Genomic DNA, 451,147 nt, shown 5'->3' with positions numbered 1-451,147 from the left:
TAGACGTGCTGGATCACCTCCTCCCGCCGGTCCGAGTCGAAGTCGACGTCGATGTCGGGCTCCTCGTCGCGGAGGGCGGAGAGGAAGCGCTCGAACGGCAGGTCGAAGAAGATCGAGTCGATCGCGGTGATCGACAGCAGGTAGCAGACGGCGGAGTTCGCGGCCGAGCCGCGGCCCTGGCAGAGGATGCCCTTCGAGCGGGCGAAGTCGACGATGCCGTGCACGATGAGGAAGTAGCCGGGGAAGTCCTTCTCCTCGATCACGGCGAGCTCCCGCTCGATCCGGGCGAGGTGCGCCGCGGTCGCCTTCGGGTACTTCACCGGGATCGCGTCGTGCACGAGCTTCCGCAGCCACGACATCGGCGTGTGCCCCTCCGGCACGGGCAGCTTCGGCAGGCCGGGCTTCAGGCTGCGCAGCGCGAACCGGGTCTCGTCGGCGACCTCCACCGTCGTCTCGACGGCGCCCGGGTATCGGGCGAAGCGGGCGCGCTGCTCCGCGCCGCTGCGCAGCGCGCTGACGGAGGCGGGCAGCCAGCCGTCCATCTCGTCGAGGCTGCGGCGGGCGCGCACGGCTGCCAGGGCCGTCGCGAGGCGCCGCCGCTCGGGCGCGGCGACGTGCGCGTTCGACGTCGCGACCGCACGGAGGCGGCGGGCCTGCGCGAGCGCGAACAGGGCGTCGTTCGCGGGGCCGTCGAGCGGGGCGCCGGTGTCGAACAGCTCGACGACGACGCCGTCGCGGCCGAACACGTCGACGAGGCGGTCGAGCTCCCGCCCCGCCGCGTCGGCGTCGAGGCCTGAGGGGGTGACGAGCGCCTGCCGCACCCGGCCCTTGCGGCAGCCCGTCAGCGCGATCACCCGCCCGGCGAGGCGCTCGGCGATCGCGGTCTCGTCGTACTCGGGACGGCCCTTCTCCGCGCCCGCCGCGAGCTGCGCCTCCGTGATCAGGCCCGACATCGCGTGGTACCCGGCCGCGCCGCGCGCGAGCAGCAGCAGGTGCGAGCCCTCCGGGTCGGGCACGCCCTGCTGCGGGGCGCCGAGGCCCAGCGACAGCTCGGCGCCGAAGACGGTGTGCACGTCGTGCTGCTCGGCGGCCTCCGCCATCCGGACCGAGCCGTAGAAGCCGTCGTGGTCGGTGAGGGCGAGGGAGTGGAGGCCGAGCCGGCTCGCCTCCTCCAGCAGCTCCTCCGGGCCGGAGGCGCCGTCGAGGAAGCTGAAGTTCGAGTGCGCGTGCAGCTCCGCGTACGGCACCGCGTCGGGGTCGCGCTCGCGGCGCGCGGTGCCCGGCCGGTAGGGGTGCCGCTTCAGCGACCAGGCGGGGGAGTCGCCGCCGTCCGCGCCCTCGGGCGGCCCGCCGGGGCGCCGCGAGTCGCTGAGCCGCCGCTCGAACTCCGACCAGGAGATCGGCGGGTTGCTGTAGCCCATGCGCTCATTCTCGAACACCTGTTCGAGCGGCGCAACACCACGCCGAGCCTCTGCTCACGCTTCGTGCCGCCGGAACCCCTTCGACGCGGCAAGAAGCGTGAGCGAAGTGCTGGGGTCAGGGGGCGGGGAGGACCGCGCGCTCCTCACCGCTGCGCACGAGGTCGAGGATCACGGCGGCGACCTGCTCGGGCGAGTGGCCCTTCGGCGCATCCGCTCGCAGGGAGCCCGCGCGCAGCACGTCGTGGAAGTCGGTGTCGGTGATCCGCGGGAACACGGTCGAGACGACGATGCCGGCGTCCGCCAGCTCGAGGCGGGCGATGGAGGAGAGCGTGTTCAGCGCCGCCTTCGTCGCCGCGTAGCCGCCGACGCCCGGCATGAGGTGCAGCGTCGTGCCGCTGCTGACGTTGACGATCGCGCCCGCGCCCTGCCGCCGCATCGGCGGGATCACGGCCTGCATCGCGGCGAGGGCGGCGACGACGTTGAGCTCGAGCACCGCGCGGAAGTCCTCCAGCCGGATCCGCTCGACGGAAACGTGCAGCCCCTGCCCCGCGTTGTTGATCAGCGCGTCGACCCGGCCGTACCGCGCGAGCGCCTGCTCGACCGCGTTCTCCAGGTCGCCCTCGTGCGTCACGTCCGTCTGCACCGCGAGCGCGTCGGGCAGGTCGGCTGCGAGGGCCTGGATCCGGTCCGCCCGCCTGGCCGTCAGCACGACCTTCGCCCCCGCGTCGGCGGCGGCGCGCGCGGTCGCCGCACCGATCCCGCTCGACGCACCCGTCACCAGCACCACCGCGTCCTGCAGCTCCATGCCCGCCATGCTGCGCGCCGACCCTGGCCGCTCCTCGCAGGCCCTGCCGCTACCGTGCGCGCATGCCCGACGAGGAGCGCCCCGGCGCCGAGCAGTGGGTGCCCCAGGGCGCCGGAATCGACCTGCTGCGCGAGGCGGCGACGCGCTGCCACGGCTGCGAGCTGTGGGAGCCGGCGACGCAGGTCGTGTTCTCCGCCGGGCCGCCCTCCGCGTCGATGGTGCTCGTGGGCGAGCAGCCGGGCGATCAGGAGGACCAGCGCGGCACGCCGTTCGTCGGCCCCGCCGGCACGCTGCTCGTGCAGGCGGTGAAGGAGGCGGGCATCGACCCGGCGACCGTCTACCGCACGAACGCGGTGAAGCACTTCCGGTTCGAGCCGCGCGGCACCCGCCGGATCCACAAGACGCCCGAGGTGCAGCACATCGTCGCCTGCCACCCGTGGCTGCACGCGGAGCTGGAGGTGCTGACGCCCGGCATCGTCGTCGCGCTCGGCGCGACCGCGGGCCGCGCGCTGTTCGGGCGGCCCGTGAAGATCGGCGCCGAGCGCGGCACCGTGCTCGAGGGCGCCATCCCCGACTCGAGCGCGAAGGCGCTGCTCACCGCGCACCCCTCCGCGGTGCTCCGCATGCAGCGCGACCCCGGCTACGACGAGGCCTACGCGGCCCTGGTCCGCGACCTGCGCACCGCGGCGGCCGTCGCCGGCTGACCTCGCTCACGCTTCGTGCCGCTGCTGCGCTCGTCGCGCGGCACGAAGCGTGAGCAGAAGGCGTTCTCAGTCGTAGCGGGCCTCGGCCCACCAGCCCGACGCGTCGTGGGCGAGCAGCCAGGCGGAGCCGTCGGCGCACGTCACCTGCATGCGGTGGAGGCGCATGGCGCTCGCCGCGTCCCACCACCGCTCCTCGAGTGGCCAGGGACCGGCCCACGCCTCCACGCGGGTGCCGAGGCGACCGGGTGTCACGAACGTCGCGGGCGGTCCGCTGATCACGTCCCGGTCGTCGATCACGACGTCGCGGCCCGCCGGGTCCTGCACGACGACGCGGGGCCGGTCGCCGAGCACCGCGGTCGGCACGAACCCGGGCAGGCGGCCGGGCCACGGCGCGTCGGGGGAGCGCAGCGCGGGGCGCTGCTCGCCCCACGGCGCCAGCACGGTCCGGTCGGCGGACAGCCGCCCGCCCGCGAGGGTCGGGGTGAGCACCGCCTCGTGCCCGAGCAGGCTCTGCACCCTCGACAGCGCGTGGTGGATCCGCTCGCCCGGTCCGCCGCCCCAGAGGCCCTGCTCGTGGTGCGCGGCCTCGTCGACCGCCTCCGGGTGCAGCGTCACCTCGACGACCGCCGCGCCGAGCTCCGCGGCCTCGAGCTGCCAGCGCACCCGGTCGATCACGTCGAGCGGGGTGAAGGAGCGGGGGTGCAGCCAGGTGCGGCGGTGGTGCCCGCCGTCGTCGGCGGTCAGCTCGACGGTGAGGGCCGTGCAGACGAGCAGGTCCGCCGCCAGCGCGGCGAGGAACGCCTCCGCGGTGCGCTTCAGCGCGAACGCGATCTGGTCGATGCGCTCGAGCGGCGGCTCGAACGCCTGCCGGGCGTCGCGGTCGGCCGGCACGACCCGCGCGACCATGCGCCGGGGGTCGAGGCCCGCGGCGACGCGGTGCGCGGCGGCGCCCTCGGGCCCGAAGCGGTCGCGCACCGAGTCCTCGGGCAGCGCGGCGAGCGCGCCGAGCGTGCGCACCCCGAGCCGGGCGAGCAGCCCGGCGAGCTGCGGCATCCCGAGCAGCGAGACCGGGAGGGGGGCGAGGAACGCGGCGCCCTGGTCCGGCGGCACGATCCGGATCGGGTGCGCCGAGCGCGCCGCCTGCTCCGCGGTGAACGGGCCGTCGGCGATCCCCGCCCGGGCGTCGGGCACCCCGGCCTCGGCGAGCAGGTTCAGCGCCTCGCCGGCCGCGGCCTCCTCCCCGCCGAAGAACCGCGCCGGCCCGGCGGCGCGGATCACGACGAGCCCGGGCCGCACCACCTGCACGGTCGGGATGCCGGTCTCGAGAGCGGCGAGCACCGGCTCGAACCGGCGGGCGTCCACCGCGGGCACGAGCGGCAGCACGACGAGGGACGCGCACCGCGACTGGGCCTCGCGCACCTTCAGCCCGCGCTGCACCCCGGCCGCCCGCGCGGCGGCGGAGCAGGCGTGCACGAGCCCGTGCTCGACGAGGGCGAGCGGCGCCGCCGGGTCGACGTCCGCCTCGGCCGCCGCGGCCCGAACGGGCCAGTCGGGGCACCAGACGACGATGCAGCGCTCGGTCACACCGCCACCAGACGCGGTGCGGGCTGCGGCGCGGCCGCGGGCAGGGGTGCGCCCAGCCGGAAGCCGGTCTCGATGCGCAGGCGGTGCCGGGACCGGACCTCCCTGGCGGTGACGACGACGTCGAGCTCGCGCGCCGACAGGTAGCCCCACCCGGCGCCGATGCCCGACCAGCTGCCGCCGGTGACCTCGAGCGTCGCCTCCGCACCCGACCACCGGCCGGCGACGAGCAGCGTCGCGTCGCGCTGCCGGAGGCGGGAGGCGAGGCGCGAGACCTCGCCGGGGGAGGCGCCGGCGGCGGGCGGCCGTACGAGCACGACGGGCAGCACCTCCGCCAGCTGCGCGGTGACCGAGAGCCAGTGCTCGGCGGGCGCGGGCACGAGCACCAGCCGGTCGAGCGCGATCCCGAGTTCGGCGGCCGCCTCCGCTCCGAACTCCGGGATGCCGACGACGCCGCACCAGGCCCCCGCCGCGGAGGGGCCGGCGAGCAGCAGCATCGCGAGCGCGAGGGACCCGGGCGCCGCGTAGGCGACGCCGGAGCGCAGCGCGCCCCCGGGCAGCAGCGGCGCGACCGCCTCGTTCGTCGGCATCGTGCGCGCGCCGAGCGTGCGGGCCTGCATCGATGCGATCCTGGCCTGCAGGGCCGCGACCGTCTCCGATCTGGCTGCAGCGGGCATGCCTGCAGTATCGAACATGAGTTCGAGTACGGGCAAGTGCGACTCGCGGCCCTCCGTGCGCGATCGGGCCCCGCCTCCGATGCCGTCGTGCACGGAGAGGGCGCCTCCGGCTGCACTTTTCCTGCCACACACCATTTCCTCTGGCAATCGAGGCCCCGCTCCAACACCCTGGAGGGGCACCGCGGGGACCAGGGGAGGCCGATCGTGCGGACCAGCACCGAGCAGAGCGTGCCGTTCCTGGAGTGGAACGGAGCGGGCGGCTTCGAGCGCTTCTCCGCCGCAGGACGCTTCGCCGTGCCGGACCCGCTCCGGTTCCGCTCGCGCTGGCGCAGCGTCGTCGTCGACGGGGTGCAGGCGGGCGAGTGGACGACGTCCCCGATCTCCGGTGCGCAGCCGCCGCGCCGCGACGGCGCGAGCGTGTTCCTGGTCGCGGTGCTGGAGGGGACGATCCGCTACTGGTCCGGCGGCCGCACGGTCGAGGGCCGCAACCGCTCGATGCACGTCCTGTCCTCGGCGGAGCCGGTGCGCTTCGCCGTGCCCGAGCCGTCCCGGCTGCTGCGGGTGACGGTGCCGAGCGCGTTCCTGCCGCAGGGCGTGCGGGCCGCGACGTCGCGGACCGTCGGGGAGGTGCCCGCGACCCGCGTCACCGCCGGCCTCACCTCGCTGGTGGAGGAGGTGCTCGACCCGTCGGGCGGCGGAGCGGCCTCCCCGGCCGCGCGGGCCGTGCGCGCCCTGGCGGTCGCGACGCTCGAGGACTCGGTGCCGGAGACGACCGAGCAGGACCTGCGCGGGCAGATCCTCGAGCACATCGAGCGGCACCTCGACGACCCGGACCTCAGCCCGCAGACCATTGCCACCGCCTTCGGCATCAGCCTCCGGTGGGTGCACGCGGTGTTCAACCTCGACGGCGCGTCCGTCGCCCGCCACATCCGCGAGCGCCGCCTCGACGTCGTGGCGGCGCAGCTGCAGCGCGACCGCCGCTTCCCCCGCATCGGCGCGCTCGCCGAGCAGAGCGGGTTCGGCGCCCGCGACCAGCTGACCCGCGCGTTCAAGGCCCGCTACGGGATGACGATCGCCGAGTACGCGGAGCGCGCGAGCGCCGGTCGCGCCCCCGCCCCGCGCGGCGACTCCGTGGAGGAGCGGCCCGCCTGAGGGGGCCGCGCAGCGCCTCCTCGACCCGCGTCGGGGCAGCGCAGGGCTCCCCGTAGGGTTGGCGCGTGGAGGAAACGGCCTCGGCCTTCCCGGTTGCGGTCGCCTGGACCGTCGGCGGCCTGCTGCTCGTGGTCGCGGTCACCGGTCTCGCGCGCCGGGTCGGCTGGTCGGCCCCGCTCGTGCTCGTCGCGGTCGGCGTGGGCGCGGCCTTCCTCCCGTTCACGCCGGAGGTGCGCCTCGACCCGGAGGTCGTGCTCGTCGGGGTGCTGCCCGCCCTGCTCTTCGCGGCCGCCCTGCAGACCTCGTTCCTCGAGGTGCGGACCCGCGGCGACTCGATCCTCACGCTCTCGGTCGGGCTCGTGCTGTTCTCGGTGGTGGTGATCGGCTTCGCGACCGCATGGCTCGTCGGCACCGCCGTGCCGGGCATGACGATCGCCGCGGGGCTCGCCTTCGGGGCGATCCTGGCCCCCACCGACGCGGTCAGCGTCGGCGCCCTGGCCGGCTCCGGCCGGCTGCCGCGCCGGCTCGGCTCGCTGCTGGAGGGGGAGGGGCTGCTCAACGACGCGACCGCCCTCGTCGCCCTGAACACGGCGATCGCCGCGATCTCGCACCCCGGGAGCGGGTTCGGGAACGCGTTCGGCGACTTCGGGCTCGCCGTGCTCGGCGGCATCGGCGCGGGCGTCGTGATCACGTGGGTGATCGTGCGGGTGCGCCGCCGGCTCAAGGCGCCGGTGCTCGACACGTCGATCTCCCTGGCCACGCCGTACGTGACCTACCTCCCCGCCGCGCAGATCCACGGGTCCGGCTTCCTGGCGGTCGTGCTCGCGGGGATCTGGCTCGGCTACCGGGCGCCGTCCTTCCAGTCCGCCGAGTCGCGCATCGCGGAGCGCATCAACTGGCGCACCGTGTCGTTCCTGCTCGAGAACGCCGTCTTCCTGCTGATCGGGCTGCAGCTGCCGGGCATCGTCGCCGCGGCCGCGGAGACCGACATCGGCTTCCTCGAGGGCGCGCTGATCATCGCCGGCATCTACGTCGCCATGGTCGTCGCCCGCTTCGCGTGGGTGCTCGCCGCGACGGCGCTCTACCGGTTCGGTCCCGAGCGGCTGCGGGAGCGCCGCTGGGACTGGAGGACGGCCTTCGTCATCTCGTTCGCGGGCGTCCGCGGCGTGGTCACGCTCGCCGCGGTGTTCCTGCTGCCGGAGCGCACGCCCGCCTTCGGCTTCCTGCAGCTCGCGGCGTTCGTGATCGTGGTCCTGAGCCTGCTCCAGGGCCTCGGCACCGGCCCGCTCGTGCGGCTGCTGCGCCTGCCGCTGCCGAACCCGGAGCAGGACCGGATGCAGATCCGCACCCTCATCGCGGAGGCGCAGACCGCCGCGATCGACCGGTTGGAGCAGGAGCGCACGGACGAGGACCCGGAGGAGCTCGTGTCCGGCCTGCGCAACAGCGCGCGGTACCGGGTGGCGATCGGGACCACCGACGAGCAGGGCATGACCCGGATGCCAGACCAGTACGCCCGGCTGCGGCTGCTCATGCTCGACAGCGAGCGGCAGGCCGTGCTGGAGGCCCGTCGGGAGGGTCGCTACGAGGAGAGCGTGATCAACGCGGTCCTCGGCGACTTCGACTCGATCGAGACGGCGATGAAGCGGTCCTACCGGCGTGACGCGGCGAAGGCGGCCCCGCCGCCGGTGCGGCCGGTCCGCCTCCGCCGGAAGGGCTGACGCCCGTCAGTCGTCGGGCTCGCCCTCGCGCTGGATGTCCTCGACGGGGGTGTCCTCGCCCTCGCCGGTGCTCGGCTCGTCCGGCGTCGCGCCGAAGGCGCCGTTCGGCAGCATGCCGGTCAGGTTCGACAGGTCCGCGGTCGGGTCGCTCATCGCTCGTCCTCCAGGTCGATCGAGTCGGGGTCGATGCCGTTGTCGGGCTCGTCGGGCCGCGTCTCGGCGGGCGCGCCGCCGGTCGGGCCGTCGTTGCCGTCGCCCTCGCCCGCGTAGACCGTCTCGCCGGCGACGGCGTCGTTCGTCACGGTGGAGTTCGACTCCGCCTGGATCGTCGCCCAGTCGCCGCGGGCGTAGTCGGCGGACTCGCCGCCGTCCTCCTCCGCCTCGTCGTCGCCGTCCTCGACCCCGCTGTCCGGGAGGACGGTGTCGCGGGCGAGGTCGTCGCCGCCGGCCGCGACGCCGGTGATGGGGTCGGCCGCGCCGATGTCGGCGGCCTCGTCGTCAGTGATGTCGCTCATGTCCGGCACGCTATGCCGCAGCGTCTGAGGGGTCGGTGCGAACCAGCAGGTCGTGGTCGACGACCGCCTGCAGCGACAGCGTGCGGTAGCCCTCCGACTCGAAGAACACCGTGATCCGGTCCTCCTCGACGCTCATCACCCGGCCGTCGCCCCACTCCGTGTGCCGCACGGTCGAGTCGAGCGGGAACGGCACGTCCTCGCCGTCGGCCGCGTCGTGCTCGTCGGCGACCCGGTAGGCGGAGCCGTCCTCGCAGGTGTCGCAGTTGCCGCACGGCCCCGCGGACTCGTCGCCGAAGTAGCGGAGCACGGCCTGGCGGCGGCAGCCGCGGGTCTCGGCGTACTCGCGCATCATCGCGAGCCGCGACTCGTCGATCCGCCTGCGCGACTCGGCGGCCTCGAGCGCCTGCTCGGCGGCGCGGTCGGCGTCCGGCTCGAGCAGCCGCACGTCCCGGCCGTCGAGCTCCGCGGCGCCCGCGTCGGCGAGCAGGTTCGCGAGCGTCGTCGCACGGCGCACGCTCACCTCCATCGCCTCGGCGACGTCGGCGAGCGGCGCGTGCTCCTGCGCGGCGGCGTGGAAGCGGCGCAGGTCGCCCCGCTTCGGCGCCGTGGAGGCGAAGAACTTGCGGAGGCCGAGGTCCTCCTCCCGGTAGTGCAGCTTCGCGGCGGCGGGCTCGCCGTCGCGGCCGGCCCTGCCGAGCTCCTGGTAGTAGGCGTCGAGCGACTCGGGGATCGCGGCGTGGACGACGAACCGGATGTCGGGCTTGTCGATGCCCATGCCGAAGGCGCTGGTGGCCACCACGACGTCGTACTCGCCCTCGTGGAAGGCCGCGTGCATCTCGCGGCGGCGCTTCGCCGACAGGCCCGCGTGGTACGCCTCGGCGCGGACGCCGCGCTCGCGGAGCGCCTCCGCGTAGACCTCGGTGTCCTTGCGCGTCGCGACGTAGAGCAGTCCGGGCTTCTTGAGCGACTCGACGTCGTCGAGCACCGCGGCGCGCTTGCCGTGGTCGTCCTCGTGGCGCCGCACCGCGAGGTGGATGTTCGGCCGGTCGAAGCCGTGGGTCAGCACGTGCGCGTCGGTCATGCCCAGCCGCTGGACGACCTCCTCCCGCACGGGCCGGGACCCGGTCGCGGTGAGGGCGAGGATCGGCGGGCGCCCGAGCCGCTCGGCGACCTCGCCGAGGCGGAGGTAGTCGGGCCGGAAGTCGTGGCCCCAGCTCGAGACGCAGTGCGCCTCGTCGACCGTGAAGAGCGAGATCGTCGCCGCGGCGAGCCGCTCGACGACGTCGTCGTTCGCGAACTGCTCCGGCGCGATGAAGAGGTACCCGAGCGATCCGTCGGCGAGCCGCTCCCAGACCTCCTCGGTCTTCGCGCGCGACTGGGAGGAGTTCACGAGGCCGGCGGTCGGCGCACCGTCCCGGTCGGCGAGGTTCTGCAGCTGATCGGCCTGCAGCGCGATGAGGGGCGACACCACGACGGTGGTGCCTGGCAGCAGCGCGCCGGCGAGCTGGTAGACGGCGGACTTGCCGTAGCCGGTCGGCATGACGCCGAGCACGTCGTGCCCGTCCAGCACGTCGGCGACCGCGCGCTGGATGCCGGGGCGCAGCGGGTCCCAGCCGAAGACGTCGCGGGCGACCTCCTCGATCGCACGGCCTTCACGACCGCGGACCGTCAGTCCGCGCCCCGCCTCGATGTCGGTCTCGGTGATGCTCATCGGAGGTATGCAAGCAGCCGCGACCGGGGGAGCGACCTGAGATTCAGGGGACGGGGGCGCCGTCCTTCGGACGGGTCGGCGCACCGCACCGCGACGACCTCATCGCGTTGCGGCTCGTACGGCGGGCTGTCAGCGCACTCGGATTCCGCTGCGGAGACGCTCCGAGCGGCGGGTCAGCTGACGTGGACCATGGGGCGGCGCCGCACGTCGGGCTCCGTCTCGCGCAGCACCTCCCGGGTGACCGGTGCGACCTCGCCCTCGCCCGAGACGAGGAAGCGGACCATGTTCGAGACGGGGTTCCCCTCCGTCCACTCGAAGTAGACGTGCGGCACGACCCCGGTCAGGTTGCGGATCTGCAGCAGGATGATCGCGATCGTGTTCGGCACGTTGCCGCTCGCGACCTCGAGCACCCGGAACCCGTGCCGGACGATGCCGCGAACGACCAGGTCCTCCTCGAAGTCGGAGGAGTCGGTCTTCTCGACCTCGAGGAAGATGATCGAGGCGCGGCCCGGGATGTTGCTGTCGCGCCGCTCCTCCTTCGCCTTGATCGTGTACTCGGCGGCGTTGCGCTCGCCGGGCTCGTTGGCGACCAGGTGGATCTCGCCGAAGTCCTCCGCCTCCCGCAGGAAGCCGAGCGCCGCGTCGTCGAAGGTCACGCTCGTCGCGCGGATCTCGAACGACCGGCGGACGCGGGAGGCGAGGGAGACGATGAGGATGCCGAGGATGAACAGCAGCGCGATGCGCAGGCCGTCGGGCCGCTCGACGAGGTTGACGACGAGCGTGTAGGCGAGGATCAGCGCGACGAGCCCGAAGCCCGCCGTCCGCTTCCACTGCTTCTTGCGCCGCGCGGACAGGGTGACCGCGACCGCGGCGGAGGTGATGAGCACGAGGACGCCTGCGGCGTAGGCGCCGCCCTGGCCGTCGACCGAGGCCTTGAAGACGAAGGTCACGATGATCGCGAGCAGCGTGAACACGATCACGAGCGGCCGGATCGCGCGGGCCCACGTCGGCGCCATGCCGTACCGGGGGAGGTAGCGCGGCACGATGTTCAGCAGGCCGGCCATCGCGGAGGCGCCCGCGAACCAGAGGATCGCGATCGTCGACACGTCGTAGGCGGTGCCGAACACCGGCCCGAGGTGCTCGTGCGCCAGGTAGGCGAGGGCGCGGCCGTTCGCCTCGCCGTCCGGCTGGAACTCGCGCTGCGGGATCAGCACCGTCGTGACGAGGCTCGAGGTGATGAGGAACACGCTCATCGTGACGGCCGCCGTGGTGAGCAGCTTCTTGGCGCCCGCGATCCGGTGCACGGGGCGCTCGCCGGGGCGGTCGCCCTTGCCGCTGACCTGCGGGATGACGGTGACGCCGGTCTCGAAGCCGGACAGGCCGAGGGCGAGCTGCGGGAAGACCACGAGCGCCACCGCGACGACGCCGAGCGGGCTGCCGCCGCCCTGCCGCAGCATCGCCGAGGTCCAGTCGCCGACGAGGCCGGGGTGCGCCGCGATCAGCACGAACGAGTTGACGATGACCACGAGGTTCAGCGACAGGTAGACGGCGACGAGCACGACGGCGATGCCGATGGCCTCCTGGAACCCGCGGAGGAACACGGCGCCGAGCAGCACGATCAGCAGCAGCGTGATCGGCAGGTTCGCGCCGTGCAGCGCCTCCGGCATCAGGGGGTTCTCGACCGCGTGCGCCGCGGCGTCGGCCGCGGACAGGGTGATCGTGATGATGAACGCCGTGCCGGCGAAGCCGAGGAGCACCAGCACGAAGAGCTTGCCCGCCCACCAGGGCAGCAGGCGCTCGAGCATGGCGATCGAGCCCTCGCCGCGGAAGCTCTCGCTGGCCACGCGGCGGTACACGGGCAGGGCGCCGAACAGCGTGAGGGCGACCAGCACGAGGGTGGCGACGGGGGAGATGAACCCGGCGGCGACCGCCGCGATGGCGGGCTGGTAGCCGAGGCTCGAGAAGTAGTCGACGCCGGTCAGGCACATGACCCGCAGCCACGAGTGGGTGCGGCCGGCCTCCGCCTGGCCGTGCGGGCCCTGGTGCGTGCCGGCCGACTCGGCGCCCTCGAGCGCCCAGCGGCTGAAGCGGCTGCGGCGGCGCTGCCGGCGGACCGGACGGCACGCGTCGGGCACCTGCCGCTGGTCGGGGAGCCCCTCCTTGCCGGCGGCCCAGTCCGTGAGGTCGATGGCGCCGGAGTCCTGCGGCCGCTGAGCGCCGGGATCCGCTGCGGGGGTCGAAGCCTGCTCGGTCATCCGTCTCTCTTCGAAGGGCCGGCGGCGCCGGGACGGCGGCCAGTGTACGGCCGGGAGGGGAACGCCTCCGAGCACCCCTCGGCCGGGATACTGACCGCATGGGAACGCCGACCGGTCTGCACGACCCGCGGGTGCGGGGCCGCATGCTCGCCGCGGCGGTGCTCGCGTCCTTCGTCTCGTTCCTGGACGGGTCGATCACGAACATCGCGCTGCCCGCGATCGACCGCGACCTCGGCGGCGGCGTCGTCACGCAGCAGTGGGTGGTCGACGGCTACCTGCTGACCCTCTCGGCCTTCATCCTGCTGTCCGGCGCCGTGTCGGACGCCTTCGGCCGCCTGCGGGTGCTCCGCATCGCGCTCATCGCGTTCGCCGCCACGAGCCTGCTCTGCGCCCTCGCACCGACGGCCGGCGTGCTGGTCGCCGCTCGGCTGCTGCAGGGCGTGGCCGGAGCGCTGCTCGTGCCCGGCTCGCTCGGCCTGATCATCGCGGTGTTCGAGGGGCCGGCGCAGGCGAAGGCCATCGGCTCCTGGACCGCGTGGACCAGCGTCTCCTCCCTCTTCGGCCCCGTGCTCGGCGGGCTGCTCGTCGACGGGCTCGGCTGGCGCAGCGTCTTCGTGATCGGGCTGGTGCCCGCCGCGGCCTCGATGCTGCTGCTCGGCCGCGTGCGGGACGAGGCGAGGGAGGGGCCGGCTCCTCGCATCGACCTGCCATCGGCGGCGCTCGCCGCGGTCGGGCTCGGCCTGCTCACGGTCGGGCTGATCGAGGTGGGCGGCGGTCGCGACGCCGTGCTGCCCCGGGGCTGGGCGATCGCCCTGCTGCTCGCCGGGCTCGTCGGCCTGGCGGGCTTCATCGCCCGCGACCGCCGCGCGGCCCACCCCCTCGTGCCGCCGGCGCTCTTCCGGACGCGGAACTTCAGCGCCGGCAACCTCGCGACCTTCTTCGTCTACGGCGGCCTCGGCATCGGCTTCCTCGTGCCGGGCCTCTACCTGCAGCAGGTGCTGCGGCTGCCGGCGACCACCGCGGCGCTCGTCGGGCTGCCCGCGACCGTGCTGCTGATCCTGCTGTCCGGCCGCTTCGGCGCGCTGTCGGGCCGCATCGGGCCCCGGGTCTTCATGACGGCCGGTCCGCTCATCGCGGCAGCGGGTGCGCTGATGTGGCTGCTGATCGGGCTCGGCACCGGGCAGGCGGTGGTCGTCGCGGCCGGCACGGTGGTCGTCGGGCTCGGGCTGTCGATCACGGTCGCGCCGCTGACCGCGGCCGTGCTCGGGGCCGTGCCGGAGGCGGAGAGCGGCATCGGCTCCGCCGTCAACAACGCCGTCTCCCGAGTCGCGGGGCTCATCACCACCGCCTGCGCCGGCCTCGTGCTCGGCGGTGCGGTCAGCACGGCGGGGTTCATGCGGACCGCCGTCGTCGCCGCGGTGCTGCTCGCGGTCGGGGGAGCGGTCTCGTTCGCCGGCATCCGCAACGGGCAGCGCGCCTCCTCCTGATCGCAACTGCGCGGTTGCGCGGCGCGGTCCCAGTTGCGCGCGAGCGCTCGGCCGCAACTGCGCCCGGCGCGCGCAACTGCGGCCCCCGGGTGGCAGATGTGCTCGCTCGAGCAGAGACATCCGCCGCTCAGCGCCGCACCTCCGCTGCGCCCGCAGCCGTGCGGTTGCGCGGCAGGGTCCCAGATGCGCGCGAGCGCTCGCGCGCAACTGGGACCGGAGCGCGCATCGGCTGCGCGGGCGGTCACTCCAGGCGGTGGACGGCGCGCTCGGAGGCGCGGCGGAGGGCCGCGAGGTGGGCTCGGCCCCGCTCCGCGGCGAGGCCGAGCGCGTAGGCGTTGCCGCCCGCCGCGGTGAGCCGCTCCGACGCGGCCGGCAGGGCGTCGAGCACCAGCTCGAGGTCGCGGTGGTCGCCGAGCACGTCCGCCGCCTGCTCCGCGTGACGCGCCGCGAGCCGCCGCTTGCGCTTCGCCGGCACGACGCCGGCGGCCATCAGCTCCTCGAGCACGAAGCGGGCGCGCTTCGCGGCCTTCCGTGCGCCGTGCAGCGCATCGAGGCCGTGGCCGATGCTGCGGCGACCGCGGCGCCGGGCGCGGCGCAGCTCGGGCGCGACCAGGTCCGCGAGCGCCTCCGGGGCGTCGCCCGCACGCCCCCCGTCGGGCGCGAAGGCCTCCAGGTCCGCGAGCACGGCCAGCACGTCCTGCTCGCCGAGGCGGGCGGCGAGCGCGGCGGTGCGCCCGCGCAGCAGGTGGACGGGCTCCTCGACGAGCAGCGCGCGGGCCGCGTCCACGCCGGGGGTGCCCTCGGGCAGCTCGTCGAGCAGCCGCCCGGCCGTCTCGGCGGCGACCAGCGGGTCCCGCGCCTCGCCGAGCACGCGCCCGACCTCGCCGAGCCGCTCGCGCAGCGCGGCGCCCGCCGGGCCCGCGACGGGCTCGAGCGCGAGCAGCGACCGGATGCGGCGGATCGTCTTCCGCAGCCCGTGCACGGCCGCGCCGGCCGCGTCGTCGCCGTCGAGCACCAGCGTCTGCAGACCGCCGTGCAGCCGTTCGACGTGCTCGGCGATCCGCGCGGCGAGCACCGCGCCCGCGGTGTCCGACGGCCGGGCGGGGCGCTCGACGCCGACCAGGCCGAGCGCCTGCGCGATCTTCGCGGGGCTGTCGGAGGGGGTCGCGCCGGCGGCGGTCAGCACCTCGTGGACGCGCTCGAGCAGGGCGCGGCACGCGGCGCAGTCGTCGGCCTGCTCGGCCTCCCACTCCCGCCAGGTGCGCTGCACGCCCGCCGCGACGTCGGTCGCGGACACCACGTCGTCGACCACCTCGACCGCGCCGCCCGCCGAGTCGGTCACGACGGTCGCGGTGCGCTCGGTGCGGATCCGGGCGAGCGGCGCGACCCCGCGGCCGCGCAGCCGGGAGCGGAGCGCCGCCTCGAAGGCGTCCGGCACCCGGTCGGGCTGCTGCTCGTCGATCGGCGCGTGCAGCTCGGTGCGGCCGATCGGCCCGCGCAGCTTGATGTGCCACCCGGCGTCGTGACCGCCGGTGCGGCGGCGCAGCACGATGCCGGCGGCGAGCAGGGTGCGGTCCTCGGTGTCGAGGTAGACGGCCTCGAGCAGCGCGACCGGGCGGACCTCCGCCGTGACGACGTCGGCGACGCCGTGCAGCGCGGGCAGCGGCGTCCCGTCGGGCACGGCGTACTTCCGCTCGATCTCGATCGCACTCGACACACTCACAGATCCCATCCTGCCCGCTGAGCAGAATCGGACCCGTGACCTCTCTCGACTTCGGCCCCGTGATGCTCGGCGGCAACGTGTTCGGCTGGACCGCGGACCGCGAGGAGGGCTTCCGGGTCCTCGACGCCTTCGTCGACGGCGGCGGCCGGTCCATCGACACCGCCGACGTCTACGTCGCGTGGATCCCCGGGAACTCGGGCGGGGAGTCGGAGACGATCATCGGCGAGTGGCTCGCGTCCCGGAAGCGCCGCGACGACGTCGTGATCGCCACGAAGGTCGGCTCCCTCGCCTCCCGCAAGGGCCTGTCGGCGGCGAACATCGAGGCCGCCGCGGAGGACTCGCTGCGGCGCCTGCAGACGGACCGCATCGACCTCTACTTCGCGCACCGCGACGACGAGGAGACCCCGCAGGAGGAGGCGCTCGCCGCCTTCGACCGCCTCGTGCAGGCGGGCAAGGTGCGCGAGATCGGCGCCTCCAACTTCGCCGCCGACCGCCTCCGCTCGGCCGCGGCGATCGCCGCCTCCGAGGGCCTCACCCCCTTCACGGTCGCGCAGGACGAGTGGAGCCTCGTCGAGCGGGCCGCGGAGATCGACCTGGTCCCGACGCTCGACGAGCTCGGGATCGCGGAGGTCCCGTACTCCTCGCTCGCGAGCGGGTTCCTCACCGGCAAGTACCGGCCGGGCGCGACGAACGACTCGGTGCGGGCCGGCAAGGCCGGGGCGTACCTGGAGAACCCGCGGAACGTCGACCTGCTCGCCGCGCTCGACGACGTCGCGGCCGACCACGGCACGTCCGTCACCGCGGTCGCGCTCGCCTGGCTCGCCGCGCAGCGCACCGTCGCCGCGCCGATCGCCAGCGCGCGCACCGTCGACCAGGTCGCGGACCTGCTCGCCGCCGGCCGGGTGCGGCTGACGCCGCAGGACGTCGAGCAGCTGTCCGCCGCGACGGAGCCCGTCAGCGGCTGATCGTGGGGCGCAACCGGACCGTGACGGAGGAGCCGTCCGAGAAGACGTGCGTCGTCTGCGGACGGCGCATCGAGTGGCGCGCGAAGTGGGCCGCCGACTGGGACGCCGTGCGGTACTGCAGCGACGCCTGCCGGCGCTCCGGCCTCACCGACGCGGACCGGGCGCTCGAGCGCGACATCCTCGGGATGCTCGCCCAGCGCGCCGGGAACGCGACCATCTGCCCCTCCGACGTCGCGCGCGCCGCCGCGGAGGACTGGCGGCCCCTGATGGAGCCCGTGCGGCGGGCGGCCCGTCGGCTCGTCGCCGCCGGCGAGGTCGAGATCACGCAGGGCGGGCAGGTCGTCGACCCCTCGACCGCGAAGGGGCCGATCCGCATCCGCCGCGTCCGCCACGGCTGACCGCCCCGGTCTGGGGGCACGTCCCTCGCCGCCGTCGCCGCGCCTCCCGCGCATGCTCGTGGGGCCGGACGAGCCGGCGACGAAGGAGCCTCGACGACATGGTGATGCTGGAGCAACGGACGTCGGCGGCGCCGGTCGCGGACCTGGTCGACGAGGTCGACGCGGGCCCGGCGACGGACGAGGCCGCCGAGCGGCGGCTGCGCACGCTGGCCCTCAGCGGTGCCGGGGTGTTCGCCGCGATCCTCGTCGGCTTCTGGGCCTGGTGGCCCGCCGGCGTGGTGATCGGGCTCGTGGCCGGCACCCTCGCCGTGCTGCACGTCGGCCGGGCGATGCAGGCGCACGCGTTCGCCGACTCCGTCGACGGCCTGCCCGACGCGTCCGTGGAGGAGGAGCTCCGCGAGGACCTCGACCGCCTCCGCGCCGAGCTGGGCGACGACTGGCACGTCTTCCGCCGCGCCGCCGTGCTCGTGACCCGCGCGCAGTGGGCCTCGGTCGCCGGGCTGCAGCGCGAGCTGCGCATCAGCACGGCCGCCGCGCAGCACGTGATGGGGCGCCTCGAGCGCGAGGGCTTCGTGGGCCCGTCCCGTGGCAGCCGCCCCCGCGTGGTGCGGCTGACCCGCGACCGCGCCGCCGAGCTCGAAGCCCTCATGCCGGCCTGAGCGGACTCCTCCGGGTGCGTCCCGCAGCACCGCGCACAACGGTTCGCGAGGCGGCCCGGAGGTTCCGGGGCAGTTCCGTATCGAAGCGGTAACGACGCGCCGCCGGAAGTCCAAGAGACCGCTGAGCACTCGGTTCCGAGGCGGCTCCTTCGGGAAGAATGACACCGTTGTGACGACGGCCCGTCGTCGCCCACGCCGAAGACGTCGCCCTTCGTGTCGCGTGGTCGCTGAGCGTCTCCGCCCGACCTCGGAGCGCGCCCGAACCGAGGAACGCCCATGCCCTCAGCCCTCTCCGCCGCCCGTCCCGCCGCCGTCGCGCTCGTGCTGCTCGCCGCCGTCGTGCTGACCGGGTTCGTCCTGTACGCGTTCTGGCCCGCGGGCGTCGCCCTCGGCCTGGGCCTCGGGATCGTCGCCGTGCTGGCGATCGGGGCGCGCATGCAGGTGTCGGAGCGGGCCCTGCCGGCCGACGAGGACCTGGCCGCGCAGCTGGGCATCGAGCTGTTCCAGGCGCCGCAGCCGGTCGAGGAGCGCCCGGCGGCCGTCGTCGCGGAACCCGCCGAGGAGCAGGAGCAAGAAGCGGAGCAGGAGCAGGAGCAGGAGCAGGAGGCGGAGCAGGCGCCGGTGGCCGAGGTCGCCCCCGTCGCCGAGCGGCGCCCGGTCCTGCGCCCGGCGGAGGTCCGCCCGGCGCGGAGCAGGCCCGCCCGGGTCCGCCCGGCGAAGCAGCGTCCTGCCGCCGTCGAGCCCGTGGTCGCGAGCGTCGTCGCCGAGCCCGCGGAGCCCGCCGAGGCGGAGGACGACGCCGAGGACGCGCTGGCGCCCGCGCCCGTGCTGCACGCGCAGCCCGACGTCCTGTACTTCACCTCCGACGAGGACCCCGACGAGTCGGAGCCGCGCCTCGTCGTCGCGGACCCGGTCCGCACCGACCTCGAGCACCTCAAGGAGGAGCTCGGCGACGACTACCGCGACTTCGCGCGCGCGGCGCGCCTGGTCGTGTCGACGCAGTACGCCTCCGCGGCCCGCCTGCAGCGCGACCTCGACCTGCCGTACTCCCGGGCCCGCCGGCTGCTCGCCGACCTCGAGCAGCAGCACTTCGTCGGCCCCGCGACCGGCTCGCTGCCCCGCCAGGTGCTGATGCCCAAGGAGCGCCTGCCCGAGGTCGAGCGGCTGCTCACCGAGGCGTGAACCGGCCCCGCCGCTTCCCTGTGAAGTCCGTATCGGATCCCCGCCGACCGCCTGTCACGACCGGCGGGTCCGCACGGACTTCGTACGATTCCCGGATGCCTTCCCGCACCCGACCCGGAACGGCCCTCACCGCCTTCCTCGGCATGCTCGCCATCGCCGTGATCGCCGGGGTGATGGTCGCCGTCGCCGTGACGCCCGCGATCGCGCTCACGGGTACGACGGCGAAGAACGGCATCGGCATGTTCGAGGAGCTGCCGAGCGACCTGAAGATCACCGCCCTCGACCAGAAGACGCAGATCTACGCGAAGGACGGCGACAAGGACGTCTTGCTCGCCTCCTTCTACGCGCAGAACCGTCAGGTCGTGAAGTGGGACGAGATCTCCCAGGTCGCGAAGAACGCCGCGCTCGCCGGTGAGGACGTGCGGTTCTACGACCACGGCGGCATCGACCCCGTGGGCATCGTGCGGGCCACGGTCGCGAACCTCACGGGGAAGGACCTGCAGGGCGCGTCCACCATCACGCAGCAGTACGTCAAGAACGTCTGCGTGCAGGAGGCGGAGAACAAGCCCACCACCGAGCAGGTGAACGCCGCGTACGCCGTGTGCACCGACCCGTCGGTCGGGCGCAAGCTGAAGGAGGCGCGGTACGCCATCGCGTTGGAGAAGTCCTACTCCAAGGACCAGATCCTGCTCGGGTACCTGAACATCGCCGGGTTCGGCGGGCGCGTCTACGGCATCGAGTCGGCCGCCGAGTACTACTTCGACACCACCGCGGCGAAGCTCTCGATCGCGCAGGCCGCGAGCCTGATGGCGACCGTGAACAACCCGCAGTACCTGCGGCTCGACGTCAAGGACAACTGGGCGCACAACAAGGAGCGTCGGGACTACATCCTCGGCGTGGAGCTCAAGAACGAGCTCATCACGAAGGCCCAGTACGACGAGGCCGTCGCGACGCCGATCGCTCCGAAGATCACCCCGTCGAAGACCGGGTGCGAGGCCGCGGGCATCAGCGGCTTCTTCTGCGACTACGTCTACAACACGGTCCTCTCCGACAAGGCCTTCGGCAAGGATGAGGCGACCCGGCAGGCGAACCTCGAGCGCTCCGGCTGGAAGATCTACACGACGCTCGACCTGGCGGCGGAGAAGAAGGCCAAGCAGGCCATGAGCACGTACGTGCCGAAGTCCGCGGTCACCTGGAACGTCGGCGGCGCCGCGGTGTCGGTGGAGGTCGGGACCGGGCGGATCCTGACGATGGTCACCAACAAGGACTTCAGCTACACCCCGCACAAGGGCGCGACCTCGATCAACTACACGGCGAACCGCACGCTCGGCAACAGCGGCGGCTGGCAGCCGGGATCGACGTTCAAGGTCTTCACGCTGCTCGACTGGCTGAAGACCGGGCACACCTTGAACCAGACCGTGGACTCGAACCCGGGCACCGTCTCGGAGTTCACCGCGTGCGGGAAGCCGTACGCGGGGGAGCCGTACACCTTCGGCAACGACACCGGTGACGAGGGTGGGACGCAGACCGTGCTCAACGGGACCGCCCGGTCGATCAACGGCACGTTCGTCCGCATGGCCCAGCAGCTCGACCTGTGCGACATCCAGAACATGGCCGAGGCCTTCGGTGTCAAGCCGGTGACGGGAACCGCGAATCCGACGACGGAGGCGCCGTTCATCATCGGCGGCACGTACACGGTGTCGCCGGTGTCGATCGCCGCGGCGTACGCGGGCATCGCGAACGAGGGGAAGTACTGCAGCCCCGTCGCGATCGACAAGGTCGTCAGGACCGATGGCTCCGAGCTGAAGGTGCCCGCCACCTCCTGCAAGCAGGTCGTCGACCCGGCCGTGGCGAACGCCGCGGTGTACGCCATGCGCGGCGTGTTCACGGGCGGCACCGCGAGCGGCGACCAGACGGCTGACGGCCTCTACGAGTTCGGCAAGACGGGCACGACGAACGACGCGATCGACACGTGGATGACCGGCTCCACCTCCAAGGTCACCACGTCGGTGTGGATCGGCAACAACGGCACGAAGGCCGGGTACGCCCCGCAGAGCCTCCGCAAGACCACGCTGCCGACTCCGTGCTACACGAGCGGCAACGGCAACGCGGCCACCAACCGCCACTGCGTCTGGAAGGAGATCCAGACCGCGGTGAACAAGGACTACGGCGGGGCGACCTCGTGGACCGCGCCGGAGCCGCAGTACCTCTACGGCGGCGCGGCCCAGGTGACCCCGACCGCGACGACCGGGACCGTGCCGGCCACCTCGGGCATGACGAAGGACGCGGCCGCCGCGGCGCTGGTGCAGGCCGGTTACAAGTGGGCGTACGGCGACGACGTGGCGTCCGACCTGCCGGCCGGGCAGGTCGTCTCGACCGAGCCGGCTGCTGGGTCCTCCGCGCCCGCGGACACCCAGGTCGTCATCCACGCCTCGAGCGGATCCGCGGGCTGAGCCCTGCGCCGCTGATCCCTGCCGCACCCGTCGGGGTGCGGCAGGGCGGGCGCGTCAGAGGCCGGGGACGCTGACCAGTTGCTGATCGGGCCCGGTCGGCGCCGGGCTGTCGGCGGGCGCGCTCGGCGCCTCGACCGGGGCCGACGGCGCGGGGTCGGGCGCCGCCGGGCTGCTCGGCGCGGTGCTGGGCGCCGGCGCGGCCGGCGCCGACGTGCTCGGCGCGGGCGTCGTGGGTGCGGCGGTCGCCGTGGCGGTCGGCGTCGGCGTGGGCGTCGTCGGCGTCGGGGTGGGGGTCGGCGTGCTCGAGCGGGTGGCGACGGGGCGCGGGGCGTCGTAGCGCACGTCCTCGTCGGGAGCGGCGCTGGGCCGCTTCACCGGAGCGACGGCCTTCGACGGGGCGTCCTGGGCGACGTCGCTCGTCTGCGCCTTCGTGGTGTTCAGGTTCGACGCGGCCGAGATCGCGACGCCCGCGACCGAGGCGGCGAGCACCGTCGCGGCGACGGCGAGCACGGTCGGGAAGCGGCGGCGCTCCTTCGGCGCCGCGGTCGCGGTCGTCGTGGTCGCGATGCGCCCGCTGACCGGCATGCCGCGGCCGGGGGTGAAGAACGGCTCCTGCGGCGCGGTGGCGTCGGGGTGCGGCACCGGCGGCACCGCGGCGGCCACGCCCGCGATCGGCGTCGGCGCGGTCTGCGCCGCATCGGGCGCGGTGACCCGGCCGACGAGCTGCTCCCGCAGGGCGGAGGCGACATCGGCGGCGCCGGGCCGATGCGCCGGGTCGAGCGCGGTCATGCGCGACAGCAGCTCGGCCAGGGCGGGGGAGGCGTCCTCCGGCAGCGCGGGCGGGCGCTGCAGGCGGGCCATCGCGGCCTCCGCGGCAGCGCCGGGGAAGGCCCGCCTGCCCGTCAGCGCCTCGAGCAGCACGAGGCCCAGCGAGTACACGTCGCTCGCGGGCCTCGGTGCCGCACCGCGGACCTGCTCGGGGCTGAGGTAGGCGGCGGTGCCGAGGATCGAGTCGGGGCCGGTCAGGCGCGCGCCGTCCACGAGCTGGGCGATGCCGAAGTCGGTGAGCTTCGCGGCGACGAGGGAGGAGGAGTTCGCGGCCTCGGGCACGAGGATGTTCGCGGGCTTCACGTCGCGGTGCACCACGCCCTGCGCGTGCAGGGCGGCGAGGGCTCCCGCGACGTCGGCGACGATGCGACGCGCGAAGTCGGCCGCCAGCGGACCGCGTGCGCGGTGCAGCAGCGCGCCGAGGTCGGCGCCGACCACCAGCTCCATCACCAGGAAGGCGCCGAAGACGCCGTCGCCGTTCGACGCGTCGAGCACGGCGACGACGGACGGGTGGTTCACGGCCGCGAGCAGCCGCATCTCCTGCGTGGTGCGCTGCGGGTCGACCGCCTCGGCGAAGCCGCCGCGGAACACCTTGATCGCGACCGGGCGCTGCAGCCGGCGGTCGAGCCCCCGGTACACGGTGGCCATGCCGCCTCGGCCCAGCTCCCCGCGGATCTCGTATCGGCCGGCGAGGACGTCGCCCGGCCCGGGATCGCGCTCAGCCACGGAGGCGGAGGGAGGGCAGGGCGGGCACCGCCCCATTCTTCCCCACGCCTCCCTCCGCGTCAGCCCCGGAACGGGTCGGATCGGACCGTCCCCGGCGTGGCGGACGCCTCCACGGGCGGTGTCCGGGGCTGCTGCTGCGTGATGCAGTGGATCCCGCCGCCGCACGCGAAGATCGCGCGGGCGTCGACGGACACCACGCGCCGGCCCGGGTACGCCTCAGCGAGCACGTCGCGCGCCGCGGCGTCGGCCCGGGCGTCGCCGAACGAGCAGGCGACCACCCCGTCGTTCACGACCACGTGGTTCACGTAGGACCAGTCGACGAAGCCCTCCGCGTCGCGGAGGGTCCCGGGCGCGGGCAGCGGCACGATCTCGAACGGCCGCCCGGCCGCGTCGACGGCCTCCTCCAGCGCCCGTCGCAGCTGCGCCGACACCGCGTGGTCCGGGTGGGCGGGATCGCGCTGCTCGTGCAGCAGCACGCGGCCGGGGGAGGGGATCGTCGCGCAGATGTCGACATGGCCGCTCGTGCCGTACCGCCCGTAGTCGCGCGTGAGGCCGCGCGGCAGCCAGACCGCGTGCGTGGCGCCGATCGTGCGGGCGAGCTCCGCCTCCACCCGCGCCCGGTCCGCCCACGGGTTGCGCCGCGGGTCGAGCTGCACCGTCTCCGTGAGCAGGACGGTGCCCTCGCCGTCGACGTGGATCCCGCCGCCCTCGTTCACGAGCAGCGACGGCAGGACCTCGGCGCCGGCCGCCGCACCCACGGCGGCGCCCACCAGGGCGTCGCGGTCCCACGCCGCCCAGTCATGACCGCCCCAGCCGTTGAAGACCCAGTCGACGGCCCCGAGCCGCCCCGCCTCGTCGAGCACGAAGGTCGGGCCGGAGTCGCGCAGCCAGGCGTCGTCGAGCGGCGTCTCCACGACCTCGATCGCGCCGTCGAGCAGCCGCGTCGCCGTCGCCCGGGCGACCGGGTCGACGAGCATCGTGACGGACTCGAACGCCGCCGCGGCGTTGGCCACCTCGGCCCAGGCGGCCGACTCCTCCTCCCCGTCGCCGAACGTCTCGTTCGGCCGGGGGAACGCCATCCACAGCCGCTCGTGGGGCGCGGTCTCCGCGGGCATGCGCCAGGAGGTCGTCATGGCGTCGATCCTGGCGCAGCGACCGCCTCCGGCACGGGTCGCGCCGCTCGTGGGACCCTGGAGCGTGCCGATCCGCGACGTCCAGCCCCCGTGGACCGTGCCCCTGACCGACGGCGAGCACGTGCTGATCGAGTACGGCGTCGCCGTCGCGGCGATGAGCCTGATCGCCATGCTGACCCGCATGTGGTCGGCGCGGCGCGAGGTCGGCGACCGCTACCGGCCGATGGTGCACGCGAGCGTCGCGGTGTCCGCCGTCGCCTTCCTGTCCTACGTGCTGCTCGCCCTCGAGCTGCAGGGCGGCTACGTGCGGCGCGGCGGCGTGTGGGTGCCCCAGCCGGAGGCGATCGGCACCTGGACCGCGCGCTACCTGGACTGGACCGTCAGCGTGCCGCTGCTCGTCGTCGAGATCGTCGCCGTGTCGGCGGTGACCGGTCGCGCCGCCTCCCGCGCCCGACTGGTCGGCGGCGGCGCCGCGGCGCTGATGGTGACGCTCGGCTTCCTGGGCGGCGTCGTCATCGGCAGCGGCGCCGACTTCCGTGCGCTGCTCTGGCTCGGGGTCGCCTCCGCCGTCTGCTTCGCGGTCGTCTACGCGGTGATCATCGTCGTGGTGCTGCGGTCGCTGCCCGTGCTGCCGGCGGCCGCGCGGGCGCCGATGACCACCGCGATGGTCGTGCTGCTCGTCGTGTGGTTCGTCTACCCGGCGACCTACGGGCTGCAGGGCATCGTGTCGGGCGGCGCGTGGACCGTCACCGAGCACCTGCTCATGTCGGGCGCCGACATCGTGACGAAGGTGGCGTTCGGCCTGCTGCTGCTGCGGGTCGCGCGGATCCGCACCGCCTCCGACGTGGTCGCCGCGGACGACGTGCACCCCGAGAGCATCTGGATCGACCAGCTGCGGCAGTCGGAGGGGGAGCGGGCCGCCGCCCTGCGCGGATCGGACCCGCGCTGAGCCGGCACGAGGTCCCCGTCGGGAGCCTTCGGTACGCTTCCGGGGTGACGCGACCGCCTGCCAGGGCCGCCCGATGACCATGGCGTCCGCGGACGGCGTCGGGGCCCGGGTGGTGCTGCCGGAGCGGTACCGGATCGAGCACCTGATCGGCCGCGGCGGCACCGCGGTGGTCTACGCGGCCCACGACACCCTGCTGAACCGGTCGGTCGCCGTGAAGGTGTTCACCGCGCCCACCGACTCCGCGCGCGTGCTGCGCGAGCAGCAGCAGGAGGCGCAGACGCTCGCGGGGCTCAGCCACCACGCGCTGGTGACCCTGTTCGACGCGGGCGTCGACGACTCCGACCCCGCGCAGCCGCACATCTACCTCGTGATGGAGCGGGTCGACGGACCCGACCTGGGGCAGCGCCTCCGCAGCGGCGCGCTGTCGCCGATGCAGGTGACCTACCTCGGGCTCGACCTCTGCGACGCGCTGCTCTACGTGCACGAGCGCGGCTGGCTGCACCGGGACATTAAGCCCGCGAACGTCCTGCTGTCCGGCCGGCGGAGCGATCGGCGGCTGCGCGGCAAGCTCTCCGACTTCGGCATCGCGACGGTGCTCGGCTCCCACTCGGACGACGGCGAGTTCACGGTGGGCACCGCCGCCTACCTGAGCCCGGAGCAGGTGGAGGGCGGCCCGCTCGTCGGCGCCTCCGACGTCTACTCCCTGGGCCTCGTGCTGCTGCAGGCGGCGACGGGCCGCGTGTCCTTCCCGGGGACGGTGCTGGAGTCGGCGTTCGCCCGACTGACGCAGACCCCTGAGATCCCGGCCTCGCTGCCGCCGCGGCTCGCCGCCGTGCTCGCCGGCATGACGCGGCGCTCGGTCGGCGACCGCATGCCCCTCGAGGACGCGCGAGCCGAGTTCGAGCGCGCGGCGGCCGAGCAGATCGCGAGCGGCAGCGCGCCCGTCGCCCCCGCGGCACCGCCGCCGCCGCCCCGTCAGGCCATCGCGGAGGCGCCGCCCGACCGCGAGTTCACGCGGATCACCGGGATCGCGGCCCGGCTGCTGCGGGTGCCCTCCGCCTTCGTCGTGCTCGGGGACCCGCGCGAGGAGGCGGCGGCGTTCGTGCCCGACGCGCACCGCGCCGAGCTGGCGGCGCTCGCGCTGCGTGCGCTGCAGGTCGACCGAGCCGACGGCTGGACGGTCGAGGACGTGCACACCGATCCGTGCACGGCAGGGGCGGTGCAGCAGGCTCCCGTGCGCTCGATGGCGGTGCAGCCGATCCTCGACGGCTCCGGAGCCCGCGTCGGCGTGCTCGCCGTGCTCGACGCGCTGCCCCGGCGGTTCGGCTCGGAGGAGGCGGCGGTGCTCGTGGACCTCGCCGGGCTCGTCGGGCACGAGGTCGACCTGCGCCGGGCGGTGCGCCGCGCGCTGTTCTCGCGCGACTCCTGACCCCTCGCGATCAGCCTGCGGAGCGGCGGACGTGCGCCTGCGGGTCGAGGTCGTGCAGCGCGGCCGCGATGCGGTCGTCGAGCGCGAGGATCCGCTCGTGCAGCGACTCGTCGCCCGGCAGCCGCAGGACGTAGTACTCGGCGAGGGAGGCCCGCCTCGTGCGGTGCACCCGCACCTCGGCGTCGAAGCCGCGGCCGATCTCGGACCGCGAGGCGATCTTCATCGTCATGCCGGCGGATCCGACGAGGTAGATCTCGCCGTAGGCGACGTCGTCGCGCCCGGTCGGCAGCATCAGCCAGCGGGCGACGTGGATGAGCACCTGCTCCTCGCCCGCGTGGACCTCCGCGGAGACGCGCGGGACCATCGGGTTCGCCTCGATGCCGACCGGTCGTTCCCCGGACCGCCGCGCCACCGCGACCACGCCCGCCACCGCGCCGGCGAGCGCCAGCACCAGCAGCACCACGAGCACGATCACCTCGACGGACACGTGGACGCCGTCTCCTTCAGGCCGCTCGTCGGACGGCGTCGCTCCCGGTCGGTCCGCAGCGTGCACGCGGTGCGCGCACGGTCGGGTCCGTGGCGACGTCCAGCGTCGAGCGTCGCACAGGGCGCTGCGACGGGCCTGGAAGCGCGCGGGCGCGTCGGCGGGGGCTTGAACCGCGGTGCCGTCCGGGCGGATGATCCGGGCAGGAGGTCTCCCCATGCCTGAGCAGCGCCCCGGGTCCGCACGCACCGTCGTGGTCGGGATCCTGCCCGACCAGCCCCTGTGGGTGCTGCAGGCGGCGGGGGAGTACGCGCGGGCCTTCGACGCCGAGCTCGTCTGCGTCGCCGTCGACGCCACGCGCTACGCCTACCAGGAGATGCCGGACGGCACGCTGCTGACGGCGCCGATCGACCCCGACCTCGCGGACAGCGCGCCGATGTTCTCGGAGGAGCGGCTCGCCGAGATCGGCGGCCTGCTCGACCCGCGCGGGGTCCGCTGGTCGATGCGCGAGCTGATCGGCGTGGCCGCCGACGCCCTGATGCACGTCGCCGACGAGGTGGACGCCCTGATGATCGTGGTCGGCGCCCGCCCCGGCGGCCTCCGCGGGGCGCTGCGGAACGTCTTCACCGGTTCCGTCGCGCTGCGCCTGGCGCACCGGCAGTACCGTCCGGTGGTCGTGGTGCCGACGGCACCAGCGGAGACGGACGCGGCGCTGCTCGACGCGAGCTGACCGCGCGGCGGTCAGGCGACGCGGCAGGCCGTGCGCTCGACGCGGACGGTGGTGGTGCCCGACGCCGGCGTCGGCACGATGCAGAGCCCCGCGACGCGCACGGTGACCCAGCCCGCCGGCACGGCGACCGTCCGGGTCTGCCCGGAGCGGAGGGTGAAGACGGACCGGAACCCGGCGCGGGCCTGCGCCAGGTGGACGTCGTAGGCCTCCGGGTGCGCGGACGGCGCGACCTGGACGACGACGCGGGCCTGCTCGGCCTGCGCGACCGGTCCGGCGGAGCAGGCGGTGAGGGGGAGCGCCGCCGCGATCAGCGCGACGATCCCGAGACGCTTCGCGATCTGCACCGCATCAGCGTCGCCCCCGTCGAGGGGGTGTCGCCGCAGCCGCCGCGGCATGTCGCCGAGCGGCTCCGGCGGGACGGTCGGCGAGGCCCCCGTGATCCAGGAGCGCGCCGGGTGTCGGCGTCCTCGGAGCACCCGTCTTGTAGACCGGTCGCCGTGGCGGGGGCGGCGGAGGCGGTGGACGTGATCGTCCCCACGGCGGCGGGGCGCGTGCGCGGGCACCGCGAGGGCGGGCTGACGGTGTGGCGGGGCGTGCCGTTCGCGGCGCCGCCGGTCGGACGCCTGCGGTTCCGCGCGCCGCAGCCGCTCGAGCCCTGGGCGGGCGTGCGCGACACCACGCGGAACGGCCCGCTGCCGCTGCAGCCCCGCACGAACACGCTGCTCGGCGCCGGTCCGCGCACCCCGATGTCGGAGGACTGCCTGACCCTGACGATCGCGCGCCGCAGCACCGGCGACGAGCCGAAGCCGGTGATGGTGTTCGTCTACGGCGGCGCCTTCGGGATCGGCGGCGCGACCGCCTCCGCCTACCGCGGGGAGACCCTCGCCGCGGCGGGCGACGTGATCGTCGTCGGCTTCAACTACCGCGTCGGCGCCCTCGGCTGGCTGGACCTCTCCGCCTACGGCACCGAGCAGGACCCGATCGAGACGAACGTCGGCCTGCGCGATCAGCTCGCCGCCCTGCGCTGGGTGCAGGACAACATCGCGGCCTTCGGCGGCGACCCGGACGACGTCACGCTGTTCGGCGAGTCCGCGGGCGCCACCAGCGTGCTCACGCTGCTCGCCATGCCGGCGGCGGCGGGCCTCTTCGCCCGAGTCATCGCGGAGAGCCCCACCATCGCGTCCGTGCACGGGCGCACCCGCTCGCAGGAGTGGGCCGCCGAGCTCGTCGAGGCGCTGCCGGGCGGCGCCTCCTCCCTCCGCACGATCGAGCCGGCCGACCTGATCGCGGCCACGACCCGCCTCGACCTCGCCGTGTCCGACCGCACCCCGGCCGCCCGCGTGGTCGGACCCGTGGTCGACGGCGACCTGCTGCCCGACTACCCGATCGACGTGCTGCGGCGCGGGGCGGCGCTGCCGCTGCCGCTCGTGATCGGCACGAACGCGGACGAGGGCTCCCTCTTCCAGCGCATCCGCGGCCTGCGGGCCACGCCGGTGCGCATGGAGCGCCTGTTCGACGCCACGGTGCCGGAGGCGAGGGATCCGGTGCTCGCGGAGTACGGCGGCGGCCGGGGCGCACGCGCCATGGAGCGGTTCGTCACCGACCTGATGTTCTGGGCGCCCGCGCTCGAGGCGGCCGTCGGGCACGCCGAGCGCGCGCCGGTCTGGATGTACCGGTTCGACTTCGCGCCGCTCGCGATGCGGGCGATCGGCCTCGGCGCGGCGCACGGCTCGGAGCTGGACCACGTGATGTCGCGCGGGACGAGCGCGACCCGGCGGGTCGCGACGCTGCTGGGCGGCGACCGCGCGGGCCGGGCCCTCACGGGGCGGATGGCGGGCGCGTGGCTGCGGTTCGCGCGCACCGGCGCGATGCCCGAGTGGTGGCCGGCCTTCGACGGGCAGCGCCGCCGCACGTGGGTCTTCGACCGGGTCGATCGGCTCGAGGAGGACGCCCGGGGCGGCGTGCGCGCCGCGTGGCAGTCCTGGCAGCCCTACGGCTGACGCCCGACGCCCCCCCCGTTCCGGGGGGAGCGGGGATCCGTGCAGTCCCGCGTGGGGACCGGAGGCTCGACCGCGTCCTTCCTAGAGTCCGATGCGTGTTCTCCGGCTCCATCGCCCCGTTCCTCGCCGTGGTCGGACTGCTCGCCGTGCTGTGGGGCCTTGCCCTGCTGATGCGCGGCACGGGACGCCGTGCCCGCCGCGGCACCATCGCGGTGCTCGCCGTGGGCGGCGCGGGCATGCTGCTCGGCGGCACCGCCTTCGCCGCACCCGCGCTGCCCGCCGTCGACGGCGGCGCCGGCAGCGCCTCGCTCTCCGTCGCCGCCGCACCGACGCCGAAGCCCACCGCGTCCGCTCCGTCCGCGTCCGCAGCGCTCGACGCGCTCGCCGTCAAGGGCCGGGCGCCGATGACCGGCTACCAGCGGGTCGAGCGGTTCGGCAAGGCGTGGGCCGACGTCGACCGCAACGGCTGCGACACGCGCGACGACGTGCTGCGCCGCGACCTGACGCAGGTGACCGGCGGATCCTGCAAGGTCCGCAGCGGCGTGCTGCACGACCCGTACACGGGCACGACGATCCACTTCGTGCGGGGCGAGCGCACCAGCGAGGCCGTGCAGATCGACCACGTCGTGCCGCTCGCCGACGCCTGGCGCACCGGCGCGCAGCGGCTGACGAAGACGCAGCGCACCGCCCTCGCCAACGACCCGGTGAACCTGTTCGCCGTCGACGGGCCCACGAACACGCGCAAGAGCGACGGCGACGCGGCCACCTGGCTGCCGCCGGTCAAGTCGTTCCGCTGCACCTACGTCGCGCACCAGATCGCGGTGAAGCGCGCCTACTCGCTGTGGGTCACGAAGGCGGAGAAGGCGGCGATGCAGCGAGTCCTCGCCCGCTGCCCCGACCAGCGCCTCCCCGTCGCGACGGCGTCCTCGACGCCGGCGCCCTTGAAGGCCGCGGTCGTGCACCCCGGCGCGCTCTGCGCTCCGGCCGGCGCGACCGGCAGGACCGCCGCGGGCACCGCGATGACGTGCCGCACCTCGGCGACCGACGAGCGCGCCCGCTGGCGGCGCGCGGCCTGATCCGCGGGACTGCGCAGGCGGGTGCGGGCGCGGCGGGGCAGGAGTAGCGTCGTCAGGCCGGTCCGCTTCTTCAGCGCCTCCACCGGTGGCGCGGGCGGTGGCCGACGCAGGGAGCGCCCATGCAGGACGAGCAGCCGCCGCACCGGGTGGCGAGCGGGACCGCCCAGGCGCTGGTCGCCGCGGTCGACGCCGTCGAGGACGCGGAGAAGGCGCTCGATCAGCGCGTCCGTGTCGAGCTCGGCGTGAACAACACCGACTTCGCCGTGCTGCAGTACCTCGACCGCGTGCAGCGCCGCGGCGGCAGCACCCGGGTCGGCGACATCGTCGGCCGGTTCGGCGTCAGCTCCGGCAGCGCGACGGAGATCGTGCACCGGTTGACGCACGCGGGCCTCGTGCACCGCGTGCCGCACCCCTCCGACGCCCGCGTGCGACGCCTCGCGCTGACGGACGACGCCTCACGACGCCTCGAGGAGATCGTGGGCGCCGTGCGCGCGGACCTCGACGCGCTGCTCGACACCATCCCGCAGCACGAGGAGGAGCGCCTCATCGCGCTGCTCGGTCAGGTCCGCGACATCTTCCGGTCCGGCTCCACCGCCGGCTGATCGACCGAGACCTTCAGCAGGTCGCCCACCCGCTCCACCCGCACCGCGGCGAGGTCCGCGGCCACGGCGTCGGCGCCGAGGGTCTCCGCCGGCACGGAGCCGAGCACCCCGAGCGTCGCGCACCCCGCGGCACGGCCGGCGGTGACGCCCGCCACCGCGTCCTCGACGACGAGGCAGTCCTGGGGGCGACGCCGAGCCGCTCGGCGGCGGCGAGGTACGGGTCGGGGTTCGGCTTGCCGAGCGCCGTGTCGGAGGCGGTCACGAGCACGGGCGGCTCGATGCCGGTCGCCGCGAGCCGCGCGGCTGCCAGCGGGGCGCTGCACGACGTCGCGACCGCCCAGCGGTCGACCGGCAGGGCGTCGAGCAGCGCGCGCACGCCCGGCAGCACGACGATGCCCGCGGTGTCCGCGACCTCGAGCCGCTCGATGTCGAGGAACGCCGCCGCCGCGTCCGCAGCGGGTACGCGCTCGGCGACGATGTCGCGCGCCGGCCGGCCGAGCTCGGACGCGCGGACCCCGAGGCGCACGTCCCACCGCTGCTCCCAGACCGCCCAGGCGCGGTCCACCGCCGGCGTGGAGTCGATCAGCGTGCCGTCCATGTCGAACAGCACGGCGCGGACGAGGAACTCGGCGGCGGGCACCGATCCACCGTAGGGGAGCGTCGATCGGCCGTGCCGCATACTCCCGCCATGACGGACACCGCCCCGGTCGGCACCCTCGACGGCTGGGCCGTCGCACCCTTCTCCTCCGCAGGACTGACGCACGACGTCTACGAGCGCGGCTCGGGCCCAGGCGTCGTGCTCGTGCCCGAGGTGCCGGGGCTCACCCCGCAGGTGCTCGGCCTCGCCGACCACCTCGTCGACGCGGGCTTCACCGTCGCCGTGCCCTCGCCGTTCGGCACGCCCGGCCGCGAGCCGAGCGTCGGCGCCGTGCTGCAGGTGCTGCCCCGGCTCTGCGTGTCCCGGGAGTTCCGCGCCTTCGCCACCGACGTGCGCCGGCCGTTCTCCGACTGGCTCCGCGCCCTCGCCGTCGACCTCGACGGCCGCACGCCGGGTCCGGGCGTCGGCGTCATCGGGATGTGCTTCACCGGCGGGTTCGCCCTCGCCGCCGCGGTGGAGGGCGCCGTGCTCGCCGCCGTGCTGAGCCAGCCGGGCGTGCCCTTCGCGGTCGGCCGCGCACGGGCGGCGAACCCCGGCCTGTCGGAGGCGGACCTCGGCGTCGTCGCGGCGCGGGCGGAGCGCGGGGAGGTGTGCGCCCTGGGCCTGCGCTTCAGCGAGGACGCCGCCGTGCCGCGGGCGCGGTTCGAGTCGGTGCGGCGCGCGCTCGGCGGCGCGTTCGAGGTGCTCGAGCTCGACTCGTCGCCCGGCAACCCCGGCGGCTTCTCCCGCTCGGCGCACTCCGTGCTGACGAACGAGGTGCGGGAGCGGCCCGGCCAGCCCGCCTTCGAGGCGCGGGAGCGCGTCGTCGCGTTCCTCCGCGAGCGGCTGGGCACCGCGGCCTGACCCGCGTCGCGCGGTCGCTGCGGCGGCGCGCGGTCAGCATGCCTCCCGCGCGTCTCCACGGGTGCCGCGCGTCGTGCGGTCAGCCGCCGGCCGGTCGCGCGATGTCGCGGTCCAGCGGGCCGTCGACCCACTGCACCATGCGGACGCGGCCGTTCGCGGTCAGGGGCCAGTCGTGCAGCAGCGCGTCGACGGCCTCCGCCTTGCTCGCCGGGCCGATCGCCAGCCACTGGTCGAGCCGGTCGAGGGTGCTGCCCTTCCGGAGCCGCCCGATGATCCGCGCCCACTCCGAGTGGTCGGAGTAGACGCCGGTCGTCGTGCCGATGCCGCCCCTGCTCCTCGGCAGGGTGAAGGCGGCGACCATGCCCTCGACGACCGCCTGGTTGAAGCGCTGGTCGTCGCCCCAGGTGCGCTCGGCCTCCACGTCGATCCAGAACCGAGAGTGCGCCGGGTCGCGCAGGCCGGGGATCGCGGCGGCGTGATGCGCCATCTTCCAGCCGTAGACGTACGCGCAGGCGCGCTCCGCACGGCCGCCGGTGCAGGTCGTGCCCGAGGCGGTGGAGGCGAACGCGGTGGGAACCGGCACGCGGACGCCGTCGACGGTGTCGCCCGTCGGCCAGTCGGGGTGCTCCACCCACTTCAGCTGCGCCTTCGTCCACGGGTCGGCCGCCATCACGTAGTAGGCCAGACGGGGCTGCGACGACCCGCCGGTCGTCGTGTCCGCCCACTCGAACTCCCGCTCGATGCACGCGCTGACGGTGCCGGGAAGTCCGTCGTTCACGCCGACGACGACGAAGGCCGGGCGGCTCGCGAGCGGCAGCGTGCGCGTCGTGCCGTGCGGCGGCGTGCAGGCGGGCCAGCTCGCGTCGGCGCCCGGGCGCACCGTCGCCCAGTTCACCGGCGTCGGGGCGGGCTTCGCCACCGGCTCGTCCGGCAGGGCGGCGGCGAGCTGCACGCCGACCACGCCGGCGAGCAGCAGGATCACGCCCAGGAACACCGCCTGGACCGTCCACCGCCGCCGCACCCGGCGATCATGCCGACCGCGCCCCGGCCGCCGGCGGCGACGCGCGCCGCTGCGCCGAACCGCGGGCGCCCTGCGCGGCCCGCTCAGCGGGCGCCGGTCGTCCGGAGACCGGTCATGCGGAGACCGGTCATGCGGAGACCGGTCATCCGGAGGAAGGCGCTCAGCTCCGCGACCCCCTCCGCGTCGTGCGGCAGCGCCTCGCCGAGGGCGGGGGAGTGCACGAGGAAGCTCGCCCACTGCGCCCGCGAGATCGCGACGTTGACGCGGTTGCGGGACAGCACGAAGCCGATGCCGCGCGGCACGTCGGACGGGGACGAGGCGGTCAGCGAGACGATCGCGATCACCGCCTCCTGCCCCTGGAACTTGTCGACCGTGCCCACCCGCACGTGCCGCAGGCCCGCCGCGTCGAGCGTGCTGCGCAGCAGCGCGACCTGCGCGTTGAAGGGCGCGACGACGATCAGGTCGTCCTCGGCGAGCGGGTCGTCGACCCGTCCGCGGGACGGGTCCGACCAGGCCAGGCCGAGGTGCGCGCGGACGAGCGCCAGCACCGCGTCGGCCTCCGCGGGCGACTCGACCGTGTCCCCGGGGTGGTCCACGGGCACCGCGTGCAGCCCGGGCTCGATCCCGGCGAGGCGCCGGTCGGTCGTCTCGGGCAGGCGGGCCCGCAGCCGGCCCTCGTAGGAGAGCTGCGAGACCGCCTCCGTCAGGGCCGGGTGCATGCGCCAGCTCTCGGGCAGGAACACGCCGAACTCGGCGGGCAGCACGTCGTGCCCCTCCGACAGCCAGCCGAGCGCCGAGGCGTCCACCGGCTCGGGGTGCAGGCCCTGGCTCACCTGCGGCAGCTGCTGCGGGTCGCCGAGCAGCAGGAGGTTCTTGGCGCTCACGCCGACCGCGACGGTGTTCGCGATCGAGAACTGCCCCGCCTCGTCGATGACGAGCAGGTCCAGCTGCTTCCGCTCGAGCTGGTTCACGTCGGTGAAGGTCCAGGAGGTGCCGCCGACGACGTACCCGCGGTCATGCCGGCCCCTGGCCCAGAGCTTGACGCCCACGGGACGGTCGGGCTCGATCACGCTCCAGGCGCCGACGGTGCCGGCCGATCCGACGCGCTTGCCCACCAGGTCGGGATCGAGGCCCGCCTCGACGACGCGGTCGAGCAGGTTCTCGACGACGGCGTGCGACTGGCCGACGACGCCGATGCGCCAGCCGTGGTCGCGGACGAGCGCGGCGACGACGTGCGCGCCGACGTGCGTCTTGCCGGATCCCGGCGGGCCCTGCACCGCGAGGTACGAGCGGGACAGCCGCAGCAGGTCCTGCACGATCGCCTCGGCGGAGGCGTCGGAGGCGAGCCCGGCGTCGCCGGCGACGCGCGGGGGCGTGCGCTGCAGCAGGTCGAGCACGGCGTCGCCGGCGGGGAAGCCGCGCACGAGGCGCTCGCCCCACTCGAGGATCGCCGCGCGCTGGTTCGCGGTGCGGTACGGCGCCCCCGGGGTCAGGGCGAACGGCAGCTCGGACCACGGCTCGCACGCGACGCCGTCCCGGTCGCGGCCCGCCTGCTCCTCGATCACGACGGCCGTGCGGCCGCCCAGCAGCGGCACGACCTCGCGGACGGTGCCGCGGTCGTGCTCGCCGCGCTGCCCGGCGGGCACGGCGTCGCAGCCGATCGGCGCCGGGTCGTCGTACATGACGCAGCAGCGGTCGCCCGCCTTCAGCCCGCTGCCGGGTGCGAGCAGCCCGACGAGGCGCACCGTGCGCGAGTCGGAGCGCTGCCGCCCCTCCCGGCTCCAGTCCTCGAGGACCTCGGCCTCCTCGACGACGAGGACGTCCTTCTGCTCGGCCCAGTCGTCGACCGCCGCGATCTCGCGGTTGTAGTGGTCCCACCAGTAGGACTTGTCCTCGCGGCGGTGGTACTCGATGGCCGCCGCGGCGAGGGCGATCGCGGTCTGCTCGCCCGAGCGGTCGGCCCGGGGCACGTCGGCGATCCGGTCGAGGAGGGCGTCGCGCACCGCGTCCTCCTGCCGCGCGATCGCCGCGTCGGCCGGCGGCTCCTCGGGCAGCGGCGGCCGCCTCGCGATCCCGCCGTCGTCGGCGAGGCCGAGCAGCCAGTCGCGCAGGCCGAGCGTCGAGGCGCAGTCGTACTCGTTGTAGTCCGCGATCTCCCGCAGCTGCCCCGCCGCCTCCTGGGGGCGGCCCTCCTCGACGAGGCGGGTCCAGGTCACGTAGGCGTCGACCGAGTCGGCGCCGTTCGTCACGTCGCTCTCGCGCAGCCGGTCGCCCATGTAGAGCGGCTCGAGCTTCTTCAGGCTGTAGGAGCGCTCGGAGATGCGGATGGAGCGCAGCACGACCGGGTACAGGTCGACGAGCACGTGCTCGCGGAGCAGGTCGTCGAGCATCGCCTCGCCCACGCCGTGCCGGGCGCAGAGCTGCTGCAGATGGCTGCGCTCGTAGTCGGCGTAGTGGTAGACGTGCATCCCGGGATGCGCCCGGCGCCGCTCGGTGACGAACGTCAGGAAGTCGAGCAGCGCCCGCTTCTCCTGCTCGCGGTCGTGCGCCCAGAAGGGCCGGAACCGCTCGCGCCCCGCGCCGTCGAGCTCCACGACGCCGAACAGGTACTCGAGGCCCCAGGTGCGGCCGTCGTCGGACCAGAGGGGGTCGCCCTCGAAGTCGAAGAACAGGTCGCCGGCGTCGGGCTCGGGCAGCGCGGCGAGCCCGTCGGGATCGATGACCTGCGCCTCCACCCCGTGGCCGCCGCGCTGCTCGGCGGCGAGCTGGAGCCGCGCCTGCAGGCGCAGCCGCTGCAGCGGTGCGGCGCCGATGCCCTCCACCGCGCCGTCGCTCGCGGCGAGGTCGTCGATCGTGGCGACGCCGACCGCGCGGAGGCGGTCGCGCTGGCGCACGGTGAGCCGCCCGACGAGCAGCACGTCGCGGGTGGCCTCGACCTGCGCGGCGCACTCGGCGCACCGGCCGCAGGCGGCCACGCCCTCCGCGCCCCAGGCGATCGCGGCGGTGTCGGCCAGCCGGTCGTCGACGAGCGCGCGGAGGCGGCCCATGCGCGCCGTGAAGACGGGCTCCACGTCGGCCAGGCGGTGCGTGGAGGTGGTGCCGTCCCCGAGCAGCAGGTGCACCTGCTCGCCCATCGGCAGCCCGAGCCGCTGCAGCTGGCCGGCGTACGCGGCGAGCTGCATGAGCGCGGTCACCTTCGCGCGGCGCGCGAGCTTCGTGTCGTAGACCTCCCACACGTCGCCGGTGCGCACCAGGAAGTCGGCGAAGCCCAGGAACCGGCCGTCGAACAGCGTCGCCTGGAAGACGACGTCGGCGCCGCTGCGCATCGCGGTCACGGTGCGCTCCTGCGCGGCGGCCAGCGCGTCGAGGTCGCGGGCGTCGTCGGGCCGCTCGATCTCGACGACGCCGGCGCCGTACTGCCGCCGGTACGCCTCGAGCTGCCGCTCCTCGTGCGCGTCGCCGAGCCGCGCCGCCCGGCGGTTCAGCGCGTCGACGGGCTCGGGCACCGCCTCCACGCGGCCGAGCCGCGCGTCGAGGCGCCGCAGCACCGCCCACTCGCAGGCGGTCGCGGCGGTGAGGTCGGACGCCGACAGCACGACCGCGCCGGCTGCCGCGGCGCCGCTTCCCGTGACGAACATGGCCGCAGGCTAGGCGCGGCCTCGGACACGGGCGCGCTCAGGACCCGGGGAGGAGGGCCCGCAGGTCCGGGGCGCCCGGGGCGGCGACGCGCGTGGGCCCGCACCGGTCGAGCTCGCGCTCGAGGGCCGCGCGCTCCGCGCGGTCGACGGTCAGCCGCCACCGCGTCTTCACCGCGACCCAGGCCGCGACGTACGTGCAGCGGTCCCGCGCGGGCAGCCAGGTCACCGGGTCCTGGTCGCCCTTGTCCTCGTTCACCGCGGCCGTGACCGCGACGAGGCTCCACCGGTACCCGAGGTCGTTCCCGTACGCGACGAGCCGCGACGGCGCCCAGCGGTCGGCGCCCGAGCGCCAGGCCTCGGCGAGCGGCACCAGGTGGTCCAGCGTGAAGGCGTCCGGGTCGGTGGTGATCCGCCCGTCGTAGACGGACCGCCACTCGCCGGTCAGCCGGCAGCCCCGGCCGATCTCGAGCGGGCCGACGTGGTCGCGGATCAGCACCTCGCGACGCGTCCAGCACCCGTCGCCGTCCGGGTCGAAGGGCCCGTCGCCGTACCCGAACGCGCTCCGCCTGTAGGTCGCGCCCCGCTCCTCCGGCGCCGTGCGCAGGCCCTGCAGCAGGTCGGCGGCGTCCACGGTCGCCCCGGTGGCGGAGGCGGGCGCGGATGCGGACAGCGCGCTCGCGGGCGCATCGGGCGCGTCGGGCATCTCGCTGCACCCCGCCAGCAGCGCGAGGAGCAGCAGGGGAGCGGCGCGCAGCACCCCGACAGTGTGCCCGCCCCGCCCTCCCTCCGCGGATCCGCAGTTCCCGGCCGACACGCCGCACAAGCGAGGCCGGGACCCCGCGCGTCGTCCGATCCCTGCGGATCCGCGGACGAACTGCGGATCCGCGAGCAGTGCTGACAGGGCGTGTGAGCGGGGCGTGAGCGCCGTGTGAGCGACTGTCGGCATCGTCCTTCCCAGCGGCCGCACCGGCCGCACGGATCAGAAGGAAGGGGACGCGATGTCGTCATCCGCAGTGCCCGCCATCGAGGCGACCGGCCTCGTCAAGGTCTTCGGCGAGAACCGCGCCGTCGACGGGGTCGACCTCGTCGTGCAGCCGGGCAGCGTCTACGGCGTGCTCGGCCCGAACGGCGCCGGCAAGACCACCACCATCTCCATGCTCGCCACGCTGCTGAAGCCGGACGGCGGCTCCGCCCGGGTCTTCGGCCACGACGTGGCGAAGGAGGCCGCGACCGTCCGCGGCATGATCGGCGTGACGGGGCAGTACGCCTCGGTCGACGAGACGCTGTCGGCGACCGAGAACCTGGTCGTGTTCGGCCGGCTGCTCGGGCTGTCCGGCAGGCAGGCTCGAGCGAAGTCCACCGAGCTGCTCGAGCGCTTCTCCCTCACCGAGGCGGCGAAGCGCCCGCTGAAGAAGTTCTCCGGCGGCATGCGTCGCCGGCTGGACCTCGCCGCGAGCCTGATCGCGCAGCCGCCGCTGATCTTCCTCGACGAGCCGACCACCGGGCTCGACCCGCGGACCCGCGCGCAGATGTGGGACACGATCCGCGAGCTCGTCTCGACCGGCTCCACCGTGCTGCTGACCACGCAGTACCTGGACGAGGCCGACCAGCTGGCCGACCGCATCGCGGTCATCGACCGCGGCCGCGTGGTCGCGGAGGGCACCGCCGACGACCTGAAGGCCTCCGTCGGCACCGCCTCGCTGCAGCTGCGCCTCGCGGACGGCGGCGACCTCGCCGTCGCCGAGGCCCGCATCCGCAACCTGCTCGGCGTGCAGCCGGTCGCCAGCGCCGAGCGCGCCTGGCTGACCGTGCCGCTGCAGGACCCGGAGCGCGTCACCGACCTGCTGGTCGAGCTGCGCGACGCCGGCATCCGGCTGGCCGAGTTCGGCGTGCAGAAGCCCACCCTCGACGAGGTGTTCCTCGCCATCACCGGCCACGGCGCCGACCACAGCACGGCCGGAGCGGCCGAGAAGGACGAGGTGATGGCATGACCGCCGTCGCATCCATCGCCGCGGCCCAGCCGCGCAACGGTGTCACCCGCATCGCCAGCCAGTCGCTGACGATGGCCTACCGCGGCCTGCTCAAGGTGCGCCGCACTCCGGAGCAGCTGTTCGACGTGACGCTGCAGCCGATCATCTTCACGGTGATGTTCGCCTACATCTTCGGCGGCGCCATCTCCGGCGACGTGCAGCAGTACCTGCCCGCCCTGATCCCCGGGATCCTCGTGCAGACCGTCGTCACGGCCTCGGTCGTCACCGGCGTGCAGCTGCGGGAGGACATGGACAAGGGCGTGTTCGACCGGTTCCGCTCCCTGCCGATCGCCCGCATCGCACCGCTCGCCGGCGCCCTGCTGGCGGACACGGTCCGGTACGCGATCGCGACCGCGCTGACCTTCGTGGTCGGCGGGATCATGGGCTACCACCAGGTGTTCGACCACGTCGGGTGGACGATCGCCGCGGGCCTGCTGGTCATCGTGGTCGCCTGGTCGCTCAGCTGGATCTTCGCGCTGTTCGGCATGCTCGCCCGCACGGCCGGCTCGGTGCAGGGCATCTCGTTCCTCGTGCTGTTCCCGCTGACGTTCCTCTCGAACGCCTTCGTGCCCACGGGGACGCTGCCGGCGCCGCTCAAGGCGTTCGCGGAGATCAACCCGGTCTCGCACCTGATCACCGCGGTCCGCACCCTGGTGAACGACCAGCAGGTGACCGGCGACGTCTGGCTCTCCCTGCTGGGCGCGGCCGTCATCGTCGCGGTCTTCGCGCCGCTCACGGTCCGGGCGTACATGCGCAAGGCCTGACCCGCTCGACACGACCGGCCCCGCGCCTCCGACTCCGGAAGGCGCGGGGCCGTCGCCGTATCAGCCCCGCTGCCGCACGGCTGGCGAGCGCAGCAGGGCCAGCGCCTGCCCGGTCGCCACCTCGACCGGCGGCGGCGGGCCGACCCACTCTGCCGCGACGAGGTCGAGGGAGGCCATGTCCCGCCGGGCGCCGAACGCCAGCGCGGCGCCGAGCAGGCCGTCGGCCGCCTCGGGCGCGGTCCGGCGGAGCACGGCCGCGAGCCCGAGCATGCCCGCGCCGAGCACGGGCGCGTCGAACCCGAGCGGCCCGAGCCGCAGCACCACGATCAGCAGGACCCGGAGGCGGCGGTACGGCTCCGCGAGGTCGGCCGCGGGTACGCCGAGGCGCACCCGGGCGGCGAGGGCCGAGGCGTCCACGAGCACCCGCCACGGCGGGCTCGCCCGTCGAGCCGTCGCGAGGGCGGTCTCCCACCGCGGCAGCGCGGCCGCGCGGTCGCCGCGGGCGGTGGCGACCTCGGCGAGCCCCGCCTCCGCGATCGCGCGGTTGTCCCGCTCCTCGGCGGCGCCCGCGCGCCCGGTCGCGCCGGCCATCGCGCCGAAGAGCGCCTCCGCGGCATCGAGGTCGCCGAGCGCGGCGCGGTTCGCGCCGATCAGCCAGTCGAGCTGCCGCAGCTCCGTGTCGAGGTCGAGGGCGACGATCTCGGCGCGGACCCGCTCCGCCGTCGCCAGCGCCTCCTCGTGCCGCCCCTGCTGGCTGCGCAGGGAGGCGATGCTGGTGCGGGCGAGGAAGCGCACCCAGTGGAACCCGTTCCGCGCCGCGAGCGCGTCCGCCGCCGCGAGGTCGGCGATCGCGGCCTCGGCGAGCCCCCGGTTCTCCTCGAGCTGCGCCCGCATCAGCCGGGCGAACGTCGCGGAGAGCGGGTCGGGGGAATCGGCGAGCGCGTCGATCGCGGCCGTCCCCGCCGCGAGCGACGGCGCGAGCACCAGGGAGGTCGCGAACACGCCCCAGAACCCGGTCGCTGGAGCTCCGCGCCGGGTGGCGCGGCGCAGCAGCGCGAGAGCGCGGAGCACGGCCGGCGACCCGGTGATCTGCGCCACGGAGGCGGCGATCGTCAGCGCCTTGAGCGCGTCCTCCTGCTCCTGGCCCGTGCGGGGCCGCAGGGCGGCCGCGCCGAGCAGCTCGGGCAGGATCGCGGCGAGCGGCTCGAACTCGCCGCGGTACATCCAGTTCTCCATGAGGAGGCCCGCGACCGCGACGAGCACCGGCTCGCGGCCCGCGCCGCCCGAGCGCAGCACGGCGAGCAGGGTCTCCTCCTCCTCGGTCACGGTCCGCGTGGCGGCCGGGTCCCGACCGCCGAGCAGGCCCGGTGCGACGCCCCGGGCGAAGGCGACCGCCCAGGCGTCGAGCGCGGTCCGGGCCTGCTCCAGGGCGCCCCGCTCGGCGAGGTCGCGCAGCCCGTACTCGCGGACGGTCTCGAGCATCCGGTACCGGGCCCGGCCGGGGCCCTGCTCGGTGAACGCGAGCAGCGACTGGTCGACGAGCTCGGTCAGCTCGGCGGAGGCGTCCCGGCCGAGCAGCAGGTCGGCTCCCGCCGCGGTGAAGCCGTCGGGGAACACGGCGAGGGCGCTGAGCGCGGCGGCCGCGGCGGGGGAAAGCAGCCGGCGGCTCCACTCGATGACGGCGAGCAGCGTGCGGTGCCGGTCGGGCGCCGTGCGGTCGCCGCCGACCAGCACGGCGAACCGGTCCTCGAGCCGCCGGTCGAGCTCGGGCAGGGTCATGGACCGGAGGCGGGCGGCGGCGAGCTCGATCGCGAGGGGGAGGCCGTCGAGGCGCGCGCACACCCGCTCCACGAGCGCGGGGTCGAGCGGCACGCCGGGCCGGGCGGCGCGGGCGCGCTCGACGAAGAGGTCCGCCGCGGAGCCGTCCGCCGGCAGCGGCTGCGGGGCGACGACCGCCTCGCCCGGCACGAGCAGGGGCACCCGGCTCGTCGCCAGCACGGTGAGGTCCGGCACCGCGGCGAGCAGGTCGACGGCGAGCTGCGCGGCCGCGTCGACGACGTGCTCGCAGTTGTCGAGGACGAGCAGCGTGCGCCGGGCGGCGAGCGCCTCCCGGGTCCGGGTCCCGAGGTCGGCCGGCAGCGGATCGGCGAGGCGGCGGGTGCGGGTGCCGCGCGCGCCGACCGCGGTGCCGACGACGAGCTCGACCCCCTCGGCGTCCGGTGCGCCCGCGAGCTCGGTGAAGACGATGCGCTCGAAGCGGTCCGCGAGCCGCAGGGCGCTCTCGTGCGCGAGCCGGGTCTTGCCGAGCCCGCCCGTGCCGACGATGGAGGTGAGCCGGTGCGTCGGAACGGTCGCCGTCAGCCGCTCGAGGTCGTCCTGCCGCCCGAGCAGCGGCGTCGTCGCGGCCCGCACGCCGACGAGGTCGGCGGCGGTCGGCGCCGCCTGCGCGCGCAGCAGCTCGGCGTTCAGCCGCACGAGGGCCGGGTCCGGATCCGCGCCGAGCGCATCGGCGAGTCGCTCGCGGTGGGCGGCGAACGCCGCGAGCGCCGCGTCGACCCGGCCGCCCTCCGCCTGTGCCCGCATCAGGCGCAGCACCGCGTCGCCGTCGAGGGGCGCGCCGTCGACGACCCGCTCCAGCAGGGGCACCGCCTCGTCGCCGCGCCGCTCGTCGAGCAGCCGCTGCGCCTCGAGCCGCAGGAGGCGGAGGCGGGCCCGCTCGGCCCGCGCGACGAGGTCGTCGGCGAGCGCGTCCGCCTCCAGGTCGGAGCCCGCATCGCCCGTCCAGAGCGCCAGCGCCGCCGCAGCAGCGGCCGCGTCCGCGCGCTCGGCGGCCTCGAGGTCGGAGCCGCTGACCCGGTAGCCGGTGGGCGTGGAGGCGAGCAGCCCCTCGGCCGCGACGGCGCGCAGCCGGGACACGAGCATCTGGATCGCGCCGCGCGGGTTCCGCGGCGGCTCGTCCGGCCAGAGGTCCTCGGTCAGCCCGGCGACGCCGCGGCCCTCCGGCCCGGCCAGCGCGAGGGCGACCAGCAGCCGCCGCGGCATCGCCCCGGCCGGCGCGATGAGCGCGCCGCCGCCGTCGGGGAACCGGACCGGCCCGAGCACGCGCACGATCGGCCGGTCGGTCACCTCGCGAGGCTACCGAGCCGGGCGGCCGCGCCGATCACGCCGTCAGGTCGCGGGAGGCGAGCAGCAGGCGCACCGCCTCCTCGTCGCTCCAGCCGAAGTCGACGAGCCACGGCCAGTCCGCCCAGAGCACCGGGTCGAACGCGCGGATCGAGTGCACCGGCCAGCGCGGGTCGGGCTCGTTGTCGGGGTGCCCCGGCAGCTCGATCGCCGGGATCGCGTCGAGGGTGCGGTGCAGGCGGTCGTAGAGCTCGGGCGTGAAGCCCGCGTCCTCCGCCTCCCGCGCCCGCTCCGCCCAGTCGGCGAGCCCGGCGGGCCTCCCCTCCTGCAGTGCGGTGGTCAGCAGCCACATGGCGGTCGCGCCCGGCCAGCTCGGCCAGTGGACGCGGAGCACGCGCGTCCACTCCACCGCGCGCTCGCGGGTGAACCCCTCCCAGAGGGACTCGGACCCGCTCTGGTGGTAGACGAAGTCGCTCATCGGCGCTCTGCTCCTGCTGTCGGTCCGCTGCCGTCGGTCCGGGTCCTCAGGCTCGCACCCGCGACCGACAGCGGCCCGTGCGTCGGCGGCGGGTCAGCGGTGGACCTCGACGACGGCGCGGCCGCGGCCGTGGCCCTCCTTGCTCACGCGCTGGGCCTCCGGCGTCTGCTCGAGCGGGTACGTCTCCTCGACGATCATCCGCAGCGCGCCCGACTCCATGAGCGCCGCGGCCTCGCGCAGCGCGGCCGCCTTGTCGCCGCCGCCGAACGTCGTCCTCGCGCCGTGCTCGGTCGCGGACGCGTCGGCGATCGACACGACGCGCGACGGGTCGCCCGTCAGCTCGATCAGCTGCGGGATCACGCCCGCGCCGGCGAGGTCGGCGGCGACGTTCACCTCGGCGACCGCGAGGTCGCGCACGCGCTGCACCCAGCCGTCGTCGTAGGTGGTCGACAGGGCGCCGAGCGCCTGCACGTACTCCTGGTTCGCGGCGCCGGCGACGCCGATCACGATGAGGCCGCGGGCGCGCGCCAGCTGGATCAGCGCGGTGCCGACGCCGCCCGCGGCGCCGGAGATCACGAGCGTGTCGCCCTGCCGCGCCGCCACGGCGTCGAGCACCCGCACGGCGGTGTCCACCGGCACGGGCGCGGCGGCGCCCTCGTCGAACGGCACGTGCCGGGGCAGCTCCGCCCAGGCGGTCAGCACCGCGTACTCGGCGAACGTCGCCGGGCCCGAGCCGAAGACGCGGTCGCCGACCCGCACGTCCGTCACGCCCTCGCCGACCTCGTCGACCACGCCCGCGGCGTCGATGCCGACGATCTGCGGCGCCGTGAGCGGGCCCTTCGCCATGAGCCCCTCGCGGCGCTTCCAGTCGGCGGCGTTCACCCCGGCGGCGTGCACCCGGATGCGGATGCGGCCGGGACCCGCGTGCGGCTCCTCGACCTCCGCGATCTCCAGGACCTCGGGGCCGCCGAACCGCTCGAACTGCACTGCACGCATGCCGACATCCTGCCGTGCGCCGGCTCAGAGCCGCTCGACGGCGGCCGAGTGCCGGCCGGACACCAGCACGACCGCGGTCCCCGCGGCGACCGCCAGCAGGAGCGCCGCCGCGACCGCGAGGGTGAGCGCGTCCGGCGACAGCAGCGCCTGCCCGCGGAGCGCCTGCCAGGTGGTCAGGAGCAGCAGACCGCCGTAGCCGCCGCCCGCGACGGCGAGCATGCGGGTGCGGACCCGCTCGGGCAGCGGGAGGCGCGCCAGCAGGAAGGCGAGGAGCGGCAGCACCTGCAGGGCGTGGAGGCCGAGGAAGTGGCCGATCCGCAGGTCCCCGTGGAGGGTGCTCCAGCCGGTGAGGGGGAGGCCCGGGCCGCCGTCGACGCCGCCGACGGTGTGCCCGCCCGCGTCGTGCCAGCGGGAGTTCACCGTCATCAGCACGGCCTCGGCCATGCCCGCGAGGGACACGAGGAGCCCCCAGCGCATGCCCGCCGCGATCGTGCGGTCGACGCCGCGGGTCCGCAGCACGAGCACGGCGCCGATCGCGGTCACGACGAACACGGTGGAGATGAGGCCGCCCATCCCGAGGTAGACGACGGTGTCGAACGGGGTCGACTCGTTGAAGTGGCTCGTGGTGCCGCGGAGCACCTGCACGTCGATGGCGACGAGCTCCGCCGTCAGCGCGACCAGCATCACGGTCGCCAGGACCGCGAGCAGCCGGCGGCGGTCGGTCACGACGCCGAGCATCCAGCGGATCGCGACGAGGTACAGCAGCACCGAGACGCCGAACTTCGCCGGCTTCAGCCAGGCGGGCGCGCCCTCGATCGACCTCGGGTCCACGACGAGGCCGATCAGGGCGACCGCGAGCGCGACCGCGCCGACCCCGATCGCGACGGTCAGGAGGCGGCGGTGCGCGGGCGGCGGGAGGGGAGCGGGCGCGGCGTCGGGAGGCGGGGCGAGCAGCGGAGCGGCGGTCATGGCCGCCAGCCTCCGCGGGCGGCGCACCGCCCGCATCGGACCGCGGGGCCGGCCCCCTCCGCCCGCGGGACGAGGCGGCGCGGCCCCGGGATGCGCCACGCTGGCCCCATGGCGGCGAGGACCGGGGAGACGACCCACGCGGCGACGACCGACCGCATCTACGCGGCCGTCGCGCTGGTCGCCGCGGTGCTGGCGCTCGTGGAGTCCACGACGCCGCCCTGGCGGGTCGCCGCGGTCGCCGTCGCCCTCGTGCCGTGGGCGCTCGTCGTCGCGCGCCGCGAGCCGCCCGCGTGGCTCTTCCTGGTGCTCGCGGTGCTGCCGGTGGTGCCGGTGGTCATCGTGGGCGACGTCGGCGTCGTGCTCTTCATGACGACCGCGGCGCTCAGCCGGTTCGCGAGCCGCAGCGTCGACCTCCGGGTCCTGGCCGCGGTCGTGCTCGCGGTGGCGGCCGTGCCGTTCGTGCCCGCGCTGGTCCGGGACCACGCGCCGAACGGCGCCGGGTACTTCGCGTTCGGCGACGTGTTCGGCGCGCTCGTCGGGCTGCTCGTCTGGCGCACGGACCGGCTCGCCGCCCGGCTGCGGGAGGCGGACGCGGACCTCGCGGCGGCGCGGGCGCGGGAGGAGCGCCAGCGCATCGCCCGGGACGTGCACGACCTGGTCGCGCACTCGCTGACCGTCGTCGTGCTGCACGTCGGCGGCGCCCGCCGGGTGCTGCGCGCGGATCCCGCCGCGGCCGAGGCGGCCCTCGCCGACGCCGAGCGGGTCTGCCGGGAGAGCCTCGACGGCATCCGCGGCGTCGTCGGCCTGCTGCGCGACCCGGACGCGCGGCAGGGCGTCTCGCTCGACCTCGCCGAGCTGGTCGGCACCTACCGGGCCGCGGGCGTCGCCGTCGCGTCGAGGATCGAGGGCGATGCCGCGGCGCTGCCGCTCGCGACCCGCGTCGTGCTCTACCGGGTGGTGCAGGAGGCGCTCGCGAACGCCGCGCGGCACGCGCCGCCCGGCGGAGCGGTGACGGTGGCCGTCCGCGTCGCCGCAGAGGCGGCGCACGTGCGCGTGGAGAACCCGCACGGCGAGCGCCGGCCCTCCGCGGGCGGCTTCGGTCTCGCCGGGCTGCGCGAGCAGGTCGCCGCGGTCGGCGGCGACCTCACCGGCGGGCCGGACGCCGGCTCCTGGGTGCTGGACTGCCGCCTCCCGGTCGTCCGGCACGCGGCGGCGAGCGCGTGAGCGCCCTGCGGGTCGTGCTGGCCGACGACCAGGCGATGGTGCGGTCGGGGCTGTCGCTGGTGCTCGGCGCGGAGCCGGACGTCGTCGTGGTCGCCGAGTGCGCCGACGGCGCCGCCGCGGTCGTCGCCGCCGGGCGCTTCGCCCCGGACCTCGTGCTGATGGACGTCCGCATGCCCGGCGTCGACGGGCCGGAGGCGACGCGGCGCCTGCGCGCGACGCCGGGCGCGCCTCCGGTGCTCGCGCTCACCACCTTCGACGACGACGAGGTGCTGTGGGCCGCGATCGACGCGGGCGCCGAGGGCTTCGTGCTGAAGGACAGCCCGGCCGAGTCGCTCGTGCTCGCGGTGCGGGCGGTCGCGGCCGGAGGCTCGTGGCTCGACCCGCGCGTGCTGCCGCGCGTGCTCGCCCGCGCCCGCGCGGGCGGACGCCCCGGGACCGGCAGGGCGGCGCTCGCCCGGCTGACCCCGCGGGAGACGGAGGTGCTGCAGCGGATGTGCCGCGGCGAGAGCAACCCGGAGATCGCGGCCGGGCTGGCGATGGGGGAGCGGACCGTGAAGACGCACGTCTCCGCGATCCTGGCCAAGCTCGGCGCCCGCGACCGGGTCGGCGCCGTCGTCGCGGCGCTGGACGCGGGCGTCGGGCGCGACTGAGCCGCGGCCGGGGCGCGCGCTACCGTGCCGGACGTGGTCCCCGCCCTGCGCATCGAGCTGCCGGGGCCCGTGGACGCCGCCGTCGCGTTCCGCGCGCTCGCGGAGCGGCACCCGCACCTCGTGTGGGCCGACCGCCCCGCCGGTGGGCCCGCCTTCCTCGGCGTCGCGCTCGCCGAGCCGGTGGTCGTCGCCGAGCCGGCGCCGGACGCCTTCGCCGCGCTGCTCGACCGGCTCCGCGCCGGGCTGCCCGCGGGCGTCGCGTCCCCGCACCTCGGCTGGTGGGGCTGGTTCGGCTACGAGCTCGGGGCGGCGGCCGACCGGGTGCCGGCCGCGGCCGCGGCCGCGCCTGCCGCGGCCTTCCTCCTCGCCGAGGTCGGCGTCGAGCTCGGCGCCGCCGCGACGGTCGTCGCGCTGCCGCACCGGCGGGCGGAGGCGGAGGCGCTCGCGGCCCTGCTCGCGCCGCTCGCCGGCGCGCCCGCGCCGGCGCCCAGGGAGCCCGCGGCGCCGACCTGGCGGTGGCGGCACGAGCGCGGCGCCTACCTCGAGCGCATCGACCGCTGCCTCGCCGCGATCACCGCGGGCGACGCGTACCAGCTGTGCCTCACGAACCGCATCACGGCGGACCTGCCGGCGCCGCTCGACCCCGTCGACGTGCTGCTGCGCCTGCGCGACGACGCGCCGCTCGCCGGCGCGGGCGTCGTGCGGATCGCGGGCTGGACGCTGGTGTCGGCGAGCCCCGAGACCGCGCTCGTGATCGACGCCGAGGGCCGCGCGACGAGCCGGCCGATCAAGGGCACGCGGCCGCGCGACCCCGACCCGCAGCGCGACCGCGCGCTCGCGGCGGCCCTGCGCGAGGACGAGAAGGAGCGCGCCGAGAACCTGATGATCGTCGACCTCGTGCGCAACGACCTCGCCCGGGTCGCCCGCACGGGCTCGGTCGCCGTGCCCGAGCTCCTCGTCGTCGAGTCGTACCAGGCGGTGCACCAGCTCGTGTCGACGATCACCGCGGAGGTGGTGGGGGAGCCGCTGGCGGCGGTGCGCTCCCTGCTGCCCGTCGGGTCGATGACCGGCGCGCCGAAGCACGCCGCGATGCGCCTGCTCGCCGAGCTGGAGGCGGGACCGCGCGACGTCTACGCCGGCGCCTGGGGGCGCCTCGGCGTCGACGGCACGATCGCGCTCGCGGTCGTGATCCGCAGCGTGCTGCTGCACGGCACGACCGCGACGATCGGCACCGGCGGCGGCATCACGATCCTGTCCGACCCGGCGGCGGAGTGGCGGGAGCTCGAGCTGAAGGCGACCTGCGCGCTCGCCGCCATCGGGGTGCGCGACCCCTTCCCCTCCGCCCGGCTGCGCCGCTGAGGCGGTCGGCGGCCCGATACTGGAGGTCCCGGTCCGCGACGACCGGGCCGGCGGACCGCCCGCCGTGCCCGATCGGACGGAGAGCCGTGCCCCAATCCCTCCGCGTCCTCGACGTGCTGCGCTCGCCCCGGCTGCTGACGCGGGAGGCGCTCGCCGGCGTCGTCACGACGCTCGCGCTCGTGCCCGAGGTCATCTCCTTCTCCGTGATCGCGGGCGTCGACCCGCGCGTGAGCCTCGTCGCCTCCGTCGCGCTGCTCGCGATCACGACGGTGCTCGGCGGCCGTCCCGCGATGGTCACCGCCGCGGCCGGCTCCGTCGCCCTGGTGATCGCGCCGCTGGTGCACGCCCACGGCACCGGGTACGTGCTTCCCGCGGTGCTGCTCGGCGGCCTGGTGCAGGTGCTGTTCGGCGTGCTCGGGCTCGCCCGGCTGATGCGGTTCGTGCCGCGCAGCGTGATGCTCGGGTTCGTCAACGCCCTGGGCGTGCTGATCTTCGCGGCGCAGGTGCCGCACCTGCTCGACGTGCCGTGGGTCGTCTACCCGCTCTTCGCGCTCACCCTCGCGGTCGTGCTGCTGCTGCCGCGCCTGACGACGGCCGTGCCCGCGGCGCTGGTCGCGATCGTGCTGGTGACGCTGATCGCGGTGCTCGGCGGCCTGCACGTGCCGACGGTCGGGGACGAGGGGGAGGTGTCCGGCGGCCTGCCCGGCCTCACCGCCTTCACCGTGCCGCTCAACGCGGCGACGCTCGCGATCGTCTGGCCGACCGCGCTCAGCGTCGCGTTCGTCGGGCTGCTCGAGACCCTGCTCACCGCGAAGCTCGTCGACCGCATCACCGACACCCCGTCCCGGAAGAACCGCGAGTCCTGGGGCCTCGGCGTCGCGAACATCGGCGCCGGGCTCTGGGGCGGCATCGGCGGCTGCGCGATGATCGGCCAGACGCTCGTGAACGTGAAGGCCGGCGGCGGGCGCACCCGCGTCTCCACGGGCGTCGCGGCGGTCTTCCTCCTGGGCCTGCTCACCGCGCTCGGCCCGGTGCTCGCCGTCATCCCGATGGTCGCGCTCGCTGCCGTGATGATGGTCGTCGCCGTGACCACCGTCGACTGGCACAGCCTGCGGCCGGCGACGCTGCGGCGGATGCCCGTGCCCGAGACCGCGGTGATGGTGCTCACCGTCGCCGTGGTGCTGCTGACGAACAACCTCGCGCTCGGCGTCGGGGTCGGCGTCCTGCTCGCGATGGTGCTGTTCGCCCGCCGCGTCGCGCACGTGACGCAGGTCGACCGCGTCGTGGCGGGGGACATCGCGCGGTACACGGTGCGCGGACCGCTCTTCTTCGGCAGCAGCAACGACCTGGTCGACCGCTTCGCGGTGGCGGAGGACCCGGAGGAGGCCGTCGTCGACCTCACCCACGCGCAGGTGTGGGACGCCTCCACGGTGGCCGCGCTCGACGCGATCGAGCAGCGCTACGCCGACCACGGCCGACGGGTGCGCTTCGAGGGCCTGGACGAGCGCAGCACCGACTTCCACGCGCGCCTCACGGGCCGCCTCGGCGGCTGACCGCGTCCAGGAGTCGCCGCTTCGAGCGTCTTCCAGGCTCCAGGACGTGTCCGAACCGGCGGCCTCCCGCTCATCCGTTCTCAGGACTAGTCGTGCGAGACTGATCCCGTGTCCTCCATCCGCGTCTTCCTGCTCGGCGCCCTCGCCGAGCGCGGGCCGATGCACGGGCACCAGCTGCGCCTGCTCGCCGAGAAGGAGCACGTCCACATGTGGACCGACTTCCACGTCGGCGGCATCTACGGCGCGCTGAAGCGGCTGCTCGCGGAGGAGCTCGTCGAGCCCGTCCGCACCGAGCGCGACGGCGCCCGGCCCGAGCGGCAGATCGTGTCGATCACCGACGCCGGACGGCGGGCCTTCGACGCCCTCCGGCTCGAGACGCTGACGAGCTTCTCCCTGCGACCCGACCCCTTCGACCTCGCGCTCGCGCGCGTGGGCAAGGACCTCGTGTCCGACCTCCCCGGCATCCTGCAGGCCCGACGCGCGGAGGTCGCCGCCGCGGCGGACCACCACGCCGAGCGCCTGCAGCACGTCGACCAGTACCTGACCGTCGCCGAGCAGCACGTGATGCGCCACCAGAACCACCGCCTGCAGGCGGAGCTCGACTGGCTCGACACCGTGCTCGCCGACCTGCCCGCCATCGTCGAAGACGAGACGACCCGAGAGGCCGACTGACCATGACCGACTCCGCACCCGCCATGGGCACGATCCAGGTGGCGCCCCGCCGCGCCTGGATCGCGTTCGCCGTGGTCCTCGTGGGCGCCGCGATGTCCCTGATCGACGCCACGATCGTGAACGTCGCGCTGCCGTCGATCCGCACGAGCATCGACGCCTCCGAGGCGACGCTCTCCTGGATCATCTCCGGCTACGCGCTCGCCTTCGGCCTCGCGCTGATCCCCGCCGGCCGCGTCGGCGACCGGTTCGGCCACAAGTGGGTCTTCTTCACCGGCCTGGCGCTGTTCACCGCCGCCAGCGTCGCGTGCGGGCTCTCGACCTCCGACGGCCAGCTGATCGTCTCGCGGGTCGTCCAGGGCCTCGCGGGCGGCATCTACCTGCCCGCCGTCTCCGCGTACATCCAGCTGCTGTTCTCCGGCCGCGTCCGCGGCAAGGCCTTCGCGATCTTCGGCGCCGTGCTCGGCGTGTCCTCCGCCATCGGCCCCGTGCTCGGCGGTCTGCTGATCCAGGCCTTCGGCAACGAGGAGGGCTGGCGCTGGGTCTTCTACGTCAACCTGCCCATCGGCATCGTCGCCCTGATCGCCGCCGCGATCCTCGTGCCGAACAGCCCGAAGCAGGCGTCGGCGGCCAACGGCGTGGACGTCGTCGGCCTGCTGCTCGTCTCGGGCGCGCTGACCGCGATCCTCGTGCCGCTCATCGAGGGCCAGGACCAGGACTGGCCGGTCTGGACGTACGTCTCGCTCGCCGGCGGCGTCGTGCTGCTCGTGCTGTTCGGGCTCTGGGAGCGCCGTGTCGTCGCCCGGGGCCGCACCGCGCTCGTGCCGCCGCACCTGTTCAGCCACGCGGCGTTCACCGCGGGCACGTTCCTCGCACTGGTCTACTTCGCGGCGTTCGTCAGCATCTTCTTCTCGATCTCGCTGCTCTGGCAGGCGGGGCTCGGCCACACCGCCCTCGAGTCGGGCCTGGTCTCGATCCCGTTCGCGTTCGGCAGCATCATCGGCGCCTCGCAGAGCACCCGCCTCGCGATGCGGTTCGGCCGCACCGTGCTGATCATGGGCACCGGCCTCGTCGCCCTCGGGCTGCTCGGGGTGTGGCTCGTGCTGCTCCTGGTCCCGTCCGCCGACCTGACGAACTGGGACCTGCTCGGCCCGCTGCTCGTCGCCGGCTTCGGCAGCGGCCTGTTCATCGCCCCGAACGTGCAGTTCATCGTCGCGACGGTCGACCCCGCGGAGGCGGGCGCGGCCAGCGGCGTGATCTCGACGATGCAGCGCATCGGCTCCGCGATCGGCATCGCGGTGATCGGCAGCGTGTTCTTCGGCAACTTGCGCATCCCGACCGACCGCCGCCCGTCGGCGACCGACATCGCGAACGCGTTCGGCGACAGCGCCAGCGCGGCCCTGCTCGTGAGTGCCGCCTTCGCGGTCGTCGCCTTCCTGCTGGTGTTCACGCTGCCGAAGGCGGTCGGGCGCGGCCACGGCCGGGCGCCGCAGCAGCAGCCGGCCGGGGAGAGCGTCCCCAGCGCCTGACAATCGTACGGGCGGCGGCTCAGCCGCCGCCCGTACGGTCGGACGGTGAGCACCTCCGACGCCGGCAGCACCCAGATCCACCTCGCGCACCGCCCCACCGGCTGGCCGACGCACGACGACTTCCGCACCGTCGTCGTCGACCTGCCCGAGCTGCAGCCCGGCGAGGTGCGGGTCCGGAACGAGCTGCTGTCCGTCGACCCGTACATGCGCGGGCGGATGAACGCGGGCCGCAGCTACGTGCCGCCGTACGAGCTGGACGAGGTCATGACCGGCGCCGCGATCGGCCGCGTCGTCGCCTCCCGCGCCGACGGGCTGCAGGAGGGCGACGTCGTCACCCACCAGCTCGGCTGGCGCGACGTCGCGCAGGGCCCGGCCGGCGAGTTCCGCGCCGTGCCGGAGGTGCCCGGCGTGCCGCTGTCCGCGCACCTCGGCCTGCTCGGCGTCACCGGCTTCACCGCCTGGCTCGGCCTGACGCGCATCGCGGAGCTGCGGGAGGGGGACGTCGTGTTCGTCTCGGGCGCCGCGGGCGCGGTGGGCTCGGTCACGGGCCAGATCGCGAAGCTGAAGGGCGCCGCCCGCACCATCGGCTCCGCCGGCGGCCCGGAGAAGCAGCGGCTGCTCACCGAGCGGTTCGGCTACGACGTCGCCCTCGACTACAAGGCGTCGCCGATCCGCGAGCAGCTCGTCGCGGCGACCGGCACCGCGCAGGGCGAGGGCATCGACGTCTACTTCGACAACGTCGGCGGCGACCACCTGGAGGCCGCGCTCGAGGTCTTCAACGACGGCGGCCGGGCGGCGCTCTGCGGCGCCATCGCCGGGTACAACGAGGCGCAGCGGACCCCCGGCCCCGACAACCTGTGGCACGTGATCACCCGCGGGCTGACCCTCCGCGGCTTCACCGTGCCGACCTGGTTCCGCTTCTTCCCCGACTTCGTCGCCGAGGTCGGGCCGTGGGTCGCGGAGGGGCGGGTCGTCTCGGACGAGACGGTGCGCGAGGGCATCGACGGCGCGGTCGACGCGTTCCTCGACCTGATGCGGGGCGCCAACACGGGGAAGATGCTCGTCCGCCTGTGATCCCGCTCACGCGTCGCGGCCGCATCGCGCTCGGCGCCGCCGGGACCGCCGGCGTCGTCGCGTGCTCCGCCGCCGCGGTGGTCGTGCGCGGGCTGACCGGCGTGCCCGGCCTCGCGATCGACGCGGACTGGGCCCGCTTCGTCGACGCCCATCAGCAGCCGGTGGTCGTCGGCGCGTCGCGGGTGCTCGCCGCGCTCGGCGGCGCCCCGCTGTCGGTCGGCGTCGCGGTCGCGGTGGCGGCGCTGCTGTGGTGGCGTCGCGGGATCCGCAGCGCCGTCGCGTTCGTCCTCGCGGCGGCCGTCGACGAGGCGCTCGTCACCGCGCTGAAGTTCTTCGACCAGCGCCCGGGACCGAGCGGCGCGGTGTTCGAGGACCGCGGCTCCTTCCCCTCGGGCCACACCGCCTACGCGGCGGTCATCGCCGTGGTGCTGGCGCTCACCACCCGGCGACCCGCGCTGCGCGTCTTCGCGCTCGCGCTGATCCCGGTGATGGCGCTCAGCCGCACCGTCGTCGACGCGCACTGGCTGACCGACACCGCGGCCGGCGCGCTGTGCGGCGCGGGCGTCGCGGCGGTCGTGGTCGCCCTGCTGGCGCCCCGCCGACCCTGAGGCGGATGCCAGAGTGGTGCCGATGGATCAGCGCATCGAGGACCGGGCGGCCGGGGCCGTGCTCGCATCGGCCTGCGGCGACGCGCTCGGCGCCGGCTACGAGTTCGGGCCGCCCCTGCAGCAGCTCGTGCCCGTGCGGATGCGCGGCGGCGGCTCCCTGGGCTGGGCGCCGGGGGAGTGGACCGACGACACGTCGATGGCCGTGCCGATCCTCCGCGTCGTCGCGCGGGGCGTGCCGCTCGACGGCGCCGCGCTCGACGAGGTCGCGGCGGCCTGGATCGACTGGTCCAAGGAGGCGCCGGACGTCGGCAACCAGACGCGGGTCGTGTGCGACGCGGCCCACGACCGGACGGCCGACGCCTTGGCGGAGTCCGCGCGCGCCTTCGCGGCCGCGCACCCGAACTCGGCCGGCAACGGCTCCCTGATGCGCACGACGCCGGTCGCGCTCGCGCACCTCGACGACCTGCCGAACCTCGTCGCGGCCGCCCGCCGCGTCAGCGCGCTCACCCACGCGGATCCGCTCGCGGGCGACGCGTGCGTCCTGTGGTCCCTGGCGATCCGCTCCGCGATCATGACGGGCGACCCGGCGATCCGGTCCGGGCTCGGCGCCCTGCCGCGGGACCGGCGGGAGTACTGGTCGAGCCTGATCGACGAGGCGGAGGAGCGGCGTCCCGCCGACTTCACAAAGAACGGCTGGGCGGGCGCCGCCCTGCAGGGCGCCTGGTCGGCGGTCACCCACGGCACCGGCGTGCAGGACGTGCTCGAGCGCGCGGTCCGCGGCGGGAACGACACCGACACCGTCGCGGCGATCGCGGGCGGCGTGATCGGGGCGATGGAGGGGGCGAGCGGCGTGCCCGACGCCTGGCGGCGGATGGTGCACGGCTGGCCCGGCCTCACCGCCGACGACCTCGTCGAGATGGCCGTCGCCGCCGTCCGGGCGCGCCACACGGCGACGACCGCGAGCCCGGAGCACGTGCTGCTCGACGCGGTCCGCGTCCTGCACGGCCGCGGGTACGAGGCGCTGATCGTGCTCCCCGCCTTCTCCGCCACCGGGCACTGGCGGTGCCTCCTGCTCGGCGCGTCCGGTGCGGAGTACCTCGCGTACACCGACGCGCGGCAGTGGGACCTGCTCGACGACGGCCGGGTCGACCCGATCGGCGCGGAGGAGCTCGCGGACCGGCTGCTCGCCGTGCGGCCCGATCTGGAGCAGGAGCGCCGCCCCGCCGCCGCCTACCGCTTCTGGTACGCCGCACTGCTGGAGCACGCGGGGGACCGGCTGCCGTACACGAGCGACGACTACCAGTCCCCGGTCGACGAGGGCCGGGTCGGACTCACCGGTACCGCCGGTCCCGGCCTGCTCGGCGGCTCCTTCCCCCTCCCGCCCGCCGTCTGACCTCATCGCGGCGGCCGGGTCAGCAGGTGACGAGCTCCCCGAGCAGCGCGGCGACCTCCTCGGGCGGGAGGCGCAGGGTCGCGTCGCCGATCGACAGCTCGGTGCGCAGCACCCGCGGGTCGCCGGTGGGCGAGGCGCCGCGGAGGGTCCAGACGCCGTCGCGCTCGGCGACGCGGCGCACGTTCGCGTCGAGGACCGCCTCCGGCACGTCGAGCAGCAGGTGGAGCATCGGCGTCTGCGGCGGGTCGGGCACGACCGTGACGCCCGGCACGTCGGCGAACGCCGCCGCGATCGCGCGGGCGTGCTCGAGGTAGCGCGGCATCAGCGGCAGCCGCTTGCGCAGGTTCGTCAGCGCGGACGCGGCGGCGGGCCACAGCCCGTACAGGGTGCCGCCGAGCCGCCGGCGCCACTCCCGCACCTGCGCGACCGTCTCCTCGTCGCCGGCGAGGCAGCAGCCGGCGAGGGCGCCGATGCCCTTGTAGAACGAGACGTAGACCGTGTCGAACAGCGCGGCGAGCTCGGCCGGTGGGCGGTCGTACCCGGCCGACGCCTCCCACAGCCGCGCGCCGTCGCAGTGCACGGCGGCGCCCCGCCCTCGAGCCCACTCGGTCTGGGCGACGAGGTCGTCCCAGGCGGGCAGCTGCCCGCCGATCTCCCGCTGAGGCAGCTCGAGCAGCAGGGCGGCCGGCGGCTCCGCGACGGCCTCGAGGTCCTCGAGCGTCAGGAGGCGGTCCGCGGCGCCGACCGCGCGGCCGAGCAGGTGCTGCACCCGCTCGAGCGCGCCGTCCTCGTGCACGGCGAGGTGGCAGGTCGGGTGGTACAGCACCGTGCCCCGCCCGGCGCGGTCGGCGTGCACGCGGAGCGCGGCCTGCTGCGCCATGATCCCGCTCGGCAGGAACACGGCGGCGGGCTTCCCGAGCAGCGCGGCGACCTCGGCCTCGAGCTCGGCGACCACGCCGCCCGCGCCGTAGCGGTCGACGGCCGTGTCCGCGGGGATGTCCGCGAGCGCATCGGCGGCACGGACCGGGCCGTGCCCGGCGAGGAAGCGGTCGCAGCGGTCGCGGAGCGCGTCCGCCTCGGTCTCGGTCAGCACGCGGTCGAGCGTGCCAGGCGGCGGCTGGGTCTCAGCGGCGCCGGATCTCGCCGCGCAGGGCGGCGATGTCGCGGTAGCCGTCGACGGCCATGGTGAGGTCCGCCTCCGCCAGCAGGGAGCGGACGACGTGCTCGACGCCGCGCTGCCCGGCGGCCGCGAGCCCGTGCACGTACGGTCGCCCGACGGCGACCGCCGTCGCCCCGAGCCCGAGCGCCTTCACGACGTCGACGCCCGAGCGCACGCCCGAGTCGAACACCACCGGCGCGCCCTCGGCGGCCGCGACGACCGGCTCGAGGCACTCGATCGCCGGGATGCCGCCGTTCGCCTGCCGTCCGCCGTGGTTCGAGCAGACGATGCCGTCCATCCCGCCGTCGAGCGCGCGCTTCGCGTCGTCGGGGTCGCAGATGCCCTTCAGCAGGATCGGGAGGGAGGTCATCGAGCGGAACCACGCCAGGTCGTCCCACGTCATCGTCGGGTTCCCGAACAGCGACGCCCAGAGCCGCACGACGGCCTCGCCGCCGGTGCCGCCGGACTCCGCGAGCAGGGTCCGGAACCGCGGGTCGGTCAGGTAGTTCGCGAGGCACTTCCCCTGCAGCATCGGCAGGTAGGCGCGCTCGAGGTCCCGCGGCCGCCACCCGTTGATCCAGGTGTCGAGCGTGATCACGATCGCGCCGTACCCGGCCGCCTCCGCGCGGTGCACCAGGCTCTCCGCGAGCGCCCGGTCGGCGGGCGGGTAGAGCTGGAACAGGCCCGGGGTGCCGCCCTGCGCCTCCCGCACCGCCTCGAGCGGCGCCTCCGACAGCGTGGAGGCGATCATCGGCACGCCCGTCACGGCCGAGGCGCGGGCGGTCTGCAGGTCGCCGTCCTCCGCGACGACGCCGAGCACGCCGACGGGTGCGAGCAGCAGGGGGCTCGGCAGCCGCATGCCGACGAGGTCGATCGACAGGTCGCGCTCGGCGGCGCCGGCGAGCATCCGCGGCATCAGGCCGAAGCCCTCGAAGGCGGTGACGTTCGCGGTCTGCGTCGACTCGTCGCCCGCGCCGCCGGCGACGTACCCGAGTACCGCCGGATCCATCGCCGCGGAACCGGCGCGCTCCAGCTCCGCGTACGACATCGGCAGGTCGGGCGCGACGCCGGCGACGCCCTGGAGGTAGATGCCGAGCTGGTAGTCGCTGAACGCCGCCATGCCGCTCACCCTGGCACGCCTCGCGGATCCGGTCTTCCGTCGCGGATCCGGAAGGACTGCGCGATACCCCGCAGCGGAGGGCGCGGAGGAGGCGGGCTGCCGGAGCCGACGCGGCAGGGCCAGGATCGGACCGTGGACACCGAGGGAGGCGCGCGATGAGGGTGGTCGTCGCCGGCGCGACCGGGACCATCGGGAGGCCGCTGGTCGAGCAGCTCGTGGCCGCGGGCCACGACGTGGTCGGGATCACCCGCCGCGCCGACGCGGTGAGCCCGCTGTGGGCGGGGGCGATCGTCGCCGACGCGCTCGACCGGGCGGCGCTGCTCGCCGCGTCGGAGGGCGTGCGGGCGGACGCGGTGATCCACGAGCTGACCGCGATCGACGGGCTGCCGCTGCGGCGCCGGGACCTCGACGCGACGAACCGCCTCCGGATCGAGGGCACCTCGAACCTGCTCGGCCTCGCGGCGGCGGTCGGCGCGCACCGCATGGTGACGCAGTCGTTCCTCGGCGGGTACGGGTTCGTCGAGCGCGGTGCCGAGCCGATCGCGGAGGGGGCGCCGTTCGGCGTGCCGAGCGCCGCTCGGCCGGAGGTGCGCCCCGTGGTCGAGGCGCTGAAGGCCGCCGAGCGCCTGACGCGGGCGATGCCCGGCATCGAGGGCGTGAACCTGCGCTACGGCTTCTTCTACGACGCGCGGTCGCTGCGGGCGACGGCAGCGCGGCTGCGCCGCCGGGCCCTGCCGGTGCCGCGGCGGGGCGGCGGCGTCCACTCCTACGTCTGGGTGCCCGACGCGGCGGGCGCGACCGTCGCGGCCCTCGAGCGGGGCGCCGCGGACCAGGCATACAACGTCTGCGACGACCGCCCCGTCGCGTGGAACGACTTCTACGACACCGCGGCCCGGGTGCTCGGCGCGCCCCGCCCCCTCCGCGTGCCGGACGCCGTGTTCCGGGCGACGCCGTACGCGCGGCAGGTGCTGCGCAGCAGCATCCCGATGTCGAACGCCAAGGCCCGGCAGCGGCTCGGCTGGGTCCCGGCCGCGCCGACGATCGAGGAGGGCTTCGCGCTCGCCCTCGGCCGCTGATCCGCCCCTCCGCGGCTCCTCCGCCTGCCGCAGCGGGCGGAGGAGCCGCGGAGCGGCGGGCGTGCGTCAGACGGCGACGGGCTCCGGCGCCGCGGCGGGCGCCTGGACGTGCGCGGTGTGGAGCGCGAGCCCCTGGCTGCGGCGCCGGAAGACGACCGCGGCGAGCACCGCTCCGAAGGCGAAGAAGGCGGCGCACCACCAGTAGGCGGTCGTGTAGCTGTGCACGGCGGCCGCGGCCCCGACCGCCGCGGTGATCGGGCCGTGGTCGGCCAGGTAGTCCGTCGCCGCGGTGGCGGCGAGGGTGTTCAGCAGCGCGGTGCCGATCGAGCCGCCCACCTGCTGGCTCGTGTTCACGAGCGCCCCGGCGACGCCGGCGTACTGCCGGTCGACCCCGAGCGTGGCGGTCTGCATCGACGCGGGCATGATCGTGCCCATCGCGGTGCCCATCAGCATCAGCGGCACGAGCAGGTCGGGCGCGTAGGCGCTGCTCGCGTCGAGCCGCGTGAACAGCACGAGGGCGGTGGCGGCGAGCAGCATGCCGATCGGCACCATCACCTTCGGGCCGAAGCGGGGCACGAGCACGTTCGTGCCGACCTGCGCAGCGAGCACGAGCATGCCGATCATGGGCAGGAACGAGATCCCGGTCCGGATCGGCGTGTAGTGCAGCGTCGTCTCGATGTAGTACGTGACGAACAGGAAGACGCCAAACATGCCGATGCCGGCGATCAGCACGGAGGCGTAGGCGGCGGCCCGGTTCCGGTCGCGCAGGATCGCGAGCGGCAGGAGGGGGTGCGCGGCACGGCGCTGCCAGAGGACGAAGGCGACGCCGAGCGCGACCGCGCCCGCGAGGAAGCCCCACGTGGCAGGGGAGCCCCAGCCGTCCGACTCCGCGTTCGAGAAGCCGTAGACCAGGCCGAACAGGGCGCCGGAGACCAGCAGCGTGCCGGGCACGTCGAGCTTCGGCCGGGGACCGGTGCGCTGCAGGTTCGGCACGAGCAGGATCGCGCCGATCACGGCGACGACCGCGATCACGTCGTTGATGTACAGGTTCCACCGCCAGTCGAAGCTCTCGGTCAGCACCCCGCCGAGCAGCAGGCCGACCGCGCCGCCGGCGCCGGCGAGGGCGCCGAAGACGCCGAACGCGCGGGCCCGCTCCTTCGGGATCGTGAAGGTCGTGGTGAGCACCGCGAGCGCGGTCGGCGCGAGCATCGCGCCGAAGACGCCCTGCAGGGCGCGGGCCGCGACGAGCAGGCCGAAGGTGGAGGCGGCGCCGCCGAGCGCGGAGGCGATCGCGAAGCCGACGAGGCCGATCAGGAACATGCGCTTGCGGCCGACGAGGTCGCCGAGCCGACCGCCGAGCAGCAGCAGGCTGCCGAACGCGAGCGAGTAGGCGGTGACGACCCACTGGCGGTCGGCGTTCGAGAAGCCGAGATCGGCCTGGGCGGCCGGCAGGGCGATGTTCACGACGGTCGCGTCGAGCACGACCATCAGCTGGGCGAGGGCGACGACGGCGAGCGTCCACCAGCGCCGGGAGGACGGGGCCGCGGCGAGCGGCGAGGCCGCGGGCGGGGCGGCCGAGGGGGAGGAGGTCATGGCGGGGAGCATATACGGAACGGAACAGTTCCGGATATGACGCGTTCCAGAACGTGGGCGTGTCGTAAGATGGAGCCCGATCAGGAGGGGGAGCCGCGATGACGCCGCTCGACGCTGCGCAGCAGGACGTGGTCACAGCCGTGCCGCCCGCCTCCTCCGATGAGCCGGGCGCCCCGGCGAAGCTCGGCCGCAAGCGCGATCACACGCGCGATCCCGAGATCCTCGACGCCACGATCGACGTGCTCGCGGAGTGCGGCTACGACGGCCTGACGATCGACATGGTCGCCGCGCGCGTGAAGGCCGGCAAGGCGACGCTCTACCGGCGCTGGCCGTCGAAGGCCGAGCTCGTGATCGACGCCGTCGCGTGCATGAAGCAGGCGCAGTCGCGCATGGAGGACCTGCCCGACACCGGCACCCTCCGGGGCGACCTCGTCGCGCTGGTGCGCCCGCCGACCCTCGAGGACGCCGAGCGGAAGATGCGCGTCATGGGAGCCGTGGTCTCCATGCTGTCCCGTGATCCGCAGCTCGCCGACGCGGTGAACGAGGCGATCTCCGAGCCCCGGGCCCGACTGAACCGCCTGCTGTTCGAACGCGCGATCGAGCGCGGCGAGATCCCGCCGCGGTCCGACGCGGAGCTCGACCAGATCGCCCACATCGGACCGTCGATGACCGCCTACCGCACCCTCGTGCAGCGCCAGCCGATGAGTCGCGACTTCGCGATCGGCCTGATCGACACGATCGTGCTGCCCGCGCTGGGCGCTCCGCGTCCGCAGGCCTGAGCCGCGGCTCGGGGTGCCGGGTCCGCACGACTGCGGGTCCGTCGCGACCCCGCTCCGCCGGGAGTCGTCGCCACATCCGCACCCGGCCTGGCCGTCGTCGGACCCGTGAGCGAGACTCGACGCATGGCTTCGGGACGGGCGGCGCGGGCCGACGAGGTGATCGGCACGTTCTTCGGTGAGCGCGCCGCGCAGGCGGTCGGGCGGCGGCTCGAGCGGCTCCAGCGGGCGGAGGAGGACCTCCGCATGTTCTTCGAGGAGCACGCCGAGCTCGTGCTCGAGGGCCCCGAGCTCGCGCTGCTCGCCCTCGAGCGCCAGTTCGAGCACGAGGGCGCCGCGGCCCGCGTCGCGGAGGCGGAGGCGCTGCTCCTGCTGCTGCCGCTGTTCCTCGAGCAGTCGCAGTGGCAGGGGCTCGACTACGAGGACCGCCGGCTGCGGCTCGAGCTCGCCGAGCCGCTCGCGCACGACATCGCCCGCCTCCCCGAGCTGCGCGAGCAGGACCTGAGCGCCGCCGTCTGGATCGTCGAGTCGACCGTGCGCCACGCCGTGTGGATGCTGCGGCAGGAGCGCGAGGCGACCCGCCCCCGCTGACCGGCGACCGGATCCGGGCGACACGCGGCGCGCGGTGGCCCGGAGGGCCCCGCGTCCGATGGACTCCACCCGTGCGACGTCGGCGGCTCGGGATCATCGGTGCTGCGGCGGTCCTGCTGGCGGCCGCGCTCGGCGGCGCGACCGTCGCGGACGCGGCGCCCGCCGCCCGCGCGGCGTCGACCTCGGTGACCGAGTACCGCCTCGGCGACCTCGTGCTCGCCGGCAAGGGGGACTCCACGACCTCCACCGTCGGCAACGGCGGCTCGCTCGTGCTGCTCGGCGACTACGACGTGCGCTGGTGGGGCACGCGCGCGAAGGCGCACGTCTCGCTGCAGCGCAAGGTCGGCTCGGGCGCGTGGACGACGACGGGCGCGAAGGTCAGCTCGACGAAGAACGGCTTCAGCGTCCGCACGCCGGCGTACTCCACGAAGGCCGCGAAGCGCACGGTCGCCTACCGCCTCGTCTCGAAGGCCTACTCGTCGTCCGGCACCCGCGTGCGGAACACCTCCCGCTCCCGCGTCGCCCGCATCGGCTACGAGAACCAGGCCCGCTACACCGGGCTCGCGAAGACCGTCTACCGGTACGCGAAGGCCTACTGCCCGAACACGGCGGTGCACGTGGCCGGCCTGCACGTCGCGGCCGGCGACTACGCGACGGGCACCCTCCTGATCCGCGTCGTCGCGGAGGTGAGGAGCTACTCGGCGAAGGACGTCCGGGCGCTCGCGCTGCACGAGTGCTCGCACGAGCGCCAGTGGCTGAACTACGGCGGCACGGTCGCCGGGCACCGCACCATGCAGGCCGCGGCGAAGCGCATCTTCTCGAACTGGAAGCTGCCCGCCGGCGCGAAGGCGCCGTACTTCCGCGCCGACCCGTCGATCACGCCGATCGAGCACGCGGCCGACTGCGGCGCGCAGTCGCTCAACCCGGGCGGCTACCTCGGCTACGGCGGGTACTGCACGCCCGCCGAGCTGCGCGCCGGCAAGCGCCTGCTGCTCGGCTCCCGCTACTGAGGTCGGTCGGCCCGCCTCAGTCCTTTGCGGGGTCCGCCCACCACTCGTAGGCGGCGGTCGCGCGTTCGAGGAACGCGCGGATCACCGCCCGCTCCTCCTCGTCCGACTCCTGCACCGCGGCGTCGAGCGCCGAGAGCAGCGAGTCGAGCTGCCCGCGCACGGTCGACACGGCCTCGTCGCTGGGCTCGAGGCGGATGCGCCGGCGGTCCGCGAGGTCGCGGCGCCGCTCGACGTGTCCCGCGCTCGTCAGCCGGTCGACCAGCTCGGTCGCCGCGGCGGGGGAGAGCGCGAGGCGGTGCGCGAGCTCGCCGGGACCGACGGGCTCGTCCGACAGCGACAGGTAGCCCATCGCCGCCAGGTCGGTCGGGTGCATCCGCATCCGCCGTCCGAGCGCGGCCTCCGCGTCCGACATCGCGGACTGCAGGCGGCGGAGGGCGCGGGTCTCCGGCTCGGGAGCGCGGAACGCTTCGTGCATCTCCCCATTCTCACTCGTTCGGCTGCCATATGATTCGGTCACCGAAACAGATGGGGACATCATGGACCGGATCGCAGCCTTCCTCTCGGGCCGGCGGAGCGCCTGGCTCGTGCTCCTCGGCGGCTTCGTCGTCGTCGGCGCCCTGTTCGCGCTGCTGCCCCAGCCCGCCTCCGGCACGACGCCGACCACCGGCTTGCCCGCCTCCGCGGAGTCGCAGCGCGTCGCAGCCCTGCTCGAGCGGTTCCCGGGCGCCGACCGCACGGTGGCGATCGTGGTGTTCGACCGCGGGTCCGGCTTGACGTCCGCCGACCGCACCGCGGTCGCCGCCCGCGCGGCGGCGCTCGCCGGACGGTCCGTCGTCCCGCAGGCGGTGCGCCCGCTGGTGAGCGAGGACGGAACCGTGGCGGTCGTCGCGGTGCCGCTCGACGCGCAGCGCGTCGAGGCCGATCCGGAGGCGGTCGCCTCCTCCCTCCGCACGGTCGCGCGCGCCGATCTGCCCGACGGGCTGACCGCGCGCATCACGGGCCCCGTCGGGTTCCAGGCCGACGTCGTCAACGCGTTCGCGGGCGCGGACCTGCGGCTGCTGCTCGTCACCGCCGCGGTCGTCGCCGTGCTGCTGATCGTCACCTATCGCAGCCCGCTGCTCTGGATCGTCCCGCTCGTCGTCGTCGGCGCCGCGGACGGGCTCGCCCGGGTGGTGGTCGGCGCGGTCGCCGCGGCGCTCGGCGTGACCGTCGACGCCTCCGTCTCCGGCATCCAGTCGGTGCTGGTGTTCGGCGCGGGCACGAACTACGCGCTGCTGCTGATCTCGCGGTACCGGGAGGAGCTGCGCCGCCGGCCCGACCACCACGGCGCGATGCGGGCCGCCGTGCGGGCCGCGGGCCCGACGATCGCCGCGAGCGGCGGCACGGTGACGCTGAGCCTGCTGACGCTGCTGCTCGGGGAGCTGTCCGGCAACCGCGCGCTCGGCCTCGCGTGCGCGATCGGCGTCGTGATCGCGATCCTCGCCGCGGTGCTGTGGCTGCCGGCCGCCCTCGTCGTGTTCGGCCGGCGCCTGTTCTGGCCCTTCGTGCCGCGGCACGTCGAGGGGGACCGGGCTGCCGAGCGCGGCGTCTGGACCGGCATCGGCCGCCGGGTGGCGCGACGCCCGCGACTCGTGGCGCTCGCCGCCGTCGTGGGCATCGTGGCGCTCGGATCCGGACTGACGGGCTTCCGCTTCGGGCTGTCGCAGACCGAGCAGCTGCTCGGGAACCCCGAGAGCGTGCAGGCGCAGGCGCTGCTCGACCGCTCGTTCTCCGCCGGCACGTCGGCGCAGACCGTGGTGCTCGCGCCCGCCGCGGATGTCGACCGGGTGACCGCGATCGCGGAGGCCGCCGAGGGCGTCGCCCGCGTCACGCCGGGCGGCACCGCCGGCGGCCGGACGGAGCTCGACCTGCAGCTCGACGGCGCGCCCTCGAGCGACGCGGCCTTCGCTTCCGTCCGCGCGCTGCGCGACGCGTTCCGGGACGAGGGCGGGTCGGTCGCCCGCACGCTCGTCGGCGGCAGCGACGCGACCGCGTACGACCAGCAGCAGGCCCAGCTGCGCGACCAGCTCGTCGTCGTGCCGGCGATCCTCGCGGTCGTGTTCGTGATCCTCGCGCTGCTGCTGCGGTCGCTGGTCGCGCCGGTGCTGCTGCTCGCGAGCGTGCTCGCCACGTTCCTCGCCAGCCTCGGGCTGGGGAACCTGCTGTTCCAGCGCGTGTTCGGCTTCGCGGGCTTCGACGTGCAGGTGCCGCTCTTCGCGTTCCTGTTCCTCGTCGCACTCGGCGTCGACTACAACATCTTCCTCACCGCGAGGGCCCGGGAGGAGCGCGAGCGGCACGGCACGCGGGAGGGGATCGTCGTCGCGCTCGGTGCGACGGGCGGCGTGATCACGAGCGCGGGCGTGCTGCTCGCGGCGGTCTTCGTCGTCCTCGGCGTGCTGCCCGTCGTCGCGCTCGCGCAGATCGGCACCCTCGTCTGCATCGGCGTGCTGCTCGACACGCTCGTCGTCCGCACGCTGCTGGTGCCCGCCCTGGTGCTCATCGCGGGGGACCGGTTCTGGTGGCCGTCGCGGCGCGACGCCGTGCGGCGCCGCGACGAGACGGCGGCGCCTTGATCCGAGTTCGGCGCCTCGGGGTTCCCCGGGCGGCGGCGAGCACACTGTCGTCATGGTCCTGCCCCGACGCCCGATCGGCACCACCGGCGTCGAGGTCTCGCGGATCGCGTTCGGGGCCGCGCCCGTCGGGAACCTGTACGAGGCGATGACGGACGCGCAGGCGCACGACGCCGTGCACCGCGCCTACGAGCGCGGGGTGCGCTGGTTCGACACCGCGCCGCACTACGGCGTCGGCCTCTCGGAGCGGCGGCTCGGCGCCGCGCTGCGCGAGCTGCCGCGGGAGGAGGTGGTCGTGTCGACGAAGGTCGGCCGACTGCTCGTGCCGAACGCGCACCCGACCGGCCGCGACGCCCACGGCTTCGCCGTGCCCGACGACCTCGTGCGGCGGTGGGACGTGACGGCGGACGGCGTCCGCGCCTCCCTCGAGGCGAGTCTCGAGCGGCTCGGACTCGACGCCGTCGACATCGCCTTCGTGCACGACGCCGAGCAGCTCTCGCCGACCGCGCCGCGGGAAGGGCTCGAGGCGCTCGCCGACCTCAAGCGCCAGGGCGTCGTGCGCGCGATCGGCGTCGGCACCAACAGCGTCGAGGGGCTCGCCGCCCTGATCGAGGACGGCCTGCCGGACGTCGTGATGCTCGCCGGCCGGTACACCCTGCTCGAGCAGCCCGGCCTCGCGACCGTGCTCGAACCGGCGCGACGGGCGGGCGTCGCGGTCGCCGCGGTCGGCGTCTTCAACTCCGGCCTGCTCGCGGAGGAGCGGCCGCGGGCGGACGCCACCTACGACTACGCGGCGGCGCCGTCCGAGCTGGTGCGCCGGGCGACCCGCATCGCGGAGGTCTGCGAGGCGCACGGCACCCCGCTGCCCGCCGCGGCGATCGCACTGCCCCTGCGGCACCCCGCCGTGGCCGCGGTCGCGCTCGGCATGCGCAGCGCCGAGCAGGTCGAGCAGAACCTCGACCGGTACGAGGCCGGGGTCCCGGAGGCGCTGTGGGCCGACCTCGTCGCGGAGGGCCTGCTCGATCCGGCGGCGGCGACGCCGTGAGCGCGTACGCCGCCTCGTCCGGCAGGATCCGGGCATGGTCCTGATCGCCGTCCACGGCCGCGCCGCCGTGCACCTCCCCGCCGAGCGCGGCACCGTGCTCCTCGCGGTCGAGCGGGAGCACGAGGACCGCGCGACCGCCGTGGCGCAGGTCGCCGCCCTGCACGAGCGCCTGTCGCACGAGGCGCAGGCCTTCCTCGACGAGGGCGCTGCGGCCCGGTGGTCCAGCGACCAGGTGCAGGTGCGGGCGGAGCACCGTCACGACGGCCCGACCGAGGCCCGGCGGCTCGTGCAGATCGCCGCGGCGCGGCTCGAGGTGCGCTTCCGGGACCTCGACGCGCTGTCGGCGTGGGTGCAGCGCATCGGCGAGGAGCCGGGCGTCGTCGTCTTCGGCGTCGACTGGACGGTGACCGCCGCGGTACGGGCGGCGGGGGAGCGCGCGGCGCGGGAGGGGGCCGTGCGCGACGCGACCGAGCGCGCCGCGGACTACGCGCACGCCGCCGGCCTCGGCGACCCGGTGCTCGCCGCGGTCTGGGAGGACGGCCTCCGTCGGGGCTCGTCGCGCGCCGACACGGGCTGGGTCGCGCAGTCGAAGGCCGCCCGTCTCGACGGCATGCCCGCGCTCGTCCTGCGGCCCGACGCGATCGCCGTCGCCGCCGCCGTCACCGCCGACTTCGAGGTCGCGGGCGCCCCGCCCAGCGCCTCCTGAACCCCTGACCGCCGCCGTCGACCACCGAGGAGCACCCGAATGACCGATCCCCAGCAGGGCGACTTCGCCGGCCTCGTCGCGGTGGTGACCGGAGGCGCCTCCGGCATCGGCGCGGCGGTCGCCGACCGGCTGGCGCGCGAGGGCGCGACCGTGGCGGTCCTCGACCTCGCGGACTCGCCGACCCACGCCTCCTTCGCGGTCGACATCGCCGACGACTCGTCCGTCCGTGCGGCCGTCGACGCGGTGGCCGAGCGCTTCGGCGGCATCGACGTGCTCGTGAACAACGCGGGCATCGGCGCGCAGGGCACGGTCGAGACCGCGACCGACGCGGACTGGGCGCGGGTGCTCGACGTGAACGTCGTCGGCACCGCCCGCGTCACCCGCGCCGCCCTGCCGCACCTGCGTCGCTCAGCACACGCCGCCGTCGTCAACACCTGCTCCGTCGCCGCGACCGTCGGCCTGCCCGAGCGCGCGGTCTACAGCGCGAGCAAGGGCGCCGTGCTCGCGCTGACCCGCGCGATGGCGGCCGACCACCTGCGGGAGGGGATCCGCGTGAACGCGGTGAACCCGGGCACCGCGGACACCCCGTGGGTGCAGCGCCTGCTCGACTCGGCGGCGGATCCCGCCCAGGAGCGGATCGCCCTCGAGGCCCGTCAGCCGTCGGGGCGCCTCGTGTCGCCGGAGGAGATCGCCGACGCGATCGCCACCTCGCCGGTCCGCGCGCGGGCTCGACCACGGGCGTCGCGCTCACCGTCGACGGCGGCCTGCAGCACCTGCGGCTGCGTCCCGAATGAGCGGCCTCACGCTGTCGGTGCCCGACGCGGGCCTGCTCGCGGCGCTCGAGCCGCTGTCCGACGGGGTGCGCGGCGCGGTGTGGGACCTGCTGACCCCGCCGCCGGTCGGGACGATCGACCTCGTCGTGCCGCCGTACCTCGGCGACTGGCGGCAGCGCCTCCCGGCCGTCGCCGCGGTCGCGCCGCGACTCGTGCAGAGCCAGCTGCTCGGCTACGACGGGGTCGCGGCCGTGCTGCCGCCCGGCGTCCCCTTCGCGAACGCGGTCGGCGTGCACGAGCCGTCGACCGCGGAGCTCGCGGTCGGGCTGCTGCTCGCCTCCCTCCGCCGCATCGACGACTACGTGCGCCAAGCCGCGGCGGGCGGGCCGCAGGTGCCGGCCCTCGGCACGAGCCTCGCCGACCGCCGCGTGCTGCTGCTCGGCGTCGGCGGCGTCGGCACCGCGATCGCCCGCCGGCTCGCGCCATTCGAGACGGAGGTGATCCGCGTGGGCCGCACCGCGCGGACCGACGCCGACGGGCCCGTGCACGGCATGGCCGAGCTGCCCGGCCTGCTGCCCGACGCGGAGGTCGTGGTGCTCGCGCTGCCGCTCGACGGCACGACGACGCACCTGGTCGACCGCGCGTTCCTCGCCGCGATGCGGGACGGCGCGCTGCTGGTCAACGTCGGCCGCGGCGGCCTCGTCGACACCGATGCGCTCGTCGAGGCGACCGCGGACGGCCGCATCCGGGCCGCCCTCGACGTGACGGAGCCCGAGCCGCTGCCCGCCGGCCATCCGCTGCTGGCGTCGCCGCACGTGCTCGTCGTGCCGCACGTCGGCGGGGCCTCGACGGCGATGCGGCCGCGGCTGGTCGCGCTCATCCGCGCGCAGGCCGAGCGCCTGCTGCGTTCGGAGCCGCCGGCGCACGTGGTGCTCGGCGGCTAGCGTCCACGCATGCCTCCGCTGCCCGCCTCCCTCGACCTCACCGGGCGCACGGCCCTCGTCACCGGCGCGGGCAGCCCGACCGGCATCGGGTTCGCGGCGGCGACCGCGCTCGGGGAGCTCGGCGCGCGCGTGCTCGTGACCGCGACGACGGACCGGATCCACGACCGCGTCGCGGAGCTGCGGACCGCGGGCGTCGACGCCGAGGGCGTCGTGACGCGCCTGGACTCGGAGGCGGAGGTCGCGGCGCTCGCCGCGTCGTGGCGCGATGCGCCGGCGATCCTGGTCAACAACGCGGGCATGGTCGCCACGGGCGAGGACATGCCCGGGGGCGACGTCACGGTCGACGTCGCGCAGTGGGAGGCGGGGCTGCGGCAGAACCTGACGAGCGCCTTCCTGATGACGAGGGCCGTCGTGCCCGGGATGCGCCGGGCAGGCTGGGGCCGCATCGTGAACGTCAGCAGCGTCACCGGCCCGGTCATGGCGTCGCGGGCCGACGTCGCCTACGCGGCGGCCAAGGCGGGCATGGCCGGTCTCGTCCGCGCGCTCGCCGTCGACGAGGCGCCCGCCGGCATCACCGCGAACGCCGTCGCCCCGGGCTGGATCGCCACCGGGTCGCAGCTCGAGTCGGAGGCGCGGGAGGGGCGCCTCGTTCCTGCGGGCCGCAGCGGCACCGCCGGCGAGGTCGCCGCCGCCGTCGCCTGGCTCTGCACGCCCGGTGCCGCCTACGTCACCGGCCAGACGATCGTCGTCGACGGCGGCAACAGCGTCGCGGAGCAGCGCCTGCCCGACTGAGGCCGCATCCGCCCGCCGCTCCGCGTGTCGCCGCGCGGCGGACGCGTCCGACCTCGACAGTGGAGGTGCGGCCCGGTGTCCCGGCCGCTTCGACGTCAGCGCTGCCGGAGTCCGGCAGTCCGGGCTCCCTGCGCACCCACCCGAGGAGCCCCACTTGACCGAGCACGCCCGCCCCTGGTCCCGCCGAGCGCTGGAGGAGGGCGGCTTCCAGGGCTTCGTGCCCTTCGCCGAGCTGGCCGGGGCCGACGTGCCGCTCGCGCCCGGCGTCTACGCGGTGCTGCGCACGAGCGGTGAGCCGCCGCGCTTCGCGAGCACCAGCCCGGCGGGCCGGTTCAAGCAGAAGGACCCCGCCGTCGCGGTGGAGGTGCTCGAGAAGCGGTGGGTCGACGGGCCCGAGGTGCTCTACATCGGCAAGGCCACCACCGGCTCCGCCGGTCGCCGCGGCCTGCAGAAGCGCCTGGAGGAGTACCGGCGGCACGGCGCTGGGGAGCCCGTCGCCCACTGGGGCGGTCGCTACGTCTGGCAGCTCGAGGACTGCGACGAGCTGCTGGTCGCCTGGAACCCGACGGACGAGGACGCCGCCGCCGTGGAGTCGCGGATGCTCGGCGACTTCGTCGACCGCTACGGCGTGCTGCCGTTCGCGAACCTGCGCCGTTGAGCCGCGGCGCGACCGGCAGCATCGAGCGCATGGGCGCGGACGGCGGGGTGCGGCGCCTCCGTCCGGTCGCGTCCGGCGTGCTCGTGGCGACCAGCCGCCGGGACCGCACGAACACCGTCGTCCTGCTCGGGCCCGCCCGCACGGCGCTGCTCGTCGACCCCGCGTGGACGCCGGACGAGCTCGACGGGCTCGCGGCGGACCTCGACGTCCTCCGCCTGACGGTCGCCGCGGTCGTGTCGACCCACAGCCACTTCGACCACCTGCTCTGGCACCCGCGCTTCGGCGCCGCGCCGCGATGGGGGTCCGCCCAGACCGCCGCCGCGGCCCGCCGGCCGATGCTCGCCGAGCTCGGCACCGGCTACCCCGCCTCCGCCTTCCTCACCGCGCCGCCCCTCCGCCCGCTGACCGGGCCGGTGCCCTGGCGCGGCACGGCGGTGCACCCGGTCGTCACCGACGCGCACGCCCCGGGCCACACCTCGCTCTGGATCCCGCGGGGCCGCGTGCTGCTCGCCGGCGACCTGCTCAGCGACGTCGAGGTGCCGCTGCTCGCGGACGAGGACCCCGCGGCCGCCGGCTACCGCGCAGGCCTCGACGCGCTCGAGCCGTTCGCCGCCCGGGCCGCACTCGTCGTGCCCGGTCACGGGAACCCGGGCCGCGACGCCGGGCACCGTCTGCGCCGCGACCGGCGGTGGCTCGACGCCCTCGGGACCGGCACGCCGCCCGCAGACGACCCGAGGACCGTTTCCGAGGCGAACCGGGCGGCGTGGGAGGCGGCGCTGACCATGTTCCGGTAACACCGCGGAAACGCCGAGGGTGGAGCATCCCGCCAGGCGCGTCGCGCCGGAGGGAGACGAGACCGGTGACCGCAACGATCGAGCCGGGCAGCGCGCCCGCCGCCGAGGAGTCCGCGAAGCTGCAGCGCCACTTCGGCCGCTTCGACATCCTGTTCTTCCTCATCTGCACGATCGTCGGCGTCGACACCATCGCGTCCGTCGCCGGCGCGGGCGGCGAGGCCTTCACCTGGATGGTCGTGCTGGCCGTCGTGTTCTTCGTGCCGCAGGCGCTGCTGTTCGCGGAGCTCGGCAGCGCCTTCCCGCAGGAGGGCGGTCCGTACCTGTGGACGCGGATGGCCTTCGGTCACCTCGCGGGCGCGATCAACAACTTCCTCTACTGGGTCACCAACCCGGTCTGGCTCGGCGGCACGCTCGCGATCAGCGCGGTCGTCGCCCTGCAGACGTTCTTCAACGACGGCGCCGACTTCGGCACCCCGGCCGTGCTCGCGATCTCGGTCGTCTTCATCTGGGTCGCGGTGCTCGCGGCCGTGCTGTCGTTCCGCATAGGCAAGTGGATCACCACGGTCGGCGCGTTCGCCCGCTTCGTGCTGCTCGGCCTCTTCACGGTCTGCGTCGTCGTCTACGCGAGCCAGCACGGGGTGCACGGGCTCGGCGCCTCGTCCTTCCTGCCGACGATGGGCGGCTTCGTGGCGCTCGTCGGCGTGCTGCTGTTCAACTACGTCGGCTTCGAGCTGCCGTCGGCCGCGGGGGAGGAGATGCGCGACCCGAAGCGCGACGTGCCGTTCGCGATCGCCCGCTCGGCGGTCGCCTCCTTCCTCCTGTACGCCATCCCGATCCTCGGGATCCTGCTCGTGATCCCTGCCGACAACGTCACGAACTTCGGCGGCCTCGTCGATGCGATGAAGAGCGTGTTCACGGTCTTCGGCGGCTCGGTCGGCGCCGACGGCACCGTCACGCTGACCGGCCTCGGTCAGGTCGTGGGCGACCTGGGCGCGATCCTCTTCGTGCTCTGCGTGCTCACCTCCGGCGTCACCTGGATCATGGGCTCCGACCGCGCGCTCGCGGTGTCGGGCTACGACGGCGCGGCGCCTCGCTTCCTCGGCGTGCTGCACTCGACGCTCGGCACGCCCGTGCGCGTCAACGTCTTCAGCGGCATCATCTCCACGCTCGTGCTGGTGCTCGCGCAGGTCATCACGCAGGGCAGCGCCGCGAAGTTCTTCGGCGCGGTGCTCGGCGTCACGATCTCCACCACGCTCGTCAGCTACCTGCTGATCTACCCGGCGCTCTGGAAGCTGCGGCGGACCCGGCCCGACGTGCCCCGCCCCTTCCGCATGCCGTACCACCGGGTGCTCACGGTCGTGCTGATGGCGCTGCTGGCCTTCACGGTCGTGCAGCTCATCGCGCCGGGCGCGCCCTTCGCCTGGTTCGGCGACGACTACCGCCCAGACGGCTGGAAGGCGGGGGAGGCGGGCCTCTACCTCGCGACGGAGCTCGTGCCGGTGCTCGTCTTCATCGGCGTCGGCGTCCTGTTCTGGTGGCTCGGCGCCCCGACTCGCCGCGCGAACGCAGCCGCCGAGCGCGCGGCCCACGAGGCGCTGCCGGTCGAGTAGCTCGCCCGCTTCCGGTCCGCCCCGCGCACCTCCGGTCCGCCAGCTGCGCCCAGAAGCGCGTGCGGCGGACCGGAAGCGCGGCTCAGGCGTCCAGCTCGCCGAGCGCCTCCCGGGCACGCTCGATGCGCGCCTCCAGCGGCTCGTCCCACCACTTCGGCCCGCGCTCGCCCAGGCCGTGCTTCGCGATGCCGACCCGGACGCGGGCTGCGGCCACCGCCTCCTCGTCGCCCCGTCGGGAGGCGGCGCCGACCGTCGCGCGCGCGGAGCCGAGGTGGGACCGCAGCGCCGCCGCGACGTCCTCGGGCAGCCCGGGATCCGTCCTCCGCCAACGGCGCCCGTTCACGACGAAGAAGTGGTCGTCCTCCTGCGGCTCGTCGACCATCGGCGCACAGTACCGGCGCTTCACGCGACGAGCCCGGACCGGTGCGACCGCAGCCGCACCGGTCCGGGATCACGCCACGAGGGTCAGAGCCGGTCGCTCCTGGTGAACGCCACCGAGTCGTAGGCGCCGACCGTGATCGTCGCCGTGCCGTTCGCCCGGACGCGGACCGTCGGTCCGGAGCACGCGCCGCCCCGCTTGACACCGTGGATCACGTCGCAGTACCGGCCCGACGGCAGGCCCGTGCGCACGGTGACCGTCTTCGCCTTCGCCGCGTTGTTCGTCGAGAAGAACCCGACGTTCCCGCGACTGAACGCGATCAGGTTCGCGCCGTCGTCGTACCAGTTGCGCACGGGCGCCTGGCCGACGCGGTTGTGGAAGCGGACCATGCCCTTCACGCCGAGCTGCCGGTCGGTGCAGCTCCACGCCGCGCTGCCGCAGTCCGTGTCCGTGATCCGCCCGTCCGCGGTCGACGGCGGGGACTGGTTCGTGTCCTTCCCGAACGTGAAGCCCGCGTACACCTGCGGCGTCCCGTACGGGTAGGCGAGCATGAACTGGGTCGCGATCAGGTTGTTCGGGTCCTTGTAGTTGAGGCTCGAGCCGTTCCGCTCCGTGTCGTGGTTCTGGATGAACACGAGCTCGTTCGCGCTCGGCAGCAGGCCGCCCGCCTCGCCGAACACCTCGAGGTCGCCGATGTTGCCGTCGTTCCTCGGGGTGCCGTCGTCGTCGTAGGACGTGAACGCGTTCTGGATCGCGGTCGTGTAGTCGAAGCCGAGCACCTGTCCCTGGCCGGTGAACGCGGCGGGGGAGATGCGGCCCGGGCTGCCCGCGCCGACCTCGAGCGCGAAGTACGGCCGCGTGCCGTCGACGGTGCGGCGGAGGCGCGACTGGATCGCGGCCAGGTCACTCTGCCCGACGTGCTTCGCCGCGTCGACCCGGAAGCCCGAGACACCGTAGGAGAGCAGCGTGTTCAAGTACGCCGCCAGCGTGCTGCGCACCTTCGCCTTCGACGTGTCGAGGTCCGAGAGCCCGACCAGCTCGCAGTCGAACACCTGCCTGTAGTCGTTGAAGTCGCGGATGCTGCCCATCCGGTCGCTCGAGCCGGAGGCGGGCGGCACCGGGCAGTTCGCCGGGTAGGAGTGGAAGTCGCTCGGCGAGTAGACGCCCGGGTAGGAGTACTTCGTGAAGGCCTCGCCGCCGTAGGAGGTGGTGCCCTGCCCGGTCATGTGGTTGAGGACGGCGTCGACGTACACCTTGACCCCGGCCGCACGGCAGGTCTTCACCATCGCCCTGAACTGAGCTGCGGTGCCCATCCGACTGGTGAGCCGGTAGTCCGCGGGCTGGTACACCTCCCACCACGGGTGCAGCACGTCGTCGCTGCCGTTGCCGAGCGCGGTGCGCTTCGTGGAGTCCTGCGGCGGCGCGACCTGCACGCCGGCGTAGCCCGCGGGCCCGAGCTGCGTGGTGCACTCCTTCGCGACGGACGGCCAGTTCCACTCGAACAGGTTCGCGAGCACGGGCGTCGCGCTGCTCCTGCCCGGCTTCTCGGGCGCGGCCGTGGCGGGCAGGACCACGGAGGCGGTCAGGGCGCCGGCAGCGAGCAGCGCGACGCCGGCGGTCGCGGCGCGCACGCGTCGACGTCGCCAGAAGGGCTTCGGCGGTCGGGTGGGGTTCATCGGATCCTCCTCATCGAGGGACGGGAGCCGACGGACAGTGGGTGGGTCGGCTCCGTTGCCAACGAGCCGACCGTAGGAGGCGGGAGGCGCGGCGCGCCAGAGCCCCCGCAGCCGGATCAGGTCGGAGGCTGTTCCTCGCCGCCGTCGGCGCCCGCCGCTTCGACCTGCGCCTGCACCGCCGGATCGACCTGCGCGACCGCGTCGATGAGCTCGGCGAGCAGCGCGTCGGTCCGCGTCCGCAGCTGCGCCAGCGCCGCCTTCTGCTCGCTGCGCGTGAGCGCCTCCGCGAGCCGCACGCCGCGCTCGATCCCGTCCGCACGGGCGACGTAGGTGGAGGCCTGCACCGGGCTGCCGGCCGCCTTCTCGGCATCGCGCGCCACGTCGCGCACGATCCCGAGGTTGCCGCGGATCTTCGCCGCCTCGCCGTGCTTCCGCTGCTCCGCGATGACGCGGTCCGGCACCGCGGTGAGCCGCGCTCGGAGCCAGGTCGGGATGTCGGGGTGGTCCTTCAGGTACTGCGACAGCACGCCCACCGCGGCGACGATCTTGGGACCGTTCTTCACGATCTCGGGCCAGTTCTTGACCGCGAGCCTCCAGATCGCCCCTGCAGGAGTCGCCATGACCGTCCCTTCGCCGTGCGAGGGATCGTAGACGCCGTCGCCTCGACGGAGGCGGGCGGCGCTAGTCCGCGACCGGTCGCTGCTGCAGCTCCTCCGGGCTCGGCAGGTAGACGAGGTTGCCCTGCGCGTCGTAGGTCGTGCTGCCGGTTGCGTCGCGGAACAGCACCGGGATGCTGCCCGTCTCGTACTGCAGCAGCCGGGGTGCGGGCACGGTTTCGCCGGACGCGCGCAGCGCCTCCGCCTCCGCGCGGAAGTGCGTGCGCACGTCGTCCGCGGCGCGCTGGTTCAGGTGCCAGTTGTCCGTGTAGGCGGGCAGGTTGCCGTAGCGCTGCCGCAGGTAGTGCCGGATGCGCTTCTGGTCGATCCCGAGCTCGCGCTCGAGATCCGATGGGGTGGTGTCGTCGGCCACGGCCCCGAGTGTATTGCCCGGTGGCGACGGAGTTTCGGCGCGCGGATCAGTCCTCGTCCGCGCGGAGGCGCAGGATGAGGCGGAGCACTGCGGTGACCGCCGCGGGCAGCTCCGCCTCCTCGACACCCGCGAACGGCGGGTCGAGGCGGCGCTCCAGCGGCACCACCGTCTGGATGCGCCGGAGCGTGCCCGCGGGCAGCTCGTAGTCGGACAGGGACGCGAGCACGTGCCGCAGTGCGTCGGCGGCCGGGCGGTCCAGGGTCGGCAGCACCCGCAGCGGCACGTCGAGGAGGCCGCGCGCGTCCTCGCCCGCGAACGTCGGGTCGACGACCTCGTTGTAGAGCAGCAGGTTCACGGCCATCAGGCCCGACCTGGTCTCCTCGACGGCGGGCAGGGCGACGATGCGCTCGACGAGGCGGAGCGCCCGGGGCTCTTCGCCGACGTCGAGCGCGGCGATGGCCTTCTCGGCCAGGTTGTCACCGGCGGCGAGCCACGCCTGCGTCTCCGCGTTGCGCTGCGCCCTGTCCGCACGGCGGAGGTCGCCGAGCGCCTTCGCGGTGTCCCGATCGAGCTCGGCCTGCAGCGCGTCGAAGTCGTCTTCGGAGTAGCGAGCCATGACTCGACCGTAGGGGGAGGACGCCGCACCGGGCCACGCCGGTCGAGCGCGAATGGTTCGTGAGGGACCTGCTGTCTACTGGTGCACCGGGACGCGCGGACGTCCCGGTGCACCAGCCGACGGGGGCGACCATGAGCGATGCCGACGTGCCACCCGAGCTCGCAGCAGCGATCTACCGACCGTGGGAGGCGGTGGTCGAGACCTGGGAGCAGTTCCAGGGCGTCCTGTTCGATCCGACCGGTCGTCACCCCGGCCGCGACATGGTCTGGCGCGGGGTCAAGCAGGCCGACTGGGGTGTGATGAGCTCGCTCTACCGGGCGCTTCTGAAGCTGAATGAGCGGCCGCCGACCGAGCACGAGATGAACGTCGCGGAGCAACGCACACTCGACCTGGCGCGCAAGGACTGGCGGTTCGACGACAAGCCGGCGCTCGAGCTGCTCGCCCACCTGCAGCACTACGGAGCACCGACGCGCCTGCTCGACGTCAGCCTCAACCCGCTGATTGCGCTCTGGTTCGCGGTCGAGCACCGGGAGAAGGCCCCGGACACGGACGCTCGGTTGTTCGCCTTCGTGACCGGGTCGAAGTTCGTCTCGCTGAACCCGCGATGGGGTGGCCGCTACCTGCGCTGGCACCAGCCCGAGTACCGGGGCGACCGCGGACGGCTGGCGAACGACTGGGGGACCGGCAGGAAGCGGCGCGTCTGGCGACCGCCGGCGTACAACGCGCGGATCGCCGCGCAGAACGGCGCGTTCATCATCGATGGCGTCCCCCTCGAGGACCCGGCCCGGCGGGAGACCGACTCCCGTTCCTACGTGCCGGTCGCCCAGCTGCAGCAGGTCTCCTCGATCAACCTGCGCTTCAGCCGCCTGGAGCGCGACAACCTGCGCCCCGAGTCCGCGCCGGTGTTCACGATCCGGATCAAGGCGGCAGCCAAGCAGCAGATCCGGGAGCAGCTCGAGCGGCGCTTCGGCTACAGCGCCTCCTCCATCTACTCGGACATGAGCGGGCTGGCGGAGCACCTCAGCAGGAACCCGCAGCTGCTGCGACCGGAGAAGTGACGAGCGCACCGCCCTGCCGGAGCAGGTCCGTGATGTCGCGCGATCAGAAGGGTGCGTCCTCCGGGTAGGTCGCGGTGCGCACGTGGACGGCGGGCTTCACGTAGCGCACGCCGCCCCACTTGTCCTTCCAGCGGATGCGGCCGTCCGGCTGCATCGTGACGTCCGCGAAGCCCGCGTCCTTCGCCTGGTGGCTCGCTCGGCAGAGGATCTGCAGGTTGTCGTGGCGGGTCCGGCCGTCGTGCTCGAACCGCGTGATGTGGTCGATGTCGGCTCGGTGCGCCGGCAGGCCGCATCCGCAGCCGCAGGTCCGCTGCCGGAGGTGCAGCAGCTTCTTCAGCCCCGCCGGGATGTAGCGCTCGTGGGTGTCGATGGCGAACGCCGCGTCGTCCACCGGGTCGACCAGGACCCGGGTCCAGGTCGTGGTGTGCGCGACGACGGCGCGAGCGGTCTCGGCGTCGATCGTGCCCATGCCGGCGATCTCGCTGGGCTCGTCGGTGGCGCCGGTCGCGCTCGCCGCCGGGACGACGACGAGGATCGTCGCGTCGATCAGCACCCGGCTGGTGTCGGATGTCTCGCCGAGGCGCTCCATCGGGAAGGACGGCCCGCCCTCCTCCGGCCCGCGCATCCGCCCGGTGAGGATCGCGTCGATCGCCGTGTCGACCATCAGCGCGCCGATGGTTCGGCACTCGCCTTCGGCACCGTGCGCGGCGACGGCGTGCTTGCGGATGCGGTCGTAGGCCGCTGCGATGTCGGCGGCGGTCGAGTGGATCTCGAGCACGCCCTGCCCGTCCTCCTCAGCGCGGGCGCGGACGTGTCGGCGGTTCGACGCGGTCCGGTGCCGCTCCGTCGTCGCTTCGGGGTCGAGCCGGTCGCGCAGCTCGCTCAGCTCGCGCTCGATCGCCGTCGGCCGCTCCTCCTGCGCCAGTGACGCCGCCTGCTCGTCGAAGGCGGCGAGGTGCTCGGGCGCCAGCCCGATCGCCTGGGTGCCGACCACGACGGCCGCGCGCTCGGAGGTCAGGCCGCCGAGGAACACCGCCCAGGTCCTCGGCAGGTGATCGCGCAGCATGCGGGCCGCGTCCAACCGGCGCTCGACGTCGAAGCGCGTGGTGCGCAGCTCGTTCGCCTGGTGCAGGAGGAAGCCGCGGACGATCGGGTCGTCCGGGCGCAGCCGGGTGCCGGTCTGCGCCTCCTCCTCGCGCATCATCGCGTCCAGGCCGGCGAGCATCAGGTGCAGGCGGATGGCCTCGGCAGCGTTGACCATGCGGTCCGCGTGCTGCAGCGAGCCGGTGAAGAGCTCCTCGCGCGCATCGAGCGCAGCGAGGGCCGCGGCGGGTTCGAGCGGCGGTCCGCCCGGGTCAGTGGGTTCCGACATGCCCGCATGCAACCACGCCCCTCCGACAGACCTTCGTAGACGTGTTCGAGCGGCGTCGTTCGGAGCCGCCTCCCGTGCCGTAGGAAGGAGAGCTGCTCAGCGCTGCTTCCGCCGGAAGAGCCGGGGCGGCTTGCCGACGACGCCGCGGAGGGTCTCGCCCGTCGGTTCGACCTGCGGCTCCATCCGCTTGCGGAACGTCTCGCGCCGCAGCTCCTCGCCGGCGACCGCCTCGTGCAGGCGCTGCAGGTCGCGCAGGGTGAAGGCGGTACCGGCGGTACCGGCGAGGCCGCGCGGGTCGGCCGTCCGGTCGTACTCCCTCCGGAGTCGGCCGACCGCCTGCCGCACGATCTCCTCGTGGTCGAACGGCAGCGGCCCGATTCCACGCACGGGCACGACGCGGGCCGAGGCGGAGTCGATGTGCCTCGAGGGGACGACGGCGAAGTGCGCGACGGACAGGACCCAGCCCCGGGTGTCCCGCTCCGGGTCGTCGAAGACGTCGAGCTGCTCCGGCACGAGATCCCGGATGCCGGCCTTCTGGTCGAGCGACCGCTGCACCGCGTCGCGCAGCCGTTCGCCGGGGCGCAGGAAGGTCCCCGGCAGCCGCAGGTCGCCCTGGGTGTCGCTCAGCACCACCGAGAGCTCGTCGTCGAGCACGGTCAGCACCGCGGTGTCGACCGCCACGTTGGGGCGCGGGAACGAGTCGAGGGGGCGGTCGGCGGAGGTCATGCGAAGAGCCTATTGCGGTTTGGGAAGAACGTGCCTAATCTGAGTTTGCAAGCGAAGTACCAAATACCCAGGAGTCAGACCATGAGCACCCACCTCCCGCACCTCGACGTCGGCAGCGGCCGCCAGCGCGGCGCCCTCACCCTCTTCCCCGTGTGGGTCGACGCCCCGTCGATCCCCGGCATCGTCTGGAGCGCGTCCGCACTCGAGATCGGCGAGCTGCCGAGCGCGAGCGTCGGTCGGCTCGTCGTCGCGAACCACGATGCGCGCCCCGCGCTGCTGCTCGAGGGCGATGTGCTCGCCGGCGGACGGCAGCACCGGATGGCTGCGGCGAGCACCCTCCTCCCAGCCCGGAAGTCGATGCCGATCGACGTGCTCTGCGTCGAGCAGGGCCGGTGGGCCGGGGAGCGCACGCACCACTCGACCGGCCGCCGAGCCAGCTACGCGGTGCGGCAGGGCAACCTCGCCGGCGCCGAGCGGGGCGGCGCGCAGGGCGAGGTCTGGGAGCGGGTGCGCCGCTACGACCGCGCGTTCCAGGCGTCGCCGACCTCCTCGATGCTGGACCACCTCGACCGCGTCGACGACGAGCCGGTGCGGCGCATGAGCGGCCAGCGCGGCGTCATCGTCGGCATCGGCGGCCGGGTCATCGGCATGGAGCTGTTCGGCAGCAGCCGAGGCCTCGCCACCCGCTGGGACGGCCTGCTCCGCGCCGCGCAGCTCGACGCGCGGATGGCGCCGGCGGTTCGCACCACGTCGCACGACGCCCGCGAGTTCGTGCGAGCGCTCGGGCGGACCTCCCTCCGCGAGGGCGAGCGCGCCGGCCTCGCCAGCACGGTCCGGTCGGATCGCGGTCCGCTGCGTGCGACCGGCATCCGCGGTGCGGACCTGCCTGGCGCGCCCCTGCTCCACCTGACGGCGTTCGACGACTCGCACCCGCTGCTCGCCGCGGCGTGAGGAGGGGAGAAATGACCACGTACCGGATGGGCGACGCCGACGTCCGCCTCTTCATCTCCGCAACGGACTCCGACCTGCCGATGGACCTCGGCGCCTACGCCGAGGTCGCCTCGGACCTCGGGGTCGAGATGGTCCGGCACGTCGGCGGCGGCTGGGTCCGGGAGCCGGGAACAGCGGCCGACCTGCTCGAGAAGGACTCGCGGCTCACGTTCGAGACGCACCGCCACGCCTTCGACGACGTGGACGCCGAGGCCGTGCCGAGGCTGCAGCACCAGCTCGAGCAGGTCGCGCTGGCCCGCCGCATCGCGACCGAGGCTCATCGGGGCCAGACCGACAAGCTCGGCGTCGACTACATCGAGCATCCGCGCCGGGTCGCGGCGCGGCTCGACCCGCTGGACGAGCAGGCCGTCGCATGGCTGCACGACGTGCTCGAGGACACCGAGGTGACGGCGGAGGACCTCCGGGCGCAGGGCGTCGACGGCGAGGTCGTCGACGCGGTCCAGCTGCTCACGAGAAGCGAGGACGAAGCGACCTACTACGCATTCATCGCCGGGTCGCCGCTCGCGCGGAGCGTGAAGCTCGCCGATATCGCGGACAACACGGATCCTGAGCGGACGGCCCGGCTCGACACGACCACCCGGCAGCGCCTCGCGGCGAAGTACCGGCACGCACGACGCGCCCTCGGCGCGGAGGAGGAACAGGCATGAGCGCAGAGATGAACGACCGCGCTGCGGGCGCGGTGCTGGGCACGGCCGCGGGCGACGCGCTGGGTGCCGGCTACGAGTTCGGGCCGGCGCTGCCGGACGACGCGGAGGTCGGCATGATCGGCGGCGGTGCGTTCCGCTGGGAGCCGGGGGAGTGGACCGACGACACCTCGATGGCCGTCCCGCTGCTCGAGGTCGCCGCGCGCGGGCAGCGGTTCGAGGGCGAGGCGCTCGAGCACGTCGCCGCCCGCTGGCTCGACTGGAGCAGCACCGCGAAGGACGTCGGCAACCAGACCCGCGCTGTGTTCCGCGCCGCTCGCGCGCAGGGGACCGCGGAGGCGGTCCGCGAGGCCGCGGCCGACTTCGCGCGCACCCATGAGCGCTCTGCCGGCAACGGCTCGCTGATGCGTACCGCGCCCGTCGCCCTCGCCCACCTCGACGACGAGCTCGGGCTGGTCGACGCCGCCCGGCGGATCAGCGACCTGACCCATGCCGACCCGCTCGCCGGCGACGCCTGCGTGCTGTGGTGCCTCGCGATCCGTCGCGCGATCGTGACCGGGGGCCTCGACCTGCAGGCGGGCCTGTCCGCGCTCCCCGCCGAGCGGCAGCAGCAGTGGGACACGCGCATCGCGGAGGCGGAGCAGAAGCAGCCCCGCGACTTCCCGGCGAACGGCTGGGCGGGCGGTGCGCTGCAGGCCGCCTGGTCCGCGATCACGCACGGCACCTCGTGGGTCGACGTGCTCGAGCGCGCGGTCCGCGGGGGCAACGACACGGACACGGTCGCCGCCATCGCCGGCGGCCTCGCGGGAGCCGCGTACGGCGCCTCCGCGGTCCCGGCCCGCTGGCGCCGCATCCTGCACGGCTGGCCGGGGCTCGATGCCGACCAGCTGATCCGGATGGCGGTGCTCGCCGCGCAGGGCGGGCGCGACGACGCGAAGGGCTGGCCCTCCGCCGAACGCTTCCCGGCGAACGGGTGGCGCACGCTCGTCCGGCACCCGCACGACGACGGCGTCTGGCTCGGCTCGCTGCAGGCGCTCGACGACCTCCCTCCCGAGATCGACGCGGTCGTGTCCATGTGCCGCGTCGGCACCCGGCAGATGGGCGCAGCGCAGACGGACCGCGAGCAGGTCGAGTTCTGGCTGATCGACCAGGACGGCCGCAACCCGAACCTCGACTTCGTGCTCCGCGACGCGGCCGACACGGTCGCCGCCCTGCGCGCGGAGGGGAGGACGGTGCTCGTCCACTGCTACGCGGGCCAGAGCCGCACCCCGGCCGTCGGCGCCGCGTACTCGGTGCTGCACCGCGGGAAGCCGGCGGACGTCGCGCTGCGCGAGGTGGACGGCGCGCTGCCCAGCGGCGGTGCCGCCCCGTACTTCCGCGACGCCGTCCGGCGCCTCGCGGCCACCGCCGGCGAGAGGTAGGCGCTGATGCTCACCTGGCTCGCTGACAACTGGACCGAGGTGCTCGGCTTCGGCACCGGCGCCCTCTGCGTCCTCCTCGCCGCGCGGCGGAACATCTGGAACTTCCCGATCGGCATCGCGAACAACCTGGTGTTCATCGTGCTGTTCGTCGGCTCCGCGCTCTACGCGGACGCCGGGCTGCAGGTCGTCTACCTGGTGCTCGGCGCCATGGGGTGGTTCGCCTGGGCCCGCCGGAGGCCGGAGGCGGTGGAGGGGTTCGCCTCCTCCACTCCGCGTCGCGCGATCGTGCCGCTGGTCCTCGCGGCCGTCGCCGGCACCGCGGTGCTGACCGTCGTGCTGACGGCCTTCACGGACTCGACGACGCAGCTCGCCGACGCCTCCACGACCTCGGTGAGCCTGGTCGCGCAGTACATGCTGAACCGGCGGTGGATCGAGAACTGGTTCGTGTGGATCGCGGTCGACGTCGTCTACGTCGGGCTCTACGCAGTGAAGGGTCTGTTCATCACCGGGGCGCTCTACCTGCTCTTCATCGCACTGTGCATCGGCGGCTACCGCGCCTGGCGTCGGCACCGCACCGCGGTGGTGCAGGCCGGCGCCGACCCGGTCGCGGCGGTCGTGCGATGACGACGCGCTTCCGGCACGGGCTGGTGCTCGGCAAGTTCTACCCCCTGCACGCCGGCCACTCGAACCTGATCCGCACCGCCCTGCGGCAGTGCGACGAGGTGACCGTGCAGCTGCTGGTGAACTCTGCGGAGCGCATCCCGCTCGAGACCCGGCTCGCGTGGCTGCAGGAGGAGCACCCGACGGCCCGCATCGTCGCGGAGGTCGACGACGCGGAGGTCGACTTCGAGTCGCCGACCGCCTGGGACGACCACATGCGCGTCATCGAGCGCCTGCTGCCGACGCCGGTCGACGCGGCCTTCACGAGCGACGAGTACGGCGCCGACCTCGCCCGCCGCCTCGGCGCCGAGTGGGTGCAGGTCGACCCGGGCCGCGAGCTGAACCCGGTGTCAGGCACTGCGGTCCGCGCGGACCCGGCCGCGTACTGGTGGGCGCTCGCCCCGACGGTGCGGGCCTCGCTGGCGCAGCGCGTGGTGGTGCTCGGCGCGGAGTCGACGGGAACGACGACGCTGAGCCGGGCGCTCGCGGAGGCGCTCGGCACGCTGTGGGTGGAGGAGTACGGCCGCGAGTACAGCGAGATCCGCGAGGGCGGCCTGGCGGCGCCCTGGCGCAGCGACGAGTTCGACCTGGTCGTGGACCGCCAGCTGCAGCTGGAGGAGCAGGCGCTGCGCCGCGTCCCGAAGCCGCTGCTCGTCTGCGACACGGACCTGCTCGCGACGGCGCTCTGGCACGAGCGGTACGTGGGGGAGCCGGCGCCGCGGATCCTCGAGCGGGCAGCCGCCCATCGGCCGGCGCTCTACGTGCTCACCGGCGACGAGATCCCGTTCGTGCAGGACGGCATGCGCGACGGCGAGCACATCCGCCACGACATGCAGCAGCGGTTCCGCGAGGTGCTCGCCGCCCAGCGCGTGCCGTGGGTCGAGGTGCGAGGTGCGTGGAGGCGCGGGTGGCTGCGGTCCGGCCCCTCGTGGCGGACCTGCTGCGACGCCGGCTCGACCCTCCCGCGTGATCCTCGCCCCACTACCGTCGCGTCATGGGGTTCGACATCCTGGCGATGGAGCCGTCCGCGACGACCGATGAGGGGCTCCGCGAGTGGTGGGCCCGCGAGGCGGAGTGGGCGGAGCCGTTCGACTACGACGACCCGTCCCACGCGACGGCTGCGGTCCGGATATCCTTCCAAGACCTCGTCGAGTCGTTCCCGCCGATGAACGGCCCGCTCGCGCCGAGCGAGGAGCGGATCGACGCCGATCCGGACCTCGAGAACCGGTTGACGGACTACTCGATCGGTCGCGACTTCGTGTTCGCCGATTTCGGCTTCGCGGACGACTCCGACCGGCTGGGCGACCTGGCGCAGCAGCGCTTCATGCAGCTCGCCTACCGGCACGGACTGGCGATCGTGCTGACGACGGGTGATCTCGACGTCCTGCGCCCCGACCGCGACCCGCTGCCCGACTGGGCGTTCGCGCGCCGGGACTGATCCTGCGGCGGTCGGTACGGCTGCGCTCGCAGCCGCACCGACCGCGGTGGGCAATGCGCCTCAGGCCCCCGCGCCGCCGTCGACGGCGAGCATCGCGCCCGACACGAAGGATGCGCGGTCGCTGAGCAGCCACGCGGCCGCCTCCGCGACCTCGCGCGGCTCGCCCATGCGCCCGAGGGGCGTGGAGGCGCTGATGCGGTCGACGACGCCCGGCGTCTGCGCCTCCCACGCGTCGATCATCTCGGTGCGGGTGCCGCCCGGGGTGATCCCGTTGACGCGGATGCCGGCCGGGCCCCAGGTAGCCGCGGCGGTCTCCGTCAGGCTGTTCAGCGCCCGCTTCATCGCGCCGTAGGCGGGCAGCGCGGGGTTTGCGCGCAGGCTGCCGATGCTGGAGGTGTTCACGATCGCGCCGCCTCCGGTGCCGCGCATCGCCTCCGCCTCCGCCTGCATCGCGATCCACTGGCCGCGGAAGTTCACGCGGTACACGTGGTCCATCTCGTCGACCGGGGTGCCGTCGAGCGGGCCGGGCTGCTGAATGGCCGCGCCGTTGTTGAACGCGACGTCGAGCCGTCCGTGCAACTCGACCACCCGCGCGACGGCGCCGCGCACGGACTCGGGTTCGGCGAGGTCGCAGCGGACCCAAGAGGCCTCGCCGCCTTCCGCCCGGATGGCCGCGGTGACGGCCTCGAGCTCGGACTGGCTGCGGGCGGCGAGCACGACCCGTGCTCCCTCCCGGGCGAAGAGGTGTCCTGCGGCCGCGCCGATGCCGCGGCCGCCGCCGGTGATGAATGCGACCTTGCCCTCGAGCAAGCCGGTGGAGGTGGTGTTCGTCATGCCCATCAGCGTTCGCCCGGGCCGCAGGCGGAGGCAGGCATCGCCGATACCTGGCTGGGCTGCGTGCGGCGAGCAGACTGGGGGCATGGATAGGCAGGAGCTCGGGCTGTTCCTCCGCAGCCGGCGCGAGCGCATCCCGCCGGCGGAGGTCGGCATGACGTCGGGCAGCCGTCGCCGCACGCCGGGGCTGCGGCGGGAGGAGGTGGCGACGCTCGCGCACATCTCCGGCGAGTACTACGTACGGCTCGAGCAGGGCCGCGCCCCGCGGCCGTCGCTGGAGGTGCTCGCCGCGCTGGGCCGCGCGCTGCGGCTGAACGACGCGGAGCTGGACCACCTGCACCACCTCGCGGGCACACCGCCTGCGCCGCCCGACCGGATGCGGACCGACGTGCGGCCGAGCGTGCAGCAGCTGATCGACCGCCTCCCGTCGACCGCCGCCTTCGTGACCTCCGCCGCCTACGACGTGCTCGCCTGGAACGACCTCGCCGCGGCGCTGATGGTCGGGATGACCGACGCCGGCCCGCGCGAGGGGAACCTGGCCCGGCGCGCCTTCCTCGCCGCGGAGGACAGCCTGTTCCGCGTCTCGGACCGGGACGAGTTCCGCCGCAACGCGGTCCTGCAGCTGCGCGCGACCGCCGCGCGCTACCCGAGCGATCCGGCCGTGCAGGGCCTGATCCGGGAGCTGCGGAGCGGCAGCGACGTCTTCGCCGCGCTGTGGGTGGCGCACGACGTCGACCCCGTGCCCGTGATCACGAAGACGTTCGACCACCCGGTCGTCGGCGCGGTCACGGTCGACTGCTCGGTGCTCGACGTCGCCGACCGCGACCAGCGGGTGATCCTGTACACGGCCGCACCGGGCAGCCCCGCCGCGCAGGCGCTGGAGCTGCTCGCCGTGCTCGGCACCGAGCGGATGGGCGTCGGGCAGTAGGGAGCGTGACCCGAACATGCGCAGCCGGACCGAGCAGTACCGCCTCAGCGACCGAGCGCGATCAGGAATGGCACGGCGCTCGCGCCCGCGATGAGCATGCCGACGGCGGTGGACAGCGCTCGCTGACGCATGTGAGCGCGCTGCTGCGCTCGAGGGTCGACGAGCGTCAGGACAGGGACTTCGGGCATGGGGAGGAGGCCTTGGGGGAGGCGGAAGCGGGATCGGGTGGTCCTGCTGCTCGAAGGCTCCCGCCGCATGAGACCGGAGGCTAGCCCCCGAACGGGAGGCAGCAGGTCACGATCAGAACGACGCATCGGAGGGCAGCCGGCCGTCCTGAGCTTCGTCGTCGGCTTCACGAACCTCAGGCCGCCGCCCACCTCGAGCGGCCGCTGGTTGCACGGCCGCTTCCGCGCTCGGTCGCGCTGTCCGACGTCGTCCCGACGGTACGTGCATGGCACCCGTGACGCCGAACCGCCCGATGGCGGACGGCATGCTCATCGAGTTCTTCCTGAACGAGGAGGTGTGCCTGACCGGCAAGCGTCTGCGACGGGTCGAGGCCGCGCACGGCGACCTGCTCGCGTGCTTCGCCCTGCACCTGCCGGCGATCGATCACGATGCGGCGGACCGCCTCGCCGCGGATCCGCGGAACGACCGCGCTGATGCAGCGGCCCGCGCAGTGCGGACCGAGCGGATCCTCGAGCTCGTGCCGTTCTTCCTCGACGAGCCGCGGTGGCACGGCGACGATCTGCAGGACCGTCGCGTCCGGATGAGGCTGGCGTGGGGCCTCGCGCAGTGGGTCGGGCGACGATGCGACCTGCTGGGCAGCAAGCCGTACGAGGCGGTTCACGCCGCCGTGTGGCGGTCGCAGAAGGAGGTCCGACGCATCAAGGCAGAGGCCGCGCGTCGCGATCTCGAGGAGCGCGAACTGCTGTCTCCCGCCCTCCAGGCTCTGTTCCGCGAGGTGGAGGAGCGGCGCGCACGGGAAGTCATCCTTATGTGAATCTCTGTCTGCTTCGACCTTTCGCCCTAGCAGCCGATGTGCCTCGGAATGGGAGCGTCGGGTCGACGACAAGACGTCAAGAATTGGTTTGTGAACGGGCCGCGCGATTGGTCGCAGGACGGGGAGCCATGGCTCCGTCGCAGCAGCTCTCGACGCAGACGTCCCACGGGCTCGCTGCTGGTCGGTCCCGGTCGACGAGTGAAGAACGGTCCGTCGAGGAGCAGGGCAGCCCTGCTGAGCGCTCTGCTCGGGCTCGCCGCGACGCTCGTCGCTATCGCGCCTCTCCTTGATGCATCGCGCGGTAGTGGGCATGGGTGGATATTCACGACCCTTGGAATCGCTGCGATCACCGCAGGCGTGCGCGCTCTTCGCCGTAACCGGGTGTTGAGCTCGACGTTCGTTCACGCAGCTGCCTGCCTTGGAATCGGTACTGGCTTGCTCGCAACAGCGACGATGGGCTGGATGATCTTGTCGTCCCATCAGGCGACCAACCCTGCCCCTATGAGCCAGCCGATCGCCGTCGCCGCCGTTCCGCCAGCCGCGGTATCTCCAGTTCCCCAACTGCAGCGGCCGACGAGTGCGCATTCCGCCATGCAGACGCCAGCAACGAAGGTCGAGGATCTCGGTCCGCTGCTCGGTGGGCTCGTGTTTCGGCTCCGCCAGTCGCACGTCGCGGGTACTCCTTGGCCGACACTCATCGCTCCCGACTCCGCACATCGCGTCTCGGACTTGAGCGGAGTACTGCAGGTGCTTCCTGCTGATGTGGACATGCAGTACCTCGCTTCATCCGACGCGACCGCATACCGGATCCGCTTGTTCCTCGTTGCGGACCCGACGAAGTACGTCGACTACGACTCGAACATCGACGAGATCACAAAGTCGCCATCCTTCTGACGTCTCCTCCGCGCGCTGCCCTCGTAACGGGACCGCGACCGCGACCGCGAAAAAGTTGTACGCCGCGAGGAGTACCTCCAGTGCCTCCCGACGCCGGACGCGCCTGCGCCTCCCGGTGACGACGCTGTTCCAGTCGCCGACACCGGCGGCCGAACGCGGAGGAGCGGGCCATGGCACGGAGCGGAGCGCGGCGCAGCCGACGACGCTGGTGGGTTCTCGGGATCGTGGCGCTGGTCGTCGCCGGGGGAGCGACCGCCTCCGGGGTGGTGATCGCCAGGCGCGCAAATGCCGCGGATCCGCCGTTGACCGCTGTCGCGACGCGGCAGGACGTCATCCGCTGGGTGAGCGGCACCGGCACCCTCGTCGACGAGTACACCTACTCGATCGCCGCCGACGGCTCCGCGACCCTCGTCGAGCGCGCGGGCGCGAGCATCGCGGGCGGTGCGGCTGCGGCCCCGCAGAGCGCCGGCGGCACGGCGACCACCGACTCCGTCTCCGTGCAGCCCGGCCAGCGCGTCGAGGACGGCACCCGCATCGCCCGCGTGAAGCGGGCGGACGGCACGAAGCACGACGTCGACTCACCGGTCGCGGGCCACGTCCGCTCGGTCTCCACCGCGCCGCACGCCACCGCCGACGAGCTCGCGACCATCGGCGCCGGCCGGGTCCTCGCCGCACTCGCGATCAGCGAGAACCAGATCGCCGAGGTCCGCTCCGGCGAGAAGGTCGCCGTCGCGCTCGCCGCCGGGTCCGCCGCGACGACCGGCGTCGTCGACGCGGTGCAGCAGGTGCCCGACGACAGCAGCGGCGCCCTCCGCTACACGGTCCTCGTCCGCCTCGACCGCATCCCCTCCGGCGCCCGCATCGGCATGACCGCCACCGGCGCGATCACGACCGCGCACGCGGACGACGCGGTCGCGGTGCCGGCCGCCGCCATCGAGGTGCACGGCAGCGCGCTCCAGGTGGAGGTGCAGAGCGGTGGCACCACCCGGGCGGTCCCGATCCGGACCGGCCTGGTCGGCGACACCGAGGTGGAGGTCGTGTCTGGGCTCCGCGCCGGCCAGCGCGTGGTCGTCGGCGCCTCCGGTGACGTCGCCGCCACCACCCGCCGGCTCGGCCCGCCCGCCTCCGTCACCGGCTCGAACCCGACCGCCTCCCCGACGGGAGCGTCCCGGTGAGCGGCCCCGTCGTGCGCCTGTTGGGCGTGCGCCGCGAGTACGAGGTCGGCGACACCACCACGGTCGCCCTCGACGGCGTCACCCTGTCGATCGAGGAGAGTGAGTTCGTCGCCATCGTCGGCCCCTCCGGCTCCGGCAAGTCGACCTTGATGAACCTGATCGGCTGCCTCGACCGTCCCACCACGGGCACGGTCGAGGTGGCGGGGGAGGACGTCGGCCGCCTCGACGACGACGCGCTCACTCGCCTGCGCGGCGACGCGATCGGCTTCGTGTTCCAGCAGTTCCAGCTGCTGCCGCAGACGAGCGCGATCGACAACGTCGCCGCGCCGCTGCTGTACCGCGGCGAGCGGGTGAAGGCCGCGAGGGCGCGGGCGGCGGAGGTGCTCGCGACGCTCGGCCTCGGCGACCGACTCGAGCACGACCGCACCATGCTCTCCGGCGGTCAGCAACAGCGGGTCGCGATCGCGCGGGCGGTCGTCACGGAGCCCGCCCTGGTGCTCGCGGACGAGCCGACCGGCGCGCTCGACTCGAAGTCGGGCGACGCGGTGCTGCAGCTGCTCGAGTCCATGAACGCGGAGGGCCGCACCATCGTGCTCATCACCCACGACGCGTCGATCGCGGCGCGGGCGCACCGCCGACTCCACATCCGCGACGGGCGCCTGACCGAGGCGGAGGTGGCGGCGTGAATCTCTGGACCACCGTCACCCTGGCGCTGTCGCGCCTGGTCGCGGCCCGCACCCGCTCCCTCCTCACGATGCTCGGCGTGATCATCGGCGTCGCCGCGCTGCTCGCACTCACCTCGATCGCGAGCGGCGCGACGAGCAGCATCACCGGTTCGTTCAGCTCCCTGGGCGCGACCACCGTCACGGTGACCGGTACCGGCCCAGGCGCGCTGACGGAGGCGGACGCCGACGCGCTGCGCGGCACCCCGGACGTGACGCTGGTCGCGACGACCGCCTCCGGCCGGGGTGACGTCGCCTTCGGGGGCGACACCGAGCAGCTGGCGCTCGTCGGCGTCGACGCCGCCTACGAGGCCGTGCAGAAGCCGGCCCTGTCGGTCGGCCGGTTCCTCCCGAGCTTCCCGGGGGGAGCGGAGGCGAGCACGGTCGTGCTCAGCACCTCCGCTGCGAACGCCCTGCACATCACAGCAGCGGAGGTGGGCCAGCCGGTGACGGTCGACGGCCGCGTCTTCACCCTCGTCGGCGTGCTCGACGACGCGACCGGCTTCAACACGAGCGGCACCGCGTACGTGCCGCTTACGGCAGCACGCGACCTGTTCGCCCGGACGCCGTACGTGAGCTCGGTGCTGCTCGCGGCGACGGACACGGCTGCGGTGGCCGGCGTGCAGGCGGACGCGGACGCGATCCTCCGGGCCCGATACGGGCTGACGGCGGACGACCCCGCGTCGTTCTCGATCACGAACCCGGCGTCGGTGATCAGCACGATCGGCACTGTGCAGAGCCTGCTGTCGCTGCTGCTGGGCGGCATCGCCTCGATCAGCGTGCTGGTCGGCGGCATCGGGATCATGAACATCATGCTCGTGTCGGTGCGCGAGCGGACGAGGGAGATCGGCGTCCGCCGCGCGATCGGCGCGAGGCGCGGGCAGATCCTGACGCAGTTCCTCGTGGAGGCGGTCGTGCTGTCGGTCGCGGGCGGGCTGATCGGGATCGTGGTCGGGATCGGGTTGTCGGCGCTCGTGGCGTTGATAGCAGGGTGGGCGCTTGCGATCTCGCCGGTGACGGTGCTGCTCGCGGTGCTCTTCAGCGTGCTCGTCGGGGTGGTGTTCGGGGTCGTGCCCGCGCGGACCGCGGCTCGGCTGCAGGTGGTGGACGCACTTCGGTTCGAGTGAGCGGGGCGTCACGTCAACGTCCGACGGTGCGTTGCTCGCGGTACCAGCGCGACGCTGTGGCACGAGAGCTAGGTGTGGGAACTGGCGTCGCGGATTGTCGAGCAGGCCGCCGCGCCCGCGCCCGCGCCCCTCGAGCGCGCGGCCGAGGATATCCCCTTCGTGCAGGACAAGATACGCGCCAGCGAGCACATCCGTCACGTGATTCAGCAACGGTTCCGCGAGGTATTTCCTTCGTAATTGGTACCCTGGGCGGAAGCGAGTGGAGGAGTCGACGAGTGGAAGTGCTCGTGCCTGGCGAGCGTGGATCAACTGGGTCTGCAGAGGCGGCACGTCCCCTAATTTGCGATACCTGAGCTGGTTCCCTTCTATGCGCGCAATATTGCATACACTGAACCAAACGGTTGTCCGCGAATGAGGGGTAGCCGCGGGTCCGAGCATCGGCGAAGCTTGGTCCGCAACTGACCGAGATTGGAAGCGGAAGAGCGTTTGGCTGTTGAACTAGTCGCTTGGCGACAGAATGAATCGAAGCTGCCCCGTAGGGAATACGAGGCTGTGCGCTAGGTTGCAAACTCTTTGCTGCTGCACCTCCGCGATCCAGAAGCTCAGCGACTGATCGACGAGGTGAACCAGCCGGGGCGAAGCAGCGGCGAGGTTCAGGCCACGATCCTCGGACGAGCAGCATCGCTAGGGTTCCGCAGTGAAGCACGGGGACTCTTCTCCGACTACTCCACGCCCGGCCTCCGGCCGGACTACTTTCTAGAGCTTCCCGCTCATGAGACCGGCATCCTCCTCGAGGTCGAACGCGGCAAGACCACCATCAACAACATGGATCTTCTCGACTTCTGGAAGTGTCATATCTGCGTCACGGCTGATCACTTGTTCCTGATGGTTCCGCAGAGGCTGCAACAGAATCTGGACGCTTCGCGGATCACTCGCCCGTTCGACTATGTCAAGAAACGTCTGCCGACATTCTTCTCGGGTAGTAATTACACGAACGTCCGCTCCGCTTGGCTCTTCGGCTACTAAGGAGACTGTTGAGGTGACCGGTAAGAGACATTGCTCGGATGGTGCCTCGGCTGCTCTGTAACAGCGCGGCGCAGAATCGTTCGAATCGGTCCGTGGTCTTGACCCACCGGGGAGTGTGCGCCCGATGTCCGTGCCGCGCCCTGCGACTTGAGGGCGAGTGCAAGTTCGCGTCGCAGTAGAGCGTTCGCGACCCGGCTCGACGTCCATGGGCGTACGAGGCGCGGCCAGAGTCTGGAGAGGCGGTCGGTCTCCGGGAAGCGGTGGCGGTTGAGGGCTGGCTGTCCACGCTCGTCACCTCGCCTCGCCGGCATCGTTGCGCGAGGACTGCTGCCCCTCGTTCGAGGGACACGCCAGACCATTCGGGGCTGAGTGGCGTGCGCTGCATACGATCCCTCCGCTCACGGTGAGCGGAACGAGCGGGTAATCATGGGCGAAGTTGAGATCGAGATCCAGCATGTGCCGGTGGTGTCCTTCGCGGGCACGCACAACGGCGCGTCCGTGGTGCAGGAGCTGTCCATTCGGTCCGCCAACGCCGTACTTGAAGACGTCGATGTAACGGTGAGCCTGGAGAGTCTCGGCCAGCAGATGGCCGAGACCTGGGCGCAGCGGGTTCCCCGTGTCGGACCTGTCGCGACACGGTGGAACGACCTCAAGTTTCGGCTCGACGCTGCGGCCCTCTTCGCGCTCGACGATCAGCGTGAGGCTGACCTGCGCGTTCGCGTCGTCCAGGGCGGAGTCGTCCTCGCCGAGATGAAGCGCGACGTGCAGCTGCTCGCCGCGAACACCTGGGTCTGGACGGACCCGCCGGAGGAGTCGGCGCTCACACTCGCGGCGTTCGTCACGCCGAACCACCCCGCACTCCGATCGGTGCTCGATCTTACAGTCGACCGGCTGCGGTCGTCAGGCCAAAACTCCGGGCTCTCGGGGTATCAGGATCCGGGTCACGTCCTGCCGATGGTGGAGGCGTTGTACGAGTCGGTCCGAGGGATCGGATTGACGTACGTCGATCCGCCAGCGTCCTGGGATCTGTCGGACACACGGGGGCGGCCACTCGCGCAGCGCATTCGGACGCCCGGCGAGGTACTTGGTGAGCGGGTGGGAACGTGCATCGACACCGCGTCGTTGTTCGCTGCCCTGCTGGAGAACATCGGGCTCAAGCCCGTGCTCGCCCTCGTGCCGGGCCACGCATTCGTCGGACTGTGGACGAAGGAGCGCGAGGAGTTCGCGTTCCCGGATCCCGTGATGCCCCTTGCCGCTGTGATCAACCATGTCGACGAGGGCAACATCGCGCTCTTCGAGACCACCACCGTCTGCGGCGGTCCGGACAGCGCGCCGTTCGCGGTAGCACTGGAGAAGGGCCGCCAGCGCATCAGCGAGAAGGAAGCCCTGCGGGCGAACGCGGCTTCCTCGCGGTTCGTCGACGTTGCGCAGGCGCGATGGAAGCGACGCGTGCTGCCGATCCCAGCACGGGTGGTCCTTGCAGACGGTCGGGTCGAGGTAGTCGAGTACAAGCCGCAGGAGCTGTCGATCTCCCTGCTGCAGAAGGCGCTCGCAGAAGAGGGCGCCGGAACGCGCGCGGGACTGCGCCAGATGGAAACCCCGGTTCGTATTCGGCGATGGAAGGACGCGCTCCTCGACCTGAGCTTCCGCAACCCGCTCATCAACTACCGGTCGCCCGCAGGATCCTCGCTCGGGTTGTTCCTGCCGCCGGGCAGTCTCGGCACGATCGAGGATCTGCTGCAAACCGGTCACGAGTTGTCGGTGGGGCCGAGCCAGTTCCAGGCCCCAGATGGTCGCTTCGCAACCTTGGATCAGCGCGGCCAATTCGACAGCAATCTGAACAGTGAGCTGGTGAATCGACTCGTCGCGGCTCGGCAGGTCTTCACCACCGCGACGCCCGACACCTTCCTGACCCGGGTCCGTCGCATTGCGTCCCTGTCGAAGGTCGGTCGCGAGGACAACGGTGTCAACGACCTCTACCTCGGGCTCGGGATGCTGCACTGGCAGCCGGAGGGCCGCACGGAGGCAGTGCGCTCACCGCTGATCCTGATCCCGGTCGTGCTGAAGCCCTACAACAGGAGCCGCGAGTTCCGCCTCGCGATCGACGAGACCGGCACCGTCACGCCGAACTTCTCGCTCGCTGAAAAGCTCTCGCAGGATGTCGGCCTCAAGCTTCCGAAGCTCGTCGAGCCGGATCTCGATGACGCGGGTGTCGACATCGACAGACTCATCGCCTACGTGCGGGAGGAGATCACCAAGGCCGGACTGCAGCACTTCCGCGTCGACGAGTCCGCCGTGCTGGGATTCTTCGATTTCAGCACATATCGACTGTGGCGCGACCTCTCCGACCACTGGCCCGCATTCCTTGACAGCCCTCTCGTCAAGCACCTGGTCGAAACCCCGAACGTGGAGTTCGAGGACCCGAGCAAGGCTGCCGACTCAATCCCCGAAGATTTGGATGACCTCGCTTCGCAGCTGCCCATCGCAGTCGACGGATCGCAGGCCACGGCCATCGCGCGGGCCATGTCCGGCGAGACGTTCGTCCTGCAAGGCCCTCCGGGCACGGGAAAGTCGCAGACCATCACGAATCTCCTCGCGCGGGGGCTCCACCAGGGGAAGCGGATCCTCTTCATCGCGGAGAAGCCAGCCGCTCTCAGCGTCGTCAAGGACCGGTTGGAATCGGTGGGCCTCACCTCGTTTTGTCTCGACCTCCACGACAAGGGGATGCGGCCCGCGGCAGTACGCCAGCAGCTCGCCGAGGTGATGGATCTCGAGGTGCTCGCCGATCGAGACGGCTTCGAGTCCGCGGGCAGGGAGCTCGCTCGTTCCTTGTCGCCGCTCCAGTCGTATCCGCGGCGGCTCCATGCTCGCGGCGCTTTCGGGGAGTCCGTCTACTCCGCGCGGAGCAAGCTGCTGTCCAACCGAGCCACTCGATTGCTGCCGGTCGAGAGCGCGTTCGTCGCGCGCGGGGATGCAACCGCCCGCCGTCGGGTGATGGAGTCGCTCCTCGAGCTCGCGGACGTCGGCGAGTCCGCAGGGATCGCGCGGACCAATCCGTGGTCTTTGGCGACGATCAGTGGGAGCGACATCGATGCGTCGCTCGAGCAGCGGGTGTCCCACGCGGTCGACGCGATCGCCTCTGGTCTCTCGTCGCTCTTCGGGTCACGCGAAGGTGCGAGTTACCTCGCGGAGGTCGAGTCCCTCGACGAAATCGTGTCCGCCCGGGAGCTCATCGTCGCCTCCAGCTTCTCGATCGCGGTGATCGATGCGGCGGTTCAGCCAGACCAGCGAGCAGCCAGGTCCGCTGCAATGCAGGAGCTGAGCATGCCGGAGGAGACGTCGGGACCAGTACCCGTTGCCCCGACCGCGATCGACGCGCCGGTGGATGAGCTTCAGGAGCACGCAAGCAGCGCTCGGGGGAGTTTCTTCATCGGCCGGAAGAAGCGAGTCGCTGCGGTCTGCCGTGAGGTCGAAGCGTTCCTGCCGGCCGGCACCGCGCTGCCGCCGGAGGCGCTTGAGGACGCCATCCGGAGCCTCGCGGAGGCTCAGCGAGGTGCTCGTAACACCAGGTCGCGCTGGCTGGCGGTGCAGGGCGCAGCCATCGACGCCGGGGCGAACCCGCTTGTCCCGGAGGACCGGGCCGCGGCGCTCCGTTCACTCAGAGCGCTCGATCGCGCGGTCGCCGTGCTCGCGGACGACGGCACCGCAGCGCGGCGTCGGTTCCGCTCGCTCGCGTCTGCCGGCCACGAGGTCGTGAACACCGCGTCAGCGCTAGCGATGGGTGTCGCACAGCTCGTCGAGTCGCTCGCCGTCACGGAAACCAGCACGAGACTCTGGACTGGCGACGAGCGGATCGGCAACCGGCTCGCAACGACCAGCGTCCTGTGGCAGCGGGACCGAACAGAACGCGGGTTCACGCAGCTTCGCCGCTGGGCAGCGCTGCACGACTCGACGGCCCCGCTCCGCGCAGCCGGGCTGCTCGAGGCCGAGCGCTCGCTGCTCGCTGGTGACCTGCCCTATCGCGAGGCCGACGAGGCGTTCGAGCGCGGGCTGCTCGAGGGGGTGCTGCGCCGCCAGTTCGACGACGAGCGGCTCGACGCCTTCGACGGGCCGGTGCAGGACGCCGCGGTCCGTTCGTTCCAACGGGCTTCCCAGGACCTCGAGCGTGCCGTCCCTGGCGTGATTGCGGCGGACATCGTCGATTCCCGCGGTTTCCGCAGCGGTGTCGGAGTAGGCGCCGTCGGCGAGCTGCGGCGGGAGATCAACAAGGTACGACGGGGCAAGCCGATCCGTCGCCTCCTGGCGGACCACTGGGACGTGATCCAGCGGCTCACCCCCTGTGTGCTCGCGAGCCCGGACTCGGTTGCGCGGTTCCTGCCCGCGGATCTCGGCAAGTTCGACCTGGTCGTGTTCGACGAGGCGTCCCAGATCAAGGTGCCGCACTCGATCGGCGCTCTGGGCCGCGCGAGGTCCGCGATCGTCGTCGGCGACTCGAAGCAGATGCCGCCCACATCGGTGGCTGAGCTGAGCCGCGCGGAGGACGACGACCTGGCGGCGGACGACGAACCGACGATCGACGAGGAGAGCATCCTCTCCGAGAGCTTGCAGGCGCGCATCCCGGACCTGCTGCTGTCGTGGCACTACCGCAGTGAAGACGAGTCGCTGATCGCGTTCTCGAACCAGCTGTACTACGACGGCCGGCTGAGCACCTTCCCGGCGGCGTCGACCGCCGTCGCGGACAAGGGACTGTCGTTCGTGAAGGTCGATGGTCAGTTCCTTGGTGGCGCGGGTGCTCGCACCAACCCCGCCGAAGCGCAGGCGATCGTGGCCGAGATCGTCCGACGCCTGCACGACCCGGTCCTTCGGCGCCACAGCATCGGTGTCGTCACGTTCAACAAGCCGCAGCAGCTGCTGATCCTGGAGATGCTGCAGTCGCTCGACGACGAGCTCGTTCAGGAGGCGTTGGAGCGCTCGACCGAGGAAGGGATCCTCGTCCGCAACCTCGAGAGCGTTCAGGGCCAGGAACGGGACGTCGTGCTCTTCTCCGTCGCGTTCAGCAAGAACGCGAACGGCGTCCTACCGACGAACTTCGGTCCGCTGAACCGCGTCGGGGGCGAGCGCCGCTTGAACGTCGCGGTGACCCGTGCTCGCCGCCAGGTGGTCGTCTTCTGCTCCTTCGAACCTCACGAGCTCCAGGCTGAGCGCTCAGCGTCCGTCGGCCTACGGCACCTGCGGAGCTATCTCGAGCTTGCGCGTTCGGGACCGGAGGCGTCCGGAGCGGTGTCCGCGCGAGCGCCAAAACCTGCCGACCGACACCGCGACGAGATCCTCGATGCGCTGCGAGGTGCAGGGCTGGTCTGCGAACCGGACGTGGGTCTGTCGGACTTCAAGGTCGACATCGCGGTGATGGATCCGCGCGACCCAAACCGGCGGCTGCTCGCCCTGCTACTCGACGGCGAGCAGTGGAGCAAGCGGTCGACCTCGGGGGACCGGGACAGCCTTCCCGCGCAGATCCTTGTCGCGAAGATGGGGTGGCCTGCGGTGGACCGGATCTGGCTCCCGACCTGGCTGAGAGACCGCGCGAACGAGGTCGAGCGCATTCGGGATCGCGTGGCCGAGCTATCGGCTGCAGCCCTTCCCGGTGCCCAGCCGGCGGTCGAAGCCGTGAACATTGCCGCGCCACGACCACCGGTGGTCCAGCGAGAGCAGTACTCGGCGGCGCCGGCGCCCGCGCTGAACCAAGCCCTCGACTGGTCACACATCCCGACCTGGTCCGCGTGGCCCCTGCAGGTCGTCGGACAGGCGTTCATCCTGGATCAGCTGCGCGATCCGTCCGCGCTGCGGCACCTGCAGGACCTCGCCGAATTCCTGGTGTCGGTGGAGGGACCGCTCTCACCCGCTCGATTCGGCAGGCTCGTCGGCCAAGCGCACGGGATGCAGCGGGTGCCGACGAAACGGGTCCAGGAGATCGCTGCCCTTCCGATCCCGCGGCTGCACCGAGATCACGAAGGCTTCCTCTTTCCTGCCGATGCTCCACCTGCGGAGTTCGCGAGGTGGCTGCGTTCCGAGCCCGGAACTGGCCGAGCGGTGGAGGACATCTCGCTGGCAGAACTCGGCAATGCGATGTCCGACGTTGCTCGAGCCGGCCTCGGGATGTCAGCCGATGATCTGGTCCGACTGACCGCGCAAGGATTCGGGATCGGCCGCGTCACGGTCGGCATCCGCGCCCGGCTGGACACGGCGATGCAACAGGCGATCAAAGCAGGGAAGTTGGCGCACCGCGGTGACCATGTCGTAGCGCCGGAAGTACTCGCATGACTCAGTGGTGCTGGGTGCACGCACTTGGCAGCCGCATCGTGCGACGGCAGACTCCGGACCGCGAATGACGCACCGGCCGCGTGGCCGGATGTTCCATGAGCGGGTGCGTGGTGACGACGGCTGAACGCTTTTTGTGTTGAGGCTTTTTGTAGTGACTCCCGCGACAGGCGGGACGAGGTCAGAGAGAAAAAATGACGACGAGCAGCGCGCTGGTACCAAGCGGTGCCCCGCAGATGAGCACCTACGAGCGCCAGGTCTGGGAGGCGCTTCACAACCACTGGGAGCGCCGATCGAATCGGCGTGGTCTGCCCAACTGGGCTGGAGCTGCCATCGATCATGTTGGTGAGGCCGCGTCGAAAACGGCCCACAAGGTCGCTGACGGCGTGCCCGATGCGGTCGCGGAGCCGGTTCGTCGTGTGGGTGACTTCGTCGCTGATAAAGCCGCACGCCCCGTGATGCACTCGGTCGCGGCCCTCCTCGAACTGGTCGACGACTGGGCTGTCGAGCTCAACGATCCATCGGGCGTGGAGAAGCTGGCCAAGAAGCAGGGCATTGAACTAGATCGGTTCACGGACTTGCGGCAGCAGGACCTCAAGATCTGCGACCGGCTTCTCGACCGCAACTCGCTCAAGTGGCGCACTGCAGGTGCTCTCGAGGGTGGCGCGATGGGCGCCCTGGCCTTGGTACCAGTGGCGGGGATCGCGGCATCGATCACCGCCGACATCCTCGTAGTCCAGGTGCTCAGCGTTTCGATCGCGTCGCGCGTCGCCTACTCGTACGGTTTCGACGCCAAGGACCCTCTCGAGGAGGAGTTCATCGAGCGTCTCGTGAAGCGCGCCTTCATCGCGCAGGCTGCCAAGGCACAGCCCATGGTCAAGGCGGCCCAAGCCGCGAAGGCGATCGAGAAGCGGCAGCGGTGGTCGGCGAAGCTCCTAGCGGACCATCGCACGATCGCAGCGACGAAGAAGCTGATGGAGCATCTTGGAGGCTCCGGCGCGAAGGTTTCGGTGCAGTCGGTCGCGAAGGTGGTGCCGTTCATCGGCATCGTCCTCGGGGCCGGGATGAATTCGGCCGTACTCGGAAGCGTCGCGGAGGATGCGAAGCGGTACTGCCAGACGAGGTTTCTCTGCGAGAAGTACGGGCTCCCGCTCCCCGTCGCGCTTGCACAGGCAGACGACGAGGGTCTCGACGCGTCTGCTGTTAGCTAGATCCGTCGACGAGGGATGGCGCCAACGGTTCCGACCGCGGGGGCCGGGGTGCTTGCGACACGAGGTTGTGGCGATGCTGGAGCCGACGCAACCATTGCGTAGGTTGGGCGGGTTGTGTCGAGGGGGACGTGGGAATGAGAGCCGACTCAAAGCTCTGGCGAGAGATGGGCGATCCCGCGCAGGCGCAAGAGGCCGAGGCGCTCGCCGTCGTCCGTGGACTGCTTCCAAATGACGGCATCGCCCGAGCCTGGGCGAACGTCACCTTCACCGACAACGATGGGCGCCTCAACGAGGTCGACGTCCTCATGCTCACCCGCGCGGGCCTCACCGTGGTCGAGCTCAAGGGCTGGCACGGGGCCATCGTCGGTGACCAGCAGACGTGGACGCACGCTGGGCGGACCGGGGCGAACCCTCGCATCCTGGCCAACAGCAAGGCCAAGCGACTCGCGAGCGTGCTGAGCGACCTCGCCTGGACCAACCGTCTCCCGAAGGGCACGGTGCCCTACGTGAGCGAAGCCGTCGTGCTTCACGGTCGGGACTCGCGGGTGAAGCTGGATCAGTTCGGCGCCGAGGCCGTGTGGGCGCTCGATGGTTTCAACGTCAAAGCTTCCGGAGCGCCGCTCAGGCTGTTCTCCGAACTGGTGTCGGAGGTGCCGAAGCGAGCGCCGATCGACCGCGCGAAGGCCAACGGCGTTGATGCCCTGATGAACGCCGCCGGGCTGATGCCTCGCCCGAGGCAGCGCATGATCGGCCAGTACGCGCTGGACTCAGCCGAACCTCTCGGGGAGGGACCCGGCTGGCAGGACTTCCTCGTCACGCACCCCCACGCGAAGACCAAGCACCGAATCCGGCTCTTCCCCTACCCGAAGGGATCCAGTCGGGACGCCAGGGCCGACGTTGATCGCCGCGCCGAGCGCGAGTTCCGTCTCACCCAGGGCGTCGTCCATCCGGGCATCATCGGTCCGAACGACCTGATCATGTCGGAGGAGGGAGCGGCCCTCGTCTTCTCCTACGACCCGGAGGAACGGAGCCTCGCCGACTACCTCGCCGAGCACGCCGACGACCTCACCTTCGAGGACCGAGAGCGGATGGTGCAGGAACTCGCGGAGCTGGTGCGGTTCGCCCACGGCCAGCGGCTGACGCATCGGGCGCTGTCTCCCACGAGCGTCCGCGTCAAGAACAGCATGGACGGCGTGAGTCTCCGGATCCGGGACTGGGATCTTGCGCGGCGGCCCGAGTCGGGTACGAGCACGGCCACCGAGGTTTCCAGGGGCATCACGCAGGTGGTCAGCCACGTCGAGCAGAACGCCCTCCTGTACCTGGCGCCCGAGACGCTGCGTGGGTCTGCGCCGGCGTCCGCGCTCACACTCGACGTGTACGGCGTCGGCGCGGTTGCGTTCGAGGTCCTGACGCAGAAACCCCCGGCGACAAACCTCGCGGCGCTAGAGGCCCTTGTCGCCTCCGACGCAGCGGGCCTCGATCCCCGTGCTGTGATGCCGGAGCTGTCCGACGAGCATGCGGCGGTCATCGTCGAAGCGACAGCGTTCCACGAGGGCCTTCGACTGCTCGACATCAGCGCCTTCCAGGCCGGCTTCGAGCAGGCGCAGCGGAAGGAGCGGCAGGCGGAATCTCCGGTACCCGCACCCGGCGATCCGCTCGATGCCGGGGTGGGAGAGATCGTCGGTGGCCGCTTCGAGATCGAGAGTCGACGCGGTTCCGGCTCGACCGGGGTCGCACTTCAGGTGACGGATTACGACGCCGGCCACGAGCACGTCATCCTGAAGCTCGCGAAGGACGATGCCGCAGCCGCGCGCCTCGCTGTTGAGTCGGAGGTTCTCGGCCGCCTCGACAACGCGCGCATCGTGAAGCGACTCGAGGGACCGGTCGCCGTCGGCTCTCGCCATGGCCTCCTCATGACCGATGCCGGCACCGAGACGCTCGCGGACCGCATCCGGCTCGAGGGCAAGGCCACGATCGAGCAGCTCGAGCGCTGGGCGGCCGACCTCTTCGAGGCGGCGCAGCATCTCGAGGAGCTTGGCGTCTTCCACCGAGACATCAAGCCGACGAACCTCGCCGTGCGACCGGACCCCGGGAACCGCAAGCCTCGCCTGACGCTCTTCGACTTCTCCCTCGCGGACGAGCCGCTCACGAACGTGCACTCTGGCTCCCGTCCCTACCTCGACCCCTACCTCGGGTCCGGCGGCCGGCCGCAGTACGACAGCGCCGCTGAGCGCTTCGCGATCGCCGCGACATTGTTCGAGCTCGCCACGTCGTATCCGATCTGGTGGTCCTCAGGGGATATGCCGGCGAGCTCGTTGGAGGCGCCCATCGTCGAGCCCTCGTCGTTTGACGAAGGGGTCGCTACAGGGCTCGTCTCGTTCTTCCGAACCGCTTTGGCGCCCCAGCTCGCAGACCGCCATCCGTCCCTCGTTGCGATGGAGGAGGCGTGGAGCGCAGCATTTGCCGGTGCCCGCGTCGGTAAGGGCGAAGCTGAGGCGAACGACCTGAAGGCCGACGCTGCCACCCTCGACACATCGCTCACCGACGCAGGCCTGAGCGCCCGCGCCCTTTCCGCACTGTCCCGTGTGAAGGCGAGCACTGTGGGCGAGCTGCTCGGCGTCCCGCCGATGCTCATCAACCAAACCCGCGGGGTCGGCGAGCAGGTTCGCCGCGAGATCCAATCTCGTCTCCGGGAGTGGCGGCAGCGGCTCACGCAACCGACGACTCAGGTCGAGGCACCGGTTGTGCCCGGACGTCGTCCCGTCGAGTCGTTTCTCGGCACGATCGCGCAGAAGCCCGACGAGTCGAGCGAAGACCGGTACAAGCGGCTGAAGAAGAACGGCACTCTGAAGGGCGCGATGGAGGATGCCGGTCGCTGGGTGCGGGACCTCGGAGGTGTCGCAACGCTCGACGAACTCGTGACGAGGCTCCTCCGCGAGTACGGCTCCACGCTCGCCGACGGCATGCGAAGGAAGGCGGCGGAGGAGGTCGTCCGCGCGATTCTCGAACTCGACAGCCGGTCGAGCACTCCGCAGTTCCTGTTCCAGCGGTCGCGAGACCGCTCCCGCACCGCCATCGCATACGCTCCCGATGACGGCAGCGGCCTCTTGTTCGACGACGCCGAACCGCATCTCGAAGCGCTGTTCGCTCACGCCGCCCTGGTCGACCGGCTGCTCACCGAGGAGGACGTCGTCCCGGCACCGCGGCTCCGGGAGACGCTGCTCGCCAGCGGCGCGCCTGCGCTCCGCGTGACGGACGCCCGCGTGGTGCAGCTCGCCATCGGACTGTCCGCGACAGGCAGGATCTCGTCAATGGGGGAGGCGTACCGCGCCGACCTCGACCCCGCGCACTCGGTCGAGCTCGCGCTTCGCGGCGCGGCGGCGCGCGAGCTCGCGGTGGTCACGATCGAGCAGCGCGTGCGTGCCCGTTTCCCCGACCTCGCGTCGATCCCAGCGCGGCCCGAACTCGACGCTGCCGTGAAGTCCGCGATGCCGTACCTGGAGTGGCGCGACAGCGAGGGCAAGTACCAGCTGCGGGATGTCGGCGATGCCTCCCTCACCCATACCGGCACCTCAACGGCCTGGGGTCGTTCGGCGGCGGATCCAGCGATCGCGGCGCGGCTCGCCGGCTCGATCCGGGACAAGGGCCCGCTCGTCCTGGTCGTCTCGAGGAAGCAGATTCTGCGCACCACTGCGACGAGGCTCGCCCGCGGGTACGGACTCACGATCGTCGACTTGGCCGATGTGGCCCTCGAGGCTCTGAGGGTGGCTGCGGACGCCAAGGGCGTGCAGTGGCCGATCGTGCTGCGGGCTGATGGTCAGTCGGACGGGTCGAGAGACCGACGGAACTTGGTCCAGCTGGCCCGCCTCGGGGTCGCACCGGTCTGGGAGGAGCTGCTCACGCGCGATGAGCCGATGCTGTTCCTCAACGCCGCTGTCCTCGCCCGCCTCGGGCTCGTCGACCTCATCACGAACGTCACCGACCTGGCGACCCCGCGTCAAGCGACCCGCTGGTTCCTCTTGCCCCGCCCCCTTTCCGGCGGAACCCCTGATCTCGACGGCACTCCGTTCCCGTTCGGGGCCGACGGGTGGCTTGAGCTCTGCTTCGAAGGGCCGCCGGAAATCGAGTCCGTCCCATTTAATCCCAACAGTTTCGACAAGATCGGCACCAATTGATCGACTCCGCCCTCCTCCTCGCCGACCTCAAGCGTGAGCTGAAGTCGCTGGAGGCAGACCTTCGGGTGCGCGCCGAGGATGACGCTGATCCGTGGGGAGCGCGGCTCCGCGACGAGTACGAGACTGCAAAGCGACGCGAGCGCACCGGTCTCGCGTGGATCGAGTGGCGCGACGGCGAGGTCTCGCAGGCGGCCGTCGCATGGATCCTGGCGAGTGTGTTCATCCGCTTCGCCGAGGACAACGGCCTACTCGAGGGAGCCCAACGAGATGGGCGCCCGGTGGCGCTGCCGTGGATTGCGGCCCCCGGCGAGGGCATCGAGCGCGCGGTTGAGAACGAGCAGGCGTACTACGCGGCGACACCTACCGCCACGAGCCGGGATTGGCTGCAGGACGCCTTTCGCACGCTGGCCGACCTCCCCGCAGGCCGCACGTTGGTCGACCCCGACCATTCGGCCGTCTGGCACGCACCGATCTCCGCGAACGCATCGGACAGGCTGCTCGCCTTCTTCCGCCACACAACGGCGGCAGGTAACCTGATGCACGACTTCAGGGATCCCGAACTCGGAACACGATTCTTGGGGGACCTGTACCAGGACCTCTCGGACTACGCAAAAAAGACATACGCGCTGCTGCAGACCCCGGTCTTCGTCGAGGAGTTCATACTCGATCAAACCCTGACGCCAGCCATCGCGGAGTTCGGCCTCACGGGCTTGAAAATGATTGACCCTGCGTGCGGCTCCGGTCACTTCCTACTTGGTGCCTTCAATCGCCTTACCGCCGCTTGGGCGGAGACGGCGCCCAGTGCCGACAAGGGTGAGCGGGTGCAGCGCGCCCTTGACTCTATCCACGGCGTGGATCTCAACCCCTTTGCCATCGCGGTTGCGCGTTTCCGGCTGACGACGGCTGCAATCAAGGCAGCAGGAATCCGCACTCTTGTTGGAGCTCCAGAGTTTCGGTACCGCCTAGCAATTGGAGACTCACTGCTCGGGAGTGTCGACCGAGTCGAGCAGTTGGACATGACGGGTGAGGAATACTTCGAGTACCACAACGAGGACCTGAGCGAGTACGCTGATATCCTCAGGGGTAATCGATATCACGTCGTGGTCGCGAACCCGCCATACATCCAACCATCTGACCCGAAGCTTCGGGACCAGTATAGGGCGCTCTACTCCACATGTCATCGAAAGTATGCTCTCTCGGTGCCGTTCATGGAGTTGCTCTTCCGCCTCGCGAGACGAGGAGGGGCGGGCGGTGCGGGATACGTCGGGCAAATCACCTCAAACGCGTTTATGAAGCGCGAGTTCGGCAAGAAGTTGATTCAGGAGTTCCTTTCGGGCGAATACACCGGCAGCGTACCCGAGCATGTCGAGCTGACATATATCATCGACACCTCCCGCGCGTGGATACCGGGTCATAATTCGGAAGGCACTGCGACCGCGATTCTTGTGGGTCGACCTCGGAAGCCTCAGAGTTCCACCGTGCGCGCAGTACTCGGCGTGCGCGGCGAGCCAAGCCGGCCGGCAGTCGCGGCAGACGGCTTAGTTTGGCGCGACATTGTCGAACATCTCGACAGTCCGGGCTACCAAGGTCAGTATGTCTCGATAGCGGACGTACCTCGGTCCGCGTATCGCACCTTCCCGTGGTCGTTATCCGGTGGCGGCGCAGGGGAACTAAAGAAGCAGATTGAATCAGCTAGCACGGGTCGGTTAGGTGACCAAGTCGCTGAAATTGGAATTGTCGCAGTACTCGGTGAGGAGGCGCCCTTCGAGGTGCCACCCTCCTTCCGGGGCCCCACGATCGGCCTGGTTTCCGGCGAGTCCGTCCGGGACTGGAGTCTTAGGGAGGTGCGGCGGTACTGGCCCTACGATGCGCATCTGCGCCCCAACACGGAATTAGGAAAGTCTCGCTGGCTTTGGCCGTATCGCGCAGTGTTGCGCAATGTCATCTTCTTCGGTAAGTCTCCCGCTCAGCGCGGGTTCGAGTGGTACCAGTATGTATATCTTGCTGCGAACAAGCTCCGGACTCCTCTCTCTATCGCGTACCCGGAGGTTGCGTCCCATAATCACTTCGTTCTGGACCGCGGCGGAAAGGTGTTCAATCGTCCGGCACCAGTGATCAAACTGGCGCCGGAAGCAACCGAAGATGATTACTATGACATTCTGGGGGTGCTGAACTCTTCTGTCGCCTGTTTCTGGACTCAGGAAGTCAGTCAGCAGAAGCAGGGTGGCGACGAGCGCTGGGACTGGCATTTCCAGGTCAACACAACGAAGCTTCACCCGTTTCCGCTGCCCTTGGATAGGGCTCGTGACCTAGCACGCCAAATCGACGAGCGTGCGCAAGCTCGGTCAGCGACGCTTCCCGAGGTTGTACTTGCGAATTGGGGTCCGGGAGCGCTCGCACACGCGCACTTGGAGTGGATTCGCCTTGGGAGTGAGATGGTTGCTCTGCAGGAGGAACTCGACTGGCGGATGTACGTAGCCTATGGGCTTGCGGATCCGCAGCTGTCGCCGAAGGTGGAGGGGTTAGCGGCCATCCAGCCGAATGAGCGACCATTCGAGATTGGACTAGCCCGCGCGGTGGCGCGTGGTGAGACAGAAACTGCGTGGTTCAACCGTCACGGTCGCTTACCTCTCACAGAACTTCCCGAGCATTGGTCGAGTGAATATCGTGATCTCATCGAACGGCGCCTCGCGGCAATTGCGTCGAATCCCGGGTTGGGTGTTCTAGAGCAACCGGAATATAAGCGCCGATGGTCTGGAGTAAGTTGGGAAGAACTTGTCAACTCTGCTGTGCAGGGTGCACTCCTCGGTCGGCTAGATTCCGCCGACTTGTGGCGGGATGCGTCCGGTCGCCCGCTCGTCCGCTCCGCAGCGCAGATCGCGGATGAGTTGCGCCATGACGAGGGGATGCGTGAGTTGATGGCGATCTATACAGGCTCCCAGGACTACGACTTCGCCAACGAGCTCGGTCGGCTGCTGGCGAGCAAGGCGGTTCCAGCTGTGGCTGCATCGCGCTACAAGCCGTCCGGCATAGAAAAATCTCGTGCGTGGGAGCGAACTTGGGACGCTCAACGCGCGGAGGATCGTGGGGAGCGGGTGCAGGTTCCGGTTCCACCGAAGTACGTGCAGGCGGACTTCCTTAAGGCGTCCTATTGGTCGGCGCGAGGAAAGCTCGACGTGCCAAAAGAACGGTTCGTGGCTTTCCCCGGCAGCAAACTGCCTGACGACGTGACCGACGTGTACGGGTGGGGAGGGTGGGATAGCCGCGAGCGCGGGCAAGCCATAGCACGCTTCGCGAACGAACTCTCACGCGCAGGGTCGCCTGCGGAGCAAGTGGTCCCGCTCGTCGGCGCGCTAATCGAGGTCGAGCCGTGGCTGCGGCAATGGCACGACGAGTTGGACACGCGCACCGGCGTCAGCCCTGCAGCGGCCGTTGAAAGCATCATCACCACGTTGCTGGGCCGCCTCGGTTTGGGCAGGGACGAGATCCTGGCCTGGAGGCCGCCGGCACCGACGCGCGGGAGGAAGAGCGCATCATGACCGAGTACACTCTGAACTCGCCGCTGCGGGACGTCATTCACGTGCCGGAGCGGGTCGAGGCCGCGGACTTCGTCATCAAGCTCGACGAAGGCGTCGCCCGACACGAGCAGACCATCAAGCACTACGTCGTCACCGACGCCATCGCAGCGGCCATTGGTGAGGGCGTCGATCTCGTCAGCAGCTCCGTGTCTCGGCAGTCGTCGCGTGGTGCCTTCCTCGACGGCTCGTTCGGCTCTGGTAAATCGCATTACATGGCGGTGCTCCACCTCCTCTTGTCGGGCAGCACTGCTGCGCGTCAGATTTCCGGACTCGCGCCCGTCGTGGCCATGCGGCAGGAGACGCTCGAGCGGAAGTTGCTCGTGCTCGACTTCAACCTGCTCGGTGCACGATCGTTCGAAGACGCGATCTTCGGTGGCTACCTCGAGACGGTGGGCCGGAAGCACCCGGACAAGCCGGCGCCCGTGCTTCACGCTAGCGATTCGCTCATCAGCGACGCCCGGAGGATGCGGGCGCGCGATGGTGATGCTCGTTTCTTCGATGGGCTCGGGGGCGTCGGCGCTGGCTGGGGTGACCTCGATGGGGCGTGGGATGGCCCTAGCTTCAATCAGGCCGCCTCTGAAGCACCAGGTCATCCCGACCGCGACCGCCTCGTCGGGGATCTCATCGCCGCCTACTTCGGTGGGTATGCGCGCGCCGGTGAGTGGCTACCGATGAGGGACGGGCTGCAGGCGCTCACGGGGCATGCGAAGTCGCTCGGTTACCAGGGCGTCGTATTCCTGATCGACGAGATCGTGCTCTGGCTCGGTCAGCACCTAGCCGACCAGAGCTGGGTACAGCGCGAGATCGAGAAGGTCGTGCAGCTCGCAGAGAACGCCGCCGCGAACCTCCCGATCCCGATCACCTCATTCCTCGCGCGGCAGCGGGACCTGCGCGACTTTCTCGGCACTCACGTGGCGGGCGCCCAGCGCGTCGCGCAAGGGCAGTTGTTCCAGTACTGGGAGGACCGCTTCTCCAAGATCCGTCTCCAAGCCGCCGACCTGCCGAAGATCGTCAAGCAGCGACTACTTCAGCCGGTGTCGGCATCGGCCGCCGCGACGTTGAACCAAGCGCTCATTGAGGTGAAGCGCGACTACGCGTCGTGGGGCTATTTGCTCAGCGACGACGCGAAATCCGATGAAAGGGCATTCGCCGACGTCTACCCGTTCAGTCCTGCGCTGGTCGACACGATGGTGGCGCTCTCCAGCCTGATGCAGCGGGAGCGCACCGCCCTCAAGCTGATGGCGGAGCTGCTCAGCGAGGGGCGGGACCGCCTGCTCGTTCGCGATGTGATTCCCGTCGGTGATCTGTACGCGCCCATCGTGCTCGGCGGCTCGCAGCCGCTCTCGGAGGAGATGAAGCAGCACTTCGCGATCTCCGCCCGCTTTTATCGGTCGAAGATGCTGCCGTACCTGCTTCGGAGGCACGGTCTGGCAGACAGCGAGATCGAGGGACTGCCGCGCAGCCACGCGTTCATCACTGAGGACCGGATCGCGAAGACGGTGCTCATCGCCGCACTTGCACCTGAAGCGAAGTCGCTCGAGAACCTCACCGCGGCGAAGCTCGCCGCCCTCAACTGGGGCACCATCGACGCGTTCATCCCGGGTACCGAGGCGGAGCAGGTGCTCGGACTGGTGCGCGCCTGGGCGACCGAGTTCGGCGAGATCCATATCGGCGACGGAGCCGACCCGATCATCACGGCCACCCTCAGTGGCGTCGACTACGACTCGATCCTCGACCGGGTCCGTACCGAGGACAACCAGCAGACACGTCGGGAACTCGTTCGCAAGCTCATCGCGGAGGAGCTCCAGCTTCCGCCGGACAACCTCGTGGGGCGTCAGCTGTCCCACGTGTGGCGCGGACACCGACGCACCGTCACGGTGAAGTTCGGCAACATCCGCGACGAGTCCGAAGTGCTCGACAGTGACCTCATCCATGGGGACGGCGAGTGGCGCGCGGTGATCGACTTCCCGTACGACAACGGCTCCCATTCTCCGGCCGACGACGTGGCGCGCCTCCGGAAGCTTCGCGACGGCGGTCGCTCCGCGAACACAATCGCGTGGATTCCGAACTTCCTCTCGGAAGCACGGCAGGGCGACCTGGGCAAGCTGGTGCTTCTTGAGTACCTGCTTACCGGGAACCGCTTCGACCAGAACGCCGATCACCTCGCCCAGGCTGATCGGGGGCCCGCGCGCCAGACGCTCGAGTCCCAACGACGCACGCTCCGTGAGGTGCTCACGACGGCGCTTCGACAGGCCTACGGGGTCAACGCCCCAGACGATTCGAACGTCGGCCGCGACCTTGCCGGCAACGAGATCTACTCGGCACTCGTAGAGGGTCTCTCAATCGCGCCGCCGCCCACGGGCACTCTGCTCACGGGCCTGCGACATGCGCTCGAGGCGGCGTGGACGTACGAATTCCCCGACCATCCCCTCCTCGGCAGCGAGGAGGTCACCGACCGGCGACTCAACGAGGCGCTCACCCTCGTGGGCTCGACCGTGGAGCTCGGCGGACGGCGACAGGGCCTCGCAGCGAACGAGCAGCGTCTCGCGCAGGACATCATCGTGCCGCTCGGACTGGGTGCGCGGAACGAGAACGTGGTGGTCGTCGACACCGCGAATTTCAGGTGGGGTGGAAACCTCGCGCGTTGGGAGGCGGAGCTGGGGTCGCTGATCACCGTCGGCGGCCTGCGAGGAAAGCTCGCTGCCTGGGGCATGACGAAAGGCATGGAGGACGCGGTCCTGATCACCTGGGCGCTGCTCGGCAACTACGAGTTCGGCGGCACCGGCGCGCTCACGGTCGGGTCGTTGCCCGACGGGGCGACCCCGCGGAAGGCGAACGTGCCCAGTCAGGGCGACTGGGATGCCGCCGCTCAGCGAGCCGGGACCATCTTCGGTGTGGCGCGTGAACCGAACCTCACGCCGCGTGCCGTCAGCAGGTTCGCCGGCGTCATCCGCACCCAGGTGTCCGGGAGTTCCGTCGGCGCGCTCGCGGGCCAGCTTGAAGCGCACGCAGAGGTCCTCGGAATCGACCGGTTCGCAGTTGGCGGGCGCATCGCGACCGTCCGACGCGCGGGCGAGCTCGTGCAGGCGCTGTCGTCGGCGAGCGGGGACAAGACGCTCATCGAGACGCTCGCAGCCTTCGACCTCCCCGACGATCTCACTGCCCTCGGTAGCACGTTCGGCGCAGCGGAGCGGCTCGCTCGCGCGATGGACGGGCTCGACTGGGGGATCATTGCGGCCGCTCAGTCGCGTAGCGATGCGGTGTTCGACGCGACGCTCTCCCGGCTGCGGGAGGCCGCAGCCCTGGAAGAGTCTGTCGTTCCGTTGGAGGCGCGCCTGCACGAAGCCGCAGCAAAGGCACGGGCACTCGTCGTTGTGGTTCCGCCGCCTAAGCAGCTGGTAGTGCACCCGCCCCACCATCGCCGAACCGTCGTTGCTGAGCTGGACGGTGCGCTCGAGGATCTCCGAACAGAGATCAAGCGGGAAGCCGGTGCGGACGGCACGGTCACGATCACATGGCAGGTCGACGGAGCATGACGGCACCGACGGTCACCGAGACCGCACTGCGCGAGCACCTCACCACGTGGCTCACCGACGCGCGCCGACGGTCGCGGACCATCCTCGTTCGGGCTCAACCGGCATGGTCCGGGGCGCCCGCGCTCGAGATCAGCGGTGAGAAGGTGCGGATCGTCGAGGGCGTTTCGGGGCTCGCCGCGCTCGATGCCATGCGCGCCGCCGACAAGAACGAGTTCGTTGCGGTGCTCACCGCTCTCACCGAAGCGGAGCTCGGCACTCCTGTCGTTCTGGAAGTCGAGAAGCAGAGAGTCACCGACCTCGACGAATGGAACGTGCTGCCCGCACTCTTCGGCGTGCGCGACGCCCCGGCCCGGCCGGTGCGGGATCTCGGATCGTGGGTGCCGCGCTTTCTGACGTCGCTGCGGCACGACCGAGGATTCCCGCCGGCTCCGGGCGGGGTGCTGACCGCCGACCACGTCGTACGGTCCGCTCTCGTCGCACTGCTCGGCCTTCACCGGCTCGATGCCCTCGAGTCGTCAACCGCGCTCGCGCCGCTCGACGACGCGGGAGTGCGAGCCCGTCTGGACGAGCTCGGTCAGGACGCCCGTGAGGGTTTCATCAGGGCGGTTGCGACGCACGTGGATTCGCACCTCGCGATGGCGCTCCGGGCAGTAACCGCGCCCGGGCGCGTCTCCGCGATCTCGGTCGGGTTGGTCGTCGGGGAGCTGTGGGCCGCTGGGGCGACGCCTCCAGACGCGACGGTGGCAGCAGCGCGGGTGCGCGCCGAGCGGTACATCGGGCCCACACCAAGTGCCGTCGCTGCCCAGCGGTACGGCGCGTCAGCGAAGCTCATCACCCAGCGGTGGCTCGCAGACGGCGACCAGCACTCACGGGAGGTGCTCGAGCAGGCAGAAGCGCTCTGCGGCGACCTCGGCTGGACAGAAGGCGCCGCAGCCTCCGACTTCCTCCCTGCCGGGCTGCGGGCCCGCGTCGCCGCCTTCGCCGCCTCCATCGAGGCAGCCGCCGCGGCGCCGAATCCGCGCGCCTCCTTGACCGTCGACGATGCCCTCACGGCCATAGAAGCGCACGGCGCCCGCGCAACCTTTGCTCGGTCGTCGGCCACCGCCCGCATGGCGGCACGTCTCGTCCGCTGGCTCGTCCAGACAGCGCCCCCGACACCAGGGCTCACCGCGGCGATGCTGTCGTACGCGACCGATGGCGCCTGGGCTGAGCGGGCACTCGGGGACATCTGGGACGGGGACACCGATCGTGGCCTTGCACAGGCGTACCGGACGCTCGCTCACGCGGTGCAGGCCGTGCGCCGCCAGCAGGACGCGGCTGCCGCCGCGACCCTGACCGGGGAACTCGTCGCGGACGACGCCGTGCTGCCGATCGAGAGCCTGCTGTCGCGGCTCGTCGTACCGCTCACCACCCGCGACCGGGTTCTCCTGATCGTGCTCGACGGGATGAGCGCACCGACCGGCGTGGAAATCGCAGCCGGCCTCCCGGCACAGGGTTGGACCGAGCTCGTCCAAGCGGCGACGCTGCGACGCGGCGCCGCGCTCGCAGTGCTGCCCACGGTCACCGAGTACTCGCGCACATCGCTCTTCGCCGGCGAGCTGCTCGCGGGAAATCAGCAGATCGAGAAGTCGCGTTTCGCCGCCGCAGTGGGCGGGATCGTCTTCCACAAGGATGATCTCCGTGCCGAAGCCGGGCATGCGCTTCCGCCCGCTGTCAGCGACGCAATCGCCGACTCCGGGCGCAAGGTGGTCGGCGTCGTTCTCAACACGATCGACGATTCGCTGGCAAGTGCAGACGCCGACTCACTGCGCTGGACGCTGCACTCGGTCGCGCATCTCGAGGCGGTCCTGGCTGCTGCACAGAACGCCGGGCGGACCATCATCCTGACCTCCGACCATGGGCACGTCGTCGAGCGCGGGAGCGAGCTGCGGAGCGTTCCGCAGTCACCGGCCCGTTGGCGCGATGCATCGACCGGGCCATCTGGAGCACACGAGCGGCTCGTGACCGGGCCCCGCGTGCTGGCGCCAGGCGGCACCGCAGTGCTCGCCGTGTCCGACGGCCTCCGCTATGCGTCGAAGAAGGCGGGCTACCACGGCGGCGCCTCGCTGGCCGAGCTCACGATCCCGCTGATCGTCATCAAGCCGCGAGGCGTTCAGAACCCAGATGGCTGGGTGGAGGCGCCGCCGCAGGAGCCGACCTGGTGGAACGAACCGGCCCGGGCGAGCGTCGAGATGCCTCCTGCGCCGGTTAAGCCGACACGATCCAGGACGACCAAGGTGCCCGTGTCGTCCGCCGCGCTCTTCGACCTCGAACCCGATGCGGCCATGACGCCAGGGCCCTCGGGGAGGAGCATCGGCGAACGCCTCATTGACAGTCCGATCTACAAGGCCCGCCGCGGCATCGCGGGGCGTCACCCCGTGGACGACAGCGTGGCGGTGACGATCCTCACGACATTAACCACTGCGGGGGGCCGTGCACACCGGGACACCCTCGCGGTCCGCGCCGCAGTGCCCGGCACGACGATGGCGGGACTCCTTGCTGCGCTTCGTCGGGTGCTCAACGTCGACGGCTACCCGGTCATCGATATGGACGCCGATGGGGCGACGGTCGTCCTCGACCTCAAGTTGCTGGAGGAGCAGTTCGAGCTCGGAGCCGCATCGTGACCGCCGTCAGTCCCCGGCGACGTCGCGAGATCATCGACGCCCTCCGTCGGGGCGCGGTGCCGCAACGCGGACTTGACGTGATGGCCGTCGGCCTCGAGCGGTTCCAAGGGGCGCTGAGCGATGAGCTCGATGCCGTCACCGACGGTGGTGCGGTGTTCAAAGCGGTTCGCGGTGAGTACGGCGCGGGTAAGACGTTCTTCGCCCGCTGGATCACAGAGACGGCGAAGCAGCGCGGGTTCGCGACCGCGGAGGTGCAGATCTCGGAAACCGAAACGCCGCTGCATCGGCTCGAGACCATCTACCGGCGCATCACCGAGAACCTCGCCACGGAAGCGACTCCGGCAAGCGCGTTCCGGGAGGTGATCGACGAGTGGTTGCGAGTGCTGCAGGAGGATGCGATCTCGGCCGGCGCGGACGCTGCTGACTCGAACGAGGTCGCGCGAAGCACGGACGCGCTACTCGAACGGCGACTCGCCGTGGTGTCGCGGACGGCGCCGGCGTTCGCCGCTGCCCTCCGCGGGTATCACGTGGCGACCGCCGCTGGAGAGGTCGAGACCGCCGACGGGCTGGCCGCGTGGCTCGGCGGGCAGCCGCATGTGTCCGCGTCCGTCCGGCGCGTCGCGGGGGTACGCGGCGACCTCGACCACTTCGGTGCCTTCGGGTTCCTCCAGGGCCTCCTCGCCATTCTTCGGGACTCGGATTACGCCGGACTCGTGCTGGTTCTCGACGAGGTCGAGACCCTCCAGCGGGTCCGCAGCGACGTCCGCGAGAAGTCGCTGAACGCCCTCCGACAACTGCTCGACGAGATCGATGCAGGGCGGTTCCCGGGGCTGTACGTCCTGATCACCGGCACGCCTGCCTTCTACGACGGCACGCAGGGCGTGCAGCGGCTTCCGCCGCTGGCCGCCCGGATCGGCGTCGACTTCAGCGGCGACCCCCGCTGGGACAACCCGCGGGCTCCTCAGGTGCGTCTCCCTGGCTTCCAACGGCAGAGCCTTCAGGAGCTCGGGGAGCGCATCCGCGACATCTACGTCAGCGGAAGCTCGCAGGCGGACCGAATCACAACCCTGGTCACCGACGGCTACCTCGGCGGTCTCGCCGACACGGTCGCTGGACGGCTCGGCGGCAAGGTCGGTATCGCCCCGCGTCTCTACCTGCGCAAGCTCATCGACATCCTGGACAAGATCGAGCAGTTCCCCGACTACGTGCCGCCTCAGGCACCGGATGTCGCGGTCCTGGAGACCGAGCTCAACGCGGACGAGCGGGCGGCCATGGGTGGGCTCGACGCGATCAGCATCGATGTCTGACGTCGCAGAGCTGACTTCGGCACTCGAGTACCACGTCGCGAACACGCTCGGGTGGCTCGACCTCCGTCCATTGCAGCGGGCGTCCATCTCTCCAGTGCGGTCCGGCGCGGACTGCCTCCTGATCGCGCCGACCGCCGGCGGCAAGACGGAAGCGGCATCGTTCCCGGTGCTGTCGAGGATGGTCGACGAGGGCTGGCAGGGGCTCAGCGTCGTCTACGTGGCGCCGCTGAAAGCGCTGCTCAACAACCTCCTCCCGCGGCTGGAGCAATACACCGCGTGGCTGGGGAGGCGGGTCGCGCTCTGGCACGGGGACATCGGCGACGGCCCCCGGCGCGCCATCCTGAGCGAGCCGCCCGACATCCTCCTCACCACTCCGGAGTCGCTCGAAGCGATGCTCGTCTCCCGGAGGGTCGACCACCGACTGCTGTTCCGCGGGCTGCGCGTGGTCATCGCTGATGAGATCCACTCGTTCGCCGCGGGCGATCGCGGCTGGCACCTGGTCGCAGTGCTCGAGCGAATCCAGCGCATCGCCGATCACCGGTTCCAGCGCATCGGGCTGTCGGCGACGCTCGGCAACCCCGACGACGTGCTTGCCTGGTATCAGGGATCGAATGCCGCAGCGGGTGTCGCTGGTGAGGTCGTTGCCGCAGGGGATCCTCCCTCCGCCCCCGATGTCACCCTCGATTACGTCGGGTCGACCGAGAACGCCGCCGTCGTCATCTCGGCGCTGCACGCGGGGGAGAAGCGGCTCGTCTTCTGCGAGTCGCGAACCCAGGCAGAAGAGCTCGCCTTCGAGCTGCGCGCACATGGGGTCACCACCTTCATCTCCCACTCCTCGCTTTCGCTCGATGAGCGACGGCAGAGCGAGAAGGCGTTCGCAGAGGCTCGTGACTGCGTCATCGTGTCCACATCGACGCTCGAACTCGGCATCGACATCGGCGACCTCGACCGGATGATCCAACTCGATTCGCCACGGTCCGTCGGGTCGTTCCTGCAGCGGATGGGACGGACCGGGCGTCGAGCAGGCGGTTCCCGCAACGCACTGTTCCTCGCCACTGAGCACGAGACCTTCCTGCGGGCGGCGGGGCTGCTTCAGCTGTGGGGGACCGGTTTCGTCGAGCCGGTGACGCCGCCGCCCTCCCCGCGGCACCTTGCAGCTCAGCAATTCCTTGCGCTTGCGCTGCAGGAGCGCCGGTTCGCGCGCGGGACCTGGCGCAAGTGGTGGTCGAGCAGCCCTGTCATGGACGACGGCGAGGAGGTCCTCGACTACCTCATCGCGCAGGGGTTCCTCGCCGCCGACGGTGGCTGGCTCTTCATCGGGCCTGCCGCGGAGAAGGCGTTCGGCGGACGAAATTTCCTCGAGCTGCTCAGCACGTTCATCGCTGACCTCGAGCTCAGCGTCGCGCACGGGAGGAAGGAGATCGGCGGCGTCTCGCCGATCTCCCTGAACGCTCCGGTTCTTCGCGGCGAGAAGCCGCTCCTCCTCGCAGGTCGCGCCTGGAAGGTCGTCGCCGTTGACTGGCAGAGGCATCGGGTGGATGTCGAGCCGGAGATCGACCGCGGCAAGGTGCGGTGGTCCTCCGAGCCGATGCCGGAGTCCTTCCAGATGGTGCGAGCACGCCGTGACGTGCTGCTTGGGGCTGCCCCGCCAGTGTCGCTCACGCAGCGGGCGACCAAGGTGCTCGCCAGCGTGCGGGAAGGGTGGTCCGAGCGCGTCGACCGCGATGGTCTCGTTCTCGTGCGCGGGACGAACGAGGTCGAGCTGTGGAGCATGGCTGGCCTGAAAGCCCACGAGACGCTTGCCGCGGCTCTGCCCGCCGGCTTCGAGGCGCGATCCACAAATGAGGCCATCCGCTTCAGCACTCAGTTCGACGCCGCGATCCTCCGCCGGAGCGTTCTGGATTCCGCCTTGCCCTTCATCGCTGCTGATTCGGTCAGCGGATTGAAGTTCTCGGCTGCCCTGCCCGCGGATCTGGCACGCGCGACACTCGCCGAGCGGTTCGTCGACCGCCCGCATGCCGCGGAGGTCGCGCGAACCTCAATCGTGAACCGGCGGCAGCGGCAGGGCGACCAGTGAGCCGTGCCTCGGGCTGATCGTCGACATCACAGGCTCCAAGCGCAACTGGCTGATGCACCCAACGAAAGGATCTGACCCTGTCCGACGAATTGCCCCTCTTCGAGCCGTCACCAGCGGTGCAGCGCGATGAGCCGAAGCCGATGTCGGACCGGCAGAGAGAATCGCTCCGGGCGGCGTTCGCTCAGCTCGGCGTCACGGCTGCGAAGGACCAGTTTGCGCTCGTCGAGACGCTCACCGGCCAGCGAATTTCGTCCCCGCGAGAACTCGGCGCCCAGCAGGCTCAGGCGCTTCTGATCCAACTTCGGCGTCGCAGCGAGCAGGCGGGGCAGACATTTACCGGTAACGCATGGGCCGATCGGCAAGAGGACACCTGGATCGACAAGTTGTGAGTTGAGAGCTGACAGGACTCGCGCACGTGCCTGAGGCAGGAAAGCCAGAAGAACCGGTCAGCGTGGATCAGTGGCTGCCATCAGGCACGGCTAAAGGCGTTGCGCGAATTAGGAGTGGATTTTTATCCAGTGCTGGTGGTCGAGGGCGTCGGATGAGCCTCGCGTAGCGACACCGCCGCGACACCAGTGGCGACCGGACGAGTCGTGGTGCGCCGCCAAGGCCCTCCCAATCGTGGCGACCTGCCGACCACACCAGGAGCACTTGCGCATCTTCGGCTTTTTCGTCGCCTTCGATCCGCGTTGCTCAACGAGCGGCGGACTGTGCTGAGCACTGGGCTCCTGCACTCGGGGTTGAGCTGTGGCTGGCAGCGCAGGACGAGTGCCCAGCCGGACGCTTCGCCGCTGTGCCTTGAGACGCTGAAGCTCCGCCCGAGCGTCCTTAACGTCCTGGAGCGCGCGCTTTGCTCGCGCAACTGACTCCGCTTCGCGGCGCTCTGCCTCTTTGACGAGTCGATCGAGCGCAGCGCGGTCGATCTCTGAAGATTGTCGTGACGCCTGTGGCACGCGCCGATGATGGCTTCCGTTGCCGTGCAAATGCAACCGTGTCGGGCAATCAGTGCCCTCCATGGGCCGTGATTAGATGGAAGAGCGTGCCCTCACCTCCGGCGGCGTGGAAGCCGTGGCCCACTTCGTACCTCGGGTGACGTGGTCATGGATCGCGGACCTTCCGCTGGGGGCTCCCCTACGCGGTGGGCAACGCAGCGGGTTCCTCCACCTCCCGTGTCGGCTCGCCCGCGAGGAACCGTCGGACCACGTTGTTGACGAACGCTGCGTCAGCCGGGGTCGCGCCCGCGCCGGCCGGGTGGCCCCACAGGGACGGGATCGGGAGGAAGGTGGCGCGCGGGATGCTCCGCGCCTCCAGCTCCGCGTCCCCGACCGGGAAGTAGAGGTCGGTCGCCCCCGGCATCACGAGGACCGGAACGTCGATCGACGTGAGAGCCGCGGCGGTGTCGCCGTCGAAGCCGGGGGTGGTGCCGACGTCGTGGCGCTGCCAGGTGCGGCAGTGCAGCACGACGTCGTTCGCGTCGGCGCCGGGGAGGAAGCCGTCGCGGAACTCGGCCATCGTCGACTCGAAGGTCGCCTCCGGGTCCGCCTCCCGCCACAGCTCGTCCCGCCACCACTGCTGCGAGTACAGCCATGCCGCCCAGACCGTGCCGAACGCGCCGAGGCCGATGGCGGGCTGCTGCTCGTACTCGCCGTGCGCGAAGGCGGGGTCGGCGAAGAGCGCCGCGAGCTGGCCCTCGAGCCGGGCGACGCCGTGCGAATAGCAGCGCGCGGTTCCCGCGAGCGCGACGACGCGGTCCGCGAAGCCAGGTGCGCTGACGGCGAGCTGGAACGCCTGCATCGCGCCCATGGAGAAGCCCACGACCGCGGCGAGGTGCTCGACGCCGAGCTCCTCCACGAGCAGCCGCCGGATCAGCTCCACCGTGTCGCGGATCGTCGTGACCGGGAAGCGCGGGCCGTCGAACGGGGGAGGGGTGTTGCTGGGGGAGGACGAGACGCCGTTGCCGAGCAGCTCCGTGGCGATCACAAAGAACTCGGCCGGGTCGAGCGCGAGGCCCTCGCCGATGATGAAGTCGTTGTCCGCAGAGCCCGCCATGAAGTGCGACGGCACCAGGACCGCGCCACGTGGCGCGCGCGGTGAGCCGAAGGTCCGGTAGGCGAGGCGCGCCTCCGGCAGCACCCTCCCCGACTCGGTCGTGAACTCGGCGACGGTGAAGAACTGCGGATCCTGGGTCACCGCGTCATCCTCTGCCCGCCTCCATGCGGGAGGCCTGGTGGCCGCCGGCGACGGTCAGCGCGTCGTGAGCGCCAGCAGGAACTGCCCGCCTCCGGGCTTCACCTCGGTGGCGAAGCGCTGGTCGGGCGCGAGCCGGGAGAGCCGGTCGACGAGCCAGTCGGCCGCCTGGTCGGCATCCTGGTGGGTGGGGCAGCGAGCGACGACCTCGCGGCCGCCCTTGCGGGACAGGCGCTCGACGGTCTCGACGATGGGCGCGGGGTCGACGACGAACAGGTCCGACGACCACGGGACGACGGCCTTCACCGCGCCCTTGCGGGTGTTGCAGGCGCGGTGCGCCAGGCGCTCGGGGACGGGTGCGCCCTTCTTCGGCTTGGCGTTCGTGACGGCGTCGATGCTCGGGCCGCGGGGGTCGTTGACGCTCATGTCCGGGTCCACGGGCTCGTCGCAGAGCCAGCAGCGCCAGCCGTCGCGGTCGCCGACCTCCGTCAGGGTGCTCATGCTCCGACGGTACGGGAGGCAGGAGGCAGCCCACGCCGCAGACCCTCGACATGCGAGGCGTCGTCCCCGTAGCGTCGCCGTCGCCCCAACGATGTCGTCGAGGAGAACCCATGCGCGTCCGACCGCTTCCCCGCACCTTGGGCCTCGGTGCCCTCGTCCTGGCCGGCTGCCTCGCCGTCGGCGTCGCGCCCGCGAACGCGGCACCGAAGCCGTCGCTCGGCAGCACCGGCACCGCCTCCGTGTTCAGGGTGAACCCGGTGCAGTCGACCGGCATCGAGACGCTGACCGACCAGAACGACAGCGCGAGTGCGGTGCCGAGCTCGGCCTACGCGACGGTGCCGCTGCGGAACCTCGACGGCAGCGGCACCCTCACCGGCACGTGGGTGGCGGTGCAGTCCGCGACGGGCACGCCCGCGACGTCGTCGACGAACACGTTCGTGTATGACCGCAGCCAGGACCAGTTCGAGCAGGTGATGGCGTACTTCTGGGTGAACCAGGCGCAGGAGTACATCCAGTCGCTCGGCTTCGGCAGCACCCTGCCCGCGGTCAACGAGCAGCAGCAGATCGTGAAGGTCGACCAGTACGGCGGCGACAACTCGTACCAGACGGACAAGCCGTTCCGGATCCGCTACGGCAAGGGCGGCGTCGACGACGCGGAGGACGCGGAGGTGATCGTGCACGAGTACGGCCACGCCGTGCACGCCGCGCAGGTGCCCGGCTTCGGCGCGAGCGAGGAGGCGGGCGCGATCGGGGAGGCGTTCGGCGACTACCTCGGCGTGACGGTCGGGCTCGCGGCCGCCAAGCAGTACGGGTGGGCGGTGAAGACCCCGCAGGCCTGCGTGGCGGACTGGGACTCCACCTCCTACACGGCCGGGCCGGTGCACTGCCTCCGCCGCCTCGACGGCACGAAGACGGTCGCGGACAAGGACGGCGAGGTGCACGACGACGGCGAGATCTGGAGCCGCGCGCTCTGGGACATCCGCAACGGCTACCTCGCGAACGGGTCGACGACGAAGGCGGCGGACACGACGATCATCGACGCGCAGTTCGACTTCGCACCCGACACCTCGTTCAGCGCCGCGGCGAAGGCGACCTACGCGACCGCGCTGCAGCGGGACGGTGCGAAGGCGGCCGGGATCGTGAAGGCGGCGTTCGCGGCGCGCGGGATCACGTTCTGAGCCGCAGAACGGCCGGAGGCCGGCGGGCCACGCAGTCCTGACCGTCGGCAGGAGCGGTCCGCTGCGGAGGTTGCTCCTCCGCAGCGGACCCGCTCGACCGGCACGCGGCGATCGGAACGCCTCCAGGACCTGGTCAGCGCGACGGACCAGGGTCGATCCGCAGCGGGAGTCGCTCTCGCTGCATCACCTCGCGACGGAGCAGGAGGCCGCATGGCAGACGATGCAGGAGCGACGATCGGGTCGGACATCGTCCGTCCTCCGGCGGAGCTCGTCGCCCGGCTGCGGGCGATCGGCAGCGCCACCGTCAGCGGGGAGCTGAACCGCCTCGGCGTGCGCAGCGCCGCGATCACCGGCCCCGTGCCGCGCACGCCCGGCCGCGTGATCGCGGGGCCGGCGCTGACGCTGCAGTTCCTGCCGAAGCGGGAGGACCTGTACCAGGTCGACGAGTACGCGGACCCGGAGCGGCAGCTCCACCGGCACGTCATGTACCACGCGCGGCCCGGCGACGTCGTGGTCGTCGACGCCCGAGGAGACACGACCAGCGGCGTCTTCGGCGAGATGATGCTGACCTACTTCGCCGGCCGCGGGGGAGTCGGGGTCGTCGTCGACGGCTGCATCCGCGACTTCGGCGCGGCGAGCCGGCTCGACCTCGGCCTGTTCATCCGCGGGACCACGCCGAACTTCCACAGCCAGACGAACGTCATGCCGCACGCCGTGAACGTGCCGATCGCGTGCGGCGGGACCGTCGTCATCCCCGGCGACGTGATCGTCGCGGACGACGACGGCGCCGTGGTGGTGCCCGCCGCTCTCGCCGAGCAGGTCGCCGCGACCGCGGGGGAGCACGCGGCGTGGGAGGAGTTCTCCCGCCAGCGGCTCGCGGAGGGCGGCGACCTGCGGCGGTACTACCCGCTCACGGACGCGGCCCGGCCCGAGTACGAGGCGTGGCTGCAGCAGCAGGGGAGGACGTCGTGAGGATCAGGGAGGTGGTGCCCTGGCTCGTCCGCGCGCCCGGCACCTTCTGGGGCGAGTACCTGTTCGTCGAGGTGCGCACCGACGAGGGCCTCTCCGGCTGGGGCGAGGTCACCACGACGACGCACGCCGCCGATCGGGTGGTCGCGGACGCGCTGCGGCGGGTGAGCGCTTTGATCGCCGGGGACGACGCGACGCGCATCGAAGACACCTGGCACAAGATCTTCCGCGCCTTCACCTACGCGGGCAGCCGCGGGGTCGGCACCCTGGTGACCAGCGCGGTCGACATCGCGCTCTGGGACCTGCAGGGGAAGCGGCTCGGCGTCCCCGTCGCCGATCTGCTCGGCGGCCGGGTGCGCGACGACCTCGCGATCTACACGCACCCCGATCAGTCGCGGTTCGCGACGCGGGAGGGGGTGGAGGAGGAGCTCGGGCGGATCCTCGCCTCCGGGCACGACGCGATCAAGATCGACCCGTTCCCGCACCTCCACGGGGCGTCGCCGGCGAACGACCGGTACCTCGACGGCGGGCTCAGCCGGGAGGCCGAGCGGCAGGCGGTCGAGCTGACCGCGCACGTCCGCGAGGTGGTCGGGCCGCAGGTCGAGCTGCTGATCGACGCGCACGGCCGGTTCGACGTGCCGACGGCGATCCGCCTCTGCCGGGCGCTCGACTCCGCCGCATCCATCGACTGGTTCGAGGAGCCGGTGCCGCCCGAGAGCATCGACGCCCTGCGCCAGGTGAAGCGGCAGGTGACCGTGCCGATCGCGGTCGGCGAGCGGCTGCACACCCGGTGGGACTTCGCCGAGGTGCTGCGGGAGGGGCTCACCGAGTTCGCGATGCCGGACGTCACCTGGACCGGCGGCATCTCCGAGCTGAAGAAGATCTCGACGCTCGCGGAGCTGCACCACGTGCCGATGACGCCGCACGACGCGAGCGGTCCGATCAATCTGGTCGCCGGGGCTCAGGTGATGCTGACAGTGCCGAACTTCTACCGGATCGAGACGGGCTCGTTCGATCTCGCGCCGTACAACGCCTTCCTCACCGAGCCGCTCGACAACACCGGCGGACGCTTCCACGTCCCATCCGGGCCCGGTCTGGGGATCGAGCTCGACGTGGACCACCTGCGCAGCGCCGCGCTCGAGGGGTTCGGCGGGTAGCCGGGCGGCGGTCGAAGCGGGACGTGGGTGCGCTACCTGCCGACCGGTACGTTCCAGTCGGACCGCGAGGAAGGGCGAGGCGATCCCGTGGTGCGCGCCCCGGACCCACGAGGCTCGTCCCATGACGAATGACGCGCCCATCGCTCCCGGATGGTTCCCAGATGAGCAGTTCGGCGACCAGGAGCGCTGGTGGGACGGCCGAGCGTGGACGGAGCACGTCCGCCCGAAGGGGAGCGGGGCCGGTGCGGTCCAGCCGGCGACCTCGGCGGCGAGGGGGCAGGCGTACGTCGTGCTGCAGGTCGTGCTGAAGGAGCGCCTGCTCGGCACGGGGTCGGGCAACCTGACGCAGCTGGAGGGCGTGATCAACGAGCAGGCGGGTCGCGGCTACCGCCTGCACACGATCACGACCACCACCTCGGGCAGCAAGGGCATCGGCGGCGGCGACCGGATCCAGGCGACGATGGTGTTCGAGCGGCTGTAGGCGCTCGCGCTGCGCGTGCTGCGGTTCGGGGCACGATGGAGTGGTGACGGATCGGGTCGAGCAGGAGGCACGAGGCGTTCGGTCGTGAGCGCTGACGAGCTCGCTCTCCGCCTCCGCTCAGCGGACGGGTCGGCCCGGCTGCGCGCGGCGCTCGACGCCGGCACGCGCCGCGACCCGGCGTCGGTCGAGGTGCTCGTCGAGCGCTGCGGGGTCGAGCCGGACTTCTTCGTGCGGGACATGCTGACCTGGGCGCTCACGCGGCTGCCCGCGGATCTGACGGTGCCGCGGCTGGTGGAGGAGCTGGCGTCGCCGTTCCCGCAGGCGCGCAGCCAGGCGCTGCACACGCTGTCGAAGGTCGGCGATCCGCGGGCGCGGCCGGCGCTGACGCCCGCTCTGCTGCACGATGAGGAGGACGGAGTGGCCCGCGCCGCCTGGCGCGCGGCGGTGGTGCTGACGCCGGTGGCGGAGCGCACCGCGCTGGCGGAGGACCTCGCGACCGAGCTCGGGCGCCGGAACCGGGAGTGCTGGCGCACTCTCAGCGAGGTGCTCGTCGCGGTCGGCGAGCCGGCCCGGACGGTGCTCGACCGGGTCGCCGACCAGGGCACCTACTCCGAGCGGGCGCACGCCGCCGCGACGCTGCTGCTGCTCGACGGGCTGGCCCGCGACTTCCGCTCGGCCGTGGAGGAGGCGCAGCGGCTCGCGCTCGAGGCGGATCCGGAGCGCGGGTAGGCGCGAGGCGGCGTCAGTGCAGCGTCTGGTCCTCGGTCGCGACGCCGATCAGCAGCGACCAGCGGCTGCCGGGAGGCGCGGCGACCGCGACCCGAGAAGGCGGGAGCTCGGCCCGGTATTCGAAGGTCTGGGGCGCGGAGGTGCCCGACGGCTCCGCGGAGACGCCGCGCGCGAGCACCATCGGCTCGGAGAACGCCCGCCCGATGGGCAGGCGCGACAGCGCGCGCCATGCGACCGGGACGCGCGCGTTCGACGAGATCACCACGACGGCGCTGCCGCCGCGCCGGGAGTCCGGCGCGCCGACCGCGAAGACGGCGTTGCCGCGACCCTCGACGAGCCGCCCCACGACCGGTCGGCCGCGCACCGAGGTCGCGGTGGGCGTCGACCGCAGCACCGAGCCCGGCAGCACGGCGAGCGTCTGGCCGTCGCCGACCCCGATCAGGATCGGGTCCGCGGCGGTCGTGGCTCGTGCCGTCGGTGTCGCGACCACCCGGGTCGGCGCCCGCTCGCCGAGCGCCACGACCAGCGCGACGCCGAGCACGACCGCCAGCCCGGCGCCCACGGCGAGGAGCCAGCGGCGCCGCGGCCGCGGCTGCGCCGGCGGGGCAGGCTCGTCGACCGGCGCCTCGGGCGCGACCGCCTCCCGCTCCGCGAGGTACTGCCGCAGGTCCGCCTCCGTCGAGCCGGGGCGGTAGAGGCCGCGGCGCAGGGCGTCGAGGCGCTCGGTCGCCTCGCGATCCTGCGGCCCGGCCATCGCAGCAGTGTCCCCGATGCGACCGTGAGCGCTCAGCCGAGGTGGCGGGCACGCGCCACGAGGGCGGGGATCGAGCCGTCCGGGTAGGCGCAGACCGCGATGAGCGCGCCGCGCTCCGCGGTGTCGATGCCGGCGTCGTTCTCGACCCGGTCGACCACGCGGCAGGAGGTGAGTACGGCGCGGACCCGTGCGGGCTGGGCTCCGACGGCGATCACCGTCGTCGAGTGCGCCACCGGGGTGGGCAGGTCGGCGAGCCCGTTGTGGCCGCTGACGACGCGGTCGCCGAACCGCCGCGAGAACCGCGAGACGGCGCCCGCCTCCCCGTAGTTCGCCGCGAGCACGACCGCCTCCGGATGCGTTTCGCCCGCGCGGTCGACCTGCGCGGCGAGCTCGGGCCAGCCGATCTGGTCGTCCACCGCCCGGTTGATCGCGGGGATCGGGGTGAGGGCGAGCACGGGGAGGGGCAGGACCGGCAGGCTGATGACGGCCGAGACGACGGCGCCCCACCGGATCTGCGCGGTGACGAAACCGCGGCGCTGCAGCGTCGTCGCCCACGTCTCGACGGGGACGCAGCCGAGCGCGAAGACGCAGATCAGCGCCCCGAACGGCCAGTAGGGCTGCCCGCCGCCGACGACCGAGATCGCGACGACCACCGCGAAGGCGATCGGGAGGAAGCGGAGGGAACGCAGCTCCGGGCGGCGGAACGGCGCCAGCAGCCCGGCGATCCAGGCCGGGACCGCGACCGGGCTGATCAGGACGACGAGGAAGGGGACGACGAGCAGCAGGTCGAGCGGTCCGCGGCCCGCCCCGAGGGCGGCGCCCATCCGCACCTGCGGCAGCCCGTTCGTCAGCTGGTAGACGAGCTGCGGAGCGCCGAGCCCGACGACCAGCGCCACCCCGCCCCACAGCCAGCCGGAGCGGTACCAGGACCGGGGCCCGATCACGGCGAGCCCGACGGCGATGCCGACGAGCAGGAACGTGACCAGCAGCTTGTTCGACAGCCCCAGCCCGGCGACCGCGCCGGCGAGGAGCCACCAGCGCCCGTCCTGCCGGAGGACGGCCCGCATCGCCGCGAGCACCACCGCAGGCCAGACCAGCAGGTCGATGGTCCCGGTGAGGAAGGAGTGGCCGAGGACCAGGGAGAACGCACCGAAGCCGCACCCCCACGCCGCGACGGTCTGCGCGAGGACGCCGCCTCCCGCCTCCCGCGGGATCAGCGCGCAGAGCGGCACCGCGGCGGCGGCGATCAGCGCCGCGACCACTCGGATCGCGACGGGCGAGTCGACGAGCCCGGTGATGCCGTGCACGAGCAGGGGCGTCAGCGCCGGCTGGTCCGGGTAGGCCCAGGCGGGCGGCAGCATCCGGAAGTAGAGCTCGTCGCGCTCCCAGCCGTAGGCCGAGGCGCTCGCGAGGAGCAGGACGAGCAGCACGCCGGCCGCCGTGAGCACCGGGCGGGTGGCGAAGGGAGGCCGACCTGCGCGGGTCAGCTGCACTTCCACCCGCCGATCCTGGTGCAGCAGGTCGCCGGAGGCGGAGCGCGGGCAGCGGTCCTTCAGCGGAGGAGGGCGCTGCTCCGGCCGTCGACACGGGTGCTCCCAGCCTGTTGCCAGGAAAAGGCGCATCCGCAGGGCCCGATCGCGCCGTAGTGATGGTGACGGGTCCGACCCGGACCCGCTGACCTGAAGGAGTCCGAAGTGCGCAAAGCACTGTTCGCAGGCGTCGCCGTCGCCGCACTGCTCACCGCCGGGATGGCCGCGCCGGCGGAGGCCGCGACCCACCGCTTCCCGGGCCGCACCGCCGAGGTGTCGGTGCTCCACGCCGTGCCGAACACGGTCGTCGACGTGTACCTGAACCACAAGCGGATCCTGAACGACTTCAAGCCCGGCACCCTCGCCGGCCCCCTGAGCGTCAAGGCCGGCACGTACACGGTGTCGATCACGAAGGCCACCGCGAAGAACGACAAGAAGCCGATCATCGGGCCGGCCAAGCTGAAGTTCGTCGCGGCGCGCAGCTACACCGTGGCGGCGCACCTCACCGCGAAGGGCAAGCCGACCGCGACGCTGTACCTGAACACGATCAAGAAGACGCCGAAGGGCGACGGTCGCGTGATCGTGCGCCACATCGCCGCGGCACCGGCGGTCGACATCCTGGTGAACGGGAAGGTCGCGATGAAGCACCTCAAGAACCCGCACCAGTCGAAGGCGGACATCAAGGCGGGCACCTACTCCGTCGCGGTGGCGCTGGCGGGCACGAAGAAGCCGGTCATCGGCCCGGTCGACGTGAAGGTCAAGAAGTACACCGACACGATCGTCTACGCCTGGGGCAGTGCGGCCCAGGGCGACCTGACGGCCGCGGTGCAGACGGTCAAGACGAACCGCTGATCGACGGGCGGGAGGGGGACGCAGCACCCCTCCCGCCGCCTCCGACGGGCCGCGCTCCTCATGAGGAGCGCGGCCCGTCGTCGTCAGCCCTCGAGCCGGGGCAGCAGGCGCGCGGCGGCCGCCGTGAGCAGCTGCGTCACGACGAGCGCCGCGCCGAGCACGCCGATCGCGAGCGCCGGGTCGACCGGTAGCAGCGCGCTGAACAGCGAGCCGAGCAGGGCGACGCCGAGCGCCATCGCGGTCTGCTGCGCGGTGACCATGACCCCGCCGCCGACCCCCGCGAGGGCACCGGGTACGCCGGACAGCACGATGCGGAACAGCGCGCCGACGCCCGCCGCCTGCCCTATGCCGCCCAGCAGCAGGGCGACGAGCAGCAGGGGCGGGGACGGCCGGTGCAGGTCGAGCAGCAGCGCGACCGCGATCGACGCGAAGCCCGAGCCCTGCACGAGCCCGGCCGCGACGAGCACGCCCCGCCCGAACCGGCGCAGCAGCCCCGGCACCGCGAACGAGGTGGCCACGTAGGCGACGGTCACCGGGGTGATCGCGAGGCCCGACGCGAACGGCGTGAGCCCGAGCACGTACTGGCTCGTCAGCGCGAAGCCGAACAGGAAGGCGCCGACCGCGACGAAGAAGACCATCAGGACGGGGAGCCCGCGGCGCATCGACGGGACCCGCAGCAGGGACGGCGGCAGCAGCGGCAGCCGGCCCCGCGCCTCCGCCCGGCGCTCCGCGACGACGAGCAGCACGACAGCCGGCACGACCGCGGCGAGCAGCACCAGGCACCACACCGGCCAGCCGAGCGAGGGGCCCTCCGTCAGCGGCACGAGCAGTCCCACCAGGGCGACGCCGAGCAGCACGATCCCGAGCGGGTCGAGCCCGGCCGCTCCCGTCGCACGGGTCTCGGGCACGGTGCGGCGGAGGAGCAGCAGCGCCGCGAGGCCGAACGGCACGTTCACGAGGAACACCGCACGCCAGCCCAGGCCGAGCAGGTCGAGCTGGATGAGCAGCCCGCCGACGAGCTGGCCGGCGACCGCCGACAGCCCGCCCGCGACCGCGTACCGGCTCACCGCGCGAGCGCGCGCGGGGCCGGTGAGGACCGTCTGCACGGTCGCCAGCACCTGCGGCGCGAGCTGCGCAGCGGCGGCCCCCTGCAGGAAGCGTGCGGCGACGAGCAGGCCGGTCGTCGGCGCGACGCCGGCGAGCAGCGAGGTGATCGTGAAGGCGGCGAGGCCGATGCCGAAGAGCCGCCGCCGGCCGAAGCGGTCGCCGAGGCGACCGCCGGGCACGAGCAGCAGCGCGTAGGCGACGCCGTAGCCTTCCGCGATCAGCTCGAGCGCGGCGGGCGAGGCGCCGAGGTCGCGCGCGATGCTCGGCAGCGCGACGTTGGAGATGAAGAAGTCGAGGTTGGCGAGGAACGGGCCGACGAGCAGCACGAGGAGTCCGAGGCGCCCGAGCGCCGCCTCCTCCTGCCGCAGGTCGCCGCGGAGCGTCGAGGTCATGCGGCCACTGTCCGGCCGTGGCGATCCCGGTACCAGGAGCCGCTGCATCCTGGTACCGGCAGCACCTGGCTCGATCGGTGCGCGGAGAGCAGACTGCCCGGATGAGCGATCGTCGAGGCGAGCTGGGGGAGTTCCTGCGCTCGCGCCGAGCCGTGGTGACGCCCGAGGACGTCGGGCTGCCCGCCGGCGGCAGGCGGCGGACACCGGGCCTGCGGCGGGAGGAGGTCGCGCAGCTCGCCGGGGTGGGCGTGACGTGGCTGACCTGGCTCGAGCAGGGGCGTGACATCCGTGCCTCCGAGCAGGTGCTGACAGCGATCGCCCGCGCCCTGCGGCTCGACCAGGACGAGCGGAACCATCTGCTCGAGCTCGGCGGCTTCGGTGCGAGCGCGCAGCCGGCGCCGGCTCCGCTCGACGGCGCGGTGCTGCGGCTGCTCGAGCGCCTCGGTCCCGCGCCGGCGTACGTGCAGAACGCCCGGTACGACGTGCTGGCGCACAACGCGGCGTTCGGGCGGATGGTGACCGACCTCGACGCCGTCCCCGCGGAGCGACGGAACACGATGTGGCTCGCCTTCACCGACGTCGCCTGGCGGGCCGCGATGCCCGACTGGGAAGCGGTGACGGCGCGGATGGCGGCGCAGCTGCGGGCGCAGGGCGGCAGCGAGCCGGAGGCGGGACGCCGCGACGAGCTCGTGGCGCGGCTCAGCGAGGCGTCGCCGCGGTTCCGCGAGCTGTGGAAGCGGCACGACGTGGTCGAGCCGCGGGTCGGGCACAAGGTCTACATCAGCCCGATCGTCGGCCGCCTCCGGTTCGACGTCGTGAGCACCTGGCTGCAGCCCCGCCACGGCCTGCGGCTCGTCGTGCACGTGCCGGCGGACGCGGAGACGGAGTCCCGCCTGCAGGCGCTCGCGGTGGAGCCGCGGTCCTTCGCGGTCTGAGCGTCCGGCGCACACTGGCGCCGTTCGGCGGGAACTGGTCCACTGGGCCGATGCTGCCGCTGCTCGAGGTCCTGGGAGCGCTCGGCATCGTCGCGCTGGTCGTCTTCGCGATCGTCACCGCGGTGTCCAGCGGCTCGACGCCGCGCGAGGGCGAGGTCGTGCCTGCGGACACCCGCACGGTGTCGGACCGGCACCGGCACCGGTGGACGCGGTGGCAGATCCTCGAGGAGCGACGGATCCACCTCTACGGCGAGGTCGACGAGGGCCGCGACCTGCCCGACCGCATCGACGTGGTGCTGCGCCGCGAGTGCGCGCGCTGCGGGCTGCCGCAGACGAAGACGGTCCGAGGGCTCGACGCCGACCGGCGCGACTGAGCGTCGTCAGCGCGCTCGCGCGACCAGGCGAAGGCGGGTGGACGCGGGGGCGATCGTGACGCGCTGCCCGAACCCGATGGAGAGCCGGTCGCGCTCGATGCCGTCGCCGAACGCGACCAGCAGGTCGGACTGCGCGGTGAGCGCGAGCGGGCGCTCGGCCGTCGCGACGCCCCAGCTCAGCGCGGTGCCCGTGGCGCGCGACGGCCACGCCTCGCGGACGAACCACGCGACGTCGTCCGAGCCGGCCGCCGGCAGCCGATCCGCGAGGTGCCGGTCGGAGGCGATGGAGGAGATCCAGCCCGTGCTGCCGGTGCCCGTGCCGGCGATGAGGCCGGAGCACGACTGCCGCTCCTCACCGCGCGCGCCGTCGGCGAGCGTCCACCGCGACGACTGGTGACCTGGGCTGCCCACGTACACATCGTTCAGCGCGATCAGCGACTGCCCGTCGTCCAGCCGCGCCTGCACCATCGTGCGCTCCTCGACCGCCGCGGTGCCGCGGGCGATCGCGAGCATCTGCGCGCGCGCCTCCGCGGGGGAGAAGGGGACGAGGACGCCGGCGTTGATGCCCGGCTCCGGGTCGATGCCGAGCACGGGCTGCCCCCGCAGGTACTTCGCGACGTTCGCGACCAGGCCGTCCTGGCCGACCGCGACGATCACGTCCTCCGGGGCGAACAGGTACCGGTCGAGCTCGTCGCGCTCGACCGAGGCGCGGCGGAACCCGTCCGGCACGGCGTCGGTCACCGCGGTGAGGGCCGCCTCCACGGCGTCGTGCCTCGCCTGCACGTCCGCGATCGACCGGCCGCGCGAGCGCAGGAAGAACTCCGCCTGGCCGTACGTGGCGTGCCGGTCGACCAGCTCGTCGAGCTCGGACCTGCGGTGGACGATCACGATCCTCGGCGCGAGCGCCACGGGCTCAGTCCTTCGCGGGAGCGGCCGGCTGGCCGAGCTTCGTCAGCGCCTGGGTCAGCACGTCGGGCGTCAGGTTCAGCGTCCCGATGCTCGGCAGGTGCTCCGCCAGCGCGCTGAACGCGAGCGAGGTCAGCAGGGCGGGGTCCATGCCGGCGTAGGAGGCGAGGCGCGCGGTCTCGGCCTCGGCGCGCGCGGCGCCCAGCTCGCGGGTGCGCGCCGCCTCGGCCTCGCTGCGGATACGGTCGCGCTCGGCGGCCGAGGTCGCGGCAATCCGCGCGGTCGCCGCCTCCTCCGTGGCCCGGCGCTGGGCGTTCGCGCCCTCCTGCTGCACGAGGTGCTGCTCGCGCGTCGCGAGCTCGATCTTCGACTGCAGCTCGTTCTCCGCGATCGTCCGCTCCCGCTCGACCGCCATGGCGCGGCGCTCGTAGCTGGCGGCGTCCGCCTGCTGCTGGACCCGCTCGCGGACCGGGGTCTCGAGCGCCTTCTCGAGGTCCGGCTGCGGCCGGATGCCGACGATGCGGACGGCGATCACGAGCACGGAGGTCTCGGCGAGGCGGGTGTCGGCCGCGAGGCCGGCGGCGGTCACGTTGCGGACCACCGGGATGCCGGAGCTGAGCAGGTCGACCAGCGGCACCGTGGAGATGTGCTCGACGGCGTACTGCTGAGCGAGCTCGGTGATGCGGGTGCCGACCTGCTCCAGCGGCTTGCCGATCCACTGGCCGCGGTACGGGTCGATGGAGAAGTCGATGCGCTGCGCCGCGACCGCGGGGTCCCCGAAGCGGTAGGTGACCGTGGCCTGCACGGACACCTCCTGGAAGTCGACCGTCCGGGCGCGGAAGAGCATCGACAGCTCCGCCTCCGCGATGGGCACCTCGCTGATCGCCGCGTTCAGCGGGCGGAAGAAGAACGCGATGCCCGGTCCGCGGTGGGCGGGGCGGCCCTTGCGGGTGTGGATCACGTAGCTCGTGGGATTCGAGCGGAGGTGCTTCGAGAACGGGAAGTGGCGGATGTCGGCCATGGCTGCTCCGGGTCGGCGGGCGGGTGCCGCCACGCTATTGGCGCTCCGACCGGGGCTTCCATCCCCAGTCCGGGCGCGCCGGGCGCTCAGGCTCCGGAGGCGTCGTAGCGGAGGCGCACCAGCTGCGAGTCCTCGAGCCGCCGCACGTCCAGGAGTCGCAGGGGGCGGCGAGGGCCGGACCAGAGCTTCGTGCCGTCGCCGAGGAGCGCCGGGCCGATCATCACGTGCAGCTCGTCGACGAGCCCGGCCGCGAGCAGCGCGTTCCAGGTGGTGGCGCTGCCGAAGCTCACGATCGTGCCTCCGTCGCCCTGCTTGAGGCGCGCCACCTCCTCCGGCCCCTGCGCGACCGGCACGATGCGGGTTCGGGCGGCCCAGGGCCAGGCGGGGTCGGGTCGCAGCGAGTCGGAGATCACGAGGCGCTCCAGGTCCACGTTGAGGCGGGCGATCTCGCGCTCGATCGCGGGCTCCGACTCGTCCCCCTGCACCCGCGTCCAGTAGGCGCCGCCGTCGAACCAGCGGCTGCCGTGCACCACGGCTGCCGCGTCGCGGAGCAGCTCCGCGTTGTAGCGGCTGAAGCCGTCGTCGAACGGCATCGCCATGACGTCCTTGCCCGGCCCCTCGAAGAAGCCGTCGACCGTCGCGATCACCGACACGATGTACTTCCGCACGGGGCCTCCCTCGGTCCACCGCCCACCGAAGCAGGCGACGGCCCGCACGGCAAGGGATCAGTGCAGCTGGTCCGCGATCTGCGGGCTGGCGGCGACGACGAGGGTCCAGCGGACGTCGTCCGGCGCCTCCACCGCGATGCGCGCGGGCGGCGCCCCGGGGAAGACGAACGTCGACGGGGTGGCGACGAGCGTGCCCGGATCGGCGGTGCCGTGCGCCATCACGACGGGGAAGGAGGAGAAGTCGTTGCGCGTGAGCAGGCGCAGGGCGCGCCACTCGGTCGGTGCCGACCGCGCGGCGGTGAGCACGACCATCGCGCGGCCGCCGTCGAAGGTGCCGGGCAGCAGGTCGACGGGCACGACCGCGGAGCCCCGGCCCTCGAACCGCTGCCCGATCACCGCGGTGCCGCGCACGGTCGTGGCCACCGACCGCGGGCCGGAGACGCCGGCCGTGTCGACCGCGTACCGCGCTCCGTCCTGGACGTCCTGCTGCAGGACCGGCGCCGCAGTGGGCCGGGCTGTCTGCTGGAGCGGCTGGGCGAAGCGCTGACCGACCAGGATCCCGCCCGCGGCCGCGAGGACCACGGCGAGCACCGTCAGCCCGAGTCGCCAGCGCCGGGGGACCGGCGCCGCCGGAGCCGCAGCGGTCGTCGCCTCCGGGTCGGGCGGCCGCACCGCCTGCTGCTCCGCGGCGTACCGCTGCCGGTCGGCGTCCGTGGCGTCCGGCCGGTAGAGCGCGCGGCGGAGGGCGTCGAGGCGCGGGACCTCCTCCGGCGACTGCTGCGGCGCGGTCATGGGGGCACTCTGCTCCGCGCGGCCGGGGAGGGGAAGCCCGGCGTCAGTCCGCGGCGCGCTCTGCTGCGGCCTCGCCGGCGCTCGTGAGCGTCTCGTTCGCCTCCGCGGGCTCGCCGTGCTCCTCCGGCACCGGCGCGTCCTCGTGGCCGTCGAACGCGGTGTCCGGCTGCTCGGGGTGGGGCATGAAGGGTTCGGCCATCGACATGGAGGCAGCGTCGACCGCCCAGGTGAACGGCGGATGGGTGCCCGGCGACATTGCTCATGCGGCGGGTGGCACGCTGGTGCCCGACATCAGGAGGCAGTCATGCTCATCGCGTTCTCGGTCGCACCCAGCGGAGGCGAAGGCACGGACGGGTCGGTGCACGACGCCGTCGCCGCCGCCGTCAAGGTCGTGCGGGACTCGGGGCTGCCGAACCGCACGAGCTCGATGTTCACCGAGATCGAGGGGGAGTGGGCCGAGGTGATGGAGGTCGTCCGCCAGGCCGTGGAAGCGGTCGGCGCGTACGGCCCCCGCGTCTCACTCGTGCTGAAGGGCGACATCCGCCCCGGGCACACGGGCGAGATCACCGGCAAGCTCGACCGGCTCGAGGCCGCGATCCAGTCGCAGGAGGCGTCGGGCTCCTAGGCGCCGCCGACGAGCGGGCCGTACAGATCCGGGCGGCGGTCGCCGAGCAGGTCGACGTGCTCCGCCTGCCGCTTGTCCCGGCTGTCGAGCAGGTCGAGGTCCGCGGACGCGGTGCCCGCGGTCGGCCCCACGGCCGCCACCAGCGCGCCCTCGGCGCTCACGATCGAGGTGCCGCCCGTCCAGTCGACGCCGCGCTCGAGGCCGACCCGGTCGGCGCAGACGATCGCCATCCTGTTCATCCGCGCCGTCGCGATCGCGATCTGCACCTCCGGCGCGCGCTCGCCCTCGGGCACCGGCACGAGCGGCCAGTTCGTGGGCACCGCGAGCAGGTCGGCGCCGGCGAGGGCGGCGATGCGCGGCCACTCCGGGAACTCCATGTCGAAGCAGATCATCACGGCGATGCGGCCGAGGCGGGTCTCCACGACCGGCGGACGCGCGTCGCCGGGTCGGAAGAACAGCTTCTCCCGGTCCCACAGGTGCACCTTCCGGTACACGGCCCGGACCCCGGAGGCGTCGAGCAGCGCGGCGCTGTTGTACAGCCGGCCGTCGTCGCCGGTCTCCGCGAAGCCGACGACCACCACGGCGTCGCCCGCCGCGGCGGCGAAGCGCGCGAAGACCGCGTCGTCGGGGGCGAGGCCGAGCGATGCCGCCTCCTCCGGGCTCTCGAAGACGTACCCGGAGGTGGTGAGCTCGGGCAGCACGACGAGCTCCGCACCGGCGGCGACCGCAGCGGCGAGCGCCTGCAGCGCCCGGTCCGCGTTGCCGGCCAGGTCCCCGACGACCGGGGCGAGCTGCACGGCGGTGACGCGGGTCACGGCACGACCGTCGCGGGGTCGGAGCTCTCGAGGTCGGCCTGCACCTGCTCCTTGAGCCCCCTCCGGAACGAGATCACGACGCCGATGATCAGCCACACGGCGACGAGGTACGGGAACCAGCTGTAGGGCGGCTCGAGGCCGACCGCGTTCTTGTACAGCGTGTACGCGAGCAGCACGATCGCCAGGATCGGCACCACGATCTGCCACTTCGGCGTCCCCGTGCGGCCGACGAAGAACAGGAACCGGATCGCACCGACCGTGGCGAGCACGTAGGCGATCAGCAGGCCGATCGTGCCGATCGTGAGCACCCAGTAGGTGGCGTCGAGCACGCTCGCGTTCGTCAGCCGCTCGATCACCATGCAGACCGCGGCGAGGCCGCCGCTGACGAGCAGCGCGGTGACCGGCGCGCCCTTCGCGTTCACCTTGGCGACGCCGCCCTGCAAGCCGGCGCCGCGGCCGAGGGCGAAGAGCACGCGGGAGGCGCCGGAGAGGGTGCCGATCGAGATCGCGAAGAGGCTGACTACCGCGAAGACGGTGAGCAGGTCCGCGAGCCACGGCCCGACGTAGGCGCGGCCGAGGTCGCCGTAGGGCGCGGCGGCGCTGGTGAGACGCTTGACGTCGGCGTCGCTCGTGCCGTAACCCAGCGTCTGGGCGACGATCGAGAGCAGGTAGAACGCGCCGACGACCGCGACCGCGATCTTCAGCGCCTTCGGGATGTCTCGCTTGGGGTCGCTCGTCTCCTCGCCGAGCGTCGCCGCGCCCTCGAAGCCGGCGAACGCGAGGAAGCCGAACACCGCCGCCCCGCCGATGGTCGTGATGTCGGTGCCGGCTGGCAGCTGGAGGAAGTCGAGGCTCAGGCCGCGGCCGCCCGGCGCGGACCCGGTGCCGAGTCGGAACAGCACGATCAGGTTGAGGATCGTGACGAGCGCCGCGCCGATCAGCTCGGCGTAGAGCAGCACGCGGGTGATGACGTGCACCTCGCTGCGGCTGACGAGCAGCACGACCGCGAGGGCCACGATCGCGACGATCAGCCAGTCCGGCGAGAACGACAGGCCCAGGTCCTGCAGCAGCTGCTCGAGGAACAGCCCGATCTCGATCGTCGATCCGGCGCCGATGGTGAAGTAGGCGAGGAACAGCATCCAGCCGGCGACGAAGCCGGCGCGGGCGCCGAGCGTGATGCCGACCGTCGCGTAGACGGAGCCGGTGTGCGCGATGTGGCGCGACAGCTTCACGAACCCGTACGCGACGAGCGACACGGCGACGAGCGCGAAGACGAACGCCCAGGTCGCGCCGCGGCCGAGGATCCCCGCGGCGCCGACGCCGAGCAGCGCCATCACCCCGACGGGCCCGATCAGGCCGATGGAGAACGCCGCGGCGTCCGTCACCTTCAGCTCGCGATGCAGGGCGGTGGTCTCACCGGAGGAGGTCGTGGTCATGGAGGCCTTCCATCGGCGTCGGGCAGGACGGGCGTTCAGGAACTGGGGGCGACGGTAGGACCGGCATGCCACGCGGACAAGCGGCAACCGGCGACAGCAGCCATAGGCCGCGCCTTGGGCCGCCGGTGCCGTCCCGCGATGCCGAAGGCGCGGCCTATGGCTCGTGGCAGGGATCGGCCCTACCGCGGGTGCCGCGCGGACCGCAGGCTGCTGGTCATGCGCTCCACCCCCTCCGTCCTCGCCCGCCTCGACGGCCGCTACCGCGTCGTGAAGGCGCCCGGCGTCGACGCCCCCGCCGCCCAGCAGGACCCGGCCGTCGCCGCGACGGTCACACGGATGCTGCGCGACATCGAGGACCGGGGCATGGACGCGGTGCTCGAGTACGCGAAGCAGCTGGACCACTGGGAGGGCGGCGACGTCGAGCTCGACGCCGCGGCGATCGCCTCCAGCGGCGACCGGCTGCCCGCCGACCTGCGCGCCGCGATCGAGCTCGGCGCCGATCGCACCCGAGCGTTCGCGGCGGAGGCGCGCTCGCACCTCGTCGACTTCAGCACCGAGCCGGTGCCCGGGCTCGTCACCGGCGTGAAGTACGTGCCGGTCGGCCGCGTCGGCGCGTACCTGCCCGCCGGCCGCTTCCCGCTGACGGCCAGCGCGTTCATGACCGTCGGCGTCGCGAAGACCGCGGGCGTGCCGGAGGTCGTGGCCTGCACGCCGCCGCAGCCGGGCGGCGGCGCGAACGACGCCGTCGTCTACGCGGCCGCCTGCTCGGGCGTCGACCGGGTGTTCGTGCTCGGCGGCGTGCAGGCGCTCGCCGCGATGTCCTTCGGCCTCGTCGGCGACGGCCCCATCGACATGCTCGTCGGCGCGGGCAACGCGTTCGTCGCGGAGGCGAAGCGGCAGCTGTTCGGCCGGGTCGCGATCGACCTGCTCGCCGGCCCCAGCGAGGTCGCCGTGATCGCCGACGAGTCCGCGGACCCGGAGGTGGTCGCCGCCGACCTGCTCGGGCAGGCCGAGCACGGGCCGCAGTCGCCCGCCGCGCTCGTCACCACCTCCGCCGCGCTCGCGGACGCCGTGGTCGCCGCGGTGGACCGGCAGCTCGAGACCCTGCCGACCGCGTGGGTGGCCGGGCCCGCCTGGCGCGACTTCGGGTCGGTGCTCGTCGCGGACGACCGCGAGACCGCTGCCGCGCTGATGGACGACCTGGCGCCCGAGCACCTCGAGGTCATCACGACCGACGACGACTGGTACCACCGCCGGCTCACGAACTACGGCTCGCTGTTCCTCGGGCCGTGGAGCACCGTGGCCTACTCCGACAAGGGCATGGCGGGCACGAACCACGTGCTGCCGACCGCGGGCGGCGCGAAGCACAGCGCGGGCCTGTCGGTCTCGCGGTTCCTGAAGCCGCTGACCTACCAGCGCATCGAGCGGTCCGCGACGCACGAGCTGGCCGACGCGGTGCAGGTGATCTCCGCCTCCGAGGGCATGGCCGCGCACGAGGCGACGGCGACGATCCGCATCGCCGCGCTCGACGGGGTCACGCCGGCCGCTGCAGCATCCGCAGGGCGAGCCTGACCAGCTCCGCGGTGGCGGGGGAGAGCACGGCGCCCTCCCGCTGCACGAGCGCGATGGTGTCGTAGAGCGGCTCGGCGAACGGCGCGAACCGCAGCTCCGGCGGGCACGCGCCGCTCTCCGCGACCGCGCGGGAGAGGAACGTGTCGCCGATCCCCGCGGCGGCGAGCGCGAGCGCGGACTCCACCTGCTCCACGTCGACGACCGCGTCGAGGTGCACCCCGGCGAGCGACGCCCGCTCGAGCAGCTGCCGTCGGGTCGGGTCACGCCAGCCGTAGTGGGCGTCGTAGAGCACCAGCTGGCGGGCGCCGATCTCCTCGATGGTCGGCGGGTGCTCGACGTGGGACGGGTCGGCGGAGGCGTAGACGACCTCGTCGCGGCTGAGCGGGGTGACCGCCAGGCCGTCGGCGTCGATCGGCAGCACGACGAGGCCCGCCTCCAGCTCGCCGTCCGTCACGGCGCTCGCGACCTCGACCGAGTTGAGGCCGACGATCCGGAGGCGCACCGAGGGGTAGCGGGCGTGGAACTGCGCGAGCAGCTCCTCGAGCCGGTAGTACTTCGCGTTGCGCAGCAGGCCGAAGGAGGCGGTGCCGCCCTCGAGCGCGGTGACGGCGCGCAGGGTGCGGTCGGCCTCGTCGGCCGTGGCCGTCACCTTCAGCGCGACCGGCAGCAGCGCCTCGCCCGCCTCCGTGAGCACGAGGCGGCGGCCGCCGCGGACGAAGAGGCGGGTGCCGTACTCGTCCTCGAGGCGCCGGATGAACTCGCTGACCGACGGCTGCGCCATGTGCAGCTCGCCGGCGGCCGCGGTGAACGAGCCGACGCGGGCCGCCGCGGTGAACACGCGGAGCTGCACCAGGCTGAACACGGAGGCGAGGCTAGCGAGCCCGCGGGGCCGCCGCCGATGCGAGGCGGAGGCCTCAGCCGCGCAGGTCCTGCGGCAGCAGCGCGGCGATGAACGGCAGCCAGCGGACCAGCCCGATGAGCGAGAGCACGAGCCCCGCGATCGAGCGGCCGAAGCCGGTGTCCTTCCGGCCGTCGCGCGCGAGTCGGCGGCTGCGGACGAGACCGAGGACCGAGATGACGAGCCCGATCGCCGGCAGCACGCCGAGGGCGCCGAACAGCACGGCGATGATGCCGACCGCGAGGGCCGCGGCGGCGAAGGGGTTCGACAGGGCGAGGGCCGGGCTGACCACCGCGTCCGACGCGGCCTTCAACGCGTTCTTCGGAGCGCCGGTCGTCTTCGCGACCTGCTGCGGGCTGATCGTGCTGCTGCGGGCGGCGTCCTCGGCCGCCTCCCGCACCTTCGCGACGTCGTCGTCCGCGCGGCGGCGGGTGTCCGACCAGTCGAGGCCGTTCCACCAGCGCACCATGCCGGGCTGCTCGGGGTCGGGGCGCCAGCCGGGCTGATCCGAGGGGGTGGCCACGGGGTCTCCTTCGTGTCGGTCCCTCCATTCTCCCGGAGGCGGAGGTCGCGTGGGACGGTGTCCTCATCCGGCGTCGTCGTTCGTCGTACCGGTGCAGGCCCCGAGGGACGGAGAACCGATGGACATGAATGCAGCGCGGATGAAGCTCGAGCTGGTGGTGATCCCCGTCGCCGACGTGGACCGGGCGAAGGCGTTCTACGTCGACACGCTCGGCTGGCACGGCGACGTCGACGTGCGGCCCGCGCCCGGCGTCCGCGTCGTGCAGGTGACGCCGCCCGCCTCCGCCTGCTCGATCGGGTTCGGCTCCGGCATCCCCGTCTACGACGCGGCGAGCCCGGCGGCGGACCTGCACCTCGTCGTCGAGGACATCGAGGCGGTGCGCACGGACCTGCTCGGCCGCGGCGTGCAGGTCGGCGGCATCACCGACGTCGGCGGCGGCGTGCGGTACGCCGGGTTCAACGACCCCGACGGCAACGGCCTGCTGCTGCAGGAGATGGCCTGGCGGACCGGCGACGCCTACTGATCCCTCGTTCCCTAGGACTCGGATGCCTACGGGACGAAGAGCAGGACTCACTCGGCGTCGCGCAGCTCCCACGGGACCTCGCCGACGAGCACGACCGGCTCCTCGGGCGGCAGGTCGAACTCGCCGGGCACGTCGAAGCCGCCCGTCGTGCTGACGCGACCCGCGTGGATCACGGTCTCGCGCCCGTCGGCGGCGACCGTCGGCACGTCGCCCAGGTGGTGCTCGAGCAGCAGCTCGGGTTCGGTCTCGGAGTGCATGCCTCCATCCACGCCCCCGAGGGCGCGGAGGAGGCGGAGGCGTGCGCGGTTCCCAGGGAGTCGTCAGCGATGCAGCGGGCTCGCACCGGCGCCGACCTAGCCTCGCCCACCGGACGCCCCTCCGGCCGCTGACTGCGACCGCGGGCGGGGAAGGACGGCGCACATGGACCGCATCGATCTCGGAGGCCTCGACGTCTCCGCGCAGGGCCTCGGCTGCATGGGGATGAGCGAGTGGTACGGCCCGGGCGACTGGGACCAGTCCATCGCGACGATCCGCCGGGCGCTCGAGCTCGGCGTGACGTTCCTCGACACGGCGAACGTCTACGGCGACGGCCACAACGAGGTGCTCGTCGGGCGCGGCGTCGCGGGACGCCGCGACGAGTTCCAGATCGCGACGAAGTTCGGCATCGACCGCAGCGCCGGCGACGCCAACCGCGTGATCCGCGGCGAGCACGACTACGTGAAGCGGCAGGCGGAGTCCTCGCTGCTGCGCCTCGGCATCGAGACGATCGACCTGTACTACCTGCACCGCCCCGCGCAGACCGCGGAGATCGAGGAGACCGTCGGCGCGATGGCCGAGCTGGTCCAGGAGGGCAAGGTCCGGCATCTCGGCCTCAGCGAGGTCGACGAGTCGCTGCTGCGCCGCGCGCACGCCGTGCACCCGATCACCGCGGTGCAGAGCGAGTACTCGCTGTGGACCCGCGACGTGGAGGCGATCGTGCCGGCGATGGCGGAGCTCGGGGTCGGCTTCGTGCCGTACTCGCCGCTCGGCCGCGGTTTCCTCACGGGCACGGTGGACCGCTCCTCCCTCGACGCGAAGGACTTCCGCGCGAAGAGCCCGCGGTTCGTCGGCGAGGCGGGCGACGCGAACGAGGCGATCGTCGACGCCGTGCGCCGCACCGCGCAGCGGCTCGGCGTCGAGCCGGCGCAGGTCGCGCTGGCATGGGTGTCGGCGCAGGGGGAGCGGCTGGGCGTGCCCGTCGCGCCGATCCCCGGCACGAAGCGCGTCAAGTGGCTCGAGCAGAACGTGGCCGCGCTCGACGTGACGCTCGACGACGAGGCGCTGCGGGAGCTCGACGGCCTCGGCGCCGCCGTGGTGGGCGCCCGCTACTGACGAGCCGGCGGTGCCCGGGAATCCCTGGGCACCGCCGTCGTTGACCTCAGCCGGGGCGCTTCCTCGCGCGCCCCGCGGAAGGAACTCCTTGGACCTCTTCACCCCGACCGAGCTCGGCGACCTGCACCTCGCGAACCGGGTGGTGATGGCGCCCCTGACCCGCGTCCGCTCCGGTGCGGACGGCGTACCCGGCGAGCTCGTCGCCGAGTACTACGCGCAGCGCGCCTCCGTCGGCCTGATCATCTCCGAGGGCGTCTACCCCGGACAGGACTCCCGCGGCTACTTCGGGCAGCCCGGCATCGTGAACGACGAGCAGGAGGCGGGCTGGCGCCGCGTCGCCGAGCGCGTGCACGCCGAGGGCGGCACGATCGCCATGCAGCTGATGCACGCGGGCCGCGTCTCGCACCCGGACCTCACCGACACCGGTCGCACGCTCGCCCCGAGCGCCGTCGCCATCGAGGGCGAGGTGCACACGCAGCACGGCAAGAAGACCCACGTCACGCCCGCGGCGCTGAGCGCGGAGGAGCTGGCGATCGTGCGGGACGAGTTCGTCGAGGCCGCCACCCGTGCGGTGCGCGCCGGCTTCGACGGCGTCGAGCTGCACGGCGCCAACGGGTACCTGCTGCACCAGTTCCTGTCACCGGCGTCGAACGTGCGCACCGACCGCTGGGGCGGGTCCGCCGAGGCGCGGGCGCGCTTCGTGATCGAGGTCGCGGAGGCGGTCGCCGCGGAGATCGGCGGCGGCCGCGTGGGCATCCGGATCTCGCCCGCTCACAACATCCAGGGCGTGCTCGAGTCCGACGAGGCGGAGACCCGGCGCACCTACGAGGCGCTGCTCGACGGCCTCGTGCCGCTCGGGCTCGCGTACCTGAGCGTGCTGCACAAGGACCCGACGGTCGCGCTGGTGCAGGACCTGCGGGAGCGCTTCGGCGGGGGCTTCATCGTGAACACGGGTTTCAGCACCCACACCGACCGGGACGAGGCGCTCGCGCTGCTCGAGCACGCGCACGCCGACGCCGTGGCCGTCGGCCGCGCGGTCATCGTCAACCCCGACCTGGTCGAGCGCTGGCGCGTCTCGGCGCCCGAGAACGCGCCGCGGCCCGAGCTGTTCTACACGCCGGGCGCGGAGGGCTACACGGACTACCCGCGCCTCAGCGCCTGACCGCAGCCGGTCAGCCCGCACCGCCCGGGCGCGCCCAGGCGGTGAGGGAGACGGAGCCGCCGTCCTTCACGTCGAGGTCCGCCGGCAGGGCGATCCGCGGATCGCCCTGCCGGACGGAGACGTACACGCGGCCGGCGCGCTGCTCGCCGGCGGCGCTCTGCGCGTTCCAGCCGAGCGTCGCGACGGCGGCGTCGCCGGGTGCCAGCCGGACCCGCCGTGCGCCCGCGTCCTGCGCCATGAACGAACCGCCCTGGACGACGAGCACGTCCATCGCGTTCCCGGCGGCGTCGTCGAACACGACGTCGGGGTAGCCGTCGAGCACGCAGGCGGCGTCGCCCGTGTTGGTCACCGACACGGGCAGCGCGCGGTGGCCCGTCGCCGCGTCGCCCGTCCCGAGCGACAGCGTCACGTCGCTCGGTGCGCAGGTGCCCGCCGGGCTCGCGACGGGCGACGGCGCGATGCGGTCCCAGCCGTAGGCCGTCGGCGCGGGGGACGGGGTCGCAGCGGGAGGCGCCTCCGGCGTCACCGGCTGCCGCACCAGCGGTGCCGCGACGAGGAGCAGCACCGCCCCCGCGGCGACGGCGAGGACCGCGGCGGGCAGGATGCGGGCACCGCGTCGGTCGACGGGCGCCGTCGACCGGGATCGCGCGAGCAGCAGCGCGGGGAGCCACCCGTAGAGGAGGCCCCAGAGGCCGGCCGGCGCCGCGTTCTGCACGATGCTGCTCGCGGTGTAGCCCGCGCCGGAGGAGCCGACCTCCGGCAGCACGAGCGCCGCGGCGACCGCGCCGGTGCCGATGAAGCCGGCGACGAGGACGGCGAACCAGGCGGGGACGAAGCGGTGCTCGCCGTCGCGGAGCACGAGCCGCAGCAGGAGCGCCAGCACCCCGGCGTACAGCGCGCCCGCGAGCAGCGCGAGGCCGAGCGCCCCGCCGCCGGGGGCGAACCACGCGGCGTTCGGCAGCGTCGTCGGCAGGACCAGGCCCGCGAGCACCGAGGGCGTGCGCGGCAGCGGCCGTGCGGCGATGCTCAGGGCGCCGATCCCGACCCAGAGCACCGCGGCCGTCAGGACGGCGGGGACCAGGGCTTTCAACGGCGGCACCCGCGGAGTGTAGGAGGGGGTGCGCGGCGGCGGGCGCCCCGCCCCGTGCTCTCGGGGGCGGGCGGAGCGGCTGTGCGAGGGTGGGCGCCTCCGAGCGGAAGGGCGTGCCGTGCCGCCGACCCACGTCCTGATCACCGGTGCGAGCATCGCCGGACCGTCGCTGGCGTTCTGGCTGCACCGCGCCGGCATCCGCGCGACGATCGTCGAGCGGGCGCCCGCGTTCCGCAGCGGCGGGCAGAACATCGACGTCCGCGGCGTCGCCCGCGAGGTGCTGCGGCGCGCGGGGCTGGAGGACGCGGTCGCGGCAGCGACCACGGGGGAGCGGGGCACCCGCTTCGTCTCCGCGGACGACTCGTCGCTCGCCGAGTTCCCCGTGACGGGCTCCGAGACGGACGGGCCGACCGCGGGGATGGAGGTGCTGCGCGGGGACCTCGCGCGGATCCTCCTCGACGCCGTGCAGGCCGACGTCGAGATCGTGCACGGCGACCGGGTCGCGGCGATGCACGAGGACGCCGACGGTGTGGCGGTCGAGTTCGAGCACGGCGCCCCGCGGCGGTTCGACCTGGTCGTGGCGGCCGACGGGCTCCGCTCCTCCACCCGCGCGCTCGCCTTCGACGACGTCCGCATCCGCTCCCTCGGGCTCGAGATGAGCTACCTCACCGTGCCGCGCACGGCGGCCGACGACGACTGGTGGCGCTGGTACCCCGCGGCGGGCGGCGGCAGCGCGAACCTGCGTCCGGACCGGCACGGCACGATGCGCGCGCTGCTGACGGAGACGACGGACGACCGGGGCGAGCATCCGGCCGCCGAGCGCCGCGGCGCCTCGACGCGGTCGGCGGCGGAGCAGCGGGCGCACCTGCGGCGTCGGTTCGCGGGCGCCGGGTGGGAGTCGGAGCGGATCCTCGCGGCGCTGGACGACGCCGGCGACCTCTACTTCGAGTCGATCGGCCAGGTGAAGGCCCCGCGCTGGTCGTCCGGCCGCATCGCCCTGACCGGCGACGCCGCCTGGTGCGCCTCCCCGGTCAGCGGCATGGGCACGAGCCTCGGCCTCGTCGGGGCGTACGTGCTCGCGGGGGAGCTCGCTTCGAGCGACGACCACCGGGCGGCGTTCGCGGCGTACGAGCGCCGGATGCGGCCCTACGTCGAGCGCGGGCAGGACCTGCCTCCCGGCACCCCGCAGCTCGCCAACCCGCGCAGCCGCCCGGGCCTCGCACTGCTCCGCACCGTGCTGCGGGCAGCCGGCACCCCGCCGGTCCGCGCCGCGATCGGCCGCCTGTTCGCGCCGCCCGCGGACGAGTTCGCGCTGCCGGACTACCCGCGCCTGCAGCGCGTCGCCTGACTGCGGCCGCCGCCGGTCACCGGAGGCACGGGAACCGGTCGTAGCGTCGGACCTCCAGGAGCGGGAGGCACGGCATGCCGGGCAGGTTCGACAAGCGGGTCGCGATGGTGACCGGGGCGGGTTCGGGGATCGGCGCGGCGATCGCGCGCGGCCTCGCGGCCGAGGGCGCGATCGTCGTGGGCGTCGACGTCGACGAGACCCGCCTGCACAACGTGCAGCGGCGGATCGAGATCGCCGGCGGGCTGCTCGTGCCCGTGGTCGCGGACGTCACCGATCCGGGGGCGGTCGAAGGCGTCGTCGCGACGGCGGTCGAGCGTCGCGGCGGCCTCCACCTCGCGGTGAACAACGCGGGCGTGGGCGGATCGCACGGCCTCGTCCACGAGGTCGAGCTCGACGACTGGCGCCGGGTGATCGACGTGGACCTGAACGCGGTGTTCTATGGCATGAAGTACGAGGGCGCCGCGATGGTCGCCTCCGGCGGCGGCGCGATCGTGAACGTGTCGAGCATGCTCGGCCTGGTCGGCGACCCCGACGCGATCGCCTACACCGCGGCGAAGCACGGCGTCGCCGGCCTGACCAAGGCCGCCGCCGCCGGCTACGCCGAGCACGGCATCCGGGTCAACTCGGTGCACCCGGGCTGGGTCGACACGTCGCTGCCGACGCACACGACGCGGGAGGAGCGGGAGGTGCTGAAGCGCCGCAACCCGATGGGCCGGCTCGGCCTGCCCGAGGAGGCGGCCGAGGTCGTGCTGTTCCTCCTCTCCGACGCCGCGTCCTTCGTCACCGGTGCGCAGTACAGCGTGGACGGCGGCTACACCGCGGTCTGAGGCGGGAGCGCTGCGGTCGGGGAGCCGCCGAGCGGGCCCGTTACGGTGCGACGCATGACCGATCCCGGCCTGACCGAGACCGAGCTCACCGAAGGGCTGCTCGCGCCCGGCGCGACCGAGTCCCCGGCGCTCGCCGCCCTGGTCGACGACGTCGCGATCCTGTCCACCGAGCAGCAGGAGCACGTCGCCGCCCTGCACGGCGAGGACCGCTGGAACGTGGACGCGGTCACGCAGCAGTTCACGTTCACCGCGCCGAACGGCACCGCGCTCGTGTGCCGCGCGCACCTGCTGGGCACCGCCGCGCCGGGCCCGGGCAGCTGGCTGTGGGGCTGGGTGAACGCGAACGGCTTCCCGGACGCGTTCTTCGAGCGGTCGGAGGCGGTGCGCGTCGCCACCGCGGCGCCGGAGCTGATCGAGCCCGAGGTGCCGCTCGCCGCGGGGCTCCCGCTGCGGCTCACCCTGGCTGCGAAGGCCGTCACCGGGATCCGCGCCCACTACTCCGCGCCCGTCGGCGGCGGCACGCGCGTCTGGCTGCTCATCGAGCACCCCGACCTGGTGCTGCCCGCGCCGACCGTCGTCCGCACGCTGGAGGCGGTCCGCGTGACGGTCGAGAGCGTGCAGCTGACCGACCACCGCGCGGCTGTCCACGCGTGGGCGCGGCACCGCGATGTCCCGGCGGCGGCCGTCGAGCCGGAGCAGGACCTCGCGCCGGCGACGGTCGCGGTCCGGCTGCAGCTGAGCGACGGCGAGGTGGTCGTCGGCTTCGACGAGGCGGGCCGGATCGTGAACCTGCGTGCGACGGCGCGGGCCGCCGAGGACGGGCCGGCGGAGCCCGGTGCGTCCCCGGCGGCCGAGCGGCCGCGCGGCTTCCTGTCGCGGCTGCTCGGCCGCGACTAGCGCGACCAGGTCAGTCGCGGTACCAGTTGCGCTCCCAGCGGTGGCGCGCAAGCGCCTCCCGCTGCTCGGCCGGCAGGGCGCCCCGGTCGCTCGTCGCAGCGTTCCGCTCGACGTTGCGGACGGTGCGCATGCCGGCGATGACGGTCGACACCGCGGGGTGCGCGAGCACGTAGCGCAGGGCCAGGTCGGGCACCGCGTCGCCGTCGACGCCGAGGTCCTGCGTCAGCGCCCGCACGTGCTGCTCCACCTGGGCGGGGCGGTCGCCGCCGAAGAACGTGGCGCGGAAGTCGCCCTCCTCGAACGTGGTGTCCGCGGTGATGCGGCCGGTCAGCCCGCCCTCGTCGAGGGCGACGCGGACGATGACCCCGACGCCGTGCTCCTGGCACGCGGGCAGCAGCCGCGACTCCGGCTGCTGGTGGAACACGTTGTAGATGACCTGCACGGTCTCGACGACGCCGGACTCGATGAGCGCGAGCGCGTTCTCCGGCTCGTAGTCGTTGATCGAGACGCCGAAGTGCCCGATCTTCCCCTCCTCCTTCAGCGCCTGGACCGTCTCGAGCCAGTCGCCCCTCCCGACCCACTCGTCGGACCAGACGTGGAACTGCAGCACGTCGAAGGACTCGAGGCCGCTGGCGCGCAGGCTCTCCTCGACGCTCGCGCGGATGTGGTCGCCGGGGAAGGCGTCCTCGACGGCGACGCCGCTGCGCGCCGGCCACTGCCCGTTCCTCGGCGGCACCTTCGTCGCCACGATCAGGCCCTCGCCGGCGTGCTCGCGCAGCACGCGGCCGACGAGCTCCTCGCTGCGGCCGTAGCCGCGCGCGGTGTCGATGAACGTGCCGCCCAGCTCGATGAACCGCTCGAGCGCCTGCAGCGACTCGTCGTCCCTCGCGCCGACCCAGCCGCCGCCGGGGCCACCGATGCCCCACGCGCCGTAGCCGATGTCGGACACCTGCAGGCCGGTGCGGCCCAGCTCGCGGTACTCCATGGACGTCTCCTTCGATCGTGCTCCTCGCACCGTATGCGGTGCAGTCGGGGGAGGCGTCGGCCGCGAGCCCGCACGTCGGCCGCCGTGCAGCGGATGCGCAGGGTCCACGCTGCACAAGCGGGTCACATCTTCAGGGGGCGTCCGTCATGCTTGCGCACCGATCCAGATGCCCCGGACCGGAACGAGGACCGCGTGACCGACTCCAGCGACACGACCCGGCGCAAGCTCGCCGCCGTCGTCTACAACCCGATCAAGATCGACCTCGACGCCGTGAAGCGGGTCGTCGCGGCGGAGGAGCAGGCGGCGGGCTGGGAGCCGACGCTCTGGTTCGAGACCTCGAAGGAGGATCCGGGCGGCGGCCAGGCGAAGCAGGCGCTCGAGGCCGGCGCCGGCGTCGTGATCGCGGCGGGCGGCGACGGCACGGTCCGCGCGGTCGCCGAGGTCGTCGAGGGCACCGACGCCGCCCTCGCGCTGCTGCCCTCCGGCACGGGCAACCTGCTCGCGCGCAACCTGTCGCTGACGCTGAACGACCTCGAGCACTCGCTGCACTCCGCGTTCGCCGGCGGCGACCGCTCGATCGACGTCGGGCTGACCGACATCTACCGCGAGGACGGCAGCCACACCCGCCACGCGTTCCTCGTGATGGCCGGCTTCGGCATCGACGCGAAGATGCTCGCCGCGACCGACGACGAGCTCAAGGCGAAGGTCGGCTGGCTCGCCTACGTGAAGGCGTTCGGCCAGGTGCTGCGCGACAAGAACCGCCTCCGCCTGCGCTTCAAGCTCGACGGCGAGGACGTGCGCCGCATGAGCGCGCACACGCTGATCATCGGCAACGCGGGCTCGCTGCCCGGCAACATCCTGCTGCTGCCCGAAGCGGCGGTCGACGACGGCCTGCTCGACATCGTGATCATGCGGCCCGAGCAGCTGGTCGGCTGGATCCAGATCTTCACGAAGGTGCTGTGGGAGAACGGCGTGCTCGGCCGGGTGCCCTTCCTCCGCCGCTTCCGCACGCGCGAGGTGAAGGCCCTGAACTACCTGCGCGGCAAGGTCCTGCGCGTGCGGCTGAACCACCCGGAGGAGATCGAGCTCGACGGCGACCCCTTCGGCAAGGCGATCGGCATGGTGACGCGCGTCGCCGAGCGCGGGCTCACCGTGCGGGTGCCGGCCGACGTCGCCGAGTCGCCGGAGACCCCCGCGGAGGAGCAGCAGCCGCTCGCCGAGGCCGACGCGTAGCCCGGCCGTCGTCGGCCCGCTGCGGGTGGCTCCGGCCGCCCGCTGCGGGCCGCTTCCGTCCGCGGACGGTCAGCCGACGGACGAGTCCGCGATCTTCAGCACGCCGCCCTGCTCCACGAGCCGGAACGTCGTGACCTCGACGCTGGTGCCGCTGCTGCGGCGGTAGGTGAGCGTCGCCCGGACCAGGTCCGCACCGACCTGCCGCACGTTCGTCGCCGTCACGGACTGCACCGGGGCCCAGAACGAGTCGAAGCCCTGGCGGCCGCCGGCGTGGTTCTTCTGGTAGTCCGACGTCAGCTGCGACCACGCGGCCGACGTGTTCCGCGGCACGAGCGTGTAGTACCGCTGGACGGTCGCCACCGGCGTCGCCGTGACCGGCGGGGCTGCGGTGCGGCTCGGCGCCGCGGTCGGGCTCGGCGCGACGGGGGTGGGCGCGGGGCTCGACGGCGGTGCCGTCCGGCTCGGCGTCGACGTCGCCGACGGACTCGCGCTCGTGCTCGCCGACGACGGCGGGGCGGAGGGGGAGGCGGCGACCGAGCGGGTCGCCGCGGCGGCCGGCGCGCTCCGCGTCGGATCGGGGTCGCTGCCGGGCTGCAGGGCGCGGACGAGCCCGAAGCCGCCGAGCGCCAGCACGACGAGCGCTGCGAGGACGCCGAGCAGCACGCCGCGCCGGCGGCGACGGACGGGCGGCCCGGCGGCGGGCTCCGCGTCGGGCTCCGTGCCGGGCGGCTCGGCGGGCGGCGCTGCGGCAGGGACGCCCTCGCGGGTCGGTGCGAGCAGGGTCGGTGACGGCCGGGTCGGCGCCTCGAGCGGCGTGGCGGCCTGGGCGGTGGCACCGGCGGCAGCGGCCCCCGCCGCAGCGGGCGCGAGGTCCTCGGAGTCGGGCGTCGTCGAGGGCTCGGCGGGCGCGGGCGCAGGGACCGCGTCCGCCACGAGGGTCGACGTCGCCTCGCCGGCGACCGGGACCCAGGCGGTGGGCGCCTCGGGGTCGTCGATCGCGGCGTCCTGGTCCGGGGCCGCGTCCGAGACGAGCTGCAGCGTCGGCACGGCGGCGTCGCCGGCCTGCTCCTGCACGGCGACGAGCCGCCGCGCCACCTCCCGCATGGTCGGCCGCGCCTCCGGGTCCGAGCCCATCATCTGCAGCAGCAGCGGCCCGAGCGCGCCGCTGTCCTTGGGGGCCTGGAACCCGCCGGAGGCGACGCGGTGCAGCACGGCGATGGAGTTCGGGTCCTCGCCGAACGGGGCGCGCCCCTCCGACGCCGCGTACAGCGTCGACGCGAGCGAGAAGACGTCGGAGGCGAAGGTCGACTCGTCGCCGCGGGCGACCTCGGGCGCGAGGTAGGCGGGCGTGCCGTGCACGAAGCCGGTGGAGGTGAGCGTCGCGTCGCCGAGCGCGTGCGAGATGCCGAAGTCGCTGAGCAGGGCGGAACCATCGGCGTCGGCGATCAGGATGTTGCCGGGCTTCACGTCGCGGTGCACGATGCCGAGCGCGTGCGCGGCGGCGAGGGCGGATGCGACCTCCGCGCCGATGCGCGCGACCTCGCCCACGGGCAGCGGTCCGCGGCGCTTGATGAGCGCGGACAGCGGCTCCGACGGCACGTACTGCATCACCAGGCAGGGCTCGCCGTCGTGCTCGACCGCGTCGAACACGGGGACCGCGTGCGGGTGGTGGAGGCGGGCGGTGATCCGCGCCTCGCGCATCGCGCGCTGCTTGGCGAGCTCGGTCTCGTCCTCGGTGACGCCGGGCTGCAGGCGCAGCTGCTTCACCGCGACGGGGCGCTGCAGCAGCTCGTCCCGGGCCTCCCACACGACACCCATGCCGCCCGCGGCGATGCGGCGCTGCAGCCGGTAGCGGCCGGCGATCAGATCCTCCGGAGCACCCACCGATTCCGCCTCCGAGGACCGCCGTTCACGTGGCGGCCATGGTACGGGAGCCCCTCCCGCCGGGACCCGGCCGACGGTCAGGCGGAAACGAGCCGGGTCTCCGCTCGCAGGATCCCGAGCGGCGTCAGACCGCGGCGGCCCCGGGCGGCGGCTCGGACGAGAACCGGATGCGGGGGAACAGCTCGGGGATGTGCGAGTCCCAGACGCCGTGCGGGCTCCACGCCCAGCCGCCCGAGTCGTCGGGGGAGGCGCGGCGCGTGTTGAAGCGCGAGAGGGCGATCCGCCACTCGTCGCCGTCGCGCGGCGGCAGGGCGCGCCCGTCGGGCTCAGCCAGCACTCCGAGCGCGGCCCACGGGACCGCGATCTCGACCCGCCAGCCGCGGTCGACGACCCGGTCGTCGTTGATCGTGCCGTCGACGTGCACCGCGGTGCGCAGGCCCGGCAGGTCGTAGCCCCAGAAGCCGGTCCGGGGACCGCGCGGGTGGCCGGAGAGGCCCACCCCGTCGAACGGCGCCGCCTGCGGGTGGTCGCGCCGCAGGGCGGGCACGCCGTCGTAGTCGGCCCTCCCGTAGGCCTCGTCCCACACGAACAGCACTTCGTAGACGGTGTTGAACGCGTTCACCTCGAGCTCGTAGTACGCGTCGGCGCCGGCGATGAACAGCTCCACGTCGTCGTCGAGCCAGATGTGCGCGTCGCGCTCGGTGAGCGTCGCCGTCACCTGCGGCTGCTCGAGCCAGAACCCGACGTGCAGGTGCTCGTCGTCCCACAGGATCGCGGCGGACGTGTCGAGCGCCGTCGGGGCGCCGCTCACCAGGTCGACGAAGCGGGGCGAGCGGGGTGCGGCGCGCCAGCACGCCGCCTCGAGCCGGCCGTCGCCGTCGGGCGGGGTCGCCGCGCGATGGGCGGTGTACGTCGGCACCTCGTGGACCGGGCGGGGCAGCTGCACGCGTGCATCCTGCCGCGCCTTGCTCTCGTCAGACAGTGAGTGTACGGTCACTCACATGCCGGAGCCCACGATCACCCTGAGCACCGCGGACGAGCGGCGGCGCACGGTCGTCGACGCCGCGATCGCCGTGTTCGCCCGTACCGGGTACGCCGCGACGCCGGTCGCCGCGGTCGCCGAGCAGGCCGGCATCTCGACCGCGTACGTCTTCAAGCTCTACTCGGGCAAGGAGGCGCTGTTCGTCGCGGCGCTCGAGCGGTGCTTCGTCCGCGTCGTGGACGCGCTGCGCATCGGTGCCGATGCGAGCCGTTCGAGCGACCCGGCCGCGGTCCTCGACGCCATGGGGGAGGCGTACGCCCGGCTCATAACCGACCGCTCCCTGCTCATGCTGCAGGTGCACGCCATGTCCGCCGCCGACGTGCCCGCCATCGCGCAGGCGCTCCGCGCCGGGCTCGAGCGGGTCACCGCGTTCGCGGGCGAGCGCAGCGGCGCGCCGTCGGCCGCGGTGCAGCGCTTCCTCGCCTACGGACAGCTCTGCCACCTGATCGTGGCCACCGGGCTCACCGCGGAGGACGGCGAGTGGGCCGGCCTCATCGCCGACGGCATCCGCCACTACTGACACCACCCGCCTCGCCGCCTGCTGCGATCGCTGCGGGTGAGTGAGCGAACAATCACCGAGGAGTGCACCATGTCCACCAGCACCACCACCCGCATCGTCCTGCCCGGGATCGTGGAGCCCGAGGGTCTCGTCCTGGAGTCCGTGCCGACGCCTGCGCCCGCCGCGGACGAGGTGCTCGTCGACGTGGAGGCGAGCGGCGTCTCCTTCGCCGAGCAGAGCATGCGGCGCGGCCGCTACCCCGGCCAGCCGGCCTTCCCCTTCGTTCCCGGCTACGACCTGGTCGGCCGCGTGCGCGCGGTCGGCCCCGCCGGCGACCCCGCGCTCGTCGGTCGTCGCGTGGCCGTCGCGACGAAGACCGGCGGCTGGGCGACCCGGGCGATCGTGCCCGCGGCCGACCTGGTGCCCGTGCCGGAGGGGGTCGACGCGGATGCGGCGGAGGCGGTCGTCGTCAACGGGCTCACCGCGTGGCAGATGCTCGTCCGGACCGCCCGCGTCCGGCCCGGAGGCACGGTGCTGGTGCACGGGGCCAGCGGCGGTGTCGGCACCGTGCTCGTGCAGCTGGCGCGGGTCCGCGGGCTCCGCGTCATCGGCACGGCGTCGACGCGGCACCACGACGCGCTGCGGGCGCTCGGCGTGGATCCCGTCGACAACCGGGCGGGGGACCCGTACGCGGCGGTGCGGCGCCTGGCGCCGGAGGGGGTGGACGCCGTCTTCGACCACCTCGGGCTCGAGAGCGCACGGCACTCGTTCCGCCTGCTCCGCCGTGGCGGAGCCCTGGTCGTCTACGGCACCGCCGTCGAGAAGGACACCGACACCTCGGTCCTGTCGCTGTTCGCCGCGATGCTGTCGCGGATCGCGCTCTGGAACCTGCTGCCGAACGGGCGGCGGGCCTCGTTCTACGACTTCTGGGGCGGCCGCCGCTTCCGGCCCGCCGCGTTCCGGCGCCGTCAGCACGAGGACCTCGCGGCCGTGTTCGCCCTCGTCGCGGACGGTACGGTCGTGCCGCACATCGCCGCGCGGTTCCCGCTCGAGCGGGCCGCGGAGGCGCTCGCCCTCGCCGAGTCCCGCACCGTCCGCGGCAAGGTCGTGATCGTGCCGTGAGACCGGGAGGCGGGATGCGCACCGCGCAGCAGTGGATCGACGAGCTCGGGCTGCAGCCGCTGCCCGGCGAGTCCGGCTGGTGGGCGCCCGCCTCCGCGTCCGAGACCGCCGTGCGTGCCGGGGAGCGGGAGCTGCCCGCCTTCACCGCGATCCACTACCTGCTCGACGCGGCGCGGCCGGTGAACGTCTGGCATCGGCTCGAGCCCGACGACACCCACGTGCTCGTCGACGGCGGTCCGGTCGAGTACGTGATCCTCACGGACGGCAGGCCGCCCCAGCGGCTCGTGCTCGGTCGGGACGTCGCGGCCGGGCAGACCCCGGTCGTCACCGCCCCGGCGGGGTCCTGGAAGGGCCTCCGGCTGCTCGACCCGGCCGGCTTCGCGCTGATGGCGACCGTCGTGACGCCCGGCTGGACGGAGGACCGCGTGCGGATCGGGCTGCCCGAGGAGGAGGCGGCGCGCTGGACCGGCGCGGCGCCGTGGCTCACCGCGGACCTCGTCGAGCGGCTGAACCGCCCCTGAGCGGGACCGGTCAGAAGTCCGTCGCGCACGTCCGGCATCGGAAGCGCGGGGCGTCGTCCGCCACCAGGCAGCCGCCGAGGGCGATGTCCGGGTCGTCGAACAGCTCGGGCGCGGGCAGCCCGTAGGCGATCCGGCGCGGGTCGCCGGCACCGCACACCGGGCACGCCCGCCCCCGTCGTGCGCCCCGCTGCTCCATCAGCAGGACGGTACGCGCGAGCGGGGACATCGCGGGCCGTCAGGCCCCGGCGGTCCGCCGCCCCATCCAGATCGTGTGCTCGTCGCGCTCGAGCTCCGCGAAGCCGAGGTGCCCGTAGAGGCCGATCGCGTTCGCGTTCCGGGGGCTCACGCCGAGGTGCACGCCGGGCACCTCCACCGCGCCCAGCCGGGTGCACAGGTCGTCGATCAGCACCCGGGCGAACCCGAGCCCGCGCAGCCGGTCGAGGAAGTCGATGTGGAGGTGCGCGGGGTAGTCGCCCAGCAGCGCCGACGGCGAGGCGGGCGGCGCCACGAACCGCGCCGCGACATCGCGGTCGGCGGGGGAGAGGTCCGGCGAGTCGGCGGGATGGTCGGCACGCAGCGGAGGCCACCACTCGGCGCCCGCCCACCGCTCGAACGCCGCCGTCGACGGCACGGCGAGCAGGTAGCCGGCGACGCCCTGCGCGTCCACCACCGCGCGGCACCACTCGGGCGCGAAGGCCAGGTACGGCCCCGCCCACACGTGACCGAGCAGCTCGGGCGTCGGCCGCCGCGCCGCGATCTGCTCGGGCGTGAACCCGGTCTCGAAGCAGATCCGGTAGATCGCGGGCGCGTCGGAGCGGCGCGGCGCGCGGACGGTCGGGGTCGCCATGGTCGAAGCGTAGGAGGCGGCGTCAGACGCGAGGCGACCAGGCGGCCGCCGCGGCGCGGACGCCGCTCGCCAGCCGAGCGAACCGGTCGGCGTCCACCTCGACCCCTCCGGCGCGCAGTGCGAGCACCGCGGCGCCGACGAGCCCGTCGGCCACGGGCACGGGCGAGGCGCCGCCCGCGGCGTCGAGCAGGGGCGCGGCGAGCGCGGGGTCGGCGCGCAGGACGCCCTCGATCAGCACGCTGCCGCCGACCACGAGCGGGCCGTGCGACTGGTGGCCGCGCACGCGGGCGAGCAGCGCGGCGAGGGCGGCGACCGCGTCCTGCACGATGCCGCGCGCCACCGGGTCCTCGTCCGCGAGCGCGAAGGCGAGGGGCGCGAAGCCGGACAGCTGCACGGGCGGCAGCTCGTAGAGCACGTGCACGAGCCGGTTCATCACCGGCGGTCTGCCCTCGACGGGCACCCGGTCGCCGTCGTCCTCGAGCCCGACCGCCTCGAGCAGCGCGGGCGTCAGGCGGGTGGTCGGGCCGCCGTCGAGGTCGTCCACCACGGCGCGCGCGACGCGGTGGCCGACGGCGAAGCCCGACCCGGCGTCGCCGAGCAGCCAGCCGGTGCCGTCGACGACGCGGGCGAGCCGGCCGTCGCGGATCACGCCGCCGATCGCGCCGGTCCCGGCGATCAGCGCGGCGCCCTCGGTCTCGTGCGTGCCGGAGGCGAAGAGGGCCAGCAGGTCGCCCGCGGGCCGCACCGGCACGCGGACGCCGAGCGGGGCGATCCGCCCCTCGATCCCCGGCAGGTAGTCCTCGTGGCCGCCCGCGTGGGCGAGCAGGACGACCTCGACGGCGCCGCCCGATCCGCCGCTCGCGGCCAGCGCCTGCTCGATCGCGGACGCCACCGCGGCGGCCGCCGGGCCGGCTCCGCGCGAGGTCGGATTGCCGCCCGCGGCCCGTCCGTAGCCCCGGCAGCGGCCCTCGGCGTCGACGAGGACGGCGCGGCTGGAGGTGCCTCCGGCATCGATCCCGAGGAACTCACGCATCGTTACTTGAACGAAACACGAACGCCACATGACGAGCCTATGGTGAAACCAGATCTCAGGCGAAGGCGCCCGAGGGTGAAACAGATTCTGCAAAGGGCTGCTCATGACCGGTACGGTTCCACCGCACGTCGAGGTCGATGACGACGCCCCCGCCACCGCGGTCCAGAACCGGATCCGCGCCCGCTGGGCCGAGCTGCCCGCCGCGACGCTCCGCGTCGCGCAGGTCGTGCTCGACGACCCGCGCCTCGTGCTCGACCTGCCGATCAACGAGCTGGCCGAGCGCGCCGGCACCTCCGCCGCCACGGTCACCCGGTTCTGCCGCCAGGTCGGCTACTCCGGCTACGTCGCCCTGCGGATGAGCGTGGCGACCGAGGTCGGGCGCACCTCCGCCCGCCCCGCCGCAGCCGACATCGGGCGGGCGTTCGGGCCCGACGACGCCGCGGAGGACGTGCGCAGCACGCTGCTCGTCGGCGCGATCCGGAGCATGCAGCAGACCGCCGAGTCGATCGACCTCGAGGTGCTCCGCACCCTCGCCGAGGCGATCACCCGCAGCCGGCACGTGGACCTGTACGGCGTCGGCAGCAGCGCCCTCGCGGCGGACGGGCTCGCCACGCGCCTCTACCGGATCGGCGTCTCCTGCAACGTCTGGTCCGAGGTGCACGCCGGCCTCACGAGCGCGGTGGTGCAGGACGAGGAGTGCGTCGCGATCGGCTACTCGCACACCGGCCGCACCGCCGAGACGATCCAGATGCTGCGGGAGGCGGGCCGGGCCGGCGCCCTCACGGTCGCGGTCACGAACGACCCGGCCTCGCCCCTCGCGGCGGAGGCGGAGCTCGTCGTCCAGACCTCGGCGTTCGAGCAGTTCCTGCAGCCCGACGACCTCGCGGCGTACTACAGCCAGGTCTACGTCGGCGACCTGCTCTACGTGCTCACCGCGCAGGTCGACTTCGCGCGGTCCAGCCGGCACCTCGCCGCCTCCGCCCTCGCCGTCGGCCCGCACCGCGCAGGCGGGGTGCCCGTGCGCCTCGCGCAGCCCGACCCCCGCGCCGGCGCGACCCCGCCGCGCGCCCCCAGAGCCGCCCCGACCGACACCACGCAGAGGAACGCCGTATGACCGACTTCACCACCGCCCTGCACGACTTCGCCGCCGAGGTGCGCACCCGGCTCGCCGCGCTCGAGGACCTCGCCGCCGGCGGCGGCTTCGACGCCGCGATCGACCTGCTCACCGACGCGATCACCTCAGGCGGCGTGCTCTACGCCTTCGGCACCGGCCACTCGGAGGCCTTCGCGATGGAGATCGCGGGGCGCGCCGGCGGCCTGATCCCGACGAAGAAGATCGCGCTGCGGGACCTCGCGCTGCAGGGCGACCTGCCGATCGCGGAGCTGAAGGGCGCGAACCTCGAGCGCAACCCCGACGTGGCCGACCGGCTGTTCGAGATCGCGGAGGTCGGCCCCCACGACGTCGTGCTGATCGCCTCCAACTCCGGCGTGAACGGCTCGATCGTCGGCTTCGCCCTCGCCGCGAAGCGCGCGGGCAACCCGGTGATCGCCGTGACGTCCTACGACCACACGATGCAGGTGCAGCCGAAGCACCCGAGCGGCTCGCGGCTGAAGGACATCGCCGACGTCGCGATCGACAACCTCGCGCCCTACGGCGACGCCTCGATCACCATCGGTGCGGACGTGCCCGTCGGCGCCGTCTCCTCCATCACCGCGGCGTTCATCGCGCAGGTCCTCACGCTCGGCGTCGCCGAGCGGTTCGTGGCAAAGGGCGAGACCGCGCCCCTCTACCTCTCGGCGAACATCCCCGGCGGCGACGAGCACAACGTCGCGCTCGAGCAGCAGTACGGCATCTCCCGCACCGCCTGATCCCTCCCACAGCGCACCACCGACCGCACCACCGACCGCACCACCCCAGCAGCAGCACCAGGAAGAAGGAAGAAGCATGAACGACCAGACCCCAGTGATGCACCGGCGGACCTTCCTCCGCGGCGCACTCCTCGCCGGCATCGCCCTGCCGCTCGCGGGCACGCTCGCGTCGTGCGCGGCCGGCGGCGCGAGCAGCACCTCCTCGGCGGACTCGGGCGGCGCGAAGAGCGCGAAGAACCCCTTCGGCGTCGCCGCGAAGTCGACGGTCGCCGCGTCGATCTTCAACGGCGGCTACGGCACCGACTACGTCGACTTCGCCGCGGGCGTCATGAAGAAGCAGGCGGAGGGGGTGGTCGCGTCGGTCACGCCCGTGACCAACGTCGCCCAGTCCCTGCAGCCGAAGTTCGTCGCGGGCAACCCGCCCGACCTCATCGACAACAGCGGCGCGAACGCGATCGGCATCTCGACGATCCGCAACCAGCTCGCCGAGCTGTCCGACGTGATCGCCGCGAACAACTACGAGGGCACGAAGATCGCGGACACCCTCTACACGGGCGTCACCAAGCCGGGCACGATCGACGGGAAGCTCCTCGTCCTCAACTACGTGCTGACGGTCTACGCGCTCTGGTACTCGAAGTCGCTGTTCGACGCCAACGGCTGGACCGTGCCGAAGACGTGGGACGAGGCGTACGACCTCGGCGTGAAGGCCAAGGCGAAGGGCAAGTACCTGTTCGTCTGGGGCAAGGAGGCGGCGACGTACTACCAGACCCTCGCGATCGCCTCCGCGATCAAGGAGGGCGGCGACGAGATCCGCCTGTCGCTCGAGAACCTCGAGAAGGATTGCTGGTCGAAGCCGGCCGTGCAGTCCGTGTTCAAGGGGATGAAGAAGATCATCGACGCCGGCTTCTTCAAGCCTGGCGGCGCGGGCACGCAGTTCACCGCCGCGCAGGCGCAGTGGTCGAACGACGAGGCCGCACTGCTCTACCCCTCGGGCTCGTGGATCGAGAACGAGATGAAGAAGCAGACGAAGACCGACTTCAAGATGACGGGCGCTCCAGAGCTCACCGTCTCGTCGAGCCCGAAGCTGCCCTACGAGGCGATGCACTCCACGGCCGGCGAGCCCTTCGTCGTGCCGTCGAAGGGCAGCAACGTGGCGGGCGGCAAGGAGCTGCTGCGCGCGATGCTGTCGAAGGAGGCCGCGACGAACTTCGCGAAGACGCGGCTGACGCCGTCGATCGTGAAGGGCACCGTCCCCGCGGACGGCTTCGGCTCCACGGCCCTCGTGTCGCAGTCGGCGCTGCTCGACGCCGCCGGCTCGAACGTGTTCTCGTGGAACTTCGTCGACCTCTACGGGACGAACACGGATCAGCTCGTGGTCTGGAACACCTTCCTCTCCGGCAAGTCGTCGGTCGCGCAGCTGACGAAGAGCCTGCAGGACATCACCGACAAGGTCGCGAACGACGACTCGGTCACGAAGGTCAAGGTGTCGTGACCGTCCTGACCCGCACGGCTCCGACGACGGGCGGCCCCACGCGGGCCGCCCGCCGGCGGCGGCGCCTCACCTTCGACAAGGTGTCGTTCGCGCTGGTGTTCCTCGGGGTGCCGCTGGCCGTCTACGCGGTGCTCGTGCTGTCGCCGTTCGTGCAGGCGGTGTACTACTCGCTGACCAGCTGGAGCGGGTTCGACTCGTCGATGACGTTCATCGGCCTGGCCAACTACGTGAACGCCTTCCAGGACGACGTCTTCACGACGTCGGTGCGCAACAGCGTGACGCTCGTGCTCGTGCTGCCGATCGTGATCATCGCGATCGCCATCGCGCTCGCGTCGCTCGTCACGATCGGCGGCTCGTCGTCGGGACCGGTGCGCGGCGTGAAGGGCGGCGAGTTCTACCGGATCCTGCTCTTCTTCCCCTACATCATCCCGGCCATCGCGGTCGCGATCATGTGGGGCCAGATCTACGACCCGAGCAACGGCCTGCTGAACGGCCTGCTCACCTCCCTGGGGCTGAAGGGCTTCGCGTCCTACCCCTGGCTCGGCGACGCCCGCACCGCCATGGCGGCGACCATGTTCGTGATGGTCTGGGCGTCCGTCGGCTTCTACGTCGTGATCTTCGTCGCGGCGATCAAGGCGCTGCCCGCCGAGATCTTCGAGGCGGCGCGTCTGGACGGCGCAGGCCGCTTCCGCATCGCGACCCGCATCACGGTGCCGATGCTGCGGGCCAACATCCGCACCTCGCTGATCTACACCGGCATCTTCTCGCTCGACGCGTTCGTGTTCATGTCGGGGCTGAACGCGGGCGGCGGGCCGCAGAACTCGACGCTCGTGATCTCGCAGGAGCTGTTCAAGACCGCGTTCACCAAGGGCCAGTTCGGCTACGCGTGCGCCATGGGCGTCGTGCTCGCCGCGATCACCCTGCTGTTCGCCGGCGTCGTCTTCCTCGTCGACCGCCTCACGGGCGGTCGCGAGGACCTGATGGAGGAGTGACCATGGCCACCGAAGTCGTCGGATCCGCGGTGCTCGCCCGGCCGCGCCGCAGGAGCGTGCCGACCGGCGAGCGGGTCACCGGGGGCGTGTCGCAGGCGGTGCTGATCGTCTGCGCGGTCGTCGTGGTGCTGCCGTTCCTCTGGACGATCATGTCGTCGTTCAAGACCACGAACCAGGTCCTCAACTCGCCGTTCTCGCTGCCCGACCGGCTGCACTTCGAGAACTACGCGAACGCCTGGACGCAGGCCGGCATCGGCTCGTTCTTCGCCAACACGCTGATCGTCGTCGGTGGCGCGCTCGTGATGACGATGGTGATGGGCTCGATGTGCGCCTACTACCTGGCGCGCTTCCGGTTCTTCGGCAACCGCGTGATCTACCTGCTGATGGTCGCGGGCCTCACGTTCCCGATCTTCCTCGCGATCGTGCCGCTGTTCTTCATACTGAAGTCGCTCGGGCTGCTCGGCACCCTGCCGGGGCTCGCGATCACCTACTCGGCGTTCGCGCTGCCGTTCACCGTGTTCTTCATGGTGCCGTTCTTCAAGGCGCTGCCCGCCTCCGTCACCGAGGCGGCCGCGATCGACGGCGCGGGGGAGTGGCGCACGTTCTTCTCGATCATGGTGCCGATGGCGAAGCCCGCCATCGCGACGCTGTCGATCCTGAACTTCGTCGGGCTCTGGAACCAGTTCCTGCTGCCCGTCGCGCTGAACCCGGACCAGCGGAAGTACGTGCTCACGCAGGGCATGGCCGCGTTCGCGGGCACCGCTGGGTACTCGATCGACTTCGGCGCGCTGTTCGCCGCCGTCGTGATGACGATCGTGCCCGTGCTCATCGTCTACCTGGTGTTCCAGCGGGCGCTGTCGGGCTCCGTCGTCATCGGCGCCGACAAGTGAGCGCGGGTCCTCGCGGATCCGCACTTCGTGCGCGGATCCGCAGTTCCTGCCCGACACGCCGGGCAGGGAGCCGCTCGGACCGGCGTGTCGCGGCAGAACTGCGGATCCGCGAGGCATGAACGCGGAGGAGGCGCGGAGGGCCGCCGCCGGCGTGCTGCTGCCCGGGTTCGGGGGGACGGCGCTGCCGGAGGCGCTCGCCGCGCACCTGCGCGCCGGGCTCGCGGGCGTGGTGCTGTTCGGCGCGAACGTCCGCGACCCGCAGCAGGTGCGGGCGCTGACCGACGCGATCCGCGCCGCGCGGCCGGAGGCGGTCGTCGCGATCGACGAGGAGGGCGGCGACGTCACCCGCCTCCACCAGCGCGAGGGGTCGCCGGAGCCGGGTAACGCGGTGCTGGGCCGGCTCGACGACGAGGCGCTGACCGCGGCGTCGGCGCACGCGATCGGGCTCGAGCTGATCGCCGCGGGCTGCACGCTCGACCTCGCGCCGACCGCGGACGCGAACGTGAACCCGGACAACCCGGTGATCGGGGCGCGCAGCTTCGGCGCCGACGCGGCCCTCGTCGCCCGGCACACGGCCGCGGCGGTGCACGGGCTGCAGGCGGCGGGCGTGGCCGCGTGCGCGAAGCACTTCCCGGGGCACGGCGACACCGCGGTCGACTCGCACCTCGGGCTGCCCGTGATCGACCTGGACCTCGAGGCGCTGCGGCAGCGCGAGCTGCTGCCCTTCGTCGCCGCGATCGAGGCCGGCGTCGCGGTCGTGATGACCTCGCACATCGTGCTGCCGCGCCTCGATCCCGACCAGCCGGCGACCATGAGCCGCCGCATCCTCACCGGCCTGCTGCGGGAGGAGCTCGGCTTCGGCGGGGTCGTCGTGTCCGACGCGCTCGACATGGCGGGCGCGAGCGGGGAGATCGGGATCCCGGCGGCCGCGGTGCGGTCGCTCGCCGCCGGAGCGGACCTGCTGTGCCTCGGCACCGACAGCGAGCCGTACCTCGACGACGTGCTCGACGCCGTCGTCGCCGCGGTGGCCGCGGGCGAGCTGCCCGAGGCGCGCCTGCGGGAGGCGGCGGACCGCGTCCGCGGCCTCGCGGACCGCACCGGCACGGCCGAGGTCTTCCCGCGACCCGACGTGCGCATCGCCGACGCGTTCGACGTGCAGCCGGAGGCCGCCGCCGCGCTGCGCAGCACGGAGGGGTGGACCGTCGTCACGCTCGACGCCGAGCCGAACATCGCCGTCGGCGCCGGCTCCTGGGGTCCCGCCGCCGCTGCGGCCGCGGACCCCGCCGGGCCGGGCGCCTTCCGCTTCTCCAGCTGGCCCGCCGTCGCCCTGCCCGTCGACCGGGCCGCGCCCGTGCCGGCGATCGACGGGCCCGTGCTCGTGCTGGGCCGCGACGTGCACCGCCGGCCGCACGCCCGCGCCGCGGTCGACGCCCTCCGCAGCGGCGGCCGCACCGTCGTCGCCGTCGACATGGGGTGGCCCGCCGAGGACCGCCGCTACGCCGACGTCGCCACCTTCGGCGCCTCCCGCGCGGTCGGCGCCGCGCTGCTCGCCCTGCTCACCGGAACCGAGGAGCCCTCATGGAGATCGTGATCCTGCCCGACGGGGCCGCCGTCGGCGAGGCCGCCGCCGCCCGCATCGCGGCGGTCGTGCGGCAGAAGCCGGAGGCGGTGCTCGGGCTGTCGACCGGCTCCTCGCCGCTCGGCACCTACCGCGCCCTCGCGGAGCGGGTGCGCCGCGGCGAGGTCGACCTCTCGCGCGCCCGAGGCTTCGCGCTCGACGAGTACGTCGGGCTCGAGCCCGGGTCGCCGCAGAGCTACGCGGCCACCATCGCCCGCGACGCCGTCGAGCCGCTCGGGCTCGACCCCGCCCGGGTGCGCGTGCCGCCCGGCGACGCCGACGACCTCGAGGCCGCCTGCGCCGAGTACGAGCAGGCCATGCGCGAAGCCGGCGGCGTCGACGTGCAGCTGCTCGGCCTCGGCGCGAACGGGCACATCGGCTTCAACGAGCCGACCTCCTCCTTCGCCTCCCGCACCCGCATGAAGACGCTCGCACCGCGCACCCGCGAGGACAACGCGCGCTTCTTCGGCGACGACCTCGACGCGGTGCCGCTGCACTGCGTGACGCAGGGGCTCGGCACGATCCTCGAGGCGCGGCGGCTGCTGCTCGTCGCGCAGGGGGAGGCGAAGGCCGCGGCCGTGGCGGCGATGATCGAGGGCCCGCTGTCCGCCATGGTGCCCGGCTCCGCGCTGCAGCTGCACCCCGCGGCGACCGTGCTGCTCGACGAGGCCGCGGCCTCCCACCTCCTGCTCACCGACTACTACCGGTTCGTCGAGGAGCACCGGCCCGCCTGGCAGCGCGTGGTCTGATCCTGTCTGCCGCCTCGGGCACGGTTCCGATTCGGAACCGTGCCCGGAGCGGCAGCTGCCGGTCGAGGGTCAGCGGAGGCGGACGCCGTCCGCCCAGACGGCCTCGACCTCGAGGTCGTCGGTCAGCAGCACCGCGTCCGCCGGGGCGCCGACGTCGAGCGAGCCGAGCTCCGGGCGGCCGATCGCGTGCGCCGGCGTGGCGGTCGCGGCGAGCACCGCCTGCTCGAGCGGCACGCCGGCCGCGACCACGGTCCGCAGCGCCGCGTCGAGCGTCAGGGTGGACCCGGCGAGCGCGCCGCTCGCAAGCCGGGCGGCGCCGTCCTGCACCACGACGTCGAGGGGACCGAGGCGGTACTCGCCGTCGCCGAAGCCCGCGGCGGCCATGGCGTCGGTGATGAGCGCGACCCGGCCGGGCGCGAGGCGGAAGAGGCCCGCGACCAGGATCGGGTGCACGTGCAGGCCGTCGGCGATCAGCTCGACGGTGACGCCGGGCCGGGCGAGCGCCGCGCCGATCGGGCCCGGCGCGCGATGCGCGAGCACGGGCATCGCGTTGAAGGTGTGGGTGAGCAGGGAGGCGCCGGCGTCGAAGGCGGCGCCGGCGGTCTCGAGGTCCGCGACGGTGTGCCCGACGGCGATGCGGACGCCGGCGTCGACGAACGCGCGGATCGCCTCCGGCGCGCCCGGCAGCTCGGGCGCCATGGTCACCTGCACGAGCGTGCCGTCGGCGGCGGCGAGGAGTGCGGCGACCGCTTCCAGAGTGGGCGCCACCAGGGCGCCCGGGTCGTGCGCGCCGCGGTTGTCGGGGCTGAGGAACGGGCCCTCGAGGTGCACGCCGAGCACGAGCGGATCCTCGCGGGCGAGCGGCGCGAGCCCGCGGAGCGCGTCGACGAGGCGGTCGACCGGGGCCGTGACGAGCGACAGCATGCTGCGGGTCGTGCCGTGGGCGCGGTGCGCCTCGAGCACGCGGGCCACGGACTCCGGCCCCTCCGAGACGTCGCCGCCGCCTCCACCGTGCACGTGGACGTCCACGAAGCCCGGCGTCAGCAGCCGCCCGCCGGCGTCGAGCACCTCGCCGTCGTGCGCGGGCGCCTCGCCGGAGCCGCGCGCCGCGACCCGGCCGGCGGCGAAGCGCACCCAGCCGTGCTCCACGGCACCGCCGGAGACGACGCGCGCCCCCGTGATCAGCAGGGCGTCCTGGTCCGTCGTCGGCACCTGGCCAGGCTACCGAGCCCGCCTCGCCGCTACCTCGTGCCGTCGAGGTCCTTGCGCTGCTTCCCGAGGCGCAGGCCGTCGCGGCGCAGCTCGATCTCCCAGAGCTTCGCGTGCGCGGTCTTCGACCCGCGGTGCGCGACGAGGAGCGACTTCGCGGGATGCCCCTTCGTCGGAAGCGTGCGGAACACCATCCCGTGCCCGGTGTCGTGGCGCAGCAGCGGCTGCCGCTGCGTCCACGGCCCGTGCAGCTTGCCCGACGACGACACGGCGGACGTCACGACGTAGTGCCCGGTGACGGTGCCGTTCGTGTTGTTGATCGTCTTCTCGTACGTCGACCAGAGCATCGCGAGTGCACCGCCCGGCAGGTGGATCAGCTGGGGGCCGTCGGTCACGTACGGGAGGATCTGGTTCGCGGACGGCGACGGCATCTCCTGCGAGATCCACGTCGCGTCGGAGCCCTTGAAGAGGTGGATCGGCTTGCCGTCGGCGCCGGACAGGTCCTTCTTCATCGGGATCGCCTCCATGGTCCCGTCGATCTTCTGCACCCACTCGTGGGCGTAGACCATCCACGGGCGGCCCTTGCCGTCCTCGTAGAGCGTGCCGTCCAACGTCATGAACGTCGCCGGCGCGACCGGCTTTGCCTTGTCGATCACCGAGAACGGGCCGAGCAGCGAGTCCGCGACGGCGACGACGGTGCCGCGCGCGTGCTGCGGGATCTGCACGGGGATGCCGGAGGCGTTCGGGCGCGGCACCGGCAACGGCTTCTTCGGGTTGTGCAGCGTGACGAAGAGGTACCAGCGGCCCTTTAAGCGGTGCACCTCGGGCGCCCAGCCGCCGTTCCAGCCCCACAGGTCCGTGCCGGGCGTGAACACGACGACCGGGTCCGACCAGCGCTTCAGGTCGGTGCTGCGGTAGACCATCGTGCCCGCGCCCTTGACCCCGGTCCGAGCCGGGTCGTTGGCGACGTAGAGCCAGTAGTGGCCCGACGGCTTGTCCGCGACGACGTAGGGGTCGCGCAGCACCAGGTCGGTGAGCCGGTGCGGGTAGGCGGTGGGCGGCGCGGGCACGGCGGCGTCGCTCGCGGTCGCGGAGGCGGCGGTGATCCCGGCGGCGAGCGCCGTCGTCCCGGCGCCGAGCAGCACGCTGCGTCTCGAGAGGGTCATGGCGGCTCCTCGGTCGGGGAGCGGCACGCGCTCCGGCGGCACCCCTCGAACGAGGCGCACGCGGGAGCGACGGTATGCAGGCGCCCGGCCGGCTCGGAGGAGGCGACCGGGCGCGTCGGGATCCGGGCGCTCCTGGAACTCACTGCGCTGACGGGGCCTACCGCTGCTGATCGCCGGGTGCGCACCGGCGGAGCAGCAGCGGAGAGCCCCGTCAGCGACGAGGGCGACGCCCGGAAGCGCCCGGATCCCGCAGCGGGTCAGCCGGCCGAGCGGGCCCGCAGCATGCGACCGCCGACGTCCGTGCCGAGCAGCAGGGCGGTGCGGGCCGTCCTGTTCACGCCCGGTGCGTCCGCCGCCGCCTCCGCCCGCTCGAGGAACCCGCGGTCGACCACCGCGTAGGGGAACATGCCGCGGACCAGGCCGAGCTGCCCGAGCATGCCCGCGCTGCCGAAGGAGGCGAGCGCCGACAGGTAGCGGTCGGGGTACTCGGCGAGCACCTCGACCTGCAGGGGGCGCCAGAACCGCTGGCTCACCCGCTGCCGGGCGGTGCCGGCGGGCACCGTGCGGTCGACCATCAGGGCCTGCCAGACCTCCGCCTTCGCTTCGGCGTCGTCCTGTGAGGCGCGCACGGACAGGGCGCTCGCGAAGGCGTCCGGGTCCGGGTCGCGGGCCTGGAGCGCCTCGACCGCGGCCGGGTCGACGTCGCCGAGCTCCGCCCGCCGCGCGAGCACGCGCCACGCGAGGTCGACGTCCTCGTCCGCCGCGTCGCGGAGCAGCGCGAACTGCGCCGGCTGGGTGGCGGTCGCCGCGAGCGTGCGCAGCGCGGGCTGCCGGTGCGGCCCGGACCGCGCGAGCCGGGCGGCGGCCGCCGCGAGGCGGCCGGTCAGGTCGGGCACTCGGGACAGCGGCGTCCACGACTCGGCGGCCTGCAGGCCGAGCGCGAGCAGCCCCTCCACGACGGCCGGGCTGGTCTCGACGGCGACGAGCGCGGTGATCGTGTCGACCACCTCGTCGGCGGTCAGCTCGCCCTTGGCGAGCATGTCCCACGCGGTCGCCACCACGAGCGTCCGCGACAGCGGATCGGGCAGCTCGCCCACCCGGGTGCGCAGGGTCGCGAGCGCGGACGCGTCGCCGCGGACGGCCGCGTAGGTGAAGTCGCCGGCGTTCACGAGGTGGACCGTGCCGCCGGGCAGCTCGACCGGGGTCGCCGCGCCGGCCACCTCCACCTCCACCTCGCCGCGCGGGACGAGGCCGTCGGCGGTGGGGTCGTACCCGGCGATGCGGAGGCGGTGCGGGCGGGGGGAGCCGCCGTCGGGAGCGGTCGCGTGCAGCACCGACCCGTCGAGCGTCAGGGTGTCCGTGCCCGCCCGGTCGAGCCAGTCGGCGGTCCACCGCGTCAGGTCGCGCCCCGAGGCCGCGGCGAACGCCGACATCAGGTCGTCGAGCACCGTGTTGCCCCAGGCGTGCGCGGCGAAGTAGGCGCGGAGGCCTGCCACGAACGCGTCCTCGCCGACGTAGGCGGCGAGCTGGTGCAGCACCGACTCGCCCTTGTCGTAGGTGATCGCGTCGAAGTTCGCCATGGCCTGCTCGACGTCCGGCACGTCGCCGCGGATGGGGTGCGTGGCCGGGCTCATGTCCTGGCGGTAGCCGACGATCTTCGCGTCGAGCAGCTCGGTCGCCCACGAGTCGGTGAACTCGGTGGCGCCCGCGAGCGCCCATGCGGCGGCCCATGATGCGAACGCCTCGTTCAGCCAGAGGTCGTCCCACCAGCGCATCGTGACGAGGTCGCCGAACCACATGTGCGCCATCTCGTGCAGCACGACGTTGGCGCGCACGGCCCGCTCGCGGTAGCTCGGGGCGCTGCGGTGCAGGAAGTCGTCGGTGTGGGTGACGCTGCCCCAGTTCTCCATCGCGCCGCCCATGTCGGGCACGAACGCCTGGTCGTAGCGCTGCTGCGGGAAGGGGAAGGCGAAGCGCTCGCCGAACCAGGCGAGGCCGCGCGCGGTCAGGTCGAACAGCTCGTCGGCGTCGCGCTCGAGCACGGCGGCCAGGGACCGGCGGCTGTAGAGGCCGAGGTCGTACCCGTCGACGGTGCGGCGCAGCTGGTGGAAGGGGCCGGCGTTCACGACGGTGACGTAGGTGGACAGCGGGGGAGTCGGCGCGAAGCGCCAGCGGCGGGCCGCGTCGTCCGCCTCCGTGATCGTCTCGGGCGCGCCGTTGCTCGTGACGGTCCACGACTCCGGCGCGAGCACGGTGAAGCGGTGCACCGCCTTGAGGTCGGGCTGGTCGAAGCACGCCCACAGGCGGCGGGCCTCGTCGGGCTCGAAGGTCATCCAGATGTAGACGAGGCCGTCCGTGGCGTCGACGGTGCGGAGGATGCCCTGGCCGTCGCCCGTGTCGGACTGCGCGGCGGCGACCACGAGCACGTTGCGCTCGCGCAGGTCGGGGAGCGGGAGGCGGCCGTCGGCCACCGTGCCGAGGTCGAGCGCGACGCCGTTCAGCGTCGCTGACGAGACGTCCGCGACGACGTCGACGAAGGAGGCGGCGCCGGGTCGGCTGCAGGTGAAGGTGCTCGTCGAGACGGTGCGGAGCGTGTCGCCCTCGAGCAGGCCCGTCAGGTCGACGTCGATCTCGTACTGCTCGACGGCGAGCAGCGCGGCGCGCTCGGCCGCCTCCTCGCGGGTCAGGCTGGCGATGGGCATGCGGACTCCTCGGGCGCTGCGACGCGCGCCGGGATGCGCCGTCGCGGCGTCAGGCTAGCCCGCGCGCCCGACGGGCGGCCGGGCGGTGGCGTCCGGCCGCTCGATGCGCATGCAGCGCTCCCGTCCCCGCATCGAGCGGCTACTCGCGGGGTGGCAGGGCCTTGCCGAGGTGCACCGACCGGGACTCGGTCGCGTAGAAGCCGAACGGCGCGACATCGTCGTAGCCGCGGGCGCGGTAGAAGCGCACCGCTGCGACCTGCGGCTCGCCCGTCGTGAGCGCCACGTGCTCGGCGCCCGCCGCTCGCGCCTCCTCCTCGAGCCTCGTCAGCAGCGCGGCGGCGTACCCCTGCCGCCGGGCCTCGGCGCGCACGTACATCCGGCGGATCTTCACCTGCGTGCTCGAACCCGGCAGGAACGACCAGCCGCCCATCGCGACCGGCACCTCACCGTCGTAGCCGAGGAGGAAGCCGCCGTGCGGCGGCAGGAACTCCTCCGGCGCGATCGGGTCCTCGTCGGCGCCGCCGTAGACCTCGACGTAGTACGCCTGCACCTCCTCGGTCAGCACGAGCGAGTCGGGATCGTCGAGTCGGGCGGGCCGCAGGTCGAGCACCGCAGCAGGGTAGGAGGGGGCGGCTCCGGGGCGCCTCCGGAGCGGTCGAGCCGGCCCGCCGGACGCCTTCCCCTAATCCGTGAACACGACGGCCGCGCCCCAGCGCACGCCGTCGGGCGCGGTCACGTGCAGCTCCACGGGCCGGTCGCCGCTGCCGTACCGGTAGGTGTGCACGGTGATCTGGCCGCCCTGCTGGAACCCGCCGCGCTCCTCCTGCTGCACGTACTGCTGCTCGCCGGACGGGTCCACCTCCCGGCGCAGCGTCGTCCAGTCGACCTGCGCCGAGCCGGCCGTGACGAGCAGCACCGTCGCCCGGCCCCGCACGGTCTCGGGCGGCACGGGCGACAGCCGCACCGTGCCCTCGCCGATGCCACGCCGCTCGAGCGTCTCCACGCGGGTCGGGTCCCCGAGGCTCAGCGCGCGGTGCGTCACGAGGAACGCCGCGATGCCGCCGAAGTTGCCGAGCGTCAGGTTCTCCTGCACGGTGCGGCGGTCCTCGTCCGACATCGGGACCGGCGTCGGCGGCGGCGCGCTCGGCTGCCCGTCCGCGGCGAGCCGCGCCGCGGTGATCCCGCCGACCAGCAGAGCGACGACCACGGCTCCGCCGGCGATCGCCGCACCGACCCGCCGCCGCCGCGCCGGAGGAGGCGCCGCCGGGACGGCCGGGTCCTCGGGAGGCTCGGGCTCGCGCGGCGCCGGCTGCGCCGGCCCCGCTTTCGCGACGCGTCCGGCCGCCTCGTACCGCGCCCGGTCCGCCTCCGAGGCGCCGGGCGCGTAGAGGCGCCGCCGCAGCGCCTCCGGGTCCTCCCGCACCATCCGCTCAGTCTGGCCCGCGAGCGGTGCGGATCGGCGCAGGCGGCCGAGACCGGGTCAGCGCCGGCGGATCACGACCTCCTCGCGGTCGAGCACGCGGCCGTCCGCGTCGACGAAGGCGACCCGCACGGGCCGGCCGTCCGCGTCGTGGTACTGCACGCCCGCTTCGCGCTCCGAGCGCAGGTGGTCGCGGCCCCAGTCGCCGAGCGCGCCGAGCACGACCTGGAACTCGCGGCCCGCCTCCGTGAGCCGGTACTCCGTGCGGGTGCGGCTGCCCTCCTCCTGGTAGGCGACGCGCTCGAGCACGCCGTGCGCGACGAGGGACTGCAGCCGGTCGGTGAGCACGTCGCTGGCGATGCCGAGCCGCTGCCGGAACTCCGAGAACCGCGAGGTGCCGAAGGCGGCCTCCCGCAGCACCAGCAGCGACCAGCGGTCGCCGAGCGCGGTGATGGTGCGGGCGATGGCGCACGTCCCGCCGGTCGGATCCGTCAAGGGCATACCCCGATCGTACTCCTGAGTCCGGATGTCCTACCCAGGTGCTACGTTGGCCGCACCAACCCAGCTTCGGATGGAGACCGCGTGCGCACCGCTTCCCGACGGACCGCCTTCGCGACCGCCGCGCTCACCGCGGCGCTCGCGCTGTGGACGAGCGGCGCCCCGTCCGTCGTCTACCCGAGCTACGGGAGGGCGTGGTCGGTGCCGCCCGCGCTGACGACCGTCGTGTTCGGCGTCTACCCGCTGACGCTGCTCGTCGTGCTCGGGCTGTTCGGCGCGATCAGCGATCGCATCGGGCGGCGGGCGGCGATCGTGCTCGGCCTCGGGCTGATGGCGGTCGGCACGGTCGCGTTCGCGCTCGCGCCCTCGGTCGCCGTGCTGCTGGTCGGCAGGGTGCTCACGGGTGCGGGCGTCGGCTTCGCGCTCAGCCCCGCGACGGCCGCGCTCGCCGAGTACGCGGCGCCGGGTCGCGGCCACCTCGCCGGAGCGGTCGCGACCGCTTCCACCGCGGGCGGGCTCACCGTCGCGCTCGTCGTCGGCGGCGTCCTGCTGACCTTCGTCGGCGATCCGCTGCACGCCTCCTACTGGCCGCTGCTCGCCGCGATACTCCTGACCCTCCTGCTCGCGCTCCGCCTGCCGGCGACCGTGCGCGGCACCGGGAGCGTCGTGCGGGTGCTGCGCGTGCCCCGGTCGATGCGCGGGGTGGTGGCGCAGGGCGCCCTCGGCGTCGCGGCCGCCTACGGCACCGGAGGCGTGATCCTCGCGCTCGGCGCGGACGTCGCGGTCGACCTGCTCGGCACGAGCGCGCCGCTCGTCATCGGGCTGGTGCTCGCGCTGTCCGCCGTGACGATCGGCGTCACCGCGCTGCTCGCCCGCCGCGTCCGCGCCTCCCGCAGCGCCCCGGCCGGCGCGGTCGCGATGGTCGCCGGGCTCGGCGTGCTCGTGCTCGCCGCCGGCACGGGCTCGCTCGCGGTCTTCCTCGCATCGATCGTGGTCACCGGCGTCGGCTACAGCCTGCTGTTCTCCGCCGGTGTCGGCGTGGCCGCGGAGCTCGCGCCCGCCGAGCACCGCGCGGCGACCGTCTCCGCCGTCTACTTCGCCGGCTACGCCGTGCAGGCCGTCGCGGCCATCGGCCTCGGGCAGCTCGCGACCGCGCAGGGCCTGTTCCCCGCGATCGCGCTCGGCGCCGTCGTGCTCTCGCTGCTGGCGCTCGTCGCCGGCGGCGCCCCGTTCGTCCGCGCGCACCGCGCGGCCCGCTCGACCGTCTCCGAAGGGACCCCCGCATGACTGCACTGCGCGACGCCGTCGTCCTCGTCACCGGCGCGAACGGAGGGCTCGGCAGCGAGTTCGTCGGGCAGGCGCTCGACCGCGGCGCCGCGAAGGTCTACGCGACCGCCCGCACGCCGAAGGACTGGGGCGACGACCGCGTCGTGCCGATCGCGCTCGACGTCACCGACCCCGCCTCCGTCGCCGCAGCGGCGGCGCGGACGGCCGACACGACGGTGCTGATCAACAACGCGGGCATCGCCCTCGTCGTCCCCGCGCTGCTCGAGACGAGCGCCGACGACCTCCGGCGGCTGCTCGAGACGAACATCGTCGGCCTGCTCGAGGTCACCCGAGCGCTCGCACCCGCCGTGCGCCGCGCGCAGGGCGCGATCGTGAACGTCGCGTCGGTCGCGAGCTGGCGCGCCCGCGGGGTGCTCGCCGCCTACGGTGCGACCAAGGCGGCCGTCTGGTCCCTCACCGACTCGCTGCGCCACGAGCTGCGGCCGGACGGCGTGCAGGTGCTCGGCCTCTACCTCGCGTTCACGGACACCCCGATGACGGCCGGCATGGACGTGCCGAAGGGCAGCCCGGTCGACGTGGTCCGCCAGGCGTACGACGGCCTCGAGCAGGGCGCCGCGGAGGTGCTCGCGGACGCCTACACGCGCCAGGTGCGCGGGCGGCTCAGCGAGCTCGTCACCGCCTGAGCGCCGTCAGTCGGTGAAGACGACGACCGCGCCCCACTTCACCGTCTCGTCCGTGTAGACGGCGAGACGGGTCGGGGCGCGGCCGTCGTAGCGGAACGTGGTGGTCGTCGGCTCGCCCGCGCGGTTCCGCCCGGCCTGCTCGGCGAGCTCGAGCACCGGCCCGGACCGGTCGTTCCGCTGCGCGATGCGCTGCGCCCGCCACGAGTACGTCGCCGCGCGGTCGAGCACGAGGAACACGGTCACCCGCCCGCCGTCCTGCGCGAGCGAGGACGGATCGAGCGCGATCGTGCTCGACCCCTGTCCCGCGTACTCGGTGCTGGCCGCGCGCTGCGGGGTGCTGATCGCCTGCGGCAGGTACGTGCGGTGCTCGTAGAGGTACTCGAGCAGGCCCGGCTCGCGGCCGCCCTGCAGCGACGCCACGAACTCGCTGCGCGACGCGAGGGAGGTGGGGACCTCGCCCTCGATCAGCCGCGCGAGCGGGGAGGGGGACGGCGACGACGACGCGGTGAGCCCGGCGAGCGGGTGCGTCGTGACGAGCACGGTGCTCGCCGCGGCCACGAGCAGTGCGGCGCCGCCCGCGATCAGGGCGGTCCGGCGACGCGGGGTCCGCGGGGAGGTCGTCGTGCGAGCGCGGCGCGCTGGCGCGGACGCGACCGCGCCGACCTCCTGCTGCTGCGCGGCCGCAGCGCGGTACGCGGCGACCTCCGCCTCCGTCACGTCGGGCGCGTACAGCCGCCGGCGCAGGGCGTCGAGCCGCTCCGCCTCCGCCGACCGCGCCGCTGCCACCCGCACAGCGTCCTCCTCGAAGCCTGGCAGCGGGAGTCGGGGTGTCCGCAGGCGGTGCGGGCAGGATCGACGCCGATCGGGTCGAGAGCACTGGAGGTGCGCCGTGCGGGTGGTCGTCATCGGAGCGACGGGACACGTCGGCGGGTACCTGGTGCCCCGGCTGGTGGAGGCGGGGCACGACGTCGTCGCGATCACGCGCGGCCGGCAGGCGCTGTACCGCGACGACCCCGCCTGGGACCGGGTCGAGCGGGTGACCGCCGACCGCGACGCGGAGGACGCGGCCGGCGTCTTCGCCGCGCGGATCGCGGCGCTGCACGCCGACGTCGTGGTCGACATGGTCTGCTTCACCTCCGACTCCGCCGCGCAGCTGCTCGACGGGCTCCGAGGCACCGGCGCGCGCCTGGTGGTCTGCGGCTCGATCTGGGCCCACGGCACGCCCACCGCGGTCCCGGTGCGGGAGCACGAGGACCGCGAGCCCTGGGGCGAGTACGGCGTGCAGAAGGCCGCCATCGAGGACCTGGTGCTCGCCGAGGCCGCGCCGCCGGACGGCGTGCCCGCCTCGATGCTGCACCCCGGGCACATCAGCGGTCCGGGCTGGCCGGTGATCAACCCGGCCGGGAACCTCGACCCGGACGTGTGGCGGAAGCTGGCGACGGGCGAGCGGCTCGTGCTGCCGGGCTTCGGCCTCGAGACGCTGCACCACGTGCACGCCGACGACGTGGCGCAGGCGTTCCAGCTCGCGGTCGAGGCTCCGGAGGGGGCGGACGGTCGCGCCTTCCACGTCGTCTCCGAGCGGGCGATCACGCTGCGCGGCTTCGCCGAGCAGGCCGCCGCCTGGTGGGGCCGCACGGCGGACCTCGAGTTCCGGCCGTTCGACGCCTTCGCGGCGACGACGACGGAGGAGCACGCGGCCACGACGCTCGACCACGTCTCGCGCAGCCCCTCCGCCAGCATCGAGGCGGCGCGCGAGCACCTCGGCTACGCGCCCCGCCTCACCTCGCTCGAGACGGCGCGGGAGGCGGTCGCCGCCCTCGCCGCGCGGGACGGCTCGGGCATCCCGCCGCTGCGGGACTGAGCGCGGTCAGTCCGGCGTCTCGCCGGTCTCCTGGCCCTCCGTGCCGGAGGGCGCGTTCAGCACGGGAGGGACGTCGTCCACGTCGTCCCGGCCGTCGTCGCCCCCGTCGGTGGGCAGCACGCTCTGCAGGTCCAGCGGGTCGCCGGATCGGGGGGACTCGCGCGGATCGGTGTTCGACATCCTGCGATCGTGCCGGTCCGCGCTGGCGGATCGATGGGCGTCCGCTGCGGATCCGGCGCCACCCGGCCGGCCGCGCGACCGACCGGCACGGCGCTACTCGCTGTGGTCCTCGTCGTCGAGCCCGCTCGGCAGGAACGGCGCGTCGTCGGCGTTGCCGGGCCGCTTCGGCGCGGGCTTCTGCTGCAGGGCGGACTCCGGGTCCAGCGGGTCGGCGGCGGCGGGGGACTGGGCGGGATCGGTGCTCGACACCGTCCGAGCCTGCACGCCCCGCCTGGCCGGGGAGTGGGACCGCGGCGGAGGCCGCACGGATCTTGCGGCCGGTGTCCTCGTCGCGGTGTGCTGAGCGTCGTACTGGTGACGGCGCCGATCGGTGCCCGACACCGAGGAGGAACCCGTGCAGTACCTGATGCTCGTCCGCGTCGACCCCGACCTCGCCGCCCGCGGCGTCGCTCCCGTCGAGCCCTGGGTGGAGGAGGGGACCCGCACGGGCATGCGCCACTTCGGGAACCCGCTCGAGGACCCGGACACCGCCACGACGGTCGCCCGGCAGGCCGGTCGCACCGTGCTCGCCGACGGGCCGTTCACCGAGACGAAGGAGGTCGTGGCCGGTTTCGACCTTCTCGAGGCGCCGGACCTGGAGGCGGCGGTCGACTACGCGGCCCGGCACCCCGTCGCGGCCGTCGGCGCGCTCGAGGTCCGGGAGGTGTGGGAGGACTTCGTCGAGGAGGCCGGCGGCGACCCCGTGCCGACGCGCGAGGACGGCCGCGAGTACCTGTTCCTCCACGTGCCGGACCCCGCCGCGCTGGCGACCGCGACGCGCGAGGACGCCGATCCGACGGCGTGGGTGCGCGACGTCGAGAGCCGCGGCGTGACGCTCGGCGGCTGGCGCCTCCGCGACGCGGACGCCGGCAGCGCCGCGACGGTTCGGGTGCGGGACGGACGGACGCTGATCGCGCGGGGCCCGTACACCGAGACGGCGGAGCAGATCGCGGGCATCGACCGCGTGCGCGTCGCGGACCTCGACGAGGCGATCGGCCTCGCCGCCGCCCACCCCACGAGCGCGATCGGGCGGATCGAGATCCGGCCGCTGGTCTCGGCGTGACCGACCCGCTCGCGCGGGCCTTCGCGGACGAGTGGGGGCGCGTCGTCGCCGCCCTCGTCCGCGTCACCGGCGACTGGGCGCTCGCGGAGGACTGCGCGCAGGACGCGTTCGCCGTCGCCGCGGTCGCCTGGCCGCGCGACGGGGTGCCCGACCGACCCGGTGCCTGGTTGACGACGACCGCGCGGAACCGCGCCCTGGACCGCCTCCGCCGCAGCGCCGTGGAGGCGCGGAAGCTCGAGGAGGTGGTCGCGGTGGTCCACGAGGAGGAGCGGCGCGAGCCGGACGACGTGCCCGACGACCGGCTGCGGCTGATCTTCACCTGCTGCCACCCGGCGCTGGACCTCGACGCCCGGGTCGCGCTCACCCTCCGGACCCTGTGCGGGCTGACGGTCGCGGAGATCGCGGCGGCGTTCGGCGCCCGCGAGGCGGCGATGGCGAAGCGGCTCGTGCGGGCCCGCCGCAAGATCCAGGTCGCCGGCATCCCGTACCGGGTGCCGAGCGGCGCCGCGCTGCCCGAGCGCCTCGACGGGGTGCTCGCGGTGCTGCTGCTGCTGTTCACCGAGGGGTACGCCCCGAGCGGCGGGGACCGCGTGGTGCGGCCCGAGCTGTCGTCGGAGGCGATCCGGCTCACCCGCGTGCTCGCGGCGCTGCTGCCGGGGGAGCCGGAGGTGGGCGGCCTGCTCGCGCTCGAGCTGCTGCAGGACTCCCGCCGGGCGGCGCGGACGACGGGGGAGGGCGCGCTCGTGCCGCTCGCCGAGCAGGACCGCACGCTGTGGGACGCGGCGCGCATCGCCGAGGGCCGCGCGGTGCTCGCCGCCGTCGACCGCGCGCCCGGACCGGTCGGCGCCCACCGCCTGCAGGCGCGCATCGCCGCGGAGCACGCGCGGGGACCGGAGGCGGACCGGAACGCCATCGCGCAGCACTGGGCGGCGCTGGCCGAGGTGACGCCGTCGCCGTGGGTCGAGCTGGCGCGGGCGGTGGCGGTCGCGGAGGCGGACGGCCCCGACGCGGGCCTCGCCCTCCTCGCGCCGCTGGCCGGCGACGTGCGGCTCGGCCACCAGCTGCCCGCGACGGAGGCGGAGCTGCTGCGCCGGGCCGGCCGCCGCGAGGACGCGCGGCGCGCGTACGGCGCGGCGCTCGCGCAGGTCCGCAACGCCGCCGAGCGCGCCCACCTCCAGCGCCGCCTCGCCGAGCTCGCCGGCTGAGCGCCCCGCCCGCAGCTGCGCCTTCCAGTCCCAGTTGCGCGCGAGCGCTCGCGCGCATCCGGGACTACGGCGCGCAGCTGCGAACGCGTCGGAGCGCGTGGGCGGTGCGGTCCGGAGGACCGGTGCGGCCGCTGGAGCGCGGACACCTGGCCCGACGCCGCGCAATTGCGCGCTCCAGTCGCAGTTGCGGCCGAGCGCTCGCGCGCAACTGCGGCAGGAGGTGGGTCAGAAGCGCGTCTCGGCGAGCGGGGCCTTCGAGCCGGTGACGCGGATGTCGATCGAGCGGATCGCGTCGACCGGGATCGCGGTCGCGGCGGCGAGGCCCTTCGCCTCGCCCGCGTCGGAGGTCCAGGTCGCGACGGTGGAGGTGGTGCCCGCGTCCGTGTGCACGACGAGGCTGTAGCTGACGGGGGCGTAGGACTCCCGCCCGCCGGCGGCTCCGCGGTAGTCGCACGACCAGTCGAGGCGCGTGCCCCAGCCGACGGGCGTGACGCTCAGCGAGGCGGTGAGCCCCGACGACCCGACCGGCTCGAGCGTGCGGGCGGCGACCGCCTGCTGCGGCTGCGCGGCCCGCAGCAGCGACCAGCCGCCCACCGAGCCGACGAGCAGCACCCCGACCACGACGAGCGCGGCGACGACCCGCGCTCTGCGGCGCGAGCGGCGGACCCGTCGAGCGATGCCGACGGCCCGGTCCGGCACGTGCGCGCCGTCCTGCAGCGCGGCGCCGGCGGGCGCGTCCCGCAGCGCGACCGCCTCCTCGGGGTCGAGCTGCCCGAGGATGCCGGGCAGCCCGGCGAGGTCGCGGACCGACCGCGAGCACGCGTCGCACTCGGCGAGGTGCAGCTCGTACGCCCGGCGCTCCTCGGGCGACAGCGCGCCGAGCACGTAGGCGCCGTCCCAGTCGTGGACCGAGTGGCTCATCGCGTCACCCCGCGCTCCTGCAGGGCGAGCCGCAGCGCCCGCATGCCGTAGTGCAGCCGTGACTTCACCGTGCCCTCCGCGATCCCTTCCTGCTCCGCGAGCTCCCGCACCGAGCGCCCGAGGTAATGCGCGCCGACGATCACCGCGCGGTGGTCCCGCGACAGCGAGCCGAGCGCGTCGGCGACGAGCATCCGGTCGAGCGCCGCGTCGACCCCGTCGTCGACGTGCTGCTCGGGCACCTCGTCGACCCCGAGCTCGCGGCGCTTCCGCGCGCTGCGGGCGTCGTCGATGACGAGGTTCCGCGCCACCGTGAAGAGCCACGCGCGGGCCGGCTCCCGGCCCTCGGTGATGCGCGCCGGGTGCTGCCACGCGCGCGCCAGGGTCTCCTGCACGACGTCCTCCGCCAGCGACCGGTCCCGCGTCTGCCGCAGCACGAAGCGGAACAGGTCCGGCCCGTGCTCGTCGGCGAGGGCGCGCAGCATCGCGTCCTGCTCGTCCACTCCGCCTCCTTCGTTCCGCGGCCTCCGATTCCTACTACGGAACAGGGGGCGCATCGGTTCACCCGTGGATCCGCAGGAATCGCGCGACACGCCGCGAGCCGGGCGTCCCCGCCCGGCGCGTCGAGGAGGAGCCGCGGATCGACGAAGGATCTGCGGATCCGCGAACCCCGGGGAGGCCGGCGACACGCCCGGGAGGGGAGGCGGGTGAACCATCCGGCGCGCTGCTGCGTCGTTCCGGATCGACGCCGTCCGTCGATCGAAGGAACGATTCCCGATGACCGCAGCCACCACCGCACCCGTCCGCCTCCGCCGCCTCGCCGCGGTCGGCGGCGGTCTGCTGAGCATCGCCGCCCTCGCGGGGTGCGCGCCCGCCGCCTCCACCGGTGCGGCGGACTCGGCCGCGCCGTCGAGCGATGCCGCAGCACCGGCGGCGTCCGGCGCCGCGAGCACGTCCGCGGCCGCCTCGTCGAGCCCGGCCTCCGGGCTCAAGGACGGCACCTACTCCGCGACCGGCGACTACCGGTCGCCGGGCGGCCCCGCCGAGATCGGCGTGACCGTCACGCTGAGGAGCGGCACGATCGAGAAGGTCCAGGTCGCGCCGAAGGCCGCGGACGCGACCGCGCGCCAGTACGAGGCGCAGTTCGCCTCCGGCATCGACGCGGTCGCGGTCGGCAAGCCGATCGAGGGGCTGAAGGTGGGCGCGGTGTCCGGGTCGTCGCTGACGAGCCAGGGCTTCGAGAAGGCGCTCGCCGCCATCCGGTCGAAGGCCGCGGCGTGACGACCGCGGCGCCGCCGCGGCCGCGAGCGGAGCGCCCGCTCGCGCCCGGGCCGCTGCTCGACGGCGTCGTCGGGCGGGTCACGATGTACCGGCTCGTCACGCTCGTGCTGCTCGCGGTCGCCGCGGCGGCGCTCGTCGCGTCGATGCTCGGCGCGCTCCCGTTCCCTCCGCTCGGCCTGCTCGCGGCCCTCGCGGTCGCGGTCGTGGTCGGCGTCGGCTCCAACCTGCTGTTCGCGGCGATCCGGCGGCTCCGGCCCCACGCGGAGTCGGGGCTGATCACCGGGCTGCTCGGCTTCTTCCTGTTCCTGCCGCTGCCGACCGCGCCCGCACTCGGTGCGCTCGCGCTCGCGATCGCGGCGGCGAACCTCACGAAGTACCTGCTCGTCGTGCGGGGCCGGCACCTGCTCAACCCGGTCGCCGCCGGCGCGGTCGTCGTGCTGCTCACCGGCCTGTCGGGCGCGACGTGGTGGGTCGCGACGCCCGTGCTGCTGCCGTTCGTGGCGGTCGGCGGCGCCCTCGTCGTGCGGCGCGCGGGCGCCTGGGACCTCGCGGTGCCGATGCTGCTCATCGCGGTGCCCGGCACCGTCCTGCAGCTGCTCGCGACGGACGGTGCGCCGGCCGACGCGATCCGCACCGCCGTCGCGTCCTACCCCTTCGTCTTCCTCGCCTCGTTCATGCTGTCGGAGCCCCTCACCGCGCCGCCGCGCCGGTGGCAGCGGATCCTGATCAGCGCGCTGGTCGGCGTGCTGGTCCTGCTGCCCCTCCGGGTCGGCCCGATCGGCATGACCCCCGAGATCGCCCTGGTGCTCGCGAACCTCGTCGCCTTCGCCTTCGGGCAGCGTCGCCGCGTGCGCTTCGTCCTGCGGCAGCGGGAGGCGCACGCGGGCGGCGTCGACGACCTGCGGTTCGAGAGCGAGGCGCCCCTGCGGATCCGACCCGGGCAGTACGTGGAGCTGAGCCTGCCGCACGCCCGCCAGGACGGCCGTGGGGTGCGCCGCGCCTTCAGCCCCGCGAGCGCACCCGGCACCGAGGTGCGGATCGTCACCCGCCGCGCGGAGCGCGCCAGCTCGTTCAAGCGCGCGCTCGCGACGCTGCCCGAGGGAGGCGCGGTCGCCGGCAGCGTCGTGGCCGGCGACTTCCTGCCGCCCCGCGACCCGGTGGCACCGGTGCTCTGGCTCGCGAGCGGTGTCGGGGTCACCCCGTTCCTCGCCATGGCGGAGGCGGAACCGGAGCGCGACGCGGTGCTCGTCTGGCGCCTGCACGCCGGCGACGACCCGGCCTGGGCCGAGGACGCGCTGCGCGGGGTGCGGGTGCTGGTCGTCGGCCCGGAGGAGGTGCCGCTGCCGCAGGGCTGGACGCGGCTCGGCGACCGCTTGGACGGCGACGCCCTGCTGGCCGCCGTCGGGGATCTCCCCGGGCGCCGTGGCTACGCTGCGGGCTCGCCGACCTGGGTCGCGGTCGCCCGCCGCGTCGTGAAGCAGGCGGGGCTGCCCCGGATCCGCACCGACCGGTTCCTGGGGTACTGAGCCCCGACGGCGGAGGGAGCGACATGCGCAGCTGGTGGGACGACGCCGAGGGCGCCGTGCTCGACGACCGCTACGAGCTGCGCGAGCGCCTCGGCCGCGGGGGAGCGGGCGTGGTCCACCGCGCCTGGGACCGCGCGCGGCAGCGCGCCGTCGCCGTCAAGCTGCTGCCGTCGACCGGCGCCGCGCTCGACGCCCGGACCGGGCGGCAGGAGGCGGACGTGCTCGCCGCCCTCGACCACCCGCAGCTCGTGGCGCTGCACGACGTGCTCACGACCGACGACGGCGTCGCCCTGATCATGGAGCTCGTCGACGGTCCGTCCCTCGCCGACCGGCTCGACCGGGGCGCGCTGCCCCTCGAGGACGCCGCGGTCGTGCTGCGCGACGTCGCCTCAGGCCTCGCGCACGCGCACTCCCGCGGGATCGTGCACCGCGACGTGAAGCCCGGCAACGTGCTGCTGCGCCAGGTCGACGGCCGCGTCGCGGGCGCGGCGCTGGCGGACTTCGGCATCGCGCGCTTCGCCGAGGCGACCCGCACCACGAGCGCCGCCACGATCCTCGGCACGGTCCGCTACCTCAGCCCGGAGCAGGTGCGCGGCGAGCGCGCGACGGCCGCCTCCGACGTCTACTCGCTCGGCCTCGCGCTGATCGCCGCGGTCGCCGGCCGGCCGGCGTTCCCCGGGTCCGACGCGGAGTCCCTCGGGGGCCGCCTCGTCCGGCCGCCGCAGCTGCCGGACGCGCTGCCGCACGACTGGGTGCGCCTGCTGACCGCGATGACCGCGCTCGAGGAGGAGGCGCGCCCGACCGCCCGTGCGGTCGCCGCCGCGGCCGACGCGCTCGGCAGCGGGGCCGTGCCCCTCGAGCCGCTGGCCGCCGCGGCCTTCCTCGACGAGTACACCGTGGCGATGGACGCGTCCGGCGTCGCGACCGTGACGCCGGCACGACGGCGTCGTCGGCCCCCGCGGTTCGTCGCCCTCGCGGCCGCCGCGTCGACCGCCGCCGCCTCGCTCGGCCTCGTGCTCATCCTGACCGGGACGCCGAGCGGCCTCGAGCGGGCCGGATCGGCCGCGGTCGACCTGGATGCGCCGGCCGCCGCCGCGCCTCCCGCGTCCGCACGGCCCGCGACACCGGCACCGGTCGCGACGGCCACCGCGAGCGCCCCGAGCCGGTCCGCCGCGGTGGTCCGGACCGCGACCGCGGTCCGGACCTCGTCGGACGACCACCGGTCGACCCGCCGCTCGTCCTCCTCGGGCGAGGGCAGCGGGAAGGCCTCCGCGCCGACGCGACGAGCCGCGCCGAGGGCCGCCGCGCCGAAGGCGGTCCCGGAGCCGCACGCTCGCCAGCATGCGAAGCCCGTGGCCGGGAAGCCCGCGCACGGGACGAAGGCGCATCCGAAGCGGTCGCACGCGAAGCAGGCGGCGCCGAAGCCGACCGGCGCGAGGGGCGGCGGCCACGGCGGCGATCACGGCAGGAGCAAGGGCGGGCGCTGACCCGCCGCCTCGCGGTCAGGCGGTGGTGTCGGCAGCGCCCTGACGCGGCCGCACCGTGGGTGCGCTCGCCGCGTCGGCTCCCGAAACGCCGTCGGACGCTGCCGGCTGCAGCACGGGCGGCCGGTCCGCCTGCTCGCCGGCGTCGTCGGGCCGCACTGGCGGGGTGGTGTCGCTCATCGTTCCTCCTCGCCGGCGCGGTCGCCGGCTGCAGCCCGATGGTGCGCCGCGCACATGGGTCAGTCCTGCGGATGCTCCGGGGGCAGGGAGAAGCGCTCGAGCAGCACCGCGAAGCGCTCCAGGTCGTCCGCGGACCACGCCGCGAGGGTGGCGCGCAGCACCGCCTGCTGCTCCGCCATGACCTCGGCCACCCGGGCGAGCGCCAGCGGCGTCGGGGTGATCCAGATGATGCGCGCGTCGTGCTCGTCGCGCTCGGCGTCGACGAGCCCGTGCTCCCGCAGCTCCTTCACGTGGCGGCTCACGGCGCTCTTGTCCATCCCGAGGGCGGCCACGATGGCGCTGGCCTGCACCCGCTCGCCGCGCACCACCTCCCGGAACACCGGCCAGGCCGCCGGCTGGAGGTCGCCGGCCAGGCGGCCCGCCGCGCGGCGGACCGAGCGGCGGGCGCCGTTCGCGATCCGGTCGAACGACTCGGTGATCGACCGGATCGCGTCGTCGGTGTGCACGGCGCCCACCGTAACGGCGCTGGTCATCGGCGGTCGGGCACCGTCGCCGACTCGGCCTCGCGGACGCCCTCGGTCGTGCCGCCGAGCTCGGCGGCGCCGAGCTCGAGCGCCCGCTCCGTCTCGGGAGCGAGGCCGGCGCCGTCCGTCTCCGCGAGCTGCTGCACCGCGGTCTTCGTGCCGAGCGGCCGATTCGGCAGCAGGCAGACGAAGAGCAGGGTGACCAGCGTCAGCGGCGCGGCGAGCAGGAACACGTCGCCGATGCCGGTGCCGTAGGCGCTCTCCACGACCGTGCGGATCGGCGCGGGCAGGGCCGAGACCACGGGGACCTCGCCGCCGCCGAGCGCCTTGCCCGCCGCCGCTGCGACGGCCGGGTCGAGCCTCGTCAGGCCCTCCTCGATCAGGTCCGTCACGCGGGTGCCGAGGAAGGCGCCGAGCGCGGAGACGCCGAGCGTGCCGCCGAGGCTGCGGAAGAACGCGATGCTCGCGCTGCCCGCGCCGAGCTGGGACGCCTGCAGGGAGTTCTGCGTGACGAGCACGAGGTTCTGCATGGTCATGCCCAGGCCGAGGCCGATCAGCAGCATGAAGATCGCGAGCGTCCAGTACGGGGTGTCGTACCGGATGGTGCCGAGCAGGGTCACGCCGGCGACGAGCAGCACCGCGCCGACGACGATGTACCGCTTCCAGACGCCGGTGCGGCTGATGACGCCGCCGATCACCGTGCTGGCGCCGAAGAGGCCCACGACCATCGGGAGGGTGAGCAGGCCCGCCTCCGTGGGGGAGTGCCCCTCGGCGAGCTGCAGGTACTGGCTGAGGAACACCGAGACGCCGAAGAGCACGACGCCGATCGCGAGGCTCGCCAGCACCGCGAACACGAAGGTGCGGTTGCGGAACAGCGTCATCGGGATGATCGGCTCCCGCACCTTCAGCTCGGTGACGACCGCCGCGGCGAGCAGCACGACCGCGCCGACGACCATGAGCCAGCTGGTGGCGGAGCCCCACGCGAACTGCGAGCCGCCGAGCGACACCCAGATCAGCAGCAGGCTGACGCCGGCCGCGATGAGGATCGCGCCGAGGTAGTCGATCGACACCGCGCGCTTCGCCCGCTTCGGCAGGTGCAGCGTGCGCTGGATCAGGACGAGCGCCGCGATCGCGAAGGGCAGCGCGACGTAGAAGTTCCAGCGCCAGCCCCAGCCGTCGGTGATGAGGCCGCCGATGAGCGGACCGCCGACGGTGCCGACCGCCATCACCGCGCCGATGAGGCCCATGTAGCGGCCGCGCTCGCGCGGGCTGACGATGTCCGCCATCACGACCTGGACCAGCGCGGTCAGGCCGCCGGCGCCGAGGCCCTGCACGACGCGGAACGCGATCAGCGTATTCGTGTCCTGCGAGAAGCCGGCCAGCGCGGAGCCGATCACGAAGATCGCCAGCGCGATCTGCACCAGCAGCTTGCGGTTCACGAGATCGGCGAGCTTGCCCCAGATCGGCGTGCTCACCGTGGTGGCGAGCAGCGTCGAGGTCACGACCCACGTGTAGCCGGTCTGCGTGCCGCCGAGGTCCGCGATGATCCGCGGCAGGGAGGTGGAGACCACCGTGCCGGCGAGGATCGCCACGAACATGCCCATGATCAGGCCGGACAGGGCCTCGAGCACCTCCCGGTGCCGCCGTCGCTCCTCCGGTGTCGCCACCGTCTTCGTGCCGCTCATCCACGCTCCGTCCTACAGTTGCTCGACGTCAACTGTAGACGACGGTTGACGCCGGGCAACTATTCCCGGGGTGCGAGTTTCCGACTCGTCGGCGGCGGACGCCGACGGCACGACGTGCGCCGCCGCTTCACCGGCTACGAGCAGGCGGGGTGCGGTGTGCTGACGGGCGTGGCCGACGACGTGAACCCGAACGCCCGCCCGCGGCTCGACGCCGCCGACCTCGCGATGCTGCGGGTGCGGCGCTTCACCGAGCACCGCATCCGGCCCGCGGTCCACGGCGAGCGCGTCGCGGTCGCCGTGGAGGCGTGGGCCGTCGGCGGGGAGCCGGTGCCGTTCGCGCACGCCGCGCAGCAGGTCTTCCGCCCGTTCGCGGTGGGGGAGGCGTGGGGCCGCCCGTGGGACACGGTCTGGTTCCGCGTGACGGGCGAGGTGCCCGCCGGCTGGGACGACGCGGAGTTGCTCGTCGGGCTCGGCTTCAGCGACGACCTGCCCGGGTTCCAGGCCGAGGCGACGGCCTACCGCCCGGACGGCACCGTCATCAAGGCGGTCGAGCCGCGGAACACCTGGGTGCCGCTGCCCGGCCCGGGCCCCTTCTCCCTGCTGCTCGAGGCCGCGGCGAACCCGCTCGTCGGCGAGCCCGGGGTGTACGAGCCCACCGCGCTCGGCGACCCGGCGACCGCGGGGGACGAGCCCCTCTACCGGCTCGAGCGCCTCGAGGTCGCGCGTCGCGACGCCGCGGTGTGGGAGCTGCTGCAGGACGTGACCGTGCTCGACGGGCTCGTCGAGGTACTGCCCGCCGACGGGATGCGGCGCGCGGAGGTCGTGCACGCCCTCGAGCGCATGGTCGATCTGATGGACCCCGAGGACGTCGCCGGCACCGCGGCGCTCGGCCGGCAGGCGCTGGCACCGGTGCTCGCGACCCGGGCGGCGGGCAGCGCACTCGAGGTGTCGGCCGTCGGCCACGCGCACATCGACTGCGCCTGGCTCTGGCCGACCCGCGAGACGGTGCGCAAGGTCGCCCGCACCTTCGCGAACGTGCTCGACCTGATCGAGCGCGATCCCTCGTTCGTCTTCGCCGCCTCGTCCGCCCAGCAGTACGCGTGGCTGCAGGAGAGCCACCCGGAGCTGTTCGAGCGCGTCCGCGCCGCCGTCGCCGCGGGCCGCATCCGCCCCGTCGGCGGCATGTGGGTGGAGTCGGACACGAACATGCCGAGCGGGGAGTCGCTCGTGCGCCAGTTCGTGTTCGGCAAGCGCTTCTTCCTCGAGCAGCTCGGGGTCGAGACGGACGAGGTGTGGCTGCCCGACTCCTTCGGCTACACGGCCGCGATGCCGCAGATCGCCCGCGCGGCCGGCGCCAGGTACTTCCTCACGCAGAAGCCGTCGTGGAACGAGACGAACCGCATGCCGTACTCCTCGTTCCTCTGGGAGGGGATCGACGGCTCCCGCCTGTTCACGCACTTCCCGCCGGCCGACACCTACAACTCCGACCTCGGCGCCGAGGACCTCGCGCGCTCCGAGCGCCGGTTCTCCGAGAAGGGCCGGGCGCGGAAGGTGCTCGGCCTCTTCGGCTGGGGCGACGGCGGCGGCGGCCCGACGCGCGAGATGCTGGCGACCGCGCACCGCAAGGCGGATCTCGACGGGTCCCCGCGCGTGCGGCTGACGGACCCGCACACCTTCTTCACCGAGGCGGAGGCGGAGCTGGCCGAGCCGCCGGTGTGGACGGGGGAGATGTACCTCGAGCTGCACCGCGGCACCCTGATCTCGCAGCACCGGACGAAGCACGGCAACCGGCACGCGGAGGCGCTGCTGCGGCAGGCGGAGCTGTGGGCGACGACCGCCGCGGTCCTGCGGGACGCGGCCTACCCGTACGACGAGCTCGAGGCCGCCTGGCGCATCGTGCTGCTGCAGCAGTTCCACGACATCCTCCCGGGCTCCGCGATCGCGTGGGTGCACCAGGAGGCGGAGCGGAACCACGCCGGGGTCGCCGCCGACCTCGAGCGCCTGATCGGCGCCTCCCTCGGCGCGCTCACGACCGGCGGCACCGAGCCGGTCGTCGCGAACGCCCGGCCCTTCACGGCGGCCGGCGTCCCCGCCCTGGGCATCGGACCCGCCGCGCCGGTGGCGGCGGCGACGCCGCGGCGGACGCCGCGCGGCTTCGCGCTCGTGGACGACCTGCTGCGCGTCGTGGTCGACCGGCGCGGCGTGCTGCTGTCCGTGCTCGACCGCGTCGCGGACCGCGAGCTGCTGCCCGAGGGCATGGTCGGCGGCGTGCTGCAGCTGTTCCGCGACACCCCGCGGGAGTGGGACGCGTGGGACATCAACGCCGAGGACCAGCGGAGCGGCCGCGAGCTGCTCGAGCCCGTCGACGTCCGCATCGACGGCGACGCGGTCGTGGTCGAGCACCGCTTCGGCGGCTCGAGCATCGAGGTGCGCCTCCGCGTCGTCGAGGGCCGCCTGGAGTACGCGTTCGAGATCGACTGGCACGAGTCGCAGAAGCTGCTGAAGCTCGCCTTCCCGCTCGACGTGCGCGCGACGCACGCGACGTCGGAGATCCAGTTCGGGCACGTCCAGCGCCCGATCCACCGCAACACCTCCTGGGACACGGCCCGGTTCGAGACCGTCGCCCACCGCTGGATCCACGTCGGCGAGACCGGCTTCGGCGTCACCATCGCCAACGACGTGGTCTACGGGCACGACGTGCGGGCCGAGGTCGCCCCCTCCGGCCGGCCGATGGCGGTCGCCCGGCTGTCGCTGCTGCGCGCCCCGCGCTTCCCCGACCCGACCGCCGACCAGGGCCGCCACGTGTTCACGGTCAGCCTCCGGCCGGGCGGCATCCCGGAGGCGATCCTGGACGGCTACGCGCAGCACCTGCCGACCCGCGCGCTCATCGGCTCGCCGGTCGCGCCGCTGCTGACGGTCTCCGACCCGGCGGTGATCGTGGAGGCGGTCAAGCTCGCGGAGGACCGCGGCGGCGACGTGGTCGTGCGCCTGTCCGAGTCGCTCGGGGGGCGCGCCGCTGCCGTCATCACCACGGCCTTCGACTGGGAGGCGGTCGAGGCGACGGACCTGCTCGAGCGCCGGATCGAGTCCGACGTCCTCCGCGCGAAGGCGCCCGGGGAGTCGGTCGCCGTGCGGCTGCGGCCGTTCGAGCTGGTCACGCTCCGCTTCCGCCGGAAGCCTGCGGCGGCCTAGCCGGCGACGGTCCCCAGCGCGGCGAGCAGGGCGAGGGCGGCGTCGACCCGCTCGTCGTGCGGGACGCCGTCGAACGGATCGCGGTCCGCCGCGACGCCCGCAGCGAGCTGCCGCAGCCGGCGCAGGTCGGCCGCGTCGAGCTCGCCCTCGTCCGCGAGTGAGCGCAGCGCCGCCCGCCAGGCCCGCTGCGCGGTGCCGTCGAGCCGGGCGTCGGCCTCGGCGGCCCGGTCGAGCCAGCCCTCCTGCTTCCCGCCCAGCCACACCTCGCGGAGGCCGTCCCAGACGAAGAGGTGCACGGCGAGCGCGCCCTCCTCGCCGGGCTCGGACCCCGGCACCGCGAGCCGCAGGGCACGGTCGACGAAGCGTCGCGCGGTCGCCGCGTCGCCGTCGCCGAGCCGGCGCAGCGCCTTGTCGAGCAGGGTGTCGGCCGCGAGGCGGATGGCGCGCTCCTGATCCGACGCCCGCCGCCCCGCCGCGTCGCGCAGGGGTCCGAGCGCGTTGCTCCGCGCCGCGTCCCGCTGCACCTGCATCCGCGCGATCAGGTCGTCGTTCCCGTGCTGCTGCGCCATGCGAGCGACGGTAGCGGCGGAGCGGTGGTGTCCGGTGTGCCGCCTGTTCGCGCGCAGGCCGCTTCCCCGACGTCCCGTCCCTCGACCGACCGACCGAGCGCAGCGTCGGACGAGGGACGGAGCGTCGGACGACGGGGTCGGCCTTCTCCGGGATGCTGGCTGCATGGACGACGTGCTCGGAGTCGACGTGGGCGGCACGGCGATCAAGACCTGGTGGCGCGGCAGCCCGGGCGCGACCGTGCGCACGCCGAAGGACGACGTCACCGGCGAGCGCACGGCGGCCGTGATCGCGGACCTCGTCGCAGCGCTGCCGGGCGTGGCCGCCGTCGGCATGGCGACCCCGGGCATCGTCGACGACGACGCGGGCGTGTGCCGCATGTCCGTGAACCTCGGGTGGCGGGACGTGCCGATCCGGGACCTCGTGGAGGCGCGCGCAGGGCTGCCCGCCGCGCTCACGCACGACGTGCGGGCGGGCGCGGTCGCCGAACGGCTGAGCGGCGCCGGTGCGGGCCGACCCGGTCCGCTCGCGTTCGCGGCCGCCGGCACGGGCCTGGCGCTCGCCGTGGTCGACGCCGACACCCGGCCGATCGGCACCGGCTGGGCGGGCGAGGTCGGGCAGCTCCGCTACGGCCCCGGACCGCACACCGGTCTGCGGGTGGAGGAGGTCGCCTCCGCCGGCGGCCTGGCCGCGCGCTTCGGCACGGCGGAGGCGGTGGACGTGCTCACCGCACGCAACGCCGGTGACGTCGCAGCGGCCGCGCGCTGGGACGAGACCGTCGACGCGCTGGCCGAGGTGCTCGCCTGGACCGTCGCCCTGGTCGCGCCCGGCACCGTCGTGGTCGGCGGCGGCCTGGTCCGCGCGGGGGACGACCTGCTCGTGCCGCTGCGGGTCGCGCTCGCCGCCCGGCTGGCCGGCTTCCCGGAGCCCGTGGTGGTGCCCGCGGCGCACGGCACCGCGGCCGCGGCGATCGGCGCCGCGCACCTCGGCGCCCTCCGGCTCGGCACGACGGCACAGCCCTCGGCCCGAGGATCGCTGGCATGACGGACCACCTCGACGCCGTGCTCCGCGCGCACAAGGCGGGTCGGGCCGCGGGCACGACGTCCGTCTGCTCGGCCCATCCGCTCGTGCTCGCCGCCGCGATGCGGCAGGCGGCGGAGGACGGCGGGTTCCTGCTCGTCGAGGCGACGTCGAACCAGGTCGACCAGTTCGGCGGGTACACGGGCATGCGGCCGGGCGACTTCCGCGCGTTGGTGGCCCGCATCGCCGACGAGGAGGGCTTCCCGCAGGACGCGCTCGTGCTCGGCGGCGACCACCTCGGGCCGAACACCTGGCAGGGGGAGCCGGAGGCGCCGGCGATGGCCAAGGCGGAGGACCTGGTCCGCGCCTACGCCGCGGCCGGGTACACGAAGCTGCACCTCGACTGCAGCATGCCGCTGCAGGGCGACGCTGCGCCGCTGGCGGACGAGGTGGTCGCCCGCCGTGCCGCCCGGCTGCTCGCCGCCGCCGAGGAGGCGGCGCCCGACGCCTCCGCCCTCCGCTACGTGATCGGCACCGAGGTGCCCGTGCCCGGCGGCGCGCACGAGACCATCGACGCGCTCGCCCCGACCCCGCCCGATGCGGCGCGCGCGACCCTCGCCGCGCACCGCGCCGCGTTCGAGGCGGTCGGCCACGGCGACGCGTGGTCGCGGATCCTGGCGCTCGTCGTGCAGCCCGGCGTGGAGTTCGACCACCTGCGCGTCTTCGACTACGACCCGGACCACACACGCGACCTGCAGCACGTGCTCGACGACGAACCGGACATGGTGTTCGAGGCGCATTCGACCGACTACCAGCTCGTCGAGGGGCTGACCGCGCTCGTGCACGACCACTGGGCGGTGCTGAAGGTCGGCCCCGGCCTCACCTTCGCGCTGCGGGAGGCGCTGTTCGCGCTCGCCGCGATCGAGGACCAGCTCGTGCCGGAGGGGGAGCGGTCGCACCTGCTCGACGTCATCGAGCAGCGCATGCTCGCCGAGCCGTCGAGGTGGGAGCGCTACTACGAGGGCGACGCCGACGAGCAGCGGATCGCCCGGCGCTTCAGCTACAGCGATCGCATGCGCTACTCGCTGCCGGATCCGGCGATCGAGGCGGCGCGGGAGCGGCTGTTCGCGAACCTCGAGGGGACCGGCATCCCCGAGCCGCTGCTGAGCCAGTACCTGCCCGCGCAGTACGCGCGGGTGCGCCGCGGCCTGCTGGCCTCGAACCCCCGCGAGCTGGTGCTCGACCGGGTCCGCGACGCGCTGCGGCCCTACTCGACCGCGTGCGGCGCCGCCCGCCCCGCCTCCTCCTCTTCCTCCCCGACGATCGGAGCCCCGCGATGACCGAGACCCAGCCGCCCGTCGGATCGGGCACCGCGACCGAGCGCGAGATCACCCGGCAACCCGACGTGTGGCGGGAGACCGGCCGCATCGTGCGGTCGCGGCGGACGGAGCTGGACGCGTTCCTCGCCCCGCTGCTCGCGGAGCCCCGCCTCCGCATCCTGCTGACCGGCGCCGGCACCTCGGCGTTCGTCGGCGAGGTCGCCGCACCCGGCCTCGCCCGCCGCCTGCACCGCCGCATCGAGGCGGTCGCGACGACGGACCTCGTGTCCGACCCGCTCGGGCGCCTCGCCGAGGACGTGCCGACCCTGCTCGTCTCCTTCGCCCGCAGCGGGAACAGCCCGGAGAGCCTCGCGGCCACCGAGCTCGCCGACCAGGTGCTCGAGCAGGTGCACCACCTGGTCATCACCTGCGACGCCGCCGGCCGGCTCGCCGTCGCGCACGACGGCCGCGAGCGCTCCTTCGTGCTGCTGACGCCCGATCGCGCCAACGACGCGGGCTTCGCGATGACGTCGAGCTTCACGTCCATGCTGCTGTCCGCGCTGCTCGCCCTCCTCGGCGACGACGACGCGGTCGTGGAGGCGCTCGCGGGCGCGGGGGAGCAGGTGCTGTCCCGCCGTGACCGGGTCGAGGCCCTCGTCGACCGCGGCGACGGACGCGTCGTCTACCTGGGCAGCGGACCGCTGACCGGCGTCGCCCGCGAGTCCGCGCTGAAGATGCTCGAGATCACCGCGGGCGGGGTGGACACCTACTTCGACTCCGCGCTCGGCTTCCGGCACGGCCCGAAGGCGGTGCTCGACGACCGCACGCTCGTGGTCGCCTACCTCTCGGCCGACGCCTACACCCGCGAGTACGACGAGGACATGGTGCGGGAGCTGCGGGGCGGCGTCGGCGACGAGGCCGTGCTCGCGGTGCGCACGGACGAGCCGCGCTCGACGGGGGACTGGGGGCTCGACGGGCTCGCGGGGCTCGACGACGCGTGGCTCGCGGTGCCCTACGTGGTCGTCGGGCAGCTGCTCGCGCTGCACGCGTCGGTGCGCCGAGGCGTGCGGACGGACGACCCGTTCCCCGGCGGGTCGGTGAATCGGGTCGTGCAGGGCGTGACCATCCACCCGCTCGCGGAGGGGTGAGCGGCCTGATCGCGATCCGCCGCGCAGCCGATTCGCGATGAGGGTGGAGCCGCCGTGCATCCTCGGCTAGGCTGAACGCGCAGTACAGTTGTTGCAGGTGGCTTGACTCCGTCGATGGGAATCGACGATCTCGAACGCGTGTGTTCAGCGTGATGCTCCGACCCGGGCTCTCCGGGCGGATTATTCGAGAGATAGGGGTTTTCATGGCTACCGGTACCGTCAAGTGGTTCAACGGCGACAAGGGCTTCGGCTTCATCGCCCCCGACGATGGAGGCGCCGACCTCTTCGCGCACTTCTCCGCCATCACCGGCAAGGGTTTCCGCAACCTGGAGGAGAACCAGCGCGTCGAGTTCGACATCGCGCAGGGTGACCGCGGCCCGCAGGCCGCCAACATCCGCGGCATCTGACACCTCCTCAGACACGGAAAGGCCCTCGGCGCTCGCGCCGGGGGCCTTTCTCGTCGCCCGGGGACGACGGGCGGCCTGCTCAGTCGCCGGCGACGACCAGCCCGGACTCGTAGGCCATGACCACGAGCTGCGCCCGGTCCCGCAGCCCCAGCTTCGTCAGCAGCCGGCTCACGTGGCTCTTCACGGTCTGCTCGGCGATGAACAGCACGCCCGCGATCTCGCTGTTCGTCCGGCCCTGCGCGACCTCGCGCAGCACCTCCCGCTCCCGCTCGGTGAGCACGTCGAGGTCCGAGCCCACCGCCGTGCGACCGGCGGGGCGCCCGGCGAAGCGCTCGATCAACCGGCGCGTGACGCTCGGCGCGAGCAGCGCGTCCCCGCGTGCGACGACGCGGACGGCCTCCACGAGCTCGTCGGGCAGCGCGTCCTTCAGCAGGAAGCCGCTCGCTCCTGCACGGAGCGCCTCGAGCACGTAGTCGTCGACGTCGAACGTCGTCAGCACCACGATGCGCGGCAGCGGCGAGGGTCGGCCGGGCGCGAGCAGCGCCTTCGTCGCCTCGATGCCGTCGAGCACGGGCATCCGCACGTCCATCAGCACGACGTCGGGCAGCGCGGTCGTCGCGAGCTCGACCGCCTCCTGCCCGTTCGCGGCCTGCCCCACGACCTCGATGTCGGGCTGCGAGTCGAGCAGGGCGGCGAAGCCGGCGCGCACCATCGCCTGGTCGTCGACCACCATCACCCGCACGGTCATCGCGGCGCACCGACCATCGGGGAGACGGGCAGCGTCGCGCGCACCGCGTAGCCGCCGTCCTCGGTGACCCCCGAGCCGACCCGGCCGCCGACGCTCGCGGCGCGTTCCGCCATGCCGAGCAGCCCGTGGCCGTGGCCGGTGTCCGATGCCGAGCCGGTGCCGGGCGACGGACCCGGGCCGTTGACGATCGCGAGCTCGATCCGCTCGTCGACCCGGTCGAGCGTCACGGCAATGGGGGAGCCGGGCGCGTGCCGCAGGGCGTTGCTGATCGCCTCCTGCACGATGCGGAACGCGGACAGCGCGGTGACCGGGCCGACCCCCTCGGTCCAGGCGCCGTCGGGCTCCGTCAGCGTGATCCGCGTGCCGGCCTCGCCGGCCTGCGCGACGAGCTCGGGCAGGTCCTGCAGGCCGGGCTGCGGCCGTCGATCAGCGCCCTCCTCCGACCCGCGGAGCACGCGCAGGAGGCCCCGCATCTCCTCGAGGGCCTGGCGGGACTGCGCGGCGATCCGGTCGAACTCCTCCGCGGCCTCCTCGCTGAACTCGCGGTGGCGGAAGCGCGCGGTCGACGACTGCACCGTGATCAGGGACAGGCTGTGGGCGACGACGTCGTGCAGCTCGCGGGCGATGCGGGTGCGCTCCTCGGCGACGACGCGGCGCTCCGACTCCTCCGCCGCGACCCGGCGTTCGTGGAGCAGCTGCCCGCGGATGCGGCGCCACTGCGTCACCAGCAGCGCGACCAGGATCAGGGCCACCGAGATGCTGCCGAACACCGCGACGTCGACCGAGGTCTCGCTGCCCGTCGCGGGCCGCAGCAGGGCGGCGAGCGTCGCGGACGACACGACCGCGAGCAGCCAGTGCACGAGCACGACGGCGAGCGTGGTGCGCGAGGCGACCGCGCCGAGCACGAGGCACTGCGTGACGATCAGCACCGGCGACCAGGGCCACAGCATCGTGTCCGCGTCGGCGGACAGCGCCTGCAGTCCGAGCACCGCGACGAGCGACACGGGCGCCGCGAGGTTCGGGAGGCGCAGCGCGGCGGGCACCGCACCCGCGTGCACGATGACGATCGCGAAGGCGAGCGGCAGCGGCAGGTGCCGGGCGGCGGTGAGCGGCGTCTCGACCAGGATCAGGACGACCGCCGCGAACAGGGCCACGGCGGGCAGGACCCGCTCGCCCCGCAGCCGGTCGAGGGGGCGCAGGCCCGCGGCGAGGGGGTGCAGGAGGCGCTGCAGCACGCTCCGGGTGCGCGCCCGGCCGATGACGGCGGCCATGTCGATCCCCTCCGGCCGTCCCCGTGGCCGACCCGCTCAGCCTACGTGCGCCGGCGCTAGCGTGAGCGGGTGGGGACCGGGCGGATCGAGGCGTTCAGCGACGGCGTCATCGCGATCCTGATCACGATCATGGTGCTCGAGCTGCCGAAGCCGACGACCCCCACGTGGAGCGCGCTGGTCGGCGACTGGCCGGTGCTGCTCGGGTACCTGCTGAGCTTCGTGTACCTCGGCATCTACTGGAACAACCACCACCACATGTTCCAGGTGGTGACGCGCGTGCGGGGCGCGGTGCTCTGGGCGAACCTGCACCTGCTGTTCTGGCTGTCCCTGGTGCCCTTCGTCACCGGCTGGTTGAGCGAGGAGTGGGCGGCGGAGGGGGCGCCGTCGGCGGCACCCGTCGAGGCGTACGGGGTCGTGCTGCTGCTGTCCGCGATCGCCTACTCGATCCTGCAGCGCACGCTCATCCGGGCGGAGGGGGCGGGGTCGACGCTCGCCCTCGCCGTCGGACGGGACCTGAAGGGGAAGGCGTCCGTGCCGCTCTACGCGGTCGCGATCCTGCTGACGCTCGTGTCGCCCTACCTCGGCATCGCCGTCTACGTGGTCGTGGCCGCGCTGTGGTTCCTCCCCGACCGGCGGGTGGAGCGCCGGATCGAGGAGGGCGTGCCCGCGAGCGCGGACCGCTGACGCGTCAGGGGCCGGCTTCGACGGCCGCCCGCACGGCCTCCTCGTCGAGGTCATAGGGGCCGAACCGGGTGAGCACCCACGTCGCGCCCGCCGCCGACCAGGGCGCGGGGTCGGTGTCCGGCGGCACGTCGACGACCACGTCGTAGCCCTCGATGCCGCCGCGGTCGGCCGCGACCGCCTCCCGGACCTGCTCGATCCCCTCCGGTCCCGGATAGCCGATGACGAACGCACCGTCGTAGCGGGCCGCCCGGCGCAGCGGCGCGCGGTTGCCGTAGCGGCCGGCGACCCAGATCGGGATCGGCCGCTGCGGAGCGGGCAGGAAGCGCACGTCCTCCGCGCGGTAGTGGCGGCCGAGGTGCTCGACGAGCCTCCCGGACAGCAGCCCGGTGAGCACGTCGAGGCCCTCGTCGAGCATGTCCGCCCGCACCTTGGGCTCGGGCTCGTCGCCGAAGCGGCTCATCTCGCCGAGCAGGTCGTCGCCGATGCCGAAGCCGAGCACGAGGCGGCCGCCGCCGAGCAGGTCGAGGCTCGCCGCCTGCCGTGCGACGACGTGCGGGCGGCGGCGGGGCAGCGGGGTGACCATCGGGCCGAACCGGACGCGCTCGGTGCGCGCGGCGATCGCGGCGCAGCAGATCCAGGGGTCGGCGATCGCGGTCACGGGCGACGAGTAGCGCACGTGGTCCCAGACGAAGACGCCGTCCCAGCCCGCGCGCTCCGCGGCGACCGCCAGGTCCGCGACCTTCGCGGGGTCGGCGAAGGCGTCGAAGGGAGGGATGAACAGCCCGCGCTGGGCGGCTACGGTGCGGTCCTGCGGCGTCGCCATCCCTCCATCGTGGTGCCTGCTCGCCGAGAAGGCGCGAAGGGTGCCCTGGGCTTCAGGGACGCACCGGCGCGTCGGTGGCGATCGGCGGATGCCGGCTCATGAGCAGCACCCCGAGCACGGAGACGACCTCCGCGACGGCGAACACGGGGAAGGTCCACAGCGGCGCCGCGCGTGCCTGACCGAGCAGCCCGATGCCGAGGGAGACCGCGACGAGCGGATCGACGACGGTCAGGGCGGCGACGACGAGGTCCGCCGAACCGCCGGAGTAGGCGCGCTGCACGAGCGTGATGCCGACGACACCGGCGACCCCGGCGCTCACCAGGGCGAGCAGGGTGAACGGGAGGGCCGGGCCGATCAGGGCGCCGTGCTGGACAGCGGCGCCGCTGCGGTCGAGCACGACCTTCATCAGGGTGACGACGAAGCCGAAGCAGACCGCGCCGAGCACGGCGAACACGACGGGCGTCATGCGCCTGCGGGCGAGCAGGAGGGCCGTTCCGGTCGCGGCGAGGACCACGGCGAGCAGCACGAGCACCGGCACGACGGCGGGCACGTCGGCAGGCGTGCTCGACGTCGCGAAGGCCGCGGTCACGACGAACGCGGCCGTGCCGAGGATGCAGACGACGATGCCCTGCACCCCGCGGCGCTGCAGGCGGGCGTGAGCGAGGCGGCGGTTCAGCAGCGCGGCGACGACCAGCGAGAGCACGCCGATCGGCTGCACGACGGGCAGCGGTGCGAGCAGCAGCGCGACGAGCTGCAGCAGGATCGCCAGGACCAGGAAGCCCGAGCCGAGCAGCCACCCGCCGGTGGTGACGAGCCGCAGCACGCGGCGCACCGGGCCGAGGCCCTCGACGCCGTCGACCGAGCGCACGCCGCGGCCCTGGAACTGGGCGCCGAGCGCGAGCAGGACGGCTCCGACGACGGCGGCCGCCACGCCACCGATCGGCATGCCCGGACGCTAGCCGCCGCGCATCCGCACGGCCTGCGTGCGCGGGCGGGCGTGAGCGGGCTCAGTCCAGCTCCGCCTCCAGGTCCGCGGCCGAGAGCCGCTCGCCGGGCTCCGGGGTGCGGAAGCGGTCGGGCTGGTCCGCCTCCGCCGCCTCGGCGCGCTCGGCGTCGTCCGCGCCCTGCCCCGGCAGCACGTCGGGCCCGCGGTCCTCCTCGAGGTCCTCGTCGTCCCGCTCGGCGCGGACGTCCGCCGCCTCCTCGGGCGGCACCGGCAGGAAGGGCTCGCTCATCGACATGCCGGCAGGCTCCCGCCGCGAGGTGTCCGCGGGGTGAACGCGTACTCCGCAGCTGCGCCCTGGCCTACAGGGTGCCGAGGCGGGCGGAGCGCCAGAGGTCGACGCCGGTGCCCTCGGCGAGCAGGGCGTCGATGCGCTGGAGCTCCTCCTCGGACAGCGTCGGGTGCTCCAGCGCGGCGACGTTCTGCTCGAGCTGTTCGACGGAGGAGGCGCCGAGCACGAGGCTCGTCACCCGCTCGTCGCGCAGCGCCCAGACGAGCGCGAGCTGCGCGAGCGTCTGCCCGCGCTCCGCCGCGATCGCGTTCAGGCCGCGCAGCCGCTCGCGCATCGCATCGGTCAGCCACGAGCGGTCGAAGGAGCCGTCGCGGGAGGCGCGGGAGCCCTCCGGCACGCCGTCGAGGTACCGGGAGGTGAGGAGGCCCTGCGCGAGCGCGGTGAAGCCGATGACGCCGAAGCCCTCGTCCGCGGCGGCGTCGAGCAGGCCGTCGGTCTCGATCCAGCGGTTCAGCATGGAGTACGAGGGCTGGTGGATCAGCAGCGGCGTGCCCGCCTCGCGCAGCAGCCGCGCCATCGTGCGCGAGTCCTCCGCGGTGTAGGAGGAGATGCCGACGTAGAGCGCCTTGCCCGAGGTGACGGCGGTGGCGAGGGCCTGCGCGGTCTCCTCGAGCGGCGTCGTCGGGTCGAAGCGGTGCGAGTAGAAGACGTCGACGTGGTCGAGGCCGAGCCGGGTCAGCGACTGGTCGAGGGAGGCGAGCAGGTACTTCCGGCCGCCGCCGCCCTGGCCGTACGGGCCCGGCCACATGTCCCAGCCGGCCTTCGTGGAGACGACGAGCTCGTCGCGGTACGGCCGCAGGTCGGTGCCGAGCAGGCGCCCCGCGTTCTCCTCCGCGGCGCCGTAGGGCGGGCCGTAGTTGTTCGCGAGGTCAAAGTGGGTGACGCCGAGGTCGAAGGCCCGCAGCGCGATGTCCCGCTGCACGGCGAAAGGACGGTCGTTCCCGAAGTTCTGCCAGAACCCGAGCGACAGCACCGGCAGGTCGAGGCCGGATCGCCCGCTCCGCCGGTAGGTCATGGTGTCGTACCGGTCCGCCTGCGCCTCGTGCACCCGTGCTCCCGTCTCGTGGCCCTTCGGCAGCATGCCGCACGCCGTGCCCCTCCGGCCTGGGAGGCGCTGTCAGGGGTTGCCGCGACCATTCCCGGATGAGGCGGGTCGGACGTGCGCTGGCCGCGGCCGCGCTGGCGGTGCTGCTCGCCGCGGGCGCGGCGACGCCCGCCGAGGCCGCTCGATCGGCGGCGTCCGCGGAGCGCTCCTTCTTCGTGCCCGTGCCGGAGGCGCCCGGCTCGACCGCGCGGATCCGGCTCGACGCCACCCTGTACACGCCCGCGACCACGCCCGCGCCGGCGGTGCTGCTCGCGCACGGGTTCGGCCAGACGAAGGCGGACCTGGCCCCGGAGGCGCGCCGGCTGCAGGCCGAGGGCTACGTGGTGCTGGCCTACACGGCGCGCGGCTTCGGCGACTCCGGCGGCCGCATCGGGCTCGACTCGCTCGACGGCGAGGTGCCCGACGCCCGCGCGATGGTCGACGTGCTCGCCGGCGACCGGGCCGTGGAGCGGCGAGGCGGCGACCCGCTGGTCGGCGTGGTCGGCGGCTCGTACGGCGGCGCGCTCGCCCTGATGCTCGGCGCCACCGACCGGCGGATCGACACGGTCGTGGCCGCGATCACCTGGAACGACCTGGCGGACGCGCTCGCGCCGCCGTCGGCCGGCACGGTCGAGGGCTCGACGTCGAACCCGCAGCGGGACTTCAAGGTCGGCTGGGCGTCCCGCCTGTTCGGCGCCGGCATCGCCGGCGCGACCACCGGGTGCGGCCGGTTCACCCCGGCCTTCTGCGACCTGTACGGCCGGCTCGTGACGGGCGGCACCGCGACGACGGCGGACCTCGCGCTGCTCGGGCGCTCCTCGCCGCGCGCCGTGCTCGACGGGATGCGGGCGCCCACCCTGCTGCTGCAGGGCGTGCAGGACCGCCTGTTCGGCCTCGACCAGGCCGACGCGAACGCCCGGCAGCTGCGCGCCGCGGGCGCCCCGTTCCAGGTCCGCTGGTTCGCCGGCGGACACGACGACGGCGGCATCGACGGCACGGACGGGCTGGTCGACGACTGGCTGGCGGACCACCTCCGCGAGTCGAAGGCGGTGCGCGGCCGCTTCAGCTTCTCGGTGCCCGCGAGCGCGACCGCGTTCCAGGAGAAGCGCGTCGCCGACCGCTACCCGGGCCTCGGGGGCACCGGGGCCACCTCGATCGCGCTGGCCGGCGGCACGCAGACCGTCGTCAACCCGCCCGGCGGCCAGCCCGCCTCGATCACCGGCATCCCGGGGCTCGGCACGACCACCTCGGTCGGCCGCACCGCGTCGAGCCTGCTCGCCGCCGCCAACCCGCCCGCGGAGGCGGCGACCTTCACCTCCGCACCCCTCAGCCGCGGCACCGTGCTCGCGGGCGCCGCCCGGACCCGCCTGCGGATCGAGCCGCCCGATGCCGGCACCGTCGTGCTCTACGCGCAGCTGTCCGTGCGCACGGGCGACGCGCTGCGAGCGCTGCCGGGCGGCGTCGCGCCGATCCGCGTCGCCGTGCCCGCGGGCGGCGCGACCGTCGACGTGAGCCTGCCCGCGACCGCCTGGAACCTCGCACCCGGCGACCGCCTGGTGCTCACCGTGCGCACGAGCGACAGCCAGTTCCTCGGCAGCCGCACCGCGTCGAGCGCCCGGATCGCGGTCGTCGGTCCCGTCGTGCTGCCCGAGGTCGCGGTGACCGCCGCACTGCGCACCGCCGGGCTGCCGTCGACCGGCGTGCTGATCGGCATCGGCGCCGCCCTGCTCGCGGCGCTGCTGCTGCTCGTGCTCGGCGCGGTGCTCGGCCGCCGCACGAGCCGGGTGCCGCCGGTGCGGGAGGAGGAGGGGCCGCCGCTGCAGATCGCGGGCCTCGTGAAGCGCTTCCGCGGCGGCTTCCTCGCCGTCGACGACGTCGGCTTCACGGTCGAGCGCGGCCAGGTGCTCGGCCTGCTCGGCGAGAACGGCGCCGGCAAGACCACGACCCTGCGCATGGTCGCCGGGCTGCTGCGACCCGACGCCGGCACCGTGCGGGCCTTCGGCCTGCCGCTCGGGCCGGGCTCGCCCGCGCTCGACCGGGTCGGCTGCTTCATCGAGGGGCCCGGCTTCCTGCCGCACCTCACCGGGCTGCGCAACCTCGAGCTGTACTGGGCGGCGACCGGGCGGCCGAAGCGGGAGGCGCACCTCGAGGAGGCGCTGGCCGTCGCGGACCTCGGCGGCGCGATCCGCAAGCCCGTGCGCGGCTACAGCCAGGGCATGCGGCAGCGCCTCGCGATCGCGAAGGCGATGCTCGGCCTGCCCGACCTGCTCGTGCTCGACGAGCCGACGAACGGCCTCGACCCGCCGCAGATCACCGCCCTGCGCGGCGTGCTGCAGCGGTACGCCGCGGCCGGCCGCACGGTCGTCGTCTCGTCGCACCTGCTCGGCGAGGTCGAGCGGACCTGCAGCCACGTCGTCGTGATGTCGCACGGCCGGGTCGTCGCGGCCGGGCCCGTCGAGTCCGTCGCGGGGGAGGCGTCGGAGCTCGTGCTCGGCGTCACCGACCCCGCCCGGGCGGCGGAGGCGGTGCGCGCGACGGGTGTCGAGTCGGCGGCGGTGCACGGCGACGCGATCCGCGTGCGGCCAGGAGCCGTACCGGTCGAGACGGTCGTGGCGGCGGTCGTCGGCGCGGGGGTCGGCGTCTCGTCGGTCAGCCGAGGGCGCCACCTCGAGGAGGCCTTCCTGGAGCTCATCGGCGCGACGGAGCCGTCGTCGTGAGCCGGCCCGTGCGCCTCCCGTTCCGCGTCGAGCTGGCCCGGCAGCTGAGCCAGCGGCGGGTGCGGATCGCGCTCGGCGTGCTCGCGGTGCTGCCGGTCGTCGTGCGGATCGCGCTGCTCGTCGGCGGCGGCGCATCCTCCGGCGGCAGCGGCACCACCGACCTGACGGCCCTCGCCCAGGTGAGCGGCGCGACCTTCGCCGCCTTCGTGCTCGTGCTCACCGGCGGGTTCCTCGCGACCCTCGTCGCCGCGCTGCTGTTCGGCGACCTGATCGCGGGGGAGGCGTCCCGCTCCACGCTGAAGTACCTGCTCACCGTGCCGGTGCCGCGACTCCGGCTGCTCGCCGTGAAGGCGCAGGTCGCGGCGGTGCTGCTGGTCGCCGGGCTCGCCGCGCTCACGGCGGTGTCGCTGCTCGTCGGGGTGCTGTCCTACGGCGCCGGCGGCATCCAGGTGCCCGGCGGCCCGGCCCTCGGGCTCGGCGACTCCGTGCTGCGCCTGCTCGCCGCGACCGCGGCCGCCGCGGCCGGGCTGCTGTGGGCGGCCGCGCTCGGCACCCTGCTGACCGTCGTCTCCGACTCGCCGCTGGCCGCCGCGGGCGGCGTCGTGCTGATGTCGATCCTGTCCCGCATCCTCGACCAGATCCCCGCACTCGGGAAGGTGCGGCTGCTGCTGCCCACACACTTCTCGACCGCGTTCCGCGGGTTCCTCGAGGCGCCGGTCGACCTGGCGCCGGTCGCGAACGGCCTGCTGTCGGGCCTGGTCTGGGCCGTCGTGCTCGGCACCCTGGCGGCCTGGCGATTCACCCGCAAGGACGTCAGCGGCTGACCGTCCAGAGGGCTGCTCGCGGATCCGGAGCACCGCGAGGCTCAGCGGCCCGCGGCGTAGCCCTGCATCGCGCGCGGATTCGCGGCGGCGTGCAGCACGCCGGTCGCGGGATCCCGCCCGACGGTCGTCAGCCGTCCGAGCTCCCAGCCGCCGACCCGGGTGACGACGTGCCCCCGCGCCTCCAGCTCGCGGATCACGTCGTCGCCGAGGCGGTCCTCGACGACGAGGCCGCCCGGCTCCCAGGTGCGCGGCCAGAAGGAACCCGGGAACGACGTCGTGTGGAAGGCGGGCGCGTCGATCGCCTGCTGCGGGCTCCAGCCGCCGACGAGGACGCGCAGCAGGTATGGCAGCTGCCACTGGTCCTGCTGGTCGCCGCCGGGAGTCCCGAGCGCGGCGACCGCGTGCCCGTCGCGCAGCAGCAGGGTCGGGGTGAGGGTCGTGCGCGGCCGCCGGCCCGGGCGCAGCGTCGAGGCGGTGCCCTCCTCCAGCCACGTCATCTGCAGCCGGGTGCCGAGGCAGAACCCGAGCTCGGGGACCGTGGGGGAGGACTGCAGCCAGCCGCCGGAGGGCGTCGCGGCGACGATGTTGCCCCAGCGGTCCACGACGTCGAGGTGGCAGGTGTCGCCGCGCAGGTCGCCGGTCGCGGTGACGGTCGGCTCGCCCACCCCGTCGACGCCCGCGGAGTACTCGGAGGCGGTGCGCAGCCGGGGCAGCGCGGGGCGGCCATCGCCGTCGCCGGGACGCAACTCGGTGGACGCGCGGTCCCCGATCAGCGCGCGGCGCTCGGCGGCGTACCCGGACGACAGCAGGAGGTCGAGCGGCGCCTCGCCGTCGTCACCGAACCACGCCTCCCGGTCCGCGAGCGCGAGCTTCATCGCCTCCGCGATCGTGTGGACGCCCTCAGCGGTGGAGGGGTCGAGGCGGTCGTCGTCGAGCGGCTCGAGGATCGCGAGCGCGGCCAGCAGCGCGGGCCCCTGGCCCCATGGGCCCGTCTTCGCGACGGTGGTGCCGCGGAAGGCCGTGGTCGCCGCCGGCTCGAACGACGCCCGGAAGCCCGCGAGGTCCGCGGCGCGGATCACGCCCGCGTGGTCGCGGCCGGAGGAGTGGCGGTGCGGCGTGCGCACGGAGCGGTCGATCGCCTGCGCCACGCGGCCCGTCGCCCAGGCGTCCCTGGCCGCGCGGATCCGCGCCGTCCGGTCGACGTCCGGTCCGAGGGCGTCGCCGGCCTCGACCAGCTCCTCCAGCACGCCCGCCCAGACCGGGTTGCGCACGACGTCGCCCGGCTCCGGCGGCGTGCCGTCGGCGCGCAGCCACAGGGCCGCCGAGGTGGGCCAGTGCGCCCGGAAGAAGGCCGCCATCGACGCGATCGAGCGGGCGGCGCCGGGGGAGAGCGGGTGCCCGTCGCGGGCCATGGCGATCGCGTGCGCGAGCACGTCGCGCAGCTCCCAGGTGCCGTGCGCCTCGAGCAGCAGCAGCCAGGCGTCGACCGCGCCGGGCACCGCGGCGGCGAGCGCGCCCGACCCGGGGACGAGGTCGAGCCCCTCCGCCTGGAAGTGCGCGATGCTCGCGCCGGCGGGAGCGGGTCCCTGCCCCATCAGCACGACCGGGGTGCCGGGCTCCGCCGCCGTCGCGAACAGGGCGGTGAGGTCGCCGCCCGGCCCGTTGAGGTGCGGCTCGACGAGGTGCAGCACGAACGCGGCGGCGGCCGCGGCGTCGAAGGCGGTGCCGCCGCGCTCCAGCACCGACTGGCCGGTCGCCGTCGCCAGCCAGTGGGTGGAGGCGGTCATGCCGAACGTGCCGGTCAGGTCCGGTCGGGTGGTGAACGCGGACGGCGGCGTGAACGGCACGGGCCCAGCCTGCATGATCGAGGTGTGACCGACTTCGTGCTCGGCGGCCTCGCCGGCGTCCCCGCCCGGCAGCGCCCCGACCTGCTCGCCGACCCCGTCCGCGCGGCGCTCGAGGCGCTCGACCTGCTCGACGCGGTCGGCGTCGTGGAGATCGACCCGGCGATCTCCGACACCGCCGCGACGCAGGCGGCGTACGGGCTCGAGCCGCGGTGGCTCGTGAACTGCGTGCTCGTCGCCGGCAAGCGCGACGGGGAGGAGCGCGTCGCCGCCGCCCTCGTGCCCGCGGACAAGCGCGCCGACGTGAACGGGTTCGTCAAGCGGCGCCTCGACGTGCGCAAGGCGTCGTTCCTGCCGCTCGAGACGGCGGTGGAGACCTCCGGCATGGAGTACGGCGGCATCACGCCGATCGGCCTGCCGGCGGGCTGGCCGCTGCTGCTCGACGCCGACGCGGCCGCCGAGCCGCTCGTCGTGATCGGCTCCGGCGTGCGCCGCTCGAAGCTGCTGGTCCCGGGCTCGGTGCTCGCGTCCCTGCCCGGCGCCGAGGTCGGCGCGGAGCTCGCCCGCCCCGCCTCCTGAGCCGCCTCGCCGTCGGACGGGCGCTTGCGGCCCGGTGCGGGCCGCAAGCGACGGAGTGATGCCCGATCACCTCGCCGCGCGGACACGCACGGGGCAGGCGGACGCGGTCCGACCCGGTCCCGGACTCCTTACCCGGCGAGCGCGTGGTCAGGAGTCCGGGATCGGGTCAGGAGGTGCGGGAGAGGAACCGGTCGGCGGTCCGCAGCGCGAGCGCCATGATGGTGAGCGCCGGGTTGGCGATCAGCGAGCTCGGGAAGACCGAGTTGTCGCAGACGTACAGGTTGTCGACGTCGTGGCTGCGCCCGTCGCGGTCCACGACCGAGGCGTCGCGGTCGTCGCCCATCCGCAGGGTGCCCTCGGAGTGCGCGGAGCGCGCGATGACGAACACGTCCTTCGCGCCCGCCGCCTCCCAGATCGCCCGCATCGTCGCGATCGCGTGGTCCTCGAGGGCCCGCTCGTTGGCGCCGTAGGAGAAGTCGATCCGCGCCTTGCGCAGGCCGACCGCGTCGACCTCGTCGGCGAGGGTCAGCCGGTTGTCCTCGTACGGCAGGCACTCGCCGTTGACGCCGATGCCGGCGAACGAGTCGTACCCGTCGAGCAGGTCCATCAGCCGCTCGCCGCGGATGCCCGAGCGCGCCATGTTCGACGCGAGCGCGATCGGCAGCACGCCGAGGCTCTGCATCAGGTAGCCGCCTGCGAAGTCCTGCTCCTTCTCCTTCGGTCGGACCATGTCCTCCGAGATGAGGGAGGAGGGCCAGCCGCGCCACATGCGCATCGGCGTCTCGAACCGCCCCCAGACCTGGGCGGCCGGGTGCGCCATGTAGTTGCGCCCGACCTCGCCGCTCGAGTTCGCGAGCCCGAGGTTCAGCAGCAGGCGCGGGGACTCGACGCCGCCGCCGCAGAGGAACACGTTCCGCGTGCGCTGGCGGTGGTCGACGCCGTCCTTGCGGTAGACGACCGCGGTGATCCGGCCGGCCGCGTCCCGCTCGAGGCCGTGCACCATCGCCTCGGCGCGGATCTCCGCGCCGCGCGCGACCGCGAGCGGCAGGTAGGTGACGTCCATGCTCGCCTTCGACGCGACGCGGTCGCCCTGATGGGTCGCCCCGCTGTTGATCGCGCCGTGCCGCACGCCGAAGTGCGGCTGCCGCACGTCGCGCGACACGATCGCCGCGGGGGAGTCGGTGGTGCGGATGCCGAGCGCGTCGGCGCCGCGGGCCATCGCGTCGGCGGCGGAGTTCCGCGCGACCGGCGGCAGCGGGTAGCGCCGCGTCGGGTCCCACGGGTAGTCGGCGGGGCCCGACACCTGGATGAAGCGCTCGACCTCCTCGATGTACGGCAGCAGCTCGGCGTGGGTCAGCGGCCAGTCGACGCCGACGCCCTCGCCGGACGCGAGGCGCAGGTCGCGCGCGTCCGGCCGCGGGCAGAACGCGCCCCAGTGCAGCGTCGAGCCGCCGACGCCGGCGCCGGAGTTGTTGCCGCCGAACGCCTCCGGGTCGTTCCCGCCCGACAGCCGCTCCTCGAGCCAGTAGATGCTGCCCGCGTCGACCTCGTCGGGCGTGTGGTCGGTCGGCTCCCAGTTGCGCCCGGCCTCGAGCGCGACGACCGACAGGCCGGCCTGGGCGAGGCGGGCCAGGATCGGCGCCCCTCCGGCGCCCGTGCCGATGACGACCGCGTCGACCTCGTCGTGCTCGGCGTAGTGCCGCATCCCCGTCAGGTTCATGCCTGCAGCTCCTCTCCGGTGCGCCAGTCGCGCTGCCACGCCTCCCACTCGCCCGCGTGGGTGGTGGTGAAGCCCTGCTTCCTCGGCCCGTCGCCGCCGTCGGCGAACCCGTCGTAGCGGATCCAGGCCTGCGCCGCCGGGTGGGACAGCCACGTCCGCACCGCGTCGGCCTGCACGTCCCCGAACCAGAGGCGCATGCGGTCGGCCGTCAGCAGGCCCTTCTCGTCGCTGCCGAGCGCGCCGTCGGCGATCCGGTCGAGCACCTCGTCCTGCGCGGCGGCGTCGAGGGACGCGAAGCCCGGCTCGAGGGCGGCGATCGTGTCGAGCCCGCGGCGGTACGCCTCGAGGTCGGGCGGCAGCTCGGCGAAGCGCCAGCCGTCGCCGAGACCGGCGCCGAGCCCCGCGTCGATGCGGGAGGCGAGGTCGACGTCGGTCCCGCGCTGCGGCACGATGCGGGCGAGCACCAGCGTCAGCAGCTCGTGCTGGGCCGCGGAGAGCGCGCGGGAGGCGGGGTCCGGCTCGGTGAGCCGCGCCAGCATGACGCGGCGCGTGCGGGCGGACACGCGATCGGAGGCGATGAGGCGCGCGAAGGCCGCGGGCAGCGCGGGCCGGTCGCGCACCCGGGCGGCGAGTGCGGCGAGGTGCGCGGCGACCTCCTGCGGCGCCTCGAGCGGCAGGAGGCGGGCGGCGCCGTCGACCTCGTGGACGGGCGCGTCCGGCACGGCGGGCAGCTCGCGGGCGGCGCCCGCGTCCTGCGAGCCGACCAGCACGACGGCGGGCGTGCGCAGCACCCCGACCTCGTCCGACCGGTCCTCGAGCACGCCGCGCTCGAGCCACTCGAGCACCGCGACGCGCGAGGCGCGCTCGACGTCCTCGATCGCCGCGGTCCGTGCCGGCTCCGGCAGGGCGAGCGCGATGTCGCGGTCGACGAAGGCGGCGGCGTCCGCGGCGCTGATCGCGCCCTCCGCCCACGCCGCGCGCAGCCGGTCGTCCTGCGGCGCCGGGCTCGGCGGCACCGCGGCGACGAGCGCGAGGCCGTCGGCGGGCGTGAGCCCGTGCTCGCCGCGCTCCGCCCACGAGGTCACGATCGCGGCGATGCGGCCGCCGATGCCGTGCCCGGCGATCAGCCAGCGGTCGGGCTCCGCCGCGACGATGCGGGCGGCGACGAAGACGGCCGTCTCCTCGGCGGTCACGGCCTCCGAGTCCGCGGCGGACCCGTGGCCGGGCAGGTCGATCACGACGGGGTCGAGCTCGTCGCCGAGGGCCGCGACGACGCCGTCCCACGAGCGGCCGCTCAGGCCGAGGCCGTGCAGCAGGAACAGGGTCGTACGGGGCACGCGGGTCCTCTCGTCGGAACGCCCCCGCGGGGGCGCCCCAACTCTGCCCGATCTCCGCACCCCTCCGCGGTCACGGGGCGGATCTCCGTGCGGAAGGGGGCTCAGCGCGCACGGACCGGCCGCGGCAGCAGCAGCGCGGCGCCGCCGACGGCCGCGCCGATCGCGAGCGACTGGACGAGGATCTCCCTGGCCCGGCGCTGGTCCTCCGCGCGGAACTCCGCCTGCTCGATCGTGTCGGTCGACCCCGTGTCGCCGAAGTTGAAGACGCCCCGCATGCCGAAGCCCGCGCAGAAGTGGGTCGCCGCCTGGATGAAGCCGGTCGCCGCGCCGGCCGCGGGCAGCACGGCCAGCAGCCGGAGGGGGCGGGGCGCCCCGGAGGCGACAGCGGCGCCGAGCACGCCGGCGGTCGCCACCGCGCCCGCGATGCCGGTCTGCCTCCGTCGCCGGACCTCCGCGGGTCCGATGTTGCAGACACCCGGGATGTAGGTCGCGTCGCTCATGCCGGGAGTCTGGTGCTTGCCCGCTGTCCGCGGCCGGTGCGAGGGTGCCGCCATGACACGAGAGCGGTTCGAGGTCCCCCGTCCCGACGGCGCCGTCCTCGTCGGCGAGCGGCGCACCGGTACGGGCGGGCCGACGGTCGTGCTGCTGCACGCCGGGGTCGCCGACCGCCGCATCGGGGGCGAGACGCTCGACCTGCTCGAGGACGACCGCCTCGACCTCGTCGCCTACGACCGCCGCGGCTACGGCGAGACCCCGCGCGCCACGACGGCGTTCACGCACCTCGAGGACCTGGGGGCAGTGCTCGATGCGGTCGGCGCCGAGCGGGCCGTGGTGGTCGGCAACTCGATGGGCGGCGCGCTCGCGCTCGACCTCGCGCTCACCGCGCCGCAGCGGGTCGCGTCGGTGCTGCTGATCGGCGCGGCCGTCAGCGGCATGACCGACGAGGGCGAGGCGATCGACTGGACGATGGACGGGGCGAGCGGCGCGGTCTTCTCGGCGCTCGAGCGGGCGGAGCAGGCCGGGGACCTGGAGGAGCAGGTGCGGCTCGAGCTGCACCTCTGGCTCGACGGGCCCACGACGCCGGAGGGCCGCATCGGCGGCGCGCGGCGCGAGCTGGCGGCCGACATGAACCGACGGATCCTCGCCGCAGGCACCACCGGCGGCGACGGCGACGCGGGGCTCGACACGTGGCACCGCCTCGGCGAGGTCACCGCACCCGTCCTGGCGACGTGGGGCGACCTGGACCTGCCGCCGGACCTGCCCTTCTACGCCCTGACGGCGGAGAAGCTGGCGCACGCCGAGGCCCGGGTGCTCGAGGGCGTGGCGCACCTGCCGTCCCTCGAGCGCCCGCAGCTCGTCGCCGACCTGATCCGCGAGGCCGTCGCCCGCGCCTGATGCACGCGGATCCGCACTTCCTCCGCGGATCCGCACTTCCTGCCCGACATGCCGTGCGGGACGGGGCCGGAGGCGGCGTGTCGCCGGGGAACTGCGGATCCGCGAACGCCTCAGTGGCTGCCGGCGAGCAGCTGCATCAGGTCGTCGCGCTTGCCGTCGCGCTCGGAGAAGCGGAGGGGCTTCACCCGCTCCACGAGGATCTCGTGCGCGTCGGGCTGCTGCTCGAGCAGGCGCATCGTCTCCTCGAGGTACTCGTCGAGCGGCATCGCGCGCTCGTCGTTCGGGCCGCGCATGAGGTCGGTCCGCACGGCGGGCGGCACGATCTCGATCACCTGCACGCCGCTGCCCGCGAGCTGGAGCCGCCACGCGTCCGACAGCGCGTGGATCGCGGACTTCGTGGCGTCGTAGGTGGGCGTCAGCGCGAGCGGCGTGAAGGCGAGCCCGGACGACACAGTGACGAGCGCCGCGTCCTGCTTCCCGATGAGGAAGTCCGCCCAGGCCGCCCAGAGGCGCACCGGGCCGAGCAGGTTCGTGGTGATGATCGACTCGGCGGCGTCGAGGAAGCCGCCGGTCGTCACGTCCTCGGGCCGCATGATGCCGGCCATCGGCAGCAGCACGTTCGTCTCGGGGAAGCGCTCCTGCACCTGAACGGACACGTCGCGGATCGAGGCCGCGTCGCTCACGTCGATGCGGACCGACTCGATCCCATCGTTCGCCGCGGTGATCTCGTCGAGCAGCTCCTGCCGACGGCCGCCGATCACGACGCGGTTCCCGCGGGCGGCGAAGCGCTCGGCGAGCCCGCGGCCGATGCCGCTGGTGCCGCCGGGCAGGAAGATGGTGTTGCCGGTGATGCGCATGTGCGCCTCCTTGTGCTGGGGTCGGCGACGATCCTGCGCGGTGCCGCCTGCGGGCGGCAGCGGAGCGCTCATCGGGGGATCGGCGATCCCAGGCTCCGGGCGCGCGGCGCGGCGCGATGTCCGTCACCATCGGAGGGTGGACCGCCCGCAGCTCGCCGACTTCCTCCGACGCCACCGCGAGGGGCTGACCCCCGCCGACGTCGGCCTGCCCGACGGCGCCCGGCGCCGCACGCCCGGGCTGCGGCGGGAGGAGGTCGCCTCCCTCGTGGGCATGTCCGCCGACTACCTGACTCGGCTCGAGCAGCAGCGCGGCCCGCAGCCGTCGGAGCAGATGCTCACCGCGCTGGCCCGGGGGCTGCGCCTGTCGCTCGACGAGCGGGACCACCTGTTCCGCCTCGCGGGCCACACCCCGCCGAGCCGCACCCTGCGCCACGCGCACGTCGCCGCACCCCTGCTGCGCGTGCTCGACCGGCTCGACGACGCGGCGGCGCTCGTGCTCTCGGACCTCGGCGAGACCCTGGCCCAGAACCGGCTGGCCGTCGCGCTGCTCGGCGACCACTCCGGCCACTCCGGCCTCGAGCGCAGCGCGATCTTCCGCTGGTTCACCGACCCGGCCGACCGCCTCCACTACCCGGCGGACGACCGCGACCGGCAGAGCCGCCTCCAGGTCGCCCAGCTGCGCAGCGCGCTCACCGCGGGCGCCCGCGGCCAGGACCTGCTCGACGCCCTGCTGGAGCGCAGCGCGGAGTTCCGCGAGCTCTGGGCGCTGCACGAGGTGCACCGGCGCTTCGACGACCACAAGACGCTCGTCCACCCGGAGGTCGGCGCGATCGACGTCGACTGCCAGGCGTTGTTCACCGAGGACCAGGCGCAGACGCTGCTCGTGCTCACGCCGAAGGGGCAGGAGGCGACGGAGCGGATGCGCCTGCTCGCCGTGATCGGCGCGCAGCGGTTCGCCGTCTAGCCGCGTCGGACCGGCCGACGCGGAGGCGCGTGCCGTAGCGTCGATCGCGATGGCAGAGGTCGATCTCGCAGCGCTGGCGGACGCCGGTGCCTTCGTGTCCCACGAGCACCAGTCCCACCTGGCGGAGCTCGTGCGAGCGGACGGCTGGCGCATCGACGCCGCGGGCTCGGCGCTCGTGTTCCTCGACGCGGAGGGGCGGGAGCGGTCCGTCCGCGCCCACTTCATCGGCACCTCCTCGCCGGAGGACGGCACCTGGCTCTGGGGCTGGGACAACATCAACGCGTTCCCGAAGGCGTTCGTGAAGCAGGGCGAGCGGGTGCGGGCGCTGGGGGAGCGGTACGCGATCCGCGAGTTCACGACGGCGACGCTGCCGCTCGAGGAGGACCTGCCCGCGACCCTGCTGAAGGCCGTCAAGGCCGTGACCGGCGTCACCGCGCACTTCTCCGCGGCGACCGGCAACGGCGGCACCAGGGCGTGGCTGCTGCTCGACGACCCGTACCTCGCGCTGCCCGCACCGACGGTGGCGCGCGCGATCGCCGTGCTCACCAGCGCCCTCGCCGCGGGCGGTCCGGTGGACCACCGACGCGCGCTCGTGGCCTGGACGCAGCAGCGGGGCGTGACGCTCACGCGGGTGGACGACGACGTCGAGGAGCTCGCGCTGCCCGACGGCGCGCTCCAGGTGCGGTTCGACGTCGCGGACCGCATCGCCGGGCTCGGCAAGCGCCTCCGCGCGGCTCCGGAGCCCGAGGCGGCGCCGGAGCCGGAGGCCCCGGCGCCCGTCGAGTCGCTGGAGCGGCCGGAGCCCTCGCCGGCCCCGCGTGCGGACGCCGAGCCGACCGCGGAGGAACCGCGCCGCGGGTTCCTCCAGCGGCTGCTCGGCCTGTGACGGGCGCCGCTCCGCGCTGAAGCCCGGGACGTTCATGCGGGCTGCACGCGCGGCGGCGCAGCCTCCCTCCGCTGAGCGGACCGGGTCCTCCCGGTCGGAGCGGAGGAGACGCGATGACGGATCGTCTGGTGGTCGGCTGGGACGGGACCGCGGCGGCGCGGTCCGCGCTCGAGTGGGCGGTGCGGCACGAACCCGCCTGCGCCGAGCTCGAGCTGGTGGTCGCGGACGCACGGGGGAACCGCCCGTCGGCCGCGCCGTCCGCCGAGGTGGCCGCCGAGCGGCTCCGCGCCGCCCGGCCGCACCTGCGGGTCTCGGTCGCGGTGGAGCGGGGCAGCGCCGCGACGGTCCTCTCGGCCCGCTCGGGCGACGGGGTGCTGGTGGTGCTCGGCGGCGCCGACCCGGGTCGGGGCCGGCACCGCAGCTCCGTCGCCTACCGGGTGGCGGCGACCGCGTCGGGGCCGGTCGCGATGGTCCCGGAGGGGTTCGACCACGGCCGCGACGTCGTGCTCGGCGTCGGCGACGACCCGTGCGCGCCGTCGGTCGCGCTCGCAGCGGCGGGGCAGGCCGCCCAGCGCGGGCAGCGCCTCGTGGCGGTGCACGCGTGGCGGGAGTTCCTCGACCTCGACGTGCTCGTCGACCTCGACCCGCACCACGACGGCCGGGTCGCGCGCGAGCGGGACGCCGTGCTCGCCCACGCCCTCACCCCGGTCGCCGAGCGCTTCCCCGCCGTGCCGCTCGTCCGCCGGGTCGTGCACGGCCGCCCGGTCGACGCGGTGCTCGGGGCCGCCAGCACGGCGTCGCTGCTCGTGCTCGGCCGCGACGAGCAGGGCGTCGCCCGGCGGGGCCGCCCGGTCGCGCACGTCGCGATGCTCGCCAGCCGCGTGCCGGTGCTCGTGGTCCCGCGCCGCGCCGTCGCCTAGGGCATGCTGCTCGAGCGCCGCGCCGCCGCGGGAGCGGGGATCAGGTCTCCTGCTCGGTCGGGCGGATCAGCATCTCGTTGACGGCCTGGCGGCGGTCGCGGGTGACCATGTAGACGACGGCCTCGGCGATGTCGGTCGCCTGCAGCGGCTCCATCGTCTCGAAGCGCTTCGCCTGCGCTGCCCGCAGCTCGGGGCGCAGATGGTCGCGCAGCTCGCTCACCGTCGCGCCGGGCTCGACGAGGCCGACGCGCACGTGCCGCTGCGTCACCTCCTGGCGCAGCGCCTCGCTGAAGGCGCCGACGCCGAACTTCGTCAGGTTGTAGACGCCCGAGCCGGCGCGGGCGATGCGGCCCGCCGTGCTGCTGATCGTCACGACGTCGGAGACGCGGCGATCGGCGGTCTCGGCGGCCGCGAGCAGGTGGGGGAGCGCGGCGTGGGTGACGGCGAGCACGCCGTCGACGTTGACGGCGACCATCCGCTCCCACTCCTCGTAGGGCGCGTCGACCGCGCTGCCGAGCAGCATCACGCCGGCGTTGTTGATCACGATGTCCAGCCGACCGGCGACCTCGACGACGCGGGCGACGGCGGCCTTCGCCTGCTCGGCGTCGGTCACGTCGGCCTCGATCACGATCGCCTCGCCGCCGAGCCGTCCGGCCAGCGCCTCCAGGCGGTCCCTGCGCCGGGCCACGAGCGCCACGCGGGCGCCCTCCGCGGCCAGCGCGACCGCGGTCGCCTCGCCGATGCCGCTGCTCGCACCGGTGACGAGCGCCACCGTGCCGTCGAGTCGTGCCATATCGCGTCCATCCCTCTCGTCGGGCCACGACACGCTATGCCCCCCGTTCGCGACCCAACTGTGACGTGACCCCCGATGGGGGGATGCGACATGATGGCCGGCATGCCCCGCTCCCTCTCCGCATCCGAGTGCCTCGACGACTTCTTCGCCGATCGGCGCCGGGGCGCGACAGGGCACCGGCTGGCCGGCGTCGACCGCGCCGAGCGGGTCCTGCGGACCACGGTGGAGCGCACCGCGGAGCTCGTGCTGACCGACGACGAGCAGCTCCTCGTGCACGCGGAGCGCCAGTTCGGGGCGGAGGGGGCCGTCGCCCGGGTCATGCCGGCGGCGGGCCTGCTGCTCGTGCTCGAGGCCTACCTCGCGCACCTCGAGGTGCGGCCGTCGCGCACCGCGGCCCGGCGCATCGAGCTCGACACCTGCGCCGCCCTCACCCGGCACCTCGCCCGCGAGCTGCGCCACCTCGACGTGCTGCCGGCGACGCACCGCATCGAGCTCGCGCTCGAGGGCTGCGGCGCCGTCAGCCAGCGCTCGGCCGGCCCCCGCCGCCTGCTGAAGGCGCTCGGCCTGGCCTGAGCGCCGATGCGGGCGCGTCAGTCCCGCAGCTGCGCGAGCAGCGCCTCGTCACCGGTGCCCGCGTACTCGACCGCGCGGCCGCCGACGACGCGGAACATGCCGAACTCGGCCGCGCCGACGTGCCGCCCGGTCGCCCGCACGTCGTGGAACGTGCCGCGATGGGTGCCCCGGGTGCGCAGGTGCACGGCGACGCGGTCGCCCTCGATCACCACGGCGATGCGTTTCCAACGGTAGTCCGGGAACGCCTCGAGCAGCAGCTCGACGTCGCGGAGCCACGCGTCGACGCCGCCGGGCGCACCCGCCCGCCGCACGTCCGGGGCGAGCAGGGAGCGCAGCGCGTCGAGGTCGTGGCGGTTGCACGCCTCCAGGTAGTCCTCGAACCAGTACCGGAGCTCGTCGGGCGACATCCGCCCCAGTCTCGCCCGTCGCGGCCGAGCGGCCCGTCAGCGCCGGACGGCGGCGCCGCACAGCGGGCAGCGGGGGCCGACGATCGTCGGGTAGAGCGGCATGCCGTCGTTCGCGCAGACCCGGGCTGCGGTCTCCGGCGTGAACCGCCTGGCCTCGACGTCGATGGGCATGGCTCCAGCGTCACCGGTCCCGCTCGGCGCGGACTTCCGAACGCCCCCGGGGGCGCTGGACGTCAGCCATCAGGAAGCTGTGGACCGCTGTCCACCGAGTCGACGGCGGCGGCGCCCCACTGCGTGCCCTCGGGCACCTGCAGCACCAGCCGCTGGGGCCGGCGGCCGGCCGGGTAGTCCACTCGCGCGACGGTCGGGACGCCCGCGCGCAGCGCTCCTTCGGCGCCTGCCACGGGGGCGAGGTGGATGGTCCGGTCGTCGTGGATGACGAAGCGCGCCGCGGTCCACCGGGCGGTGCCGTCGGTGCCGAGCACGAGCAGCACGGTGAGGTGCCCGGCCCGGTCCGTGCGCGCGGCGGGGAGGGCGATGGTGGTGGCGCCCGCACCGTGCACCTCGACCAGCGCCTGCGGGCCGCCCCACCAGAGCGCGAGCCCGGCGTCGCCGCCGACGGCGACCTTGCGCACGAACGCGGCCCGCGCGGCGGCGTCGACGGGTGCGGTCGGCAGGGGCGCGGGGCCCGCGACCGCCTGCGCCGACGCGGTCGGCGCGGGTCGCTCCGCGGTGGCCGGTCCGGAGCGCCCGACCGCCAGGGCCGCGACGACGACCGCAGCGGCGACGAGGCGGCCGGGGACGGGGCGCCGACCCGGGGGAGCGGCGACGGGCGCGACGGGTGCCGCAGGCGCGGCGGCGAGGTACGCCGCGACGTCGTCCGCCGCGGCGCCGGGGCGGTACAGCCGCCGGCGCAGCGCCTCGCCTTCGTCGGTCACGGCTGCAGGCGGGTGATACCCCAGCCGGCGCCGTCGGGGGTGTACGCGAACCGGTCGTGGACGCGGGAGGGGCGACCCTGCCAGAACTCGATCCGGCGCGGCGTGACGAGCCAGGCGCCCCAGAACGGCGGGCGCGGCACCTCGAGTCCGTCGAAGCGCCGCTCGGCGGCCGCGACCCGCTCGTCGAGCGCGGCGCGGTCCGCGACGGGGGCGGACTGACGGCTCGCCCAGGCCCCGATGCGGCTGCCGCGCGGGCGGGAGGCGAAGTACGCGTCGCTCGTCGCCGAGGGAGCCGGCACGGCGTCCCCGTCGATCAGCACCTGCCGCTGCAGCCCGTACCAGGGGAAGGCGAGGGAGACGCGCCCGTCCGCGGCGAGGGCGGCGCCCTTGCGCGAGCCCGCGTTCGTGACGAACTCGAAGCGGCCGTCGACGAGGTCCTTCAGCAGGACGGTGCGGGAGGTCGGGCCGCTCGCGTCGACCGTCGACAGCACCATCGCGTTGGGCTCGGGCAGCCCGGCGTCCTCCGCCTCCGTCAGCCACCGTCGGAACTGGGCCACCGGGTCCGCGTCGAGCTCGCCGTCGGCGAGGGCGCCGCGGTCGTAGTCGTCGTGCCGGTCCATCGAGCGCACGCGGTCATTCTCCCCGTGCCGTCCGTGCCCCGTTCAGGGGACTCCCGGGCGCGTCCGGCAGATTCGCAGCCGTGCGCGCCCTCCCCACCGCGGACCCGTTCCTGGTCGACTTCTTCGCCGACCGCCGCCGCGGCGCCTCCGGTGTCCGCCGGGACCGCATCGACCGCACGGAGGCGGACCTGCGCCTCGCGATCGAGCTCGCGGAGGAGGAGGTGCTGGGCGACGACGAGCGCGTGCTCGTCGCCGCCGAGCGGCAGTTCGAGCCGTTGGCGGCCGTCGCGCGCGTGCTGCCGGTCCCCGCGCTGCCCGCCGTGCTGCACCGCTTCCTGACCGACCCCGTCTATCGGGCCGGCACGGCCGACGAGGCGCGCGACCGGCTCGACACCTGCGCCGCGCTCGTGCGGCGGCTCGCGGAGGAGCCGGAGCTGCTGCCGTCGACGCGGCAGCTGCGACGCCTCGACGAGCGCATCCGGATGGAGATCGCGACCCTGCAGCCCGTCCGCGGGCGGCTGCGCGGCAGGCGCGTCCGCGGCTGACGGCGTGTCGCCGGGCTGCAGCGCCCGGCCGGAGTAGGCATGGCCCACGACCCGGGCGCTGCGCGGCCAGCACGTCGGGCCGCCCGAAGCGACGAGGTCGCAGCGGGTCGGCCGGCTCTGGACGCCGCCCGGGTCGTCCACCGCGGCTCACACCGCGAGGGCTCGTCGGCGCAGCGCCTCCAGCACCGGGCGCACGCCGTGCAGCGCGTCGAGGTGCCCGGCTCCGCGGACGGGCCGCAGGTCCGGTCCCGGGACGTGCGTGCAGCCACCGGCTGTGGGACGCCGGCACCATCCGGTCCGCGTCGCCGTGCACGAGGAGCCGCCCGGGTGCGACCGCCGCGAGGTCGACGCTCCAGGGCCGGGCGGCGGCGAGCAGGTCGTCCGCCTCCGCCTCCAGCCCCTGCGAGACCGCGACTGCCACGTTCGCGCCCAGCCACCCCCACGGCCCCTCGAGCGCGGCCCGATCGCCGGCGTGAAGGCGTCCTCGTCGAACTCGCCGTGCTCGAGCACGTCGGTCAGGGCCGACCGTCCGCGGGCGGCCGCCCGCTGCTCCCGGACGACGCCGACGGCCATCCCGGCGCACCGGTCGAGCCCCTCCGCGTGCGCCGGCGCGGGGGAGGCCACGGCGACGGCGGCGCTCATGCGTTCCGGGACGAGCGCTGAGCAGGCGAGCACGCGCGGGCCCCCGCCCGAGTGCCCGAGCACCGCGAACCGCTCGGCGCCCACCGCGTCGGCGACCGCCAGCACGTCGGGCACGACGTCGGAGATCGTGGCGCCGCTGTCCCGCGTGGTGCCGCCGCAGCCCGGCCGGTCCGCGCCGCTGAACCGGAGGCCGAGCCCGCTCGCCGCCGCGAGCAGCGGCGCAGGCGGCTCGCCCGTGCTCGGGGTGCCGCCGTGCCAGAGGACGACGACCTCGTCGGACCGCCCGGTCGGCCCCGTGTCGCAGGCGGCGAGGACGCCGCCCGCGGAGCGGGGGAGCACGAGCTGCTGCATGGACGACCTCCTGCGAGCGACCATGGGGCCGCCCTCCGGGTGCGCCGACTACTGTGCAGCGGTGCCGAAGCCGTTCCTGCTGCTGCAGGTGCGCCCCGAGGCGGACGCCCGCGCCGGCGAGCTCGCGTCGATGCGCCGCGCGAGCGGGCTCGGCGAGCGGCTGACCGCCCGCAGCCCCGACCTCGAGGTGCTGCCCGCCGATCTCGCCGACGGCGCCGCCGCGGTGCTCGTCGGCGGCAGCCCGTACTCCGTGTCGGACCCTGCGTCGTCGAAGGGGGAGCCGCAGCGGCTCGCCGAGCGCCAGCTCGCCGCCCTCGCCGAGCGGGCGCTCGACCGCGACCTGCCCGTGTTCTTCACCTGCTACGGCATCGGCGTGCTCACGCTCGTGCTGGGCGGTGCGGTCGACCGCTCCCACCCCGAGCCCGTGTCCGCGACGGAGAGCCGGCTGACGGCGGCGGGGCGCGACGATCCGGCGGCCTCGGCGCTGCCGGAGCGGTTCACGGCGCTGACCGGCCACAAGGAGTCCGCGCCGGTACCGCCTCCCGGCGCCGTGCTGCTCGCGACGAACGACGTGAGCCCGGTGCAGCTGTACCGGGTGGGATCGGTGCTCGCGAGCCAGTTCCACCCCGAGCCGACGACCGCCGAGTTCGTCGAGCGCGCCACGATCTACCAGCGGCACGGCTACTTCCCGCAGGCCGAGCTCACCGCCGTCGCCGATCGGCTGCGCGCGGCGACGGTGACCGAGCCGCAACGGCTGCTGCGCCGGTTCGTGGAGCTCGCGGACCGCTGAGGGCCGGCTGCTCAGCCCTCGGCGGGGCCGGTCGGCAGGAGGGTCTCGATCGGATCCGTCGGCTCGGCGGTCGCCGTGTCGGTCGGGGTCGGGGTCGGGGTCGGCGTCGGGTCCTCGGTGGCCGACGGGGCCGGTGTCGCCGCCGGCGGGGTCTCCACCGGCGCGCTGCTCGGCGGCGCGGTCTGCTGCGGCGGCGCGGAGGACGCGGGCGCCGAGGACGCCGGAGCGGACGGGGCGGGCGCCGCGCCGCCGCCGGCGGGCGTGGACGAGCTCGGTGCGGACGGCGTCGGTGCGCTCGGCGCGGTCGTGTCCCGCGGCGGGGTCGAGGTGCTGCGCGACGGCGTGGGCGAGGTCGCGGAGGCGGCGAGCGGTGACGGGACGAGCGTGACGGGCCGCACGAACGCGGGCGCCGGGGCGGCGGGCGCGGACGTCGCCGCGCGGTGCCGGGCGCGGCCGCTCGGCACCGGCGCCGGCGTGCGGCGCGGCTGATCGGCGGCGGTCGAGGCGGACCCGGTGGCGGTCGAGGACGCGGGGCGGGCGCCCACGCCGTCCTCCGCCGCGGCGACCACGGCCTCGGCACCCGCTTCCCGGCCCGTCGGCAGGTGGGTGAGCACGCCGACCAGCAGCCCGGCGAGCCCGACGCCGCCGGCGGCGAGCAGGGCGGTGCGCCCGCGCCGGCGGGCCGGGCGGCCGTCGCTGCGGATCGCCACCGGGCCCGTCCGCAGCGAGGGTGCGGCGGCGGGCAGCGGGTCCGGGGCGTCGATCGGGGCGTCGAGCGTCACGGGCGCGCGCATCGGGGCCGGCAGCGCGATCTCCCGGGTCGCCCTCGCGGCCGGCGGCGCGACCGGGACGGGCGGCGCGACCGGGACGGGCGCGGTCGTGCGCGCGGCGGGCGCCGTCACCCGCTGAGCGCCGGTGGCCGGCAGGTCGACGGGCCCGGTGGCGAGCAGCACGTCGCGCAGCGCGCCGAGGCGGGCGGCGTCCGCCGCGGCCGCGGAGCTNCGGCAGGTCGACGGGCCCGGTGGCGAGCAGCCCGTCGCGCAGCGCGCCGAGGCGGGCGGCGACCGCCGCGGCCGCGGGGCGCGCGGCCGGGTCGTCCTCGAGCATCTCGGACAGCAGGGCCCGGAGCGGCACCGGCAGCGCCGCGAGGGCGGGGCCGGCGGGCGCGGCCGCCGTCAGCAGGCGCAGCAGCAGACCGCCGAGCGCGTGCACGTCGGCCGCGGCGCCGCGGTCGCGGGGGAGCACGACGCCGCTCGCCGCGGCGAGGTCGGCGGCGCGGTCGCCGAGCAGCGCGGCGACGCCGGTGTCGAGCAGCAGGGTCGCGGGCACCGGCCGCTCCGCGTGCCGCCCGGCCGCGGGGACGACGGACTGCGGGCCCACCAGGCCGTGGACCAGTCCGGCGGCGTGCACGGCGGCGAGCGAGCGGGCGACGGCCTCGACGATCGCCGCCGCGCGTCGGGGCGAGCAGCCCGCGGCCGGATCGAGCACGGGCCCCGGGGCGGCGGACGTCACGTACCAGCGCGTGCCGTCGTCGAGCAGCCCGGCGTCGAGCAGGGGCACCAGGGCACCTGCGTCGAGGCGGCCCGCGCGGCCGACCGCCGCCGCGTCGGGCGGCATCCGGTCCGTGAACCGCGCGTCGACGACGACCAGCACGGCGTGCGCGCCCGTGCTCGGCTGCACGGCCTCGCGGGCGAAGCCGGCGGGGCGGCGGCCGACCACCGGACCGACGGTCCAGCCCCCGAACCGCACCTCGGTCGCCGGAATCACCACCGTGGGATTCAACCTGCTCGTGCGGCGACGTGCCAGCCCCCGTCCCTCCCTCTGGGGCGTGTCGAGGGGAACTTCCGTCCAGGAGAATCGGAGCGCACCACCGATCCCCGGGAAGAGGCACCACCCCATGTTGGAGAGCAGGACGGCTCGCGCCGCGGCGAAGCTGTGGTACACGCGCATGCTCTACGTGCAGCAGTCCGTGCCGGTTCCTCGCGACTCGCCCGTGATCACCTCCGGCGCCGACGACCCGGACCGCGTGCTGCTGATCGGCAACGGCCCGACGCACGGCTGGGGCACGGTCACCCACGAGCTCGCCCTCACCGGCCAGCTCGCCCGCGCCCTGACGCGGCGCACCCGGATCCCCACGGACATCCGCTACATCGGCGACGAGATGATGCCGCTCGCCGCCGTCCAGTCCTGGATCGGCGACTCCGCGCTCGCGCCCTACGACCTCGTGCTCGTCGTGCTCAGCATGAACGACGCCGTGCGCCTCACCCCGGCCGACGACTACCGCGCCGACATGACCCGCCTGCTCGACCGCCTGTCCGCGGAGACGAAGCCCTCCGCGCGCATCGTCGTCGCCGGCATCCAGGACGTCGAGTCGCTGCCGGAGTACCGCGGCGTCGCCGCGCGCCTCGGCCAGCGCCGCGCGGACCTGCTGAACGCCATCACCCGCGAGCTCGTCGGGCGCTACGACGGCTTCGCCTTCTTCGAGCACCGCGCCCCGCAGGCGGAGCCCGGCCGGCCCTACGGCTCCCCGGCGCTGTACCAGCAGTGGTCGGAGGCGTTCGCGGACGTGTGCGCGCCGCTGCTCGTCGAGGCCCGCGCGCTCGACCCCTACCGCTTCCAGCACGAGCTCGCCGAGCACGACTGGCAGTGGAAGCCGGGCGAGCAGGTCATGGCGGCGGGGGAGCACGGCTCGCTCGACGCGCTGGTCGCGGAGGCGAAGACGCACTTCGGCGTCGACGCCGCCTGGGTCAGCCTCATGGACGGCGACCGCCAGTTCTACGTCGCGAACACCGCGCCCGCGGGACGCGGCATGCCGGCCGAGCTGACCACCTGCCAGTACACGGTGCAGGGCGACGACCCGCTGATCATCGAGAACACGCTGCGCGACGAGCGCACGAAGGACAGCCCCGTCCTCGACCTGTCGCAGCTGCGCTTCTACGCCGGCATGCCGATCAAGAACGAGGCCGGGGAGAACATCGGCACGTTCTGCGTGCAGTCGGTGCTGCCGCGCTCCAGGGCGAGCGTGTCCGAGGAGGACCTTCGCGACTGGGCGTCCCGCGCCCAGGGCGAGGTGCTGAAGCTCGCCGCCGACGGCGACAGGCAGCCGGCGCCCGAGGACGCGCAGCGGCCGGACGCGGACGCCTCCGTCTGATCCGTCCATCCCGCTCTGCCAGGCTGGGCCGATGGTGGACACCCCCGCGTTCGGCGCGTGGTCCGAGGTCGGGCAGCTGCGACGCGTGCTGGTGTGCGCGCCGGGCCTCGCGCACGAGCGGCTGACGCCGACGAACCGCGAGGGGCTGCTCTTCGACGACGTGCTCTGGGTCGAGGAGGCGCAGCGGGACCACCGCGCGTTCGTCGACGCCCTCGAGGCGCAGGACGTCGAGGTGCTCGAGCTGCACGACGTGCTCGCCGAGACCCTGGCCGTGCCGGGCGCGCGCGACTGGCTGCTCGACCGCAAGGTCGTCGCCAACGAGGTCGGCACCCTGTTCGTCGACCCGACCCGCGCCCACCTCGAGTCGCTGCCGGACGCGCGGCTGGCGGAGCTGCTGATCGGCGGCATGGCCGTGGAGGACCTGCCGGGCGCCGACCGCCCCTCCTACCTCCACGCCGTCGGACCCGACCGCGGCCCGGCGGACTACCTGATGCCGCCGCTGCCGAACATGCTCTACACGCGCGACACCACCTGCTGGGTCGGCGGCGGCTACACGCTGAACCCCCTGTACTTCGGCGCCCGGCGCGACGAGACGCTGCTGATGAAGGCGGTCTACGGCTTCCACCCCGGGTTCGCGGCGGCGCAGGAGCGGCTGCTCTGGGGCGACCCCGAGCGGACGTGGGGCTCCGCGACCCTCGAGGGCGGCGACGTGATGGCGCTCGGCGGCGGCGTGGTCCTGATCGGCATGGGGGAGCGCAGCAGCCGCCAGGCGATCGGTCAACTCGCCGCGGCGCTGTTCGCGGCGGGGGAGGCCGAGCGGGTGATCGTCGCCGGCATGCCGAAGCTGCGCGCGGCGATGCACCTCGACACCGTGCTCACCTTCGCGGCCGAGGACGTCGTGACCGTCTACCGGGCGATCGTCGACGGCATCACCCCGTTCAGCCTCTATCCGGCCGACGGCGGCGGCGTCCGCGTCGTCGTGGAGGACCGGCCGCTGCTCGAGGTCGTGCGCACCGCGCTCCGCCTCGACGCCCTGCGGGTCGTGAACACCGGCGGCGACGACTTCGCGGCCGAGCGGCAGCAGTGGGACAGCGCGAACAACGTGGTCGCGGTGCGGCCCGGCACGGTGTTCGCCTACGACCGGAACACGCGCACCAACGACCTGCTGACCGAGGCGGGCATCGAGGTGCTCACGATCCGCGGCGCCGAGCTCGGACGCGGCCGGGGCGGCGGCCACTGCATGACCTGCCCCCTCCTCCGGGACCCCGTCGACTACTGACGCGCCCGCCCTCGGCGGAGCACGACAGCAGGACGATCGGAGCAGGACGCAGGACACGACGACGACAGCAGGACGGAACGGCCCGTTCCGTCCTGCCGAAGTCGTTCCGTCCTGCTGCAGTGCTCCTCGTGCGGAGGAGTGCACGGAACGCCGAGGACCCCTGCACGGGTTGCCCTCCTCGGAGGGGCGCCCCGACTGGGTCTGCCGCCCCTCGGCGCCCCCTCCCTAGCGTCGGGGCATGAGCTCGACGGCCGTACCCGCGGCGACCCAGGACGCCACCGCGACGATGCGCGACCGCCTGCCCGCGCAGGCGCTGCTGGAGCAGGTGCTGCTGCGGCAGGCCGTCGGCCGGCCCCGCACGCGCCTCGAGCGCCTGCTCGGCCGCGACCCCGTCGAGCCCGAGGCCCGCTCCTGGTACACGAACGCGACCGCGGAGCGCGCGGTCGCCGCGCGCCTCGCCACCCTGCCGCCCGGCTGGAGCGTGCTGCACTCGCTGCCCGTCGGCCGCAGCGGCGCGGACATCGACCACCTGATCGTCGGCCCCGGCGGCATCTTCACCGTCAACACGAAGCACCACATCGACGCGAGCGTCTGGGTCGCGGGCCGCACGGTGCTGGTCAACGGCTCGAGCCGGCCGATCGTGCAGAAGGCGGAGGCGGAGGCGCGGCGCGTCGACCGCGTCGTCGCCGGCGTGCTCGCCGACCCGCCCGCCGCCCGCCCGATCATCGCCGTCGTCGGCGCGAAGCGCGTCGCGGTCCGCCGCGCCCCGCGCTTCGTGACCGTGCTGCGCGCCGAGCACCTGCGCCGCTTCCTCCGCAGCCAGCCGCAGCGGCTGACGCCGATCGAGGTCGCCCGGGTCGCCCGCCGCTTCGAGGACCCGGCGACCTGGCAGCCCACGGTCGAGGCCGGCCCCGAGCTGCTGCTCGCGTTCTCGCGCCTCAGCCGCGAGGTGCGCGCCGCCGCCCGCATCCGTGCCGCCTGGGCGGTCGGCCTGCTCGGCACGACGGCCGCCGCGTCGACCGCGATCGTGCTGCCCGGCCTGCTCTCGCTGCTCAGCTCCTGACGCGGCGGCCCGGTCCCCGGCCCCGCAGCAGCCAGGGCCGCAGCGCCCGGGTGACGAGCGGCAGCAGCACGTAGGTCATCAGCGGCGTCGCGACGACGACGGTGATGAAGACCCGCAGCCACAGCGGCAGGGGCCCGGTGAAGGGCGCCGCCGCGAACTGCAGCGCGAGGCTGAGCGGGTAGAAGACGATGAAGATGCTCACCATCTGCTTCCACCGCGGCGGCGCGGGCGGTGCGGCGTCCGCCACGACCACCTCGCTCGGCACGTCGAACCAGCCCTCGATGCCGGTGCGCCGCTCGGTACGCGCGTCCTCGGCGATGCCCGCCGCGCTCGCCACCCACCACGCGCGCTCGGCCGAGCGCTCCCAGGCCGCGAGCGTCTCGCCGTCCTGGAACCGGTAGAGCATGTGCCAGTCCTCGCTGGCCGGGTCGGGGCGGATCCAGCCCGAGCCGAGGTAGCCCGTCATGCCGGTCAGCAGCTCCTGCCCGCTCTTCGCCCAGGCCTGCGCCTCCCGCGCCCTCGCCGCCGGGACGCGGCGGGTGATGGAGACGGTGATCGGCTGCACGACGGTCATGCCTCCAGGGTGCCCTGTCCGTGTTCCGTCCGAGCACCCGTCGGCGCTAGCGTGCCGCGATGGAGCTCGACGGGCTGACGAGCGCGCACGTCGCGGACGGCTGCCTCCGCGCCGGCGTCCCGGTGCGCTGCGGGCCGGCGGGGCTGCGCCCGCTGCTGCCCGGCACCGCCTTCGCGGGGCCCGTGGCGCCCGCCCTGCACCTCGGCAGCGTCGACCGGCTGCTCGAGGCGATCGACGGCGCGGCCCCGGGGCGGGTGCTCGTGGTCGACAACGACGGGGGCCTCGACGAGGCGTGCCTGGGCGACCTCGTCGTGCTCGAGGCCGCCGGCGCGGGGCTCGCCGGGATCGTCGTCTGGGGCCTGCACCGCGACACCGCCGACCTGACGCGGATCGGCCTGCCGCTGCTGAGCCTGGGCGCCCTGCCGACCGGCCCCCTCCCGCACCACGCCCGGCCGGAGCGCCGCGACGTGCGGCTCGGCGAATGGCCTGTGGGGGAGGGGGACCTCGTCGTCGCGGATGACGACGGCGTCGTGCTCGTGCCCGCGGCGGATGCGTCGGCGGTGCTCTCAGCGGCCCGGGGCATCCGCGACGCCGAGCGCGCTCAGGCGCACCGCATCGCCGAGGGCACGTCGCTGCGGACGCAGCTGCGGTTCGCCGAGTACCTCGCGCGGAGGCGGCGGGACCCGTCGTGGACGTTCAGGCGCCACCTCCGCGAGGTCGGCGGCGAGATCGAGACCTAGGCGCTCAGGCGCACGAGCCGCGCGGTGCTGCTCTCGTCGAGGTCGACGAGCTCGCTGCGGGACCGCAGGAAGTCGGAGAACGACCGGTAGCCGAGGCGCCGCTCGCTGAACGACGGGTCGAGGCGCTTCATCTGCTCCTTGACCTGCGAGTTGTGCAGCCAGTCCGCGTCGTCGCCGCCGCGGTCGTGGCCGAGGCGCAGCGCGCGCTGCAGCAGGGCGGTCGCGGCGGTCTGGGGGTCCTCCTCGTCGTCCTCCTCCTCGTCCTGCACCGGGGGCTCGGGCTGCTCGGGCTCCGACTGCTCCGCCACGGGCTCGGGGGAGGAGGAGGCGCGGCGGGAGCGGCGGGGCGCCTTCGGCTCCTTCTCGACGGGCGCCTCCACGGCCTTCGCCCCGGGCAGCGCGTCGTAGGTGACGAGCTCGTCGCACGCCGCGGCCAGCGACCGGCTGGTCGAGCCCGCGACGCCGACCGCGATGACGTAGCGGCCGAGGCGCTTGCAGCGCTGGGCGAGCGCGATGTAGTCGGAGTCGCCGGCGACGAGCACGACGTGGGTGAGGTCGGGCAGGCGGAACATGTCCTCGACGGCGTCGACCGCGAGCCGGATGTCCGCGCCGTTCTTGCCGTACGCGGCGGCGGGGAAGAGCTGCACGAGGTCGACGGCGCGGCCGACGAGCTGGCCGCGGTAGCGCGCGTTCACGGGGGCCGACCAGTCGGCGTAGGCGCGGGTCAGCACCAGCGTGCCGAAGCTGGACGCGAAGTCGATCGCGGCGCCGAGGTCGACCGTGGCCGCCTCCAGCCGCTGGGCGAACTCGGCCTCGCCGAGCGAGCCGTTGGCCGCCCGCTGCCGGTCGCGCTGGAAGCCGCCGCGGCCGTGCACCTCGTCGTAGCGCGAGATGACGATGTTGTCGAAGTCGATGTAGACGGCCACGCGGCCGTCGGACGAGACGGGGATGGGATCCTCCAAGGTGTCGGCCACCCATCATCCCGGTGAGCACGGTTGAATGGTGACCGTGACCTCGCCCCGGATCTCCGTGGTCGTCCCCGTGCGCGACGACGCGCCCTACCTCGGGCTGTGCCTGGAGGCGCTGGCGCGGCAGGACGTGGCGCCGCACGAGGTCATCGTGATCGACAACGGCGTGAGCCGGGAGACCGCCATGGTCGCGCACGCCTCCGGGGCCCGGGTGGTGCCCGAGGACCTGCCGGGCATCGCCGCCGCCGCCGCTCGCGGCTACGACGTGGCCACCGGCGACGTGATCGCGCGCATCGATTCCGACGCGATGCCGCCGGTGGACTGGGTGCGGGAGATCCGCGGCGTCTTCGCGATCGACCCCGCGCTCGACGCGGTGACGGGCCGCGGGGTGTTCGCGGACCTCAGCCCCGCGAAGCGGGTCGTCGCCTCCGCGGGCTACCACGGCGTCTACTACGGCCTGTTCGGCATCGCCCTCGGGCAGGTGCCGCTGCACGCCTCGAACTTCGCGATGCGCCGCACGGTGTGGGAGGCGGTGCGCGCCGAGGTCCACCGCACCGACCCCTCGGTGCACGACGACCTCGACCTGACGATGCACCTCGGGCGCACCCGCCGGGTCCGCTTCGAGCCGCGCCTCGCCGTCGCCGTGTCGTCCCGCCAGATCCCGTCCGTGCCGCGGCTCGCGAGCGGGCTGCTGCGCACGGGTCACACGATGCGCGTCAACGCCGAGCGCCTGCGGGAGACCCGGGCGGGCCGGCTGCTCGGCACCGGGTTCGGCATCGGCCCCTTCGGCGCGATGGTCCCGCCGCGCCGGCACCCCTAGGAGGCCGCCGTGACCGATCCCTTCCGCAGCGACGCCGGGGTGCCCTACCGGTCGAGCCTCGGGCGCGGCCCCGTGATCGACCCGGACGCGCCCCGGCCGAACGGCTTCGCCGTCGCCTCCCTCGTGCTCGGCGTCGTGGGGCTCGCGGTCGGCGTCATCCCGCTGTTCATCGGGCTGATCCTGAGCTTCCTGCCGACCGTGCTCGCGATCCTCTTCGGCCTCATCGGCCTGGCCCGCACCTCGACCCGCCGCTCGGGCTTCGTGCCCGCGCTGCTCGGCACGCTGCTCGGCAGCCTCACCGCGTTCCTCTGGACGACGGGCTACGGCGTCGTCTGGTAGCCCGGCAGGCTGTGCACGACCCGCGGACGCGTGCACCCGCTACGGGTCGCGCACACGTCCGCAGGTCGTGCACGACGAGCCGCGTCAGGCCGGGTGGCCCCACTCGGCGGCGACGGCGGGCATGCGGCGGTGGACCTCCTCCACCGCGCGCGGCGCGAGCGGGTTGGTCGAGACGCCGTCCTCGGCGACCAGCTCGCCGCCGATGTACACGCGCTTGAGGTTGCGGAGCGTGCTCGAGAGCACGTAGTTCCGCACCGGGTGCCACAGCGGACCCATGTCGGGCCGACGGGGGTCGACGACGAGGAAGTCGGCGAACTTGCCGACCTCGAGGCTGCCGACGCGGTCGGCGACCCCCAGCACCTCGGCGGAGCCGAGCGTCGCCATGCGCAGCACGTCCTCGGGCAGCACCGAGCGCGGGTCGCCCGTCGCGGCGCGCACGGAGTAGATGCCCATCCGCATGTTCTGCCACGGGTCCGACACGTCGGTGCACGCCTGGTCGTCGAGGCCGATGCCGATCGGCATGCCGGCCTCGCGGATGCGGACGATGTCCGCGGTCCCGGAGGCGAGGCGGCCGTTGGAGGCGGGCTGCCACGACATCCGCCCGCCGCCCGCGGCCGCCTCGGCGATGATTTCCGGCGTCGTCTGGATGAAGTGGCCGAAGATCAGTCCCAGCTCGAGCGCGCCGGCGTCCCGGTAGAGCGCGAACTTCGAGCGCTGCAGCTCCACCGCCTCCCTCGTCTCGAGGAAGTGCGCCTCGTTGATCACGCCGTAGCGGCGCATCGCGGCGACCTCGAGCTCGGCGGCGTTCGGGCGCGGCGACCACTGCACGGCGCCCATGATCGCGGCGCCGAGCGCGAAGTCGGGGTCGAGGGAGGCGACGTGGTCCACCATCAGGCCGAAGCGGTCGAGCACCTCCTCGTCCGTGCCGATGGCGTCGTCGAGGCTCGCGGCGTTGATGAACCGCATGCCGCTGTCGAGCTTCGCGTCGATCTGGGCGAGCTGCTGCTCGAGCGGCCGCAGCTGCCCGGCGCCGCTCTTGGCGCCGTCGACCATCGGCTCCCACGGGATGCGCGGGTCGGTGAAGTCGAACGCGGTCGTCGTGCCGTTCGCGACGAAGTCGAGCGAGCCGTGCAGCGAGCTCCAGTAGTAGTCCTCGGGGGAGGCGTGGCTCATCAGCCCGAGCATCGAGTCGCACCAGCCGTACAGCGTGGCGTCGACGCCGAGGCCGCGGGCGCCGCTCGTGAAGAGGTGGCTGTGCGCCGACACGAACCCCGGGGCGACGAACGCGCCGGCGACGTCGAGCACCTCGGCACCGGGCACCTCGGGCGCCTCGCCCTCGCCGATGGCGGTGATGCGGCCGTCGTCGACCTGCATCCAGCCGCTCGGGACGTGCCCCGAGTCGTCGCCGGCCATGGTGATGAGTCGTGCGTGCACGACGAGGAGCGTCATGCCGCCAGTGTGTCGAGCGGATGTTTCGGGGATGCGACGGCAGGGCGCCGCGCGCGGGTCAGGCCTGGCCGGAGTCCTCCGCGGCCTCGACCTCGACGCCCGTGAGCTCGGGGTCGACGGCGGTCACGCGGTCGCGGGCGGCGAGCGCCTCCTCGACCGGCTGCGAGGAGGCCGGCTCCGACTGCTCGAGCACGTCGGCGGGGTCCGCCTCGATGCCGTCGACGGGATCGCTGTCGAGGATGTCCATGCGTCGACCCTCCCGCAGGCTCCCGACCGATCGGTGGGAGCCGGTCAGGAGGCGATGCGGTGCGACGCGCTCGTCTTCGCCGAGCGGCTGTAGCCGGTCTCCGTCGCAGTGACCCGGACGGCGATGCGATGGCGCTTGTCGGCCTTCTTCACCACGTACGTCCTGTGGGTGGCCTTCGCGATGTCGTGGCCGTCCCGCGTCCACCGGTAGGCGAGGTGCACCGAGCCCGGGCCCCAGGTGCCCGCCTTCGCCGTGAGCTTCTCGCCGACGCGGGAGTGCCCGGAGATCTTCGGCTTCGGCGCCTTCGTCAGCACGCCGCAGGCGACGTCGCGGTCGATCCCCGCGGCGGTGTCGCGCCACTGGGTCAGGGTCAGCCGACCCGTCGTCAGCGGGGCGTGGCTGCAGAGCCGCTCCGCGGAGCCCTGCGTCGTGCCGGCCGCGATCCACGACGGCAGCTTCGACAGGGCGCTGGAGGCCGGGACGGTGCCGACGATGTCCTTGAACTCGCCGGCGCTCGAGTAGAGGCCGACCGGCTTCTTCGCCTTCGTGAACGCGGCGGTCATGCCCTCGAGCGCGGCGCGGTTGCGGGCGGTGGAGGTGCTCCAGCTGTTGATCGACTCCACGTCGAGCCACCAGCGGCCGACGGAGCCGGTGACGCCGCTCGTCTCGATGTCGTCCCAGGCGAGGGACGCGCCGTAGACCCACGAGCAGGCGCGGGAGGTCTCGTTCCGGCAGTGGCCGTACGGCGACAGGACCTTCCGGCCCCGCTTGGTGACGTCGCCCGTCGGCGCGAAGCTCGCGGCGGCGCGGTCCGGGTTCGCGGTGTTGACGTAGACGTCGACCCGGGAGTGCACGGTGCCGGGGGAGCCCGCCGCCCAGGCCAGCTGGGTGGCGAGGCAGGGGTTCGCCTGGGTGGCGACGCCGTTGTCCACGCCGACGATCGCGAAGTCGCCGACGGCCGGGAGGACCGTGCCGCACTGCGGGAAGGAGACGTCGATCCCCGTGGGGCGGCTCGCCGCGTCGGCGGCGGTGGGCACGGCGAGGGCGAGCACGGCACCGGCGACGACGGCGGTGAGGAGGCGGCGGCGCATCAGGCGGTGAACCACTGGGCGCGGCGTTCGGGGGTCACGGTCGGCTCCGGTTCCGGTTCGGTGATCACGACGGCGGGGCTGGCCAGCGTGAGCGGGGGCGCGCCCAGGCGGCTGCCAGTGACGACCACGGCGATCGAGTGGCCGACGTCGGACGCCGTGGGGGAGTAGGACCCGCCGGTCGCGCCGTCGATCGGCACGCCGTCCCTGGTCCACACGGTGCGGAGTGTGACACCCGACGGGCCCCAGGCGCCAGGGTCGAGGGCCAGGAGGCCCCCGGAAGTGGCGGCACCGTCGACGCTCGGCCGGGTGCCGGCGACGCCGACCTCGCAGGAGACGTCGTGGTCGATGCCGTGCTCGACCCACTGCACCATGCGCACGGTGCCGCCCGGCGTCAGCGGGGCGGAGCGGCAGCTGCGCACCGCGCCCTCGCGCGTGGTGGCGCCCGCGATCCAGCTCGGCGTGCCGGCCAGGGCGACGGAGGGGGTGGCGGTGCCGATGATGATGTTCCACTGGCGCTGCGTCGAGTAGACGCCGACGTCGCCGCCGCCCGCGCGGATCGCTGCGGCCATGCCCTCGAGCACCGCGAGGTTGGCCTGCCGGTTCCAGCTCCAGGAGTTCATGGTCTCGACGTCGAGCCACCACATCCGGGCGCCGGGATCGCTGACGCCGCGGTTCCGCACGTCGTCGAGGCCGACGGAGTAGCCGTAGACGTAGGCGCACGCCGCGTTCTCGGCGCCGGCGCACCGGCCCTTCGGGTTGACGACGGTGGCGCCGCCCACGGTCATGTCCGCGGTCGGCCACCAGTCGCCGAGGTGGCCCGGGTTCGCGGTGTTCACGTAGACGTCGGCCCGCAGCACGGACCCGTCGTCGGTGACGGCGTCGCCCCAGGCGAGCTGCTCGTCGAGGCAGGGGTTCGTGGTGGTGCCCGTGCCGGCGTTCACGCCGACCACGGCGATGTCCTGTCGCCGGGGCAGCTCGCCGCCGCACTGCGGGTACGAGACGTCGTAGCCGGTCGCGGTGGTGGTGCTCGTCGCCGCCGCGTCGGCGGCCGTGGCGGTGCCCGTCACCAGCGCCGCCGCGAGGGCGGCGGCGGCGAGCAGGACCCGGCTGAGCATCGGCACAGTATGAAGTCGCACCCGCGCCGCAGAGCGTCCATCGCGCGGCGCGTCCGCGTCGCCGCTACGCTCCCCGGGTGCCGATGACGACGACCGCTGGTACGCGGTCGTGAACGAGTCGATCGCGCTGGTGGTCCTGGTGATCCTCTTCGCGCTGGTCTTCGACTTCACGAACGGGTTCCACGACACCGCCAACGCGATGGCCACTCCGATCGCGACCGGAGCGCTCAAGCCGAAGACGGCGGTGCTGATCGCCGCCGTGCTGAACCTGGTGGGCGCCTTCCTGTCGACGGAGGTGGCGCAGACGATCTCCGGGGGACTGCTCGCGGAGAAGGACGGGGCGAGCGTCGGCACGTCCATCGTCTTCGCCGGCCTGATCGGCGCCATCGTCTGGAACCTGACGACCTGGTACCTGGGGCTGCCGTCCTCCTCCAGCCACGCGCTGTTCGGCGGCCTGGTCGGCGCCGCGATCGTCGGCGCCGGGTTCGGGGCCGTCGACTACGGCGTGCTGCTCGGGAAGGTGATCCTCCCCGCGGTGCTCGCGCCCTTCACGGCCGCCCTCGTCGCGTTCGTCGCCACGCGCGCCGCCTACGCGATCACCCGCCGCTCGGACGGGCTGCCCGACGGGCGCCGCGTCTTCCGCGTCGGGCAGATCTTCTCCTCCTCGCTCGTCGCCCTGGCGCACGGCACGAACGACGCGCAGAAGACGATGGGCGTCATCACGCTCACGCTCGTCGCCGCGGGCCTGCAGACCGCGGGCTCGCGCCCGGAGCTGTGGGTCGTGCTGGCGTGCGCCCTCGCGATCGCCCTCGGCACCTACTCGGGCGGCTGGCGGATCATCCGCACGCTCGGCACCGGGCTCACCGCGGTCAAGCCCGCGCAGGGCTTCGCGTCGGAGGTCGGCACGGCGTCGACGATCCTCGCCTCCACCACCGTCGGCTTCGCGCTCTCCACGACCCACGTCGCCTCCGGGTCCGTGATCGGTTCGGCGCTCGGCCGCCAGCGCCGCGAGGTGCACTGGAGCACCGCGCGCCGCATCGTCACCGGCTGGCTGTTCACCCTGCCCGGCGCCGCCGTGGTCGGTGCGCTCGCGGCCCTGATCGCGCGCCTCGGGGTGACCGGCGTCGTGATCGACGCCGTGCTCGGCGTCGGCTTCATGGTGGCCGTGTTCCTGCGGGCCCGTCCCGAGCGCGTCGACGCGTCCAGCCTCGAGGCCGAGGTGGCCGCCGCCGGCGGCGCCGTGCGCAAGCGACGGAGGACCGACGCGTGACCGCGATCGACTGGCCCGCCTTCCTGCTCGTCCTCGTCGCGTCGCTCGTCAGCGCCGTCGCCGCGGTGTCGCTGTTCGCGGTCGGGGTGCGCCTGCTGGCCGCGCCGGCCGCCGGCGCGGCCGCCGCGAGCTTCGAGCCGGACGACCAGGGCGAGGACGACCCGACCACGCCCGCCGACGCGCGCCCGGTCGGCGCCACCGTCGGCGCGATCGCGGCCTTCGCGGTCGCCGCGGCCGTGGCGGTCGTCGGCGTGCTGCTGATCATCCACTGACGCGTCCGGGAATGCCGAGGCCGTTCCCGCGGCTTCCCCTCCCATGCGCACACTCGCGATCACGGGGGCCAGCGGCCACATCGGCGGCACCGCGGCCCGGCTGCTCGGCGACCGGGTCGACCGGCTGATCCTCCGCGACCCCTCGCGGGCGCCCCGCATCGACGGCGACCCGGCGGTGCGCGTCGCGACCTACGCGGACGGCGCCGCGATGCGGGCGGCGCTCGAGGGCGTCGACGTCCTGCTGCTCGTGTCCGGTGCGGAGGCGCAGGATCGGCTGGAGCAGCACCGCACGGCCGTGCGGGCCGCCGCGGAGGCCGGCGTCCGGCACGTCGTCTACACGAGCTTCGACGGCGCCGCGGCGGACGCCGACTTCACGCTGGGCCGCGACCACTGGCACACCGAGCAGGCGATCCGCGACTCCAGGATGGCGTGGACCTTCCTGCGCGACAGCTTCTACCTCGACTTCTTCCCGCTCTTCGCGGCCGAGGACGGCACGATCAGCGGGCCCGCCGGCGACGGGCGGGTCGCAGCCGTCGCCCGGACGGACGTCGCGGAGGCGGCCGCCGCGGTGCTGCGCGACCCGGAGGCGCACGAGCTCGCGACCTACCGCCTCACCGGCGGCGAGGCGATCTCCTTCGCCGAGGCCGCCGCCCGGATGACCGCGGCGCTCGGCCGCCCGTTCCGCTTCGTCGACCAGACGCTCGACGAGGCCTACGCCTCCCGCCGCCCGCTGTCGGACCAGCAGTGGCAGCTCGACGCGTGGGTGAGCACCTACACGGCCATCGGCAGCGGCGAGCTCGCCGCGACGACCGACGACGTCGAGCGGCTCACGAGCCACGCCCCGCGAACGCTGGAGCAGGCCCTCCGCGGCGAGTGAGCGCCGGCGTCGCGGCCCGCTAGTGCGCGAGCGCCGCGGCGGTCTGCCGGGCGATCTCCAGCTCCTCGTTCGTCGGTACGACGAGCACCGGCACGGGGGAGTCGTCGGTCGAGATGCGGCGGGCGGCCTTCGAGGCGACCTCGCGGCGGTCGGGGTCGACGTGCAGGCCGAGGTGCCGCAGCGGATCGAGGGTGCGGCGGCGCAGCAGCGAGTTGTTCTCACCGACCCCGGCCGTGAACACGAGGGCGTCGAGGCCGCCGAGCTCGGCGAAGTACGCGCCGATGTAGTGGCGCAGCCGGTGCCGGTAGACGGCGAGCGCCTCCTCCGCGGCCTCGTCCCCCTCCGCGGCGGCGGCCTGCACGTCGCGCATGTCGCCGCGGCCGGTGAGGCCCTTCAGGCCGCTCTGCCGGTTCAGCATCTGCTCGAGCTCGTCGAAGCCCATGCCCGCCTGCCGGTGCAGGTGGAAGATCGCGGCCGGGTCGATGTCGCCGGAGCGGGTGCCCATGACCAGGCCTTCGAGCGGCGTCATGCCCATCGAGGTGTCGACCGAGCGGCCGTCGCGCACCGCGCACGCGGAGGCGCCGTTGCCGAGGTGCAGCACGACGATCCGGGAGTCCTCGAGCGGGATGCCGAGGAACTCGGCCGCGGTGCGGGAGACGTACTGGTGCGAGGTGCCGTGGAAGCCGTACCGCCGCACCTGGTGCTCGCGGGCGAGGTCCGCCGGGATCGCGTAGGTCGCCGCGGCGCTCGGGATGGTCCGGTGGAACGCGGTGTCGAACACGGCGACCTGCGGCACGTCGAGCACCGCCTGCGCGGCGCGGATGCCCTGCAGGTTGGCCGGGTTGTGGAGGGGTGCGAGGGCGGACAGGTCGTCGATCGCCTGCTCCACCTCCGGCGTGATCAGGGTGGCGGCGTCGAACCGGTCGCCGCCGTGGACCACGCGGTGCCCGACCGCCGACGGCTCCGGCAGCCCCTCGATGTCGTCGAGGGCCCGGCGCACAGCGGCCTCGTGATCGGGCACGCCGCCGTCCTCGCCGATCCGCTCGACGGTGCCGGAGGCGTGCACGTCGCCCGAGTCCGGGTCGACGAGCTGGTACTTCAGCGAGGAGGACCCGGCGTTCAGGACGAAGACCGGCCCGCTCATCGGGCGGCCGCCGTCGACTGGGCCTGCGCCTGGATCGCGGTGATCGCGATCGTGTTCACGATGTCGCGCACGAGCGCTCCTCTCGAGAGGTCGTTGATCGGCTTGTTCAGGCCCTGCAGCACCGGCCCGATCGCGAGCGCGTTGGAGGAGCGCTGCACCGCCTTGTAGGTGTTGTTGCCGGTGTTCAGGTCGGGGAAGACGAAGACCGTGGCGCGGCCCGCCACCGCGGAGCCGGGCATCTTCGCGGCCGCGACCTGCGGGTCGGCGGCGGCGTCGTACTGGATCGGCCCCTCCACGAGCACCTGCGGCGCGCGCTCGCGCACGAGCGCGGTCGCGGCCCGCACCTTCTCCACGTCGGCGCCGCTGCCCGAGCTGCCCGTCGAGTAGGAGAGCATCGCGACGCGGGGGTCGATGCCGAACTGCTGCGCGGTGCCGGCGGCGGACACCGCGATGTCCGCGAGCTGCTCGCTCGTCGGGTCGGGGATGACGGCGCAGTCGCCGTAGACGAGCACCCGGTCGGCGAGCGCCATCAGGAACACGCTCGACACCACCGAGACGCCGGGCGCCGTCTTGATCAGCTCGAACGCCGGGCGGATGGTGTGCGCCGTGGTGTGGGCGGCGCCGGACACCATCCCGTCGGCGAGCCCCAGGTGGACCATCAGGGTGCCGAAGTAGGACACGTCGGTGACGGTGTCGCGGGCCATCTCGAGCGAGACGTTCTTGTGCGCCCGCTCGCGGGCGTAGACCTCCGCGAACCGCTCGCGCAGCGGGCTCGTCGTGGGGCTGAGCACATGCGCACGGCCGAGGTCGATGCCGAGCCCGACCGCGCGGGAGCGCACCTGCACCTCGTTGCCGAGGATCGTCAGCTCGGCGATGTCCCGCGCCAGCACGATGCCCGCGGCCTCGAGGATCCGGTCGTCGTCCCCCTCCGGCAGCACGATGTGGCGGCGCCGCTCCCGCGCGCGGGCGAGCAGGCCGTACTCGAACATCAGCGGCGTGACCACGGCGGAGGCGTGCACGTCGATCGCGTCGAGCAGCGCCTCCGCGTCGACGTGCTCCTCGAACAGCGCGAGCGCCTCCGCGGCCTTCTGCGGCGACTCCGCCGCGAGCGTGCTGCGGACGGCCGAGACGGCGGTGATCGTCTCGTAGGTGCCGAGCGCGGTGCTCGCGATCGGCAGCGCGATCTGCAGGCCGTCGATCAGGCGGGCGACGTTCGGCGGCAGCGGGAAGCCGCCGGTCAGCACCACGCCGGTGAGGGAGGGGAAGGTCTGCGAGGCGTGGGCCAGCAGCACGCCGAGCAGGGTGTCGACGCGGTCGCTCGGCACGACGACGAGCGCCCCCTCCACGAGCCGCGGCAGCACGTTCTCGAGCGTCATGGCGGCGACGACGATGCCGGCGACCGTGCGCTCGGTGAGGGCCGCGTCGCCGGCGACGAGCGCCGCGTCCGCGGCCCGCAGCACGCTGCGCAGGGCGGGCGCGACGAGCGCGGGGTCCTCCGGGATCGCGGAGACCGGCAGGTCCGCGGGCACCAGCGGGCGCAGCGCCTCCGGGATCGCGGCGAGCTCGCTCGGCTCGGCGCGGTTCACGAGCACGCCGACCAGCTCCGCGTGCTCCGAGCGGAACTCGCCGAGCGCGATCTCCGCGACCTGCTCGACCTCGTGCGCGGTCCGGCCCTCGTGGCCGCCGGGACGGCGCCCGCCGAGCACGAGCAGCACCGGCGCGCCGAGGTTGGCTGCGACCCGCGCGTTGAAGGACAGCTCGGTCGGGGTGCCGACGTCGGTGTAGTCGCTGCCGACCACGAGCACGGCGTCGCAGCGGTCCGCCATCGCGCGGAACCGCTCGACGATCGTGCCGAGCGCGGCCTCGGGGTCGTGGTGCACCGCCTCGTAGGTGGTGCCGACGGCGTCGGCCGGCGCGACGTCCGCGGTCGCGCGCGACAGCAGCAGGTCGAGCACGTAGTCGCCGTCCGCGCCGCGGCCGACGGGGCGGAACACGCCGACGCGCCCGACGCGGCGGGTGAGCGCGTCCACGAGTCCGAGAGCGACGGCCGACTTGCCGGTGTGCCCCTCCACCGAGGCCAGGTAGATGGTCTGAGGCATGGCCCGAGCGTAGGGACGACCGCTGAGCGTCGGCCAGCCGCGCGGCTAGGGTTCCCGCGTGGATCAGGACGCACTGCTGCGGCGCGCCGTCGAGCTCGCCGACCGCGCGAGGGCCCGGGGCGACCATCCGTTCGGGGCGCTGCTCGCGACCGCGGACGGCCGCATCGCGCTGGAGGCGGAGAACTCGGTCGGCACCACCCGCGACGTCACGGGCCACGCGGAGACGAACCTGGTGTCCGCGGCGACGCGGCGCTTCGGGGCCGACGAGCTGCGGTCGATGACGCTCGTCACCAGCTGCGAGCCCTGCGCGATGTGCTCCGGGGCGATCTACTGGTCCGGGATCGGCGCCGTCGTCTTCGGCCTCTCCGAGAAGGGGCTGCTGGCGCTCACCGGCGACGACCCGGAGAACCCGACGCTCGACCTGCCCTGCCGCACCGTGCTGTCCGCCGGCCAGCGGGAGATCGCCGTGACCGGCCCGCTGCTGGAGGAGGAGGCCGCCGCCTCCCACGCCGGCTTCTGGCGCGGCTGACCGCCGTCCGCCACCGCGGGCGACGCGCCGCTCATGGAGGCGCCCGGTACGGTGTGTCGCTCGAACGAGCCCGATCGATGAGAAGTGCGCATGCCTGACAGCCCGATGTCCGCCTCGCCCTACGAGGTCCTGGGCGTGCCGGCCGGCGCGACCGACGAGGACCTCCGGCGCGCGTACCGGCGGCTGCTCCGCGAGACGCACCCGGACACCGGCGGCGACCCGCAGCGGTTCATCGCGGTCCAGGCGGCCTGGGAGCGCATCGGCAGCCCCGACGCCCGCGCCCAGTACGACCGCGGCCGCTCGCCGCTGGGGGAGCCCGCGTCCTGGGCGCCCTCCTCCGGACCGCGGGCCGGCGGCGACCGGCCCGCCTCCACCCGGCCCTCCGCCCGCACCTTCGGCCACCCCGGCGGCTGGCGGCGCGAGCGCTACCTCGACCTGCTGCGCGAGTGGGTGGGGTTCGGCGAGTCGATCCCCGACCCGTACGACCCGGTGCTCGTGCGCCGCGCGCCGCGCGAGATCCGGCACCTGCTCGCGGACGCGCTCGCCGAGGAGGCGACCGCCCGGCGCCTCGGGTCCCTCGGCATCGGGTTCACGGTCTGGCACGACGTCGCGGCCGGCGGCTCCGACGAGAAGATCGACCACGTCGTGCTCGGGCCGACCGGCCTGTTCGCGATCCAGTCGGAGGACTTCGGCGGCCCCCTCGGCGTCCGCCGCGGTGAGCTGACGGGGGAGGCGCTCGCGGGGGAGCGTCCGATGCACGAGCTGGCGGTCCGCGCGAAGGCGGTCGCGCGCTCCGCGCGCGTGAAGTTCACCGGGCTGCTGCTCGTGCTGCCCGACGAGCACCTCGACGAGCCGGCCGCCTCGCTCGGCTCCTCCCGCGGCGCCGAGCAGGTGGTGCTGCGCGCCTCGGTGCTGCTCACCGCGCTGCGCGACGGACTGCCCGACGCCCGCCCGGTCGGCGGCAACGAGATCTTCGAGGTGCGCACCCGGCTCCAGGCCGCGATCCGCTTCGCGTGAGTTCGCGGATCCGCAGAACGTCCGCGGATCCGGATGAATCGGGCGACACGCCGCAGCGGAGGCGCTTCGCACGGCGTGTCGCGCAGGATCTCCGGATCCGCGAACGGGAGGTCAGCCGGCGTCGCGCCAGTCGTCGCTCGTGATGTGGGAGCCGCCCTGCGGGCCCATCTGCAGCATGCCGCCGTCGACGGGCCAGGAGGCGCCGGTCACGGAGCTCGCGGCGGGGGAGGCGAGGAACGCGACGACCGCGGCGATCTCCTGCGCCGCGCCCGGCCGGCCGAGCGGGACGCCGGGGCGGTGCACCTCGGTCGGGTCCTGGTCCTCCATGCCCGTCATCGGCGTCGCGATCTCGCCGGGCGCCACCGCGTCGACGGTGATGCCGTGTCGGCCGAGCTCGAGCGCCGCCGTCTTCACGAGGCCGCCGAGCCCGTGCTTCGCGGCGTCGGAGGCGGACGACCCGACGCGGGGCTGGTGCTCGTGGACGCTCGTGATCGCGATGATCCGGCCGCCGTTCCCTGCGGCCGCCATCCGCTGCGCCGCGCGCTGGATCAGCACGAACGGGCCGTCGAGGTCGACGGACACCGTGTGCCGCCACTGGTCGAGGGTCATCTCCAGCAGCGGCGCGTCGTCCCCGGTGCCCCCGTTGTTCACGTAGACGTCGAGCACCCGGCCGCGGAGTCCAGGTGGCCGGCATCGAGCCGGGCGACCTCCGCACGGCGGCCGTGCGAGCGCACCTCCTCGGCGGTCGAGGCCGCCTGCGCCTCCTCGTGGTCCTGCACCCGGGTGATGCCGATGTCGAGCCCGGCCCGCGCGAGTGCGACCGCGGTCGCCCTCCCGATGCCGGAGTCGGAGCCGGTGACGATCGCCACGCGCAGTTCGGATGCCGTGCCGGAAGGGTCGGTCACGGACCTCGACGCGGCTCGGACGGGCGCCGGGGAAGTCCTGCGCTAGCGCTGGATCTCGAACGAGTCGGCCTCGATGGGGTCGACCGGCTCGACGTCGACGTCGGCCACCCGCGCCTGCCGCGGTCCGCGCTCCAGCCACGCGGCGAAGGCGTCGAGGGCCGTGCGATCGCCCTGGGCGACCACCTCCACCGCGCCGTCCGTGCGGTTCCGCACCCGGCCGACCACGCCGAGGCGCTCGGCCTCGCCCTGCGCGGCCCAGCGGAACCCGACGCCCTGCACGTCGCCCGTCACCGTGTAGCGCCTCGCGATGGTCACGGCTCCACGCTAGTTCTCGAAGGCTGCCGTCGTACCGTGCCCGGGTGCCCACCGACTCCTTCGACCTCGACCGGTTCCGCGTCGCGCAGGACGCGCACGGCACCTACGACGACGCGCTCGCCGAGCTGCGCCGCGGCCGCAAGACCACCCACTGGATGTGGTTCGTGTTCCCGCAGATCGCGGGGCTCGGCCGCAGCTCGACCGCGGTGTTCTTCGCGATCCGCTCGCTCGACGAGGCCCGCGCCTACCTCGCGGACCCGGTGCTCGGTGCGCGGCTGCGGGAAGCGGCGGAGGCGGTGCTCACCGCCCCGGCGGAGTCCGCGGAGGCGCTGCTCGGCGGCATCGACGCGGTGAAGCTGCGCTCGTCGATGACGCTGTTCGACCGGGCGGCGCCGGAGGAGGACCTGTACCGCCGCGTCCTCGACCGCTGGTTCGCCGGCGAGGACGACGAGGGGACGCTCGCCCGCCTCTGACCGCCGGTTACGCTCCTCCCCGGGGTTCGAACGCCGAAGGGGGCCGCGTGCGTCGACCGGTTGTGCTCGTCGTGGTCGTCGGCGTGCTGGTGATCGCGCTGGTCGCCGGCATCGCGGCGAGCGTGCTCGTGTCCGTGTCGCGCACCGCCGCGCCGACGAGGACCCCGGCGGTCGAGGCGACCTGGCCGGCACCCGCCGGGATCGCGTGGCAGCCGTGCACCGGCGACGAGCTGCGGTCCGTCGGCGCCGAGTGCGCCCTGGTGCGGGTGCCGCGGGACTGGTCCTCGCCGCGCGACGGGAAGACGGTGCAGATCGCGGTCTCCCGCGTCGTGCACACCGCGAAGCCCTACGCCGGCGTGATGCTCGCGAACCCGGGCGGCCCTGGCGCGAGCGGTCTCGACCTCGCCTCGCTCGGCGCGCAGGTGCCCGGCGGGGTCGGCGAGCGCTACGACTGGATCGGCTTCGACCCGCGCGGCGTCGGCGCCTCCCGCCCGCGCGTCTCCTGCGTGCCCGACTACGCGAACGGGCCGAGGCCCGCCTACTCGCCGGTCACCGAGGCGACCGAGCAGGCGTGGCTGAAGCGCACGGAGGCCTACGCCGCGACGTGCGGGAGGAAGCACGGCGACCTGCTCGAGCACCTGACGACCCGCGACTCCGCGAACGACCTGGAGTACCTGCGGATCGCGCTCGGCGCCGACCGGTTGAACTACTACGGGTTCTCCTACGGCACGTACCTCGGGCAGGTGTACGCGACGCTCTACCCCGCGCGCGTCGGCCGGATGGTGCTCGACTCCACCGTCGACCCGTCCCGCGTCTGGTACGGCGCGAACTACGACCAGGACGTCGCGTTCCAGACCGTCGTCGACAAGTGGTTCGACTGGCTGGCGAAGTACGACCGCGAGTACGGGCTGGGCACCAGCCGCAAGCAGGTGCAGGCGTCCTACGACCGCCTCGCCGCACGCCTCGCGGCGAAGCCCGCGAACGGCGTCTTCGGCTCCGCCGAGCTCGCGGACACGCTGCTCTACGCGGGGTACTCGCAGAGCCTCTGGCCCGACCTCGGGTCGGCGTTCTCCGATGCGGCGAAGGGCGACACGGCCCAGGCGCAGGCGTACTGGAAGGCCTACAACGAGACCACCGACGACAACGGGTACGCCATGTACCTCGCCGTCGAGTGCACGGACCAGGCCTGGCCGGGGGAGTGGTCGACCTGGGCGGCGGACACGCGCCGCGTCGCCGGCTCGGCGCCCTTCGAGACCTGGGCGAACACCTGGTTCAACGCGCCCTGCCGCACCTGGCCGGCGAAGGCCGGCACCCCGGTCGACGTGGACGGCGCGAAGGTGGCGCCGATCCTGATGATCGACGAGACGCTCGACGCGGCGACGCCCTACGCCGGCAGCCTCGCGGTGCGCAAGCTGTTCCCGAAGGCGCGGCTGCTCGCGGAGCCGGGCGGCACCACCCACGCGGACTCCCTCTCCGGCAACGCCTGCGTGGACCAGACCGTCGCGTCGTACCTCGACGACGGCTCCCTGCCCGCGCGGAAGGCCGGCGAGACGGCGGACGCGACGTGCGCGCCGCTGCCCGTCCCGACGCCCTGACGCCGGTACCGCAGGTTCCCGGCCACCCATCGGGTGCGCGGCCTACCGTCCCGAGCACCGAGGGCGGATCGGGTCCGGTCCGCTGACACCACGGCGAAAGGAACCGAGCGGATGGCCGATACGACGGACACCCTGCGGGGGCGGCTGACCGAGGCGGAACGCGTGTGCGGGGGCTGGAGCACCGTGCACATCGACCTGTCGAACGACCGCGAGACGGAGGAGGGGATCGCAGAGCCGCGACGCCGCTCCGTGGTCGACCGGCTGCGGCGGGCGGGCGCCGACGACGCGACCGCGGACGCGATCGAGGAGGCGCTGTCGACGCCGTCGCGCCTCCCGGCGCCCTTCCACCGCTTCCTGCTCGCGCGCGACGGCCGGGTGGTCGCCGACGAGACGATCCCGGGGACCGCGCCGGGGGAGACGCTCGAGGTCGGGCCCCTGCCGAGGATCGCGCCCCTCATCCGCACGGGCGTCGACGAGTTCGCCTACATCGTCGTCCGCACCTCGCGCGACGGCGGCGACATCGCGGTGCACCGCACCGGCGCGTTCTTCCCCGAGGCGCGGGAGTCGATCGAGGGCCGCACGGACACGCTGCACAAGGTGAAGGGCGGCGGCTGGGCGCACCTGAACCAGCAGGAGCACGTCGAGGAGCTGTGGAAGCAGAACCAGCAGGAGCTGTCGGCGGAGGTGGACCGGCTCGTCCGCGAGGTGCGGCCGCGCCTCGTCGTGGTCGCCGGTGACATCAAGGCCCGCGGGCTGCTGCTCGACGCCCTCGCACCTGCGTCCCGCGCGCTCGCCGCGGACCTGCAGATGAACGCCCGCGCGGACGGCGCCGACGAGCGCGTCGTGGAGGAGTTCATCGCCGAGCAGCTGCGCACGGTCGAGCAGCGCGACCGGGCGGAGGCGCTCGACCTGCTGCGCACCCGCGTCGCGCAGGAGCGCCCCGCAGCCGACGTGGGGGTTCGAGCGGTCGCGGAGGCGCTGCGGCAGGCCCAGGTCGACACCCTGTTCGTCGACGTCGCGGCACTGGAGGGGGAGACCCTGCTGGCGCTCGAGGACGTGCCCTGGGTGGCGCGCACCGTCGAGGACGCCGGCCCGGTCGAGGTCGTCGGCGAGGTGCCCGCCGTCGAGGCGCTGCTGCGCGCTGCGCTGCTGACCGATGCTCGGATCCTCACGGCCTCGCACGTCGACACGGGTGCGGGCGCCGCCGCGCTGCTCCGCTGGCCGGTGGACGCGCCCGCGAACGCCTGACCGGACCGAGGGACGCAGAAGGGCCGCGCTGCTGCGCGGCCCTTCTGTGCTCGCCCTGTCGAGCTACTTGCCGGAGGCGAAGGAGCTGACGCAGTCGCCCTGGTTCCGGTAGACCGGCAGCGTGCTGGTCGCCCAGCCGCCGTTCTTGCACTCGTTCTTACTGGTCAGCTTCACGTCCTTCACGAACGTGTACTTCGCGCCGGCGAAGGCGATCGCTTCGATCACGCCGTCGCCCTTGACGCCCGAGCCGAGCGAGAACCCGAAGGCCTGCACCGCGGCATTCGGGAACGCGGCGCGCCACTGGTCCAGCGTGCCGTGGTTCGCGGAGCCGAAGCCGCCCGTGTGGCTGGGCGCACCGTCCTTCACGAACTGCTTGCTGCCGTTGCTGGCCCACCAGTCGTTGCCGTAGACGCCCGGCTCCCCGATGAGGATGCCGTCCGCGCTGCCGTCGCCGTCGTAGTCGACGACGAGCTGCGCCCCCGGGACGCCTCCGCCGGTCGTGTTCGTGAAGTCGAGAGCGGGCTCGCCCACCTTCGCGAGGGGCGTGCTCGTCGCGACGTACTCGGCGACCTTGTCCGTCGAGGTCGCCCCCTCGGTCCATACGCGGAGGCCGGTGCCGGTCACCTCGTAGTGACCGGTCGCTCGCGTGTCCGTCAGAGCCGGAACGAAGTCGCTCGGCACGTGGATGGTCGCGCTCGTCGTCGCGGAGGAGGTTCCTCCGCTCGGTCCATCCAGCGGCTTCGCGCCCGCCGGTGACGCCAGCAGCAGCACGGCACCCATCGCGACCGCGCCGCTGATCCCCAGAACCCGCTTCATCGTGTGTCCCTCCATCCGTCCCCGGCGACGCCGGGGCATGCAGCGGGGAGGGTATTGGCCCGCGAGGACATCAGGAGCGGGATCGTGCGCCGCTGCGTACCCGCTGCTCGACACGTGCTCGGGCGGGAACGCAGAAGGGCCGCGCTGCTGCGCGGCCCTTCTGCTCCTGCTGTGTCCGAGGGGGGACTTGAACCCCCACGCCCGATAAAGGGCACTAGCACCTCAAGCTAGCGCGTCTGCCATTCCGCCACCCGGACCGGTGTGCGCGTTCCCGCGCCGACCGAGAACACTACCCGAAACCGAGGGGCGGTTCCGACCGCGCTTCCACGGTGTGGCGGCCTGGCGTTCTCACAGGTTCATGTTCTTGGCAGGTTTCTCATCGTCTCCATACGTTGTCCTCACCGCTCGCGAACCCGCGCGGGTCCGGCACAGAGGAGCCCAATGCCCCAACTGCCCGGTCGTCGACGCTCCCGCGTCGTCGGCGTCTCGCTGCTCGCCGTCGGCGCACTGCTCGGGTCGGCGCTGCCGGCCACGGCTGCGCTCGCGGCCCCGACCCGTCCGACGCACGGCGCGCCGGGCACCCGGTCCGCGCTCGGCAACGGCCTCGCACGCCTCGTCGACACCCCGGCCGCCGCGCAGAAGCGCATCGCCGGCGGGTTCCGCCTCGACCAGGACGCGCTGACGATGCGCGACGACGACGGCCGCGTGCTCGTCGACGCCGTGCCGCAGGCCGGCGTCGACCGCAGCGCCTTCCGGCGGTCGCTGGAGGCGAAGGGCCTCGAGGTCTCCGCGGTCGACGCGGGCACCGGCACCGTCGAGGGCTACCTGGCGCTGTCCGCCGTCCGCGACGTCGCCGCGCTGCCCGGCCTCGGCACGATCGCCCAGGCGGTCAAGCCGCGGACCAGCACCGGCTCCGTCGAGTCGCAGGGCGTCGTGTTCCAGCGCATCGACAAGGTGCTGCGCAAGGGCGTGACCGGCAAGGGCATCACCGTCGGCGTCCTCTCGGACTCCTTCGACACCGCGACGACGACCGTGGCGGGCGACCCGCTGACGATCCACGCGGCGGACGACATCAGGAGCGGCGACCTGCCCGGACCGGGCAACGCGAAGCACCCCCGGCCGGTCACGGTGCTCGAGGACGCGCCGGGCGAGGACGAGGGCCGCGCGATGCTGCAGGTGATCCACGACATCGCGCCCGACGCGAACCTCTGCTTCGCCACCGCCTTCAGCGGCGAGGTGGGCTTCGCCAACAACATCCGCGCGCTCGCCGACCCGAAGGGGAAGTGCCGCGCCGACGTCATCGTCGACGACGTCAGCTACTTCGACGAGCCGTTCTTCGCCGACGGCATCCTCAACGACGCCGTCGACGACGTCGCGGCGCTCGGGGTGCAGTACTACAGCTCCGCCGGCAACAGCGGCGACAACAACGGCTGGAACGCCCCCGTGCGCCTGATCCCCGCGACGAAGGGCGTCAAGGGCACGAACCTCGACCTCTCGCAGGTGGACCCGGCGCTGTACGACGGCGGACTGCAGGACGCGGACCCGGGCCCCGGCACCGACGTCGCGCAGACGGTCTCGCTCGGCGAGGACGGCGGCCTGCTCGACCTGCAGTGGGACGATCCGACGGACTACGACGGCGCCACCATCGGCGACCCGTACTTCTCCGAGTCGGGCGAGCTGACCGCGCCGGGCGACACGGCGACGTTCACCTTCACCCCCACGGCGGACCAGCTCGGCGAGACGGTGCAGTTCATCGCGGACGGCGTGCCCTCCGGCACCACCGACCTCGTGCTGACCGTGAAGAAGCCGAACGGGACGGTGCTCGGGCCGATCGACACGGGCAGCTCGCCCGAGACGGCCGGCACCACGCTTGACCAGCCCGGCGCGTACACGATCACCATCGGTCAGTACGGCACGAGCGTCGGCGGGTTCACCGTCGAGGTGCGGCCGATCATCGCGCTGTCGAAGGTCACGACGGACTTCAACGCGCTGATCTTCGACGCGGCGGGGAAGTTCCGCGGTGCCCTCGCGGACGCCAACCAGCTGTCCGGCCGCCCGCTCGAGCTCGGGCAGCTGCCCGGGCCCGGGACGCTGCAGATCGTGATCAGCCGGTCCGGCACGGGTCCGACGCCGGTGCACCGCCTCCGCGCCGTCGCCAACGGCGACCTGTTCTTCACGGAGTACGGCGACCCGCTCTCCCCGACGGTGTTCGGGCACCCCGCGGCCGCCGGCGCGACCGGCGTCGCCGCGGTGGACCCGTTCCGCCCCTACCTGCCGGAGTACTTCACCTCCCCGGGCGGCGACCTGCCGATCCTGTTCGACTCGTCGGGCGACCGCTACCGCAGCACCCAGGTGCGGCGCAGCCCGCTCGTGGCGGCGACGGACGGCGGCAACACGACGTTCTTCGTCTCCGACTCGGCGCTGGACGCGGACACGCTGCCGAACTTCTTCGGCACCAGCGAGGCCGCCCCGCACGCCGCGGGGATCGCGGCGCTCGTCCTGCAGAAGCAGGGCGGGAAGCGGTCGGTCAGCCCGAAGGCGATGAAGGCGCTGCTGTCCCGATCGACGTTCGCGCACGACCTCGACCCGTTCAGCGCCTCCGGATCCGCGGGCGGCCTGACCGTCAGCGCCGCCGGCGCCCAGGGCAGCGAGCGCGACCCGGTGCCGGGCACGCTGAACGACCCGAACTTCTTCCGGGTGAGCTACACCGGCTCCGTCCCGCTGCAGTCCGTGACGTTCCTCGGTGAGACCGCGAGCCCGACGGCTCCCGGCCGCACGCACCCGCCGCTGTCCGACGGCATCGTCTTCGACCCGCGGCCGTTCAGCGCGGCCGGTCCCGACTTCCGGAACACGGGCTTCCCGTTCACGGTCGGCGGCACCGGAGGCGGGCTCGCGGCATCGACCGTGCGGGCCTCGTACGCGAAGCCGTTCGGCGCGACCGCCGGCACGTACCGGCATCTCACGGTCACCTTCGACAAGAGGCTCCGCGGCGGCCAGTCGCTGCGCTTCGGCGTCGACCGCGACCTCGCCACGTCGCCGTACGGCGGCACCAACGAGGGCAACGGGGCCGACGAGCTCGGCGGCGCGGTCTTCGCGCCGCAGCGCATCGTCGACCCGATCGGGCTCACGTTCGTCGCGGTGCGCACCGACGGGAAGAAGATCGTCGGCATCGTGAAGAACCGGCTCGGCCACGGCTACTCGCCGGTCGACGGCTACGGCCTGATCGATGCGGAGAAGGCGGTCCTCGGCCGCTGACCCGCGACCTCATCGAGCGGTGCGGCCGCCGTGTTCCTCCCGGAAACACGGCGGCCGTACCGTTCGTGCATGCTCCGCGCCCGCCGCCTCCGCCCCGCCTCCCGCAGCACGGGCCGCACCCGATGAGCACGCTGCTCGTCGCCGACCTGGCCGTGCCCGACGCGACCGCGCGGCAGGTGCTGCAGCGCGCCGGCGTGCTCGTCGAGGGCGACACGATCCTGGCGGTCGGCGAGGCCGACGCGCTGCGCGCCGCGCACCCGGACGCGGTGGTGGAGGACCTCGGCGAAGCCGTGCTGCTGCCGGGCCTCGTCAACGCGCACCACCACTCCGGCGTGCTCCGCGGCACCGCCGAGCACCTGCCCGTGTGGAAGTGGCTCGAGGTGCACATCGACCCGATGCACCGCGTGCTGCGTCCGGAGGAGGCGGAGGCCGCCGCACGGCTCTGCTACGCCGAGGGCCTGCTCGCCGGCACCACGACCGTCGTCGACATGTGGCGCTACATGGACGGCGCGGCCCGCGCCGCGCGCGACCTCGGCAACCGCCTCGTCACGGTCAACTACGTCGGCGCCCACCCCGACCACGACTTCTTCGACAGCCACGACGACAACGAGCGCATGCTGCAGGACTGGTCCGGTGACGATCGCGTCACACCCTGGGTCGGGCTGGAGCACCCCTTCTACGCGGACGACGCGGGGCTGCGGCGCGCGATCGCGATGGCGCACGAGCACGGCACGGGCCTGTACACGCACTGCAGCGAGTCGCGGGACGAGCTGCCGGACTGGCAGGCGCGGTTCGGCGCGAAGCCGCTCGTCGCGCTCGAGCGGCTCGGGTTCCTCGACGCCCCGAAGGTCGCCCTCGCCCACGCGGTGTGGCTCGACGACGAGGAGATCGGCATCGCGGCCGCGCACGGCGTCGGGGTGGCCCACGCGCCCGTGAGCAACATGAAGCTCGCCTCGGGCGCCGCACCGGTCGTGAAGATGCTGGAGGCCGGCCTCGCCGTGGGCCTCGGCACGGACGGGGAGAAGGAGAACAACAACCTCGACATGTTCGAGGAGCTGAAGACCGCCTCCCTCCTCGCGAAGCTCAGCTCGATGGACGCCGCGACGCTCGACGCCTGGGAGGTGCTCGCGATGGCGACCGTCGGCGGCGCGCGCATGCTCGGCATGGAGGACCGGATCGGGCGCCTCGCACCCGGGATGCGGGCGGACGTGATCGCGGTCCGCACCGACACCCCGCGCATGACGCCGCTGCTGCCGGACGGGCCGTTCGAGAACGTCGCCGCGAACCTGGTGCACGCGGTGCGCGGCAGCGACGTCGCGTTCTCGATGGTCGGCGGCGACGCGGTCGTCCGCGACGGGCGGCTGCTGACGGCGGACGTCCGCGAGCTGATCGACGGGGCCCGCGCCGTGGTGCCCGGGCTCTTCGCGCGCCGCGCAGCCCTCGCGGATAGCGTGGAGCGATGACCGCCGAGCTCAGCCGCACCGCGACGATCGCGCGGGACCTCATCCGCTTCCCCTCCGTGAACTGGGGGGCGGGGAGGAGCGACGGGGAGGCGGAGGCCGCCGGCTACCTCGAGGCCGCGCTGCAGGCGCTCGGGCTCGAGACGCACTCGTTCGAGCCCGCGCCGGGCCGCGTCTCCGTGGTCGCCCGCGTCGAGGGCCGGAACCGCGGGCCGGGGCTCGTGCTGCACGGGCACACCGACGTCGTGCCCGCCGACGCGGCGAACTGGACCGTCGACCCGTTCGGCGGCGAGATCCGCGACGGCCTGCTCTGGGGCCGCGGGGCCGTCGACATGAAGGACATGGACGCGATGATGCTCGCGTCGCTGGAGGACATCCTCTCCTCCGGGCGGCAGCCGAACCGCGACCTGACCGTGGCGTTCTTCGCGGACGAGGAGGCGGGCGGCGTGCTCGGCGCCCACTGGGTCGTCGACCACCACCCCGAGCTCTTCGCGGGCGCGACGGAGGCCATCAGCGAGGTCGGCGGCTACTCGATCGACCTCGCCGGGCGTCGCGCCTACCTGCTGCAGACGGGGGAGAAGGCGCTCGTCTGGGCGAAGCTCACCGCGCGCGGCCCCGCCTCCCACGGCTCCCGCCTCATCCGCGACAACGCCGTGACGAAGCTCGCGGAGGCCGTCGCGCGGATCGGGCGGAAGGACTGGCCGATCCGGCTCACCGAGACGACCCGGTCCCTCGTCGACGAGCTCGGGCGCCTGCTCGGGCTCGATCCGAAGCAGGTCGGCGAGGACGCCGTGGTGCTCGCCTCCGGCACCGCCTCCGGGTTCATCCTCGCGACCCTCCGCACCACGACGAACCCGACCGTGCTCGAGGCCGGCTACAAGCACAACGTCATCCCCGACACCGCGAGCGCGCTGATTGACATCCGCACCCTGCCGGGGGAGGAGGAGGCCGTGCTCGCGGAGCTGCGCGAGCTGATCGGCCCGGACATCGAGATCGAGACGATCCACACCGACATCGGCCTCGAGAACCCCTTCCAGGGCCCGCTCGTCGAGAAGGTCGTCGCGCTGCTCGGCGAGCACGACCCCGGCGCCCCGGTCCTGCCGTACCTGATGTCGGGCGGCACCGACAACAAGTCGCTCGCGCAGCTCGGCATCACGGGCTACGGGTTCGCGCCGCTGCAGCTGCCCGCCGACCTGAACTTCCCGGCCATGTTCCACGGCGTCGACGAGCGCGTGCCGCTCGCCTCCCTCGACTTCGGCACGAAGGTCCTCACCGACCTCCTGCTCGGCTACTGAATTCATCTTCACGGAGTTCTGGTGGGCCTCCGGCCGACCAGAACTCCGTGAAGATGAAGCGCATGAGCGTCACGGAGCGGGACCCGGCACTCGTCGATGCCGACACGAGCGGGTTCGCGGCACCGGAGCTGCTCGAGCCGCGGGAGGTGCCGCTCGGCGGCCCCCGGGCGATGCGGGTGCAGCGCACGCTGCCGCAGCGCGCCCGCTCCCTGATCGGCGCCTGGTGCTTCGTCGACCACTACGGCCCCGACGACCTGTCGGAGCGGGGCGGCATGCGCGTGCCCGGCCACCCGCACACCGGGCTCGCGACCGTCACCTGGCTCTTCGAGGGGGAGGTGGAGCACCGGGACACCACCGGCGCCTCCGCGATCGTCCGGCCCGGTGAGGTGAACCTGATGACCGCCGGCAACGGCGTCGCGCACTCCGAGTTCTCCGTCGAGGGCACCACCGTCGTGCACGGCGCCCAGCTGTGGTTCGCGCTGCCCGCCGCCGACACCGACGGCCCGCGGCGCTTCGAGCACGCGGTGCCCGAGATGCGCGCGGTCGCCGGCGCCGAGGTCCGCGTCTTCGTGGGGGACTGGCTCGGGTCCACGGGCGCGCCGCACGCGCCGACGCCGCTGATGGGCGCCGAGGTCCGCCTCCCGCCCGGACTGCGCTGGGAGGCCGCCGTCGACCCCGGCCACGAGGTCGGCGTGCTCGTCGACCTCGGCGAGGTGGAGGTGGAGGGGCTGCACGCGACCCGGTCGCGGCTGGTCGCGCTCGCGCCCGGCCGCAGCAGCCTCGTGATCGAGGCGGGACCGCAGGGCGCCCGCGTGATCGTGCTGACGGGGGAGCCCTTCCCCGACCCGATCACCATGTGGTGGAACTTCGTGGGCCGCGGCCACGACGACATCGTGCGGGCCCGCGCCGACTGGCAGGCGCAGGTCGAGCAGCAGCGCTCGACCGGCCGCGCGGACGGCCGGTTCGGTCCGCACCCCGATGCCTGGGAGGACGTGCTGCCGGCGCCCGAGCTGCCGACCGTCCGACTGAAGCCCCGGCTGCGGCGCTGACGGCGGGCCCGCGCCGACGCGGCGCGGGAGCCCCGGTCGGGGGGAGGGCCTTCGCTAGCCTGCCGGTCGCGCAGGACCCGCCTGCCGTCGTGCCGGAGGTGGAAAGCTTGATCCAAGCGCTCGTGCTGGGCCTGATCCAGGGGCTCACGGAGTTCATCCCCGTCTCCTCGAGCGCGCACCTGCGCATCGCGGGCATCTTCCTCGAGGGCGGCAAGGACCCGGGCGCCGCGTTCACCGCGATCATCCAGCTCGGCACCGAGACCGCGGTGCTCGTCTACTTCTGGAAGGACATCGTGCGCATCGTGCGCGCGTTCTTCCTCGGCCTGCTGCGCACGAAGGGCGCCGACGGCGAGGTCCGCGTGCCCCGCACCGACCACGACTACCGGATGGGCTGGCTGATCATCATCGGGTCGCTGCCGATCGTGATCCTCGGCGTGCTGCTGCAGAACCTGATCGAGAACCAGTTCCGATCCCTCTGGATCATCGCGTTCACGATGATCGTGTTCGGCGTGCTGCTCGGCGTCGTCGACCACCTCGGCCGCAAGCAGAAGACGATCGAGGACCTCGGCGTCCGCGACGGGGTGATATTCGGCCTCGCGCAGGCGCTCGCCCTCATCCCGGGCGTCTCCCGGTCCGGCGGCACGATCGGCGCGGGCCTCGTGCTCGGCTACACCCGCGCCGCCGCCGCGCGGTACTCCTTCCTGCTCGCGATCCCCGCGGTGTGGGGCTCCGGGCTCTACGAGCTCGTGAAGACGGCGCGCGACCCGGGCGCCGAGGTCTTCTCGGGCGTCGAGACGCTCGCCGCGACCGTCGTCGCCTTCGGCGTCGGGTTGGTCGTCATCGCGTTCTTCCTCCGGTACCTGAACCGCGGCTCGTTCCTGCCGTTCGTCGCCTACCGCATCGTGCTCGGCATACTGCTCGTCGGCCTGCTGATGAGCGGCGTCATCCAGCCGTAGCGGCCCCGCCCGGCGCGGAACGGACCTCAGGAACCGGCATGGTGATCAGGACGAGAGGCGCGAACTCGTCCTGATCGTCATCCCGTTTCCTGACCAGGACCCTCAACCGAGGGCGGCGAAGACGGCCTCTTCGACGAGAGGCCACTTGAACAGCACCATGAACCAGGTGAATCGCAGGGTCCGGTAGCGCTGCCGAGCAGCGTGGAGGTCGCGCGCGCGGTCGCGCTCGAACGCCTCGTCGTCATCGTGGAACTCGCGGCCGTCGCACTCGATGATCAGTCGGCCGTCCACCAGCAGATCGACCGTGCCGATGCCCCGCAGCCCGACGATGACCTCGACCCGCAGCCCACGAGCGCGCAAGCGGTACCGCACGATCGTCTCCGTGCCGGAGTCCGCACGGCCGTCCGCTGCCATCACCACCCCGCGCAGCCGTTCCGGGAGGGAGGCAGCGAGGACCGGGATGTCCTCGTTCCGCAGGAAGCGCAGGTGCAGCGCGGAGTCGAGCACCGCCAGCGCATGCTCCGGCGGCAGCGAGAGGAACGCGTGCCTCAGCAGGAGGGGGACGTGAGCGATGCGGGACCGGCCCGTCCCGACCAGCTCCGCCTCGTCGACCCAGTGCAGCACCACCCGCGGCGAGGGCCGGAATGGCGCTGCTGCGTCGTCCGGATCCCGCAACCGCGCCGCGTTGCGAGGCACGGCCACGTGCAGCCGATCACGCGCCCGACCGGCGCGCACGGCCGGCGCACCGGGTGTCGGATCCGGCGGCGTCCACAGGCCGAGTGCTCGGGACGCCGTCGTCGCGGTGGCCACGCCTCCCGTGCGCACCGCACGCACGACATCGAGGTCTGCGCCGGGCGTCACGAAGTGCCCCTTCCGCACGGGCGCCACGAGCTGCTGCTCGACGGCGCGACGGATCTGGCGTGGTGACCTCCCGCGTTCCAGCAGCTCGGCGGTGGTCCAGAACACGCTCATGGGCAGCATGCTGCTCGCCGGCGCGCCCACCGGGAACTCGCCGACCCGGTCTCGGCCTGGGGAGGAGCCGACAGCGAGGTGCCCGTCGGGGCGGCTGCGCATCCAGCGTCGAACCGGCCTCAGGAACCCGGTCGTCAATCAGGACCGACGGCCTTGCGGCATCCTGAACTGCGCCCTGATTCCTGAGGACCGCGCAGCGGGGTCAGTCGCCCGGGCGCCAGGGCGGGGGCTGCTCGCCGCGGCCCGGACCCTCACCGCGGCGGAGGTAGCGCTCGAACTCGCGGGCGATCGCCTCGCCCGACGCCTCGGGGGAGTCGACGGTGTCGCGGGCCTTCTCGAGCTGCTCGATGTAGGCCGCCATGTCCTCGTCCTCGTTCGCGAGGGCGTCGATGCCGGTCTCCCACGCCTCCGCCTCGTCCTCGAGGTCGCCGCGGGGCACGGCGACGTCGAGGACCGCCTCGAGCTTCTCGATCAGCGCGAGGGTCGCCTTCGGGGAGGGCGCGTTGTGCACGTAGTGGGGCACGGATGCCCAGATCGACACGGTCGGGATGCCCACCCGCGCGGCGGCGTCCGAGATCACGGAGAGGATCCCGACGGGACCTTCGTAGTTGCTGCGCTCCAGCTCGAGGTCGGTGCGCACCTCCGCGTCCTCGCTGGAGGCGAAGGTGGAGATGGGGCGGGTGTGCGGCACGTCCGCGAGCATCGCGCCGAGCGTCACGATGCCCTCGACGTCCGCCACGAGCGCGGCGTCGATGATCTCCGCGACGAAGGCGCGCCAGCTGCGGGACGGCTCGGTGCCGAGCAGCACGGAGATGTTGTCGCGGTCGATGCGCTCCTCCGGCTCCGACACCTCGGGCACGACGCCGCGGGTGCGGCCGCGCTTCGCGGGCCCCCACATGGTCGCGCCGGGCCACGTCAGCCGCTTCACGCCGTGGTCGTCCACCCCGATCGTCGGCCGGTTGAACTGGTAGTCCATGTACAGCTCGGGGTCGATCTCGAGGACCGTGGTGAGCGGCAGCGCGTCGCGCACCATCCGCACCGCGTTGGTGGCCGCCTCACCGGCGTCGTTCCACCCCTCGAACGCCACCACCAGGACGCGCCCGCGTGCAAATCGCTTCGTCTGGGCCAATCGCATCGCTTCCGTCTGCCGTCGGCGAACCCGACGAGCGCTCCACGATAGGCCGACCGCCTCCGGCCGCGATCCGTGTTCGCTCACCGCGTCGCTATCCTCGGGGCCGATGACCGTGCCACAGCTCCCCTCCGCCGTGCTCTGGGACATGGACGGCACCCTCGTCGACACCGAGCCCTTCTGGTTCGCCGCCGAGATCGAGCTCGTCGGCCGCTTCGGCGGCACCTGGACCCACGAGCAGGCCGTCGCCCTCGTCGGCAGCGGCCTCCGCGACGGCGCCCGCGTGCTCCAGCAGCACGGCGTCGGGATGACCGTCGACGAGATCGTCGACTGGCAGACCGACTTCGTGACCGAGCGGCTCGTGCCCCCGCTGCCGTGGCGGCCGGGTGCGCTCGCGCTGCTGGCGGGCCTCCGCGAGGCGGCCGTGCCGACCGCGCTCGTGACCATGTCCGTGCGCCGGATGGCGGAGGCGGTCGCCGCGGCCGTCCCGTTCGGCGGCTTCGACGTGGTGGTCGCCGGCGACGACGTCGAGCGCCCGAAGCCGCACCCGGAGGCGTACCTGCGCGCCGCCGAGCTGCTCGGCGTCGACATCGCGGACTGCGTCGCGATCGAGGACTCGCGGCCGGGCCTCGCGGCCGCCGTCGCATCGGGCGCGGCCACGGTCGGGGTGCCGCACCAGGCGACGCTGCCTGAGGGGGACCGCTGGCGGCTGTGGACGACCCTCGACGGCCGCGGCACCGAGGACCTCGCCGCCGTCGCGGCGGAGCTGCGCGCATGACCGGCCTCTTCCAGGCGGGCGACCGCGTGCAGCTCACCGGCCACAAGGGCCGCCGCAACACGATCACCCTCGCGCCGGGCGGCATGTTCCACACCCACCGCGGCACCCTCGGGCACGACCTGCTGATCGGCGCGCCGGACGGCAGCGTCGTGACCGGCTCGGACGGCACGAGCTACCTGGCGCTGAAGCCGCTGCTCGCGGACTACGTCATGTCGATGCCGCGCGGCGCCGCCATCGTCTACCCGAAGGACGCCGCCCAGATCCTCGCGTCCGCCGACATCGCGCTCGGCAACCGGGTCGTGGAGGCGGGCGTCGGCAGCGGCGCGCTCACCATGTGGCTGCTGCGTGCCGTCGGTCCGACCGGCGCCGTGCACTCCGTCGAGCGCCGCGCGGAGTTCGCGGAGGTCGCCGCCGACAACGTCGCCGGCTACTTCGGCGAGCGGCCCGAGCGCTGGACCCTGACCACCGGCGACCTCGCCGAGGTGCTCGACGCGGGGGAGCCCGACGTCGCCGACCGCGTCGTGCTCGACATGCTCGCGCCGTGGGAGGTCGTGCCGGCGGTGCAGCGCGCGCTGTCGCCCGGCGGCGTCGTGATCGCCTACATCGCCACCGTGCCCCAGCTGTCGCGGGTCGTGGAGGCGCTGCGCGACACGGAGGCCTTCACCGAGCCGCTCGCGACCGAGACGATGGTGCGCGGCTGGCACGTGGACGGGCTCGCGGTCCGGCCCGACCACCGCATGGTCGGGCACACGGGCTTCCTCGTCACCGCCCGCCGTCTCGCCGACGGCGCGGTGGCGCCCCGCGCCTCCCGCCGCGCGCCCAAGGAGTTCGCGGACGAGGACGTCGAGCAGTGGACGCCCGGCGCCATCGGCGAGCGGGAGAAGAGCCCCAAGCGCCTGCGCAAGGCCGCGCGGCAGGCGGCCGAGATCGCGGAGGCGCGAGGCGTCGACGCGGACCCCGAGGCCGGCGACCCGGAGTAGGCCGGGAGCGGTCCGGAACCGCCCGAGCGCGCGCGTTCAGCGGTCCGTCCGGGACCGCGGCAGCGCACCGCCTCCGATCCGTCCGCGGATCGGAGGCCATGAACTCTGGCAGACTCGATCCCCGTGCACCGGACCGCTCGTCTCCTCGCCGGCACCGTCGTCGTGGCCGCGCTCGCCGCGGCCCTGACGGGCTGCTCCGGCGGTGCGGGCGCCGTCGCGGGCTGCACGCCGAAGGCGCAGGCCGGGCAGGCGTCGAACAGCGTCACGGCCGCGGGCCGCTTCGGCACCGCGCCGACCGTCGACTTCGCGACGCCCCTCCACGTGGAGGACGTGCAGGCCAGCCGGCTGATCGCCGGGCAGGGCGCCCCGCTGACCGCGGGGCAGGAGGTGTCGGCGGAGGTCACGTTCCTCAACGGCACCACCGGCGAGGAGGTCACGAAGACCGACTACACGGGCTCCGCCCCCGCGAAGTTCGTCATCGGCACCGTGCAGATCCTGGGCCTGCGCAAGGCGCTCGTCTGCGCGCAGGTGGGGGAGCGGCTCGCCGTGGTCCTGCCGCCGTCGCAGGCGATCCCGGCGGCCAACCGCCCGACCTCGCTCTCCGCGAGCGACTCCGTCGTCGCGGTCGTCGACATCCGCGACGCGTACCTGGCCCGGGCGAACGGCACGAACCAGGTGATGGGCAGCGGGCTGCCCGCCGTCGTGCTCGGGCCGGACGGCCGCCCCGGGATCACGCTGCCCGAGGACACCCCGCCGACGAGCCTCCGGGTCGCGAACCTCAAGGACGGCGACGGCGCCGAGATCAAGGCCGGCGACACCGCCGTCATCCAGTACACGGGCGTGGTCTGGAAGCCCGGCGACCCGACGAACGGCACGGTGTTCGACTCCAGCTGGACCACCGGCTCGCCGGTGAACGTGGTGGTGAAGAAGGGGCAGACCGTGCCCGGGCTCGTCACCGCCCTCACCGGGCAGCGGGTGGGCTCGCAGGTGCTCGCGATCCTCCCGCCGAAGCAGGCCTACGGCAGCCAGTCGACCTCGACGATCCCGGCGAACGCGACCCTCGTCTTCGTGGTCGACGTCCTGGGCAAGGGCTGACCCCACCCCGTGCCGACCGCGGTCTCCAACGAGGAACGCCTCTTCAGCCTCGTCCTCGCCCTCCTCGCCACCGAGACGGGCCTGACGAAGGCCGACATCCTGTCGTCCGTGCAGGGGTACCGGCAGCGGTACCGCACGAACGGCGGCAACGCCTCCCTCGAGCGCCAGTTCGAGCGCGACAAGGAGGACATCCGCGACCTCGGGGTGCCCCTCGAGTCGATCGAGCTGCCCGCCGACCAGGGCGCCGTGCAGTACACGCGGTACCGGATCCCGAAGGGCGAGTACGACCTGCCCGCGGACGTGACCTTCACGCCGCAGGAGATCGCGCTGCTCGACCTCGCCGCGCTCGCGTGGCGCGAGGGCTCGCTGTCCGGCGAGTCCCGGCGCGCCCTGCTGAAGCTGCGCTCGCTCGGCATCGAGTCGGAGGAGCCGCTGATCGGCTTCGCTCCGCGCCTCCGTGCCCGCGATGCCGCCTTCGACCCGCTGCGGGAGGCGATCGAGCGCCGCCGCGTCGTCGCCTTCGGCTACTTGAAGCCGGGGGAGGACCGCGTGCGCCGCCGCCGCGTCGCCCCGCTCGCGCTCGTGCAGTTCGGCGGCCGCTGGCACGTGCACGGCATCGACCTGGCCGCCGACGCCCGCCGCACCTTCCTGCTCAGCCGCATCGCCGGTGCGGTGGAGGAGACGGCGCAGGAGTTCGACGCGCCCGGGGGCGACCCCGCCGAGGAGGCCCGGGAGGGGCTGCGGGCGGTGCTCGCGGGCAACCGCGCGCTGCTCGAGCTGCAGCCCGACACCGACGCCGCCGCGCGGCTCGGGTCCCGCGGGCAGGCGGTCGACGGCGGCCGGGTCGCCGTCCACTACTCCGACGAGGCGCTCTTCGCCGACGAGGTCGCGGCGTTCGGCCCGGAGGTGCTCGTGGTCGAGCCCGCCGAGCTCGTCGCCGCCGTCCGGGATCGACTGGCCGCGGTCGCCGCGGCGCACGGGGGGACCGATGGCTGACGCGCAGCCGCTGCGCGTGCAGGACCGACTGGCGTTCCTGCTCGCGCTCGTGCCGTACCTGCTCGACAACGACGGCGTCTCCGTGGCGCAGGCCGCCGCCCACTTCGGCGTCGGCGAGCAGCGGATCCGCGACGCGGTGCAGCTCATCGCGGTCTCCGGGGTGCCGGGGGAGACGAAGGCGTACCAGCCGGGCGACCTGTTCGACATCGACTGGGACCGGTTCGAGGAGCGCGACGAGATCGCGATCACGCACCAGGTCGCGATCGACGACTCGCCGCGGTTCTCCGCCCGCGAGGCCGCCGCGCTCATCGCCGGGCTGCAGTACGTCGCCGCGCTGCCGGCGAACGCGGACCGGGAGACGGTCGCCCGCCTCACCGCGAAGCTCACCCGCGCGGCCAGCGGCGCGCCCGCCGCGGTCGCCGTGGAGGGCGGCGCGGACACCCGCGTGGGCGTGGTGCGCGAGGCCATCAGCGCCGGCACCGTGCTCGGCTTCGACTACCTGAACGGCCGCGACGAGCGCGAGGAGCGGGCCGTCGAGCCCCTCCGCGTCGAGTCCGTCGACGAGTCCTGGTACCTGCGCGGCTGGGACCGGTCCCGCCGCGCGCTGCGCACCTTCCGCCTCGACCGCATGCGCGACGTGCGCGCACTGGCCGACGCCGAGCCCGAGCGCCCCGAGGACATCGAGCTGCCGGAGCGCATCTTCCAGCCCTCGAAGCAGGACCGCTCGGTCACGATCGAGATCGCGGAGGCCGCCGTGCCGCTGCTCGCCGACTACCTCGGCGACCGGCCGCAGACGCAGCCGGCGCGGCGCGGCTGGGTGCGGACCCGACTCCGGATCGCCCACCTGCACGGGCTGAAGCGGCTCGTCGCAGGGCGACCCGGCCTGATCGTCGTCGTCGAGCCCGACGACGCGCGGGCGGCCGTGCGGGAGTGGGCGGAGGCGGGGCTGGCCCGCTACCGCGGCGACACGGCCTGAGGGCCGGATCGCGCGGCACGCGCCAACCGCCGCCGAGGGCGCTTACACTGACGAAGCAGCGCCGCAGCCGTCGTTCCGATGGCGAAGGCGGATCCGATCGGAGCATCATGGGTATCTTCGGCAACGCCCTCTCGGGGTGGCACCTCGTCGCCATCGTCCTCGTCGTCCTCGTGCTCTTCGGCGCGACGAAGCTGCCGATCTTCGCGAAGGGCCTCGGCCAGTCGATCAAGATCTTCCGCAAGGAGATGACCGACGTGCAGGACGACATCGCCAAGGACCGCAAGGAGCGCTCCGCGGAGCACCTCGACCGCGAGACCGTGACGACGCCCGACTCCGCGCAGACGCGTCGCGCGTCTGAGGACCGCTGAGCTCCGCAGCAGGCCCCCGGGCGCGCACCAGCGCCACCGATGAGCGGCGCATGCCGCTCATCGAACATCTCCTCGAGCTGCGCAAGCGGCTGATGTGGGCGGCCCTGTCGATCCTCGCCGGCGGCATCGGCGGCTGGTTCGTGTCCGACCTCGTCCTCGAGGTGCTGACCGGCCCCCTCAAGCAGCAGGGCGGCCGGATCGCGACCATCAACTTCCCGAGCGTCACCAGCGCGTTCGACGTGCGGTTCGAGATCGCGATCATCGTCGGCGTCGTGCTCGCGAGCCCTATCTGGCTGTACCAGATCTTCGCGTTCCTGACGCCGGCGTTCACCCGCCAGGAGAAGAAGTACGTCTTCGGCTTCTTCTTCAGCGCGGTCCCGCTGTTCCTCGCGGGCTGCGCGGCCGGCGCCTTCGTCATCCCGCACATCGTCGGGCTGATGGTGAGCTTCGCGCCGGGCGGCACGTCGTCGCTGCTCGACGGCAAGGGCTACCTCGACTTCGCGCTGCGCCTGCTGCTCGTGGTGGGCATCGCGTTCGTGCTGCCCGTGTTCCTCGTGCTGCTCAACTTCACCGGCGTGCTGCAGGGGCGGACGATCCTGAAGTCGTGGCGCATCGCGATCCTCGCGGTGACCATCTTCACTGCGGTCGCGACGCCGTCGGCCGACATCGTCTCGATGCTGCTGCTGGCGATCCCGATGATCATCCTGTACTTCGTCGCGGTCGGCATCGCCCTGCTGCACGATCGGCGCAAAGCCCGTCGGGACGCAGCCGTCCTGGAGGGCGCGGGTACCCTGTAAGGGTGGCTCGTAAACCGGTGGAGTCGTCTGCCGGAGCGGCTGTCCTGTCGCCATCCGAGCGATACGCCGCCTCCCGCATCCGTCAGGACCACCCCGCCGTCGAGGCGTTCCGCGCGCAGCTCTCGTTCGAGCTCGATCCGTTCCAGGTCGAGAGCTGCGTCGCGCTGGAGGACGGGGACGGCGTGCTCGTCGCCGCGCCGACCGGCGCCGGCAAGACGATCGTCGCCGAGTTCGCGGTGTACCTCGCGATGGCGTCCGTGCGCGACAAGGTCTTCTACACGGCGCCGATGAAGGCGCTGTCGAACCAGAAGTACAACGAGCTCGTCGACGTCTACGGCCCCGACGACGTCGGGCTGCTCACCGGCGACACCGCGGTGAACCCGCGCGCCCGGGTGGTCGTGATGACCACCGAGGTGCTGCGCAACATGCTCTACGCGGGCAGCGACCTGCTGAAGGACCTCTCGTTCGTGATCATGGACGAGGTCCACTACCTCGCCGACCGGTTCCGAGGGGCGGTGTGGGAGGAGGTGATCATCCACCTCCCGCAGACCGTGCGCCTCGTCTCCCTCTCCGCGACGGTGTCGAACGCGGAGGAGTTCGGCGACTGGCTGCAGGCCGTGCGCGGTCGCACGCGGGTGATCGTGTCGGAGGAGCGGCCGGTGCCGCTCGAGCAGCACGTCCTGATGCGCTCGAAGCTGGTCGACCTGTTCGACGCGACGCAGTCCGCCTCCGGCGGCACGCCCCGGGTGAACCCCGAGCTGCTGCAGATGTCCCGCTACGGCGGCCGCACGATCTCGTCGCGGCAGATGCAGGACGTCGGCCGGCGCCACAGCAAGGGCGGCGCGCCCCGCGGCTTCACGATGCAGCGCAGCGACCTCGTCGAGCTGCTCGGCGAGCAGAACCTGCTGCCCGCGATCTTCTTCGTCTTCAGCCGTGCCGGCTGCGACGGCGCCGTGCGGCAGGCGATGCGCGACGGCGTGCGCCTCACCGAGGGCTGGGAGCGCCAGGAGATCCGCGCGATCGTGGAGGAGCGCTGCCGAACCCTGCTCGACGAGGACCTCGCCGTGCTCGGCTACTGGGAGTGGCTCGAGGGCCTCGAGCGCGGCGTCGCCGCGCACCACGCCGGGCTGCTGCCCGCCTTCAAGGAGGTCGTGGAGGAGCTGTTCCAGCGCAAGCTGCTGAAGGTCGTGTTCGCGACCGAGACCCTCGCCCTCGGCATCAACATGCCCGCGCGCACGGTCGTGCTCGAGAAGCTCGAGAAGTTCAACGGCGAGGCCCGCGTGCCGATCACGCCGGGGGAGTACACCCAGCTCACCGGCCGCGCCGGCCGTCGCGGCATCGACGTCGAGGGCCACAGCGTCATCTGCTGGCAGGAGGGGCTCGACCCGCAGGCCGTCGCCTCGCTCGCCTCCCGGCGCTCCTACCCGCTGAACTCCTCGTTCAAGCCGACCTACAACATGGCGGTCAACCTCATCGAGCGGTTCGGGCGCGAGCGCACCCGCACGATCCTGGAGTCCTCCTTCGCGCAGTACCAGGCCGACCGGGCGGTCGTCGACCTCGCCCGCAAGGTGCGGCAGCAGGAGGAGTCGCTCGTCGGGTACGAGAAGGCGATGCGCGACGACACCGGCGCGTCCGGCGACGTCACCGAGTACGCCGCGATCCGCCGCGAGATCAGCGACCTGGAGCGCGCGGGCGCGAAGCCCGGCGACCAGACGGCGAAGCAGCGCGAGCGGCGCCAGCGCGAGATCACCGACCTGCGCCGCCGGATGAAGACGCACCCCGCGCACACGTCGCCGCGGCGCGAGGAGCTGTCGCGCTGGGCGGAGCGCTGGTACCGGCTGAAGCGCCAGACGGAGCAGCTGCAGGGGCAGATCGCGACGCGCACCGGTGCGGTCGCGCGCATCTTCGACCGCGTGACCGAGGTGCTGCTCGAGGAGGGCTACCTCAAGGCGGACGACGAGGGCGAGGTCGTGCTGACGCAGCACGGGCGCGCCCTGTCCCGCATCTACGGCGACCGCGACTTGCTGCTGGCGGAGAGCCTGCGGCGCCAGGTCTGGAACGGGCTCGACGTGCCGGCGTTCGCCGCCCTCGCGACCGTGTTCGTCTTCGAGGCCCGCCGCGAGGAGGGCGCCGCCGACGAGCGCTGGCTGCCCAAGGGACCGTTCCGCGACGCCTGGAACCGCCTCGAGGGCCTCTGGGAGCGCCTCGACGACCTCGAGCGCTCGCACCGCCTGCCGGGCTCGAACCCGCCGTCCGTCGGGCTCTGCACCGCGATGTACCGCTGGGCGCGCGGCGGCGCGCTCGACGCGGTGCTGCGCGAGGCGGACCTGCAGGCCGGCGACTTCGTGCGCTGGACCAAGCAGGTCATCGACCTGCTCGACCAGATCAGCCAGGTGGGCGAGGGGAAGACGGCGCGGACCGCCCAGCAGGCGATCGAGGCCATCCGGCGGGGGATCGTCGCGTACTCGAGCATCGGCGCATGAGCACGCGGCAGCGCGGCCTCCGCGACGCGACCGTCGTCGGCGCATGACGGCGACGCTCCGCAGACCCGCGCCGCCGGCGCGCGCGGCCGCCCGTCCGATCCGTCTGCGCGGAGCCGCGGAGCTGCCGATGCCGCTCGCGCTGCTCGTCGCCGCGGTCAGCGGCCTCCTGCTCTCGTTCGCCTTCCCCTCCGCGAGCATCTGGGTGCTGCTGTTCCCCGGCGTCGGCGGCGCGCTGCTCGCGCTGCGCGGCCGCGGGTTCTGGTCGGGCGCCCTCGTCGGCCTGGTGTTCGGCGTCGTCTTCTGGTTCTCGCTCATCGACTTCGTCACGCTGTTCCTCGGCGTCGTGCCGCTGCTCGCGCTCGGCACCCTGGAGGCGCTGCTCGTCGCGGCCGGCTGCGGGCTGATCGCGGTGCTGCAGCACGCGACCGGACGGCTGTGGCCCACGGCGTTCGGGCGCCTGGTCGTCGTGCCCCCGCTCATCGCCGCGGCCTGGACGACGCGGGAGGTGGTCGCCGGCACCTGGCCCTACGGCGGGTTCAACTGGGGCACGGTCGCCCTCAGCCAGTCGATGTCGCCGTTCGCCTACCTCAGCGCCTGGTTCGGCACGACGGGCCTCAGCTTCGTGCTCGTCTGGCTGACCGCGATCGGCGTCGCGCTGACGACCGAGCCCCGCGGGCTCGGCGTCGGTCGCGCGCAGGCCGCGCTGCCCCGCGTGCTCGCGGCCGCCGTGGTGGCCGGGGCGCTCCTCGCCGTCCCGACCTTCCCCCTCACCGTGTCCGGCTCGATGCGCATCGCAGCGGTCCAGCCGAACACCCACGCGGGCTACTTCGACCCGCTGTTCGACCCGGCGGCCAACCTCGCGAAGACCGTGCAGGCGACGGGACCGGCGCTCGGCAAGGAGGTCGACCTGGTCGTCTGGCCCGAGGGCGCCGCGATGTACGACCCGACCCGGGAGGCGAACGTGCAGCAGCAGCTGCAGTTCGTGTCGCAGGCCGTGGGCGCGCCCCTGCTCGCGGGCGCGATCACCGAGCGCCAGGGCGTCACCTACAACTCGTCGGTGCTCTGGACGCCGAATCAGGGGATCACCGACCTGTACGACAAGGTGCGGCCCGTGCCGTTCGGCGAGTACGTGCCGGACCGGAAGTTCTGGACGCCCTTCGCACCCGACCTGCTGAAGCTCGTCGGGCGCGACTACACGCCCGGCACCCGCTCCTCGGTGATGGACGTCGGCCGCGTGCCGGTCGGCGTGAACATCTGCTTCGACGTCATCGACGACGGCCTCATCCTGGGCTCGGTCGCGGACGGCGCCCAGGTGCTCGTCGCGCAGACGAACAACGCCGACTTCGGGCACACCGAGGAGAACGAGCAGCAGCTCGGCATCGCCCGCCTCCGGGCGATCGAGTCCGGCCGGTCGCTGGTCAGCGATTCGACCGTCGCCTCGACGACCGCGATCGGGCCGGACGGGCGCACGCTCGCCGCGGCGGAGCCGTTCACGACGCAGACGATCGTCGTCGACGTGCCGCTCGCGACGGGGATCACCCCGGCGGTGGCGTTCGGCGTGCCGCTCGGCGCCACCATCGCGCTGCTCGGCGGGATCCTGCCGCTGCTGCTCGCGCTGCTGGCCCGGCCGCTGCGCCGCCGGTGACCCGGGCACGGCGCGGTGCCTGAGGGCGACTCCGTCTTCCGGGTGGCGGTCCGCCTCCGCGCCGCGCTCGACGGGGCGACGCTGGCCGCGGGCGAGCTGCGGGTGCCGCAGCACGCCCGCGCCGACCTCGCCGGTCGGCGGGTGCTCGGCCACGACACCTGGGGCAAGCACCTGCTGCAGCGCTTCTCCGGCGGCCTGACGCTGCACAGCCACCTGCGCCTCGACGGCACGTGGACCGTGACCCGGGAGGGCCGCGCCGTGCCCAGGCGGGTGCAGCCCGACGTGCGGATCCGGCTCGCGACCACCGGGGGAGTGACCGCGTGGGGCGTCGCGATCCCGATCGTCGAGCTCGTCGAGACCCGGCAGGAGGCGGACGTGGTCGGCTTCCTCGGTCCCGACCCGCTCCGTGCGGACTGGGACGAGGCGGAGGCCGTCCGGCGGGTCGCGTCCGATCCCGGCCGCCCGGTGCTCGAGGCCCTCCGCGATCAGCGGAACCTCGCGGGTCTCGGCAACCTGTGGGTGAACGAGGTCTGCTTCCTCCGCGGCGTCCATCCCGACCGCCCGGTCCGGGAGGTCGCGCTGGAACCGCTCGTGCGGCTCGCGGCGCGCATGCTGCTGCACTCCGCCACCCACCCCGACGCGTACCAGATCACCACAGGCGACCGGCGGCGGGGGAGCACCCACTGGGTCGTGGGCCGGGCGTCCCGACCCTGCCTCCGGTGCGGCACCCTCGTGGTCGGCCGGGGCGTCCACCCCGGCCGCACCTACTGGTGTCCGCACTGCCAACCGCCGCCGTGAGCGACGACGGGCCCCGCCCTCGGAAGAGGACGGGGCCCGTCGAGCGGAGCCGGCCTGCGCTCAGCTCGCCTTCTTGTCGGTCGTCTTGCCGCGGCGCGCGCGCAGGTACTGCAGGCGCTCCTCCAGCAGCTCCTCGAGCTCGGCGCGCGTGCGCCGCTCGAGCAGCATGTCCCAGTGCGTTCGCGCCGGCTTCTCCACCTTGACGGTGTGCGCCGCGAGCGAGCCGTCCTCCTCGAGCAGCTGGCCCTCCATGCCCGACTTCGGGCTGGTCCACCGCTCCGGGATCTCGGCCTCGGCCGCGAACGTGACCGAGAACGTGCTCCCGTCGGTGGCCCGGTACTCCCGGACCTGCCGCTCCGAGAAGACGACGCCCTCCTCGCTCTGCAGGCTCTGCCCGCCGAGCCGCATTCCGCGCAGACTGCGATCAGCCATTCGATACCCCTCTCCCCGCATCCGGTATAACGGGCGTTCGGAGTCGGGGATTCCCCGGGGGGTGTTTCCTCAGAACCTTCCCAGAGCGCTGTTCACTTCCGGTGCAGCCGGTGCATTCGATCAGCGCAGCGCGTCGCGGGCGAGGTCGGCCCGGTCGGTGACGACGCCGTCGGCGCCCCGGGCGACGAGCTCGCGCATGCGGATCGGGTCGTTCACCACCCAGAAGTGCACCTCGACGCCGGCGCGGTGCATCGCCGCGATGCTCCACGGCGCAGCGAGGTCGGTGCCGGCCGCGCGCTCCGGGATCTGCAGGGCGTCGACGCCGCGCAGCGCGGACCGGGTGAGGCCCGGGGCGCGCAGGCGCAGGCCGGCCACGACGCCGGCGACGCCGTCGGCGGAGGCGGAGGTCGCCGCGGTCGGCACGAGGCGCAGCACCGCGCGCCGACGGCGTCGCGAGAAGGAGGTGAGGAGCACGCGGGAGGCCGCGGCCGCCCCGGCGACGGCCGCCGCGGTCGGAGCGACGGCGTCGGCGTGCTTCAGGTCGATGTTGAACCGCGCGTCGGGCAGCGCCGCCAGCGCCTCCGCGAGCGTCGCGACCCGGGGCAGTGCCTCGCGCAGCGCCGCGAGCGGCAGGTCGGCGACGGCGCGGCCGTCGGTCAGCTCGGGGTCGTGCACGAGCACCGCAGCCCCGTCGGCCGTCGCGCGCACGTCGGTCTCCAGGTGCGTCGCGCCGGCCGCCAGCGCGGCGCGGAAGGCGTCGACGGAGTTCTGCGGCGCGTCGAGCGCGAGGCCCCGGTGCGCGAGGATCCGGGGGAGCGGGCCGTCGAACCAGCCGGTCCGGCTCACCGGGGGTCGGTCGGCGGGGCGGGCTCCGCGGGGCGAGCCGGAGCGGGGGACGGCTGCGGCGGGCGCACGGAGGAGGGCGCGTCCTGCGCGGGCGAGGGAGCCGCGCCGCTCGACGCGCCGTGCGGTGCGGCCGGGCGCCCGAACGCCGCGCCGATGCCCTGCAGCGCGTCCGTGAGCTCGGAGGGGACGATCCAGAGCTTGTTCGACTGCCCCTCGGCGATCTTCGGGAGCGTCTGCAGGTACTGGTAGGCGAGCAGGGGGCCGTCGGGGTTCCCCGCGTGGATCGCCTCGAAGACCGTCTGGATCGCCTGGGCCTCGCCCTGGGCGCGCAGCACGCGGGCCTGCGCCTCGCCCTCCGCCTGGAGGATCTGCGACTGCCGCTCGCCCTCGGCCTGGAGGATCGCGGACTGCTTCGTGCCCTCGGCGGTGAGGATCTGCGCGCGGCGGCTGCGCTCGGCGCGCATCTGCTGCTCCATCGAGTCCTGGATGGACACGGGCGGCTCGATCGACTTCAGCTCGACGCGGTTGACGCGGATGCCCCACTTGCCGGTCGCCTCGTCGAGCACCACGCGCAGCTGCCCGTTGATGTTGTCGCGGCTGGTGAGCGCCTCCTCGAGGTTCAGCCCGCCGACCACGTTGCGCAGGGTGGTCGTCGTCAGCTGCTCGACGGCGACGAGGTAGTTCGCGATCTCGTAGGTCGCGGCGCGGGCGTCGGTGACCTGGAAGTAGACGACCGTGTCGATGGAGACCACGAGGTTGTCCTCGGTGATCACGGGCTGCGGCGGGAAGGAGACGACCTGCTCGCGCAGGTCGAGCAGCGGGCGGAGCCGGTCGATGAAGGGGACGAGCAGGTTCAGACCGGGCAGCAGCGTCTTGTGGTACCGGCCGAGCCGCTCCACCACCCCCGCCCGGGCCTGGGGCACCACCCGCACCGCCCTCGTCAGCACGACGATCACGAAGATGACGACGACGATCGCCAGCAGGATCAGGAACAGCTGGCCGAGGAATGCGCCTGCATCGGTCACGGGGTGTCTCCAGTTCCGGGGGTGGGTGCGGCCGCGGGAGCGACGACGGCGGTGGCGCCCTCGATCGCGACCACGGTGAGGCGGGCTCCGGTGCCCACCTCCGCGTGCTCGTGCGCGTCGTCGAGACGGGCGGTCCAGGTCTCGCCGTTCGCCAGTCGGGCGAACCCGGTGCCCTGCACGAAGGAGGCGGTCGCGCGGGCGCTCATGCCGGACAGCGCGTCGACGTTCGTGAGCGGGCGCTCCTTCCCGTGCACGAGCACCCGGTAGAGCAGCGGGCGCACGAGGAAGACGAGGACGGCGGAGAGCGCGGCCGCGGCGACGACCTGCAGCGGGGCGGACCAGCCGAGCAGCCAGGTGCCGAGGCCGCCGACGAGGCTGCCGGCCGCGATCATCATGAACACGAGGTTCAGGGTGAGCAGCTCCAGCACGATGGCGGCGACGACGATCACCAGCCAGAGGACCCACGTGTAGCTGAACAGATCGGGGAACACGCGCGCACTCCTGGGGCTCGGACTCGAACCGTAGCATCGAGGCCGTTGCGGCACGAGCGATAGGGTCCTCGATCGTGACCGACGCCGAGACCGACCTCGTTCCTCCGCGCAACCGCGCCCTGATCACGGGTTCCTCCCGGGGGATCGGCGCCGACACGGCCGTGCTCCTGGCCCAGCGCGGCTTCGACGTCGTCGTCAACTACCGCGACGAGCGCAAGGCGCGACGCGCGGAGCAGACGGCCGAGAAGGTGCGGGCCGCCGGCGGGGAGTCCTTCGCCGTGCGCGCGGACCTGACCGACGGCGAAGCGGTCGAGGAGATGTTCCGCGCGGTCGTGCGCGAGTGGGGCGGGCTCGACCTGCTCGTGCTCAACGCCTCGGGCGGCATGGAGTCCGGTGCCGCCGAGGACTACGCCCTGCAGCTGAACCGCGACGCGCAGGTGCGGGTGCTCGAGGCCGCGGTGCCGCTGATGGACCCGGGGTCGCGGGTGGTCTTCGTGACGAGCCACCAGGCGCACTTCATCCGCACGACGCCGACGATGCCCGAGTACGAGCCCGTCGCGCGCAGCAAGCGGGCGGGCGAGGACGCGCTGCGCGCCCGCGTCCCGGCGCTCGACGAGCAGGAGATCGGCTTCGTCGTCGTCTCCGGCGACATGATCGAGGGCACCGCGACCGCCCTGATCCTGAACCGGGCGAGCCCGGGCGCGCTCGACGCGCGGCGGGAGGCGGCGGGCCGCCTCTACAACGTGCAGGAGTTCGCGGCGGAGATCGCCGACGCGGCCGTCGCGCCGATCCCGTCGGACCGCACGCGCCTCGTCGGCGACGTGTCGAGCTTCGCGCCGATCCCGGGGGAGTAGTGGTCGCCGAGCGCTCCACCTCCCGTCTGGTCGTCGCGGATCGCGACGACCGGGTGCTGCTGTTCCTCACCTACGGCGTGGATCACGCGGTGCCGCCGCGCTGGATCACGCCGGGCGGCGGCGTCGACCCGGGCGAGGACTTCGCCGCGGCCGGCGTCCGCGAGCTGCGGGAGGAGACCGGTCTCGTCGTCGAGTCCGTGGGGGAGCCGTTCGCGGTGGTCGACCTCTCGGTGAATGCGGACTGGCACCCCTACGAGCTCGGGCACTGGGCCTGGTTCTCGATCCGCACCGACCGGTTCGAGCCGAGCGACGCGGGCTGGATGCCCGACGAGCGCGAGGACATCGTCGCCTCGCGCTGGTGGGGCGTGGACGAGCTCGAGGCGTCGGGCGAGGTCTTCGAGCCGGCCGACCTGCCCGCGCTGATCCGGACGGGCCTGCACCGGCTCGAGGGCCGCTAGCCCTCCGCCGGGCGCTGCCCGCCCGGTACGCGCGCTCGGCTCATCGCTCCTCGGGCCGACCGGTGATGATCGCGCGGAGCACGGGCATCGGCAGCTTCGGCCGGCGGTCCTCGGTGAGCAGCCCGTTCGCCTCCTGCAGCGTGTCCGTCAGCTGCGTGTAGCAGAAGCCCGCGAGCACCTCGCTGTCCTGCACGGCCCCCATCAGGCCCGCGAGCCGCTCGCGGAAGTCGTCGGCGGAGGTCGCGATCGAGTAGCCCCACGCGTCCTCGGCGGCGGCACCCGGGGTGAACCGGATGCCGCCGAACTCGGTGAGCATCAGGGGCGCGTCCGGGCGCTGCCGGTCGTCGACGACCATGCGGCGCCCGGCCGGGCCGAGGCCGGCGAGCAGCCGCTCGGCCGCATCGGGTCTCGCGTAGCGCCGACGGACGACCTCCGGCCGCCACTCGTAGTCGTGCACGCTCAGCACGTCGGAGTCGACGTGCTCCCAGCCGTCGTTGGAGACGACCGGTCGCGTCGGGTCGATCGCGCGGGTCAGGTCGACGAGGGCGCGGGCGTAGGCGCGCTGCGCGGGGGAGTGCGCGAGGTGCTGCACGCCCCAGCTCTCGTTGAGCGGCACCCAGGTGACGATCGCGGGGTGCGACCGGTCGCGGTCGAGCACCTCGAGCCACTCCCTGGTCATCCGCGTCACGGCGGTCGGCGAGAACTCGTAGGCGCCGGGCGTCTCGGACCACACCATCAGGCCCAGGCGGTCCGCCCAGTACAGGAAGCGCGGGTCCTCGAACTTCTGGTGCAGGCGGGCGGCGTTGAAGCCGAGCTCCTTGATCAGCCGCACCTCGGCCTCGATCGCGCCCTCGGACGGCGCCGCGAGGTGCGACTCGGGCCAGTACCCCTGCTCGAGCACGGAGCGCACGTACACGTCGCGGTCGTTCAGCAGGAAGCGGCCGCGGCCGACCGCCGTGCTGCGCAGGCCGAGGTAGGAGGAGACGACGTCCCGCCCGCCGTCGGGCGCGGCGACGACCACGGTCGCGTCGACGAGCGCGGGGTGCTCGGGCGACCAGAGGAGCTCCTCGTAGCCCTGCCCGTTCTCCTGCTCGGGCAGGGTGACGACCGCCGAGAACCGGTCGCGCCCCGCGGGCACCTCGACGGCCCCGATCCTGCGGCCGTCGTGCTCGAGCACGATCGAGCAGGTGGTGCCCTCCGCCGGCACCCGGTTCAGCACGACCTCGGCGCGCACCGTCGCCGCGGCCAGGTCGGCGGCCCAGTGCACGCTGGTCAGGGCCGTGTCCGGCACCGCCTCCAGCCACACGGGCTGCCAGACGCCGGTGGTGCGGTGGTACCAGATCACGTGCGGGTCGCGGTGCCAGTCCTGCTTGCCCCGGGGCTGGCCGACGTCGAGCGGGTCGTCCTCGACCCGGACCGTGATCGTGAAGCGGTCGCCCGAACGCGCGGCGTCGGCGACGTCGAAGGAGAACGGCGTGTGGCCGCCCTCGTGGCGGCCGAGCAGCCGGCCGTCGAGCCACACCTCGGCGCGGAAGTCGACGGCGGCGAAGTGCAGCAGCAGGCGCCCCTCGCGGGAGGCGAAGCCCGCCGCCGCGAGGTCGGCGGCCGTCAGCTCGCGGCGGTACCAGACGACGCGGTGGAAGCCCGTCTCGCCGATGCCCGAGCTCGCCGACTCGAAGGGGAAGGGCACCTGGATGACCCGTTCGCCGGCGCCCAGGTCGGATCGGTCCTGCCAGCCCGCGGCGCGTCCCTCGTCCGCGTCGTCGAACGCGAAGCCCCACGGACCGCTCAGGTCGGCCCAGTCGCGGCGCACCAGCTGCGGCCGGGGTCGCGAGCCGCCGATCCGCGAGGCGCGGGGGACGTCGGGGAGTGCGTCGTCGGACTGCATGGTCCCAGTGTGGAGCGTGCTCCCTCGGTCCGCTCCGTGCCCGCGGAACCCGTCGACGACGGCTCGCGGCGCAGGCGGGACCGCACGGAGGAGGATCGGGACGTGCACGAGTTCCTGCGCGGGGTCGGCGACCTCGGTCGCGGCTTCCGCCTGTGGGGGAGCAGCCCCCGCCTGATGCTGCTCGGCGCCCTGCCGGCGGTCGTCGTCGGCGCCGTGTGGGTCGGGCTGCTCGTCGCGCTCGTCACCTCCCTCGAGGGGATCGCGGCCTGGGCGACGGGATTCGCTGCGGGCTGGGCCGACCCGCTGCGCGCCACGGTCCGCGTCGCCGCCGGGCTCGCGATCCTCGTGCTCGCCGTGGTCGTCGGCGCGCTGTCCTTCACCGCGGTCGTGCTGACCGTGGGGGACCCGTTCTACGAGCGGATCAGCCGTCGCGTCGAGCAGCGCCTCGGCGACGCGCCGGAGGAGCGCGACGAGCCGGTGCTCCGCGGGCTGCTGCGCGCTGCGCGCGACGGGCTCGCCCTGCTCGTCGCCTCGGTCGGCGTCGGCCTCGCCGCGTTCCTGCTCGGCCTGATCCCGCTGGTCGGGCCGCTCGTCGGCGGCGCGTTCGGCGCCGTCGTCGGCGGCTGGTTCCTCGCGGTCGAGCTCACGGGCACGCCCTTCGACGCGCGAGGCCTGCACCTCCGCGAGCGCCGTCGGCGGCTGCGCGGCCTGCGGGCCCGCGCGCTGGGGTTCGGCGTCGCCACCTGGGTGCTGTTCCTCGTCCCGCTCGGGGCGATCGTCGCGATGCCCGCGGCCGTCGGGGGAGCCACCCTGCTCACCCGCGCCGCGCTCGAACGGCGGCCCGAGGCGGGCGCGGCGACCGGCTAGTCCTCGGCCGCGAGCCGGACCTCCTCCAGATCGAGCCGGGACTGGATGCGGCGCAGCACGATGTCGTCGATGCGCTTCTCGTCGCGGAGCCGCAGCAGCACCTGGCGCTTGCGCCGGACCAGCGCGAGCCGGAGGTTCGCGTAGTCCGCCGCCGCCTGCTGGTCCTCGTCGAGCTCGTCGTCCTCACCGCTCTCGAGCGACCGCAGCTGCACCTCGAGCTCGTCGCGGCTGCGCTGCACGGCGTGGTCACCGGCGTCGACGTCACCGGCCAGTCCGTCGAGCGACTCGAGCGCCTCCTCCGTGGCGGTCGTCTCCGCCTCCAGCAGCTCCCGCTCGACGGCCTCGTCGGGCGGCAGCTGCGCCCGCCGCAGCACGAGGGGGAGCACCAGCCCCTGCAGCACGAGCGTGACCGCGATGACGCCGGCCGTGACGAACACGACGAGGGCGCGGTCGGGGAAGCGGTCGCCCCCGTCCACCAGCCTCGGCACGGACAGCGCAGCCGCCAGCGAGACCGCCCCGCGGAACCCCGCCGTGCTCATGACGAGCCGCATCCGGTTCGTCATGAGGGCCGCGCGCCGCTCGGGCGTGCGCTCGAGCAGCCGCAGCACCCCGCCGGTGCCGAAGAAGAAGCCGAAGCGCACCGCCACGACGGCGACGGTGACGACGGCCACCCCGAGCAGCCCGACGACGAGCTGTCCCGGCCGCAGGTCGCGCACGGAGACCTGCAGCTCGATGCCGACGAGCACGAACAGGGCGCCGTTCAGCAGGTAGGTCGCCAGGGTCCAGAACGCGTTCATCTGCGTGCGGGTGTCCGCACCGGCGATGCGGGGGCCGATCTGGCTCATCGCGAGGCCGCAGATCACGACCGCCAGCACGCCGGAGGCCCCGACGACCTCCGCGACCAGGTACGCCGTGAAGGGGGAGAGGAGGGAGACGACGTTCTCCTCGAGCGCGTCGTCCATGCGCTTGCGCACCTGCGTCGCCACCCAGGCCACCGCGACGCCGATCGCGATGCCCCCGCCGTAGGACAGCAGCAGCTGGCCGCCGACCCCGACGGCCGTGATCGCCATCCCGTGCGCGGAGACGCCGATCGCCAGGGCGAGGATCACGAGGGCGGTGCCGTCGTTGACGAGGCTCTCCGCGCGGAGCGTCGTGAGCGTGCGGCGAGGCATGCCGCCGGCCAGCGCGGCCGTGGCAGTCGCGTCCGTCGGCGCGACCGCCGCACCCAGCACCCAGGCCGCACCCCAGTCGAGCCCGACCGCGTGCGCCACGACGGCGACGACGGCCGCGGTGAGGACGACGAGCAGCGTGCTGGTCAGCACCACGCTCCGCAGGTTCGACCTGATCTCCCGCAGCGACGTCGTGAGGCTCTCCCAGTAGAGCAGCGCCGGCAGGAACAGCAGCAGGACGACCTCCGGCGGCAGCTCCACCTCCCGCAGCAGCGGCACGAAGCCGAGCGCCGCGCCGGCGATCAGCAGCAGGATCGGCGCGGCCACGTGGACGCGGCGTGCGAGGACGCCGACGGCCAGCACGACGGCGCCGAGGATCACGACGAGTTCGAGTCCGAGCAGGAGGGACCTCTGGAGGTTCGGGGGAGCAGGGGCGGCCGCGGCTGCGGCGCCCGCGGACGGCCTGACAGTCTGCCTTCGATCTCCTGTGGCTCGAACCGCATCGGCCTCCTGCGCAGCGACCTCGGAGGCGCCGTGGGGTCGCCGTCGATGCAGGCGCCGCATCCCGTGCAGCAGGAGGCCGACCCGCGCGGTCACGCCCGGACCGGCACCGTTCCACGTCTTCGATGCGGCGCACGATCCGGGGCCGCCGCAGACCGTCCGCCGACTCGACCTGACATAAGGGACATTATGGGCTCGACGTCAGGAGCGGGGTTCAGTGGCGCCGATAATGCACATTATGTCAGCTCGGGCGGAATCGGCCCGGGCGGACCCGCGGTCAGCCCGCCTGCACCAGCTCCTCGCGGACCGCCTGCAGACCGAGCTCGAGCTCCTCGAACGACGTGCTGAGCGGCGACAGCCCGATGCGCAGCCCGTCGGGCCGGCGGAAGTCGGGCACGACGCCGCGGGCGTGCAGCCGCGGCAGCATCGCCTCGAACGCCGGGTGGTCGAAGGTGACGTGGGAGCCGCGCCGCTGCGGGTCCCGCGGGCTGGCGAAGCGGGCGCCGAGCGGCGCGAGCTCGGCGTCGTAGCGGTCGACCGCGTACGCCGTGAGGCGCTCCGACTTCGCGCGCACCGCGTCGATGCCCACCTCGTCGAGCAGCGACAGCATGTCCGCCAGCGGCTGCATGGCGAGGATCGACGGCGTGCCGGAGAGGAACCGCCGGATGCCGGGATCCGCGACGTACCGCTCCCCCATGGCGAACGGCTCCGCGGCGCCCATCCAGCCCTGGATCGGCTGCTGCAGCGACGGCAGCAGGCTGGCACGGGCGTACACGAACGCGGGCGCCCCCGGTCCGCCGTTCAGGTACTTGTAGCTGCAGCCGACGGCGAGGTCGACCTCCCACTCGTCGAGCCGCAGCGGGACCGCACCGGCGGAGTGGCTGAGGTCCCACACCGTGACGGCGCCGGCGGCATGGGCCGCCGCGGTGACGGCCGACACGTCGGTGATGTGGGCGGACCGGTAGGCGACGTGGCTCAGCACGACGGCCGCGGTGCGCGGCCCGACGGCGGCGGCCACCTGGTCCGCCTCCACTCCCCCGTCGTGCGGGGCCTCGAGCGGCACGAGCCGGAGGCCGAGCTCGTCGGCGACGCCCTGCAGCACGAACCGGTCGGTCGGGAAGTCCCCTCCGGCGAGGACGACCTCGTCGCGGTCGGGACGGAGCGCGACGGCGGCGCGCACCGCCTTGTAGAGCAGCACGCTCGTCGAGTCGCCGACGATCGTCTGCCCCGGGCCCGCGCCGAGCACGATGCGACCGAGGTCGTCGCCGAGCCGCTGCGGCTCCTCCATCCAGCCCTCGTCCCAGCCGCGGATGAGGCGGCCGCCCCACCGGTCGCGAGCGAGACCGGCGAGGCCCTCGGGAGTCCGGTCGAGCGGACGGCCGAGCGAGTTGCCGTCGAGGTAGGCCACCACCTCGGGCACGGCGAGGAAGCGCGAGCGGAAGGCGCTCAGCGGGTCCGCCTCGTCGAGCCGCCGCGCGTCGTCCACCGCCACCGCCTGCTGCACCCGCCAATCCTCGCCCATCGCCGCGCCGCGGACGCGTCCCGACCTCCATCCGGCTGCGCTGGGAGCGACGTGGAAGAAGGCTGAAGGATCGCCAGGCTCGCAGTGAGGAGCGCCCACGATGAGGGGAGCCAAGAGGAGGCAGACACATGCGAGGAAAGCTGTTGTTCGTGGCGGGCATCGCCGCCGGGTACGTCATCGGCGCCCGTGCCGGACGCCCCGCCTACGACGCCATCACGGACCGCGTGCAGGGGTTCCGCGAGAACCCGACCGTGCAGAAGGTCGGCGGCAAGGCCAAGGAGGCGATCGAGGACAAGGCGCCGAGCATCTCGGAGACCGTGTCGAAGGTCGCCGAGACCGCGACCGCCGCAGCGTCGGCCGCGGGCTCCGCCGGCACCGACTCGGAGGACTCCTCCGACAGCGGCTCGCCCGCCGCGGCGTCGACGCCGGAGGCCGTGCGCACCGGCTCGCCCGCCCCGACGCCGAGCCCCGCCCCGGCGCCGAGCCCCAAGCCGAGCGCTGCGCCGAAGGCCCCGGCCTCGTCGAAGACCGGCGGACCGGCGAACTCGTCCGGTGCCGCCTCCGGAGCCGAGGGCTCCTCCGCCCCCGGTTCGGCGGGCTGACGTGGCGACCCCCGAGCAGAAGGTCGGCGGCTTCCGCAGCGCGCGCTCCGGCGAGATGGCCACGGCGGCCGGCCTCTCGGTCGTCGCGGCCGGGGTCGTCGGGGCGGTCGCCGCGGCGGGCCATGCCGTCTCGCGCGACCCCGGGCGGTCGTGGCTCCCCCGCTCCAGAGCGGACGGCCGCGCCGAGCGCACCGCCGCCGGCACGACCGGTCGCGGCGGAACCGACGACGTCGCGCCGGGCAGGACGCCCTCCCCCGACGCGGGCTCGAAGCCCGAGGGGCCGGAGGACCTGCACAAGCGCACCTGGGTCTACACGCTGAAGAAGACCGCGAAGGAGTTCGGGTCCGACCAGTGCACCGACCTGGCCGCCGCGCTCGTCTACTACTCGGTGCTGGCGCTCGGTCCCGCGGTCATCGCGATCGTGTCGATCCTCGGCCTGCTCAGCCCGGACGCGGTGCAGCAGCTGACGGACCAGTTCCTGGCCCCCGTCAAGCAGAGCTCCCCCGGCGTCTACAACATCGTGACGCAGCTGATCACGAACGCGACGAAGACGCAGGGCGTGGGCATCGGCCTCGTCGTCGGCATCCTCGGCGCGCTGTGGTCCGCCTCGGGCTACGTCGGCGCGTTCGGCCGCGCGATGAACCGGATCTACAGCATCCCCGAGGGGCGACCCGTGTGGAAGCTGCGTCCGACGCAGCTGCTCGTCACCGTCATCCTGGTGGTGCTGGTCGTGCTCGGCGCGCTGATCCTCGTGTCGACCGGCCCGATCGTGAACCGCATCGCGGACGTCGTCGGCATCGGCGACGCGGCGCTGCTCGTGTTCCAGATCGTCAAATGGCCGATCCTCGTCGCGATCGCCATCGCGGCGATCGCGATCCTGTACTACTTCTCGCCCAACGTGAAGCAGCCCAAGTTCAAGTGGATGAGCGTCGGGTCCTTCCTGGCCCTGATCGTCTGGGGGCTGGCCACCGTCGCGCTCGGCGTCTACCTGTCCCTCTCGGGCGGCGGCAGCTACGCGAAGACCTACGGCGCGGTCGCCGGCGTCATCGTGTTCCTGCTGTGGCTCTGGATCACGAACCTCGTGCTGCTGTTCGGCGCGGAGTTCGACGCGGAGCTGGAGCGCGGCCGCGAGCTGCAGGCCGGCATCGCGGCGGAGGAGCAGATCCAGCTGCCGATGCGGGACACGCGCCAGTCGGACAAGAAGGAGAAGAAGCACGAGAAGGACGTGGAGCAGGCGCGAGAGCTGCGCATGTCCCGCGGCCAGGACGACGGCGAGAAGGACGACCGCACGAAGAACTGACCGCTCCCCCGCGGGGAGGACGCGAACGGCCGGCGCACGTCATCGTGCGCCGGCCGTCGGCGTTCAGCGGGTATCGGATGGAGGCGCCCGGGATGCGCCCCCACCCGGCTCGGGGTCGTCCTAGTGGACGACGGGCAGCGGGATCGCGCCGGTCATCGGCCGCCGATCGGCGACGAGACCGCGCTCGGCGCCCGCGGCGCGGCGGACCATCGGGCCGACGATCAGGGCGAGCGCCAGCGACGCCACGCACCAGGCGGTGATGCCGGCGAGGACGAGGACCAGAGTGGTGAGCACGGGGAGAGCGTGACAGGCGGCGGACCCCCAGATCGGGAGGCGCGCGGCGCGTCGCGGCTGGATCGTCGACCCCCCGAAAGGGGGCCACGACCACAGGTTCTCCTGCATCGCCGCGTGCGGCGTGGCGACCCTCGACTCGTGGTTGAACCCGCTATGCGGCCGGACCGCGCAGCAGCTCCGCCACCGCCGCCACGGCCTCGCCGGCCTGCGCGCCCTCGGCGCGCACGACCACCCGCTCGCCGTGCCGGAGGCCGAGCGCGATGACGCGCAGGAGGCTCGAGGCGTCCGCGCCGTTCACGGTGACGCGGGCGTCGAAGCGCGCGGCGAGCCGGACCAGCGCGGCTGCGGGCCGGGCGTGGAGCCCCTCCGGATCGGCGAGCGCGACGACCGCCTCCGCGGGGGCATCCGCCTCGGTCGCGGCCGGCGCCTCGGGCGCCGGCTCCGGTGCATCTCCGCCCGCGGCGCGGGCGACGGCGTCGAGGTCGGCGCCGGACTCGGCGGCGACCGCCGCGGCGACGCCGCCCTCCACGATCGGCACGTCGAGCACCCGCACTCCCCCGGCGGGCTCCTCGTCGAGCAGGTCGACCGCGGTCTCGGCGGTGAGGATCGCGGAGCCGAGGTCGCCGATCAGCAGCACGCCGCCACCCCGGTCGGCCTCGCCGATCGCGGCGAGCACGCGGTCGTAACTGGTGCCGATGCCGCCGTCGTCGGTGCCGCCGGCCGCGACCAGCGGCACGGTCGGCGCCATCTGCGCGGCGAGCTCGACCACCCCCTCGGCGATCCGGGCGCTGTGCGAGACGAAGACGAGTCCGACCGGCACGGCTCAGCCCTCCGCTGCGGTCGCCGCCGCGCGCAGCTGGTACGCGCTCGACTGCGCCCCCGGGTCCCGGTGCCCGACGGCGCGCTCCCCCAGGTAGCTCGCCCGGCCCTTGCGGGCGACGAGCGGATCCGTGGCCTCGGCCCCGGACTCCGCGGCCTCGGCCGCGGCGGACAGCACCGCCGACGCGTCGCCGCCGGCGTCGAGCGCGCCCTGCGCCGCGCGGACCGCGGGGTCCCAGGCGTCGATCATCGTCTTGTCGCCGGGCTCCGCCTTGCCGCGCAGCACCACGCCGTCGCGCGCGGCCGCGAGCAGCGCGACGACCGCAGCGGCGTCGAGGCGCTCCGCGTCGCCTGCCGCCTGCGCGCCCTTGAGGTACGCGGTGCCCAGCAGCGGCCCGGACGCGCCGCCGACCGTGGAGATGAGCGTGGTCGCCACGAGCTTCAGCACCGCCCCGGGCGTCTCCGGCGTCGCGTCGTCGAGCTTCGCCGCGACGGCGCGGAAGCCCCGATCGAGGTTCTCGCCGTGGTCGCCGTCACCGATGGCGCGGTCGAGGCCCGACAGCTCCGCCTTGTGCTCGGCGATCACCGCCGCGCTCCGCCGAACCCAGTCGATCGCCCAGTCCGTGCCCAGCGCTTCCACCCTGCTCCCTTCGTCGGTGCGGCCCGCTCGCCGACCCGGTCAGCGTCCCCAGCGGAGCGCCGCGGTCTCGACCGGGGCGTCGTAGAGCGCCTTCAGCTCGTCGTCCAGCTTCAGGAGCGTGATCGAGCAGCCCTGCATGTCCAGACTGGTCACGAAGTTCCCCACGAGGCTGCGTGAGATCTGGATGTTCCGTTCGCGGAGGATCGAGGCGGCGGCGTCGTAGACGATGTACAACTCCACGAGCGGCGTCGCGCCCATGCCGTTGACGAACAGCAGGACGTCGTCGGTGGAGGTGAACGGCAGGTCCTCGAGGATCGGCTCCATCAGCCGGGACACGAGGCCGTCGACCGGCTCCCACTCGATCCGCTCGCGGCCCGGCTCCCCGTGGATGCCGATGCCGATCTCGACCTCGTGGTCGCTGATGTCGAAGCTCGGCACGCCGGCGTGCGGCACGATCGGCGCGCTGAGGGCGAGCCCCATCGAGCGCACGTTCGCGTTCACCTTCCGCGCCACGGCGGCGACCGTCGTCAGGTCGTCGCCGCGCTCCGCAGCGGCGCCGGCGATCTTCTCGATCAGCACCGTGCCGGCGACACCGCGCCGGCCCGCGGTGTAGAGGCTGTCCTTGACCGCGACGTCGTCGTCGACGACGACCGTCTCGACGGCGATGTCCTCCGCCTGCGCGAGGTCCGCCGCGGTCTCGAAGTTCAGCACGTCGCCCGTGTAGTTCTTCACGATGTGGAGCACGCCCGCTCCCCCGTCGACGGCCTTCGTGGCCTCCAGGATCGGATCGGGCGTCGGTGACGTGAAGACGGGTCCCGGCACCGCGGCGTCGAGCATCCCGGGGCCGACGAAGCCGCCGTGCAGGGGCTCGTGGCCGCTGCCGCCGCCGGAGACCAGGCCGACCTTGCCCCGCACGGGCGCGTCCGCACGGACGACGAGGTCCGGATCGGACTGCACGCGCAGCAGACCGGGGTGGGCCGCGGCGAATCCCGCCAGGGCGTCCTGCACGACGGTCTGCGGATCGCGGATGAGCTTCTTCATCGAACCTCCAAGCACGTGCGCGGCGCGCTCGCGCCGCCGTGCCGCGAATCTAGACGCCGCGGGACGGAGCCGGCCCGACGCTGCACAATCGTGCAGGCGGGGCCTACTGCGCGAGCGCCCGGGCCAGCGGCTCGTCGATCACGAGGTCCGTCACGAGTCCCGCGGCGAGCGCGCCCCGCAGGCTCGGGAGCTTCGACAGTCCCGCGACGACGCAGATGCGGCGGGGGGCGCGGCGCAGCTGGTCGAGGTCGGGCCCGGATGCGCGGGCGTTGAGCGCGACGTCGCGCCAGGTGCCGTCGCCCCGGTAGAACACCGTCGCGACGTCGCCGACGACCCCGTCGTCGCTGAGCGACCGGTAGTCCTCCGGGTCGAGGTAGCCGCCGATGTAGACGTGGCTCGGCACCTCCGCGAACGGCGACCCCAGCCCGAACAGCGCGAGGTGCATCCCCTCCTGCACCTCGAGCACGCGCTTCATGCTGCGCTCCCGCCACAGCGCGCGCTTCGTCTCCGGGTCGTCGAAGAACGCGGGGACCGGGAACTGCTGCACGTGGGCGCCGTAGGCGCGACCGAAGCGGCGCAGGATCTCGCTCGCGTAGATGATCCCGGTCGTCCGGGTGTTGCCGGCGCCGTTCAGCTGCACGATCTCCGCGCCGCTCAGCGCCTTCGGCACGAGATGGCGGCTCACCGCGCTCATCGTGGAGCCCCAGGCGACGCCGAGCGTCATGTTCGAGTCGAAGAACCGGCCGAGGAGGCGCGCGGCCGACATCGCGACGCGCTCCAGCCGGTCGACGTCGCTCGTGTGGTCCGGCATCGGCACCAGGTGGACCGCGACCTCGTACCGGTCGCGCAGCATCGACGCGAGGTGCTCGGTCGACTCCTGCGGCGAGTGGATCTGGATGTCGACGAGGCCGGTCTCGCGGGCGTGGCTGAGCAGCCGCGACACCGAGGACCGGGAGGTGTGCAGCTCCCGCGCGATGGCCTCCATCGTCAGGTCCTGCATGTAGTAGAGGTGCGCCGCGGTCAGCGCCTGCTGGGCGCGCGTCGGTCCCCGCCCGGGTCCGTCGACCTCCTGGCGGAGCACGTCCGTGGCCACCGCGGTCCCTCCCGCCACCGGCTGCACGTCCGTTCCGCGCCGGTGCGCAGATGTGCCGGTCAGGGGCAACATAGCGGATGCACGCATGTGCAGTCTCGGCCGGACGGGGATGCGCACCACCTGGTCGCCGGGAGTACGTTCACAGCGATCCCGCCGGTGCGCCGGCGCAGAACTCGATGAAGAGGCAGGTGGCAGTGACTCCCTCAGTGGGCACGGAATTCCTATCGGAGCTGGTCGGCACGGCGATCCTGATCCTGCTCGGAGGCGGCGTCGTCGCGACGGCGATCCTCACCCGCAGCAAGGGGCTGGGCGGCGGGTGGCTGCTGATCACCGTCGGCTGGGGCCTCGCCGTCTTCGCCGGCGTCTCGGTCTCCTACGCCTCGGGCGCGCACCTGAACCCGGCGGTCACGGTCGGCCTGCTCGTCGCCGGCAAGTTCACGCAGGGCATCGGCGTCGCACTGCTCTACATCATCGCCCAGCTGCTCGGCGCGATGATCGGCGCGTTCCTCGTGTGGCTCACGTTCAAGAAGCACTTCGACGAGGAGACGGAGTCCGGCACGATCCTCGGCGTCTTCTCCACCGGCCCCGAGATCCGCTCCTACGGCTGGAACCTCGTCACCGAGATCGTCGGCACCTTCGTGCTGGTCTTCACGGTCATCGCCTTCACCAACGGGAAGACGCCCGCCGAGCTCGGGGCGATCCCCGTCGCCTTCATCGTCGTCGCGATCGGCGCCTCCCTCGGCGGTCCGACCGGCTACGCGATCAACCCGGCCCGCGACCTCGGTCCGCGCATCGTCCACGCCGTCCTGCCGATCCCGCACAAGGGCACCAGCGACTGGAGCTACGCGTGGGTCCCGATCGTCGGCCCGCTCGTCGGCGGAGCGCTCGCCGGCGCGCTGTCCTACCCGCTGCTGCCGATCCTCGCCGGCTGACCGGCCACCCCGTCCCGAACCCGCACGACCGAACCAGGAACGAAGGAGTCTCCATGGCGGACTACGTCCTCGCCATCGACCAGGGCACGACATCCACCCGCGCGATGGTCTTCGACCACGAGGGCAAGGTGGTCTCGACCGGCCAGCTCGAGCACCAGCAGATCTTCCCCAGGGCGGGATGGGTCGAGCACGACCCGATGGAGATCTGGCGCAACACCCGCGAGGTGATCGGCCAGGCGCTGTCCCGCGCCGACATCACCCGGCACGACATCGCCGCGGTCGGCATCACCAACCAGCGCGAGACCACGGTGGTGTGGGACCGCGCGACCGGGCAGCCGATCTACAACGCGATCGTCTGGCAGGACACCCGCACGCAGTCGATCGTCGACCGCTTCGCGGCGGACGGCGGGGTCGAGCGCTTCAAGGACACCGTGGGCCTGCCGCTGTCCACGTACTTCGCCGGCACGAAGATCGTCTGGATCCTCGAGAACGTCGACGGCGCCCGCGAGAAGGCCGCCGCCGGCGAGCTGATGTTCGGCACCACCGACACCTGGGTGCTCTGGAACCTCACCGGCGGCACCGACGGCGGCGTCCACGCCACCGACGTGACCAACGCCTCCCGCACCCTCTTCATGGACCTGAAGACGCTGTCCTGGGACGAGTCGATCCTCGACGTGTTCCAGGTGCCGAAGTCGATGCTGCCCGAGATCCGGAGCTCCTCCGAGGTCTACGGCACGGTCGAGTCGTCGAACCTGCTGCGCGAGGTGCCGATCGCCGGCATCCTCGGCGACCAGCAGGCCGCGACGTTCGGCCAGGTCGCGTTCGAGGTCGGCGAGGCCAAGAACACGTACGGCACCGGCAACTTCCTGATCTTCCCGACCGGCACCGAGATCGTGAAGAGCGACAACGGCCTGCTGACGACGATGGCGTACCGCCTGGGCGACGGCGAGCCGCACTACGCGCTCGAGGGCTCCGTCGCCGTGACCGGATCGCTGATCCAGTGGCTGCGCGACAACCTCGGCCTCATCGGCTCCGCTCCCGAGGTCGAGGCGCTCGCCAAGACGGTCGACGACAACGGCGGCGCGTACTTCGTGCCCGCGTTCTCGGGCCTGTTCGCGCCGTACTGGAGGTCGGAGGCGCGCGGCGCCCTCGTCGGCCTGACGCGGTTCGTGAACAAGGGCCACATCGCCCGCGCGGCCCTCGAGGCGACGGCCTTCCAGTCCAAGGAGGTGCTCGACGCCGTGAACGCGGACACCGGCGAGCCCCTGAAGGAGCTGAAGGTCGACGGCGGCATGGTCGCGAACGACACGCTCATGCAGTTCCAGGCCGACATCCTCGGCGTGCCGGTCGTGCGGCCGGTCGTCGCGGAGACCACCGCCCTCGGTGCCGCCTACGCGGCCGGGCTCGCGGTCGGGTTCTGGAAGGACTTCGACGACCTGCGCAAGAACTGGCAGGAGGACAAGCGCTGGGAGCCCTCGATGGACGAGGAGGAGCGGGCGCGCCAGTACCGCCTCTGGAAGAAGGCCGTCACGAAGACCTTCGACTGGGTCGACGAGGACGTGCAGTAGCACCACCGCGGTCGTGAGGAGGGCCGGGCGTCCAGGCGGACGCCCGGCCCTCCGTCGCCTCCGGCGGACCTGATCAGCCGTTCGGGCTGCCAGCGGCGACGGACGCTGCCGGCACCCACGCCCGGATCAGCTCGATGCGGTGCCGGCGGCGCGGTGCGTCGCGGCCACCCAGGCGTCGAGCTTCGCGGCGGCCTGCCCGCCGTCGATCGCGCGCGCGGCCCGCTCGATGCCCTCCGCGAGCCGCTTCGCCATGGGGCGCTCGGCGTTCGAGGGGTCCTCGTAGAGGTCCCAGGCGACCAGGCCGGCGGCGGCGTTCAGCAGCACGACGTCGCGGACCGGGCCGCCGTCGCCGGCGAGCACGCTGCGCACCGTCGCGGCGTTGTCCTGCGGCGTCCCGCCGCGCAGCTGCGCCACCCGCGCCACCGGCAGCCCGACGTCGGACGGGTGCACGTCGTGCTCCGTCACGGCGCCGACCGCCACCTCGCGGATGCGGCTGTGCCCGGTGGTGGACAGCTCGTCCATGCCGTCGTCGCTGCGCACGACCAGCGCGGTCGCCCCCCGGGTCTGCAGCACCCCCGTGATGAGCGGGACCGCCTCCGGGGTCGCGACGCCGATGACGTTCGCGTCCGGGCGGGACGGGTGCACGAGCGGGCCGAGGAAGTTGAAGACCGTGCCGACCCCGAGCGCGCTGCGGGCCTCGGCCGCGTGGCGGAAGCCCGGGTGGAAGGCGGAGGCGAAGACGAAGGTGAAGCCGACCTCGTCGAAGACGCGGGCGACGCCGTCGCCGTCCAGGTCGAGCCGGATGCCGAGCGCGCCGAGCACGTCGCTGGCGCCCGACGCGGAGCTGGCCGCGCGGTTGCCGTGCTTCGCCACGGGCACCCCGCACGCGGCGACGACGATCGCCGCCATCGTCGAGATGTTCACCGTCTTGTAGCCGTCGCCGCCCGTGCCGACCAGGTCGAGCGCCCGCACCGGCAGCGGCAGCGGCAGCGCGTGGGCCAGCGCGGCGTCGCGGAACCCGACGATCTCGTCGACCGTCTCGCCCTTCGCGCGGAGCGCCACGAGGAAGCCGGCGAGCGTCGCGGGCGACACCTCGCCCGTCACGACGCGCTCCATGGCCCACGTTGCCTCGGACACCCGGAGGTCCCTGCCGGCGAGGAGCGCCGAGATCAGCTGCGGCCAGTCGAGCGTGTCGGACACCCTCGGAGCCTAGCGACGGGGATCGGAGCCCCCGCGGCGGAGGCGGCGCCCCCTCCGACTGCCGAAAGTCTTCGACGACTCGTCGAATTACGGGCTGGGAGCCCGCCGGAGCGACCATAATGATCTCGTGAGCAGTGCGTCGGTGCTTCAGAGCGCGAACACCCCGGCGGTCAACAGACCGAACCCCGTGGCGGTCGGAACGATCGTGTGGCTGGGCAGCGAGGTGATGTTCTTCGCCGGCCTCTTCGCCATCTACTTCACCCTGAAGTCGTCCCTCCCGGACGTGTGGCTCGAGTCGGTGAAGCACCTGAACGTGCCGTACGCGGCCGTCAACACGCTGATCCTCGTGTCGAGCTCGTTCACCTGCCAGTTCGGCGTCTTCGCCGCCGAGCGGCTGCAGGCGCGCTCGACCGGCTGGAAGCCGTCCGAGTGGGGCATGACGGAGTGGTTCTTCCTCACCTACGCCCTCGGCGGGATCTTCGTCGCCGGCCAGGTGTGGGAGTACGCGACCCTCATCGGCGAGGGCATCTCGATCAGCTCCTCCGCCTACGGCTCGGCGTTCTTCCTGACCACCGGCTTCCACGGCGCGCACGTCACGGGCGGCCTGATCGCCTTCCTGCTCACCATCGGCCGCGCCTACGCGGTCAAGAACTTCGGACACAAGGAGGCGACGACGGCGATCGTCGTCTCCTACTACTGGCACTTCGTCGACGTCGTGTGGATCGGCCTCTTCCTGGTCATCTACGTGCTGCAGGCGAACGGTTGAGAACGGCGACGATGAACTCCGACGACAAGAAGGCCCGTCCGCGGAAGCGGGGGCGCCGCTCCCCCCTCGCGAGCGTGGCGCTGGTCCTCACCGGCCTGCTGATCACGGGCGGCGCCTACGCGCTGCTCACCGCGACCAGCCCGGCCAACGCGAGCGTCGACATGTCGAGCGCGCAGACGATCTCCGAGGGCAAGAAGCTCTTCGCCGCGAACTGCGCGACGTGCCACGGCCTCGACCTCGCGGGCGCCTCCACCGGCCCCTCGCTCATCGGCGTCGGCGCCGCGGCGGTCGACTTCCAGGTCGGCACCGGCCGCATGCCGCTCGAGCAGGACGCCCCGCAGGGCGTGAAGCACCCGGTCGTGTTCCGCGACTCGCAGATCAAGCAGATGGCGGCCTACGTCGGCTCCATCTCCCCCGGTCCCGGCATCCCCGCCTCCAGCAACCTGACGCTGACCGGCGACGCCACCAAGGGCGCCGAGCTCTTCCGCATCAACTGCGCGATGTGCCACAACGTCGCCGGTGCGGGCGGTGCGCTCACGCAGGGCAAGTTCGCGCCGAACCTCATGGAGACGACGCCCGCCCACATCTACGAGGCGATGCTGACCGGCCCGCAGAACATGCCCGTCTTCAACGACGACAACATCACCCCGCAGGAGAAGCAGGACATCATCACCGCGCTGAAGACCCAGAACAAGGACGCCGGCGTCGGCGGCTTCGTCCTGGGCAGCCTCGGCCCGGTGGCGGAGGGCCTCTTCCTCTGGATCTTCGGTCTCGGAGCGGTCGTCGCCTTCACGGTGTGGCTGACCGCCAAGGCGAACTAGGACACGCACATGGCGACTGACGACTCCAACGACCTCCTCCCCGTCGACCACCGGGAGTCCGCGACCAGCCCGGGCACCGCGGTCGAGCGCGCCGACGCGCTGCAGAACCCGGGGCTGCCCCCGCACCGGCTGCGCGTCACCGACACCGACCCGAAGGCCGCGAAGCGCGCCGAGCGCGTCATCGTCGCGCTCTTCTACGTCTCGGTCGTCGGCTCCGTGTTCGCGATGGCGGCCTACTTCGCCTTCCCGATCCGCCCGAACGACCTCGGCTCGGTCCGCCTGAACAACGTGTTCATCGGCCTCGGCCTGTCCTTCGCCCTGCTCGCCGTCGGCGTCGCCGCGGTGCACTGGGGCAAGGTCCTCATGGTCGACCACGAGGGCATCGACATCCGGCACCCGGTCCACGGCGACGCGCCGACCCAGGCGCGGGCCGTCGAGATCTTCCGGCAGGCCGACCGCGAGTCCGGCTTCAACCGCCGCGTCCTGATCCGCAACGGCATGATCGCGGCCTTCGCGGCCCTGCCGTTCCCCGCGATCTTCCTGTTCCGCGACCTCGGCCCCGCCGTCGGCACGCCGGCGGCCGCCTACAGCCACACCATGTGGAAGAAGGGCACGCGGCTCACGAAGGACCCGACGGGCGATCCGATCCTCGCCTCCGAGGTGACCCTCGGCTCCGTCTTCCACGTGATTCCGGAGAACCTGAACAAGTCGGAGGACGTGCTCGAGGAGAAGGCCAAGGCCGCGGTGCTGCTGATGCGCCTCGAGCCCAAGGACCTGCACGTCTCCGCCGACCGGAAGACCTGGAACTACGACGGCATCGTCGCGTACTCCAAGATCTGCACCCACGTCGGCTGCCCTGTGGCCCTGTACGAGCAGCAGACGCATCACCTGCTCTGCCCGTGCCACCAGTCGCAGTTCGACATCACGCGGGAGGCGGCCGTCATCTTCGGACCGGCCGTCCGTCCGCTGCCCCAGCTGCCCATCTCGGTGGACAGCGACGGCTACCTGATCGCGCAGAGCGATTTCCACGAACCAGTCGGGCCGAGCTTCTGGGAGCGCCGCGGTGACTACAACGCCTAGTACTTACAACTACGACCCAACGACTCCTGCCGAGGAGCGTCGCTCCGGCGGCGTGACCGGCTGGGCGTCGCGCTACGTCGACGAACGGACGGGCATCAGCTACGTCGTCAAGGAGTTCGGCCGGAAGATCTTCCCGGATCACTGGTCGTTCATGCTCGGCGAGGTCGCGCTCTACAGCTTCGTGATCATCCTGTTCACGGGCACGTTCCTCACCTTCTTCTTCCAGGCCTCCATGGCGGAGGTCACCTACAACGGCTCCTACGGGCCGCTGAAGGGCCTGGAGATGTCGGCGGCCATGCAGTCCGCGCTGCACATCTCGTTCGAGATCCGCGGCGGTCTGCTGATCCGGCAGGTCCACCACTGGGCGGCGCTGCTCTTCATCGCCTCCATCGGCCTGCACATGCTGCGCATCTTCTTCACCGGTGCGTTCCGCAAGCCGCGCGAGCTCAACTGGTCCATCGGCTTCGTGCTCTTCATCCTGGCGATGGCCGAGGGCTTCACGGGCTACTCGCTCCCCGACGACCTGCTGTCCGGCAACGGCCTGCGGATCATCGCGGGCATGGTCCAGGGCATCCCGTTCGTCGGCAGCTGGATCGGCTGGCTGCTCTTCGGCGGCGAGTTCCCCGGCACCGCGATCGTCGGCCGGCTCTACACGCTGCACATCCTGCTGCTGCCCGCAGCGGTGCTCGCCTTCATCGCGCTGCACCTGGTGTTCGTCGTGACGCACAAGCACACGCAGTTCGCCGGCCCCGGCCGCACGAACGAGAACGTGATCGGCTACCCGATCCTCCCCGTGTACGCGGCGAAGGCCGGCGGCTTCTTCTTCATCGTCTTCGGCGTGCTGATGCTGATCGGGTCGTTCTTCGCGATCAACCCGATCTGGGTCTACGGCCCGTACGACCCCTCCCCCGTGTCCGCCGGAACCCAGCCCGACTGGTACATCGGCTTCGCGGACGGGGCGCTGCGGCTCATGCCCGGCTGGCTGGGCGGCCCCGGCGGGGTGCCGATGGAGTTCGTGCTGTTCAACACCACCTACTCGTTGAACATCCTGATCCCCGTCGTGATCCTCGGTCTGTTCATCGTCGTGGTGATGACCTACCCGTTCCTCGAGGCGTGGATCACGGGCGACAAGCGCGAGCACCACATCGCCGACCGGCCCCGCAACGTGCCGACCCGCACCGCCATCGGTGCCGCGGGTGTCACGTTCTACGCGGTCCTCTGGGCGGCGGCCAGCTCCGACCTCGTCGCGACGCACTTCCAGATCTCGATCGAGAGCGTCATCACGATCCTGCAGTTCCTGCTCTTCCTCGGCCCGGTGGCCGCGTACTTCGCCACGAAGCGCATCTGCCTCGCCCTGCAGAAGAAGGACCGCCAGGTCGTGCTGCACGGCTTCGAGTCCGGTCGCATCGTCCGCCTCCCCGGCGGCGAGTACATCGAGGTCCACGAGCCCGTCGACGAGTACGAGCGCTGGCGTCTGGTGAGCTACAACGACTACGAGCCGTTGATGCTCCGCCCGAACGCCGCCGGTCGCATCACGGCCACGGAGCGCGCTCGCGCAGCCGTCAGCCGCTGGTTCTTCGAGGACCGGATCGAGCCGCCGACGTCGACCGACGTCGAGGTCGCGCATCATCACTGACGCGCACCACGCGACGCAGGAGGCCGGCACTCGTACGAGTGCCGGCCTCCTCGTCGTCCGCCCTGCGGAGCGAGCGGTGGACCTGGACCGCGAGGTGCTGGTCGGCCACATGGGCGGCCCGTTCTGGGCCCGCAAGGACGCAGGGGCCTGGTCCTTCCCGAAGGGCGCGCTCGAGCCCGGAGAGACGGCGCTGGAGGCGGCCCTGCGGGAGTTCCACGAGGAGACGGGCATCGCTCCTCCCCCGGCGCCCTACGTCGACCTGGGCGCCGTGCGACAGCGGTCCGGCAAGTCGGTCCGGCTGTTCCTCACCGAGGGCGACGTCGACCTCGAGGCGTTCGAGCCCGGCACGTTCTCGATGACCCTGCGCGGCCGCACGTTCGAGGTCCCGGAGCTCGACCGCGTCCGGTGGGCATCGGTGCGGGAGGCGCGGGTGCTGCTCACCGCGGGCCAGGTGCCATTCCTCGACCGCATCCCGGGGTACTCCCCCGGCTCCTGACCCGTCGCGCTCATCCGCCACGTCGCGCGGTGCTCCCGCCGACGCGCGGCAGGCATGCCGACCGCGCGGGGGCGCGGCTACCGCGCGACGATGGTGCCGGCGAGCCGCCCGTGCGCGGTACTGCCGCGGACCTGCGATCGACGAGCGGACGGCCCGGAGCCGCGGCCGGCGCACGACGACGACGCCGGTGAGGTGCGCGCCCTGTCGGTGCCAGGAGCACCCGTCTCCACGGTGTGCGATCCGCTCGTCGGCATGCACCGCGCCAGGTGCTCGTGCCCGCCCGAGGCTGCACGTGGGGCGCCGACGTCGCGCGGTGGTCCGGCCTGCACGCGGTGGACACGCCTACTGCGTGGGGATGCGGCTACCGCGCGTCGACGCCGCGATCCGGTCCTGAACGACTCCCCGGTCACCTGGCCCACGACGTCCCGCCGCCACGTCGCGCGGTACTCCCGCCGACGCGCGGTCGGCACGCCTGCCGCGCGAGGTGCAGCTACCGCGCGTCGACGGTGGGACGCGGGGGGCGACGTGAGGTCCGGCGGCGTGCGGGGCTTCGAGTCGCCACTGCCGGCGCGGGCCGCGGGCGAGCTCCTGGCATCCGCCCGCCTCCGCAGACGTCGTCGGTGCCGGCCCTGTGCGCCGTCGCGCGGTACCTGCGCCCCGGCGCGGTGGGCATGCCCGCCGCGAACCGCGGCGGCTCCCCCGCGACGCGGGCCCTTGCGAAGGTGCCGGGAACGACGAACGGCCCGGAGGACGGATCCTCCGGGCCGTTCGTGTGCTGTCGGGTCAGCGGGCGAAGTAGCCCCGGTAGTACTCGTAGACCCAGCCGACGATCGCGATGATGAACACCGCACCGCCGATCGCCGCGATCCACACGCCGACCGCGATGCCGAGGAAGCCCAGCGTCGCGGAGATCGCGAGCACCAGCGGCCACCAGCTCCACGGGCTGAAGTGCCCGAGCTCCGGGTCGCCGTCGTCGATGGAGGCGTCGAGCCGGTCCTCGGGCAGCGGGCCGCCCTGCGCCTTGAACGAGCGCTGCAGGTAGAAGGCGATGAAGACCGACATCACGCACACGAGGCCGATGCCGATGCTGCCCACGGGCTCCACCTGGCCGTAGGTGAGGATCGCCCAGATCGAGTACGCCGCGCAGGCGATCGCGAAGAAGGTCGCCAGCACCCAGAGGATGTTGATGTTGACGCGCATGAGCGACTACCGCACCTCTCCGCGGGACGAGTCGTAGGTGGGCGTGTCCGGCGCGTCCTTGGCCGGGCCGATGCCCATCGGGATGCCCGCCTCCGGGTGGTTCAGGTCGAACGCCGGCGACTCCGAACGGATGCGCGGGATCGACGTGAAGTTGTGCCGGGGCGGCGGGCAGCTGGTCGCCCACTCGAGCGACCGGGCGTAGCCCCACGGGTCGTTGACCGTGACCTTGGGCGCCCGACGAGCGGTGACCCACACGTTGTAGAGGAACGGCAGCATCGACAGCGCGAGGATGCCCGCACCGAGCGAGGACAGCTCGTTCATCGTCGTGTAGCCGTCGCCGGCCTGGTAGGTCGCGTACCGGCGGGGCATGCCGAGCACGCCGAGCCAGTGCTGCACCAGGAACGTCATGTGGAAGCCGACGAACAGCAGCCAGAAGTGGATCTTGCCGAGGCGCTCGTCGAGCATCCGCCCGGTCCACTTGGGCCACCAGAAGTAGAAGCCCGAGAACATGGCGAACACGACGGTGCCGAACACCACGTAGTGGAAGTGCGCGACGACGAAGTAGCTGTCCGACAGGTGGAAGTCGAGCGGCGGGGAGGCCAGGATCACGCCGGTGAGGCCGCCGAACACGAACGTGATCAGGAAGCCGAGGGCCCAGACCAGCGGTGTCTCGAACGTCACCGAGCCCTGCCACATCGTGAAGGTCCAGTTGAAGATCTTCACGCCGGTCGGCACCGCGATGAGCATCGTCATCAGGGCGAAGAACGGCAGCAGCACCGATCCGGTGACGTACATGTGGTGAGCCCACACGGCGACCGACAGGGCCGCGATCGAGATCGTCGCGTAGATCAGCGTCTTGTAGCCGAAGATCGGCTTGCGGCTGAACACCGGCATGACGTCGCTGATGATGCCGAAGAACGGCAGCGCGATGATGTAGACCTCGGGGTGCCCGAAGAACCAGAACAGGTGCTGCCAGAGGATGGCGCCACCGCTGGACGAGTCGTACACGTGGGCGCCGAGCACCCGGTCCGCGCCGAGTGTCAGCAGCGCGGCCGCCAGCACCGGGAACGCCATGATCACGAGCAGCGACGTGATGAGGATGTTCCAGGTGAAGATCGGCATCCGGAACATCGTCATGCCGGGCGCGCGCAGCGTCAGGATCGTGGTGATGAAGTTCACCGCGCCGAGGATCGTGCCGAATCCGGAGAGGCCGAGGCCGAAGACCCACAGCGTGCCGCCCAGGCCGGGCGAGTACTGCGCGCTCGACAGCGGCGCGTACGCGGTCCAGCCGAAGCCGGCCGAGCCCTGCGGGGTGAAGAAGCCCGACACCGCCACGAGGCTGCCGAAGAAGTAGAGCCAGTACGCGAAGGCGTTCAGCCGCGGGAACGCGACGTCGGGCGCGCCGATCTGCAGCGGCATGAGCGCGTTGGCGAAGCCGGCGAACAGCGGCGTCGCGAACATCAGCAGCATGATCGTGCCGTGCATCGTGAACAGCTGGTTGTAGATCTCCGGCGTCGCGACGACGTGGAGGCCCGGCTCGGACAGCTGCGCCCGGATGATCAGCGCGAGCACGCCGCCGATCAGGAAGTAGATGAACGAGGTGATCAGGTACAGGTACCCGATCTTCTTGTGGTCGGTCGTCGTCAGGTACTCGACGATGAGGTTGCCCTTGCGGGCGACCTGGCTGCCGCCCGCGATGGCCTCGGCCTGACCGGCCGGGAGTGAGGCCGGCCCGCTCGGGCGGCCCAATGTCGTGGTCATCGCTGCGCTCTTCCCCTCATCAACCTTCGATGCCGCCGTTGTTCTCCGACGGGATGTCCACGCCGCTGTCCTGGCTGCCGGACGTCGCGGCGTTGTCGTCCTTGTCGTACTTGGTGCCGAGGAGCCCGGTGTTGCCTCGGGCTCGCAGCTCGGCCATGTGGGCGTCGTAGTCCGCCTGCGACACGACCTTCACGTTGAAGAGCATCCGCGAGTGGAACTCGCCGCAGAGCTCCGCGCACTTGCCCTCATAGGTGCCGATGCGGGTCGGGGTGAAGTCCCAGTAGTTGGTCTTGCCCGCGATCATGTCCTTCTTGTACAGGAAGTCGACGACCCAGAAGGAGTGGTTGACGTCCCGCGTGCGGAGGCGGATCTCGGTCTTCTTGTTGACGACCAGGTACATGGTCGGGATGGCCGACTCGACGAAGTTCGCGCCCTCGCCCGGCTGGGCCTGGATGCCCTGCTCGTAGACCTGGTCGTTCTTGTAGTCGAAGTCCCACGCCCACTGCTTGCCGTAGGCGTCGACGACGACGGCCGGGTTGGCGTAGCGGGTCTCGATCGCCGTCTGGTCCCGCGCCGTGAAGGCGAAGAGGCCGAGCACGAGGATCAGCGGCACGATCGTGTAGAAGATCTCGATCGGCATGTTGTAGCGGACCTGGACCGGCAGGCCGGTCTGGCCGCGACGGCGCCGGTAGACGATGGCGAACCAGATGATCACGGCCCACGTGATGACGCCGACGGCGAGCAGGGTGATCCAGGAACCCGTCCAGAGGTCGGACACGCGCTGCGTCTGGTTGGTGGTGTTCGGCTGCCCGGCGACGAAGCCGGGCAGGTAACCGTGCATCTCCAGGGTGCTGCAGCCCGTGAGGGCCGCTGCAACCCCGACCGCCAGTAGCGGCGCGAGGATCACGCGTCGTCGAGTGGAGCGCACTGATTCCCTTCCCCGATTCATCAGGCACCTGGTGCCGTCCGCAAGCCTATCCCGCCACAAGCCGTAGAACATCGCGGGCGGGCGTCGAAACCGGTGGACGTGCAGTCCGGCGCGCCCCCTCTCGGGCGTGTCGCACGCGCCTCCCGACGCCCTCCCGGCCACCGCCCAGCGGAGGGCGTCCGTCGCAGCCGGAGTGCCCGCGGATCCCCGCGCAGACGACGAAGGACCGGGTGCCGAAGCACCCGGTCCTTCGTGATGAGCCGCGCGACGGCCGCTGGTCGGAGGCCCGTTCAGGGCCTCCGAGGCGGCACCCCTTCGGATCCGCGTGCGGATCCGAAGCCATCGGCTCAGTGGAAGCTGTCGCCGCAGGCGCAGCTGCCCTGCGCGTTGGGGTTGTCGATGGTGAAGCCCTGCTTCTGGATGGTGTCCTCGAAGTCGACGGAGGCGCCGTCGAGGTAGGGGACGCTCATCCGGTCGACGACGACCTCGACGCCGTCGAAGGCGACGGTCGCGTCGCCGTCGAGCAGGCGCTCGTCGAAGTAGAGCTGGTAGATGAGGCCGGAGCAGCCGCCGGGCTGCACGGCGAGGCGGAGGCGCAGGTCGTCGCGGCCCTCCTGCTCGAGGAGGCTCTTGACCTTGCCCGCGGCCGCACTGGTGAGCTGCACGCCGTGAGCGGTGTCCGAGGTGGGAGTGCCGAGGATGGCGGTGTCGGTCATGGCTCGATGGTAGACGCGCGTCGCGGGATGCGCGCGCTCCGCGATCGTGTCCGCGCGCGTCCGGTCAGGACGCGTCGCGTCGCGAGAGCCGCGCGAGCAGCAGCGCCTCGGCGGCGATCGCCTTGCGGAGCGCGCCGAGGTGCTGCGACTCGTTCGGCGAGTGGGCGCGCGTGTCCGGGTCCTCGACGCCGGTGATGAGGATCTGCGCGGCCGGGAACCGCTCCGTCAGCGTGCTGATGAACGGGATCGAACCCCCGATGCCCGTCAGCTCGGGCTCGGCGCCCCAGCCGTCGGCCAGCGCCCGGCGCGCGGCCTCGGCGGCCCAGCCGGACTGGTCGACGAGGAACGGCTGGCCGAGGTCGACGTCGCTGATCGTGAGGCGGGCGCCGAACGGCACGTGTGCGCGCAGGTGCCGTTCGAGCGCGGCGAAGGCCTCCCCCGCGTCCTGCCCGGGGGCGATGCGGCAGCTGACGCGGACCCGCACGGACGGCAGCAGCGTGTTCGAGGCGTTGACGACGTCCGTGACGTCGATGCCGGTGACGGTGATGGAGGGGCCGTACCAGAGGCGGTCGGCGACGCTGCCGCGACCGATCGGCCGGACGCCGGGCAGCAGGGCCGCGTCGGCGGTGAGCTGCTCGATGCTCGGTCCGGCGGGACCGCCGTCGGGCGGCGCTGCGGACGTCAGTCCCTCCACGGCCACGGCGCCGTCCTCGTCCCACAGCGTGCTCAGCAGCCGGACGGCGGCGAGCACGGCGTCGGGCGCCGCGCCGCCGAACATGCCGGAGTGGCTGGCGTGGTCGAGCGTCGCGATCTCGAGCGTCGCGGTCGCGTTGCCGCGCAGGGACGAGGTGAGCGCCGGCACGGAGGTGCTGACGTTGTCGGAGTCGGCGACCACGATCACGTCGGCCTCGAGCAGGTCGTGGTTCTCGGCGAGGAAGGCGTCGAAGGAGCGGGAGCCCGCCTCCTCCTCCCCCTCGATGAAGATCGCGATGCCCACGCCGAGGTCGTCGCCGAGCGCCTGGAGGGCCGCGGTCACCGCCGCGACGTGGGTGACGACGCCGGCCTTGTCGTCCGAGGCGCCGCGACCGTGGAGCCGCTCCCCCTGCAGCGTCGGCTCGAAGGGCGGTGTGCTCCACAGCTCCTCGCGCCCGGCGGGCTGCACGTCGTGGTGCGCGTAGAGCAGCACGGTCGGCCGTCCGGGTGCGGCAGCGCGCCGGGCGACGACGGCGGGTGAGCCGGCGACCCGGCCCTCCTCCGCGTCGTACTCCGCGCGGCGCACGTCGACGAGCTCGAACGCGCCGGTGCCGCGCAGCAGCTCGGCGACCGCGTCGGCGCTCTGCAGCAGCGGCTCCTCCGGGAAGCCGGGGAACGCCACGGAGGGGATGCGCACCAGCCGCCCGAGGGCGCTCACCGCGGTGGGGAAGCCCTCCGCGACGGCATCGAGGATCCCTTCTTCCTCGGCCGGGACGCCGCTTCGCGGTGTCCCGGTACCGGGAAGAAGGGGCCCAGGCTGCTCCGCGGGTTCGACCGGCATGCCGGTAACCTTAGAAGCCGTTGACGAGGAGACGCTCATGGCGAAGAAGGCCGTCGAGACACCGCCCGAACCCGATGTGTTCGCGGGCGGCAAGGGCCGGGCGACGCCGTCGCGCCGCGACCGCGAGGCCGCGAACCGCCGCCCGATCGTCGTGGCCGACCGCAAGCAGGCCCGCAAGGTCTCGCGGTCCCGCGAGGCCGAGGTGCGCGAGCGCGCCCGCATCGGCATGGCGAACGGCGAGGAGCGCTACCTCCCCGCCCGCGACAAGGGGCCGCAGCGCAAGTTCGCCCGCGACTTCGTCGACTCGCAGTGGACCGTGGGCGAGTTCCTCATCCCGGTCTTCGTGCTCTTCTTCGTCGCGACGCTCGTCGTGCCGCAGGCGACCTGGCTCTTCTTCCCGCTGTACGGGTACCTGGCGATCACGATCGTGGACGGCCTGATCCGCGCGGCGATGATCCGCCGCCGGCTCGCCCAGCGCCTCGGCGACAGGTCGAAGGTCGAGCGCGGTCTCAACCTCTACGTGGTCATGCGGGCGTCGCAGTTCCGCAACCTCCGCGTGCCCAAGCCGCAGGTGCGGCGCGGCACTCGCATCGAGTAGCGCCCGCGCGGACGACGCCCTTCCGGGCGCTCAGCGCGAGCGGTTGAGCGCCGCGGCCCAGCCCGGGCCGCGGTAGAGGAACGCCGTGTAGCCCTGCACCAGGTCGGCGCCCGCGCTCAGCCGCTCCTGCACGTCGTCCGCGGAAGCCGCTCCCCCGACGCTGATCAGGCACGCGTCGGCGGGCAGCGTCTCGCGCAGCAGCCGCAGGACCTCGAGCGAACGAGCCGCGACCGGCGGGCCGGACAGGCCGCCCGCACCCATCGCCTCCACCTGCGCGACCGGCGTGCGCAGCCCGTCGCGCCGGATCGTGGTGTTCGTCGCGACGACGCCCGCGAGACCGAGCCGGCCGACCAGCTCGCCGATGTGGCGCACCGCGTCGTCGTCGAGGTCGGGTGCGATCTTCACGAGCAGCGGCGTGCCGTCCGCCTCCGCGAGCACGGCCGCGAGCAGGGGCTCGAGCAGGTCGAGCTCCTGCAGCCCGCGCAGGCCGGGGGTGTTCGGCGACGAGACGTTCACGACGAGGTAGTCCGCCAGCGGTGCCAGCACGCGCGCCGAGGCGCGGTAGTCGTCGACCGCGTCCTCGACGGCCGTGACCCGGCTCTTGCCGATGTTCACGCCGACGATCGGCAGCCCGCCGGACCGCCGCAGCCGCCGCAGCCGCGCGGCGACCGCCTCCGCGCCGTGGTTGTTGAACCCCATGCGGTTGATGAGCGCGCCGTCGGCGGGCAGCCGGAACAGCCGGGGCTTCGGGTTGCCGGGCTGCGGCAGCGCCGTCACGGTGCCGATCTCCACGTGCCCGAAGCCGAGGGCGCCGAGCCCGCGCAGCCCGACCGCGTTCTTGTCGAAGCCGGCCGCGAGGCCGAACGGCGTCGGGAACCGCAGCCCCATGGCGGTCACCGGCTGCGCGCCGCGCAGGGTGCGCCGGCGCACGACGTCGCCGATTCCGGGCGCGGCGCCGAGGCCGCGGATGACGAGCATCGCCGCGTGGTGCGCGGTCTCGGGGTCGAGCCGCATCAGGACGGCGCGGAAGAGGACGCGGTACGCCCGCTCGACGATGCCCACGGGCCGGATCAGGCGCCGGTGGAGCTGGCGGAGGAGTTCTCGACGCGCAGCAGCGTGATGGCCGCCTCGAAGTCGTCGAGCGACGTGAAGCCCTGGTACACGCTCGCGAAGCGCAGGTAGGCGACCTCGTCGAGCTCGCGCAGCGGCGGCAGCACCGCGAGCCCGATCTCGTTCGCCTCGACCTGGCTCGCTCCTGTGGCGCGGATCGCCTCCTCCACGCGCTGCGCGAGCAGCGCCAGGTCGGAGTCGGTGACCGGTCGGCCCTGGCACGCCTTGCGCACGCCGGACACGACCTTCTCGCGGCTGAACGGCTCGAGCACGCCGTTGCGCTTGATCACCGAGAGGCTGGCGGTCTCGGTCGTCGAGAAGCGCCGGCCGCAGTTCGGGCACTGCCGGCGCCGGCGGATGGCGAGGCCGTCGTCGCCCACGCGGGAGTCGACGACCCTGGTGTCCGGGTGGCGGCAGAAGGGGCAGTGCATCTTGCGCGCCAGTCTATCCGGGGTCCTGGAGGAATGACAGCGCTGTCATTCGGCGCTGATCAGGCCCTGCGCTCACGGCGCCCGGTGCTCGTCAGGAGAAGCGGGCGTCGACGGCGTCGCCGTGCGCGGGAAGGCCTTCGGCGTCGGACAGCGCGCGCACGACCGGCTGCGCCTCGCGGAGGGCGTCGAGGTCGTAGTCCACGACCTGCTGCTGCCGGATGAACGGCCGCACCGAGAGCCCCGCGGCGAACCGCGCGGTCCCGCCGGTCGGCAGGACGTGGTTGGACCCCGCCGCGTAGTCGCCGAGGCTGACCGGGGTGGCGGCGCCGACGAAGATCGCGCCCGCCTCCGTCAGCTCCGCGACGAGCGGCCACGGGTCCCGGGTCTGGACCTCGAGGTGCTCGGGCGCGTAGGCGTTGCTGACGACGACCGCGGCCGCGAGGTCGTCGACGAGCACGATCCCCGACTGCTGCGCCTGGAGGGAGGCGGCGACCCGCTCGGCGTGGAAGGTCGTGGCGGCGCGGCGCGCGACCGCCTCGTCCACGGCCTGCGCGAGCTCGGGCGAGTCGGTCACCAGCACCGCCGCGGCGAGGACGTCGTGCTCGGCCTGGCTGACCAGGTCCGCGGCGACCAGGTCGGGCGAGGCGGAACCGTCCGCCACCACGAGGATCTCGGTGGGGCCCGCCTCCGAGTCGATGCCGACGAGGCCGGCGACGGCCCGCTTCGCAGCGGCGACGAAGACGTTGCCCGGGCCCGTGATCACGTCGACCGGGCCGAGGCCGATGCCGGGGACGCCGTGCGCGAAGGCGCCGACGGCACCGGCGCCGCCCATGACGTAGACCTCGTCGACGCCGAGCAGGCCCGCCGCGCCCAGGATCACCGGGTGCGCCCGGCCGCCGAACCGCCGCTGTGCCGGCGTCGCCACGGCGATGCCCCGCACGCCGGCGGTCTGCGCGGGCACGACGTTCATCACGACGCTCGACGGGTACACCGCGCGGCCGCCCGGCACGTAGAGGCCGACCCGGCGGACGGGCATCCAGCGCTGCTGCACCCGGGCCCCGTCGCCGAGCCGGGTGGTGACGGGCTCGGACAGCTGTGCGCGGCTGGCGGCGCCGACCCGCTCGATCGCGATGCCGAGGGCCGAGCGGATCTCCGCCGGCAGCGCCTGCTCGGCGGCGCGGATCTCCTCCACCGGCACTCGCACCGACGGCGGACGTCCGCCGTCGAAGCGGTCGGCCTGCTCGAGCAGCGCCGCCTCGCCCCGGGTCCGCACGTCCTCGATCAGCGCCAGCACGTCGCCCTGCACGGACGCGGGGTCCTCGGCCGGACGCGGCAGTGCCGTTCGGATCGCAGCCGGATCGGGCAGTCCGCCACGCAGGTCGATGGTCCGCAGCACGGTCGTCGAGCCTAGAGGAGCCACCTCGGACGACCCCGGGGGCGTCCGCCCGCTGCCGTGCGCAGCGGCGGCGGGCGGACGAGGACTACAGGCAGGCGGGGCCGAGGAGGCTCTTCAGCTCGCCGTAGAGGTCGGCGGTGACGCGGACCGGGTACGGGATCTCGAAGACGCGCGCGGTGTCGCCCTTCGTGAGCCGGAGCCGCACCTCGGTGTCGCCCGAGTTGCGGATCAGCACGTCGCCCAGCGACTTGACCGTCGCGGTCGTGGCGCGGACGTCGGGGAGGGTGATCATCACCATGCCCCCGCCGCCGCTCGAACCGAGGTCGGGCAGGAACAGGCTGTTGGCGTGGATGTTCATCCCGTCGTCGCGGGCGGACACCCGCCCGCGGATCACGACGACGCTGTCCGCCACGAGGCCCGGTGCGAACTCCTGGTACGCCTTGCCGAGGAACATCACGCTGACGGTGCCGCCGAAGTCCTCGATCGAGACGATGCCGTACTGGTTGCCCGAGTTGCGGGCGACGCGGTGCTGCACCTCGGTCACGAGCCCGGCGAGCGTCACCTGCTCGCCGTCGGGCGGCGTCTCGAGCGCGAGCAGGTCGCCGATGGACGTGGACGCGTGCTTCGCGAGCACGGCCTCCAGCCCGGCGAGCGGGTGGTCGGACACGTAGAGCCCGAGCATCTCGCGCTCGAAGGCGAGCTTCTGCTTCTTGCTCCACTCCGGCTTCTGCGGGACCTGCGAGGCCTCCTGCGGCTCGTCGAACAGGCTGTCGAAGTCGAACCCGAAGTCGCCGTTCGCCTCCATCCGCTTGTCCTTCACGACCGCGTCGACCGCGCCCTCGTGGATCTCGAGCAGCGAGCGTCGCGTGGCCTCGAGCGAGTCGAACGCGCCGGCCTTGATGAGCGACTCGACGGTCCGCTTGTTCGCGACGCCGAGCGGCACCTTGCGCAGGAAGTCGTGGAACGAGGTGAAGCGACCCTTCTCCTGCCGCGCCTGGATGATCTGCTCGACGACGTTGAAGCCGACGTTGCGGATCGCGCCCATGCCGAAGCGGATGTCCTCGCCGACGGCCGCGAAGAAGCCGATCGACTCGTTGACGTCGGGCGGCAGCACGCGGATCTTCATGCGGCGGCACTCGTTCAGGTAGACCGCGAGCTTGTCGCGGGCGTCGCCGACGGAGGTGAGCAGCGCGGCCATGTACTCGGCCGGGTAGTGCGCCTTGAGGTACGCGGTCCAGTAGGACAGGACGCCGTACGCGGCGGAGTGGGCCTTGTTGAACGCGTAGTCCGAGAACGGCAGCAGGATGTCCCAGAGCGTGGCGACGGCCTCGTCCGAGTACCCGTTCTCGTTCATGCCCGCCTTGAAGCCGGCGAACTGCTTGTCCAGCTCCGCCTTCTTCTTCTTGCCCATCGCGCGCCGGAGGATGTCGGCCTGGCCGAGGCTGAAGCCCGCGAGCTTCTGCGCGATGGCCATGACCTGCTCCTGGTACACGATCAGGCCGTAGGTGGTGCCGAGGACGTCCTTGAGGGGCTCGGCGAGCTCGGGGTGGATCGGCACGATCTCCTGCAGCCCGTTCTTGCGGAGCGCGTAGTTCGTGTGGGAGTTCGCGCCCATCGGGCCCGGCCGGTAGAGGGCGCCGACCGCGGAGATGTCCTCGAAGTTGTCCGGCTTCATGAGCCGCAGCAGGGCGCGCATCGGCCCGCCGTCGAACTGGAACACGCCGAGCGTGTCGCCCGCGGCGAGCAGCTTGTACGTGTCCGGGTCGGTGAGCGGCAGGTCCTCGAGCACCGGCCGGTGCCCCCGGTTCGCCTTGATGTTGTCGAGGGCGTCCTCGATGATCGTGAGGTTCCGGAGCCCGAGGAAGTCCATCTTGATCAGGCCGAGCGACTCGCACGCCGGGTAGTCGAACTGCGTGACGATCTGGCCGTCCTGCTCGCGGCGCTGGATCGGGATCACGTCGGTCAGCGGGACGCTCGACATGATCACGCCGCACGCGTGGACGCCCCACTGGCGCTTCAGGCCCTCGAGCCCGAGCGCGGTGTCGAAGACCGTCTTCGCCTCCGGGTCCATCTCGATGACCGCGCGGATGTCGCCGGCCTCCTTGTACCGCTTGTCCGACGGGTCGAAGATCCCGGACAGCGAGATGTCCTTGCCCATGATCGCGGGCGGCATCGCCTTGGTGAGCTTCTCCCCCATGCCGAACGGGAAGCCGAGCACGCGGCCCGAGTCCTTCAGCGCCTGCTTCGCCTTGATCGTGCCGTAGGTGACGATCTGGGACACGCGGTCGTCGCCGTACTTGTCCGTCACGTAGCGGAGCACCTCGTCGCGCCGGCGCTCGTCGAAGTCCACGTCGAAGTCGGGCATGGAGACGCGGTCGGGGTTCAGGAACCGCTCGAAGATCAGCCCGTGCACGAGCGGGTCGAGGTCGGTGATGCGCATGGCGTACGCGGCCATCGAGCCGGCGCCGGAGCCTCGGCCCGGGCCCACGCGGATGCCGTGCTCCTTGGACCAGTTGATGAAGTCGGCGACGACGAGGAAGTAGCCGGGGAAGCCCATCTGCAGGATGACGGACTTCTCGTACTCGGCCTGCTTGCGCACCGGGTCGGGCACGCCGTCGGGGTACCGGACCTCGAGGCCGCGGTCGACCTCCTTGACGAACCAGGAGTCCTCGGTCTCCCCCTCCGGCACCGGGAAGCGCGGCATGTAGTTCGCCTTGGTGTCGAACTCGATCTCGCACCGCTCGGCGATGACGAGGGTGTTGTCGCACGCCTCGGGCAGGTCCTTGAAGATCCGGCGCATCTCCGCGGCGGACTTCAGGTAGTACTCGTCGCCGTCGAACTTGAAGCGGTTCGGGTCGTCCAGGGTCGAGCCGGACTGCACGCAGAGCAGGGCGGCGTGGCTCGTCGCGTCCTCGGCGTGCGTGTAGTGGAGGTCGTTGGTGGCCACGAGCGGCAGCGACAGCTCCTTCGCGAGGCGCAGCAGGTCCTGCTGCACGCGGCGCTCGACGCCGATGCCGTGATCCATCAGCTCGACGAAGAAGTTCTCCTTGCCGAAGATGTCGCGGAACTCCGCCGCCGCGGCGACCGCCTCGTCCCACTGGCCGAGCCGGAGCCGGGTCTGCACCTCGCCGCCGGGGCAGCCCGTGGTGGCGATGAGCCCCTCGTGGTGCTCGTGCAGCAGCTCGCGGTCCATGCGGGGCTTGAAGTAGTAGCCCTCGATCGACGCGCGAGACGAGAGCTTGAAGAGGTTGTGCAGCCCGGTCGTGTTCTCCGCGAGGATCGTCATGTGCGTGTAGGCGCCGGAGCCCGACACGTCGTCGCCGCCGCCGTCACCCCAGCGGATGCGCGTCTTGTCGGAGCGGTGCGTGCCCGGCGTGAGGTACGCCTCGGTGCCGATGATCGCCTTGACGCCGTGCTGCTGCGACTGCTTCCAGAAGTCGAACGCGCCGAACGTGTTGCCGTGATCGGTGATCGCGATCGCGGGCATGCCCTGCTTCGCGGCCTCGCCGAGCATGTCGCCGAGGCGCGCGGCACCGTCGAGCATCGAGTACTCGGAGTGCACGTGGAGATGGACGAAGCTGTCGTTGGCACCCATTGTGCGAGCACGCTAGCGGCGGGTTCGGACAGTGGCAGTGTCGCCTGATCCGGACGCGTTTCGCGGGTGATACCACCCCGCCGCCGACCGGGCGCCGTCGGGGCCCGAGGCGGGCCGGGGTCGGAGGCCGAGGACCGCTGCGGTCCGGTCCGCGACCTCCTCCGCGTCCAGCCCGCCGTCCACCTCGATCACCGGCAGGTCCAGCACCGCGCACTCCCGCCGGAGGCGCTGCGTGAACAGCCGGTCCCGCTCGAGCACGTTCGCCAGCGCGCGCGCCGGGTCGGACGTCCGCTCCCAGAAGGCGCGCCCCTCCTCCGCCCGGGACGCGAACGCGCGCTCGCGCACCGCGGGCGTCGGCAGCAGCCACACGGCCCGGCGCTCGGGCCCGAGCAGCGGGGCGACCAGGTGCGGCAGCAGCCGGAACCCCTCGACGAGCAGCGGCCGCTGCGGCGGCAGCGCATCGAGCAGCAGGTCGAAGCCCGCGCCTCGGAACCACGGGAACGTCTCGAGCATCGCCTCGGGATCGCGCCGCACCCACCGCTCGTCCATCGACATCCCGACGAACGCGTCCACGCTCGCCGTGCCCGCCGCGGCCGCGGCGTGGTCCCGCAGCGACAGGTCGGTCGACACGACGGGCACGCCGTGCCGCGCGCCGAGCAGCGCCGCGACGGTCGACTTGCCGGCGCCACTGCCGCCGCCGATCCAGCGGACGTCGGAGAGCGACCTCATGCCGGTGCCCCGACGTCAGTCGCGGAGCAGCTCCAGCGCGTGCGCGAGGTCCTCGGGCAGCGGCGACTCGAACTCGACCCGCTCCCCCGTCGCCGGGTGGTCGAACCCGAGCCGGGCCGCGTGCAGCCACTGCCGGGTCAGGCCGAGCCGCTCGGCGAGCACGGGGTCGGCGCCGTACATGGTGTCGCCGACCAGCGGGTGGCGGAGGAAGGCGAAGTGCACGCGGATCTGGTGGGTGCGCCCGGTCTCCAGGTGCACCTCCATCAGCGTCGCCGCGCGGAACGCCTCGACCGTGTCGTAGTGGGTGACCGACGGACGCCCGTCCGCGACGACGGCGAACCGGTACTCGGCCTTCGGGTGCCGGCCGGTCGGCGCGTCGATGGTGCCGGAGGTGGGGTCCGGGTGCCCCTGCGCCAGGGCGAGGTAGACCTTGTCCACCGTCCGCTCCTTGAACGCGCGCTTGAGCACGGTGTAGGCGTGCTCGCTCTTCGCGACGACCATCAGGCCGCTGGTGCCCGCGTCGAGGCGGTGGACGACGCCGGCGCGCTCGGCGGCGCCCGAGGTGCTGACCCGCACGCCCGCGGCGGCGAGGCCGCCGACGACGGTCGGGCCGGTCCAGCCCGGCGACGGGTGCGCGGCGACGCCCGCGGGCTTGTCGACCACGATCAGGTCGTCGTCCTCGTGCACGACGCCCATGCCGCGCACCTCGACCGCCTCGATCGCGACCTCGGCCGCCTCCTGCCACCGCACCGACAGCAGCGCGCCCGCGGGCAGGCGGTCGGAGCGGCCGACGGGCCGGAAGTCGACCTCGACCCCGCCCTCGTCGGCGATGGCGGCCGCGCGGGTGCGGGAGAGGCCGAGCAGCTTGGCGAGGCCGGCGTCGACCCGCTCCCCCGCGAGCCCGTCCGGCACCGGCAGCATCCGCTCGGGCACGTCAGTCGCTCGCGCGGGCGGGCCGCTTGCTGCCGTCGATGCCGCGGCCGAGCAGCGTGAGCAGCACGAACAGGCACATGGAGGTGACGATCGCCGTGTCCGCGAGGTTGAAGATCGCGGGCAGCAACCACGGCACGAGGATGAAGTCGACGACGTGGCCGACGCCGAAGCCGGGGGCGCGGGTGAGCCGGTCGGTCAGGTTGCCGATCGTGCCGCCGAGGAGCAGACCGAACAGCACCGCCCAGGGCACCGAGCGGATGCGGCGCGCGAACCAGACGAGGAACACCACGACGGCGACCGCGATGACCGAGAAGACCCAGGTCGCGCCCGTGGCGAACGAGAACGCCGCGCCCGGGTTGGCGACGCGCCGGAAGATCAGCAGGTCGCCGAGCACCTGCACGGGCACGCCCTCGGTGAGGTTCGCGACCGCCCACGCCTTGACCAGCTGGTCGACGACGGCCACGGCGACGGCCACGACGACGAGCAGGACGAGCACCGCCGGGCGGACCGGGGTGGACACCGAACGGGGCGCCGCCGTCACCGGCGACGCCCCGTCAGGTGCGTTCAGGTCAGCTGGCACCGAAGCCCTGGAAGCCCGACGGCGTCGGCACGCCGACGGCCCCGTAGGAGTTCGAGCCGGTCACCACGTTCGAGGCGTCGAGCTCGCGGAGGAGGCTGTCGATGTGCCCCTTCAGCTTCTGGCGGTACTCGCGCTCGAAGGCGCGGAGCTCGTCGATGCGGTGCTCGAGCACGGCGCGCTCCTGGTCGAGCGTGGAGAGCTGCGCGCGCTGCTTCGCCTCGGCGTCGGCGACGACGCGGGCCGCGGTCGCGTGCCCCTCGGCGATCAGCGCGTCGCGCTTCTCGACGCCCTCGCGGACGTGCTCCTCGTGCAGGCGCCGGGCGAGCTGCAGGAGGTTGTTCGTGTTCGAGCCGTCGGCGGCGCTGACGTCCGTCTGCGCGGTCGGGTAGCTCAGCTGCTGCTGGGCCGGGGCCTGCGCGGCCTGCTCGCCGGTCGCCGGCACCGAGGAGCGCTGCAGCTCCGCGATCCGTGACTCGCTGGCGATGAGGCGCTGGCGCAGGTCCTCGTTCTCCTGACCGAGGCGACGGAGCTCCACGACGACCTCGTCGAGGAAGTCGTCGACCTCGTCCTGGTCGTAGCCCTCGCGGAACTTCGTCGGTTGGAAACGCTTGTTGACGACGTCTTCAGGCGTGAGGGCCATGGTCCCACCTTCATGGTTCTCTGCAGGGCTGCTGGATTGCGGGCCTCAGGCTAGCGCGGATCCGGCGCCGGACGCCCCGTTTCCGGGGGCGGCGGCCTTCTCCGCGTGTCGCGCCTCGACGTGCTATCCGCGCGCCGCGCGCGTGCTCCCGCACGGCGCCGGGCGCGCGGAGCGGACCGCCCGCAGCGGGCGGCTAGACGGCCTGCAGCGCGATCGCGACGTACATCAGCACGATGACGCCGAACATCACGATCGTGAATCCGAAGTCCAGCGCGAACTGGCCGATGCGCAGCGGCGGCAGGACGCGCCGCACCGCCTTGATCGGCGGATCGGTGACCGTGTACGCCGCCTCCGCGAGCACCAGCACGACGCCGCGCGGACGCCAGCTGTCGCTGAACGCCTGCACGAGGTCGAGGATGAAGCGCGCCCACAGGGCGAAGAAGTACACGAGCAGGACGACGTAGCCGACGGCCCCGATCAGCGCGATCGGGCTCATCGCTCGTCGTCCAGCACGCCGTCGATCATCCCAGGCGCCGGGCGCGGTCCGTGCCGGAGCACGGGAGCCGGCTCAGCCCGTGAACGTCGCGTCGAGGTCCGACTCCGCGCCCGGCTCCTCGCCGGACACCGTGATGTGCTCCGGCGACAGCAGGAACACCTTGCTCGTGACCCGCTCGATCCGACCGCGCAGGCCGGTCGAGAGCCCGGAGGCGAAGTCGACGAGCCGTCGCGCCTCCGCCTCGGTCATCTGCGTCAGGTTGATGATGACGGGCGTCCCCTCGCGGAAGTGCTCCGCGATCTGCTGCGCGTCGCGGTACTGCCGCGGGTGCACCGTCAGGATCTCGTTCATCTCCGGCACGGCGACGCGCGGCACGCTCGCCACCCGCCTCGGCAGCGGCGTCACCTGCGCACGGGTGACCACGGGCTGCACGTGCGGCGACACCGGCTCGACCGGCTCCGCGTACTCGTACTGGTCGTCGGCCAGGCCGAGCCAGACCATCGACTTCCGGATGGGATTCGACATGACGTCCTCCAGGGGCTGCGCACACACCCCCCGCGGTGCCGCCCTCGAGCCCTGAGATTACCGGGATGTCATTCGTCGTGGCCGGGCGACGTCTGCGACTTCCGGTGTGTCGACGCCCCCAGTCCGCGGGGGTGTGCTCCCGGTCAGGCGGCGGGTCGCGGACCGGTGATCGCCGTGCCGATCCGGATGTGCGTCGCGCCGGCGGCGATCGCCTCCGCGAAGTCCCCCGACATGCCCGCGGAGAGCCAGTCGGCCGAGGGCGCGACGGCGCGCACCCGGTCGGCCACGAACCCGAGCGCGGTGAACGCCGTGGCGGCCGGGACGCCGAGCGGCGCCACCGCCATCACGCCGCGGAGGCGCAGCCCCTCGGCCGCGCGCACCTGCTCGGCGAGGGCGGGCACGGCGCCCGGCCTCGCCCCGCCGCGACCGGCGGACTCCCCCGCGCCGAGATCGACCTGCAGCAGCACATCGAGGTCGCGGCCGGCCAGCGCCTCGACGAGCTCGGGCCGGTCGACGGAGTGCACCACGTCGGCGTAGCGGGCCACCTGGCGCGCCTTGTTCGTCTGCAGCTGCCCGATGAAGTGCCAGGTCGCGTCGGGCAGCGCGGCGGCCTTGTCGCGCGCCTCCGGGTGCCGGCTCTCCCCGAAATCGCGCACGCCGAGGTCGTGCAGCCGCAGGATCAGCTCGATCGGCTGGAACTTCGTCACGACGATGGTCGTGATCTCGGCGGGATCGCGGTGCGCCGCGCGGGCCGCTGCGGCCACGCGCTGCTGCACCGCGCGGAGGCGGTCGGCGAGGTCGTCGGGCACGGGACGACGGTAGTCGGGGTCGAAGGGTGCTCCGCGAGGGCGGCGGGCGGGTCGACGGCGCCGGGCCGCGGTCCGCCGCTCGAGGGCTCCGGGACGGGGGCGGACGAGCGGCTTCCCGAGGCCGCCGGCGTCGACCGCCTCGACGCGTCGCTTCCGGCAGCGTTCGCGCGTTCCGCCAGCCTCCTCGAGCTCGGAGCGCTACCGGAGGCGACGAGGTGCGCCGGAACGGACGCCGCCGTCCCGATGGGACGACGAGCACGCGGAGGCGCCCGCCTCCCCCACCGTCCCGGCCTCCCGCGCGATGCACGGGTGAGCCGCGCCGGGGATCGAGCCGCCCGCCTTCCCGCGGGGAGGACGAGGAGGCGGGCGTCGGGACGAAGCCGAGGTCCCCGCCTGTGCCAGCGTCGGCGTCCTACTCCCGATCCGGGACCGGCGCCGCGTGCCGCGGGCCCCGTGCAGGGGCCCGCGAAGCGGTGCAGGGCTTCGATCCGCTCGCGGATCGAGACCCGATGGGCTCAGCGCAGGAACTCGGGGATGTCGAGGTCGTCGTCGTCCTCGTCGTCGGCGTAGTCGAGGTCGCTGGTCTGGGTGAGCGTCGTCGAGTCCGCCACGATCTGCCACTCGTGCGAGCCGGTCGTGTTGTGGTCCGCCGCGGAGGGGCGCTGGGTCGCCGTCGGGGTCGTCGCGGGAGCGGCTGCCGCACCGGCGCCCGCCGCCGCGACCGAGCCCGTCGCGGGCTTCGGGGCGTCGACGAAGTTCGAGCGGCGCACGTCGCGCTTCTCGCGGAAGTTCTCGCCGTCGAAGCCCGCGGCGATGACGGTGACGCGCACCTCGTCGCCCAGGGTGTCGTCGATCACCGCGCCGAAGATGATGTTCGCCTCCGGGTGCACCGCCTCCTGGACGAGGCGGGCCGCGTCATTGATCTCGAGGATGCCGAGGTTCGAGCCGCCCTGGATCGACAGGAGCACGCCGTGCGCGCCGTCGATCGAGGCCTCGAGCAGCGGGGACGCCACGGCGAGCTCCGCGGCCTTGATGGCCCGGTCGGCTCCCCTGGCCGACCCGATGCCCATCAGGGCGCTGCCCGCGCCCTGCATGACGCTCTTCACGTCCGCGAAGTCGAGGTTGATGAGGCCCGGCGTCGTGATCAGGTCGGTGATGCCCTGGACGCCGGCGAGCAGGACCTGGTCGGCGGTCGCGAACGCCTCGACGATGGAGATGCCGCGGTCGCTGATCTCGAGCAGCCGGTCGTTCGGCACGACGATGAGCGTGTCGACCTCGTTGGCGAGGGACTGCACGCCGCGCTCGGCCTGCTGGAGGCGGCGCTTGCCCTCGAAGGCGAAGGGCTTCGTGACGACGCCGATGGTGAGCGCGCCGATCGACTTGGCGATCCGCGCCACGACGGGCGCGCCGCCGGTGCCGGTGCCGCCGCCCTCGCCCGCGGTGACGAAGACCATGTCGGCGCCGGCGAGGGCCTCCTCGATCTCCTCCGCGTGGTCCTCGGCGGCGCGGCGGCCGACCTCGGGGTCCGCGCCGGCGCCGAGCCCGCGGGTGAGCTCGCGGCCGACGTCGAGCTTCACGTCCGCGTCGGAGAGCAGCAGCGCCTGCGCGTCGGTGTTGATCGCGACGAACTCCACACCGCGGAGGCCCAGCTCGATCATCCGGTTCACGGCGTTCACGCCGCCGCCGCCGACGCCGACGACCTTGATGACCGCGAGATAGTTCTGGTTCGACGACACGGGGTGGGCCTTCCGGGTGGGGTGCTGACGCGTTGTTTCAACCTCTACTTGAAGGTGAAACTCCTGCTCATCGCGGGATTCCGCTGGCCTCGACGGTAGGCGCAGGGGTCCCCACGAGGGCCCCGACGCGCCGATCCTGCGTCAGCGCGTGAGCACCACGCCGGGCGAGGACACGTCGACCTCGCTCGCGCCCCGCGCGGCCCTGCGCAGCGCCGCGCGCAGCGCCTCCGCCTTGCCGGCACCGCCCTCGGCACCGCCCCAGCGCACGGTGAGCCCCCCGTCGAGCACGAGCACGACGTCGTCGGCGCTCGCGGCCCGCACCGTCTTCACGGCGGGGCCCCCGTCGGCCAGCGCCTGCACCGCCGCGACGGCCGACGCGAAGGCCGGGCGACCCGCGCCGGAGGCGGGCGTGAGCACCGGCAGGCCCGGGACGTCGGACGCGGCGGTGCGGATGCGGACGCGCGCCGCGTCGAGCACCGCCCAGCCCTGCGCCGTGCGCTGCTGCAGCACCGGCGTGCGCGGCACGACCGCGACCTCGAGCGTGCTCGGCGGACGGCGGACGAGGGTGAAGCGCTCCACCGCGGGCACCCGCCGCAGCGCCTCCGCGACGTCCTGCTCCCCCACGAGGGCGACCGGCCGGCCGAGCTGGCCCTGCAGCGCCGTCCGCACCTCGCGGGCGACCGACCCGGACGCACCGGAGACCGCGATCGTGCGGGGCGGGAAGACGGGCCCGAACGCCAGCAGCAGCGGCAGCCCGACGAGCAGCACGGCGACGACGCCGACGGCCAGCGCGACCAGGCGGTGCCGCCGGACCGAGCGGAAGGAGCGGAGCTCGTCCGCCTCCGCCCGACGGCGCGAGCGGACCGCCGCTCGGACCGCGCGTCGGTCGTCACGCGGATCGGGTGCCGGCCGGTCGGCGTGCAGCGGCAGCACGGGCGCGGCCGTGCGCTGCGGCATCGCGGGCGGCCGCACCGGCGACCCCACCCCGGGAGGAGCCGTCGGGCCGGTCACCGGACCGCGGCCCGGTCGCCGATGGCGTCGAGCAGCTGCGGCACGATCCGGTAGACGGAGCCGCAGCCGAGGGTGACCACGAAGTCGCCGGGGCGCACGAGGTCCGCGACGCGGTGCGCGGCGCGGTCCCAGTCCGGCTCGTAGTCGACGCGGGCGGGATCCGCGAAGCGCTCGACCACCAGCTCACCGGTCACCCCGGGCACCGGGTCCTCGCGGGCGCCGTCGACGTCGAGCACGACCGTGTGGTCGGCGGTGCGCTCGAGCACCTCGGCGAACCGGCCGGCCATCGCCTGCGTGCGGGAGTAGAGGTGCGGCTGGTGCACCGCGATGATGCGGCCCTCCCCCGCGACGGTGCGGGCGGCGGTGAGCGCCGCGTCGACCTCGGCGGGCAGGTGGGCGTAGTCGTCGTAGACGCTGATGCCGTCGATGCGGCCCTGCAGGTCGAACCGGCGCCCGGTGCCGCCGAAGCGGGCGACGGCCTGCGCCGCCTCCTCCAGCCCGTGGCCCAGGCCGAGCAGCACCGCCACCGCGCCCGCGGCGTTCACGACGTTGTGGCGGCCGGGGACCCGGAGGCGGATGCGCGTGGAGACGCCGTCGGCGGTGATCGTGCCCTCGGCCGGCCCGTCGGTCGTCACGTCGGTGACCCGGACGTCGGCGTCGGCCGACTCGCCGTAGGTGCGCACGGCGTCGCGCTCGATCCGGGCGCAGACGCGCCGTGCACCGGCGTCGTCGGCGTTGATCACGAGCAGCTGCGAGGCGCGGGAGCCGAAGTCGACGAAGGCGTCGTCGAACGCCGCCTCGGTGCCGTAGTGGTCCAGGTGGTCCGCGTCGACGTTCAGCACCAGGGCGACGGCGGTGTCGTACAGCAGGAACGAGCCGTCGGACTCGTCGGCCTCGACGACGAAGACGTCGCCGCCGCCGAGGCGGGAGGAGGTGCCGAAGTCCTTGATGAGGCCGCCGTCGACGAAGCTCGGGTCGGCGCCGAGCGCGTCGAGCGCGACCGCGATCATGCCCGTGGTCGTCGTCTTGCCGTGGGCGCCGGCGACCGCGACCAGGCGGTCGTCGCCGATGAGCGCCTTCAGCGCGTGCGAGCGGTGCAGCACCGGCACGCCGCGCCTGCGGGCCTCGAGCAGCTCGGGGTTGTCCGGCCACAGGGCGCTCGTGACGACGATCGCGTCGACGTCGCCGACGTTCCCCGCGTCGTGCCCGATGGCGACGGTCGCGCCCGCGTCCCGCAGCGCGTCCGTGTAGGCGTTGCGGGCGCGGTCCGAGCCGCTGACCGTCGCGCCGCGCGCGAGGAACAGCTTCGCGATGCCGTTCATGCCGGATCCGCCGATCCCGACGAAGTGCACCCGGTCGAGCCGACCGGGGATCGGGACGGTGAGATCCGGCTTGATCGTCATGGCTCCGAGGCTACGCGGGCGGCGCCGCCCAGCCCGGCGCGGGCCAGGCGCGTCATCCGCTCGGCACCGTCCCGCACGCCGTCGCCCGTCGCGGCCGCGGCCATCGCGGCGACCCGCGCCGGGTCGGCGAGCAGCGGCAGCAGCACCTCGGCGAAGCGCTGCGGGGTGAACGTCGCGTCCGCCTCCAGCAGGGCGCCGCCCGCGGCGACGACGCCGGCGGCGTTGAACCGCTGCTCGCCGTTGCCGACCGCGTAGGGCACGTAGACGGCGGGCAGGCCGAGCGCGGAGAGCTCGCTGACCGTGGAGGCGCCCGCGCGGGACACCGCGAGGTCCGCCGACGCGAGGGCGAGGTCCATGCGGTCGCAGTAGGCGAGCATCCGGTAGCCGGGCAGCCCCGGGTCCGGCTCCTCGTTCCGCCCTCCCGCGAGGTGCAGCACCTGCCAGCCGGTGTCGAGCACCGCGCGGGCGGTGCCGACCGCCGCCCGGTTCAGCTGCCGGGCCCCGAGGGAGCCGCCGGTGACGAGCAGCACGGGCCGCGCGGGGTCGAAGTCGAAGGACGCGCGCGCCTCCGCCTGCAGGGCGGTGCGGTCGAGGTCCGCGATCTCCCGGCGCAGCGGCATCCCGACGCGGGTCGCGTTCGGCAGCGGGGTGTCCGGGAAGGTGACGCCGACGGCGCGGGTCATGCGCGCGCCGAGCCGGTTCGCCATGCCCGGTTTCGCGTTCTGCTCGTGGATCGCGAACGGGATCCCGCGGCGGCGCGCCGCGAGGTAGGCGGGGGCCGCGGCGTACCCGCCGAAGCCGATGACGCCGTCGATCCCGCGCTCGGCGAGGTAGCGGCCGGTCAGCGCGATCGACCCGGTCACCGCGCGCGGGAAGCGCAGCGCCGCCGCGTTCGGCTTCCGCGGGAACGGCACGCGCGGGATGACGAGCAGCTCGTAGCCCCGCTCGGGCACGAGTCGGGACTCCAGCCCCTCCGCGGTGCCGAGCACCAGCGCCTCGTCGCCCTCCGCGACCAGCTGGTCGGCGACCGCCAGCAGCGGGTTCACGTGACCGGCGGTGCCGCCGCCGGCCAGCAGCCAGCGCGTCACCGGGCACCCGCCGCACGGCCGCGGGCGGCCGGATGGTCCGGGCTCACGAGGGACTGCGGCGCGGCGCTCGCCACCGGTCGGTCGGCGAGGGCCATCACGCACCCGACGACCACGAGGTTCGCGATCAGCGACGACCCGCCCGCGGAGACGAAGGGCAGGGGGACGCCGAACACGGGGGCGACCCCCACGACGACCGCGATGTTGGCGAACGCCTGGCCGACGAGCCAGGCGAGGGCCATGCCGGCGGCCGCGCGCGTGAAGCGGTCCTGGGTGCGGGTCGCGATGCGCAGCAGCACGACCGCCATGGCGACGAAGCAGGCGAGCAGCACGACGAGCCCGATCAGCCCCGTCTCCTCCCCGATCACGGCGGCGATGAAGTCGTTGTCGGCCTCCGGCAGCCAGAACCACTTCGACACCGAGTTGCCGATGCCGACGCCGGTGAGCCCGCCGTTCGCGAGGGCCCACTCGGCCTGCGTCGTCTGCCAGCAGGTGCCGAGCAGGTCGGTGCAGCCGTGCTGCCACGCGGCGAGGCGGTTCGTGCGGGAGCCGTTCGCCTGCGCGAAGACCGCCAGGGCGGCGATCGCCAGGCCGGTCGGCACGATCAGCACCGGCAGCCGCACCTGGCCGAACCAGACGGCCGCCGCGACGATCAGGGTCAGGATCAGCGTGGTGCCGAGGTCCCCGCCGAGGTAGACGGAGCCGACCCCGAGCGCCGCGAGCGCGAAGACGGGCAGGAGGCCCTTCAGGCCGAGGCGCTCGCCGGGGCGCCGGGAGAAGAACGACGCGAGCGTGAGCACGAGCGTCACCTTGACGAACTCGGACGGCTGCAGGCTGACGCCGGCGATGCGGATCCAGTTCTGGTTGCCGCCGATGTTCGTGCCGAGCGGCGTCAGCGCCGTGAGCAGCTGCAGCACGACGGAGGCGAGGAAGGCGAGGGGCGCGATCCGCGGCAGCAGCGCCGTGGGCAGCCGGGTCGCGAGGGCGAGCATGGCGCCCGCGCCGACGAACGCCGCGATCGCCTGCGTCGTGAAGTCGCCGTAGGGGTTGCCGGCGACGCCCGCCTCCACGCTCGAGGACGACAGCACCATGAGCAGGCCGAACGCCGTGAGGAAGAGGGTGATCGCGCCGAGCGCCAGCGAGTCCGCGCCGCCGAAGGACGCGAGCGAGGGCAGCGTGATCCGCTGGACCACGGGACGCCGCGCGACCGGGAGGCGGACGACGGGTGCGACCGTCCTGGTGGGCGGTGGAGCGGTGTCCATGGGCCTTCCTTACGGGGCTGGAGGGCCTCCGGCCCCGGCGATCGCATCGCGGACGGCGGCGGCGAACCGGGCGCCCCGGTCCGCGTAGTCGGTGAACTGGTCCATCGAGGCCGCCGCGGGCGCGAGCAGCACGACGTCGCCGTCGGAGGCGAGCGTCCGTGCCGCCTCGACCGCGAGCGGCATCACCCCGCCAGTCTCGCCGTGGGGCACCACCACCACCGGGACGCCGGGGGCGTGTCGGGCGAGCGCCTGCTCGAAGGCGGAGGGGTCGCGGCCGATCACCACGGCGCCGCTGAGTCGTCCGGACCCGGCGACGGCCGCCACGAGGGGCTCCACGTCGACGCCCTTCGTCAGCCCGCCCGCGATCCACACGACCCGCTCGAAGGCGGCGAGGGACGCGGCGGCGGCGTGCGGGTTGGTGGCCTTCGAGTCGTCGACGAAGCGGACGCCGTCGACCTCACCCACCGGTTCGATGCGGTGCGCGTCGAGCCGGAAGGCGGCGAGGGCGTCGCGGATCGCCCGCGGCTCGACGCCCACGGCCCGTGCGAGCGCGGAGGCCGCCAGCACGTCCGCGACGACGTGCGGTGCGGACAGACCGGCCTCGTGCAGCGCGTCCACGGTCGTCAGCTCGAGGGCGGAGGTGCGCCGCTGCTCGAGGAAGGCCCGGTCGACCAGCACCTCCTCGACGATGCCGACCTCGGACACCCGCGGCACGCCCCGGGTGAAGCCGACGGCGCGGCAGCCCTCGACGACGTCGGCGTCGCGCACGAGCTGCTCGGTGACCGCGTCCTCGACGTTGTAGACGCAGGCGAGGCGGGTCCGCTCGTAGACCTTGCCCTTCGCCGCCCGGTACGCCTCGGCGGAGCCGTGCCAGTCGAGGTGGTCGTCGGCGATGTTCAGGCAGACGCTCGCGACCGGGCTGACCTGCTCGGCGCGCGTCTGATCGAGCCAGTGCAGCTGGTAGCTGGAGAGCTCGACGACGAGCACGTCCCAGCCGTCGGGCTCGCGGATCGCGTCGAGCACCGGGCTGCCGATGTTGCCGCAGGCACGGGCGCGGCGGCCGTCCTGCAGCAGCATCGCGGTGGTCAGCTGGGTGGTCGTGGTCTTGCCGTTGGTGCCGGTGATGGTGATCCACTCGGCCGGCGCGCCGGTCTTGTCGCGGAGCCGCCAGGCCAGCTCGACGTCCCCGACGACGGGCACGCCCGCTTCCGCGGCCCACGCCAGGGCGGGCACGTCCGGGTGGTAGCCGGGGCTCACGACGAGCAGGTCGGGCGCGAACGCCTCGAGCGCGTCCCGCTGCGCGGTCGCGTCGCCGAGGGCGAGTCGGGCGCCGATGACGTCGAGCAGCGTCGTCCGCTCCTCGGTCGCCCGCTCCCCCACGACCAGCACCTCGCAGCCGAGCTCCACGAGCGTGTCCGCAGCGGCGAAGCCGACCACGGCCGCGCCAAGCACGCCGGCCTTCAGGCCGCGCCACGCCGGCGCGTGCCAGGAGGTGAGGGCGGTCAGGTCCGCGGTCACGCGGCCCTCGACAGCCACTCGAGGTAGAACAGGCCGACGCCGGCGGCGACGAGCAGGCCGCCGATGATCCAGAACCGCACGACGACCGTGACCTCGGCCCACCCCTTCAGCTCGAAGTGGTGGTGGACGGGGCTCATCAGGAAGATGCGCTTGCCGTGCGTGATCTTGAAGTAGGCGCGCTGCAGGATCACCGAGCCCGGCTCGAGCACGAAGAGGCCGCCGATGAGCAGCAGGAGCAGCTCGGTGCGGGACAGCACCGCGAGGGCGGCCAGCGCCCCGCCCAGGGCGAGCGAGCCGGTGTCGCCCATGAAGATCTGCGCGGGCGAGGTGTTCCACCAGAGGAACCCGATGAGCGCGCCGGTGATGCAGGCGGCCACGACCGCGAGGTCCAGCGGGTCGCGCACGTCGTAGCAGAGCGGCACGTTCGCCGCCTCGAGCGTCCTGTCGAAGCAGGACTGGTTGAACTGCCAGAACCCGATGATCACGTACGAGCCGATCGCGAAGATCGAGGCGCCCGTCGCGAGCCCGTCCAGGCCGTCGGCGACGTTCACGCCGTTGGACGTGGACGTCACGATGACCCAGATCCAGATGATGAAGGCGACCGTGCCCAGCCCGATGCCCAGCCAGGCGGTGAAGCTCAGGACGGAGCCGTCGAACCACTGGTCCCGGACGATGGAGATCGTCGGGGACGCCGGCGTCGCGCTGTAGGTCTTACCGCCCGCACCGTCGGCGGTGCGCGGGAACTGCAGCACGAGCAGCGCGAAGACCGTCGCGACGATGACCTGGCCGAGGACCTTCGCCCACCCGCCGAGCCCGAGGCTGCGCTGGTTGCGGGTCTTCAGGAAGTCGTCGACGAAGCCGACGAGCCCCAGCCCGACCATGAGGAACAAGACGAGCATCCCCGAGATCGTGATGCCGCGCACGTCGTTCAGGTGCCCGACGAAGTAGCCGACGACCGACGCCACGATGAAGACGACGCCGCCCATCGTCGCCGTGCCGCGCTTCGCGTGGTGGCTGACCGGACCGTCGTCGCGGATGAACTGGCCCCACTGCAGCCGGTGGAAGAGCCGGATGAACAGCGGCGTCAGGAAGAGCGTGAAGAGCAGCGAGACCACTGCCCCCGTGAGGAGTGACTGCACCTAGACCGCTTCTCCCCACCGAGCGCCGACCCGGTCGCCGAGGTGGCGCAGGCCGGCCGAGTTCGACGACTTCACGAGGATCGTGTCGCCGGGCCGCACGAGCTGCTCGAGCAGCGCCTCCGCCTCCTCCATCGTCTCCGCGAAGACGCTCTCGCCGTCCCACGAGCCCTGCGCGATCGCGGCGAGGTGGACGCGCTTGGCGTCCGGGCCGACGACGACGAGCTGGCCGATGTTGAGCCGGACGACGAGCAGGCCGACGCGGTCGTGCTCCTCCCCCGCGGTCTCGCCGAGCTCCGTCATCGCGCCGAGCACCGCGACGGAGCGACCGGGCGCGATCTGCACGAGCGCCTTGAGCGCTGCGGCCATGGAGTCGGGCGACGCGTTGTAGGCGTCGTTGATCACGGTCACCGGGTCGGTGGCGAGGATCTCCATCCGCCAGCGCTCGGCGCGCACGACGGCCTCGAGGCCCGCGACGATCGTGTCCGCGTCGACGCCGAGCGCGGTCGCGACGGCCGCGGCCGCCATCGCGTTGGAGACGTGGTGCTCGCCGAGCACGCGGAACCGGACCCGTCGGCGCTCGCCGCCCGGGAGCACGAGCTCGAAGGTCGTGCCGGCGATGCTCGCCTCCACGTCCTCGGCCGTCGTGCCGCCGGCGGCGGCGTCCGCGGCGAGACCGAACCACGCGATGCGGGCGCGGGTGCGCTCCGCCATCGCGGCGACGCGCGGGTCGTCGCGGTTCAGCACGGCGACGTCCTGCTCGCCGAGGTCGGTCACCATCTCGGACTTCGCCTTCGCGGTGCCCTCGATGCTGCCGAAGCCGCCGGCGTGCGCCAGCCCGACCTTCAGGACCACGCCGACGTCGGGCGGCGCGAGCCGCACGAGGCGCGCGATGTCGCCGGGGGCGGAGGCGCCCATCTCGGCGACGAGGAACCGGGTGTCGTGGTCGATGCGCAGCATCGTCATCGGACCGCCGACCTCGTTGTTGAAGGAGGCGTGGGAGGCCACCGTGGGGCCGACGCGGCCCAGGATCTCGCGCAGCAGGTTCTTGGTCGTCGTCTTGCCGTTCGAGCCGGTGATGCCGACGACGCGCAGCCGCCCGCCCTCCCGGACGCGGGCGACCACGGCCCTGGCCAGCTCGGCGAGGGCCTCGGTGGCGTCCGCGACCACGATCTGCGGGACCGGCAGCTCCAGCGGCCGCTCGACGATCAGCAGCGCCGCGCCGCGGTCGACGGCGGACGCGGCGAAGTCGTGCCCGTCCATCGCCTCGCCGACGCGCGCGACGAAGATCCCGCCCGGCGCGACCTCCCGCGAGTCCGTCTCGACGGATCCGCGCACGACCGCGTCACCGGCGTCGGCCGGGCGCACCTCGCCGCCGACGGCGAGGGCGACCTGGGACAGGGTGAGCGGGATCACGAACGAGCGCAGCTCGTCGTCGGTACTGCCTCGTGCATCCCGGCCACCTCCCGCTGGTCCCGCAACCGGGGATCCAGCGTAGGGGATGACGCCCTCGGAACCGGGATCACCACGTCCCGGGCAGGTCGGGCGAGACGGCGCCGGAGGGCACGACGTCGCCCGCCTGCAGCGCTCGCGCCATGACCTTGCGCCAGATCGGCGCGGTCGCCTGGGAGGTGTTCATCTTCGTCGGCTGGGACAGCGCGACGTAGACGACGTACTTCGGCGCCTCGGCCGGCGCCACGCCCGCCATCGACACGAGGTAGTTCTTCGAGTACCCGCCGGAGCCGTCCGCCTCCTGCGCCGTCCCCGTCTTGATGCCGATGCGGTAGCCCGGGATCGCGACGTCCGACGCGAGCCAGCCCTTCGTCGCCACGTTCTCGAGCATCCGCACGGTGCCGGTCGCCGCGGCCTTCGAGATCACGCGGGTCGCCGTGCCGGTCCGGACCGCGTGCACCGTGCCGTCCGCAGCGGTGCAGGACTCGACCAGCCGCACGGGCAGCCGCACGCCGCCGTTCGCGACGGTCTGGTACGCGCTCGCCATCTGCACGGCGGAGGTGGTGAGTCCCTGCCCGAACATGGTCGCGTAGCGGGTCTGCGCGTCCCAGTCCGGCGCGCCTGCGCCGAACGAGCCGCTCGCCTCCGCGCCGAACCCGACGGCCGTCGGGCTGCCGAACCCGAAGGCCTTCAGGTAGGCCAGCCGCTTCGCGCCGGAGATCCGGGAGCCGAGCTGCGAGATGCCGGTGTTGCTCGACTGGATCAGCACGCCCGTCAGCGTCAGCCGCTCGTCGCCGTGGTGCTCGCTGTCGTTGATGTCCGCGCCGTCCGCCGTCTGCAGGCGGTACGGCGCGACGACGTGCGTCGCCGGGGTCGCGACGCCCGAGTCGAGCAGCATCGAGGCGGTGATCGCCTTCATCGTCGAGCCCGGCTCGTAGGGCGCGGTGAAGGAGCGGGAGCCAAGGGCCGCGGCGTCCGCGTCGGCCGTCCTCGCGACGTGGTTGGGGTCCACGGTGGGCCAGTCGGCGACGGCGAGCAGCCTGCCCGTCCGCACCTCCTCGACGACCACGGAGCCCCAGGCGGCGCCGGTCTGCCTTGCCCGCTGCGCGAGCACCTGCTGCGCGTAGTACTGCAGGTCCCGCTCGACGGTGAGCCGCACGGTGCCGCCCGGCTTCGCGGCCTTCAGCACGGTGTCGGTGCCGGGGATGGGCGTGCCGTCGAGCGCGCTCTCGGCCACGGAGCGCCCGTCCGTGCCGGCGAGGCAGCGGTCGTACCCGCGCTCGACGCCCGCGAGCGGATCCTGCTCCGACCCGACGAAGCCGAGCAGGTTGCCGGCCACGGCGCCGGCCGGGTAGGTGCGCTTCGAGACGGCCTCGTAGTACAGCCAGCCGAGGTCGAGCGCCTTCAGGCGCTGCAGCGCGGAGAAGGAGATCTGCTTCGCGAGCAGCGCGTAGCTGGAGCGGGGGTCGGCGGTGAGCGCGGCCTGCACGGTGCCGGCGTCGACGCCGATCGCCTTCCCGATGCGCGCGGCGTCGCGGGCGACGTGGCCGCTCTTCGCGGCGATCCACGGCACGGCGGTGACCCGGTAGCGCGTCACCGTGGTGGCGAGCACGGTGCCGTCGGCGTCGACGATGTCGCCGCGCGGCCCGGGGAGGGTCGTGGAGATGCTGCGGCGGTCCTTCGACGCGCCGCGCAGCGCGTCGGCCTGCACCACCTGCACGTCGGTCAGCCGCACGAGGAAGACGCCGGCGAGCAGCAGGACGGTGAGCAGCACGAAGGCGGGCCGCCATCGCGCCCTTCGCCGATGCCCGCTCATGCCTCGTCCCCCTCCGCCCGGGTGGGTCCCGCGCCCGGCGAACCTAGGCGAGGAGACGGCCGCGGCGACGGAGGCGCGACGGGACCGCGGAGGTCCACATCCTCCGTTCCGCAGGACGTCCCGTCCTGCGGAACGGAGCTTCGGCTCAGCGGGTGATGCCGCCCGGGTGCCGGACGGTGCCGAAGGTGGCCTCGGTGCTGCCGAGCACGCGGCCGGTGCGCGCGTCGAGGTAGGCGGCGGAGTCGTCGGGCACCATGCCCAGCGCCGCCGCCTGCGCGGCGAGGTGCTGCGGGGCCGCGAGGGCCTGCAGGGACTCCGCCTGCACCTGCTGCTGACGGGTGAGGACGTCGGAGCGCTGCTCCAGCTCCGCGAGCCGGTACGCGCCGTTCGCCGTGCCGATCGACAGCAGCAGCTGCGCGACCACGACGCACACCGCCCCGCCGAGCACGGCCGCCGCGGCGACGACCTTCGGCCGGGCGACGGGCAGGGCGCGGGGCGCCGCGAGCGGCGGGGCCGCCACGACCGGAGCGGCCTCGACGGGACGGGCCGGCGCCGGCCTGCGGACGGGATCGAACGCGAACGCGGTACTCATGACGACAGTCCCCCAACTGTTGTGACATCCGTGTCAGGCGGTGCGCGGATCCCCCCGGATGCGCTCCGCCGCCCGGAGCCGCACGGATGCGGCCCTCGGGTTCCTCTCGACCTCGCCGTCCGCCGCCTTGGGGGCTCCCCGCGTCAGCATCCGGAAGGTCGGGGCCGTCTCGTCGGTCTCGACCGGGAGCCCTCGCGGGGCGGTCGAGACGGTCCGGGCTGCGAGAGCCCGCTTGACGATCCGATCCTCGAGGGAATGGTAGGACAGCACCACCACCCGGCCACCTGTGGATGTGCGGTCGAGGGCCGCCGGAACGGCCCGTTCCAGCACCTCCAGCTCGCGGTTCACCTCGATCCGCAACGCCTGGAAGACGCGTTTGCCCACGTGGCCGCGTGATTTCAGCGCGGCCGGCGTGGCCCGCTCGAGGATCCCCACGAGCTCGGCGGAGCCCCGGATTGGGGTGGCCTCGCGAGCGGTGCCGACGGCCCGCGCGTAGCGGTCCGCGAGCTTCTCCTCGCCGTAGACGCGGAAGATCTGGGCGAGGTCCTTGACGGGGTACTCGTTGACGACCGCCTCCGCCGTGCGGGACTCCCCCGGGTCCATGCGCATGTCGAGCGGCACGTCGCGGGAGTAGCTGAAGCCGCGGTCGTCCTGGTCGAGCTGCATGGACGAGACGCCGAGGTCGAACAGCACGCCCTCCACGCTCGCCACGCCCTCGCGGTCCAGCACCTCCGGGATCGCGTCGTACACGGCGTGCGCGGGTCGGAACCGCTCGCCGAAGGGCGCGAGGCGCTCCCCCGCCCGGCGCAGCGCGTCGGGGTCGCGGTCGACGCCGATCAGCGTCGTGCGCGGGAAGCGCCGCAGCACCGCCTCCGCGTGGCCGCCGAGGCCGAGCGTCGCGTCGACGACCGTCGAAGGGCCTTCGCGGTCGAGCGCCGGCGCGAGGAGGTCGAGCGTCGTCTCGAGGAGGACGGGGACGTGGAGCGGAGTGGAGGGGCGACCCTCGGGATCCCGTCCGTTCATCCCGATACCCATCCGTGGACCGAACCTGTCATCGGGGAAGTGTGACAGGGGCGGCGGGGACGGAGGACCTGGCACCGGGGAAGTGGCGTCAGGGAGCCCGTCACGGCTGGGACTCGGGAGGCACGGCTACAGGATCCCGGGGACCACCTCGCCCTCGATGGACGCGAAGGCGTCCTCGGTCTCCGCCAGGTGGGTCTCCCACGCGGCGGCGTCCCAGATCTCGACGCGGTCGCCGACGCCGAGGACCGCGAGCTCGCGCTCGAGGCCGGCGTAGGCGCGGAGGGCGGGCGGGATCGTCACGCGGCGCTGCTTGTCCGGCGTCTCGTCGTGCGCGCCCGAGAGGAACACCCGCAGGTAGTTCCGGGCGTCACGGCTCGTGACGGGCGCCTGCCGGATGCGGTCGTGCATCCGGGAGAACTCGTCGCGCGCGAAGACGTAGAGGCAGCGCTCCTGCCCGCGGGTCATGACCACGCCGTCGGCGAGGTCCTCCGCGAACTTGGCAGGAAGGATGATCCGCCCTTTCTCGTCGAGTCGCGGCGAGTAGGTACCGAGGAACACGGCACCGACCCCCCGCTGTCTCCATGACCAGCGGCGCTGGTGTAACCACTTTACTCCACTTCCCTCCACTCGGGCTACTGCGCGGGCGCCTCCGCTCCACTCGGCTCCCGGGGACACGAAAAACGCCCCGCGGCCGAAGCCGCGGGGCGTGGAGTGGAGGGGGCGGGGATCAGGTCCGGCGCCGGCGCTCCCAGCGCTGGGAGAGGCGGTCCATGAAGCCGGCTCGGGGGCCGCTGCCGGTGCCGTCGGCCGGGAACCCGGCCGGACCGCGGCGGCTGCGCACGCCCATGGCGAGCAGCACGCCGCCGAACATGGCGACGAAGCCGAGTGCGCCGACGGGCCAGCTGTGCAGCAGCACGCCGAGCACGAGCACGCCGATGCCGGCGACGACGAGCAGCACGCCGCCGATCACCGCGCCGTAGCTCATGCGGCCGTGCGCCCTGCCGACCGACGCGACGAAGTCGGCGTCGCCGTGGTACAGGCTGCGCTCCATCTCGTCGAGGAGGCGCTGCTCCTGCTCCGAAAGTGGCATCCGGGTCCCTCTTCTCACGGGGTGGACGGGCCGTGCAGCCCTGCGCGGCGCCAGTGTACAAGTCGGTGTCGCGGCTAGGCTAGGCGGTGTGAGCACTGGTGGCCGACTCGTCGACCTCGTGCAGAACCGGATCGACGAGTTCCTCGACGCCCGTTCCCCCATCCTCGCCGCCATCTCGGACGACACGGTGCCGATGGAGACGATTTCGAGGGACTTTCTGAGATTCGGGAAGCGCTTCCGAGCGCGGTTCTGCTACTGGGGTTGGCAATCCGTGCAGGGCGTGGACGACCCCGGCGACTTCTTCGGCGACACCAGCCGCCGCGACCTGCCCGCGGTGGTCGGCGCCGCCGCCGCGCTGGAGCTCTTCCACGCCGCCGCGCTGGTGCACGACGACCTGATCGACAAGTCCGACACCCGCCGCGGAGCCCCCTCCGCGCACCGCCGGTTCGAGCGCGAGCACCGCGACCGCCGCTTCGTGGGCGACGCGACCCGCTTCGGCGACTCCTCCGCGATCCTGCTCGGCGACCTCCTGCTCGTCTGGAGCGACGAGCTGTTCGCCGAGTCGATCGACCGGCTGGCGGACCCGGACAACGCCCGCGCCGCCCGCGCGGAGTTCAACCGCATGCGCACCGACGTCACCGCCGGCCAGTACCTCGACATCGTCGCCGAGGCCTCGTGGCCGCACGTGCCGGAGGCGCGGTCGATCGACACCGCCGTGAACGTCATCACCTACAAGTCGGCGAAGTACTCCATCGAGGCGCCGCTGGCGATCGGCGCCTCCCTCGGCGGGGCGTCGCTCGCGCAGATGGCCGCCCTCCGGGAGTTCGGGCTGCCGCTCGGCGTCGCGTTCCAGCTGCGCGACGACCTGCTCGGCGTCTTCGGCGACAGCGAGGTCACCGGCAAGCCGGCCGGCGACGACCTGGTCGAGGGCAAGCGCACCGTGCTCATCGCGATGACGCGCGACGCGGTGCCCGCCTCGGCCCGGAACACGATCGACGAGCTGCTCGGCGACCCGGAGCTGACGGGCGAGCAGGTGCAGATGCTGCAGGAGACGATCCGCGCGTCCGGCGCGATCGACCAGGTCGAGCGGATGATCACCGACAACGTCGAGCGCGCGCTCGACGCGCTCGACAGCGCCCCGCTGACCGCCGACTCCCGCGACGCGCTCTCGCGCCTCGCGGAGTCGATCAGCGTCCGCACGGCCTGACCCGAGTCCGAGCGTCGCCCGCGTCGTGCACGACGCCGGCACACGTGCGCGCGCCGCGGCCGGTGCTCGTGTCCGTCCGTCGCGCACGAAGCGCGGCGCGCGAACCGGGAGCTAGAAGGCCAGCGCCTGAGCGACTCGGCGGACCTCGGCCTTCCGGCCGGCCAGCAGGGCGTCGATCGGGGCGACGCCGAGGCTGTCGTCCGGCTCGAGCAGCCAGCGGATCGCCTCATCGTTCTGCAAGCCGCTGTCGCCGAGCAGGATCGCCGTGCCGCGCAGCTCGGGCAGCGGGCCCTCGTCGGTGACGAAGACCTCGGGCACCGAGACCACGCCGTCGCGCCGCGTCGCGAGGAGGTGCCGGTCCTCGATCATCCGCCGCACCTGGCTGGGCGACACGTCCAGCCGCTCGGCGATGTCCGGCACGGTCAACCAGGTGCGCTCTTCCACGCCTCAAGGATGCCAGTGCCCGAACTGGGGGCACGCCGCGGGTCCGACGAACCCCTGATCACCGGCCGCGTCCGTTGACTCGGCCCCACCGGTTCGGGAGAGTGCGCTCACGCCTTCCGGGGGGACGGGCGGGAACAGGAAGCACCATGAGTTCCACGTTGTCGGAATGGGAACGACGGACGCGTCTCGACGGGGGCAGGCACGCGGGCGACCGCGGACCGCTGCGGCGGCGTCTCGGTGCTGCGGGCCGGTTGGTCGGCTCGTTCGCACGCTCCGTGGCCGCGCCGGTCGACGGCGACCGGGACGCCCGCGCCCTGCGGCCGCTGCCCGACGACGAGCCGATGCGCCGTGCCCGTGAGGGCGCCCTCGAGGTCGAGGTCGGCCCCGGCGACACGGTGTTCGACATCGCCGCCCGCTACGGGGTCTCGACGGCCAGCGTGCTCGCGCTGAACGGCCTCGGCTGGCGCAGCACGCTCACGGCCGGGCAGACCGTGCTGGTCAAGCCGGTGGAGGCGCGCCCCGCGCCCGTCTCCGTGGCCGACGAGCTGCACCGCCACCGCGTCTCGGAGGACGAGACCGTCTCCTCCATCGCCCAGCGCCACGGCGTCGCGACCGCCGCCGTGCTGCTGGCCAACGGCCTCTCCCGCGGCAGCACCGTCCGCGCGGGTCAGCAGCTCGTCATCCCCGTGCCGAACCTGCGCAGGACCGGTTCCGGCGCGGTGACGCTGACCGGCGAGATGCGCGAGAACGCCGCCGTCATCGTGACGGTGGGACGGGAGGCGGGCGTGCCCGACGACGGGATCGTCGTCGCGCTCACGGCCGCGATGCAGGACTCGTCCCTCCACAACCTGCCCTTCGGCGAGGGCGACGCCGTCGGCCTGTTCCAGCAGCGCCCGAGCCTCGGCTGGGGCGACGAGCTCGCCCTGCTCGAGCCCCGTGCCGCCGCCACCGCGTTCTTCGGCGGCGCCGGCAGCGGCGTCGTCGCACCGGCGACCGGCCTCCTCGACGTCGGCGGGTGGGAGTTCATGGCCGTCGGGGAGGCCGCCCACGCGGTCCAGCGCCTCGCCTCCCCCGCCGCCTACGGCAAGTGGGAGCGCGCCGCGCGCGGCTGGCTGCACGAGATCGAGCACCCGCGGGGCTGATCCCCGGCGCACCGGGTCCGTGCCCGGGCGTCGGCACGGGGCCTGAATACACTCGCGACGTGACCGCCGCACCTCCCGACCCCATGGTGGGCCGGCTGCTCGACGGCCGGTACCAGATCCGCGCGCGCATCGCCCGCGGCGGCATGGCGACCGTCTACCTCGCGACCGACCTGCGCCTCGAGCGCCGCGTCGCGGTGAAGATCATGCACGCGCACCTGGCGGACGACGCCGCGTTCCGCGACCGCTTCATCCAGGAGGCGCGCAGCGCCGCCCGCCTCGCCCACCCGAACGTGGTCAACGTCTTCGACCAGGGCCAGGACCTCGGCACCGCCTACCTCGTCATGGAGTACCTGCAGGGCATCACCCTGCGCGACCTGCTCGGCGAGTACGGGCGCCTCACGCCCGAGCAGACCATGGACATCCTGGAGGCGGTGCTCGCCGGCCTCGTCGCCGCGCACAAGGCCGGGATCATCCACCGCGACCTCAAGCCCGAGAACGTGCTCCTCGCCGACGACGGCCGCATCAAGCTGGGCGACTTCGGCCTGGCCCGCGCCGCGACGAGCAGCACCGCGAGCGGCCAGGCGCTGCTCGGCACGATCGCCTACCTCTCCCCCGAGCTCGTCACCCGGGGCATCGCCGACACCCGCAGCGACGTGTACGCGGTCGGGATCATGATGTACGAGATGCTCACCGGCGAGCAGCCGTTCAAGGGCGAGCAGCCGGTGCAGATCGCGTACCAGCACGCGAACGACTCGGTGCCGGCGCCCTCGCTGAAGAACCCGGGCATCCCGGCCCTGCTCGACGACCTCACGCTGTGGGCCACGGCGCGAGACCCCGAGGACCGGCCGCGCGACGCCCGGGCGATGCTCGACCAGCTCTTCGAGACGCAGCACCTCATGCACGAGAACGCGACCCGCGTGCTGCCGACCACCACCCAGCGGACGGCCGTGCTGCCCGCCGCGCCGGCTCGCAGGGCCGCGACCGCGGAGACCGCGCCCGTCGCCCGCCGCGGTCAGGCGACCGACGTGATCGAGCGCCTCCGCAGCGCCACGGCCAAGGCCCACCGCCGCGGGGCGTGGGCGTTCGGCGCCGTGCTCGTGGCCGGGGCGATGGCGGCCGGCACCGGCTGGTACTACGGCGGCGGCCCGGGCTCGACCACGGCGCTGCCGGCGGTGTCCGGGATGACGCAGGACCGCGCCGCAGCCGCGCTCGCGCGGCAGGGCTTCCGGGTCCGCACGGCCGCCGCGGTGTGGAGCGCGTCCGACGCCGGCACCGTCACGACCACGGACCCCGCGCCCGGTGCCGTCCTGAGCCCCGGCGCCACGGTCTCCCTGGTGCTCTCGAAGGGCCGGCAGCCCGTCGCCGTGCCCGCGGTCAAGGGGCGCACCAGCGCCGCCGCGACCGCGCTGGTGCGGGAGGCGCACCTCGTGCTCGGCGCGCCGGTCGAGAAGTCCTCCTCCCGGGCCGCGGGCACCGCGCTGCGGCTCGTCGACGCCCGGGGCGCCACGGTCGCCGCGGGCACCGCCGTGCCGCCCGGCACGGCGGTGCGCCTGGTCGTCTCGACCGGCCCGGCGCTCGCCGAGGCCGGCACGACCGGGGTCGCCGCGGGCTGACCCGCTGCGGCGTCAGCCCCTCCGGTGCTGGCCGAGCTCCTCGGCGCTGCGCTGATGCTGGCCGAGCTCCTCGGCGCTGCGCTGATGCTGGCCGAGTTCCTCGGCCACGAGGAACGCGAGTTCCAGCGACTGCGAGTGGTTCAGGCGCGGGTCGCACAGCGACTCGTAGCGCGTCGCGAGGGTCTCCTCGTCGATGTGCTCCGAGCCGCCCAGGCACTCGGTGACGTCGTCGCCGGTGAGCTCCACGTGCATGCCGCCGGGGTGCGTGCCGACCTGGCGGTGCGCGGCGAAGAAGCCCAGCACCTCGTCGACCACGTCGTCGAAGCGCCGCGTCTTGTAGCCGGTCGGCGTCGTGATCCCGTTCCCGTGCATCGGGTCGGTGATCCACAGCGGCGTCGCGCCGAACCGGCCGACGGCCTCGAGCAGCGGCGGCAGGGCGTCGCGGATGCGGCCCGCGCCCATCCGGGTGATCAGCGTCAGGCGACCGGGCTCGCGCTCCGGGTCGACCAGGTCGATCAGGCGCTCGAGCTCGTCGGGCGTCATCGTCGGCCCGACCTTCACGCCGATCGGGTTGCGGATCCGCGAGACGAAGTCGAGGTGCGCGCCGCCCTGCTGCCGCGTCCGCTCCCCCACCCACACGAAGTGGGCCGAGGTGTCGACGGGCGTGCCGTTGCGGGAGTCGATGCGCGTCAGCGCGCGCTCGTACTCCATCAGCAGCGCCTCGTGGGCGGTGTAGAACTCGACGCGCTTCAGCTCGTCGAAGTCGGCGCCCGCCGCTTCCATGAACTTCACCGCGCGGTCGATCTCGCGCGCGAGGCCCTCGTAGCGCTGGTTGGCCGGGTTCGCCGCGAAGCCGCGGTTCCAGCTGTGCACCTCGCGGAGGTCCGCGAAGCCGCCCTGCGTGAAGGCGCGGACGAGGTTCAGGGTCGAGGCGGCCGTGTGGTAGCCGCGGACCATGCGGGCGGGGTCGTGCCCGCGCGACTCGGCGGTGAAGTCGTAGCCGTTGACGATGTCGCCGCGGTACGCCGGCAGGGTGACGTCGCCGCGGGTCTCGACGTCGCTCGACCGCGGCTTCGCGAACTGCCCCGCCATCCGGCCCATCTTCACGACGGGCATCGAGGCGCCGTAGGTGAGCACGACCGCCATCTGCAGGATCGTCTTCACCCGCGCGCGGATCTGATCCGCCGTGGCGCCCTCGAAGGTCTCGGCGCAGTCGCCGCCCTGCAGCACGAACGCGTGCCCGGCGGCCGCCGTGGCGAGGCGGGTGCGCAGCTGGTCGATCTCGCCGGCGAACACGAGCGGCGGCATCGTGCGCAGCTCGGCGACGGCCGCGTCGGCGGCGGAGGGGTCGGTCCACGAGGGCTGCTGGAGCACCTCGAGGGTTCGCCAGTGGTCGAGCCCGGCGAGCACCTCGGGGCGCGCGGGCACGACGGTGTCCTCGAACGACTGCAGCATGACCGGCTCCCGGCTCACGCGGCCCGTGCGGCGGCCTGCCGCAGGGTGCTCGCGTACACGTCGACGTACTCCTGGCCCGACAGGCGGGCGATCTCGACCATGATCTCGTCGGTGATGGACCGGAGGACGAAGCGGTCCCCCTCCATCCCCTCGAACCGCGAGAAGTCGAGCGGCTCGCCGATGACGACGCCGACCCGGCGCACCCGCGGGATCTTCGAGCCGATGGGCATGGCCTTGTCCGTGTCGAACATCGCGACGGGGACCACGGGCGCCTTCGCCTCGAGGATCATCCGGGCGACGCCGGTGCGGCCGCGGTACAGCTTCCCGGTGGGCGAGCGGGTCCCCTCCGGGTAGATGCCGAGCACGCCGCCGCCGCGCAGCACCTGCACGCCGGTGTTCAGCGACGCCTCGCTCGCCTTGCCGCCCGAGCGGTCGATCGACAGCTGGCCGACGCCGTTCATGAAGGAGCGCACGACGAAGCCGCGCAGGCCCTTGCCGGTGAAGTAGTCGCTCTTCGCGAGGAAGGTGACCTTGCGCTTCAGCATCAGCGGGAGGAAGAGGGAGTCGACGACCGACACGTGGTTCGACGCGAGGATCACGGGACCCGTCGCCGGCACGTTCTCGGTGCCCGTGACCCACGGGCGGAACGTCGCGTTCAGATAGGGCGCGAGGAACAGGTTCTTGAGGATCCAGTACAGCAACCGCGGTCCCCTCTCGTCTCGCCCGCACGGGTTCCGACGAGGCTACCGGGTCGCCGGGCCCCTCCTCGATCGGGGCCGACGGGCCTCAGCGCGGGGCGAAGGCGAGGTACGTCGGGTCCTCGTGCAGCCGGGCGAGGTCGGCGGCGCCCACCGCTCCCGCCTCGTTCCCGAGCTCGGCCACGGCGAACGTCGGCTCGGGGTGGAAGCCGCGCGCCGGGAGGTGGTCGGCGTACGCCCGGCGCACCGGGTCGAGCAGCCGGTCCCCCGCGCTCGCGACGCCGCCGCCGATCACGAAGAGCTGCGGGTCGAGCACGACCCCGAGGCTGGAGCAGGCCTGGCCGAGCCACGAGCCGAGCTCGCTCATCGCGGCGACCGCCCCCGGGTCCCCCTCCTGCACGAGCCGGCCGATGACGGCGCCCTCGAGCACCCCGCCCTCGTACTCGCGGGCCTTCGCGAGGCCCGCGCCGATGCCCCCGGCGTCCGCGATCGCGCCGGCCATCCGCTGCAGGGCCCGGCCGGAGCCGTACTGCTCGATGCAGCCGCGCGCGCCGCAGCCGCACGGGATGCCGTCGGGCACGACGCGCATGTGCCCGAGCTCGCCGGCCACGCCGAAGCCGCCGCGCAGCAGTCGGTCGCCGACGATGACGGCCCCGCCGACGCCCGTGCCGGAGGTGAGCATCACCATGTCCGACACCAGGCGCCCCGCGCCGAAGCGGAACTCCGCCCAGCCCGCGGCGTTCGCGTCGTTGTCCACGACGACGGGCAGCGACAGGCGGCTCTCGAGCCGTTCGCGCAGCGGCTCGTTCCGCCAGGGGATGTTCGGCGTGTAGTAGACGGTGCTCTGACCGGCGTCGATGAACCCGGGCGCCGCGACGCCGACGGGCATCCGCTCGCCGCCCGCGAGGTCCTCGATCATCGTGACGATCGCGTCCTCGATCGCCGTGGCGTCGTCCGCGTCGGTGGGCACGCGCTCGTAGCGGAGCAGGTTGCCCAGCTCGTCCACGACGCCGCCTGCGATCTTCGTCCCGCCGATGTCGATGCCGATCGCGTGCACGGGTGCAGAGCCTAGGACGTCAGCGCCCGGCACGCGGCGGCCCTGGTGCGGCGCCGGTTACGATCGATCCCACCCAGGCGAAGGAGCTTCGAGTGCAGCAGACCGAGACGCGCATCCTCACGGAGGCGGAACCGGCACTGAACGTGGCCGATCTGCTCGCGCAGCGGGCGTCGCGCACGCCGGACCTCGTGCTGTTCCAGGTGCCGGAGGACGGCGGCTGGCGGCCGATCACCGCCGCGCGGTTCCGCGCGCAGGTCGTCGAGGTCGCGAAGGGCTTCATCGCCGCGGGCATCGAGCCGGGCGACCGCATCGGCCTGCTCTCCTCCACCCGCTACGAGTGGTCGGTCGTCGACTTCGCCGCCTGGTACGCCGGGGCGCTCGTCGTGCAGGTGTACGAGACGAGCTCCCCCGACCAGGTGCGGCACATCCTCGAGGACTCCGGCGCCTGCGCCATCGTCGTGGAGACCGCCGAGCACTACACCCGCGTCGACGAGGTGCTGCCCGACCTGCCCGACGTGCAGCACGTGTGGCAGCTGGACCTCGGCGGCCTGGACAAGATCGCGCAGGGCGGGCGCGAGGTCCCCGACGACGAGGTCGAGCGCCGCCGCCAGCTCGCCGTCGAGTCGGACATCGCGACGATCATCTACACGGCCGGCACGACCGGGAAGCCGAAGGGCTGCGTGCTCACGCACGGCAACTTCGTCGAGCTGACCCGCAACGTGACGATCGACATCCCCGAGGTCGTGCACGAGCAGGCCGCCACCCTGCTGTTCGTCACGCTCGCGCACGTCTTCGCGCGGTTCATCTCCGTGCTCGCGGTCTACGGCGGCGTCCGCGTCGGGCACCAGGCCGACACGAAGCAGCTCGTGCCGTCGCTCGGCTCGTTCCGCCCCACCTTCCTCCTCGCGGTGCCGCGCGTGTTCGAGAAGGTCTACAACTCCGCCGAGCAGAAGGCGGAGGCGGGCGGCCGCGGCGGCGCGTTCCGCTGGGCCGCGGACGTCGGCGTGCGCTGGTCCGAGGCGAAGACCGAGGGGCACGTGCCCATCGGGCTCGCGCTGCAGTACCGCGCGGCCGACGCGCTCGTGTTCCGCAAGCTGCGCGGGGTGCTCGGCGGCCGGTGCCGCTGGGCGGTGTCCGGCTCCGCCCCCCTCGGCAAGCGCCTGAACCACTTCTACCGCGCGATCGGCGTCACGATCCTCGAGGGCTACGGCCTCACCGAGACGACCGCGCCCCTCACTGTGAACCGGCCGGCGGACGCGAAGATCGGCACAGTCGGCCGCCCGCTGCCCGGTTCCGCGGTGCGCATCAGCGCCGACGGCGAGGTCGAGGTGCGCGGCATCGGCGTCTTCCCCGGCTACCACCACGCCGAGGAGGCGACCCGGGAGGCGTTCGACGACGGCTGGTTCCGCACCGGCGACATCGGCGCGCTCGACGACGACGGCCACCTGATGATCACCGGCCGCAAGAAGGAGATCATCGTCACGGCGGGCGGCAAGAACGTGGCGCCGGCCGAGCTCGAGGACCCGATCCGCGCGAACCCGATCATCAGCCAGGTCGTCGTCGTCGGCGACCAGCGGCCGTTCATCGCCGCGCTCGTCACGCTCGACGGCGAGATGCTGCCGGCCTGGCTCAAGAACAAGGGCGTCGAGGAGCAGGTCTCGATGGAGCAGGCCGCGAAGCTGCCGGTCGTCCGCGAGGAGATCCAGCGCGCGATCGACGCGGCGAACACCCGCGTCTCCCGCGCCGAGGGCGTGCGCGCCTTTCGCGTCCTCACCGACGACTTCACCGAGGCGTCGGGCGAGCTGACGCCGAAGATGAGCATCAAGCGCCACATCATCCTCGACAAGCGCTCCGGCGACATCGACGCCCTCTACGCGGAGGCGAAGAAGGAGCACACCGCTTCGGCGCACTGACGGCCCTGCTTCCGCGGTGACCGCGGGTGCGCGGGCTCGTGCCTGCGAGGTGCGTCGCGCATGCAGGACGGAGTCGGATCTGGAGGACGGAAGCGGCGGTTCCTGCCTGCAGACGGCACGGCGTCCTGCGTTCCCGACGGGACCGTGGACCAGGTGAGCCCTCCGCCCTCCTCGGGATCGGCAGTGCTCAGCGGAACCAGGGGGCGCGGCGGACCTCGGCCATCGCCTCGCGGCGGACGTCGCGCTCCAGGCGCGTCAGGTACAGGCGGCCGTCGAGGTGGTCCTGCTCGTGCTGCAGCGCCTCCGCGAGCACGCCCTCGCCGACCACCTCGGTGGTCGAGCCGTCCAGGAGGCGGCCGGTGCTGCGGGCCCACGGGTACCGCTTCGTCGGGAACACGAGGTCGGGCACCGACAGGCAGCCCTCGTCGAAGTCGATCGGCTCGCCGCGGACCTCCACCAGCTCGGGGTCGAGCAGGTACCCGATGCGGCCGTCCACGTTGTAGGCGAAGGCCCGGAGGGCGACCCCGATCTGGTTCGCCGCGACACCGGCCCGGCCCGGCACCTGCACGGTGTCGAGCAGGTCCTGCACCAGCGCCTCGATCGCCGGCGTCGCCGGCCCGACGGGGTCGCCGACCGTCCGCAGGACGGGGTCGCCGAAGAGCCGGATCTCCCGGACGGTCACGCGTCGCGGCGGGACGGCAGGCCGTCGGAGACGAGCGCCGCCAGCGTGCGGGCCGCGTCCTTCGTGGTCTGCTTCAGGTTCTTGTAGTCGACGACCGAACCGGCGGCCAGCTGCGGGTCGTACGGGATGCGCACGATGTCGCGGACGCGGGAGGCGAAGTGCGACTCGATCTCGTCGAGCTTCACCAGCGAGGTGCCGTGGGTCGCGGTGTTGATCGCGACGACGGCGTTCTCCACCAGGTCGCCGTAGCCGTTGGCCTCGAGCCAGGTGAGGGTCTCGGAGGCGAGCCGCGCCTCGTCGACGCTGCCGCCCGACACGATGACGACCGAGTCGGCGCGCTGCAGGGTCGCGCGCATGACGGAGTGCACGATGCCCGTGCCGCAGTCGGTGAGCGCGATCGAGTAGAACCGCGCCGCGAGGTCGGCGACGACGTTGTAGTCGTTCTCGTCGAACGCCTCCGACAGCAGCGGGTCCGTGTCCGACGCGAGGATGTCGAGGCGGGTCTCGTCGCGCGAGACGAGGGTGCTGAAGTCGGTGAAGCCGCCGATGGCGTTCGCGCGGGTCACGACGTCGCGCACCGTCGCGCGGGTCTGCTTGGTGACGCGCTCGGACAGCGTGCCGCGGTCCGGGTTCGCGTCGATCGCGATGATGCGGTCCTCGCGGAGGGTCGCCATGGTCATGCCGAGCAGCGTCGTCACCGTCGTCTTGCCGACGCCGCCCTTGCGGGTCAGCACCGGCACGAAGCGGGTGCCGCCCTCGTAGGGCTTCGCGATGCGCGCGATCTCGTCCTTGCGCACGCGCTCGTCCGCCGAGTCGCCCAGGTTCAGCTTGTGCAGCGTCGCCGCGTACACGAACTTGTTCCAGGCGCCCGTCGGCTTCTCGCGGACGCGGCCGCCGTTCTCGATCAGGCGGTCGGCCGTCAGCATCGCGGCGGACTCGGGCTCGCCCGCGGTCGGGGTGCCGTTGCGCCGCTCGCGGCGGGTCGCGGAGCCGGCGCCGTCGAGGCGCGGCATCTCCCCCGTCGCGCCCGGGCGGTGGCCGCCGAACGCGGCGGGCGGCACGACGGGGCCGCCGAGCAGGGCGTCGTAGGCGCTGCCGGTGCGGCGCGGGGCCGGCGAGGACCCGGTGGTGCGCGGCAGGGCCCCGGTCGTGCGGGGCAGGGGGCCGGTCGCGCGCGGGAAGGAGCCCGTGGCGCCGCGGGTGAAGGAGCCGGTGGCCGGGCCGCCGTGCAGCGGCTGCTCGCCGGTGTTCCCCGGCACGATCTCGACGCTGGACGTCGCGGCTGCGAGGGCGCCCGGGTCGACCGCGACGTCGTCGATCGCGACGGCGGCCTCGTCCTCCGGCACGTCCGACTTCGGCAGCGGCGGCAGGTCGATCTCGATCGACGGGTGCTGCTGCAGCGGGGGCACGCGGATCAGCGACGACAGGTTCATCGTCGACAGGTCGGTGCCCGCGGCACGGGTGACCAGGGCCACCTGGACGGGTCCGTCGGTGTGCTCGGCGGCCTCGTCCAGTCGGGGGCCGTCGAGCAGGTCACCAAGGGTGTCCGGCTTCACGCGCTTGTTCGCCACGGCGTCACTTCCTCGAGCGGGTCGATGCTTCGACTCTAACTTGAGACTTCGCCGCCCCCCGGAAGCGGCACGGCGCGGCGGCCGAGCCCCTTCGACGAGGCGGTACCCCGGGGTGTCGGGGCTCGCGCCGGGGTCGTGGCGCACGGCAAGTCTGCACCAGCGCACCGACGGCGCCCGCCGGGCGGGCGGCGTGCGCGACGGGTCGGCGGGTGCGGAGGGCGTCCGCGGTCGACGACGAGCAGGAGCGCTGCGCCTCCACCTGCGCGATGCCCCGCCGGGTTCCGCAGCGGACCGCGACGCCGCGCCGATCGTGCACGCGGATCTCCGTGAACAGGGAGCCGCCTTCGCGTGTCATGGGCGCGGCGTTGACCGGGCCCGGTGGGCCTTCCCGGCTACTCTGTCGCCGTGCATGTGCTGAGCGTCAGCTCCCTCAAGGGCGGGGTCGGGAAGACCACGGTGACGCTCGGGCTGGCCTCCGCGGCGTTCGCCCGCGGCGTCTCGACCCTCGTCGTCGATCTCGACCCGCAGGCCGACGTGTCGACCGGCATGGACGTGCCCGTGGCGGCCGTCAACGTCGCCGACGTCCTCGCGAGCCCGAAGGAGAAGGTCGTCCGCGCGGCGATCACGCCGTCGGGCTGGACCCGCGGCCGGGGCGGCGTCGTCGACGTCATGGTCGGGTCGCCCGCCGCCATCAACTTCGACGGGCCGCACCCGTCGGTCCGGGACATCTGGAAGCTCGAGGAGGCGCTCGCGCACGTCGAGGCGGAGTACGACCTCGTGCTCGTCGACTGCGCGCCGTCGCTCAACGCCCTGACGCGCACCGCCTGGGCCGCCTCGGACCGCGTCTCGGTCGTCACCGAGCCGGGCCTGTTCTCCGTCGCCGCCGCCGACCGGGCGCTGCGCGCGATCGAGGAGATCCGCCGGGGCCTGTCGCCTCGCCTCCAGCCGCTCGGCATCATCGTGAACCGGGCCCGCATGCAGAGCCTCGAGCACCAGTTCCGCATCAAGGAGCTGCGCGACATGTTCGGGCCGCTCGTGCTGAGCCCGCAGCTGCCCGAGCGCACGTCGCTGCAGCAGGCGCAGGGCGCCGCGAAGCCGCTGCACGTCTGGCCCGGCGAGAGCGCCCAGGAGCTGGCGCGCATGTTCGACCAGCTGCTCGACCGCGTGCTGCGCACCGGACGGGTCGGCGAGTTCGCGACCTCCGAGATCCCCACGCAGATGCAGGCGGGCCGCTCCGCCTGAGCCGACGGCCGCGCTCGCGCGGTCCTGCCGGCGTCGCTCCTCCGGAGGACGCGCGGTCTCCACGGCGGAGCGCGCTCCGCATGCGCACCGCACGAGGCCGCGGGACCGCGCGGCGCTCACCGGCACGCCCTGCGGTCGACTGCTGCGGGGCTCCGGTCCGGGCCGTGCGGGGACGCCGGCGTCGCACGCTCCTCCGAGCGCTGCGCGGTACTCGCGGCGACGCGCGGTGCGCATGCCGACCGCGTCCCGCCACGGCGATCGCGCGAGCGCGTGGGACGGGCCGCCGGCAGCCCGCCGCGGGTGGACGACGTCGAGCCCCGTCCCTCACGGGGCGGGGCTCGACGGAAGTCGTCCGGGCTAGACGGCCCGCTGCGCGCGACGGAGGGCGAGCTCGTCCATCGGGTCGGCCTGCTCGGACTCGAGCTGGACCAGGTCCGACTGCACGTCGGTCAGGACCTTGCCCACGGCGATGCCGAAGACGCCCTGGCCGCGCTGGAGCACGTCAAAGATCTCCTCCTTGGAGGTGCACAGGTAGACGCTCGCGCCGTCCGACATCAGCGTGGTCTGCGCGAGATCCGTAATCCCCCAATTACGGAGCTGCTCCACCGCCGTGCGAATCTGCTGTAGCGAGATGCCCGTGTCCAGAAGCCGTTTGACCAGCTTCAGCACCAGGATGTCGCGGAACCCGTAGAGCCGCTGCGAACCGCTGCCGGCCGCGCCACGGATCGTGGGCTCCACGAGGCCGGTGCGGGCCCAGTAGTCGAGCTGCCGATACGTGATCCCGGCAGCGCGCGCGGCGATGACACCGCGGTACCCTGCCGAGTCGTCCAACTCCGGCATGCCGTCCGTGAACAGCAAGCCGAGGTCGTATCGGTCTTCACTCCGATTCACCTCAGTCAATTTGGACTGCCTTCCACCCCCCACGCGGGTCTCCGCGGGCAGCGGAGTCGCGTTCTGGGGCTCACGCTACAGACAGCCCCCTGCACAGGCAACGACATCCGGTCCATGGGATCCGGCGTGTCGAGCGCTGCGGCGGGCATCGCGATCAGGACGCGTGCTTCTCGAGAGCACGCTTCACGAGCGCGGAGCGGATGGTCTCGAGGTCGCCCGCGAGCTCGTTCGCCCGCTCGTCGGCGTGCTGCCGACTCGCGGAGTCGGCCCGCCGGCGCAGCGGCAGGAGCGCGTTCGCGACGAGCTCGAGCTCCCGCTCGACCGCGATGCGCATCGCGCGGAGGTGCCGCGGCTCGATGCCGGCGGCACGGAGGTCGGCGAGGGCCTTCAGCGTCGCGACGTCGTGCTCGTCGTACAGCTCGGCCGCGGGCATCAGGCCCGTCGCGACCGCGTCGCCGAGCAGGTCGAGGCCGGCCTGCGACTCCGCGAGCAGCTCGTCGCGCGTCCAACGGCGCTCGGTCCCGAGGATCGAGATCGCGCCGGTCGCCGTGCCCGGCCACTCCGGGTTGCGGCCCGCGTCGAGGTCGGCGAGGTAGCGCCGGATGACCTTCAGCGGCAGGTAGTGGTCGCGCTGCATCTGCAGCACGAGCTTGATCCGGTCGATGTCGCTCGCGGAGAAGCTGCGGTACCCGGAGGCGGTGCGCGCCGGGTGGATCAGCCCGCGGTCCTCGAGGAAGCGGAGCTTCGACGGGGACAGCTCGGGGAAGTCCGGCTCGAGCTTCGCGAGCACCTGCCCGATGGAGATGACGCCCGTCGCGGTCGCCGGCTCCCGGCGCTCGGGCAGCGCCGTGCTCATCGGGCCGCGATCCCGGCGAGGTCCAGTCGCGACGCGTAGAAGGTGAGCCGGAACTTGCCGATCTGCACCTCCGCGCCGTCGGACAGCAGCGCCGTCTCGATGCGGACGCCGTCGAAGAACGTGCCGTTCAGGCTGCCGAGGTCCTTGACCTCGAACGCGGTGCCGTGGCGCAGGAACTGCGCGTGGCGGCGCGAGACGGTGACGTCGTCGAGGAAGATGTCGGCCGACGGGTGGCGCCCGGCAGTCGTCTCGTCCTGGTCGAGCAGGAACCGGGCGCCCACGTTCGGGCCTCGACGCACCACGAGCAGCGCGGACCCGCTGGGCAGGGCGCTGACCGCGGCCTGCTCCTCCGCGGAGGTCCCGGTGAGCTCTGCGATGCGGGATCCGAACTCGTACCCGAACGACGCCGTCGTCTCGGGTGCGCTCGAAGGCTCCTCGCGTCGCCTGCGGGGGCGACCGTCGCGTTCATCGACCATACGGCGACCTCCTCATGGCGGACCAGGCTAGCGGACGCCCTCGGCGTGTCGTCTGCCCCCCGTTTCGACCGGATGCGACGGTCCGTCGGGGGCGACGGATAGCGTCCCTCCCATGTCGTGCATCCGGTTCAACACGAACGCCCAGCGGGAGGCCATGCGGCACGACGCCGCGGCCCTCGAGGCGGGCGACCAGGCGATCCTCCACCTCTCCCCGCCGGTGACCGAGAGCAAGATCGCGCGGCTCCGGCTGCTGGCGGCGCACGACCGGGCGAGCATCCGCCAGAGCGTCGCGTCGAACCTCCACGCGCCGCAGGACCTGCTGGAGGCGCTGGCCGCCGACCGGGACGCCGCGGTGCGGGGCGAGGTCGCGAAGAACGAGGCGACGCCGCCCGAGCTGGTCGCGACGCTGAGCCGCGACCGCGACGCCCGCGTGCGCTGCTGGGCGGTGCTGAACCCGACGCTGCCCGAGGAGCGCGTGCGCGAGCTGCAGGACGACCGCGACGCGCAGGTGGCGCGGCTCGCCGGGTGGCGGATCGGCGCCGCACAGCCCGCCTGACCCCGTCCGTCAGGCGTCGAGCAGCGCGAGCAGCCGCCCGGGTCCGGCGGTCTCGGCGCCGAGCGCCCGCACCCGGTCGCCGAGACCGCGGTCCGCGGTGACGACGGTGACCGGTGAGCCCGCGAACCGCCGCACCTGCGCCACGATCTCGTCGTCGCCGGACCCGCTCGACCGCACGACCTCCACGGCGGCGGCGTCCTGCGCGTCGTTCGCCCTCCCCTCCAGCACCGCGACGATCCGCGGCCAGCGGCGCACGACCGGCAGCACGCCCTCGCCCGGCTCCACCGGGGTGCCGTCGACGGCGAGCGCCCCGAGGGCGTCGAGCAGCCGCGCGGCCGCGCCCGGGCGGTCCTTCCACCAGCCGTCCGGGCGGCTGCCGACCACGTTCGCCGCGTCGACGACGAGCACGGGGTCCGGTGCCGCGAGGGCGGGGCGGAGGCGGGGCCACGCCGAGGCGAAGCCCGGGTGCAGGTCGCGCTGCTCGACCTCGTCGGCGGGCACCCACTCCAGCGCGGTGCTCTCGCGGTCGGTGACCGAGACGGGCAGGGCGGAGGGGGCCGCGACCGCGACGGTCGTGTAGCTCCAGACGTCGAGGTCGAGCCGCACGGCGAAGCGCGGGCGCAGCAGCGCCAGCTCGATGCCGGTCTCCTCGTGGGCCTCGCGCAGCGCTCCGTCGAGGGAGGACTCCCCCACGTGCCGTGCACCGCCGGGCAGGCCCCACGTGCCGCCGAAGTGGCTCCAGCCCACGCGGTGCTGCAGCAGCACCGACCCGTCGGGCGCGACGACGAGCAGCCCGGCGGCGCCGGCGCGGCCCCAGAAGCGCCTCCCGTCGGGCAGGTCCACCCAGCCGTCGGCCGGATCCCGGGGTCCGGGCGGCGGTCCCGGAGGCGCTTCCGTCATGCAGCAACCGTAACGACCCGCGCCCGGACGGTCGGGGCCCGGGAGACGACTCCCGGGCCCCCTCCGCGAACGGTCAGGCCGCGACCGGCTGCGCCGATCCGGTCAGCGAGGGCTCCTCGATCGGCTGCGCGACGCGCGGGCCGACGAAGCGCTTGAGCGCGACGAGCACGAAGCCCGTCACCGCGGCGCCGATGAGGATCGCCGCGATCCACGCGACCGGGTTGTTGATCGCGAAGAACACGAAGATCCCGCCGTGGGGCGCGCGGCTCGTGATGCCGAAGGCCATCGTCAGCGCGCCGGTGATGGCGCCCCCGATGAGGTTCGACGGGATGACGCGCAGCGGGTCCGCGGCGGCGAACGGGATCGCGCCCTCGGAGATGAACGAGGCGCCGAGCAGCCAGGCGGCGGCCCCGTTCTCGCGCTCCACCTCGGTGAAGCCCCTGCGGTAGAGCACGGTGGAGGCGAAGGCCATGCCGAGCGGCGGGACCATGCCGGCCGCCATCACCGTCGCCATGATCTGCAGGCTCGCCGTCGTGCCGCCGGTGAGGCCGGCGACCGCGAAGGCGTACGCCACCTTGTTGATCGGCCCGCCGAGGTCGAAGCACATCATCAGGCCGAGGATCACGCCGAGCAGGATCGCGGCGCCCCCGGACAGGCCGGTCAGCGCGTCGTTCAGGCTCTTCGTCAGCGCGGCGATCGGGCCGCCGAGCACGAGCAGCATCAGGCCGGACGCGATGATCGAGGCGCCGAGCGGGATGATCACGACGGGCATCAGGCCGCGGAGCCAGCGCGGCACCGCGGGGCGGCCGATCAGGCGGGCCGCGTAGCCGGCGAGCAGGCCGCCGACGATGCCGCCGATGAAGCCGGCGCCGAGGTAGCCGGAGACCGCGCCGACCACGAAGCCCGGGGCGATGCCGGGGCGGTCCGCGATCGCGTAGGCGATGTAGCCCGCGAGCGCGGGGACGAGGAAGCCGAGGCTCAGCTGGCCGATCTTCGACGCGGCGGCGCCGAGGTAGAACAGCAGCCCCTGCGGCGGCAGGTCGAACAGCGTGTACTTCTGCAGCGCCCAGTCGTTGTAGGCGAGCCCGCCGGTGCTCGTGCCGGCACCGGGCAGCACGATCCTGTAGCCGTCGATGCCGGAGCCGATGCCGGCGAGCAGGAAGCCGATCGCGATGAGCAGACCGCCGCCCGCGACGAACGGGATCATGTAGCTGACGCCGGTTAGCAGGATGCGCTTGATCTCGGCGCCGGGGCTCGCGGCCCGGGCGCCGGTGGCGGTGGCCGTGCCCTCGCCGCCGCCCTGCACGCGGGCGGCACTCGGGTCCTTCGCCGCGGCCAGCGCCTCCCGGATCATGTCGTCGGGGTGGTCGATGCCGCGCTTCACGGGCGCCTGCACGACGGGCTTGCCGGCGAACCGGCCGCGGTCGCGGACGTCCACGTCGTTGGCGAAGATCACGGCGTCGGCCCGGCGGATCAGGTCGGGGTCGAGCGGGGTCATGCCCGCGGACCCCTGGGTCTCGACGTGCAGGTCGACCCCGAGCTTCTTCGCGGCGTTGGTCAGGGCGTCGGCGGCCATGTAGGTGTGCGCGATGCCGGTGGCGCAGGAGGTGATCCCGACCAGCAGCGGGCGGCCGGAGACGGGCGGGGCGGCGGCGGTCGGCGCCGCCGCGGGCTCGTCTGCCGTCGCGCGCTCGACGAGCGCGACGACGTCGTCGGGCGTGCGCGCGGCGCGGAGCGCGGCGGTGAACTCCTCGTCGATGAGCGACCGGGCGAGCTTCGACAGCAGCTGCAGGTGCAGCTGGTCCGCGCCGTCGGGCGCGGCGATGAAGAAGACGACGTCCGCGGGGCCGTCGAACGCGCCGAAGGAGACGGGCGGGCGGAGGCGGACCATCGCGAGGGTCGGCTCGGTGACGGCGGCCGAGCGGCAGTGCGGGATCGCGATCCCGCCGGGCACGCCCGTGTCGGTCTTCTGCTCGCGGGCCCACGCGTCGGCGTAGAGCGAGTCGACGGCGCTCGCGCGGCCGGCGTCGACGACGAGCGCGGCGAGCGCGCGGATCACGTCGCTGCGGTCGGGGCCGAGGTCGGCGTCGAGCACGACCAGGTCTCGGGTGATGAGGGCGGGCATCGGGGGCACTCCTTCGTGTCGGTGCTTGGGGGCGTGGAACGGATCAGGCAAGGACGACCTCGACGCCCGCCGCCTCGAGCGCGGCGGCGAGCTCGGCGTCCGGCGCGCGGTCGGTGACGAGGACGTCGAGGTCGGCGAGGTCGGCGAAGCGCACGAACGACTCCTCGCCGTGCTTCGAGGAGTCGACGAGCGCCACGGTGCGGCGGGAGGAGCGGACGATCGCGGTCTTCACGGCCGCCTCCCGCTCGTCCGGGGTGGAGAGGCCGAACCCCGCGGAGAGCCCGTTCGCGCCGATGAAGGCGAGGTCGCAGCGCACCCGGGCGAAGCCGTCGAGCGCGGGCAGCCCGACGGCCGCGGAGGTCTCGGGCCGCACGACGCCGCCGACGGCGTGCACGGTCAGGGCGCGGTTGTCCTGCAGCCGCAGCACGATCGGCACGGCGTGGGTGACGACGTCGAGCAGCCCCTCGGCGGGCACGTGCTCGGCGAGCAGGTCCGCGAAGGCGCGGGTGGTGGTGCCGGCGTCGACCGCGACGGCAGCGGGTGCGGCGTGCACGAGCAGGTCGAGCGCGGCCTTCGCGATGGCGCGCTTCGCGGGGCTGTTGCGGCGCTCCCGCTCCCCCAGGTCCAGCTCCACCAGGCCCGCCCGGCGCACGGCGCCGCCGTGGACGCGGCGCAGCGCTCCGGCCGCCTCGAGCGCGTCGAGGTCGCGGCGGATCGTCTCGGCGGTGACGTCGAGGGTGCGGGAGAGCGTGGCGACGGAGACCCGGCCCGCGGAGTCGAGCTCGTCGATGATCCGTGCGTGTCGCTCCGTCGCGTACATGGGCCCGTCCTGCGCTGGTCGGCTCGTCGCCCGCGTCGCCGCGAACGATCTTCGTTTCGGTGAGCTTAGAAGCAGAACCCACAGAAGTACAGATCGGATCGCAGGCGGGTCCCTCGGTTCGCGGATCCGCAGGACCCGGTCGACGCGCCGGCGCTCGCCCGTGCGGAGCCGAATTCGGGTCGGCAGTGCGGAACCGCGGAGGTCCTGCGGATCCGCGAGGACCCGGATGCAGCGGAGCGCCGCCCCTCCCGGAGGAGGAGCGGCGCTCCGGTCGGACGTCTGCGGGTCAGCCCAGCTCGGCCAGCCGGTCGAAGGCCGCGTCGAGCTGCTCGTCGACGACCTGCGCCTCGGGGTGCGCGTCGTACCAGGCGATCTGGCGGCGGGCGCCTTCCGCGTACGGCACCGTCGTCGCGAACTCCGGCACGAGGCGGCGCAGCTTCGTGGTGTCGAACAGCATCGCGTGCGCCTTGTCGCCGACGAGGCCGGCGCCGATCTCCGGCAGCTCGCGGGCGATGCGCTCGCTCGCGACGTGCACGAGCTGCGGCTCGACCCCGGCCGCGCGCCCGAGCCACGTGTAGACCTGGTTCCAGGTCGGGGCCGACTCCCCGGTGATCGTGTACGCGTTGCCGAGCGACTCCGGGCGCCCGAACAGCCCGACGAAGCCGACCGCGAAGTCGTCGCTGTGCGTCAGCGTCCAGGGCGTCGTGCCGTCGCCGTGCACGACGACCGGCTTGCCGGCGCGCATCCGCGCGATGTCCGTCCAGCCGCCCGTCGTCGGGATCAGCGACTCGTCGTAGGTGTGGCTCGGTCGGACGATCGTCATCGGGAAGTCGTCGTCGCGGTCGGCGGCGACGAGCACGTCCTCGCAGGCGATCTTGTCGCGCGAGTACTGCCAGAACGGGTTCTTCAGCGGCGTCGACTCCGTCACCGGGATGGAGGCGGGCGGCTTCTGGTACGCGGACGCGCTCGAGATGAAGACGTACTGGCCCGTGCGGCCGGTGAAGCGCGCGATGTCGCTCGAGACCGTGTCGGGGGTGAAGGCGCGGAACTGGGCGACGACGTCGAACTGCCGGTCGCCGATCGCCGAGTCGACGCTCGCCGGGTCGGACACGTCGCCGACGAGGTGCTCCACGGCATCGGGCACCGTGCGGCTCGACGTCCGCCCGCGGTTCAGCACGGTCACGTTGTGGCCGCGCTCCACCGCCAGCCGGACGCTCGCCGTGCTGATGATCCCCGTGCCGCCGAGGAAGAGGACGTCGAGTCCGGACATGTCAGGCTCCTTCTGCGTGTCGCTGCGCCGCGGCGCAGCCGCGAGCGATCGGTCGGCACGGTACGCCCGGGTCTCTGGACCCGAGGCGTGAGGTGGACGAGCGGAGGACGGGAGGGCCGATGAGCGAGGGCGACACCATCCGGGCCCGCGTCGAGCGCGCGCTCGGTGCGCGCATCGCCGCCGGCGTCGTGCCCGCCGGGACCCTGCTGACGGTGCCCGTGCTCGCCGAGGAGTTCGGCGTCTCCGCGACGCCGGTGCGGGAGGCGGTGCTCGAGCTGCAGCGCCGGGGCTTCGTGCAGCCCGCGCGCAACCGGGGATTCGTCGTGACGGCGGTCGACGCCGCGCACGCGGAGCACGTCGCCGCCGTGCGCGAGCTGCTGGAGCCGCCCGCGATGCGGGCGCTCGCCGACGCGCGGCCGGGTCTCGACGGTGCGCGCGAGGGGGCGGCCCGCATCGCGGCGTCCGCCGCGGCCGGAGACCTGGAGGCCTACCTCGAGGAGGACCGGCGGTTCCACCTCGCCCTCACCGATCTGACCGGGAACCCCATGCTCACCGCCGTGGTCGACGACCTGCGCGCCCGGACGCGCCTCCCCGGCCTCGCCGCGCTGGTGGGCTCGGAGGAGCTGGCGGCGTCCGCGGCCGAGCACGACGAGCTGCTCGACGCGATCGAGGCCGGCGACGGTGACGCCGCGGAGGCCGTGATGCGCCGCCACATCGGGCACACCACCGGCTGGTGGGCCGGGTCGCCGGAGTCGGCCGCCGAGTAATATTCCACTACGCCGGCATCTGCTCGGCGCCGCCGCTGCGACAAGGAGCCCCGCCCCATGACCCTCGACCTCGGCGGCGTCATCGTCGCGACCACGCTGCCCTTCCGACCCGATGACGACGCGCCCGCGGGCCTCGCCGTCGACTACGACGCATACGCCGCGCACTGCTCGTGGCTGATCGACAACGGCTGCCGCGGCGTCGGCCCGAACGGCTCGCTCGGCGAGTACTCCTCCCTCACCGACGCGGAGCGGCGCCAGGTCGTGCGCGTCGCCCGCGAGGCGGTCGGCGACCGCGGCCTCGTCGTCGCCGGCGTGCACGGCGTCGGCTGGCACCAGGCGCGCGGCTGGGCCGAGGCGGCGGCCGAGGACGGGGCCGACGGCGTGCTCCTGCTGCCGCCGACGCTCTACCGGGCGAACCGCGAGGAGGTGCTGACCCACTACCGCAAGGTGGACGAGGTCGGCCTGCCGATCATGATGTACAACAACCCGATCGACACGAAGGTCGACCTGGTGCCGGACCTGGTGGCCGAGCTCGCCGAGCTGCCGAACGTCGTCGCGATCAAGGAGTTCTCGCTGGACGCGCGGCGGGTGCGGGAGATCCGCGATCGCTGCGACATCGCCGTGATCGCGGGTGCGGACGACCTGCTCTTCGAGGCGCTCGTGGCCGGTGCGACGGGCTGGTTCGCCGGCTACCCGAACGCGTTCCCGCGCGAGGCGGTCCGCCTCTACGAGCTGCTCGCGGCCGACCGCGTGGCCGAGGCGCGCACGCTCTTCGACGAGATGGCGCCGGTCTTCGCCTGGGACTCGAAGACCGAGTTCGTGCAGGCCATCAAGTTCTCCGTCGACGTCACGGGCGAGAGCACCGGCGGGCCGACCCGGCCGCCGCGCGGCCCGCTGTCCGAGGCGCAGCGCGCGGTGATCCGCCGCGACACGGAGCGCGCGCTCGCCGCGGGCGCCTCCCTGCGCCGATGACCCCGATCCGCCGGATCCGCGCGGTCGACTCGCACACCGAGGGCATGCCGACGCGGGTCGTGCTCGACGGCATCGGCGAGATCCCGGGCGACACGATGAACGAGCGGCGCCTGCACTTCATGGCGCACCTCGACCACCTGCGCCACTTCCTGATGGACGAGCCGCGCGGCCACCCGGCGATGAGCGGCGCGATCCTGCAGCGCCCCACCCGCGCCGACTGCGACTGGGGCGTCGTCTACATCGAGGTCTCCGGCTGCCTGCCGATGTGCGGCCACGGCACCATCGGCCTCGCGACCGTGCTCGTCGAGGAGCGGCTCGTGGAGGTGGTCGAGCCGGTCACGACGATCCGGCTCGACACCCCCGCCGGGCTGGTGATCGCGTCCGTCGCCGTGTCCGACGGGCACGCCGACGCGGTCACGATCGAGAACGTGCCGAGCTGGACCGACCGGCTCGACGCGGTGATCGAGGTGCCCGGGCTGGGCGCGGTGCCGTACAGCCTCGCGTTCGGCGGCAACTTCTACGCCCTCGTCGACCTCGACGCCGTCGGGCTGCCGTTCGACCGCAGCCGTCAGCGGGACGTCGTCGAGGCGGGCCTCGCGATCATGGCAGCGATCAACGAGCAGGCGCCGCCCTCCCACCCGGAGATCGCGGGCGTGGACCACTGCCACCACGTCGAGTTCATCGCACCCGGCTCCGACGCCCGGCTGTCGCGGCACGCGATGGCGATCCACCCCGGCTGGTTCGACCGGTCGCCGTGCGGCACCGGCACGTCGGCGCGGATGGCCGAGCTGCACACGCGGGGCGAGCTCGGCCTCGGTGCGGACTTCGTGAACGAGTCGTTCATCGGCAGCCGCTTCATCGGGCGGATCGTCGCCGAGACCACCGTCGCGGGACGGCCGGCGATCGTGCCGACGGTCACCGGCAGGGCGTGGATCACCGGTCGTGCCGAGTACCTGCTCGACCCCTCCGACCCGTTCTCCGAGGGCTTCGTCTTCTGAGCGTCCGCCGGGCGCTTCCGCTGAGCGGATGGAGCGGGCGACGCCCGTTCACCGCACATCGGTAGCGTGCGCACCGGCGACACGCCGACCCCTTCCCCAGAACCCGCTGCACGCGTCAGGAGCACCCGTGGCCAAGAAGTCGAAGAAGAAGACCAAGCAGGACGACAAGTCCGCCGCGAAGGCGGCGGAGGCGAAGTCGGCCGCGAAGGCGAAGGAGCAGGAGAAGAAGGCCGCCGCGAAGGCGGCCGCGAAGGCCGCCGCACTCGCCGCCGACGCGAAGAAGGCCCGCAAGGCCGCGGACGCGGCCGTGAAGAAGGCGGAGAAGGCCGAGAGGAAGGCCGCGGACGGCGGCGCCGCGGCGCCGAAACGCAAGCCGGAGGAGGCGGAGCTGCTGAAGCTCGCGCTCCGCAGCACCGAGGCCCGCCTGACCGACGCCGAGCGCAAGGTCGAGCAGCTCGAGCGCCAGATCGCGGACTTCCACACCCTCGACGACCAGGTGGTCGAGGAGGCCGTCGCGGAGGCGGTCGTCGACGCGGCCGTGCAGGCCACCGTCGAGGAGGCCGTGCTGGAGGCGGAGATCGTCGCCGACCCCGCGACCACCGCCGCCGAGGAGGCCGAGGCGATCGCCGAGGAGCTCGAGCAGATCGCGGCCCAGGCCGAGGTCGCGCCGGAGGAGCCGTCCCACGACGGCGACGCCGCCGAGGCCGCGGCGGTGTTCCAGGAAACCGACGGCTCCACCGAGCCGACCGTCACGACCACCGAGCTCACCCCGCCGCTGCCCGCGCAGCCCGGCGACGACGAGCCGAGCGAGTCGTGGACCCTGCTTCGCCTCCGCACCGAGGCGAAGCGCCGCGGCCTGACCGGCACGTCGAACCTGCCGAAGGCCGCCCTGCTGGAGCGCCTCCGCCCCTGACGCAGACGTCCTCCTCGTTCCGCAGGAACGATCTCCTCACGGACCGAAGGGGTGCCGCGCGGCGTCACAGAGCGCCGCCGCGCGGCACCCGGCCCGTACCGTGGTGGGGATGCACTCCCCCGTCGTCTCCGCGCCCCCGTCGTTGCCGGGCGTCGCCGACTCGGTGCTCGACCTCATCGGCGAGACACCGATCGTGCGGCTCCGCGCCCTCTCCCCCGCGGGCGGTGCGCAGGTGCTCGTGAAGCTCGAGGGGCGCAACCCGGGCGGCAGCGCCAAGGACCGGCCCGCCCTGTCGCTGGTGCGCGACGCGGAGGCGGCCGGCGCGCTCGCGCCCGGCGCGCCGATCGTCGAGTCGACCTCCGGCAACACGGGCATCGGCCTGGCCCTCGTCGGCCGCGTCACCGGCCACCCCGTCGTCATCGTGCACGGCGACGGCATGTCGCCCGAGAAGCTCGCGCTGCTGCGCCTCTACGGCGCGGAGCTGGTCCGGGCGGACTGGCACGCGGGCCCCGAGGACCCGGCCAACCCGCGCGCGGTCGCGGATCGCATCGCGCTCGAGCGCGGCGGCTGGCGCAGCCACCAGTACGACAACCCCGCCAACCCGAACGCCCACTACCGCTACACAGGTCCCGAGATCTGGCGGCAGACCGGCGGCGCGATCACCCACCTCGTCGCGGGCATCGGCACCGGCGGCACGATCTCCGGCACGGGCCGCTACCTGCGGGAGGTGTCGGAGGACCGCGTGCGGATCATCGGCGCGAACCCCGCCGGCTCGACCTACGGCGGCGGCGCGCCCGGCGTGATCCGCGTCGAGGGCGTCGGCAGCACCTGGCCGGTGAGCCACTGGCCGAAGAACCTCGACACGACGGTGCCGCACGAGATCCGCACGCCCACGGACGAGGCCGCCTACACCGCGGTGCGGCGGCTGGCCGAGGAGGAGGCGCTGCTCGTCGGCCCGTCCTCCGGCATGGCCGTCGCCGTCGCCCTGGACCTGGCCGCCGGCCTGGACCCGAGCGCCGTCGTGGTCGCGGTCGCGCCCGACTCCGCCACCAACTACCTCTCGGAGCTCTCTCGATGACCGACTCGCCCGTGCACTTCGGCTGGTTCCTCGGCGCCGGCTTCGGCGTCCAGGGCTGGGGCGACCCCACCTACGGCGTCGGCTACGACTGGAAGCAGCCCGCCGTCTACCAGGACGCCGTGCGGGTGTTCGAGGGCGCCGCCCTCGACCTGCTCGTGATCGAGGACGGCGTCGCCGTGCCCGACACGTACCGCGGCACGGCGGAGGTGAACCTCGCGGCGGCGCGCTTCGTGCCGAAGCACGACCCGTTCCCCCTCGTGCCGTACCTGCTCGGCGCGACCGAGCGCATCGGCATCGTGCCCACGCTGTCGGCGAGCTTCTGGGAGCCGTACACCGCGGCGCGGCTGCTCGCGACGCTGCAGCACTTCGCGCACGGCCGCCTCGGCTTCAACGTCGTCACCTCCGGCTCCGACCTCGCGGCGCAGAACTACGGGCTCGACAAGCAGACCGAGCACGACCTGCGCTACGACCGCGCGGACGAGTGGGTCGACGTCGTGCGCAAGCTCTGGCGCAGCTGGGAGCCCGGCGCCGTGCTCGAGGACACCGCGAACGGCGTCTACGCCGACTTCAGCAAGGTGCACACCATCGATCACGAGGGCCGCTTCTTCCGGGTGCGCGGGCCGCTGAACGCCCTGCCGCCGGAGGAGGACCCGGTGATGGTGCAGGCGGGCGCGTCCGGCCGCGGCCAGGCGTTCGCGGGCAAGCACTCCGACGTCGTGCTCGCCCTCGCCTCCACGCCCGAGCGCATGAAGGCGCACCGCGACCAGGTGCGCCAGGCCGCCGCCGACGCGGGCCGCGACCCCGACGCGATCACCGTGCTGTTCGTCGTCAACCCCATCCCGACCCGCAACGCGGAGGAGACCGCCTCCGTCCGCAGCGCCCGCGCCGAGCTGACGCAGGCCGCGATCGACGAGCAGCTGCAGTCGATCTCGTACCTGACGAACGTCGACTTCGCCGCGTTCGACCTGGACGCGTGGCTGCCGTCCTTCGAGACCAACAGCAACCGCGGCACGCTCGAGAACTTCGTGAGGAGCGCGCCGGCCGGGTCCACGCTGCGGGAGGTGCTCACCGCGCGCGCGAAGGCGGACGGGCTCGCGATCGTGGGCACGCCGACCGAGATCACGGACCGCCTCGGCGAGCTCGCGGAGGGCAGCGGCGCCGACGGCTTCCTGTTCACCGGGCAGGTGCATCCGGCCCACGTGCACCGCACGCTCGACCCGCTCGTGCCCGCCCTGCGCGACGCGGGGCTGCTGCGGCGCGAGCTGCCGGCGACGACGCTCCGCGGCAACCTGGCCGCGCGCTGATGGCCAGGGCCGGCGCACCGAGGCCGATCACGATCGGCACCGATCCCGTCACCGCGGAGGAAGTGCTCGAGATCGCGCTCGGCGCCGGCGTGCGGATCGGCGCCTCCGCACGCGCCCGCATGGCGGTGTCGCGGTCGGTGCTGCTCGACGCGGTCGAACGCGGCCAGGCCGTGTACGGCGCCACCCGCCGACTCGGCGCAGGGGCGGACGACTCGGTCGACGACCAGGCGGCGTTCCAGGTGCAGGTCGTGCGGAACCACGCGGGCGCCTTCGGCGACCCGGTCGATCCCCTCGTCGTGCGGGCCGCGATCGCGACCCGCGTCGCGCAGCTGGCGCTCGGCGGGGCGGGCGTGCGGCCGCAGGTCGCCGATGCGCTCGCCGCCCTGCTCGGCGCCGGCATCACGCCGCTGGTCCGCGACCGCGGCTCGGTGGGCATGGCCGACCTCGCGCTGAACGCCGCCGTCGCCCAGGTGCTGATCGGCGAGGGCGTCGCGCTCGCGGACGACGGCACGGAGGTGCCGGGCGCGGAGGCGCTCGCCGCCGCGGGGCTGGAGCCGCTCGCGCTCGAGCTGCACGAGGGCCTCTCGCTGCTCAACACCAACACGTTCACGATCGGCGCCGCGGTGGTGCTCGACCCGCGGCTCGAGGGGGTCGGCCTCGCCGCGGACGCCGTCGTCGCGCTGTCGCTCGAGGCGGCCGCCGCGCACCGCCCCTCCGGCGACCTCGGCCCCTTCTCCCCCGTCGTGCACGCCGACGCGGACGGCACCGGCACCGCGCGGTCCGCCGAAGCGATCCGGGGGGCGCTGCGGGGCTCGTACCTCGAGGCGGAGCGGGAGCGCCGCACGCAGGACGAGCTGTCCTTCCGCAGCGCCCCGCAGGTGCACGGCGCGCTCGCCGAGCGCTCCGACGATCTGCTGACGGCGGTCGAGGACGCGCTGGTGGTGCGGGCGGAGAACCCGCTCGTGGACGTGGCGAGCCGCTCGGTCGTGCCCAACGGCAACTTCGCGGCACCCGACCTCGTGCTCGGGCTGGAGAGCCTGCGGCTCGCGCTCGCCCACGTGGGCCGCATCTCGACAAGGCGCACCGCGGTGCTCTCCGCGCTCGCCCGGCCGCTGCGCGCGGCGGACCGCGCGGGCATCCCGGGGCTGCTCGCCTACGCCGGTGCCGAGCGCCTCGTCGACCTGCAGCGCCTCGCGGCGCCCGTCAGCCTCGCGGACGTCGTGCTGTCCGAGGTCGAGGACTACGCGACCTGGGGCTGGACGGCGGCGCGCACGGCGCACGAGTCCGTCGACGCCGCGCTCGACGTGCTGGCGATCGAGGCCCTGCACGCCGCCTCCCTCCTCCGGGACTCGTCCGTGGTCAGCGGTGCCGGCACCGCGCCCCTCCGGACGGCGCTCGTCGCGCTGCTCGACCGCGGGGGCTCCGCCGAGCAGCTGCTCGTCGACGCGCAGCAGGTGCTGCTCGGCGACTGACTCAGCAGGCGCAGGAGACGGCGTCCACCGGTGCGGTCAGCGGGTCGGCGACGCGGGCGACCGGGCCGTCGTCGGTCTCGACCGGCATGCCCTCCCGGGCCCAGTACTCGAAGCCGCCGAGCATCTCGCGCACCGCGTAGCCCGCCTGCGCGACGGCGAGCGCCGCCTTCGTGCCGCCGTTGCAGCCGGGGCCCCAGCAGTAGACGACGACCGGCACGTCGGCGGGGATCGTCCGGGCCGCCTCCGCGGTGATCCGCGCCGTCGGCAGGTGCACCGCGCCGGTCGCGCGCCCCTGGCGCCAGGCGGCGTCGCCGCGGCTGTCGACGAGCACGAACCGGTCGCCGGCGAGCTGCGCGGCGCGGACGTCGGAGGGGTCGGTCTCGAAGCGGAGGCGGGCGGCGAAGTGGGCCACGGCGTCGTTCATGCGGAGGAACGGTACGGATGAGGCGGGCCGTCGAACAGGGGCGATCGACGGTCCTCCCGCTCCGCGACCGTCGATCCCGCGGCAGACTGCCCGCATGACCACCGGATCCCCGATCACCGCCGACCGGACCGACCGCGCGATCCTCGCGGTGCTGCAGCAGGACGGCCGCCGCAGCATGGCCGAGCTCGCCCGCGACGTGCGGATGAGCGCGAGCGCCGTCGCCGAGCGGGTGCGGCGGCTGGAGGAGGCGGGCGTGATCCGCGGCTACCGCGCGGAGGTCGACCCGGAGGCGCTCGGCTACGCGGTGCTCGCGCACCTGCGGCTGCGCTACCCGAGCAGCGCCTACGGCCCGCTGCACGCGCTGCTCGCCGACATCCCCGAGGTGCTGGAGGCCCACCACGTCACCGGCGACGACTGCTTCGTGCTCAAGGTGGTCGCGACGTCGATGCGGGACCTCGAGCGGATCACCGGCCGCATCGGCGCGCTCGGCTCGGTGACGACGAGCGTCGCCTACTCCAGCCCGATCGTCGCCCGCCCGGTCGTGCCGCCGGAGGCGCCCGCCTCCTGACGGCCGGACTCAGCCGGCGGACGGCACCGCCTTCGTGAATCGGAGGTAGGCGGCCGCGTCCTGGGGAACCCCCGGGTCGAAGTCGGGGGTCCAGCCGTGGCGCAGGTAGAGCGCGACCGCCTCCGGCTGCCGCGCGCCCGTGGACAGCTCGAGGCCGGTGTAGCCGAGGTCGGCCGCGCGCTGCTCGAGCAGGGCGAGCACCCGGCCCGCGAGCCCGCGGCGGCGCCGGTCCGGGTGGGTCCACATGCGCTTGAGCTCCGCGCGCGGGCGGCCGTCCGTCCCCGCGCCGCCGCGCTTGATCGCGCCGCCGGCGACGAGCAGCGGGCCGTCGTCGCCGTCCTCGAGCAGCGCGAGGAAGGCGCCGCCGCGCTCCGGCGCGAACACCTCGGGCGGGTACCGCGTCAGCTCCGCGGAGGACGGCACCCCGTCCGTCGGCTCGTAGCGCGCGTCGTACTCCCGCGCGAGGTCCTCGACCAGCGGGCGCAGCACCGGGTCGTCGGCCGCGACCCAGCGCACGTCCTCCGTCACGGGGTCGACGGTACCGGCGCGGGCACGACGATCCGCAGCGCGCCCGGCACGACCTGCAGCGTGACCGGCAGCGGACCGAACCGCTCGCCGTCCGCGTAGGTGACGGGCGCGGGCCCGCGGTCGTCGACGTCGATCGTGATGACGCGGCCGCGCTCGAAGCTCACGTGGTCGTCGTTCACGTGGGTGCCCCGGAACACCTTCGGGAACAGGCGCAGCAGCTGCACGCGGCTCAGCGGCGTCGCGACGAGGACGTCGAGCAGGCCGTCGTCCACGCGGGCGTCCGGCGCCAGCCGCATGCCGCCGCCGATGCTCGCGGTGTTGCCGACGGTCACGAGCACCGCGTCGAGGCGCCGGGTGTCGCGATCCGTGGTGACGCGGTAGCGGCGCGCGTGCAGCCGGGCGAGCTCGAGCAGCACGGCGACGACGTAGCGGGGCGTGCCCGACAGCCGCGTCATGCGGTTCGCCCGCTCGTTCACCGCCGCGTCGAAGCCGGCGGAGAGCATCCCGACGAACCACCGGCCGGTGCTGACCCGCACGGCGTCGATCGAGCGCGTCGGGATCGGCTCGTCGTCGCCCGCGTCGAACGCCTCCACGAGCAGGGCGATCGCGGCGTCGGGGTCGTCGTGGGGCAGCCCGAGGCAGCGGGCGACGTCGTTCCCGGTGCCGGCCGCGACGATGCCGAGCGGCACGCCGGTCTGCGCGAGCGCGTTCACCGCGAGGTGGAGGGAGCCGTCGCCGCCGACCACGACGACCGCGTCGGCGGCGTCCTGCGCCACCGCCCGCCGCAGGGCCGCCTCCATCGCCGGGCCGCTGTCGGCCGTCAGGCGGCGCACGTCGTGCCCGTCGTCGCCGAGCGCCGCGACCGCGCGGTCGCCGACGGCACGCGCGCGCCCGCCTCCGGCCGCGGCGTTCACCGCGACCAGCAGCCTCGCCATGGACGGCAGTGTGGCATCCGGCCGCTGCGAAGGCGGGCGGGGCCGGGGCGATCTCCTGGCGTTCCACAGGGCGCGCGGGAGAAGACTGGCGGCATGCGAGCGATGGTCTACTCCCGTGCCGGCGGCCCCGACGTGCTGCGCCTCGTCGATCGGGAGGAGCGCGAGCCCGGTCCCGGCGAGGTGCGCGTGCGCATCGCGGTGTCCGGTGTGAACCCGACCGACTGGAAGTCGCGCAGCGGCACCGAGCCCCAGGGCGACCAGGTGCCGGACCAGGACGGCGCCGGCGTCGTCGACGCGGTCGGCGAGGGCGTCGACCTCGCGGTCGGCACCCGCGTGTGGGTGTGGGACGCCGCGTACCAGCGGCCCGACGGCACCGCCCAGGAGTCGACCGTGGTACCCGCGAAGCAGGCGGTGCCCCTGCCGGACGGGGCGTCGTTCGACCTGGGCGCCGCGCTCGGCATCCCCGCGCTGACGGCGCACCTCGCGCTGCGAGCCGCGGACCCCGAGGGCCTCCCGCTCGGCCCGGGGGCGCTGGAGGGCCGCACGGTGCTCGTCGCGGGCGGTGCCGGTGCCGTCGGGCACGCGGCAATCGAGCTCGCGGTCTGGTCCGGCGCGCGCGTGATCACGACGGTCTCCTCCCCGGCCAAGGCGGCGCTCGCGCGGGCAGCCGGCGCGCACGAGGTGGTCGACTACCGCGCCGAGGACGCGACCGCGCGCATCCGCGAGCTCGCGCCCGACGGCGTCCACCTGGTCGCCGAGGTCAACCCGAACGCGAACGCGGAGCTCGACGGCGAGGTGCTCGCTCCGGGCGGCACGATCGCCGTCTACGCCACCGACACCCCGGATCCGCTGTCGTTCCAGGTGCGGCCGTTCATGGGCAAGAACCTGCGGTGGCGCTTCCTGCTCACGTACACGGCGAGCGGGGCCGAGAAGGACGCCGCGGTCGCCGGCGTGCGCGCAGCGGTCGAGGCGGGCGCGCTGCGGATCGGCGAGGCGGCGGGCCTGCCCGTCACCCGCTTCCCGCTCGAGCGCACAGGCGACGCCCACGCAGCCGTCGAGGCCGGCACGACCGGCAAGGTGCTCATCGACGTCTGATCCCCCGTCGAGGCATCACCAGCGGGTGCGCGTTCAGCAGATGCGCGCCGTGGTCGCAGTTGCGCGCCTCCGCTCGCGCGCAACTGCGACTGCAACACGCATCTTCGCCGGCCGTCCGGCCGTCGCTGCAGGAGTGCGCGGGGAGCGGGTCACCAGCGGGTGCGGGTCGCCTCCTGGGCCACGACCTCGTCGAGGTCCTTGAGGCGGCCGAGCCCGGCGAGGGGCTGCGCCATGCGGCGGTTCGCGGCGAAGCGCTCGCGGTGCTTCTCGAGGAACGCCCAGTACCCGGCGGTGAACGGGCAGGCGTCCTCGCCGACCCGCACCTTCGGGTCGAACCGGCAGCCGCCGCAGTAGTCGGTCATCCGGTCGATGTAGGCGCCGCCGGAGGCGTAGGGCTTCGTCGCGACGACGCCGCCGTCCGCGTGCAGGCTCATCCCGACGACGTTCGTCGGCATCACCCACGGGGTGCCGTCGACGAAGGCGCCGATGAACCACTCGCTGGTCTCGGCCGGGTCGAACCCGCGCTCGAGCGCGAAGTTGCCGAGCATCATGAGCCGCTGGATGTGGTGCGCCCAGCCGTGCTCGTGCACGCCCGCGATCACCGACGACAGGCAGTTCGCCTCGATCGCGGCGGCGTCGAGCTCCCAGAACGCGTCCGGCACCGGGTTCGTCGCGCCGAGCGCGTTGCGGTGCACGTAGTCCTCGCCCAGGTGCCAGTACAGGTGCCACATCCAGTCGCGCCAGCCGACGATCTGCCGCACGAAGCCCTCGACGGAGTTCAGCGGCACCGACCCGTCGGCGTACGCGTCGAGCGCCGCGTCGACGACCTCCCGCGGGTCGATCAGGCCGAGGTTCATCGGCAACGACAGCAGCGAGTGCGCCATCGTCCAGTCGCCGGAGAGCGTCGCGTCCTCCCACCGCCCGAAGTCCGGGAGGCGGTCGCGGACGAACCACCGCAGCGCCTCCTGCGCCTCGCCGTGGGTCGCGGCGAAGCGGCGCGGCCCGTCGGCGCCGAGGAAGTGCACGACCCCCTCCCGCTCCCAGCGGTCGAGGTCGGCGCGCACCTGCTCGTCGATCTCGTCCTCCTCCGGCCACCACGGCTCGGGCAGGCCGAGGGTCTCCGCCTTCTTCGGCGGCGGCTGCCGGTTGTCGACGTCGTAGCTGAAGCGCCCGCCGACGGGCTTGCCGCCGCGGGTCATCAGGATCCCCTCGCGCTCGCGGACCCACCGGTAGAAGTTGTCCATGACCAGGCTCGCGTCGGTGCGGCCGCGGACCCAGCCCGCGAAGTCGGCCTCGCTCGTCACGAAGCCGCGGCTCGGCAGCACCTCCGCGCCCACCGACCGGACGAGGCGGCGGGCGCCGTAGGAGGTCGGATCCACGGCGACGAGGTCGCGGCCCGTCAGCACCTCCCGGAACGTGTCCGCCCGCACGAGCTCCGCCCGGTCGCCGAGCTCGGCGGCCCGGTGCCGGATCGCGGAGAGGTACAGGTGCGCCTTCGCCCGGTGGGTCGGTCGCTTGCGGAAGGCGGCGAGCGACTCGACGAGGAGGATCGGCTCCTCGTCGTCGTCGAACATCGGTCCGAGCTGCTCGCCGAAGAGGATGCGCTGGCGGGTCACGCCGCGACCGTAGCGGCCGCCCGTCCGCGGTCGCCGAGCCTCCAGCCCGCGGGGGCGCACCGCTCAGCCGAGCGCGATGAGCACCACGCCGCCCGCGGCGACGCCGAGACCGGCGAGCTGCACGCGGTGGAGGCGCTCGCGCAGCACCAGCAGCGCGAGCAGCACGGTGCCCGCCGGGTAGAGCGCGAGCAGGACGCCGACGACCGAGAGCAGCCCGAGCCTGGAGGCGAGCACGAACAGCAGGTTCGCCGTCATGTCGCCGATGCCGGACGCGAGGACCAGTCCCGGCGCGGCCCCGCGCGGCACGAGGCCGCGCCGCCCGATGAGCGCCACCAGTCCGAGCAGCACGACGGAGGCGACCCGCGCGCCCGCGAGCGGCCAGAAGCCGGAGTCGTCCGCGGACCGGGACAGCAGCACGAACAGCAGTCCGAAGCCGGTGCCCGCGACGAGCGCGCCCACGACGCCGGGACCCCGGAGCGTCCGGAGGCCCGGCAGCCGCCCCTCCTCGGCGCTCACGAGGAGGACTGCGCCCACCGCGAGCAGCACGCCCAGGAGCGCGAGCGGCGAGGGCCGCTCACCGAGGCCGATGCCGCCGACGACCGGCACGACCGCCGACATCACCGCCGTCAGCGGTGCCACGACGGTCATCGGGGCGACCGCGAGGCTGCGGTAGAAGAGCAGCAGGGCGAGCCCGCCGCAGAGCCCGGCCGTCGCCCCCCAGCCGATCGAGGGCGGGTCGAACCGGCCCGGCACGGCGACCAGCAGCACCGCGAGCAGGGCGGTGCTCGCGAGCTGCCCGCAGAAGACGACGGCGAGCGCCGGAGCGCGGCGGCTGGCGAGGCCGCCGGCGAAGTCGGAGAACCCGTAGACGAGCGCGCCGAGCAGCGCGAACACGATCGACATCGGCGCCCTCCCGGTGCGGGACGCGCCCCATCCTGCCCGTGCGGCGCCCCCGGCGGCTGGGCGTTCCGGCCCGCGTTCAGCCGGGTTCGCCACGCTCGGAGTCGTGACAGATCAGCTGACGTTCGACGACCCCCGCACGCGCTTCCCCAAGATCGACCCGCGCACCGACCAGATCCAGGACGAGCCCGGTCTCCAGTCGGAGATGACCCCGGTCCCCGACCTCGGCGAGGCGACCTACCGCGGCACCGGGCGGCTCACCGGCCGCAAGGCGATCGTGACCGGCGGCGACTCCGGCATCGGCGGCGCCACCGCGATCGCGTTCGCCCGGGAGGGAGCGGACGTCGCGATCGTGCACCTGCCGGCCGAGCAGTCGGACGCCGACCACGTGCTCGAGCAGATCCGGGCGGCGGGGCGCACCGGCGTCAGCATCGCGGGCGACCTGAGCGACGCCGCGTTCGCGCGCGACGCGGTGCAGCAGGCCCACGAGGCGCTCGGCGGCCTCGACGCGCTCGCCCTGGTGGCGGGCAAGCAGGTGACGAACACGGACGTCGTCGAGCTGCCCGACCAGCAGTTCGTCGAGACCTACGAGGTGAACGTGTTCGCCGCGTTCCGCATGGTGCAGGCGGCGGTGCCGCTGCTGCAGCCGGGTTCGACGATCGTGCTCACCGCCTCCCTCGAGACCTACCAGGCGTCGCCGGAGCGCATCGATTACGCGAGCACGAAGGCGGCGATCAACAACCTCGGCAAGGGCCTCGCGCAGCAGCTCGCACCGAAAGGCATCCGCGTGAACGTCGTCGCGCCCGGCCCCACCTGGACGGCGCTGCAGGTGTCGAAGGGCATCCCCGCGGAGGAGATCGAGGGCTACGGCTCGGACACGCCGCTCGGCCGCGCCGCCCAGCCCGCCGAGATGGCGCCCGCCTACGTGTTCTTCAGCAGCCCGGAGTCGAGCTTCGTCGTCGGCGCCACGCTCGCCGTGAACGGCGGCACGCCCACGCCGTAGCCGCTGCCGGGGCCCTCCGCTGCTGATCCGCCCGTGCGCACGCAGCGATCAGCAGCGGACGGCCCCGCGAGCGCGGTCAGGGCCGGACCGCGCGGAAGGCGCTCGTGACGTACGGGAGGTCGAAGCGGTCGCGGCCGGCGGTCTCCGGATGCGTGGCCAGCACCTCGCGGACGCCCGCGAAGACGTCGGCCTTCTCCTCGGGCGTCAGCGCGATGACGTACGAGCGCGAGGCCGCCATCGCCACCACGTCGTCGGCGCTCATCGGCCGGGTCCAGCGGACGTCGAACCGCTCGAGCGGGCCGAACGGCGGGTCGACCCGCACCGAGTCGGTCTCGATGAGCCGCTCCGCCGCGCTGCCGAGGAACACGTCGCCGATGCGCCGGACCCAGTCGACGGAGGAGTCCCGCACGTTCCAGACGAGGCCGAGGACACCGCCGGGGCGCAGCACCCGCGCCGCCTCCGCGGACGCCTTCGGCACGTCGACCCAGTGCCACGCCTGCCCGAACACGACCGCGTCGACGGCGGCGTCGGGCAGCGGCAGCGCCTCCGCGGCGCCCTGGAGCGCCCGGGCCTGGGGCACCTCGCGGCGGAGCGCGTCGAGCATGCCCGCGTCCGGCTCCACCGCCGTCACGGAGCGGCCGCCGCCCACGAGCGCACCGGTGAGCTTGCCGGTGCCCGCGCCGACGTCCGCGACCTCCCGCGCATCGCCGAGCAGCCACTCGACGACCTCCGCCGGGTAGTCCGGCCGACCAACGACGTACTCGTCCGCCGCCGCACCGAAGCGGCGTCCGGCGAGCGCCTCGTCGCGGTCGCTCACGGGGTCGCGTTCCACAGGTCGATCACGCGGTTGCCGTGCTCGAAGCCGAGCTCGCCGATGGCGGCGGTGGACAGCACGAGCCGGGAGCCGCCGTCCGGCGGCAGGTCGATCCAGGCCGCGGCGAGGGCGCGCAGCACGTGGCCGTGGGCGACGGCGAGCACGTCGTGCCCCTCGTCGAGCACCGGCAGCGCCCGGGCGATGACGCGCTCGACCCGCTCGCGCACCTGCTCGGCCGTCTCCCCGCCCGGGGCGCCGTCGCGCCAGAGGTCCCAGTCGGGCCGGGTCTCGTGGATCTCGTCGGAGGTGCGGCCCTCGTAGTCGCCGTAGTCGAACTCGACGAGGTCGTCCGTGCGCTCGATGCGCCCGCCGAAGCCGGCGAGCTCGGCGGTGCGGACCGCGCGCTGCCGCGGGCTGGACAGCACCAGGCCGAAGTCGTGCCGCGCGAGCACGGGTGCGACCGCGCGGGCGCGCCGCTCCCCCTCCTCCGTCAGCGGCACGTCGGTGACGCCGGTGTGCTTGCCGGTGCGGCTCCACTCGGTCTCGCCGTGTCGGAGGAGGACCAGCTGCGGCGGCTTCAGGTCGGGGTAGGGGTGGTGCGGCACGTCGGTGACGCTACGCCGGGGCTGCTGCGCGGGGCCCGCAGCGGCCGGGTGAGGCTTGCCTGGCCTTGCTGGCGGGGCGTCCGCGATCGGCGCACGATGCTGCCATGACCGCTCTGCTCGCCGCCCTCACGCACGGCACATCGACCTCGGACGAGCACGTCGCCGCGCAGGCGAACACGCTGCGCGCCGGCGTGCTCGGCGCGAACGACGGCATCGTGTCCGTCGCCGCGATCGTCGTCGGCGTCGCCGGCGCGACGGTCGCGCACGGCCCGGTGCTCGTCGCCGGGCTCGCGGCCCTGATCGGCGGCATGGTCTCGATGGCGCTCGGCGAGTACGTGTCCGTCTCGAGCCAGCGTGACAGCGAGCGCGCCGCCACCGGCACGGGCACCGCGAGCCCGTGGGCCGCTGCCGCCGCCTCCGCCGTGTCGTTCCTCTCCGGCGGCGTCCTGCCGCTGCTCGCCGTCCTGCTCGCGCCCGCGCCGCTGCGGGTCGCCGTCACCGTCGTCGTGGCGCTGATCGCGCTCGCCGCGACCGGTGCCGCCGGCGCTCGGCTGGGCGGCGCACCGGCGATGCGGCCCACGCTGCGCACGGTGGTCGGCGGCGCACTGGCGCTCACCGCGACCTGGTCGATCGGTGTGCTGCTCGGCACGACCGGGATCGCCTGACCGGCCGCATCGTCGAGGCCGGTCAGGCAGCACGAGCCTCGCCGACCGCTCCTGAGAGACCGGAGAGAATCCCGCGATCAGCGGTTCCCCACTTCGGGGGCTGGCGCGCCACCCACGCGCCACTCGAACTCCTCGGTGCCCGAAACCCTCGGGAAACACGCCGCGGCTAGGGTTCCGGAATGGCCGCTGCACTGACGCTCGGCGCCGAGGAGGAGCTGCACCTCATCGACCTGGAGCGATGGCAGCTCGCCGCACGCGCACCCCAGGTGCTGGCCAAGCTGCCGCGGGAGAACTTCTCCGCGGAGATCCAGCGCACCACGGTGGAGACCAACACCGACGTCGTGTCGAGCCTCGACGGGCTGCGGCAGGAGCTGCTGCGGCTGCGCCGCGGGGCCGTGGAGGTGGCCGGGCGCGAGAACCTCGGCATCGCCGCCGTCGGCACGGCGCCGCGCAGCGAATTCCGCGACTTCGAGCTGACCGCCTCCGGCCGCTACGGGCGGATGCAGGAGCAGTACCGGCTGCTGGTCGACGAGCAGCTGATCTGCGGCACGCAGATCCACGTCGGGGTGGCCGATCGGGACCTCGCCGTGGAGATCACGCAGCGCATCGCGAACCGGCTGCCGGTGCTGCTCGCGCTGTCGGCGAGCAGCCCGTACTGGAACGGCCTCGACACCGGCTACGCCTCCATCCGGACGATCATCTGGCAGCGCTGGCCGAGCGCCGGGCCGACGGGTCCGCTGCCCGACTCGGCCGCCTACGACGAGCTGCTGCAGGACCTCATCGCCTCGGGCGTCATCGCCGACGCGAAGATGGCCTACTTCGACGTGCGCCCCTCGTCGCACGCCCCCACGCTGGAGCTGCGGATCTGCGACGCGTGCCCGCTCGTCGACGACGCGGTGCTGATCGCGGGCCTCTTCCGGGCCCTGGTGCGCGACGCGGAGCGCGGGATCGAGGCCGGGCTCCCCCGCGGGATCCGGCCGCTGCCGCTGCATCGCGCCGCGATCTGGCAGGCGGCCCGAGGCGGGCTCTCCGGTCAGCTCCTCGACGGCTCGCTGCACCCGCGGCCGCTGCCCGCCCGCGACGCCGTGCGGGGCCTGGTCACCGACCTCCGCGACGTGCTGGAGGAGCTCGGCGACTGGGAGGAGGTCTCCGAGCTCGCGGAGACCGCCCTCGCCCGTGGCAACTCCGCCGACCGGCAGCGCGCCGCGTTCGTGCAGCACGGCGACCTGTCCGACGTGATGCGCAGCGTCGTCGACGAGACGCAGGGCCCCGCCTCCGGCCCCGCGCCCGCCACGCCCGCGCTGCGCCGCTACCGCGCGCGCGCCGGCGACGAGGGCGTCGACGCGAACTCCGTCGCCCGCCCGAACTACCGCGGCGTCGTGGAGCACGTGCGCGGCCTCGGCGCCGACGGCATCGACGGGCTCGAGACGGCCCGCGACCGCTGGATCGCCGACCACGGCCTCGACTTCGGCGTCGACGGCGCGAAGCAGCCGTTCCGCGTCGACCTCGTGCCCCGCCTGATCGCCGCCCACGAGTGGAGCGAGCTCGAGGCCGGCCTGATCCAGCGCGCCCGCGCCGTCGAGGCGTTCCTCGGCGACGTCTACGGCGAGCGCCGGATCCTGCGGGACGGCGTGCTGCCCGAGGAGGCGGTGCTCGGCGCCCCCGGCTGGCGCGAGGAGGCGACCCGACTGCCGCCGGGCACGCTGCGCGCGCCGATCCAGGGCTTCGACCTGGTGCGGAACGAGTACGGCGGCTGGCGGGTGCTCGAGGACAACCTGCGGAACCCCTCGGGTGCCGGGTACGCGATCGCGGTCCGCCAGCTGATGGACGCCGTCGCACCCGACCTGCCCCGCCCGGGCCGGCTCGCCGACCCGGCGACCGCGCTCGAGCAGCTGCGGCGCACGGTGCTCGCGGGCGCGAAGCCGGGCACCCGCGGCGCGCTGCTGTCGAGCGGCGACGGCAGCTCCGCCTGGTTCGAGCACCGGCGCCTCGCGGACGGCGCCGGCCTGCTGCTCGCCGCGGCCGAGGACCTGGCGGTCGACCGCGGCACCGTCGTGCAGCGGTCGACCGGGGACCGCATCGGCAGCCTCTACCTGCGGCTCGACGTCGAGCTGCCCGACCTGGTCGACGGCGAGGGACGGCCGATCGGCGCGGACATCATGGACGTGGCCGCCGCCGGCGGCGTGACCCTGGTCAACGCGCCCGGCAACGGCGTCGCGGACGACAAGGCGATGTACCGCTCGGTGCCCGAGCTGATCGGCTACTACCTCTCCGAGCGCCCGCTGCTCGAGAGCGTGCCGACCTACCGCCTGAGCGACGAGGGCGAGCGGCGGGCCGTGCTCGAGCGGGTCGGCGAGCTGGTCACCAAGCCGGTCGACGGCCACGGCGGCCAGGGCGTGCTGATCGGCCCCGCGGCGGACGCGGCGACCGTCGCGCTCCGGCGCGTCGAGATCGCGCAGAACCCGTCCGGCTGGGTGGCGCAGGAGGTCGTGGCGCTCTCCTCCGTGCCGTCGATCGAGGACGGCCGGATGCAGCCGCGCCACGTCGACCTGCGCGCGTTCGTGTACGCCACCGGCCGCCGCCGCCGCGACTACGTGCTGGCCGACCTCGCGCTCACCCGCGTGGCCCCGGAGGGCAGCCTCGTCGTGAACTCCTCCCGCGGCGGAGGCGCGAAGGACACCTGGATCCAGCTGCCCGAGCACGACCGATCCCGGCCCCACCACCGGTAGGAGGCGCGACCATGTGCGGACTCGCGGGCGAGATCCGGTTCGACGGACGACCGGCCGATCGGGAGGCGGTCGCCCGGATGACCGCGTGCATGCGGCACCGCGGGCCCGACGGCGAGGGGCTGTGGGCCGACGGCCCCGTCGCTCTCGGGCACCGCCGGCTCGCGATCATCGACCTCTCCCCCGCCGGCGCGCAGCCGATGACGGACGACGAGACCGGCTCGACGATCGTGTTCAACGGCTGCATCTACAACCATCACGAGCTCCGGAACGAGCTGCGCGGGCTCGGCCACCGCTTCCGGTCCACCTCCGACACCGAGGTGATCGAGAAGGCCTGGGCGCAGTGGGGCGAGCGCTTCGTCGACCACTTCTTCGGCATGTTCGTGATCGTGCTCCGCGAGCACGCCACCGGCCGGACCGTCCTCGCCCGCGACCGGCTCGGCATCAAGCCGCTGTACCTCGACGAGCGGCCCGGGATGCTGCGCTTCGCGTCCACCCCGCAGGCGCTGCTCGACGGCGGCGGCGTGGACACGGCGATCGACCGGGACGCGCTCGCCGAGTACATGAGCTTCCACTCCGTCGTCCCCGCGCCGCGCACGATCCTCGCGGGCGTGACGAAGCTGCCGCCGGCGACGGTGCGGGTGATCGAGGCGGACGGCACGAGCCGGCAGCACGTGTACTGGAACCCGGTGTTCGACCGGGACGCGGCCGACGACGCGCGACCCGCCGCGGAGTGGCAGGAGGCGCTGCTCGACGCCCTCCGCACGGCGGTGCGCCGGCGCATGGTCGCGGACGTGCCGGTCGGGGTGCTGCTCTCCGGCGGTCTCGACTCCTCCCTCGTCGTCGCGCTGCTCGCGGAGCTCGGGCAGATCGGGCTGCAGACGTTCAGCATCGGGTTCGAGGCGAGCGGCGGGGAGTCCGGCGACGAGTTCGCGTACTCCTCCCTCGTCGCTCGGGAGTTCGGCACCCGCCACGAGCGCATCCCCATCGGGGCCGAGCGCCTGCTGCCCGCCGTCGACGCGGCGGTCGCGGCGATGAGCGAGCCGATGGTGAGCCACGACTGCGTCGCGTTCTTCCTGCTGTCGGAGGAGGTCTCCCGCTCGGTCAAGGTCGTGCAGTCGGGGCAGGGCGCCGACGAGGTGCTCGGCGGGTACGACTGGTACCCGCCGCTGGCCGGGGTGCCGCGGAGCGACGTGGCGAGCGCCTACTCCGCGGTGTTCGTCGACCGGCCGTGGGCGGCGATGGCGCGGTGGCTGAACCCGGCGTGGCTGGCGGAGACGGACGTGCCGCGGGCGTTCCTCGACGCGGCGTTCGGGGCGCCCGGTGCCGGTACCGCGGTCGACGCCGCGCTGCGGATCGACACGACCACGATGCTCGTGGACGACCCGGTGAAGCGGGTCGACAACATGACGATGGCGTGGGGGCTGGAAGGGCGCGTGCCCTTCCTCGACCACGAGCTCGTGGAGCTGGCCGGCCGCATCCCGCCCGGCCTGAAGCTCGCCGACGGCGGCAAGGGCGTGCTGAAGCGCGCCGCGCGCGGCCTCGTGCCGGACGCGGTGATCGACCGGACGAAGGGCTACTTCCCGGTCCCCGCCATCCGGCAGCTCGAGGGCCCGATGCTCGCCAAGGTCCGCGACGCCCTGCTCGACCCCGCCGCGCGGCACCGCGACCTGTTCCGCCGCGACACGGTCGAGCGGCTCCTCGCGGACCCGAACACGGAGCGCACGACCCTCGGCAGCAACGCGCTCTGGCAGCTCGGCCTGCTGGAGCTCTGGCTGCAGTCCAACGGCATCCGGTGACCCCGTGCCCCGCGGATCCGCACTTCATCCGCGGTTCCGCAGGAACGAGGCGGCGCGCCGGTGCCGAGGGCGCGCTGGACGGCGTGTCGGGGAGGAACTGCGGATCCGCGCGCATCACCACCGTGCTGCTGGACCTCGACGGGGTGCTGATGGACCACCGGGCGGCGGCGCGGGAGGCGGTCGGCGCGTGGCTCGGCGAGCGGGCGACGCCCGACGTCGTCGACGCGTGGTTCGCCTCCATGGCGGTGCACCTCGCCGAGTGGCGGGCCGGGACCTCGACGTGGGCGGAGCAGCGCAGGGACCGCCTCCGCGACGTGCTGCCCCTGCTCGGCGAGCCCGTCGGCACGGACGAGGAGCTCGACGCGCTGTTCGAGTCCGGCTACCTGCCCGCCTACGAGCGCGCGTGGCGCGGGTACGACGACGCGGCGCCCGCCCTCGCCGCGCTCCGCGCCGCCGGCTACCGGCTCGGCGTCCTGACGAACGGGACCGAGACCCAGCAGCGGGCGAAGCTGCGCGTGCTGGGGCTCGCCGACGCGGTCGGACCCGTCTTCACCGCGGAGGCCGTCGGCGCGCCCAAGCCGGACCCGCGGGCGTTCCTCGCCGCCTGCGCGGGTCTGGTCGTCGCGCCGGAGGAGGTGCCGTACGTCGGCGACGAGCCCGAGACCGATGTGCTCGGGGCGCGCGGCGCGGGGCTGTCCGCCGTCCTGCTCGACCGCGACGGCACCGCGCCGCCGGAGGAGACCGCGGTCATCGGCTCGCTCGCGGAGCTGCCCGGCCTCCTCCGCCCCTGAACCGTGCTCAGGGGCGCGCGTGCGACCCCAGCAGGGCGGCGGACGCCGCGAGCACGTCGTCCACCACGTCGCCGAGCGGCCGCGCGGTCGCGTCGTCGGCGGGGTCGTCGAGCCAGCGCTCGAGCGCGACGTGCAGCACGGACACGGTCAGGTCGGCCGCGACCGCCGCGGTGACGGGGTCCTCCCCGCGCGCGAGGAAGCCGGCGCGGACGGCCGCGGCGAGCGCGCCGCGCTTCTTCAGGTCGCGCTCCCGCAGCGCCTCGTCCGACTCGATGATCGCCCGCACCCGGCGCACGTCGGCGCGGGAGCCCTCGAACGTCGTCTCGGCGACGATGCGCAGCTGCTGCGCGATGAGCGACATGGGGTCGAGTTCCGCCGGCGCGCTCCGCATCAGCTCGGCGCCGTACTCGGGGATCTCGTCCCCGGCGAACAGCACCTCCCGCTTGTCCGCGAAGTGCCGGAAGAACGTGCGGGTGGTCAGCCCCGCGCGCTCCGCGATCTGCGGCACCGTCGTCGCCGCGAAGCTCTGCTCCGCGAACAGCTCGACGGCGGCGCGCTGCAGCCGCCCACGCGCATCCGGAGCCCACCTCGTCACACTCCCAGGCTACGTGACGACACGACGTGTCATCACACCCTAAGGTGATGACACAGCGTGACATGAACGACAGGAGCACCGCCATGACGGACGACACCGCACTCTGGCTCGACCGCGGGGGCGACCTCCGGGTCGGGCCCGCCGCGACCCCGGTCCCGGAGGCGCACCAGATCCTCGTGCGCACCGAGGCCGTCGCGATCAACCCGGTCGACTGGATCGTGCAGACGATCGGCTCGCTGATCTACGCCTGGCTCAGCCGGCCCGCCGTGCTCGGCGAGGACGTCGCGGGCGAGGTCGTCGCCGTCGGGTCCGGGGTCACGCGCTTCCGGGTCGGCGACCGGGTGCTCGGCCTCGCGGTCGGCACGGAGAAGGACCGGAACCGGCCGGAGGAGGGCGCGTTCCGGTCGTCCACGCTGCTCTCGGAGGACCTCGCCGCGCCGATCCCGGAGGGGATGGCCGCGGCGGACGCCGTCGTCCTCCCCCTCACGCTGTCGACCGCGGCGACGGGCCTGTTCGAGCAGGGCCAGCTCGGGCTGCGCCTGCCGACCACGGCGGACGCGGCCGGGGAGCGGGAGTCCGTGGTCATCTGGGGCGCCGCCACGGCGGTGGGGCTCAACGCGGTGCAGCTGGCGGTCGCGGCCGGCTACGACGTGGTCGCGACCGCCTCCCCGACGAACGCGGCCCTGCTCCTCGAGCTGGGCGCCCGCGAGGTGCTCGACCGCCGGGATGCGGCCGTCGTGGACCGGGTCGTGGCGGCCCTCGCCGGGCGCCGTCTCGCGGGCGTGCTCGCCATCGGCACGGGATCGACCGCCCGCGGCGTCGAGATCGCAACCCGCGCGGATGGGGCGAAGCGGGTGGCGTCGGCGAGCACCGCCGTCAGCTTCGAGCGCATCCGCCCCGGCCGGACCGCCGTGCCGCGCGCGCTGCCGAGCATGCTGCGGATGGCCGGGGTCGAGGTGCCCGTCCGGATGCGGGCCCGCCGGGCCGGGGTCCGCGTCAGCACGGTGTGGGGCAGCGCGCTGCGCCACTCCGCGGTCGGTCCGGCGATCTGGCGGGACTTCCTGCCTGCCGCGCTCGCCGAGGGCCGCTACCGCGCCCTGCCCGAACCGCTCGTCGCCGGCACCGGCCTCGAGGCGGTGCCCGACGCCCTCGAGCTGCAGCGCCGGGGCGTGTCCGCGCGCAAGGTCGTGGTGACCCTGTGAGCGACGCCGCGGCGGAGATCTGGATCCTCGGCGCCACCGGCCGGACCGGGCGGGACGTCGCCCGCCTGCTCGCCGCGCAGGGGCTGTCCCCGACCCTCGTCGGCCGGGACCGCGCGCGGCTGCAGGCGGCCGCCGACCCTCTGCCCGCCGGTGCGCGCGTCGTCGTCGCGCCCGACGTGCCCGCGATCGCCGACGCGATCCGTCGTGAGCACCCCGCGGTCGTGGTGAACACCGTCGGCCCGTTCGCCCGCACGGCCGCGCCGATCCTGCGCGCGTGCCTGCCCGCCTCCTCCTACCTCGACCTCGCGAACGACGTCGTGGCGGCGGACGCGGTGCTGGCGCTGCACGACGAGGCGGAGCGCGCCGGGCGCACGGCCGTGACCGGCGCCGGGTTCGGCGTGGTGGCGACCGAGGCGCCGATCGCGGCCCTGATGGCCGAGCGGTCCGCGCCGCACGCGGTGCGCGTCGACGCGATCGCGTCGCTGGCGACGGAGGCGGGCCCGCTCGGCGAGGCGCTCGCCGCCACGATCGTGGAGGGGGTGCCGGAGGGCGGCCGGCGCATCACCGGCGGGCGCCTGGTGCGCGCCGGCGTCGGATCGTTCCCGCTCCGCCTGACCCTGCCCGACGGCGACGTCGTCACCACGGGCGCCTGGCCCGCGGGCGACCTGCTCGCGGCGGCCCGGACGAGCGGCGCGCCGGAGGTCGTGGCGGCCACCACCGCGGTGCCGACCGGCCGGGCGGTCCGCGCCGTCCTGCCGCTCGCCGGCCCCCTCCTGCGCCTGGCCCCGCTGCAGCGCTTCGCGGTGCGGCGGCTCGCCGCCGTCCGGCTGCCCGACCGGCCGCGGTCGCGCGAGCACTCCTGGGGGCACGCGCGCGCCGAGTGGGCGGACGGCACCGTGCGGGAGGCGTGGCTCCGCACCGGCGACGCGGGGACCTTCACCGCGGCGGTCGCGGCCGCCGTCGCCGCGCGGATCGCCCGGGGCGCGGCGGTGCCCGGCGCGCACACGCCGGTGGCCGCCGTCGGCCTCGACCTCGTGGCGGAGGCGGGCGGCGAGCTGCTGCTGCCCTGACCGCCGTGGTGGCGGCGCACGGCGCGCGGCCGGGAGACTGGGCGGGTGACCGACACCGCGACCGACGACCGCATCGACGCCGCCGTCCGGCTGGGCACCGGCCTCGTCGACGCCTGGGGCAGCTGGTGCCCCACCATGACGCCGGACGCGCGACGGGTCGCGTTCATCAGCGACCGCTCCGGCACCCCGGAGGTGTGGGTGCAGGAGGTGGTGCTGCAGGGCGAGGCGCCGCCCCCGACCCGGATCCCGCTCTCCGCCGACCCCGTCATCAAGGTGTCGTGGTCGGCGGACAGCCGCTGGCTCGCCTGCACCGTCGCGACCGACGGCGGCGTCCGCACCCAGGTGTGGGTCGTGCGCCCCGACGGCACGGAGGCGCGGTGCATCGCCGGCGACCACGTCGAGCACGCCGAGCTCGGGCCGTGGACCCGCAGCGGGCACCGCGTCGTCGTCACCTACCCGTCGCTCGGCCCGGGGAAGCCGACGCGGTCGTTCCTCGCGGACCCGTGGACCGGGCGGCTCGACCCGCTCGCCGAGGGCGACCTCATCCACGTGCTCGACGTCTCGCTCGAGGAGCGGTTCCTGATCCTGCTCGACGGGGAGCGGGGACGGCAGTTCTGCAGCGTCGTCGACCGGCTGGAGGACCAGCACTCCCCACTCCTGCCGAGCGGCACCGGCTCCACCGACGTCGCGCTCGTGCGGCCCGCGCCCGAGGGCGAGTCCGGCCCCCTCTACGTCTACCTGGCGTCGGACGTCGGGCTGCCCCGCCGGCAGCTGATCGGGCTGCCCTTCGGCCCCAACGGGCACCGCGGCGAGCCGCGGACGCTCGCGTACCGCGACGACGCCGAGCTGGAGGCGGTCGACGCGGACGACGACGGCAGCCTGCTGCTGCTCGTCTGGAACGCGGCGGGCCGCAGCGAGCTCGAGCTCTTCCACCCCGCGACCCGCGAGCGGCAGCCGATCACCGGAATGCCCGGCCTCGTCGCCACGACGCCCGTGCTGTCCCGCGACGGCGGCTCCGTGATCCTCGGGGTGGAGGGGCCGGAGCGGGCGCGCGAGCTGTGGCACCTCGACACGCACAGCCGCCGCTGGACCCGCGTGACCGCCGCGCCTGCGCCCGAGGAGCGGCTCGTCGTGCCGACCCTCGAGGTGTTCACCGGGGAGGACGGCCTGACCCTGACCGGCTGGCTCTACCGCGCGCCGGGCGCCGACGCGGCCGTCGTGTTCCTGCACGGCGGACCGGAGGCGCAGGAGCGACCCACCTTCAGCCCGCAGCACCAGGCGCTCGCGGCCGCCGGCATCAGCGTGTTCGCGCTGAACATCCGCGGCTCGTCGGGGTTCGGGCGGGAGTTCGTGCACGCCGACGACCTCGGCGGCCGGTTCGACGCGTTCGGCGACGTGCGCGCGGCGGCGCACCACCTCGTCGCCACCGGCGTCGCGGACCGGCGGCGCATCGGCATCACGGGCCGCTCCTACGGCGGGTACCTGACCCTCGCCTCCCTCGCCTTCTCCCCCGGCGTCTTCGCCGCGGGCGTGGACGTCTGCGGCATGAGCGACCTGACCCGCTTCTACGAGGAGACCGAGCCCTGGATCGGCGCCGCCGCCGTCACGAAGTACGGGCACCCGGAGCGGGACCGCGCGCTGCTCGAGGCGATCTCGCCGCTGCGCCGGGCGGAGGCGATCGACGTGCCGCTGCTCGTCGTGCACGGCGAGCTGGACACGAACGTGCCGGTCGGCGAGGCGCGGCGCATCGTCGCGGCGCTGGAGCGGCTCGACCGCCCCGTGGAGTACCTCGAGCTGCCCGGCGAGGGCCACGAGTACCGCCGCGCCGCGTCCCGCAAGCGCCTGCTCACGGACCTCGTCCGCTTCCTCGCCGCTCACCTCTGAGCTTCCGGTCCGTCGGCGGCGCTTCCGGGCGCTTCTGACGGACCGGAAGCGAACGCGACGGACCGGAAGCCCGGCCGACGTTCCGGCGCTACCGGACGCGTGTGGAGACCGGCCGGAGGAAGAGGTGCTGCGGGGTGCTCTCGTAGCGCTCGACGACAGCGATGACGCGCACGTCATCACCGGCGCTGATGCTGGTCGGGCGGTCGTCGCCGATGAGGCGCAGGCCCTGCAGGGAGTCGACGCCGTCGAGCTTGAAGTTCGGACCGACGGCCGAGTCGCGGTGGAAGTCGCCCGCACCGAGCATGAAGTCGCACCCTGCGAGGACGTCGTCGTCGCAGGTCCCGGCCGCCGGGTCGTCATGGTTCGAGACCACTGTGACGTTGCCGTTGAAGGCGATCGTCCGGCCCTCGTACTGCTTCGCGAAGTCGGCGACGAACTCATCGCCGGGGTCGCCGACGGCGAGCAGCTTCGCGAGGTCCTCGTTGTTCTTCCTGGTCAGGATCTTCTCGGACGCCGGGCCCGACGCGTCCGGCACCGGCGTGACGGACGACGGCGGCAGCGTCGGTACCGCGGTGGCGCTGGCGGGTGCAGCCGCGGGCTCCGCCGCTGCGACGGATCCCCCGCCACCGCCGCCTCCTGCATGGCTGCCGCCACCGGACAGCGCGACTCCGGTGACTGCGGCCGCGAGGACCAGAGCACCGGTCAGCGCCACACCGGCCCGGGCCGACGGGTGCAGACGTCGGAGCCCCGCCCATGCCGCAGCGAGGTGCGCACCAGCCGACTTGGGCTTCGGCCGCCGGAACATGAGCTGGATTCGCACCCTGCCGGGCTTCTGCGCGATGAGCTCCCAGCCCTCCGTCCGCCACTTCGCGATCGTCGGCGCCTCCATGCCGCGGAGGGTCACGGCACCCTTGAACTCGTACTTGACGGTGTCGTCGGCCACGGCACGGAGGGTAGGCACACCGTTCAGCTGGGTCTCGATCGGCACGGCGACCTGCTGCGAACCTGAACACCCGTGTCGAGCACCCCGGGGTGCGGCTGAACCACCTCTGCGCGCCCGCGGGGCGCTCCGCTGCTGATGCGCCGGTGCGCACCCGCGCATCAGCAGCGCGGGGCCCCGTTAGCGTGGAGGGGATGGCGGACTCGGCGCGGGTGGACGTGTGGCTGTGGGCGGTGCGGGTGTACCGCACGCGGTCCCTCGCGACGGCCGCGTGCAAGGCCGGGCACGTCGCCGTCAACGGCACGAAGGTGAAGCCGTCGCACACCGTCCGCATCGGCGACGAGGTGCGGGCGACGCTCGCGCACGAGAAGATCCTCGGCGTCAAGGCGCTGCCGCTGAAGCGCGGCGGGGCCCCGGAAGCGGCGCTCGCCGTCGAGGACCGCACGCCGCCCCCTCCGCCGAAGGAGGAGACGCCCGCGGCGGTGCTGCGCGACCTCGCGAAGGGGCGACCGACGAAGCGGGACCGCCGCGACATCACACGGCTCCGCGGCTACTGACGATTCAGGCCGGCGGCCGGTCGCAGACGTCGAAGCGGTTCCCCTCCGGATCCTCCAGCAGCGTCCAGTCGACCTCGCCGCGGTGCTCGAGCGGGATCTCGGTCGCGCCCAGCGCGACGAGCCGTGCGACCTCGGCCGGGCGGTCGTCGGCGTAGAGGTCGAGGTGGAACCGCGGCGGCAGCTCGTACGCCGACCGCCGCCGGTCGAGCGACAGGTGCGGTCCGTCGCCGGAGCGGGCGCGGAGGGAGACCCAGTCGGCCTCCGGCTCGTGCCGCGGCTCCAGATCCAGGGCCGCCGTCCAGAACGCGGTCATGCGATCGAGATCGCGCACGCGCAGGACGACGGCCCCGATCGAGAGCGTCATGCGATCAGTCGGGCTCGACCGGGTCGATGACCTCGTGCACCTCGGCGGTGTCGTCGGGGTCCTCGCCCTCCGCCTGCGAGGGCGCGCCCTCCGGTTGCAGCACGATCGTGGGCTCCTCGGCCGTCGGGTCCTCCCCCTCCGCCTGCGAGGGGTGGGTCTCGTCGTACTCGCTCGGTGCGTCGGTCATCGGTGCTCCTCCAGGGGTTCCGGGACTACTTGGTGGCGCCGGCCGCGATGCGGAAGTCGTGCGTAGGGTCCTCGAAGTCGTCCGTGGGCGTGAGGTCCGGCTTGCCGACGAAGTCGGCGATCCAGCCGGCGAAGATGCGGACCTTCCGGTCCATCGTCGGCATCGCCATCAGGTGGTAGCCGCGGTGCGCCAGCCACGCCGGCAGCTCCTTCAGCTGCACGCCGTAGATGTTCGCCGCCCCGTGGAAGAGCCCGTACTCCGCCACCGTGCCGAGGCTGTGGTGGACGTAGTTGCGGGGCCGGCGGCGACGCACCGAGCGCGCGATGTTGTCGGCGAGCACGACGGCCTGGCGGACGGCGTTCTGCGCGTTCGGCGGGTACCAGGCCGGCTGCGGCTTGGTGAGGTCCGGGATCTGCGCGTTGTCGCCGGCGGCCCAGACGCCGCGCACCCAACCGCCGTCCTCTCGGATGACCTGCAGCTTCGGGCTGGTGTTGACGTGGCCGCGCGGTCCGCGGGGCAGGTCGGTGCCGTCGAGGACCGGGTTCGGCTTGACGCCCGCGGTCCAGACGAGCATCCCGAAGGGCACCTCGTCGCCGTCGCTGAACACGGCGACGGCGTCCTCGCAGGACTTCATCGTCGTCTTCAGCCGGATGTCGACGCCGCGGTTGCGCAGCTCGCCCAGCGTCCACTGCGACAGCTCCGGCCCGACCTCGGGCGCGACGCGGTCGAGCGCCTCGATGAGGATCCAGTTCGGCTTCTCGCCGTCGAGCGCGGGCTGCGCCGCGATGGCCTTCTCCGACAGCACGAGCAGCTCGCTCAGCGCCTCGACGCCCGTGTAGCCGCCGCCGATGAAGACGAAGGTGAGCAGCTTGCGGCGCTCGGCCGGGTCGGTCGTCGCGGCCGCCTTGGCCACGTTGAGAAGGACCGTGTTGCGCGTGTGCGCCGCCTCCTCCACCGTCTTGAAGCCGACGCCGTGCTCCGCGAGGCCCGGGGTCGGGAAGGTCCGGGTCACCGCGCCGAGGCCGACGACCGCGTGGTCGAAGTCGTAGACGACCTCGCCGCCGCTCACCGGCGCGACCGTCACGGTCTTCGCCTTGGAGTCGAGCCCGGTCACGCTGCCGCGGACGACGTTCGTGTGCTTGAGCGCCTGGCGCAGGTCGACGGTCACATCGCGCGGGTTCACGTGTCCGCCCGCCACCTCGGGCAGGAGGGGCTGATACGTCATGTACGCCCGCGGCTCGATCAGCGTGACCTCGAGCGGCAGCTCGGAGTGCTTCTCCAGCGTCCACGCGACGTACAGGCCGACGTAGCCGCCGCCCAGGATCACGATCTTCTGCGGCGCGATCGGCATGCGCATCCCCTCGTCGGCGGCCCGGCGCCCCCGTCGGGTCGACCGTCCCACCGTCGCCTGAGCGGTTCCTGGCCGTGCGCCGGGGGTCAGCGGCCCCGGCGCACGGCCGGCACGACGTCCGCGAGCACCGGCCCGAGCCCGATGTCGACGACCCGCACCCGACCGGCCGCCCGGCGCCCCGCCGCCAGCAGCAGCCCGGCCTTGCCGGCGCCGAACGTGACGGTCCGCTCGGCGCGGAGCACGGGCGGGTGGGCCACGCCGGTGTCGGGGTCGACGCCGCTCGGCAGGTCGACCGCGACCACGGCCGCGGACCGGCCGCCGGACTCGAGGATGCGCGCGACCACCTGCCTCCCCGGGGCGCGCAGCCCGCCGCGGGCGCCGGTGCCCAGCAGGCCGTCGAGCACGACGTCGGCCTCCGCGACGGCCGCGGCGACCGAGCCGGCGGAGGCGTCGGGAGGCAGGACCCGCGCGCCGGCCCGCTCGGCGGTCCGCAAGCCCCGCCCGTGCACGCGGGTGCCCAGCCGCACGACGACCGCGGTGCTCCCCCGCGCGACCAGCAGCGCCGCGGCCAGCAGCGCGTCGCCGCCGTTGCTGCCGCTGCCCGCCAGGACCACCAGCCGGCCGGTGCGCCGGCCCCGCGCGGCGAGCACCGCCTCGACCTCCCGCGCCAGCCCCGCCGCCGCGCGGTCCATCAGGGGCTCGCCCGCGGCGAGCAGCGGGCGCTCCGCCGTGCGCACCTGGTCGGCCGTGTACCCGTCGGCGAGGTCCGCGCTCATCCCGTCATGCTGCTCGGAGCCGCTGTGGAGGACCATCGGAGCATGCGCATCATCGTCACCGGCGGCAGCGGCAAGCTCGGCAGCACCGTCGTCACGTCCCTCCGCGACGCGGGCCACACCGTCGTCGTCTTCGACCGCGTCGCCGGCCGCGACCAGGGCATCCCCGTCGACCTGACCGACGCCGGCCAGGTGCTGGACGCGGTCGCGGGCGTCGAGGACCACCACGAGGGCGTCGACGCCGTCGTGCACCTCGCCGCGATCCCCGCCCCGGGCCTGTACCCCGACGTGAAGACCTTCGAGAACAACATCCTCTCGACGCACCACGTGCTGCAGGCGGCCCGTCGCGCGGGCGTGCGCCGCATCGTCACCGCGTCGAGCGAGACCCTGCTCGGTCTGCCGCTGGCCGACCCGCCCGCCTCCTTCCCGATCGACGAGTCGGTCGTGCTGCCGAACTCCACCTACTCCCTGGTCAAGCACCTCGAGGAGCAGATGGCGATCCAGTTCTGCCGCTGGGACCCGATGCTGTCGATCACCGCCATGCGGTTCTCGAACGTCATGGTGGAGTCCGACTACGCCGGCTTCGAGGCGTGGCAGGACGACCCGGCTGCGCGCCGCTGGAACGCCTGGGGCTACATCGACGCGCGCGACGCCGCGGACGCCATCGCGCTCGCGCTCGAGGTGCGCGGTCCCGGCTTCGAGCGGTACATCATCGCCAACGCGGACACCGTGATGCGGACCCCGAGCGCCGAGCTCGCCGCCGCCGAGTTCCCTGGCGTCCCGTTCACCCGGCCCGTCGAGGGCCGCGACACCCTGCTGTCCATCGACAAGGCCCGCGCGGAGCTCGGCTGGGAGCCGAAGCGCTCCTGGACCGACGCCCGGGCCTGAGCGCCCGAGCCGCTGGAGGAGGAGCGATGCCCGCGAAGAAGGACGAGGACCTGCCCTCGACGATCGCCCGGTCGGACGAGCACGCGAAGGCGATCTACAGCGAGACCCTCGACTCCGCCGAGCAGGAGTACGGCGACGGCGAGCGCGCGCACCGCACCGCGTTCGCCGCCCTGAAGCACTCCTACGAGAAGGTCGGCGACCACTGGGAGGCGAAGGACGAGAAGGGACCGTCCGACGCCGGCGCGGAGCAGAGCGGCCCGGGCGCGCACCCCACCGAGGGCGGCGTCGACGCGAACGCGTCGAAGGCGCACCTGCTCGAGGTCGCCCGGAAGCTCGACCTGCACGGCCGCTCGACGATGACCAAGGACGAGCTCGTGGACGCGATCGGGAAGGCGAACGACCGCGCGACGCGCAAGGCCCGCGAGGGCTGACCGCGGGGCGGGTCAGCCCTGCGTCGGGAGGCGGAGGGTCGTGACCGTCCAGATGCGGCCGCGGGTCGGGCAGCCCGGCACCGTGCCGACCGATGACGGGGCGCCGAGCAGCACGACCTCGTCGCCGGGCTGGGCGACGACCAGCCCGGCCGGGTCCCGGAGGCCGAGCCGGGAGTCCGCGGTCCACCCCTCCGCGAACCGCAGCACCGCCCTCGATCCCCGCGTCGGCACCGAGTAGCAGACGCGGTCGCCCGTGCGCGCCGCGGTCAGCGCGCCCTGCAGCACGCCCGTCGGCTTCGTCTTCCCGGGCGCCGTCGCGACGCTCAGCCCGCCCGGGGTCGGGCTGGGCCAGAGCACGGCGACGACGACGAGCGCGAGCACCAGCGCCGCGACCACGAGCGCGCGCCGAACGATCGTCCGTCGGCGGTGGTTCCGCGCCATCGGCGAGAACTGCCCCGGCGCGAACCCGCCGGGTGGCTGCTGCCCGCTCATCCCGCCACGGTACGTGCCCGCGGGGACGGCGCCGCACGAGCGGCGTCCGCGCCGAGCGCCGTCAGCGCTGCACGAGCCGCGGCGTCAGCAGCCGGTGGTGCACGCCCTCGTCCGACCCGATCAGGTCGAGCACCGCGGCGGCGACCTCGTCGAGCGGCTGCGCGATGCTCGCGAAGCCGAGCGCGCGGGCGAGGGGGGTGTCGTCGTACCCGATCACCGGCACGTCGGGCCCGAGCGCGAGCCGGGCGCCGAGCGCGAGCGAGTCGCTCGCGCACACCACGGCGTCGGGTGCGGGCTCCAGCCCGGCGACCGCCCGGCCGCCGCGCCCGAGGTCCTGCGGGTCCTCCTCCACCTGGAGGTCCAGCCCGGCCAGGTCGGTGATCCCCGCCTCCCGCATCGCCTGCCGCCAGCCGTTCCGCCGGTCGTCACCGGTGCCGGACCCGACCGGCCAGCCCAGGAAGGCGATCCGGCGGGCACCCTGCTCGAGCAGCGAGGTCGTGCCCGCGTGCAGGCCGGCACGGCCGTCGACGTCGACCCAGCGGTGGCTGCGGTCGGTCGTGTCGTGCTCGCCCCAGGGCCGGCCGAAGGTGACGAAGCGCACGTCGTGCTCGACGAGCCACGGGATGCGCCGGTCGCCGTAGTGGGTGGAGGTGAGCACCAGGGCGTCGACGTCGGCGCCGTCGAGCAGCCGCTCGAACACGGCGATCTCGGCGTCCTCGTCCGCCGCCGTGTAGAGCAGCACCCGCAGGCCGGAGCGGTCGGCCCGCTCGACGAGCGCGTGCAGGAAGCGGTCGAGCAGCGAGCCCGACATCCCGTCGGTGCCGGGGTCGAGGCGCACGCCGATCGTCGAGCTGCGCCGCGTGCGGAGTCGGCGGGCGGAGGCGTGGGGCCGGTAGCCGAGGCTCGCGATCGCCTCCTGCACCCGCTCCCGCGTCTCCGGGCGCACGATCGCCGGCGTGTTGAGCACGTTCGACACGGTCTGCCGGGACACCCCGGCGACCTCGGCGACGTCCGAAACGGTCGGCAGGCGACGCATGCTCCTCCTCGCGCTCCCGAGCGGGTCTCCGCGAATCGTAGAGGAACCTGGCAATCGCCGATCGGCTATTTGATCGATCAAAGGATTCGGCCTACAGTGCCCGCGTGGCGATGAGGCAACCGTTCCTGCACGACGGCGAGATGGTGCTGGCCGCGCCCGCACAGGCGTGGAGCCGGCACGACGGGACGATGGCCGACGGCATCGACGGCCTCTTCGTGTCCGACGTGCGCGTCGTCTCCGCGCTCGGAGTCGCGGTCGACGGCAGCGACGTGGAGCACATCCGCACGGACCGGCGCGGCGCGACCGCGGTCGCGTTCACCGCGTTGCTGCGCGGGCTCGACGGCGAGGGCGCGGACCCCCGCGTCCGCCTCGACCGCGTCCGCACGGTCGAGCCGACCGGGATGACGGAGCGCCTGACCATCACCTCCGGGCGCGACGTGCCGATCGACGCGATCGTGACCGTGCGCCTCGCCTCCGACCTGGCGCCCATGCCGCTCGTGAAGTCCGGCGGCGCGCAGGCGCCCGCCGCGTTCACCCCGACCGACGGCGGCGTCACCTGGGGCACCGAGGAGGTGTCCGCCGAGCTCGCGCTCGACGGGCTCGAAGCCGTCGTGGAGGCGGAGGGCGGGCTCGTGCTCCGGTGGCGCGCCCGCGTCGCCGCGCACGGCGCCGCCGCCGCGTCCTGGCGCGTGCGGGCCGAGGACCGCGCCGCCGTCGTCGCCGCTCCCCCGCGCCCCGTCCCCCTCGCGACCGCGCCGACCGGCCTGCCCGCGCTCGACGAGTGGACCGCGCAGGCGCTCGGCGACCTCGAGGCGCTCGAGCTCGTGCTGCCGGGCGGGGACGACGACGTCTTCCTCGCCGCCGGCGCGCCCTGGTTCTTCACGCTGTTCGGCCGCGACTCGATCTGGGCCGCCCGCATGCTGCTGCCGATCGACACCCGCCTCGCGCTCGGCACCCTCCGCGTCCTCGCCCGCCTGCAGGGGCGCGAGGACGACGTGGAGACCGGCGAGCGGCCGGGCGGTGTCGTCCACGAGCTGCGGCGCGGCGAGAACGCGCTCGGCGACGGCGCCGTGCTGCCGCCGCGCTACTACGGCACCATCGACGCCACCCCGCTGTGGATCCTGCTGCTGCACGACGCCTGGCGCGCCGGGCTGACCGACGGCGACGTCGCGGGGCTGCTGCCCGCGCTGCGCGCGGCGCTCGGCTGGCTGCGCGACGCGGTGCCCGCCGACGGCTTCCTCACCTACTCCGACCCGACGGGCCGCGGTCTCGCGAACCAGGGGTGGAAGGACTCCGGCGACAGCGTGCAGTGGCACGACGGTCGCCTCGCCGAGGGGCCGATCGCCCTGTGCGAGGTGCAGGCGTACGCCCACGAGGCCGCCCTCGCCGCGGTGGTGCTGCTGCGGGCGTTCGGCGACGACGCGGAGGCGGACCGCTGGCAGGCGTGGGCTGCCGACCTCAAGGCCCGGTTCCGGGGCGCGTTCTGGGTCGAGGACGGGCACGGCGGGTACCCCGCGATCGCGCTCGACGCCGCCGGTGCGGCCGTCGACTCCCTCACGAGCAACATCGGGCACCTGCTCGGCACCGGGATCCTCGATGCGGCCGACGAGGCGCGGGTCGCCGCGCTGCTCGTCGACCCGCGGCTCGACTCCGGCCTGGGTCTGCGCACGCTCGCGACCGACGCGGCCGGCTACTGGCCGCTCAGCTACCACGGCGGCAGCGTCTGGACCCACGACACCGCGATCGCGGTGCACGGGCTGCTCCGCGCCGGCTTCCCCGAGCAGGCGGAGCGGCTCGCCGCCGGGCTGCTGCTCGCCTCCCGGTCCTTCCAGGGGCGCATGCCCGAGCTGCACGGCGGCGACGCCGCGGCCGACGGCTCCCCCGTGCCCTACCCGGCCGCGTGCCGGCCCCAGGCCTGGTCCGCCGCAGCCGCGGTCGTCGTGCGCGACGCCGTGCTGCGCGGGTCCGCCCGACGGGAGCGCATCCCCGCAACCCCCGGATCGACCCGCGCAGCGGGCTGATCCACGTCGAAGAGAGGCACCACCAATGCAACGACGCATCCCACGACTCGCCGCCGGCCTGGTCGCCGCGGCGGGCGTCCTCGCCCTGACCGCGTGCGGCTCCGGCTTCAGCGGCTCGTCCGGCTCCTCCTCGAGCGGAGCCGCCGGCGGCCTGACCTCGAGCAAGAGCGCGCTGACCGTGCTCATCGGCTCGTCCGGTGACGCCGAGACCGCCGCCGTGAAGTCCGCCGTCGCCGACTGGTCGGGCACCTCGGGCACGAAGGCGTCGGTCCAGGCGGCGACGAACCTGACGCAGCAGCTCAGCCAGGGCTTCGCCGCGAAGAAGCCGGCCGACGTGTTCTACCTCGGCGCCGACACCTTCGCCTCCTACGCCAAGCAGGGCAACCTGCTCGCCTACGGCGACCAGCTGAAGAACAAGAGCGACTTCTACCCGTCGCTCGTGAAGAACTTCACCTACGACGGCAAGTTCACCTGCGCCCCGAAGGACTTCTCGACCCTGCAGCTCGAGATCAACACGGACCTGTGGAAGGCCGCGGGCCTGACCGACCAGGACGTCCCGACGACGTGGGACCAGCTCGCGACCGTCGCCAAGAAGCTGACCAAGGGCAAGGTGACGGGGCTCGTGACGAGCAACGAGTACCAGCGCCTGGGCGCCTTCATGGTGCAGGCGGGCGGCAACCTGACGAACGACGACAACACGAAGGCGACCGTCGACTCGGCCGCCAACAAGCAGGCCCTGACCTACGTGCAGAGCGGGCTGAAGGACGGCTGGTGGAAGTTCACCAAGGACGTCGGCGCGGGCTGGGGCGGTGAGGCGTTCGGCAAGGGCGTCGCCGCGATGACCATCGAGGGCAACTGGATCTCGGGCGCGATGCAGTCCGACTTCCCGAAGATCAAGTACCAGGTGGCGCCGCTGCCCGCCGGTCCCGCAGGCAAGGGCACCCTGCAGTTCACGAACTGCTGGGGCATCGCCGCGGACAGCCCGAACCAGGCCGCCGCGCTGAAGCTCGTGGAGAAGCTGACCTCCTCCGACGACCAGCTCGCGTTCGCGAAGGCGTTCGGCGTGATGCCCTCCATCCGGTCCGCAGCGGGCGACTGGAAGCAGCAGTACCCGCAGTTCGCCGCCTTCCTCGACGCCGCGGACTACGCCAAGGGCGTGCCGACCGCCGTCGGCGCGAACGACGTCGTGACGGACATGAACTCCAAGCTCGCCTCGCTGAAGTCGGCCGACATCGCGTCGATCCTCAGCACCGAGCAGAAGAACCTGTCCGCGGTCGTCACGGGCTGAACCACCACCGGGACCACGAGGGGACGAGCAGCGCACGATGACGAGCGCAACCGCACATCGGCCGACCAGACGGCACCGCACCGGCATCCGGCGAGGCCAGGCGACGGCGGGCTGGCTGTTCAGCGCGCCGGCCTTCCTGCTGCTGCTCGTCTTCCTCGTGATCCCGATCCTCATGGCGCTGTGGGTCAGCGTCAGCGACTGGGGAGGCAGGGGCTCGCCCTTCTCCTCGGGCGTGCAGTTCGTCGGCGGGAAGAACTACGCCGCGATCACCTCCGGCGGCGGCCTCGCCGAGCAGGACTTCGGCACGGCCCTCCGGAACAACCTCTGGTACGTGCTGCTGGTCGTGCCCATCCAGACGGCGCTCGCACTGCTGCTGGCCGTGCTCGTGAACAACCGGGTGCTGAAGGGACGCGGGTTCTTCCGCACCGCGTTCTACTTTCCGTCCGTCACCAGCTCGGTGGCCATCACGGTGCTCTGGTACTTCCTGTTCAACCCGGCCGGCGCCGTGAACAAGCTGCTGTCGCTGATCGGCGTCACCGGGCCGAACTGGCCCGCCGACGCGACGGGCGTGCTGCACAACCTGCTCGCGCTGGTGGGCGTGCGGAACGGTCCCGCGGTGCTGACGGACCACACCTTCGTCGGCATCAGCTGGTGGGAGTGGCTCGCCGGTCCCTCCGTCGGCATGCTCATCCTGATCTCGATGGCCGTGTTCACCACGAGCGGCACGTTCATGCTGCTGTTCATCGCGGCGCTGCAGAACCTGTCGGAGGAGGTGCAGGAGGCCGCCATGGTCGACGGCGCCTCCGCCTGGCAGCGGTTCCGGATGGTGACGCTGCCGCAGCTGCGGACGACGCTGTTCACGGTGCTGACGCTCGGGCTCATCGGCACCTGGCAGGTGTTCGACCAGGTCTTCACCGGCTCGCAGGGCGACCCGGGCAAGACCACGATCACCCCCGCCTACCTCTCCTACGTCGCCGGCTTCCAGAACCAGGCGTGGGGGCAGGCGGCCGCGATCGCGTTCATCCTGTTCGCGATCATCGTCGTGCTCACCCTGCTGCAGCGCTTCGTGCTGCGCGATCGCGACGTGTCCAAGCGCCGCATGCGGCGCGCCGGCTTCACCGACGCCGGCGACGGCTCCTTCCGCACCGCACTCGTCGCCTCCGCGGCCGACACCGACATCTCCGGAGGCCGCCGATGACCGCCACCACCGCTTCGACCGCGCGTCCCGTCGCGCAGGCGACCGGGCGTCGCCGCCGGCGCAGCCTCCGCTTCGGCGCGCTCGGGCTCTACCTGCTGCTGATCGTGATCGCGATCGTCTACGTCTTCCCGTTCCTGATCGAGGTCGCGACGTCGTTCAAGACCGAGTCGGACGCGAGCGCCGATCCGCTGGGCCTCGTGCCGCCGAGCTGGACCGCGCTCGCCTACCGGCAGCTGTTCGTGCAGTCGGACTTCCCGCTGTGGTTCGCGAACTCCGGCATCGTCACGATCGCGGTGACCATCGGGCGCACGCTGTTCGACTCCGCCGCGGGCTACGCGCTGGCGCGGCTCGAGTTCCGCGGGCGCAACGCGCTGTACGCGGGCCTGATCGCGGTCATGGCGGTGCCCGGCGTCGTGCTGCTGATCCCGAAGTTCCTCGTCATCAACCAGCTGGGGATGTTCGACTCCTACAGCGGCATGATCATCCCGCTCATCGCCGACGCGGCCGGCGTCTTCATCATGAAGAACTTCTTCGAGTCGATCCCGGTCGCCGTGGAGGAGGCCGCGCGGCTCGACGGCGCGAGCACGGTGCGCCTGTTCTGGTCGGTCATCCTGCCGATGTCCCGGCCGGCGCTGATCACGATCGTGATCCTGTCCTTCCAGGGCTCGTGGAACGAGCTGTCGCACTTCATCGTCTCGACCTCGAGCCCGCAGCTCGACACCCTGACGAAGGGCGTCGCCTCCCTCGCGGCCGGAGCGCTCGGCAAGGCGAACCAGTACCCGCGACACCTGGCGGCCGCAGCGGTCATGACGATCCCGGTCGCGGTGCTGTTCATCCTCTTCCAGCGCCGCATCACCAACACCGCCTCCGGCGCCGTCAAGGAGTAGCCCCTCCGGAGCACGACAGCAGGAACATCGGAGCACGACAGCAGGAAGAACGACGTTCAGCAGGAAGAAACGGGTCGAATCCTCCTGCTGAAGCGACATCTTCCTGCTGTCGTGCTCCGCCGCCTTCGGACGCGCCGCCTTCGGACGCGCCGCCCGGAGCCGCGCCCACGACAGCACGGTCCCCCGAGCACCTCAGCAGGAAGAGGCACCTTCAGCAGGAAGAAATGGGCCGAATCCTCCTGCTGAAGCGACATCTTCCTGCTGTCGTGCTCACGGGCTAGGCCGGAGGAGCGGGTCAGATGACCCAGTGGTGCTCGGTGGCGTCGGTCGGGGTGCGCGGGCGCGCGACCGCGGGTACGCCGACGAGCAGGGAGTGGGCCGGGGCGTCGTGCAGCACGACCGCCCCGGCGCCGACGACGCTGTCCGCACCGATCTCGATCGCGCCGAGCAGCGTCGCCCCGGCGCCGATGATCACCCGGTCGCCGACGGTCGGGTGCCGCTTGATCTCGCGCCACACCGTGCCGCCCAGCGTCACGCCGTGGAAGATCGTGACGTCGTCGCCGACCTCCGCGGTCTCCCCGATCACGACGCCCGAGCCGTGGTCGATGAAGAAGCGGCGGCCGATGACCGCACCGGGGTGGATCTCGATGCCGGTCAGGAACCGCGCCGCCTGCGACACGATGCGCGCGGGCAGCCGCCGGCCGGCCAGCCACAGCCGGTGGTGGAGGCGGTACGCCCAGACCGCGTGCAGGCCCGGGTAGGTGAGCACCACCTCCGCCGCCGACTTCGCCGCGGGGTCGCGGTGCCGCGCCGCGCGGACGTCCTCGAGCAGGGCTCCGAGGACGCTCACACGTCCAGGTCTTCGTAGAGCACCGTCGACAGGTACCGCTCGCCGGAGCTGGCGACGACGACCACGAACGTCTTGCCCCCGTTCTCGGGACGGCGCGCGACCTCGAGCGCCGCGTGCACGGTCGAGCCCGACGAGATGCCGGCGAGGATGCCCTCCTCCGCGGCGAGCCGGCGGGCCATCGCCACGGACTCGGTGATGTCGACGTCGACGACCTCGTCGTAGATCTCGCGGTCGAGGATCGCGGGCACGAAGTTCGGGCCGATGCCCTGGATCTTGTGGGGGCCGGGCTTGCCGCCGTTCAGGATCGGCGACTCCTTCGGCTCGACCGCGACGATCCGGATGCCCGGCTTCTGCTCCTTCAGGTACCGGCCGGTGCCCGTGATGGTGCCGCCGGTGCCGACGCCGGAGACGAACACGTCGACCTCGCCGTCGGTGTCCGACCAGATCTCGGGGCCGGTGGTCGCGTAGTGGATCCTCGGGTTCGCCTCGTTCTCGAACTGCCGGGCGAGCACGGCACCGGGGCGCTCCGCCACGATCTGCTCGGCGCGGGCGACCGCGCCCTTCATGCCCTCGCCCGCGGGCGTGAGCACGAGCTCGGCGCCGTACGCGCGCAGCAGCTTGCGACGCTCGACGGACATCGACTCGGGCATGGTGAGCACCGCCTTGAAGCCGCGGGCCGCGCAGACCATCGCGAGACCGATGCCGGTGTTGCCGCTCGTGCCCTCGACGATCGTGCCGCCGGGCTGCAGCGCGCCGGACTCGACCGCCGCGTCGACGATCGCGATCGCGAGGCGGTCCTTCACGGAGGAGGAGGGGTTGTAGAACTCGAGCTTCGCGTAGACCGTGGCGTCGATGCCTTCGGTGACGCGGTTGAGGCGGACGAGCGGCGTGCCGCCGAAGGCCTCGATGATCGATGCGTGGGTGCGTGCCATGACTGCCTTCAGGAGGGGGACGGAACGGGACCGCGCGCCAGCCTAGGGCGGCCGACCCGGCGTCGACGGGGTGTTACGACCTGTGAGGACCGTGAGAAGGGGGACACTGGATCGGTGCGTACCGACCCGGCCCTCGTCGAAGCCATCGAGACCTGCCACGAGGAGTGGGACCCCACCCGCTCCCCCGACACCGCCGGCTTCGACGCACTGCTCGAGCGCTGGCCCGACGACCCGGTGGCGCTGATCGCCGTCGGCGACGCCCACGACGAGTGCGGCGGCACCGAGAAGGCGATCGTCAGCTACCGCGCCGCGATGCCCCGGCTCGACGGCACCGCGCTGCGCCGGTGCGCCCTGCGCCTCGGCGACGCCCTGCGCCGCGCTGGCCGCCTCGACGAGTCCGTCTCCGTGCTGGAGGCGGCGCTGGAGGAGTTCCCCGGGTCCCGCTCGCTGCGCACCTTCCTCGCCCTCGCCATGCACGAGCAGGGCCGCACGCAGACCGCGCTCGGCCTCGTGCTCGAGGTGCTGGTCGACCCGGCGCCCTCGCCCGACCTCGAGCTGTTCCGCCCGGCGGTGCGCGCCCGGGCCGAGCAGCTGTTCGCGCGCGACCGCGCCGCCTGAGCGCCGGCTCATCCTCCGGGATGAGTTCCTGCCCTTCGGCACCGCCGCCGCCGCAGCGGACGTAGCCTCGAACGCATGCAGCACCGTCGCCTGATCCGCTGGCTCCCCGCCGTCGTCGCCCCCGTCGTGGTGGCAGGGGTCGTCGCCGTGCCGCTCGTCGCCGCAGCGACCCCGCCCGACCTGCCCGCGAAGTCGGCGCAGCAGGTGCTCGAGCTCGTCGCGAAGGCGAAGGACGTGCAGGGCTTCTCCGGCGTCGTCGAGCAGCGCTCGAACCTCGGCCTGCCCGCCGTGCCGTCGATCGGCGCGGGCAGCGACACGGACACGGCGTCGACGCTCGACCTGCTCTCCGGCACGCACACCGCCCGAGTCGAGGTCGCCGGTGCGAGCAGGGCGCGCATCGCCGTGCTCGACGACTCCGCCGAGCGCGACGTCGTGCGCGACGGCCGCAGCGTCTGGCTGTGGGACTCGAAGAAGAACACCGCCGCCCACGTGGTCGCGTCGGGCGACGCCCGGCCCGGCATCGAGCAGGGCGCGCTGCCGACGCCCGCCGAGGCCGCGCAGGAGCTGCTCGCGAAGGTGGACGGCACGACCCGCGTCTCCGTCGACTCCGCCCAGCAGATCGCGGACCGCGACGCCTACACGCTCGTCCTCACGCCGCGCACGACGCAGACCACCATCGGCTCGGTCCGCATCGCGGTCGACGCGGAGACCGGCCTGCCGCTCGACGTGCAGGTGCTCGCCCGCGGCGCCTCCTCCCCCGCCTTCGAGACGGGCTTCACGAGCATCTCGTACGCCGTGCCGGCCGCCTCCCGCTTCGACTTCACGCCGCCCTCGGACGCGAAGGTGACCACGAAGACGGTCACGCCGGGCGACCGCCCGCAGCACCGCGCGACCGACTCCGGCCCGCGCCCCGAGGTCAGCGGCTCGGGCTGGGCCTCCGTCGTCACGGTGCCCGCCGACCGCGTGCCGTCCGGTCTCGGCGACGACGCGACGGTCCGGCGTCTCACGACCGCCGCCGACGGCGGCCGCGTGCTGCACACCGCCCTGGTGAACGTGCTGCTCACGGACGACGGCCGCGTGCTCGCGGGCGCCGTGCCGGTCTCCAGCCTCGAGTCCGCCGCTCGGTGAGCGCCGGTCTCGCGATCGAGACGGAGGCACTCGGCAAGCGGTTCCGGGGCCGCGACGCGGTGGCCGACGTCGCCCTCGCGGTCCCCGCGGGCAGCGTGTTCGGCTTCCTCGGCCCCAACGGGTCCGGCAAGACGACGACCATCCGGATGCTGCTCGGGCTGATCAGCCCGACCTCCGGGTCGGCGTCGCTGCTCGGTTCGGCGATGCCGGACCGGGCCGCGGCGGTGCTGCCCCGCGTGGGAGCGCTCGTCGAGGGACCGGGTTTCGCCGGGTACCTGTCGGGCGCCGCGAACCTCGCCCGCCTCGACTCCGCGGATCCGGTCGCCGACCCGCGAACGCGGAAGCGGCGCATCGGGGAGGCGCTCGACCGGGTCGGGCTCTCGGCGGCGTCGAGCAAGCGGGTCAAGGCGTACTCGCTCGGCATGAAGCAGCGGCTCGGCATCGCCAACGCCCTGCTGCGGCCGCGAGACCTGCTGGTGCTCGACGAGCCGACGAACGGCCTCGACCCCCAGGGCACCCGCGAGGTGCGCACGCTGGTGCGCAGCCTCGCCGACGGCGGCACCACCGTGTTCGTGTCGAGCCACCTCCTCGCGGAGATCGAGCAGATGTGCACCCACGCCGCGGTGATGCGCACGGGCCGCCTCGTGGCGCAGGGCACGCTCGACGAGCTGCGCGGCGCGGCGCCCGACGACCGCCTCCACCTCGCCACCCCGGACGCGGAGCGGGCGATCGCCGCGCTCGGCGCCGCCGGGCTGACCGCGACGCAGGCGGGTGCGGAGGTGGTCGCACCGCTCGCGGGGCGGGCGATCGAGGACCTCGTGCCGGCGCTCGTCGCCGCCGGGGTGCGGATCCGCGGCATCCGTGCGGCGGAGGCGAGCCTCGAGGACCGCTTCGTGGCGCTGACGGGCGAGGGCTTCGATGTCGCGAACTGAGCAGGCACGGCCCGTCGAGCGCCGCCGGCTCGGCCTCTCCCTGCTCGCCACCGAGATCACCGTCCTGTTCCGGCGCAAGCGGACGTGGGCGATGCTGCTCGCGCTCGCCGCGGTGCCCGTGCTCGTCGGTGTCGCGATCCGGCTCTCCTCCGGCGGCGACTCCGGCCGCGGCCCCTCCTTCCTCACGCAGATCGCGGGCAACGGCCTCTTCGTGGGCGTCGCCTCCCTGGTGCTCGCGATCCCGCTGTTCCTGCCGCTCACCGTCGGCGTCGTCGCCGGCGACACCATCGCCGGCGAGGCGTCGCAGGGCACCCTCAGGTACCTGCTCGTCGCGCCCGCCGGCCGCCCGCGCCTGCTCCTCGTGAAGTTCCTCGGCGCGGCCGTGTTCTGCTTCGCCGCACCGCTGACGGTGGTGGTCGCCGGCACGCTCACGGGCGTCGCGCTGTTCCCGATCGGCCCCATCACGCTGCTGTCCGGTGATCAGGTGCCCGTCGCGGAAGGCCTCCTGCGCCTCCTGCTGCTCGCCGCCTACGTCGGGGTCGCGATGCTCGGCCTCACCGCGGTCGGCCTGTTCGTCTCGACGCTCACCGACGTGCCGGTCGGCGCGATGGCGGCGACGGTCGTGCTCGCCGTCACGAGCCAGGTGCTCGACCAGCTGCCGCAGCTCGAGGCGCTGCACCCGTTCCTGCTGTCCGACTCCTGGCTCGGCCTGATCGACCTGCTGCGCCAGCCTCCGGAGTGGGGCACGTTCGGCACGAACGCGCTGCTGCAGCTCGGCTACGTCGTCGTGTTCGGGGCGCTCGCCTACGGGCGCTTCACCACCCGCGACGTGCTCGCGTGATCGGGCCCCGCCGCTGACGCGATCGAGGGGTCTCGGATCCTCGAGCGCCGACGCCGGGCTAGGTTGATCGGCGGGTCCGCGGGGAGGACCCGGGCGGGGAAGGGCTCGACAGACGTGAAGATCATCAGCTACAACCTGCGCGAGCACACCGCCCGCGGCGAGCTGGAAGCGCTCGCCGCCGGCACCGACGTCGACGTGCTGGCGCTGCAGGAGTGCGACCACACCGACATGCCCGACGAGCTCGGGCACCTGCGGCTCATCGAGCAGACGCGGACCAACCGGCTGGGGCTCGCGCTGTACGCGCGGGAGGACCGGTTCGAGGTCAAGGGCAAGAAGGTCTTCGCGCTGCGCAAGTCGATGCACGACCGCCTGCTCAAGCCGGCGAACGAGCGCCTGCTGGCCGCGCACCTGCTCGATCGGAAGACCGGGCGCGAGGTGCTGGTCGGCGACTTCCACGCCGCTCCCCTGACCGCCACGAACTCGCTGCGGCGCAAGCAGATCGCGGCCGCTCACGAGGGCATGCGCGGCATCGCCGCCGGCCTGCCCGCCGTGATGGTGGGCGACTTCAACTACCCGTGGTTCCTGCGCGGGCTGGAGCGGCGGCTCACCGCGACCGGCTACGAGCTGACGCGCATGCCGACGCCTACCTACGTGAAGTTCCCGTTCTCGGCGGGCTACTTCGACTTCGCCACCTCGACCGGCTTCGTGCTCGAGGACCTGGAGGTGCTGCCGCAGGGCATCTCGGACCACCTGCCGATCAGCATGACGGCGCGACTCGCGGCGTAGGGGCCGCTCCAGGTCACCTGAACGTGGGCTGACCGTTTTCGAGGAAGCGTTCAGCAATCCGGGCGTAGCTTGCCGCGCATGACGACGACGGCATCGGGGCCGCAGACCATCCGCAGTCTCATCCCCGCACGGATGGATCGCCTGCCCTGGACCCGGTTCCACTGGACCGTCGTCGTGGGGCTCGGCGTGTCCTGGGTCCTCGACGGCCTCGAGATCCAGATGGTGTCGGCCAACGGGTACGCCAAGCAGCTCGGGATGTCCACCACGGAGGTGGGCCTGACGGGCACCGTCTACCTGCTCGGCCAGGTCGTGGGCGCGCTCGTGTTCGGCCGGCTCTCCGATCGGCTCGGTCGCCGCAGGTTCTTCATCATCACGCTCGGCATCTACCTGGTCGCGTCGGGCATCGCGGGCCTGTCGTTCGCGCCCTGGTTCCTCTACATCTTCCGGTTCATCGCCGGCATGGGCATCGGCGGCGAGTACACGGCGATCAACTCCGCGATCGACGAGATCATCCCCTCGCGCTACCGCGGCCGGGTGGACATCGCGATCAACGGCACCTACTGGGGCGGCGCGGCGCTGGGCGCCGCGGCGAACCTCTTCCTGCTCGCACCGGGCAGCGCCCTCGAGACGTCCGGCTGGGGCTGGCGCATCGGCTTCTTCATCGGCCCGGTGCTCGGCCTGATCATCATCTTCCTGCGGCGCAACATCCCCGAGAGCCCGAGATGGCAGCTGACCCACGGCTACGAGAAGGAGGCCGAGGCGAACGTCGACCGCATCGAGCGGGAGGTGGAGCACGAGTCCGGCTCCTCGCTCGAACGGGTGCCCGACGAGACGGCGATCGACGTCCCGGTCCACGACCGCGTGCCGTTCCGCGTCGTGCTCTACGTCTTCACCCGGATGTACCCGAAGCGCGCGTTCGTCGCCTTCTCGATGATGATCACGCAGTCGTTCCTCTACAACGCGATCTTCTTCAGCTACGCCGAGGTGCTGAAGAACTTCTACGGCGTGGACAACGCGGCGGTCTACTTCTTCCCGTTCGCGATCGGCAACCTGATCGGCCCGCTGGTGCTCGGCCACCTGTTCGACACGATCGGCCGGAAGCAGATGATCTTCGCGACCTACGGACTCGCGGCGGTCGTGCTCGCCGTGTCGGCCGCCCTGTTCCAGGCGGACGTGCTCACGGCGACGACGCAGACGATCCTGTGGAGCATCTCGTTCTTCTTCGCCTCGGCCGGCGCCTCCTCCGCCTACCTGACGGTCAGCGAGACGTTCCCGCTGCAGGTCCGCGGCCAGGCGATCTCGTACGTCTTCGCCGTCGGGCAGTTCGTCGGCGCGTTCGCTCCGGTCATCTACAACGCGCTGATCGGCGACGGCAAGGACCGGAACCCGCTCGCCGCGGGCTACTACCTCGGCGCCGGCGTGATGCTGCTCGGCGGGATCATCGCGCTGCTGTTCGGCGTCGCAGCCGAGCGGAAGTCCCTCGAGGACGTCAGCGACGTCGACTTCATCGACAAGATCGAGGCGCGCATCGGGGTCCGCTGACCCGATCGAGCGATGGAGGGGCGGGGGCGATGCCTCCGCCCCTCGGTCATGCGGCGAGCAGCCCCAGCAGGCGGTGCACCGCGGAGGCGGGACCGATGGTGCCGTGGAGGCCTTCGGCGCGGCCGGGCTCCAGGAAGATCGAGCGCAGCATCGCGCGCACCTCGTCGTCGACATCCGGGTCGCTCCCGCGCCAGGCGTCCCAGACGCTGCGCGCCCACTGCCCGGCTGCTCGGGCATGACCGCCGGAGGAGTGCTGCCGCACTCCCGCCTCCGCGACGTCGAGCACCGTCAGCCAGCGCTGCGGCGGCACGGGCGGGGTGAAGTCGGGCCAGTCGACCGTGGGATGCCCCATGCGCCGGTGCACCGACCGCACGTCCTCCGCGGAGAAGCCGTGCTCGAGCGCGAGCCACAGGCCGGCGAGGCTGTAGGCGACGCGGATCCGCGGGGCGCCGCCGCCCGCGTGCTGCGCCCCGTAGGCGTCGACCGTCAGCTGGTGGTAGCGCAGCATCACCGGGTGCTGGAACTCGAAGCCGAGGACCTCGTGCAGCACCGACTCGCAGGACGGGGTCGCGTGCAGCGAGGGCGTCTCCGCGTCCGACCCAGCGGGCAGCACGATGCCGCAGCCGGGACACGCGGTGCGGGGGCGCACGGCACCAGCGTGGCACGCCGCGGCTCCGGGAACTCCGAGCAGGCCTCCCGCACCTGAACGGATGCCGGGTGTCGAGGCGGTGCCGCATCGCCGGGCGCGGCGCCCGGCGAGACTGACGCCATGTCCATGAGGCGGCGCGCGACCGCGATCGGCGCGGCGACGCTCACCGCACTGCTCCTGGCCGGCTGCACCGCCGACTCCCCCGCTGCGGCACCGACCCCCGCACCCTCGGGGCTCGGCCGCAGCGCGCTGCGGGTGCCCGACGCGCTCGACGGGGCGCCGTTCGACGCCTCCCGCACCGTCGACGCCCCGCGCGGCTGGACGGTGTCCGTGTGGGCCCGCGTCGACGGCGCGCGGCTCGCGGCGTGGACGCCCGACGGGCGACTGCTCGTCTCCCGTCCCGAGTCGGGCGACGTGCAGGTGCTCACGCCCGGCAGCGACCCGCAGGCGGTCCCGCGCACCACGACGCTCGTGTCGGGGCTGAACCGCCCGCACGGGATGGCGTTCCGCGGCGACACGCTCTACGTCGCGGAGAGCGATCGGGTCAGCGCCTACGACTACGCCGACGGCGCGGTCTCCGGCCGCCGAACCGTGGTCGCGGGCCTGCCCGACGCCAGCACGCCCGAGCTGCGGGGCGCGTACGCCCACGCGCTGAAGAGCGTGGCGGTCGGCACCGACGGCGCGCTGTACGTGTCGGTCGGCAGCACCGGCAACGCCTCCGCGGAGGACCGCTCCGCCTCCCCCGAGCGCGCGTCGATCCTGCGCGTGCAGGGCGGGCGGACGACCGTCTTCGCGCGCGGGGTGCGCAACGGCACGGGGCTCGCGATCGCGCCGGACGGCGCCGTCTGGACCGCGGTGAACAACCGCGACCGCATCGCCTACCCCTACGACCGCGCCTACGACGGCTCGGGCGGCTCCGACCTCGGCGCCGTGCTGCAGCCCTACGTGAACGACCATCCGCTCGAGCCCGTCGCGAAGCTGACCGCGGGGCGCGACCTCGGCTGGCCCTACTGCAACCCCGACCCGGACGTCGATCCCGGGGCGGCCGGCACCGCCTTCGCGTTCACCAATCGCGGGTTCGTGCGGGACCGCGAGACGAACGCGGACGGCAGCCGGCTCGACTGCGACGCGCTCCCCCGCGTGGAGCAGGGGCTCCCCGCGCACTCCGCACCGCTCGGCATGAGCTTCGTCGGCGCCGGGGTGGTGCCGGCCGGTCCGGGCGCCCTGGTCGGCGTGCACGGCTCCTGGAACCGCACGCCGCCGCGCGCGCCGGAGGTCGCCTTCCTGCCGTGGCGCGACGGCACCCTGCAGCCCGCGCAGCCGCTGCTCACCGGCTTCCAGGCCGCGGACGGCAACCGCTGGGGGCGCCCGGTCGCCGCCGTCGCCGGGCCGGATCGTGCCGTCTACGTCACCGACGACGAAGCCGGCGCGGTCTACCGCATGGCCCCCTCCTGACCCTCGACCCGCACGGGCGGTGCTGCCAAGGTGGAGCCACCCGATCGAGTGGAGGAGCCGACGTGACCGCGAACCTGAACCCGTACCTGAACTTCCGGGGCACCGCCCGCGATGCGCTCGCCTTCTACCAGTCCGTCTTCGGCGGCGAGCAGCGCGTCAGCTCGTTCCGCGACTACGGCATGCCCGTCGCGGAGGGCGAGGAGGACCTGCTCATGCACGGCCAGCTCCAGGGGCCGAACGCCCCGCTGCTGATGGTGTCCGACGTGCCGAGCCACATGCCGTACACGCCCGGCGAGAACACCTTCTCCGTCTCCCTCTCCGGCGACGACGAGACGCTGCTCTCCCGCTGGTGGACCGCGCTCAGCGAGGGCGCCGACATCGCCCAGCCGCTCGAGAAGGCACCGTGGGGCGACAGCTTCGGCATGCTGACCGACCGGTTCGGCGTCTCCTGGCTGATCAACATCGCCGGGAGCCCGACGGCGTGAGCCGCTCCCGGCGGGCTCCGGTGGAGGAGCGGGCAGGATCGGAGGCGTGAACCGTCTGCTCGTGCCCCTGCTCACCTCCGCCGGCCTGCTCGGCGGCTACGGCGTCGCCCGCGCCACCGGGGTCCGGGCCGCGGGAGGCGGCGTCCTCGGCGCCGTCGGGGCGGCCGTCTTCGTGCTCGTGAACCGCAGCGGCGGTCCGTGGCGCGCCGCAGCGGTCGTGCTGATCTACCTGGGCGCGTTCGGCGGCTCGCACCCGCTCGCGAAGCGCCTCGGAGCGTGGCAGTCGGTGCTCGCCGTCGCCGGTGCGACCGCGGTGCCCGCCGCGCTGCTCGCCGAGCGCTGAGCCCGCGCGGGGCCGGCGACTAGAAGAGCTGCAGCGCCGCGAAGTACGCGACGACCAGCGCGATGACGCCGGACAGGGTCGCGAAGGTGATGCGCGCCCTCCAGCGGCCGGGGAATCCGCCGACGAGCTGCGCGAGCAGCCCGGTGACGAACAGCGCCGCGAAGGAGCCGAGGAACGCGCCGCCGACGAGCAGCGCGGCCATCACGGGGTCGCCGGGGCTCTCGAACTCGACGTAGATGAAGAAGATGGCCGCGATGTGCAGCGGCAGGCTCATCGCCGTCAGCACCGCGAACGCCAGGACGCCGAGCGTGCGGCGGGGCGCGGGGTTCCGTCGGTCGGCGCGCGCGGCGGGCTGCTGCGGCTCGGGCCGGAGCGCCGGGTGCTGCGCGACCGGCGCCTGACGAGGAGCCTGCTGCTCGTACGGGTAGGTCGAGGTCGCGCGCGGCTGCTCGTACGGGTACACCGAGGGCGAGGTGCGCCTGGGCGGCTGATCCGGGGTCCGGTTCGCCGTCTGCGGGTACGCCGCGCTCGGCTGCCCGCGGTACAGGCGGGGGTCGTGCGGTCGGCTGCTGTCCACGTTCCTACGCTCTCATCGACGGCTCGCGGTGTGGGGACACCCGCCGGGACCGTGCCCCGACCGTGACCTCGGGATGATCCTTCCCCGGACGGGGGACGGAAGCACCGCGACTGGCCGGTGCGCGCCGATTCGGGTGCCGGCGGCGGCGGCCGTCCGTCGAACCCGTGGCGGGAAGCGGGAATGCGGAGGGCACTCCTGCGTTGACTTGAGTCGAAGGCGCTCAAGTTCCACTAGGAGGACCCTTTGCCTCAGTACTTCGGCTCCGGCGACGACGGACGTTTCGACGATGAGCTGGCAGCAGCCCTGTCGCGGATGCTCAGCGGTCAGCGTTCCGGCCGCCCCATCGACATCTCCCGCCTGCTCAGCAAGCGGACCCACGAGCTCCTCGGCGGCGCCGTCCGCTACGCCGTCGAGCACGGCCACGACGAGGTCGACTCGCTGCACCTGCTGCGCGGTCTCGTCCTCACGGAGGAGGGCGAGAGCACCCTCCGCGCCGCCGGGATCGACGTGGACGGGCTCGTCCGCGCGATCGAGCAGCGCATGCCCGCCGGCGGCTCCGCCCGCACGGACGGCACTCCGTCGCTGACGGGCGCCGCGCAGCGCTCGCTGCTCGAGGCCGCACAGGTCGCCCGGGCCTCCGGCTCCACCTACGTCGACCCCGAGCACCTGTTCTTCGCGTACGTCGCGAACCAGCAGGGCACCCCCGGCCAGCTGCTCGCGTCGTTCGGCGTCACGCCCGACTCGCTGCAGTCGATCGCGGAGCACGCCGCCGAGGCCCGCGAGGTCGCCGAGTCCGAGACCGGCACCCCGACGCTCGACAAGTACGGCGTCGATCTCACCGCGAAGGCGGAGGCGGGCGGACTCGACCCGGTGATCGGCCGCGCGCTCGAGATCGAGCAGACCGTCGAGATCCTGCTGCGGCGCACCAAGAACAACCCGGTGCTGATCGGCGAGCCCGGCGTCGGCAAGACCGCGATCGTCGAGGGCCTCGCTCAGCGCATCGTGGACGGCGACGTGCCCGAGGCGCTGCGCGGCAAGCGCGTCGTCTCCCTCGACCTGCCCGGCATGGTCGCGGGCACCCGCTTCCGCGGCGACTTCGAGGAGCGCATCACCAAGGTCGTGTCCGAGATCGCCGAGCACAAGGACGAGCTGCTCGTCTTCCTCGACGAGATCCACACGGTCGTCGGCGCGGGCGCCGGCGGCGAGGGCGGCATGGACGCGGGCAACGTGCTCAAGCCGCGCCTGGCGCGGGGCGACCTGCACCTGATCGGCGCGACCACGCTGAAGGAGTACCGCCGGATCGAGAAGGACGCCGCGCTCGAGCGCCGCTTCCAGCCCGTGACCATCGGCGAGCCGTCCGTCGAGGACGCCGTGCGCATCCTCGACGGGCTGAAGTCCCGGTACGAGGAGCACCACGGGGTGCGCTTCACCGACGAGGCCGTCCGCGCCGCCGTCGAGCTGTCGCACCGCTACGTGACCGACCGGTTCCTGCCCGACAAGGCGATCGACCTGATCGACCAGGCCGGCGCCCGCCGTCGGCTCGCCCTCGGCGTGCGCGTGGACGTGGCCGCCCTGCAGGCGCGGGTCGCCGAGCTCGAGGCGGACAAGGGCCGCGCGGTGGCCGACGAGCGGTACGAGGAGGCGTCGCACCTCCGCGACGAGATCGAGGCCGTGCAGGCGCGCATCGCGTCGGCGGACTCGGCGCCGAGCAGCACGGACGAGGCCGCCGTGGTCGACGAGGCGGAGATCGCCGGCGTCGTCTCCCGGTCGACCGGCATCCCGGCCACCCGCCTCACCGAGGCCGACCGGTCCCGGCTCGCGAAGCTCGAGTCCGAGCTGCACGAGCGCGTGATCGGCCAGGACCCGGCCGTCTCCGCGATCGCCAAGGCCGTCCGGCGCAGCCGGACCGGCATGGGCGACCCGAACCGGCCCGTGGGCAGCTTCCTGTTCCTCGGCCCGACCGGCGTCGGCAAGACCGAGCTGGCGAAGGCCCTCGCCTCCAGCCTCTTCGGCGACGAGACGGCGATGCAGCGCTTCGACATGAGCGAGTTCGGCGAGCGGCACACCGTGAGCCGGCTGATCGGTGCCCCTCCGGGATACGTCGGCTACGACGAGGCCGGTCAGCTAACCGAGCGCGTCCGCCGGAACCCGTACTCGGTGATCCTGCTCGACGAGATCGAGAAGGCCCACCCCGACGTGTTCAACCTGCTGCTGCAGGTGCTGGACGACGGTCGCCTGACCGACGGCCAGGGGCGCACGGTCGACTTCCGCAACACGGTGCTGATCATGACGTCGAACATCGGCAGCGAGTTCCTCGCGTCCCGCAGCGGCGCCCTGGGCTTCATCCAGGCGTCGGAGGAGGGCTCGGGCTTCGGCTCGGACAAGGCGCTCCGCGACCGCGTGATGGGCAAGCTGCGCGAGGCGATGCGGCCGGAGTTCCTGAACCGCATCGACGAGGTCGTGCTGTTCCGCAAGCTCGAGCCGCAGCAGCTGCACGCGATCGTGCGAATGCTGCTCGCCTCGACGGCGGCGCGGCTCGCGACGCGGGACGCGGTGCTCGACATGACGGACGAGGCGGTCGCGTGGATCGCCGAGCACGGCTACGAGCCCGAGTACGGCGCCCGGCCGCTGCGCCGGCTGATCCAGCGCGAGGTCGAGGACCGGATCGCGGATCTGCTGGTCACGGCCGACCCGGTCGCCGGCGACGTGGTCCGGGTGTCCGTCGAGGACGGCGCCCTCCGCGCCGCGCTCCAGCCGGTCGCGCTCCCGCTCGCGGCCTGAGCGCCCGGTGTGTTCACGGATTAGGGGATCGGCTCCGCCGATCCCCTAATCCGTGAACACCTGCTCCGCGGCGCGGTCGACGAAGGCCAGGATGTCGTCGAGCGAGCCCGTCGGCGTGATGGCGCGCAGCACCAGCTCGTCCACGCCGCCGCGGTAGGCGTTCACGCCGGCCGCGAGGTCCTCACCGCGCTGCGGCAGCGTGGTGTCGATCGCCTCGACCCCCAGGCGCGCGAAGTTCGCGGCGTAGGCGGGGTAGGAGGCGTACTGGGCGGCCTCCCGCTCGAGCACCGGCCGCGCCGCCTCGTCCACGATCGCGCGGACGTACAGCGCGGCGCGCGGTGCCTCGCCCTGCGCGGCCGCGCCCGCCTCCCGCAGCTGCGCCGCCTGCTGCGCCGCGACGGTCGGAGGCAGCCAGCTGAGCAGCGCCCCGTCGGCGCGCTCGCCGGCGAGGAGCCGCATGCGCGGTCCGAGCGCCCCGACGACGACGGCGGCCGACGTGCCGCTGCGGAGCACGCCGATCGCCTCCATGACCGCGTCGACCGCGCCGCGGCGCAGCGCTCCGGAGCCGATCCCGAGCGTCAGCCTCGACTCCGGGACACCGCTGGCCCGTAGGTCCTTCAGCAGCGCGGCTCCGGGACGCCGGTCGACCGGGATCACGCCGGTGGCCACTCGCAGGTGCGCGGTCGCCTCGGCCGCCGCGGCGAGCCCGACGAGCGAGTCGCCCTGCGGGCTGTCGTTCAGCCAGAGCCCGGCGAACCCCGCCGCCTCGACCCGCGGCGCGAGCACCCGCACCGCGTCCGGCCCGAGCGCACCCGGGACACCGATGGACACCTCTGTACGCATGGCACCTCCTGGATCGAGGATGCCTCTTCCGGGTCCACGACCGCTGCGGGACGATGACCGCGTGCGCCGCGTGCTCCTCGTCATCACGGCTGTCCTCGGCGGCGCGCTCGCCGCGATCGGGATCTGGTTCGCGACCGATCGACGGCCCGCATCGTTCGGCTGGACCGCGTACGCGCCGCTCAGCGACACCACCTACGTCGTGCCGGTGGGCCCGCCGGTCTGGGCGATCGCGCTCGTGGTCGCCGGCTCCGTCGCCGCGGGCGCAGCCCTCGCCCTGCTGCTCACCCGCCGCCCGCGGTAACCGCTTCCGGACAGCGCTCAGACGCGCGTCAGCGGCGGCGGCGCACCCAGGACAGGATCGCCGCGTCCGCGATCGTGAAGACCAGCAGGACGCCGCCGACGACGACGGGCCACACCGACTTCGTCGCGAGCCCGTAGATCACGAGGCCGACCGACACCAGCACGAGGACCGCGATGCCCTCGATCGCCCCGATCCGCTCGAACACCTTCGGCACGGCGGGCAGTCGGTCGCGCGGCTCCTCGGGCATGGACCCAGTCTGCCGGACGCCGCTCGCTACGCTCGAAGGTCGTGACGGTGCTGCAGGACGACCTGACGCTCGAGTTCACCGCGCCGCTCTGGCGCTGGGAGGCGCGACGCGAGTTCTGGACCTTCGTGTCCCTGCCGGCCGAGCTGACCGGCGAGGTCCGCGAGCTCGCCGGCGATCTGCCGCGCGGCTTCGGCGCGATCCGAGCGCACGGCCGGGTGGGTGCGAAGCAGTGGTGGACGTCGGTGTTCCCGCAGAACGCCGACGGCCAGTACGTGCTGCCGGTGAAGAAGAGCGTGCGCGAGTCCAACGGCCTCGAGCTCGGCGACGACGTGCGGGTGTGGCTGCAGCTGCACCCCTGAACCCGCGCTTGCCGGCCTCAGCGAACACCTACTAGCCTACTAGTATGCCGATCGCGCCGCCCGGGAAGACCCAGTGCAACGTCTACCTGCCGATCGAGCTCGTCACCGCGGCGAAGCACGCCGCGATCGATTCGGGCGAATCGCTGTCGACGTTCGTCGAGCACGCGATCCGCGGGCGGCTCGAGACGCTCGCGAAGGAGCAGTCCCGATGAGAGTCGTCCCCGTGCGGTTCACCGCCGACCCGGCCGCGATGCGGCGCTTCCTCGAGGCGCTCGGGCTCGCCACCACCGTGCAGGCGGACGCGGGCGGCTGGGTGGCGCTCAACGGGTCCGGCGGCGGGGTGGGCCTGCACGCCGATGCGTCCGCGGACGAGCCGCGCTCCCCCGGTCACACGGACCTGTCGTTCGAGGCCGACGAGCCGCTCGAGGCGGTGCGCTCCAGGCTGGCGGCGGCCGGCTTCGAGGCCGACATCATCGACGAGAGCTTCGGCCGCTCGCTCCGCGTCGTCGACCCGGACGGCGTCACCGTCCAGGTCAACGAGGCGATGCGCGACGACCACGGTTACACCCGAGGCTGACGCCCCGGGCGCTCAGCGACCGGGCTTGCCCTTCCCCTTGTCGCCGCCCTTGCCCTTGTCGTCGGACGCCGGCTTCGAGCCGCCGTTCGACGTCCTCGCCGGCTTCGGGTCGGACTTCGGCATCGCATCCGCGTGGCGGATCGCCGCGCCGCCGGACACGTACTGCGCCGCCGGGTAGGGCCAGGACGAGGCTCCGCCGTACTTCGCGTTCATCGGCCGCTGGATCGCCTGCCAGATGCAGTGCCGCATGGACGCGTAGTTGGAGCCGGCGTTGCACCCGTGGGGCCCGTAGACGAACCGCAGGTTCTGGTGCCCCGTCACGTTCCCGACCCAGACAGCCGTGGTCACCTTCGTGGTGGACCCCATCGTCCAGGTGTCCTTCGCGAAGTCCGTCGTCCCCGTCTTGCCGAAGACGTACTTGCCGTCGTACAGCTGGTCCATCGCCATCGTGCCGTTGCCGACCGTCGGGTTGTGGAGGTCGTAGCCCGCCGCGGTCATGAGCCCCGCGTCCTGCACCCGGCGGCAGTTCGCCTTCGGGACCGCCATGCCCTTGCCGTCCGAGTCGATCACGCGGTCGATGCCGATGGCGTCGCAGCGGATGCCCTTGCTGGCGATCGTCGCGTAGCCGACGGCGTTGTCGAGCGGCGCGACCGTGCTGGCGGCACCGATGGACATGGTCGGCTTGACCTGCAGGTGCTTGGCGCCGAAGCCGTCCTTGACGCCCATCGACTCCGCGATCTTCCCGAGGTCGCAGAGGTCCTGCTCCTGCGCGAGGGACGCGAAGACGCCGTTGATCGACCGCGCCGTGCCCTTCTGGACCGTGTAGTTGCCCTTCTCGTCCTCGTCGTTGTGCAGGTCCCACGGGCCGCCACCGCCCTGGTACGGCGATCCGCAGGCCGTGAAGTTGCCGTCCGGGATCACGCGGGCGTTGCCGTTGACGCTCTGGTTCATCGAGTGGCCGGTCTTCAGCCAGCCGATCATCGTGTACGCCTTGAACGTCGACCCGGGCTGGAAGCCGGCGCCCGCGCCCAGCTTCTGGTTGACGTTGAAGTTGACCGCGGAGTACTTCGTGCGGGGCTTCGCCCCCGTGGGCCGGTAGGTCTTGTTCTGCACCATCGTCAGGACCCGGCCGGTGCCGACCTGCACCGAGACCGATGCTGCGCCGACGTCGGTCGCTCCTGGCTTCTGCGGCACGTAGTAGTCGACCGCCTTCTGCGCCTTCTTCTGCAGGTCCAGGTCGAGGGTCGTGTAGACCTTCCAGCCCTGGGTCCGCAGGTTCGCGTCGCGGATCGCCTCAGTCCTGCCGAACTGCTTGCTCGCGAGGATCGTCTTGACGACGTAGTCGCAGAAGAAGCCCGCCGCGCCGGCGGTCTGGCACCCGGTGGACGGGGGCGAGATCTTGGTCACGATCTTCGCGGTGGAGTACTTCTCGTACTCGGCCGCCGTGATCATGCCGTGGTTGCGCTCGACCTTCAGCACGTAGTTGCGGCGGGCCTCGGCGCCCGCGAGGTTCTCCTTGCGGTCGAGCCGGAACTCCGCGGGGTTGTTCACGATGGAGATCAGCGTCGCGGCCTGGCCGATGTCGAGGTCCTTGGCCGACTTGTCGTAGTAGTACCGCGCCGCGGCCTCGATGCCGTAGGTGCGGCCGCCGAATCCGGCGATATTGAGGTAGCCGAGCAGGATCTCGTTCTTCGTGTACTGCTTCTCGAGGCCGATCGCGAGACGCATCTCGCGGATCTTGCGGTTGTACGAGCCCTCGGTGCACTTGTCGTACGCGGCGGTCATCGCCTTCTTGTCGACGAGCGCCTCCGCCTGCTGCACGCAGACGTTCTTCACGTACTGCTGGCTGATCGTCGACGCGCCCTGGATGTCCTTGTGCATCAGGTTCGACACCAGCGCGCGGGCGATGCCGTTCGGGTCGACCGGGCCGTGGTCGTAGAAGCGCACGTCCTCGGCGGCGAGCGTCGCGTTCTTCACCGTCTTCGAGATGCCTTCCCACTTGACGACGTCGCGGTTCTGGTTGAAGAACGACGCGAGGAGGACGTTCTTGCCCTTCGACTTCGCGTAGATGCGCGTCTTCTGGTCCAGCGGCGTGATCGCCATGTTGCCGGGCAGCTTCTGGAAGGCGTTGATCTGCTGCTTCGTGGTGCTGCCGGCGATCGCCACCGCGGGGGTGATGACGCACGCGATGAGCGTGCCGGCGATGGCGGCCACCGCGAAGAACGCGAGCAGGGCGGAGAGCTTGCCGCCCGCTCGGAGGGCGGCCTGGATCGCGGTCACCTGGGCATCGTAAGAGGTCGCCCGGACCGCGACGGTCCGCACGGCCGAAGTGCGCGGATGCGTTCCCCGATCGTTGCCGTTCCGGGCTGCGAGCGCCCTGGGTTCCAGGGGCGACCAGGGCGACACGCAGCCCGGACCGAGCCTCGAGCGGCACGATCGGGACCATGACCGACCTCGTCCGACCGGTCCGCGGCGGCCTCATCGCAGGCGTGTGCGCGGGACTCGCGAAGCGTTTCTCGACCTCGCCGACGCTCATCCGCGTGCTGTTCCTGGCGTCGATGCTGCTGCCCGGCCCGCAGATCCTGATCTACCTCGCGCTCTGGGTGATCATGCCCAGGCAGCGCGCCTGACGCGGCGAGGTCCCGCAGGACGCGTCGTCCTGCGGGACCATGACCGGTCAGGCGCCGGCGGCGCGACGGGGCTGCTGCTCCGGCTGCACCTGCTCCCGCAGGCGGTCGGCGCGGGTGCGCCCGCCGTCGAGGCCGACGAGCGCGGGGCGCGGCACGGGCCGCGCGGCGACCGGCGCCGGCACGACGCGGTTGCGGCCGACGGTCCAGCGGAGGATGCCCACGGCGGTGCGGCGCGACGGCACGTACCAGAGGAACAGCACGGCCCGCGTGAGCCAGCCGAGGACCTCCGGGAGCGGCACGCCCCACAGCGTGGCGACGGCGTGCCCCGGCGCGAAGGACGCGACGGTGCCGAGCCCGCGGAAGCCGAAGCGCCGCGGCTGCGCGCGCCGGGCCGTGCGGGCGATGTTGCGTCCGACGGTCGTGCCGGCACGGATCGCCCAGAGCGCCTCCTTGGGCACCCGGTCGCCCCGGCGCCGGACCGCGGCGACGTCGCCCGCGCTCCAGATGCCGTCGGTCACCTGCAGGCAGTCGTCGACCGCGAGCAGGCCGTCCGCCTCCTGGAACCGCTCGAGCCCCGGGATGACGCCCACCGCGTTGCCGAGGGAGGCGACGACGGTCGCGGCCTCGATGCGGGTGTCGTCGGCGAGCAGCACGCCGCGCTCGTCGGCCGAGGTCACGCGCATGGCCGTGATCAGCTCGACGCCCGCGTCCTGGAGGTTGCGGTTCAGGCGCTCCTGCAGCCACTGCTGGTCCTGCCACACCGGCACGACCGTCGGGCTGGACGACACGAGCACCACGCGGCGGGTGTCGCCGTACCGGCGGCCGAGCGCGGCGGCCACCTCGGTGCCCGCGAAGCCGCCGCCGACCACGACGACCGTCGTGCGGCGGCGCGCGTCCTCGGCGTCCTCCGGGACCTGCTCGTCGACCCGTGCGAGGTGCTCGAGCAGCGCGCCGACCTGTCCCGGGAAGCGCAGCGGGAAGCCGTGCTCGGTGAGGCCGGGCACGTGCTCGGTGCGGTCGTGGGCACCGGTCGCGACGACGAGCTGGTCGTACTCGACGACCCGCGTCTCGCCCTCCCACTCGACCCGCACCGTCCGGGCCTCGCTGTCGACCGCCGTCGCCCAGCCGCGGATGCGCTCGGCGCGCGGCACGCACTCCTCGAGCGGGCTCTCCTGCAGCTCGGGCGTCAGCTCGCCCTCGAGCACCTCCCCCGTGAAGCCGTGGAAGACCTGCTCGGTGAAGGGCGCGACGACGGTGATGGCGGCGGAGGAGCCCATCCAGCGGCGGATCGCCCGGTAGCACCACACCGACGAGTAGCCGCCGCCGAGGATGACGATCCTCATGCGACCGCGCCGTCCGGGACGGCCGTGGCGGGGGTCGCGGCGTCGGTCCAGCCCGGGACCTGCACGGGTGCGCCGAAGGAGGTGGGCGGCGCCAGGTCGAACCCGAGGTGCGCGAAGCGGTCGGCGAGGGACTGCACCCGGTCGACCTGCTCGAGCGAGGGGCGTCCGATGGTGCCGTGACCGCGGTGCCCGGAGAGGGCGAGCAGGGAGCTCTCCGCGAGGCACGCGAACGACGCCGTGTCGGCGAGGTCCATGCCGTAGCCGACCCGGTGCAGGCCGGGGGTGGACACGACGCCGCCGTCGAGCAGCAGGACGTCGGGACGCTCGGTGGCGAGGGCGGGGCTCGTGTTCCGCGGCTGGGTGTCGTCGAGCACGGTCGCCCCGAGCTTCAGGTGCTCCGAGGCGAGCACGGCGCCCGCAGCGGAGGTCATCAGCACGACGAGGTCCGCACGTCGGCAGGCGGCCATGTCCGTCGACCAGGTGGCGTCGAGGTCGTTCGCGAGGGCCGTGAGGGCGGCGGGGGTGCGACCGACGAGCACGAGCTCCTGCGCGACGCCGGAGCGGCCGACGAGCCGGGCGACCGCGGTGCCGACCGAGCCGTTCGCGCCGACGAGCGCGACGACGGGCGGCCGGCTCATCCCGGCGGCGATCCGCTCGACCGCCGCGGCGGTGACGGCGGCCGTGTACGCGTTGCCGTTCGTCACCCCGATGTCGGTGCGCCGGCGCAGCTTGGCGCCGCCCGCCGTCGCGGGTGCCGTCAGCGCGCCGAGGCCGAGCACGGTGGCGCCGTGGGCGACCGCGAGGTCGATCCCCGCGTCGATCCGCTTCGCGACGAGCGCTCGGTCGTCGCCGAGCAGCATCGAGGGGGTGAGCGGCACGGCGATCACCTCGCCGAGCACCTCGCCGGAGCGGTCGTCGGCGGTGACGGTGGCGTGCACCCACGGCTTGAGCGGCAGGCGGCGCATCGCGGACTCGACGAGCCTGCCGGGCAGCAGCCCGAGCACCGGGTTGACGAGGGCCAGGTCCTCGGAGGGGTCGGTGCGCGGGTGGATGAGGAACGCGAATCGCCCGCGGGTCGGGTGCGAGGTGTCCATGACGGTGCTCCGGGGCTCAGGAGGTGGGCAGGCAGGGTCGTGCCACCGGGTCCTGGAGGGTGCGCGAAAGAGCGCTCGGACGCCCCCCGTTGTCCGGCTGAGAACGATCGCCGCCCCCTGTCCGGGCGACTCCCGAACGGGGGGTCATCAGCGACTGGCGTCACCATATCGGGGGGCGCCGCCCACCCCGCAAGTCCCAGTTGCACACGATGCTGTGAGCCGCAACCCCCGCCGCCGTCTTACGTAAGGGTGTTCCGCCTGATCAGCAGGCCAGTCACACCGGTCACCCGATGCGCTCGCGTTTCCAGCGACTGCGGCGTGTCGCGACCCGCGCCGCGCATCCGGGCCTCAGTCGAGGTGAGGGTGGAACGCGGTGGCCCCCGGCGCGGACACCTGGTTGTGGATCAGCTCGATGCCCAGCACGTCGAAGCGCGCCGCGTCGAGGACGATCGAGACGGCGCGCGCGAGCACGGCATGGTCGCCCTCGTCGCCGACGAAGAGCTCGCCGTCCTCGTTCTGCTGCGGCAGCGCGATGCGACCCCGGAGGTCGAGCGGATCGCGCACCCGCAGGCGGATGGCGGCGGTCACGGTGACCGTGCCGTCGTCGTGGTTCTCCGGCTGCAGCACTCGGGACGACATCGCAGCACGCTACGGGACGGCGCCGACCGCCCCCGGTGCGGCGCCGGCCGGCTCAGCCGCCCAGAGCGGTGAGGACGGCGGCGATGCGCCGCTCACGGGTCTCGGCCGCCTTGGCGCCCTCGACGGAGACGACGTGCGCCTTCCTCCGGCTCGGCGCGAGCGCATCGAACGCGGCGCGCAGGCCGGCGCCGTCGAGCGCCGCCGCGAGGTCGTCGGGCACGGCCGCCTCGCGCGGGGCCGCGTCGAGCTCGAGCGACACCTCGAGCTCGTCCCCTCCCCCGATGCCGCTCTCCGCGCGGCGCTCGGACGAGAACGGGATGAGCGCCTGCCCGCCCATGCTGCCGACCGTGCTCGCGAACCGGTAGCCGTTGACCGCGACCGCGACGGCGGGGCGCTTGCCGCCGCCCAGCGCCTCCAGCACGTCCGGCGGCACCGGGATGCCGGTGTTGCGGCCGGTGAGGTGCATGGTGGTGCGGTACTCGACGCTCACGGGCGACATCCTGGCACCGACACGCGGCGGTTCTCCACAGCTTTCGAACATGTGTACTACTACGCTGCTGCCGTGGTCGACTGGCACCCGCGCCGCCTGGTCGCGGGAACGGAGTGGACGATGTCCGTGCCGGGGCACCCGGAACCGATCGCCGTGATCCGCCGCCTGCGCTTCGAAGGCAGGCCCGTGTACCGGGCGGTCACCTGGGCGCCGGGCTCGGGCGGCCGCGAGCTGATCGGGTACTTCCGCAGCGGCGACGACGCGGCCGTCGCGGTGTGGCGCCGGTACGTGGCGGACCAGTCGGCCCGGCACGACGCGGCCTCGCGCACCCACGGCGGGCGGGAGCGGGGCTGAGCCGGCGGCGGGCCCACCCCCTGGTCTCGGGGTTCCGCGCCGCGCGGGGGTGGACCATCATTCCCCGCATGACCGGGTCCGACATCGCGATGCTCGCGCTGACGTTCGCCGGTCTCGCGCTGATCGCCATGCTGCCGTACGCGGCGTTCCGGCTGGTCGAGCTCGCCGAGGACGCGGTCGACCGCGTCCGCGACCGGCCCTGACCGCGGCCGGTCCGGATCCGGCGCCTCAGGCCGCGAGCGGCTCCGGTCGGTGGTCGCAGTGGTCGCACGCCGCGTCGCAGGCGCACGGCGGCGGGCAGTGGTGGGAGTGACGGCAGGAGCACATGCGGCTCCTCCTTCCGTGCGGCGGTGGACGGTGACCGCCAGGGTGCTCCCGGTCGCGCACCGCACCCTTCAGCGACCCGCGCCCCACTTCGGGGGCCGCCGCTTCCGGGGAGCCGGTCAGTCCTCGACGGCCGCGAGCTGCCCGCAGGCCCCGTCGATCTCCTTGCCGCGGGTGTCGCGGATGGTCGTCGGGATGCCGGCGGCCTCGAGGCGGCGCACGAACTCCTGCTGCACGGCCGGCTCGGAGGAGGTCCAGACGGAACCCGGCGTCGGGTTCAGCGGGATCGGGTTGACGTGGACCCAGCCGTGGCCGCGGGCGTTCAGCTTCTCCGCGAGCAGGTCGGCGCGCCAGCCGTGGTCGTTCATGTCCTTGATGAGCGCGTACTCGATCGAGACGCGGCGGCCGGTCGCGTCGAAGTAGGCGCGGGCCGCGTCGAGCGCCTCGTCGACCTTCCAGCGCGAGTTCACGGGGATCAGCTCGTCGCGCAGCGTGTCGTCGGGCGCGTGGAGGGACAGGGCGAACGTGACCGGGATCTTCTCGTCCGCGAGCTTCCTGATCGCGGGCACGAGCCCGACCGTCGAGACCGTGATGTGCCGAGCGCTCATGCCGAGGCCCTCGGGCGCCGGCGCGACCATCGTGCGGACGGCGGTCATGAGCCGGTTGTAGTTCGCGAGCGGCTCCCCCATGCCCATGAACACGATGTTGCTCACGCGCTCCGGCGTCGTCTCGCCGGCCTTCTTGCCGCCGAGGGCCCCCTCCGCGATCACGCGGTTCGCGCGGACGACCTGGTCCACGATCTCGGCCGCGGACATGTTGCGGGTCAGGCCCGCCTGGCCGGTGGCGCAGAACGGGCAGTTCATGCCGCAGCCGGCCTGCGACGAGACGCAGAGCGTGATCCGGCCCGGGTAGCGCATCAGCACCGACTCGACGAGGGCGCCGTCGTGCAGCTTCCAGAGGAACTTGATCGTGTCGCCGCGGTCCGTGGTGAACCGGCGCACCTCGGTCATCAGCTCGGGAAGCAGGCCGCGGACGAGCTCCTCCCGGCCCGCGGCGGGCAGGTCCGTCATCTCCGCGGGGTCGGCGGTGTAGCGGGTGAAGTAGTGGCGGGCCAGCTGGCCGGCGCGGAACGCGGGCAGGCCCAGCTCGACGAGGCGCGCGCGCCGCTCCTCCTTCGTGAGGTCCGCGAGGTGCACCGGCGGCTTGCCGCGCTTCGGCGACGCGAACTGCAGGAGGGGGCGCCCCTCGGCGTCCTTCTGCTGCTGCCAGCCCTCGGTCCGCGGCCGCACCTGCAGCGTGCGGCCCGCGACCGTCGCCTCGTCGGTCCGGGGAAGCAGGGCGTCAGGCATCCCTCCAGGGTACCGGCGCCCCCGCGGCGGGCGTGCGCGGCCGCGGGAGGAGGTCAGGCGCGGTGCACGTCCTCCTTCGGCACGAGCGGCAGCGCCGCGAGGGGCGCGAGCGCGGTGAGCGCGAAGGCGAGCGGGAAGCCCACGACGCCGATGAGCGCGCCGACGCCCGGACCGACCGCGGAGGCGGCGAGGAACTGCCCGGTGTTCTGCACGCCCAGCGCCCTGCCGGACCAGGCCGGACCCGCCGCCTCCGCCACCGAGGTGAAGGCGAGGCCGTTGTCCGCGACGCTCACGGTCGTCGTGAGCACGAGGAGCACCGCGGCGGGCAGCGCCCACTCGGCCGCGCCCGCGGCGGCGAGCAGGTGCAGCCCGGCCACGCCCGCGACGGCCACCAGGCGCAGCAGGCGCATGCGGCCGAAGCGGTCGCTCAGCGAACCGACGACGATGCGGCCGCCCGCCCCGACGAACTGCGCGGCTGCGACGACGAGCCCCGCGGCCGCGGCGGTCCAGCGCAGGTCCGCGATCAGCCAGACGAGCCCGAAGGTCGACAGCGTGAACTGCGGCACGACGAGCAGCACGGAGACGAGGTGGACCCGCAGCAGGAAGCGGTCGCTGCGGTAGGGGCTGACGGCGGCGACGGCCTCGCTCCGGGGCGGCCGCGGCGGGTCCGCGATGCCGAGCGCGCACGCCACCGCGAGCACCCCGGTCGCGACCGCGCCGACCAGCAGCGGCGCCGCGACGCCGCCGGCCTCGGCGAGCGGCGGCACCACGAGCGCGGCGACCGCGACGCCGAGCGGCTGCGACATCTGCCGGATGCCCATCGCCAGCCCGCGGCGCCGCCTCGGGAACCAGCCGACGACGACGCGTCCGCTCGCGGCGTTGCAGCTGCCGGTCGCCCCGCCCGCGAGCAGCAGGAGCACGCCGAGCGGCACCAGGCCGCCGGCGACCGCCGCCAGCGCGGTCAGGACCGCGGCGAGCGCGAGGCCGCCCGCGATGACCCAGCGCTCCCCCACGCGGTCGGCCAGCGCGCCCCAGGCGACGAGCGTGAGCACCAGGCCGACGGTGGGGGCCGCGACGAGCAGGCCGACCTGCGGCAGCGGAATGCCCTGCTGCAGGTGGAGCAGCGGGATCAGGTAGGCGGGCGTGGACACGACGAGGGTGCCCGCCGCCTGCGCGAGTACGCCGAGGGCGAGCATGCGCCAGGCCGCCGTCGGGATGCGCACGTCCTCCGCCGTCGTCGTCACCCTCCGATCCTGCCGGGACCGGACGGGCCGTCCGGACGCGTCGGCGACCGCGGGACGGCGTCTCCGCGGTTCCCGTGGGAATCCGCACGGGTCCCTGTCGGTTCTCGTCCGTGTGCCCGGGGTTTCCCGGGTGCCCGTACCGTGGAGGTACGGAATCGAGTTCCGGGAAACGGGGGCGAGCACGCGGTGGCCGAATGCATCCACGGCTTCGACGAGGGCATGTGCGACATCTGCTTCCCGCGGGTGGCGCCGGAGCCCGTAGCGGTCGTGGCGACGACGGCGACGAAGACCGCACCGCGGTCGACGCGGGTCACGGCCACGCGACGGGCGTCGAAGCGCGCTCCGGGCGCGCCCGCCGGCCTGCCGCCGAAGGTGCCGTTCGCGACGCGGCGGCTGTACCACGTGACGCCGCTGACCAACCTCGAGTCGATCCTGCTCGACGGCGAGCTGCACTCCGTCGCCTCCGGCTTCGAGCCCGAGCTCGACGTCGCGGCGCCGCTCGCCCGGCAGCTGCGCGCCCACGCGGACGTCGGCGACGGCCGGCACGTGGACGAGTTCGTGCCGTTCTCCGTCTCCCCCGACAACGAGCGCTGGCTCGAGCTGCGCCAGGGCGCCGAGGAGCCGCACTGGTCCGCCGCAGCCCGCGCGCTGACGGCCGCCGACTACGCCGTGCTCGTCGCGGTGGGCCGCGACCTCGGCCCGGACCTCGTGGTCGCGGACGGCGACGCGGCCGCGCCGGGCACCCGGTTCACCGTCGGCGACGCCGCGAAGGCGATCGCGCAGGCGTCCCGCACGGACCCCGAGCTCGAGACGGTCGAGGTGCTCGCGCCGAACGCCGTGCCGCTGGCCGCGATCACGCTGATCGCGGTGGCGAACGAGCCCGCCCGCGTCCGCGTGCGCCGGATGTTCGCCGACGTCGAGGGCGCCCCGCCCCGCGTCGTCGTGCACCCGCCGTGGTTCGTCGTGGAGTGAGGCGCGTCCTCCCCCTCCGTACGATGTCGCGGTGACGATCACCGCCGCAGCTGACGGATCCGCGCTCGGGAACCCCGGCCCCGCCGGGTGGGCCTGGTACATCGACGACGACCGCTGGGCGGCTGGGGGCTGGCCCCACGGCACGAACAACATGGGCGAGCTGAAGGCCGTGCTCGAGTTGTTCCGGGCCACCGCGCACGTCGACGACGACCTGCTCGTGCTGTGCGACAGCCAGTACGTCATCAACTCGGTCGTGAAGTGGATGCCGGGCTGGAAGCGCAAGGGCTGGCGCAAGGCCGACGGCGCGCCGGTGATGAACGTCGACCTGATGAAGGAGATCGACGCCGCCCTGCAGGGCCGCCGCTACCGCTTCGAGTGGGTCAAGGGCCACGTGGGCCACGAGCTGAACGAGGCCGCGGACGACCGGGCCCGCGCCGCCGCGACCGCCTACCAGCGCGGCGCCGAGCCCGATGCGGGCCCGGGCTTCGGCGGTGCGGTCACCGGTGCGCCGCGTGCTGCGGCAGCAGCGGCTGCGGCTCCCGCGCCCGCGCTCTTCGAGGCCGAGGCGCCGCCGCTGAAGCAGGTGGTCGTCGGGTTCTCGACTGCGGAGCTGCGGGCGCTCACGAACCGCGCGAAGCGGGCCGGCACCACCCCGGAGCAGCTGCTGCGCTCGCTCGCCCTCGAGGAGCGCTGACCCCTCCGCCGACACGCCGAGGAGCCGCCGGATCGGGTCTTGCGCGCCGCGGCGGGCAGGCGCATGCTGAAGCCCTGATCGATCGCTCGGGAGAGCCGGAGGCAGCGCCCCGGCCACCGGGCGATCGGCTTGTCCGGGCCCTTCCCGGAGGCCGGCTCAGCGCTGGGGCGTGCGCGGTGCGGCAGCCGCGGCGGCGCGGTCCCGCTTGATGCGGGCGTTCTCGGCCATCACGGCCGCGTGGGTCTCGCGCTCGCGGGTCAGCCACTCCGGCTTCTCCTCGAGCAGCGCCTGGATCTGCTCCGTGGTCAGCGGCTCGGTCACGTCGGCGCGGCGCAGCCCGGCGACGGAGACGCCGAGGCGCGCGGCGACGACCGGTCGCGGGTGCGGGCCGGTGCGGCGCAGCTCGACGAGCCACTCCGGCGGCTCGTTCTGCAGCTCCTGCAGCGCGGTGCGGGTCACGGGGGCCGCGCGGAACGCCTCCGGGGTCGCCTCGAGCAGCACCCCGAGCTTCTTCGCCGCGGTCTCGGGCTTCATCGTCTGCTCCTGGGCCACGGGGAAACGGTACCCTCGGCCCGGTGGCGGAACCGTTCGTGATCGGCGTCGTCGCCGGCGTCACCCCCGACCGCTGGGTGCGGGCGTGGCGGGACCGCATGCAGGACGTGCCGCTCGAGGTCGTGCCGGTCGAGCGCCCCGCCGACGCGCTGCGGGACCGCGTGCGCATGGTGTTCGCCCGGCTGCCCGTCGAGGGCATCGCCGCGGACGAGGTGCACGTCATCCCGCTCTGGGAGGAGACGCCCGTCGTCGTCGCGGCGAAGGACCACCCCGTGAAGGTGTTCGACGAGGTGACGGAGGCGGACCTCGCCGACGAGCAGCTCTACCCGGGCTGGGACGAGGGCGTGCTCGACATCGTCGCCGCGGGGCACGGGATCGCCCGCATGCCGCAGTCCGTCTTCCGCGCCACGGGCCGCCGCGACGTCGTCGCCCGACCGGTCGCCGACGCGGAACCGACCCGGGTCGGGCTCGTCTGGCTGCGCTCGGAGGGCGGCGTGCTGGTCGACGACTTCATCGGCATCGTCCGCGGCCGCACGGCGAACAGCTCCCGCGCCGAGCCCGCCGCGCCCGAGCCCCCGCCGAAGCGTGCGCCGGAGCCGAAGCGGCAGCCGGCGAAGCAGCGCGCGACGCCTCCCGTCCAGAAGCACAAGCAGCAGCAGCGCCAGCAGCCGAAGCCCAAGCCGAAGCCGGGCCGCCGCTCCCGCTGACCGGCCGTCAGGCGAGCAGGTCCCCGTCGACGTAGACCCAGCGGCCGTCCTCCCGCGCGAACCGGCTGCGCTCGTGCAGCACGCCGGCCCCCTCCGCCGAGCGGTGGGCGGCGCGGAACTCGACGACGCCCTCGTCGTCGTCCGCTCCCCCGCGCACGGTGTCGACGATCTGCAGCCGCCGCCACTCGAGGCCGTCGTCCAGGTCGAGGTCCGCCGGTCGCGTCGCCGTCGACCACGTGTCGCGGAGGTGGGGGCCGAGCCCGAGCGCGAAGGCCGAGTACCGCGACCGCATCAGCGCCTCCGCCGTCGGTGCCGGCGCGCCCTCGTGGAACGGGCGGCAGCAGGTCGCGTAGTCCCCGCCGCCGCAGGGGCAGCGGCCGTCGGTCCGGGTCATCCTCCGATCCTCGTCGCTGCCGCCCGCGCATCCGGGCGGGTCCGGACGATCCGCGCGTCCGTGCGTGCCCGGGACGTCCGACGCGGCCCGGGAGGAGCACAATCGGGACGTGGGCTTCATCCTGAGCGTGCGCAAGTCGGTCGGCCTCGAAGGTCCGGAGGACGGGGGGCTGGCCTCCGCACTGCGCGACATCGGGCAGATCGAGCAGTACGGCACGGTCATCGAGCGCGACGCGGGCTCGGATCCCGGTCCCGCGACCGACCCGGCCGCGCTCCCCTGGCCGCTGAGGGCCACGCCCGCGCCCTGAGCCGCGTTGGCGGATGACGGCCCGGAACGAATGCGAAACACGGGCCCTCTAGCGTTGGGGCATGCCTGAAGCCGCGCAGCCCGAGTCGATCGACGTCGTCGGACGATTCGACGCCGAGCAGGAGATCCCGGAGCGCATGCGCGCCGACGTGCGGCTGCTCGGCGCGCTGCTCGGCCAGGTGCTGCGCGAGAGCGGCTCCCCCGGCCTGTTCGAGGACGTCGAGCGGCTGCGCCTCGCGACGATCCACGCCTACACGGACGAGACCGACCTCGCGTTCTCCGCCGCGGCGTCGATCGCCGACGAGCTGACCGTGGCCCGCGCCGACGAGGTCGCCCGCGCCTTCACCGCCTACTTCCACCTCGTGAACCTCGCGGAGGAGCACCAGCGGGTCCGCGCCCTCCGCGAGCGGGAGGGCGGCGCCTCCCGCAACCCCGCCGACTCCGTGCGGAGCGCCTACGCGCAGCTGTCGAGCGAGCTCGGCGAGGAGGCCGCGCTCGAGCGCCTGCAGGGCATGCGGTTCCACCCCGTCTTCACCGCGCACCCGACGGAGGCGCGGCGCCGGGCGGTGTCGGCGAGCATCCGGCGCCTGGCGGACCTGCTCGACGAGCACGACGACCCGAAGGGCGAGCCGCAGCGCGCCCGCATCGAGCGGAGCATGCTCGAGGAGATCGACACCCTGTGGCGCACCGCGCCGCTGCGCGCGGAGAAGCCGTCGCCCGTCGACGAGGTCCGATCGATCATGGCGGTGTTCGACGAGACGCTGTACACGGCGATCCCGGCCGTCTACCGCCGCATCGACGACGTGCTGCGCGGCGAGCGGTCCGGCGACGCCGCGCCCCTCGTGCACCCGTTCGTCCGCATCGGCACCTGGGTCGGCGGCGACCGCGACGGCAACCCGTTCGTCACCTCCGGCGTCACGAAGCAGGCGGCCGCGATCGCGAGCGAGCACATCCTGCTCGGCCTCGAGCGGACCGCGGCCCGCGTCGGCCGCACGCTGACGCTCGACGCCACGAGCACGCCGCCCTCCGACGCGCTGCTCGCGCTGTGGCGGCGCCTGCGGTCCGCGGACGAGGAGGCTGCCGCCGAGATCGCGAAGCGCTCGCCGAACGAACCGCACCGCCGCGTGCTGCTGCTGCTCTCGCGCCGCATCACCGCCACCCGCACCCGCGACGCCGACCTGGCGTACCGGGACCCGGAGGAGCTGCTCGCGGACCTGCGGGTGCTGCAGGACTCGCTCGTGCGGGCGAACGCGCCGCGGCAGGCCTACGGCCACCTGCAGCAGTTCATCTGGCAGGTCGAGACGTTCGGCTTCCACCTCGCCGAGCTCGAGGTCCGGCAGCACTCCGCGGTGCACGCGAAGGTGCTCGGCGAGATCGAGGCGGGCGGCCCGCTCAGCGAGCAGGCGGAGGAGGTGCTGCAGGTCGTGCGCACCATCGCGCAGATCCAGCAGCGCTACGGGCCGCGCGCCGCCGGCCGCTACATCGTCTCCTTCACCCGGTCCGCCGACGACCTGGCCGCCGTGCACCGCCTCGCGCGCGCCGCGGTCGGCCCGGACGGGACGCCGCCGGTGCTCGACGTCGTCCCGCTGTTCGAGACCTTCGCCGACCTGCAGGCCGCGCCGCAGATCCTCGCCGAGATCGTCGAGCACCCCGAGTTCGCCGCCCGCCTGGAGGCCACCGGCCGGCGCCTCGAGGTGATGCTCGGCTACTCCGACTCGTCGAAGGACGTCGGCCCGGTCGCCGCGACGCTCGCGCTCTACGAGGCGCAGCGCCGGATCGCGACGTGGGCGCACGAGCAGGACATCGTGCTCACGCTCTTCCACGGGCGCGGCGGCGCCCTCGGGCGCGGCGGCGGCCCGGCGAACTCCGCGATCCTCGCCCAGCCGCCGCACTCGGTCGACGGCCGCTTCAAGCTCACCGAGCAGGGCGAGGTGATCTTCGCCCGCTACGGCGGCACCGACATCGCGATGCGGCACATCGACCAGGTCGCCGCCGCGGTGCTGCTCGCCTCCGCGCCCTCCATTGAGACGCGCAACGAGGAGGCCGCGACCCGCTTCGCCGAGGTCGCGGCGACGATGGACGCGACCTCGCGCGAGCGCTTCTTCTCGCTCGTGAAGGCGCCCGGCTTCGCGCCCTGGTTCGCCACGGTCACGCCGATGGAGGAGATCGGGCTGCTCGCGCTCGGCTCCCGCCCCGCGCGGCGCGGGCTGTCCGTCGAGTCCCTCGAGGACCTGCGGGCGATCCCGTGGGTGTTCTCGTGGACCCAGGCGCGGATCAACCTCACCGGCTGGTTCGGGCTCGGCAGCGCGCTCGAGGCGGTCGGCGACGAAGCGCTGCTGCAGGAGGCGTACCGCGACTGGCCGCTGTTCCGCACGATGGTCGACAACGTCGCCATGGGCCTCGCCAAGGCGGACCAGCGCATCGCCCGCCACTACCTGGCGCTCGGCGACCGCGAGGACCTGGCGGGCCTGGTGCTCGAGGAGATGGACCGCACCCGCGACTGGGTGCTGCGCATCACCGGCGGCGGCGAGCTGCTGACGAACAAGCCCGTGCTGCAGCGCGCGGTGAAGATGCGCAGCCCCTACGTCGACGCGCTCTCGCTGCTGCAGCTGCGCGCGCTGCGCGCCCTGCGCGAGGCCCCGGACGGCGTGCCGGCCGACCCCGAGCTGCAGCGCCTCCTGCTGCTGTCCGTCAGCGGCGTCGCGGCCGGCCTCCAGAACACCGGCTGACCCCGTCTGCCGGGATCCGGGACGTGTGACCAGGGCTCTCCCCTGGTCACACGTCCCGGATCCGGTCAGAACGCGGTCACCGCGTCGTGTCGAGGACGCGCAGCAGCGGGTCCACCGCGCGCAGCACGACCTGCACCGGGCGGCCGTCCGGCGACACCTGCAGGTAGTCCGGCCCGTCGAACGCGTGGATCACCTGCGCACCGTCACGGTCCCGAGTCACGATCACGCGACGGCCGGAGGCGGTGCGCACCGTCCTCGCGCTCGGGTCGGCGTCGACGAGCGCGCGCACGGCCGCCGCGTCCGGGTAGACCGAGAACGCGAGGCTCGTGATGCCCGCGGGGCCGCCGTCCCCCTGCGTCTCCGCGATGCAGGGCGTGGCCCCGAGGTGGTCGCGGGCACGGAGCTGCGCATCCGACGGCTCAGCGGGGCCGTTCCCGGACGAGCCGGCCAGACCCGGCGCCTGCAGCACGCTCGCCAGGCGCGCCTCGCGCACCAGCGCGCTGCAGTCCGTGCCGCGCGGCCAGGCGCCGGCGGTGCGCTTCGCGAGGGGTGCGGCAGCGCCCGGCTCCCGCGCCGCCGCGTCGAAGGCCCTGCCCAGGACGCGGAGGCGGGCGAGGACGACCGCCCGGCCGCCCCGCTCCACCGTGAGCCGACCGGTGAACCAGATGCCGTGGCTGCGGCGGCTGAAGGTGCAGGCCGTCTGCACGGGCTTCTCGCCGACGCGGTAGCAGTACGGCGCCTCGGCTGCCTTCGGCGCGAGCGCGGCGGGCGCCGCGCCCACATCGAGGGCGGCTCCGTCGGCGACGTCCGCCTCCGCCGGGGTCCACGTGCACTCGAGCCCGCCGACCGCGTACAGCGAGGTGAGGCCGCTGCCGGAGCCCGCCGCCTGCGTCCGGGTGACGTCGAGCGGGCGCCCCAGCGCGGTGCCCACCGCCGCCCGAGCCGCGGCGCCCGGCAGCAGCGAGCCGCAGCTGCCGCCGAACACGTGCGTCTGCGTGGGCTGCGGGTCCGCGGGGACCGGCCGCGGCGCCGCGAGCAGCACCGCGATCGACACCGCGACGACCACGACGGCGACCGCGATGGAGGTGAGGACCGGGAACCAGGGGGTGCGGGCACGCGCGGACGTCGGGCGGCCGCCGCGCACGGACCGCTCGCGATCGGCGACGACCTCGCGCATCAGTCGACCGCGGATCTCGTCGGCGACCCGGTCGTCGAGGTGCTCGTCGTGCATCACTGCCCCGCCTCCGTGTCCATGCGCACGCCCGCCGCCTCGAGCAGCACGCGCAGCTTCCGCCGCGCCCGCGTCAGTCGCGTGCGGGCGGCGTCGTGGGTGACGCCGACCGCCGCCGCCGCGTCGACCGCGCTCATCCCCTCCACCACGGTCAGCAGCAGGAGGGAGGCGTCGGTCGGGGTAAGCTTCGCGATCGCGGCCCGCAGCGCCTCCCGCCGCTCTCGCGCCTCGATCCGGCCGACGGCCACAACCGCCGCGTCGTCCTCGTCGGTGTGCGGCAGCCCGAGCAGCATCGTGCGGTACCGCCGTCTGCCCCTCCCCGCGTTCCGCGCGTGGTTGGTGGTGGTCACGAGCAGCCACGGCAGCACGGACCCGTCGACGACGCGGACGTCGTCGCGCCGCCGCCACAGGTCCGTGAACGCCATCGCCACCACGTCCTCGGCGTCCGCCCTCGTGTCCGCGAGCCGCATCGCGTGCCGGAACACCCGGTCGCGGTGCAGATCGAAGACGCCCGCGAACGCGCGCTCGTCGGCCTGCCGCGCGGCCGACCAGAGCGCCGCCTCGCTCGTCGACATCGCCGTCGGGTCCTGCACCGCTCCCCCTTCCCCGCTCGTGCCGTCGCGGCCGACGTCAGGACCGCGCCGCGGCCGCGACGTCGGCGGCGGTCGCCGCCGACGGGGGCGGAGCGGCGGGGAGGCGGAGGCGGCGGTCGGACATCGGCGGGCTGCTCTCGGTCGGCGCGGCCGGAGAGGCCTGCGGGCGGTGGTCGCAGGAGTGCCTGCGAAGAGGTGGTGTCCGCTCGCGGCGGACTGTGACATCCGCCCGCTGCGCCGTCCCGCCGCATCCCGCGCGGTCGACCGGCGCGGTCGGTCGGCCGAGCGCGCCCGGCCGACCGGTCAGCGCCAGCTGACCTGCGGGTCCTTCGCCGACATGTCCACGTAGGCGGTGCCGAGCACCGGGCCGAAGAGCAGCGAGAAACTGCCGTGCGCGCCGTTCTTCGAGCCCGTCGCCTTCACGTCCGGCGACTTGAAGACCCCGGCCGACATCAGCGAGGGCGTGTCGAGGGTCGAGGTCGGCTCGAGGTGCGCGATCTTCGCCGTCATCTCCGGAGTCGACGACCGCCGGACGCTGCCCTGGTCGAAGCGGACGCCGTCCCGCAGCGGCGACTTGATGGAGAGCCCGCACCCGGCGGAGAGGGTCCGCTGGGCCAGGCAGTGCTTCACGGACGCCTTGACGAGCCTGCGGAACGTCGCGAGCCCCTCGTCCGACAGCTCGGGCTTCAGCGCGTCGTACCGCAGGAACTGGTCCGGACTCGTGAGGTCGACCCTGCCGTCCCCCGTGAGCGCGAGCGCCGGCGAGGCGAGCGCGACGCGGTAGGCCCCTGGGAAGACCTGCAGCCCGTCGTCCGGCATCGTGGTCCTCACGCCGTTCACCGTGACGTCGAGCCCCTTGAGCGGGGCGCCGGGAAGCTGGACGAGGCCCGACGTGATGATGTAGCCGGTGTCCTGCTGGTACAGGTGGAACGAGGCGCTGACGGTGCGGGTGCCCAGGCGGTACCGGACCGGCACGTCGGCGGTCGAGCCGCCCCCCGTCGGCTTGCCCACCCTGATGCCGCTGATCGGCGCGATCGAGCGCGACTGCTGCAGCACGGCGTCCGTGAGCATCGGGCTCTCGGCCTCGTCGCCCGTGAGGTAGCGCCGAGCGGTGGAGGCCTTGCCCGCGGCGATCGCCGTCAGGTAGCTCCGCACCACGGACTGCGGGCCGGCCGCCGCCGGTGTGCCGCCGCCGCCCGAGCCGGAGCGGCTCGCGGCGATCAGCGCGATGCCGCCGACGATCACGACGAGCACGAGCAGCAGCACGGCGCCGCCGACGATGCCGAGGATCGCGGGCAGCGGCAGCCCGGGCCGGCGACCGGGAGGAGGCGGCGCGGCCACCGCGGCGGCCGGAGCGGCGGCGGGCTGAGCGGGCGGCACGGGCCGCTCGCCCGACGGCGCCGCCCACGACGATGCGGGGTTCGGTTCGGACTCGGCGGGCGTGCGATCGTCGGTCACGCGCTCAACCCTGGCAGTTCGTGAAGGGGACGGGAAGCAGGTCCGATGAGGGCGCGCCCCGGGCGGTTCGCGGAGTCGCTCCACCGCTGCTGGAGCGGGGCCCGAGCGCCGGGCGGTCCTACCGCGGGAAGACGAACAGGATCGCGAGCCCGAGCAGCACCGCGGCGCCGCCGAGGATGAAGAGCAGCGCCACCGACGACGTGTGGTCGTCCCGGACCGGCCGTCGACCACGGATCGCCGCCCGGCGCTCGCCGCGCACCCCGTTGACCCCGATCGCGACGAGCAGGAGCCCGAAGCCGAGCGCGAGCCACCCCGTCATCCGTCGATCGTCGCAGGTGCGCCTGCGACGAGCCGGGCCTGGGAGACTGGACGGATCGTCTCTTCGCTGCTCGACCTCATGCCGCCCCGGCTCCCCGACGGGTCCCTCGACGAGGACGCCGCCTTCCTGGCCTACGCCGAGTGGGCGGAGGCGCGCGGCCTCGCCCTGTACCCGGCGCAGGAGGAGGCGATGATCGAGATCGTCTCGGGCGCGAACCTCATCCTGTCCACGCCGACCGGGACCGGGAAGTCGCTCGTCGCGATCGGCGCGCACGCCGTCGCGCTGGCGCTCGGGCAGCGCAGCTACTACACCGCGCCGATCAAGGCCCTGGTCAGCGAGAAGTTCTTCGCCCTCGTCGAGGTGTTCGGCGCCGCGAACGTCGGCATGGTGACCGGCGACTCCTCCGTCAACCCCGACGCCCCGATCATCTGCTGCACCGCGGAGATCCTCGCGAACCTCGCGCTGCGCCACGGCCCGGACGCCCCCGTGCAGCAGGTCGTGATGGACGAGTTCCACTTCTACGCCGACCCGGACCGCGGGTGGGCGTGGCAGGTCCCCCTCCTGACCCTACCGCAGGTGCAGTTCGTGCTCATGTCGGCGACCCTCGGCGACGTGACCGCGCTCGCCGAGGACCTCAGCCGGCGCACCGGGCGCGAGACCGCGAGCGTCACCGGCGTCGAGCGCCCCGTGCCCCTGACCTACGCGTACGAGCTCGAGCCGATCCACGACTCCATCGACGTGCTGCTGCACTCCGGTCAGGCGCCCGTCTACGTCGTGCACTTCTCGCAGGCGGCGGCGCTCGAGCGGGCGCAGGCGCTCGCCAGCGCGGGCGTCGCGACGCGCGAGCAACGCGACCGAATCGCCGAGGTGATGGGCGGCTTCCGCTTCACCACCGCGTTCGGGAAGACGCTGAGCCGGCTGCTGCGCCTCGGCATCGGCGTGCACCACGCGGGGATGCTGCCGAAGTACCGGCGGCTCGTCGAGCAGCTCGCGCAGCAGGGCCTGCTGCGCGTCATCTGCGGCACCGACACCCTCGGCGTCGGCATCAACGTGCCGATCCGCACGGTGCTGCTCACCGGACTGACGAAGTTCGACGGCACCCGAATGCGCCACCTGACCGCCCGCGAGTTCCACCAGGTCGCCGGCCGCGCGGGCCGCGCCGGCTACGACACCGCGGGCACCGTCGTCGTGCAGGCTCCGGAGCACGAGTCGGAGAACCGCAAGGCGCTCGCGAAGATGGGCGACGACCCGAAGAAGCGCCGCAAGTGGGTCGCGAAGAAGGCGCCGAACGGGTTCGTGTCGTGGGGCGAGGCGAGCTTCCGCAAGCTGATCGCCGCGGAGCCCGAGACCCTGACGTCCCACATGCAGATCACGAGCGCGATGCTGCTGAACGTCATCGGCCGCGGCGGCGACGTGTTCGCGAACGTGCACGCCCTCGTCTTCGACAACCACGAGCCCTGGCGCCGGCAGCTGCAGCTCGCCCGCCGCGCGCTCGGCATCTACCGCACCCTCCGCGCCGCCGGCGTCGTGGAGCAGGAGGCGCAGCCCGACGGCACCGTCGCGATCCGTCTGACGGTGGAGCTGCAGCCGGACTTCGCGCTGAACCAGCCGCTCTCCCCCTTCGCCCTCGCGGCGTTCGAGCTGCTCGACCCGGAGTCCCCGACGTTCGCGCTCGACGTGCTCTCGATCCTCGAGGCGACGCTCGACGACCCGCGGCCGATCCTGTCCCAGCAGCAGTTCATGGCGCGCGGGGAGGCGGTCGCGGCGATGAAGCGGGAGGGGGTCGAGTACGAGGAGCGGATGGAGCTGCTCGAGTCGATCACCCACCCGCAGCCGCTGAAGGAGCTGCTCGACGCGACGTTCGAGACCTACGCCTCCTCGCAGCCGTGGGTCCGCGACTTCTCGCTCTCGCCGAAGTCGGTGGTGCGCGACATGGTCGAGCGGGCGGCGACCTTCGGCGAGTACTGCGCGCTGTACAAGCTGTCGCGCTCGGAGGGGCTCGTGCTCCGGTACCTGTCCGACGCGTTCCGCGCGGCGCGGCAGACGATCCCGGAGGAGATCAAGAACGAGGAGCTGCAGGACCTGATCGAGTGGCTCGGCGAGCTGGTGCGCCAGGTCGACTCGTCGCTCGTCGACGAGTGGGAGGAGCTGCTCGACCCCTCCCGCCACGACCCCGCGGCGGAGGGCGCGGTGGTGCCGCCCGCGCCGCGGCGCCTCACCGCGAACGTACGCGCCTTCCGGGTGATGGTGCGCAACGAGCTGTTCCGGCGCGTGCAGCTCGCGGACCTCGGCGACTGGGCGGCGCTCGGCGAGCTCGACGGCGCCGCCGGGTTCGACGCGGACGCGTGGGCGGAGGCGATGGACCCGTACTTCGACGAGCACGACCGCCTCGGCACGGGCCCGGACGCCCGCGGGCCGTCGATGCTGCTCGTCACCGAGTCGCCGACCGAGTGGCGCGTGCGCCAGATCTTCGACGACCCCGAGGGCGACCACGACTACGGGATCAGCGCCGTGGTCGACCTCGCGGCCTCCGACGAGGCGGGCGAGGCCGTCGTGCGCGTCACCGCGATCGGGATGGTCGGCGCCGCCGTCTGAGCGGCGCTGTCCTCGGGCGCCGTTCGCGCTCGGATGCGCCGATGCGGCCCGGTTCGCGGCGGAGCGACCGCTCCGTCCGGCGTCGGGGCTGGAACGGTACTCGCGACGGAGGACGGCGGCGCCGAACGCCCCTAGCCTCGGGGCGTGCGTGCGGAGGCGGTCGGCGGCGGGAGCGCCCCCGCGACGACGCCGACGGTGCTGCAGCGGCTCGCCGCGCGGCGCTCGCCGGGAGGCCTCACGGTCGACGCGGCGCTCGCCGCGCTGCTGCTCGTCATCGGCACCACCTCAGCGCTGTGGCCCCTCCACGTCGACCCCGTGGAGGTGCTGCTCGCCGGTGCGGCCTCGGTCGCCGTGCACCGCCTCCTCCCCTCCCTGGCCCTCGCCCTCGGCTGGCTGACCGTGCTCTGGCAGGTCAGCGCGCACGCGCCGCCGTCGCTGGTGCAGGCCGCCTCCGCGCTCGTCGTGTTCTCGGCGGCCGCCTGGGGCAGCCGGTTCGAGCTGATCGTCGCGGCCGCGTCCGCCTCCATCGGCGGCCTCGCCGGCGGCGTGTACCTGTTCCAGAGCCGCTTCGCCAGCATCACCCTGCGCTACGGCACGGGCGACCTCGACCAGCGCGATCAGACGGCGCTGCTCGTCGTGCTGCTGCCGGCCGCGATCCTCACGGCCTGCTGGACGGCGGGCTTCGCGGTGCGCACCGTCCGCGCGCGCCGGTCGGAGTCGATGCGCCGCACGGTCGCGGAGGGCCGCGCGGACGACGCGCAGGAACGGGCGGGCATCGAGCAGGCGCGCACCGCCATGGCCCGCGACGTGCACGACGTGGTCGGGCACTCGCTCGCCGTGATCATCGCCCAGGCCGACTCGGTGCGCTTCCTGCAGGACACCGACCGCGTGCGCGACGTCGTAGCCACCATCGCGGCGACCGCGCGGTCGTCGCTGCTCGAGGTGCGCGACGTGCTCGAGCGCACCGAGCACGAGCGGTCCGTGGACGGCACGGAGCTCGACGCGCTCGTCGCGCAGGTGCGCTCCGCCGGCGTCGAGGTGCAGGAGCGCTCCGAGGGCGAGCCGGGCGCGCTCGACGCCGCCTCCGGCCTCGCGGCACGCCGCGTGCTGCAGGAGATGCTGACCAACGCGCTGCGCCACGGCGCGCACGGGGCACCCGTCGAGGTGCAGCGGCTGTGGCGCGCGGCCGACCTGGTGATCGAGGTCGTGAACACCGCGGGCGCCGGAGGCACCGGCGGCTCGGGGGCAGGCCTGCAGGGCATGCGCGACCGCGTGGAGTCCGTCGGCGGCAGCCTCGAGACCGACCGGCTCGGCGAGCGGTTCGTCGCCCGCGCCCGGATCCCCCGGGTGCCCGCGTGACCGCGTCGATCCGCGTCGTGCTCATCGACGACCAGGCGCTGTTCCGGTCGGGCGTCGCGGTGATCGTGGACGCGCAGGACGACATGGTCGTCGTCGGTCAGGCCGGTGACGGGGCGGAGGGGCTGGAGCGCATCCGGCAGACCGACCCCGACATCGTGCTGCTCGACCTGCGCATGCCCGTGCTCGACGGCGTGCAGCTGGCGGTCGAGCTGTTCGGCGACCGGTGGACCGGGCCGCGGCCGAAGGTGATCGTGCTCACCACCTTCTCGCTCGACGCCGCGGCGGCGACCGCGATCCGCGCGGGCGCGAGCGGCTTCCTGCTGAAGGACGCGACGCCGGAGTTCCTGCTCGCCGCGATCCGCGCCGTGCACGCCGGCAGCTCGGTGCTCGCGCCCGAGGAGCTCGCCGACCTGTTCCGCGCGCCGGTCGAGTCCGCGCCCGCCCCCGTGCCGCCGGAGGCGTTCCGCAGCCTCACGGAGCGGGAGCGGCACGTCTTCGCCCGCGCCGCCCGCGGCGCCTCGAACGCCGAGATCGCCGCCGCCGAGTTCCTGAGCGAGTCGACCGTGAAGACGCACGTCAGCAGCATCCTGGCGAAGCTGCAGCTGCGCGACCGGGTGCAGCTGGTCGTCTACGCGCACGACCACCGACTGATCGGCCCGCCCGCCTCCTGACACCGGTCAGCGGACGGCGAGCGGTCGCCCGCGGTCCGGTCGCGAGATGCGCACGAGCAGGGCCGCCAGGTGCGCGACCGCGACGAGCGCGACGGCGACGGCGAGCCCGATCAGGCCGCCGCCCGTGTTCGCGACGAGGTCGTGCACGTCGGGCACGCGGCCCGGCAGGCGCGTCTGCGCGAGCTCCACCGCCGCGGACAGCGCGGCACCGGCGAGCGCCACGAGCGGCCAGGAGCGCGGCCGGACGGCGAGCCCAAGGGAGGCGCCGAGCGGCACGAACATCGCGGTGTTCGCCAGCGACTCGACGCGGCCGACGTCGAGCGTCGAGCCGGAGCGCTCCAGCCCGGTCATCACGAGCGCGAGGCCGTCGGCGACCAGCCACGTCGGGCCGAGGGTGATCACCAGGATCGCGGCGCAGGTCGGCAGCACGCCGAGCAGCAGCGCGGCTCGACGCACGCGGGCCGCGAGGGACGGCGGGGCGGATGCGGTGGAGGCGGTCATGGCGGGTCCTTCCGGCGGTGCGGCCGTGAGCGGGCGGGTCGCCGCTCGCGGTGCCGACGAGCCTCGCCGTGCGTCGGGGCCGCGTCCTCCGACGCAGGTGCCGCGCACCTCCTCCTCGAGGACCGGATCCGCCGCGCCGGTCAGCCCCGCGAGCGCCCGCGCCGGGGTGCGCCGCGGTGCGCGGAGCCGGGGCTGCCGCCGTGCTTCTCGACCCAGGCGGTGAAGGAGCGCGCGGAGCCCCCGGCCGGGCGGCGCAGCCAGAGCCAGGGGTGCAGCGCGGCGACATCGAGGCGCGCGGCCCGCGCCCGGAAGCCCGGCACCGGCGCCCAGGTCGCCGCGAGGCGGCGCCCGGCGAGCACCTCGGGCACGACGCCGCGGTGCACCTCGACCTCGCGGCGCTGCGCCAGGTCGGCGAGCGTCTCCGTGAGGAAGACGAGCCGCTTGCCCGAGAGCGTCAGCGAGCGCAGCAGCGGCTCGTCGAACACGAACACCGCCGGCAGGTCGGGGTGCGCGGCGAGCGCCGGGTCGACGTCGCCGAGCGACTCGGCCGTCAGCCACACCGCCTCCGGGTCGCCGGTGACCTCGGGCACGAGCGGTCCGGCGGTCGTCTCCGGGTCCGGGTCCGCCGCGAGCCCGGGCGGGGCCGTCACCTGCGCGCCCGTCTGCGCGGGCGGGAAGTCCTCGATCGGGCAGTCGCGGCGCAGCGGGCAGGAGGCGCAGAGCCCGGGCGCGCGCTTCTCCACCTGCCAGCGGCTGAAGCCGTAGGGCTTGCCCGTGCCGGCGCCGACGGCCCACTGCCAGCCCACGCCGTTCGCCGCCGGCGACCCGTCGACCAGGTGCCGGTAGAGCGCCCGCTCCCCCGCGCGCCAGTCGAGCCCGGCCCGCACCGTCCACTGCGACGCGGCCCACAGGCGGGTCTGGTTCACCAGCCAGCCGTCCTCCACGAGCTCGTGCCGCACCGCGGCCATGCACGCCATGTCCTCGCGGTACGCCTCGCCCTGCCAGCCCCGGCCGACGGCGGGCTCGCGGCGCAGCGGCTCGGCGATGCGGCGCCCGACGCGGGCGTAGACGTGCCGCGCGTACTCCTGCCACAGCAGCTCGTCGCGGAACTTGGCGGCGTCGCGCGCGGGTCCGCCGGCGACGTGGTCCCAGACCACCGGCAGCGGCAGCATGCCGTGGCGGATGTACGGCGACAGCCCGCTGGCGCCGCGGTCGTCGACGGGCAGCACCTCGCTGCGCTGCGACGCGTACCCGCGCACGTCGAAGTCGGCGAGCGCCTCGTCCGCCGCGGTCTGCCCGCCGACGAAGCGCCGCGACGCCGCGACGCCCTCCGGCCCCTCCAGGGTGAGGTCGCCGAGGTGCCGGCGCACCCACGCCTCGGCGTCGTCGAGCTCGGGAGGAGGCAGTCGGGTCACGGGAGCACGCTAGGGAGCGCCGCGGGGCGTCGCCCGTCCTCGGACGCTCCCCAGGGCGACCTCGGCGCCCACGGGGGCGCCTCGACGACTCGACCGGCACCATGGCGGGATGCGCGCCTCCCACCGGCTCCGGTCCGCCGCGCTCGCCGTGCTGGTGCTCGCGGCGCTGTCCGGGTGCTCGACTGCCGGCCCCATGCCGCCCGCGGTCACGGCGCGGGCGTCCGCCGCACCGACCGCCGCGGTCGACGCGCAGGCGGCGTTCCGGGAGCTCGAGGCGCGGTACGGCGCGCGCCTCGGAGTGCTCGCGCTCGACACGGGATCCGACCGGCGGGTCGAGCACCGCGCGGACGAGCGCTTCCCGTTCGCCTCGGCGAACAAGCTGTTCATCGCCGCCGCCGTGCTGCAGCGGTCGTCGGACGCCGAGCTCGACGAGGTCGTCCGCTACTCCCCCGCCGACCTGCTCGCGCACGCCCCGATCACGCGACGGCACGTGGAGCAGGGGATGACCGTGCGGGCGCTGATCGACGCGGCCCTGCGGTACAGCGACAACACCGCGGCGAACCTGCTGGTGGCGCGACTCGGTGGGCCGCCCGCGGTGCAGCGCTTCCTGCGCTCCCTCGGCGACCGCACCACCTCCGTCGACCGGATCGAGCCGCAGCTGAACAGCGCGGTCCCGGGCGACGACCGCGACACGACCACGCCGCAGGCGTACGGCGCGGACCTCGAGCAGGTCCTCATGGGCTCCGCCCTGCCCGAGCCCCGGCGCCGGCTGCTCGAGGGGCTGCTCCGCAGGAGCACGACGGGTGCTCCGTACATCCGGGCGGGCGTGCCGGAGGGGTGGACGGTCGCGGACAGGACGGGCAGCGGCGCGCACGGCGTGCGGAACGACATCGCCCTCGTGCGCCCGCCCGGCCGCGCGCCGATCGTGATGGTGCTGCTGTCCGAGCGGCGGGCACCGGATGCGGTGTCGGACGACGCGCTGCTCGCCGACGCCACCCGCGTGCTCGTCCGCGCGCTCGGCTGACGCCGACGACCCGCGAACGGGGGCGGGCGGCGGCTCGGCCCCCGGAATACGCTCCGACCGCGCTCACCCAGCGCGTCACCCCTCCTCCCGCGCGTCCGACGCGCGGGCCCGCCTGGAAGGCCTCTCCGTGCACCGTCGTCCCCTCGGCATGCTCCTCGCAGCCGCCATCGCGTTCGCCACCCTGGGCGGCGCCTCCGCCGCCCAGGCCGCACCCGCCGCCGGGCCCGACGCGCTCGCCGGCGCGGCCGTCGCGGCCTCCCGGACCGCGAGCGCGACGCTCGGCGGGATCCCGCTGCCCGTCGGTGCCGCCGCGCACCTCCGCGTCGCCGCCGCGAAGTCCGCCGTCCTGCCGGTCGACGAGACCATCCACGTGAAGGTCGCGAAGAAGCGGTACGACATCCGCTTCACGAGCGTCGGCCCGAAGACCGACCCGACGCGCATCCGCCTGTACGCGGGCACGCACCCCGTGCAGCTCTCCGTCCGTCGGCTCGTGCGCATCGTCGTGCACCCGCACGGCTCGAAGGCCACCACCCTCGCGACGACGACCACGTTCCGCCGCTTCGTCGTCATGCTCACCGATCTGCAGAGCACGCCGATCACGGGCGAGCAGAAGCGGTTCGCGTCCCGCGCCTCCCTCGTCGCAGCGCTCTCCCACGGCCTCGCGATCGGCAGCCGCGAGCTCACCCGCGAGTACGGCGCCGTGCTGCGCCTCGCGCAGATGTCGATCGATATCGCCCAGACCCTGGCGGCGGGACTGCAGTACCGCGGCGAGCACGGCGCCGATGCCGATCTCAGCGGCGTGGCCACCACCCACACCACGGCCGGCAGCGGCGGCTACACCGGGTCGGTGACGCTCGCTGGCACGGCGGACGCGTTCACCGTCGCGGCCACGAACACCACAGACGAGTCGGTCCTGTCCGAGACGTTCGGCGAGCACTCGATCTCCACCGCCTACACGGTGCACGGGAAGACGATCACCTCGACCGTCACGTTCTGAGTGGGCCCCGGCGCCCGCGCCCCCCTTCGCTTCGAGCAGCGGGGCGCGGGTCCGGTCCCGGCCGGGACCCCCTCTGTCAGCGATGTATCGTCGAGACGCCCTCGCCCCACGCGAGCGGCAGGACACGGGAAGTGCGATGAACGGGTCGTCCAGCGGAGCCTCCAGCAGCCGATCGTGGACCGGCCGCGGCATCTCCGCCGCGCGCGAGGTGCTCGACGAGCTGCGCTCCCCCACGACCGCGCGCGGGACCGCGCACCCGCAGCGCGACGACGTGCGGGCGGCGGTGCTGCTGGTCCTCGCCGAGCAGCCGAGCGACGGCTACCGGATCGTGCGCACCCTCGAGGAGCGCGGCACCGGGGCGCCGACGCCCAGCGCCGGCGCCGTGTACCCGACCCTGCAGCTGCTCGGCGACGAGGGGCTCGCGACGGCCGCCGAGACCGACGGCCGCAAGGTCTGGACCCTGACCACCGCGGGGCGCGCCGCCGCAGACGCTGCCCGCGACCGCTCCTGGACCGACGAGGGCCCCGCCTCCCGCGCCGCGGAGCGCCGCGGCTCCATCGCCCGCTCGGCCGCGCAGCTGGCGCAGGCCGCCGCGCTCGCCGCGCAGACCGGCACCCCGCAGCAGGTCGCCGAGACGACCGAGGCGCTCGACGACGCGCGCCGCCGGATCCTCGCGATCCTCGCCCGGAGCTGACGGGCGTGGCGCAGCCGGCGCTGCGACGCGGCGCTCCGGCCGCCTCCGACCGGAAGGGACGTGCCCGGTACCGCCGCATCATGCGGTTCGCGACGCGGTACATGGTCGAGAACTGGTGGTTCGAGCTCTTCCTGCCACGCCTCGGCCTGACGCGGTTCGCGGCCCGCGGCCGCACGCGCCGCTGGCAGCGCATGGCGCGGAACTTCTTCGTGCTCGCGACCGACCTCGGCGGCCTGATGATCAAGGTCGGGCAGTACCTGTCCTCCCGGCTCGACGTGCTGCCGCCGCCCGTCACCAAGGAGCTCGAGGGCCTGCAGGACGCGGTGGCGCCGGAGGACTTCCGGGCGATCCGGGCGCTCGCGGAGCGGGAGCTCGGGATGCCGCTCGAGCGGGCGTTCGCCGCCTTCCAGGAGGCGCCGCTCGCCGCGGCCTCGCTCGGTCAGGCGCACCGCGCCACGCTGACGCCCGAGGCCGCGGCGGACGTCGGGTTCGCCGACGTCGTCGTCAAGGTGCAGCGGCCGGGCATCGAGCGCATCGTCGACATCGACCTCGCCGCGCTGCGCAAGGTCGCCGCGCGGCTGAACCGCGTCTCCCTCGTCTCCAAGCGGGTCGACCTGCCCGCTCTCGCGGAGGAGTTCGCGACCACGAGCCTGGAGGAGGTCGACTACCTCCACGAGGCCGGCAACGCGGAGCGGTTCGGCGACCAGCTCGCGGACGACGACCGGGTGGCCACGCCCGGCATCGCCTGGGAGCGGACGGCCCGGCGGGTGCTGACGCTGCAGGACGTCAGCGCGATCAAGATCAGCGACCTCGACGCGCTGCGCGCCGCGGGCATCGACCCGGCCGAGGTCGCCGTCGAGTTCGCCGACGTCATGTTCGACCAGCTGTTCGTCGACGGCTTCTTCCACGGCGACGCGCACCCGGGCAACATCTTCGTCACGCCGGTGCGGCGCGACGACGGCTCTGCGGCCGCGGAGGCGGGCCGCGGCTGGGTGCTCACCTTCGTCGACTTCGGGATGATGGGCTCGATCCCCGACGGCCTCCGCCGCGACCTGCGCGGGTTCCTGATCGCGGTGGCCTCCCGCGACGGCCGCCGCCTCGTCGAGAGCATGCGCGAGCTCGGCGTCCTGCTGCCCTCCGCGGACACCCGCGAGCTCGAGCGCACGATGTCGGCGCTGTTCAACCGGTTCGGCGGCGTCGCGTTCACCGACCTGCAGGACGTCGACCCCCGCGAGCTGCGGGCGTTCGCGAACGAGTTCGGCGCGACGATCCGCGCGCTGCCGTTCCAGCTGCCGGAGAACTTCCTGCTCGTCATCCGCGCGGTGTCGCTGATCAGCGGGCTCTGCAGCACGCTCGACCCGCGCTTCAACATCTGGAACGCGGTCGAGCCCTACGCGGATCGCCTGCTGCGGGACGAGCGGGGCGGCATCGTGCGGTCGTTCGCGGACGAGGCGGCCTCGACGCTCGCGATCACCGCCCGCCTCCCCCGCCGCCTCGACGGGCTCGTCACCAGGCTGCAGGACGGGGAGGTCGCGGTCGAGACGCCGCGACTCGACGCCCGGATCGGCCGGCTCGAACGCGCCGTGAGCCGCCTGGTGTCCGCCCTGCTCTTCTTCGGCCTGCTGCTCGGCGGCGTGCTGCTGCGACCCGACGACGACGTGCTCGGCACGGTGCTCATGGGCGTCTCCGCGCTGCCGCTCGCCCACGTGCTGCTGTCGGGGCTCGCGGGAGCGCGCTCCGGCCGCTGATCGGCCGGGTTCAGCCGGCGATCGCGTCGGGCGCGCCCTGCTCGGCGAGGTGCGTGCGGATGGCCGCGGACGCCTCCTGCAGCGCGTCGAGCTGCGCCGGCGTCAGCGCGTCGACGAACAGGTCGCGGATCAGCGCGAAGTGGGAGGCGGAGGACCGCCGGAAGACGTGCAGCCCCTCCGCGGTGATCACGACGTCGGCGCCGCGGCTGTCCGTGCCGCACTCCTCGCGGGCGATCAGCCCGCGCCGCTCCATGCGGGCGAGGTGGTGCGAGAGCCGGCTGCGCTCCCACCCCACGGCGTCGGCGAGCGCGGAGGACCGCAGCCGCCGGTCCGGCGCCTCCGCGAGCGCCAGCAGCACGCCGTAGTCGCCGGGCGAGATGCCCTCCTGGTCGGCGAGCCCCGCGGCGATCGCGCGCCGGATGCGCTCCGACGCCTCGATGTACTCGCGCCAGGCGGCGAGCTCGCCCGCGGTCGGCGTGCTCCTCCTGCGTGCGTCCGCCATGCCCACCTCCGTCGTCGACAGCACGATCGTACGGCGGGAATGATTGACGCGTCAATCGGATTGGAGCGGGCATGGAGAACGTGCTGTTCGGGCTGGACACCTTCGGGGACGTGCCGCATGACGACCGTGGGCGACCGATGTCGTACGCGGCGTCGATCCGCCAGGTCGTGGACGAGGCGGTGCTCGCCGACGAGCTGGGCATCGACGCCATCGCGCTGGGCGAGCACCACCGCCCCGAGTACGCGATCTCGACGCCGGAGACGGTGCTCGCGGGCATCGCGACCCGGACCTCCCGGATCCGGCTCGGCTCGGGCGTCACCGTGCTCAGCTCCGACGACCCGGTGCGCGTGTTCCAGCGCTTCGCGACGCTCGACGCGCTGTCGAACGGCCGCGCGGAGGTGATCCTCGGCCGCGGCTCGTTCACCGAGTCGTTCCCGCTCTTCGGCTACGACCTGCGCGACTACGACGTGCTCTTCGAGGAGAAGCTCGACCTGTTCGCGCGGCTGCTGCAGGAGGAGCCGGTCACGTGGAGCGGCACCACCCGCGCCGCCCTCGAGCAGGCCGACGTGTTCCCGAAGACGGAGCACGGTCTGCGCACGTGGGTCGGCATCGGCGGCTCGCCCGAGTCCGTGGTGCGCACGGCCCGGTACGGCCTGCCCCTGATGATCGCGATCATCGGCGGCGCACCGCAGCGCTTCCTGCCCTACCTCGACCTGTACCGGCGAGCGACCGCGCAGCTGGAGACGACCGCGTGGCCCGTCGGCGTGCACTCCCCCGGCTTCGTCGCCGCGACCGACGAGGAGGCGAAGGAGACCCTCTGGCCGCACATGAAGGAGATGCGCGACCGCATCGGCGCGCTGCGCGGGTGGCCGCCCATGCAGCGGGAGGAGTTCGAGGCGGAGATCGCGCACGGCTCGCTCTACGTCGGCTCGCCCGAGACCGTGGCGCGCAAGGTGGCGGCGACGGTGTCGAGCCTCGGCATCGGCCGCTTCGACCTGATCTACACGTCCGGCACGGTGCCCGCGAGCGCCCGGCTCAAGCATGTCGAGCTGTACGGCGGCACGGTCGTGCCGATGGTCAAGGAGCTGCTCGCCGAGCGCACCGACTCGCTGGCGGGTGCCGCATGACCACCATCGGCATCCTCGGTGCGGGCAAGGTCGGCACCGTGCTCGCGCGCCTCGCCGTGGAAGCCGGCTACCGCGTCCGCATCGCCGGCTCGGGCGACCCGTCGCGCATCGCGTTGATCGTCTCCGTGCTCGCGCCCGGCGCCGAGCCCGTCACCGCGACCGAGGCGATCGACGGCAGCGACCTGGTCGTGCTCGCGCTGCCCCTCGGCAAGCTGCACACCGTGCCGAGCGGGGCGCTGGACGGCACGGTCGTGCTCGACGCCATGAACCACTGGTGGGAGATCGACGGCGACCGACCAGATCTGACCGATCCGCGCACCTCCACCAGCGAGCTCGTGCAGGCGCAGCTGCCCGGCGCGGTCGTCGTCAAGGCGTTCAACCACATGGGCTACCACGACCTCGACGCGGGCGCCCGGCCCGCCGGCGCGCCGGACCGCCGCGCGATCGCGGTCGCGGCGGACGACCCGGTCGCGGCGGCGGAGGTCTCGCGGCTCGTCGACGCGCTGGGGTTCGACCCCGTCGCGGCCGGCTCGCTGCACGACAGCATCCGCCTCCAGCCGTTCGCCGACGCGTTCGGCGCGAACCTGCCCGCGGACGCGCTGACCGCGATGCTCGGCGACTTCGACGGGTCCGACCGCGGGCGCGAGGTCGCCGCGGCGCGCGCCGGCGGGACGGTCGACCGATGACCGGGCTCCGGCGCGCGACCGTCGTCGTCGTCGGGGCCGGACAGGCGGGGCTGTCCGCCGCGTACCACCTGCAGCGCCACGCGTTCACCTCCGCGCTCGCGGATCCGGACGGCGAGCGGACCTTCGTCGTCCTCGACGCCGAGGACGCGCCCGGCGGCGCGTGGCGGCACCGGTGGGCGTCGCTGCGGATGCGCACGGTGAACGGCATCTTCGACCTGCCGGGCATGCGTCGGACGCCGGCGCACCCCGACGAGCCCGCCCGCGATGCCGTGTCCCGCTACTTCGCGGAGTACGAGGCGGCGATGCGCTTCCCGATCCTCCGGCCCGTGCACGTCGGGTCGGTGCGGCGGCTCGACGACCGGCCGGACGGGCCGCTCGAGGTGGACAGCAGCGCCGGACCGTGGACCACGCGCGCGGTGCTGAACGCGACCGGCACCTGGACGAACCCGCTGCTGCGCGCCTCCCCGGGCGCCGAGACGTTCCGCGGGCGGCAGTTGCACACGGCCGACTACCGGGACGCCGCCGAGCTCGCGGGCCTGCGGGTCGGCGTGGTCGGCGGCGGCATCTCCGCGGTGCAGCTGCTCGAGGAGGTCTCCCGGGTCGCGACGACCGTCTGGTACACGCGCCGCGAGCCCGTGTTCCTCGACCACGAGTTCACGCCCGAGACGGGCCGGGAGGTGATCGCTCGCGTCACGGCGGACGCGGAGGCGGGCCGCCCGCCGCGCAGCGTCGTCTCGTACACGGGCCTCCTCCGGACCGACTACGCCCGGGAGGCCGAGCGCCGCGGCGTCCTGCAGCGGCACCCCATGTTCACCGCGATGGAGCCGGACGGCGTGCGTGAGGCCGACGGCTCGTTCACCCGGCTCGACGCCGTGCTGTGGGCCACCGGCTTCCGGCCCGCACTCGACCACCTCGACCCGCTGGCGCTGCGGAACCCGCTCGGCGGCATCGCGATCACCGGCACGCAGGTGGCCGCGGAACCGCGCGTGCACCTCGTCGGGATCGGTCCGTCGCAGTCCACGGTCGGGGCGAACCGGGCGGGCCGGGACGCGGTGCGCGCGGTCGTCCGCATGCTCGACGCGGAGCGCGCCGTCCCCGCGAAGGGCTGACCGCGGCTCAGCGTGCGCCGAGCTGCCGCCGCGTCTCGTCGATGACCTCGAGCACGGACACGACCTCGTCGAGCGGGTGCACGGGCGACTCGAGCCGCCCCTCCGCCACGTAGCCGGCGAGTGCGGTCGCCTCGTAGGAGAGTCCGTCGTAGCGATCGTCGAACGTCCGGTCCACCCACTCCAGCGGCGCCTCGGCGGCCATCGGGCCGTTCGCGGAGAATCGGATCCCCGTCGGGAAGAGGAACGGCGGGATCAGCTCGATGATCCCCTCCGTGCCGGAGATCGTCGCCTGCACCGGCAGCATCGAGGTCAGGGCGGTGGAGGCGATGCCGCGCACCTCGGGGTCGGCGTAGTCGAGCAGCATGGTCGCCCGCTCGTCCACGCCGGTCGGTGCGAGGCTGCCGCGCGCCGTCACGGCCGTCGGTGCGCCGAGCACCGACGAGACGAAGGACAGCGGGTACACGCCCGCGTCGAGCAGCGCGCCGCCCGCCTGCGCGGGGTCGTAGAGCCGGTGGGCGGGGTCGAACGGGAACGCGAAGCCGAAATCCGCCTCGACCAGCCCGATCTCGCCGACGGCGCCGTCGTCGAGCAGCTGGCGCAGCACGTCGTACTGCGGCAGGTACCGCGTCCACATCGCCTCCATCGCCAGCACGCCGGCGGCGGCTGCGGCGTCGCGCACGACGCGGGCGGAGGCGGCGTCGGCGGTGAACGGCTTCTCGATCAGCACGTGCTTGCCCGCCGCGATCGCGAGCAGCGCCTGCTCGGCGTGCGCGGAGTGCGGGGAGGCGATGTAGACGACGTCGACCTCGGGGTCCGCGACCAGGGCCTCGTAGGAGCCGTGCCAGCGCTCGACGCCGTGATCGCGGGCGAACGCCTCGGCCCGCTCCGCCGACCGGGAGCCGACCGCGACGACGCGCTGCCCGGTCCGGGCGAGCACGGCGTCGACGAAGCGGCCGGCGATCCCGCCGGGCGCGAGCACGCCCCAGCGCAGGCTCGGCGCCTCGGGCAGCGGACGGGGCTGGGGCAGGAAGGCGGGCATGGTGCTCCTCGTCGGTCGCCCCCGACCGTAGGCCCTCCTCCGTCGTGCGACCCGTGCGCCGGGCCCCGGCGGTCGCACCGCTCGATACGCTCCCCCGGACCCCGATCCGCTCCTGCACCGGAGGACCGAAGTGACCCGTACCGCCGTCGTCCTCCAGCACGCGCCGACGATCCACCTCGGCAACATCCGCCCGGTGCTCGAGGAGCACGGCTACGCGGTGCGGGTCGTCGACGCGACCCGGGAGGACGTCGACGCGATCGACCCGACCGAGGCGGACCTCGTCGTCGTGCTCGGCGGCGAGATGGGCGTCTACGAGGCCGACGAGTTCCCGTTCCTGACCGCGGAGCAGCGGCTGCTCCGCACCCGCCTCGACGCCGAGCGGCCCACGCTCGGCGTCTGCCTCGGCGCCCAGCTGATGGCGGGCGCGCTCGGCGCCCGCGTCTACCGGGGCGGATCGACGCAGATCGGGTTCCGCCCGGTCGACGCGACCGCGGAGGGCGCCGGCTCCCCCGTGCGGCACTTCGCGGGCCTGCCCGTCGCCCAGTGGCACGGCGACACCTTCGACCTGCCCGAGCGCGCGACGCGGCTCGCCTCCTCCGGCGACTACGCCAACGAGGCCTTCGCGATCGGCGGTCACGCGCTCGCGGTGCAGTTCCACCCCGAGCTCACCGCGGAGATGCACGAGCAGTGGGTGCGCGACGGCGCCGCCGAGCTCGCCGAGCACGCCGTCGACGCGGACGCCCTGCGAGCGGAGCGGGACCGGTACTCCGCCCGGATGCAGGAGGCGTCGCGCGCGGCCTTCTCCGAGTGGCTCGAGGGCCTCGAGGGCTGATCCGCCGCGCTCAGTCCTGCCGACGGTAGGTGCTGACGACGACGCCGGACGCGAGACCGCGCGTCTCCACGGGCCTGAGGGCGGTGCGCGCGAACCCCTCGGGGAACAGCCTCTTCCCGGTGCCGAGCACGATCGGGTAGACCATCAACCGGTACTCGTCGACCAGGTCGTGCGCGGCGAGGGTCCGGACCAGCACGCTGCTGCCCCACACGCGGATCTCGCCGCCCGGCTCCTCCCGCAGCCGTGCGACCGCCCCCGGCACGTCGGGCCCGAGCAGGTGCGAGTTCTGCCAGGCGAGCTCGGACGCGGTCGTGGAGGCGACGTGCTTCGGCACCCGGTTGTAGCGCCGGGTGAACTCGCCCGTGGTGCCCTCCGCGTCCTCGCTCCAGACGCCCCAGGCGCCCGCCCAGATGTCGTAGGTGCGGCGACCGAGCAGCAGCGCCTCCGTGCGGCTCTCCCACTCCGCGATGATCGGGCCGCCCTCGTCCGCCAGGTCGTGCTCGCGATCGAAGTCCATGGCCCAGCCACCGAGCGCGAACCCGCCGTCGCGGTCCTCGTCCGCGCCTCCCGGACCCTGCACGACCCCGTCGAGGGTGATGAACTCCTGCACCACGATCCTGCTCACGGGCCCACCCTCCCGGCGCCGGGCCCGCCCGTCAACGCCGCGCCTGCCGTCGCCTCCCGCAGATGTGCGCCCTGGTCGCAGATGCGCGCGAGCGAGCGGCCGCAACTGCGACTGCGGCGCGCAGTTGCGGCCCGCGGGGACAGCGTCCCTCGCTTCACGCCGCGGCCCCGGAGGGACACGAGCGCCGACTCCCCCCTCCCGCAGATGCGCGCGCTGGTCCCAGATGCGCGCGAGCGAGCCGCCGCAACTGCGACTGCGGCGCGCAGTTGCGGCCCGCAGGGACAGCTGCCCCGGCTCCACGCCGCGCAGCCGGCACCCGGCGGGATGCGGCCCCCTCCCGCACCTGCGTGCGCTGGTCGCAGATGCGCGTGAGCGAGCGGCCGCAACTGCAACTGCGGCGCGCAGCTCGCGGGGCGCCACGGGCGCGGGTCAGGGCGCTCGGGAGCGCGGGACGTAGCGTGGAGGCGTGCAGCGGACGGAGGCGGGCGCCTCCGGGCTGAACCGGCCGCTCGCGGTGCTCGTCGCCGGCACGTTCTTCATGGAGAACCTCGACGGCACCGTCATCCAGACCGCGGTCCGCGCGATCGGGCGGGACTTCGGCGCGCAGCCCATCGACGTGAACGCGGCGATCACCGCCTACCTCCTGTCCGTCGCCGTGAGCGTGCCGCTCGGGGGCTGGCTCGCCGACCGGTTCGGCGTGCGCCGCGTCTTCCACGCGGCGATCGCGCTCTTCACGGTCGCGTCGCTCGCCTGCGGCCTCAGCACGGACCTGTGGATGCTGTGCGCCCTCCGCGCGCTGCAGGGCGTCGGCGGCGCGCTGATGGTCCCGGTCGGCCGGCTCGCGGTGCTGCGCGCGACCCGCCCCCGCGACCTGCTCGCCGCCGTGGCGTACCTGACCTGGCCGGGGCTGCTCGCGCCCGTGATCGCGCCCGCCGTCGGCGGCCTGCTCACCGACACCGTCGGCTGGCGGTGGATCTTCCTCATCAACGTGCCGATCGGCCTCGTGCTGCTGCTCGCCGGGCTGCGCCTCGTGCCGCGGAGCGCGGAGCGCGACCGCCGGGGCTTCGACCTCGTCGGCTTCGCGCTGCTCGGCGTCGGGCTCGTCACCCTCCTCCTGGCCCTGGAGGCGGTCGGCGGCGGCTCCCCCGACGTGCAGCGGGTCGCGCTGCTGCTGGCGGTCGCCGCGGGGACCCTCGTCGGCGCGATCGCGTGGATGCGCCGAGCGACCGCCCCGCTGCTGTCGTTCCGCGCGATGCGCATCCCCACGTTCCGGGCGAGCAACATCGGCGGCGGCTTCTACCGGCTGGTGATCTCGGCGCTGCCCTTCCTCTACACGCTGCTGTTCCAGGTCGGCTTCGGCTGGTCCGCGTCGCTGGCGGGCGTGCTCGTCGTCGCCGTGTTCGTCGGCAACATCGGCGTGAAGCCGTTCACCTCCGGGATCATCCGCCGCTTCGGCTTCCGCACCACGATCGTCGGATCGAGCATCGCCGGCGCCGCGCTCGCCGTCGTGTTCGCGTGCACCGACGCGTCGACCCCGCTGCCGGTGTTCGCCGTGCTGCTCCTGGTCGCGGGCGCCTTCCGCTCGATCGGCTTCACCGCCTACAACTCGCTGCAGTTCGCCGACGTGCCGCCCGAGCTGACCTCCGGCGCGAACACCCTCGCGGCGACCACGCAGCAGATCGCGATCGGCTTCGGCATCGCGGTCGCCGCGCTCTCGGTGCGATCGATGCTCGCCCTGGCCGCTGCAGTGGCGCCGGACGCACCCGCGCTCGGGTACCGCTGGGCGTTCGCGCTGATCGCGGTGCTGCTCGTCGTGCCGGTGGTCGAGACCGCGCTGCTGCACCGGCACGCGGGCGCGGTGGTCGCCGCACGGTGATGCCGCGTGCAGCGGAGGTCCGCCTGCCAGGATGCGGAACGGAGCAGCGGCGCACGCCCCTCCTCCGCAGCACGAGGAAGCCAGGAGGCCCCCGATGAAGCTCGCGCAGCGCGCCCGGACCGCCGAGCCGTTCCACGCGATGGCGATCGGCCAGCGCGCGACGGAGATCGAGGCGTCGGGCCGGCACGTGGTGAAGCTGTCGCTCGGCGAACCCGACTTCGGCGCACCGCCCGCGGTGCGGGAGGCGATGCGGGAGGTCATGGACGGCCGGCCGCTGCCCTACACACCGGCGCTCGGGCTGCCCGCGCTGCGGCAGGTGATCGCCCGCTTCTACCGCGACGAGCACGGGGTCGCAGTGGATCCGCGGCGCATCGTCATCACCTCCGGCGCGTCCGCGGCGCTGCTGCTCGTGACCGCGGCCACGACGGAGGCGGGCGACGAGGTCGTGATCGCCGACCCGTCGTACCCCTGCAACCGCGAGCTCGTCCGCAGCTTCGGCGGCTCGCTCGTCAGCGTGCCGACCACCGCCGCGACCCGCTACCAGCTCGACCTCGCCTCGGTCGAGGCGGCCTGGACCGAGCGCACCAGCGCGATCATGATCGCCTCCCCCTCCAACCCCACCGGCACCTCGATCCCGTACGCCGAGCTGACCGCCATCTGCGCGCTCGCCCGCGAGCGCGGCGCATGGCGCATCGTCGACGAGATCTACCTCGACCTCGCGGACCCGTCGCCCGACGGCGAACCCGCCCGCACGGTGCTCGCCGTCGATCCGGACGCGATCGTGATCGGCAGCTTCTCGAAGTACTTCGGGATGACGGGGTGGCGGCTGGGGTGGGCCGTGCTGCCGGAGGCGCTGCTCACCGGCGTCGAACGCCTGGCGGTCAACTACTTCCTCTGCGCCTCCGCGCCTGGACAGGTCGCGGCGCTCGCCGCCTTCACCCCCGAGTCGCTGGCGCTGTGCGAGGAGCGGCGGGAGGAGCTCGCCGCGCGCCGTGCGCTCGTCCTGGACGGGCTCGCCTCGATCGGCCTGCCCGTGCCGGTGGCGCCGGACGGCGCCTTCTACGTCTACATCGACGTGAGCGGCACCGGCATGGACGCGTGGACCTTCTGCGAGGAGGCGCTCGAGACCGCCTCCGTCGCCCTCACGCCCGGCCGCGACTTCGCCACGGGGACCGCGGACACCCACGTCCGGCTGTCGTACGCCGCCTCGCGCGCCGAGCTGGCGGAGGGCATCGCACGGCTCGGCCGGTTCCTCGACGCGCGGCGGCGCTGAGGGGCGGCGCTCAGAAGGTCGTCAGCAGCAGGAACGCGAGGTAGCCACCGCCGAAGATCGAGCCGACGAGTCCGAAGACGACGACCGCGACCGCGACGTCCGCGCGCGTCGACGGGCCGCTCTCGACGAGACCGCGCTGCGTCAGGCGGGCGCTCACCACGAAGCCCGCGAGCGCGACGACGACGCCGGCGACGACGATCGAGATCGCGGTGATCAGTGGGGACATGGTGCACGACGGTAGCGGTCGGACGCGGTCGGCGTGCACGGAATCCCGAACCGAGCCTTCACGCGCCCTCCGGGGCCCGCACTCTGGGGCTGACGGACGTCCACGATCCGAGGAACCGTGAGCAGGTGGATCCGTTGCGCGCGTCCCTGATCACTCGTCGTCGAGCGATCAAGCTCTCCGAGCGCGCCCGAGCGGGGCTCGACCGGCCCCCGGTCAAGGACGACGGCCCGGAGGTCCTGCGCAGCGTCGTCGTCGGAATGGACCCCGTTCGCGTGCTCCTCTTCGGCTCGGGCCCGTTCGTCGGGTACGGCGTCACCGCGCGCAAGGACGCCGTCGACGGTCCGCTGGCCGCGCTGCTGGCGAGGCGCACGGGCCGCGGCGTCGTCGTCGAGAGCCGGGTGCGACTCGGCCTGCCGACCGGCGAGGCGGTCGGCTCCCTGGGCGGAGCCGGCACCGCGACCTTCCACGCGGCGGTGTGGGCGCCGAGGTTCGGGGAGGAGCTGCAGCACTCGAACGCGGAGCACAGCCGGACCTCGGTCCGCGCGTTCCTGCAGGCGTTCCGCGCCGAGTCCGACATCCCGCTGATCCTCTGCCACCTGCCCGTGCCGCTCGGGCTCGACTGGCGGACCGTGCTGCGTCGTCCGCGCGTCGCGCGCTACAACCAGGTGCTCGACGAGCAGGCGCTGGCCGCGCGCGACGTCTTCACGGCCGACGGCGGTTCCTATCACCCGGTCGACCCGGCGCACGCGCCGGACGCGTCGTGGCACCGCGAGCTCGCGATCCGCATCGCGCCGCCGGTGCTGCACGCCATCGGGCACTCCGCGCCCGGCGAGTACGCGGACCCCTTCGCGCGGCACTGACGCCCGGCCACGGCACTGTCCGCTCCGCCGCGCAGACTGCGACTCGTGGCGCACCGCATCGTGACCGGCGCACTCGTCCGCGGGGACCGAGTGCTCCTCGGTCATCGCACGCCGGCGCGGCAGCACTCCCCCGACCGCTGGGCCCTGCCCGGCGGTCACGTGGAGGCGGGCGAGCAGCCGTCGGCGGCGCTGGTCCGCGAGCTCCGGGAGGAGCTCGGCGTGGACGCGCTCGTGGCCGGACCGCCGGTGCTCCGTCTGGAGCGCCGACCGGGCTCCGACGACGGCATGGTGATGGACGTCTGGCCGGTGACCTACTGGCGCGGCGAGCCGACGAACCTGGCGCCGGAGGAGCACGACCGACTGCGATGGGTGACCGCGGACGAGCTGGCCTCGCTTCCCCTCGCGCACCCGGAGCAGCGGGCGTTCCTGCGCGACCTCCTCGCCCGCGGGTGAGCCGCACGGCGACCGGCTCAGCCCACTGACCCGACCATGTACAGGACGAGGCCGGCTGCGGACACGAGCGCGAGCGCCACGGCCGCGACGGCGAGCACGATCCAGGACCGGTCGGAGGTGCGCCGGGAGCGGCTCGCGCAGAGGACGGCGAGCGCGATGCCCACGACGAGCAGCGACGACTCCACGAACACGGACAGCGGCGTGTGCAGGTGCACGACGATGACGACCGGCGGCTCGTGTCGAGCTGCGAGCATCACGCCGCGTCCCGTCGCGCGGCCGGGAGCAGACGGACGCCGGGCGCCCGGACCACCGCCTCGGGCGTGCCGCGGTCGACGCCGGCGACGACCGGACGCAGTGGACGACGCACCCGCCGATCATGGCCGAGTCCGACGGTGCCGACGATCTGCGGGCGTCGAGGTGGAGCGTCGCCCTCCGCACCGACCTGCAGCGCAGCACCGGGCCCGATCGCGCAGGAATCGGAGCGGACGCTCACCGCACGCCCCGACGACTGTCTGCCTGGGCACGCAGGCTTGGACGATGACGCCGGAGGAAGTGCAGCGGCTGCTCGCGGACGCGGAGTCGGGACGCCTGCGACCCGTCAGGTACACGAAGGCCCGCCGGCCCCCGATCGTCCTGGTGATCGCCGTGCTCCTCGCAGGCGGCGTCGTCGCCGGTGCGGCGGGTGCGGCCCTGCACGTGCTGCTCGGTGGAGGGCGGTTCCTCGATCCGCAGCCCTGGATCACCGGAGCGATCATCGGCGCCGGCTCGTGCTTCGCGACGGGCGTCGTGCAGCCGTGGGGCGAGCGGCGCCGCGCGCGCGACAGGACCTGATCTCGTCGGACCGCGGCACCGTCAGGCCCCCAGGGCGCGGAGGCGCTCGACCGCGGTGGTCGTCGCGGCGCGGAGGAACGGCCGCTTCGGCAGCGCGCCGATCAGCCGGAGCTCGTCGAGCGGGCTCGCACGCTCCGTGAGGAATCGGACCGTCAGCGGCCCCGGCAGGCGGGCGAACATGCGGAGGAACACCTCCGGAGCCCGCTCCGGCTGATCGCGGAGGAATCGCAGGAAGATCGCATCGAGCATCCGTGTCCGCACGCCGTCGCGCACCCCTCGTTCGTCGACCCCGTGCTCGGTGGCATGCCGGGCGGCGATCTGGATGCGGGTGAAGGCGTACCCGGTGCTCGGACGGGCGATGCCGGCCCGCAGCCCCACCGGCACGCCGCCTCGAGCACGCCCGAGCGGCCGGGCGTCGGTCATCGGGATGCTGCCCGCCTCCTCGCCCTCGACCGTCCAGCCGTCGTCGTCGAGCCCCCAGCGCTGCCGCACGTAGGCCGCGATGTGCTGCCGGAAGGGCTCGGTCCCGTGCGCGGCGGCGGAGAAGACGGTGCACTCGACCAGTGCCAGGTCGGGGGCGACCGGCAGCACGTAGAAGAAGCGCACGCCGGTGGCAGTCGACCCGGGGAAGTCCATCAGGGTGACGGTGGTGTCGTCGAACACGGCCCGGTCGGTGCGGATCCACTGCCCGACGAACCGCTGGTGCAGCAGCACCCGGCCGGGTGCGACCGCGTGCTGCGGCACGCCTCCGCGCGCGTCGACCAGCCGGGGATGCGGCGGGCGGGACACGGGCGTCGCCGGGGCGCCGTCCGACACCCGCACGCCGTCGATCAGGTGCGCGCCGGGGCGACCCGCGAAGCGCGCACGGGCGGCGGCCCGGTAGTCGTGCGCCCGCACCATCCGGTACGGGTGCGCGGCGTCGCCGGCCACGGCTCGGCCGTGCGGCGTGCGGACCTCCCAGCGGCCCCAGGAGCGCGTCACGGCTTCGGGCAGCAGCGCCTGGCCCGTGTCCCAGTAGCACCAGGTCCGCCCGTCGCGGTCGCCGGTCCGCGCCTCGACGACGGCGACCGCCTCCTGAGCCTCCGCCAGCGCGACGCCGAGCGCGAGCCCGGCGCAGCCGCCGCCGACCACGATCGTGCCCGTGCGCGGGAACCCGTCCTCGTCGAGGCGGTCGAGCAGCTCGTCGACGGTCAGCCGCTCGGCGCCGCTGCTCGCCGCGCCTGCACGCGGAGGGCGGGCCGGTCGGACGGCGACCGGCCGGCCGGCCCGCGGGGTCATGCGGAGGCGCCGCGCGCGGTGCGGCCGCCCGTCGGGATCTGCCTGGCGGCGGCGTCGGTCGGAGGCAGGACGGCGTCGGACTCCTTGCTGCCGGAGATGTAGATGGACTCCGGGTGCACGTCCTCGCCGGCGACGACGTCCTCGGCGGTGCGCTGCAAGGCGATCTTGTGGATCAGCGCGCCGAAGCCGACCTTCGCGATGATGTCCGCCGCGGACAGGATGACCTGCGCGGTGACGGTGAGGCCGCCGCTGACGCCGAGGCCCTGCAGGCCGAAGACGATCGGGTACGCGAACCAGATGACCATCAGCAGCACGGACGCCGTCAGGAAGGTGCGCGACACCGGCGCCGACAGGTCCCGTCGCGCCTTCAGGACCATCGTGATGATCACGACGTACAGGATCACCATGAAGATCCCGCTGATGACGCCCCAGATCGCCAGCGCCGGGATGCTGGAACCGTCGTCGATGGCCACGCCGCCGATGAAGCCGGTGAAGATCATGAGCCAGGCGCCGGCGATGCCGATCGTGCGGAAGCGGGTCGCTGCGGCACCGATCAGGCTGGAGACGACGACCAGCTGCACCATCAGCAGCGGAACGGTGATCGACCAGTCCATGTAGCGGGGCGCCCAGGACCAGATCGCGTCCTTGGTCGGGCTCCACACCGCACCGGCGCCGTCCGGGCTGCCGCTCGTCTGGGCGTACCCGAGGTCGAACTTCGCCGTCAGCACGACGTAGGACAGGAACGCGGCGCCCGTGACGCCGAGGCTCGCGAACATGGCCGGGCGGTACTTCGTCCCGACCTCGTTCCGGCCGACCCAGGTCCGCACGAACTGCGCGAGCATCGCCAGTCCCGCGATGACGAGGAAGTAGTAGATGATCACCCGCTGCCCCTGATCCAGCTGGGCCGCCCAGAACGGCCCCTGCACTACCTGGTGCACGACGTACTCCTTCTTCTCGTCCCGGTCGCTGATCGGCCGGTGGGATGTCTCGCGCGGCGCCTGAGCAAGCACTGCAGGTCCGTCGAGCGGTCGCAGCGAGGCTGCAGAATGACTCGACCACAAGTAGGGGTGTTCCGATTCACCCCCAGGGGTGAGGGGTGACGAGTGTCAGCAGGCGATCAGGCGCGACCGGTCCGGGTGGCGCTGCGCAACGACTACGAGATCGTCCTCGGCGGGTTCCGGCGAATGCTCGAGCGCTACCAGCACCGCGTGGAGGTGGTCGAGGTGCTCGAGCAGCACCGCATCGACCAGCCGGTCGACGTCGCCCTCTACGACACGTTCGCGCAGCACGAGCCCGAGCACGACGTCGTCGCCGAGATGCTCGCCAATCCGATGAACGCGGTCGTCGCGATCTACTCGTGGAACGTCGAGCAGGCGTTCATCGACGCGGCGCTGCAGCAGGGTGCGCGGGGCTACTTCGCGAAGAGCATGCCGGCGATGGAGCTCGTCGAGGCGATCGAGCGGGTCGCGGCCGGCGAGGTCGTCACGAGCCCCGCCGACGGGCGCGTCCGCAGCAACGCGGCGCTGGACTGGCCCGGGCGTGCGGACGGCATCTCGGACCGCGAGTCGGAGGTGCTCGCACTCATCACCCAGGGGAAGTCCAACGCTGAGATCGCCGCGCAGACGCACCTGACGCAGAACACGATCAAGACCCACATCCGCTCGGCGTATCGGAAGATCGGCGCGGCGAATCGAGTCGAAGCCGTGCTGTGGGGCGTCCAGAACGGGTTCCAGCCCGACCACGCCCGATCTCGGCGCTGATCGGACTGCAGCCGGCGAGGACCTCCGTGCGGCGGATGAGGCATGGGGCGGAGGGCGGAGCCGGAGCACCTCGAGCGGCACGCGCTTCGGAACCCGGTCGATCCCTCTGAGACCACCCGCATGCCCGCAGCGGCTTCACCGCGTCAGTGCTGGGGTACGGGTCCGTCCGCCTGATCGACGATGAGGAGACGGCTGACCGCTCCAGCCGTTCCTCACGCATGCGCAACGCCCTGTCGTGCTGCCCACGGCAGGGCACTCCCCTCGGTCGGACCGGCTCGAGCGTCCGGATCACTGCGAGACGGCTGCTTCACCGGGTCGTGCGGAGGATCGAGGCGAGTTCTGCGACGACCTCCTCCAGGTCGACCGAGGTGTCGACCACATGGGTGGCCATCGCCCGGAGGAGCGGCTCGACGTCGGCGGCGTCTCGAGCGACCTGCGCCCGGTCGGCAGCGGTGCTGCCGTACTGACCTGCAGGGCGATCACGGAGACGCCGCATCAGGACCTCGACCGGCGCCGTGAGCAGCACCACGGCGGCGAACCGGTCGGCCCACTCCCCTTGATTCGCCACGGTCCCGACCAGGACGAGCGGCCCGCTCCGGGACGCGCCGAGCGCCTCGTCGATCCGGTCCCGGCGCCAGAGCGGCTCGCCGTCCACGGACTCGATCCAGCCCGCCTCGTCGGTGTCGATCGTCTCGAACCCCAGCCGGGCGAGAGCGGCGAGCGCGGTCGACTTGCCCGCGCCGGACATCCCGGTGAGGAGGAGGACGGTCACCCCCTCATCGTCCCCGTCGCCCGCACCGGCCCCTGCCGACCTCCGGGAGTTGCCGCACTCCCCCTGCAGTCGCCGGATGCCGGGCGTCGCCGCGCGATCCGCGCGCGGACATGGACAGTTCGCGCCAGGCGCCGCACACGCCTCTCGATTCACGGTACTTTTTCAGCAATGTCCGGCTCGCGTAATGAGGAGGCGTCGTTGAGCGAGACCCTCCACCCGCCGCGCGGCGAGCGGGCCGAGGCCGGCGGCGAGCCCGGCGTGGTGGCGGGCATCGTGCCCGCGCTCAGCGAGCGGTACGTCGCACGGAGCGTGCTCGGCCGCGGCGGCAAGGCGACGGTGTACCTCGCCGACGACCGCCTGCTGTCCCGCCAGGTGGCCGTGAAGGTCTTCCGGGCGCGCGCAGCGGAGACGCAGTCGCTGCGCGAGCAGGAGGCCGAGGCGCAGCTGGTCGCGTCCCTGAACCACCACGCGCTGACCACCCTGTTCGACGCCGGCGTCGACGCCTCCGATCCCGACCGCCCGCAGATCTACCTGGTGATGGAGTACATCCCTGGCGCCGACCTCCGTCAGCGGCTGGGCACCGGACCGCTGGAGTGGTTCCAGGTCTGCTGGCTCGGTCGCGACCTGGCCGAGGGTCTGCAGTACCTCCACGAGTCCGGCTTCCTGCACCGCGACATCAAGCCTGCGAACGTGCTGCTCGCCTCTCGCGAGGCGGACGTGCGCGCCCGCGCGAAGCTCACCGACTTCGGCATCTCGTCCCTCATCGGTCACGTGGGCGACGGCGACCTCGTCACGGGCTCGGCGGCGTACCTCAGCCCGGAGCAGGTGGAGGGCGACGACCCGACACCGGCATCCGACATCTACGCCCTCGGACTCGTGCTGCTCGAGGCCCTCACGGGGCGCACCGAGTACCCGGGGGGCATCGAGGAGTCGGCGTTCGCGCGACTGGACCGGCAACCCCGGATGCCCGCCGGGGTCCCCGACCGGATCGTCAGCGTCCTGACCGCGATGACGTCGCGCGACCCTGCGGACAGACCGCCGCTGGTCGAGGTCGCCGCGGTCTTCCAGAACCTGCTCATCGACGACCTGGTCCGGCAGCGCGGCTACCTGCCCGCCACGGCGGACGCGACCGAGCGGGCCCGACTGGCGGCGTTGGCCCAGTACAACATCCTCGACACCGATCCCGACGACACCTTCGACGCGATCACGCGGATCGCGAGCCAGGTCCTCGACTCCCCGATCGCCCTGGTCACCCTGATCGACGAGCACCGGGTCTGGTTCAAGTCCGCGCTCGGTTGGGACGAGCAGCAGGTCGACCGCGACGTCGCGTTCTGCTCCAGCACGAACCCTGGCGGCTCCACTCCGTGGACCATCCCCGACGCTCGGCTGGACGACCGCACCAGGGACAACCCGCTCGTCACCTCCGGGCCGCAGGTCCGCTCCTACGCGGGAGCGCCCCTGGTCACCCGTGACGGCCACAACCTCGGCGCCGTCTGCGTGTTCGACCGCGAACCCCGCACCTTCACCGCCGGCCAGCTCCACGCGCTCCGCGACCTCGCCGACCTCGTCATGCACGAGATGGAGATGCGGCTCGCCACCCGCCGGGCGCTCTTCGACCAGCCCTGAACCCGGTCCGGCGGGCGGACCCGGCCGGCTGTCCGCGGCGGACCGCGCTCCTCGCAGCGGCCCCTCACCCGCCGCCGACTCCGACCGCCTCGGCGAGCTGCACGACTCGGATCGCTGATGGGTGCGCGTTCTCCGGATGACGGGAAAGGGCCTGACCAGTCAGTCGGAACGACTCCGTTGATCGGCCCGCGAGCCCATCGACGCCAGCGAACCGGCCACTCACGGCGCGCGACCTCGGCAGGTCCCGCGCCACCCCTCCCGCCGCCTCGGCCAGCTCGAGAGCGACGTCAAACCGGTCAGCGCCGAGCCGCAGCGCGCTGTCCCACTGCTGTGGCTGTTGCAAGCTTCCGAGACCGAGGTTCTGAGACAGGTACTGAGACCGGCCCGGGCCGGCGCCCCGCATCCCGTGTCTCAGAACCCTGCCCACGAGACGCCGCGGCCCTCAGGCGGGCAGTGCCTGCGGGCATGGCTTGCAGGGTGTGGCTTGCAGGGTGTGGTGGCAGGGTGCGCGGGTGCAGAGGATCTGGTACGCGAACTCGTGGTTCTCCACCGACGACCAGATCGCGGACGCGCTCATGGAGTACGCCAGCGTGCTCGCCGTCCTCGACTCCTCCGACGTCGTCCTGCTGCCAGCTCTCGACACCGAAGGCACCCGACGGCAGGTGCGGATGATCGTCGGACCCGCCAGTCAGATCCTCGCCATGGACAGCGATGACGAGACCATCGATCTGCAGTCCGAGAACACGGTGGAGGACCTGCGGAACCGGAGCCGCCGACGACTGCCGGACTCGGTCGAGATCGCCGCAGCGATGGCCCGGGCACAACACGGCGCCACGACACCCGAGTAGGTTCCGCACTATCCCTTTCTGGAGCTCCACGAGCGGCGCGATCTGATGGGCTGGATGACCTATGACGCACTCACCGTCGAGTTCGACGACCGCGTCCTGGCCCACCTCCAAGTCGTGATCATGCTCCGCTTCCGCCGCGGCGAACCACTCACGATGTCCTGGATGGACGCGCCCAAGGCCGGTAGCGGCCGGAGCTCGCTGTGGATGAGCCCGACCTTCCCGGCCTACTTCAAGTTCCTCGGCTCCCGTCCACCCGCCATCGATGTCGACTGGTTGCGACGCCTCACCGAATCCGCCGACTCCTCGATCGGACTCGTCGTCACCGACGAGCACGGCACCGCCGTCGCCGGCATCCCCCACACCCGCCGCCCCGGAGACTGAACCCTCGACCGGAGTGAAGACATCTCAGAACTCATCACGCGAGACGTCTCGACGTCCTGCTCGTGAGACGCCTTCCTCGCCTCGATAGTTAAGGGCGGGCCGGATCGGCGCTCATGCTCGCAACGGCCAGCCGGCCGGCCGCGCTCAAGCGGTGCTGTCGAGAATCAGGCTGGTCGCTTCGTGCGGTGCGTCCCATTGTGGGAAATGCCCGCATCGCTCGAACCAGTGCAGCACCGCGTCGGGGAAGAGCTCGATGGCACGCGCGGCCTGTCTCGGCACGGTCACCAGATCACGGCGACCCCAACCGATCGTGACCCGGCCGGGCACCGAGCCAGCCGGGGCACCCTGCTGCTTGGGCCCCTTCGTCAGGGCGTCCATGGCAGCACCAGTCGCCGGCGAGTCGGCCAGCCCGCGCACGTCCGGCAGCACGGTCTCGCGCGAGAGCGCCCACGGCCGTGCCGACAACTGCGCCAGCAGAACGGTCCTACCGACAGGGTTGCCGAGCAGCGCTGGCAACACGGGTCGCAATACTCGAACCGCAGCGATCGACGGCCGCAGCGTGGCACTGAAGACGGCGACCTCGCGGTCGCTCCAGAAGCCGCCCGGGTCCAACGCCACGGTGTCACCGCCGACACTCCGCCGGGCGAGTTCGAGCACGATTCGACCGCCCATCGACTGGCCGACGGTCGAGATTCCGTCGAGGCCCTGTTCGCGGATGAAGTCTGCAACGGAGTCGGTCAGGGTGGCGATCGAGACCTCGCCGGTCAACGGTGGCGACTCGCCGAAACCCGGCAGGTCGACAGCGATCACCTCACGGCTCTCGGCCAGTCCGTCGAGTACCGGGGACCAAGATCGCCACCCGGCACCCAGACCGTGGACGAGCAGCAGCGGACTGCCGCGCCCTCGTCTCACATGATTCAACGTCACGCCGTGACGCTAGCTCTCGCGGAACGCGAGGTGTTCAGTTCACACCGCATACGGATCAGCTGTCGCCGTGCTCTACGAACGACACCCACCTCATCAAAGTCACCAGCGACCGTGATGGACCCTCCGCCTGCAGGATCGAGCGACACGGCGACGGCGTCGAAGAAACCCGACGCCGGTCGCACGTCACTAACCGAGCGGGCGCAACCTGCAACAACCGCACTGTGCCAACCGCCCCCACGCCCGAGACGTACCACTCCCCTGCCGGTGAGACCATCGGCGCGCCTCGGGGTCGAGAGCGGCCCGACGTCGACCCGTGACTGCGCTCAGATCGGGGCGTCTACACCCCTCGCGCACTAGTCACGCGCCCTGGACCGCGATGACTCCGACGATGGCCGCGCCGATTACGACAACGAGCACACCCGCGACGACGGCTCCCCCGAGCACGGCTGTGCGCGGCCGGCGACCCTGCCTGCCAGCAGCCCGCCGCTCCACGACGATCAGGGCGACCGCAAGCGCAAGCGCGAGAACAACGAGCAGACCGTCAACGATCACATTGCGCACGAGGCTTGATCATGTCAGCGGCCCAACCCTTACGCATAGGACGGCCCTCACCCTTGGCACGAGCGCTATCCAAGAAGCCCGCTGACGAGACGGTTTCTGACTGGCGACAGTCAGCTCAGCGCTGGCGGAACGGCCAGTAGCGCGCTCCACGCAGCATGGCGAAGGCGGCCCCCACGAAGAGCGCAGTCGCAACGACGACGAACAGCTCCTCATGCCCCTGACGCGTCAGTAGGAGCACGACCCCGAGAAACGACATCGCCGAAGCCAGCGCGAAGAAGCGCCTGTCTGGCGCAGCCGAGCCTGTCCTCACGCGCTGATCGTAGTGACGTGCCTCTCAAAAGCCTGCTCGTGGGACGCGAAGCTGTCCTTGCCTAGCGAACAACCGCTGGTTGCGCCATGGTGGCGAGGACGAGTCAGGAGTCCGGGGTGGCAGTTGCTCGTGAGGGTCGGCGGTTCGCTGGCGCCTCCTTCCTCGTCGTCGGCGCAGCGAGCGGTATCGGCCGAGCGACCGCCGAGCGCCTGGCGGCCGAGGGTGCGCGAGTCGGGGTAGCGGATCTCGACCGCGACGAGGCATCAGCCGCCGCCTCCGAGCTCGCCGGCTCGGGTCACGTTGGCCTCGAGCTCGACGTCCTGGACCCGAGGTCGGTGACCACCGCCGTTGCTGAGTTCGCGGCGATCACGGACACGATCGACGGTCTCGTTCACGTCGCCGGCGGGGACACTGCGCACGGCGACTTCGAGCACACCACAGACGACACCTGGCGAGCAATGCTCGACCTCAACCTCCTCGGACCAGTCCGAGTCGCACGGCAGGCACTCCCCTGGCTCCGCCGCAGCACGCGGGGGCCGGCGATCGTCGTCGTCAGCTCGATCAGCGCCTCCATCCCGCTCGGAAGCGAGCCCTACTCCGCCGCGAAAGCCGGGCTTGCCTCCGTCGTCGGCAATCTCGCTTCGGAGCTCGGCCCCGAGACATCCGCGTCAACGCCGTCGCCCCCGCGACGATCAGGACCCGCGTCTGGAACGACCAGGGCGGACCCGACCACCTCTCGTCTCTCTACCCCCTCGGCCGCGTCGGTGAACCGAAGGACGTCGCCGGCGCGATCACGTTCCTCTGCTCTGCTGACGCAGCCTGGATCACCGGCCACATCCTCCCCGTCGACGGCGGCCTCTCAGTGCGCAGGGTCCCCCTCGGCTGATGTCGCCGACGTCTCAACTGCCTGCTCACGAGACCTGCGGCCCAGCCGCTAGTCCTCGCGCCGCCCCTGCGGGCCAAGAAGCTTTGCCGTCCGTTGCGCGATCCGCTCCTCGCTCCTTGCCCGCGATGCGCGGCGCACCCTCACTGCAATGACGACGATCAGCGCGAGGACCACAACCGGCACGACCGTCAGCAGCGCCGTTACCAGGAGGTGCCATCCAACGAACACGCTCGCGAGTCTTGCTGCGGATCAGCCGCGGAGCAACAAGCAACGGCGCCGTCGCACAAACCTGGCCGTGAGACGCTCGCGGATCGTTCTGGGGCGGACCTCTCGGTCCGGCGCGGACGCGTCGAGTGACCGCTCCGAGGGTTGTGACACTTCGCGCGGTGCTGGACATACCTGTTCGTGACGGGACATCGGGCCCCGTCCGGAGGGACAGCTGTGATGAGCACTCGTAGGACGTTGTTGACTTCGGCTCTGACGGTCGCGCTGCTGATGACCGGCGGAGTGGCGGCGCACGCCGACTCCACCGCCCCGGTGGCAAGCGGACCGGGCTGCACCAACACGGCCAAGATGCCGGTCGGCGCCGTGACGGGGCCGATCTCCGACGTCGACCAGGACGGCCGGGCCGACACGCAGTTCTACGGGGCGGGCAACGGGCGCTACGTCTACGGCATCCGCACCGCCGCCGGCGGGGTCTACACGATCACGGACACACTGCGGGGGCTCCAAGCCCACAGTGGCTTCACCGCATACCTCCTGGGCTCTGGCGTCGTCAGCGTCATCGACGACAAGGAGACCGCCGAGCCCTACGCCTTCCGGAACTGCCGGTTCGTGCAGCCCCAGCACAAGACCGGCGGCGCGTACACGTTCGCACTCGGCGCGAAGTCGACCTCCGGAACCGGCATCGCCTGCAACGACCAGAACGGCGGCCCGATCCTCGAACGCGCGACGGCGAAGAAGCGCGCCAACGGCCGCTACGACATCCTCTGGTCGACCGTTCGAGTCAGCGACGACGGGAAGATCGCCTACCGACAGACCGGTACCGGCAGCACCGACGTCCGCTGGTCCAACCTCAAGGCGTCCGACACCCGAGTGCGCGACGCCCGCGCCAGCCACTGCATCGGCGTCGTGAAGAAGGTCACCGCCAGGACGGATTGAGAGCACCGGCCCCTCTCGACCCATCCCTGCCGCACCCCGCACGTGTGCGCAGCGGAAAGCGAGGAGAACGAGCTGAGAGGCCTGCCGCTCGTCGCGGAACCGAGCGGCAGGCGCTCTCGCATCGCGAGCGCTGTCGCACCGACGAGACCGACGCTCGTCGACGTCCTCGGAACGGTCTCACACCCCTGCTCGCGCAGATGGTGTCGCTGCGGTCAACCTGTCGTTCGAATGGCGA

433 protein-coding genes, 1 tRNA gene and 3 pseudogenes (2 of these 437 running past the window's edge) are annotated in these 451,147 nt (G+C 73.8%); 231 read left to right on the top strand and 206 right to left on the bottom strand.

Annotated elements, in window-relative coordinates; genetic code table 11:
* Both ABEA53_RS06390 and ABEA53_RS06385 read right to left on the bottom strand, forming a co-directional pair.
* Positions 1-1,421 carry the 5' end (the start) of an error-prone DNA polymerase gene (locus tag ABEA53_RS06390; RefSeq protein WP_345480209.1) on the bottom strand. The gene continues 1,981 nt to the left of window position 1, outside the view, so only the first 1,421 of its 3,402 coding nucleotides appear in the window; the start codon lies at positions 1,419-1,421; the stop codon falls past the left edge of the window.
* A gap of 115 nt (positions 1,422-1,536) precedes the next feature.
* On the bottom strand, positions 1,537-2,226 hold the full coding sequence (locus ABEA53_RS06385; protein WP_345480208.1) for an SDR family NAD(P)-dependent oxidoreductase: 690 nt from the start codon (positions 2,224-2,226) through the stop codon (positions 1,537-1,539).
* A 62-nt stretch (positions 2,227-2,288) separates the two neighbouring features.
* On the opposite strand from ABEA53_RS06385, the gene ABEA53_RS06380 reads away from it, so the two are divergent.
* Positions 2,289-2,930 (top strand): UdgX family uracil-DNA binding protein, encoded by a 642-nt coding sequence (locus ABEA53_RS06380; protein ID WP_345480206.1) that lies wholly within the window; start codon positions 2,289-2,291, stop codon positions 2,928-2,930.
* A 66-nt stretch (positions 2,931-2,996) separates the two neighbouring features.
* Here the strand turns inward: ABEA53_RS06380 and ABEA53_RS06375 are convergent, their stop codons facing one another.
* Positions 2,997-4,514, bottom strand: a complete 1,518-nt coding sequence (locus tag ABEA53_RS06375) for a DNA polymerase Y family protein (protein ID WP_345480204.1) — start codon at positions 4,512-4,514, stop codon at positions 2,997-2,999.
* Positions 4,511-5,131: a hypothetical protein gene (locus tag ABEA53_RS06370; protein ID WP_345480202.1), complete on the bottom strand. Its 621-nt coding sequence runs from the start codon at positions 5,129-5,131 to the stop codon at positions 4,511-4,513. The genes ABEA53_RS06375 and ABEA53_RS06370 overlap by 4 nt, the downstream gene beginning before the upstream one ends.
* A gap of 261 nt (positions 5,132-5,392) precedes the next feature.
* Between ABEA53_RS06370 and ABEA53_RS06365 the strand changes: the two genes are divergently transcribed.
* Together ABEA53_RS06365 and ABEA53_RS06360 are read left to right on the top strand one after the other, a co-directional pair.
* Positions 5,393-6,340, top strand: a complete 948-nt coding sequence (locus ABEA53_RS06365) for a helix-turn-helix domain-containing protein (RefSeq protein ID WP_345480201.1) — start codon at positions 5,393-5,395, stop codon at positions 6,338-6,340.
* Between the two features lie 65 nt (positions 6,341-6,405).
* Complete coding sequence (locus ABEA53_RS06360) at positions 6,406-8,058, top strand: Na+/H+ antiporter (protein ID WP_345480199.1); 1,653 nt, start codon at positions 6,406-6,408, stop codon at positions 8,056-8,058.
* Positions 8,059-8,064: 6 nt separating this feature from the next.
* Here ABEA53_RS06360 and ABEA53_RS06355 read toward each other — a convergent pair whose 3' ends face one another.
* The 4 genes from ABEA53_RS06355 to ABEA53_RS06340 all read right to left on the bottom strand — a co-directional run bounded on the left by ABEA53_RS06355 (position 8,065) and on the right by ABEA53_RS06340 (position 12,539).
* Positions 8,065-8,211 carry a hypothetical protein gene (locus ABEA53_RS06355; RefSeq protein ID WP_345480198.1) on the bottom strand — a complete coding sequence of 49 codons (147 nt, stop codon included), beginning with the start codon at positions 8,209-8,211 and terminating at the stop codon, positions 8,065-8,067.
* Positions 8,208-8,573 (bottom strand): hypothetical protein, encoded by a 366-nt coding sequence (locus ABEA53_RS06350; protein WP_345480196.1) that lies wholly within the window; start codon positions 8,571-8,573, stop codon positions 8,208-8,210. The genes ABEA53_RS06355 and ABEA53_RS06350 overlap by 4 nt, the downstream gene beginning before the upstream one ends.
* 10 nt (positions 8,574-8,583) lie before the next feature.
* Positions 8,584-10,284 carry a RecQ family ATP-dependent DNA helicase gene (locus ABEA53_RS06345; RefSeq protein ID WP_345480195.1) on the bottom strand — a complete coding sequence of 567 codons (1,701 nt, stop codon included), beginning with the start codon at positions 10,282-10,284 and terminating at the stop codon, positions 8,584-8,586.
* Positions 10,285-10,457: 173 nt separating this feature from the next.
* On the bottom strand, positions 10,458-12,539 hold the full coding sequence (locus ABEA53_RS06340) for an APC family permease (protein ID WP_345480194.1): 2,082 nt from the start codon (positions 12,537-12,539) through the stop codon (positions 10,458-10,460).
* 98 nt (positions 12,540-12,637) lie between these two features.
* Here ABEA53_RS06340 and ABEA53_RS06335 point away from each other — a divergent pair, with 98 nt between their 5' ends.
* Positions 12,638-14,026 (top strand): MFS transporter, encoded by a 1,389-nt coding sequence (locus ABEA53_RS06335; RefSeq protein ID WP_345480193.1) that lies wholly within the window; start codon positions 12,638-12,640, stop codon positions 14,024-14,026.
* Positions 14,027-14,267: 241 nt separating this feature from the next.
* Here the strand turns inward: ABEA53_RS06335 and ABEA53_RS06330 are convergent, their stop codons facing one another.
* Positions 14,268-15,749, bottom strand: coding sequence for a CYTH and CHAD domain-containing protein (locus ABEA53_RS06330; RefSeq protein ID WP_345480192.1), 1,482 nt, complete (start codon positions 15,747-15,749; stop codon positions 14,268-14,270).
* A 35-nt stretch (positions 15,750-15,784) separates the two neighbouring features.
* Between ABEA53_RS06330 and ABEA53_RS06325 the strand changes: the two genes are divergently transcribed.
* From ABEA53_RS06325 to ABEA53_RS06305, 5 genes are all read left to right on the top strand, one after another.
* On the top strand, positions 15,785-16,714 hold the full coding sequence (locus tag ABEA53_RS06325) for an aldo/keto reductase (protein ID WP_345480191.1): 930 nt from the start codon (positions 15,785-15,787) through the stop codon (positions 16,712-16,714).
* 2 nt (positions 16,715-16,716) lie between these two features.
* Positions 16,717-17,112, top strand: a complete 396-nt coding sequence (locus ABEA53_RS06320) for a DUF3253 domain-containing protein (protein ID WP_345480190.1) — start codon at positions 16,717-16,719, stop codon at positions 17,110-17,112.
* Positions 17,113-17,210: 98 nt separating this feature from the next.
* The gene (locus tag ABEA53_RS06315; protein WP_345480189.1) at positions 17,211-17,771 is read left to right on the top strand and encodes a DNA translocase FtsK; all 561 of its coding nucleotides are present in this window, start codon (positions 17,211-17,213) and stop codon (positions 17,769-17,771) included.
* Between the two features lie 276 nt (positions 17,772-18,047).
* Entirely contained in the window at positions 18,048-18,953 is a 906-nt protein-coding gene (locus tag ABEA53_RS06310) for a DNA translocase FtsK (RefSeq protein ID WP_345480187.1), read from the top strand.
* Between the two features lie 95 nt (positions 18,954-19,048).
* Positions 19,049-21,406 (top strand): transglycosylase domain-containing protein, encoded by a 2,358-nt coding sequence (locus ABEA53_RS06305; protein WP_345480186.1) that lies wholly within the window; start codon positions 19,049-19,051, stop codon positions 21,404-21,406.
* A gap of 54 nt (positions 21,407-21,460) precedes the next feature.
* Here ABEA53_RS06305 and ABEA53_RS06300 read toward each other — a convergent pair whose 3' ends face one another.
* Both ABEA53_RS06300 and ABEA53_RS06295 read right to left on the bottom strand, forming a co-directional pair.
* Positions 21,461-22,960 (bottom strand): serine/threonine-protein kinase, encoded by a 1,500-nt coding sequence (locus tag ABEA53_RS06300; protein WP_345480185.1) that lies wholly within the window; start codon positions 22,958-22,960, stop codon positions 21,461-21,463.
* A gap of 59 nt (positions 22,961-23,019) precedes the next feature.
* Positions 23,020-24,093, bottom strand: a complete 1,074-nt coding sequence (locus tag ABEA53_RS06295) for an agmatine deiminase family protein (RefSeq protein WP_345480184.1) — start codon at positions 24,091-24,093, stop codon at positions 23,020-23,022.
* Here ABEA53_RS06295 and ABEA53_RS06290 point away from each other — a divergent pair.
* Positions 24,092-25,042 carry a bacteriorhodopsin gene (locus ABEA53_RS06290; RefSeq protein WP_345480183.1) on the top strand — a complete coding sequence of 317 codons (951 nt, stop codon included), beginning with the start codon at positions 24,092-24,094 and terminating at the stop codon, positions 25,040-25,042. The two genes, ABEA53_RS06295 and ABEA53_RS06290, sit on opposite strands and share 2 nt — an antisense overlap.
* A gap of 73 nt (positions 25,043-25,115) precedes the next feature.
* Positions 25,116-26,471 (top strand): serine/threonine-protein kinase, encoded by a 1,356-nt coding sequence (locus ABEA53_RS06285; protein ID WP_345480182.1) that lies wholly within the window; start codon positions 25,116-25,118, stop codon positions 26,469-26,471.
* A gap of 10 nt (positions 26,472-26,481) precedes the next feature.
* Here the strand turns inward: ABEA53_RS06285 and ABEA53_RS06280 are convergent, their stop codons facing one another.
* On the bottom strand, positions 26,482-26,958 hold the full coding sequence (locus ABEA53_RS06280; protein WP_345480181.1) for a hypothetical protein: 477 nt from the start codon (positions 26,956-26,958) through the stop codon (positions 26,482-26,484).
* Between the two features lie 214 nt (positions 26,959-27,172).
* On the opposite strand from ABEA53_RS06280, the gene ABEA53_RS06275 reads away from it, so the two are divergent.
* Entirely contained in the window at positions 27,173-27,685 is a 513-nt protein-coding gene (locus ABEA53_RS06275; protein WP_345480180.1) for a universal stress protein, read from the top strand.
* An 11-nt stretch (positions 27,686-27,696) separates the two neighbouring features.
* Here ABEA53_RS06275 and ABEA53_RS06270 read toward each other — a convergent pair whose 3' ends face one another.
* The gene (locus ABEA53_RS06270) at positions 27,697-28,029 is read right to left on the bottom strand and encodes a hypothetical protein (protein WP_345480179.1); all 333 of its coding nucleotides are present in this window, start codon (positions 28,027-28,029) and stop codon (positions 27,697-27,699) included.
* 111 nt (positions 28,030-28,140) lie between these two features.
* Between ABEA53_RS06270 and ABEA53_RS06265 the strand changes: the two genes are divergently transcribed.
* From ABEA53_RS06265 to ABEA53_RS06255, 3 genes are all read left to right on the top strand, one after another.
* Positions 28,141-29,685 carry a carboxylesterase/lipase family protein gene (locus ABEA53_RS06265; RefSeq protein WP_345480177.1) on the top strand — a complete coding sequence of 515 codons (1,545 nt, stop codon included), beginning with the start codon at positions 28,141-28,143 and terminating at the stop codon, positions 29,683-29,685.
* 95 nt (positions 29,686-29,780) lie between these two features.
* Positions 29,781-30,761 (top strand): HNH endonuclease family protein, encoded by a 981-nt coding sequence (locus tag ABEA53_RS06260; RefSeq protein WP_345480176.1) that lies wholly within the window; start codon positions 29,781-29,783, stop codon positions 30,759-30,761.
* Positions 30,762-30,880: 119 nt separating this feature from the next.
* Positions 30,881-31,363, top strand: coding sequence for a MarR family winged helix-turn-helix transcriptional regulator (locus ABEA53_RS06255; RefSeq protein WP_345480175.1), 483 nt, complete (start codon positions 30,881-30,883; stop codon positions 31,361-31,363).
* Between the two features lie 13 nt (positions 31,364-31,376).
* On the opposite strand, the gene ABEA53_RS06250 is transcribed toward ABEA53_RS06255, so the two are convergent.
* Complete coding sequence (locus ABEA53_RS06250; protein WP_345480174.1) at positions 31,377-32,003, bottom strand: HAD-IA family hydrolase; 627 nt, start codon at positions 32,001-32,003, stop codon at positions 31,377-31,379.
* A 48-nt stretch (positions 32,004-32,051) separates the two neighbouring features.
* Here ABEA53_RS06250 and ABEA53_RS06245 point away from each other — a divergent pair, with 48 nt between their 5' ends.
* Positions 32,052-32,864, top strand: a complete 813-nt coding sequence (locus ABEA53_RS06245; RefSeq protein WP_345480172.1) for a dienelactone hydrolase family protein — start codon at positions 32,052-32,054, stop codon at positions 32,862-32,864.
* 79 nt (positions 32,865-32,943) lie between these two features.
* On the opposite strand, the gene ABEA53_RS06240 is transcribed toward ABEA53_RS06245, so the two are convergent.
* The 3 genes from ABEA53_RS06240 to ABEA53_RS06230 form a co-directional block, all read right to left on the bottom strand.
* The gene (locus ABEA53_RS06240; RefSeq protein WP_345480171.1) at positions 32,944-33,885 is read right to left on the bottom strand and encodes a glycoside hydrolase family 25 domain-containing protein; all 942 of its coding nucleotides are present in this window, start codon (positions 33,883-33,885) and stop codon (positions 32,944-32,946) included.
* Between the two features lie 83 nt (positions 33,886-33,968).
* Positions 33,969-37,523: a TM0106 family RecB-like putative nuclease gene (locus ABEA53_RS06235; RefSeq protein WP_345480170.1), complete on the bottom strand. Its 3,555-nt coding sequence runs from the start codon at positions 37,521-37,523 to the stop codon at positions 33,969-33,971.
* Between the two features lie 37 nt (positions 37,524-37,560).
* The gene (locus tag ABEA53_RS06230) at positions 37,561-38,280 is read right to left on the bottom strand and encodes an HNH endonuclease family protein (RefSeq protein WP_345480169.1); all 720 of its coding nucleotides are present in this window, start codon (positions 38,278-38,280) and stop codon (positions 37,561-37,563) included.
* Between the two features lie 241 nt (positions 38,281-38,521).
* On the opposite strand from ABEA53_RS06230, the gene ABEA53_RS06225 reads away from it, so the two are divergent.
* A complete protein-coding gene (locus tag ABEA53_RS06225) occupies positions 38,522-39,514 on the top strand; it encodes an ATP-binding cassette domain-containing protein (RefSeq protein ID WP_345480168.1) in 993 nt (330 codons plus the stop codon).
* Complete coding sequence (locus ABEA53_RS06220; RefSeq protein ID WP_345480167.1) at positions 39,511-40,317, top strand: ABC transporter permease; 807 nt, start codon at positions 39,511-39,513, stop codon at positions 40,315-40,317. Before ABEA53_RS06225 ends, ABEA53_RS06220 begins: the two co-directional genes overlap by 4 nt.
* A gap of 60 nt (positions 40,318-40,377) precedes the next feature.
* On the opposite strand, the gene ABEA53_RS06215 is transcribed toward ABEA53_RS06220, so the two are convergent.
* The 4 genes from ABEA53_RS06215 to ABEA53_RS06200 all read right to left on the bottom strand — a co-directional run bounded on the left by ABEA53_RS06215 (position 40,378) and on the right by ABEA53_RS06200 (position 45,883).
* Positions 40,378-43,443: an ATP-binding protein gene (locus tag ABEA53_RS06215; RefSeq protein WP_345480166.1), complete on the bottom strand. Its 3,066-nt coding sequence runs from the start codon at positions 43,441-43,443 to the stop codon at positions 40,378-40,380.
* 34 nt (positions 43,444-43,477) lie between these two features.
* Entirely contained in the window at positions 43,478-43,918 is a 441-nt protein-coding gene (locus ABEA53_RS06210) for a hypothetical protein (protein ID WP_345480165.1), read from the bottom strand.
* A 93-nt stretch (positions 43,919-44,011) separates the two neighbouring features.
* Positions 44,012-44,914, bottom strand: coding sequence for an NADP-dependent oxidoreductase (locus tag ABEA53_RS06205; protein ID WP_345480164.1), 903 nt, complete (start codon positions 44,912-44,914; stop codon positions 44,012-44,014).
* A gap of 24 nt (positions 44,915-44,938) precedes the next feature.
* Positions 44,939-45,883, bottom strand: coding sequence for a hypothetical protein (locus ABEA53_RS06200; RefSeq protein ID WP_345480163.1), 945 nt, complete (start codon positions 45,881-45,883; stop codon positions 44,939-44,941).
* A gap of 108 nt (positions 45,884-45,991) precedes the next feature.
* Between ABEA53_RS06200 and ABEA53_RS06195 the strand changes: the two genes are divergently transcribed.
* From ABEA53_RS06195 to ABEA53_RS06155, 9 genes are all read left to right on the top strand, one after another.
* A complete protein-coding gene (locus ABEA53_RS06195) occupies positions 45,992-47,107 on the top strand; it encodes a sensor histidine kinase (RefSeq protein ID WP_345480162.1) in 1,116 nt (371 codons plus the stop codon).
* Positions 47,104-47,757: a response regulator gene (locus ABEA53_RS06190; RefSeq protein ID WP_345480161.1), complete on the top strand. Its 654-nt coding sequence runs from the start codon at positions 47,104-47,106 to the stop codon at positions 47,755-47,757. The genes ABEA53_RS06195 and ABEA53_RS06190 overlap by 4 nt, the downstream gene beginning before the upstream one ends.
* 33 nt (positions 47,758-47,790) lie before the next feature.
* Positions 47,791-49,116 (top strand): chorismate-binding protein, encoded by a 1,326-nt coding sequence (locus ABEA53_RS06185; protein ID WP_345480160.1) that lies wholly within the window; start codon positions 47,791-47,793, stop codon positions 49,114-49,116.
* Positions 49,117-49,202: 86 nt separating this feature from the next.
* Positions 49,203-50,669: a SulP family inorganic anion transporter gene (locus tag ABEA53_RS06180; protein ID WP_345480159.1), complete on the top strand. Its 1,467-nt coding sequence runs from the start codon at positions 49,203-49,205 to the stop codon at positions 50,667-50,669.
* Between the two features lie 108 nt (positions 50,670-50,777).
* Entirely contained in the window at positions 50,778-51,341 is a 564-nt protein-coding gene (locus tag ABEA53_RS06175) for a PadR family transcriptional regulator (protein ID WP_345480158.1), read from the top strand.
* Positions 51,342-51,343: 2 nt separating this feature from the next.
* Positions 51,344-52,867, top strand: coding sequence for an MFS transporter (locus ABEA53_RS06170; protein WP_345480157.1), 1,524 nt, complete (start codon positions 51,344-51,346; stop codon positions 52,865-52,867).
* 45 nt (positions 52,868-52,912) lie between these two features.
* Positions 52,913-53,941, top strand: a complete 1,029-nt coding sequence (locus tag ABEA53_RS06165; RefSeq protein WP_345480155.1) for an NADP-dependent oxidoreductase — start codon at positions 52,913-52,915, stop codon at positions 53,939-53,941.
* Positions 53,938-54,549, top strand: a complete 612-nt coding sequence (locus tag ABEA53_RS06160) for a phosphatase PAP2 family protein (protein ID WP_345480154.1) — start codon at positions 53,938-53,940, stop codon at positions 54,547-54,549. Before ABEA53_RS06165 ends, ABEA53_RS06160 begins: the two co-directional genes overlap by 4 nt.
* A 22-nt stretch (positions 54,550-54,571) precedes the next feature.
* Positions 54,572-55,942 (top strand): ADP-ribosylglycohydrolase family protein, encoded by a 1,371-nt coding sequence (locus ABEA53_RS06155; RefSeq protein WP_345480153.1) that lies wholly within the window; start codon positions 54,572-54,574, stop codon positions 55,940-55,942.
* Positions 55,943-55,961: 19 nt separating this feature from the next.
* Here ABEA53_RS06155 and ABEA53_RS06150 read toward each other — a convergent pair whose 3' ends face one another.
* A complete protein-coding gene (locus ABEA53_RS06150) occupies positions 55,962-57,035 on the bottom strand; it encodes a threonine aldolase family protein (RefSeq protein WP_345480152.1) in 1,074 nt (357 codons plus the stop codon).
* Between the two features lie 31 nt (positions 57,036-57,066).
* Complete coding sequence (locus ABEA53_RS06145) at positions 57,067-58,221, bottom strand: alpha-hydroxy-acid oxidizing protein (protein ID WP_345480151.1); 1,155 nt, start codon at positions 58,219-58,221, stop codon at positions 57,067-57,069.
* A 155-nt stretch (positions 58,222-58,376) separates the two neighbouring features.
* Between ABEA53_RS06145 and ABEA53_RS06140 the strand changes: the two genes are divergently transcribed.
* Positions 58,377-59,297, top strand: a complete 921-nt coding sequence (locus ABEA53_RS06140; RefSeq protein ID WP_345480150.1) for an NAD-dependent epimerase/dehydratase family protein — start codon at positions 58,377-58,379, stop codon at positions 59,295-59,297.
* 66 nt (positions 59,298-59,363) lie between these two features.
* On the opposite strand, the gene ABEA53_RS06135 is transcribed toward ABEA53_RS06140, so the two are convergent.
* Positions 59,364-60,890, bottom strand: coding sequence for an MFS transporter (locus ABEA53_RS06135; RefSeq protein ID WP_345480149.1), 1,527 nt, complete (start codon positions 60,888-60,890; stop codon positions 59,364-59,366).
* A gap of 98 nt (positions 60,891-60,988) precedes the next feature.
* Here ABEA53_RS06135 and ABEA53_RS06130 point away from each other — a divergent pair, with 98 nt between their 5' ends.
* From ABEA53_RS06130 to ABEA53_RS06120, 3 genes are all read left to right on the top strand, one after another.
* Positions 60,989-61,669, top strand: a complete 681-nt coding sequence (locus tag ABEA53_RS06130) for a TetR/AcrR family transcriptional regulator (protein WP_345480148.1) — start codon at positions 60,989-60,991, stop codon at positions 61,667-61,669.
* A gap of 123 nt (positions 61,670-61,792) precedes the next feature.
* A complete protein-coding gene (locus tag ABEA53_RS06125) occupies positions 61,793-62,257 on the top strand; it encodes a hypothetical protein (protein WP_345480147.1) in 465 nt (154 codons plus the stop codon).
* Positions 62,258-62,328: 71 nt separating this feature from the next.
* The gene (locus tag ABEA53_RS06120; protein WP_345480146.1) at positions 62,329-63,267 is read left to right on the top strand and encodes a hypothetical protein; all 939 of its coding nucleotides are present in this window, start codon (positions 62,329-62,331) and stop codon (positions 63,265-63,267) included.
* Between the two features lie 16 nt (positions 63,268-63,283).
* On the opposite strand, the gene ABEA53_RS06115 is transcribed toward ABEA53_RS06120, so the two are convergent.
* Positions 63,284-63,742 carry a MarR family transcriptional regulator gene (locus ABEA53_RS06115; protein WP_345480145.1) on the bottom strand — a complete coding sequence of 153 codons (459 nt, stop codon included), beginning with the start codon at positions 63,740-63,742 and terminating at the stop codon, positions 63,284-63,286.
* Between the two features lie 61 nt (positions 63,743-63,803).
* Between ABEA53_RS06115 and ABEA53_RS06110 the strand changes: the two genes are divergently transcribed.
* From ABEA53_RS06110 to ABEA53_RS06070, 9 genes and pseudogenes are all read left to right on the top strand, one after another.
* Complete coding sequence (locus ABEA53_RS06110; RefSeq protein WP_345480144.1) at positions 63,804-65,879, top strand: MMPL family transporter; 2,076 nt, start codon at positions 63,804-63,806, stop codon at positions 65,877-65,879.
* Positions 65,880-65,931: 52 nt separating this feature from the next.
* Positions 65,932-66,921 carry an aldo/keto reductase gene (locus ABEA53_RS06105; RefSeq protein ID WP_345480142.1) on the top strand — a complete coding sequence of 330 codons (990 nt, stop codon included), beginning with the start codon at positions 65,932-65,934 and terminating at the stop codon, positions 66,919-66,921.
* Positions 66,922-66,955: 34 nt separating this feature from the next.
* A complete protein-coding gene (locus ABEA53_RS06100) occupies positions 66,956-67,627 on the top strand; it encodes an SIMPL domain-containing protein (RefSeq protein ID WP_345480141.1) in 672 nt (223 codons plus the stop codon).
* 39 nt (positions 67,628-67,666) lie between these two features.
* Positions 67,667-68,421 (top strand): annotated as a pseudogene (locus ABEA53_RS06095) (SDR family NAD(P)-dependent oxidoreductase).
* On the top strand, positions 68,418-69,344 hold the full coding sequence (locus ABEA53_RS06090) for an NAD(P)-dependent oxidoreductase (protein ID WP_345480140.1): 927 nt from the start codon (positions 68,418-68,420) through the stop codon (positions 69,342-69,344). Before ABEA53_RS06095 ends, ABEA53_RS06090 begins: the two are co-directional and overlap by 4 nt.
* A gap of 9 nt (positions 69,345-69,353) precedes the next feature.
* On the top strand, positions 69,354-70,136 hold the full coding sequence (locus ABEA53_RS06085; protein WP_345480139.1) for an SDR family NAD(P)-dependent oxidoreductase: 783 nt from the start codon (positions 69,354-69,356) through the stop codon (positions 70,134-70,136).
* Positions 70,137-70,290: 154 nt separating this feature from the next.
* Positions 70,291-70,794, top strand: a complete 504-nt coding sequence (locus ABEA53_RS06080; RefSeq protein ID WP_345480138.1) for a hypothetical protein — start codon at positions 70,291-70,293, stop codon at positions 70,792-70,794.
* Complete coding sequence (locus ABEA53_RS06075) at positions 70,791-71,588, top strand: MBL fold metallo-hydrolase (RefSeq protein ID WP_345480137.1); 798 nt, start codon at positions 70,791-70,793, stop codon at positions 71,586-71,588. The genes ABEA53_RS06080 and ABEA53_RS06075 overlap by 4 nt, the downstream gene beginning before the upstream one ends.
* A 65-nt stretch (positions 71,589-71,653) precedes the next feature.
* Positions 71,654-73,198 (top strand): APC family permease, encoded by a 1,545-nt coding sequence (locus ABEA53_RS06070; RefSeq protein WP_345480136.1) that lies wholly within the window; start codon positions 71,654-71,656, stop codon positions 73,196-73,198.
* 82 nt (positions 73,199-73,280) lie between these two features.
* Here ABEA53_RS06070 and ABEA53_RS06065 read toward each other — a convergent pair whose 3' ends face one another.
* The 5 genes from ABEA53_RS06065 to ABEA53_RS06045 all read right to left on the bottom strand — a co-directional run bounded on the left by ABEA53_RS06065 (position 73,281) and on the right by ABEA53_RS06045 (position 76,898).
* Positions 73,281-73,580: a biopolymer transporter Tol gene (locus tag ABEA53_RS06065; protein ID WP_345480135.1), complete on the bottom strand. Its 300-nt coding sequence runs from the start codon at positions 73,578-73,580 to the stop codon at positions 73,281-73,283.
* 83 nt (positions 73,581-73,663) lie between these two features.
* On the bottom strand, positions 73,664-75,253 hold the full coding sequence (locus tag ABEA53_RS06060) for an alpha-amylase family glycosyl hydrolase (protein WP_345480134.1): 1,590 nt from the start codon (positions 75,251-75,253) through the stop codon (positions 73,664-73,666).
* A 116-nt stretch (positions 75,254-75,369) separates the two neighbouring features.
* A complete protein-coding gene (locus ABEA53_RS06055; protein ID WP_345480133.1) occupies positions 75,370-75,873 on the bottom strand; it encodes a hypothetical protein in 504 nt (167 codons plus the stop codon).
* 61 nt (positions 75,874-75,934) lie between these two features.
* The gene (locus ABEA53_RS06050; protein ID WP_345480132.1) at positions 75,935-76,282 is read right to left on the bottom strand and encodes a hypothetical protein; all 348 of its coding nucleotides are present in this window, start codon (positions 76,280-76,282) and stop codon (positions 75,935-75,937) included.
* A gap of 46 nt (positions 76,283-76,328) precedes the next feature.
* A complete protein-coding gene (locus tag ABEA53_RS06045) occupies positions 76,329-76,898 on the bottom strand; it encodes a hypothetical protein (protein ID WP_345480131.1) in 570 nt (189 codons plus the stop codon).
* Between the two features lie 131 nt (positions 76,899-77,029).
* On the opposite strand from ABEA53_RS06045, the gene ABEA53_RS06040 reads away from it, so the two are divergent.
* Positions 77,030-77,956 carry an FRG domain-containing protein gene (locus ABEA53_RS06040; protein WP_345480130.1) on the top strand — a complete coding sequence of 309 codons (927 nt, stop codon included), beginning with the start codon at positions 77,030-77,032 and terminating at the stop codon, positions 77,954-77,956.
* 43 nt (positions 77,957-77,999) lie between these two features.
* Here ABEA53_RS06040 and ABEA53_RS06035 read toward each other — a convergent pair whose 3' ends face one another.
* Positions 78,000-79,328: an HNH endonuclease gene (locus ABEA53_RS06035; protein WP_345480129.1), complete on the bottom strand. Its 1,329-nt coding sequence runs from the start codon at positions 79,326-79,328 to the stop codon at positions 78,000-78,002.
* A 96-nt stretch (positions 79,329-79,424) separates the two neighbouring features.
* Positions 79,425-80,054, bottom strand: a complete 630-nt coding sequence (locus ABEA53_RS06030; protein WP_345480128.1) for an NUDIX hydrolase — start codon at positions 80,052-80,054, stop codon at positions 79,425-79,427.
* An 81-nt stretch (positions 80,055-80,135) separates the two neighbouring features.
* Here ABEA53_RS06030 and ABEA53_RS06025 point away from each other — a divergent pair, with 81 nt between their 5' ends.
* Genes ABEA53_RS06025 through ABEA53_RS06000 form a run of 6 tightly spaced genes read left to right on the top strand, consistent with a single transcriptional unit; the run spans position 80,136 to position 85,228 of the window.
* Entirely contained in the window at positions 80,136-81,005 is an 870-nt protein-coding gene (locus ABEA53_RS06025) for an ARPP-1 family domain-containing protein (RefSeq protein WP_345480127.1), read from the top strand.
* 11 nt (positions 81,006-81,016) lie between these two features.
* Positions 81,017-81,712, top strand: a complete 696-nt coding sequence (locus ABEA53_RS06020; RefSeq protein WP_345480126.1) for a hypothetical protein — start codon at positions 81,017-81,019, stop codon at positions 81,710-81,712.
* A complete protein-coding gene (locus ABEA53_RS06015; protein ID WP_345480125.1) occupies positions 81,709-83,130 on the top strand; it encodes an ADP-ribosylglycohydrolase family protein in 1,422 nt (473 codons plus the stop codon). The genes ABEA53_RS06020 and ABEA53_RS06015 overlap by 4 nt, the downstream gene beginning before the upstream one ends.
* Before the next feature lie 6 nt (positions 83,131-83,136).
* Positions 83,137-83,754, top strand: coding sequence for a nicotinamide riboside transporter PnuC (gene pnuC / locus ABEA53_RS06010; RefSeq protein ID WP_345480123.1), 618 nt, complete (start codon positions 83,137-83,139; stop codon positions 83,752-83,754).
* Positions 83,751-84,959: an AAA family ATPase gene (locus ABEA53_RS06005; protein ID WP_345480122.1), complete on the top strand. Its 1,209-nt coding sequence runs from the start codon at positions 83,751-83,753 to the stop codon at positions 84,957-84,959. Before pnuC ends, ABEA53_RS06005 begins: the two co-directional genes overlap by 4 nt.
* Positions 84,956-85,228: a hypothetical protein gene (locus tag ABEA53_RS06000; protein ID WP_345480121.1), complete on the top strand. Its 273-nt coding sequence runs from the start codon at positions 84,956-84,958 to the stop codon at positions 85,226-85,228. Before ABEA53_RS06005 ends, ABEA53_RS06000 begins: the two co-directional genes overlap by 4 nt.
* A gap of 60 nt (positions 85,229-85,288) precedes the next feature.
* Here ABEA53_RS06000 and ABEA53_RS05995 read toward each other — a convergent pair whose 3' ends face one another.
* Positions 85,289-86,062: an SDR family NAD(P)-dependent oxidoreductase gene (locus ABEA53_RS05995; protein WP_345480119.1), complete on the bottom strand. Its 774-nt coding sequence runs from the start codon at positions 86,060-86,062 to the stop codon at positions 85,289-85,291.
* Positions 86,063-86,147: 85 nt separating this feature from the next.
* Between ABEA53_RS05995 and ABEA53_RS05990 the strand changes: the two genes are divergently transcribed.
* Entirely contained in the window at positions 86,148-86,990 is an 843-nt protein-coding gene (locus ABEA53_RS05990) for a helix-turn-helix transcriptional regulator (protein WP_345480118.1), read from the top strand.
* A gap of 44 nt (positions 86,991-87,034) precedes the next feature.
* Here ABEA53_RS05990 and ABEA53_RS05985 read toward each other — a convergent pair whose 3' ends face one another.
* Positions 87,035-87,178, bottom strand: a complete 144-nt coding sequence (locus ABEA53_RS05985; RefSeq protein ID WP_345480117.1) for a hypothetical protein — start codon at positions 87,176-87,178, stop codon at positions 87,035-87,037.
* 263 nt (positions 87,179-87,441) lie between these two features.
* Between ABEA53_RS05985 and ABEA53_RS05980 the strand changes: the two genes are divergently transcribed.
* The 16 genes from ABEA53_RS05980 (at position 87,442) to ABEA53_RS05905 (ending at position 118,185) form a co-directional block, all read left to right on the top strand.
* Positions 87,442-87,990 carry a hypothetical protein gene (locus ABEA53_RS05980; RefSeq protein WP_345480116.1) on the top strand — a complete coding sequence of 183 codons (549 nt, stop codon included), beginning with the start codon at positions 87,442-87,444 and terminating at the stop codon, positions 87,988-87,990.
* Between the two features lie 501 nt (positions 87,991-88,491).
* Positions 88,492-88,884, top strand: coding sequence for a hypothetical protein (locus ABEA53_RS05975; protein WP_345480115.1), 393 nt, complete (start codon positions 88,492-88,494; stop codon positions 88,882-88,884).
* A gap of 302 nt (positions 88,885-89,186) precedes the next feature.
* Positions 89,187-90,059, top strand: a complete 873-nt coding sequence (locus ABEA53_RS05970; protein WP_345480114.1) for a permuted SH3 domain-containing protein — start codon at positions 89,187-89,189, stop codon at positions 90,057-90,059.
* On the top strand, positions 90,056-90,745 hold the full coding sequence (locus tag ABEA53_RS05965; protein WP_345480113.1) for an ABC transporter ATP-binding protein: 690 nt from the start codon (positions 90,056-90,058) through the stop codon (positions 90,743-90,745). The genes ABEA53_RS05970 and ABEA53_RS05965 overlap by 4 nt, the downstream gene beginning before the upstream one ends.
* Positions 90,742-91,908: an ABC transporter permease gene (locus ABEA53_RS05960; protein ID WP_345480111.1), complete on the top strand. Its 1,167-nt coding sequence runs from the start codon at positions 90,742-90,744 to the stop codon at positions 91,906-91,908. The genes ABEA53_RS05965 and ABEA53_RS05960 overlap by 4 nt, the downstream gene beginning before the upstream one ends.
* A 72-nt stretch (positions 91,909-91,980) precedes the next feature.
* Positions 91,981-92,145: a hypothetical protein gene (locus ABEA53_RS05955; RefSeq protein WP_345480110.1), complete on the top strand. Its 165-nt coding sequence runs from the start codon at positions 91,981-91,983 to the stop codon at positions 92,143-92,145.
* Between the two features lie 336 nt (positions 92,146-92,481).
* Positions 92,482-92,934, top strand: a complete 453-nt coding sequence (locus tag ABEA53_RS05950; RefSeq protein WP_345480109.1) for a hypothetical protein — start codon at positions 92,482-92,484, stop codon at positions 92,932-92,934.
* A gap of 426 nt (positions 92,935-93,360) precedes the next feature.
* Positions 93,361-99,252 carry an anti-phage protein ProA gene (locus tag ABEA53_RS05945; protein ID WP_345480108.1) on the top strand — a complete coding sequence of 1,964 codons (5,892 nt, stop codon included), beginning with the start codon at positions 93,361-93,363 and terminating at the stop codon, positions 99,250-99,252.
* 233 nt (positions 99,253-99,485) lie between these two features.
* Positions 99,486-100,460 carry an EcsC family protein gene (locus tag ABEA53_RS05940; protein WP_345480107.1) on the top strand — a complete coding sequence of 325 codons (975 nt, stop codon included), beginning with the start codon at positions 99,486-99,488 and terminating at the stop codon, positions 100,458-100,460.
* Positions 100,461-100,624: 164 nt separating this feature from the next.
* The gene (locus ABEA53_RS05935) at positions 100,625-104,635 is read left to right on the top strand and encodes a protein kinase domain-containing protein (protein WP_345480106.1); all 4,011 of its coding nucleotides are present in this window, start codon (positions 100,625-100,627) and stop codon (positions 104,633-104,635) included.
* The gene (pglX, locus tag ABEA53_RS05930) at positions 104,632-108,174 is read left to right on the top strand and encodes a BREX-2 system adenine-specific DNA-methyltransferase PglX (RefSeq protein ID WP_345480105.1); all 3,543 of its coding nucleotides are present in this window, start codon (positions 104,632-104,634) and stop codon (positions 108,172-108,174) included. The genes ABEA53_RS05935 and pglX overlap by 4 nt, the downstream gene beginning before the upstream one ends.
* Positions 108,171-111,749, top strand: coding sequence for a BREX-2 system ATPase PglY family protein (locus ABEA53_RS05925; RefSeq protein WP_345480104.1), 3,579 nt, complete (start codon positions 108,171-108,173; stop codon positions 111,747-111,749). The genes pglX and ABEA53_RS05925 overlap by 4 nt, the downstream gene beginning before the upstream one ends.
* Positions 111,746-114,412, top strand: coding sequence for a BREX-2 system phosphatase PglZ (gene pglZ, locus ABEA53_RS05920; RefSeq protein WP_345480103.1), 2,667 nt, complete (start codon positions 111,746-111,748; stop codon positions 114,410-114,412). Before ABEA53_RS05925 ends, pglZ begins: the two co-directional genes overlap by 4 nt.
* Complete coding sequence (gene brxD, locus ABEA53_RS05915) at positions 114,409-115,719, top strand: BREX system ATP-binding protein BrxD (RefSeq protein WP_345480102.1); 1,311 nt, start codon at positions 114,409-114,411, stop codon at positions 115,717-115,719. Before pglZ ends, brxD begins: the two co-directional genes overlap by 4 nt.
* Entirely contained in the window at positions 115,712-117,796 is a 2,085-nt protein-coding gene (locus ABEA53_RS05910; RefSeq protein WP_345480101.1) for a DEAD/DEAH box helicase, read from the top strand. The genes brxD and ABEA53_RS05910 overlap by 8 nt, the downstream gene beginning before the upstream one ends.
* Before the next feature lie 89 nt (positions 117,797-117,885).
* Positions 117,886-118,185, top strand: a complete 300-nt coding sequence (locus ABEA53_RS05905; protein WP_345480100.1) for a hypothetical protein — start codon at positions 117,886-117,888, stop codon at positions 118,183-118,185.
* A 742-nt stretch (positions 118,186-118,927) separates the two neighbouring features.
* On the opposite strand, the gene ABEA53_RS05900 is transcribed toward ABEA53_RS05905, so the two are convergent.
* On the bottom strand, positions 118,928-119,986 hold the full coding sequence (locus ABEA53_RS05900; protein WP_345480099.1) for an alpha/beta fold hydrolase: 1,059 nt from the start codon (positions 119,984-119,986) through the stop codon (positions 118,928-118,930).
* A gap of 54 nt (positions 119,987-120,040) precedes the next feature.
* Positions 120,041-120,484: a hypothetical protein gene (locus ABEA53_RS05895; protein WP_345480098.1), complete on the bottom strand. Its 444-nt coding sequence runs from the start codon at positions 120,482-120,484 to the stop codon at positions 120,041-120,043.
* Positions 120,485-120,594: 110 nt separating this feature from the next.
* Between ABEA53_RS05895 and ABEA53_RS05890 the strand changes: the two genes are divergently transcribed.
* From ABEA53_RS05890 to ABEA53_RS05870, 5 genes are all read left to right on the top strand, one after another.
* Positions 120,595-121,662: a M4 family metallopeptidase gene (locus ABEA53_RS05890; RefSeq protein ID WP_345480097.1), complete on the top strand. Its 1,068-nt coding sequence runs from the start codon at positions 120,595-120,597 to the stop codon at positions 121,660-121,662.
* A gap of 210 nt (positions 121,663-121,872) precedes the next feature.
* Positions 121,873-122,634 carry an RraA family protein gene (locus ABEA53_RS05885; RefSeq protein WP_345480096.1) on the top strand — a complete coding sequence of 254 codons (762 nt, stop codon included), beginning with the start codon at positions 121,873-121,875 and terminating at the stop codon, positions 122,632-122,634.
* Positions 122,631-123,788: a mandelate racemase/muconate lactonizing enzyme family protein gene (locus ABEA53_RS05880; protein WP_345480095.1), complete on the top strand. Its 1,158-nt coding sequence runs from the start codon at positions 122,631-122,633 to the stop codon at positions 123,786-123,788. The genes ABEA53_RS05885 and ABEA53_RS05880 overlap by 4 nt, the downstream gene beginning before the upstream one ends.
* 121 nt (positions 123,789-123,909) lie before the next feature.
* Positions 123,910-124,269 carry a DUF2510 domain-containing protein gene (locus ABEA53_RS05875; RefSeq protein ID WP_345480094.1) on the top strand — a complete coding sequence of 120 codons (360 nt, stop codon included), beginning with the start codon at positions 123,910-123,912 and terminating at the stop codon, positions 124,267-124,269.
* 84 nt (positions 124,270-124,353) lie between these two features.
* Entirely contained in the window at positions 124,354-124,998 is a 645-nt protein-coding gene (locus tag ABEA53_RS05870; RefSeq protein WP_345480093.1) for a HEAT repeat domain-containing protein, read from the top strand.
* A gap of 13 nt (positions 124,999-125,011) precedes the next feature.
* Here the strand turns inward: ABEA53_RS05870 and ABEA53_RS05865 are convergent, their stop codons facing one another.
* Both ABEA53_RS05865 and ABEA53_RS05860 read right to left on the bottom strand, forming a co-directional pair.
* Positions 125,012-125,752 carry a hypothetical protein gene (locus tag ABEA53_RS05865; protein WP_345480092.1) on the bottom strand — a complete coding sequence of 247 codons (741 nt, stop codon included), beginning with the start codon at positions 125,750-125,752 and terminating at the stop codon, positions 125,012-125,014.
* A gap of 32 nt (positions 125,753-125,784) precedes the next feature.
* Positions 125,785-127,251, bottom strand: coding sequence for a glycosyltransferase family 39 protein (locus ABEA53_RS05860; protein WP_345480091.1), 1,467 nt, complete (start codon positions 127,249-127,251; stop codon positions 125,785-125,787).
* Positions 127,252-127,446: 195 nt separating this feature from the next.
* On the opposite strand from ABEA53_RS05860, the gene ABEA53_RS05855 reads away from it, so the two are divergent.
* Positions 127,447-128,133, top strand: a complete 687-nt coding sequence (locus ABEA53_RS05855; RefSeq protein WP_345480090.1) for a DUF4397 domain-containing protein — start codon at positions 127,447-127,449, stop codon at positions 128,131-128,133.
* Positions 128,134-128,216: 83 nt separating this feature from the next.
* On the opposite strand, the gene ABEA53_RS05850 is transcribed toward ABEA53_RS05855, so the two are convergent.
* Positions 128,217-129,632 carry an MFS transporter gene (locus ABEA53_RS05850; protein WP_345480089.1) on the bottom strand — a complete coding sequence of 472 codons (1,416 nt, stop codon included), beginning with the start codon at positions 129,630-129,632 and terminating at the stop codon, positions 128,217-128,219.
* Between the two features lie 101 nt (positions 129,633-129,733).
* Between ABEA53_RS05850 and ABEA53_RS05845 the strand changes: the two genes are divergently transcribed.
* Both ABEA53_RS05845 and ABEA53_RS05840 read left to right on the top strand, forming a co-directional pair.
* Positions 129,734-130,567 carry a helix-turn-helix transcriptional regulator gene (locus ABEA53_RS05845; RefSeq protein WP_345480088.1) on the top strand — a complete coding sequence of 278 codons (834 nt, stop codon included), beginning with the start codon at positions 129,734-129,736 and terminating at the stop codon, positions 130,565-130,567.
* Between the two features lie 50 nt (positions 130,568-130,617).
* A complete protein-coding gene (locus tag ABEA53_RS05840) occupies positions 130,618-130,941 on the top strand; it encodes a hypothetical protein (RefSeq protein ID WP_345480087.1) in 324 nt (107 codons plus the stop codon).
* A gap of 6 nt (positions 130,942-130,947) precedes the next feature.
* Here ABEA53_RS05840 and ABEA53_RS05835 read toward each other — a convergent pair whose 3' ends face one another.
* The 5 genes from ABEA53_RS05835 to ABEA53_RS05815 all read right to left on the bottom strand — a co-directional run bounded on the left by ABEA53_RS05835 (position 130,948) and on the right by ABEA53_RS05815 (position 134,533).
* Entirely contained in the window at positions 130,948-131,850 is a 903-nt protein-coding gene (locus ABEA53_RS05835) for an NAD(+)/NADH kinase (RefSeq protein WP_345480086.1), read from the bottom strand.
* Positions 131,851-131,854: 4 nt separating this feature from the next.
* Entirely contained in the window at positions 131,855-132,868 is a 1,014-nt protein-coding gene (locus tag ABEA53_RS05830) for an SPFH domain-containing protein (RefSeq protein ID WP_345480085.1), read from the bottom strand.
* An 86-nt stretch (positions 132,869-132,954) separates the two neighbouring features.
* Positions 132,955-133,536 (bottom strand): dihydrofolate reductase family protein, encoded by a 582-nt coding sequence (locus ABEA53_RS05825; RefSeq protein WP_345480084.1) that lies wholly within the window; start codon positions 133,534-133,536, stop codon positions 132,955-132,957.
* Between the two features lie 57 nt (positions 133,537-133,593).
* Positions 133,594-134,328, bottom strand: coding sequence for a hypothetical protein (locus tag ABEA53_RS05820; RefSeq protein WP_345480083.1), 735 nt, complete (start codon positions 134,326-134,328; stop codon positions 133,594-133,596).
* A gap of 43 nt (positions 134,329-134,371) precedes the next feature.
* A complete protein-coding gene (locus ABEA53_RS05815) occupies positions 134,372-134,533 on the bottom strand; it encodes a hypothetical protein (RefSeq protein ID WP_345480082.1) in 162 nt (53 codons plus the stop codon).
* Positions 134,534-134,632: 99 nt separating this feature from the next.
* On the opposite strand from ABEA53_RS05815, the gene ABEA53_RS05810 reads away from it, so the two are divergent.
* Positions 134,633-134,953, top strand: coding sequence for a thiamine-binding protein (locus ABEA53_RS05810; RefSeq protein WP_345480081.1), 321 nt, complete (start codon positions 134,633-134,635; stop codon positions 134,951-134,953).
* Here the strand turns inward: ABEA53_RS05810 and ABEA53_RS05805 are convergent.
* On the bottom strand, positions 134,950-135,768 hold the full coding sequence (locus tag ABEA53_RS05805; protein WP_345480080.1) for a nitrilase-related carbon-nitrogen hydrolase: 819 nt from the start codon (positions 135,766-135,768) through the stop codon (positions 134,950-134,952). The genes ABEA53_RS05810 and ABEA53_RS05805 overlap by 4 nt on opposite strands.
* On the bottom strand, positions 135,765-137,204 hold the full coding sequence (locus ABEA53_RS05800) for an APC family permease (protein WP_345480078.1): 1,440 nt from the start codon (positions 137,202-137,204) through the stop codon (positions 135,765-135,767). Before ABEA53_RS05800 ends, ABEA53_RS05805 begins: the two co-directional genes overlap by 4 nt.
* Positions 137,205-137,420: 216 nt before the next feature.
* On the opposite strand from ABEA53_RS05800, the gene hisD (ABEA53_RS05795) reads away from it, so the two are divergent.
* Positions 137,421-138,776, top strand: coding sequence for a histidinol dehydrogenase (gene hisD, locus ABEA53_RS05795; protein ID WP_345480077.1), 1,356 nt, complete (start codon positions 137,421-137,423; stop codon positions 138,774-138,776).
* On the opposite strand, the gene ABEA53_RS05790 is transcribed toward hisD (ABEA53_RS05795), so the two are convergent.
* Positions 138,739-139,638, bottom strand: coding sequence for a LysR family transcriptional regulator (locus tag ABEA53_RS05790; RefSeq protein WP_345480076.1), 900 nt, complete (start codon positions 139,636-139,638; stop codon positions 138,739-138,741). The two genes, hisD (ABEA53_RS05795) and ABEA53_RS05790, sit on opposite strands and share 38 nt — an antisense overlap.
* Before the next feature lie 52 nt (positions 139,639-139,690).
* Positions 139,691-140,197 carry a DUF2510 domain-containing protein gene (locus ABEA53_RS05785; RefSeq protein ID WP_345480075.1) on the bottom strand — a complete coding sequence of 169 codons (507 nt, stop codon included), beginning with the start codon at positions 140,195-140,197 and terminating at the stop codon, positions 139,691-139,693.
* Positions 140,198-140,315: 118 nt separating this feature from the next.
* On the opposite strand from ABEA53_RS05785, the gene ABEA53_RS05780 reads away from it, so the two are divergent.
* A complete protein-coding gene (locus tag ABEA53_RS05780) occupies positions 140,316-140,720 on the top strand; it encodes a VOC family protein (RefSeq protein WP_345480074.1) in 405 nt (134 codons plus the stop codon).
* A gap of 47 nt (positions 140,721-140,767) precedes the next feature.
* On the opposite strand, the gene ABEA53_RS05775 is transcribed toward ABEA53_RS05780, so the two are convergent.
* Positions 140,768-140,977 carry a hypothetical protein gene (locus tag ABEA53_RS05775; protein WP_345480073.1) on the bottom strand — a complete coding sequence of 70 codons (210 nt, stop codon included), beginning with the start codon at positions 140,975-140,977 and terminating at the stop codon, positions 140,768-140,770.
* A gap of 163 nt (positions 140,978-141,140) precedes the next feature.
* Between ABEA53_RS05775 and ABEA53_RS05770 the strand changes: the two genes are divergently transcribed.
* The gene (locus ABEA53_RS05770; protein ID WP_345480072.1) at positions 141,141-142,091 is read left to right on the top strand and encodes an aldo/keto reductase; all 951 of its coding nucleotides are present in this window, start codon (positions 141,141-141,143) and stop codon (positions 142,089-142,091) included.
* Between the two features lie 88 nt (positions 142,092-142,179).
* Complete coding sequence (locus ABEA53_RS05765) at positions 142,180-143,253, top strand: alkene reductase (protein WP_345480071.1); 1,074 nt, start codon at positions 142,180-142,182, stop codon at positions 143,251-143,253.
* A gap of 10 nt (positions 143,254-143,263) precedes the next feature.
* Here the strand turns inward: ABEA53_RS05765 and ABEA53_RS05760 are convergent, their stop codons facing one another.
* Positions 143,264-144,352, bottom strand: coding sequence for a DUF4232 domain-containing protein (locus ABEA53_RS05760; RefSeq protein WP_345480070.1), 1,089 nt, complete (start codon positions 144,350-144,352; stop codon positions 143,264-143,266).
* A 109-nt stretch (positions 144,353-144,461) separates the two neighbouring features.
* On the opposite strand from ABEA53_RS05760, the gene ABEA53_RS05755 reads away from it, so the two are divergent.
* The 3 genes from ABEA53_RS05755 (at position 144,462) to ABEA53_RS05745 (ending at position 147,415) form a co-directional block, all read left to right on the top strand.
* Complete coding sequence (locus tag ABEA53_RS05755) at positions 144,462-145,691, top strand: FAD-dependent monooxygenase (protein ID WP_345480069.1); 1,230 nt, start codon at positions 144,462-144,464, stop codon at positions 145,689-145,691.
* Positions 145,692-145,765: 74 nt separating this feature from the next.
* Entirely contained in the window at positions 145,766-146,518 is a 753-nt protein-coding gene (locus tag ABEA53_RS05750; RefSeq protein WP_345480068.1) for an SDR family NAD(P)-dependent oxidoreductase, read from the top strand.
* Between the two features lie 54 nt (positions 146,519-146,572).
* Positions 146,573-147,415, top strand: a complete 843-nt coding sequence (locus ABEA53_RS05745) for a DUF6882 domain-containing protein (RefSeq protein WP_345480067.1) — start codon at positions 146,573-146,575, stop codon at positions 147,413-147,415.
* Positions 147,416-147,425: 10 nt separating this feature from the next.
* Here ABEA53_RS05745 and ABEA53_RS05740 read toward each other — a convergent pair whose 3' ends face one another.
* The gene (locus tag ABEA53_RS05740) at positions 147,426-148,400 is read right to left on the bottom strand and encodes an aldo/keto reductase (protein WP_345480066.1); all 975 of its coding nucleotides are present in this window, start codon (positions 148,398-148,400) and stop codon (positions 147,426-147,428) included.
* 192 nt (positions 148,401-148,592) lie between these two features.
* On the opposite strand from ABEA53_RS05740, the gene ABEA53_RS05735 reads away from it, so the two are divergent.
* Positions 148,593-149,633 carry a diacylglycerol/lipid kinase family protein gene (locus ABEA53_RS05735; protein ID WP_345480065.1) on the top strand — a complete coding sequence of 347 codons (1,041 nt, stop codon included), beginning with the start codon at positions 148,593-148,595 and terminating at the stop codon, positions 149,631-149,633.
* 69 nt (positions 149,634-149,702) lie between these two features.
* Here ABEA53_RS05735 and ABEA53_RS05730 read toward each other — a convergent pair whose 3' ends face one another.
* Both ABEA53_RS05730 and ABEA53_RS05725 read right to left on the bottom strand, forming a co-directional pair.
* Positions 149,703-151,517 carry a serine/threonine-protein kinase gene (locus ABEA53_RS05730; RefSeq protein ID WP_345480063.1) on the bottom strand — a complete coding sequence of 605 codons (1,815 nt, stop codon included), beginning with the start codon at positions 151,515-151,517 and terminating at the stop codon, positions 149,703-149,705.
* Positions 151,518-151,641: 124 nt separating this feature from the next.
* On the bottom strand, positions 151,642-152,463 hold the full coding sequence (locus ABEA53_RS05725) for a carbohydrate-binding family 9-like protein (RefSeq protein WP_345480062.1): 822 nt from the start codon (positions 152,461-152,463) through the stop codon (positions 151,642-151,644).
* Between the two features lie 55 nt (positions 152,464-152,518).
* On the opposite strand from ABEA53_RS05725, the gene ABEA53_RS05720 reads away from it, so the two are divergent.
* The 3 genes from ABEA53_RS05720 (at position 152,519) to ABEA53_RS05710 (ending at position 154,701) form a co-directional block, all read left to right on the top strand.
* The gene (locus tag ABEA53_RS05720) at positions 152,519-153,079 is read left to right on the top strand and encodes a TetR/AcrR family transcriptional regulator (protein WP_345480061.1); all 561 of its coding nucleotides are present in this window, start codon (positions 152,519-152,521) and stop codon (positions 153,077-153,079) included.
* Positions 153,080-153,148: 69 nt separating this feature from the next.
* Positions 153,149-154,180, top strand: coding sequence for a medium chain dehydrogenase/reductase family protein (locus ABEA53_RS05715; protein WP_345480060.1), 1,032 nt, complete (start codon positions 153,149-153,151; stop codon positions 154,178-154,180).
* A 14-nt stretch (positions 154,181-154,194) separates the two neighbouring features.
* Positions 154,195-154,701 (top strand): cupin domain-containing protein, encoded by a 507-nt coding sequence (locus tag ABEA53_RS05710; protein ID WP_345480059.1) that lies wholly within the window; start codon positions 154,195-154,197, stop codon positions 154,699-154,701.
* 10 nt (positions 154,702-154,711) lie between these two features.
* Here the strand turns inward: ABEA53_RS05710 and ABEA53_RS05705 are convergent, their stop codons facing one another.
* Genes ABEA53_RS05705 through ABEA53_RS05695 form a run of 3 tightly spaced genes read right to left on the bottom strand, consistent with a single transcriptional unit; the run spans position 154,712 to position 156,581 of the window.
* Positions 154,712-154,897: a hypothetical protein gene (locus tag ABEA53_RS05705; RefSeq protein WP_345480058.1), complete on the bottom strand. Its 186-nt coding sequence runs from the start codon at positions 154,895-154,897 to the stop codon at positions 154,712-154,714.
* Between the two features lie 39 nt (positions 154,898-154,936).
* Positions 154,937-155,548: a GNAT family N-acetyltransferase gene (locus ABEA53_RS05700; RefSeq protein WP_345480057.1), complete on the bottom strand. Its 612-nt coding sequence runs from the start codon at positions 155,546-155,548 to the stop codon at positions 154,937-154,939.
* 22 nt (positions 155,549-155,570) lie between these two features.
* A complete protein-coding gene (locus tag ABEA53_RS05695) occupies positions 155,571-156,581 on the bottom strand; it encodes an N-acetylglucosamine kinase (RefSeq protein WP_345480056.1) in 1,011 nt (336 codons plus the stop codon).
* 103 nt (positions 156,582-156,684) lie between these two features.
* On the opposite strand from ABEA53_RS05695, the gene ABEA53_RS05690 reads away from it, so the two are divergent.
* From ABEA53_RS05690 to nagB, 7 genes are all read left to right on the top strand, one after another.
* The gene (locus tag ABEA53_RS05690) at positions 156,685-157,695 is read left to right on the top strand and encodes a MurR/RpiR family transcriptional regulator (RefSeq protein WP_345480055.1); all 1,011 of its coding nucleotides are present in this window, start codon (positions 156,685-156,687) and stop codon (positions 157,693-157,695) included.
* The gene (locus ABEA53_RS05685; protein WP_345480054.1) at positions 157,692-158,450 is read left to right on the top strand and encodes a sugar isomerase domain-containing protein; all 759 of its coding nucleotides are present in this window, start codon (positions 157,692-157,694) and stop codon (positions 158,448-158,450) included. The genes ABEA53_RS05690 and ABEA53_RS05685 overlap by 4 nt, the downstream gene beginning before the upstream one ends.
* Positions 158,451-158,526: 76 nt before the next feature.
* Complete coding sequence (gene ngcE / locus ABEA53_RS05680; RefSeq protein ID WP_345480053.1) at positions 158,527-159,942, top strand: N-acetylglucosamine/diacetylchitobiose ABC transporter substrate-binding protein; 1,416 nt, start codon at positions 158,527-158,529, stop codon at positions 159,940-159,942.
* Positions 159,939-160,934, top strand: a complete 996-nt coding sequence (locus ABEA53_RS05675) for a carbohydrate ABC transporter permease (RefSeq protein ID WP_345480052.1) — start codon at positions 159,939-159,941, stop codon at positions 160,932-160,934. Before ngcE ends, ABEA53_RS05675 begins: the two co-directional genes overlap by 4 nt.
* Before the next feature lie 2 nt (positions 160,935-160,936).
* A complete protein-coding gene (locus ABEA53_RS05670; protein ID WP_345480051.1) occupies positions 160,937-161,824 on the top strand; it encodes a carbohydrate ABC transporter permease in 888 nt (295 codons plus the stop codon).
* Between the two features lie 115 nt (positions 161,825-161,939).
* Entirely contained in the window at positions 161,940-163,415 is a 1,476-nt protein-coding gene (locus ABEA53_RS05665) for a glycoside hydrolase family 3 N-terminal domain-containing protein (protein WP_345480050.1), read from the top strand.
* Complete coding sequence (gene nagB / locus ABEA53_RS05660; RefSeq protein ID WP_345480049.1) at positions 163,403-164,191, top strand: glucosamine-6-phosphate deaminase; 789 nt, start codon at positions 163,403-163,405, stop codon at positions 164,189-164,191. The genes ABEA53_RS05665 and nagB overlap by 13 nt, the downstream gene beginning before the upstream one ends.
* 69 nt (positions 164,192-164,260) lie before the next feature.
* On the opposite strand, the gene nagA is transcribed toward nagB, so the two are convergent.
* From nagA to ABEA53_RS05630, 6 genes are all read right to left on the bottom strand, one after another.
* Positions 164,261-165,403 carry an N-acetylglucosamine-6-phosphate deacetylase gene (nagA, locus tag ABEA53_RS05655; RefSeq protein WP_345480048.1) on the bottom strand — a complete coding sequence of 381 codons (1,143 nt, stop codon included), beginning with the start codon at positions 165,401-165,403 and terminating at the stop codon, positions 164,261-164,263.
* 29 nt (positions 165,404-165,432) lie between these two features.
* Positions 165,433-166,566 (bottom strand): glycoside hydrolase family 43 protein, encoded by a 1,134-nt coding sequence (locus ABEA53_RS05650; RefSeq protein WP_345480047.1) that lies wholly within the window; start codon positions 166,564-166,566, stop codon positions 165,433-165,435.
* A 257-nt stretch (positions 166,567-166,823) separates the two neighbouring features.
* Positions 166,824-169,268 (bottom strand): aminopeptidase N, encoded by a 2,445-nt coding sequence (gene pepN, locus ABEA53_RS05645; RefSeq protein ID WP_345480046.1) that lies wholly within the window; start codon positions 169,266-169,268, stop codon positions 166,824-166,826.
* A gap of 139 nt (positions 169,269-169,407) precedes the next feature.
* Entirely contained in the window at positions 169,408-169,878 is a 471-nt protein-coding gene (locus ABEA53_RS05640; RefSeq protein ID WP_345480045.1) for a GNAT family N-acetyltransferase, read from the bottom strand.
* 72 nt (positions 169,879-169,950) lie between these two features.
* Positions 169,951-170,694: a hypothetical protein gene (locus ABEA53_RS05635; protein ID WP_345480044.1), complete on the bottom strand. Its 744-nt coding sequence runs from the start codon at positions 170,692-170,694 to the stop codon at positions 169,951-169,953.
* Positions 170,695-170,748: 54 nt separating this feature from the next.
* On the bottom strand, positions 170,749-171,189 hold the full coding sequence (locus tag ABEA53_RS05630; protein WP_345480043.1) for a winged helix-turn-helix transcriptional regulator: 441 nt from the start codon (positions 171,187-171,189) through the stop codon (positions 170,749-170,751).
* Positions 171,190-171,270: 81 nt separating this feature from the next.
* On the opposite strand from ABEA53_RS05630, the gene ABEA53_RS05625 reads away from it, so the two are divergent.
* Together ABEA53_RS05625 and ABEA53_RS05620 are read left to right on the top strand one after the other, a co-directional pair.
* Positions 171,271-172,473: an MFS transporter gene (locus ABEA53_RS05625; protein ID WP_345480042.1), complete on the top strand. Its 1,203-nt coding sequence runs from the start codon at positions 171,271-171,273 to the stop codon at positions 172,471-172,473.
* Positions 172,470-173,156: an SDR family oxidoreductase gene (locus ABEA53_RS05620; RefSeq protein ID WP_345480041.1), complete on the top strand. Its 687-nt coding sequence runs from the start codon at positions 172,470-172,472 to the stop codon at positions 173,154-173,156. The genes ABEA53_RS05625 and ABEA53_RS05620 overlap by 4 nt, the downstream gene beginning before the upstream one ends.
* A 6-nt stretch (positions 173,157-173,162) precedes the next feature.
* Here ABEA53_RS05620 and ABEA53_RS05615 read toward each other — a convergent pair whose 3' ends face one another.
* A complete protein-coding gene (locus ABEA53_RS05615) occupies positions 173,163-173,942 on the bottom strand; it encodes a hypothetical protein (protein WP_345480040.1) in 780 nt (259 codons plus the stop codon).
* 109 nt (positions 173,943-174,051) lie between these two features.
* Here ABEA53_RS05615 and ABEA53_RS05610 point away from each other — a divergent pair, with 109 nt between their 5' ends.
* On the top strand, positions 174,052-175,017 hold the full coding sequence (locus ABEA53_RS05610; protein ID WP_345480039.1) for an NAD-dependent epimerase/dehydratase family protein: 966 nt from the start codon (positions 174,052-174,054) through the stop codon (positions 175,015-175,017).
* 6 nt (positions 175,018-175,023) lie between these two features.
* On the opposite strand, the gene ABEA53_RS05605 is transcribed toward ABEA53_RS05610, so the two are convergent.
* Together ABEA53_RS05605 and ABEA53_RS05600 are read right to left on the bottom strand one after the other, a co-directional pair.
* A complete protein-coding gene (locus ABEA53_RS05605; protein ID WP_345480038.1) occupies positions 175,024-175,197 on the bottom strand; it encodes a hypothetical protein in 174 nt (57 codons plus the stop codon).
* Positions 175,198-175,290: 93 nt separating this feature from the next.
* Complete coding sequence (locus tag ABEA53_RS05600) at positions 175,291-175,446, bottom strand: hypothetical protein (protein WP_345480037.1); 156 nt, start codon at positions 175,444-175,446, stop codon at positions 175,291-175,293.
* Positions 175,447-175,567: 121 nt separating this feature from the next.
* On the opposite strand from ABEA53_RS05600, the gene ABEA53_RS05595 reads away from it, so the two are divergent.
* Positions 175,568-176,299 (top strand): YciI family protein, encoded by a 732-nt coding sequence (locus tag ABEA53_RS05595; RefSeq protein ID WP_345480036.1) that lies wholly within the window; start codon positions 175,568-175,570, stop codon positions 176,297-176,299.
* Positions 176,296-177,504: an RNA polymerase sigma factor gene (locus ABEA53_RS05590; RefSeq protein ID WP_345480035.1), complete on the top strand. Its 1,209-nt coding sequence runs from the start codon at positions 176,296-176,298 to the stop codon at positions 177,502-177,504. The genes ABEA53_RS05595 and ABEA53_RS05590 overlap by 4 nt, the downstream gene beginning before the upstream one ends.
* A 225-nt stretch (positions 177,505-177,729) precedes the next feature.
* Here ABEA53_RS05590 and ABEA53_RS05585 read toward each other — a convergent pair whose 3' ends face one another.
* Both ABEA53_RS05585 and ABEA53_RS05580 read right to left on the bottom strand, forming a co-directional pair.
* Positions 177,730-178,425: an anti-sigma factor family protein gene (locus ABEA53_RS05585; RefSeq protein WP_345480034.1), complete on the bottom strand. Its 696-nt coding sequence runs from the start codon at positions 178,423-178,425 to the stop codon at positions 177,730-177,732.
* On the bottom strand, positions 178,422-178,979 hold the full coding sequence (locus tag ABEA53_RS05580; RefSeq protein WP_425550601.1) for a sigma-70 family RNA polymerase sigma factor: 558 nt from the start codon (positions 178,977-178,979) through the stop codon (positions 178,422-178,424). The genes ABEA53_RS05585 and ABEA53_RS05580 overlap by 4 nt, the downstream gene beginning before the upstream one ends.
* 220 nt (positions 178,980-179,199) lie before the next feature.
* Between ABEA53_RS05580 and ABEA53_RS05575 the strand changes: the two genes are divergently transcribed.
* From ABEA53_RS05575 to ABEA53_RS05565, 3 genes are read left to right on the top strand one after another with little or no spacing between them, the layout of a single operon-like run.
* Positions 179,200-179,703: a hypothetical protein gene (locus tag ABEA53_RS05575; protein ID WP_345480032.1), complete on the top strand. Its 504-nt coding sequence runs from the start codon at positions 179,200-179,202 to the stop codon at positions 179,701-179,703.
* Entirely contained in the window at positions 179,700-181,229 is a 1,530-nt protein-coding gene (locus ABEA53_RS05570; protein ID WP_345480031.1) for an FAD-dependent oxidoreductase, read from the top strand. Before ABEA53_RS05575 ends, ABEA53_RS05570 begins: the two co-directional genes overlap by 4 nt.
* 23 nt (positions 181,230-181,252) lie before the next feature.
* On the top strand, positions 181,253-182,716 hold the full coding sequence (locus ABEA53_RS05565) for a serine/threonine-protein kinase (protein ID WP_345480030.1): 1,464 nt from the start codon (positions 181,253-181,255) through the stop codon (positions 182,714-182,716).
* A 15-nt stretch (positions 182,717-182,731) separates the two neighbouring features.
* On the opposite strand, the gene ABEA53_RS05560 is transcribed toward ABEA53_RS05565, so the two are convergent.
* The 3 genes from ABEA53_RS05560 to ABEA53_RS05550 are packed head-to-tail and all read right to left on the bottom strand — an operon-like array spanning position 182,732 to position 185,102.
* Complete coding sequence (locus ABEA53_RS05560; protein WP_345480029.1) at positions 182,732-182,893, bottom strand: hypothetical protein; 162 nt, start codon at positions 182,891-182,893, stop codon at positions 182,732-182,734.
* A gap of 59 nt (positions 182,894-182,952) precedes the next feature.
* Positions 182,953-183,399, bottom strand: coding sequence for a MarR family winged helix-turn-helix transcriptional regulator (locus tag ABEA53_RS05555; protein WP_345480028.1), 447 nt, complete (start codon positions 183,397-183,399; stop codon positions 182,953-182,955).
* A 23-nt stretch (positions 183,400-183,422) separates the two neighbouring features.
* Entirely contained in the window at positions 183,423-185,102 is a 1,680-nt protein-coding gene (locus ABEA53_RS05550) for an MDR family MFS transporter (protein ID WP_345480027.1), read from the bottom strand.
* Between the two features lie 225 nt (positions 185,103-185,327).
* On the opposite strand from ABEA53_RS05550, the gene ABEA53_RS05545 reads away from it, so the two are divergent.
* Positions 185,328-188,294, top strand: coding sequence for an alpha-mannosidase (locus tag ABEA53_RS05545; RefSeq protein ID WP_486303791.1), 2,967 nt, complete (start codon positions 185,328-185,330; stop codon positions 188,292-188,294).
* Here the strand turns inward: ABEA53_RS05545 and ABEA53_RS05540 are convergent.
* On the bottom strand, positions 188,291-188,863 hold the full coding sequence (locus ABEA53_RS05540) for a hypothetical protein (RefSeq protein WP_345480025.1): 573 nt from the start codon (positions 188,861-188,863) through the stop codon (positions 188,291-188,293). The genes ABEA53_RS05545 and ABEA53_RS05540 overlap by 4 nt on opposite strands.
* A 163-nt stretch (positions 188,864-189,026) precedes the next feature.
* On the opposite strand from ABEA53_RS05540, the gene ABEA53_RS05535 reads away from it, so the two are divergent.
* The 4 genes from ABEA53_RS05535 (at position 189,027) to ABEA53_RS05520 (ending at position 192,755) form a co-directional block, all read left to right on the top strand.
* Positions 189,027-189,905 (top strand): ROK family protein, encoded by an 879-nt coding sequence (locus tag ABEA53_RS05535; RefSeq protein WP_345480024.1) that lies wholly within the window; start codon positions 189,027-189,029, stop codon positions 189,903-189,905.
* Positions 189,902-191,221, top strand: a complete 1,320-nt coding sequence (locus ABEA53_RS05530; RefSeq protein WP_345480023.1) for a D-tagatose-bisphosphate aldolase, class II, non-catalytic subunit — start codon at positions 189,902-189,904, stop codon at positions 191,219-191,221. The genes ABEA53_RS05535 and ABEA53_RS05530 overlap by 4 nt, the downstream gene beginning before the upstream one ends.
* Complete coding sequence (locus ABEA53_RS05525; protein WP_345480022.1) at positions 191,218-192,348, top strand: SIS domain-containing protein; 1,131 nt, start codon at positions 191,218-191,220, stop codon at positions 192,346-192,348. The genes ABEA53_RS05530 and ABEA53_RS05525 overlap by 4 nt, the downstream gene beginning before the upstream one ends.
* Positions 192,349-192,551: 203 nt before the next feature.
* Positions 192,552-192,755, top strand: a complete 204-nt coding sequence (locus ABEA53_RS05520) for a cold-shock protein (RefSeq protein WP_345480021.1) — start codon at positions 192,552-192,554, stop codon at positions 192,753-192,755.
* Between the two features lie 79 nt (positions 192,756-192,834).
* Here the strand turns inward: ABEA53_RS05520 and ABEA53_RS05515 are convergent, their stop codons facing one another.
* Both ABEA53_RS05515 and ABEA53_RS05510 read right to left on the bottom strand, forming a co-directional pair.
* Entirely contained in the window at positions 192,835-193,503 is a 669-nt protein-coding gene (locus tag ABEA53_RS05515) for a response regulator (protein ID WP_345480020.1), read from the bottom strand.
* Positions 193,500-194,774: a sensor histidine kinase gene (locus ABEA53_RS05510; protein ID WP_345480019.1), complete on the bottom strand. Its 1,275-nt coding sequence runs from the start codon at positions 194,772-194,774 to the stop codon at positions 193,500-193,502. Before ABEA53_RS05510 ends, ABEA53_RS05515 begins: the two co-directional genes overlap by 4 nt.
* A 69-nt stretch (positions 194,775-194,843) precedes the next feature.
* Between ABEA53_RS05510 and ABEA53_RS05505 the strand changes: the two genes are divergently transcribed.
* Positions 194,844-195,458 carry a TMEM175 family protein gene (locus tag ABEA53_RS05505; protein WP_345480018.1) on the top strand — a complete coding sequence of 205 codons (615 nt, stop codon included), beginning with the start codon at positions 194,844-194,846 and terminating at the stop codon, positions 195,456-195,458.
* 4 nt (positions 195,459-195,462) lie between these two features.
* On the opposite strand, the gene ABEA53_RS05500 is transcribed toward ABEA53_RS05505, so the two are convergent.
* From ABEA53_RS05500 to mgrA, 4 genes are all read right to left on the bottom strand, one after another.
* Positions 195,463-196,281, bottom strand: coding sequence for an LLM class flavin-dependent oxidoreductase (locus ABEA53_RS05500; RefSeq protein WP_345480017.1), 819 nt, complete (start codon positions 196,279-196,281; stop codon positions 195,463-195,465).
* 52 nt (positions 196,282-196,333) lie between these two features.
* Positions 196,334-197,227, bottom strand: a complete 894-nt coding sequence (locus ABEA53_RS05495) for a multidrug DMT transporter permease (protein ID WP_345480016.1) — start codon at positions 197,225-197,227, stop codon at positions 196,334-196,336.
* A 61-nt stretch (positions 197,228-197,288) separates the two neighbouring features.
* On the bottom strand, positions 197,289-197,522 hold the full coding sequence (locus ABEA53_RS05490; protein WP_345480015.1) for a hypothetical protein: 234 nt from the start codon (positions 197,520-197,522) through the stop codon (positions 197,289-197,291).
* A 64-nt stretch (positions 197,523-197,586) separates the two neighbouring features.
* On the bottom strand, positions 197,587-198,657 hold the full coding sequence (gene mgrA, locus ABEA53_RS05485; RefSeq protein WP_345480014.1) for an L-glyceraldehyde 3-phosphate reductase: 1,071 nt from the start codon (positions 198,655-198,657) through the stop codon (positions 197,587-197,589).
* A gap of 62 nt (positions 198,658-198,719) precedes the next feature.
* Between mgrA and ABEA53_RS05480 the strand changes: the two genes are divergently transcribed.
* Together ABEA53_RS05480 and ABEA53_RS05475 are read left to right on the top strand one after the other, a co-directional pair.
* Positions 198,720-201,377 carry an alpha/beta fold hydrolase gene (locus ABEA53_RS05480; protein ID WP_345480013.1) on the top strand — a complete coding sequence of 886 codons (2,658 nt, stop codon included), beginning with the start codon at positions 198,720-198,722 and terminating at the stop codon, positions 201,375-201,377.
* The gene (locus ABEA53_RS05475) at positions 201,374-202,201 is read left to right on the top strand and encodes an ABC transporter permease (RefSeq protein ID WP_345480012.1); all 828 of its coding nucleotides are present in this window, start codon (positions 201,374-201,376) and stop codon (positions 202,199-202,201) included. Before ABEA53_RS05480 ends, ABEA53_RS05475 begins: the two co-directional genes overlap by 4 nt.
* A 41-nt stretch (positions 202,202-202,242) precedes the next feature.
* Here the strand turns inward: ABEA53_RS05475 and ABEA53_RS05470 are convergent, their stop codons facing one another.
* On the bottom strand, positions 202,243-204,048 hold the full coding sequence (locus ABEA53_RS05470) for a gamma-glutamyltransferase family protein (protein WP_425550600.1): 1,806 nt from the start codon (positions 204,046-204,048) through the stop codon (positions 202,243-202,245).
* A gap of 24 nt (positions 204,049-204,072) precedes the next feature.
* Here ABEA53_RS05470 and ABEA53_RS05465 point away from each other — a divergent pair, with 24 nt between their 5' ends.
* The gene (locus ABEA53_RS05465; protein ID WP_345480011.1) at positions 204,073-204,624 is read left to right on the top strand and encodes a YbaK/EbsC family protein; all 552 of its coding nucleotides are present in this window, start codon (positions 204,073-204,075) and stop codon (positions 204,622-204,624) included.
* 166 nt (positions 204,625-204,790) lie between these two features.
* Here the strand turns inward: ABEA53_RS05465 and ABEA53_RS05460 are convergent, their stop codons facing one another.
* From ABEA53_RS05460 to ABEA53_RS05450, 3 genes are all read right to left on the bottom strand, one after another.
* Entirely contained in the window at positions 204,791-206,344 is a 1,554-nt protein-coding gene (locus ABEA53_RS05460) for a GMC family oxidoreductase (protein WP_345480010.1), read from the bottom strand.
* Positions 206,341-207,681: an alpha/beta fold hydrolase gene (locus tag ABEA53_RS05455; protein WP_345480009.1), complete on the bottom strand. Its 1,341-nt coding sequence runs from the start codon at positions 207,679-207,681 to the stop codon at positions 206,341-206,343. Before ABEA53_RS05455 ends, ABEA53_RS05460 begins: the two co-directional genes overlap by 4 nt.
* A 101-nt stretch (positions 207,682-207,782) precedes the next feature.
* A complete protein-coding gene (locus tag ABEA53_RS05450) occupies positions 207,783-208,181 on the bottom strand; it encodes a hypothetical protein (RefSeq protein WP_345480008.1) in 399 nt (132 codons plus the stop codon).
* A 52-nt stretch (positions 208,182-208,233) separates the two neighbouring features.
* Between ABEA53_RS05450 and ABEA53_RS05445 the strand changes: the two genes are divergently transcribed.
* Positions 208,234-209,076, top strand: a complete 843-nt coding sequence (locus tag ABEA53_RS05445) for an alpha/beta fold hydrolase (RefSeq protein ID WP_345480007.1) — start codon at positions 208,234-208,236, stop codon at positions 209,074-209,076.
* Positions 209,077-209,186: 110 nt separating this feature from the next.
* Here ABEA53_RS05445 and ABEA53_RS05440 read toward each other — a convergent pair whose 3' ends face one another.
* Positions 209,187-210,005 (bottom strand): SDR family oxidoreductase, encoded by an 819-nt coding sequence (locus ABEA53_RS05440; protein WP_345480006.1) that lies wholly within the window; start codon positions 210,003-210,005, stop codon positions 209,187-209,189.
* Positions 210,006-210,069: 64 nt separating this feature from the next.
* Here ABEA53_RS05440 and ABEA53_RS05435 point away from each other — a divergent pair, with 64 nt between their 5' ends.
* The 3 genes from ABEA53_RS05435 to ABEA53_RS05425 all read left to right on the top strand — a co-directional run bounded on the left by ABEA53_RS05435 (position 210,070) and on the right by ABEA53_RS05425 (position 212,703).
* Positions 210,070-210,897 carry a helix-turn-helix transcriptional regulator gene (locus ABEA53_RS05435; RefSeq protein ID WP_345480005.1) on the top strand — a complete coding sequence of 276 codons (828 nt, stop codon included), beginning with the start codon at positions 210,070-210,072 and terminating at the stop codon, positions 210,895-210,897.
* A gap of 49 nt (positions 210,898-210,946) precedes the next feature.
* Positions 210,947-211,783 (top strand): DUF6882 domain-containing protein, encoded by an 837-nt coding sequence (locus ABEA53_RS05430; protein ID WP_345480003.1) that lies wholly within the window; start codon positions 210,947-210,949, stop codon positions 211,781-211,783.
* A gap of 113 nt (positions 211,784-211,896) precedes the next feature.
* Positions 211,897-212,703 carry a universal stress protein gene (locus ABEA53_RS05425; protein WP_345480002.1) on the top strand — a complete coding sequence of 269 codons (807 nt, stop codon included), beginning with the start codon at positions 211,897-211,899 and terminating at the stop codon, positions 212,701-212,703.
* A gap of 40 nt (positions 212,704-212,743) precedes the next feature.
* Here ABEA53_RS05425 and ABEA53_RS05420 read toward each other — a convergent pair whose 3' ends face one another.
* Entirely contained in the window at positions 212,744-213,496 is a 753-nt protein-coding gene (locus ABEA53_RS05420) for an SDR family NAD(P)-dependent oxidoreductase (protein ID WP_345480001.1), read from the bottom strand.
* Positions 213,497-213,598: 102 nt separating this feature from the next.
* On the opposite strand from ABEA53_RS05420, the gene ABEA53_RS05415 reads away from it, so the two are divergent.
* Positions 213,599-214,069: a hypothetical protein gene (locus ABEA53_RS05415; protein WP_345480000.1), complete on the top strand. Its 471-nt coding sequence runs from the start codon at positions 213,599-213,601 to the stop codon at positions 214,067-214,069.
* 17 nt (positions 214,070-214,086) lie between these two features.
* Here the strand turns inward: ABEA53_RS05415 and ABEA53_RS05410 are convergent, their stop codons facing one another.
* The 4 genes from ABEA53_RS05410 to pdxH form a co-directional block, all read right to left on the bottom strand.
* A complete protein-coding gene (locus ABEA53_RS05410) occupies positions 214,087-214,476 on the bottom strand; it encodes an ester cyclase (RefSeq protein WP_345479998.1) in 390 nt (129 codons plus the stop codon).
* A 36-nt stretch (positions 214,477-214,512) separates the two neighbouring features.
* The gene (locus ABEA53_RS05405; protein ID WP_345479997.1) at positions 214,513-214,647 is read right to left on the bottom strand and encodes a hypothetical protein; all 135 of its coding nucleotides are present in this window, start codon (positions 214,645-214,647) and stop codon (positions 214,513-214,515) included.
* Between the two features lie 62 nt (positions 214,648-214,709).
* A complete protein-coding gene (locus tag ABEA53_RS05400; protein ID WP_345479996.1) occupies positions 214,710-215,414 on the bottom strand; it encodes a hypothetical protein in 705 nt (234 codons plus the stop codon).
* Positions 215,411-216,034: a pyridoxamine 5'-phosphate oxidase gene (gene pdxH / locus ABEA53_RS05395; protein ID WP_345480579.1), complete on the bottom strand. Its 624-nt coding sequence runs from the start codon at positions 216,032-216,034 to the stop codon at positions 215,411-215,413. The genes ABEA53_RS05400 and pdxH overlap by 4 nt, the downstream gene beginning before the upstream one ends.
* 80 nt (positions 216,035-216,114) lie before the next feature.
* Between pdxH and ABEA53_RS05390 the strand changes: the two genes are divergently transcribed.
* Positions 216,115-216,579 carry a hypothetical protein gene (locus ABEA53_RS05390; protein WP_345479995.1) on the top strand — a complete coding sequence of 155 codons (465 nt, stop codon included), beginning with the start codon at positions 216,115-216,117 and terminating at the stop codon, positions 216,577-216,579.
* 147 nt (positions 216,580-216,726) lie between these two features.
* Here the strand turns inward: ABEA53_RS05390 and ABEA53_RS05385 are convergent, their stop codons facing one another.
* Positions 216,727-217,572, bottom strand: coding sequence for an alpha/beta fold hydrolase (locus ABEA53_RS05385; RefSeq protein WP_345479993.1), 846 nt, complete (start codon positions 217,570-217,572; stop codon positions 216,727-216,729).
* On the opposite strand from ABEA53_RS05385, the gene ABEA53_RS05380 reads away from it, so the two are divergent.
* A complete protein-coding gene (locus tag ABEA53_RS05380; protein WP_345479992.1) occupies positions 217,571-218,362 on the top strand; it encodes a glutamine amidotransferase-related protein in 792 nt (263 codons plus the stop codon). The genes ABEA53_RS05385 and ABEA53_RS05380 overlap by 2 nt on opposite strands.
* A gap of 11 nt (positions 218,363-218,373) precedes the next feature.
* Here ABEA53_RS05380 and ABEA53_RS05375 read toward each other — a convergent pair whose 3' ends face one another.
* A complete protein-coding gene (locus ABEA53_RS05375; protein WP_345479991.1) occupies positions 218,374-219,315 on the bottom strand; it encodes a hypothetical protein in 942 nt (313 codons plus the stop codon).
* A gap of 944 nt (positions 219,316-220,259) precedes the next feature.
* Here ABEA53_RS05375 and ABEA53_RS05370 point away from each other — a divergent pair.
* The 3 genes from ABEA53_RS05370 (at position 220,260) to ABEA53_RS05360 (ending at position 223,855) form a co-directional block, all read left to right on the top strand.
* Positions 220,260-221,513, top strand: coding sequence for a GAF domain-containing protein (locus ABEA53_RS05370; RefSeq protein ID WP_345479990.1), 1,254 nt, complete (start codon positions 220,260-220,262; stop codon positions 221,511-221,513).
* Between the two features lie 31 nt (positions 221,514-221,544).
* Complete coding sequence (locus ABEA53_RS05365) at positions 221,545-222,792, top strand: arginine deiminase (RefSeq protein WP_345479989.1); 1,248 nt, start codon at positions 221,545-221,547, stop codon at positions 222,790-222,792.
* Between the two features lie 238 nt (positions 222,793-223,030).
* Positions 223,031-223,855, top strand: coding sequence for a nuclease-related domain-containing protein (locus ABEA53_RS05360; RefSeq protein ID WP_345479988.1), 825 nt, complete (start codon positions 223,031-223,033; stop codon positions 223,853-223,855).
* Here the strand turns inward: ABEA53_RS05360 and ABEA53_RS05355 are convergent.
* Positions 223,845-224,429 (bottom strand): putative antibiotic biosynthesis monooxygenase, encoded by a 585-nt coding sequence (locus ABEA53_RS05355; RefSeq protein WP_345479987.1) that lies wholly within the window; start codon positions 224,427-224,429, stop codon positions 223,845-223,847. The two genes, ABEA53_RS05360 and ABEA53_RS05355, sit on opposite strands and share 11 nt — an antisense overlap.
* 59 nt (positions 224,430-224,488) lie before the next feature.
* Between ABEA53_RS05355 and ABEA53_RS05350 the strand changes: the two genes are divergently transcribed.
* The gene (locus ABEA53_RS05350; protein ID WP_345479986.1) at positions 224,489-225,169 is read left to right on the top strand and encodes an RraA family protein; all 681 of its coding nucleotides are present in this window, start codon (positions 224,489-224,491) and stop codon (positions 225,167-225,169) included.
* Here ABEA53_RS05350 and ABEA53_RS05345 read toward each other — a convergent pair.
* The gene (locus ABEA53_RS05345) at positions 225,166-226,119 is read right to left on the bottom strand and encodes an NYN domain-containing protein (protein ID WP_345480578.1); all 954 of its coding nucleotides are present in this window, start codon (positions 226,117-226,119) and stop codon (positions 225,166-225,168) included. The two genes, ABEA53_RS05350 and ABEA53_RS05345, sit on opposite strands and share 4 nt — an antisense overlap.
* Positions 226,120-226,177: 58 nt before the next feature.
* Between ABEA53_RS05345 and ABEA53_RS05340 the strand changes: the two genes are divergently transcribed.
* Both ABEA53_RS05340 and ABEA53_RS05335 read left to right on the top strand, forming a co-directional pair.
* Positions 226,178-226,957: a glycosyltransferase family A protein gene (locus ABEA53_RS05340; protein WP_345479985.1), complete on the top strand. Its 780-nt coding sequence runs from the start codon at positions 226,178-226,180 to the stop codon at positions 226,955-226,957.
* Between the two features lie 9 nt (positions 226,958-226,966).
* On the top strand, positions 226,967-227,296 hold the full coding sequence (locus ABEA53_RS05335; protein WP_345479983.1) for a hypothetical protein: 330 nt from the start codon (positions 226,967-226,969) through the stop codon (positions 227,294-227,296).
* An 84-nt stretch (positions 227,297-227,380) separates the two neighbouring features.
* On the opposite strand, the gene ABEA53_RS05330 is transcribed toward ABEA53_RS05335, so the two are convergent.
* The 4 genes from ABEA53_RS05330 to ABEA53_RS05315 are packed head-to-tail and all read right to left on the bottom strand — an operon-like array spanning position 227,381 to position 231,198.
* Positions 227,381-228,745 carry an amidohydrolase family protein gene (locus ABEA53_RS05330; RefSeq protein ID WP_345479982.1) on the bottom strand — a complete coding sequence of 455 codons (1,365 nt, stop codon included), beginning with the start codon at positions 228,743-228,745 and terminating at the stop codon, positions 227,381-227,383.
* Between the two features lie 58 nt (positions 228,746-228,803).
* Positions 228,804-228,992, bottom strand: coding sequence for a hypothetical protein (locus ABEA53_RS05325; protein ID WP_345479981.1), 189 nt, complete (start codon positions 228,990-228,992; stop codon positions 228,804-228,806).
* Between the two features lie 44 nt (positions 228,993-229,036).
* A complete protein-coding gene (locus ABEA53_RS05320) occupies positions 229,037-230,083 on the bottom strand; it encodes a glycoside hydrolase family 25 domain-containing protein (RefSeq protein WP_345479980.1) in 1,047 nt (348 codons plus the stop codon).
* The gene (locus tag ABEA53_RS05315; protein WP_345479979.1) at positions 230,083-231,198 is read right to left on the bottom strand and encodes a hypothetical protein; all 1,116 of its coding nucleotides are present in this window, start codon (positions 231,196-231,198) and stop codon (positions 230,083-230,085) included. Before ABEA53_RS05315 ends, ABEA53_RS05320 begins: the two co-directional genes overlap by 1 nt.
* Before the next feature lie 109 nt (positions 231,199-231,307).
* Between ABEA53_RS05315 and ABEA53_RS05310 the strand changes: the two genes are divergently transcribed.
* The 3 genes from ABEA53_RS05310 to ABEA53_RS05300 are packed head-to-tail and all read left to right on the top strand — an operon-like array spanning position 231,308 to position 233,617.
* The gene (locus ABEA53_RS05310) at positions 231,308-232,468 is read left to right on the top strand and encodes an inorganic phosphate transporter (RefSeq protein WP_345479978.1); all 1,161 of its coding nucleotides are present in this window, start codon (positions 231,308-231,310) and stop codon (positions 232,466-232,468) included.
* A complete protein-coding gene (locus ABEA53_RS05305) occupies positions 232,465-232,740 on the top strand; it encodes a hypothetical protein (RefSeq protein WP_345479977.1) in 276 nt (91 codons plus the stop codon). Before ABEA53_RS05310 ends, ABEA53_RS05305 begins: the two co-directional genes overlap by 4 nt.
* A gap of 43 nt (positions 232,741-232,783) precedes the next feature.
* Positions 232,784-233,617 (top strand): SDR family oxidoreductase, encoded by an 834-nt coding sequence (locus ABEA53_RS05300; protein ID WP_345479976.1) that lies wholly within the window; start codon positions 232,784-232,786, stop codon positions 233,615-233,617.
* A gap of 19 nt (positions 233,618-233,636) precedes the next feature.
* On the opposite strand, the gene ABEA53_RS05295 is transcribed toward ABEA53_RS05300, so the two are convergent.
* Positions 233,637-234,761 carry an acetate/propionate family kinase gene (locus tag ABEA53_RS05295; RefSeq protein ID WP_345479975.1) on the bottom strand — a complete coding sequence of 375 codons (1,125 nt, stop codon included), beginning with the start codon at positions 234,759-234,761 and terminating at the stop codon, positions 233,637-233,639.
* Positions 234,758-236,860: a phosphate acetyltransferase gene (pta, locus tag ABEA53_RS05290; protein ID WP_345479974.1), complete on the bottom strand. Its 2,103-nt coding sequence runs from the start codon at positions 236,858-236,860 to the stop codon at positions 234,758-234,760. The genes ABEA53_RS05295 and pta overlap by 4 nt, the downstream gene beginning before the upstream one ends.
* 58 nt (positions 236,861-236,918) lie before the next feature.
* Here pta and ABEA53_RS05285 point away from each other — a divergent pair, with 58 nt between their 5' ends.
* Together ABEA53_RS05285 and ABEA53_RS05280 are read left to right on the top strand one after the other, a co-directional pair.
* Positions 236,919-237,389, top strand: a complete 471-nt coding sequence (locus ABEA53_RS05285) for a nucleoside deaminase (RefSeq protein ID WP_345479973.1) — start codon at positions 236,919-236,921, stop codon at positions 237,387-237,389.
* A 90-nt stretch (positions 237,390-237,479) separates the two neighbouring features.
* Positions 237,480-238,406, top strand: a complete 927-nt coding sequence (locus ABEA53_RS05280; RefSeq protein WP_345479972.1) for a J domain-containing protein — start codon at positions 237,480-237,482, stop codon at positions 238,404-238,406.
* Positions 238,407-238,517: 111 nt separating this feature from the next.
* Here the strand turns inward: ABEA53_RS05280 and ABEA53_RS05275 are convergent.
* Positions 238,518-239,311, bottom strand: a pseudogene (locus ABEA53_RS05275) (SDR family oxidoreductase).
* Between the two features lie 42 nt (positions 239,312-239,353).
* A complete protein-coding gene (locus ABEA53_RS05270) occupies positions 239,354-239,626 on the bottom strand; it encodes an acylphosphatase (protein ID WP_345479971.1) in 273 nt (90 codons plus the stop codon).
* Positions 239,627-239,670: 44 nt separating this feature from the next.
* Between ABEA53_RS05270 and ABEA53_RS05265 the strand changes: the two genes are divergently transcribed.
* From ABEA53_RS05265 to ABEA53_RS05255, 3 genes are all read left to right on the top strand, one after another.
* Entirely contained in the window at positions 239,671-240,099 is a 429-nt protein-coding gene (locus ABEA53_RS05265) for a DUF1810 domain-containing protein (protein WP_345479970.1), read from the top strand.
* Between the two features lie 47 nt (positions 240,100-240,146).
* The gene (locus tag ABEA53_RS05260; RefSeq protein ID WP_345479969.1) at positions 240,147-241,694 is read left to right on the top strand and encodes an alpha/beta hydrolase; all 1,548 of its coding nucleotides are present in this window, start codon (positions 240,147-240,149) and stop codon (positions 241,692-241,694) included.
* 111 nt (positions 241,695-241,805) lie between these two features.
* Positions 241,806-242,942, top strand: coding sequence for a baeRF2 domain-containing protein (locus ABEA53_RS05255; RefSeq protein WP_345479968.1), 1,137 nt, complete (start codon positions 241,806-241,808; stop codon positions 242,940-242,942).
* A gap of 63 nt (positions 242,943-243,005) precedes the next feature.
* Here the strand turns inward: ABEA53_RS05255 and ABEA53_RS05250 are convergent, their stop codons facing one another.
* Both ABEA53_RS05250 and ABEA53_RS05245 read right to left on the bottom strand, forming a co-directional pair.
* Positions 243,006-243,758: a hypothetical protein gene (locus ABEA53_RS05250; RefSeq protein WP_345479967.1), complete on the bottom strand. Its 753-nt coding sequence runs from the start codon at positions 243,756-243,758 to the stop codon at positions 243,006-243,008.
* 172 nt (positions 243,759-243,930) lie between these two features.
* Positions 243,931-244,015, bottom strand: a tRNA-Leu gene (locus ABEA53_RS05245).
* Between the two features lie 184 nt (positions 244,016-244,199).
* On the opposite strand from ABEA53_RS05245, the gene ABEA53_RS05240 reads away from it, so the two are divergent.
* The 5 genes from ABEA53_RS05240 (at position 244,200) to ABEA53_RS05220 (ending at position 251,773) form a co-directional block, all read left to right on the top strand.
* A complete protein-coding gene (locus tag ABEA53_RS05240) occupies positions 244,200-247,013 on the top strand; it encodes a S8 family serine peptidase (protein ID WP_345479966.1) in 2,814 nt (937 codons plus the stop codon).
* Between the two features lie 122 nt (positions 247,014-247,135).
* Positions 247,136-248,476, top strand: coding sequence for an amidohydrolase family protein (locus ABEA53_RS05235; RefSeq protein ID WP_345479965.1), 1,341 nt, complete (start codon positions 247,136-247,138; stop codon positions 248,474-248,476).
* The gene (locus tag ABEA53_RS05230; RefSeq protein ID WP_345479964.1) at positions 248,473-249,768 is read left to right on the top strand and encodes a M20/M25/M40 family metallo-hydrolase; all 1,296 of its coding nucleotides are present in this window, start codon (positions 248,473-248,475) and stop codon (positions 249,766-249,768) included. Before ABEA53_RS05235 ends, ABEA53_RS05230 begins: the two co-directional genes overlap by 4 nt.
* A 62-nt stretch (positions 249,769-249,830) precedes the next feature.
* On the top strand, positions 249,831-250,817 hold the full coding sequence (locus ABEA53_RS05225) for a pirin family protein (protein WP_345479963.1): 987 nt from the start codon (positions 249,831-249,833) through the stop codon (positions 250,815-250,817).
* 107 nt (positions 250,818-250,924) lie between these two features.
* The gene (locus tag ABEA53_RS05220; protein WP_425550599.1) at positions 250,925-251,773 is read left to right on the top strand and encodes an undecaprenyl-diphosphate phosphatase; all 849 of its coding nucleotides are present in this window, start codon (positions 250,925-250,927) and stop codon (positions 251,771-251,773) included.
* Between the two features lie 102 nt (positions 251,774-251,875).
* Here the strand turns inward: ABEA53_RS05220 and ABEA53_RS05215 are convergent, their stop codons facing one another.
* Positions 251,876-252,745 (bottom strand): endonuclease domain-containing protein, encoded by an 870-nt coding sequence (locus tag ABEA53_RS05215; RefSeq protein WP_345479962.1) that lies wholly within the window; start codon positions 252,743-252,745, stop codon positions 251,876-251,878.
* A 202-nt stretch (positions 252,746-252,947) separates the two neighbouring features.
* Complete coding sequence (locus ABEA53_RS05210; protein ID WP_425550608.1) at positions 252,948-253,874, bottom strand: PAC2 family protein; 927 nt, start codon at positions 253,872-253,874, stop codon at positions 252,948-252,950.
* A 109-nt stretch (positions 253,875-253,983) separates the two neighbouring features.
* Here ABEA53_RS05210 and ABEA53_RS05205 point away from each other — a divergent pair, with 109 nt between their 5' ends.
* The 10 genes from ABEA53_RS05205 (at position 253,984) to ABEA53_RS05160 (ending at position 264,790) form a co-directional block, all read left to right on the top strand.
* Positions 253,984-254,652 (top strand): HAD family hydrolase, encoded by a 669-nt coding sequence (locus tag ABEA53_RS05205; protein WP_345479960.1) that lies wholly within the window; start codon positions 253,984-253,986, stop codon positions 254,650-254,652.
* The gene (locus tag ABEA53_RS05200) at positions 254,649-255,632 is read left to right on the top strand and encodes a tRNA (adenine-N1)-methyltransferase (RefSeq protein ID WP_345479959.1); all 984 of its coding nucleotides are present in this window, start codon (positions 254,649-254,651) and stop codon (positions 255,630-255,632) included. The genes ABEA53_RS05205 and ABEA53_RS05200 overlap by 4 nt, the downstream gene beginning before the upstream one ends.
* Before the next feature lie 123 nt (positions 255,633-255,755).
* Positions 255,756-256,727, top strand: a complete 972-nt coding sequence (locus ABEA53_RS05195; RefSeq protein ID WP_345479958.1) for an FKBP-type peptidyl-prolyl cis-trans isomerase — start codon at positions 255,756-255,758, stop codon at positions 256,725-256,727.
* A 9-nt stretch (positions 256,728-256,736) separates the two neighbouring features.
* Entirely contained in the window at positions 256,737-257,723 is a 987-nt protein-coding gene (locus ABEA53_RS05190; protein ID WP_345479956.1) for a helix-turn-helix transcriptional regulator, read from the top strand.
* The gene (locus ABEA53_RS05185) at positions 257,716-258,699 is read left to right on the top strand and encodes a helix-turn-helix transcriptional regulator (protein ID WP_345479955.1); all 984 of its coding nucleotides are present in this window, start codon (positions 257,716-257,718) and stop codon (positions 258,697-258,699) included. Before ABEA53_RS05190 ends, ABEA53_RS05185 begins: the two co-directional genes overlap by 8 nt.
* A gap of 107 nt (positions 258,700-258,806) precedes the next feature.
* On the top strand, positions 258,807-259,067 hold the full coding sequence (locus tag ABEA53_RS05180) for a Sec-independent protein translocase subunit TatA/TatB (protein WP_345479954.1): 261 nt from the start codon (positions 258,807-258,809) through the stop codon (positions 259,065-259,067).
* 50 nt (positions 259,068-259,117) lie between these two features.
* Positions 259,118-259,864 (top strand): twin-arginine translocase subunit TatC, encoded by a 747-nt coding sequence (tatC, locus tag ABEA53_RS05175; RefSeq protein ID WP_345479953.1) that lies wholly within the window; start codon positions 259,118-259,120, stop codon positions 259,862-259,864.
* A 2-nt stretch (positions 259,865-259,866) separates the two neighbouring features.
* The gene (locus ABEA53_RS05170; protein ID WP_345479951.1) at positions 259,867-262,347 is read left to right on the top strand and encodes a DEAD/DEAH box helicase; all 2,481 of its coding nucleotides are present in this window, start codon (positions 259,867-259,869) and stop codon (positions 262,345-262,347) included.
* Between the two features lie 127 nt (positions 262,348-262,474).
* Positions 262,475-263,992, top strand: a complete 1,518-nt coding sequence (gene lnt / locus ABEA53_RS05165; RefSeq protein WP_345479950.1) for an apolipoprotein N-acyltransferase — start codon at positions 262,475-262,477, stop codon at positions 263,990-263,992.
* 15 nt (positions 263,993-264,007) lie between these two features.
* Positions 264,008-264,790 carry a DNA-formamidopyrimidine glycosylase family protein gene (locus ABEA53_RS05160; protein WP_345479949.1) on the top strand — a complete coding sequence of 261 codons (783 nt, stop codon included), beginning with the start codon at positions 264,008-264,010 and terminating at the stop codon, positions 264,788-264,790.
* A 60-nt stretch (positions 264,791-264,850) separates the two neighbouring features.
* Here the strand turns inward: ABEA53_RS05160 and ABEA53_RS05155 are convergent, their stop codons facing one another.
* The 4 genes from ABEA53_RS05155 to ABEA53_RS05140 form a co-directional block, all read right to left on the bottom strand.
* On the bottom strand, positions 264,851-265,222 hold the full coding sequence (locus ABEA53_RS05155) for an RNA polymerase-binding protein RbpA (protein WP_345479948.1): 372 nt from the start codon (positions 265,220-265,222) through the stop codon (positions 264,851-264,853).
* A gap of 120 nt (positions 265,223-265,342) precedes the next feature.
* On the bottom strand, positions 265,343-266,068 hold the full coding sequence (locus tag ABEA53_RS05150) for a glycerophosphodiester phosphodiesterase family protein (protein WP_345479946.1): 726 nt from the start codon (positions 266,066-266,068) through the stop codon (positions 265,343-265,345).
* Positions 266,065-267,093, bottom strand: coding sequence for an SPFH domain-containing protein (locus ABEA53_RS05145; RefSeq protein ID WP_345479945.1), 1,029 nt, complete (start codon positions 267,091-267,093; stop codon positions 266,065-266,067). Before ABEA53_RS05145 ends, ABEA53_RS05150 begins: the two co-directional genes overlap by 4 nt.
* The gene (locus ABEA53_RS05140) at positions 267,090-267,584 is read right to left on the bottom strand and encodes an NfeD family protein (protein WP_345479943.1); all 495 of its coding nucleotides are present in this window, start codon (positions 267,582-267,584) and stop codon (positions 267,090-267,092) included. Before ABEA53_RS05140 ends, ABEA53_RS05145 begins: the two co-directional genes overlap by 4 nt.
* Before the next feature lie 74 nt (positions 267,585-267,658).
* On the opposite strand from ABEA53_RS05140, the gene ABEA53_RS05135 reads away from it, so the two are divergent.
* Positions 267,659-268,438, top strand: coding sequence for an SDR family oxidoreductase (locus ABEA53_RS05135; RefSeq protein ID WP_345479941.1), 780 nt, complete (start codon positions 267,659-267,661; stop codon positions 268,436-268,438).
* Complete coding sequence (locus tag ABEA53_RS05130) at positions 268,438-268,896, top strand: NUDIX hydrolase (RefSeq protein ID WP_345479940.1); 459 nt, start codon at positions 268,438-268,440, stop codon at positions 268,894-268,896. Before ABEA53_RS05135 ends, ABEA53_RS05130 begins: the two co-directional genes overlap by 1 nt.
* Before the next feature lie 40 nt (positions 268,897-268,936).
* Here ABEA53_RS05130 and ABEA53_RS05125 read toward each other — a convergent pair whose 3' ends face one another.
* Positions 268,937-270,784 carry a glycoside hydrolase family 2 protein gene (locus tag ABEA53_RS05125; RefSeq protein ID WP_345479939.1) on the bottom strand — a complete coding sequence of 616 codons (1,848 nt, stop codon included), beginning with the start codon at positions 270,782-270,784 and terminating at the stop codon, positions 268,937-268,939.
* A 102-nt stretch (positions 270,785-270,886) separates the two neighbouring features.
* Here ABEA53_RS05125 and ABEA53_RS05120 point away from each other — a divergent pair, with 102 nt between their 5' ends.
* Positions 270,887-271,651: an EI24 domain-containing protein gene (locus ABEA53_RS05120; protein ID WP_345479938.1), complete on the top strand. Its 765-nt coding sequence runs from the start codon at positions 270,887-270,889 to the stop codon at positions 271,649-271,651.
* On the opposite strand, the gene ABEA53_RS05115 is transcribed toward ABEA53_RS05120, so the two are convergent.
* The gene (locus ABEA53_RS05115) at positions 271,648-273,201 is read right to left on the bottom strand and encodes a Na+/H+ antiporter (RefSeq protein ID WP_345479937.1); all 1,554 of its coding nucleotides are present in this window, start codon (positions 273,199-273,201) and stop codon (positions 271,648-271,650) included. The genes ABEA53_RS05120 and ABEA53_RS05115 overlap by 4 nt on opposite strands.
* 397 nt (positions 273,202-273,598) lie before the next feature.
* Positions 273,599-274,825 carry a kynureninase gene (locus tag ABEA53_RS05110; RefSeq protein WP_425550598.1) on the bottom strand — a complete coding sequence of 409 codons (1,227 nt, stop codon included), beginning with the start codon at positions 274,823-274,825 and terminating at the stop codon, positions 273,599-273,601.
* A gap of 146 nt (positions 274,826-274,971) precedes the next feature.
* On the opposite strand from ABEA53_RS05110, the gene ABEA53_RS05105 reads away from it, so the two are divergent.
* Together ABEA53_RS05105 and ABEA53_RS05100 are read left to right on the top strand one after the other, a co-directional pair.
* Positions 274,972-275,445 carry a hypothetical protein gene (locus tag ABEA53_RS05105; RefSeq protein ID WP_345479934.1) on the top strand — a complete coding sequence of 158 codons (474 nt, stop codon included), beginning with the start codon at positions 274,972-274,974 and terminating at the stop codon, positions 275,443-275,445.
* A gap of 1 nt (position 275,446) precedes the next feature.
* Positions 275,447-276,745, top strand: a complete 1,299-nt coding sequence (locus tag ABEA53_RS05100) for a YihY/virulence factor BrkB family protein (RefSeq protein ID WP_345479933.1) — start codon at positions 275,447-275,449, stop codon at positions 276,743-276,745.
* A 120-nt stretch (positions 276,746-276,865) separates the two neighbouring features.
* Here the strand turns inward: ABEA53_RS05100 and ABEA53_RS05095 are convergent, their stop codons facing one another.
* The 5 genes from ABEA53_RS05095 to ABEA53_RS05075 form a co-directional block, all read right to left on the bottom strand.
* Positions 276,866-277,039: a hypothetical protein gene (locus tag ABEA53_RS05095; RefSeq protein ID WP_345479932.1), complete on the bottom strand. Its 174-nt coding sequence runs from the start codon at positions 277,037-277,039 to the stop codon at positions 276,866-276,868.
* A 151-nt stretch (positions 277,040-277,190) separates the two neighbouring features.
* Entirely contained in the window at positions 277,191-277,859 is a 669-nt protein-coding gene (gene dhaM / locus ABEA53_RS05090) for a dihydroxyacetone kinase phosphoryl donor subunit DhaM (protein ID WP_345479931.1), read from the bottom strand.
* A 3-nt stretch (positions 277,860-277,862) separates the two neighbouring features.
* Positions 277,863-278,498, bottom strand: a complete 636-nt coding sequence (dhaL, locus tag ABEA53_RS05085; RefSeq protein WP_345479930.1) for a dihydroxyacetone kinase subunit DhaL — start codon at positions 278,496-278,498, stop codon at positions 277,863-277,865.
* A 39-nt stretch (positions 278,499-278,537) separates the two neighbouring features.
* Complete coding sequence (gene dhaK / locus ABEA53_RS05080; protein ID WP_345479929.1) at positions 278,538-279,539, bottom strand: dihydroxyacetone kinase subunit DhaK; 1,002 nt, start codon at positions 279,537-279,539, stop codon at positions 278,538-278,540.
* Positions 279,540-279,642: 103 nt separating this feature from the next.
* Entirely contained in the window at positions 279,643-280,632 is a 990-nt protein-coding gene (locus ABEA53_RS05075; RefSeq protein WP_425550597.1) for a sugar-binding transcriptional regulator, read from the bottom strand.
* 176 nt (positions 280,633-280,808) lie between these two features.
* On the opposite strand from ABEA53_RS05075, the gene ABEA53_RS05070 reads away from it, so the two are divergent.
* Both ABEA53_RS05070 and glpK read left to right on the top strand, forming a co-directional pair.
* The gene (locus ABEA53_RS05070; protein WP_345479928.1) at positions 280,809-281,564 is read left to right on the top strand and encodes an MIP/aquaporin family protein; all 756 of its coding nucleotides are present in this window, start codon (positions 280,809-280,811) and stop codon (positions 281,562-281,564) included.
* A gap of 53 nt (positions 281,565-281,617) precedes the next feature.
* Positions 281,618-283,132 (top strand): glycerol kinase GlpK, encoded by a 1,515-nt coding sequence (glpK, locus tag ABEA53_RS05065; RefSeq protein WP_345479927.1) that lies wholly within the window; start codon positions 281,618-281,620, stop codon positions 283,130-283,132.
* Positions 283,133-283,258: 126 nt separating this feature from the next.
* On the opposite strand, the gene trpD is transcribed toward glpK, so the two are convergent.
* Complete coding sequence (gene trpD, locus ABEA53_RS05060; protein ID WP_345479926.1) at positions 283,259-284,332, bottom strand: anthranilate phosphoribosyltransferase; 1,074 nt, start codon at positions 284,330-284,332, stop codon at positions 283,259-283,261.
* Between the two features lie 127 nt (positions 284,333-284,459).
* Here trpD and ctaE point away from each other — a divergent pair, with 127 nt between their 5' ends.
* The 5 genes from ctaE (at position 284,460) to ABEA53_RS05035 (ending at position 289,131) form a co-directional block, all read left to right on the top strand.
* Positions 284,460-285,098: an aa3-type cytochrome oxidase subunit III gene (gene ctaE, locus ABEA53_RS05055; RefSeq protein WP_345479925.1), complete on the top strand. Its 639-nt coding sequence runs from the start codon at positions 284,460-284,462 to the stop codon at positions 285,096-285,098.
* 11 nt (positions 285,099-285,109) lie between these two features.
* Positions 285,110-285,919 carry a cytochrome bc1 complex diheme cytochrome c subunit gene (gene qcrC, locus ABEA53_RS05050; RefSeq protein ID WP_345479924.1) on the top strand — a complete coding sequence of 270 codons (810 nt, stop codon included), beginning with the start codon at positions 285,110-285,112 and terminating at the stop codon, positions 285,917-285,919.
* A gap of 9 nt (positions 285,920-285,928) precedes the next feature.
* The gene (gene qcrA / locus ABEA53_RS05045; protein ID WP_345479923.1) at positions 285,929-286,999 is read left to right on the top strand and encodes a cytochrome bc1 complex Rieske iron-sulfur subunit; all 1,071 of its coding nucleotides are present in this window, start codon (positions 285,929-285,931) and stop codon (positions 286,997-286,999) included.
* The gene (qcrB, locus tag ABEA53_RS05040; RefSeq protein ID WP_425550596.1) at positions 286,983-288,635 is read left to right on the top strand and encodes a cytochrome bc1 complex cytochrome b subunit; all 1,653 of its coding nucleotides are present in this window, start codon (positions 286,983-286,985) and stop codon (positions 288,633-288,635) included. The genes qcrA and qcrB overlap by 17 nt, the downstream gene beginning before the upstream one ends.
* A 76-nt stretch (positions 288,636-288,711) precedes the next feature.
* Positions 288,712-289,131, top strand: coding sequence for an NUDIX domain-containing protein (locus ABEA53_RS05035; protein ID WP_345479922.1), 420 nt, complete (start codon positions 288,712-288,714; stop codon positions 289,129-289,131).
* 783 nt (positions 289,132-289,914) lie between these two features.
* Here ABEA53_RS05035 and ABEA53_RS05030 read toward each other — a convergent pair.
* From ABEA53_RS05030 to ABEA53_RS05010, 5 genes are all read right to left on the bottom strand, one after another.
* Positions 289,915-290,331 (bottom strand): cytochrome c oxidase subunit 4, encoded by a 417-nt coding sequence (locus tag ABEA53_RS05030; RefSeq protein ID WP_345479921.1) that lies wholly within the window; start codon positions 290,329-290,331, stop codon positions 289,915-289,917.
* A gap of 6 nt (positions 290,332-290,337) precedes the next feature.
* Positions 290,338-292,092, bottom strand: coding sequence for an aa3-type cytochrome oxidase subunit I (gene ctaD / locus ABEA53_RS05025; RefSeq protein ID WP_345479920.1), 1,755 nt, complete (start codon positions 292,090-292,092; stop codon positions 290,338-290,340).
* Positions 292,093-292,111: 19 nt separating this feature from the next.
* Entirely contained in the window at positions 292,112-293,020 is a 909-nt protein-coding gene (gene ctaC, locus ABEA53_RS05020; RefSeq protein ID WP_486303790.1) for an aa3-type cytochrome oxidase subunit II, read from the bottom strand.
* 347 nt (positions 293,021-293,367) lie between these two features.
* Positions 293,368-293,736 carry an iron-sulfur cluster insertion protein ErpA gene (gene erpA / locus ABEA53_RS05015; protein ID WP_345479918.1) on the bottom strand — a complete coding sequence of 123 codons (369 nt, stop codon included), beginning with the start codon at positions 293,734-293,736 and terminating at the stop codon, positions 293,368-293,370.
* A 64-nt stretch (positions 293,737-293,800) separates the two neighbouring features.
* The gene (locus ABEA53_RS05010) at positions 293,801-295,270 is read right to left on the bottom strand and encodes a M20/M25/M40 family metallo-hydrolase (protein ID WP_345479917.1); all 1,470 of its coding nucleotides are present in this window, start codon (positions 295,268-295,270) and stop codon (positions 293,801-293,803) included.
* A 37-nt stretch (positions 295,271-295,307) separates the two neighbouring features.
* Here ABEA53_RS05010 and ABEA53_RS05005 point away from each other — a divergent pair, with 37 nt between their 5' ends.
* On the top strand, positions 295,308-295,868 hold the full coding sequence (locus tag ABEA53_RS05005) for a DUF3043 domain-containing protein (RefSeq protein WP_345479916.1): 561 nt from the start codon (positions 295,308-295,310) through the stop codon (positions 295,866-295,868).
* 30 nt (positions 295,869-295,898) lie between these two features.
* Here the strand turns inward: ABEA53_RS05005 and ABEA53_RS05000 are convergent, their stop codons facing one another.
* From ABEA53_RS05000 to ABEA53_RS04885, 24 genes are all read right to left on the bottom strand, one after another.
* Positions 295,899-296,930: a quinone-dependent dihydroorotate dehydrogenase gene (locus ABEA53_RS05000; RefSeq protein ID WP_345479914.1), complete on the bottom strand. Its 1,032-nt coding sequence runs from the start codon at positions 296,928-296,930 to the stop codon at positions 295,899-295,901.
* An 8-nt stretch (positions 296,931-296,938) separates the two neighbouring features.
* Positions 296,939-297,409, bottom strand: a complete 471-nt coding sequence (nrdR, locus tag ABEA53_RS04995; protein ID WP_345479913.1) for a transcriptional regulator NrdR — start codon at positions 297,407-297,409, stop codon at positions 296,939-296,941.
* A 91-nt stretch (positions 297,410-297,500) separates the two neighbouring features.
* A complete protein-coding gene (hisD, locus tag ABEA53_RS04990) occupies positions 297,501-298,805 on the bottom strand; it encodes a histidinol dehydrogenase (protein ID WP_345479912.1) in 1,305 nt (434 codons plus the stop codon).
* 85 nt (positions 298,806-298,890) lie between these two features.
* Positions 298,891-302,400: a DNA polymerase III subunit alpha gene (gene dnaE, locus ABEA53_RS04985; RefSeq protein ID WP_345479911.1), complete on the bottom strand. Its 3,510-nt coding sequence runs from the start codon at positions 302,398-302,400 to the stop codon at positions 298,891-298,893.
* Between the two features lie 12 nt (positions 302,401-302,412).
* Positions 302,413-303,129, bottom strand: a complete 717-nt coding sequence (locus ABEA53_RS04980) for a hypothetical protein (RefSeq protein ID WP_345479910.1) — start codon at positions 303,127-303,129, stop codon at positions 302,413-302,415.
* 15 nt (positions 303,130-303,144) lie between these two features.
* Positions 303,145-304,062, bottom strand: a complete 918-nt coding sequence (locus ABEA53_RS04975) for an RluA family pseudouridine synthase (protein WP_345479909.1) — start codon at positions 304,060-304,062, stop codon at positions 303,145-303,147.
* 1 nt (position 304,063) lies between these two features.
* Entirely contained in the window at positions 304,064-304,582 is a 519-nt protein-coding gene (gene lspA / locus ABEA53_RS04970; protein ID WP_345479908.1) for a signal peptidase II, read from the bottom strand.
* Between the two features lie 49 nt (positions 304,583-304,631).
* Positions 304,632-305,282: a DivIVA domain-containing protein gene (locus ABEA53_RS04965; protein ID WP_345479907.1), complete on the bottom strand. Its 651-nt coding sequence runs from the start codon at positions 305,280-305,282 to the stop codon at positions 304,632-304,634.
* 193 nt (positions 305,283-305,475) lie between these two features.
* A complete protein-coding gene (locus ABEA53_RS04960) occupies positions 305,476-305,778 on the bottom strand; it encodes a YggT family protein (protein ID WP_345479906.1) in 303 nt (100 codons plus the stop codon).
* 72 nt (positions 305,779-305,850) lie between these two features.
* Positions 305,851-306,303 (bottom strand): cell division protein SepF, encoded by a 453-nt coding sequence (locus ABEA53_RS04955; protein WP_345479905.1) that lies wholly within the window; start codon positions 306,301-306,303, stop codon positions 305,851-305,853.
* 143 nt (positions 306,304-306,446) lie between these two features.
* Positions 306,447-307,112 (bottom strand): YggS family pyridoxal phosphate-dependent enzyme, encoded by a 666-nt coding sequence (locus ABEA53_RS04950; protein WP_345479904.1) that lies wholly within the window; start codon positions 307,110-307,112, stop codon positions 306,447-306,449.
* Positions 307,113-307,627: 515 nt separating this feature from the next.
* Complete coding sequence (ftsZ, locus tag ABEA53_RS04945; protein WP_345479902.1) at positions 307,628-308,848, bottom strand: cell division protein FtsZ; 1,221 nt, start codon at positions 308,846-308,848, stop codon at positions 307,628-307,630.
* A 141-nt stretch (positions 308,849-308,989) separates the two neighbouring features.
* Positions 308,990-309,805, bottom strand: coding sequence for a cell division protein FtsQ/DivIB (locus tag ABEA53_RS04940; RefSeq protein WP_345479901.1), 816 nt, complete (start codon positions 309,803-309,805; stop codon positions 308,990-308,992).
* 50 nt (positions 309,806-309,855) lie between these two features.
* Positions 309,856-311,262 (bottom strand): UDP-N-acetylmuramate--L-alanine ligase, encoded by a 1,407-nt coding sequence (gene murC, locus ABEA53_RS04935; RefSeq protein WP_345479900.1) that lies wholly within the window; start codon positions 311,260-311,262, stop codon positions 309,856-309,858.
* Positions 311,259-312,350 (bottom strand): UDP-N-acetylglucosamine--N-acetylmuramyl-(pentapeptide) pyrophosphoryl-undecaprenol N-acetylglucosamine transferase, encoded by a 1,092-nt coding sequence (locus ABEA53_RS04930; RefSeq protein ID WP_345479899.1) that lies wholly within the window; start codon positions 312,348-312,350, stop codon positions 311,259-311,261. The genes murC and ABEA53_RS04930 overlap by 4 nt, the downstream gene beginning before the upstream one ends.
* The gene (locus tag ABEA53_RS04925; RefSeq protein ID WP_345479898.1) at positions 312,347-313,609 is read right to left on the bottom strand and encodes an FtsW/RodA/SpoVE family cell cycle protein; all 1,263 of its coding nucleotides are present in this window, start codon (positions 313,607-313,609) and stop codon (positions 312,347-312,349) included. The genes ABEA53_RS04930 and ABEA53_RS04925 overlap by 4 nt, the downstream gene beginning before the upstream one ends.
* A gap of 9 nt (positions 313,610-313,618) precedes the next feature.
* Entirely contained in the window at positions 313,619-315,127 is a 1,509-nt protein-coding gene (gene murD / locus ABEA53_RS04920) for a UDP-N-acetylmuramoyl-L-alanine--D-glutamate ligase (protein WP_345479897.1), read from the bottom strand.
* The gene (gene mraY, locus ABEA53_RS04915) at positions 315,124-316,266 is read right to left on the bottom strand and encodes a phospho-N-acetylmuramoyl-pentapeptide-transferase (protein ID WP_345479895.1); all 1,143 of its coding nucleotides are present in this window, start codon (positions 316,264-316,266) and stop codon (positions 315,124-315,126) included. Before mraY ends, murD begins: the two co-directional genes overlap by 4 nt.
* The gene (locus ABEA53_RS04910; RefSeq protein WP_345479894.1) at positions 316,267-317,679 is read right to left on the bottom strand and encodes a UDP-N-acetylmuramoyl-tripeptide--D-alanyl-D-alanine ligase; all 1,413 of its coding nucleotides are present in this window, start codon (positions 317,677-317,679) and stop codon (positions 316,267-316,269) included.
* Between the two features lie 106 nt (positions 317,680-317,785).
* On the bottom strand, positions 317,786-319,531 hold the full coding sequence (locus tag ABEA53_RS04905; RefSeq protein WP_345479893.1) for a peptidoglycan D,D-transpeptidase FtsI family protein: 1,746 nt from the start codon (positions 319,529-319,531) through the stop codon (positions 317,786-317,788).
* Between the two features lie 145 nt (positions 319,532-319,676).
* A complete protein-coding gene (gene ftsL / locus ABEA53_RS04900; RefSeq protein WP_345479892.1) occupies positions 319,677-320,123 on the bottom strand; it encodes a cell division protein FtsL in 447 nt (148 codons plus the stop codon).
* 33 nt (positions 320,124-320,156) lie between these two features.
* Positions 320,157-321,146 (bottom strand): 16S rRNA (cytosine(1402)-N(4))-methyltransferase RsmH, encoded by a 990-nt coding sequence (gene rsmH, locus ABEA53_RS04895; protein ID WP_345479891.1) that lies wholly within the window; start codon positions 321,144-321,146, stop codon positions 320,157-320,159.
* Between the two features lie 126 nt (positions 321,147-321,272).
* The gene (gene mraZ, locus ABEA53_RS04890; RefSeq protein WP_345479890.1) at positions 321,273-321,704 is read right to left on the bottom strand and encodes a division/cell wall cluster transcriptional repressor MraZ; all 432 of its coding nucleotides are present in this window, start codon (positions 321,702-321,704) and stop codon (positions 321,273-321,275) included.
* 169 nt (positions 321,705-321,873) lie between these two features.
* Positions 321,874-322,236, bottom strand: a complete 363-nt coding sequence (locus tag ABEA53_RS04885; protein WP_345479888.1) for a DUF3040 domain-containing protein — start codon at positions 322,234-322,236, stop codon at positions 321,874-321,876.
* Between the two features lie 88 nt (positions 322,237-322,324).
* On the opposite strand from ABEA53_RS04885, the gene ABEA53_RS04880 reads away from it, so the two are divergent.
* Positions 322,325-323,443, top strand: coding sequence for a polyprenyl synthetase family protein (locus ABEA53_RS04880; protein WP_345479887.1), 1,119 nt, complete (start codon positions 322,325-322,327; stop codon positions 323,441-323,443).
* Between the two features lie 111 nt (positions 323,444-323,554).
* Here ABEA53_RS04880 and ABEA53_RS04875 read toward each other — a convergent pair whose 3' ends face one another.
* Positions 323,555-323,887 carry an Rv2175c family DNA-binding protein gene (locus ABEA53_RS04875; protein ID WP_345479886.1) on the bottom strand — a complete coding sequence of 111 codons (333 nt, stop codon included), beginning with the start codon at positions 323,885-323,887 and terminating at the stop codon, positions 323,555-323,557.
* Positions 323,888-324,162: 275 nt separating this feature from the next.
* On the opposite strand from ABEA53_RS04875, the gene ABEA53_RS04870 reads away from it, so the two are divergent.
* Entirely contained in the window at positions 324,163-325,029 is an 867-nt protein-coding gene (locus ABEA53_RS04870) for a LysM peptidoglycan-binding domain-containing protein (RefSeq protein WP_345479885.1), read from the top strand.
* Between the two features lie 83 nt (positions 325,030-325,112).
* Positions 325,113-326,642, top strand: coding sequence for a Stk1 family PASTA domain-containing Ser/Thr kinase (gene pknB / locus ABEA53_RS04865; protein ID WP_425550607.1), 1,530 nt, complete (start codon positions 325,113-325,115; stop codon positions 326,640-326,642).
* A 12-nt stretch (positions 326,643-326,654) separates the two neighbouring features.
* Here the strand turns inward: pknB and ABEA53_RS04860 are convergent, their stop codons facing one another.
* From ABEA53_RS04860 to ABEA53_RS04850, 3 genes are all read right to left on the bottom strand, one after another.
* Positions 326,655-328,097 (bottom strand): class II 3-deoxy-7-phosphoheptulonate synthase, encoded by a 1,443-nt coding sequence (locus ABEA53_RS04860; RefSeq protein WP_345479882.1) that lies wholly within the window; start codon positions 328,095-328,097, stop codon positions 326,655-326,657.
* A 14-nt stretch (positions 328,098-328,111) separates the two neighbouring features.
* Complete coding sequence (locus ABEA53_RS04855) at positions 328,112-328,798, bottom strand: lysophospholipid acyltransferase family protein (RefSeq protein WP_345479881.1); 687 nt, start codon at positions 328,796-328,798, stop codon at positions 328,112-328,114.
* Positions 328,799-328,883: 85 nt separating this feature from the next.
* Positions 328,884-329,852: an ROK family glucokinase gene (locus tag ABEA53_RS04850; RefSeq protein ID WP_345479880.1), complete on the bottom strand. Its 969-nt coding sequence runs from the start codon at positions 329,850-329,852 to the stop codon at positions 328,884-328,886.
* 92 nt (positions 329,853-329,944) lie between these two features.
* On the opposite strand from ABEA53_RS04850, the gene ABEA53_RS04845 reads away from it, so the two are divergent.
* The gene (locus tag ABEA53_RS04845) at positions 329,945-331,765 is read left to right on the top strand and encodes an AMP-dependent synthetase/ligase (protein ID WP_345479879.1); all 1,821 of its coding nucleotides are present in this window, start codon (positions 329,945-329,947) and stop codon (positions 331,763-331,765) included.
* A 187-nt stretch (positions 331,766-331,952) separates the two neighbouring features.
* On the opposite strand, the gene ABEA53_RS04840 is transcribed toward ABEA53_RS04845, so the two are convergent.
* Positions 331,953-332,447: a peptide deformylase gene (locus ABEA53_RS04840; protein ID WP_345479878.1), complete on the bottom strand. Its 495-nt coding sequence runs from the start codon at positions 332,445-332,447 to the stop codon at positions 331,953-331,955.
* Positions 332,444-334,018, bottom strand: a complete 1,575-nt coding sequence (locus ABEA53_RS04835; RefSeq protein ID WP_345479877.1) for a MinD/ParA family ATP-binding protein — start codon at positions 334,016-334,018, stop codon at positions 332,444-332,446. Before ABEA53_RS04835 ends, ABEA53_RS04840 begins: the two co-directional genes overlap by 4 nt.
* A gap of 405 nt (positions 334,019-334,423) precedes the next feature.
* Here ABEA53_RS04835 and ABEA53_RS04830 point away from each other — a divergent pair, with 405 nt between their 5' ends.
* Positions 334,424-335,260: a ParA family protein gene (locus ABEA53_RS04830; RefSeq protein ID WP_345479876.1), complete on the top strand. Its 837-nt coding sequence runs from the start codon at positions 334,424-334,426 to the stop codon at positions 335,258-335,260.
* A gap of 357 nt (positions 335,261-335,617) precedes the next feature.
* Here the strand turns inward: ABEA53_RS04830 and ABEA53_RS04825 are convergent, their stop codons facing one another.
* The 3 genes from ABEA53_RS04825 to ABEA53_RS04815 form a co-directional block, all read right to left on the bottom strand.
* Positions 335,618-336,100: a MerR family transcriptional regulator gene (locus ABEA53_RS04825; protein WP_345480574.1), complete on the bottom strand. Its 483-nt coding sequence runs from the start codon at positions 336,098-336,100 to the stop codon at positions 335,618-335,620.
* 205 nt (positions 336,101-336,305) lie between these two features.
* Positions 336,306-337,007, bottom strand: coding sequence for a transcriptional regulator FtsR (gene ftsR / locus ABEA53_RS04820; RefSeq protein WP_345479875.1), 702 nt, complete (start codon positions 337,005-337,007; stop codon positions 336,306-336,308).
* A complete protein-coding gene (locus tag ABEA53_RS04815; protein ID WP_345479874.1) occupies positions 337,004-337,483 on the bottom strand; it encodes an FHA domain-containing protein in 480 nt (159 codons plus the stop codon). Before ABEA53_RS04815 ends, ftsR begins: the two co-directional genes overlap by 4 nt.
* A 112-nt stretch (positions 337,484-337,595) precedes the next feature.
* Here ABEA53_RS04815 and ABEA53_RS04810 point away from each other — a divergent pair, with 112 nt between their 5' ends.
* Positions 337,596-338,039, top strand: coding sequence for a hypothetical protein (locus tag ABEA53_RS04810; RefSeq protein ID WP_345479873.1), 444 nt, complete (start codon positions 337,596-337,598; stop codon positions 338,037-338,039).
* Positions 338,040-338,048: 9 nt separating this feature from the next.
* On the opposite strand, the gene ABEA53_RS04805 is transcribed toward ABEA53_RS04810, so the two are convergent.
* The 4 genes from ABEA53_RS04805 to ABEA53_RS04790 form a co-directional block, all read right to left on the bottom strand.
* The gene (locus ABEA53_RS04805) at positions 338,049-338,939 is read right to left on the bottom strand and encodes an NUDIX domain-containing protein (RefSeq protein WP_345479872.1); all 891 of its coding nucleotides are present in this window, start codon (positions 338,937-338,939) and stop codon (positions 338,049-338,051) included.
* 73 nt (positions 338,940-339,012) lie between these two features.
* On the bottom strand, positions 339,013-341,064 hold the full coding sequence (locus ABEA53_RS04800) for a PTS fructose transporter subunit IIABC (protein ID WP_345479871.1): 2,052 nt from the start codon (positions 341,062-341,064) through the stop codon (positions 339,013-339,015).
* Between the two features lie 43 nt (positions 341,065-341,107).
* A complete protein-coding gene (locus tag ABEA53_RS04795; RefSeq protein ID WP_345479870.1) occupies positions 341,108-341,884 on the bottom strand; it encodes a DeoR/GlpR family DNA-binding transcription regulator in 777 nt (258 codons plus the stop codon).
* Positions 341,885-342,170: 286 nt separating this feature from the next.
* Positions 342,171-343,154 (bottom strand): SDR family oxidoreductase, encoded by a 984-nt coding sequence (locus ABEA53_RS04790; RefSeq protein ID WP_345479869.1) that lies wholly within the window; start codon positions 343,152-343,154, stop codon positions 342,171-342,173.
* A gap of 119 nt (positions 343,155-343,273) precedes the next feature.
* Here ABEA53_RS04790 and ABEA53_RS04785 point away from each other — a divergent pair, with 119 nt between their 5' ends.
* The 7 genes from ABEA53_RS04785 to ABEA53_RS04755 all read left to right on the top strand — a co-directional run bounded on the left by ABEA53_RS04785 (position 343,274) and on the right by ABEA53_RS04755 (position 350,658).
* Positions 343,274-343,921 (top strand): GntR family transcriptional regulator, encoded by a 648-nt coding sequence (locus ABEA53_RS04785; RefSeq protein ID WP_345479867.1) that lies wholly within the window; start codon positions 343,274-343,276, stop codon positions 343,919-343,921.
* 57 nt (positions 343,922-343,978) lie between these two features.
* Positions 343,979-344,893 (top strand): dihydrodipicolinate synthase family protein, encoded by a 915-nt coding sequence (locus ABEA53_RS04780; RefSeq protein ID WP_345479866.1) that lies wholly within the window; start codon positions 343,979-343,981, stop codon positions 344,891-344,893.
* On the top strand, positions 344,890-345,891 hold the full coding sequence (locus tag ABEA53_RS04775) for a proline racemase family protein (protein ID WP_345479865.1): 1,002 nt from the start codon (positions 344,890-344,892) through the stop codon (positions 345,889-345,891). The genes ABEA53_RS04780 and ABEA53_RS04775 overlap by 4 nt, the downstream gene beginning before the upstream one ends.
* Positions 345,892-346,018: 127 nt before the next feature.
* Positions 346,019-346,804 (top strand): hypothetical protein, encoded by a 786-nt coding sequence (locus ABEA53_RS04770; protein WP_345479864.1) that lies wholly within the window; start codon positions 346,019-346,021, stop codon positions 346,802-346,804.
* A gap of 109 nt (positions 346,805-346,913) precedes the next feature.
* The gene (locus tag ABEA53_RS04765) at positions 346,914-347,882 is read left to right on the top strand and encodes a PLP-dependent cysteine synthase family protein (RefSeq protein WP_345479863.1); all 969 of its coding nucleotides are present in this window, start codon (positions 346,914-346,916) and stop codon (positions 347,880-347,882) included.
* Positions 347,879-349,186: an NtaA/DmoA family FMN-dependent monooxygenase gene (locus ABEA53_RS04760; RefSeq protein ID WP_345479862.1), complete on the top strand. Its 1,308-nt coding sequence runs from the start codon at positions 347,879-347,881 to the stop codon at positions 349,184-349,186. Before ABEA53_RS04765 ends, ABEA53_RS04760 begins: the two co-directional genes overlap by 4 nt.
* Positions 349,186-350,658, top strand: coding sequence for an aromatic amino acid lyase (locus ABEA53_RS04755; protein ID WP_345479861.1), 1,473 nt, complete (start codon positions 349,186-349,188; stop codon positions 350,656-350,658). Before ABEA53_RS04760 ends, ABEA53_RS04755 begins: the two co-directional genes overlap by 1 nt.
* Before the next feature lies 1 nt (position 350,659).
* Here the strand turns inward: ABEA53_RS04755 and ABEA53_RS04750 are convergent, their stop codons facing one another.
* Positions 350,660-351,082 carry a rhodanese-like domain-containing protein gene (locus ABEA53_RS04750; protein WP_345479860.1) on the bottom strand — a complete coding sequence of 141 codons (423 nt, stop codon included), beginning with the start codon at positions 351,080-351,082 and terminating at the stop codon, positions 350,660-350,662.
* A 94-nt stretch (positions 351,083-351,176) separates the two neighbouring features.
* Here ABEA53_RS04750 and ABEA53_RS04745 point away from each other — a divergent pair, with 94 nt between their 5' ends.
* Positions 351,177-351,650, top strand: a complete 474-nt coding sequence (locus tag ABEA53_RS04745) for an Lrp/AsnC family transcriptional regulator (RefSeq protein WP_345479859.1) — start codon at positions 351,177-351,179, stop codon at positions 351,648-351,650.
* 9 nt (positions 351,651-351,659) lie between these two features.
* Here ABEA53_RS04745 and ABEA53_RS04740 read toward each other — a convergent pair whose 3' ends face one another.
* Positions 351,660-352,178 carry a GNAT family N-acetyltransferase gene (locus ABEA53_RS04740; protein ID WP_345479858.1) on the bottom strand — a complete coding sequence of 173 codons (519 nt, stop codon included), beginning with the start codon at positions 352,176-352,178 and terminating at the stop codon, positions 351,660-351,662.
* Complete coding sequence (locus tag ABEA53_RS04735) at positions 352,175-353,113, bottom strand: diacylglycerol/lipid kinase family protein (RefSeq protein WP_345479857.1); 939 nt, start codon at positions 353,111-353,113, stop codon at positions 352,175-352,177. Before ABEA53_RS04735 ends, ABEA53_RS04740 begins: the two co-directional genes overlap by 4 nt.
* Positions 353,114-353,206: 93 nt before the next feature.
* Here ABEA53_RS04735 and ABEA53_RS04730 point away from each other — a divergent pair, with 93 nt between their 5' ends.
* Complete coding sequence (locus ABEA53_RS04730; RefSeq protein ID WP_345479856.1) at positions 353,207-354,208, top strand: NADPH:quinone reductase; 1,002 nt, start codon at positions 353,207-353,209, stop codon at positions 354,206-354,208.
* A 149-nt stretch (positions 354,209-354,357) separates the two neighbouring features.
* On the opposite strand, the gene ABEA53_RS04725 is transcribed toward ABEA53_RS04730, so the two are convergent.
* Both ABEA53_RS04725 and ABEA53_RS04720 read right to left on the bottom strand, forming a co-directional pair.
* Positions 354,358-355,824, bottom strand: a complete 1,467-nt coding sequence (locus tag ABEA53_RS04725; protein WP_345479855.1) for a cryptochrome/photolyase family protein — start codon at positions 355,822-355,824, stop codon at positions 354,358-354,360.
* 63 nt (positions 355,825-355,887) lie between these two features.
* On the bottom strand, positions 355,888-356,727 hold the full coding sequence (locus tag ABEA53_RS04720) for an EamA family transporter (RefSeq protein WP_345479854.1): 840 nt from the start codon (positions 356,725-356,727) through the stop codon (positions 355,888-355,890).
* Between the two features lie 103 nt (positions 356,728-356,830).
* Here ABEA53_RS04720 and ABEA53_RS04715 point away from each other — a divergent pair, with 103 nt between their 5' ends.
* Positions 356,831-357,727 carry an SDR family oxidoreductase gene (locus tag ABEA53_RS04715; RefSeq protein ID WP_345479853.1) on the top strand — a complete coding sequence of 299 codons (897 nt, stop codon included), beginning with the start codon at positions 356,831-356,833 and terminating at the stop codon, positions 357,725-357,727.
* A 76-nt stretch (positions 357,728-357,803) separates the two neighbouring features.
* On the opposite strand, the gene ABEA53_RS04710 is transcribed toward ABEA53_RS04715, so the two are convergent.
* Positions 357,804-358,544 (bottom strand): class I SAM-dependent methyltransferase, encoded by a 741-nt coding sequence (locus ABEA53_RS04710; protein ID WP_345479852.1) that lies wholly within the window; start codon positions 358,542-358,544, stop codon positions 357,804-357,806.
* Positions 358,541-359,146 carry a histidine phosphatase family protein gene (locus ABEA53_RS04705; RefSeq protein WP_345479851.1) on the bottom strand — a complete coding sequence of 202 codons (606 nt, stop codon included), beginning with the start codon at positions 359,144-359,146 and terminating at the stop codon, positions 358,541-358,543. The genes ABEA53_RS04710 and ABEA53_RS04705 overlap by 4 nt, the downstream gene beginning before the upstream one ends.
* Positions 359,147-359,250: 104 nt before the next feature.
* Here ABEA53_RS04705 and ABEA53_RS04700 point away from each other — a divergent pair, with 104 nt between their 5' ends.
* The 4 genes from ABEA53_RS04700 (at position 359,251) to ABEA53_RS04685 (ending at position 365,127) form a co-directional block, all read left to right on the top strand.
* Entirely contained in the window at positions 359,251-359,811 is a 561-nt protein-coding gene (locus tag ABEA53_RS04700; protein WP_345479849.1) for a VIT1/CCC1 transporter family protein, read from the top strand.
* 179 nt (positions 359,812-359,990) lie between these two features.
* Complete coding sequence (locus ABEA53_RS04695; RefSeq protein WP_345479848.1) at positions 359,991-362,540, top strand: glutamate--cysteine ligase; 2,550 nt, start codon at positions 359,991-359,993, stop codon at positions 362,538-362,540.
* Positions 362,541-362,551: 11 nt separating this feature from the next.
* A complete protein-coding gene (locus ABEA53_RS04690; protein WP_345479847.1) occupies positions 362,552-364,336 on the top strand; it encodes an N-acetylglutaminylglutamine amidotransferase in 1,785 nt (594 codons plus the stop codon).
* Positions 364,337-364,419: 83 nt separating this feature from the next.
* A complete protein-coding gene (locus ABEA53_RS04685) occupies positions 364,420-365,127 on the top strand; it encodes an HAD family hydrolase (RefSeq protein WP_345479846.1) in 708 nt (235 codons plus the stop codon).
* Positions 365,128-365,134: 7 nt separating this feature from the next.
* Here the strand turns inward: ABEA53_RS04685 and ABEA53_RS04680 are convergent, their stop codons facing one another.
* On the bottom strand, positions 365,135-365,722 hold the full coding sequence (locus tag ABEA53_RS04680) for a TetR/AcrR family transcriptional regulator (RefSeq protein WP_345479845.1): 588 nt from the start codon (positions 365,720-365,722) through the stop codon (positions 365,135-365,137).
* A gap of 83 nt (positions 365,723-365,805) precedes the next feature.
* On the opposite strand from ABEA53_RS04680, the gene ABEA53_RS04675 reads away from it, so the two are divergent.
* Genes ABEA53_RS04675 through ABEA53_RS04665 form a run of 3 tightly spaced genes read left to right on the top strand, consistent with a single transcriptional unit; the run spans position 365,806 to position 369,878 of the window.
* On the top strand, positions 365,806-366,924 hold the full coding sequence (locus ABEA53_RS04675) for a zinc-binding alcohol dehydrogenase family protein (RefSeq protein WP_345479844.1): 1,119 nt from the start codon (positions 365,806-365,808) through the stop codon (positions 366,922-366,924).
* Positions 366,921-367,994, top strand: coding sequence for a saccharopine dehydrogenase NADP-binding domain-containing protein (locus ABEA53_RS04670; protein ID WP_345479842.1), 1,074 nt, complete (start codon positions 366,921-366,923; stop codon positions 367,992-367,994). Before ABEA53_RS04675 ends, ABEA53_RS04670 begins: the two co-directional genes overlap by 4 nt.
* Positions 367,995-368,039: 45 nt before the next feature.
* Entirely contained in the window at positions 368,040-369,878 is a 1,839-nt protein-coding gene (locus ABEA53_RS04665) for a S9 family peptidase (protein WP_345479841.1), read from the top strand.
* Between the two features lie 88 nt (positions 369,879-369,966).
* Here ABEA53_RS04665 and ABEA53_RS04660 read toward each other — a convergent pair whose 3' ends face one another.
* Positions 369,967-370,821 (bottom strand): DUF4839 domain-containing protein, encoded by an 855-nt coding sequence (locus ABEA53_RS04660; protein ID WP_345479840.1) that lies wholly within the window; start codon positions 370,819-370,821, stop codon positions 369,967-369,969.
* A 191-nt stretch (positions 370,822-371,012) separates the two neighbouring features.
* Between ABEA53_RS04660 and ABEA53_RS04655 the strand changes: the two genes are divergently transcribed.
* Complete coding sequence (locus ABEA53_RS04655) at positions 371,013-371,375, top strand: RNA-binding S4 domain-containing protein (protein ID WP_345479839.1); 363 nt, start codon at positions 371,013-371,015, stop codon at positions 371,373-371,375.
* Between the two features lie 4 nt (positions 371,376-371,379).
* Here the strand turns inward: ABEA53_RS04655 and ABEA53_RS04650 are convergent, their stop codons facing one another.
* The 4 genes from ABEA53_RS04650 to ABEA53_RS04635 all read right to left on the bottom strand — a co-directional run bounded on the left by ABEA53_RS04650 (position 371,380) and on the right by ABEA53_RS04635 (position 374,053).
* A complete protein-coding gene (locus ABEA53_RS04650) occupies positions 371,380-371,739 on the bottom strand; it encodes a VOC family protein (RefSeq protein ID WP_345479838.1) in 360 nt (119 codons plus the stop codon).
* Positions 371,740-371,743: 4 nt separating this feature from the next.
* Complete coding sequence (locus tag ABEA53_RS04645; RefSeq protein WP_345479837.1) at positions 371,744-371,926, bottom strand: hypothetical protein; 183 nt, start codon at positions 371,924-371,926, stop codon at positions 371,744-371,746.
* 25 nt (positions 371,927-371,951) lie between these two features.
* Positions 371,952-373,277, bottom strand: a complete 1,326-nt coding sequence (locus ABEA53_RS04640; RefSeq protein WP_345479836.1) for an NAD(P)/FAD-dependent oxidoreductase — start codon at positions 373,275-373,277, stop codon at positions 371,952-371,954.
* Between the two features lie 86 nt (positions 373,278-373,363).
* On the bottom strand, positions 373,364-374,053 hold the full coding sequence (locus tag ABEA53_RS04635; RefSeq protein WP_345479835.1) for an NAD(P)H-hydrate epimerase: 690 nt from the start codon (positions 374,051-374,053) through the stop codon (positions 373,364-373,366).
* A gap of 42 nt (positions 374,054-374,095) precedes the next feature.
* On the opposite strand from ABEA53_RS04635, the gene ABEA53_RS04630 reads away from it, so the two are divergent.
* A complete protein-coding gene (locus ABEA53_RS04630) occupies positions 374,096-374,938 on the top strand; it encodes an NAD-dependent epimerase/dehydratase family protein (RefSeq protein ID WP_345479834.1) in 843 nt (280 codons plus the stop codon).
* Positions 374,939-374,964: 26 nt separating this feature from the next.
* Complete coding sequence (locus ABEA53_RS04625) at positions 374,965-375,369, top strand: ChaB family protein (RefSeq protein ID WP_345479833.1); 405 nt, start codon at positions 374,965-374,967, stop codon at positions 375,367-375,369.
* Positions 375,370-375,381: 12 nt separating this feature from the next.
* Here ABEA53_RS04625 and ABEA53_RS04620 read toward each other — a convergent pair whose 3' ends face one another.
* Entirely contained in the window at positions 375,382-375,861 is a 480-nt protein-coding gene (locus ABEA53_RS04620) for a hypothetical protein (RefSeq protein WP_345479832.1), read from the bottom strand.
* A 61-nt stretch (positions 375,862-375,922) separates the two neighbouring features.
* The gene (locus ABEA53_RS04615; protein WP_345479831.1) at positions 375,923-376,897 is read right to left on the bottom strand and encodes a LacI family DNA-binding transcriptional regulator; all 975 of its coding nucleotides are present in this window, start codon (positions 376,895-376,897) and stop codon (positions 375,923-375,925) included.
* A 110-nt stretch (positions 376,898-377,007) separates the two neighbouring features.
* On the opposite strand from ABEA53_RS04615, the gene ABEA53_RS04610 reads away from it, so the two are divergent.
* Genes ABEA53_RS04610 through ABEA53_RS04595 form a run of 4 tightly spaced genes read left to right on the top strand, consistent with a single transcriptional unit; the run spans position 377,008 to position 382,291 of the window.
* On the top strand, positions 377,008-378,918 hold the full coding sequence (locus ABEA53_RS04610; RefSeq protein WP_345480573.1) for a glycogen debranching N-terminal domain-containing protein: 1,911 nt from the start codon (positions 377,008-377,010) through the stop codon (positions 378,916-378,918).
* A 25-nt stretch (positions 378,919-378,943) separates the two neighbouring features.
* Positions 378,944-380,206: an extracellular solute-binding protein gene (locus tag ABEA53_RS04605; RefSeq protein WP_345479830.1), complete on the top strand. Its 1,263-nt coding sequence runs from the start codon at positions 378,944-378,946 to the stop codon at positions 380,204-380,206.
* 37 nt (positions 380,207-380,243) lie between these two features.
* Positions 380,244-381,404, top strand: coding sequence for a carbohydrate ABC transporter permease (locus ABEA53_RS04600; protein WP_345479829.1), 1,161 nt, complete (start codon positions 380,244-380,246; stop codon positions 381,402-381,404).
* Entirely contained in the window at positions 381,401-382,291 is an 891-nt protein-coding gene (locus ABEA53_RS04595) for a carbohydrate ABC transporter permease (RefSeq protein ID WP_345479828.1), read from the top strand. The genes ABEA53_RS04600 and ABEA53_RS04595 overlap by 4 nt, the downstream gene beginning before the upstream one ends.
* Positions 382,292-382,586: 295 nt before the next feature.
* On the opposite strand, the gene epsC is transcribed toward ABEA53_RS04595, so the two are convergent.
* Together epsC and cysK are read right to left on the bottom strand one after the other, a co-directional pair.
* Positions 382,587-383,141 carry a serine O-acetyltransferase gene (gene epsC, locus ABEA53_RS04590; protein ID WP_345479827.1) on the bottom strand — a complete coding sequence of 185 codons (555 nt, stop codon included), beginning with the start codon at positions 383,139-383,141 and terminating at the stop codon, positions 382,587-382,589.
* A complete protein-coding gene (gene cysK, locus ABEA53_RS04585; RefSeq protein ID WP_345479826.1) occupies positions 383,138-384,073 on the bottom strand; it encodes a cysteine synthase A in 936 nt (311 codons plus the stop codon). The genes epsC and cysK overlap by 4 nt, the downstream gene beginning before the upstream one ends.
* Positions 384,074-384,187: 114 nt before the next feature.
* Here cysK and ABEA53_RS04580 point away from each other — a divergent pair, with 114 nt between their 5' ends.
* The 6 genes from ABEA53_RS04580 (at position 384,188) to ABEA53_RS04555 (ending at position 389,920) form a co-directional block, all read left to right on the top strand.
* Positions 384,188-384,691, top strand: a complete 504-nt coding sequence (locus tag ABEA53_RS04580) for a tetratricopeptide repeat protein (protein ID WP_345479825.1) — start codon at positions 384,188-384,190, stop codon at positions 384,689-384,691.
* A 75-nt stretch (positions 384,692-384,766) separates the two neighbouring features.
* Positions 384,767-385,819, top strand: coding sequence for a LolA family protein (locus ABEA53_RS04575; RefSeq protein WP_345479824.1), 1,053 nt, complete (start codon positions 384,767-384,769; stop codon positions 385,817-385,819).
* Positions 385,816-386,751 (top strand): ABC transporter ATP-binding protein, encoded by a 936-nt coding sequence (locus ABEA53_RS04570; protein WP_345479822.1) that lies wholly within the window; start codon positions 385,816-385,818, stop codon positions 386,749-386,751. The genes ABEA53_RS04575 and ABEA53_RS04570 overlap by 4 nt, the downstream gene beginning before the upstream one ends.
* On the top strand, positions 386,738-387,592 hold the full coding sequence (locus ABEA53_RS04565) for an ABC transporter permease (protein ID WP_345479820.1): 855 nt from the start codon (positions 386,738-386,740) through the stop codon (positions 387,590-387,592). Before ABEA53_RS04570 ends, ABEA53_RS04565 begins: the two co-directional genes overlap by 14 nt.
* Positions 387,593-387,706: 114 nt before the next feature.
* Entirely contained in the window at positions 387,707-388,378 is a 672-nt protein-coding gene (locus ABEA53_RS04560) for an endonuclease/exonuclease/phosphatase family protein (protein WP_345479818.1), read from the top strand.
* Between the two features lie 78 nt (positions 388,379-388,456).
* Entirely contained in the window at positions 388,457-389,920 is a 1,464-nt protein-coding gene (locus ABEA53_RS04555) for an MFS transporter (protein WP_345479817.1), read from the top strand.
* A 46-nt stretch (positions 389,921-389,966) separates the two neighbouring features.
* Here ABEA53_RS04555 and ABEA53_RS04550 read toward each other — a convergent pair whose 3' ends face one another.
* The gene (locus ABEA53_RS04550) at positions 389,967-390,569 is read right to left on the bottom strand and encodes a DUF5946 family protein (RefSeq protein WP_345479816.1); all 603 of its coding nucleotides are present in this window, start codon (positions 390,567-390,569) and stop codon (positions 389,967-389,969) included.
* A gap of 120 nt (positions 390,570-390,689) precedes the next feature.
* Between ABEA53_RS04550 and ABEA53_RS04545 the strand changes: the two genes are divergently transcribed.
* From ABEA53_RS04545 to ABEA53_RS04535, 3 genes are all read left to right on the top strand, one after another.
* On the top strand, positions 390,690-392,024 hold the full coding sequence (locus ABEA53_RS04545; RefSeq protein ID WP_345479815.1) for a PQQ-dependent sugar dehydrogenase: 1,335 nt from the start codon (positions 390,690-390,692) through the stop codon (positions 392,022-392,024).
* Between the two features lie 62 nt (positions 392,025-392,086).
* Complete coding sequence (locus ABEA53_RS04540; RefSeq protein WP_345479814.1) at positions 392,087-392,509, top strand: VOC family protein; 423 nt, start codon at positions 392,087-392,089, stop codon at positions 392,507-392,509.
* Positions 392,510-392,555: 46 nt separating this feature from the next.
* Positions 392,556-392,852, top strand: a complete 297-nt coding sequence (locus tag ABEA53_RS04535) for a hypothetical protein (RefSeq protein WP_345479813.1) — start codon at positions 392,556-392,558, stop codon at positions 392,850-392,852.
* Positions 392,853-392,871: 19 nt separating this feature from the next.
* On the opposite strand, the gene ABEA53_RS04530 is transcribed toward ABEA53_RS04535, so the two are convergent.
* Positions 392,872-393,429, bottom strand: coding sequence for a hypothetical protein (locus tag ABEA53_RS04530; protein WP_345479812.1), 558 nt, complete (start codon positions 393,427-393,429; stop codon positions 392,872-392,874).
* 243 nt (positions 393,430-393,672) lie between these two features.
* Between ABEA53_RS04530 and ABEA53_RS04525 the strand changes: the two genes are divergently transcribed.
* A complete protein-coding gene (locus tag ABEA53_RS04525) occupies positions 393,673-396,210 on the top strand; it encodes an ATP-dependent Clp protease ATP-binding subunit (protein ID WP_345479811.1) in 2,538 nt (845 codons plus the stop codon).
* A 45-nt stretch (positions 396,211-396,255) separates the two neighbouring features.
* Here ABEA53_RS04525 and ABEA53_RS04520 read toward each other — a convergent pair whose 3' ends face one another.
* Positions 396,256-397,053 (bottom strand): LLM class flavin-dependent oxidoreductase, encoded by a 798-nt coding sequence (locus ABEA53_RS04520; protein WP_345479810.1) that lies wholly within the window; start codon positions 397,051-397,053, stop codon positions 396,256-396,258.
* Positions 397,054-397,114: 61 nt separating this feature from the next.
* Here ABEA53_RS04520 and ABEA53_RS04515 point away from each other — a divergent pair, with 61 nt between their 5' ends.
* Positions 397,115-397,354 carry a hypothetical protein gene (locus ABEA53_RS04515; protein ID WP_345479809.1) on the top strand — a complete coding sequence of 80 codons (240 nt, stop codon included), beginning with the start codon at positions 397,115-397,117 and terminating at the stop codon, positions 397,352-397,354.
* A gap of 28 nt (positions 397,355-397,382) precedes the next feature.
* On the opposite strand, the gene ABEA53_RS04510 is transcribed toward ABEA53_RS04515, so the two are convergent.
* Positions 397,383-397,601 (bottom strand): hypothetical protein, encoded by a 219-nt coding sequence (locus ABEA53_RS04510; protein ID WP_345479808.1) that lies wholly within the window; start codon positions 397,599-397,601, stop codon positions 397,383-397,385.
* Between the two features lie 41 nt (positions 397,602-397,642).
* On the opposite strand from ABEA53_RS04510, the gene ABEA53_RS04505 reads away from it, so the two are divergent.
* The 3 genes from ABEA53_RS04505 to ABEA53_RS04495 are packed head-to-tail and all read left to right on the top strand — an operon-like array spanning position 397,643 to position 398,537.
* Complete coding sequence (locus ABEA53_RS04505; protein WP_345479807.1) at positions 397,643-397,960, top strand: DUF1905 domain-containing protein; 318 nt, start codon at positions 397,643-397,645, stop codon at positions 397,958-397,960.
* Between the two features lie 44 nt (positions 397,961-398,004).
* A complete protein-coding gene (locus ABEA53_RS04500; protein ID WP_345479805.1) occupies positions 398,005-398,172 on the top strand; it encodes a ribbon-helix-helix domain-containing protein in 168 nt (55 codons plus the stop codon).
* Positions 398,169-398,537 carry a VOC family protein gene (locus tag ABEA53_RS04495; RefSeq protein ID WP_345479804.1) on the top strand — a complete coding sequence of 123 codons (369 nt, stop codon included), beginning with the start codon at positions 398,169-398,171 and terminating at the stop codon, positions 398,535-398,537. Before ABEA53_RS04500 ends, ABEA53_RS04495 begins: the two co-directional genes overlap by 4 nt.
* Before the next feature lie 12 nt (positions 398,538-398,549).
* Here ABEA53_RS04495 and ABEA53_RS04490 read toward each other — a convergent pair whose 3' ends face one another.
* Positions 398,550-400,817 (bottom strand): transglycosylase domain-containing protein, encoded by a 2,268-nt coding sequence (locus ABEA53_RS04490; RefSeq protein WP_345479803.1) that lies wholly within the window; start codon positions 400,815-400,817, stop codon positions 398,550-398,552.
* 164 nt (positions 400,818-400,981) lie between these two features.
* Here ABEA53_RS04490 and ABEA53_RS04485 point away from each other — a divergent pair, with 164 nt between their 5' ends.
* Entirely contained in the window at positions 400,982-401,167 is a 186-nt protein-coding gene (locus tag ABEA53_RS04485; protein WP_345479802.1) for a PspC domain-containing protein, read from the top strand.
* 47 nt (positions 401,168-401,214) lie between these two features.
* On the opposite strand, the gene ABEA53_RS04480 is transcribed toward ABEA53_RS04485, so the two are convergent.
* From ABEA53_RS04480 to ABEA53_RS04465, 4 genes are all read right to left on the bottom strand, one after another.
* Positions 401,215-402,510, bottom strand: coding sequence for an NAD(P)/FAD-dependent oxidoreductase (locus ABEA53_RS04480; RefSeq protein ID WP_345479801.1), 1,296 nt, complete (start codon positions 402,508-402,510; stop codon positions 401,215-401,217).
* A complete protein-coding gene (locus tag ABEA53_RS04475; protein WP_345479800.1) occupies positions 402,507-403,604 on the bottom strand; it encodes an NAD(P)-binding domain-containing protein in 1,098 nt (365 codons plus the stop codon). The genes ABEA53_RS04480 and ABEA53_RS04475 overlap by 4 nt, the downstream gene beginning before the upstream one ends.
* A gap of 348 nt (positions 403,605-403,952) precedes the next feature.
* Positions 403,953-404,243: a hypothetical protein gene (locus ABEA53_RS04470; protein WP_345479799.1), complete on the bottom strand. Its 291-nt coding sequence runs from the start codon at positions 404,241-404,243 to the stop codon at positions 403,953-403,955.
* A gap of 52 nt (positions 404,244-404,295) precedes the next feature.
* The gene (locus ABEA53_RS04465; protein WP_345479798.1) at positions 404,296-404,733 is read right to left on the bottom strand and encodes a YdeI/OmpD-associated family protein; all 438 of its coding nucleotides are present in this window, start codon (positions 404,731-404,733) and stop codon (positions 404,296-404,298) included.
* Between the two features lie 72 nt (positions 404,734-404,805).
* Between ABEA53_RS04465 and ABEA53_RS04460 the strand changes: the two genes are divergently transcribed.
* Both ABEA53_RS04460 and ABEA53_RS04455 read left to right on the top strand, forming a co-directional pair.
* Entirely contained in the window at positions 404,806-405,087 is a 282-nt protein-coding gene (locus ABEA53_RS04460; RefSeq protein ID WP_345479797.1) for a hypothetical protein, read from the top strand.
* Between the two features lie 68 nt (positions 405,088-405,155).
* Positions 405,156-405,290 carry a hypothetical protein gene (locus ABEA53_RS04455; protein ID WP_345479796.1) on the top strand — a complete coding sequence of 45 codons (135 nt, stop codon included), beginning with the start codon at positions 405,156-405,158 and terminating at the stop codon, positions 405,288-405,290.
* Positions 405,291-405,530: 240 nt separating this feature from the next.
* Here the strand turns inward: ABEA53_RS04455 and rlmN are convergent, their stop codons facing one another.
* Complete coding sequence (gene rlmN / locus ABEA53_RS04450; protein ID WP_345479795.1) at positions 405,531-406,760, bottom strand: dual-specificity RNA methyltransferase RlmN; 1,230 nt, start codon at positions 406,758-406,760, stop codon at positions 405,531-405,533.
* 53 nt (positions 406,761-406,813) lie between these two features.
* Positions 406,814-408,004 carry an MFS transporter gene (locus ABEA53_RS04445; protein ID WP_425550595.1) on the bottom strand — a complete coding sequence of 397 codons (1,191 nt, stop codon included), beginning with the start codon at positions 408,002-408,004 and terminating at the stop codon, positions 406,814-406,816.
* 186 nt (positions 408,005-408,190) lie between these two features.
* On the opposite strand from ABEA53_RS04445, the gene ABEA53_RS04440 reads away from it, so the two are divergent.
* Together ABEA53_RS04440 and ABEA53_RS04435 are read left to right on the top strand one after the other, a co-directional pair.
* Entirely contained in the window at positions 408,191-408,976 is a 786-nt protein-coding gene (locus ABEA53_RS04440; RefSeq protein WP_345479794.1) for a DarT ssDNA thymidine ADP-ribosyltransferase family protein, read from the top strand.
* A 31-nt stretch (positions 408,977-409,007) separates the two neighbouring features.
* A complete protein-coding gene (locus ABEA53_RS04435) occupies positions 409,008-409,670 on the top strand; it encodes a ribonuclease H family protein (RefSeq protein WP_425550594.1) in 663 nt (220 codons plus the stop codon).
* 156 nt (positions 409,671-409,826) lie between these two features.
* On the opposite strand, the gene ABEA53_RS04430 is transcribed toward ABEA53_RS04435, so the two are convergent.
* Complete coding sequence (locus tag ABEA53_RS04430) at positions 409,827-410,204, bottom strand: DUF5997 family protein (protein WP_345480570.1); 378 nt, start codon at positions 410,202-410,204, stop codon at positions 409,827-409,829.
* 41 nt (positions 410,205-410,245) lie between these two features.
* On the opposite strand from ABEA53_RS04430, the gene ABEA53_RS04425 reads away from it, so the two are divergent.
* Positions 410,246-410,929, top strand: a complete 684-nt coding sequence (locus tag ABEA53_RS04425; RefSeq protein WP_345479793.1) for a LysR substrate-binding domain-containing protein — start codon at positions 410,246-410,248, stop codon at positions 410,927-410,929.
* Positions 410,930-410,936: 7 nt separating this feature from the next.
* Here the strand turns inward: ABEA53_RS04425 and ABEA53_RS04420 are convergent, their stop codons facing one another.
* Positions 410,937-411,323 carry a YchJ family protein gene (locus ABEA53_RS04420; protein ID WP_345479792.1) on the bottom strand — a complete coding sequence of 129 codons (387 nt, stop codon included), beginning with the start codon at positions 411,321-411,323 and terminating at the stop codon, positions 410,937-410,939.
* 109 nt (positions 411,324-411,432) lie between these two features.
* Between ABEA53_RS04420 and ABEA53_RS04415 the strand changes: the two genes are divergently transcribed.
* On the top strand, positions 411,433-411,630 hold the full coding sequence (locus ABEA53_RS04415) for a hypothetical protein (protein ID WP_345479791.1): 198 nt from the start codon (positions 411,433-411,435) through the stop codon (positions 411,628-411,630).
* Between the two features lie 61 nt (positions 411,631-411,691).
* Entirely contained in the window at positions 411,692-414,358 is a 2,667-nt protein-coding gene (locus ABEA53_RS04410) for a phosphoenolpyruvate carboxylase (protein ID WP_345479790.1), read from the top strand.
* Between the two features lie 76 nt (positions 414,359-414,434).
* On the opposite strand, the gene ABEA53_RS04405 is transcribed toward ABEA53_RS04410, so the two are convergent.
* From ABEA53_RS04405 to ABEA53_RS04390, 4 genes are all read right to left on the bottom strand, one after another.
* Complete coding sequence (locus tag ABEA53_RS04405) at positions 414,435-415,589, bottom strand: hypothetical protein (RefSeq protein WP_345479789.1); 1,155 nt, start codon at positions 415,587-415,589, stop codon at positions 414,435-414,437.
* The gene (locus ABEA53_RS04400) at positions 415,589-416,182 is read right to left on the bottom strand and encodes an RNA polymerase sigma factor (protein ID WP_345479788.1); all 594 of its coding nucleotides are present in this window, start codon (positions 416,180-416,182) and stop codon (positions 415,589-415,591) included. The genes ABEA53_RS04405 and ABEA53_RS04400 overlap by 1 nt, the downstream gene beginning before the upstream one ends.
* Before the next feature lie 303 nt (positions 416,183-416,485).
* On the bottom strand, positions 416,486-417,640 hold the full coding sequence (locus ABEA53_RS04395) for a hypothetical protein (RefSeq protein WP_345479787.1): 1,155 nt from the start codon (positions 417,638-417,640) through the stop codon (positions 416,486-416,488).
* A 118-nt stretch (positions 417,641-417,758) separates the two neighbouring features.
* Positions 417,759-417,959 carry a hypothetical protein gene (locus tag ABEA53_RS04390; RefSeq protein ID WP_345479786.1) on the bottom strand — a complete coding sequence of 67 codons (201 nt, stop codon included), beginning with the start codon at positions 417,957-417,959 and terminating at the stop codon, positions 417,759-417,761.
* A 78-nt stretch (positions 417,960-418,037) separates the two neighbouring features.
* On the opposite strand from ABEA53_RS04390, the gene ABEA53_RS04385 reads away from it, so the two are divergent.
* From ABEA53_RS04385 to ABEA53_RS04375, 3 genes are all read left to right on the top strand, one after another.
* Positions 418,038-420,554, top strand: coding sequence for a DEAD/DEAH box helicase (locus ABEA53_RS04385; protein ID WP_345479785.1), 2,517 nt, complete (start codon positions 418,038-418,040; stop codon positions 420,552-420,554).
* 144 nt (positions 420,555-420,698) lie between these two features.
* Complete coding sequence (locus ABEA53_RS04380; RefSeq protein ID WP_345479784.1) at positions 420,699-421,913, top strand: sensor histidine kinase; 1,215 nt, start codon at positions 420,699-420,701, stop codon at positions 421,911-421,913.
* Complete coding sequence (locus ABEA53_RS04375; RefSeq protein WP_345479782.1) at positions 421,910-422,584, top strand: response regulator; 675 nt, start codon at positions 421,910-421,912, stop codon at positions 422,582-422,584. Before ABEA53_RS04380 ends, ABEA53_RS04375 begins: the two co-directional genes overlap by 4 nt.
* 6 nt (positions 422,585-422,590) lie before the next feature.
* On the opposite strand, the gene ABEA53_RS04370 is transcribed toward ABEA53_RS04375, so the two are convergent.
* Positions 422,591-423,085, bottom strand: coding sequence for a VanZ family protein (locus tag ABEA53_RS04370; protein WP_345479780.1), 495 nt, complete (start codon positions 423,083-423,085; stop codon positions 422,591-422,593).
* A 140-nt stretch (positions 423,086-423,225) separates the two neighbouring features.
* On the bottom strand, positions 423,226-424,500 hold the full coding sequence (locus ABEA53_RS04365; protein WP_345479779.1) for an FAD-binding domain-containing protein: 1,275 nt from the start codon (positions 424,498-424,500) through the stop codon (positions 423,226-423,228).
* Positions 424,501-424,609: 109 nt separating this feature from the next.
* Between ABEA53_RS04365 and bla the strand changes: the two genes are divergently transcribed.
* From bla to ABEA53_RS04345, 4 genes are all read left to right on the top strand, one after another.
* Positions 424,610-425,524: a class A beta-lactamase gene (gene bla / locus ABEA53_RS04360; protein WP_345479778.1), complete on the top strand. Its 915-nt coding sequence runs from the start codon at positions 424,610-424,612 to the stop codon at positions 425,522-425,524.
* 148 nt (positions 425,525-425,672) lie between these two features.
* A complete protein-coding gene (locus tag ABEA53_RS04355; RefSeq protein WP_345479777.1) occupies positions 425,673-426,521 on the top strand; it encodes a hypothetical protein in 849 nt (282 codons plus the stop codon).
* 136 nt (positions 426,522-426,657) lie between these two features.
* On the top strand, positions 426,658-427,215 hold the full coding sequence (locus tag ABEA53_RS04350) for a PadR family transcriptional regulator (protein ID WP_345479776.1): 558 nt from the start codon (positions 426,658-426,660) through the stop codon (positions 427,213-427,215).
* 80 nt (positions 427,216-427,295) lie between these two features.
* Entirely contained in the window at positions 427,296-428,963 is a 1,668-nt protein-coding gene (locus ABEA53_RS04345) for an ABC1 kinase family protein (RefSeq protein ID WP_345479775.1), read from the top strand.
* Positions 428,964-428,973: 10 nt separating this feature from the next.
* On the opposite strand, the gene ABEA53_RS04340 is transcribed toward ABEA53_RS04345, so the two are convergent.
* Entirely contained in the window at positions 428,974-429,465 is a 492-nt protein-coding gene (locus ABEA53_RS04340) for a MarR family winged helix-turn-helix transcriptional regulator (protein WP_345479774.1), read from the bottom strand.
* Between the two features lie 71 nt (positions 429,466-429,536).
* Here ABEA53_RS04340 and ABEA53_RS04335 point away from each other — a divergent pair, with 71 nt between their 5' ends.
* Genes ABEA53_RS04335 through ABEA53_RS04325 form a run of 3 tightly spaced genes read left to right on the top strand, consistent with a single transcriptional unit; the run spans position 429,537 to position 432,387 of the window.
* Positions 429,537-430,592 carry an LLM class flavin-dependent oxidoreductase gene (locus ABEA53_RS04335; protein WP_345479773.1) on the top strand — a complete coding sequence of 352 codons (1,056 nt, stop codon included), beginning with the start codon at positions 429,537-429,539 and terminating at the stop codon, positions 430,590-430,592.
* Positions 430,589-431,278 (top strand): NADPH-dependent F420 reductase, encoded by a 690-nt coding sequence (locus ABEA53_RS04330; protein ID WP_345479772.1) that lies wholly within the window; start codon positions 430,589-430,591, stop codon positions 431,276-431,278. Before ABEA53_RS04335 ends, ABEA53_RS04330 begins: the two co-directional genes overlap by 4 nt.
* Positions 431,275-432,387 (top strand): FAD-dependent oxidoreductase, encoded by a 1,113-nt coding sequence (locus ABEA53_RS04325; protein WP_345479771.1) that lies wholly within the window; start codon positions 431,275-431,277, stop codon positions 432,385-432,387. The genes ABEA53_RS04330 and ABEA53_RS04325 overlap by 4 nt, the downstream gene beginning before the upstream one ends.
* Positions 432,388-432,394: 7 nt before the next feature.
* Here the strand turns inward: ABEA53_RS04325 and ABEA53_RS04320 are convergent, their stop codons facing one another.
* Complete coding sequence (locus ABEA53_RS04320; protein WP_345479770.1) at positions 432,395-433,426, bottom strand: Gfo/Idh/MocA family protein; 1,032 nt, start codon at positions 433,424-433,426, stop codon at positions 432,395-432,397.
* 130 nt (positions 433,427-433,556) lie between these two features.
* Here ABEA53_RS04320 and ABEA53_RS04315 point away from each other — a divergent pair, with 130 nt between their 5' ends.
* A complete protein-coding gene (locus ABEA53_RS04315) occupies positions 433,557-434,258 on the top strand; it encodes a glutamine amidotransferase (RefSeq protein WP_345479769.1) in 702 nt (233 codons plus the stop codon).
* A gap of 10 nt (positions 434,259-434,268) precedes the next feature.
* Here the strand turns inward: ABEA53_RS04315 and ABEA53_RS04310 are convergent, their stop codons facing one another.
* Complete coding sequence (locus ABEA53_RS04310) at positions 434,269-434,883, bottom strand: dihydrofolate reductase family protein (RefSeq protein ID WP_345479768.1); 615 nt, start codon at positions 434,881-434,883, stop codon at positions 434,269-434,271.
* A gap of 466 nt (positions 434,884-435,349) precedes the next feature.
* Between ABEA53_RS04310 and ABEA53_RS04305 the strand changes: the two genes are divergently transcribed.
* Together ABEA53_RS04305 and ABEA53_RS04300 are read left to right on the top strand one after the other, a co-directional pair.
* On the top strand, positions 435,350-436,759 hold the full coding sequence (locus ABEA53_RS04305; protein ID WP_345479767.1) for an MFS transporter: 1,410 nt from the start codon (positions 435,350-435,352) through the stop codon (positions 436,757-436,759).
* A gap of 94 nt (positions 436,760-436,853) precedes the next feature.
* A complete protein-coding gene (locus tag ABEA53_RS04300; RefSeq protein ID WP_345479766.1) occupies positions 436,854-438,032 on the top strand; it encodes an aminotransferase class I/II-fold pyridoxal phosphate-dependent enzyme in 1,179 nt (392 codons plus the stop codon).
* A 10-nt stretch (positions 438,033-438,042) separates the two neighbouring features.
* Here the strand turns inward: ABEA53_RS04300 and ABEA53_RS04295 are convergent, their stop codons facing one another.
* A complete protein-coding gene (locus ABEA53_RS04295) occupies positions 438,043-438,258 on the bottom strand; it encodes a hypothetical protein (protein ID WP_345479765.1) in 216 nt (71 codons plus the stop codon).
* Between the two features lie 125 nt (positions 438,259-438,383).
* On the opposite strand from ABEA53_RS04295, the gene ABEA53_RS04290 reads away from it, so the two are divergent.
* Together ABEA53_RS04290 and ABEA53_RS04285 are read left to right on the top strand one after the other, a co-directional pair.
* The gene (locus ABEA53_RS04290; protein ID WP_345479764.1) at positions 438,384-439,118 is read left to right on the top strand and encodes an SGNH/GDSL hydrolase family protein; all 735 of its coding nucleotides are present in this window, start codon (positions 438,384-438,386) and stop codon (positions 439,116-439,118) included.
* A 45-nt stretch (positions 439,119-439,163) separates the two neighbouring features.
* Complete coding sequence (locus ABEA53_RS04285; protein WP_345479763.1) at positions 439,164-439,571, top strand: NUDIX domain-containing protein; 408 nt, start codon at positions 439,164-439,166, stop codon at positions 439,569-439,571.
* Between the two features lie 17 nt (positions 439,572-439,588).
* Here the strand turns inward: ABEA53_RS04285 and ABEA53_RS04280 are convergent, their stop codons facing one another.
* Positions 439,589-439,825 carry a hypothetical protein gene (locus ABEA53_RS04280; RefSeq protein WP_345479761.1) on the bottom strand — a complete coding sequence of 79 codons (237 nt, stop codon included), beginning with the start codon at positions 439,823-439,825 and terminating at the stop codon, positions 439,589-439,591.
* 283 nt (positions 439,826-440,108) lie between these two features.
* Between ABEA53_RS04280 and ABEA53_RS04275 the strand changes: the two genes are divergently transcribed.
* Entirely contained in the window at positions 440,109-440,402 is a 294-nt protein-coding gene (locus tag ABEA53_RS04275; RefSeq protein WP_345479760.1) for a hypothetical protein, read from the top strand.
* Positions 440,403-440,423: 21 nt separating this feature from the next.
* On the opposite strand, the gene ABEA53_RS04270 is transcribed toward ABEA53_RS04275, so the two are convergent.
* Both ABEA53_RS04270 and ABEA53_RS04265 read right to left on the bottom strand, forming a co-directional pair.
* A complete protein-coding gene (locus ABEA53_RS04270) occupies positions 440,424-441,680 on the bottom strand; it encodes a lycopene cyclase family protein (RefSeq protein ID WP_345479759.1) in 1,257 nt (418 codons plus the stop codon).
* Positions 441,677-442,618 carry a bacteriorhodopsin gene (locus tag ABEA53_RS04265; RefSeq protein WP_345479758.1) on the bottom strand — a complete coding sequence of 314 codons (942 nt, stop codon included), beginning with the start codon at positions 442,616-442,618 and terminating at the stop codon, positions 441,677-441,679. Before ABEA53_RS04265 ends, ABEA53_RS04270 begins: the two co-directional genes overlap by 4 nt.
* Positions 442,619-442,783: 165 nt before the next feature.
* Between ABEA53_RS04265 and ABEA53_RS04260 the strand changes: the two genes are divergently transcribed.
* Positions 442,784-443,440, top strand: a complete 657-nt coding sequence (locus tag ABEA53_RS04260) for a LuxR C-terminal-related transcriptional regulator (RefSeq protein WP_345479757.1) — start codon at positions 442,784-442,786, stop codon at positions 443,438-443,440.
* Positions 443,441-443,747: 307 nt separating this feature from the next.
* Here the strand turns inward: ABEA53_RS04260 and ABEA53_RS04255 are convergent, their stop codons facing one another.
* A complete protein-coding gene (locus tag ABEA53_RS04255; RefSeq protein WP_345479756.1) occupies positions 443,748-444,212 on the bottom strand; it encodes a shikimate kinase in 465 nt (154 codons plus the stop codon).
* 198 nt (positions 444,213-444,410) lie between these two features.
* Here ABEA53_RS04255 and ABEA53_RS04250 point away from each other — a divergent pair, with 198 nt between their 5' ends.
* The 3 genes from ABEA53_RS04250 to ABEA53_RS04240 all read left to right on the top strand — a co-directional run bounded on the left by ABEA53_RS04250 (position 444,411) and on the right by ABEA53_RS04240 (position 447,067).
* Positions 444,411-445,838: a protein kinase domain-containing protein gene (locus ABEA53_RS04250; protein WP_345479755.1), complete on the top strand. Its 1,428-nt coding sequence runs from the start codon at positions 444,411-444,413 to the stop codon at positions 445,836-445,838.
* Between the two features lie 512 nt (positions 445,839-446,350).
* Positions 446,351-446,686: a hypothetical protein gene (locus ABEA53_RS04245; RefSeq protein ID WP_345479754.1), complete on the top strand. Its 336-nt coding sequence runs from the start codon at positions 446,351-446,353 to the stop codon at positions 446,684-446,686.
* A gap of 54 nt (positions 446,687-446,740) precedes the next feature.
* Positions 446,741-447,067, top strand: a complete 327-nt coding sequence (locus ABEA53_RS04240; RefSeq protein ID WP_345479753.1) for a DUF7882 family protein — start codon at positions 446,741-446,743, stop codon at positions 447,065-447,067.
* 144 nt (positions 447,068-447,211) lie between these two features.
* Here ABEA53_RS04240 and ABEA53_RS04235 read toward each other — a convergent pair whose 3' ends face one another.
* From ABEA53_RS04235 to ABEA53_RS04225, 3 genes are all read right to left on the bottom strand, one after another.
* Entirely contained in the window at positions 447,212-447,994 is a 783-nt protein-coding gene (locus ABEA53_RS04235; protein WP_345479752.1) for an alpha/beta fold hydrolase, read from the bottom strand.
* Positions 447,995-448,351: 357 nt separating this feature from the next.
* Positions 448,352-448,555, bottom strand: a complete 204-nt coding sequence (locus ABEA53_RS04230; protein ID WP_345479751.1) for a hypothetical protein — start codon at positions 448,553-448,555, stop codon at positions 448,352-448,354.
* Positions 448,556-448,670: 115 nt separating this feature from the next.
* A complete protein-coding gene (locus ABEA53_RS04225; RefSeq protein ID WP_345479749.1) occupies positions 448,671-448,865 on the bottom strand; it encodes a hypothetical protein in 195 nt (64 codons plus the stop codon).
* 86 nt (positions 448,866-448,951) lie between these two features.
* Here ABEA53_RS04225 and ABEA53_RS16910 point away from each other — a divergent pair.
* Both ABEA53_RS16910 and ABEA53_RS04210 read left to right on the top strand, forming a co-directional pair.
* Positions 448,952-449,751, top strand: a pseudogene (locus ABEA53_RS16910) (SDR family NAD(P)-dependent oxidoreductase).
* Between the two features lie 444 nt (positions 449,752-450,195).
* Positions 450,196-450,912: a hypothetical protein gene (locus ABEA53_RS04210; RefSeq protein WP_345479748.1), complete on the top strand. Its 717-nt coding sequence runs from the start codon at positions 450,196-450,198 to the stop codon at positions 450,910-450,912.
* A gap of 212 nt (positions 450,913-451,124) precedes the next feature.
* Here ABEA53_RS04210 and ABEA53_RS04205 read toward each other — a convergent pair whose 3' ends face one another.
* Positions 451,125-451,147: the final stretch of a hypothetical protein gene (locus tag ABEA53_RS04205; RefSeq protein WP_345479746.1), read on the bottom strand. The gene runs 340 nt beyond the window's last position; the window shows 23 of its 363 coding nt (coding positions 341-363); its start codon lies off the right edge, out of view — the gene reads right to left on this strand; it ends in the stop codon at positions 451,125-451,127.

Origin of the sequence: Amnibacterium soli (genome assembly GCF_039544415.1) — a bacterium.
Taxonomy (GTDB): domain Bacteria; phylum Actinomycetota; class Actinomycetes; order Actinomycetales; family Microbacteriaceae; genus Amnibacterium; species Amnibacterium soli.
This window is presented reverse-complemented; position numbering and strand designations above follow the sequence as displayed.

Bases quoted from the DNA above. Each gene is read 5' to 3' on its own strand.
- pta (WP_345479974.1), bottom strand. From the start codon at position 236,860: ATGCCTCAGACCATCTACCTGGCCTCGGTGGAGGGGCACACCGGCAAG.
- ABEA53_RS05565 (WP_345480030.1), top strand. From the start codon at position 181,253: ATGCGCAGCTGGTGGGACGACGCCGAGGGCGCCGTGCTCGACGACCGC.
- ABEA53_RS06290 (WP_345480183.1), top strand. From the start codon at position 24,092: ATGGCGTCGATCCTGGCGCAGCGACCGCCTCCGGCACGGGTCGCGCCG.
- ABEA53_RS05520 (WP_345480021.1), top strand. From the start codon at position 192,552: ATGGCTACCGGTACCGTCAAGTGGTTCAACGGCGACAAGGGCTTCGGC.
- ABEA53_RS05890 (WP_345480097.1), top strand. From the start codon at position 120,595: ATGCGCGTCCGACCGCTTCCCCGCACCTTGGGCCTCGGTGCCCTCGTC.
- ABEA53_RS04965 (WP_345479907.1), bottom strand. From the start codon at position 305,282: ATGGCCCTCACGCCTGAAGACGTCGTCAACAAGCGTTTCCAACCGACG.
- ABEA53_RS04385 (WP_345479785.1), top strand. From the start codon at position 418,038: ATGCCGCCCCGGCTCCCCGACGGGTCCCTCGACGAGGACGCCGCCTTC.
- ABEA53_RS05740 (WP_345480066.1), bottom strand. From the start codon at position 148,400: ATGGAGTACCGCGAGCTGGGCCGCACCGGCCTGCAGGTGTCCGACATC.
- qcrA (WP_345479923.1), top strand. From the start codon at position 285,929: ATGGCGACTGACGACTCCAACGACCTCCTCCCCGTCGACCACCGGGAG.
- ABEA53_RS04645 (WP_345479837.1), bottom strand. From the start codon at position 371,926: ATGACCGACGCACCGAGCGAGTACGACGAGACCCACCCCTCGCAGGCG.
- ABEA53_RS05705 (WP_345480058.1), bottom strand. From the start codon at position 154,897: ATGGAGCAGCGGGGCGCACGACGGGGGCGGGCGTGCCCGGTGTGCGGT.
- cysK (WP_345479826.1), bottom strand. From the start codon at position 384,073: ATGGCACGCACCCACGCATCGATCATCGAGGCCTTCGGCGGCACGCCG.
- ABEA53_RS04615 (WP_345479831.1), bottom strand. From the start codon at position 376,897: ATGCGTCGCCTGCCGACCGTTTCGGACGTCGCCGAGGTCGCCGGGGTG.
- ABEA53_RS04800 (WP_345479871.1), bottom strand. From the start codon at position 341,064: ATGCCCGCCCTCATCACCCGAGACCTGGTCGTGCTCGACGCCGACCTC.
- ABEA53_RS04785 (WP_345479867.1), top strand. From the start codon at position 343,274: ATGAGCGAGGGCGACACCATCCGGGCCCGCGTCGAGCGCGCGCTCGGT.
- ABEA53_RS06005 (WP_345480122.1), top strand. From the start codon at position 83,751: ATGACGACGCGCTTCCGGCACGGGCTGGTGCTCGGCAAGTTCTACCCC.
- ABEA53_RS05885 (WP_345480096.1), top strand. From the start codon at position 121,873: ATGGCAGACGATGCAGGAGCGACGATCGGGTCGGACATCGTCCGTCCT.
- ABEA53_RS04760 (WP_345479862.1), top strand. From the start codon at position 347,879: ATGACCGACTCGCCCGTGCACTTCGGCTGGTTCCTCGGCGCCGGCTTC.
- ABEA53_RS05715 (WP_345480060.1), top strand. From the start codon at position 153,149: ATGTCCACCAGCACCACCACCCGCATCGTCCTGCCCGGGATCGTGGAG.
- ABEA53_RS06305 (WP_345480186.1), top strand. From the start codon at position 19,049: ATGCCTTCCCGCACCCGACCCGGAACGGCCCTCACCGCCTTCCTCGGC.
- ABEA53_RS06155 (WP_345480153.1), top strand. From the start codon at position 54,572: ATGGATCAGCGCATCGAGGACCGGGCGGCCGGGGCCGTGCTCGCATCG.
- ABEA53_RS04475 (WP_345479800.1), bottom strand. From the start codon at position 403,604: ATGGACACCTCGCACCCGACCCGCGGGCGATTCGCGTTCCTCATCCAC.
- pepN (WP_345480046.1), bottom strand. From the start codon at position 169,268: ATGCCCATCGCCAGCCTGACCCGCGAGGAGGCGGCCGAGCGCGCCGCG.
- ABEA53_RS04755 (WP_345479861.1), top strand. From the start codon at position 349,186: ATGGCCAGGGCCGGCGCACCGAGGCCGATCACGATCGGCACCGATCCC.
- ABEA53_RS05525 (WP_345480022.1), top strand. From the start codon at position 191,218: ATGACCGAGACCCAGCCGCCCGTCGGATCGGGCACCGCGACCGAGCGC.
- ABEA53_RS05235 (WP_345479965.1), top strand. From the start codon at position 247,136: ATGAGCACGCTGCTCGTCGCCGACCTGGCCGTGCCCGACGCGACCGCG.
- ABEA53_RS05030 (WP_345479921.1), bottom strand. From the start codon at position 290,331: ATGCGCGTCAACATCAACATCCTCTGGGTGCTGGCGACCTTCTTCGCG.
- bla (WP_345479778.1), top strand. From the start codon at position 424,610: ATGCGCGCCTCCCACCGGCTCCGGTCCGCCGCGCTCGCCGTGCTGGTG.
- ABEA53_RS05575 (WP_345480032.1), top strand. From the start codon at position 179,200: ATGACCGCAGCCACCACCGCACCCGTCCGCCTCCGCCGCCTCGCCGCG.
- ABEA53_RS04925 (WP_345479898.1), bottom strand. From the start codon at position 313,609: ATGGACACCGCTCCACCGCCCACCAGGACGGTCGCACCCGTCGTCCGC.
- ABEA53_RS05685 (WP_345480054.1), top strand. From the start codon at position 157,692: ATGACCGACTTCACCACCGCCCTGCACGACTTCGCCGCCGAGGTGCGC.
- ABEA53_RS05365 (WP_345479989.1), top strand. From the start codon at position 221,545: ATGGTGGACACCCCCGCGTTCGGCGCGTGGTCCGAGGTCGGGCAGCTG.
- ABEA53_RS05450 (WP_345480008.1), bottom strand. From the start codon at position 208,181: ATGAGCGACGCGACCTACATCCCGGGTGTCTGCAACATCGGACCCGCG.
- ABEA53_RS04610 (WP_345480573.1), top strand. From the start codon at position 377,008: ATGAGGCAACCGTTCCTGCACGACGGCGAGATGGTGCTGGCCGCGCCC.
- ABEA53_RS04765 (WP_345479863.1), top strand. From the start codon at position 346,914: ATGCACTCCCCCGTCGTCTCCGCGCCCCCGTCGTTGCCGGGCGTCGCC.
- ABEA53_RS04640 (WP_345479836.1), bottom strand. From the start codon at position 373,277: ATGCCGATCGCGCCGCAGAAGATCGTGATCCTGGGCGGCGGCTACGTC.
- ABEA53_RS05125 (WP_345479939.1), bottom strand. From the start codon at position 270,784: ATGCAGTCCGACGACGCACTCCCCGACGTCCCCCGCGCCTCGCGGATC.
- ABEA53_RS05230 (WP_345479964.1), top strand. From the start codon at position 248,473: ATGACCGCCGAGCTCAGCCGCACCGCGACGATCGCGCGGGACCTCATC.
- ABEA53_RS05670 (WP_345480051.1), top strand. From the start codon at position 160,937: ATGGCCACCGAAGTCGTCGGATCCGCGGTGCTCGCCCGGCCGCGCCGC.
- ABEA53_RS05385 (WP_345479993.1), bottom strand. From the start codon at position 217,572: ATGCAGCAGCTCGTGCTCCCCCGCTCCGCGGGCGGCGTCCTCGCCGCC.
- ABEA53_RS06355 (WP_345480198.1), bottom strand. From the start codon at position 8,211: ATGAGCGACCCGACCGCGGACCTGTCGAACCTGACCGGCATGCTGCCG.
- ABEA53_RS04330 (WP_345479772.1), top strand. From the start codon at position 430,589: ATGACCACCATCGGCATCCTCGGTGCGGGCAAGGTCGGCACCGTGCTC.
- ABEA53_RS05665 (WP_345480050.1), top strand. From the start codon at position 161,940: ATGAACGCGGAGGAGGCGCGGAGGGCCGCCGCCGGCGTGCTGCTGCCC.
- ABEA53_RS05315 (WP_345479979.1), bottom strand. From the start codon at position 231,198: ATGCTCAGCCGGGTCCTGCTCGCCGCCGCCGCCCTCGCGGCGGCGCTG.
- ABEA53_RS04600 (WP_345479829.1), top strand. From the start codon at position 380,244: ATGACGAGCGCAACCGCACATCGGCCGACCAGACGGCACCGCACCGGC.
- ABEA53_RS04545 (WP_345479815.1), top strand. From the start codon at position 390,690: ATGTCCATGAGGCGGCGCGCGACCGCGATCGGCGCGGCGACGCTCACC.
- hisD (WP_345480077.1), top strand. From the start codon at position 137,421: ATGCGCTCCACCCCCTCCGTCCTCGCCCGCCTCGACGGCCGCTACCGC.
- ABEA53_RS06110 (WP_345480144.1), top strand. From the start codon at position 63,804: ATGGACCGGATCGCAGCCTTCCTCTCGGGCCGGCGGAGCGCCTGGCTC.
- ABEA53_RS05460 (WP_345480010.1), bottom strand. From the start codon at position 206,344: ATGAACCTGACGGGGATGCGGCACTACGCCGAGCACGACGAGGTCGAC.
- pnuC (WP_345480123.1), top strand. From the start codon at position 83,137: ATGCTCACCTGGCTCGCTGACAACTGGACCGAGGTGCTCGGCTTCGGC.
- ABEA53_RS04240 (WP_345479753.1), top strand. From the start codon at position 446,741: ATGACCTATGACGCACTCACCGTCGAGTTCGACGACCGCGTCCTGGCC.
- lnt (WP_345479950.1), top strand. From the start codon at position 262,475: ATGCCGCTCGCGCTGCTCGTCGCCGCGGTCAGCGGCCTCCTGCTCTCG.
- ABEA53_RS04370 (WP_345479780.1), bottom strand. From the start codon at position 423,085: ATGACCGCCTCCACCGCATCCGCCCCGCCGTCCCTCGCGGCCCGCGTG.
- ABEA53_RS05530 (WP_345480023.1), top strand. From the start codon at position 189,902: ATGACGGACCACCTCGACGCCGTGCTCCGCGCGCACAAGGCGGGTCGG.
- ABEA53_RS05215 (WP_345479962.1), bottom strand. From the start codon at position 252,745: ATGAGCGTGTTCTGGACCACCGCCGAGCTGCTGGAACGCGGGAGGTCA.
- ABEA53_RS05635 (WP_345480044.1), bottom strand. From the start codon at position 170,694: ATGGTGCGGGAGGACCCGGAGGCGCTGCGGCGGCGCCTCTACGCGCCC.
- ABEA53_RS04775 (WP_345479865.1), top strand. From the start codon at position 344,890: ATGACCCCGATCCGCCGGATCCGCGCGGTCGACTCGCACACCGAGGGC.
- ABEA53_RS06130 (WP_345480148.1), top strand. From the start codon at position 60,989: ATGACGCCGCTCGACGCTGCGCAGCAGGACGTGGTCACAGCCGTGCCG.
- ABEA53_RS05430 (WP_345480003.1), top strand. From the start codon at position 210,947: ATGGCAGAGGTCGATCTCGCAGCGCTGGCGGACGCCGGTGCCTTCGTG.
- ABEA53_RS04470 (WP_345479799.1), bottom strand. From the start codon at position 404,243: ATGTCGTCCCGAGTGCTGCAGCCGGAGAACCACGACGACGGCACGGTC.
- ABEA53_RS05535 (WP_345480024.1), top strand. From the start codon at position 189,027: ATGGACGACGTGCTCGGAGTCGACGTGGGCGGCACGGCGATCAAGACC.
- dnaE (WP_345479911.1), bottom strand. From the start codon at position 302,400: ATGGGTGCCAACGACAGCTTCGTCCATCTCCACGTGCACTCCGAGTAC.
- ABEA53_RS06105 (WP_345480142.1), top strand. From the start codon at position 65,932: ATGGTCCTGCCCCGACGCCCGATCGGCACCACCGGCGTCGAGGTCTCG.
- ABEA53_RS06135 (WP_345480149.1), bottom strand. From the start codon at position 60,890: ATGACCTCCTCCCCCTCGGCCGCCCCGCCCGCGGCCTCGCCGCTCGCC.
- pknB (WP_425550607.1), top strand. From the start codon at position 325,113: ATGGTGGGCCGGCTGCTCGACGGCCGGTACCAGATCCGCGCGCGCATC.
- ABEA53_RS04320 (WP_345479770.1), bottom strand. From the start codon at position 433,426: ATGCCCGCCTTCCTGCCCCAGCCCCGTCCGCTGCCCGAGGCGCCGAGC.
- ABEA53_RS04495 (WP_345479804.1), top strand. From the start codon at position 398,169: ATGAGAGTCGTCCCCGTGCGGTTCACCGCCGACCCGGCCGCGATGCGG.
- ftsR (WP_345479875.1), bottom strand. From the start codon at position 337,007: ATGAGCACGGCGCTGCCCGAGCGCCGGGAGCCGGCGACCGCGACGGGC.
- ABEA53_RS05250 (WP_345479967.1), bottom strand. From the start codon at position 243,758: ATGAAGCGGGTTCTGGGGATCAGCGGCGCGGTCGCGATGGGTGCCGTG.
- ABEA53_RS05815 (WP_345480082.1), bottom strand. From the start codon at position 134,533: ATGTCGATGGCCGAACCCTTCATGCCCCACCCCGAGCAGCCGGACACC.
- ABEA53_RS04455 (WP_345479796.1), top strand. From the start codon at position 405,156: ATGACCGGGTCCGACATCGCGATGCTCGCGCTGACGTTCGCCGGTCTC.
- ABEA53_RS04430 (WP_345480570.1), bottom strand. From the start codon at position 410,204: ATGAAGCCCGAGACCGCGGCGAAGAAGCTCGGGGTGCTGCTCGAGGCG.
- ABEA53_RS06295 (WP_345480184.1), bottom strand. From the start codon at position 24,093: ATGACGACCTCCTGGCGCATGCCCGCGGAGACCGCGCCCCACGAGCGG.
- ngcE (WP_345480053.1), top strand. From the start codon at position 158,527: ATGAACGACCAGACCCCAGTGATGCACCGGCGGACCTTCCTCCGCGGC.
- pdxH (WP_345480579.1), bottom strand. From the start codon at position 216,034: ATGGACCGGCACGACGACTACGACCGCGGCGCCCTCGCCGACGGCGAG.
- ABEA53_RS06060 (WP_345480134.1), bottom strand. From the start codon at position 75,253: ATGAACCCCACCCGACCGCCGAAGCCCTTCTGGCGACGTCGACGCGTG.
- ABEA53_RS06030 (WP_345480128.1), bottom strand. From the start codon at position 80,054: ATGACCTCCGCCGACCGCCCCCTCGACTCGTTCCCGCGCCCCAACGTG.
- ABEA53_RS05585 (WP_345480034.1), bottom strand. From the start codon at position 178,425: ATGAGCCACTCGGTCCACGACTGGGACGGCGCCTACGTGCTCGGCGCG.
- ABEA53_RS05370 (WP_345479990.1), top strand. From the start codon at position 220,260: ATGTTGGAGAGCAGGACGGCTCGCGCCGCGGCGAAGCTGTGGTACACG.
- ABEA53_RS05540 (WP_345480025.1), bottom strand. From the start codon at position 188,863: ATGGCGCAGCAGCACGGGAACGACGACCTGATCGCGCGGATGCAGGTG.
- ABEA53_RS06370 (WP_345480202.1), bottom strand. From the start codon at position 5,131: ATGCAGGCCCGCACGCTCGGCGCGCGCACGATGCCGACGAACGAGGCG.
- ABEA53_RS05910 (WP_345480101.1), top strand. From the start codon at position 115,712: ATGTCTGACGTCGCAGAGCTGACTTCGGCACTCGAGTACCACGTCGCG.
- nrdR (WP_345479913.1), bottom strand. From the start codon at position 297,409: ATGCACTGCCCCTTCTGCCGCCACCCGGACACCAGGGTCGTCGACTCC.
- ABEA53_RS04210 (WP_345479748.1), top strand. From the start codon at position 450,196: ATGAGCACTCGTAGGACGTTGTTGACTTCGGCTCTGACGGTCGCGCTG.
- ABEA53_RS04675 (WP_345479844.1), top strand. From the start codon at position 365,806: ATGACGGACGACACCGCACTCTGGCTCGACCGCGGGGGCGACCTCCGG.
- ABEA53_RS05830 (WP_345480085.1), bottom strand. From the start codon at position 132,868: ATGGCCGACATCCGCCACTTCCCGTTCTCGAAGCACCTCCGCTCGAAT.
- ABEA53_RS05650 (WP_345480047.1), bottom strand. From the start codon at position 166,566: ATGACCCTCTCGAGACGCAGCGTGCTGCTCGGCGCCGGGACGACGGCG.
- ABEA53_RS05500 (WP_345480017.1), bottom strand. From the start codon at position 196,281: ATGGCGACGCCGCAGGACCGCACCGTAGCCGCCCAGCGCGGGCTGTTC.
- ABEA53_RS04940 (WP_345479901.1), bottom strand. From the start codon at position 309,805: ATGCCGCAGCGCACGGCCGCGCCCGTGCTGCCGCTGCACGCCGACCGG.
- ABEA53_RS05355 (WP_345479987.1), bottom strand. From the start codon at position 224,429: ATGACCGTCGTGCAGCCGATCACCGTCTCCATCACCCGCCGCGTCCCG.
- ABEA53_RS04390 (WP_345479786.1), bottom strand. From the start codon at position 417,959: ATGACGGGGTGGCTCGCGCTCGGCTTCGGGCTCCTGCTCGTCGCGATC.
- ABEA53_RS05580 (WP_425550601.1), bottom strand. From the start codon at position 178,979: ATGCGCCCCCTGTTCCGTAGTAGGAATCGGAGGCCGCGGAACGAAGGA.
- pglZ (WP_345480103.1), top strand. From the start codon at position 111,746: ATGACGGCACCGACGGTCACCGAGACCGCACTGCGCGAGCACCTCACC.
- ABEA53_RS04805 (WP_345479872.1), bottom strand. From the start codon at position 338,939: ATGACGGAAGCGCCTCCGGGACCGCCGCCCGGACCCCGGGATCCGGCC.
- ABEA53_RS06310 (WP_345480187.1), top strand. From the start codon at position 18,048: ATGCCCTCAGCCCTCTCCGCCGCCCGTCCCGCCGCCGTCGCGCTCGTG.
- ABEA53_RS04420 (WP_345479792.1), bottom strand. From the start codon at position 411,323: ATGACCCGGACCGACGGCCGCTGCCCCTGCGGCGGCGGGGACTACGCG.
- ABEA53_RS04295 (WP_345479765.1), bottom strand. From the start codon at position 438,258: ATGTCCCCACTGATCACCGCGATCTCGATCGTCGTCGCCGGCGTCGTC.
- ABEA53_RS06335 (WP_345480193.1), top strand. From the start codon at position 12,638: ATGGGAACGCCGACCGGTCTGCACGACCCGCGGGTGCGGGGCCGCATG.
- ABEA53_RS05480 (WP_345480013.1), top strand. From the start codon at position 198,720: ATGAGGCGGGTCGGACGTGCGCTGGCCGCGGCCGCGCTGGCGGTGCTG.
- ABEA53_RS04655 (WP_345479839.1), top strand. From the start codon at position 371,013: ATGGCGGACTCGGCGCGGGTGGACGTGTGGCTGTGGGCGGTGCGGGTG.
- ABEA53_RS05295 (WP_345479975.1), bottom strand. From the start codon at position 234,761: ATGAGCGGGCCGGTCTTCGTCCTGAACGCCGGGTCCTCCTCGCTGAAG.
- erpA (WP_345479918.1), bottom strand. From the start codon at position 293,736: ATGACCGACACCGCCATCCTCGGCACTCCCACCTCGGACACCGCTCAC.
- ABEA53_RS04510 (WP_345479808.1), bottom strand. From the start codon at position 397,601: ATGCCCGAGGAGCCGCGCGACCGACTGCCCGCCGTGCCGAAGGTGTTC.
- ABEA53_RS04405 (WP_345479789.1), bottom strand. From the start codon at position 415,589: ATGCACGACGAGCACCTCGACGACCGGGTCGCCGACGAGATCCGCGGT.
- ABEA53_RS05770 (WP_345480072.1), top strand. From the start codon at position 141,141: ATGGACCGCATCGATCTCGGAGGCCTCGACGTCTCCGCGCAGGGCCTC.
- ABEA53_RS05070 (WP_345479928.1), top strand. From the start codon at position 280,809: ATGAAGAGGCAGGTGGCAGTGACTCCCTCAGTGGGCACGGAATTCCTA.
- ABEA53_RS06085 (WP_345480139.1), top strand. From the start codon at position 69,354: ATGCCTCCGCTGCCCGCCTCCCTCGACCTCACCGGGCGCACGGCCCTC.
- ABEA53_RS05810 (WP_345480081.1), top strand. From the start codon at position 134,633: ATGCTCATCGCGTTCTCGGTCGCACCCAGCGGAGGCGAAGGCACGGAC.
- ABEA53_RS05990 (WP_345480118.1), top strand. From the start codon at position 86,148: ATGGATAGGCAGGAGCTCGGGCTGTTCCTCCGCAGCCGGCGCGAGCGC.
- ABEA53_RS06090 (WP_345480140.1), top strand. From the start codon at position 68,418: ATGAGCGGCCTCACGCTGTCGGTGCCCGACGCGGGCCTGCTCGCGGCG.
- ABEA53_RS04720 (WP_345479854.1), bottom strand. From the start codon at position 356,727: ATGTCGATCGTGTTCGCGCTGCTCGGCGCGCTCGTCTACGGGTTCTCC.
- ABEA53_RS04340 (WP_345479774.1), bottom strand. From the start codon at position 429,465: ATGGCGGACGCACGCAGGAGGAGCACGCCGACCGCGGGCGAGCTCGCC.
- ABEA53_RS05240 (WP_345479966.1), top strand. From the start codon at position 244,200: ATGCCCCAACTGCCCGGTCGTCGACGCTCCCGCGTCGTCGGCGTCTCG.
- ABEA53_RS06200 (WP_345480163.1), bottom strand. From the start codon at position 45,883: ATGACCGCCGCTCCGCTGCTCGCCCCGCCTCCCGACGCCGCGCCCGCT.
- ABEA53_RS06220 (WP_345480167.1), top strand. From the start codon at position 39,511: ATGACCGCCGTCGCATCCATCGCCGCGGCCCAGCCGCGCAACGGTGTC.
- ABEA53_RS04630 (WP_345479834.1), top strand. From the start codon at position 374,096: ATGCGCATCATCGTCACCGGCGGCAGCGGCAAGCTCGGCAGCACCGTC.
- ABEA53_RS05620 (WP_345480041.1), top strand. From the start codon at position 172,470: ATGACTGCACTGCGCGACGCCGTCGTCCTCGTCACCGGCGCGAACGGA.
- ABEA53_RS04905 (WP_345479893.1), bottom strand. From the start codon at position 319,531: ATGAGCGGGCATCGGCGAAGGGCGCGATGGCGGCCCGCCTTCGTGCTG.
- ABEA53_RS05630 (WP_345480043.1), bottom strand. From the start codon at position 171,189: ATGCCCTTGACGGATCCGACCGGCGGGACGTGCGCCATCGCCCGCACC.
- qcrC (WP_345479924.1), top strand. From the start codon at position 285,110: ATGAACTCCGACGACAAGAAGGCCCGTCCGCGGAAGCGGGGGCGCCGC.
- ABEA53_RS04595 (WP_345479828.1), top strand. From the start codon at position 381,401: ATGACCGCCACCACCGCTTCGACCGCGCGTCCCGTCGCGCAGGCGACC.
- ABEA53_RS05445 (WP_345480007.1), top strand. From the start codon at position 208,234: ATGACACGAGAGCGGTTCGAGGTCCCCCGTCCCGACGGCGCCGTCCTC.
- ABEA53_RS06275 (WP_345480180.1), top strand. From the start codon at position 27,173: ATGCCTGAGCAGCGCCCCGGGTCCGCACGCACCGTCGTGGTCGGGATC.
- ABEA53_RS05710 (WP_345480059.1), top strand. From the start codon at position 154,195: ATGCGCACCGCGCAGCAGTGGATCGACGAGCTCGGGCTGCAGCCGCTG.
- ABEA53_RS04620 (WP_345479832.1), bottom strand. From the start codon at position 375,861: ATGAGCGGGCAGCAGCCACCCGGCGGGTTCGCGCCGGGGCAGTTCTCG.
- ABEA53_RS06145 (WP_345480151.1), bottom strand. From the start codon at position 58,221: ATGGCGGCGTTCAGCGACTACCAGCTCGGCATCTACCTCCAGGGCGTC.
- ABEA53_RS05995 (WP_345480119.1), bottom strand. From the start codon at position 86,062: ATGACGAACACCACCTCCACCGGCTTGCTCGAGGGCAAGGTCGCATTC.
- ABEA53_RS04300 (WP_345479766.1), top strand. From the start codon at position 436,854: ATGAAGCTCGCGCAGCGCGCCCGGACCGCCGAGCCGTTCCACGCGATG.
- ABEA53_RS05005 (WP_345479916.1), top strand. From the start codon at position 295,308: ATGGCGAAGAAGGCCGTCGAGACACCGCCCGAACCCGATGTGTTCGCG.
- ABEA53_RS06000 (WP_345480121.1), top strand. From the start codon at position 84,956: ATGAACGGCCCGCTCGCGCCGAGCGAGGAGCGGATCGACGCCGATCCG.
- ABEA53_RS05325 (WP_345479981.1), bottom strand. From the start codon at position 228,992: ATGGACATCCTCGACAGCGATCCCGTCGACGGCATCGAGGCGGACCCC.
- ABEA53_RS04815 (WP_345479874.1), bottom strand. From the start codon at position 337,483: ATGGTCGATGAACGCGACGGTCGCCCCCGCAGGCGACGCGAGGAGCCT.
- ABEA53_RS04520 (WP_345479810.1), bottom strand. From the start codon at position 397,053: ATGCGTACAGAGGTGTCCATCGGTGTCCCGGGTGCGCTCGGGCCGGAC.
- ABEA53_RS06040 (WP_345480130.1), top strand. From the start codon at position 77,030: ATGAGCGATGCCGACGTGCCACCCGAGCTCGCAGCAGCGATCTACCGA.
- ABEA53_RS06015 (WP_345480125.1), top strand. From the start codon at position 81,709: ATGAGCGCAGAGATGAACGACCGCGCTGCGGGCGCGGTGCTGGGCACG.
- ABEA53_RS06210 (WP_345480165.1), bottom strand. From the start codon at position 43,918: ATGAGCGACTTCGTCTACCACCAGAGCGGGTCCGAGTCCCTCTGGGAG.
- ABEA53_RS06350 (WP_345480196.1), bottom strand. From the start codon at position 8,573: ATGAGCGACATCACTGACGACGAGGCCGCCGACATCGGCGCGGCCGAC.
- ABEA53_RS05545 (WP_486303791.1), top strand. From the start codon at position 185,328: ATGCTGCGGGTGCGGCGCTTCACCGAGCACCGCATCCGGCCCGCGGTC.
- ABEA53_RS05280 (WP_345479972.1), top strand. From the start codon at position 237,480: ATGCCTGACAGCCCGATGTCCGCCTCGCCCTACGAGGTCCTGGGCGTG.
- ABEA53_RS05300 (WP_345479976.1), top strand. From the start codon at position 232,784: ATGCGCACACTCGCGATCACGGGGGCCAGCGGCCACATCGGCGGCACC.
- ABEA53_RS05360 (WP_345479988.1), top strand. From the start codon at position 223,031: ATGAGCTCGACGGCCGTACCCGCGGCGACCCAGGACGCCACCGCGACG.
- ABEA53_RS04625 (WP_345479833.1), top strand. From the start codon at position 374,965: ATGCCCGCGAAGAAGGACGAGGACCTGCCCTCGACGATCGCCCGGTCG.
- ABEA53_RS05605 (WP_345480038.1), bottom strand. From the start codon at position 175,197: ATGTCGAACACCGATCCGCGCGAGTCCCCCCGATCCGGCGACCCGCTG.
- ABEA53_RS06315 (WP_345480189.1), top strand. From the start codon at position 17,211: ATGGTGATGCTGGAGCAACGGACGTCGGCGGCGCCGGTCGCGGACCTG.
- ABEA53_RS05865 (WP_345480092.1), bottom strand. From the start codon at position 125,752: ATGGCCGGGCCGCAGGATCGCGAGGCGACCGAGCGCCTCGACGCCCTG.
- ABEA53_RS04745 (WP_345479859.1), top strand. From the start codon at position 351,177: ATGACCACCGGATCCCCGATCACCGCCGACCGGACCGACCGCGCGATC.
- ABEA53_RS04735 (WP_345479857.1), bottom strand. From the start codon at position 353,113: ATGGCGAGGCTGCTGGTCGCGGTGAACGCCGCGGCCGGAGGCGGGCGC.
- ABEA53_RS05745 (WP_345480067.1), top strand. From the start codon at position 146,573: ATGACCGATCCCGGCCTGACCGAGACCGAGCTCACCGAAGGGCTGCTC.
- ABEA53_RS06245 (WP_345480172.1), top strand. From the start codon at position 32,052: ATGACGGACACCGCCCCGGTCGGCACCCTCGACGGCTGGGCCGTCGCA.
- ABEA53_RS05700 (WP_345480057.1), bottom strand. From the start codon at position 155,548: ATGGCGACCCCGACCGTCCGCGCGCCGCGCCGCTCCGACGCGCCCGCG.
- ABEA53_RS06125 (WP_345480147.1), top strand. From the start codon at position 61,793: ATGGCTTCGGGACGGGCGGCGCGGGCCGACGAGGTGATCGGCACGTTC.
- ABEA53_RS04730 (WP_345479856.1), top strand. From the start codon at position 353,207: ATGCGAGCGATGGTCTACTCCCGTGCCGGCGGCCCCGACGTGCTGCGC.
- ABEA53_RS04410 (WP_345479790.1), top strand. From the start codon at position 411,692: ATGCCTGAAGCCGCGCAGCCCGAGTCGATCGACGTCGTCGGACGATTC.
- ABEA53_RS05935 (WP_345480106.1), top strand. From the start codon at position 100,625: ATGGGCGATCCCGCGCAGGCGCAAGAGGCCGAGGCGCTCGCCGTCGTC.
- ABEA53_RS05895 (WP_345480098.1), bottom strand. From the start codon at position 120,484: ATGAGCACCCTGACGGAGGTCGGCGACCGCGACGGCTGGCGCTGCTGG.
- ABEA53_RS05180 (WP_345479954.1), top strand. From the start codon at position 258,807: ATGGGTATCTTCGGCAACGCCCTCTCGGGGTGGCACCTCGTCGCCATC.
- ABEA53_RS05945 (WP_345480108.1), top strand. From the start codon at position 93,361: ATGGGCGAAGTTGAGATCGAGATCCAGCATGTGCCGGTGGTGTCCTTC.
- ABEA53_RS04335 (WP_345479773.1), top strand. From the start codon at position 429,537: ATGGAGAACGTGCTGTTCGGGCTGGACACCTTCGGGGACGTGCCGCAT.
- ABEA53_RS05425 (WP_345480002.1), top strand. From the start codon at position 211,897: ATGACGGATCGTCTGGTGGTCGGCTGGGACGGGACCGCGGCGGCGCGG.
- ABEA53_RS05985 (WP_345480117.1), bottom strand. From the start codon at position 87,178: ATGCCCGAAGTCCCTGTCCTGACGCTCGTCGACCCTCGAGCGCAGCAG.
- ABEA53_RS06045 (WP_345480131.1), bottom strand. From the start codon at position 76,898: ATGGCTCGCTACTCCGAAGACGACTTCGACGCGCTGCAGGCCGAGCTC.
- ABEA53_RS04690 (WP_345479847.1), top strand. From the start codon at position 362,552: ATGTGCGGACTCGCGGGCGAGATCCGGTTCGACGGACGACCGGCCGAT.
- ABEA53_RS04650 (WP_345479838.1), bottom strand. From the start codon at position 371,739: ATGACGCTCTCGATCGGGGCCGTCGTCCTGCGCGTGCGCGATCTCGAT.
- ABEA53_RS04605 (WP_345479830.1), top strand. From the start codon at position 378,944: ATGCAACGACGCATCCCACGACTCGCCGCCGGCCTGGTCGCCGCGGCG.
- ABEA53_RS06225 (WP_345480168.1), top strand. From the start codon at position 38,522: ATGTCGTCATCCGCAGTGCCCGCCATCGAGGCGACCGGCCTCGTCAAG.
- ABEA53_RS05695 (WP_345480056.1), bottom strand. From the start codon at position 156,581: ATGCGTGAGTTCCTCGGGATCGATGCCGGAGGCACCTCCAGCCGCGCC.
- ABEA53_RS05185 (WP_345479955.1), top strand. From the start codon at position 257,716: ATGGCTGACGCGCAGCCGCTGCGCGTGCAGGACCGACTGGCGTTCCTG.
- ABEA53_RS04750 (WP_345479860.1), bottom strand. From the start codon at position 351,082: ATGAACGACGCCGTGGCCCACTTCGCCGCCCGCCTCCGCTTCGAGACC.
- ABEA53_RS04555 (WP_345479817.1), top strand. From the start codon at position 388,457: ATGACGACGACGGCATCGGGGCCGCAGACCATCCGCAGTCTCATCCCC.
- ABEA53_RS05875 (WP_345480094.1), top strand. From the start codon at position 123,910: ATGACGAATGACGCGCCCATCGCTCCCGGATGGTTCCCAGATGAGCAG.
- ABEA53_RS04790 (WP_345479869.1), bottom strand. From the start codon at position 343,154: ATGTCCGGACTCGACGTCCTCTTCCTCGGCGGCACGGGGATCATCAGC.
- ABEA53_RS05410 (WP_345479998.1), bottom strand. From the start codon at position 214,476: ATGTCGCCCGACGAGCTCCGGTACTGGTTCGAGGACTACCTGGAGGCG.
- ABEA53_RS05155 (WP_345479948.1), bottom strand. From the start codon at position 265,222: ATGGCTGATCGCAGTCTGCGCGGAATGCGGCTCGGCGGGCAGAGCCTG.
- ABEA53_RS06065 (WP_345480135.1), bottom strand. From the start codon at position 73,580: ATGGTCGACGAGCCGCAGGAGGACGACCACTTCTTCGTCGTGAACGGG.
- ABEA53_RS05925 (WP_345480104.1), top strand. From the start codon at position 108,171: ATGACCGAGTACACTCTGAACTCGCCGCTGCGGGACGTCATTCACGTG.
- ABEA53_RS05690 (WP_345480055.1), top strand. From the start codon at position 156,685: ATGACCGGTACGGTTCCACCGCACGTCGAGGTCGATGACGACGCCCCC.
- ABEA53_RS06345 (WP_345480195.1), bottom strand. From the start codon at position 10,284: ATGAGCATCACCGAGACCGACATCGAGGCGGGGCGCGGACTGACGGTC.
- mgrA (WP_345480014.1), bottom strand. From the start codon at position 198,657: ATGCTGCCGAAGGGCCACGAGACGGGAGCACGGGTGCACGAGGCGCAG.
- tatC (WP_345479953.1), top strand. From the start codon at position 259,118: ATGCCGCTCATCGAACATCTCCTCGAGCTGCGCAAGCGGCTGATGTGG.
- ABEA53_RS05775 (WP_345480073.1), bottom strand. From the start codon at position 140,977: ATGCACTCCGAGACCGAACCCGAGCTGCTGCTCGAGCACCACCTGGGC.
- ctaD (WP_345479920.1), bottom strand. From the start codon at position 292,092: ATGACCACGACATTGGGCCGCCCGAGCGGGCCGGCCTCACTCCCGGCC.
- ABEA53_RS04355 (WP_345479777.1), top strand. From the start codon at position 425,673: ATGCTCCTCGCAGCCGCCATCGCGTTCGCCACCCTGGGCGGCGCCTCC.
- ABEA53_RS06255 (WP_345480175.1), top strand. From the start codon at position 30,881: ATGCAGGACGAGCAGCCGCCGCACCGGGTGGCGAGCGGGACCGCCCAG.
- ABEA53_RS06025 (WP_345480127.1), top strand. From the start codon at position 80,136: ATGAGCACCCACCTCCCGCACCTCGACGTCGGCAGCGGCCGCCAGCGC.
- ABEA53_RS06205 (WP_345480164.1), bottom strand. From the start codon at position 44,914: ATGCGTGCAGTGCAGTTCGAGCGGTTCGGCGGCCCCGAGGTCCTGGAG.
- rsmH (WP_345479891.1), bottom strand. From the start codon at position 321,146: ATGAACGGACGGGATCCCGAGGGTCGCCCCTCCACTCCGCTCCACGTC.
- ABEA53_RS05105 (WP_345479934.1), top strand. From the start codon at position 274,972: ATGCGAGGAAAGCTGTTGTTCGTGGCGGGCATCGCCGCCGGGTACGTC.
- ABEA53_RS05200 (WP_345479959.1), top strand. From the start codon at position 254,649: ATGACCGGCCTCTTCCAGGCGGGCGACCGCGTGCAGCTCACCGGCCAC.
- ABEA53_RS04955 (WP_345479905.1), bottom strand. From the start codon at position 306,303: ATGTCGAATCCCATCCGGAAGTCGATGGTCTGGCTCGGCCTGGCCGAC.
- ABEA53_RS06195 (WP_345480162.1), top strand. From the start codon at position 45,992: ATGGCGGCGAGGACCGGGGAGACGACCCACGCGGCGACGACCGACCGC.
- ABEA53_RS06035 (WP_345480129.1), bottom strand. From the start codon at position 79,328: ATGTCGGAACCCACTGACCCGGGCGGACCGCCGCTCGAACCCGCCGCG.
- ABEA53_RS06170 (WP_345480157.1), top strand. From the start codon at position 51,344: ATGACCGACTCCGCACCCGCCATGGGCACGATCCAGGTGGCGCCCCGC.
- ABEA53_RS05405 (WP_345479997.1), bottom strand. From the start codon at position 214,647: ATGCCCATCGACGTCGAGGCCAGGCGGTTCACGCCGGAGACCGCAGCC.
- ABEA53_RS05010 (WP_345479917.1), bottom strand. From the start codon at position 295,270: ATGCCGGTCGAACCCGCGGAGCAGCCTGGGCCCCTTCTTCCCGGTACC.
- ABEA53_RS04500 (WP_345479805.1), top strand. From the start codon at position 398,005: ATGCCGATCGCGCCGCCCGGGAAGACCCAGTGCAACGTCTACCTGCCG.
- ABEA53_RS06285 (WP_345480182.1), top strand. From the start codon at position 25,116: ATGACCATGGCGTCCGCGGACGGCGTCGGGGCCCGGGTGGTGCTGCCG.
- ABEA53_RS05980 (WP_345480116.1), top strand. From the start codon at position 87,442: ATGGCACCCGTGACGCCGAACCGCCCGATGGCGGACGGCATGCTCATC.
- ABEA53_RS04350 (WP_345479776.1), top strand. From the start codon at position 426,658: ATGAACGGGTCGTCCAGCGGAGCCTCCAGCAGCCGATCGTGGACCGGC.
- nagB (WP_345480049.1), top strand. From the start codon at position 163,403: ATGGAGATCGTGATCCTGCCCGACGGGGCCGCCGTCGGCGAGGCCGCC.
- ABEA53_RS04795 (WP_345479870.1), bottom strand. From the start codon at position 341,884: ATGTACGCGACGGAGCGACACGCACGGATCATCGACGAGCTCGACTCC.
- rlmN (WP_345479795.1), bottom strand. From the start codon at position 406,760: ATGCCTGACGCCCTGCTTCCCCGGACCGACGAGGCGACGGTCGCGGGC.
- ABEA53_RS05750 (WP_345480068.1), top strand. From the start codon at position 145,766: ATGCCGGGCAGGTTCGACAAGCGGGTCGCGATGGTGACCGGGGCGGGT.
- ABEA53_RS06020 (WP_345480126.1), top strand. From the start codon at position 81,017: ATGACCACGTACCGGATGGGCGACGCCGACGTCCGCCTCTTCATCTCC.
- ABEA53_RS04700 (WP_345479849.1), top strand. From the start codon at position 359,251: ATGACCGCTCTGCTCGCCGCCCTCACGCACGGCACATCGACCTCGGAC.
- ABEA53_RS04960 (WP_345479906.1), bottom strand. From the start codon at position 305,778: ATGAGCCCGATCGCGCTGATCGGGGCCGTCGGCTACGTCGTCCTGCTC.
- ABEA53_RS05975 (WP_345480115.1), top strand. From the start codon at position 88,492: ATGAGCCAGCCGATCGCCGTCGCCGCCGTTCCGCCAGCCGCGGTATCT.
- ABEA53_RS05495 (WP_345480016.1), bottom strand. From the start codon at position 197,227: ATGCCGATCGGTGGCGTGGCGGCCGCCGTCGTCGGAGCCGTCCTGCTC.
- ABEA53_RS05940 (WP_345480107.1), top strand. From the start codon at position 99,486: ATGAGCACCTACGAGCGCCAGGTCTGGGAGGCGCTTCACAACCACTGG.
- ABEA53_RS06235 (WP_345480170.1), bottom strand. From the start codon at position 37,523: ATGTTCGTCACGGGAAGCGGCGCCGCGGCAGCCGGCGCGGTCGTGCTG.
- ABEA53_RS05550 (WP_345480027.1), bottom strand. From the start codon at position 185,102: ATGAGCGGCACGAAGACGGTGGCGACACCGGAGGAGCGACGGCGGCAC.
- ABEA53_RS05800 (WP_345480078.1), bottom strand. From the start codon at position 137,204: ATGACCACGACCTCCTCCGGTGAGACCACCGCCCTGCATCGCGAGCTG.
- ABEA53_RS06100 (WP_345480141.1), top strand. From the start codon at position 66,956: ATGGTCCTGATCGCCGTCCACGGCCGCGCCGCCGTGCACCTCCCCGCC.
- ABEA53_RS06340 (WP_345480194.1), bottom strand. From the start codon at position 12,539: ATGACCGAGCAGGCTTCGACCCCCGCAGCGGATCCCGGCGCTCAGCGG.
- ABEA53_RS04270 (WP_345479759.1), bottom strand. From the start codon at position 441,680: ATGACCCCGCGGGCCGGCCGGCCGGTCGCCGTCCGACCGGCCCGCCCT.
- ABEA53_RS05720 (WP_345480061.1), top strand. From the start codon at position 152,519: ATGCCGGAGCCCACGATCACCCTGAGCACCGCGGACGAGCGGCGGCGC.
- murC (WP_345479900.1), bottom strand. From the start codon at position 311,262: ATGACGATCAAGCCGGATCTCACCGTCCCGATCCCCGGTCGGCTCGAC.
- ABEA53_RS04485 (WP_345479802.1), top strand. From the start codon at position 400,982: ATGACCGACCTCGTCCGACCGGTCCGCGGCGGCCTCATCGCAGGCGTG.
- ABEA53_RS04885 (WP_345479888.1), bottom strand. From the start codon at position 322,236: ATGCCACTTTCGGAGCAGGAGCAGCGCCTCCTCGACGAGATGGAGCGC.
- ABEA53_RS06115 (WP_345480145.1), bottom strand. From the start codon at position 63,742: ATGCACGAAGCGTTCCGCGCTCCCGAGCCGGAGACCCGCGCCCTCCGC.
- ABEA53_RS04825 (WP_345480574.1), bottom strand. From the start codon at position 336,100: ATGCCGGAGTTGGACGACTCGGCAGGGTACCGCGGTGTCATCGCCGCG.
- ABEA53_RS06380 (WP_345480206.1), top strand. From the start codon at position 2,289: ATGCCCGACGAGGAGCGCCCCGGCGCCGAGCAGTGGGTGCCCCAGGGC.
- ABEA53_RS05415 (WP_345480000.1), top strand. From the start codon at position 213,599: ATGCCCCGCTCCCTCTCCGCATCCGAGTGCCTCGACGACTTCTTCGCC.
- ftsL (WP_345479892.1), bottom strand. From the start codon at position 320,123: ATGAGTACCGCGTTCGCGTTCGATCCCGTCCGCAGGCCGGCGCCGGCC.
- ABEA53_RS04280 (WP_345479761.1), bottom strand. From the start codon at position 439,825: ATGCTCGCAGCTCGACACGAGCCGCCGGTCGTCATCGTCGTGCACCTG.
- ABEA53_RS06055 (WP_345480133.1), bottom strand. From the start codon at position 75,873: ATGGCGACTCCTGCAGGGGCGATCTGGAGGCTCGCGGTCAAGAACTGG.
- ABEA53_RS04345 (WP_345479775.1), top strand. From the start codon at position 427,296: ATGCGGTTCGCGACGCGGTACATGGTCGAGAACTGGTGGTTCGAGCTC.
- ABEA53_RS04575 (WP_345479824.1), top strand. From the start codon at position 384,767: ATGCAGCACCGTCGCCTGATCCGCTGGCTCCCCGCCGTCGTCGCCCCC.
- ABEA53_RS05490 (WP_345480015.1), bottom strand. From the start codon at position 197,522: ATGTCGATGAGCGAGCCCTTCCTGCCGGTGCCGCCCGAGGAGGCGGCG.
- ABEA53_RS05845 (WP_345480088.1), top strand. From the start codon at position 129,734: ATGAGCGATCGTCGAGGCGAGCTGGGGGAGTTCCTGCGCTCGCGCCGA.
- ABEA53_RS04980 (WP_345479910.1), bottom strand. From the start codon at position 303,129: ATGAGGTCGCTCTCCGACGTCCGCTGGATCGGCGGCGGCAGTGGCGCC.
- ABEA53_RS04860 (WP_345479882.1), bottom strand. From the start codon at position 328,097: ATGCTGCAGTCGTTCGAGGACACCGTCGTGCCCGCGCGCCCCGAGGTG.
- ABEA53_RS05225 (WP_345479963.1), top strand. From the start codon at position 249,831: ATGAGCGTCACGGAGCGGGACCCGGCACTCGTCGATGCCGACACGAGC.
- ABEA53_RS05820 (WP_345480083.1), bottom strand. From the start codon at position 134,328: ATGACCGCGCCGCAGCAGTCGCCGGAGGAGGTCCCGCGCCTCGACGCC.
- ABEA53_RS06140 (WP_345480150.1), top strand. From the start codon at position 58,377: ATGAGGGTGGTCGTCGCCGGCGCGACCGGGACCATCGGGAGGCCGCTG.
- ABEA53_RS06385 (WP_345480208.1), bottom strand. From the start codon at position 2,226: ATGGAGCTGCAGGACGCGGTGGTGCTGGTGACGGGTGCGTCGAGCGGG.
- ABEA53_RS04565 (WP_345479820.1), top strand. From the start codon at position 386,738: ATGTCGCGAACTGAGCAGGCACGGCCCGTCGAGCGCCGCCGGCTCGGC.
- ABEA53_RS05255 (WP_345479968.1), top strand. From the start codon at position 241,806: ATGGCCGATACGACGGACACCCTGCGGGGGCGGCTGACCGAGGCGGAA.
- ABEA53_RS05840 (WP_345480087.1), top strand. From the start codon at position 130,618: ATGCTGCCGCTGCTCGAGGTCCTGGGAGCGCTCGGCATCGTCGCGCTG.
- ABEA53_RS04810 (WP_345479873.1), top strand. From the start codon at position 337,596: ATGTCGTGCATCCGGTTCAACACGAACGCCCAGCGGGAGGCCATGCGG.
- ABEA53_RS05780 (WP_345480074.1), top strand. From the start codon at position 140,316: ATGGACATGAATGCAGCGCGGATGAAGCTCGAGCTGGTGGTGATCCCC.
- ABEA53_RS05330 (WP_345479982.1), bottom strand. From the start codon at position 228,745: ATGACGCTCCTCGTCGTGCACGCACGACTCATCACCATGGCCGGCGAC.
- dhaK (WP_345479929.1), bottom strand. From the start codon at position 279,539: ATGAAGAAGCTCATCCGCGATCCGCAGACCGTCGTGCAGGACGCCCTG.
- ABEA53_RS05560 (WP_345480029.1), bottom strand. From the start codon at position 182,893: ATGAGCGACACCACCCCGCCAGTGCGGCCCGACGACGCCGGCGAGCAG.
- glpK (WP_345479927.1), top strand. From the start codon at position 281,618: ATGGCGGACTACGTCCTCGCCATCGACCAGGGCACGACATCCACCCGC.
- ABEA53_RS05510 (WP_345480019.1), bottom strand. From the start codon at position 194,774: ATGGCCGCCGTCATCGGCCGGGCGCGCACCCGGAGCGTGCTGCAGCGC.
- ABEA53_RS04695 (WP_345479848.1), top strand. From the start codon at position 359,991: ATGGCCGCTGCACTGACGCTCGGCGCCGAGGAGGAGCTGCACCTCATC.
- ABEA53_RS04780 (WP_345479866.1), top strand. From the start codon at position 343,979: ATGACCCTCGACCTCGGCGGCGTCATCGTCGCGACCACGCTGCCCTTC.
- ABEA53_RS05320 (WP_345479980.1), bottom strand. From the start codon at position 230,083: ATGCGCCGCCGCCTCCTCACCGCCGTCGTCGCCGGTGCCGTGCTCGCC.
- ABEA53_RS04325 (WP_345479771.1), top strand. From the start codon at position 431,275: ATGACCGGGCTCCGGCGCGCGACCGTCGTCGTCGTCGGGGCCGGACAG.
- ABEA53_RS04275 (WP_345479760.1), top strand. From the start codon at position 440,109: ATGACGCCGGAGGAAGTGCAGCGGCTGCTCGCGGACGCGGAGTCGGGA.
- ABEA53_RS05850 (WP_345480089.1), bottom strand. From the start codon at position 129,632: ATGACCTCGACGCTCCGCGGCGACCTGCGGCAGGAGGAGGCGGCGCTC.
- ABEA53_RS04635 (WP_345479835.1), bottom strand. From the start codon at position 374,053: ATGAGCGCGGACCTCGCCGACGGGTACACGGCCGACCAGGTGCGCACG.
- ABEA53_RS05515 (WP_345480020.1), bottom strand. From the start codon at position 193,503: ATGACCGTGCGGGTGATGGTGGTCGACGACCAGGCGATGGTGCGCGCC.
- ABEA53_RS05420 (WP_345480001.1), bottom strand. From the start codon at position 213,496: ATGGCACGACTCGACGGCACGGTGGCGCTCGTCACCGGTGCGAGCAGC.
- ABEA53_RS05350 (WP_345479986.1), top strand. From the start codon at position 224,489: ATGGAGCTCGACGGGCTGACGAGCGCGCACGTCGCGGACGGCTGCCTC.
- ABEA53_RS04480 (WP_345479801.1), bottom strand. From the start codon at position 402,510: ATGAGGATCGTCATCCTCGGCGGCGGCTACTCGTCGGTGTGGTGCTAC.
- ABEA53_RS05205 (WP_345479960.1), top strand. From the start codon at position 253,984: ATGACCGTGCCACAGCTCCCCTCCGCCGTGCTCTGGGACATGGACGGC.
- ABEA53_RS05380 (WP_345479992.1), top strand. From the start codon at position 217,571: ATGGACGACCTCCTGCGAGCGACCATGGGGCCGCCCTCCGGGTGCGCC.
- ABEA53_RS05440 (WP_345480006.1), bottom strand. From the start codon at position 210,005: ATGAGCGCTCCGCTGCCGCCCGCAGGCGGCACCGCGCAGGATCGTCGC.